At 64.1% G+C, this 444,966-nt stretch carries 443 protein-coding genes, 4 tRNA genes, 3 pseudogenes and 3 riboswitches (2 of these 453 running past the window's edge); of the genes and pseudogenes, 262 read left to right on the forward strand and 188 right to left on the reverse strand.

The window, feature by feature from the left end; translation table 11 throughout:
- The 4 genes from ISM_RS12335 to ISM_RS12350 form a co-directional block, all read right to left on the reverse strand.
- Window positions 1–175: the 5' portion of a DUF805 domain-containing protein gene (locus tag ISM_RS12335; protein WP_009814507.1), read on the reverse strand. The gene continues 275 nt to the left of window position 1, outside the view; the window shows 175 of its 450 coding nt (coding positions 1–175); it begins with the start codon at window positions 173–175; its stop codon lies off the left edge, out of view.
- Between the two features lie 117 nt (window positions 176–292).
- A complete protein-coding gene (locus ISM_RS12340; RefSeq protein ID WP_009814508.1) occupies window positions 293–826 on the reverse strand; it encodes a DUF805 domain-containing protein in 534 nt (177 codons plus the stop codon).
- A gap of 73 nt (window positions 827–899) precedes the next feature.
- Window positions 900–2,000: a mandelate racemase/muconate lactonizing enzyme family protein gene (locus tag ISM_RS12345; protein ID WP_009814509.1), complete on the reverse strand. Its 1,101-nt coding sequence runs from the start codon at window positions 1,998–2,000 to the stop codon at window positions 900–902.
- 142 nt (window positions 2,001–2,142) lie between these two features.
- A complete protein-coding gene (locus tag ISM_RS12350) occupies window positions 2,143–3,210 on the reverse strand; it encodes a LysR family transcriptional regulator (protein WP_009814510.1) in 1,068 nt (355 codons plus the stop codon).
- A gap of 159 nt (window positions 3,211–3,369) precedes the next feature.
- On the opposite strand from ISM_RS12350, the gene ISM_RS12355 reads away from it, so the two are divergent.
- The 6 genes from ISM_RS12355 to ISM_RS12380 all read left to right on the forward strand — a co-directional run bounded on the left by ISM_RS12355 (window position 3,370) and on the right by ISM_RS12380 (window position 11,560).
- Window positions 3,370–4,383: a TAXI family TRAP transporter solute-binding subunit gene (locus ISM_RS12355; RefSeq protein ID WP_009814511.1), complete on the forward strand. Its 1,014-nt coding sequence runs from the start codon at window positions 3,370–3,372 to the stop codon at window positions 4,381–4,383.
- Window positions 4,384–4,488: 105 nt separating this feature from the next.
- Window positions 4,489–6,705: a TRAP transporter permease gene (locus ISM_RS12360; RefSeq protein ID WP_009814512.1), complete on the forward strand. Its 2,217-nt coding sequence runs from the start codon at window positions 4,489–4,491 to the stop codon at window positions 6,703–6,705.
- 3 nt (window positions 6,706–6,708) lie between these two features.
- Window positions 6,709–7,956 (forward strand): NAD(P)/FAD-dependent oxidoreductase, encoded by a 1,248-nt coding sequence (locus tag ISM_RS12365; protein ID WP_009814513.1) that lies wholly within the window; start codon window positions 6,709–6,711, stop codon window positions 7,954–7,956.
- A 92-nt stretch (window positions 7,957–8,048) separates the two neighbouring features.
- Window positions 8,049–9,422, forward strand: a complete 1,374-nt coding sequence (locus ISM_RS12370) for an aspartate aminotransferase family protein (protein ID WP_009814514.1) — start codon at window positions 8,049–8,051, stop codon at window positions 9,420–9,422.
- Between the two features lie 21 nt (window positions 9,423–9,443).
- Window positions 9,444–10,463 carry a histone deacetylase family protein gene (locus ISM_RS12375; protein ID WP_009814515.1) on the forward strand — a complete coding sequence of 340 codons (1,020 nt, stop codon included), beginning with the start codon at window positions 9,444–9,446 and terminating at the stop codon, window positions 10,461–10,463.
- On the forward strand, window positions 10,460–11,560 hold the full coding sequence (locus ISM_RS12380) for an NAD(P)/FAD-dependent oxidoreductase (protein ID WP_009814516.1): 1,101 nt from the start codon (window positions 10,460–10,462) through the stop codon (window positions 11,558–11,560). The genes ISM_RS12375 and ISM_RS12380 overlap by 4 nt, the downstream gene beginning before the upstream one ends.
- Here ISM_RS12380 and ISM_RS12385 read toward each other — a convergent pair.
- Complete coding sequence (locus ISM_RS12385) at window positions 11,557–13,149, reverse strand: GMC family oxidoreductase (RefSeq protein WP_009814517.1); 1,593 nt, start codon at window positions 13,147–13,149, stop codon at window positions 11,557–11,559. The two genes, ISM_RS12380 and ISM_RS12385, sit on opposite strands and share 4 nt — an antisense overlap.
- A gap of 108 nt (window positions 13,150–13,257) precedes the next feature.
- Between ISM_RS12385 and ISM_RS12390 the strand changes: the two genes are divergently transcribed.
- The 18 genes from ISM_RS12390 to cobJ all read left to right on the forward strand — a co-directional run bounded on the left by ISM_RS12390 (window position 13,258) and on the right by cobJ (window position 34,510).
- Window positions 13,258–14,490, forward strand: coding sequence for a TRAP transporter substrate-binding protein (locus ISM_RS12390; RefSeq protein ID WP_040618060.1), 1,233 nt, complete (start codon window positions 13,258–13,260; stop codon window positions 14,488–14,490).
- A gap of 108 nt (window positions 14,491–14,598) precedes the next feature.
- Entirely contained in the window at window positions 14,599–15,264 is a 666-nt protein-coding gene (locus ISM_RS12395; RefSeq protein ID WP_040618061.1) for a TRAP transporter small permease, read from the forward strand.
- 2 nt (window positions 15,265–15,266) lie between these two features.
- On the forward strand, window positions 15,267–16,625 hold the full coding sequence (locus ISM_RS12400; RefSeq protein ID WP_009814520.1) for a TRAP transporter large permease: 1,359 nt from the start codon (window positions 15,267–15,269) through the stop codon (window positions 16,623–16,625).
- 15 nt (window positions 16,626–16,640) lie between these two features.
- Complete coding sequence (locus tag ISM_RS12405) at window positions 16,641–17,420, forward strand: IclR family transcriptional regulator (protein WP_009814521.1); 780 nt, start codon at window positions 16,641–16,643, stop codon at window positions 17,418–17,420.
- A 148-nt stretch (window positions 17,421–17,568) separates the two neighbouring features.
- Window positions 17,569–18,843 (forward strand): flavin-containing monooxygenase, encoded by a 1,275-nt coding sequence (locus tag ISM_RS12410; RefSeq protein ID WP_009814522.1) that lies wholly within the window; start codon window positions 17,569–17,571, stop codon window positions 18,841–18,843.
- Window positions 18,844–18,867: 24 nt separating this feature from the next.
- The gene (locus ISM_RS12415; RefSeq protein ID WP_009814523.1) at window positions 18,868–19,290 is read left to right on the forward strand and encodes a RidA family protein; all 423 of its coding nucleotides are present in this window, start codon (window positions 18,868–18,870) and stop codon (window positions 19,288–19,290) included.
- An 82-nt stretch (window positions 19,291–19,372) separates the two neighbouring features.
- Complete coding sequence (locus tag ISM_RS12420; RefSeq protein ID WP_040618062.1) at window positions 19,373–20,047, forward strand: DUF1028 domain-containing protein; 675 nt, start codon at window positions 19,373–19,375, stop codon at window positions 20,045–20,047.
- Window positions 20,048–20,078: 31 nt separating this feature from the next.
- Window positions 20,079–21,194 (forward strand): aromatic ring-hydroxylating oxygenase subunit alpha, encoded by a 1,116-nt coding sequence (locus tag ISM_RS12425; RefSeq protein ID WP_040618063.1) that lies wholly within the window; start codon window positions 20,079–20,081, stop codon window positions 21,192–21,194.
- Window positions 21,195–21,229: 35 nt separating this feature from the next.
- The gene (locus ISM_RS12430; protein WP_040618064.1) at window positions 21,230–22,723 is read left to right on the forward strand and encodes an aldehyde dehydrogenase; all 1,494 of its coding nucleotides are present in this window, start codon (window positions 21,230–21,232) and stop codon (window positions 22,721–22,723) included.
- A 31-nt stretch (window positions 22,724–22,754) separates the two neighbouring features.
- Window positions 22,755–23,696 (forward strand): LysR family transcriptional regulator, encoded by a 942-nt coding sequence (locus ISM_RS12435; protein ID WP_009814527.1) that lies wholly within the window; start codon window positions 22,755–22,757, stop codon window positions 23,694–23,696.
- A gap of 111 nt (window positions 23,697–23,807) precedes the next feature.
- Window positions 23,808–25,877 carry an oxidoreductase gene (locus tag ISM_RS12440; protein WP_009814528.1) on the forward strand — a complete coding sequence of 690 codons (2,070 nt, stop codon included), beginning with the start codon at window positions 23,808–23,810 and terminating at the stop codon, window positions 25,875–25,877.
- 225 nt (window positions 25,878–26,102) lie between these two features.
- Window positions 26,103–26,301, forward strand: a riboswitch (cobalamin riboswitch).
- Between the two features lie 123 nt (window positions 26,302–26,424).
- Window positions 26,425–26,805, forward strand: coding sequence for a DUF1636 family protein (locus ISM_RS12445; protein ID WP_009814529.1), 381 nt, complete (start codon window positions 26,425–26,427; stop codon window positions 26,803–26,805).
- A complete protein-coding gene (cobW, locus tag ISM_RS12450; protein ID WP_009814530.1) occupies window positions 26,798–27,853 on the forward strand; it encodes a cobalamin biosynthesis protein CobW in 1,056 nt (351 codons plus the stop codon). Before ISM_RS12445 ends, cobW begins: the two co-directional genes overlap by 8 nt.
- Before the next feature lie 34 nt (window positions 27,854–27,887).
- On the forward strand, window positions 27,888–31,199 hold the full coding sequence (gene cobN / locus ISM_RS12455) for a cobaltochelatase subunit CobN (RefSeq protein WP_009814531.1): 3,312 nt from the start codon (window positions 27,888–27,890) through the stop codon (window positions 31,197–31,199).
- Entirely contained in the window at window positions 31,196–32,365 is a 1,170-nt protein-coding gene (locus ISM_RS12460) for a precorrin-3B synthase (RefSeq protein WP_009814532.1), read from the forward strand. The genes cobN and ISM_RS12460 overlap by 4 nt, the downstream gene beginning before the upstream one ends.
- Before the next feature lie 2 nt (window positions 32,366–32,367).
- Window positions 32,368–32,997: a precorrin-8X methylmutase gene (locus ISM_RS12465; RefSeq protein ID WP_009814533.1), complete on the forward strand. Its 630-nt coding sequence runs from the start codon at window positions 32,368–32,370 to the stop codon at window positions 32,995–32,997.
- Window positions 32,994–33,728, forward strand: a complete 735-nt coding sequence (gene cobI / locus ISM_RS12470) for a precorrin-2 C(20)-methyltransferase (RefSeq protein ID WP_009814534.1) — start codon at window positions 32,994–32,996, stop codon at window positions 33,726–33,728. Before ISM_RS12465 ends, cobI begins: the two co-directional genes overlap by 4 nt.
- Window positions 33,725–34,510, forward strand: coding sequence for a precorrin-3B C(17)-methyltransferase (cobJ, locus tag ISM_RS12475; RefSeq protein ID WP_009814535.1), 786 nt, complete (start codon window positions 33,725–33,727; stop codon window positions 34,508–34,510). Before cobI ends, cobJ begins: the two co-directional genes overlap by 4 nt.
- On the opposite strand, the gene ISM_RS12480 is transcribed toward cobJ, so the two are convergent.
- On the reverse strand, window positions 34,468–35,238 hold the full coding sequence (locus ISM_RS12480) for a cobalt-precorrin-6A reductase (protein ID WP_009814536.1): 771 nt from the start codon (window positions 35,236–35,238) through the stop codon (window positions 34,468–34,470). The two genes, cobJ and ISM_RS12480, sit on opposite strands and share 43 nt — an antisense overlap.
- Here ISM_RS12480 and ISM_RS12485 point away from each other — a divergent pair.
- From ISM_RS12485 to ISM_RS12525, 9 genes are all read left to right on the forward strand, one after another.
- Window positions 35,237–36,439: a bifunctional cobalt-precorrin-7 (C(5))-methyltransferase/cobalt-precorrin-6B (C(15))-methyltransferase gene (locus ISM_RS12485; RefSeq protein WP_009814537.1), complete on the forward strand. Its 1,203-nt coding sequence runs from the start codon at window positions 35,237–35,239 to the stop codon at window positions 36,437–36,439. The two genes, ISM_RS12480 and ISM_RS12485, sit on opposite strands and share 2 nt — an antisense overlap.
- Window positions 36,436–36,813, forward strand: a complete 378-nt coding sequence (locus tag ISM_RS12490) for a cobalamin biosynthesis protein (RefSeq protein ID WP_009814538.1) — start codon at window positions 36,436–36,438, stop codon at window positions 36,811–36,813. Before ISM_RS12485 ends, ISM_RS12490 begins: the two co-directional genes overlap by 4 nt.
- 1 nt (window position 36,814) lies before the next feature.
- On the forward strand, window positions 36,815–37,609 hold the full coding sequence (cobM, locus tag ISM_RS12495) for a precorrin-4 C(11)-methyltransferase (protein ID WP_009814539.1): 795 nt from the start codon (window positions 36,815–36,817) through the stop codon (window positions 37,607–37,609).
- A complete protein-coding gene (locus tag ISM_RS12500; protein WP_009814540.1) occupies window positions 37,602–38,921 on the forward strand; it encodes a cobyrinic acid a,c-diamide synthase CobB in 1,320 nt (439 codons plus the stop codon). The genes cobM and ISM_RS12500 overlap by 8 nt, the downstream gene beginning before the upstream one ends.
- The gene (gene cobA / locus ISM_RS12505) at window positions 38,918–39,637 is read left to right on the forward strand and encodes a uroporphyrinogen-III C-methyltransferase (protein WP_009814541.1); all 720 of its coding nucleotides are present in this window, start codon (window positions 38,918–38,920) and stop codon (window positions 39,635–39,637) included. Before ISM_RS12500 ends, cobA begins: the two co-directional genes overlap by 4 nt.
- 65 nt (window positions 39,638–39,702) lie before the next feature.
- Window positions 39,703–39,886, forward strand: a riboswitch (cobalamin riboswitch).
- 52 nt (window positions 39,887–39,938) lie between these two features.
- Window positions 39,939–40,616, forward strand: a complete 678-nt coding sequence (locus ISM_RS12510) for an energy-coupling factor ABC transporter permease (protein WP_009814542.1) — start codon at window positions 39,939–39,941, stop codon at window positions 40,614–40,616.
- 88 nt (window positions 40,617–40,704) lie between these two features.
- On the forward strand, window positions 40,705–41,451 hold the full coding sequence (cobF, locus tag ISM_RS12515) for a precorrin-6A synthase (deacetylating) (RefSeq protein WP_009814543.1): 747 nt from the start codon (window positions 40,705–40,707) through the stop codon (window positions 41,449–41,451).
- 185 nt (window positions 41,452–41,636) lie between these two features.
- Window positions 41,637–42,296, forward strand: coding sequence for a helix-turn-helix domain-containing protein (locus ISM_RS12520; protein ID WP_009814544.1), 660 nt, complete (start codon window positions 41,637–41,639; stop codon window positions 42,294–42,296).
- A gap of 33 nt (window positions 42,297–42,329) precedes the next feature.
- Window positions 42,330–44,294 carry an oxidoreductase gene (locus ISM_RS12525; protein WP_009814545.1) on the forward strand — a complete coding sequence of 655 codons (1,965 nt, stop codon included), beginning with the start codon at window positions 42,330–42,332 and terminating at the stop codon, window positions 44,292–44,294.
- A 212-nt stretch (window positions 44,295–44,506) separates the two neighbouring features.
- Here the strand turns inward: ISM_RS12525 and ISM_RS18005 are convergent, their stop codons facing one another.
- From ISM_RS18005 to ISM_RS12545, 4 genes are read right to left on the reverse strand one after another with little or no spacing between them, the layout of a single operon-like run.
- A complete protein-coding gene (locus ISM_RS18005) occupies window positions 44,507–45,613 on the reverse strand; it encodes a tyrosine-type recombinase/integrase (RefSeq protein ID WP_083780926.1) in 1,107 nt (368 codons plus the stop codon).
- Window positions 45,577–45,801: a MerR family transcriptional regulator gene (locus ISM_RS18425; RefSeq protein WP_040618527.1), complete on the reverse strand. Its 225-nt coding sequence runs from the start codon at window positions 45,799–45,801 to the stop codon at window positions 45,577–45,579. The genes ISM_RS18005 and ISM_RS18425 overlap by 37 nt, the downstream gene beginning before the upstream one ends.
- A gap of 34 nt (window positions 45,802–45,835) precedes the next feature.
- Window positions 45,836–46,495 (reverse strand): hypothetical protein, encoded by a 660-nt coding sequence (locus ISM_RS12540; RefSeq protein WP_040618065.1) that lies wholly within the window; start codon window positions 46,493–46,495, stop codon window positions 45,836–45,838.
- Complete coding sequence (locus tag ISM_RS12545) at window positions 46,495–46,674, reverse strand: hypothetical protein (RefSeq protein ID WP_009814549.1); 180 nt, start codon at window positions 46,672–46,674, stop codon at window positions 46,495–46,497. The genes ISM_RS12540 and ISM_RS12545 overlap by 1 nt, the downstream gene beginning before the upstream one ends.
- Before the next feature lie 531 nt (window positions 46,675–47,205).
- On the opposite strand from ISM_RS12545, the gene ISM_RS18285 reads away from it, so the two are divergent.
- Complete coding sequence (locus tag ISM_RS18285) at window positions 47,206–47,457, forward strand: hypothetical protein (protein WP_156783383.1); 252 nt, start codon at window positions 47,206–47,208, stop codon at window positions 47,455–47,457.
- A gap of 26 nt (window positions 47,458–47,483) precedes the next feature.
- On the opposite strand, the gene ISM_RS12555 is transcribed toward ISM_RS18285, so the two are convergent.
- Together ISM_RS12555 and ISM_RS12560 are read right to left on the reverse strand one after the other, a co-directional pair.
- Window positions 47,484–47,771, reverse strand: a complete 288-nt coding sequence (locus tag ISM_RS12555; protein ID WP_009814551.1) for a hypothetical protein — start codon at window positions 47,769–47,771, stop codon at window positions 47,484–47,486.
- Between the two features lie 578 nt (window positions 47,772–48,349).
- Window positions 48,350–48,688, reverse strand: coding sequence for a helix-turn-helix domain-containing protein (locus ISM_RS12560; RefSeq protein WP_009814552.1), 339 nt, complete (start codon window positions 48,686–48,688; stop codon window positions 48,350–48,352).
- Between the two features lie 87 nt (window positions 48,689–48,775).
- On the opposite strand from ISM_RS12560, the gene ISM_RS18480 reads away from it, so the two are divergent.
- From ISM_RS18480 to ISM_RS18300, 32 genes are all read left to right on the forward strand, one after another.
- A complete protein-coding gene (locus ISM_RS18480) occupies window positions 48,776–49,027 on the forward strand; it encodes a helix-turn-helix domain-containing protein (protein WP_009814553.1) in 252 nt (83 codons plus the stop codon).
- A gap of 134 nt (window positions 49,028–49,161) precedes the next feature.
- Window positions 49,162–49,401: a hypothetical protein gene (locus ISM_RS12570; protein ID WP_156783384.1), complete on the forward strand. Its 240-nt coding sequence runs from the start codon at window positions 49,162–49,164 to the stop codon at window positions 49,399–49,401.
- Between the two features lie 286 nt (window positions 49,402–49,687).
- Window positions 49,688–49,954, forward strand: a complete 267-nt coding sequence (locus ISM_RS12575; RefSeq protein WP_009814555.1) for a hypothetical protein — start codon at window positions 49,688–49,690, stop codon at window positions 49,952–49,954.
- Between the two features lie 55 nt (window positions 49,955–50,009).
- Window positions 50,010–50,624 carry a hypothetical protein gene (locus tag ISM_RS12580; protein ID WP_009814556.1) on the forward strand — a complete coding sequence of 205 codons (615 nt, stop codon included), beginning with the start codon at window positions 50,010–50,012 and terminating at the stop codon, window positions 50,622–50,624.
- Window positions 50,625–50,795: 171 nt separating this feature from the next.
- On the forward strand, window positions 50,796–51,401 hold the full coding sequence (locus ISM_RS12585; protein WP_156783385.1) for a hypothetical protein: 606 nt from the start codon (window positions 50,796–50,798) through the stop codon (window positions 51,399–51,401).
- Complete coding sequence (locus ISM_RS12590; RefSeq protein ID WP_009814558.1) at window positions 51,398–52,138, forward strand: hypothetical protein; 741 nt, start codon at window positions 51,398–51,400, stop codon at window positions 52,136–52,138. The genes ISM_RS12585 and ISM_RS12590 overlap by 4 nt, the downstream gene beginning before the upstream one ends.
- A 143-nt stretch (window positions 52,139–52,281) precedes the next feature.
- A complete protein-coding gene (locus tag ISM_RS18010) occupies window positions 52,282–52,680 on the forward strand; it encodes an HNH endonuclease (protein WP_009814559.1) in 399 nt (132 codons plus the stop codon).
- Between the two features lie 99 nt (window positions 52,681–52,779).
- Window positions 52,780–53,235, forward strand: a complete 456-nt coding sequence (locus ISM_RS12600; protein ID WP_009814560.1) for a phage terminase small subunit P27 family — start codon at window positions 52,780–52,782, stop codon at window positions 53,233–53,235.
- Window positions 53,222–54,889 carry a terminase large subunit gene (locus ISM_RS12605; RefSeq protein WP_009814561.1) on the forward strand — a complete coding sequence of 556 codons (1,668 nt, stop codon included), beginning with the start codon at window positions 53,222–53,224 and terminating at the stop codon, window positions 54,887–54,889. Before ISM_RS12600 ends, ISM_RS12605 begins: the two co-directional genes overlap by 14 nt.
- Entirely contained in the window at window positions 54,886–56,163 is a 1,278-nt protein-coding gene (locus ISM_RS12610; RefSeq protein ID WP_009814562.1) for a phage portal protein, read from the forward strand. Before ISM_RS12605 ends, ISM_RS12610 begins: the two co-directional genes overlap by 4 nt.
- Window positions 56,160–57,119: a S49 family peptidase gene (locus tag ISM_RS12615; protein WP_156783386.1), complete on the forward strand. Its 960-nt coding sequence runs from the start codon at window positions 56,160–56,162 to the stop codon at window positions 57,117–57,119. The genes ISM_RS12610 and ISM_RS12615 overlap by 4 nt, the downstream gene beginning before the upstream one ends.
- A gap of 108 nt (window positions 57,120–57,227) precedes the next feature.
- Window positions 57,228–58,544 carry a phage major capsid protein gene (locus tag ISM_RS12620; protein WP_009814564.1) on the forward strand — a complete coding sequence of 439 codons (1,317 nt, stop codon included), beginning with the start codon at window positions 57,228–57,230 and terminating at the stop codon, window positions 58,542–58,544.
- Between the two features lie 93 nt (window positions 58,545–58,637).
- Complete coding sequence (locus ISM_RS12625) at window positions 58,638–58,856, forward strand: hypothetical protein (protein ID WP_009814565.1); 219 nt, start codon at window positions 58,638–58,640, stop codon at window positions 58,854–58,856.
- A gap of 26 nt (window positions 58,857–58,882) precedes the next feature.
- A complete protein-coding gene (locus ISM_RS12630) occupies window positions 58,883–59,449 on the forward strand; it encodes a head-tail connector protein (RefSeq protein ID WP_009814566.1) in 567 nt (188 codons plus the stop codon).
- On the forward strand, window positions 59,446–59,775 hold the full coding sequence (locus ISM_RS12635; protein WP_040618531.1) for a head-tail adaptor protein: 330 nt from the start codon (window positions 59,446–59,448) through the stop codon (window positions 59,773–59,775). Before ISM_RS12630 ends, ISM_RS12635 begins: the two co-directional genes overlap by 4 nt.
- On the forward strand, window positions 59,772–60,290 hold the full coding sequence (locus ISM_RS12640; RefSeq protein WP_009814568.1) for an HK97-gp10 family putative phage morphogenesis protein: 519 nt from the start codon (window positions 59,772–59,774) through the stop codon (window positions 60,288–60,290). Before ISM_RS12635 ends, ISM_RS12640 begins: the two co-directional genes overlap by 4 nt.
- A gap of 6 nt (window positions 60,291–60,296) precedes the next feature.
- Complete coding sequence (locus tag ISM_RS12645) at window positions 60,297–60,680, forward strand: DUF3168 domain-containing protein (protein WP_009814569.1); 384 nt, start codon at window positions 60,297–60,299, stop codon at window positions 60,678–60,680.
- A 9-nt stretch (window positions 60,681–60,689) separates the two neighbouring features.
- Entirely contained in the window at window positions 60,690–61,133 is a 444-nt protein-coding gene (locus tag ISM_RS12650; RefSeq protein ID WP_009814570.1) for a phage tail protein, read from the forward strand.
- 89 nt (window positions 61,134–61,222) lie between these two features.
- Window positions 61,223–61,492 carry a hypothetical protein gene (locus ISM_RS12655; RefSeq protein ID WP_254655682.1) on the forward strand — a complete coding sequence of 90 codons (270 nt, stop codon included), beginning with the start codon at window positions 61,223–61,225 and terminating at the stop codon, window positions 61,490–61,492.
- 86 nt (window positions 61,493–61,578) lie between these two features.
- On the forward strand, window positions 61,579–61,803 hold the full coding sequence (locus tag ISM_RS12660; protein ID WP_009814572.1) for a hypothetical protein: 225 nt from the start codon (window positions 61,579–61,581) through the stop codon (window positions 61,801–61,803).
- Window positions 61,804–61,854: 51 nt separating this feature from the next.
- The gene (locus ISM_RS18290) at window positions 61,855–65,244 is read left to right on the forward strand and encodes a hypothetical protein (protein WP_009814573.1); all 3,390 of its coding nucleotides are present in this window, start codon (window positions 61,855–61,857) and stop codon (window positions 65,242–65,244) included.
- On the forward strand, window positions 65,241–66,179 hold the full coding sequence (locus tag ISM_RS12670) for a hypothetical protein (RefSeq protein ID WP_009814574.1): 939 nt from the start codon (window positions 65,241–65,243) through the stop codon (window positions 66,177–66,179). Before ISM_RS18290 ends, ISM_RS12670 begins: the two co-directional genes overlap by 4 nt.
- A complete protein-coding gene (locus ISM_RS12675) occupies window positions 66,179–67,162 on the forward strand; it encodes a hypothetical protein (protein ID WP_009814575.1) in 984 nt (327 codons plus the stop codon). The genes ISM_RS12670 and ISM_RS12675 overlap by 1 nt, the downstream gene beginning before the upstream one ends.
- 10 nt (window positions 67,163–67,172) lie before the next feature.
- Window positions 67,173–67,511, forward strand: coding sequence for a hypothetical protein (locus tag ISM_RS12680; protein ID WP_009814576.1), 339 nt, complete (start codon window positions 67,173–67,175; stop codon window positions 67,509–67,511).
- On the forward strand, window positions 67,508–67,792 hold the full coding sequence (locus tag ISM_RS12685; protein ID WP_009814577.1) for a hypothetical protein: 285 nt from the start codon (window positions 67,508–67,510) through the stop codon (window positions 67,790–67,792). Before ISM_RS12680 ends, ISM_RS12685 begins: the two co-directional genes overlap by 4 nt.
- A complete protein-coding gene (locus ISM_RS12690) occupies window positions 67,792–68,016 on the forward strand; it encodes a hypothetical protein (RefSeq protein WP_009814578.1) in 225 nt (74 codons plus the stop codon). The genes ISM_RS12685 and ISM_RS12690 overlap by 1 nt, the downstream gene beginning before the upstream one ends.
- A complete protein-coding gene (locus ISM_RS18295; RefSeq protein ID WP_156783387.1) occupies window positions 68,013–68,186 on the forward strand; it encodes a hypothetical protein in 174 nt (57 codons plus the stop codon). Before ISM_RS12690 ends, ISM_RS18295 begins: the two co-directional genes overlap by 4 nt.
- Window positions 68,170–68,556, forward strand: a complete 387-nt coding sequence (locus tag ISM_RS12695; RefSeq protein WP_009814579.1) for a hypothetical protein — start codon at window positions 68,170–68,172, stop codon at window positions 68,554–68,556. Before ISM_RS18295 ends, ISM_RS12695 begins: the two co-directional genes overlap by 17 nt.
- Window positions 68,553–69,143, forward strand: a complete 591-nt coding sequence (locus ISM_RS12700) for a glycoside hydrolase family 19 protein (RefSeq protein WP_040618533.1) — start codon at window positions 68,553–68,555, stop codon at window positions 69,141–69,143. Before ISM_RS12695 ends, ISM_RS12700 begins: the two co-directional genes overlap by 4 nt.
- Complete coding sequence (locus ISM_RS12705; protein ID WP_009814581.1) at window positions 69,140–69,457, forward strand: hypothetical protein; 318 nt, start codon at window positions 69,140–69,142, stop codon at window positions 69,455–69,457. The genes ISM_RS12700 and ISM_RS12705 overlap by 4 nt, the downstream gene beginning before the upstream one ends.
- Window positions 69,396–69,707, forward strand: coding sequence for a hypothetical protein (locus tag ISM_RS12710; RefSeq protein WP_156783388.1), 312 nt, complete (start codon window positions 69,396–69,398; stop codon window positions 69,705–69,707). The genes ISM_RS12705 and ISM_RS12710 overlap by 62 nt, the downstream gene beginning before the upstream one ends.
- 84 nt (window positions 69,708–69,791) lie before the next feature.
- Window positions 69,792–70,238 carry a hypothetical protein gene (locus ISM_RS18300; RefSeq protein WP_156783389.1) on the forward strand — a complete coding sequence of 149 codons (447 nt, stop codon included), beginning with the start codon at window positions 69,792–69,794 and terminating at the stop codon, window positions 70,236–70,238.
- Window positions 70,239–70,725: 487 nt separating this feature from the next.
- On the opposite strand, the pseudogene ISM_RS18305 reads toward ISM_RS18300, so the two are convergent.
- The 3 genes and pseudogenes from ISM_RS18305 to ISM_RS12720 form a co-directional block, all read right to left on the reverse strand.
- Window positions 70,726–70,887, reverse strand: a pseudogene (locus tag ISM_RS18305) (transposase); the annotation flags it as partial.
- Between the two features lie 156 nt (window positions 70,888–71,043).
- The gene (locus ISM_RS18310) at window positions 71,044–71,259 is read right to left on the reverse strand and encodes a hypothetical protein (protein WP_156783390.1); all 216 of its coding nucleotides are present in this window, start codon (window positions 71,257–71,259) and stop codon (window positions 71,044–71,046) included.
- 102 nt (window positions 71,260–71,361) lie between these two features.
- On the reverse strand, window positions 71,362–73,065 hold the full coding sequence (locus tag ISM_RS12720; protein ID WP_254655683.1) for an ATP-binding protein: 1,704 nt from the start codon (window positions 73,063–73,065) through the stop codon (window positions 71,362–71,364).
- Between the two features lie 361 nt (window positions 73,066–73,426).
- Here ISM_RS12720 and ISM_RS12725 point away from each other — a divergent pair, with 361 nt between their 5' ends.
- Window positions 73,427–73,720, forward strand: a complete 294-nt coding sequence (locus tag ISM_RS12725) for a putative quinol monooxygenase (protein WP_009814587.1) — start codon at window positions 73,427–73,429, stop codon at window positions 73,718–73,720.
- Window positions 73,721–73,871: 151 nt separating this feature from the next.
- On the opposite strand, the gene ISM_RS12730 is transcribed toward ISM_RS12725, so the two are convergent.
- Window positions 73,872–74,162: a hypothetical protein gene (locus tag ISM_RS12730; RefSeq protein ID WP_156783391.1), complete on the reverse strand. Its 291-nt coding sequence runs from the start codon at window positions 74,160–74,162 to the stop codon at window positions 73,872–73,874.
- Between the two features lie 70 nt (window positions 74,163–74,232).
- Between ISM_RS12730 and ISM_RS12735 the strand changes: the two genes are divergently transcribed.
- A complete protein-coding gene (locus ISM_RS12735) occupies window positions 74,233–75,780 on the forward strand; it encodes a S1 family peptidase (protein WP_009814589.1) in 1,548 nt (515 codons plus the stop codon).
- 506 nt (window positions 75,781–76,286) lie between these two features.
- Here the strand turns inward: ISM_RS12735 and ISM_RS12740 are convergent.
- The 6 genes from ISM_RS12740 to ISM_RS12765 all read right to left on the reverse strand — a co-directional run bounded on the left by ISM_RS12740 (window position 76,287) and on the right by ISM_RS12765 (window position 82,842).
- Window positions 76,287–77,810 carry a sensor histidine kinase gene (locus tag ISM_RS12740; RefSeq protein ID WP_083780927.1) on the reverse strand — a complete coding sequence of 508 codons (1,524 nt, stop codon included), beginning with the start codon at window positions 77,808–77,810 and terminating at the stop codon, window positions 76,287–76,289.
- Window positions 77,811–78,184: 374 nt separating this feature from the next.
- Window positions 78,185–78,259, reverse strand: a tRNA-Glu gene (locus tag ISM_RS12745).
- A 103-nt stretch (window positions 78,260–78,362) separates the two neighbouring features.
- Window positions 78,363–80,102 carry a single-stranded-DNA-specific exonuclease RecJ gene (gene recJ, locus ISM_RS12750; RefSeq protein ID WP_009814591.1) on the reverse strand — a complete coding sequence of 580 codons (1,740 nt, stop codon included), beginning with the start codon at window positions 80,100–80,102 and terminating at the stop codon, window positions 78,363–78,365.
- A gap of 19 nt (window positions 80,103–80,121) precedes the next feature.
- Window positions 80,122–81,087 carry a class II fructose-bisphosphatase gene (gene glpX / locus ISM_RS12755; RefSeq protein WP_009814592.1) on the reverse strand — a complete coding sequence of 322 codons (966 nt, stop codon included), beginning with the start codon at window positions 81,085–81,087 and terminating at the stop codon, window positions 80,122–80,124.
- Window positions 81,088–81,183: 96 nt separating this feature from the next.
- Window positions 81,184–82,470, reverse strand: coding sequence for a homoserine dehydrogenase (locus tag ISM_RS12760; RefSeq protein ID WP_009814593.1), 1,287 nt, complete (start codon window positions 82,468–82,470; stop codon window positions 81,184–81,186).
- Between the two features lie 78 nt (window positions 82,471–82,548).
- The gene (locus tag ISM_RS12765; RefSeq protein ID WP_009814594.1) at window positions 82,549–82,842 is read right to left on the reverse strand and encodes a hypothetical protein; all 294 of its coding nucleotides are present in this window, start codon (window positions 82,840–82,842) and stop codon (window positions 82,549–82,551) included.
- Window positions 82,843–82,974: 132 nt separating this feature from the next.
- Here ISM_RS12765 and ISM_RS12770 point away from each other — a divergent pair, with 132 nt between their 5' ends.
- Window positions 82,975–83,562, forward strand: coding sequence for a TetR/AcrR family transcriptional regulator (locus ISM_RS12770; RefSeq protein WP_040618069.1), 588 nt, complete (start codon window positions 82,975–82,977; stop codon window positions 83,560–83,562).
- A 39-nt stretch (window positions 83,563–83,601) separates the two neighbouring features.
- Here ISM_RS12770 and ISM_RS12775 read toward each other — a convergent pair whose 3' ends face one another.
- The gene (locus ISM_RS12775; protein ID WP_009814596.1) at window positions 83,602–84,504 is read right to left on the reverse strand and encodes a pirin family protein; all 903 of its coding nucleotides are present in this window, start codon (window positions 84,502–84,504) and stop codon (window positions 83,602–83,604) included.
- A 218-nt stretch (window positions 84,505–84,722) separates the two neighbouring features.
- Here ISM_RS12775 and ISM_RS12780 point away from each other — a divergent pair, with 218 nt between their 5' ends.
- Both ISM_RS12780 and ISM_RS12785 read left to right on the forward strand, forming a co-directional pair.
- Window positions 84,723–85,667, forward strand: a complete 945-nt coding sequence (locus ISM_RS12780; protein WP_009814597.1) for an NAD(P)-dependent oxidoreductase — start codon at window positions 84,723–84,725, stop codon at window positions 85,665–85,667.
- Window positions 85,668–85,730: 63 nt separating this feature from the next.
- On the forward strand, window positions 85,731–86,213 hold the full coding sequence (locus ISM_RS12785) for a hypothetical protein (RefSeq protein WP_009814598.1): 483 nt from the start codon (window positions 85,731–85,733) through the stop codon (window positions 86,211–86,213).
- Between the two features lie 166 nt (window positions 86,214–86,379).
- Here the strand turns inward: ISM_RS12785 and ISM_RS12790 are convergent, their stop codons facing one another.
- The 3 genes from ISM_RS12790 to ISM_RS12800 are packed head-to-tail and all read right to left on the reverse strand — an operon-like array spanning window position 86,380 to window position 89,233.
- A complete protein-coding gene (locus ISM_RS12790; protein WP_009814599.1) occupies window positions 86,380–86,946 on the reverse strand; it encodes a TadE/TadG family type IV pilus assembly protein in 567 nt (188 codons plus the stop codon).
- Window positions 86,946–87,482, reverse strand: a complete 537-nt coding sequence (locus ISM_RS12795) for a TadE/TadG family type IV pilus assembly protein (RefSeq protein WP_009814600.1) — start codon at window positions 87,480–87,482, stop codon at window positions 86,946–86,948. The genes ISM_RS12790 and ISM_RS12795 overlap by 1 nt, the downstream gene beginning before the upstream one ends.
- Complete coding sequence (locus ISM_RS12800) at window positions 87,479–89,233, reverse strand: pilus assembly protein TadG-related protein (protein WP_420806192.1); 1,755 nt, start codon at window positions 89,231–89,233, stop codon at window positions 87,479–87,481. Before ISM_RS12800 ends, ISM_RS12795 begins: the two co-directional genes overlap by 4 nt.
- Window positions 89,234–89,567: 334 nt before the next feature.
- On the opposite strand from ISM_RS12800, the gene ISM_RS12805 reads away from it, so the two are divergent.
- Complete coding sequence (locus ISM_RS12805) at window positions 89,568–90,998, forward strand: Glu/Leu/Phe/Val family dehydrogenase (protein ID WP_040618070.1); 1,431 nt, start codon at window positions 89,568–89,570, stop codon at window positions 90,996–90,998.
- Between the two features lie 592 nt (window positions 90,999–91,590).
- On the opposite strand, the gene ISM_RS12810 is transcribed toward ISM_RS12805, so the two are convergent.
- Window positions 91,591–92,274, reverse strand: coding sequence for an imm11 family protein (locus ISM_RS12810; protein ID WP_009814604.1), 684 nt, complete (start codon window positions 92,272–92,274; stop codon window positions 91,591–91,593).
- 322 nt (window positions 92,275–92,596) lie between these two features.
- Between ISM_RS12810 and ISM_RS12815 the strand changes: the two genes are divergently transcribed.
- From ISM_RS12815 to ribD, 11 genes are all read left to right on the forward strand, one after another.
- Complete coding sequence (locus tag ISM_RS12815; RefSeq protein WP_009814605.1) at window positions 92,597–93,850, forward strand: sarcosine oxidase subunit beta family protein; 1,254 nt, start codon at window positions 92,597–92,599, stop codon at window positions 93,848–93,850.
- Between the two features lie 60 nt (window positions 93,851–93,910).
- Window positions 93,911–94,183, forward strand: coding sequence for a sarcosine oxidase subunit delta (locus tag ISM_RS12820; protein WP_009814606.1), 273 nt, complete (start codon window positions 93,911–93,913; stop codon window positions 94,181–94,183).
- Window positions 94,180–97,104, forward strand: coding sequence for a sarcosine oxidase subunit alpha family protein (locus ISM_RS12825; RefSeq protein WP_009814607.1), 2,925 nt, complete (start codon window positions 94,180–94,182; stop codon window positions 97,102–97,104). Before ISM_RS12820 ends, ISM_RS12825 begins: the two co-directional genes overlap by 4 nt.
- Window positions 97,097–97,648 (forward strand): sarcosine oxidase subunit gamma, encoded by a 552-nt coding sequence (locus ISM_RS12830; protein WP_040618536.1) that lies wholly within the window; start codon window positions 97,097–97,099, stop codon window positions 97,646–97,648. Before ISM_RS12825 ends, ISM_RS12830 begins: the two co-directional genes overlap by 8 nt.
- A gap of 68 nt (window positions 97,649–97,716) precedes the next feature.
- Entirely contained in the window at window positions 97,717–98,022 is a 306-nt protein-coding gene (locus tag ISM_RS12835; RefSeq protein ID WP_217622873.1) for a hypothetical protein, read from the forward strand.
- A 133-nt stretch (window positions 98,023–98,155) separates the two neighbouring features.
- Entirely contained in the window at window positions 98,156–100,102 is a 1,947-nt protein-coding gene (gene dnaG, locus ISM_RS12840; protein WP_009814610.1) for a DNA primase, read from the forward strand.
- Window positions 100,103–100,232: 130 nt separating this feature from the next.
- Window positions 100,233–102,215: an RNA polymerase sigma factor RpoD gene (rpoD, locus tag ISM_RS12845; RefSeq protein ID WP_009814611.1), complete on the forward strand. Its 1,983-nt coding sequence runs from the start codon at window positions 100,233–100,235 to the stop codon at window positions 102,213–102,215.
- Window positions 102,216–102,403: 188 nt separating this feature from the next.
- Window positions 102,404–102,826 (forward strand): secondary thiamine-phosphate synthase enzyme YjbQ, encoded by a 423-nt coding sequence (locus ISM_RS12850; RefSeq protein ID WP_009814612.1) that lies wholly within the window; start codon window positions 102,404–102,406, stop codon window positions 102,824–102,826.
- A 1-nt stretch (window position 102,827) separates the two neighbouring features.
- The gene (locus ISM_RS12855; protein ID WP_009814613.1) at window positions 102,828–104,381 is read left to right on the forward strand and encodes a zinc-binding metallopeptidase family protein; all 1,554 of its coding nucleotides are present in this window, start codon (window positions 102,828–102,830) and stop codon (window positions 104,379–104,381) included.
- A gap of 147 nt (window positions 104,382–104,528) precedes the next feature.
- Window positions 104,529–105,011, forward strand: coding sequence for a transcriptional regulator NrdR (gene nrdR / locus ISM_RS12860; RefSeq protein ID WP_009814614.1), 483 nt, complete (start codon window positions 104,529–104,531; stop codon window positions 105,009–105,011).
- Window positions 105,008–106,102, forward strand: coding sequence for a bifunctional diaminohydroxyphosphoribosylaminopyrimidine deaminase/5-amino-6-(5-phosphoribosylamino)uracil reductase RibD (gene ribD, locus ISM_RS12865; RefSeq protein ID WP_009814615.1), 1,095 nt, complete (start codon window positions 105,008–105,010; stop codon window positions 106,100–106,102). Before nrdR ends, ribD begins: the two co-directional genes overlap by 4 nt.
- A 14-nt stretch (window positions 106,103–106,116) precedes the next feature.
- On the opposite strand, the gene ISM_RS12870 is transcribed toward ribD, so the two are convergent.
- The 3 genes from ISM_RS12870 to ISM_RS12880 form a co-directional block, all read right to left on the reverse strand.
- Window positions 106,117–108,144 carry a capsular polysaccharide biosynthesis protein gene (locus ISM_RS12870; protein WP_040618072.1) on the reverse strand — a complete coding sequence of 676 codons (2,028 nt, stop codon included), beginning with the start codon at window positions 108,142–108,144 and terminating at the stop codon, window positions 106,117–106,119.
- Window positions 108,141–109,286: a polysaccharide biosynthesis/export family protein gene (locus tag ISM_RS12875; RefSeq protein WP_254655684.1), complete on the reverse strand. Its 1,146-nt coding sequence runs from the start codon at window positions 109,284–109,286 to the stop codon at window positions 108,141–108,143. Before ISM_RS12875 ends, ISM_RS12870 begins: the two co-directional genes overlap by 4 nt.
- Window positions 109,287–109,412: 126 nt before the next feature.
- A complete protein-coding gene (locus ISM_RS12880; RefSeq protein WP_009814618.1) occupies window positions 109,413–110,705 on the reverse strand; it encodes a capsule biosynthesis protein in 1,293 nt (430 codons plus the stop codon).
- A 148-nt stretch (window positions 110,706–110,853) separates the two neighbouring features.
- Here ISM_RS12880 and ISM_RS12885 point away from each other — a divergent pair, with 148 nt between their 5' ends.
- Entirely contained in the window at window positions 110,854–111,441 is a 588-nt protein-coding gene (locus ISM_RS12885) for a riboflavin synthase (RefSeq protein WP_009814619.1), read from the forward strand.
- A 266-nt stretch (window positions 111,442–111,707) separates the two neighbouring features.
- Here ISM_RS12885 and ISM_RS12890 read toward each other — a convergent pair whose 3' ends face one another.
- The 5 genes from ISM_RS12890 to ISM_RS12910 form a co-directional block, all read right to left on the reverse strand.
- Complete coding sequence (locus ISM_RS12890) at window positions 111,708–112,355, reverse strand: DUF3726 domain-containing protein (protein WP_009814620.1); 648 nt, start codon at window positions 112,353–112,355, stop codon at window positions 111,708–111,710.
- Window positions 112,352–114,079: a hypothetical protein gene (locus ISM_RS12895; RefSeq protein ID WP_040618073.1), complete on the reverse strand. Its 1,728-nt coding sequence runs from the start codon at window positions 114,077–114,079 to the stop codon at window positions 112,352–112,354. The genes ISM_RS12890 and ISM_RS12895 overlap by 4 nt, the downstream gene beginning before the upstream one ends.
- 40 nt (window positions 114,080–114,119) lie before the next feature.
- On the reverse strand, window positions 114,120–115,106 hold the full coding sequence (locus ISM_RS12900; RefSeq protein WP_009814622.1) for a membrane dipeptidase: 987 nt from the start codon (window positions 115,104–115,106) through the stop codon (window positions 114,120–114,122).
- Entirely contained in the window at window positions 115,103–116,554 is a 1,452-nt protein-coding gene (locus ISM_RS12905; RefSeq protein ID WP_040618537.1) for an aldehyde dehydrogenase family protein, read from the reverse strand. The genes ISM_RS12900 and ISM_RS12905 overlap by 4 nt, the downstream gene beginning before the upstream one ends.
- 119 nt (window positions 116,555–116,673) lie before the next feature.
- Window positions 116,674–117,618, reverse strand: a complete 945-nt coding sequence (locus ISM_RS12910) for a LysR family transcriptional regulator (protein WP_009814624.1) — start codon at window positions 117,616–117,618, stop codon at window positions 116,674–116,676.
- Between the two features lie 214 nt (window positions 117,619–117,832).
- Here ISM_RS12910 and ISM_RS12915 point away from each other — a divergent pair, with 214 nt between their 5' ends.
- The 10 genes from ISM_RS12915 to ISM_RS12960 all read left to right on the forward strand — a co-directional run bounded on the left by ISM_RS12915 (window position 117,833) and on the right by ISM_RS12960 (window position 127,749).
- Window positions 117,833–118,144 carry an ETC complex I subunit gene (locus ISM_RS12915; protein WP_040618074.1) on the forward strand — a complete coding sequence of 104 codons (312 nt, stop codon included), beginning with the start codon at window positions 117,833–117,835 and terminating at the stop codon, window positions 118,142–118,144.
- A 135-nt stretch (window positions 118,145–118,279) separates the two neighbouring features.
- Window positions 118,280–119,197, forward strand: coding sequence for an MYG1 family protein (locus ISM_RS12920; protein WP_009814626.1), 918 nt, complete (start codon window positions 118,280–118,282; stop codon window positions 119,195–119,197).
- A gap of 210 nt (window positions 119,198–119,407) precedes the next feature.
- A complete protein-coding gene (locus ISM_RS12925; RefSeq protein ID WP_009814627.1) occupies window positions 119,408–120,247 on the forward strand; it encodes a putative hydro-lyase in 840 nt (279 codons plus the stop codon).
- Between the two features lie 67 nt (window positions 120,248–120,314).
- Window positions 120,315–121,352, forward strand: a complete 1,038-nt coding sequence (locus tag ISM_RS12930) for a TRAP transporter substrate-binding protein (RefSeq protein ID WP_009814628.1) — start codon at window positions 120,315–120,317, stop codon at window positions 121,350–121,352.
- 15 nt (window positions 121,353–121,367) lie between these two features.
- Window positions 121,368–121,901, forward strand: a complete 534-nt coding sequence (locus ISM_RS12935) for a TRAP transporter small permease subunit (RefSeq protein ID WP_009814629.1) — start codon at window positions 121,368–121,370, stop codon at window positions 121,899–121,901.
- The gene (locus ISM_RS12940) at window positions 121,898–123,178 is read left to right on the forward strand and encodes a TRAP transporter large permease (protein WP_009814630.1); all 1,281 of its coding nucleotides are present in this window, start codon (window positions 121,898–121,900) and stop codon (window positions 123,176–123,178) included. Before ISM_RS12935 ends, ISM_RS12940 begins: the two co-directional genes overlap by 4 nt.
- A 21-nt stretch (window positions 123,179–123,199) precedes the next feature.
- The gene (locus tag ISM_RS12945; RefSeq protein WP_009814631.1) at window positions 123,200–123,853 is read left to right on the forward strand and encodes a DUF2848 domain-containing protein; all 654 of its coding nucleotides are present in this window, start codon (window positions 123,200–123,202) and stop codon (window positions 123,851–123,853) included.
- A gap of 23 nt (window positions 123,854–123,876) precedes the next feature.
- Window positions 123,877–124,755 (forward strand): LysR family transcriptional regulator, encoded by an 879-nt coding sequence (locus tag ISM_RS12950; protein ID WP_009814632.1) that lies wholly within the window; start codon window positions 123,877–123,879, stop codon window positions 124,753–124,755.
- Window positions 124,752–126,056 carry an amidase family protein gene (locus tag ISM_RS12955; protein ID WP_009814633.1) on the forward strand — a complete coding sequence of 435 codons (1,305 nt, stop codon included), beginning with the start codon at window positions 124,752–124,754 and terminating at the stop codon, window positions 126,054–126,056. The genes ISM_RS12950 and ISM_RS12955 overlap by 4 nt, the downstream gene beginning before the upstream one ends.
- 331 nt (window positions 126,057–126,387) lie before the next feature.
- Window positions 126,388–127,749, forward strand: a complete 1,362-nt coding sequence (locus ISM_RS12960) for an MATE family efflux transporter (RefSeq protein WP_009814634.1) — start codon at window positions 126,388–126,390, stop codon at window positions 127,747–127,749.
- Window positions 127,750–127,778: 29 nt separating this feature from the next.
- Here the strand turns inward: ISM_RS12960 and ISM_RS12965 are convergent, their stop codons facing one another.
- Both ISM_RS12965 and ISM_RS12970 read right to left on the reverse strand, forming a co-directional pair.
- Window positions 127,779–128,210, reverse strand: coding sequence for a hypothetical protein (locus ISM_RS12965; RefSeq protein WP_009814635.1), 432 nt, complete (start codon window positions 128,208–128,210; stop codon window positions 127,779–127,781).
- Between the two features lie 133 nt (window positions 128,211–128,343).
- Entirely contained in the window at window positions 128,344–129,546 is a 1,203-nt protein-coding gene (locus tag ISM_RS12970) for a pyridoxal phosphate-dependent aminotransferase (protein WP_009814636.1), read from the reverse strand.
- A gap of 85 nt (window positions 129,547–129,631) precedes the next feature.
- Here ISM_RS12970 and ISM_RS12975 point away from each other — a divergent pair, with 85 nt between their 5' ends.
- From ISM_RS12975 to ISM_RS12985, 3 genes are all read left to right on the forward strand, one after another.
- Window positions 129,632–130,027 carry a helix-turn-helix domain-containing protein gene (locus ISM_RS12975; RefSeq protein ID WP_040618539.1) on the forward strand — a complete coding sequence of 132 codons (396 nt, stop codon included), beginning with the start codon at window positions 129,632–129,634 and terminating at the stop codon, window positions 130,025–130,027.
- Entirely contained in the window at window positions 130,024–130,290 is a 267-nt protein-coding gene (locus ISM_RS12980) for a succinate dehydrogenase assembly factor 2 (RefSeq protein WP_009814638.1), read from the forward strand. Before ISM_RS12975 ends, ISM_RS12980 begins: the two co-directional genes overlap by 4 nt.
- A gap of 142 nt (window positions 130,291–130,432) precedes the next feature.
- Window positions 130,433–130,945, forward strand: a complete 513-nt coding sequence (locus ISM_RS12985) for a MarR family winged helix-turn-helix transcriptional regulator (RefSeq protein ID WP_009814639.1) — start codon at window positions 130,433–130,435, stop codon at window positions 130,943–130,945.
- Here the strand turns inward: ISM_RS12985 and ISM_RS12990 are convergent.
- Both ISM_RS12990 and ISM_RS12995 read right to left on the reverse strand, forming a co-directional pair.
- Window positions 130,939–131,703, reverse strand: coding sequence for a DUF1194 domain-containing protein (locus tag ISM_RS12990; protein ID WP_009814640.1), 765 nt, complete (start codon window positions 131,701–131,703; stop codon window positions 130,939–130,941). The genes ISM_RS12985 and ISM_RS12990 overlap by 7 nt on opposite strands.
- Window positions 131,704–131,729: 26 nt before the next feature.
- Complete coding sequence (locus tag ISM_RS12995; protein WP_040618075.1) at window positions 131,730–132,158, reverse strand: VOC family protein; 429 nt, start codon at window positions 132,156–132,158, stop codon at window positions 131,730–131,732.
- Between the two features lie 150 nt (window positions 132,159–132,308).
- Between ISM_RS12995 and thyX the strand changes: the two genes are divergently transcribed.
- Window positions 132,309–133,217, forward strand: coding sequence for an FAD-dependent thymidylate synthase (gene thyX, locus ISM_RS13000; protein ID WP_009814642.1), 909 nt, complete (start codon window positions 132,309–132,311; stop codon window positions 133,215–133,217).
- Between the two features lie 43 nt (window positions 133,218–133,260).
- Here the strand turns inward: thyX and ISM_RS13005 are convergent, their stop codons facing one another.
- The 3 genes from ISM_RS13005 to ISM_RS13015 all read right to left on the reverse strand — a co-directional run bounded on the left by ISM_RS13005 (window position 133,261) and on the right by ISM_RS13015 (window position 137,583).
- Window positions 133,261–134,085, reverse strand: a complete 825-nt coding sequence (locus tag ISM_RS13005) for a 4-(cytidine 5'-diphospho)-2-C-methyl-D-erythritol kinase (RefSeq protein WP_009814643.1) — start codon at window positions 134,083–134,085, stop codon at window positions 133,261–133,263.
- Window positions 134,078–135,793 (reverse strand): tetratricopeptide repeat protein, encoded by a 1,716-nt coding sequence (locus tag ISM_RS13010; protein WP_009814644.1) that lies wholly within the window; start codon window positions 135,791–135,793, stop codon window positions 134,078–134,080. Before ISM_RS13010 ends, ISM_RS13005 begins: the two co-directional genes overlap by 8 nt.
- 143 nt (window positions 135,794–135,936) lie before the next feature.
- Window positions 135,937–137,583 carry an electron transfer flavoprotein-ubiquinone oxidoreductase gene (locus ISM_RS13015; RefSeq protein ID WP_040618076.1) on the reverse strand — a complete coding sequence of 549 codons (1,647 nt, stop codon included), beginning with the start codon at window positions 137,581–137,583 and terminating at the stop codon, window positions 135,937–135,939.
- 265 nt (window positions 137,584–137,848) lie between these two features.
- On the opposite strand from ISM_RS13015, the gene greA reads away from it, so the two are divergent.
- Together greA and ISM_RS13025 are read left to right on the forward strand one after the other, a co-directional pair.
- The gene (greA, locus tag ISM_RS13020; RefSeq protein ID WP_040618077.1) at window positions 137,849–138,319 is read left to right on the forward strand and encodes a transcription elongation factor GreA; all 471 of its coding nucleotides are present in this window, start codon (window positions 137,849–137,851) and stop codon (window positions 138,317–138,319) included.
- Between the two features lie 10 nt (window positions 138,320–138,329).
- Window positions 138,330–139,340 (forward strand): hypothetical protein, encoded by a 1,011-nt coding sequence (locus ISM_RS13025; RefSeq protein WP_009814648.1) that lies wholly within the window; start codon window positions 138,330–138,332, stop codon window positions 139,338–139,340.
- Between the two features lie 48 nt (window positions 139,341–139,388).
- On the opposite strand, the gene ISM_RS13030 is transcribed toward ISM_RS13025, so the two are convergent.
- The 4 genes from ISM_RS13030 to fdhD are packed head-to-tail and all read right to left on the reverse strand — an operon-like array spanning window position 139,389 to window position 142,646.
- A complete protein-coding gene (locus tag ISM_RS13030; protein ID WP_009814649.1) occupies window positions 139,389–140,663 on the reverse strand; it encodes a molybdopterin-binding protein in 1,275 nt (424 codons plus the stop codon).
- Window positions 140,660–141,163, reverse strand: coding sequence for a molybdopterin-guanine dinucleotide biosynthesis protein B (gene mobB, locus ISM_RS13035; RefSeq protein ID WP_009814650.1), 504 nt, complete (start codon window positions 141,161–141,163; stop codon window positions 140,660–140,662). The genes ISM_RS13030 and mobB overlap by 4 nt, the downstream gene beginning before the upstream one ends.
- Entirely contained in the window at window positions 141,160–141,762 is a 603-nt protein-coding gene (gene mobA / locus ISM_RS13040; protein WP_009814651.1) for a molybdenum cofactor guanylyltransferase MobA, read from the reverse strand. The genes mobB and mobA overlap by 4 nt, the downstream gene beginning before the upstream one ends.
- Complete coding sequence (gene fdhD / locus ISM_RS13045) at window positions 141,759–142,646, reverse strand: formate dehydrogenase accessory sulfurtransferase FdhD (protein WP_009814652.1); 888 nt, start codon at window positions 142,644–142,646, stop codon at window positions 141,759–141,761. The genes mobA and fdhD overlap by 4 nt, the downstream gene beginning before the upstream one ends.
- Window positions 142,647–142,722: 76 nt before the next feature.
- Between fdhD and ISM_RS13050 the strand changes: the two genes are divergently transcribed.
- Together ISM_RS13050 and ISM_RS13055 are read left to right on the forward strand one after the other, a co-directional pair.
- Window positions 142,723–143,433 (forward strand): AzlC family ABC transporter permease, encoded by a 711-nt coding sequence (locus ISM_RS13050; RefSeq protein ID WP_009814653.1) that lies wholly within the window; start codon window positions 142,723–142,725, stop codon window positions 143,431–143,433.
- A complete protein-coding gene (locus ISM_RS13055; RefSeq protein ID WP_009814654.1) occupies window positions 143,430–143,756 on the forward strand; it encodes an AzlD domain-containing protein in 327 nt (108 codons plus the stop codon). The genes ISM_RS13050 and ISM_RS13055 overlap by 4 nt, the downstream gene beginning before the upstream one ends.
- A gap of 34 nt (window positions 143,757–143,790) precedes the next feature.
- Here the strand turns inward: ISM_RS13055 and ISM_RS13060 are convergent, their stop codons facing one another.
- Window positions 143,791–144,300 carry a c-type cytochrome gene (locus tag ISM_RS13060; RefSeq protein ID WP_040618542.1) on the reverse strand — a complete coding sequence of 170 codons (510 nt, stop codon included), beginning with the start codon at window positions 144,298–144,300 and terminating at the stop codon, window positions 143,791–143,793.
- A gap of 240 nt (window positions 144,301–144,540) precedes the next feature.
- Here ISM_RS13060 and ISM_RS13065 point away from each other — a divergent pair, with 240 nt between their 5' ends.
- A complete protein-coding gene (locus ISM_RS13065) occupies window positions 144,541–146,103 on the forward strand; it encodes a permease family protein (protein WP_009814656.1) in 1,563 nt (520 codons plus the stop codon).
- A 69-nt stretch (window positions 146,104–146,172) separates the two neighbouring features.
- On the opposite strand, the gene ISM_RS18315 is transcribed toward ISM_RS13065, so the two are convergent.
- A complete protein-coding gene (locus ISM_RS18315; protein ID WP_009814657.1) occupies window positions 146,173–146,838 on the reverse strand; it encodes a hypothetical protein in 666 nt (221 codons plus the stop codon).
- Window positions 146,839–147,147: 309 nt separating this feature from the next.
- On the opposite strand from ISM_RS18315, the gene ISM_RS13075 reads away from it, so the two are divergent.
- Complete coding sequence (locus ISM_RS13075) at window positions 147,148–148,308, forward strand: mandelate racemase/muconate lactonizing enzyme family protein (RefSeq protein ID WP_009814658.1); 1,161 nt, start codon at window positions 147,148–147,150, stop codon at window positions 148,306–148,308.
- 21 nt (window positions 148,309–148,329) lie between these two features.
- Here the strand turns inward: ISM_RS13075 and ISM_RS13080 are convergent, their stop codons facing one another.
- The 4 genes from ISM_RS13080 to hisS form a co-directional block, all read right to left on the reverse strand.
- On the reverse strand, window positions 148,330–149,988 hold the full coding sequence (locus ISM_RS13080; RefSeq protein ID WP_040618078.1) for a GMC family oxidoreductase: 1,659 nt from the start codon (window positions 149,986–149,988) through the stop codon (window positions 148,330–148,332).
- Between the two features lie 141 nt (window positions 149,989–150,129).
- The gene (gene hisG / locus ISM_RS13085) at window positions 150,130–150,819 is read right to left on the reverse strand and encodes an ATP phosphoribosyltransferase (protein ID WP_009814660.1); all 690 of its coding nucleotides are present in this window, start codon (window positions 150,817–150,819) and stop codon (window positions 150,130–150,132) included.
- A complete protein-coding gene (locus ISM_RS13090) occupies window positions 150,816–151,901 on the reverse strand; it encodes an ATP phosphoribosyltransferase regulatory subunit (protein WP_009814661.1) in 1,086 nt (361 codons plus the stop codon). Before ISM_RS13090 ends, hisG begins: the two co-directional genes overlap by 4 nt.
- Window positions 151,901–153,388, reverse strand: coding sequence for a histidine--tRNA ligase (hisS, locus tag ISM_RS13095; RefSeq protein WP_009814662.1), 1,488 nt, complete (start codon window positions 153,386–153,388; stop codon window positions 151,901–151,903). Before hisS ends, ISM_RS13090 begins: the two co-directional genes overlap by 1 nt.
- A 154-nt stretch (window positions 153,389–153,542) precedes the next feature.
- Here hisS and ISM_RS13100 point away from each other — a divergent pair, with 154 nt between their 5' ends.
- Window positions 153,543–153,737 (forward strand): SlyX family protein, encoded by a 195-nt coding sequence (locus ISM_RS13100; RefSeq protein ID WP_009814663.1) that lies wholly within the window; start codon window positions 153,543–153,545, stop codon window positions 153,735–153,737.
- A gap of 192 nt (window positions 153,738–153,929) precedes the next feature.
- On the opposite strand, the gene ISM_RS13105 is transcribed toward ISM_RS13100, so the two are convergent.
- The 3 genes from ISM_RS13105 to ISM_RS13115 all read right to left on the reverse strand — a co-directional run bounded on the left by ISM_RS13105 (window position 153,930) and on the right by ISM_RS13115 (window position 156,068).
- Window positions 153,930–154,514 carry an outer membrane protein gene (locus ISM_RS13105; protein WP_040618079.1) on the reverse strand — a complete coding sequence of 195 codons (585 nt, stop codon included), beginning with the start codon at window positions 154,512–154,514 and terminating at the stop codon, window positions 153,930–153,932.
- Window positions 154,515–154,779: 265 nt separating this feature from the next.
- Window positions 154,780–155,214: a DUF1489 family protein gene (locus ISM_RS13110; RefSeq protein WP_009814665.1), complete on the reverse strand. Its 435-nt coding sequence runs from the start codon at window positions 155,212–155,214 to the stop codon at window positions 154,780–154,782.
- Window positions 155,215–155,279: 65 nt separating this feature from the next.
- Window positions 155,280–156,068, reverse strand: coding sequence for an amidohydrolase family protein (locus ISM_RS13115; protein WP_198011668.1), 789 nt, complete (start codon window positions 156,066–156,068; stop codon window positions 155,280–155,282).
- 61 nt (window positions 156,069–156,129) lie between these two features.
- On the opposite strand from ISM_RS13115, the gene ISM_RS13120 reads away from it, so the two are divergent.
- From ISM_RS13120 to ISM_RS13135, 4 genes are read left to right on the forward strand one after another with little or no spacing between them, the layout of a single operon-like run.
- Window positions 156,130–156,867, forward strand: coding sequence for a GntR family transcriptional regulator (locus tag ISM_RS13120; RefSeq protein ID WP_009814667.1), 738 nt, complete (start codon window positions 156,130–156,132; stop codon window positions 156,865–156,867).
- 24 nt (window positions 156,868–156,891) lie between these two features.
- The gene (locus tag ISM_RS13125; protein WP_009814668.1) at window positions 156,892–157,869 is read left to right on the forward strand and encodes a TRAP transporter substrate-binding protein; all 978 of its coding nucleotides are present in this window, start codon (window positions 156,892–156,894) and stop codon (window positions 157,867–157,869) included.
- The gene (locus ISM_RS13130; protein WP_009814669.1) at window positions 157,869–158,402 is read left to right on the forward strand and encodes a TRAP transporter small permease; all 534 of its coding nucleotides are present in this window, start codon (window positions 157,869–157,871) and stop codon (window positions 158,400–158,402) included. Before ISM_RS13125 ends, ISM_RS13130 begins: the two co-directional genes overlap by 1 nt.
- Window positions 158,402–159,661: a TRAP transporter large permease gene (locus ISM_RS13135; protein WP_009814670.1), complete on the forward strand. Its 1,260-nt coding sequence runs from the start codon at window positions 158,402–158,404 to the stop codon at window positions 159,659–159,661. Before ISM_RS13130 ends, ISM_RS13135 begins: the two co-directional genes overlap by 1 nt.
- A 20-nt stretch (window positions 159,662–159,681) precedes the next feature.
- Here the strand turns inward: ISM_RS13135 and ISM_RS13140 are convergent, their stop codons facing one another.
- From ISM_RS13140 to comD, 6 genes are read right to left on the reverse strand one after another with little or no spacing between them, the layout of a single operon-like run.
- A complete protein-coding gene (locus ISM_RS13140; RefSeq protein WP_009814671.1) occupies window positions 159,682–160,818 on the reverse strand; it encodes an alpha-hydroxy acid oxidase in 1,137 nt (378 codons plus the stop codon).
- A 2-nt stretch (window positions 160,819–160,820) separates the two neighbouring features.
- Complete coding sequence (locus ISM_RS13145; protein ID WP_009814672.1) at window positions 160,821–161,273, reverse strand: tripartite tricarboxylate transporter TctB family protein; 453 nt, start codon at window positions 161,271–161,273, stop codon at window positions 160,821–160,823.
- Window positions 161,270–162,772 (reverse strand): tripartite tricarboxylate transporter permease, encoded by a 1,503-nt coding sequence (locus tag ISM_RS13150; RefSeq protein WP_009814673.1) that lies wholly within the window; start codon window positions 162,770–162,772, stop codon window positions 161,270–161,272. The genes ISM_RS13145 and ISM_RS13150 overlap by 4 nt, the downstream gene beginning before the upstream one ends.
- Window positions 162,773–162,802: 30 nt before the next feature.
- On the reverse strand, window positions 162,803–163,756 hold the full coding sequence (locus ISM_RS13155) for a Bug family tripartite tricarboxylate transporter substrate binding protein (RefSeq protein ID WP_040618080.1): 954 nt from the start codon (window positions 163,754–163,756) through the stop codon (window positions 162,803–162,805).
- Between the two features lie 55 nt (window positions 163,757–163,811).
- A complete protein-coding gene (gene comE / locus ISM_RS13160; protein WP_009814675.1) occupies window positions 163,812–164,378 on the reverse strand; it encodes a sulfopyruvate decarboxylase subunit beta in 567 nt (188 codons plus the stop codon).
- A 1-nt stretch (window position 164,379) separates the two neighbouring features.
- On the reverse strand, window positions 164,380–164,877 hold the full coding sequence (comD, locus tag ISM_RS13165) for a sulfopyruvate decarboxylase subunit alpha (RefSeq protein ID WP_009814676.1): 498 nt from the start codon (window positions 164,875–164,877) through the stop codon (window positions 164,380–164,382).
- Window positions 164,878–165,014: 137 nt separating this feature from the next.
- On the opposite strand from comD, the gene ISM_RS13170 reads away from it, so the two are divergent.
- Complete coding sequence (locus tag ISM_RS13170) at window positions 165,015–165,908, forward strand: LysR family transcriptional regulator (RefSeq protein ID WP_009814677.1); 894 nt, start codon at window positions 165,015–165,017, stop codon at window positions 165,906–165,908.
- 121 nt (window positions 165,909–166,029) lie between these two features.
- Complete coding sequence (locus ISM_RS13175; RefSeq protein ID WP_009814678.1) at window positions 166,030–167,454, forward strand: FAD-binding oxidoreductase; 1,425 nt, start codon at window positions 166,030–166,032, stop codon at window positions 167,452–167,454.
- Between the two features lie 75 nt (window positions 167,455–167,529).
- Here the strand turns inward: ISM_RS13175 and tkt are convergent, their stop codons facing one another.
- A complete protein-coding gene (tkt, locus tag ISM_RS13180) occupies window positions 167,530–169,548 on the reverse strand; it encodes a transketolase (protein ID WP_009814679.1) in 2,019 nt (672 codons plus the stop codon).
- Between the two features lie 248 nt (window positions 169,549–169,796).
- Here tkt and ISM_RS13185 point away from each other — a divergent pair, with 248 nt between their 5' ends.
- From ISM_RS13185 to ISM_RS13200, 4 genes are all read left to right on the forward strand, one after another.
- Entirely contained in the window at window positions 169,797–170,351 is a 555-nt protein-coding gene (locus ISM_RS13185) for a hypothetical protein (protein ID WP_009814680.1), read from the forward strand.
- The gene (locus ISM_RS13190; protein WP_009814681.1) at window positions 170,351–170,752 is read left to right on the forward strand and encodes a cell division protein ZapA; all 402 of its coding nucleotides are present in this window, start codon (window positions 170,351–170,353) and stop codon (window positions 170,750–170,752) included. The genes ISM_RS13185 and ISM_RS13190 overlap by 1 nt, the downstream gene beginning before the upstream one ends.
- A 98-nt stretch (window positions 170,753–170,850) precedes the next feature.
- Window positions 170,851–173,199: an ATP-dependent helicase gene (locus ISM_RS13195; RefSeq protein ID WP_009814682.1), complete on the forward strand. Its 2,349-nt coding sequence runs from the start codon at window positions 170,851–170,853 to the stop codon at window positions 173,197–173,199.
- Between the two features lie 69 nt (window positions 173,200–173,268).
- Window positions 173,269–173,471, forward strand: a riboswitch (cobalamin riboswitch).
- A gap of 112 nt (window positions 173,472–173,583) precedes the next feature.
- Window positions 173,584–173,847: a hypothetical protein gene (locus tag ISM_RS13200; protein WP_156783395.1), complete on the forward strand. Its 264-nt coding sequence runs from the start codon at window positions 173,584–173,586 to the stop codon at window positions 173,845–173,847.
- 24 nt (window positions 173,848–173,871) lie between these two features.
- Here the strand turns inward: ISM_RS13200 and ISM_RS13205 are convergent, their stop codons facing one another.
- Both ISM_RS13205 and ISM_RS13210 read right to left on the reverse strand, forming a co-directional pair.
- Window positions 173,872–174,519 carry a TetR/AcrR family transcriptional regulator gene (locus ISM_RS13205; protein WP_009814684.1) on the reverse strand — a complete coding sequence of 216 codons (648 nt, stop codon included), beginning with the start codon at window positions 174,517–174,519 and terminating at the stop codon, window positions 173,872–173,874.
- Between the two features lie 92 nt (window positions 174,520–174,611).
- Entirely contained in the window at window positions 174,612–176,159 is a 1,548-nt protein-coding gene (locus ISM_RS13210) for a trimethylamine methyltransferase family protein (protein ID WP_009814685.1), read from the reverse strand.
- 345 nt (window positions 176,160–176,504) lie between these two features.
- Between ISM_RS13210 and ISM_RS13215 the strand changes: the two genes are divergently transcribed.
- Window positions 176,505–177,653 carry a serine hydrolase gene (locus ISM_RS13215; RefSeq protein ID WP_009814686.1) on the forward strand — a complete coding sequence of 383 codons (1,149 nt, stop codon included), beginning with the start codon at window positions 176,505–176,507 and terminating at the stop codon, window positions 177,651–177,653.
- 53 nt (window positions 177,654–177,706) lie between these two features.
- Here ISM_RS13215 and ISM_RS13220 read toward each other — a convergent pair.
- A tRNA-Ile gene (locus ISM_RS13220) sits at window positions 177,707–177,783 on the reverse strand.
- A gap of 147 nt (window positions 177,784–177,930) precedes the next feature.
- On the opposite strand from ISM_RS13220, the gene purM reads away from it, so the two are divergent.
- From purM to ISM_RS13240, 4 genes are all read left to right on the forward strand, one after another.
- Complete coding sequence (purM, locus tag ISM_RS13225) at window positions 177,931–178,977, forward strand: phosphoribosylformylglycinamidine cyclo-ligase (RefSeq protein ID WP_009814687.1); 1,047 nt, start codon at window positions 177,931–177,933, stop codon at window positions 178,975–178,977.
- Window positions 178,974–179,567, forward strand: a complete 594-nt coding sequence (gene purN, locus ISM_RS13230) for a phosphoribosylglycinamide formyltransferase (RefSeq protein ID WP_009814688.1) — start codon at window positions 178,974–178,976, stop codon at window positions 179,565–179,567. The genes purM and purN overlap by 4 nt, the downstream gene beginning before the upstream one ends.
- Before the next feature lie 105 nt (window positions 179,568–179,672).
- The gene (gene rnd / locus ISM_RS13235) at window positions 179,673–180,830 is read left to right on the forward strand and encodes a ribonuclease D (protein ID WP_009814689.1); all 1,158 of its coding nucleotides are present in this window, start codon (window positions 179,673–179,675) and stop codon (window positions 180,828–180,830) included.
- A 246-nt stretch (window positions 180,831–181,076) separates the two neighbouring features.
- Complete coding sequence (locus ISM_RS13240) at window positions 181,077–181,568, forward strand: hypothetical protein (RefSeq protein ID WP_217622874.1); 492 nt, start codon at window positions 181,077–181,079, stop codon at window positions 181,566–181,568.
- A 143-nt stretch (window positions 181,569–181,711) separates the two neighbouring features.
- On the opposite strand, the gene ISM_RS13245 is transcribed toward ISM_RS13240, so the two are convergent.
- Together ISM_RS13245 and ISM_RS13250 are read right to left on the reverse strand one after the other, a co-directional pair.
- The gene (locus ISM_RS13245; RefSeq protein ID WP_040618083.1) at window positions 181,712–182,965 is read right to left on the reverse strand and encodes a DUF2254 domain-containing protein; all 1,254 of its coding nucleotides are present in this window, start codon (window positions 182,963–182,965) and stop codon (window positions 181,712–181,714) included.
- A gap of 98 nt (window positions 182,966–183,063) precedes the next feature.
- Window positions 183,064–183,591 (reverse strand): lipoprotein, encoded by a 528-nt coding sequence (locus ISM_RS13250; RefSeq protein WP_009814692.1) that lies wholly within the window; start codon window positions 183,589–183,591, stop codon window positions 183,064–183,066.
- Window positions 183,592–183,725: 134 nt separating this feature from the next.
- Between ISM_RS13250 and ISM_RS13255 the strand changes: the two genes are divergently transcribed.
- Window positions 183,726–184,142 carry a SufE family protein gene (locus ISM_RS13255; protein ID WP_009814693.1) on the forward strand — a complete coding sequence of 139 codons (417 nt, stop codon included), beginning with the start codon at window positions 183,726–183,728 and terminating at the stop codon, window positions 184,140–184,142.
- 25 nt (window positions 184,143–184,167) lie between these two features.
- On the opposite strand, the gene queF is transcribed toward ISM_RS13255, so the two are convergent.
- The 6 genes from queF to ISM_RS13285 form a co-directional block, all read right to left on the reverse strand.
- Complete coding sequence (gene queF, locus ISM_RS13260) at window positions 184,168–184,632, reverse strand: preQ(1) synthase (RefSeq protein WP_009814694.1); 465 nt, start codon at window positions 184,630–184,632, stop codon at window positions 184,168–184,170.
- 170 nt (window positions 184,633–184,802) lie between these two features.
- Window positions 184,803–185,513, reverse strand: coding sequence for a 7-carboxy-7-deazaguanine synthase QueE (queE, locus tag ISM_RS13265; protein WP_009814695.1), 711 nt, complete (start codon window positions 185,511–185,513; stop codon window positions 184,803–184,805).
- Window positions 185,510–185,863, reverse strand: coding sequence for a 6-pyruvoyl trahydropterin synthase family protein (locus tag ISM_RS13270; RefSeq protein WP_009814696.1), 354 nt, complete (start codon window positions 185,861–185,863; stop codon window positions 185,510–185,512). Before ISM_RS13270 ends, queE begins: the two co-directional genes overlap by 4 nt.
- Window positions 185,863–186,564 (reverse strand): 7-cyano-7-deazaguanine synthase QueC, encoded by a 702-nt coding sequence (gene queC / locus ISM_RS13275; protein ID WP_009814697.1) that lies wholly within the window; start codon window positions 186,562–186,564, stop codon window positions 185,863–185,865. The genes ISM_RS13270 and queC overlap by 1 nt, the downstream gene beginning before the upstream one ends.
- A 259-nt stretch (window positions 186,565–186,823) precedes the next feature.
- Complete coding sequence (locus ISM_RS13280; protein ID WP_009814698.1) at window positions 186,824–187,459, reverse strand: DUF1638 domain-containing protein; 636 nt, start codon at window positions 187,457–187,459, stop codon at window positions 186,824–186,826.
- An 89-nt stretch (window positions 187,460–187,548) separates the two neighbouring features.
- The gene (locus ISM_RS13285) at window positions 187,549–188,253 is read right to left on the reverse strand and encodes a corrinoid protein (protein WP_009814699.1); all 705 of its coding nucleotides are present in this window, start codon (window positions 188,251–188,253) and stop codon (window positions 187,549–187,551) included.
- Between the two features lie 208 nt (window positions 188,254–188,461).
- Here ISM_RS13285 and ISM_RS13290 point away from each other — a divergent pair, with 208 nt between their 5' ends.
- Window positions 188,462–189,544 carry a PA0069 family radical SAM protein gene (locus ISM_RS13290; protein ID WP_009814700.1) on the forward strand — a complete coding sequence of 361 codons (1,083 nt, stop codon included), beginning with the start codon at window positions 188,462–188,464 and terminating at the stop codon, window positions 189,542–189,544.
- On the opposite strand, the gene ISM_RS13295 is transcribed toward ISM_RS13290, so the two are convergent.
- From ISM_RS13295 to ISM_RS13310, 4 genes are all read right to left on the reverse strand, one after another.
- Window positions 189,541–189,807, reverse strand: coding sequence for a methionine synthase (locus tag ISM_RS13295; RefSeq protein ID WP_156783396.1), 267 nt, complete (start codon window positions 189,805–189,807; stop codon window positions 189,541–189,543). The two genes, ISM_RS13290 and ISM_RS13295, sit on opposite strands and share 4 nt — an antisense overlap.
- Window positions 189,808–189,817: 10 nt before the next feature.
- Window positions 189,818–190,831 (reverse strand): betaine--homocysteine S-methyltransferase, encoded by a 1,014-nt coding sequence (gene bmt, locus ISM_RS13300; protein ID WP_009814702.1) that lies wholly within the window; start codon window positions 190,829–190,831, stop codon window positions 189,818–189,820.
- Window positions 190,832–190,870: 39 nt separating this feature from the next.
- Window positions 190,871–192,796 carry a phosphatidylglycerol lysyltransferase domain-containing protein gene (locus ISM_RS13305; RefSeq protein WP_156783397.1) on the reverse strand — a complete coding sequence of 642 codons (1,926 nt, stop codon included), beginning with the start codon at window positions 192,794–192,796 and terminating at the stop codon, window positions 190,871–190,873.
- A gap of 211 nt (window positions 192,797–193,007) precedes the next feature.
- The gene (locus ISM_RS13310) at window positions 193,008–193,325 is read right to left on the reverse strand and encodes a DUF1476 domain-containing protein (RefSeq protein WP_009814704.1); all 318 of its coding nucleotides are present in this window, start codon (window positions 193,323–193,325) and stop codon (window positions 193,008–193,010) included.
- Window positions 193,326–193,520: 195 nt separating this feature from the next.
- Here ISM_RS13310 and purC point away from each other — a divergent pair, with 195 nt between their 5' ends.
- The 5 genes from purC (at window position 193,521) to ISM_RS13335 (ending at window position 198,446) form a co-directional block, all read left to right on the forward strand.
- The gene (purC, locus tag ISM_RS13315; protein WP_009814705.1) at window positions 193,521–194,282 is read left to right on the forward strand and encodes a phosphoribosylaminoimidazolesuccinocarboxamide synthase; all 762 of its coding nucleotides are present in this window, start codon (window positions 193,521–193,523) and stop codon (window positions 194,280–194,282) included.
- An 85-nt stretch (window positions 194,283–194,367) separates the two neighbouring features.
- On the forward strand, window positions 194,368–194,598 hold the full coding sequence (gene purS, locus ISM_RS13320; protein ID WP_009814706.1) for a phosphoribosylformylglycinamidine synthase subunit PurS: 231 nt from the start codon (window positions 194,368–194,370) through the stop codon (window positions 194,596–194,598).
- Entirely contained in the window at window positions 194,598–195,266 is a 669-nt protein-coding gene (purQ, locus tag ISM_RS13325) for a phosphoribosylformylglycinamidine synthase subunit PurQ (protein ID WP_009814707.1), read from the forward strand. Before purS ends, purQ begins: the two co-directional genes overlap by 1 nt.
- A gap of 155 nt (window positions 195,267–195,421) precedes the next feature.
- Window positions 195,422–197,104: a sensor histidine kinase gene (locus tag ISM_RS13330; protein ID WP_420806186.1), complete on the forward strand. Its 1,683-nt coding sequence runs from the start codon at window positions 195,422–195,424 to the stop codon at window positions 197,102–197,104.
- A gap of 7 nt (window positions 197,105–197,111) precedes the next feature.
- Window positions 197,112–198,446 (forward strand): sigma-54-dependent transcriptional regulator, encoded by a 1,335-nt coding sequence (locus ISM_RS13335; protein WP_040618085.1) that lies wholly within the window; start codon window positions 197,112–197,114, stop codon window positions 198,444–198,446.
- Window positions 198,447–198,493: 47 nt separating this feature from the next.
- On the opposite strand, the gene ISM_RS13340 is transcribed toward ISM_RS13335, so the two are convergent.
- The 5 genes from ISM_RS13340 to moaA form a co-directional block, all read right to left on the reverse strand.
- Window positions 198,494–199,423, reverse strand: a complete 930-nt coding sequence (locus ISM_RS13340) for a PHP domain-containing protein (protein WP_009814710.1) — start codon at window positions 199,421–199,423, stop codon at window positions 198,494–198,496.
- A gap of 15 nt (window positions 199,424–199,438) precedes the next feature.
- Window positions 199,439–201,097: an amidohydrolase gene (locus ISM_RS13345; protein WP_009814711.1), complete on the reverse strand. Its 1,659-nt coding sequence runs from the start codon at window positions 201,095–201,097 to the stop codon at window positions 199,439–199,441.
- A 77-nt stretch (window positions 201,098–201,174) separates the two neighbouring features.
- Window positions 201,175–202,212, reverse strand: a complete 1,038-nt coding sequence (locus ISM_RS13350) for a glycosyltransferase family 4 protein (protein ID WP_009814712.1) — start codon at window positions 202,210–202,212, stop codon at window positions 201,175–201,177.
- Window positions 202,209–203,501: a 3-deoxy-D-manno-octulosonic acid transferase gene (locus ISM_RS13355; RefSeq protein WP_040618086.1), complete on the reverse strand. Its 1,293-nt coding sequence runs from the start codon at window positions 203,499–203,501 to the stop codon at window positions 202,209–202,211. The genes ISM_RS13350 and ISM_RS13355 overlap by 4 nt, the downstream gene beginning before the upstream one ends.
- Window positions 203,501–204,508, reverse strand: coding sequence for a GTP 3',8-cyclase MoaA (gene moaA / locus ISM_RS13360; protein WP_040618087.1), 1,008 nt, complete (start codon window positions 204,506–204,508; stop codon window positions 203,501–203,503). The genes ISM_RS13355 and moaA overlap by 1 nt, the downstream gene beginning before the upstream one ends.
- An 85-nt stretch (window positions 204,509–204,593) precedes the next feature.
- On the opposite strand from moaA, the gene ISM_RS17775 reads away from it, so the two are divergent.
- On the forward strand, window positions 204,594–205,130 hold the full coding sequence (locus ISM_RS17775) for a hypothetical protein (protein WP_254655685.1): 537 nt from the start codon (window positions 204,594–204,596) through the stop codon (window positions 205,128–205,130).
- 293 nt (window positions 205,131–205,423) lie between these two features.
- Here ISM_RS17775 and ISM_RS13370 read toward each other — a convergent pair whose 3' ends face one another.
- A complete protein-coding gene (locus ISM_RS13370; protein ID WP_009814716.1) occupies window positions 205,424–207,022 on the reverse strand; it encodes a phosphoenolpyruvate carboxykinase in 1,599 nt (532 codons plus the stop codon).
- A 358-nt stretch (window positions 207,023–207,380) separates the two neighbouring features.
- Here ISM_RS13370 and ISM_RS13375 point away from each other — a divergent pair, with 358 nt between their 5' ends.
- From ISM_RS13375 to ISM_RS13410, 8 genes are read left to right on the forward strand one after another with little or no spacing between them, the layout of a single operon-like run.
- On the forward strand, window positions 207,381–208,085 hold the full coding sequence (locus tag ISM_RS13375) for a response regulator transcription factor (RefSeq protein WP_009814717.1): 705 nt from the start codon (window positions 207,381–207,383) through the stop codon (window positions 208,083–208,085).
- A 26-nt stretch (window positions 208,086–208,111) separates the two neighbouring features.
- Window positions 208,112–209,800: a sensor histidine kinase gene (locus ISM_RS13380; RefSeq protein ID WP_009814718.1), complete on the forward strand. Its 1,689-nt coding sequence runs from the start codon at window positions 208,112–208,114 to the stop codon at window positions 209,798–209,800.
- Between the two features lie 6 nt (window positions 209,801–209,806).
- A complete protein-coding gene (locus tag ISM_RS13385) occupies window positions 209,807–210,271 on the forward strand; it encodes an HPr kinase/phosphorylase (protein WP_009814719.1) in 465 nt (154 codons plus the stop codon).
- Window positions 210,264–211,229 (forward strand): RNase adapter RapZ, encoded by a 966-nt coding sequence (rapZ, locus tag ISM_RS13390; RefSeq protein WP_050754188.1) that lies wholly within the window; start codon window positions 210,264–210,266, stop codon window positions 211,227–211,229. Before ISM_RS13385 ends, rapZ begins: the two co-directional genes overlap by 8 nt.
- Entirely contained in the window at window positions 211,226–211,627 is a 402-nt protein-coding gene (locus tag ISM_RS13395) for a PTS sugar transporter subunit IIA (RefSeq protein WP_009814721.1), read from the forward strand. The genes rapZ and ISM_RS13395 overlap by 4 nt, the downstream gene beginning before the upstream one ends.
- Window positions 211,627–211,911, forward strand: a complete 285-nt coding sequence (locus ISM_RS13400; protein WP_009814722.1) for an HPr family phosphocarrier protein — start codon at window positions 211,627–211,629, stop codon at window positions 211,909–211,911. The genes ISM_RS13395 and ISM_RS13400 overlap by 1 nt, the downstream gene beginning before the upstream one ends.
- Window positions 211,912–211,947: 36 nt before the next feature.
- Window positions 211,948–212,850 (forward strand): lysophospholipid acyltransferase family protein, encoded by a 903-nt coding sequence (locus ISM_RS13405; protein WP_083780931.1) that lies wholly within the window; start codon window positions 211,948–211,950, stop codon window positions 212,848–212,850.
- 16 nt (window positions 212,851–212,866) lie between these two features.
- Entirely contained in the window at window positions 212,867–213,238 is a 372-nt protein-coding gene (locus tag ISM_RS13410) for a RidA family protein (RefSeq protein WP_009814724.1), read from the forward strand.
- Between the two features lie 20 nt (window positions 213,239–213,258).
- Here ISM_RS13410 and ISM_RS13415 read toward each other — a convergent pair whose 3' ends face one another.
- The 9 genes from ISM_RS13415 to ISM_RS13455 all read right to left on the reverse strand — a co-directional run bounded on the left by ISM_RS13415 (window position 213,259) and on the right by ISM_RS13455 (window position 221,453).
- A complete protein-coding gene (locus ISM_RS13415; protein ID WP_009814725.1) occupies window positions 213,259–213,705 on the reverse strand; it encodes an SH3 domain-containing protein in 447 nt (148 codons plus the stop codon).
- Window positions 213,706–213,716: 11 nt separating this feature from the next.
- A complete protein-coding gene (locus ISM_RS17780) occupies window positions 213,717–214,472 on the reverse strand; it encodes a hypothetical protein (RefSeq protein ID WP_009814726.1) in 756 nt (251 codons plus the stop codon).
- 126 nt (window positions 214,473–214,598) lie between these two features.
- Complete coding sequence (locus ISM_RS13425; protein ID WP_009814727.1) at window positions 214,599–215,591, reverse strand: ABC transporter substrate-binding protein; 993 nt, start codon at window positions 215,589–215,591, stop codon at window positions 214,599–214,601.
- 59 nt (window positions 215,592–215,650) lie between these two features.
- The gene (locus ISM_RS13430) at window positions 215,651–216,493 is read right to left on the reverse strand and encodes an ABC transporter permease (protein ID WP_009814728.1); all 843 of its coding nucleotides are present in this window, start codon (window positions 216,491–216,493) and stop codon (window positions 215,651–215,653) included.
- The gene (locus ISM_RS13435; RefSeq protein ID WP_009814729.1) at window positions 216,490–217,368 is read right to left on the reverse strand and encodes an ABC transporter permease; all 879 of its coding nucleotides are present in this window, start codon (window positions 217,366–217,368) and stop codon (window positions 216,490–216,492) included. The genes ISM_RS13430 and ISM_RS13435 overlap by 4 nt, the downstream gene beginning before the upstream one ends.
- Window positions 217,369–217,416: 48 nt before the next feature.
- Entirely contained in the window at window positions 217,417–218,196 is a 780-nt protein-coding gene (locus ISM_RS13440; RefSeq protein WP_009814730.1) for an ABC transporter ATP-binding protein, read from the reverse strand.
- On the reverse strand, window positions 218,193–218,615 hold the full coding sequence (locus tag ISM_RS13445) for a VOC family protein (protein WP_009814731.1): 423 nt from the start codon (window positions 218,613–218,615) through the stop codon (window positions 218,193–218,195). The genes ISM_RS13440 and ISM_RS13445 overlap by 4 nt, the downstream gene beginning before the upstream one ends.
- Before the next feature lie 4 nt (window positions 218,616–218,619).
- Window positions 218,620–220,083 (reverse strand): dihydropyrimidinase, encoded by a 1,464-nt coding sequence (gene hydA / locus ISM_RS13450; protein WP_009814732.1) that lies wholly within the window; start codon window positions 220,081–220,083, stop codon window positions 218,620–218,622.
- A gap of 119 nt (window positions 220,084–220,202) precedes the next feature.
- The gene (locus ISM_RS13455; RefSeq protein WP_009814733.1) at window positions 220,203–221,453 is read right to left on the reverse strand and encodes a Zn-dependent hydrolase; all 1,251 of its coding nucleotides are present in this window, start codon (window positions 221,451–221,453) and stop codon (window positions 220,203–220,205) included.
- A gap of 183 nt (window positions 221,454–221,636) precedes the next feature.
- Here ISM_RS13455 and ISM_RS13460 point away from each other — a divergent pair, with 183 nt between their 5' ends.
- Complete coding sequence (locus ISM_RS13460; protein ID WP_156783493.1) at window positions 221,637–222,257, forward strand: TetR family transcriptional regulator C-terminal domain-containing protein; 621 nt, start codon at window positions 221,637–221,639, stop codon at window positions 222,255–222,257.
- A gap of 122 nt (window positions 222,258–222,379) precedes the next feature.
- Window positions 222,380–222,922 carry a hypothetical protein gene (locus ISM_RS18320; RefSeq protein ID WP_156783399.1) on the forward strand — a complete coding sequence of 181 codons (543 nt, stop codon included), beginning with the start codon at window positions 222,380–222,382 and terminating at the stop codon, window positions 222,920–222,922.
- A 76-nt stretch (window positions 222,923–222,998) separates the two neighbouring features.
- Here ISM_RS18320 and preA read toward each other — a convergent pair whose 3' ends face one another.
- The 5 genes from preA to ISM_RS13490 all read right to left on the reverse strand — a co-directional run bounded on the left by preA (window position 222,999) and on the right by ISM_RS13490 (window position 227,383).
- The gene (preA, locus tag ISM_RS13470; protein WP_009814736.1) at window positions 222,999–224,303 is read right to left on the reverse strand and encodes an NAD-dependent dihydropyrimidine dehydrogenase subunit PreA; all 1,305 of its coding nucleotides are present in this window, start codon (window positions 224,301–224,303) and stop codon (window positions 222,999–223,001) included.
- Window position 224,304: 1 nt separating this feature from the next.
- Window positions 224,305–225,639: an NAD(P)-dependent oxidoreductase gene (locus tag ISM_RS13475; RefSeq protein ID WP_009814737.1), complete on the reverse strand. Its 1,335-nt coding sequence runs from the start codon at window positions 225,637–225,639 to the stop codon at window positions 224,305–224,307.
- A 189-nt stretch (window positions 225,640–225,828) separates the two neighbouring features.
- Entirely contained in the window at window positions 225,829–226,593 is a 765-nt protein-coding gene (locus ISM_RS13480) for a FadR/GntR family transcriptional regulator (RefSeq protein WP_009814738.1), read from the reverse strand.
- A 65-nt stretch (window positions 226,594–226,658) separates the two neighbouring features.
- Window positions 226,659–227,027, reverse strand: a complete 369-nt coding sequence (locus ISM_RS13485) for a Lin0512 family protein (protein ID WP_009814739.1) — start codon at window positions 227,025–227,027, stop codon at window positions 226,659–226,661.
- Window positions 227,024–227,383 carry a Lin0512 family protein gene (locus tag ISM_RS13490; protein ID WP_040618089.1) on the reverse strand — a complete coding sequence of 120 codons (360 nt, stop codon included), beginning with the start codon at window positions 227,381–227,383 and terminating at the stop codon, window positions 227,024–227,026. Before ISM_RS13490 ends, ISM_RS13485 begins: the two co-directional genes overlap by 4 nt.
- Before the next feature lie 133 nt (window positions 227,384–227,516).
- Here ISM_RS13490 and ISM_RS13495 point away from each other — a divergent pair, with 133 nt between their 5' ends.
- Window positions 227,517–227,888, forward strand: a complete 372-nt coding sequence (locus ISM_RS13495; RefSeq protein WP_156783400.1) for a hypothetical protein — start codon at window positions 227,517–227,519, stop codon at window positions 227,886–227,888.
- On the opposite strand, the gene ISM_RS13500 is transcribed toward ISM_RS13495, so the two are convergent.
- Both ISM_RS13500 and ISM_RS13505 read right to left on the reverse strand, forming a co-directional pair.
- A complete protein-coding gene (locus ISM_RS13500) occupies window positions 227,873–228,310 on the reverse strand; it encodes a GFA family protein (protein WP_009814742.1) in 438 nt (145 codons plus the stop codon). The two genes, ISM_RS13495 and ISM_RS13500, sit on opposite strands and share 16 nt — an antisense overlap.
- A complete protein-coding gene (locus ISM_RS13505) occupies window positions 228,307–228,786 on the reverse strand; it encodes a GNAT family N-acetyltransferase (protein ID WP_009814743.1) in 480 nt (159 codons plus the stop codon). The genes ISM_RS13500 and ISM_RS13505 overlap by 4 nt, the downstream gene beginning before the upstream one ends.
- 246 nt (window positions 228,787–229,032) lie before the next feature.
- Between ISM_RS13505 and smc the strand changes: the two genes are divergently transcribed.
- Window positions 229,033–232,488, forward strand: a complete 3,456-nt coding sequence (smc, locus tag ISM_RS13510; RefSeq protein ID WP_009814744.1) for a chromosome segregation protein SMC — start codon at window positions 229,033–229,035, stop codon at window positions 232,486–232,488.
- A gap of 140 nt (window positions 232,489–232,628) precedes the next feature.
- Here the strand turns inward: smc and ISM_RS13515 are convergent, their stop codons facing one another.
- The 4 genes from ISM_RS13515 to ISM_RS13530 all read right to left on the reverse strand — a co-directional run bounded on the left by ISM_RS13515 (window position 232,629) and on the right by ISM_RS13530 (window position 237,452).
- Complete coding sequence (locus ISM_RS13515; RefSeq protein WP_009814745.1) at window positions 232,629–234,221, reverse strand: THUMP domain-containing class I SAM-dependent RNA methyltransferase; 1,593 nt, start codon at window positions 234,219–234,221, stop codon at window positions 232,629–232,631.
- A 4-nt stretch (window positions 234,222–234,225) separates the two neighbouring features.
- Window positions 234,226–235,398 carry a lytic murein transglycosylase gene (locus ISM_RS13520; RefSeq protein ID WP_009814746.1) on the reverse strand — a complete coding sequence of 391 codons (1,173 nt, stop codon included), beginning with the start codon at window positions 235,396–235,398 and terminating at the stop codon, window positions 234,226–234,228.
- An 81-nt stretch (window positions 235,399–235,479) separates the two neighbouring features.
- Window positions 235,480–236,394, reverse strand: coding sequence for an adenosylcobinamide-phosphate synthase CbiB (cbiB, locus tag ISM_RS13525; RefSeq protein WP_009814747.1), 915 nt, complete (start codon window positions 236,392–236,394; stop codon window positions 235,480–235,482).
- Window positions 236,391–237,452, reverse strand: coding sequence for a threonine-phosphate decarboxylase (locus ISM_RS13530; RefSeq protein WP_009814748.1), 1,062 nt, complete (start codon window positions 237,450–237,452; stop codon window positions 236,391–236,393). Before ISM_RS13530 ends, cbiB begins: the two co-directional genes overlap by 4 nt.
- 138 nt (window positions 237,453–237,590) lie before the next feature.
- On the opposite strand from ISM_RS13530, the gene ISM_RS13535 reads away from it, so the two are divergent.
- On the forward strand, window positions 237,591–237,956 hold the full coding sequence (locus ISM_RS13535; protein WP_009814749.1) for a response regulator: 366 nt from the start codon (window positions 237,591–237,593) through the stop codon (window positions 237,954–237,956).
- Here ISM_RS13535 and ISM_RS13540 read toward each other — a convergent pair.
- A complete protein-coding gene (locus ISM_RS13540) occupies window positions 237,944–238,963 on the reverse strand; it encodes a glutathione S-transferase family protein (protein ID WP_009814750.1) in 1,020 nt (339 codons plus the stop codon). The two genes, ISM_RS13535 and ISM_RS13540, sit on opposite strands and share 13 nt — an antisense overlap.
- Before the next feature lie 227 nt (window positions 238,964–239,190).
- Here ISM_RS13540 and ISM_RS13545 point away from each other — a divergent pair, with 227 nt between their 5' ends.
- Window positions 239,191–239,541 carry a hypothetical protein gene (locus tag ISM_RS13545; RefSeq protein ID WP_009814751.1) on the forward strand — a complete coding sequence of 117 codons (351 nt, stop codon included), beginning with the start codon at window positions 239,191–239,193 and terminating at the stop codon, window positions 239,539–239,541.
- Between the two features lie 175 nt (window positions 239,542–239,716).
- Here ISM_RS13545 and ISM_RS13550 read toward each other — a convergent pair whose 3' ends face one another.
- Both ISM_RS13550 and ISM_RS13555 read right to left on the reverse strand, forming a co-directional pair.
- A complete protein-coding gene (locus ISM_RS13550) occupies window positions 239,717–240,274 on the reverse strand; it encodes a L,D-transpeptidase family protein (RefSeq protein ID WP_009814752.1) in 558 nt (185 codons plus the stop codon).
- 4 nt (window positions 240,275–240,278) lie between these two features.
- Window positions 240,279–241,451, reverse strand: coding sequence for a MalY/PatB family protein (locus ISM_RS13555; RefSeq protein WP_009814753.1), 1,173 nt, complete (start codon window positions 241,449–241,451; stop codon window positions 240,279–240,281).
- 110 nt (window positions 241,452–241,561) lie between these two features.
- Between ISM_RS13555 and def (ISM_RS13560) the strand changes: the two genes are divergently transcribed.
- Genes def (ISM_RS13560) through ISM_RS13575 form a run of 4 tightly spaced genes read left to right on the forward strand, consistent with a single transcriptional unit; the run spans window position 241,562 to window position 243,763 of the window.
- On the forward strand, window positions 241,562–242,080 hold the full coding sequence (def, locus tag ISM_RS13560; protein WP_009814754.1) for a peptide deformylase: 519 nt from the start codon (window positions 241,562–241,564) through the stop codon (window positions 242,078–242,080).
- Between the two features lie 3 nt (window positions 242,081–242,083).
- Window positions 242,084–242,581 (forward strand): peptide deformylase, encoded by a 498-nt coding sequence (def, locus tag ISM_RS13565; protein WP_009814755.1) that lies wholly within the window; start codon window positions 242,084–242,086, stop codon window positions 242,579–242,581.
- Window positions 242,581–243,489, forward strand: coding sequence for a methionyl-tRNA formyltransferase (fmt, locus tag ISM_RS13570; RefSeq protein ID WP_009814756.1), 909 nt, complete (start codon window positions 242,581–242,583; stop codon window positions 243,487–243,489). Before def (ISM_RS13565) ends, fmt begins: the two co-directional genes overlap by 1 nt.
- Window positions 243,490–243,514: 25 nt before the next feature.
- Complete coding sequence (locus ISM_RS13575) at window positions 243,515–243,763, forward strand: hypothetical protein (RefSeq protein WP_040618090.1); 249 nt, start codon at window positions 243,515–243,517, stop codon at window positions 243,761–243,763.
- A gap of 45 nt (window positions 243,764–243,808) precedes the next feature.
- Here ISM_RS13575 and ISM_RS13580 read toward each other — a convergent pair whose 3' ends face one another.
- The 6 genes from ISM_RS13580 to ISM_RS13605 all read right to left on the reverse strand — a co-directional run bounded on the left by ISM_RS13580 (window position 243,809) and on the right by ISM_RS13605 (window position 247,819).
- Window positions 243,809–244,432, reverse strand: a complete 624-nt coding sequence (locus ISM_RS13580; protein ID WP_009814758.1) for a trimeric intracellular cation channel family protein — start codon at window positions 244,430–244,432, stop codon at window positions 243,809–243,811.
- Entirely contained in the window at window positions 244,429–244,893 is a 465-nt protein-coding gene (rnhA, locus tag ISM_RS13585; RefSeq protein ID WP_009814759.1) for a ribonuclease HI, read from the reverse strand. The genes ISM_RS13580 and rnhA overlap by 4 nt, the downstream gene beginning before the upstream one ends.
- Window positions 244,886–245,485, reverse strand: coding sequence for a class I SAM-dependent methyltransferase (locus tag ISM_RS13590; protein ID WP_009814760.1), 600 nt, complete (start codon window positions 245,483–245,485; stop codon window positions 244,886–244,888). Before ISM_RS13590 ends, rnhA begins: the two co-directional genes overlap by 8 nt.
- Window positions 245,478–246,092, reverse strand: a complete 615-nt coding sequence (locus ISM_RS13595; protein WP_009814761.1) for a class I SAM-dependent DNA methyltransferase — start codon at window positions 246,090–246,092, stop codon at window positions 245,478–245,480. Before ISM_RS13595 ends, ISM_RS13590 begins: the two co-directional genes overlap by 8 nt.
- Window positions 246,089–247,039: a 4-hydroxy-3-methylbut-2-enyl diphosphate reductase gene (gene ispH, locus ISM_RS13600; protein ID WP_009814762.1), complete on the reverse strand. Its 951-nt coding sequence runs from the start codon at window positions 247,037–247,039 to the stop codon at window positions 246,089–246,091. The genes ISM_RS13595 and ispH overlap by 4 nt, the downstream gene beginning before the upstream one ends.
- Window positions 247,040–247,243: 204 nt before the next feature.
- Entirely contained in the window at window positions 247,244–247,819 is a 576-nt protein-coding gene (locus tag ISM_RS13605; RefSeq protein WP_009814763.1) for a LabA-like NYN domain-containing protein, read from the reverse strand.
- A gap of 236 nt (window positions 247,820–248,055) precedes the next feature.
- Between ISM_RS13605 and folK the strand changes: the two genes are divergently transcribed.
- The 11 genes from folK to recO all read left to right on the forward strand — a co-directional run bounded on the left by folK (window position 248,056) and on the right by recO (window position 257,043).
- Window positions 248,056–248,601, forward strand: coding sequence for a 2-amino-4-hydroxy-6-hydroxymethyldihydropteridine diphosphokinase (gene folK, locus ISM_RS13610; RefSeq protein ID WP_040618558.1), 546 nt, complete (start codon window positions 248,056–248,058; stop codon window positions 248,599–248,601).
- A 73-nt stretch (window positions 248,602–248,674) separates the two neighbouring features.
- Window positions 248,675–249,028: a DNA-directed RNA polymerase subunit omega gene (gene rpoZ, locus ISM_RS13615; RefSeq protein WP_009814765.1), complete on the forward strand. Its 354-nt coding sequence runs from the start codon at window positions 248,675–248,677 to the stop codon at window positions 249,026–249,028.
- Between the two features lie 33 nt (window positions 249,029–249,061).
- Complete coding sequence (locus tag ISM_RS13620) at window positions 249,062–251,233, forward strand: RelA/SpoT family protein (RefSeq protein WP_009814766.1); 2,172 nt, start codon at window positions 249,062–249,064, stop codon at window positions 251,231–251,233.
- Complete coding sequence (locus tag ISM_RS13625) at window positions 251,211–251,912, forward strand: DUF2062 domain-containing protein (protein ID WP_050754147.1); 702 nt, start codon at window positions 251,211–251,213, stop codon at window positions 251,910–251,912. Before ISM_RS13620 ends, ISM_RS13625 begins: the two co-directional genes overlap by 23 nt.
- Window positions 251,913–252,019: 107 nt before the next feature.
- On the forward strand, window positions 252,020–252,769 hold the full coding sequence (locus ISM_RS13630; protein WP_009814768.1) for a pyridoxine 5'-phosphate synthase: 750 nt from the start codon (window positions 252,020–252,022) through the stop codon (window positions 252,767–252,769).
- A 6-nt stretch (window positions 252,770–252,775) separates the two neighbouring features.
- The gene (gene acpS / locus ISM_RS13635) at window positions 252,776–253,207 is read left to right on the forward strand and encodes a holo-ACP synthase (protein WP_009814769.1); all 432 of its coding nucleotides are present in this window, start codon (window positions 252,776–252,778) and stop codon (window positions 253,205–253,207) included.
- A gap of 55 nt (window positions 253,208–253,262) precedes the next feature.
- A complete protein-coding gene (gene lepB, locus ISM_RS13640) occupies window positions 253,263–254,111 on the forward strand; it encodes a signal peptidase I (protein ID WP_009814770.1) in 849 nt (282 codons plus the stop codon).
- Complete coding sequence (gene rnc, locus ISM_RS13645) at window positions 254,108–254,791, forward strand: ribonuclease III (protein ID WP_009814771.1); 684 nt, start codon at window positions 254,108–254,110, stop codon at window positions 254,789–254,791. The genes lepB and rnc overlap by 4 nt, the downstream gene beginning before the upstream one ends.
- 105 nt (window positions 254,792–254,896) lie before the next feature.
- On the forward strand, window positions 254,897–255,802 hold the full coding sequence (gene era / locus ISM_RS13650) for a GTPase Era (RefSeq protein ID WP_009814772.1): 906 nt from the start codon (window positions 254,897–254,899) through the stop codon (window positions 255,800–255,802).
- The gene (locus ISM_RS13655) at window positions 255,802–256,134 is read left to right on the forward strand and encodes a DUF1491 family protein (RefSeq protein ID WP_009814773.1); all 333 of its coding nucleotides are present in this window, start codon (window positions 255,802–255,804) and stop codon (window positions 256,132–256,134) included. The genes era and ISM_RS13655 overlap by 1 nt, the downstream gene beginning before the upstream one ends.
- A 138-nt stretch (window positions 256,135–256,272) precedes the next feature.
- Window positions 256,273–257,043, forward strand: a complete 771-nt coding sequence (gene recO / locus ISM_RS13660) for a DNA repair protein RecO (protein ID WP_040618560.1) — start codon at window positions 256,273–256,275, stop codon at window positions 257,041–257,043.
- Here the strand turns inward: recO and ISM_RS13665 are convergent.
- A complete protein-coding gene (locus ISM_RS13665; protein WP_009814775.1) occupies window positions 257,006–257,536 on the reverse strand; it encodes a TetR family transcriptional regulator in 531 nt (176 codons plus the stop codon). The two genes, recO and ISM_RS13665, sit on opposite strands and share 38 nt — an antisense overlap.
- Window positions 257,537–257,605: 69 nt before the next feature.
- Window positions 257,606–258,286, reverse strand: a complete 681-nt coding sequence (locus ISM_RS13670) for a DUF1045 domain-containing protein (RefSeq protein ID WP_040618561.1) — start codon at window positions 258,284–258,286, stop codon at window positions 257,606–257,608.
- A 108-nt stretch (window positions 258,287–258,394) separates the two neighbouring features.
- Here ISM_RS13670 and ISM_RS13675 point away from each other — a divergent pair, with 108 nt between their 5' ends.
- Together ISM_RS13675 and rpiB are read left to right on the forward strand one after the other, a co-directional pair.
- The gene (locus ISM_RS13675; protein ID WP_009814777.1) at window positions 258,395–259,090 is read left to right on the forward strand and encodes a fumarylacetoacetate hydrolase family protein; all 696 of its coding nucleotides are present in this window, start codon (window positions 258,395–258,397) and stop codon (window positions 259,088–259,090) included.
- Window positions 259,091–259,294: 204 nt separating this feature from the next.
- Window positions 259,295–259,744, forward strand: coding sequence for a ribose 5-phosphate isomerase B (gene rpiB / locus ISM_RS13680; protein ID WP_009814778.1), 450 nt, complete (start codon window positions 259,295–259,297; stop codon window positions 259,742–259,744).
- A gap of 109 nt (window positions 259,745–259,853) precedes the next feature.
- On the opposite strand, the gene ISM_RS13685 is transcribed toward rpiB, so the two are convergent.
- The gene (locus ISM_RS13685; RefSeq protein ID WP_009814779.1) at window positions 259,854–260,573 is read right to left on the reverse strand and encodes a flavodoxin family protein; all 720 of its coding nucleotides are present in this window, start codon (window positions 260,571–260,573) and stop codon (window positions 259,854–259,856) included.
- Between the two features lie 768 nt (window positions 260,574–261,341).
- Here ISM_RS13685 and ISM_RS13690 point away from each other — a divergent pair.
- The gene (locus ISM_RS13690) at window positions 261,342–262,073 is read left to right on the forward strand and encodes a class I SAM-dependent methyltransferase (protein ID WP_009814780.1); all 732 of its coding nucleotides are present in this window, start codon (window positions 261,342–261,344) and stop codon (window positions 262,071–262,073) included.
- A 311-nt stretch (window positions 262,074–262,384) separates the two neighbouring features.
- Here ISM_RS13690 and ISM_RS13695 read toward each other — a convergent pair whose 3' ends face one another.
- Window positions 262,385–264,073: an acyl-CoA dehydrogenase family protein gene (locus ISM_RS13695; RefSeq protein WP_040618562.1), complete on the reverse strand. Its 1,689-nt coding sequence runs from the start codon at window positions 264,071–264,073 to the stop codon at window positions 262,385–262,387.
- Between the two features lie 156 nt (window positions 264,074–264,229).
- Here ISM_RS13695 and ISM_RS13700 point away from each other — a divergent pair, with 156 nt between their 5' ends.
- From ISM_RS13700 to ISM_RS13720, 5 genes are all read left to right on the forward strand, one after another.
- Complete coding sequence (locus ISM_RS13700; protein ID WP_009814782.1) at window positions 264,230–265,000, forward strand: sulfite exporter TauE/SafE family protein; 771 nt, start codon at window positions 264,230–264,232, stop codon at window positions 264,998–265,000.
- A 222-nt stretch (window positions 265,001–265,222) separates the two neighbouring features.
- A complete protein-coding gene (gene ihfB, locus ISM_RS13705; protein WP_009814784.1) occupies window positions 265,223–265,507 on the forward strand; it encodes an integration host factor subunit beta in 285 nt (94 codons plus the stop codon).
- On the forward strand, window positions 265,508–265,858 hold the full coding sequence (locus ISM_RS13710; RefSeq protein WP_009814785.1) for a lipopolysaccharide assembly protein LapA domain-containing protein: 351 nt from the start codon (window positions 265,508–265,510) through the stop codon (window positions 265,856–265,858). It begins immediately after the preceding gene.
- Window positions 265,859–265,933: 75 nt separating this feature from the next.
- The gene (locus ISM_RS13715; RefSeq protein WP_009814786.1) at window positions 265,934–266,578 is read left to right on the forward strand and encodes a phosphoribosylanthranilate isomerase; all 645 of its coding nucleotides are present in this window, start codon (window positions 265,934–265,936) and stop codon (window positions 266,576–266,578) included.
- Window positions 266,575–267,021, forward strand: coding sequence for a GNAT family N-acetyltransferase (locus ISM_RS13720; protein ID WP_009814787.1), 447 nt, complete (start codon window positions 266,575–266,577; stop codon window positions 267,019–267,021). The genes ISM_RS13715 and ISM_RS13720 overlap by 4 nt, the downstream gene beginning before the upstream one ends.
- Window positions 267,022–267,036: 15 nt before the next feature.
- Here ISM_RS13720 and ISM_RS13725 read toward each other — a convergent pair whose 3' ends face one another.
- Window positions 267,037–267,492: an Lrp/AsnC family transcriptional regulator gene (locus ISM_RS13725; protein ID WP_009814788.1), complete on the reverse strand. Its 456-nt coding sequence runs from the start codon at window positions 267,490–267,492 to the stop codon at window positions 267,037–267,039.
- A gap of 147 nt (window positions 267,493–267,639) precedes the next feature.
- On the opposite strand from ISM_RS13725, the gene ISM_RS13730 reads away from it, so the two are divergent.
- The 3 genes from ISM_RS13730 to trpB all read left to right on the forward strand — a co-directional run bounded on the left by ISM_RS13730 (window position 267,640) and on the right by trpB (window position 271,174).
- A complete protein-coding gene (locus ISM_RS13730; protein ID WP_040618091.1) occupies window positions 267,640–268,074 on the forward strand; it encodes a universal stress protein in 435 nt (144 codons plus the stop codon).
- 19 nt (window positions 268,075–268,093) lie between these two features.
- Window positions 268,094–269,632 (forward strand): alanine/glycine:cation symporter family protein, encoded by a 1,539-nt coding sequence (locus tag ISM_RS13735; RefSeq protein WP_009814790.1) that lies wholly within the window; start codon window positions 268,094–268,096, stop codon window positions 269,630–269,632.
- 312 nt (window positions 269,633–269,944) lie between these two features.
- Window positions 269,945–271,174, forward strand: coding sequence for a tryptophan synthase subunit beta (gene trpB / locus ISM_RS13740; RefSeq protein WP_040618092.1), 1,230 nt, complete (start codon window positions 269,945–269,947; stop codon window positions 271,172–271,174).
- 98 nt (window positions 271,175–271,272) lie between these two features.
- Here trpB and ISM_RS13745 read toward each other — a convergent pair whose 3' ends face one another.
- Complete coding sequence (locus tag ISM_RS13745) at window positions 271,273–271,689, reverse strand: hypothetical protein (protein WP_009814792.1); 417 nt, start codon at window positions 271,687–271,689, stop codon at window positions 271,273–271,275.
- A 190-nt stretch (window positions 271,690–271,879) separates the two neighbouring features.
- On the opposite strand from ISM_RS13745, the gene ISM_RS13750 reads away from it, so the two are divergent.
- Window positions 271,880–272,536, forward strand: a complete 657-nt coding sequence (locus ISM_RS13750; protein ID WP_009814793.1) for a hypothetical protein — start codon at window positions 271,880–271,882, stop codon at window positions 272,534–272,536.
- Window positions 272,537–272,625: 89 nt separating this feature from the next.
- On the opposite strand, the gene ISM_RS13755 is transcribed toward ISM_RS13750, so the two are convergent.
- Both ISM_RS13755 and ISM_RS13760 read right to left on the reverse strand, forming a co-directional pair.
- Window positions 272,626–273,657 (reverse strand): succinylglutamate desuccinylase/aspartoacylase family protein, encoded by a 1,032-nt coding sequence (locus ISM_RS13755; RefSeq protein WP_009814794.1) that lies wholly within the window; start codon window positions 273,655–273,657, stop codon window positions 272,626–272,628.
- 94 nt (window positions 273,658–273,751) lie between these two features.
- The gene (locus tag ISM_RS13760) at window positions 273,752–274,795 is read right to left on the reverse strand and encodes a Glu/Leu/Phe/Val family dehydrogenase (RefSeq protein WP_009814795.1); all 1,044 of its coding nucleotides are present in this window, start codon (window positions 274,793–274,795) and stop codon (window positions 273,752–273,754) included.
- A gap of 129 nt (window positions 274,796–274,924) precedes the next feature.
- Here ISM_RS13760 and ISM_RS13765 point away from each other — a divergent pair, with 129 nt between their 5' ends.
- Both ISM_RS13765 and lepA read left to right on the forward strand, forming a co-directional pair.
- A complete protein-coding gene (locus tag ISM_RS13765) occupies window positions 274,925–275,380 on the forward strand; it encodes an Lrp/AsnC family transcriptional regulator (RefSeq protein ID WP_040618564.1) in 456 nt (151 codons plus the stop codon).
- Window positions 275,381–275,524: 144 nt separating this feature from the next.
- A complete protein-coding gene (gene lepA / locus ISM_RS13770; protein ID WP_009814797.1) occupies window positions 275,525–277,324 on the forward strand; it encodes a translation elongation factor 4 in 1,800 nt (599 codons plus the stop codon).
- Between the two features lie 215 nt (window positions 277,325–277,539).
- On the opposite strand, the gene ISM_RS17790 is transcribed toward lepA, so the two are convergent.
- Window positions 277,540–278,247 carry a lysozyme inhibitor LprI family protein gene (locus tag ISM_RS17790; RefSeq protein WP_009814798.1) on the reverse strand — a complete coding sequence of 236 codons (708 nt, stop codon included), beginning with the start codon at window positions 278,245–278,247 and terminating at the stop codon, window positions 277,540–277,542.
- A 211-nt stretch (window positions 278,248–278,458) separates the two neighbouring features.
- On the opposite strand from ISM_RS17790, the gene ISM_RS13780 reads away from it, so the two are divergent.
- Entirely contained in the window at window positions 278,459–278,740 is a 282-nt protein-coding gene (locus ISM_RS13780) for a hypothetical protein (protein ID WP_040618093.1), read from the forward strand.
- Window positions 278,741–278,879: 139 nt separating this feature from the next.
- Here the strand turns inward: ISM_RS13780 and ISM_RS13785 are convergent, their stop codons facing one another.
- A complete protein-coding gene (locus ISM_RS13785) occupies window positions 278,880–279,086 on the reverse strand; it encodes a cold-shock protein (RefSeq protein ID WP_009814800.1) in 207 nt (68 codons plus the stop codon).
- Between the two features lie 182 nt (window positions 279,087–279,268).
- Between ISM_RS13785 and ISM_RS13790 the strand changes: the two genes are divergently transcribed.
- Window positions 279,269–279,604 (forward strand): arsenate reductase family protein, encoded by a 336-nt coding sequence (locus tag ISM_RS13790; protein WP_040618094.1) that lies wholly within the window; start codon window positions 279,269–279,271, stop codon window positions 279,602–279,604.
- Window positions 279,605–279,642: 38 nt separating this feature from the next.
- Entirely contained in the window at window positions 279,643–280,011 is a 369-nt protein-coding gene (locus tag ISM_RS13795) for a hypothetical protein (RefSeq protein ID WP_040618095.1), read from the forward strand.
- Between the two features lie 20 nt (window positions 280,012–280,031).
- Here the strand turns inward: ISM_RS13795 and ISM_RS13800 are convergent, their stop codons facing one another.
- The 5 genes from ISM_RS13800 to thrS all read right to left on the reverse strand — a co-directional run bounded on the left by ISM_RS13800 (window position 280,032) and on the right by thrS (window position 284,767).
- Window positions 280,032–280,583, reverse strand: coding sequence for a DoxX family membrane protein (locus ISM_RS13800; RefSeq protein WP_009814803.1), 552 nt, complete (start codon window positions 280,581–280,583; stop codon window positions 280,032–280,034).
- Window positions 280,580–281,353 carry an HvfC/BufC N-terminal domain-containing protein gene (locus tag ISM_RS13805; RefSeq protein WP_009814804.1) on the reverse strand — a complete coding sequence of 258 codons (774 nt, stop codon included), beginning with the start codon at window positions 281,351–281,353 and terminating at the stop codon, window positions 280,580–280,582. Before ISM_RS13805 ends, ISM_RS13800 begins: the two co-directional genes overlap by 4 nt.
- Window positions 281,350–282,207: an MNIO family bufferin maturase gene (gene bufB / locus ISM_RS13810; protein WP_009814805.1), complete on the reverse strand. Its 858-nt coding sequence runs from the start codon at window positions 282,205–282,207 to the stop codon at window positions 281,350–281,352. The genes ISM_RS13805 and bufB overlap by 4 nt, the downstream gene beginning before the upstream one ends.
- A 62-nt stretch (window positions 282,208–282,269) precedes the next feature.
- Window positions 282,270–282,575 carry a BufA1 family periplasmic bufferin-type metallophore gene (locus tag ISM_RS13815; RefSeq protein WP_040618096.1) on the reverse strand — a complete coding sequence of 102 codons (306 nt, stop codon included), beginning with the start codon at window positions 282,573–282,575 and terminating at the stop codon, window positions 282,270–282,272.
- Between the two features lie 245 nt (window positions 282,576–282,820).
- Window positions 282,821–284,767, reverse strand: a complete 1,947-nt coding sequence (thrS, locus tag ISM_RS13820) for a threonine--tRNA ligase (RefSeq protein WP_009814807.1) — start codon at window positions 284,765–284,767, stop codon at window positions 282,821–282,823.
- 167 nt (window positions 284,768–284,934) lie between these two features.
- Between thrS and ISM_RS13825 the strand changes: the two genes are divergently transcribed.
- The 6 genes from ISM_RS13825 (at window position 284,935) to ISM_RS13850 (ending at window position 289,794) form a co-directional block, all read left to right on the forward strand.
- Window positions 284,935–286,218 (forward strand): MFS transporter, encoded by a 1,284-nt coding sequence (locus ISM_RS13825; RefSeq protein WP_009814808.1) that lies wholly within the window; start codon window positions 284,935–284,937, stop codon window positions 286,216–286,218.
- A complete protein-coding gene (locus ISM_RS13830) occupies window positions 286,211–286,966 on the forward strand; it encodes an alpha/beta hydrolase (RefSeq protein ID WP_009814809.1) in 756 nt (251 codons plus the stop codon). The genes ISM_RS13825 and ISM_RS13830 overlap by 8 nt, the downstream gene beginning before the upstream one ends.
- Window positions 286,963–287,937, forward strand: a complete 975-nt coding sequence (locus tag ISM_RS13835) for an alpha/beta hydrolase (protein WP_009814810.1) — start codon at window positions 286,963–286,965, stop codon at window positions 287,935–287,937. Before ISM_RS13830 ends, ISM_RS13835 begins: the two co-directional genes overlap by 4 nt.
- Entirely contained in the window at window positions 287,937–288,365 is a 429-nt protein-coding gene (locus ISM_RS13840) for a VOC family protein (RefSeq protein WP_009814811.1), read from the forward strand. Before ISM_RS13835 ends, ISM_RS13840 begins: the two co-directional genes overlap by 1 nt.
- Window positions 288,366–288,379: 14 nt before the next feature.
- Window positions 288,380–288,988 (forward strand): hypothetical protein, encoded by a 609-nt coding sequence (locus tag ISM_RS13845; protein WP_009814812.1) that lies wholly within the window; start codon window positions 288,380–288,382, stop codon window positions 288,986–288,988.
- 74 nt (window positions 288,989–289,062) lie between these two features.
- Window positions 289,063–289,794: an alpha/beta fold hydrolase gene (locus tag ISM_RS13850; RefSeq protein WP_040618097.1), complete on the forward strand. Its 732-nt coding sequence runs from the start codon at window positions 289,063–289,065 to the stop codon at window positions 289,792–289,794.
- A 39-nt stretch (window positions 289,795–289,833) separates the two neighbouring features.
- Here the strand turns inward: ISM_RS13850 and phaZ are convergent, their stop codons facing one another.
- Window positions 289,834–291,129 (reverse strand): polyhydroxyalkanoate depolymerase, encoded by a 1,296-nt coding sequence (gene phaZ, locus ISM_RS13855; RefSeq protein ID WP_040618098.1) that lies wholly within the window; start codon window positions 291,127–291,129, stop codon window positions 289,834–289,836.
- Between the two features lie 103 nt (window positions 291,130–291,232).
- On the opposite strand from phaZ, the gene ISM_RS13860 reads away from it, so the two are divergent.
- The 4 genes from ISM_RS13860 to ISM_RS13875 all read left to right on the forward strand — a co-directional run bounded on the left by ISM_RS13860 (window position 291,233) and on the right by ISM_RS13875 (window position 295,354).
- Window positions 291,233–293,044 (forward strand): PHA/PHB synthase family protein, encoded by a 1,812-nt coding sequence (locus ISM_RS13860; protein ID WP_009814815.1) that lies wholly within the window; start codon window positions 291,233–291,235, stop codon window positions 293,042–293,044.
- Between the two features lie 144 nt (window positions 293,045–293,188).
- Entirely contained in the window at window positions 293,189–293,638 is a 450-nt protein-coding gene (locus ISM_RS13865; protein ID WP_040618099.1) for a phasin family protein, read from the forward strand.
- A 132-nt stretch (window positions 293,639–293,770) separates the two neighbouring features.
- On the forward strand, window positions 293,771–294,382 hold the full coding sequence (phaR, locus tag ISM_RS13870; RefSeq protein ID WP_009814817.1) for a polyhydroxyalkanoate synthesis repressor PhaR: 612 nt from the start codon (window positions 293,771–293,773) through the stop codon (window positions 294,380–294,382).
- A gap of 6 nt (window positions 294,383–294,388) precedes the next feature.
- Entirely contained in the window at window positions 294,389–295,354 is a 966-nt protein-coding gene (locus ISM_RS13875; RefSeq protein ID WP_009814818.1) for a LysR family transcriptional regulator, read from the forward strand.
- On the opposite strand, the gene ISM_RS13880 is transcribed toward ISM_RS13875, so the two are convergent.
- The 11 genes from ISM_RS13880 to ISM_RS13930 form a co-directional block, all read right to left on the reverse strand.
- Window positions 295,355–296,563 (reverse strand): DegT/DnrJ/EryC1/StrS family aminotransferase, encoded by a 1,209-nt coding sequence (locus tag ISM_RS13880; protein WP_009814819.1) that lies wholly within the window; start codon window positions 296,561–296,563, stop codon window positions 295,355–295,357.
- Window positions 296,564–296,732: 169 nt separating this feature from the next.
- Complete coding sequence (locus tag ISM_RS13885) at window positions 296,733–298,001, reverse strand: aspartate aminotransferase family protein (protein ID WP_009814820.1); 1,269 nt, start codon at window positions 297,999–298,001, stop codon at window positions 296,733–296,735.
- An 11-nt stretch (window positions 298,002–298,012) separates the two neighbouring features.
- The gene (locus tag ISM_RS13890; RefSeq protein ID WP_009814821.1) at window positions 298,013–299,116 is read right to left on the reverse strand and encodes a mandelate racemase/muconate lactonizing enzyme family protein; all 1,104 of its coding nucleotides are present in this window, start codon (window positions 299,114–299,116) and stop codon (window positions 298,013–298,015) included.
- An 87-nt stretch (window positions 299,117–299,203) separates the two neighbouring features.
- Window positions 299,204–300,310 carry a mandelate racemase/muconate lactonizing enzyme family protein gene (locus ISM_RS13895; RefSeq protein ID WP_009814822.1) on the reverse strand — a complete coding sequence of 369 codons (1,107 nt, stop codon included), beginning with the start codon at window positions 300,308–300,310 and terminating at the stop codon, window positions 299,204–299,206.
- Window positions 300,311–300,327: 17 nt separating this feature from the next.
- Window positions 300,328–301,437 carry a mandelate racemase/muconate lactonizing enzyme family protein gene (locus ISM_RS13900; RefSeq protein ID WP_009814823.1) on the reverse strand — a complete coding sequence of 370 codons (1,110 nt, stop codon included), beginning with the start codon at window positions 301,435–301,437 and terminating at the stop codon, window positions 300,328–300,330.
- Window positions 301,438–301,479: 42 nt separating this feature from the next.
- Complete coding sequence (locus tag ISM_RS13905; RefSeq protein WP_009814824.1) at window positions 301,480–301,773, reverse strand: cupin domain-containing protein; 294 nt, start codon at window positions 301,771–301,773, stop codon at window positions 301,480–301,482.
- Window positions 301,770–302,900, reverse strand: coding sequence for a mandelate racemase/muconate lactonizing enzyme family protein (locus ISM_RS13910; RefSeq protein WP_009814825.1), 1,131 nt, complete (start codon window positions 302,898–302,900; stop codon window positions 301,770–301,772). The genes ISM_RS13905 and ISM_RS13910 overlap by 4 nt, the downstream gene beginning before the upstream one ends.
- Window positions 302,897–303,487, reverse strand: coding sequence for a dimethylsulfonioproprionate lyase family protein (locus tag ISM_RS13915; protein ID WP_009814826.1), 591 nt, complete (start codon window positions 303,485–303,487; stop codon window positions 302,897–302,899). Before ISM_RS13915 ends, ISM_RS13910 begins: the two co-directional genes overlap by 4 nt.
- Window positions 303,484–304,092, reverse strand: a complete 609-nt coding sequence (locus ISM_RS17795; protein ID WP_009814827.1) for a dimethylsulfonioproprionate lyase family protein — start codon at window positions 304,090–304,092, stop codon at window positions 303,484–303,486. Before ISM_RS17795 ends, ISM_RS13915 begins: the two co-directional genes overlap by 4 nt.
- The gene (locus tag ISM_RS13925; RefSeq protein ID WP_009814828.1) at window positions 304,092–305,177 is read right to left on the reverse strand and encodes an alcohol dehydrogenase family protein; all 1,086 of its coding nucleotides are present in this window, start codon (window positions 305,175–305,177) and stop codon (window positions 304,092–304,094) included. The genes ISM_RS17795 and ISM_RS13925 overlap by 1 nt, the downstream gene beginning before the upstream one ends.
- A 59-nt stretch (window positions 305,178–305,236) precedes the next feature.
- A complete protein-coding gene (locus ISM_RS13930; RefSeq protein WP_040618568.1) occupies window positions 305,237–307,690 on the reverse strand; it encodes an FAD-dependent oxidoreductase in 2,454 nt (817 codons plus the stop codon).
- A gap of 71 nt (window positions 307,691–307,761) precedes the next feature.
- Here ISM_RS13930 and ISM_RS13935 point away from each other — a divergent pair, with 71 nt between their 5' ends.
- On the forward strand, window positions 307,762–308,649 hold the full coding sequence (locus ISM_RS13935) for a MurR/RpiR family transcriptional regulator (RefSeq protein WP_009814830.1): 888 nt from the start codon (window positions 307,762–307,764) through the stop codon (window positions 308,647–308,649).
- Entirely contained in the window at window positions 308,646–309,734 is a 1,089-nt protein-coding gene (locus tag ISM_RS13940; RefSeq protein ID WP_009814831.1) for an aromatic ring-hydroxylating oxygenase subunit alpha, read from the forward strand. The genes ISM_RS13935 and ISM_RS13940 overlap by 4 nt, the downstream gene beginning before the upstream one ends.
- Before the next feature lie 75 nt (window positions 309,735–309,809).
- On the opposite strand, the gene ISM_RS13945 is transcribed toward ISM_RS13940, so the two are convergent.
- Window positions 309,810–312,098 (reverse strand): DEAD/DEAH box helicase, encoded by a 2,289-nt coding sequence (locus tag ISM_RS13945; RefSeq protein ID WP_040618100.1) that lies wholly within the window; start codon window positions 312,096–312,098, stop codon window positions 309,810–309,812.
- 366 nt (window positions 312,099–312,464) lie between these two features.
- Between ISM_RS13945 and gmd the strand changes: the two genes are divergently transcribed.
- The 6 genes from gmd to aptA all read left to right on the forward strand — a co-directional run bounded on the left by gmd (window position 312,465) and on the right by aptA (window position 319,188).
- Entirely contained in the window at window positions 312,465–313,583 is a 1,119-nt protein-coding gene (gmd, locus tag ISM_RS13950; RefSeq protein WP_009814833.1) for a GDP-mannose 4,6-dehydratase, read from the forward strand.
- 4 nt (window positions 313,584–313,587) lie between these two features.
- Entirely contained in the window at window positions 313,588–314,517 is a 930-nt protein-coding gene (locus tag ISM_RS13955) for a GDP-L-fucose synthase family protein (protein ID WP_009814834.1), read from the forward strand.
- Window positions 314,514–315,680 carry a DegT/DnrJ/EryC1/StrS family aminotransferase gene (locus ISM_RS13960; protein WP_009814835.1) on the forward strand — a complete coding sequence of 389 codons (1,167 nt, stop codon included), beginning with the start codon at window positions 314,514–314,516 and terminating at the stop codon, window positions 315,678–315,680. Before ISM_RS13955 ends, ISM_RS13960 begins: the two co-directional genes overlap by 4 nt.
- Before the next feature lie 13 nt (window positions 315,681–315,693).
- Window positions 315,694–317,136, forward strand: coding sequence for a mannose-1-phosphate guanylyltransferase/mannose-6-phosphate isomerase (locus ISM_RS13965; RefSeq protein WP_009814836.1), 1,443 nt, complete (start codon window positions 315,694–315,696; stop codon window positions 317,134–317,136).
- A gap of 9 nt (window positions 317,137–317,145) precedes the next feature.
- Entirely contained in the window at window positions 317,146–317,805 is a 660-nt protein-coding gene (locus ISM_RS13970) for a helix-turn-helix domain-containing protein (protein ID WP_009814837.1), read from the forward strand.
- Window positions 317,806–317,886: 81 nt separating this feature from the next.
- Window positions 317,887–319,188, forward strand: a complete 1,302-nt coding sequence (aptA, locus tag ISM_RS13975) for an omega-aminotransferase AptA (protein WP_009814838.1) — start codon at window positions 317,887–317,889, stop codon at window positions 319,186–319,188.
- 59 nt (window positions 319,189–319,247) lie between these two features.
- Here aptA and ISM_RS13980 read toward each other — a convergent pair whose 3' ends face one another.
- The gene (locus ISM_RS13980; RefSeq protein ID WP_009814839.1) at window positions 319,248–320,138 is read right to left on the reverse strand and encodes a LysR family transcriptional regulator; all 891 of its coding nucleotides are present in this window, start codon (window positions 320,136–320,138) and stop codon (window positions 319,248–319,250) included.
- Window positions 320,139–320,258: 120 nt separating this feature from the next.
- On the opposite strand from ISM_RS13980, the gene ISM_RS13985 reads away from it, so the two are divergent.
- Window positions 320,259–321,023 carry a class II aldolase and adducin N-terminal domain-containing protein gene (locus tag ISM_RS13985; RefSeq protein ID WP_009814840.1) on the forward strand — a complete coding sequence of 255 codons (765 nt, stop codon included), beginning with the start codon at window positions 320,259–320,261 and terminating at the stop codon, window positions 321,021–321,023.
- 38 nt (window positions 321,024–321,061) lie between these two features.
- Window positions 321,062–322,054, forward strand: a complete 993-nt coding sequence (locus ISM_RS13990) for a sterol desaturase family protein (protein WP_040618569.1) — start codon at window positions 321,062–321,064, stop codon at window positions 322,052–322,054.
- A 3-nt stretch (window positions 322,055–322,057) separates the two neighbouring features.
- On the opposite strand, the gene ISM_RS13995 is transcribed toward ISM_RS13990, so the two are convergent.
- From ISM_RS13995 to ISM_RS14005, 3 genes are read right to left on the reverse strand one after another with little or no spacing between them, the layout of a single operon-like run.
- A complete protein-coding gene (locus ISM_RS13995; protein WP_009814842.1) occupies window positions 322,058–322,861 on the reverse strand; it encodes a metal ABC transporter permease in 804 nt (267 codons plus the stop codon).
- Window positions 322,858–323,661, reverse strand: coding sequence for an ATP-binding cassette domain-containing protein (locus tag ISM_RS14000; RefSeq protein WP_009814843.1), 804 nt, complete (start codon window positions 323,659–323,661; stop codon window positions 322,858–322,860). The genes ISM_RS13995 and ISM_RS14000 overlap by 4 nt, the downstream gene beginning before the upstream one ends.
- Window positions 323,658–324,152, reverse strand: coding sequence for a transcriptional repressor (locus tag ISM_RS14005; protein WP_009814844.1), 495 nt, complete (start codon window positions 324,150–324,152; stop codon window positions 323,658–323,660). Before ISM_RS14005 ends, ISM_RS14000 begins: the two co-directional genes overlap by 4 nt.
- Before the next feature lie 113 nt (window positions 324,153–324,265).
- On the opposite strand from ISM_RS14005, the gene ISM_RS14010 reads away from it, so the two are divergent.
- Window positions 324,266–325,345, forward strand: a complete 1,080-nt coding sequence (locus tag ISM_RS14010; protein WP_198011669.1) for a zinc ABC transporter substrate-binding protein — start codon at window positions 324,266–324,268, stop codon at window positions 325,343–325,345.
- A 15-nt stretch (window positions 325,346–325,360) separates the two neighbouring features.
- On the opposite strand, the gene ISM_RS14015 is transcribed toward ISM_RS14010, so the two are convergent.
- A complete protein-coding gene (locus ISM_RS14015; protein WP_009814846.1) occupies window positions 325,361–326,311 on the reverse strand; it encodes a LysR family transcriptional regulator in 951 nt (316 codons plus the stop codon).
- Window positions 326,312–326,440: 129 nt separating this feature from the next.
- Here ISM_RS14015 and ISM_RS14020 point away from each other — a divergent pair, with 129 nt between their 5' ends.
- Window positions 326,441–327,604 carry a mandelate racemase/muconate lactonizing enzyme family protein gene (locus ISM_RS14020; protein ID WP_009814847.1) on the forward strand — a complete coding sequence of 388 codons (1,164 nt, stop codon included), beginning with the start codon at window positions 326,441–326,443 and terminating at the stop codon, window positions 327,602–327,604.
- 51 nt (window positions 327,605–327,655) lie between these two features.
- Here the strand turns inward: ISM_RS14020 and glmS are convergent, their stop codons facing one another.
- Both glmS and glmU read right to left on the reverse strand, forming a co-directional pair.
- On the reverse strand, window positions 327,656–329,476 hold the full coding sequence (gene glmS, locus ISM_RS14025) for a glutamine--fructose-6-phosphate transaminase (isomerizing) (RefSeq protein WP_040618101.1): 1,821 nt from the start codon (window positions 329,474–329,476) through the stop codon (window positions 327,656–327,658).
- On the reverse strand, window positions 329,476–330,831 hold the full coding sequence (gene glmU, locus ISM_RS14030) for a bifunctional UDP-N-acetylglucosamine diphosphorylase/glucosamine-1-phosphate N-acetyltransferase GlmU (protein WP_040618102.1): 1,356 nt from the start codon (window positions 330,829–330,831) through the stop codon (window positions 329,476–329,478). Before glmU ends, glmS begins: the two co-directional genes overlap by 1 nt.
- Before the next feature lie 142 nt (window positions 330,832–330,973).
- Between glmU and ISM_RS14035 the strand changes: the two genes are divergently transcribed.
- Together ISM_RS14035 and ISM_RS14040 are read left to right on the forward strand one after the other, a co-directional pair.
- The gene (locus ISM_RS14035; protein WP_009814850.1) at window positions 330,974–331,642 is read left to right on the forward strand and encodes an HAD-IA family hydrolase; all 669 of its coding nucleotides are present in this window, start codon (window positions 330,974–330,976) and stop codon (window positions 331,640–331,642) included.
- Window positions 331,643–331,721: 79 nt separating this feature from the next.
- Window positions 331,722–332,915, forward strand: coding sequence for a DegT/DnrJ/EryC1/StrS family aminotransferase (locus ISM_RS14040; RefSeq protein WP_009814851.1), 1,194 nt, complete (start codon window positions 331,722–331,724; stop codon window positions 332,913–332,915).
- A gap of 14 nt (window positions 332,916–332,929) precedes the next feature.
- On the opposite strand, the gene ISM_RS14045 is transcribed toward ISM_RS14040, so the two are convergent.
- On the reverse strand, window positions 332,930–333,400 hold the full coding sequence (locus ISM_RS14045; protein ID WP_009814852.1) for a pyridoxamine 5'-phosphate oxidase family protein: 471 nt from the start codon (window positions 333,398–333,400) through the stop codon (window positions 332,930–332,932).
- Between the two features lie 217 nt (window positions 333,401–333,617).
- On the opposite strand from ISM_RS14045, the gene ISM_RS14050 reads away from it, so the two are divergent.
- The 10 genes and pseudogenes from ISM_RS14050 to ISM_RS14095 all read left to right on the forward strand — a co-directional run bounded on the left by ISM_RS14050 (window position 333,618) and on the right by ISM_RS14095 (window position 345,074).
- On the forward strand, window positions 333,618–334,052 hold the full coding sequence (locus ISM_RS14050) for a universal stress protein (RefSeq protein WP_009814853.1): 435 nt from the start codon (window positions 333,618–333,620) through the stop codon (window positions 334,050–334,052).
- 59 nt (window positions 334,053–334,111) lie between these two features.
- Window positions 334,112–335,614: an alanine/glycine:cation symporter family protein gene (locus tag ISM_RS14055; RefSeq protein ID WP_040618103.1), complete on the forward strand. Its 1,503-nt coding sequence runs from the start codon at window positions 334,112–334,114 to the stop codon at window positions 335,612–335,614.
- 145 nt (window positions 335,615–335,759) lie between these two features.
- Window positions 335,760–336,925: pseudogene (locus ISM_RS14060) on the forward strand (isovaleryl-CoA dehydrogenase).
- A gap of 37 nt (window positions 336,926–336,962) precedes the next feature.
- Window positions 336,963–338,522, forward strand: a complete 1,560-nt coding sequence (locus ISM_RS14065; RefSeq protein ID WP_009814857.1) for an AMP-binding protein — start codon at window positions 336,963–336,965, stop codon at window positions 338,520–338,522.
- Window positions 338,519–340,120 (forward strand): carboxyl transferase domain-containing protein, encoded by a 1,602-nt coding sequence (locus ISM_RS14070; RefSeq protein WP_009814858.1) that lies wholly within the window; start codon window positions 338,519–338,521, stop codon window positions 340,118–340,120. Before ISM_RS14065 ends, ISM_RS14070 begins: the two co-directional genes overlap by 4 nt.
- A gap of 123 nt (window positions 340,121–340,243) precedes the next feature.
- The gene (locus ISM_RS14075) at window positions 340,244–340,741 is read left to right on the forward strand and encodes a thermonuclease family protein (protein WP_254655686.1); all 498 of its coding nucleotides are present in this window, start codon (window positions 340,244–340,246) and stop codon (window positions 340,739–340,741) included.
- Between the two features lie 70 nt (window positions 340,742–340,811).
- Window positions 340,812–342,761, forward strand: coding sequence for an acetyl/propionyl/methylcrotonyl-CoA carboxylase subunit alpha (locus tag ISM_RS14080; RefSeq protein ID WP_009814860.1), 1,950 nt, complete (start codon window positions 340,812–340,814; stop codon window positions 342,759–342,761).
- Complete coding sequence (locus ISM_RS14085) at window positions 342,758–343,414, forward strand: glutathione S-transferase family protein (protein WP_009814861.1); 657 nt, start codon at window positions 342,758–342,760, stop codon at window positions 343,412–343,414. The genes ISM_RS14080 and ISM_RS14085 overlap by 4 nt, the downstream gene beginning before the upstream one ends.
- 2 nt (window positions 343,415–343,416) lie before the next feature.
- The gene (locus ISM_RS14090; RefSeq protein WP_009814862.1) at window positions 343,417–344,295 is read left to right on the forward strand and encodes a hydroxymethylglutaryl-CoA lyase; all 879 of its coding nucleotides are present in this window, start codon (window positions 343,417–343,419) and stop codon (window positions 344,293–344,295) included.
- A complete protein-coding gene (locus ISM_RS14095) occupies window positions 344,292–345,074 on the forward strand; it encodes a crotonase/enoyl-CoA hydratase family protein (protein ID WP_009814863.1) in 783 nt (260 codons plus the stop codon). Before ISM_RS14090 ends, ISM_RS14095 begins: the two co-directional genes overlap by 4 nt.
- On the opposite strand, the gene ISM_RS17800 is transcribed toward ISM_RS14095, so the two are convergent.
- The gene (locus ISM_RS17800) at window positions 345,071–346,171 is read right to left on the reverse strand and encodes a CFI-box-CTERM domain-containing protein (protein WP_009814864.1); all 1,101 of its coding nucleotides are present in this window, start codon (window positions 346,169–346,171) and stop codon (window positions 345,071–345,073) included. The genes ISM_RS14095 and ISM_RS17800 overlap by 4 nt on opposite strands.
- A 176-nt stretch (window positions 346,172–346,347) precedes the next feature.
- Entirely contained in the window at window positions 346,348–347,502 is a 1,155-nt protein-coding gene (locus ISM_RS14105; RefSeq protein WP_009814865.1) for a CFI-box-CTERM domain-containing protein, read from the reverse strand.
- Window positions 347,503–347,860: 358 nt separating this feature from the next.
- On the opposite strand from ISM_RS14105, the gene ISM_RS14110 reads away from it, so the two are divergent.
- The 23 genes and pseudogenes from ISM_RS14110 to nuoN all read left to right on the forward strand — a co-directional run bounded on the left by ISM_RS14110 (window position 347,861) and on the right by nuoN (window position 367,333).
- Complete coding sequence (locus tag ISM_RS14110; protein WP_009814866.1) at window positions 347,861–348,226, forward strand: NADH-quinone oxidoreductase subunit A; 366 nt, start codon at window positions 347,861–347,863, stop codon at window positions 348,224–348,226.
- Window positions 348,217–348,746: pseudogene (locus ISM_RS14115) on the forward strand (NuoB/complex I 20 kDa subunit family protein). Before ISM_RS14110 ends, ISM_RS14115 begins: the two are co-directional and overlap by 10 nt.
- Before the next feature lie 60 nt (window positions 348,747–348,806).
- Window positions 348,807–349,415 carry an NADH-quinone oxidoreductase subunit C gene (locus tag ISM_RS14120; RefSeq protein ID WP_009814868.1) on the forward strand — a complete coding sequence of 203 codons (609 nt, stop codon included), beginning with the start codon at window positions 348,807–348,809 and terminating at the stop codon, window positions 349,413–349,415.
- Entirely contained in the window at window positions 349,415–350,635 is a 1,221-nt protein-coding gene (locus ISM_RS14125; protein ID WP_198011691.1) for an NADH-quinone oxidoreductase subunit D, read from the forward strand. The genes ISM_RS14120 and ISM_RS14125 overlap by 1 nt, the downstream gene beginning before the upstream one ends.
- The gene (locus tag ISM_RS14130; RefSeq protein WP_156783402.1) at window positions 350,632–350,919 is read left to right on the forward strand and encodes a hypothetical protein; all 288 of its coding nucleotides are present in this window, start codon (window positions 350,632–350,634) and stop codon (window positions 350,917–350,919) included. Before ISM_RS14125 ends, ISM_RS14130 begins: the two co-directional genes overlap by 4 nt.
- A gap of 61 nt (window positions 350,920–350,980) precedes the next feature.
- Window positions 350,981–352,294, forward strand: coding sequence for an NADH-quinone oxidoreductase subunit E (locus tag ISM_RS14135; RefSeq protein WP_009814871.1), 1,314 nt, complete (start codon window positions 350,981–350,983; stop codon window positions 352,292–352,294).
- 26 nt (window positions 352,295–352,320) lie between these two features.
- The gene (locus ISM_RS18325; protein WP_156783403.1) at window positions 352,321–353,028 is read left to right on the forward strand and encodes a hypothetical protein; all 708 of its coding nucleotides are present in this window, start codon (window positions 352,321–352,323) and stop codon (window positions 353,026–353,028) included.
- A gap of 18 nt (window positions 353,029–353,046) precedes the next feature.
- Window positions 353,047–353,265 carry a DUF5337 domain-containing protein gene (locus ISM_RS14145; RefSeq protein ID WP_040618104.1) on the forward strand — a complete coding sequence of 73 codons (219 nt, stop codon included), beginning with the start codon at window positions 353,047–353,049 and terminating at the stop codon, window positions 353,263–353,265.
- 7 nt (window positions 353,266–353,272) lie between these two features.
- Window positions 353,273–354,568, forward strand: a complete 1,296-nt coding sequence (nuoF, locus tag ISM_RS14150) for an NADH-quinone oxidoreductase subunit NuoF (RefSeq protein ID WP_009814874.1) — start codon at window positions 353,273–353,275, stop codon at window positions 354,566–354,568.
- Between the two features lie 49 nt (window positions 354,569–354,617).
- The gene (locus ISM_RS14155; RefSeq protein WP_009814875.1) at window positions 354,618–355,037 is read left to right on the forward strand and encodes an MAPEG family protein; all 420 of its coding nucleotides are present in this window, start codon (window positions 354,618–354,620) and stop codon (window positions 355,035–355,037) included.
- Window positions 355,038–355,049: 12 nt separating this feature from the next.
- Window positions 355,050–355,409 (forward strand): hypothetical protein, encoded by a 360-nt coding sequence (locus ISM_RS14160; RefSeq protein ID WP_156783404.1) that lies wholly within the window; start codon window positions 355,050–355,052, stop codon window positions 355,407–355,409.
- 140 nt (window positions 355,410–355,549) lie between these two features.
- Complete coding sequence (locus ISM_RS14165; protein WP_040618574.1) at window positions 355,550–355,960, forward strand: DUF5333 domain-containing protein; 411 nt, start codon at window positions 355,550–355,552, stop codon at window positions 355,958–355,960.
- A gap of 6 nt (window positions 355,961–355,966) precedes the next feature.
- The gene (nuoG, locus tag ISM_RS14170) at window positions 355,967–357,994 is read left to right on the forward strand and encodes an NADH-quinone oxidoreductase subunit NuoG (RefSeq protein WP_009814878.1); all 2,028 of its coding nucleotides are present in this window, start codon (window positions 355,967–355,969) and stop codon (window positions 357,992–357,994) included.
- The gene (locus ISM_RS14175) at window positions 357,994–358,401 is read left to right on the forward strand and encodes a hypothetical protein (protein ID WP_009814879.1); all 408 of its coding nucleotides are present in this window, start codon (window positions 357,994–357,996) and stop codon (window positions 358,399–358,401) included. The genes nuoG and ISM_RS14175 overlap by 1 nt, the downstream gene beginning before the upstream one ends.
- Before the next feature lie 7 nt (window positions 358,402–358,408).
- Complete coding sequence (gene nuoH, locus ISM_RS14180) at window positions 358,409–359,446, forward strand: NADH-quinone oxidoreductase subunit NuoH (RefSeq protein WP_009814880.1); 1,038 nt, start codon at window positions 358,409–358,411, stop codon at window positions 359,444–359,446.
- 6 nt (window positions 359,447–359,452) lie between these two features.
- Window positions 359,453–360,223 (forward strand): methyltransferase domain-containing protein, encoded by a 771-nt coding sequence (locus ISM_RS17810; protein WP_009814881.1) that lies wholly within the window; start codon window positions 359,453–359,455, stop codon window positions 360,221–360,223.
- A 4-nt stretch (window positions 360,224–360,227) separates the two neighbouring features.
- Window positions 360,228–360,722: an NADH-quinone oxidoreductase subunit NuoI gene (nuoI, locus tag ISM_RS14190; RefSeq protein ID WP_009814882.1), complete on the forward strand. Its 495-nt coding sequence runs from the start codon at window positions 360,228–360,230 to the stop codon at window positions 360,720–360,722.
- A complete protein-coding gene (locus ISM_RS14195; RefSeq protein ID WP_009814883.1) occupies window positions 360,719–361,135 on the forward strand; it encodes a carboxymuconolactone decarboxylase family protein in 417 nt (138 codons plus the stop codon). Before nuoI ends, ISM_RS14195 begins: the two co-directional genes overlap by 4 nt.
- A complete protein-coding gene (locus ISM_RS14200; RefSeq protein ID WP_009814884.1) occupies window positions 361,132–361,740 on the forward strand; it encodes an NADH-quinone oxidoreductase subunit J in 609 nt (202 codons plus the stop codon). Before ISM_RS14195 ends, ISM_RS14200 begins: the two co-directional genes overlap by 4 nt.
- A gap of 96 nt (window positions 361,741–361,836) precedes the next feature.
- On the forward strand, window positions 361,837–362,142 hold the full coding sequence (gene nuoK, locus ISM_RS14205) for an NADH-quinone oxidoreductase subunit NuoK (protein ID WP_009814885.1): 306 nt from the start codon (window positions 361,837–361,839) through the stop codon (window positions 362,140–362,142).
- Between the two features lie 5 nt (window positions 362,143–362,147).
- Window positions 362,148–364,331, forward strand: a complete 2,184-nt coding sequence (gene nuoL / locus ISM_RS14210; RefSeq protein ID WP_009814886.1) for an NADH-quinone oxidoreductase subunit L — start codon at window positions 362,148–362,150, stop codon at window positions 364,329–364,331.
- Window positions 364,331–365,887, forward strand: a complete 1,557-nt coding sequence (locus ISM_RS14215; protein ID WP_009814887.1) for an NADH-quinone oxidoreductase subunit M — start codon at window positions 364,331–364,333, stop codon at window positions 365,885–365,887. The genes nuoL and ISM_RS14215 overlap by 1 nt, the downstream gene beginning before the upstream one ends.
- Before the next feature lie 12 nt (window positions 365,888–365,899).
- Complete coding sequence (gene nuoN, locus ISM_RS14220; protein WP_009814888.1) at window positions 365,900–367,333, forward strand: NADH-quinone oxidoreductase subunit NuoN; 1,434 nt, start codon at window positions 365,900–365,902, stop codon at window positions 367,331–367,333.
- Window positions 367,334–367,527: 194 nt separating this feature from the next.
- On the opposite strand, the gene ISM_RS14225 is transcribed toward nuoN, so the two are convergent.
- The 3 genes from ISM_RS14225 to ISM_RS14235 form a co-directional block, all read right to left on the reverse strand.
- Window positions 367,528–370,077, reverse strand: coding sequence for a hypothetical protein (locus ISM_RS14225; RefSeq protein ID WP_009814889.1), 2,550 nt, complete (start codon window positions 370,075–370,077; stop codon window positions 367,528–367,530).
- A 133-nt stretch (window positions 370,078–370,210) separates the two neighbouring features.
- Window positions 370,211–371,503 carry an O-acetylhomoserine aminocarboxypropyltransferase/cysteine synthase family protein gene (locus ISM_RS14230; protein WP_009814890.1) on the reverse strand — a complete coding sequence of 431 codons (1,293 nt, stop codon included), beginning with the start codon at window positions 371,501–371,503 and terminating at the stop codon, window positions 370,211–370,213.
- Window positions 371,504–371,677: 174 nt separating this feature from the next.
- Window positions 371,678–372,685, reverse strand: a complete 1,008-nt coding sequence (locus ISM_RS14235; protein WP_009814891.1) for a hypothetical protein — start codon at window positions 372,683–372,685, stop codon at window positions 371,678–371,680.
- Between the two features lie 158 nt (window positions 372,686–372,843).
- Here ISM_RS14235 and ISM_RS14240 point away from each other — a divergent pair, with 158 nt between their 5' ends.
- Window positions 372,844–373,800 (forward strand): aminotransferase class IV, encoded by a 957-nt coding sequence (locus ISM_RS14240; RefSeq protein ID WP_009814892.1) that lies wholly within the window; start codon window positions 372,844–372,846, stop codon window positions 373,798–373,800.
- A 32-nt stretch (window positions 373,801–373,832) separates the two neighbouring features.
- On the opposite strand, the gene ISM_RS14245 is transcribed toward ISM_RS14240, so the two are convergent.
- From ISM_RS14245 to ISM_RS14260, 4 genes are read right to left on the reverse strand one after another with little or no spacing between them, the layout of a single operon-like run.
- Complete coding sequence (locus tag ISM_RS14245) at window positions 373,833–374,576, reverse strand: SDR family NAD(P)-dependent oxidoreductase (protein ID WP_009814893.1); 744 nt, start codon at window positions 374,574–374,576, stop codon at window positions 373,833–373,835.
- A gap of 9 nt (window positions 374,577–374,585) precedes the next feature.
- Window positions 374,586–376,232, reverse strand: a complete 1,647-nt coding sequence (locus ISM_RS14250; RefSeq protein WP_009814894.1) for a hydantoinase B/oxoprolinase family protein — start codon at window positions 376,230–376,232, stop codon at window positions 374,586–374,588.
- Complete coding sequence (locus tag ISM_RS14255; protein ID WP_009814895.1) at window positions 376,229–378,307, reverse strand: hydantoinase/oxoprolinase family protein; 2,079 nt, start codon at window positions 378,305–378,307, stop codon at window positions 376,229–376,231. The genes ISM_RS14250 and ISM_RS14255 overlap by 4 nt, the downstream gene beginning before the upstream one ends.
- Window position 378,308: 1 nt before the next feature.
- Window positions 378,309–379,598, reverse strand: a complete 1,290-nt coding sequence (locus ISM_RS14260; protein WP_009814896.1) for an NAD(P)/FAD-dependent oxidoreductase — start codon at window positions 379,596–379,598, stop codon at window positions 378,309–378,311.
- 117 nt (window positions 379,599–379,715) lie between these two features.
- On the opposite strand from ISM_RS14260, the gene ISM_RS14265 reads away from it, so the two are divergent.
- Window positions 379,716–380,114: a rhodanese-like domain-containing protein gene (locus ISM_RS14265; RefSeq protein ID WP_009814897.1), complete on the forward strand. Its 399-nt coding sequence runs from the start codon at window positions 379,716–379,718 to the stop codon at window positions 380,112–380,114.
- Between the two features lies 1 nt (window position 380,115).
- On the opposite strand, the gene ISM_RS14270 is transcribed toward ISM_RS14265, so the two are convergent.
- From ISM_RS14270 to ISM_RS14280, 3 genes are all read right to left on the reverse strand, one after another.
- A complete protein-coding gene (locus ISM_RS14270; protein ID WP_009814898.1) occupies window positions 380,116–380,901 on the reverse strand; it encodes an IclR family transcriptional regulator in 786 nt (261 codons plus the stop codon).
- A 129-nt stretch (window positions 380,902–381,030) separates the two neighbouring features.
- Window positions 381,031–381,105 (reverse strand) — tRNA-Gln (locus ISM_RS14275).
- A gap of 108 nt (window positions 381,106–381,213) precedes the next feature.
- Window positions 381,214–381,717, reverse strand: coding sequence for an SH3 domain-containing protein (locus ISM_RS14280; protein WP_009814899.1), 504 nt, complete (start codon window positions 381,715–381,717; stop codon window positions 381,214–381,216).
- Window positions 381,718–381,841: 124 nt separating this feature from the next.
- Here ISM_RS14280 and ISM_RS14285 point away from each other — a divergent pair, with 124 nt between their 5' ends.
- The 3 genes from ISM_RS14285 (at window position 381,842) to ISM_RS14295 (ending at window position 387,303) form a co-directional block, all read left to right on the forward strand.
- Window positions 381,842–382,828, forward strand: a complete 987-nt coding sequence (locus ISM_RS14285; RefSeq protein ID WP_009814900.1) for a 2-hydroxyacid dehydrogenase — start codon at window positions 381,842–381,844, stop codon at window positions 382,826–382,828.
- A 13-nt stretch (window positions 382,829–382,841) separates the two neighbouring features.
- Entirely contained in the window at window positions 382,842–384,626 is a 1,785-nt protein-coding gene (gene ggt, locus ISM_RS14290; protein ID WP_009814901.1) for a gamma-glutamyltransferase, read from the forward strand.
- A 169-nt stretch (window positions 384,627–384,795) separates the two neighbouring features.
- Window positions 384,796–387,303 carry a GcvT family protein gene (locus ISM_RS14295; RefSeq protein WP_009814902.1) on the forward strand — a complete coding sequence of 836 codons (2,508 nt, stop codon included), beginning with the start codon at window positions 384,796–384,798 and terminating at the stop codon, window positions 387,301–387,303.
- 78 nt (window positions 387,304–387,381) lie between these two features.
- Here the strand turns inward: ISM_RS14295 and ISM_RS14300 are convergent, their stop codons facing one another.
- From ISM_RS14300 to ISM_RS14320, 5 genes are all read right to left on the reverse strand, one after another.
- On the reverse strand, window positions 387,382–388,008 hold the full coding sequence (locus ISM_RS14300; protein ID WP_009814903.1) for a DUF937 domain-containing protein: 627 nt from the start codon (window positions 388,006–388,008) through the stop codon (window positions 387,382–387,384).
- Window positions 388,009–388,262: 254 nt separating this feature from the next.
- Complete coding sequence (locus ISM_RS14305) at window positions 388,263–388,508, reverse strand: MoaD/ThiS family protein (protein WP_009814904.1); 246 nt, start codon at window positions 388,506–388,508, stop codon at window positions 388,263–388,265.
- A 4-nt stretch (window positions 388,509–388,512) separates the two neighbouring features.
- The gene (locus ISM_RS14310; RefSeq protein WP_009814905.1) at window positions 388,513–390,756 is read right to left on the reverse strand and encodes a xanthine dehydrogenase family protein molybdopterin-binding subunit; all 2,244 of its coding nucleotides are present in this window, start codon (window positions 390,754–390,756) and stop codon (window positions 388,513–388,515) included.
- The gene (locus ISM_RS14315; protein WP_009814906.1) at window positions 390,753–391,235 is read right to left on the reverse strand and encodes a (2Fe-2S)-binding protein; all 483 of its coding nucleotides are present in this window, start codon (window positions 391,233–391,235) and stop codon (window positions 390,753–390,755) included. Before ISM_RS14315 ends, ISM_RS14310 begins: the two co-directional genes overlap by 4 nt.
- Complete coding sequence (locus ISM_RS14320) at window positions 391,232–392,095, reverse strand: FAD binding domain-containing protein (protein ID WP_009814907.1); 864 nt, start codon at window positions 392,093–392,095, stop codon at window positions 391,232–391,234. Before ISM_RS14320 ends, ISM_RS14315 begins: the two co-directional genes overlap by 4 nt.
- Before the next feature lie 373 nt (window positions 392,096–392,468).
- Here ISM_RS14320 and ISM_RS14325 point away from each other — a divergent pair, with 373 nt between their 5' ends.
- From ISM_RS14325 to ISM_RS14335, 3 genes are all read left to right on the forward strand, one after another.
- The gene (locus ISM_RS14325; RefSeq protein WP_009814908.1) at window positions 392,469–393,419 is read left to right on the forward strand and encodes an ABC transporter substrate-binding protein; all 951 of its coding nucleotides are present in this window, start codon (window positions 392,469–392,471) and stop codon (window positions 393,417–393,419) included.
- Between the two features lie 100 nt (window positions 393,420–393,519).
- On the forward strand, window positions 393,520–394,599 hold the full coding sequence (locus ISM_RS14330; RefSeq protein ID WP_156783405.1) for a quaternary amine ABC transporter ATP-binding protein: 1,080 nt from the start codon (window positions 393,520–393,522) through the stop codon (window positions 394,597–394,599).
- Window positions 394,596–396,668, forward strand: a complete 2,073-nt coding sequence (locus ISM_RS14335; protein ID WP_009814910.1) for an ABC transporter permease — start codon at window positions 394,596–394,598, stop codon at window positions 396,666–396,668. Before ISM_RS14330 ends, ISM_RS14335 begins: the two co-directional genes overlap by 4 nt.
- Window positions 396,669–396,720: 52 nt before the next feature.
- Here ISM_RS14335 and ISM_RS14340 read toward each other — a convergent pair whose 3' ends face one another.
- Complete coding sequence (locus ISM_RS14340) at window positions 396,721–397,236, reverse strand: RNA polymerase sigma factor (protein WP_009814911.1); 516 nt, start codon at window positions 397,234–397,236, stop codon at window positions 396,721–396,723.
- Window positions 397,237–397,532: 296 nt separating this feature from the next.
- Between ISM_RS14340 and ISM_RS14345 the strand changes: the two genes are divergently transcribed.
- The gene (locus tag ISM_RS14345; RefSeq protein WP_009814912.1) at window positions 397,533–397,781 is read left to right on the forward strand and encodes an EF-hand domain-containing protein; all 249 of its coding nucleotides are present in this window, start codon (window positions 397,533–397,535) and stop codon (window positions 397,779–397,781) included.
- A gap of 76 nt (window positions 397,782–397,857) precedes the next feature.
- Here ISM_RS14345 and ISM_RS14350 read toward each other — a convergent pair whose 3' ends face one another.
- From ISM_RS14350 to rocF, 4 genes are all read right to left on the reverse strand, one after another.
- Window positions 397,858–398,517: an FkbM family methyltransferase gene (locus tag ISM_RS14350; protein WP_009814913.1), complete on the reverse strand. Its 660-nt coding sequence runs from the start codon at window positions 398,515–398,517 to the stop codon at window positions 397,858–397,860.
- Window positions 398,518–398,595: 78 nt separating this feature from the next.
- The gene (locus tag ISM_RS14355; RefSeq protein ID WP_009814914.1) at window positions 398,596–399,648 is read right to left on the reverse strand and encodes an ornithine cyclodeaminase; all 1,053 of its coding nucleotides are present in this window, start codon (window positions 399,646–399,648) and stop codon (window positions 398,596–398,598) included.
- Window positions 399,645–400,583 (reverse strand): citrulline utilization hydrolase CtlX, encoded by a 939-nt coding sequence (ctlX, locus tag ISM_RS14360; protein ID WP_009814915.1) that lies wholly within the window; start codon window positions 400,581–400,583, stop codon window positions 399,645–399,647. Before ctlX ends, ISM_RS14355 begins: the two co-directional genes overlap by 4 nt.
- Before the next feature lie 8 nt (window positions 400,584–400,591).
- Window positions 400,592–401,515, reverse strand: a complete 924-nt coding sequence (gene rocF, locus ISM_RS14365; RefSeq protein WP_009814916.1) for an arginase — start codon at window positions 401,513–401,515, stop codon at window positions 400,592–400,594.
- A 123-nt stretch (window positions 401,516–401,638) separates the two neighbouring features.
- Here rocF and ISM_RS14370 point away from each other — a divergent pair, with 123 nt between their 5' ends.
- Window positions 401,639–402,067 carry an Lrp/AsnC family transcriptional regulator gene (locus ISM_RS14370; RefSeq protein WP_009814917.1) on the forward strand — a complete coding sequence of 143 codons (429 nt, stop codon included), beginning with the start codon at window positions 401,639–401,641 and terminating at the stop codon, window positions 402,065–402,067.
- Window position 402,068: 1 nt separating this feature from the next.
- On the opposite strand, the gene ISM_RS14375 is transcribed toward ISM_RS14370, so the two are convergent.
- Together ISM_RS14375 and ISM_RS14380 are read right to left on the reverse strand one after the other, a co-directional pair.
- A complete protein-coding gene (locus ISM_RS14375) occupies window positions 402,069–402,536 on the reverse strand; it encodes a disulfide bond formation protein B (protein WP_009814918.1) in 468 nt (155 codons plus the stop codon).
- Complete coding sequence (locus tag ISM_RS14380; RefSeq protein ID WP_009814919.1) at window positions 402,533–403,111, reverse strand: YqaA family protein; 579 nt, start codon at window positions 403,109–403,111, stop codon at window positions 402,533–402,535. Before ISM_RS14380 ends, ISM_RS14375 begins: the two co-directional genes overlap by 4 nt.
- Window positions 403,112–403,246: 135 nt before the next feature.
- Here ISM_RS14380 and ISM_RS14385 point away from each other — a divergent pair.
- Window positions 403,247–403,332 (forward strand) — tRNA-Leu (locus ISM_RS14385).
- Window positions 403,333–403,541: 209 nt separating this feature from the next.
- Here ISM_RS14385 and ISM_RS18330 read toward each other — a convergent pair.
- Entirely contained in the window at window positions 403,542–404,027 is a 486-nt protein-coding gene (locus ISM_RS18330; protein ID WP_156783406.1) for a hypothetical protein, read from the reverse strand.
- 1,056 nt (window positions 404,028–405,083) lie between these two features.
- On the opposite strand from ISM_RS18330, the gene ISM_RS14390 reads away from it, so the two are divergent.
- Window positions 405,084–408,176 (forward strand): Hint domain-containing protein, encoded by a 3,093-nt coding sequence (locus ISM_RS14390; protein WP_156783407.1) that lies wholly within the window; start codon window positions 405,084–405,086, stop codon window positions 408,174–408,176.
- 271 nt (window positions 408,177–408,447) lie between these two features.
- Window positions 408,448–410,961, forward strand: a complete 2,514-nt coding sequence (locus ISM_RS14400) for a Hint domain-containing protein (RefSeq protein ID WP_009814921.1) — start codon at window positions 408,448–408,450, stop codon at window positions 410,959–410,961.
- Here the strand turns inward: ISM_RS14400 and ISM_RS14405 are convergent.
- Both ISM_RS14405 and ISM_RS14410 read right to left on the reverse strand, forming a co-directional pair.
- Window positions 410,952–411,542 carry a nucleotidyltransferase family protein gene (locus ISM_RS14405; protein ID WP_009814922.1) on the reverse strand — a complete coding sequence of 197 codons (591 nt, stop codon included), beginning with the start codon at window positions 411,540–411,542 and terminating at the stop codon, window positions 410,952–410,954. The genes ISM_RS14400 and ISM_RS14405 overlap by 10 nt on opposite strands.
- 38 nt (window positions 411,543–411,580) lie before the next feature.
- Window positions 411,581–413,989, reverse strand: a complete 2,409-nt coding sequence (locus ISM_RS14410; protein WP_009814923.1) for a GcvT family protein — start codon at window positions 413,987–413,989, stop codon at window positions 411,581–411,583.
- A 376-nt stretch (window positions 413,990–414,365) separates the two neighbouring features.
- Here ISM_RS14410 and ISM_RS14415 point away from each other — a divergent pair, with 376 nt between their 5' ends.
- Window positions 414,366–416,795 (forward strand): GcvT family protein, encoded by a 2,430-nt coding sequence (locus ISM_RS14415; protein ID WP_040618106.1) that lies wholly within the window; start codon window positions 414,366–414,368, stop codon window positions 416,793–416,795.
- A 142-nt stretch (window positions 416,796–416,937) separates the two neighbouring features.
- On the opposite strand, the gene ISM_RS14420 is transcribed toward ISM_RS14415, so the two are convergent.
- The 4 genes from ISM_RS14420 to ISM_RS18430 all read right to left on the reverse strand — a co-directional run bounded on the left by ISM_RS14420 (window position 416,938) and on the right by ISM_RS18430 (window position 420,977).
- Window positions 416,938–418,233: an HlyC/CorC family transporter gene (locus ISM_RS14420; RefSeq protein ID WP_009814925.1), complete on the reverse strand. Its 1,296-nt coding sequence runs from the start codon at window positions 418,231–418,233 to the stop codon at window positions 416,938–416,940.
- Between the two features lie 104 nt (window positions 418,234–418,337).
- The gene (locus ISM_RS14425) at window positions 418,338–419,282 is read right to left on the reverse strand and encodes a site-specific tyrosine recombinase XerD (RefSeq protein ID WP_009814926.1); all 945 of its coding nucleotides are present in this window, start codon (window positions 419,280–419,282) and stop codon (window positions 418,338–418,340) included.
- The gene (locus tag ISM_RS14430; protein ID WP_254655688.1) at window positions 419,279–420,805 is read right to left on the reverse strand and encodes a hypothetical protein; all 1,527 of its coding nucleotides are present in this window, start codon (window positions 420,803–420,805) and stop codon (window positions 419,279–419,281) included. Before ISM_RS14430 ends, ISM_RS14425 begins: the two co-directional genes overlap by 4 nt.
- The gene (locus ISM_RS18430) at window positions 420,792–420,977 is read right to left on the reverse strand and encodes a hypothetical protein (RefSeq protein ID WP_009814928.1); all 186 of its coding nucleotides are present in this window, start codon (window positions 420,975–420,977) and stop codon (window positions 420,792–420,794) included. Before ISM_RS18430 ends, ISM_RS14430 begins: the two co-directional genes overlap by 14 nt.
- Before the next feature lie 44 nt (window positions 420,978–421,021).
- Between ISM_RS18430 and ISM_RS14440 the strand changes: the two genes are divergently transcribed.
- From ISM_RS14440 to ISM_RS14450, 3 genes are all read left to right on the forward strand, one after another.
- On the forward strand, window positions 421,022–421,612 hold the full coding sequence (locus ISM_RS14440) for a shikimate kinase (protein ID WP_009814929.1): 591 nt from the start codon (window positions 421,022–421,024) through the stop codon (window positions 421,610–421,612).
- Entirely contained in the window at window positions 421,609–422,730 is a 1,122-nt protein-coding gene (aroB, locus tag ISM_RS14445) for a 3-dehydroquinate synthase (RefSeq protein WP_009814930.1), read from the forward strand. The genes ISM_RS14440 and aroB overlap by 4 nt, the downstream gene beginning before the upstream one ends.
- 316 nt (window positions 422,731–423,046) lie before the next feature.
- On the forward strand, window positions 423,047–423,283 hold the full coding sequence (locus tag ISM_RS14450) for a hypothetical protein (protein ID WP_009814931.1): 237 nt from the start codon (window positions 423,047–423,049) through the stop codon (window positions 423,281–423,283).
- Here ISM_RS14450 and arsH read toward each other — a convergent pair.
- From arsH to tyrS, 6 genes are all read right to left on the reverse strand, one after another.
- Window positions 423,280–424,017 (reverse strand): arsenical resistance protein ArsH, encoded by a 738-nt coding sequence (gene arsH, locus ISM_RS14455; RefSeq protein ID WP_009814932.1) that lies wholly within the window; start codon window positions 424,015–424,017, stop codon window positions 423,280–423,282. The genes ISM_RS14450 and arsH overlap by 4 nt on opposite strands.
- Window positions 424,010–424,432, reverse strand: coding sequence for an arsenate reductase (glutaredoxin) (arsC, locus tag ISM_RS14460; RefSeq protein WP_009814933.1), 423 nt, complete (start codon window positions 424,430–424,432; stop codon window positions 424,010–424,012). The genes arsH and arsC overlap by 8 nt, the downstream gene beginning before the upstream one ends.
- Before the next feature lie 5 nt (window positions 424,433–424,437).
- The gene (gene arsB / locus ISM_RS14465) at window positions 424,438–425,484 is read right to left on the reverse strand and encodes an ACR3 family arsenite efflux transporter (RefSeq protein ID WP_009814934.1); all 1,047 of its coding nucleotides are present in this window, start codon (window positions 425,482–425,484) and stop codon (window positions 424,438–424,440) included.
- A 2-nt stretch (window positions 425,485–425,486) separates the two neighbouring features.
- Window positions 425,487–425,999 (reverse strand): arsenate reductase ArsC, encoded by a 513-nt coding sequence (locus ISM_RS18540; RefSeq protein WP_009814935.1) that lies wholly within the window; start codon window positions 425,997–425,999, stop codon window positions 425,487–425,489.
- 21 nt (window positions 426,000–426,020) lie between these two features.
- Window positions 426,021–426,353, reverse strand: a complete 333-nt coding sequence (locus tag ISM_RS18545) for an ArsR/SmtB family transcription factor (RefSeq protein ID WP_009814936.1) — start codon at window positions 426,351–426,353, stop codon at window positions 426,021–426,023.
- Window positions 426,354–426,469: 116 nt separating this feature from the next.
- Complete coding sequence (gene tyrS, locus ISM_RS14480) at window positions 426,470–427,723, reverse strand: tyrosine--tRNA ligase (RefSeq protein ID WP_009814937.1); 1,254 nt, start codon at window positions 427,721–427,723, stop codon at window positions 426,470–426,472.
- Window positions 427,724–427,786: 63 nt separating this feature from the next.
- On the opposite strand from tyrS, the gene ISM_RS14485 reads away from it, so the two are divergent.
- Entirely contained in the window at window positions 427,787–428,911 is a 1,125-nt protein-coding gene (locus ISM_RS14485) for an anhydro-N-acetylmuramic acid kinase (RefSeq protein WP_009814938.1), read from the forward strand.
- On the forward strand, window positions 428,901–429,629 hold the full coding sequence (locus ISM_RS14490; protein ID WP_009814939.1) for a maleate cis-trans isomerase family protein: 729 nt from the start codon (window positions 428,901–428,903) through the stop codon (window positions 429,627–429,629). Before ISM_RS14485 ends, ISM_RS14490 begins: the two co-directional genes overlap by 11 nt.
- A 49-nt stretch (window positions 429,630–429,678) precedes the next feature.
- Here the strand turns inward: ISM_RS14490 and mazG are convergent, their stop codons facing one another.
- Entirely contained in the window at window positions 429,679–430,497 is an 819-nt protein-coding gene (mazG, locus tag ISM_RS14495) for a nucleoside triphosphate pyrophosphohydrolase (protein ID WP_009814940.1), read from the reverse strand.
- Between the two features lie 61 nt (window positions 430,498–430,558).
- On the opposite strand from mazG, the gene ISM_RS14500 reads away from it, so the two are divergent.
- From ISM_RS14500 to ISM_RS14510, 3 genes are all read left to right on the forward strand, one after another.
- Window positions 430,559–431,734, forward strand: coding sequence for a M20 aminoacylase family protein (locus ISM_RS14500; RefSeq protein WP_009814941.1), 1,176 nt, complete (start codon window positions 430,559–430,561; stop codon window positions 431,732–431,734).
- Window positions 431,735–431,808: 74 nt separating this feature from the next.
- Window positions 431,809–432,780: an agmatinase gene (gene speB, locus ISM_RS14505; RefSeq protein WP_009814942.1), complete on the forward strand. Its 972-nt coding sequence runs from the start codon at window positions 431,809–431,811 to the stop codon at window positions 432,778–432,780.
- 33 nt (window positions 432,781–432,813) lie between these two features.
- Window positions 432,814–433,224 carry a DUF1499 domain-containing protein gene (locus ISM_RS14510; protein WP_009814943.1) on the forward strand — a complete coding sequence of 137 codons (411 nt, stop codon included), beginning with the start codon at window positions 432,814–432,816 and terminating at the stop codon, window positions 433,222–433,224.
- Here the strand turns inward: ISM_RS14510 and ISM_RS18035 are convergent.
- Window positions 433,159–433,452: a hypothetical protein gene (locus tag ISM_RS18035; protein ID WP_083780934.1), complete on the reverse strand. Its 294-nt coding sequence runs from the start codon at window positions 433,450–433,452 to the stop codon at window positions 433,159–433,161. The genes ISM_RS14510 and ISM_RS18035 overlap by 66 nt on opposite strands.
- 62 nt (window positions 433,453–433,514) lie before the next feature.
- On the opposite strand from ISM_RS18035, the gene prfA reads away from it, so the two are divergent.
- From prfA to ISM_RS14525, 3 genes are all read left to right on the forward strand, one after another.
- Entirely contained in the window at window positions 433,515–434,564 is a 1,050-nt protein-coding gene (gene prfA, locus ISM_RS14515) for a peptide chain release factor 1 (RefSeq protein WP_009814945.1), read from the forward strand.
- Window positions 434,561–435,388, forward strand: a complete 828-nt coding sequence (gene prmC / locus ISM_RS14520; RefSeq protein ID WP_009814946.1) for a peptide chain release factor N(5)-glutamine methyltransferase — start codon at window positions 434,561–434,563, stop codon at window positions 435,386–435,388. Before prfA ends, prmC begins: the two co-directional genes overlap by 4 nt.
- A 232-nt stretch (window positions 435,389–435,620) precedes the next feature.
- The gene (locus ISM_RS14525) at window positions 435,621–436,172 is read left to right on the forward strand and encodes a DUF4167 domain-containing protein (protein WP_040618108.1); all 552 of its coding nucleotides are present in this window, start codon (window positions 435,621–435,623) and stop codon (window positions 436,170–436,172) included.
- A 326-nt stretch (window positions 436,173–436,498) separates the two neighbouring features.
- Here ISM_RS14525 and ISM_RS14530 read toward each other — a convergent pair whose 3' ends face one another.
- Window positions 436,499–437,395, reverse strand: a complete 897-nt coding sequence (locus ISM_RS14530) for a LysR family transcriptional regulator (RefSeq protein WP_009814948.1) — start codon at window positions 437,393–437,395, stop codon at window positions 436,499–436,501.
- A gap of 167 nt (window positions 437,396–437,562) precedes the next feature.
- Here ISM_RS14530 and ISM_RS14535 point away from each other — a divergent pair, with 167 nt between their 5' ends.
- The 6 genes from ISM_RS14535 to ISM_RS14560 all read left to right on the forward strand — a co-directional run.
- Window positions 437,563–440,982 carry an indolepyruvate ferredoxin oxidoreductase family protein gene (locus tag ISM_RS14535; RefSeq protein ID WP_009814949.1) on the forward strand — a complete coding sequence of 1,140 codons (3,420 nt, stop codon included), beginning with the start codon at window positions 437,563–437,565 and terminating at the stop codon, window positions 440,980–440,982.
- 76 nt (window positions 440,983–441,058) lie between these two features.
- Window positions 441,059–441,922 carry a lysophospholipid acyltransferase family protein gene (locus ISM_RS14540; protein ID WP_009814950.1) on the forward strand — a complete coding sequence of 288 codons (864 nt, stop codon included), beginning with the start codon at window positions 441,059–441,061 and terminating at the stop codon, window positions 441,920–441,922.
- Between the two features lie 39 nt (window positions 441,923–441,961).
- Window positions 441,962–442,774, forward strand: a complete 813-nt coding sequence (locus ISM_RS14545; RefSeq protein ID WP_009814951.1) for a glutamate racemase — start codon at window positions 441,962–441,964, stop codon at window positions 442,772–442,774.
- A 114-nt stretch (window positions 442,775–442,888) separates the two neighbouring features.
- Complete coding sequence (gene argC, locus ISM_RS14550) at window positions 442,889–443,917, forward strand: N-acetyl-gamma-glutamyl-phosphate reductase (protein ID WP_009814952.1); 1,029 nt, start codon at window positions 442,889–442,891, stop codon at window positions 443,915–443,917.
- Window positions 443,918–443,952: 35 nt separating this feature from the next.
- Entirely contained in the window at window positions 443,953–444,402 is a 450-nt protein-coding gene (ccmE, locus tag ISM_RS14555; protein ID WP_009814953.1) for a cytochrome c maturation protein CcmE, read from the forward strand.
- 59 nt (window positions 444,403–444,461) lie between these two features.
- Window positions 444,462–444,966, forward strand: the 5' portion of a protein-coding gene (locus ISM_RS14560) for a holin-associated N-acetylmuramidase (RefSeq protein ID WP_009814954.1). The gene runs 107 nt beyond the window's last position; 505 of the gene's 612 nt are visible here — the first part of the coding sequence; it begins with the start codon at window positions 444,462–444,464; its stop codon lies off the right edge, out of view.

The following is a 444,966-nucleotide window of genomic DNA, read 5'->3' on the forward strand; positions in this document are numbered from 1 at the left end:
CGTTACGACCTTCCAGAAGGTCCATGCCGCCGGTGGCAAAGCCGAGGCCGACGCAGGCGATCCCCACCAGCGTGGTAAACAGCATGAAATACCAAAACTCCGACCGCGACGCGCGGCCTTTGAATGTGGCGTATTTTTCCTTGAGAACTGTGCGAATTGCTTCTTTAAAACCCATGGTTTCTGTCCCTTTCTAAGGTTTATGGTTGGAATGCTAGGGGGGAGGGGAGCGCCGATCAAGCTGGGCGCGCGTGGCGGGGCGTGCTAATTTCTAGCTGGGTCGGAATTGTCACCTTCATGCAAAGATCTCTTCCCTAGCGCGGGTCGCGAGCGGATCGGGGCCAAAGCGGTTCCGGCCCTCGGTGCCTTTGAGAATGGTGACAATGAAGATGGCAAGCATGGCGAGGCTCACCGCAACGTCGAAAAATTGAGGAAGCATCCTGTCCAATGCGGGGAGGAACAGGGCGACCGTCGGAATGTAATTGAGGATCATATAGAACAGGAAGTACCAGCCCGAGATGTTGCGATCATGCAGCCTGCGGGTGGTTACTGCGCTATATGGCAGAATGGATATGAGCTGATAGGCGAGGTAAAGTCCCGCAATCGCCCAAACCGCCGCCGGGGCGCCATCCGGGGACCCCTGAAGATAACCTATATAGGCGTATTGAAGGGCCACCAACGTGTCGGTGGCGACCGCCAGGCCAAGCCAGCATAGCAAGACCAAGACGTGCAAAAGCATGAAATACCAATATTCAGACCGTGCGGCGCGGCCGCTGAACCGGGCGTAATTAGGCCCATAGCAGGTCTTGACTGCTTCGACGAAACCCATGTCGGTATGCACTCACTCAAACAAAACTGATGCGACCGTAGCCAGCCAATTTCGCAGGTGCAAGCGGTTCTTGTCAGGCGCGGCTCACCTTGTAGGCCGACCGCGCGAGCCACTCGGGGCAGATCTCGACACCCCAGCCGGGGGCCTCGGTGACGCGGGCATGGCCGTCTTCGATCCGGTAAGGGTCTTCGACGAAAAGACCGTCTTGCCACGGGTAGTAATCCTCGCCCTCGATGGAAAACTCGAGATATTTCCCGGCATTGGGAATGGCGCGCAGCAGATGCATGGTGAAAAGCGTCACCAGCGACAGGTTGGCGCAATGCGGGGTCACTGGAAGCGCTGCCGCCTCGGCCATCCGCGCCACCCGCAGCGTCCGGCAGATGCCGCCGAGATAGAGGATGTCAGGCTGCACCACATCGACCGCGCGCATGTCGATCATCCGCCGCCATGTCGTCAGGTCGCAATCCTGCTCGCCCCCCGTCACATCGATGTCGAGCGCCTCGCTGACCTCTTTGGTCTGCTCCAGCTCCCAATAGGGGCAGGGCTCTTCAAAATGGGAAAACCCGTGATCTTGCAGGAGCTTACCAAGCTCAATCGCCTGCGCCGGCGCATAGCAGCTGTTGGCGTCGATGAGCAGCGCGGCGCTGTCGCCCATCTCGCGGCGCATGGTCGGCACGATCTCTTCGGTGCGGCCCGGCCATTCGTCGCGGCCCCGGCCGACCTCGGCCCCGGCGCGCACCTTGAAGGCGTCGAACCCATGGGCGTCGCGCAGCCGCTTCATGCGTTCGGCCTCGTCGTGGGGGGTGATGTCGCGCTTCATCGAGCTGGCATAGGCGCGGATCGTGCCGGCCGAGCCGCCGAGAAGTTCGGCCACCGGTTTGCCCGCCTGTTTGCCGCGCAGATCCCAGATCGCGGTGTCGACCCCGGCCATGGCGCGGCGCAGGTAGGAGCCGGGAAACTTGTGCTCGCGCTCGGTGACAAGATCGAGCAGATCGTCGAGATCGCTGCAGTCCTGACCAAGCATCCAAGGGGCCACCTGCCGGTGCAGGACCTCGCAGGTGATGTCGGAATGATAGGTCGAGACCTGCCCCCAGCCCCGTGCGCCATCCTCAGAGGTGACCCGGACAAAGCCCACAAATTCATTGGTGAAGGTTTCGATGGCGGTGAGTTTCATGGCGGCGGTCCCTGTCAGTCTCGTGGTCGATTTGGCGGTCGATCTTGCGGTCGGTGTTGCGTCGGTCCGGCGTCGGTATCGCGTCGGTGTGACTTTTGGCGGTGTCATCTGCGCGGATGAGGGCCGCAAAGCCGTTGAAATGTCAATCATCCGATCCGGAAACGGGCAGGGATATGGGCGGCGGGCTGCTCTGTTCTTCCCAGCGGGGGGCGGCCTCGATGCTGGCCAGGAGATCATAGAGATGGGTCATCCAGCCGCTGCGCAGTTTCTGCGCCACCTGCGACAGCGGCCGGTAGCGCGGCGACAGGATCGCGTAATCATAGCGGATGGGCTGGGCGAGCGGGCGGAACACGACCCGGCTGTCATGGCCGGTCTGCGGGCGGTCATTGATCACGCTGAGCGGGTCGACCACGGCGAGACATTTGCCGGTGCGGATGAATTGCAACAGCGGCAGGAAGGTCTGGCTCTCGATCACCTGCCGGAACCGCGCGCCCGATTGCGCAAAGGCCGCGAGGGTGCGTTTTTGATGCATGTGCCGGGCCTGCAACGCGCCCATCGGCGCGCCGTCGAGCGCCGCGATCGGCACGATGTCAAACCGGCAGAGCGGGTGATCCTCGGGCAGGGCGAGAAAGCAATCGGCGCTGATCCGGTCGAGCAGATAGGATTGTTCGGCCTCGGCGGCGGGTTTGGCCTCGCCAGCCTCGCCGGTTTGGCCGGTTTGGGGGATGGGGGCAGGGGCCGCGTCGCCCTGAAGGGGCCCGAGCGGCGCATCGCAAAAGCCGAAATCGATGCTTTGGCTGCGCACCAGCTCGGCAATCTGTTCCGAGCTGCGCGAGGTGATCGACAGGCTCACCTGATCGAGCGTGTCGATGGCATTGGCGATGAAATGCGGAAACACATAGGCCGCGGGCCCCGGCATGGCCGAGACGCTGAGCACCCCCGCCGTGCCGCCCGCGAGGCTCTGCATGGTGCGGGTGACCCCGGCCAGCCGGTCGAGGATCGCACCGGACTCGGCATGCAGGTAATGCGCCTCGGGCACCGGGATGAGCTGTCGGCCCTGCCGTTCAAAGAGCTTGAGCCCGAGCGCCTCTTCGAGGGCGCGGATCGACAGGCTGATCGCGGGCTGGGTGCGGCCCAGCTTGCGCGCCGCCGCCGAGAGCGAGGCCGAGTCCATGACAGCCCGAAAGGCGGTGATCTGGGTGAGGTTCATGATGAATTACCAAGCAGCGTCTGCCTGTATCTATAAGCGGAACTTTAAACATTAAAAGTAATTCAAATTTGCATTTATTGCCAGTGCGCCTAATCTCGGCCATCTCTACACGAGGAATCCCCGCGCAACGGGGGTCCGTATGTCCAATGGGAGTCACATATGACCTATTTTTCCAAGCTCGCAGGCGTCGCCCTGGCCGCGACCCTGGCCTCGACCCTCGCGGTTGAAGCCCAAAGCCCGACCTTTTTCCGAATCGGTACAGGCAGCGCGGGTGGCACCTATTTCCCGATCGGCGGCACCATCGCCAACGGCATCTCGTCGCCTCCGGGCTCGCGCCCCTGCGAAGAGGGTGGCCAATGCGGCGTGCCCGGTCTGATCGCCATCGCGCAATCGACCACCGCTTCGGTGTTCAACAACATCGCCGTGCAGAACGGCGAGCTCGAGGCCGGCCTTGCCGCCGCCGACGTGACCCGCTCGATGTATCTCGGCGAGGACAAGTTCGAAGGCAAGCCGCATGACAAGCTGCGCATCGTCGCCAACCTCTATCCCGAAGACGTGCATCTGGTGCTGCCCAAAGGCCAGAAAATCAACGGTCTCGGCGATCTGAAGGGCAAGCGCGTGGGCATCGCCCAGGCCGGGTCCGGCACCCAGGTGGCCGTGCTGCAGATGATGGAAATGTGGGGCGTGAACCGCGACAATATCGACGAGGCCGAGCTCAACAACAGCCAGTCCGCCGAACGTCTCGCCGATGGTCAGCTCGACGGCTATTTCTACGCAGCCGGCTGGCCGGTTTCGGCCATGGTGCAGCTTGCCACCACCAAAGGCATGGAGCTGCACAGCTTCAGCGAAGAAGATCTCAACAAGATCATCGAAGCCATGCCCGCCTATATCGCCTCGACCATCCCCGCCAATGTCTATGAGGGTGTCGATTACGAGGTGAAGACCCCGGCGGTGTCGGCCCTGCTCAACGTGTCGGCCGATCTTGACGAAGAGCTGGTCTATGGCATCACCAAGGCGCTGTGGAACGACAACACGCGGACGCTGCTCGACAATGGCCATGCCAAGGGCAAGCAGATCACCCTCGACACCGCGCTCGACGGCGTTCTCAACCTCGGTGTGCCGCTGCACCCGGGCGCCGAGCGTTTCTATCGCGAGCAAGGCCTGATCCAATAAGATCAGCGCTACGCTGAGTGTGAGTCAGGGCCGGCCCGGAACCGTCTCGGGGGGGGCCCGGTTGAAGAGACCACCAATAAAACAAGCGAAGACGGGGGACAGGTGATGAGTGATGCGCGCACCGACGACGATCGCGAACTGACAGCCGAAGAGCTGGCGGCCATCGAAGAGAAATATGATGAAGGTGCCGCGACGCGGGATGTGACGCCGGGGTTCGCGAAATTCCTGCGCTACGTGTCGCTGACCTTTGCGATGTACCATTACCTCACCGCCGGCTTCGCCCTGCCGCCCGATTTCTGGCATATGGGCTGGCACCTGTCGGGGCTCTTTATCCTGACCTATGCGCTGTTTCCGCTGGTCAAGACGCCCACCGCCTTTGACCTCAAGACCGGGGCGATGCGGCTTGGCGGGGTGCCCTATCTCGATGTGATCTTGATGGTTCTGGGCGTGGCCTCGGCGCTCTATCTCGGGCTGGCCTGGCGCGGCATCCCGATGCTCGGCATCGAGGAACAGACCTTCCGCATGGGCAATCCCAACACCTTTGACATGTTCTTTGGCATCGTGCTCATCGTGCTGGTGCTCGACATCGCGCGGCGCACGCTGGGCTGGATCCTGCCGCTGATCATCTGCATCTTCATGTCCTATGCGCTCTTTGGGCCGATCTTTCCGGGCATCCTTCAGCATCCGGGCGTGAATTTCAAAACCTTCGTCTCGTCGATGTATTTCCCCTCGGAAGGCATCTTTGGCGTGACGCTCTGGGTGGTGTCGACCATCGTTTTCCACTTCGTGCTCTTTGGCGTCATCGCCCAGCGCACCGGGCTGGGACAGCTTTTCATCGACAATGCGACGATCCTCGCGGGCCGCTACACCGGGGGTCCGGCCAAGGTCTCGGTCGTGTCCTCGGCCTTTTTCGGCACCATCTCGGGCAGCTCGGTGGCCAACACCGTGTCGACCGGCGCGCTGACCATCCCCAATATGAAACGTCTGGGTTATCCCGGCCATTTCGCCGGTGGCGTCGAAGCCGCCGCCTCGGCGGGCGGGCAGATCACACCGCCGATCATGGGGGCCGCGGCCTTTATCATGGCCGAGTTTCTAGAACTGCCCTACACGACCATCGTGATTGCGGCGATCTTCCCGGCGCTGCTGCATTATGTCGGCGTCTTTACCGTCGTGCATCTGATGGCGCGCCGTCTCGGCCTCAAGGGCCTGAGCAGCGAGGCGCTGCCGCAGCTTGGCGCGGTCTGGCGTCATGGCTGGGCCAATATCGTGCCTCTGGTCGGTCTGCTGGTGGTGCTTTTTTCAGGCTACACGCCCTATATGTCGGCCTTTTGCGGGATTTCGCTGTCGATCATCGCCGGGATGAGCCGGGCGCGGCAGCCGGTAACCCTGCTCTATGCGGCGGCCTTCATCGCCTTCGTCATCTGGAAATACACCGGCGGCGGCTTTGACCTCATCATGTCGCTGATCCTGATCGGTGGCGCGGTGCTGGCCACGTTCAACCCGCAGGACCGGATCAGCCTCAAGGAAATGGGCGACACCTTCGAGACCGGCGTGAAATACGCGCTGGCGGTGGGCGCGGCCTCGGCGGCGGTGGGCATCGTGATCGGGGTGATCAACACCACCGGCATCGGGTTCCGCATCGGCTTTATGGTGACCCAGGCCGCGTCGAACCTTGGCGGCGATCTGCACGGGCTCTTTGCCTTTGGCAGCTGGGAGCTCTTCTCGGTCGAGGATCTCACGCTCTTCATCAGCCTCGTGTTCATCGCGCTGGCCTGTATCCTGATGGGCGCGGGCGTGCCGACCACGGCGCTCTACATCATGCTCGTCTCGGTGGCGCAGCCGGCGCTGGCTCAGCTCGGCATCCCGCCGATCGCGAGCCATATGTTCGTGCTCTACTACGGGGTGGTGGCCGAAATCACGCCGCCGGTCTGTACCTCCGCCTATGCGGCGGCGGCGATTGCCAATTCGAACCCGTTCCGCACCGGGATCTCGGCCTTCACGCTGGGGCTCGGCAAGGTGGTGGCGCCGATGGCCTTCGTCTATGCGCCGGTGCTTCTCTTCGTGAGCTCGACGGGCTTTGATCTGTGGGAATTCTCCTACACCGCGACAAGCTGTATCGCCGGGGTCGTGGCCCTGTCGGCGGCGGTGGTGGGCTATTGGCTGGCGCCGATGGGGGTGATCTATCGCATCCTCATGGCCTTTGCCGGGCTGGTGTTCATCGCACCGTCGCTGCAGGCCGATCTGGTGGCGCTGATCATCGCGTCGCCCGCCATCATCAGCCAGCTCATCGCGCGGCGGAACCGCAAAGCAGAGGCTGCCTGACAGATGCCGGAGACGACGACCGAAGTGACCGTGCTCGGCGCAGGCGCGGTGGGGATCTGCTGCGCGCTGTCGCTGGCCGAACGCGGGGCCAAGGTGCGGCTCATCGACCGCGGTGATCCGGGGCAAGAGACCTCCTACGGCAATGCCGGGGTGATCTCGCCCTGGTCGGTCATCCCGCAGACCATGCCGGGCCTGTGGAAGAAGCTGCCGTCGCTCATGTTCGGGCAATTCCGCCCGCTGAGCGTACGCGCCGCGACCTGGCCGCGCATGGTGCCTTGGGGGCTGAGCCTGCTACGTCAGGGCACCGAGGCGCGGGTGCGCGAGATCGCCGACGGGATGGAGCTGCTCTGCGCGCCCTCGGTCGATCTCTACCGCCGTCACCTGCAGGGCACCGGCCACGAACATCTGGTGCGCGACAGCGTCTATGTCCACGCCTTCCGCGATGCGAGCCGCGCCTCGCTCAGCTCGCTCGATTGCACCATCCGCCGCGAGAAAGGCGCGCAGCTCGAACTCATCGGGGCGGATGGGTTGCGGGCGCTGGAACCGGCGCTCTCGTCCGATTTCAAGGCCGCCGTGGTGATCCATGGTCAGGCGCGGGCGCTGGCCCCGGGGCGCATCCATACCGTGCTCGCCCAGAAGGCCGAAAAGCTTGGCGTCGAGATCCTGCGTAGCGAGGTGCGGGCGGTGATCCCCGACGGCAGCCGCTGGGCCATCGAGACCGACCAGGGCCGCCGCAGCACCGACAAGGTGGTCGTGGCGCTGGGGGCCTGGTCGAAACCGCTGCTCGACGCGCTGGGGATCAAGCTGCCCTTGATGGCCGAGCGCGGCTATCACGTCGAATTCCCCGAGCCGGGCGTCACGCTCAACAATTCGGTGACGGATACCGATGCGAAATTCGTCATGTCCTCGATGGAGGGCGGGCTGCGCGTCGCCGGTCAGGCCGAGTTCGGCCCGGTCGACGCGCCCCCCGATCCGCGCGTCAAGACCCGGCTCAGCCGGCTCGCCCATGCCGCCTTGCCCGATCTCGCCGAGGTCGAGCCGCGGTTCTGGATGGGCCGCCGTCCGAGCTTTGCCGACAGCCTGCCGGTCATCGACCGGCTCGGCGTGCGCGATGGGCTCTATGGCTGTTTTGGCCATTCCCACTATGGGCTGATGATGGCGCCGAAATCCGGTGACATCCTTGCCGATCTGGTGCTGGGACAGCCCATCAACCATGATCTGAGCGCCTATAGCGCGGCGCGCTTCGGCTAGCGACGGGGCGGCAAAACCGGCAAATCACAAGGGGTGGAAGGGGCGGTTCAAATCAGCTACGGCTTGGTCATTCGATCACGAAAGGACACGCCATGCTGAAGAATGATCAACTGGATCAGTGGGACCGCGACAATTTTTTCCACCCCTCGACCCATCTGGCGCAGCATGCGCGCGGCGAGGCTGCGAACCGCGTGATCAAGACCGCCTCGGGCGTGTTCATCGAGGACCGCGACGGCACCAAGCTGCTCGACGCCTTTGCCGGGCTCTACTGTGTCAACGTGGGCTATGGCCGTCAGGAGATCGCCGAAGCCATCGCCGATCAGGCCCGCGAACTGGCCTATTACCACGCCTATGTGGGCCATGGCACCGAGGCCAGCATCACGCTCTCGAAAATGATCCTCGACCGCGCGCCCAAAGGCATGTCCAAGGTCTATTTCGGGCTTGGCGGCTCGGACGCCAATGAAACCAATGTCAAGCTGATCTGGTATTACAACAACATCCTTGGCCGCCCCGAGAAGAAGAAGATCATCTCGCGCTGGCGCGGCTATCACGGCTCGGGGCTGGTCACCGGCTCGCTCACCGGGCTGGAGCTCTTTCACAAGAAATTCGACCTGCCGGTCGAGCAGGTGATCCACACCGAAGCGCCCTATTACTACCGCCGCAAGGACCTCGGCCAGAGCGAGGCCGAGTTCGTCGCCCATTGCGTGGCCGAGCTCGAGGCGCTCATCGCCCGCGAAGGGGCCGACACGATTGCCGCCTTCATCGGCGAGCCGGTGCTCGGCACCGGGGGGATCGTGCCGCCGCCGTCGGGCTATTGGGAGGCGATTCAGGCGGTGCTCGAAAAACATGACATCCTGCTGGTCGCGGATGAGGTGGTGACGGGCTTTGGCCGTCTCGGCACGATGTTCGGCTCGGACCATTACGGGATGCGCCCCGATCTCATCACCATCGCCAAGGGGCTGACATCGGCCTATGCGCCGCTGTCGGGCTCGATCGTTGGTGACAAGATGTGGAAAGTGCTCGAACAGGGCACCGACGAAAACGGCCCCATCGGCCATGGCTGGACCTATTCCGCCCATCCCATCGGCGCGGCGGCGGGTGTCGCCAATCTCAAGCTCATCGACGATCTGGGCCTCGTGCAGAACGCGGGCGCGGTCGGCACCTATCTGCGCGACCAGATGCAGGCGGCGCTTGGCGATCATGCCCATGTCGGCGAGGTGCGCGGCGAGGGCATGATGTGCGCCGTGGAATTTGTGCGCGACCGCGACGACCGGGTGTTTTTCGACGCCGCCGAGAAGATCGGGCCGCAGGTCTCGGCCAAGCTGCTCGAGCAGGACAAGGTCATCGCCCGCGCCATGCCGCAGGGCGATATCCTGGGCTTTGCGCCGCCCTTCTGCCTGAGCCGCGAGGAGGCCGACCAGGTGGTCGCCGCCACCATGCGCGCGGTCAAGACCGTGCTCGGCTAACCGAGGGGGCAAGGTGCTGCGATGAAAGCGTTTTTCGACGACCGTCAGTGGAAACACGACCCCAAGAACTTTATGGCGGCGGGGGTCAAACGCGCCTGCCCGGAACAGCCCGAACGCATCGCCCGGCTCCATGCCGGGGCCGAGGCGGCGGGCTGTGTTTTCGAGGCGCCGCAAGACGCAGGGATCGGGCCGATTGCGGCTGTGCACAGCTCACAATACCTGACCTTCCTGCAGACGATCCATGCCCGCTGGAGCGCGATCGAAGGTGCCGCGCCCGAGGTCATCCCCAATGTCCACCCGCGCCGCCGCGATGACAGCTATCCCAGCTCGCCGGTGGGGCAGGCGGGCTACCATCAGGGCGACACCGCCTGTCCCATCGCCGCGCATACATGGGAGGCCGCCTATTGGTCGGCGCAATCCGCCATCGCCGGCGCCGATCACCTGGCGCAGAGCGGCACCCCGGCCTATGTGCTGTCGCGGCCGCCGGGGCATCACGCCTATGGCGATATGGCGGCGGGCTTCTGTTTTCTCAACAATTCCGCCATCGCGGCGCAGCGCCTTCTGGCCCAGGGCGCGCGTCCGGCGGTGCTCGACATTGATGTGCATCACGGCAATGGCACGCAGGATATTTTCTACGCCCGCGCCGATGTGCTGACCCTGTCGATCCATGCCGATCCCACCGGGTTTTACCCGTTCTTCTTTGGCCATGCCCATGAACATGGCGCAGGCGCGGGGATCGGGGCCAATCTCAACCTGCCGCTGCCGCAGGGGCAGGGCGATGCCGAATTCCTCGCAGCCCTCGAGGTGGCGCTCGACCGCATCGAGAGCTTCGGCTGCGATGCGCTGGTGGTGGCAACCGGGCTCGACGCCCATGAGGGCGACCCGTTCCGCGCCCTGCGCGTGACGACCCAAGGCTTTGCCCGGATCGGCGCGGCCATCGCGGCGCGGGGGCTGCGGACGCTTTATGTGCAGGAGGGCGGCTATCTCTCCGAAGATCTCGGCCCCAACCTCACCAGTTTCCTCTCCGGGGTGCAGGGATGAGCCGGACCACATTCGACGTGATCGTCATCGGCGGCGGCATCGCCGGGATCAGCGCCGCGGCCGAGATTGCCCGCGACCGCACGGTCTGTGTGCTCGAGGCCGAGGATCAGCTCGCCTATCATTCGACGGGCCGTTCCGCCGCGATCTTCATCCGCAACTATGGCAACGCGGTGCTGCGCCGTCTCAACGCGCTGGCCCATCCGGCGCTGGCGGGCGAGACGCGCGCGGAAAACGTGCTCTCGCAGCGGGGCGAGCTGTTGCTGGCGCTGGATCACCAGATGGATGCGCTCGACGCGTATATGGCCGGGACCGACACGATCGAGCGGCTGACCGCGCAAGAGGCGGTCGACCTGGTGCCGGTGCTGCGCCGGGATCAGATCGCGGCGGCGGTCTATGAGCAGGACGCGCAGGACATCGACGTCGACCGGCTCTTGCAATCCTACGCCCGCGCCCTGCGCGCCGAGGGCGGCGAAATCCGCACTGGGCAGCGGGTGAAGGCGCTTGCCCGCAAGGACGCGCTCTGGCAGGTCACCACCGCCACCGGCACGATTTCCGCGCCCACCGTGGTCAATGCCGCAGGCGCCTGGGCCGATGCGCTGGCGGCGCTTGCCGGGCTGCCCGGCGTCGGGCTGCAACCGATGCGCCGCTCGGCGGTGATCATGGAGGTGCCCGAGGGGCTCGCGGTCGACAGCTGGCCGCTCTTCGGGGCGCTGCTCGAAGGCGACGAGGGCTGGTATGCCAAGCCCGAGGCGGGCCGCTTGATGATCTCGCCCGCCGACGAGGACCCGGTGGCACCGGGCGACGCCTGGCCTGACGACATGGTGCTGGCCGAAGGGCTCTACCGGTTCGAACAGATGGTCGACATCCCCGTCACCCGGCCAAGCCACAGCTGGGCCGGCTTGCGCAGCTTTGTGCCGGACCGGACCCCGGTGCTCGGTCTCGATCCGCTGGCCGAGGGGTTTTGCTGGCTCGCGGGGCAGGGCGGCTATGGGGTGCAGACCGCCCCCGCCATGGCAACGCTGGCCCGTGACGCGCTCAGCGGCGGGATCGCGGATGCGGGGCTCGCCACGGCGCTCAGCCCCGCCCGCTTTCGTTAGAGCCCGCGGATCAGATCGCTCGCCTTTTCGCCGATCATGATCGCCGGGGCGTTGGTGTTGCCGCTGACGATCTCGGGCATGATCGAACAATCCGCCACCCGCAGCCCTTCGATGCCATGCACCCGCAGCTTGGCATCGACAACGGCGTCCGGCCCGTCGCCCATCTTGCAGGTGCCGGTCGGGTGGTAGATCGAGCTTGAGTTGCTGCGCGCCCAGTTGAGCGTCGCCTCGTAATCCTCCATGTCGAGGCTCTGATCGGGGCGGAACTCTTCCGAAATCTTGCCCGCCAGCGGATCATGCCGGGCGATCTTGCGCGCGATATTGACGCCATCGACAATGGTGCGCTGATCGGTCTCGGTCGCCAGATAATTGGGGTGGATCTTCACATAGCTCTTGGGGTCCGGCCCATCGAGCCGCAGCTCGCCGCGGCTTTCGGGGCGCAGCTGACAGACCGACATGGTGAAGGCCGAGAAAGGATGCACGCCTTCGCCGGGGCTGTCCGCCGACCAGGGCTGCACATGGAACTGAATATCCGGCGTGTCGAGATCGTCGCGCGTCTTCATGAACCCGGTGGCAAGGCTCGCCGCCATGGTCATCGGTCCGGCCCGGAAGAGCGCGTATTTGAGCGCGATCCGCGCCTGATTGACCAGGCTGCGCACCTCGTCATTGAGCGTCGGTTCGTTGCATTTGTAAACGAGCCGCGCCTGCAAATGGTCCTGCAACCCCTTGCCGACGCCCTTGAGCTCATGCACCGGCGTCACGCCATTGTCGCGCAGATGCTCGGCCTCGCCGATGCCCGACAGCATGAGGATCTGCGGGCTGTTGATCGCCCCGCCCGAGAGAATCACCTCGCGCGCCGCATGCACCGTCTGCTCCTGCCCCGATTTGTCGCGATAGGCGACGCCAGTGGCCCGCTTGCCCTCGAGCAGCACGCGGCTCACCAGCGCATTGGTGACGATGCGCAGATTGGGGCGTTTCTTGACCGGGTTGAGATAGGCCACCGCCGCGCTGCAGCGCCGCCCGTTGCGCGTGGTGAGCTGAAAATACCCGACGCCTTCTTGCTCTGCGCCGTTGTAATCGGGGTTGAACGGATAGCCCGCCGCCTGTGCCGCCGCGACCCAGGCATCGCAAATGGGCCGCTGAATGCGCATGTTCGACACCGACAAAGGCCCCTGATCGCCGTGAAACGCATCGGCGCCGCGCTCGTTGTTTTCGGCCCGTTTGAACAGCGGCAGCACGTCGTCCCAGCCCCAGCCCTCGTTGCCCATCTGCCGCCAGCGGTCGTAATCCTGCGGCTGTCCGCGCACATAGAGCAAGCCGTTGAGCGACGATGACCCGCCCAGAACCTTGCCGCGCGGCCAGTCGATGACCCGACCATTCACCCCGGCGTCCGGCTCGGTGTGATAGCACCAGTCGACGCTCGGGTTATGCATCGTTTTGAAATAGCCCACCGGGATGTGAATCCACGGGTTCCGGTCCGCCGGACCGGCCTCGAGCAGCACCACGTTGACCTTCGGGTCCTCGCTCAGCCGATTGGCCAGAACACAGCCCGCCGAGCCCGCGCCCACAATCACATAATCCGCTTTCACAGCCCATCTCCTCCGCCTTGATGGAAAAAAACACTAGGCAGATTGCGAATGTTAATCTAGTCTTTTTTGAAACGATACGTCTCAATAATCGCCATTAGGGAGGAAAATATGGCTGTTTATGATAGAATTAAGGGAGTCTCGCGGAGGGATTTTTTCCGTGTTGCAGGCACTTACGGGCTAAGCTCCACCATGCTGGCGGCGGGGGCTTTTGGCGGCGCGATGACGGCCGGCAACCTCGCGTCAGCCGCCGAATCGACCTACACGCGGCGATTCTCCAAAGAGGCCAAGCACACGCTCAAATTCGGCGCTTCCGGCTTTAACCCGCAGAACCTTCTGATCGAACGCGCCGGCGCGCTCGAATTTGCCCGCGATCTCGAAGCCCGCACAGACGGGGAGATTCGCGTCGAATTCATCGGCAACAACCAGCTCTGCGGTCAGCTCTCCTGCGTCGAGAAAACCCAGCAGGGCATCACCGACATCTATGCCGCCTCGACCCAGAACTCGGCCGGGGGCGCGCCCTATCTCAACGTGCTCGACTATGCCTATATGTTCCCGGGCCGCGCGTCGCAGTACCACTTCCTCTACAGCCCCGAGAGCCAGCGCATCCTGCGGGACCCCTATGAGAAACGTCACGGGCTCAAATTCCTGTTCAGCCATTGCGAGCTGCGCGGCATTCAGCTCGGCCTGTCGTGGCAGGACAAACCCACCGTGACCAAGCTCGAACAGCTCTTCGGCACCAAGAACCGCGTGACCGGCACCCAGCTTGGCCGCATCGCCATGGAGGCGCTCAACCTCAACCCGGTCCCCGTGGCTTGGGAAGAAACCCTCGACGGGCTGAAACAAGGCCTGATCGACGGCGCCGAAACCTGGGCCTCGGCCGTGGCCTATGCCAACATGTCGCCGGTGGTCTCACAATCGGTCGACCTCAAGTTCTTCTGCGGCACGGAACACACCGCCATGTCGGCCTCTGTCTTCGACAGCCTCGGCGGCGATCTGCAGGATGCGGTTCTCGAATCCGCCTATTGGGCACAGACCCATGTTCAGGCCGCCAACGAGGCCGCGCTGGTCAAGACAGTGGGTTTCTCGGACCCGCAGCTGCCCAACACGATCTTTGCCGAAAACAACGTGCGCAACGCCTTCCTCGCCGAAGATCAGATCAAGATGGCCGAGGAAATGTGTTCGCCCGAGTTCCAGCCGCAGCTCTGGGAACAGTGGCGCGACCGTCTCAACAAATGGGCCGGTGGCATCGACACCTATCAGGAAATCTACAACATCGCCCGCGAGGTCGACAAAGATATGCTGCCTGAGAACGTCGAACCCCGCCGCTGGTGGAAAGGCTAATCAACCTTTACGAGTAGGGATGGCCGGCCCGAGGGACGACGGGCCGGCCATCTGGTTCTGTGACGTTCGGCAGGGGAGTGCCGAGGCAATTCAAAAGGGAGGGGTGCAATGTCACTCTGGTCGGAGAGCGCCGATATAATAAGCGCTTTGGCATCGAATGATGCCTGGGAAATCCGCGAGGCGTTGAAATCGGACGCCGCATGGTATGTGGGCACGCTCGCCGCCGGTTTGGGCGGTCTGGCGGTCATGGGGCTTTACCGCCTCGTGCCCTTTATCGAGCGCCACCTCGAACGCACGATCATGGTGGTGAGTTATCTCGCCATCGCCTTCATCATCTTCTGGGGGGTGGTCGACCGTTTCGTGTTCTCGAGCCAGGAACCCTGGTCGACGACCATCCCGCCGCTTCTGTTCATGGTGATGGCCTGGTTCGGGGCCTCCTATAACGTCCGGCTGCGCACCCATCTGTCGTTTTCCGAATTCCGCTCGCGGATGCCGCGCGGCGGCCAGTTCTTCTGCCTCTGCCTCGACAACGTGCTGTGGTTCATCTTCGCGGTGATCGTCTTTGTGACGACCTGCCGGGTGGCCGCGCTCTCGGCCTCGAACTTTCAGATCGTTCTGGGCACCGACGACGTGCTGCAATGGTGGTTCCTGGTGACCGCGCCCCTGGCCTTCGTGCTGATGGTGGCGCGGCTCTGGCAGAACTTCTTTGAAGACGTCGACAATTTGAAACAAAACGAGCCGCTGATCCGGCAGGCCGTGATCGGGGGGGACTGAGCATGACCGATGGGACTTGGATTACACTGATCTCTCTCGGGGTCACCTTTCTCTTCATGATCGGCGTGCCGGTGCTGTTGATCATCGCCTATTGGGTGATCGGCTGCTCCTTCGTGCTGGGCCTCACCCTCGACAATATGGGGGCAGAGCTTCTCAACGTGTTCAACAAGGGCTTTGCCCTGCTGGCGATGCCGCTCTTCATCCTGACCGGCGACCTGATCAACCAATCCGGCATCGCGCGACGATTGTCCGATTTCGCCTATGCCTGTCTGGGCTGGCTGCGCGGCGGTCTCGCCATGGCGTCGCTCGGGGCCTGCGGTCTCTTTGCCGCGATCTCGGGGTCGAACTCGGCCACCACGGCGACCATCGGCTCGATGCTGCATCCCGAAATGGTCAAGGGCGGCTATGACGAACGCTTTTCCGCGGCCACCGCGGCGGCAGGCGGCACGGTGGGGATCATCATCCCGCCCTCGATCATCTTCATCGTCTACGGCTTCTTGATGAACCTGCCGATCTCGGACCTCTTCGTCGCGGGCATCCTGCCCGGCACGCTGATGGTGGTGGGGATGCAGCTCGCCTGCTGGATCATCTGCCGCGCCAATGGCTGGGGCTTTCTCATCCCGCTGCAGCTCAACCGCGTGCTGAAAACCGCCTTTGGCGCCTGGCTCGGCTTCTTTGCCATCGGCCTCGTGCTCTGGGGGATCTACACCGGGAAATTCTCGCCCACCGAGGCGGCTGGCGTCACCGTCGGCTTCTGTGTCATCGCGGGCCTTCTGAGCTGGGTGGTGAGCCGCGCGCTCAACCTGCGCGACGACAAAACCTGGAAAGAGAAATCCTACGCCGAGATGCTCGTCGTCGAAGGCTTCACCATCCCGCAACTGCCGGGCATCGTGATGCGCTCGGCCCAGATCACCGGCATTCTCGCGCCGCTCATCGCCATCTCGGTGGTGATGCAGCAGATCCTGTCGCTGCTGGGCGCCCAGCAGGTGATCGGCGATTTCGTGACCTCGATGGGCGGCTATTACGCCGTGCTCTTCACCGCGATGATCATCGTCTTTGTCTCGGGCATGGTGCTCGAGAGCCTGCCGGTGACGATCATCCTCGCGCCGATCCTCGCGCCCATCGCGGCCGATGTCGGCGTCGATCCGGTGCATTTCTCGGTGATCTTCCTCGTCGGCGCCTCGATCGGCTTTATCACGCCGCCTTATGGGCTCAACCTCTATGTCGCCTCCGGCGTCACCGGGGTTCCGTATTTCCGTCTGTTGAAATACACTGTGCCCTATCTTGTGGCATTGATTTCAGTGTGGATTCTGGTGTCTCTGGTGCCAGAGCTTGCCCTGATCCTTCTGCCGGCGAGATAACCTGCGGAGTGCGCGATGCCTGACGATATGGCCAAAGGCAAGGAAAGCCAGATCCCAACCAATCTGCGGCTTCTTCTGATCCTCGAAGAGGTCGCGGCGCGGGGGGTGGCGGTCAAACCGTCCGAGCTGACCGAGGCCATGGGCCTGCCCAAACCCACGGTGCATCGCCTGTTGCAGACCGCCGAGGCCGAAGGTTTCCTGCAACGTGACATAGACGGTCGGGCCTATGGGCCCGGCCCCCGGCTCCGGGCGCTGTCGATGAACACCATGTCGTCGGAGCGCCTGCGCACCGCGCGTCTCGCCATTCTCAAATCCGTCTCGGATGAAATTGGCGAGACCTGCAACCTCACCACCCCCGACCGCGAAGGCATGACCTATCTCGACCGCGTCGAGACGAGCTGGCCGCTGCGCATCCAGCTGCCCATCGGCACCCAGGTGCCGTTTCATGCCACCTCGAGCGGCAAGCTTTACCTCTCGACCCTGCGCTCGCGGGCGCTGCAGGGCTATCTGGCGGGGGCCAAGCTCACCGCGCATACGCCCAACACGATCACCGATCCCGAGGCGCTGGCACGCGAATTGGGACTGATCCGCAAACAGGGCTATGCCACCGACCATCAGGAATTTCTGCCCCAGATGGTCGCCGTCGCGGTCCCGGTGCTCGACGCCCAAGACCGGCTCTTGGCGACGCTTGCGGTCCACGCCCCGCTGCAACGGCGCAGCGTTGACGATCTCTTGGGCTTTCTCGACGTGCTGCGCGATGGCGCGCGGCGTCTGTCCCAGCTCCACGCGGGCTAGGCCAGGCTGCTCCGGGCCCAGCCGAACCGGGCTGGCTTAGGCCGGACCTAACCCCGGCTGAGTGATAGATTTCTTTCTCCTTACCCGATTATCTGGAACTCTCCCCTCAACACGCAGCCTTCGGGCGGCATTGCGAAAGGGGCCGGATATGTCAGTGGAAAAGATCGATACGCTCGTGGTTGGCGGAGGCCAGGCCGGCATCGCGATGAGCGAACATTTGGGCCGTGCGGGCATCCCGCATGTGGTGCTCGAACGCGACCGGATCGCCGAACGCTGGCGCACCGGGCGCTGGGATTCGCTGGTCGCCAATGGCCCGGCCTGGCATGACCGCTTTCCCAACATGACCTATGACAATTGCGAACCGGAGGTCTTTCCCGGTAAGGACCGCGTCGCCGAATATTTCGTCCAATACGCCAAGATGATCAACGCCCCCGTCCGCTGTGGCGTCGAGGTGACCCGCGCCCAGCGCCTCAAGGGCCGCCCCGGCTTTCGCGTCGAGACCAGCGATGGCGTCTTCGAGGCTCGCCGCGTGGTCTGCGCCACCGGCGCGTTTCAGCGCCCGATCATCCCCAATGTGATCCCCGAGAGCGCGCCGGTGGACCAGATCCACAGCTTTGACTACCGCAACCCGGATCAGCTCAAGCCCGGTGCGGTGCTCGTCGTCGGGGCAGGGGCCTCGGGCTCGCAGATCGCCGAGGAACTCATCGCTTCGGGCCGCAAGGTCTATCTCTCGCTCGGGCCCCATGACCGCCCGCCGCGCCGCTACCGCAACCGCGATTTCGTCTGGTGGCTCGGCGTCTTGGGCAAATGGGACCTCGAAGCGATGGCGCCCGGCACCGAACATGTCACCGTGGCCTTCAGCGGCGCCAATGGCGGCAACACCGTCGATTTCCGCCGCTTCGCCGAAGCCGGCTGCACCCTCGTCGGGCGCACCGACAGCTATGCGGAGGGCACGCTGCGCTTTGCCGATGATCTGGTGGAAAACATCGCCGCGGGCGACGCCTTCTATCACCGGATGCTCGACGAATGCGACGCCTATGCCGAGGCCAACGGGCTCGACCTGCCGCTCGACCCCGAGGCGCGCAAGATCGGCCCCGATCCCGACTGCCTGACCCACCCGGTCGAGAGCCTCGACCTCGCCGAGGCGGGCATCACCACCGTGCTCTGGGCCACCGGCTTTGCCCGCGATTACGACTGGCTCGAGATCGACACGTTCGACGCCCAGGGCGCGCCCCTGCATCAGCGTGGCGTGTCGCGCGAACAGGGCGTCTATTTCCTCGGTTTGCCATGGCAATCGCGGCGCGGATCGTCCTTTATCTGGGGCGTCTGGCATGACGCGAAACACGTGGCCGATCACATCGCCACCCAACGCGCCTATCTCGACTTTCACGAAACCGCTCAGGCCCAGACCGAACCCGCCTGATCAAGACCCATTACGGAGCGCCTCATGGCCCATACCCGCATCCGCAAATTCAACACCTCCGACACCTACCCCGAGCAGAATCTCGACAATGATCTCTGTCAGGCGGTGGTGACGCGCGGCGGCCGCACCGTCTATCTGCGCGGCCAATGCCCGCAAAACCTCGACGATGCCAAGAATATCGAAAGCCACGACCCGGTCGAACAGACTCATAAGGTCATGCAGAACATCCGTCAGCTCATCGAGGAATGCGGCGGCCGGATGGAGCATCTGGTCAAGGTCGTGGTCTACATCACCGATGTCCGCCACCGCGAGGCGGTCTACCGGACCATGGGCGAATATATCAAGGGCGTGCACCCGGTCTCGACCGGTCTGGTGGTGCAGGCGCTGGCCCGTCCCGAATGGCTCGTCGAGATCGACGGCACCGCCGTGATCCCCGACGAAGAATGACCCGCAACATAGCCGCCGGGGGCCATCGGTCCCCGGCGCAGCCGCACAAGACCAAGACCCGACAGGACGAAGGAGCCATCGCATGACATTCTCCCTGGTGGCGCGCTGCGCCGAAACCGGCATGTTTGGCCTCGCCATCTCGTCGTCGTCGCCCGCCGTGGCGGCGCGCTGTGCCTTTGCCCGGGCGGGCGTCGGCGCGGTCTGTTCGCAAAATGTCACCGATCCTTCCCTCGGCCCGCTCGCGCTCGATCTGATGCAGGGCGGGATGAGCGCGTCCGAGGCCATCGCCGGCGTCCGCGATCTGGGCCGTTTCATCGAATACCGGCAGGTGCTGGCGGTCGACAAACAAGGCCGCACCGCCATCCATTCCGGCCCCAACAGCCTCGGCATCTGGACCGACGCCCAGGCCGAAAACGTGGCGTCGGGCGGCAATCTCCTTGCCAATGACGGGGTGCCACAGGCCATCGTCGACGGCTTTCTCGGCGCTTCGGGCCATATCGGCGACCGGCTCATCGCCGCGATGCGCGCGGGGCTTGCCGCAGGCGGCGAAGCGGGCCCGATCCATTCCGCCGGCATGATGATCGTCGACGATGTGAGCTGGCCCGTGGCCGAGCTGCGCTGCGACTGGACCGAGGACTGCCCGATCGAGGCCATCGCCACCGCCTGGGACGTCTACAAACCACAGCTGCGCGACTATGTGACCCGCGCGCTCGACCCGCGTTCGGCCCCGTCCTACGGCGTGCCCGGAGACGAATAATGTTCTGAAAACAGGGAAATAGGAGGTGATTATGAGTGATCTGCGTGACAGGCTTCAACATCTGGCGGCATTGCCCGCCGACCGGCCCAGCGGTATGCGCGGCGCCTTCTACACCTCGCCCGAGCAGTTCGCCCATGAGGCGGCGACCGTGCTCCGCCGGGGCTGGCATTGCCTTGGCCGCGAGGATGAAATTCCCGAGCCCGGCGATTTCTTCACCGTCCAGCTTCTCAATGAACCGCTGATCGTGGTGCGCGGCGACGATGGCGAGATCCGCGCGCTGGCCAATGTCTGCCGCCACCGGGGCATGCCGCTCGCCGAAGGGCGCGGCAATGTCAAACGCTTCATCTGCTCCTATCACGCCTGGGCCTATGGTCGCGACGGGGCGCTGCTGCGCGCCGCCCGCATGGAAAACGCCGGGTTTGACGCCAAATCCTGCCGCCTCCATGGCCACAATCTGCAACTCTGGAACGGCTTTATCTATGTCTCGCTCGACGCCAAGGCCGCGCCCTTCGAGCACCCCGAGCTTGACGCGCTGATCGCACCTTATGAGCCCAAGAAATTCCGCCTCGTACATGTCGCCGAAGAGGATTGGCACTGCAATTGGAAATGCCTCGTCGAAAACTTCATGGAAGGCTATCACCTCTCGGTGGTCCATCCCCAGACGTTGCATGGCTATACGCCCACCGGGCTCGCGCGCAAACTCATCGCGGGCGAGGGCTATACCTCCTACGCCGCCAATTACCCCGACGGCATCCCGCCGCGCGGCATGGGCGCTCCGGGGCTGAGCCGCGATGAAATGATGCGCTCGACGCTCTTCGCCAAATTCCCCACCCAGGTCGCAAGCCAGGCCGCGAGCCTACTGGTCTCGCTGTCGATCTTCCCGCTCGACGCGGGCACGATCCGGGTGAAATGGACCATGTCCACCTATGGCGAAGACCTCGACGACGCGGTGATCGCCGCCCGGATCAAGCTCTGGGAAGAGGTCAATGCCGAGGACCGGGCCAAGCTCGAACGGATGCAGGTGGCGCTCGCTTCCGATCACGCGGGCGAAGGTCCGCTGGCGGGCGAGGATTACGAAGGCACGGTGCGCGATTTCCAATCCTGGCTTGCCGCGCAAGACCGGGTGGCGGACGCGATACCTGCCTGACAATACGACTGAAACACAGAAACGGAGGGCGCGACATGCAGCTCACTTATGACGATTGGCGCGCCCGCGCTTCCCAAATGACCTTTCGCGACAAGGCCTTCATCAACGGCCAGTTTGTCGCCGCCCAATCGGGCGAGACCTTCGACAGCATCAACCCCGCCACCGGCGAGGTTCTGGCACAGGTGGCGTCCTGCGATGCCGCCGATGTCGACCGCGCCGTGGCCGCCGCGCGCACGGCCTTTGACGCGGGCCACTGGTCGCGCAGCGATCCCGGCCACCGCAAATCCGTGCTGCTCAAACTCGCCGATCTGATCCGCGACAACCTCGCCGAATTTGCCCTGCTCGACAGTCTCGACATGGGCAAGCTGGTCCAGGACGCGGTGACCGTGGATGCCCCCGGCTCGGCGCATTTCTTCCAATGGTATGCCGAAGCCATCGACAAGATCTATGACGAGGTGGCCCCGACCGGCCCCGGCGATCTGGCTCTGGTGCGCCGCGTGCCGCTCGGCGTGGTGGGGGCGGTGACCCCGTGGAACTTCCCGCTCGACATGGCGACATGGAAGGCCGCCGCAGCCCTCGCCGCCGGCAATTCCGTGGTGCTGAAACCGGCCGAACAATCGCCTCTCTCGGCGCTGCGCCTAGCAGAACTGGCGATGGAGGCGGGCCTTCCCGAAGGCGTCTTCAACGTGGTCCCGGGCATGGGCGCCACGGCGGGCCGCGCGCTCGGGCTGCACAATGATGTCGATTGCCTTGCCTTCACCGGCTCCACCGCCGTCGGCAAAATGTTCATGCAATATTCGGGCCAGTCCAACCTCAAACCCGTCTGGCCCGAAACCGGCGGCAAGAGCCCCAATCTCATCTTCGCCGATTGCGCCGATCTCGACCGCGCGGCGGACATGGCGGCCTTTGGCATCTTCTTCAACCAAGGGCAGGTCTGCTCGGCCAATTCTCGGCTCTATGTCGAACGCGCCATCCATGCCGAATTCGTCGAGCGCATGATCGCCCGCGCCGAGGCCACCCCGCCGGGCGATCCGCTCGACCCGGCGTCGAAACTCGGCGCCATCGTCGATGAAAAACAGACCCGTTCCATCGAGGCCGCCATCGCCGCAGGCCGCAACAGCGCCAATCTCGTCGCAGGCGGCAACCGGGTGACGCTTAACGGCAAGGGCTGTTTCATCGAGCCCACGATCTTTGACGATGTGCGCCACGATGATGCGCTGGCGCGCGACGAAATCTTTGGCCCGGTGCTGTCGATCATCCCCTTCGACACCGAGGCCGAAGCCGTCGCCATGGCCAATGACAGCATCTATGGCCTCGCCGCCTCGGTCTGGACCGACAATCTGAGCCGCGCCCACCGCGTTTCCGAGGCGATCCACGCCGGAACCGTTTCGGTCAACACCGTCGATGCGCTCTCGGCCCAGACCCCCTTTGGCGGGATGAAGCAATCGGGCTTTGGCCGGGATCTGTCGCTGCACAGCTTCGACAAATATACCGCGCTGAAAACCACCTGGATCAAGTATCAGGCTTGAAATGATCCGGGGCAGGGCAGATAACCGGCGCATGCCGTTGCGTTTCACCCTCAGACAGCTCGAATATTTCGTCGCCGTGGGCGAGGCGGGATCGATCGCCCATGCCTCGGACAAGGTCAACGTTTCCTCGCCCTCCATCTCGGCCGCCGTGTCGCAGATGGAGGAAGAGTTCGGCCTGCAACTTTTCGTGCGAAAACATGCACATGGCCTGTCGCTCACCCCGGCGGGCCATCAGTTCATGGCACAGGCCAAATCGGTGCTGAACGAGGCCCACGCCCTGTCGCGCCTCGCCGACAACATCTCTGGCATGGTGCAAGGCCCGCTCTCGGTCGGCTGCCTCCTGACCTTTGCTCAGCGCGTGGTGCCCGGCCTGCGCCGACAGTTCGAGGCCAAATACCCCAATGTCCGCATCTCGCAGGTCGAACAGGATCAGGCGCGGCTCTTTGATCTTCTGCGCCGGGCCGAGATCGACGTGGCGCTGACCTATGATCTCGACATCCCATCCGATCTCAACTTCCTCGCGCTGGCCGAACTGCCCCCTTATGCGATCCTGCCCGAGGGCCACCCGCTCGCCGACCGGCGCAGCGTCTCGGCCGAGGATCTCAAGGATCACCCGATGGTGCTGCTCGACCTGCCGATCAGCGCCGAATATTTCCATTCCTTCTTTGCCCGCATCGGCGCCCGGCCGCTGATCGCCGAACGCACCCGCGACATGGCGGTGATGCACAGCCTCGTCGGCAACGGCTTTGGCTATTCCATCGCCAATATCCGCCCGCTGAGCGATCAGGCCCCCGATGGCCGGCCCCTCGTCTATGTCCCCCTGACGGGCAGCGCGCGGCCCCTGCACCTCGGTCTCGTCACCTCAGGAGGGGCGGATAACGTCTTGACGGTAAAGGCCTTTATCGACCACTGCCGCGCCTCCATCAGCGCCGAGAGCATCCCGGGCCTGCGCATCGGTCTCGAAGAGGGCTGAGAACCCTTGGCTTAAGCTTTGGCTAAGCCATGCTTTCGCAGCCACGACTTTATCCTGCGCCGCAATTCTGTGATCCTGTCCCGACACCTAACCCTGATGGGAGCCTGACCCGTGCGCGACCCCCGCTATGACATCCTCTTCGAGCCGGTAAAAATCGGCCCGCTCACCGCCAAGAACCGCTTTTATCAGGTGCCCCATTGCAATGGCGGCGGCTACCGCGACCCATCGGCGGCGGCGGAAATGCGCGGCATCAAGGCCGAAGGCGGCTGGGGCGTGATCTTCACCGAGCAATGCGAAATGCACCACACCTCGGAAATCACCCCCTTCATCGAACTCCGCCTCTGGGAGGACAAGGACATCCCGCAACTGCGCCGCATGTCCGAGAAGATGAAGACCCACGGCGCGCTCGCCGGCATTCAGCTCGCCTATTCCGGCATCAACGGTCCCAACCTCTACACCAAGGAAGTGCCGCTCGCCCCCTCGGCCCTGCCGATCCGCACCTTCACCAATGACCCGGTGCAGGCCCGCGCCATGTCCAAATCCGAAATCCGCGATCTGCGGCGCTGGTTCGTCAATGCGGCGAAACGTTCAAAAGAGGCAGGTTTTGACCTGATATGCCTCTATGGGGCGCATGGATTTGGCATTTTTCAACATTTCCTCTCAAGAGCCACAAACCAGCGCAGCGACGAATATGGCGGCTCGCTCGAGAACCGTTCGCGCTTTGCCCGCGAGGTGGTGGCCGATATGCGCGACGCCGTCGGCGACACCATGGCCCTCACCATGCGGGTGAGCCTGGATGAAACCATCGGCGAACTGGGCTTTTCCAACGCCGAGCTGCGCGACTTCATCGAGATGAACCGCGATCTGCCCGATCTGTGGGATCTGGCGCAGGGCACATGGGAGGATTGCTCCGGCCCCTCCCGCTTCAAGGACGAGGCGGCCCAGGAAACCCTGGTGCGCGGCATCCACGAGCTGAGCGACAAGCCCATCGTCGGCGTCGGCCGCTTCACCTCGCCCGATGTCATGGCGAAAATGGTCAAATCCGGCACGCTCGACCTGATCGGCTGCGCCCGCCCCTCCATCGCCGATCCCTTCCTGCCGAAAAAGATCGAGGAAGGCCGCATCGAAGACATCCGCGAATGTATCGGCTGCAACATCTGCATCACCGGCGACATGACCATGTCGATCAGCCGCTGCACTCAGAACCCGACCTTCATGGAAGAATGGCGCAAGGGCTGGCATCCCGAAAAGATGAACCCCAAGGGCGCGAGCCAATCGGTCCTCGTTGTGGGCTCCGGTCCCGCCGGGCTCGAGGCCGCCTGGGCGCTCTGCCGGCGCGGCTATGACGTGGCCATCGCCGAGGCCGGCACCGAAATCGGCGGCCGGGTGACCCGCGAACGCAAGCTGCCCGGCCTCTCGGCCTGGGGGCGGGTGGTCGATTACCGCGACTATCAGCTCTCGCAACGCCCCAATGTCGAGATCTACCGCGACAGCGAGCTCGACGCCGAGAGCCTGCTCGAGTTCGGTTTTGAAAACATCGCCATCGCCACCGGGGCCAGCTGGCGCCGCGATGGTGTCTCGCGTCAGCATGTGGTGCCGATGCCCATTGCGGAGGGCGCGCGCGTCTACACGCCGGATGATCTGATGGGCGGCACCATCCCCGAGGGCAAGATCGTGCTCTTCGACGATGATCACTACTACATGGGCGGTGTCCTGGCCGAGCTTCTGGCTTCGCGCGGCGCCGATGTGACCCTGATCACCCCTTCGGCCTATGTCAGCGACTGGACCAACAACACGCTCGAACAGGCGGTGATCCATGCCCGGCTCGTCGAGATGGGGGTCGAGATCGTGCTCAATCGCGGCGTGACCGAGATTGCCGCCGATCATGTCCTGAGCAATTGCGTCTACACCGGCCGCACCACGCGTTATGACGCCGATGCGGTGGTCATGGTCGCCTCGCGTCAGGGCCGCGACGGGCTCTATCACGATCTCCTGGCGCGCGAGTCCGACTGGGCCGATGCCGGGATCAAATCGGTGCGGCTCTTCGGCGATGCCGAGGCCCCCGGTCCGATCGCCTGGGCGACCTACGCGGGCCACCGCTATGCCCGCGAGCTGGACGGCGAAGACATCGGCGACGCGCTGCCCTTCCGCCGCGAAATCACCGAGCTCGCCGCCGAGTAACGCGCGCTCCGGTAACCTCTTTCCGGGGGGCGCGTCCCCCCGGAAATCGCCACTGTCGTTTTACCGTCGCAATACCGACGTATCACCGACAGGGCAAAATCGCCGATCCCCCTTGGTTAACAGGGCTCCGCGCTTTTTCGCAGGCCTCGCCGCATTCCGCCTCTCACATGCCGTTTCCCGCCCCGTGGATGTCGCCCCCGCAATTGACATTGCACCCCCGTCCTGAGCATTGTCGCCCCTGATGGTTGCCCGGGACGAATCCGGGCTGAAAAGGGAACGCGGTGCGGGTCTGACCCAATTCCGCGGCTGCCCTCGCAACTGTAAGCGGCGAATGTCTCGCACCATGCCACTGGCCCTCGGGCTGGGAAGGCGCGACCCATGATGACCCGCAAGCCAGGAGACCTGCCATCCAGGGCGCTGTCCGGCGCTCTTGTCACGCATAGCTCCGGGCGAGGTGCCCCGGCGGAGGAAAGAATATGGGTTCTATTTCAATGTCTTGCCGATCTGGTGGGCGGGGGCTTCTGGCCCGTGCCCCGAGGGCGCGCCAATGACGAAACACGCCACCGAACTCTTGGTCTGTGTCAAATGCCGCCGGGGCAGCGATGCCCCCGAGGACGGCATCCGCCCCGGTCAGGCGCTGCATGATGCGCTCTCGGCCCAGGACCTGCCCGAAGGCGTCACCCTGCGCGCCGTCGAATGCCTGCAAAATTGCGACAACGGCTGTTCCATCGCGCTGCGCGGCGGTCCGAACCGCTGGACCTATGTCTACGGCAATCTTGACGAAACCGAACATCTCGCCACGCTGACCGAGGGCGCCGCGCTCTATCACGACAGCGCCGATGGGCTGATCCCATGGCGCACGCGCCCCGAGCATTTCAAACGCAACTGCATCGCCCGCATCCCGCCCCTGGAGGACGACAATGTCTAATCTCACCAAACTCCCCGTCACCGTGATCACCGGCTTTCTCGGCTCCGGCAAGACGACGCTCATCTCGCATCTGATGAAGAACCCGGGCGGCAAGCGGCTCGCGGTGGTGGTCAATGAATTCGGCGATGTTGGCGTCGATGGCGATATTCTCAAATCCTGCGCGATCCCGGATTGCCCGGCCGAAAATATTCTCGAGCTGGCAAATGGTTGCATCTGCTGCACCGTGGCGGATGATTTCATCCCGACCATCGAGGCGCTCATCGCGCTCGATCCGCAGCCCGAACATATCCTGATCGAAACCTCCGGTCTGGCGCTGCCGAAACCGCTGCTCAAGGCGTTCGACTGGCCCGATATCCGCTCCAAGATCACCGTCGATGGCGTCATCGCTCTGGCCGATGCCGAAGCCGTGGCCGCCGGTCGCTTTGCGCCCAATGTGGCCGCCGTGGATGCCCAGCGTCTGGCCGATGAAAGCATCGATCACGAAACCCCGCTGTCCGAGGTCTTCGAGGATCAGATCTCCTGCGCCGATCTCGTCTTGTTGACAAAACCCGATCTCGCCGGTCCCGAAGGCGTCGCCAAGGCGCGTGAGATCATCGCCGCCGAAGCGCCCCGTCCGCTGCCGGTGATCGAAGTCGCCGAAGGCGTGGTCGACCCGCGCGTGCTGCTCGGTCTCGAGGCCGCCGCCGAGGATGATCTCGACGCGCGCCCCTCGCATCACGACACGCCCCACGACCACGATCATGATGATTTCGAAAGCGTCGTGATCGACCTGCCGGAACTGGACAGCCCCGAGGCGCTCACCGCCCGGATCGAGGATCTGGCCCGCAGCCAGAACATCCTCCGCGTCAAGGGCTACGCCGCCGTCAAAGGCAAGCCGATGCGCCTTCTGGTGCAGGCCGTGGGCGCCCGCGTGCGGCACCAATATGACCGCATGTGGGAGGCCGGTGAGGCCCGTCAGGGCCGCCTCGTGGTCATCGCAGAACATGACGACATCAACAGCGCCGCCATCCGCGCCGTGCTCATCCCTGAAACCGCAGCGGCCGACTAGGCCCGATCAAGGCCCGAGAGGGTAAGCCCCCGAAATGCATGTCATTTTCCGCGAAAGCCAAGGGTTGGAAGAGACCGAAACCCCGACGGATCTGGGCCAAAGCCCAGCCGATCTGGTGGTGCTCAGCCTCTCGGATTCCGATCTCGGCGCTTTCGCGGCGGGCTGGCATCGGGCGCGCGACGCAGGCTCGTCGCTGCCCGATCTGCGGCTGGCCAATATCGCCGCGCTGAAACACCCGCTCTCGGTCGACACCTATGTCGAACAGACGCTCGACGGTGCCAAGGCGATCCTGATCCGGCTCATCGGCGGCGTGCCGTACTGGCCCTACGGGCTGCAACGGATCGAGGCGCTGGCGCGGGAAAAAGGCCTCGCGCTGGCGGTGTTGCCGGGCGACGGCCGCGCCGACCCCCGGCTCGACGAAATCTCGACCCTGCCGGTCTCGACACTTCGTCGGTTGCAGCATCTCTGCGACGCAGGCGGCGCGGTCGCGGCCCAGGCAGCGCTCGCCCAGCTGGCGCTGGCCGCCGGTCTCTACGCAGGCCCCGTCAAAGGGGCGAAACTTGTCCCCGAGGCCGGTCTCTGGACGCCCCGCGACGGCGTGATCGCCGCCGCCCCCGACCTCTGGACCGGCGCGCAAGATGAGGCAGGCGAGGGCGGCACCGCCCCCCGCGTGCTGGTGGTTTTCTACCGCTCCTATCTCGTCGCCGCCGATCTCGCGCCCATCGAGGCGCTGTTCAAATCCCTGCAATCCCAAGGCTTTGCGCCGCTGGGCCTCTTTGCGCCCTCGCTCAAATCCCCCGGCACCCGCGACTGGCTCCGCGATCAGGTGGCCGCCCTCGCGCCTGCGATGATCGTCAACGCCACCGCCTTTTCCGGGCGCGGGGCAGAGGGGGCCTCGCCCCTCGATGCCGCAGGCGTGCCGGTATTTCAGGTGGCGCTCGCCACCTCGACCCAAGACGCCTGGGCCGAGGCCGAACGCGGCCTCTCGCCCGCCGATCTCGCCATGCATGTGGTGCTGCCCGAGGTCGATGGCCGGATTTTCGCAGGCGTCGCCTCCTTCAAGGAACCCGCCGCCCGCGACCCCGATCTCGAATTTTCCCGCGCCCTGCACCGCCCTGTGCCCGACCGGATCGACGCCATCGTCGCCCGCATGGCCCGCTGGCACCGTCTGAGCACGACAGCCCCCGCCGCCCGCCGCATCGGCCTCGTGCTCTCGACCTATCCGGGGCGCGATTGGAACATGGCCCATGCCGTCGGGCTCGACGCGCTGGCCTCGGCCTCGGCCATGCTCAAGGATCTGCAGGGCGCGGGCTATGCGGTCGACACGGGCTTTGCGGCAGAGCATCTCGCCGAGGCCCAGCTGCACTGGCCGATGGAGGCCTATAAAGCCGCGCTCGCCCGTCTGCCGCAGCCCCTGCAAGAGGCGCTCGCCGCCGCGTGGGGGCCACCCGAAGACGATCCCGACGCGGGCCCCGAGGGCATGGCGCTGCGCGTGGTGCGGCGCGGCAATGCCTGGATCGCGCTACAGCCCGAACGCGGCCAATTCGCCCATCGCGACGACGAGTATCACGATCTCGAACGGGTGCCGCGCCATGGCTACGTGGCCTTTTACCTCTGGCTGCAGGATCAGGCCGACGCGCTCATTCACATCGGCGCCCATGGCACGCTCGAATGGCTGCCGGGCAAATCCGTCGCCCTGTCAGAGAGTTGCTGGCCCGAGGCGCTGCTCGCCGGGCTGCCAGTGATCTACCCGTTCATCGTCAATGATCCGGGAGAGGCGGTGCAGGCGAAACGGCGCATCGGCGCGATCACCCTCGGCCATGTGCCGCCGCCTTTGGTGCAGAGCGGCACCACCGGCGGCATGGTCCGGCTCGAGGCGCTGCTCGACGAGTTTTCCAATGCCGACGGGCTTGATCCGCGCCGCCGAGACCGGCTGCAGGATGACATTCGCTCCGAGGCCGAAGCCCTTGGTTTGGCAGAGGATCTGGGGCTCGACAGTGCCGAGAATATTGGCGAGGCGATCACGCGGATCGACCGCTTTGTCTGCGACGTGAAGGACAGCCAGTTTGGCGACGGGCTCCATATCTGGGGCCGCACACCCGCCGCCGCGCCGAGCTTTGACATTGGCGCGTCTGTTGAAAACGAACGCGCCGCGCTGTTGCGCGCGCTCGACGGTCAGCGGATCGAGGCAGGCCCCGCCGGATCGCCCTATCGCGGCCGCATGGATGTGCTGCCCACCGGGCGCAATCTCTTCTCCACCGATCCCCGCGCCGTGCCGAGCCGCGCCGCCTTTGCCCAGGGCGAACGGCTGGCCGACGAACTGGTCCGCCGCCATCTGCAGGATCAGGGCGACTGGCCGCGCGGCGTGGTGGTCGATCTCTGGGGCTCGGCCACGATGCGCACGGCGGGCGAAGAATTTGCCATGGCGCTGGCGCTCATCGGGGTGCGCCCGGTCTGGGACGACGGGTCCGAGCGGGTCTCGGGTGTCGAGGTGCTGCCCATCGCCGAGCTCGACCGCCCGCGCATCGACGTCACCCTGCGCGTCTCGGGCCTCTTCCGCGATGTGTTTCCCACGCTCTCGACGCTCTTTTCGCAAGCCGTCCGGATGCTCGCCGCCCGCGATGAGGCTCCGGATTGGAACCCCTATCTGGGCCAGCAGAGCGCCCGCGTCTACGGCCCCGCACCGGGGCAGTTCGGCGTCGGTGTCGGCGCCCATCTCGACCAATATGACGCGGCGGCGCGTCAGGCGGCGGGCGAGGCCTGGCTGCGCGCCTCGAGCTGGGCGCTCGATGGCGAGAGCCCGCGCCTCGACCCCGAAGGTCTGCGCGACCGGGTCGCCGGGGCCGAGGCCTTTGTCCATCTGCAGGATCTGGCCGAAACCGATCTCCTCCTGTCGCAGGATTACGCCAATCACGAGGCAGGCTTTGCCGCCGCACAATCCGTCGCAGGCGGCGAGGCGGCGCTCTACCATCTCGACAACACCGACCCGGCCCGCCCCCGGGCACGGCCACTGACAGAAGAGCTCGCCCGCGTGCTGCGCGCCCGCGCCAGTCATCCGGGCTGGATCGCCGGGATGCGCCGCCACGGCTATCGCGGCGCGGCGGAGATTGCCGTAACCCTCGACAATCTCGCGGCCTTTGCCCATCTCGCGCGCGCCGTGCCGGCCCATCTCTTTGATCTCTACTATGACGCGACGCTCGGCGATGACGAGGTCACCGGGTTTCTGCAAGAGGCCAATCCAGAGGCGCTCGCCGCGATGCGCGATCAATTCGCGCGGCTCCATCAGGCGGGGCTCTGGCAGACGCGGCGCAACTCGATCCTCGCGGCGCTGGAGGCCGCGGAATGAGCGCCGCCGCCCCCCGCGTGCGCGGCTGGTGCCCCGGCGCGCTGCGGCCGATGCTGTCGGGCGACGGGATGCTGTTGCGGGTGCGGCCAATGCTGGGCGAAGTCAGCGCCGAGGCGATGCGCGGGCTCTGCGATCTGGCCGGGCGTCATGGCAACGGGCTCATTGATCTCACCTCGCGCGCCAATCTGCAGCTGCGCGGCGTCCCCGAGGGCGATGTGACGACGCTCACCGACGGGTTGCGGGCGCTCGGTCTGCTCGATCCCGACCCCGAGATCGAAAGCCGCCGCAACATCGTGATCGAGGCGGGCTGGCGTCCCGGCGATCTCAGCCATCGCATCGCGACCGAGCTGATGGGCCTCCTCGGCGATCTGCCGAAACTGCCCGGCAAGTTCGGCTTTGCCATTGACACCGGGGCCGAACCGGCGGTCAATATGGTGGCCTCTGATGTGGCGTTCGAGCTGGCCGCCGATGGTGGGCTGATCCTGCGCGCCGACGGCGCGCCCCTGGGCCGCCGGCTGCGCATCGGCGAGGCGCTGCAAGGCCTGCGCGAGATGCTCGACTGGTTCATCGCCACCGGCGGCCAGGACACCGGCCGCATGGCACGCCACCTGCGCCATGCCAAGCTGCCGCCCGATTGGCTCGCCGCCGCGCCGCGCAGCTATGCGAGCCTGCCGAAACCGGGGCCGAGCGGCGCGGATCTGACCCTTGGCGCGGCCTTTGGCGCGCTCGAGGCGCGCGCCATGATCACGTTGCTCGACAGCACCGGCGCGCGTGCCCTGCGGCCGATGCCCGGGCGTCTCTTTCGCCTCATGGGCGTGGCCGATGGTGCCGTGGAGGCCGCGCGCGACGCGGGCTTTATCACCACCCCCGACGATCCCGCGCTCGCGGTCCATGCCTGCCCCGGCGCGCCCTATTGCGCCCAGGCCGAGGCCGGCACCCGCGCGCTCGCCCGCCAGCTCTGTGATCAGCTCGGCCCCCGCCTCACCCCGGGGCAGAGCCTGCATGTCTCGGGCTGTGCCAAGGGCTGCGCCTGGCCGCGCGCCGCCGATCTGACGCTGGTCGGCCGCCACGGCGCCTATGATCTCTTGCGCAATGCCGCCCCTTGGGACACACCCGAGGCCCGCGACCTCACCGATACCGACATCCTGAAACTGACCGAGTTCTGACCATGCCCTATGAATACGAAAAAGACGGCGCTGCGATCTATCTGGAATCCTTCGCCACGATCCGCGCCGAGGCCGATCTCGGCCGGTTCGACGCGGATGAGGAACAGGTCGTGGTGCGGATGATCCATGCCGCCGGGTTGGTCGGGCTGGAACGCGACGTGGCCGTCTCGCCCGGCATGGTCGCGGCGGCGCGCGGCGCGCTCGAGGCCGGCGCGCCGATCTTCTGTGACGCCTATATGGTCAGTGAAGGCGTGACCCAGAAACGCCTGCCCGCGCAGAACGACGTGATCTGCACCCTGCGCGATCCGCGGGTGCCCGATCTCGCCGCCGAGCTTGGCACCACCCGCTCTGCCGCCGCGCTCGAGCTGTGGCGCGACCGGCTCGACGGGGCGCTGGTGGCCATCGGCAACGCGCCCACCGCGCTCTTTCACCTGCTGGAAATGCTCGAAGACCCCGAATGCCCGCGCCCTGCGGCGATCATCGGCTGTCCCGTCGGTTTCGTCGGCGCCCGCGAGAGTAAGGACGCGCTCTGGGAGGCGCTGCCGGTGCCCTCGCTCATCGTGCGCGGACGTCTGGGCGGCAGCGCCATCACCGTCGCCGCCATCAACGCCATCGCGAGCCGCGCGGAATGACCGGCACCCGCGGCACCCTCTATGGCGTGGGCCTCGGCCCCGGCGATGCCGAGTTGATGAGCGTCAAGGCCGACCGGCTCATCCGGCAGGCGCGCCATGTCGCCTATTTCCGCAAGGCCGGGAATGCCGGGCGCGCCCGCGCCACGGTGGCCCCGATGCTGGCAGGCGACGTGCAGGAATTCCCGATGGAATACCCGGTCACCACGGAAATCCCGCTCTCCGACCCGCGCTATAACGAACTCCTGTCGGCCTTCTACGAAGACTGCGCCGCCCATATCCGGACGCTGGTCGAGGCGGGCGAGGACGTGATCGTGCCCTGCGAGGGCGATCCGTTTTTCTACGGCTCTTTCATGCATCTCTTCACCCGGCTCAAGGATCTGATCCCGGTCGAGGTGGTCCCGGCGATCACCGGCATGTCTGCGGCTTGGACCGCCTCCGGCGCGCCGATCACCTGGGGCGATGATGTGCTCTCGGTGGTGATGGGCACGCTCGACCGCGAACAGATGGTCGCCGCGATGCAGGCTGCCGATGCGCTGGTGGTGATGAAGGTCGGGCGCAACCTGCCCAAGGTCCGCGCCGCGCTCGAGGCTTCGGGCAAATCCGACCGCGCCGTCGTGGTGCAATACGCCAGCCTGCCGGACCAATCGGTGACGCCGCTGTCGGAGATCGACGGCGACAGCCTGCCGTATTTCTCGATCATTCTCGTACACGGGCAGGGGAGACGGCCATGACAGGTTCTGTCAAGACAGGTTGGGTCAAGATCGTGGGGCTCGGCCCCGGCGACGAGGCGCTCGTCACCCCCGAGGTGCGCGCCGTGATCGATGAGGCCACCGATGTGGTGGGCTACATCCCCTATGTGCGCCGCATCGCGCCGCGCCCCGGTCTCACGCTGCATGAAAGCGACAACAGGGTCGAGGTCGAACGCGCCCGCCATGCGCTCGAAATGGCCTCCGAGGGCCGCCGCGTCGCGGTGGTAAGCTCGGGCGATCCCGGCGTCTTTGCCATGGCCTCGGCGGTGTTTGAGGCGGTGGAAGAGGGCGCGCCCAATTGGCGCAATCTCGACATTCGCGTGCTGCCCGGCATCACCGCCATGCTCGCCGCCGCCGCCCGCGCCGGCGCGCCCATGGGCCATGATTTCTGCGCCATCAACCTGAGCGACAATCTCAAGCCCTGGGCGCTGATCGAAAAGCGTCTGCGCCTCGCCGCCCAGGCCGATTTCGCCATGGGCTTCTACAACCCGCGCTCAAGGTCCCGGCCCGAAGGCTTTGGCCGCGCGCTCGACATCCTGCGCGAGGAATGCGAACCCGAACGGCTTATCCTCTTTGCCCGCGCGGTCAGCACGCCGGAGGAAGAGATCCGCTGCGTCACCCTCGCCGAAGCCACGCCCGAGATGGCCGATATGCGCACCGTGGTGCTGGTCGGCTCGTCGCTCACCCGGCGCATCCTGCGCGAGGGTCAGCCGCCGATCGTCTACACCCCGCGATCGGTTCCGGCCCCATCGGACCCGGAATGAGAGATCCAGTTCAGAACCTCGGCCACATCGCTGGCCTCGCGGCGCGCAGGGATCGCCGGCCGGTCGATCATGATCACCGGCAGGCCGAGGCCCCGCGCGGCGGCGATCTTGGCCTCGGCCCCGCGGCCCCCGGCGTTCTTGGACACGACGATCTCCACCCCATGTTCTTGCATGAGCGCGCGGTCCTCCGCCTCGCTGAACGGGCCACGGGCGACGATCACATGACAGTCCGGCAAGGGCAGGGGGGCCTCTGGCGGATCGACCAGCCGCAGCAGGTAACGATGCTGCGGATTGGGCGCGAACTCGGCCAGATGCATCCGCCCCACGGCGAGCATCACCACCCGGCGCGGACCGGCCAGCGCCGCCACCGCCCCCGCCATATCCGGCACCCGCTGCCATTGATCGCCATCGACGGCGCGCCACGGGGCGCGGCTCAGCGCGATGAGCGGCACGCCGATCCTCGCACAGGCCGCCACCGCATTGCGGCTCATCTGCGCGGCAAAGGGATGGGTCGCGTCGACCACATGGGTGATGGCCTCGCGGCGCAGGAAGTCGCACAGCCCCTCGACCCCGCCAAACCCGCCCGTGCGCATCGGCACCGGCTGATCGAGCGGCCGCGCCACGCGCCCGGCAAGCGAGAAGATAGCCGGGATCTCGGCCTTGGCCACCGCTTGGGCCAGCGCCTTGGCCTCGGTGGTGCCGCCCAGGATCAGAAGGTTGATGCGCATGTCTGAAACCCCTTGGCTCACGGTTATCGGCTTGGGCGAGAACGGCCCCGACGGGCTCTGCCCCGCAGCTCTGGCGGCGCTTGCCTCGGCGGAAGTGGTCATCGGACCGCCGCGTCACCTCGCGCTTTTGCCCGATCTGCAGGCCGAGCCTATCGCATGGCCGGTGCCCTTCGCGCAAGGGATCGAACGGCTGAAATCCCTGCGCGGCCGTCAGGTCGTGGCGCTGGCCTCGGGCGATCCGTTCTGGTTCGGCGCGGGCGCCGTCATCGCGCGGCATTTCACCCCGGGCGAATGGCGCGCCATCCCCGGGCCGTCGGTGTTCTCATTGGTCGCGGCCCATCTCGGCTGGCCGCTGGAACAGACGCTCTGCCTCGGCCTCCATGCCCAGCCGATGACCCGGCTGCGCCCCTATCTCGCCCCGGGAGAGCGCGCCATCGTGCTGCTGCGCGACGGCAGCGCGGTGGCAAGCCTCGCGGATTACCTCGCCGACATGGGCTTTGGCGCATCGCGGCTCTGGGTCTGCGAAGCCATGGGCGGCCCGCGCCAACAGATCACCGAAGGTTTGGCCGAAGACATCGGCGGCAGTTTCTCGCACCCGGTCTGCGTCGCCATCGCCATGGAAGGCCCGGCGCAGGCGGCGCTGCCCAAAACCTCCGGTCTCGCCGACGATCTTTTTGAAAGCGACGGGGTGATGACCAAACGCCCGGCGCGGGCGCTCACCCTCTCGGCGCTGGCCCCGCGCGCGGGCGAGCATCTTCTGGATATCGGCGGCGGCTCGGGCAGCATTTCGGTCGAATGGGCGCTCGCCCATCCCCGCTGCCGCGCCACCACCATCGAGGGCCGCGCCGACCGGATCGGCCTCATCGCCGCCAATGCCCGCGCCTTCGGGGTCGAAAACCGGATCGAGATCATCGAGGGCCAGCTCCCCGAGGCGCTCTGCGATCTCGACCCGCCCGATGTGATCTTTGTCGGCGGCGGGCTGAGCGCCGAACTGCTGCAAACGCTGCTGGCCGAATTTGTCCCCGGCACCCGGCTGGTGATCAACGCGGTCACCCTCGAGGCCGAGATGCTGCTGGCCGCATGGCAGGCCGAACAGGGCGGCGAATTGCTGCGGGTCGAGCTCGCCCAAGCGCTGCCACTCGGCAGCCGTCGCGGCTGGAAATCCGCCTATCCGCTGGTGCAATGGAGCGGCACGCTATGATCACCGCCGGTTTCGGATTTCGCGCAGGCACCTCGGCCCAGAGCCTGCAAGACGCGCTCGACGCGGCGCTGGCCTCGGCAGGCCAGGACCGCATGGCGCTTGGCGCCATCGCCACCGCCGCCGACAAGGCCGAAACCCCGGGCTTTCAGACCTTGGCCCAAACGCTCGGCCTTGCGCCCCTGGGCATTGACCCGGCCGTGCTTGGCGCGCAGACAACCGACACCCATTCCCCGGCCTCGCAGGCCGCGCGCGGCACCGGCTCGGTGGCCGAGGCGGCGGCGCTGGCCTTGGCCGGACCACAGGCGCGGCTCCTTCAGCCCCGCGTCATCAGCACAGACAAAAGGGCCACATGCGCCCTCGCGACAGGAGATTGACATGACCGTTCACTTCATCGGCGCAGGCCCCGGCGCGCCCGATCTGCTCACCCTGCGCGGCCGCGACATCATCGCCGCCTCGCCGGTCTGCCTCTATGCAGGCTCGCTCGTCCCCGAGGCGGTGCTCGACCACTGTCCGGAGGGGGCCAAGATCATCAACACCGCGCCGATGGATCTCGACGCGATCATTGCCGAATGCGAAGCCGCCCATCGCGCCGGTCAGGACGTGGCAAGGCTCCACTCCGGCGATCTCTCGGTCTGGTCCGCCATGGGCGAACAGATCCGCCGCCTCGAGGCCGCAGGCATCCCCTATACCGTGACCCCGGGCGTGCCCTCCTTCGCCGCCGCCGCCGCGACGCTCGGCACGGAACTCACCCTGCCGGGCGTGGCGCAATCCGTGGTGCTGACCCGCACACCGGGCCGGGCGAGCTCGATGCCCGATGGCGAAACGCTGGCCAATTTCGGCCGCACCGGGGCGACGCTGGCGCTGCACCTGTCGATCGGCAATCTCGAACGCTCGGTGGACGAGCTCATCCCGCATTACGGCGCCGATTGCCCGGTCGCGGTGGTCTACCGCGCGAGCTGGCCGGACGAGAAGATCATCCGCGCCACCCTTGGCACCGTGGCGGAAAACATCGACGCCTCGATTTCGCGCACCGCGTTGATCCTCGTCGGCCGCGCGCTGGCCCAAGAAGGCTTTGCCGAGAGCCGGCTCTACGCCGCCGATTACGACCGCCGCTACCGCCCGCAAACCGCCGACAGCCCGTGGAGCGAATGGCAGCATGGCGATGACTGAGATGCCCCCCGGCCTGCTGATCTCGGCCCCGTCCTCCGGCACTGGCAAGACCACGGTCATGCTCGGCCTTCTGCGCGCGCTGCGCGATGCGGGCCAAGTGGTGCAGCCCTATAAATCCGGCCCCGATTACATAGACCCGGCCTTCCACCTCGCCGCCAGCGGTCGGGCGAGCTTCAACCTCGACAGCTGGGCCATGGACGAAAGCCTCTTGGCGGCCATCGCCCAAGAGGCGCAAGGCGCCGATATCTGCGTCGCCGAAGGCTCGATGGGGCTCTATGACGGGGTGGCGACACGTGGTCAGTCGGGCTTTGGCTCGAGCGCGGAAACCGCGCGGCGCATGGGCTGGCCCGTGGTGCTCGTCCTCGATGTGAGCGGTCAGGCGCAATCCGCCGCCGCCACCGCCCTCGGCTTTCGCAATTTCATGCCCGATCTGCCCTTTGCCGGTGTCATCCTCAACCGCGTCGCAAGCCCCCGTCACGAACGGCTCGCCCGTCTCGGGATGGAACGCGCCGGCCTGCCGGTGCTCGGCGTCTTGCCCCGGCGTGGCGATCTGACCCTGCCGGAGCGTCATCTGGGCCTCATTCAGGCGGTGGAACATCCCGATCTCGAGGCGGCCATCGCGGGCTATGCCGACTTCCTGCGCGCCCATGTCGATCTCGATCTCATCCGCGCAGCGGCCCAAGGCTCTGGCCTGCCCACGGGCGCGGCGCATCTGCCGAAACCGCCGGCGCAGCGCATCGCGCTCGCCCGTGACGCGGCCTTTTCCTTCACCTATCCCCATATCCTCGAAGGCTGGCGGCGGGCCGGGGCAGAAATCCTGCCTTTCTCGCCCCTCGCGGACGAGGCCCCCGATGCCAGCGCCGATCTGGTCTGGCTGCCCGGCGGCTATCCCGAGCTGCACGCAGGCCGGATCGCCGCCGCCGGGACCTTTCTGACCGGGCTGCGCCAACACGCCGAAACCCGCCCCGTCCATGGCGAATGCGGGGGCTATATGGCGCTCGGCGCCGGGCTCGTCGACAAGGAAGGCACCCGCCACCAGATGGCCGGGCTTCTCGGGCTCGAGACCTCCTATGAAAAGCGGAAATTCCACCTCGGCTATCGCCGCGCCGTGCTCGACACGCCGATGCCGGGCTTTGACGCGGGACAGGCGCTGCGCGGCCATGAGTTCCACTATTCCATGATCCTCGATCAGCCCGACGCGCCCTTGGCCCAGGTCTTTGACGCAGATGGCAACCCGGTGCCCGAAACCGGTTCGCGGCGTGGCCATGTCACCGGCACCTTCTTCCACCTCATCACCGCGGAGGCCTCATGAGCGGTTTTGTCAGTTTCGTGGGCAGCGGCCCCGGCGACCCCGAGCTTTTGACCCTCAAGGCGGTGGACCGTCTCAAACGCGCCGATGCGGTGCTGTTCGACGATCTTTCCGCCGGGCCGATTCTCGATCATGCCAATCCCGATGCCGATCTCATCGGTGTCGGCAAGCGGGCAGGGCGGCTCTCGCCGCGTCAGGACCATGTGAGCCGCCTGCTGGTGGATTATGCGAGCGAGGGCGGCCGTATCGTGCGGCTCAAATCCGGGGACAGCGGCCTCTTTGGACGGCTCGAGGAAGAGCTCGTCGCGCTGCGCGCCGCCGGGATCGACTATGAGATCATCCCCGGCGTGCCCTCGGCCATCGCGGCGGCGGCGGCGGCGGGCATCCCGCTCACCCGGCGGCTGACGGCGCGGCGGGTGCAGTTCGTCACCGGCCATGACGCGGGCGGCAAACTGCCCGACGATCTCAACATCACCGCGCTGGCCGATCCTTCGGCCTGTACCGTGGTATTCATGGGCAAGCGGACCTTTCCCTTGCTGGCCGAGACGCTCACCGCCGCCGGTCTGCCCGGCACGACGCCCGCCATTCTCGCCGAGGCGGTGGGCACGCCCGAGCAACAGGTCACCCGCAGCACCGTGGCCGATCTCGCCGCACAGCTTGGCGCAGAGATCGGCGACCGTCCGGCGCTCATCCTTTATGGGCCTTTGGCCGAGATGTAGCGAAAACATCCGCAAAGCGACCTCGATCTGCCGCATTTATCCTTGTGCGGTCGCGGGGCGCTGCTAATCTCCTTCCATTCGATGGCGTCACGCAAGTGGCTGAAAAAGGGAACCGGGTGAAACCCCCGGACTGCCCCCGCAACTGTAAGCGGCGAGCGTTTAGGAAAACCACTGGCCCGAGCTGGGCTGGGAAGGCCGACAACGCGACGACCCGTAAGTCAGGAAACCTGCCATTGATCATCTGCCGCGAGAGCGGTTCACAACGCTGCCGGTGGGGCAGCTAGACAGGAAGGAAGATCCTATGCATATCGAACCCGGTGTCGTTGACGGTGCCAAGATGGCCTTTGCCTACACCACTGCGGCCGGTGCCGCGGGCTATACCGCGAAACTGGCGTGGCAGGACCTCAAGCAGAGCGAGCCCGCCTCCTTCGCGATCCGCAGCCTGCTCGCCGCGCTCGGCACCTTCGTCTTCTTCGAAGTGCTGCCGCATTTCCCGGTCGGCGTCTCCGAAGTCCACTTCATCCTCGGCACGACCCTGTTCCTGCTGCTCGGCGCGGCCCCCGCGGCGATCGGTCTGGCGCTCGGCCTGCTCATCCAGGGCATGTTCTTCGCCCCGACCGACATGCCGATGTATTTCGTCAACGTGACCACGCTTCTGGTGCCGCTGCTGGCAATCTCGGCGCTGGCCAAACGGCTCCTGCCGCAAGACCGCGCCTATGTCGATCTCGACTATACCCATGTGCTCAAGCTCTCGGGGATCTATCAGGGCGGTGTCGTCGCCTGGGTCGCCTTCTGGGCCTTCTACGGACAGGGCGTCAGCGCCGAAACCTTCGCCGCTGTCGGCACATTCGGTGCGGCCTATATGCTCGTCGTTCTGGTCGAGCCGCTGGCCGATCTCGCGGTGCTCGCCGTGGCGAAAACCCTGCGCAACGGCGCGACGGCGGGGCTTTTCGCGCGCCGTCTCTATGCAGCCGCATAACCGACGCGATACCGACACGCGATAATTTGGCATCGCGGCCCGGCCTCTGCTAAGAGGGCCGGGCCGTTTCGCATCAGGAGACCTCAATATGATCCGTGACTTGTGGCTGGTCGGTATCGGCACCGGCTCTCCCGCCCATATCTCGCTCGAAGGGCAGGCGGCGCTGCGCGACGCGGCCACCATCCTGATCCCGCGCAAAGGCCCGGCCAAGGACGATCTGGCCGAACTGCGCCACCGTATTCTCGACGCCGCCGGGGCGACCGCCCGCGTCCTGCATTTCGACATGCCCACCCGCGACGACAGCCTGCCCTATCAGGACCGCGTCATCGCCTGGCATGACGAGATCGCCCGCCGCTGGCAATCGGCCCTCGCGGAGGGCGCATCCGACGGCCCTGTGGCGCTTCTGGTCTGGGGCGATCCGGGGCTTTACGACAGCACCCTGCGCATCGCCCAGCGGCTCGACCCGAAACCCGCCATTCGCGTCGTGCCCGGCATCACCGCGCTGCAGGCGCTGACCGCGGCCCATGCCATCCCTTTCAACACCGTGAACGGGGCGGTGACCGTGACCACCGGCCGACGGCTCCGCGATCACGGCCTGCCGAGTGAGAGCGACACCGCCATCGTCATGCTCGACGGCGAATGCAGCTTTCAGCAGATCGAGCCCGACGGGCTCAACATCTGGTGGGGCGCCTATCTCGGCATGCCGGAACAGATCCTGCTGAGCGGCCCGCTGCAAGAGATCGGCCCGCGCATCATCGAGACAAGGGCCGAGGCCCGCGCCCGCCATGGCTGGCTCATGGATGTCTATATGCTGCGCCGGGGTCCGGCGCTCTGACCGGGCAAGCCTCACGGAAAATCCAAGAGAGATGGCGGCTTAGACCGCGTTCTTGACTCACGCGCGGGCCATGGAACCGCGCCAATCCCCGCCCAGGGTCCGGCGCGGGGCGTGACGCTTTTCGTTGACTTCTGCACAATTGTAAAATTATCTATGATGAATTTTACAAACCCGGAAGGCACCGCATGCCCAACCACCACGAAGGTCAGCTGCTCACCGCGCCGTTCAACATGGACACGCTCGAGATGTCGCGCGTCGATCCCGGACTCGGCGAAGAGATCCGCAACCTGCGCAAGGCGCGCCGCCTGACCCTCGGGGCTCTGGCCGAGGCGACGGGCCTTTCCACCGGCTTCATCAGCCAGATCGAGCGCGCCCAAAACCGCCCCTCGGTCACCGCGCTCTTTCGGATCAGCCGGGCGCTCGGCGTCTCGGTGAGCTGGTTCTTTCCCGGTCCTGAGGTCCCAGATTCCGGGGCCCCAGATCCCGATTCCCCCGATCAAAACACCGCTGACCGCAGCATCATCGTGCGCCGGGCTGAGCGCCGCGCCATCGCCTATGATGACGGCATCCGGGACGAGCTTTTGACCCCCGGTCTGGGCGGCAAGCTCGAATTGCTCTCCTGCCGTTTCGCCCCCGGCAGCGGCGTCGACACGGTCTATGCCCATGAGGGCGAAGAGGCGGGACTGGTGCTCTCCGGCGTGCTCGAGCTCTGGGTCGGCGAGGCCCATCACCGGCTCGAGGCGGGCGACAGCTTTGCCTTCGACAGCGCAACGCCGCATCGCTACCGCAACCCGTCCGAGACCGAAACCATCGTCATCTGGGCGCTCACCCCGCCCAGCTTCTGATCGCCCGATCGAGACCAGCCACAGGACCGCCTCATGAGCCAGGACCATTTCCCCCAGCTTTTCGCCCCCATCACCCTCGGCAAGCTCACCCTGCGCAACCGCATCGTGTCCACCGGGCATGAAACCCACCTCAACCAAGAGGGCCAGATCGGCGAGAAACTCATCGCCTATCACGAGGCCCGCGCCCGCGGCGGCGCCGGGCTCATCGTGACCGAAGTGGCGCTTGTCCATCCGAGCGCGGTCTTCGTGGCCGATCCGATCCGCGTCGACAGCGATGCCTGCATTCCGGGCTATCGCCGGTTGGCCGACCGTATTCACGCCCATGGCACCGGGCTGATCGCCCAACTCTTTCACCCGGGGCGCGAAATGATCGCCTCCGAGGATGGCACCGCGCCCGTGTCCTACAGCGCCTCTGCCACGCCCAATGAACGGTTTCACGTCATGCCACGCCCGATGCCGCCCGAGATGATCGCCGAGGTCATCAGCGCCTATGGCGACGCGGCCCGCCGGATGGAAGAGGCCGGGCTTGACGGGGTCGAAGTGGTGGCTTCGCATGGCTATCTGCCCGCGCAATTCCTCAACCCGGAGGTCAATCAGCGCGACGACGACTATGGCGGCTCGCTGGAAAACCGCACGCGATTCTTGCGCGAGATTGCCGCCGATATTCGGGCCAAGACCGGCGCGGGCTTTGTCGTCGGCATGCGCCTTTCGGGCGACGAGCGCAGCCATGAGGGGCTCGAACAATCCGACACGCTCGACGCTTGGGCGCATATCGCAGACCATGCCACGCTCGATTATCTAAGCGTCGTGGCGGGATCTTCCGCCACCTTGGCGGGCTCGGTCCATATCGCGCCGCCGATGTATGAAGAGGCGGGCTATACCGCGCCCTTGGGGCAGGCGATCAAAACCCGCACCGGCCTCACCACCATCGTCACCGGCCGCATCAATCAGCCGCAAGAGGCCGAGCGTATCATCGCCTCGGGGCAGGCCGATATGTGCGGCATGACCCGCGCCATGATCTGCGACCCGGAGATCGGCAACAAGGCCGGGGAGGGGCGGCTCGACGATATCCGCGCCTGTATCGGCTGCAATCAGGCCTGTATCGGGCATTTCCACGCGGGCTATCCGATCTCTTGCATCCAGAACCCGGTGAGCGGCCGGGAGACCACCCTTGGCGCGCCGCAGCCCGCCACCAGCCCGCGCCGCGTGATGGTCATTGGCGGCGGCCCCGGCGGGCTCAAGGCCGCCGCTGCGGCGGCGGAACGCGGCCATGACGTGACGCTCTTTGAACGCGAGAGCCAGCTTGGCGGTCAGGCGCGGCTCGCGCAGCTTTTGCCGCATCGCGCCGAATTTGGCGGCATCATCACCAACCTGACCCGCGAATGCGAACTGGCCGGGGTCGAGTTCCGCAAAGGCGTCACCGTGGACGAGACGGTCATTTCCGAATTCGCCCCCGAGGCGGTGATCGTGGCGACCGGGGCCACCCCGCGCTGGCCGCGATTCGAGGGCGATGATCTCGATCACGTGGTCGATGCCTGGCAGGTGCTGCAGGGCAAGGCTCAGGTCGGGGCCTCGGTCGTCGTGGCCGACTGGCGCGCCGATTGGGTCGGCATGGGGCTCGCCGAACATCTGGCCCAAGCAGGCCACCGGGTCCGCCTTGCGGTCAACGGCTATATGCCCGGGCAGACGATCCAGATGTATGTGCGCGACGCAGGCATTGGCCGTCTTCATAGCCTCGGCGTCGAGGTGCTGCCCTATATGCGGCTCTTCGGGGCGGATGAGGACAGCGTCTATCTCCAGCATATCATGAGCCAGGAGGCGGTGATCTGCGAAGAGGTGGACACGCTGGTGCTCTGTCAGGGGCACCGACCGGATACCGACGTAGAACAGACGCTTCGCCGCATGGGCATTTCGCATGAATTGGCCGGCGATTGCATCGCGCCACGCACCGCCGAAGAGGCCGTGCTCGAGGGGCTCCGCGCTGGCAGGGCTGTCTGACGCGCTTTGAAAACCTTGCGATCCGTGGCGCTTTTGGGCCGCCACGGGTCACCCCGTGAGGGGGCAAATCAACGCGGTAAACACAGCTGCGCGCAACCTGAGCTTTGTCAGGTAAGGCTCTGATTTTCAGGTCTGATTTTCTGTGAAAACACCGCGGTGAAGTGGCAGCCCGTAGGGGAGTGCCATGTTGAAAAATTATTAAATAAAAACAACTAGTTGCGAGTTTTGTTGGCACTTTTGGAGGTTGTGTTGGCACTTTTCTGTTTTTGTTCTGTTCCAATGAGAACGGATTTTCTGTTGGCAGTGGACACATAGTCCTCTGCTTCTTTAAGGCTCTTGTGCCCACCCCATGACATGATTGCAGATGCGGATCCGCCTGCTTCAGCAATTGCTGTAAGCCTAGATTTTCGCAGGCCATGAGCGGAAAGTCCCGTAAGCTTCGCTTCTGCTGCCCCTGCGCTGATGATATTTGAGAGACCCTTACGAGAGCGAGCTCTGCCATTGCTGGTTTCAAGAAAGGTAAAGGTTGTTGAAGTTATGCACGCCTTCAAAAGAGTTCTATCCGTTTCAAAATGCTTCGCCCAACCTGGTAGGGCGCAATTCCAAGGCACGTAGGCCTTGCCTCCTGTCTTTGCCTGAGTGAAGGTCAGAACCCCGTCCGCGCCGATCATGGATGGTGTGAGGGTGACAGCATCAATTGTGCGTGCTGCCGTCCAGAAAAGAAGCTCAAAGCATAGACGCTGTACTGATCCTATTTCCCACTTCGCTCGAAAGGCATTGACGTCTGCAGTAGACCATGGGCGGTGGCCATCAGTCTTAGGGAGCTTGCCCCTCTTGATACCATCTGAGGCAACGTGGTCGGCAAAGTTGTGATCGTAGGCATACTGGCACAACAGTCGCCAGATTTTTAGCCGATCGTTTGCAGCATGAGGTGATAACTGCGATAGATCCGATCTAATATGATGCGGTTTGATCTCAGAGAAGGGGGCCGATCCATAGCACTCTTTGAGCGCATCAGAATGACGACCAAGGGTGCCGCGATAGGCTTCAGAATAAGCTCTATAGTTCGCACTGGCTTTGAATAGTTCAATGATATGGCCAAGGCTATCTTTTGCAGCTCGTGATGGTGTCTTCTTTGTTCCCATCGCTGCAGAGTAACGTGACAGGAATTCGGGGGAGTCTATTGGTCCCTTTCCCAAGGGAACCTTCGACTGCCCCCTTTTTCTAAGGTAGTAGTATGTCGTACCTGCCGAGTTGGTTGTGCTCGTCAAATACTTCAAGGTCACCGTGCTACCCCGAATAACTGATCTACGTTGCATGGGGGCTCCTCCTTGCCTTCATAGGGCAAGGAGTCGGCATACGCGTCAAGATCGGTCCTGTCCCAGACCATGTTCCCACCAAAGGTTTTGCGCGGGATATCTAGGGAGCGCAGCTTGCTTTCGCTGATCCCTAGGAATTTGGCGGCGGCACGAGCGGCCATTAAACGGGGAGTGAAATCATGCGTCATGAGGATCTCCGTTTTACTTTCTTGTGTCACAGTCTCACGCGGCGCGGGCCGCATATTGGTGCGAGGCGTAGTCGCCCCATTGGCGAGCCATGGCGGCGGCGAGGCCGGGGAAGAACTTCGAGCGTAGTTTCCATCGGTTGGCGCCAGGGCTGGCTTTGTGAACGCTGTCACGCGCAGTCGCCCCATCCAGAGTGCCGGTGGGGATCAATGGCGGAAGATCGCGCAGCCAGAAGCAGGTGCGCTTGCGTTCGTTGTCAGGCCCCTCTGGGTCAGTGCCGAACTGCCACGGCTGAACAGTCTGTGCCGGCGCCTGGTAATTGAGGATCCGTTTCTTGGCGTGGTGGTGCATCACGGGGTTCTCGACGGCGATGCAGGGAATATGCGCGACATTCCAGACGGCAGAGAAGAGTGCGGCACCTTCCTCGAGCTCAGTCCACATGTCCGCATGGCTGCGCCCGGCCGGCGGACGTGACAACCAGCGCACGCCGCTGTTGCAAAGTCGGGTGCAGGGGGGATGCATCACGGCCATCAGATCCCAGTCGGCCTTCATCACCTCTCGAATATCGCCTTGAATATGGCGGTTGCTCGGACGGTCAGCTGGCAGCAGATCGCAGGACCAAGCGTCATGCCCGCGGGCAAGGAAGGCATCGCGCACGATGCCGCTTGTTTCGCATCCGATCAGCACCTTGGCCATCACTCGCCCATCCGCGTCATGCGATCGAGCGCGCGCATCATGCTGCGTTCAAATTCGGTGGCGGCGGGGGTGTTGGGCGCCTCCTCGGTGCGGGGGCCCATAAAGAATGCGTAGACGGTGACACCCACTGCCATGAAGAGCGAGATGCAAATGAGAAGGAAGAATAGAAAAGGGGCCATGGGACTATGCACCCAGTCCGAATGGCCGATAAGGGCGTGCAGCGGACTCTGCAATTGCGGGCTGTGCGCTTGGTGCTGGATCTTGGCGGGCCGATGAAAGCCAATGGGCCCAAAATGAGGAGGGCAACTCCAATTGAGTCGCAAGCCAAGAGTTATACGCTCCCCTGCCGAGGAAAGAGGGAAACTCTAGCAGGGGAGCGCAGCCGTGAGCGGTGATGTTCGGGCAGGTAGCGCGAATATCCTTGTTGGCAAGTTTGGCCGCCAATGAAGAACCAGTGATTTCGAAAAAGCTCCCCCGAACTGAATGTGAACAGCTCGGAGGAGAGTAACCTCTGACTGCAAGAGCGCTGGCATCAGAGGTATGGTCGTAGGGAACCGTGTGCATACTGATAGCCATTCTCGAGGGGAGGCAAGCTCTAGGGCTGCAGTTTTGGGGCTTTGGGGTTTTCAACATCAAGAGCATCACTCGCAGCGCCTTGTCTTCTGATCGTAGTGGCATCCGCCAGGGCGGCCGCAGCTAAGGGTGTCGGCGTGCCAGAAGCTGCAGGGTTGGCTAGCGATCTTGCCGGTCCAGCAATCGAACTCTGTTCGCAAGATCTGGAACTTCTGCTTGGCTGCACTGTCACTATCCAACTGCCGGCGGCTTTCGATCTTGCAGTAAGTCCTGACGAACTGCGCCGCCGCGCTTTCATTGAACTGCCGCCCTTGGCAGTCGCAAGCTTCTGCCGCGAACCGCTGGAACCGCGCGTCATTACACAGGATGCCGGCCTGCTGCGAGGTTAAGAGGGAGTGAAAGGGCTGGCGAGAGCTCATGCCGCGTTGCCACCAAGGCCCCGCACACGGGCTGCTGCTGCCCTTATAGCGGGCTGGGCGCGCTCAATGGCGCGGGTCAGTTCACTGCGCTCGGGGTCGGGCTTGGTCTCTACCGGCATCATCTGGGGGATGTTCTCGGCTCGGAATACACCGCCGCGCGCTTTGACCAGAGTTGCGTAAGCGTCGAGGCGAAGTTGAGCGTCCCCGGCATAATCGGATGGGTTGCTAACAATGGTCTTGGCAGCTGTTATGTCAGCGGTGTCGAAAGTGTGCGGTTTGGACATGATTGCCTCCTAATGTAGGGGCAAAGGTAATTCATATTTTCTGGAGTAGCAATTGTAATATTCATAAAATATGGATGATGGGTTGGTGCCGCTTAGTTTCTTGATTGCTGGCGATTGGTCGTTTGGCGTGGGGATTGGGAGAATTTGATGTGGCGAGGGCATTGGAAATAGGGGGTTAACCTACGGTATGTGCTTTTCGGGGTGCTTGGGGGGCAGCGTCAAATGTGAGTTGCCGTGCGAATTATTCCCCCTTAACCCGCGGGGGCCGATGGCGCACGCGACCCAATCGGTGCTCTCAATGTGCCCGGGGGCGTCCTGGGTGGGTGCGGATTTGAGGCTTGGTCCGATTGGGCGGGTTCAAATGTTCCTCAGTCTTCGCGGGTAATGGTGACAGTGTTGGTCGGCGTGTTTGGAGACGCGGTGGAGTGATTTTAGGGCGCGATCAGTTTTACGCTGCAGGATTGAAACATTGACACAATCGCGGGTTGTTCCTTAAATGTTCCGGAACAGGAATGGGTCAATTATGAACAAATTCATTGCTCAATCAGCTGCCCGCCTTTCACGGTTGGGAGTGAATATCAATTGGATTTTTGATCCGTTGCAGGCGTTTCGTTCATGTCTGAAAGGATCGCGAAGATAGCGCTTTGTACGTCTGCGGGAAGTTGTGAGAATTCGCCGGCCAGGAGGAAGTTGAAGTCGACGCGGTGGGCTCTGTAGAGCCACCGCATAACCTTTGTCTGGGGGTAGTTACGTGCGCGTTCGGCGTTGTTGAGTGCGGTGTTGGATGCGCCCGCTTCAGCGGCCGCGTCTGCTTGTGAAAGCCCTGTCATTAGGCGGGCAGCGCGCAGCCGAATGGCGCAGGCTTCAACGCTGTCATCGTGGCGACGGGCCAATTTCTCTTTTGTCAACAAATCCATATGTTTGGTGTACCTTACTTACAGAAAATGTGAATTTCTTAATTCTGAAATCTAGACATTCCAGATTTTCTGGAATAATGGTCGGGAATGACCACTGTTTCGACCATATGTGATACGTTGGGCCGGCGCGCGATTGCCGATCGCGTCGGGGTTGGTCTCACGACTGTCAGCAACGCCGCCACGTCCAACTGCTTCCCTGCGAAATGGTACATCCTCATCAAGGCGATGTGTGATGAAGAAGGCATCGAGTGCCCCATGTATCTCTTCAGCTTTGTCGCATCGTCGCCCGTTAATAGGCAGCAATGTGAGGCCGTCCCTTCCTCGGAGGATGCCGCATGAAGTCCGCATCAGTTTCTTTTCTTACGTTTCCGACACGCTCATCTAGTGCAGAGCTTTACCCATCTTCGCAGGCATGCGCTCAAAGGTCTCATGACAATGTTTTTGACTTGTCAGTGCGTCAGAGGAGAGCTCGTTTGGCCTTTGATCCGTATCGGATGAGGATCGAGTTCGCAGAAATTTGGGCCGACTACCTGCGCAAGCATTACGGCCGGGCCGAAACGGTTGCTTACATGTTTGGCGTAACCTTTCAGACGGCTTGCAACTGGCTTTCGGGCGTGTCTCGCCCGACGGGTGACAAGGTGATGCTTGAATTCGCGAGCCATCCTGATCGGCTCTTGGAGCATGCTCTCAAACACATGGATCGCGCAGCATGAAGCCGCGTCTGCTTTCTTATCCCCGCCGCCATTCAGTCCCATCCCAGCGGCGGGATCTGGCGTCTGCGTTTTGGCCCTCTGCCTGTGGGCCTTCTGCCGCGCGACGCCAGCCTTGTGCCCCGGATGCTTGTGTCTGCTCGCGCCGGGGCACCTTTCTCTCCCTGTTGGCTGGACCCTATCGGGCGGTTGGGTCCTGTCGACTGGTGCGCCGAGGCCCGTCCTCGATGAGGTCGGGGTACTCCTCCCTGTCCTCGGCGCACCTTTTTTATCTGCGAGGGGTGGTCGCATGAGCAAGCAAAGCCCCACCTTCGAGCTGGTCACTGACGATGAGATCGACCCGCGCAGCTGCCGCGCGCTGTGGTGCGCTGTTTTGCAAGAGTTATTTCGCCTCGCGGTAGCGCCAAGAGCTTCCGATCATGCCACTGAAACAGCAGCAGCCCGCCGCTGGTTCGGCAGCAAGGACTTCTTCATGGTCTGCTCTCTGGCCGGCGTTGATGGCACCTGGGTGCTGTGGGGCGTCCGGCGTCACCTCGAAGAGCAGGGGGTGGCGTGATGGGACGGCGGATCTACCGGGAACTTGCTACCCGTGTCGCGGAGGAGGTGAAGCCATGAAGGCCAGCTCTCTCCAGGTCGTGGACGCAGATGACATCGAGATCTATCCGATCTCTTCAACCGAACGTTTGGACTCGCATTACTTTGTGCCTTGGAACCTGAAGCGATGGCGGGGCAGCGAGTTCCGCCGCTTTGGCTATGCAGATCCCGAAGTCGGTTGGTTCGGCATGGAGCTGTTCTTTCTGGCCCAAGATGAAACTCCTATCGGCACGCTGCCTTGTGATGATGAGGCGTTGGCCTTTCTGCTGCGTATCCCGCCCACGCGGTGGCGCGAGCTGAACAGCCGGGACGTCTCGCCGTTGCACGGTTGGCATCGGGTGCATTGCGACAATGGGCAGGTGCGCTTGGCGCATCCGGTGGTCACCGAGGTGGCGCGAGAGGCCTTGGGGTCCAGAAAGCGCAATGGCGCCAGGAATGCCGACGAGCGGATGCGCAAACGCCTGGGCACGATCATCGGACATCTGAAAGCTCTGCCGGGGGCCGCGCGCATCGCGGAGATGGAAGAACGGGTGAACGCGATCAGCGATTGGATCGAGGCCCAATATCCGGGCGGGAGCGCCACGCTGAAGCGTGTCAGGGAGGCTTTGAATGACCTGTCCTCGCGGCAGTGATTTCTTCCCAAAATCTTCCGCCGGAAGAAACCGGAACTTCCTGAAGCGGTTTTTGGAAGTTTTTATTTTTTCCGAAAACCGAGCCGCTGAAAGGACACGAGAAGAAATCAAAAGAAAAAGAAACTACCGGGCGCGCCAATTTCGACCGGATGAGCCTGTGGATAAGTCGGATTGCTGAGAAGAGGGGGAAGAGCTTTGGAAGGTCAGGAACTGAAGGACGGCAAGGCGCGGGTCAGGCTCCATCTGATCGAGCCTTTGGTGAGCGGAGGCATGATGCGCAAGCGCGGTCAGAAGGTCGAGGAGCATGAGCGCTTCCTGTCGAGCCTCGAGGCGCGGCTGGCCTATATGGCGACAGACCGGTTGCAGGCCTTGGCCGAGGTGGTCGAGCGCTATGCCGGTGGGCCGCAGAAGAACATCTGGCCTGCCGAGGTGTCGATCATGAACTGGGCGCGGCGTCTGCAGGAGGCCCCGGCCAGCGAGAGCCGCCTGGTGCGCTCCTATCTGCAGTCCGGTGCGGGCGAGGCTGCGAAGTCCGGCGGCTATCTGGTTGAGCTCTTCAGCTATCTCAAGCGCTTCGGCATGCCGCCGAATGACTTCGCCATGAAGGAGATCCGGGACCGCTCGGAAGCGAACCAGCGCAAGCGGTCGCAGATCCAGCGGGAGCGCGAGGCGGGGCGGGCGAGCCCGAGCGATCTGGACTGGTTGCAGCGCTACATGGAGGCGCGGCGACGCTGCCTCGACATCATCAAGGCCAAAGAGCAGAGGACAGCAGCATGAGCGTGATTGAAGATATCTGGGCGCGGATGGAAGAGCAGGCGGAGCGGCAGGCGGCGGAGGTGGCGCGGCTCGATGCGGTGCGGGCGAAGGGCTATGTCCCGTCCGAGGTGGGGCCCGAGATCCCGGAGGCGCCGGCGCGGGGCCCGGTGCGGATGGTGGAGATGATGGCCTCCTATCCGAAGGGCGACGATGGCTTTGAGGTGAAGCCTTCCGGGTTCATGGGGCGCAAGACGCTGCAGCGGGCGGACAGCTTTGACGTGATGGCGGCGAAGGCGGCGCGTCACAAGAAGCCCGCGCCGTTCAGCCCGTCGCAGGTGGCGATGGGGCGCTTCTATCGCGACCTGGTCGAGAAGCATGCGAGTGCGGGGATGAAGTGCTCGTCTATGGAAAGCCTGTCGCAACGCGGCTCGGGCAGTGATGGCGGCGGGTATATGGATGCGGTGCTGCGGGACAGCGCGCGAATCGCGGCGCTGCACAATCGGATAGGCGATGGCTCGGCGCTGGTTGTGCGGCGCATTCGGCCTTCGGCCCGTGGCTCACGGGTCAGCATCACGGATCGGCGTCTGATCGACATCATCTGTCTGGAAGAGGGCACGATGAGTGATGTTCTGCGCGCCCATGGTTGGTCCGTGAAGTCCGATCATATCAAGGCGCTGACGCAGGCGTTGCGCGAGGCGCTCGATCGCATGATGGGGCCGGTATCGCGCACGAACTTCTCGGCTGTGCATTTTAGATAGGACGAGATTCCGGCAGCATCGAAATAAAAATATTTGACGGAAGGTTCATCAGCGGCCTATCTCTTGCTCAACATCTACAAAGGCGCCCTCGGGAAACCGAAGGGCGTCTTTCTCTTTCCCCTACGCAAAATCACAGGTGTGCGATGGCGATCCGCAAGGTCTGCTGCCGACCGGGCTGCGATGATCTATCCATCGATGGTGGCGCGCATTGTCATCGGCATGAGCAGGAGCGGTTAGACAAACAGGCTGCTCGACGTGCGCGGGCAAAGCTCGGTCGCGAGGCTCAGGCAGGCATCGAGCTGTATGCCACCCGTGCTTGGAAAGATGGCCGGCGTGCCTTCCTCGCTCGGCAAGTCACTTGCTGCGATTGTGGAGAGCTGGGCCTCGTGGTTGAGGCCACCGAGGTTGACCATATCGAGCCGCATCGCGGTGACCGGGCGAAATTCTTCGATCGAACCAATTGGCAGGCGCTCTGCAAGCCCTGCCATTCCAGAAAGACGGCCCGCGAGGTCTGGCACGGGGGGGCTATCCGAAAATCATAGCCTTTTGCCTCGGACCGGCGTGGGGACCAGTCTTTTCGCACCGGTCGAATTGGAGAAAAAAGCCCATAGTTTTAAGGGCATGAAAGGACTTGATGAGCGATGAAAGGCGCGAAACCCACACCGGCGGGCAATGTAATCCCGATGAAAGGCGACGGTGCGCGCCCTACGCTGGAAGCCCCGGGCATGTTGACCGAGCTTGGGCGCGAGGTTTGGGAAGAGCTCGCACCGGCGCTCGCTCGTATGTCGCGGCTTGAACCGCACTATCGCTATCAGTTTGCGAGCTACTGTGAGGCGGTGGCGAATTTCATTCGGGCCACCAATGACATCGAGCTCGAAGGGGCGTGGTACGAGGTGAAGACCCGCAATGGGCTTCAGAAGAAAAAGACTGCCGCCTGGGGAGCGCAGCAGGAAGCGATGAACCAGATGCGGCGCGACTCGGCGCTGTTCGGCCTCACCCCGGTTGATGAATCGCGTGTGGGGTCGGACGGCCAAGGCGATCTCTTTGATAAGTTGATGCGCCAGCTCAAGGGCAAGTCTGCTGATGGATCCGATTGATCACCCTGTCAGCCAGTATGCTGTCGAGGTTGTCGAGGGGAATGTGGTCGCAGGCGAGATGGTGCGGTTGGCTTGCGAGCGCCATCTGCTCGATCTCGAGACGGCCGGCGAACGCGGGTTCTATTTCGACTGTGAGGCAGCATCGACGATCTGCAATTTCGCGGGGATGCTGCACCACACGCAAGGCCCGTTGGCTGGCCAGCCGATGACCTTACAGCCGTGGCAGGTGTTTCGGCATGGTTCGGTTTTCGGCTGGAAACAAAGCGAGTCGGGGCTTCGCCGCTTTCGCGACACCTATCACCAGGTGGGGAAGAAAAACGGCAAGACCACCGACACCGCAGTGCCGATGCTCTTTACTCAGCTCTTCGACGGGGAAGCGGCACCCGAAGGCTATTGCGCCGCCACGACACGGGATCAGGCGGGGCTTCTGTTCAAAGGGCTAAAGCGGATTATCAAACGCTCGCCGTTTTTGCCGCATTTTATGGAGGCTCATCGGCACATCATCGAGACGGGCAAGACGGATGGCTCGATCCTCTGCCTGTCGCGGGATGGCAATTCCTCGGACGGGATCAACCCGAGCTTTTTGGCCCGTGATGAGATGCACCGTTGGACCGATCGGGAGCTGGCCGAGACCATCGTGGAATCGATGATCGCGCGATCGCAGCCCATCGATTGGGTGATCACGACGGCTGGACAAAACCGAAAGAGCCTTTGCGGCGAGCTGCGCGACTATGCTGAAAGCGTGCTGCGCGGCAAGGTCGAGGATGACGCTTTCTTCGCCTATGTGGCTGAGCCACCTGCTGATGCAGATCCTCTCGATCCGGAAGCCTGGGCGATGGGCAATCCGAACCTTGGGGTGAGCAAGCCGCTCGCGCAGGTGCGGAAGGCTGCGGAAAAAGCCTCGATCATTGCGGGGCAGATGCCGAACTTCAAACGGTTCCACATGAACCTTTGGACGGAGGGTGCTGAGGCATGGATCGAACAGGCGGCTTGGGATCGGGGCTTGGCCGTGGCGCCTTTCAAGCCAAGCGATCTATTTGGCCGCAAGGCTTGGGTCGGGCTCGATTTGTCGAACAAGGTCGACACGACTGCTATCGCCATGGCGGTGCCGATCGAAGAGAAGATTTATGTCTGGGTATGGACCTTCCTGCCCTCGGGCGAGGCTGGCTTTATCAAGCGGGCGCAGACCGAGAAGCGCGAATACGTTGCTTGGCGCGATCAGGGGTGGCTCGAGGTCCATCATGGCGGGGTGATTGACGAGGGACAGATCGTCAATCGGCTCGCTTGGATCCGGGAAAAGTTCGATCTTCAGGAGGTGGCCTTCGATCCCTGGGGGATGAAAGACCTCGCGAACACGCTCGACGGGATGCGGTTTCCGATGGTCGAACACCGTCAGGGCTTTGCCAGCATGTCGGGGCCCATGAAACGGGTCGAGGAGCGGGTGGCGCAAAACAGATTGCGACATGCCGGCAACCCGGTGCTGGCCTGGCAGGTGGGCAATGTCCATCGGGATGAGGATGCGGCTGAGAACATCAAGCCGAACAAGAAGAAGAGCCAAGGCCGCATCGATGCGGCGGTGGCAATGATCATGGCTGTCGGACGCGCGACGGCAAACGAAACCAAGAAGAAGCGGTCGGAGGTTGGATCGATATGAGCTTGCTGGATCGCATCATAGGCCGTGGGGGCGCGAAGAGCGCCGCGCGGGTCGAGCCGCCTGTCGTGGCGGCCGCGTCTGGGGAAAGCGGGACCATGTCACCAGATCCATGGCTGGGCCAGTGGATCGGCGGATCGCAAAGCCGGGTCAAAACCTTGCCGCGCGTCACCCCTGAACTCGCGCAGCGTCACGCGACAGTCTTCGCCTGTGCCAATATCATCGCAGGTGACCTGTCGAAGCTGCCGATGCATGTCATGCAGAAAGACAAGACAACGGGCCGTTTGGTGCGCGTGACCGAGCATGCGCTGGACTATCTGCTCAATGTGGAAAGCACATTTGGCGTACCGGCTATCGGGACACGGTTCTGCCTGGTTTACTCCTTTGCGCTGCGCGGCAATGCCCATGCTTATGCGCCGCGGGATGGGGCGGGCCAGCCGCTCTTCTTCGAGTATATCCACAACGATCGGTGCCATATTCTCCGGGATGGCCGGGCGCGGTTCTATGATTTCGAGGACGGGGCAGGGGTATCTCGCCGAGTGCCGGCGAGATCGATGGTGCATCTGCGTTATCTGGCAACCGATGGCTGGACCGGGCGCAGCCCTCTCAGCGTGGCAGCCGAGTCGGTTGGGCTCGCGCTGGCTGGGCAGGAGGCGGCAGCGCGGACAGCCTCGGGCACTCAGTTGCGCGGCTATGTGAAGTTGGAAGACAATTTCGAGAATGAGGAAGCTGCGACACGCGGCATAAAGCGCATTCGGGCCATGATGCGGGATCCGGACGCTGAAGGATGGCCGGTAATCGGTCCTAATGATGATATCGAAACGCTGGATATTTCCGCCGCTGATCAAGAGCTGCTCGCCAGTCGGAAATTTGACCGCGAGCAATTGGCGGCCATGTATCGAATGCCACCGTCCAAGCTTCAGATGCTTGAGTATGGCGTGAAGGCAAATGGCCAGCAGCAGGCCATCGACTACAAGACAGACTGCCTCACCCACTGGGGCAAGCCGGTCGAGGATTACATGGAGATCGGACTGCTGACGCGGGCCGAACGCGAGCGGGGTATTCACCTGGTGCATGATTACGATGCCCTCATGGAGGCGACCATGAAGGAGCGCTATGAGGCCACCGCCAAAGCCGTGGGCGGGCCGTGGCTCACGGTCAATGAAAACCGCATCGCCGAGGGGCGCGAGCCGATCGACGGCGGCGATGTTCTCTATCCACCGTCGAACATGACGCGCGACGATACGGCCAAACCCAAAGAGGGGGACGACGAATGACCCATAATTTGAACGCGGCACCATTCATGGCGTCGAGCATCGGCGCGCATCTGGGCGGCCAGATCATGGCGCTTGATTTTGAGCGCGGCCATCTTCTGTTGTCTGAGGTGTGGCCGGATCGCTCGACTGATCCGGCGGCAGGCCCCGTGATGGCCGGTGGCCCGGTGGAAATCCGGCGTGGCGAGCGCTTTGCTGTCTCGCGCCGTGTTGCTGTGATGCCCATTCGGGGCATTCTCACACCGGATTCGGAGGTGCTCGAGCGGTATTTCGGCTGGGCTACCTATCAAGGCATAGAGGCCGCTTGCGCCGAGATCGCAGCAAATGAGGATGTTTCTGCCGCTGTTCTCGACGTCAACAGTCCCGGCGGCATGGTGATGGGGCTCGAAGGCGCGGCGCAAGCCGTGGCCGCGCTGGCTGCGATCAAGCCGGTGCATGTTCTGGTCAATCCGATGGCGGCTTCGGCGGCCTATTTCATTGCCTCGCAAGCCAGCGACATCACGATGATCCCGGGCAGCGAACTTGGCAGCATTGGTACCATGCGCAGCTCGGTATGGCCGGTGAAGCCCGACAATTGGGGCGATCAATGGGGCGTGCATCTTTCCTCGCATGCTCGCGCCAAGAACCCGAACCCGACCAGTGAAACGGGCCTTGCCGAAATTCAGCGCAGCCTCGATGAGGCAGAGGCGGCCTTTCTCGATGCGGTAGCGACGGGGCGCGGCCTCGATCGTGCGGGGCTCCCCAAGCATCTTTCGGTGACCGATGATGAAGCCGATGGCGGAGCAATGTATCGCACCGACCAGGCGCTGGCGCGCAATCTGGCCGACGGCGCCGAGACGCGTGCGGCCTTCTATGAGCGAGTGCTGTCCGCCTATGCGGGTCAACCCGGCGCGACTGGCGCGCGGGCTCTGAGCGCGTCGGCGCGGGCCCGGCTGGCGCTCGCAATCTCCAACACCTGAATTTCACGCGGGGCAACCCGAGTGCGACCAGCCCGGCCGGCCATGCTGGCGGGGTGTTTACCCGTGGGCCGCGTGAAGCGGCCACCACCCTTCAAAGAGGATACAGCCATGAAGGACATCAACGATCTGCGCCAGGCGCGCAGCGCGGCGGCCACGGCCATGAAGGCGGCAGCCGCAAAGCTCACCGAACTCGATGAGGCCGACACGCCCGACGAGGCAGCGATTGCCACGGCGCAGGGTGAGTTCGACACCGCTGAGGCGGATTTCAAAAAGGCCGATGGGGCCCTGAGGCGCGCCGAAAGCGTCGAGGCCGCGCAGGCAGCCGCTGCGCGTGGGGGTGATGAGGCCACCGGTGGCGGCACGTCCTCGCCGATCACCGCTGCGGCGCGTCCGCAGTCCGAGGCAGATAAGGCCATGGGCGTTGGCTTCATCGTGGGGGCTCTGGCCATTCACAAGGGCGATCGTGCGGGCGCTGCCGGCTATCTGGATCAAGAAGGCCATTCCGGCATTTCCGCCGTGCTCTCGGGCGCGACCGCGAGCGCTGGCGGCGTGACCATTCCGCAACCGCTGGCCCAAGAGGTTATCGACCTGCTGCGGCCCAAGGTGGTGGTGCGCAAGGCGGGCGCGCAACCCTCGCCGATCCCTGCGGGCAAGATGCGTCATGCGCGTTTGGCCAGCGGTGCGACTGCGGGTTATGGCACGGAGGCAGCGGCCATCGTTGAATCGGAGCCGAGCTTCGACAATGTCGATATGGCGTTCAAAAAGCTGACGGCACTGGTGCCGATCTCGAATGATCTGCTGCGCCAATCGGCCGTCGCCATGGCGCGTGTCGTGCGCAATGACGTGGTCATGCAGATGGCGGCGCGCGAAGACATCGCCTTCCTGCGCAATGACGGCACGAGCGGCACGCCGAAAGGCCTCAAGAGCTGGTGCCTTGCCCCCAACTGGAAGGTTGAGACCGCGAAAACCGCTGACGCTGTCGAGGCGCTGATCAATTCGTTGGTTAACCTGGTCGAGGATGCGGATGTTTCGATGATGGCTCCGGGCTGGGCGATGCGTGCCAGCACCAAGAACTTCCTTGCTGGACTGCGTGACGCCAATGGCTATCCGCTCTATCCGTCGATCGACAAGACCGGCGAGCTGAAGGGCTACCAGATCTTCACCAGCTCGCAGATCCCGAACAACCTCGGCGCCGGGTCCGACACCGAGATCACCTTCGCGGATTTCTCGGAGATCATGATCGGTGACGCGTTGAACCTGACCATCGCGACCAGCGACCAGGCGACGTTCGTCAACCAGTCCGGGGATCCGGTGTCGGCGTTCCAAAACGATCTGACCCTGATGCGCGCCATCAGCGAGCACGACCTCGCGCCGATGCATGACGCGGCGATCTCGGGGGCCACGGTCACCGGCTGGTCGATCTAAGCCGCATTTGAGGCCCGTATCGGACGGGCCCAGAACCAACCGCCGCTCCGGTATTCCGCCGGGGCGGCTTCCCTCATGAGAAAGGATAGCCCGATGGCTGATAAAGTGACGCTGAAATGCACCCGGACGCACGGGCGCTGGAACAAAAACGATGTCGCCTCCTTCGACCCGGAGAAAGCGAAAACCCTGACCGGCGGCAAGAAGCCCGCGTGGGTGCAGTGTGAACCCGATGCTGCTGATGAAGTCGACGATGGCAAGGACGGCAAAGGCGGTTCCGGTGGTGCTGCCAAAAAAGCAGCTCCGACCGCCTGATCTAAAAAGCAATTGAGGGGGCGGCAATGAAGGCGCTGGATACTATCACGGCTGCGGTGGTCGTGGCCGATTTCAAGCGGTCACGTCACATCGAGACAGATGAGACAGCAGACGATGCGCTGCTGGAAGGCCTGTTGGCCGCTGCTCAGGCCGTGGTGGAGACCGGCACCAACCGCCCCCTTACAGCCCGTTCGGTCGAAATCACGTTTCGTGCCGTTGGCGGATTGCGCTGGTGGTTTCCCTGCGCCCCGGTGGACGCGGTGACCAAGATCGAATGGCAGGATGGGTCGACATGGGTTGAGCTGCCGCTCGCCGATGTGGCGCTCGAGCAAGGTGATGATGAGCCGCAATTGGTCTTCGCCTCTGGCTTTTGGTCCTCTGTTTCCGACGGGGCTGCCGTGCGCGTGACTGCCGAGGTCGGAGCGGATGAGGTGCCCCAACCCTTGCGCGAGGCGATCATCCTGATCGCGGGCGATTGGTATGAGGCAGGGATCAATCCCGACAAGGACAAGCGCGAGATGGTATCGTTTGGCAGTCGCATCCTGATGCGCCAAAGCCGGTATTCCCGCCCAGTCGAATGGGCGGCGGCATGAGCCGAGTGCGGTTTGATCGCCGGATACAGGTCCGCCGCTTCAACTTGGTCGATGATGGGTTCCAGTCGATCGAGGACTATGCGGACTACGGTGACCCTATTTGGGCGGCACGCGTGGATATGAACGCATCTGAGAAGGCCGATGCAGGCTGGGTCAACGCCACCTTGGCCACACGTTTCGTGGTCAAATCCACGTCATTCACGCGCGATCTGACGGCGAAGGATCAAATTGCTTCTGGCGGCCTCGAATACGAGATTATCGGGATTTCTGAGGTCGGGCGGCGTTATCAACTGCAGATCGACTGTGTCGCGTTGGCTAAGCAATGAGCGTGTCTTTCAAGATTGAGGGGCTGCGGGATCTCGATGCCCAGCTGGAAAAACTGAGCAAAAGTGCAGGCAAGGGTGTTCTTCGCCGGACATTGCGAGATGCTGCCGAGCCTTTGGCTGAAAAGGCGCGTGCGATTGTACGCAAGAAAAAAAGAGCGCTGGAAAAGTCGATCACGATCAGCACCAAGCTGGACGAGCGGCAAGGCCGGATGCATCGGCGCATGTTCCGCGATGACAAGGCTTCGGTCGAAATGTTCGTGGGCCCGTCATATGAGCTCGGCGACGGTGGCCGGCACGGGCACTTGGTCGAGTTCGGGACCGCGCCGCATATTGTGGGCGGGGTATTCAAAGGCGCGCGGCATCCCGGTACCGCGCCGCAGCCCTTCATGCGACCCGCTTGGGATGCTGATCAGCAGCAGATGCTTGAGCGGCTGAAAGCCAAGCTATGGGACGAAATTCAGAAGAGTGTTGCCCGAGCCGAGCGCAAAGCCGCCCGGCGGGCCGCTAAAGGATAAACCACAATGGAAGAACTCATTCGCGCCCTGCTGTTGGCTGACAGCGGGGTCTCGGGGCTTGTCGGCACCACGGTGAACTATGGGGAGCATCCGGCGGGTAAGCCGCTGCCAGGCGTTCTCCTGACCGTGATCAGCGACACGGGCGGCTATTTGGTCAATAAGCCGGGCGGTCTCGATCTGGCCCGGATCCAGGTCGACTGCGATGCGCTGTCCTATCGAGAAGCAAAACAGATTTCCCGTGCCGTGCGTGCTGCTCTCAGCGGCCATGCCGGTGGCGGGATCAAGGGTGTCTTTCATGCGAGTACGCGTGACAGCCACAAGGGTGGGTCGAACGAGGTCAGCCAGCCTTATCGCGTCTCGCTCGATTTTCACATCACTTACTCAATCTAGGAGGCTCCTATGAGCAGCAAACAGATCATCGCCTATGGGGCGAGCGTCGAGCGTTCGACGGATGGCGGCACGACCTGGGACGCGATCCCCGAATGCAAGGGCATTGCCGTGCCAACCACCGCGCAGGATTATCAGGACGTGACCAGCCTCGACAGCGTCGACGGGTTCCGCGAGTACATCCCGGGCCTCAAGGATGCCGGCGAGATCTCGGTGCCCTGTGGCTATACCTCGGCGGGCTATGAACAGCAGCTGGCCGACAAGGCGCTCGGCACACCGATCATGTATCGCACGACGCTGGTGCCTGCGGTTGATCAGAGCACGGGCGACGTGTTCGAATTCTCGGGATACCCGACGCCCGTGCCCGAAGGTGGGGATCTCGGTGCGCCGGTCGAGATGAACATCAACATCCGCACAACGGGTGCGGTGACCTGGACGAAAGGCACCGCAGCATGAGCGCGCGTCGCGGCACCGTATCTTTCGAAGCTGGGGGCGTGTCCTACAGGGCGCGCCTCTCGATCAACGCCATGTGCGATTACCAGGACATGGCAGGCGAAACCGTCATCGATTTCTATGCGGCTCTCGAGCGGGGGGATACAGATGTCAGGAAAATTCGCAATCTGATGTCTATTGCCATTGAGGGCGATCACAGCCTCGAAGAGGTTGGCGACATCATGTCAGAAATGGGCATGGATGAGGTTGGTCGGGTTCTTGGCGAGATGGCCACGGCCGCGTTCCCCGAGGCCCAGGGGAGCGCCTCGGGAAACGGGAAGGCGGGCAGCAAGGCCCGCAAGGCGAAACCCGTCGCGACCTGATCGACGCCCTGCTGACAGCCTGGCTCGAGGCAGGGCGCGATTACGATCTATTCTGGCATCTCACCCCGCGCGAGATCTCCAAGATCTTGCAAGGTGAGGCGCGGCGGATCGAGACAGAGCATCGGCTGGCGCGGATGCGCAATTACGAGATGGCGCAGCTCATTAGCTTCGCCTTCCATGATCCCAAGAAGATGCCGAAATTCGAGGACAGCACCGAAGGCCGTAAGGCCATCTCCAACGAGGTGGCCAATGCGAAGGTGCGCGGGTTCCTCATTTCTCTGTCGCAGAAGAAGACGGCGGGACGGGGGTAGCCCGTCCCGCCCCACAGCCTCACCCCGGGGCCCAGACAATCGGAACATTCCATGAGCCAATCGGTCATCGGCGCGCTACGCGTCAATCTCGGCCTCGACAGCGCGCGGTTTGAGAAAGGCGCAAAGCAGGCGCAAAAGCAGCTGCGCGTCATGCAGAACCAGTTCAAGGCGGCAGCGGCGGGCGCGACTGTCGTGGCGACAGGTCTCACAGCGCTGACGCTTTCGACGGCGCGCTCGGCGCGCGAAATCTCTGGTCTGTCCAAAATGGCCGGTGCCGCGCCGGTGCAGTTTCAGCGTTGGTCTGCGGCGGCCCAGTCTGTTGGCGTCGAGCAGGACAAGCTCGCCGATATTCTCAAGGACACACAAGATCGCGTCGGTGACTTTGTGGCCACCGGCGGCGGCCCCATGGCGGATTTCTTCGAGAACATCGCACCCAAAGTGGGCGTGACCGCTGCCGAGTTTCAAAAGCTATCCGGGCCAGATGCGCTGCAGCTTTATGTCTCGAGCCTGGAAAAGGCCGGGGTGAGCCAGCAGGAGATGACCTTCTATATGGAGGCCATGGCGTCTGATGCCACCGCTCTTGTGCCGCTGCTGCAGAACAATGGTGCTGAGATGGCGCGGCTCGGTGAGCGGGCCGAGGGGCTCGGTGCGATCCTCGATGACAAAACGCGCGCCTCGCTTGCGAATGTCGATCTGGCCTTTAGGGATGTCGGGCTGGCCATGACCGGCCTCAAGAATGAGATTGTGAGCGGCGTGGCGCCGACCCTGACCGCGCTGGCACAGAGCTTCACAGCATCGCTGCAGCAGGGCGGCGCGCTGCGCAATGTGATCAATTTCATCAAGGACAATCTCAATGAGCTGGCGGGGATCGCCTCTGTCGGCGCGGCGGTGTTTGCCACGCGCTATGTCGGGGCTCTTGTGCTGGCCAAGGCCGCCACGTTTTCGTTCCGAGGGGCGTTGATCGCGCTTCGCGGTGCGCTGATCTCGACAGGCATCGGCGCGCTGGTCGTGGGTGCCGGCATCCTTGTGGGGAAATTCTCGGAGCTGGTCGTGGCCACGGGCGGCTTTGGCGCAGCGATGAGCCTTCTCAAGGACGTCGCGGTCGAAGTGAGTGGGCGCATCGTGACCTATTTCGAGGGCATGAAAATGCGGCTCAAGGCGGCTTGGATGAATATCCGGGCGACGGCGGTGTCGAGCTTTGCAGGGATCATCGAAAAGGTTCTGGAAGCGGTGAACAAGGTCGTGGGTGCGTGGGCGGGTGCCGCCAAGGCCGTGGCCGCCGGGTGGAAGACGATGCCCGACGTGTTCAAGCGCCTCGGGGCTCAGGCCGTCAATGGGCTGATCGATATTCTGAGCACAGGGATGCAAGGCGTTCTGGCGCCAATCAATGCGCTGCGTGAGGCGGTGGGCAAAGACCCGATCAAATTTAGCGCCCTCGACCGGTTCAAGCTTGATGTGGGGGATGCCGTCGATGTGCTCGGCGAGGTCAAAGGTGCCTTCACCGATGCGTTCAATGCCGACTACATCAACACCTCTGGCATCCCGGACGCCATGCGTGGCGCGGCGGATGATCTGCGTGCCAATGCCGAGGGCACCGCGAGCTATGGCCGCGCCTTGCAAGGCCTTGCCGGGCGCCCGCTGACCTCTGTGCAAGCGCTGCGCGATGCGATGAGTGCCGCGAAGACGGAAGCAGAAAGCGCCGATGCCGGTGTCGATGGTTTGAATAAAACCATGGGCGATCTTGGCGGCGGTGTCGGGCAGGCGGGCAAGGATGGTGGAAGCGCGGGCCGCGCGGCCAAGGCAACCAAGGAATTGGCCGATGAGATCGAGCGCCTCGAGTTCGAAGCGGATCCCGTCAAGAAGTATAACGCCGAGATTGCACATCTGAACAAGCTTCTCGACGCGGGCTTGTCGCAAGGTGCCTATGACAAGGAAGTCGCCAAGCTCAATGATGAACTGGCCGATCAGCTGCCATTGATGGGCGATATCTCTGACGCCTGGGGTGACTTCATTGGGCGCGGTTTCCGGGATTTCAAAGGCTTCGCCAACGACATCCTCGACAGTTTCAAAAACCTCATCACACAGATGATTGTGACGGCTGCGCGCAATCGGATCGTCATAGGCCTCGGGCTGAGCACAAATGGCGTGGCAGGAGCCGCCCAAGCTGCCATTGGCGGCGGTGGTGGCGGCGGGGGCGGCGGCGCCGGTGGTCTTCTGGGCAGCTTTGGTGGCATCGGAAGCGCGTTCATGAGCGGCTTCGGCAATACCATTGGCGCAGTCTTCGGCGCGGGCGGCGGGATTGGCATGGGGCTTGCCTCGATCGGCGGCCAGATAGGTGCGGCAATTGCCGCCCCGACCCTGACCTCGATCGCTGGCGCGATTGGCGCAGCTGCTCCGGTGATCGGGGCCGTGGCGTTGGCTGCAACTGCGCTCAGCAAAGCATTCAGCCGCAGCTATTATGGCAGCGGTGTGCGCGGCAGTCTTGGCGCCGATGGCGCCGATGTGCAGTCTTTCGACTTCTACAAGGGCGGCGCGTTCAAAAGCTCGAAGACGGTTTACAAGCCGCTCGAGGAAGAGATGCAGCGCATGCTCGACGATACCGCGATTGGCTTAGCTGACACCGTAAGAAGCATGGCAGATACGCTCGGCCTCGCCTCAGATGCGATCGATGGCTTTGCCGGTGAGGCCTTCACGATCTGGGCCAGCGGGCCTCATGCGGAAACGCTGGAAGAGAACCTGCAGGCCGAACTCGACAAGCTGGCAATCGGCATGGCTGATCGGGTGCTGACCAGCGATGAGTTCACCCGTGCCGGTGAAAGCTCTTTCGATACCTTGGAGCGGCTGAGCTCAAGCTTGGCGAATGTGAACGGAGCGTTCGACCTGCTCGGCCTGCAGCTCAAGGACGTGGGGTTGATCGGGGCGGATGCGGCGAGCAGCCTGGTTGACCTCTTCGGCGGTCTGGAAGGGTTCACCAGCAGCACGGCGGCATATTACCAAGGCTTCTACAGCGATGCAGAGCGGACGGCCAAAGCCACGGAATTGCTGTCCGCGAGCCTTGCGGATCTCGGGATCGATGCCCTGCCGCGCACGCGCGCCGCTTTCCGGGCTCTGGTGGATGAGGCCAACAGCCTCGGCGATGATGAGCTGACTGCTGAGCTCATCAAGCTTGCCCCGGCCTTTGCCGAGATCGTGCAAGGCGCGGATGCTCTGACCAACAGTCTCGCTGACAGCCCGCTCTATCGCACCTCGGCAGACGCGGCCTATGCGGCCTCGGCCGATGGGTATCGTGCGACGCTCGAGGAAATCCGTGCGGCAGAGGACACGAATGATCTGCTGCGAGATGTGGTGCGGGCCATTCAAGAGGGCAACATCAACAACGCCCGGCTTTCCGACAAGCTCTATCAGGAGACCCGGCGGGCGAACCTGGGGGTGACGTCATGAAGGTACTGATCCCGTTTCAGGTCACCGAGGCCACGCTGACCGACATCAACATCCCAGAGGATGATTATGCCGAGTGGAGCGGTGCCACGACTTATGCGCGGGGCGCTATGGTGATCAGCACCGCGACACATTCCGTCTATCGCTCACTGACGTCCGACAACACGGGCAACAACCCCGATCTTGAGATGGCAGCTCTCGCCGATCCGCTGATCGAAAATCCCGATCCGCAAAACTGGCAGCTGATCAGCGCGACGAATCCCTGGCGTCTCTTCGACCAAAAGCCATCGCGCATCGCCAGCAACCCCGGATCGATCCAGGTCGAGCTCACGCCGAATGAGTTCATCGGCGGAATTGCCGGGTTCGAGATCCTCGCAAGCGAGGCTCGGGTGGAGGTCTATTCCGGCGCCGAGAAGCTCTATGATGAAACGGTCGAGATGCAGGACAATTCGGCCATCATCGATTGGCTGGCGTATTTCACCGAGCCAATCACGCCGCTCACTGAGTTCGTCCTCACCGATCTGCCGGTGCTCGGCACGCCGCGGATCGTGGTGACGCTGAGCCGGTCGGTGGGCGATGTGCAGGCGGGGCAGATCGTCTTTGGCCAGCTGACCGAGATGGGCCAGACGAAACAGGACGGCACCGGGTTCTCCGGGCTCGATTTCTCATATGTGCAGGTCGATGACTACGGCGATTTGGAGACGGTGCAGCGCCCGGCCACGCGCGTGTTCGATTTCAGTATTTCGGTCGACCGATCCCGCCTCTTCGCTCTTGTTCAGTCGTTCAAGCGGCTGCGCGGCGGTGTGCCGGCCGTCTGGATTGCCAGCGATCGTCGCGAGTTCGCGGCCATCGGTTACGGGTTCTATCGCGGTTACCGCGAGGTCTATGTCGGCGCGGATTACGCCGAAATTGCAATCGAAGTTCAAGGAGTTGTCTGATGTCTAAACCCGTCAAGCCTGTCGTGCCACCCCCGGCGCTGCGTAGTGAGCCGGACACGTTCAAAGATCGGGCCGAGGCCAATATCGAGTTCTTCGAGCCGTTGGTCGAGTACATGGATGACGTGGCCGATTTTGTGGATGAGCAGGCGGATGCGGCAGTGGCAGCGGCGCAGGCCGGTGATTTGCCGCCGATTGCGGGCAAAGCGCTTCAGCTTCTTCGGGTCAATGCAGGCGGGACGGCGCTGGATTTTCAGGCGGTGATGTCCGGACCTACCGACGCCACTGCAGGGCGCATCCCCGTAAATCACCTCAACGGAATATTTGGACTGGGGGCGGCGGGGAACCCCCCTGTCAGCTCAGACCTACTGACGACGACCACGCCGGTCAGTATCGTTAGGGTGGAACCCGGCACGGCCAACAAACCTTCGGGGGTGACCTACGGGGTGGCCTGGTACGGCAAGATTAACGCCAGCGATCCGGCGATCCTTCTACTGGATCAGGTCACTGGAGAGATATGGACCCTAACCAGATACTCCAGTGTGTGGGGAAGTTGGGTAAAGCAACTTTCGAGGCAGGACATAGCCACCCAGCTTGAGGCCGAGGCCGGGGCAGACAACACCAAGGTGATGACCCCGCTGCGGACCAAGCAGGCGGTTATTGCAAAACAGGCCGTTAAGGCGTGGGTGAATTTCAGCGGCACTGGCAGCGTAGCAATTCTTGACAGCCACAATGTCTCAAGCATCACCGATAACGGGACGGGCGATTACACGATCAACTTTGCCACAGCACTGGAAAGCGCGAACTACGCATTTGTTGGTTCTTGCTCGTCTTCGGGCGGGGAGGTTTTGGCCTTGTGTTTGCAGGGGGGGTATTCGTCTGCGCCAACTTTGAAGACGGCCAGCCAAATTCGCCTTCATGCGCTCAATGCTCCGTTCCGATCCGCCGCAGACGCGCAGAATGCATCTGTGATCATTGTCCAATAGGAGTAACCCCATGAGTGATCAGCGCATTATTTTTATGAACGATGATGGGCGGTTGTCCGTCCTCATTCCGGCGAACTGCGGTCTCTCTCTCGAAGAGATTGCGGAAAAGGATGTGCCCCCCCGGCAGGTTTTCGTGAAGACAGGCGAGGGCGTGGTGACACAGGAAGACATTGACGGCGGGCTGGTGGAAGAAGGCGTCACAGTCGGTAGCACTTATGACAAAGGTCATTTCGAGGCCCGACCCCGGCCTTATAGAATAGTTGAGGCGTCCGAAATCCCGGTCGACCGCAGCGCTCGTAATCTTTGGTTTGTCGATGAGGCAGATTTGATCGAGGGAGCGAGCAAATGATCATCAAAATCAGAAACGGTAATGGTGAGGCGCTGGCTGCTGAGCGGGCGGGAATGGTGGTGAGCCGCTTTCAAGCAAAGGCCGCGATGCTGGAGGCGGGAATCCTTGAGAAAGTCGAGGCCATCGTAGAGCAGGGAGACCAAGTGTTTCGTTTGGCCTGGAGCGAGGCAACGGAATTTCGTCGCACTAGTGCCGCTATCAACAGCTTAGGCGAGGCTTCTGGTCTGACGCAGGAAGACCTCGATGAGCTGTTTCGCGCGGCAGCAAAAATCGAAGTGTGATGGACTGGACCGCGATCATCGATCAGCTCGGCGGGGGGTTGTCCTCAGCCGTCATCGCCGGGCTGGCATGGGCGTGGGTGCGCGAACGCAATAGGACCGAGGCGCTGACAGATCGCCTGATCGAGCAGAGCAATGATCACGCCAAGGATGCAGTGCGGCGCGAGCAGGATGTGCTCAGCACCCTCAAGCAATTGGAGCAGGCCATCAGGGGGCGTTCGCTATGATCCGGCTCCCCTGGAAGGCCAGAAAGAAGATCCGGGAATCAGCCGAGAAACTCGCGCTCGAAGAGCGCCGGTTGGCTCTGATCAAACAGCAGCGCCAAAGCCTGCAACGTGCACTCGATGAGCTTCTCACCCTCAAAGCAAAGGAGCCTCGGAATGCTGGCGACCCTTAATCTCTTTCTGGCCGCCATTCTGCTGTGTGCCGGTGTTTTGGCCGCGCGGGGCTTCATGCCGCATCTCGATTTCTGGGGGCGCAGCGCCGCCGGTTATCTGGCACGCGGGCTTGCTATCTGTGCGCTCTCTGCCTTTCCGCGCCTTTTCGTTTGGGATGTCGCTTGGCGGATCAACGCGGATCTCGTCATGCGCGTCGGGCCCGGGCCGATCAATCTGGTGGTCAATCTGATCTTGCTCATCGGCCTCTGGCACATCCTCAAAGCGCGGCACCTGACAATTCCTGAGCCGCACCGAGGGCGATACTCGATTTTCACCGCGCCGTTCTATCCCGGATGCGTGTTCACCAAGCCCAGATGGAGGCGCAAATGAAGGAATTTTTCGACACAATCCGTCCGTTGTTCCGGCGCATGAGCCAGGATCAGGTTGATGGGTGCAACACACTCTTGGCCGCCACTGATGGGCTACACATCACCTTTCGGTCCTACCTTCTGGCGACCACCTTTCATGAAACCGCCAACACCTTGCAGCCGATCACGGAGCGCGGTGGGCGGCGCTACTTCGACAAATACGAGCCATGGGGGCGGATCGGGCCGCGCCTTGGCAACACAGAGCCCGGCGACGGCTGGCGCTACCGGGGGCGTGGATATGTCCAGATCACCGGGCGGCGCAATTACGCTCTCGCTTCGCGTGTTCTGGGTATAGATCTGATCGGCAATCCCGACCTGGCGCTCGAGCCCTCGATCGCGGCGAAGATCCTTGTGCGTGGTTGCTGTGATGGATGGTTCACGGGCAAGGCGCTCCATGACTATCTGCCCGGCGACTATTTGAACGCGCGCCGGGTGGTCAACGGCACCGACCGGGCCCGAAAGATCGCCGGTTATGCCGAGACCTTCGAGGCCGCGATCGAGGCGATGCGCGGCGCGGCCTCTCCGCCCACCACGGCTTTCGGCCGATGATTACCCGCTATGCACTCATCGCCGCGCTGGCCGCCGTTCTGGGGCTCGGCGCGGCCCTCTGGTGGCAGTCTGGCACCGTCGACCGCCTGCGCGACGATAAAGCCCGCCTGACGCGCTCTGTGACGGCTCTCGAGCAATCCCGCGCGCAAGCTCGCGCCGCTGCTGATGTGGCCCGCGCCGAGGCCGCGCGACAGGCCGCCGCCGCCGCCGAATATGAGCAGGTCAAAGACGCTTTCCGAAAAGGAGATTTCGATGCGCCGCTTCCTGACGATTTCCGCGCTCTTCTGGGTCGCATCCTGCACGCCCAGGATTGAATATCGCAATATCGTTCCCGATGTGCCCGAGCCGCTGCGCCAGCCGGTCACGGTGCCCGAGCGGCGTGCCGAGACGCTGGCCGATGTTGGGGTGATCCTGACCGACCATGTGCAGGCGCTCGATCGAGCCAATGGGCAGATCATCGCGACAGATTGCATCCTCGACGCCGTCGAGGAGGGGCAGCCCGCACAGGTGTGTTTGGAGCCAAGCAGAAATACTTCAATGACCCTTGAAAACATGAGTAATTGAACTATCGGGGTTAAAAATGGTGACGTCTAGCTGAACCAATCTAGCTTCTAGGAGTTGAGCTATTGTGCACCCCGGGAGAGATCGATGATCAAGTACGTCGCAGAGTTCGAACGTGAGCCAAGAATTCTCGTGGACGACGGCATCGAGATTATTGACTTGTTGCCGATAGCGCGCCTCGTACACGAGCAGGCAGGGTTTAGTTCAAAGCTCTCCGACAGAGAAGCTGCGGTGATCGCTCGCGAGCGGTTCTTTTTGTATGCAAGATATCAGGATCCTGGCGTTGAACCTCACTACGACCTTCAAGATGAGGATAGGCTCCTAATCGAGCGCATCCGTGATTGGGCCATGTGGTTTCAAGCCTATCGAATTTTAGATCGCACTTGGTTCAAAAAGTATCGCTTCGTGGTTTGTGATGAACCTTGCGAGGCAAGTCGGGCGCTTTGTTGTCGCATACTAAGAGGCAACGCTCTTTCGCCTTTACCACTGCCGCAGTGCCGTAAGAAATGTGGTTGTCGATATGATCCTGCTTAGTTGCGATCACCAGTGTTCTGGTTGCCATCTTCTTCGGATTGCTGCCGAAAATAGTCTCTGGCTTTTTCGGTTAAGCCGTATCTCTCAACGTACTCCATCACTACGTCCTCCAACGACAGCTTAGGCCCGTTGCGTTTTGTTCCTTTGGTCTTGCATGTTTGTGAAATCACTTGTGGCATTTGTTAGTCATCCTCGTTCGCACATACCTTAGTTCAATCTGATGCCCATTCCTCACCTTCCGATTCTTGATGGGGTTGGACCAGCTTGGCCCAGTAGTGGCCTTTTCCCTTAATCGTCGCCTGCGAGGGCCTATCAGCCTCCTAGTCGCCGTCTCAGAGCAAATTCATCTGCCGCGCGCCTGGGCGATTTTCCAAGACGTCTTCGACAAAAACGAGCTGCAGCAAGCTGGACGTCGACAACGTTTGTTCTTCGCGTAAACGGCAGCGAATTGGGTCGTTGGCATTGAGAGCCACAAGTCCTTCCTAGACTTTGTTTGAAAATCAGCGTCTTCCAGTTCATGAAGATTCTTCATGCCCGTTGGCATAATCCTAGTGATCTTCTTCTTCCAGTTAAAGTGCGTCGCCTGGCTGATCCCAGCCTTCCGACAAATCTCAGCAACAGATGCTCTTTCTTCGCCTTGCTTGATGATGAACGCTTTCTACGCGTCCGTGAAGTAGGATGCTTTAATCGCTATCCGCTCCTCTCCCAGCCAAGGGCAACCTAGCGGAAAACTCTGTCCATAGACGGGGAAATTTTCAGGACGCACTGCAGTTAAACAACAGGCTAGCGTTAAATTCCGAACATCTCATGTAAGCAGGTCATATGCAATTGCACCGAAAACCATACAAAAAATGATCGCTAACAGGAACCAAACTATAGGACGTTTAAACCAAAGCTTTTTTTGGGCCTCTTCAATCTTTCTGAGCGCTTCATTGCGTTTCATTTCAATACCCTGTGAAGCCGACCGGTGATGGAAGGGCTCCATCTCTCCACGCTGAGTCGACGGCTTTGTACGTTTCATGTTCCACCTACTCTTTCAGACGGTTCAAGTGAGGCATGCCGACGAAACTATTCCGGCTCGGCAAGTGGCGATTCTGCTCGATCAACAAGTCATCGAGCATCTTCATGCCTTTTCCAATGTAAGTGTGAAAGTACTGCCAACGCCTACCTCACTGCTAACAGTGATATCGCCGCCTTCTAAGTTAGCCAACTCTTTTGCAATTGACAGGCCTAGACCGACCCCTTCGACAGTACGCGAATAGGAAGAATCTGTTTGGTAGAATGCCTTGAAAACACGCTCAAGATCTTTGTTCTCGATGCCAATGCCAGAATCCTGAATAACAATCTCAATTACGTCGACCTTCTCCTTTACTGATAGGGAGACTCCTCCAGTTTCTGTGAACTTTATTGCATTTCCCAGTAAGTTAATAACAATTTGCCGCGTGCGCACAACATCCGCATAAACCATTGCCGACTTTAGCTCGGTAGTTAGTTCAAGCCCCTTTTCTTCAGTAAGAACCCGCATTTGCTCAACCACGGGGGCCACCACATAAGTAATGTCACAAACTTCCGGTTCTATCTCCAGGCGACCTGTTTCGATCCTGGCGTAATCTAGCAATTGGTTTACTAAGAATAGTAAATGTTCACCTGATTTTTCAATTTTCACCATGCCGGAGACAGAAGATTCCATAATTTCGTCGGCAAGTTTTTTCACCTCATCAAGGCAAACGTTATCACTTTCAAGAGCTTGGGCTAATTTTCTCGCGGGCGGCATCTGCTTCAAATGCGCTCCAAGACGCGCATAGCCGAGAATGACCGTTAACGGCGTTCTGAGCTCATGGCTTACAACACTTAGAAAATTAATCTTAGCTAAGTCGGCGACCTTTGCATCATCTTTGGCCTCCTCCAGCATTCTTATCGTTGATAGAGCTGTGGCCTCACTCATTTGCAACTTATCTGAAACCCTTATGAGATGAAACGTGACCCATGTAATCAGTGATATCAGCGCCGAAGCAGACAGCAGCAGAACAGGCAGAAGCTTATACGCTAAGTCTGTCCCGGGCAAATCGGGGGTCCAAGAAAGCCAAGTGATTACGTTGCCTGACCTGTCCGTCAACGGAACATGAGCCGCCATTAGAGACGAATCTAAGTCCTTGAAAGCTGCTTTTTCCAACTCAATTGGACTGCTAATCTCATTCGCAAGCTCGTCATCTACATACCGCACTGCCACATGAAGGTTTTCAGCGACATAATTTTGAAATTCGTTCTCCGTGTCCGGAACAATGGGTACTACGCTGACAATAGCCAGTTTATCTTTTAAATCGAATACATCCCAGGCTTCTACTTCAGAAAGTATCGAGCTAATGTCCTCTTGTTTTGTTTTAGCTTGGAAAATGGCTTCCCGAATTTCTGCCACCAGAGGTCTGATGGTTTGAGCCCGAGCCTCATATATTTCAGTTGACCAAACTTCTCCAAAGGCTGAGGCGAAAATAGGTTTATTATCTTTGTCTAATACATAGTTCTCGTCATGTCCGAAGTACTCTTGCATCCACCCACCAAGGTTCGCATTCATCCAGACCTTGTCACGCTCCATAGTTTTGCGAACCGCATGATCCCAAACGGTCGCACTCCGCTGTTGCTCAGGAATTTTACTGACAGCCTGTTCAAGCTTGCGAGAAGCTATACGCTCCTGCTTGGCCACCGCGGCTTCGTCTACCAAGTTAACTGCGTTTAGTCCGATGAAGCTTAGGCTAAGCAGTCCCAAGCCAAACACCACAGCAAAAGATAGATATATCTGCGCCTTAAGTGTAATTCGATTGCCCCACATGTAGATATACTTTTCTTAGACTGCCTCTTAACGTGTCCTGCTTTCTGAATGCGGCCATTTTAAGGCACATGAAAAATGTCGACGTCAACATGATCAGCAATGCAGGCCTTCCCTCTTCGAGAATGCTCCTCCATGCTTGATCGGCAGCTCTCGAGGATCTGAACCGCAACGATTGGCAAAACGACTAATGTCGGCTCTGGGCCGCGAGCGATGCCTAGCTTAGAGGGCAAAGGGCTGTTGTTGCCGCTACGCCGCAGGACGGCTGCGAGCGCAGATCGGACAGGTTCGTAAAAAAGTGATATCATCGAGAAACGAGAGGCGTTCATACATTCAAGGACCGCACTTTAAGGAGGGCGAATGGATGATCATGCGCATTTTCCAGATCGTTACGCGGCCTGGCAAAGAGGAGGAGTTCAGCAATTTCTTTCATGAGATTGCAATCCCTTTGATGAGAGGCACGAAGGGTATCGTTCTAGTGTTCCCTGGGGCTGCCCGTGAAGACACACCACGAGAGTTCAGTTTTGTGATGTTGTGGGAAAGCCTAGAGGCGCTCAAGGCTTTTGTCGGCGAAGATTTTGAGAGCCCGCACATAGACCCGGCGGAGGCTGAGTTAGTGGAGTCGCGTTCGATAAAGCACTATGAATTTGTAGAATGATTTTAGGGGGTTGGATGCAGCTCTTAAAGATTTATACAAATTCAATGAGCGGGCCACGGACGTCACTAGAACGCTTGAACGCCGCCCTCGCCTGACGGGTCAGCCGCCGATGCGTAACGGCGGCTTCGCCCCGCATAGAAGTCACCCGGGATCAGCTGGACTGGTTGAAATCAGGGACCCGTGGTCCCCAGATGAAAGCGTCGATCAACTGGCCTGGCTCGATGCCGGGTACGTAAACGCGCCATTGATCCTCGCCGGTCCCATTGTTGTAATTAACCTGAACAACCTCCCAGTCATACGAAGCCCATTCCTCACCTTCTGGTTCATGATGAGGGTGGACCAGTTTGGCCCAGTAGTGGCCTTCTGCGCTAGGCGTCGGATGTGCGGGCATTTCGTCCTCCGGGGACAACGGGACTTCCTTTACGCGGATGATAATAGTCAACTTTGAGCCCTGAGGCGACATTCGTCCATGGATCTGTTATGCTATCCAGATCGCGGAAGGATAAATTGCCATGTCCGCTGGCTATACCGTCATACTTGAACAACTTACTGGACCGCAGCGCGGATCAGAGACTCGTCTGTTCGACGACGAGATTTATGCATTTCTTGAAGCGGATCAAAACCTTCGGTTCACCGACCAGCAAGACCTTCAGGACGGTGAATCGCAGTTTGCCGTTCTAAATAGGTCTGAAACGGACTACATTATAACGGCAACTGCGGATAACGAGTTCTGGATCAATAAGCGGTTGGTCAAGTCGGCAAGTCTCCGAGGCGGAGATATGATCGAATTCGGCGAGAACGGCCCGATGGTTCGATATCACCGTTTCGACGGAATTTTGCCGCTTCGTTGGACCGTGTCCGAGATTGCCAGCGACTCTATTGCCTACCTCCGTTTCAGCCGCAAACCGTTCACGTATCGACTAAGGCATGCGGCGGCCCAGTTTGGGGGGCGATTGATCTGGCAAACAACAATCGCCTATCGGGTGACAGTCGTCGTGGCCATCTTGGCGCTCGCTGGTCTGGCATACAGTCAATATCAAGCAAGTCGGCTCTTGCAGGAAAGGATAGAAGCCGGTGCAGGCCAATTGGATTCTGTTGCGGCATCACTGGCAAAAGCGCGCGATGAGGCCCTAAAGCCGAGTGACCTGGTCGAACTTCGCAATGACTTGAGCAGCCAGGTCTCTTTGAATGCCGAGCGGCTTGCTGAACTCGAACGCCACTCCGAGGCGGTAAAACGTGTCATCCGTAAATCAACCGAGGCCGTCGCATTTCTTCAACTGGAATACAGTCTTCGGGACATCGTTACCGGCAACGAATTAAGGCATGTTATAAACCGCGATGGCGTGCCGGTAATGTTGCCGCAAGGGCAGCCGCTTTTGTCGTTGGACGGGAATGGCCCGGTTGCAAAGGTTCAGCTAACCGGAACTGGCTTTTTACTTGGTGGCGGCCGCTATCTGGCAACCAACAGACATGTTGCCTTGCCATGGGAGCGTGGAAGATACTCTGGTCCAATCAGCGCTGACGTCTTAGAACCCGTCGTTTCCAAATTCGTCGCCTACTTTCCAAATCTCCAAATGCCAGTCGACGTTTCTCTGAAAACTGCAAGCGAAACCGCGGACCTTGCCATTCTCGCGATTGAGGCAGGATTACCGGAACTGGACGGGTTGCTTCTGGCCTCGGGGACGCCGAGCGTCGGCGAAGAGGTAATTTTGTTGGGCTATCCGACGGGACTTCGAAGTCTGCTTGCCCAGTCCGGCCACGAGTTCGTCCGGCAGTTGGAGGCGGATAAGGAACTCGATTTCTGGAACGTCTCAAGGCGTTTGTCCGATGCTGGCCTGATATTCCCCCTCGCGAGCCGCGGCATCACGGCCAGGGTTGCGTCTGAAGCGCTGGTCTATGACGCCGAAACGACCGTGGGTGGCAGTGGCGGACCTGTCCTGAACCTGCAAGGCGAGGTAATTGCAATAAACGCAGCCATTCTGCCCGAATTTGGCGGATCGAACCTTGGTGTGCCAGCTTCAAAGCTTGCGGCACTTATTTCCATTAAAACAAAGGAATGAGATCGCGACCGAGATGTGAACTGAAGGCAGGCCATGCCAAGCTAAAATCGGAGATGGTCAACACCTTTTGGTCTATCGTGAACGGCAGATTTGTTCGCTCAGCCCACCCTAATCCTTCGAGATTTCTGCGTCACGCTTGAATGGTCGATTTGGTGGATCTGCGCTGCAGCGCTCGACCAAGAATCGAACAGCAGGTAAGGGCCGTTAGCGGAATATGGTGAGATCGAAGAAGCTTAGCCCGGGCTTTTTACTTGAGATAGCCGTACTAAAGCCATGAAGATGTCGGGTTTAAAAATGATACGGTGACCAACAGAAATGGTCATTTGGGGGTGACTTGGCATGTTGAACGTACTGCTGTGCGGAGCTTTGTTTGTTATAGGTTTCTGTGTCGGTCGTGCTCGAGAGCGCGCTTCGTCAGTCCAAGAGTTGGTCAAGGATGATCTTATCTTGGAACCAGGCCAACTCTGAGAAAATAGGCCGTTTCGAGTTCGTGTGCTGTTAGTGTGCTATACTTTCGAAAGAACTATCTTAAATTCTGTTCCAGGGCCATCAACCGGTTCGATCGATAGCTCGCCTCCCATCTGCCTAATTACATGGCGAGACACACTGAGTCCGAATCCGATACTTTGGTGGGCACGCGCATCCGACGGATCCCTTTGCCAAAATGGCTCAAAGGCATGTTCGTGAAACTCTAAAGGGATGCCGATACCGTAATCTCTAACGCAGATTGCTAGGTTCGCCGCGTCTACGCTTGCAGTAATCACTATCTCACCATTCTTTGGTGAGTATTTGGCTGCATTTGAGATAAGGCTGATTAGCACTTTCTGCAACATGATTGGATCACAGTGCCATTCTATAACCTCATCAGATTGACTGAGGCTGATTTTGGCGCTCCGTTCGTCTAGGATTTTTGCAGAGCGGGCGATCGCGTGGTTGATGACATCAGTGATGTCGCAACGCACGATCGTGAGAGCCATGGTGCTCGCGGACACCCTGTCAAAATCCAAAAGGTCATCGAGAATGGATCGTAGTCGGTCGCTTCCTCGTTTGGCTATTGAAAGGAGTTCCGCCAGCTTTTTGTCCGTGCCTTTCGAATAGAGCATGTGTGCGATATCAAGGGCGCCAGTGATAGTGGTGACCGGTGTGCGGATTTCGTGGCTGGCTAGATTGATAAAGTCACGCTTCATTTCTTCAAGACGGCGCTGAGCAGTGATGTCGATAATCTGGACCACATAGTGCTGCGGGTTTCCATCCACGTCCCGAGCCAACACACAGCACACGTGCCCCCAGACAACATTACCGTCTTTTCGAATGTAGCGGCGCTCCATCTCGAAGGATGCCGCATGCCCATTCAATAACAAGGCCACGTTGTCATTGTGAACTGGAAGGTCTTCCCAATGTATTAGTGTTTTGAAATTAAGCTTTGCAAACTCGTCCGCGGAGTAGCCTAGGTACCTCCGAAGAGCCTTGTTGGATCGTATGCAGACGCCATCGAGGGCGACCAAGGCGCTCCCTATAGGTGTGTTGTCAACAAGTGAGCGTAGATCTTCTTCGCTTTGCTTAAGGGCTAGCTCCATCCGCTTTCGTTTGCTGATCTCCCACTGAGTGCCTACTAGATTGAGCGCCACACCTCCGGCATCCCATTCAGTGCATGAGGCATCGGTGCGGAACCAACGCCATTCCTCGGAGTTGAAGGGGCGAAGGCGATAGTCGATCGACACACGATTGGTGTGACCTGCTAGATGTTCTTCAAGAGCGGTTTCAAGGCGTGATAGGTCTTCCGGGTGAACTCGCTTACGCCATTCTGCCTGAAAATACGATATCTCTGTGTTTTCGACGCCCATCAGGCGGCGCCATGCTCCTGAAATGGTAGACGTGTTGGTCCTAAGGTCCAGGTGGAAAATCCCAACGTCAGCCGCTTCTACAGCAGTCTTAAGAATTTCCAGCTCTTGAATGCGAGATTTTAGAATCTCAACATCAGACTGCTTAACTGGAGGCGGCGTGGTGTGTTTTGATTGCAAATTTTTCATCTGGTCAGTTCACGGCTGCAATCCTTCACAGTTAGCTGGCGCCAAAAGCGAGGAAGCATGAATGCGTGCCGAACTCAATCGAGACATGAAAATACTCATGCCATCTCAACTAGGGCGAGTGTGCGAAATGGCAAAGTTCCAAGTGTCACTAAGTGCGAAAGGGATAAGCGGCCTTTGGTGCGCTAGGAAACCAAACCTCTCATTTCGAGGATACGCAGCGTGTAACTTACTCAGGATAGACGGACGGGGAACGGCGGCAGCGGAGGGGCTCTTTTGGTGGAAGGGTTGTTGGCACTAAGTGCACTAACCCATTGAAACTTATAGAGCCGGCAAATTGCCTGTTGGCACTGCAAGCCATTGATTTCAATGGATTTTGGCAGCCCGTAGGGGAATCGAACCCCTCTTTCCAGGTTGAAAACCTGGCGTCCTAACCGATAGACGAACGGGCCAGCGCCGTGGCGTGTCGCGTAACTAGGCAAAACCGGGGACGGGTGCAAGAGGATTTTTGCAGCAAAATGCACTTCTTTCCGATTTTTTTTCGAGCCACCTATTTTAAGCCCGCGCCGCATCCTCCAAACGCAGCTGAACACTCTGCCGCCCACCCCAATGATTGATCTCAAGCCGCCCCGCGAGATGAAACCGCGCCCCGCCATGTTCGCTTAGCACGGGGCCCAGCGGGCCATCGAACGCCGCAAAGGAGATCGCCTCCAAGGACGCGCCCATGCCATCGCCAAACCGCAGTTTGAGGTGGCTCTCGCCGATCCGCTTGGCAAAGCTGATCTGCATGTCCGAGAACACATAGCGCGGTGCGGAGGCCCCGGCGCCAAAGGGACCGGCGCCGTCGATCTGATCAATCAACTCGGGCGTCGCGGCCCCGGGCATCAAGAGACCGTCGAGCCGCAGATCGGCGGCCCCGGCAGCCCCTGCGCCCTGTTTGTCGAGCAGTTCCGACAGGCGCGCCATCGCGGCATCAAGCTGATCGCGGGCCACGGTCAGCCCGGCGGCCATCTTATGCCCGCCGCCTTTGATCAACAGCCCTTCGGCGGCAAGCTTCTGGATCGAGGCCCCCAGATCGACGCCCGAGATCGAGCGGCCAGAGCCCTTGCCCTCGTCGCCATCGAAGCCAATGACGATGGCGGGGCGGTTGGCGGCCTCCTTGAGGCGGCTGGCGACGATTCCCACCACACCGGGGTGCCAGCCATCGCCCGCGGCCCAAACCAGCGGCGCATCGAGCCCGCGCGCCTCGGCCTGATCGAGGGCGGCGGCCCGCACCTGAGCCTCGACATCGCGGCGCTCGCGGTTGAGCTCTTCGAGACGGTCGGCAAGCGCCCGCGCCTCCGCAGGGTTGTCGGTGCTCAAAAGCCGCGCGCCCAGATCGGCCTGGCCGATCCGCCCGCCTGCATTGACCCGGGGGCCAAGCACGAAGCCGAGGTGATAGGCCGCAGGCGGCCGGTCGAGCCGGGCGGCATCCGCCAGCGCCACAAGCCCCGGCCGTTCGCGCCGCGCCATGACGCGCAACCCTTGCCGCACAAAGGCACGGTTGACGCCGATAAGCGGCGCGACATCGGCCACGGTCGCCAGCGCCACCAGATCGAGCATCGCCATGAGATCAGGGCCTTTTTGCCCGGCCTCGCGCAGCTGTCGCCCGGCCTCGACCAACATCAGAAACACCACCGCCGCCGCGCAGAGATGCGCCAGCGCCCCGTCCTCATCCTGTCGGTTGGGGTTCACCACCGCGACCGCCTCGGGCAGGGTCTCGCCGCCAAGGTGATGGTCGAGAATGACCACATCCGCGTCTTTGGCCGCGGCCACCGGCCCATGGCTCAGCGTGCCGCAATCGACGCAGATGATCAGATCGTGCGTGCTGGCAAGCTCGGCCATGGCGGCATCATTGGGGCCATAGCCCTCGTCAATGCGGTCAGGCACATAGAGCGTGGCGGCCCGGCCCATCTGCCGCAGCCAGTCGATGAGAAGCGCCGCGGAACTGCCGCCATCCACATCGTAATCGGCAAAAATCGCGATTCTCTCGCCGCGTTGTACCGCCAGAAGAAACCGCTGTGCGGCCGCTTCCATATCCTTGAGACCACGGGGATCGGGCAACAGGTCACGGATCTGCGGGGTGAGAAAGCTCTCGGCCTCTTGCGGCTCGACCCCGCGCCGGGCCAGAATCTGGCACAGGGCGCGAGGCAAATCGGTGGTCTGGGCCATCGCCTCGGCGAGCCGGTCTATTTCGGTCGTGGGACCGATCCAGCGCCGTCCGGTCAGCGATTGCGCGATGCCCAGAAAGCTCATGTGAGGGGCTCGCGCTGGCTCACACCGGCTTGCGATAGACCATGCGGCGCAGCGAGCCGGATTTCGAGCGCATCAGCACGGTTTCGGTTTCCACATAGCCGGGGCGCGATTTGATGCCTGAGGCGAGCGAACCGTCGGTGACGCCTGTCGCGGCAAAGATTACATCGCCGGTGACCATTTCATCGCGCGAATAGACACGGTCGAAATCGGTGATCCCGGCCTTGGTCGCGCGGCCTTTTTCGTCGTCGTTGCGGAACAGCAGACGGCCCCAGATCTGACCGCCCATGCATTTGAGCGCCGAGGCTGCGAGCACGCCTTCGGGGGCGCCGCCGGTGCCCATATACATGTCGATGCCGGTCAGGCGGGCTTCGGCGCAGTGGATGACACCGGCCACATCCCCATCGGGGATGAGGAACACGGCCGCGCCGGTTTCGCGCACTTCGGCGATCATGTCTTCGTGGCGGGGGCGTTCGAGAATACAAACGGTGATCTCGGAGGGCTTGACGCCCTTGGCCTTGGCCAGCGCTTCGACACGCTCGCGCGGGCTCATCTCGAGGCTCACCACATCCTTGTCATAGCCCGGCCCGATGGCCAGTTTTTCCATATAGACGTCGGGCGCGTGCAGCAGGCTGCCGCGCGGTGCCATGGCGATCACGGTCAGCGCGTTGGGCATGGCCTTGGCGGTCAGCGTGGTGCCTTCGAGCGGGTCGAGCGCAATATCGACGCCCGGGCCTTCACCGGTGCCGACCTCTTCGCCGATATAGAGCATCGGCGCCTCGTCGCGTTCACCTTCGCCGATGACCACGACACCGGCGATGGCCAGCTTGCCAAGCTCTTCGCGCATGGCGTTGACGGCGGCCTGATCGGCGGCCTTTTCATCGCCGCGCCCGATCAGATGCGCGCAGGCAAGCGCCGCCTGTTCGGAAACGCGGGCAAGACCCAGCGACAGCATACGGTCGTCAAAATCGGTGGTGGCGGCGGACATGGGCAATCTTCCTTGAAACTTTGGGTCGCAGACAGGTTTATCTTTGTGCCGCCCCGCGCACAAGTCGCGGGACATGCGCGCGGGCAGGCCGCGAGGTCAGACCTTTTCGATGCGCAGCGCCACCGGCGTCTCGGCAATGACATCGAGACCGGCCATATGGGCCAGCGCCTCTTCGAGCGCGGCGCGGGTGGTTTTATGGGTGACGATGAGAACCGGCGCGGTGGCCTCGTCATGGCGGACCTGACGCATGCGGTCGATGGAAACGCCCGCCTCGCCCAGCGCCTTGGCGACCTTGGCCAGCGCCCCGGGTTTGTCGTCGAGCGAAATGCGCAGGTAATAGGGGGCGGGGGTCACGGCCTGGGCCGGTTTGGCGGCGCTCAGCTCGGCTGCGGGCATGCCAAAGGTCGAGACCCGGAAGCCACGCGCGATATCCATCACATCGCCCATCACGGCGCTGGCGGTCGGGCCTTCGCCCGCGCCGGGACCACGGAGCACGATCTGTTCGACCATATCGCCTTCGAGCACGCACATGTTCGTGCCGCCCTCGAGCTGGCCCAGTGGGCTCTCGGCCGGGACGAGACAGGGCGACATGCGCTGTTCGAGCCCGCGACCGGTCATCTGGCACACGCCCAGAAGTTTGATCCGGAAGCCGAGATCAGCGGCGTGGTGAATGTCCTGGATGGTGATCCGCTCGATCCCTTCCAGTTCGACCGCGCCGAAATCGACCTGTGTGCCAAAGGCGATGGAGGCCAGCAGCGACAGTTTGTGACCGGCGTCGATGCCGCCCACGTCGAGCGTCGGATCGGCCTCGAGATAGCCGAGCTGATTGGCCTCTTCAAAGACCACATCATAGGGCAGGCCCGCCGATTGCATCCGGGTCAGGATATAGTTGCAGGTGCCGTTCATCACGCCCATGACGCGGGTGATTTCATTCCCGGCGAGACCTTCGGTCAGTGCCTTGATCACCGGGATGCCGCCCGCGACGGCAGCCTCGAACCGGATCACGCGGCCGGCCTCTTCGGCGCTGAGCGCGAGGGCCTGACCGTGATGCGCCAAAAGCGCCTTGTTGGCGGTGACCACATCTTTGCCGGCGGCGATGGCGGCCTCGGTCGCGGCCTTGGCGGGGCCGTCGCTGCCGCCCATGAGCTCGACGAAGACATCGACATCGTCGCGCTGGGCGAGCACCACGGGATCATCTTCCCAGGCGTAATGGTTGATGTTGATGCCCCGGTCCTTGCTGCGCGAGCGGGCGGACACGGCGGTGATCTCGATGGGCCGACCGGCGCGCATCGACAGGAGATTGGCCTTTTGGCGGACAATCTTGACCACTCCGGTGCCGACGGTCCCCAGACCGGCAATCCCAAGGCGCAGAGGCTGGCTCATCTCACTCTCCCGTTTCGCTAGGTTCAAGGCGATGTAACGGGTAAAGGTCAGGGGCGCAACGCGGCTTTTACCCCTTTTCTACCTAACTCCGCGCTCCATCCGGGCGCGGGTCTGGGCATCGACCGCTTCGCGCCGCTTGAGCGCGGCGGCGCGGGATCGGAGGGCGTCGGCGCGGGCGGCGACGGCGTCGGCGTTTTGCGGGGTGAGGCTAGGGCTGTCGATGCGCGCCCGCAACGTGTGGATCGGCACGAGATCGGGATAGGGCTTGTTGGCCATCTCGTCGCTCACAGAGGCGTTCACCTCAGGGAATTGCGTGCAGCCGGAGACACCGAATGCCAGCCCACCCAGGATCAGGGCAGGGGCCAGAGCCATCGAAAGGCGAGAGGCGCGGTGAGGCATGATCAGGTCCGGTTCGCAACGATACGGAGACCCTAATGCCACTCTTTCGCCCGAGGTGGCAAGCAAGGGATTGATCTGAACGCGCGTTCAGATAAACCTCGGCCAATGGCAAGAACCCAAGGCTCACACTCCGATATCACCGGCCCGCGCGTGCGAGAGGCAGCGCGGCGTCTGATTGCGCGGCATGGCTTTGCCGCCGTGTCGATGCGCAAGATCGCCGCCGAAGTCGGTGTGCAGGCCGGCGCGCTCTACAATTACATCCCGGACAAGCAAACGCTTCTGTTCGAGATTATGCAGGCGCATATGGAGGAATTGTTAACGGCGCGCGCCGAACTGGACGCGCCCGCCGATCCGGTGCAGGCGCTCGAGCAATTCACCCGGTTTCACATCCGCTTTCACTCGAACCGGCCCGACGAGGTGTTCATCGCCTATATGGAGCTGCGCAATCTCACGCCCGAGAATTTCGCAGCCATCGAAGCGATGCGCCGCACCTATGAGGATCAGCTCACCGAGATTCTCGTCGCGGGCGTGGCGGCGGGGCATTTTCGGCTGGCCGAGCCTCGGGTGACGACCATGGCGCTCATCGCGATGCTGACCGGGGTCAACACATGGTTCCGCGAAGAGGGCCGGCTCAGCCTCGATGAGGTGGAGGGGATTTATCTCGACATGGTGCGCCGGACGGTCGCCGCCTGAGGTGGGTGGGGCGTGGGGCGGCCCGTGCCGCCCCGGGTCTTACTTGATGAATGTGCCGTTGTTCAGCTCGCGGATGGCTTGCCGCAGCTCGGCCTCGGTGTTCATCACGATCGGGCCGTGCCAGGCGACAGGTTCGTCAATCGGCGCGCCGGAGATCAGCAGAAACCGCACGCCCTGTTCGCCTGCCTGAACGGTGATCTCGTCGCCCGTGCCAAAGCGGATCAAGGTCCGGTCGCCGGACATGTCGCGCAGATGCAACTCGCGGCCTTCGTATTCTTTCTCGAGCAGCACGCCCTGCGGGGCGCTCGCGTCCGAGAAGGCGCCACTGCCCTCGAACACATAGGCAAAGCTCTTGCGGTAAGTGTCGACATGCAGGGTCTTTTTCACCCCGGCGGGCACATGCACATCGAGATATTGCGGATCGGCGGCGATGCCGTCGACCGGGCCACGCTTGCCCCAGAAATCGCCGGTGATCACCCGCACGCTGGTGCCGTCATCATCGATCACCACGGGGATATCGGCCGCGCCGATGTCCTGATAGCGGGGGGCGGTCATCTTTTGATCTGACGGCAGGTTTGCCCAGAGCTGAAACCCGTGCATCTGGCCGCGCGCGTCACCTTTGGGCATTTCCTGATGCAAGATGCCCGACCCGGCCGTCATCCATTGCACATCGCCCGCGCCAAGCGCGCCGTGATTGCCGAGACTGTCGGCGTGATCGACGCTGCCTGCGAGCACATAGGTGATGGTTTCGATGCCGCGATGGGGGTGCCAGGGAAAGCCCTTGGCATAGGCGCGGGGATCGTCATTGCGAAAGTCGTCGAAGAGCAGGAACGGGTCGAGCTCGCTCGGGTCGCCAAAGCCGAAGGCGCGGTGAAGATGGACGCCCGCGCCCTCGATATGAGGCTGGGCCTGACGGGTTTCGATCACGGGTCTGAGGGACATATCCGGTTCTCCTCTGGCGGGCCTCGCTGTGAAGCCCTTCTGTGGCAGAAGATAGGGGGGCGCGTGGGCTGCGCCCATATGCAGGGTCGCACGCATCCTGTGCGCAAAATGAGCGGAGATGAACATTCGCGCAGTTTTTTCACCGCGAGGTCGCGTTTTCAGTAGCGAGGTCGCAAACGGGCTGCCATCAAGGGCGAAACACAAGCAGGGAGAGTGCTTTGAAAATTGGATTTATCGGCCTGGGCAATGTCGGGGGCAAACTGTCCGGCAGCCTGTTGCGCAATGGTGTCGAGCTCAGCGTTCATGATCTGAACCCTGATTTCGTTGCGAAATTCGAAGCCAAGGGCGCGCGTCCCGGGGGCAGCCCGGCGCAGATGATGCGCGATTGCGATGCGGTGATCACCTGTCTGCCGAGCCCGGCGGCAAGTGATGCGGTGATGCAGGAGATGCTGCCCGAGGTGGGGCCCGGCAAGATCTGGATGGAGATGTCGACCACCGATGAGGCCGAGGTCAAACGGCTTGGCGCGTTGGTGATCGAGCGCGGCGGTGCGGCGGTGGATTGTCCGGTTTCGGGCGGCTGTCACCGGGCGGATACGGGCAATATCGCCATTTTCGCGGGCTGCGACCGGCCCACGTTTGAACGCATTCTGCCGCTTCTGACCATCATGGGGCGGCGGGTGCTGCACACGGGCGATCTGGGCTCGGCCAGTGTGCTCAAGGTGATCACCAACTATCTCGCCACCGCCAACCTGGTGAGCTGTGCCGAGGCGCTGACCGTGGCCAAGGGGGCGGGGATGGATCTCAACACCGCGTTCGAGGCAATCCGCATCTCGTCGGGCAACAGTTTCGTGCATGAGACCGAAAGCCAGGTGATCCTCAACGGCAGCCGCGACATCAGCTTTACGATGGATCTGGTGGCCAAGGATATCGGGCTTTTCCAAGAGGTTGCGGACCGGGCGCAGGTGCCGCTCGAGCTCAACCCGCTGCTGATTTCGATCTTTCAGGATGGCATTTCGCGCTTTGGCCCGAGAGAGCTTTCTCCCAATATCATCAAGCGGTTGGAAGAGGCGACCGGGCTTGATGTCACGGCGCCGGGCTTTCCGCCCGAGATGGTCGATGACGAGCCCGAAGAGCCGGGGGCCGAAGTCTTTCCGCCGCGTTGAGCGGCGCTCGCTTTACCCCTTGCGGCGTTCGCGATATGAGCGCGTAGCACAAGGGGTAAAGCCATGACAGAACCGATGCAGATCACCATGCGCGCCTCGGCGCCAAGGCGCTATTTCGGGCTGGCCATGCTGGCCGGTCTGGGCGGCTTGCTGCTCTATCTCGCGCTGAATGGCGAGGGGCAAACCCTTGGTATCAAGGTGTTTTTGATCGCGCTCGGCGCGCTGGCGCTCTATGTCACGCAACGGATGTTCCGGGCGACGGAGCAGGCGATCATCCTCGATGAGACCGGGCTGCAAAGCGGCGATGGCGAGATGATCGCCGAGCTCGATCAGATTGACCGGGTGGACCGGGGGGCCTTTGCCTTCAAGCCCTCCAACGGGTTTATCGTGATCCTGAAAGAGGCCCAGAAACCGCGCTGGGAGCCCGGCATGTGGTGGCGTCTGGGACGGCGTGTGGGCATCGGCGGTGTCACCGGCGCGGCCGAGGCCAAGGCCATGGCCGAGGTGATTTCCGGGCAGATCCTGGCGCGGCAAAACAGCGAATAATGGCGGGTCGGTAAGACATCGGTATTGCGTCGGCAAAGCGACAGTGCGGATTTTGGCCCTCTGTGCCGCGCTCGGGCGGGTGAATTGCCGGCTGCGCACCCCTTGAAAAACCAAAAGGGACACGCCGAGCAGAGCGTGTCCCCAAGGTCTGATCATGTGAACCGGATCAGCTGGCCCAGTCGATTTTCGGCACGAAACGGGGGCTGGTGATGACCCGCGTCTTGATCTCCATATCCTCGGAAAAACCCGCCGCGAACATCCGCTGATAGTCAGAGACGGATTCGATCAGCAGAATATGTTCACCATCCGACATCAACGGCAGGGTGGCGTGGCTCGTCGCGATATCCGAGGTTGTCAGGACCGACATTGGGCCGGTGCCGCGCACCTCAGACCAGTAGACCGCATAGCGGTCGGTGTCGACGTCATAGCTGATGGCGGTGACGCGGAGCTGACTGCCGGCGTTGTCGTCGACGATGCTGTCGAAGAGGCTCTTGGTGTTGTCGATATAGGTCGTGTTCACCGTGCCCATTTCACGCGACAGCATGTCGGCCACTGTATAGCTCGCCTTGTCGCGGGCACTGTTGAAGCGGTGTACCTCGAAAAATTCGTAGATCACCATCGCCGCGAGAAACAGCAAGGGCAGGGCGATTACGGATTCGACCACGAACGACCCGTCGTCGCGCCGCCAGAAGCGGCGCAGACCGCGGCCGAGATATGTCCCAAAGCCAAACATCAGAGCGGCTCCTGTACAAAGGCGGTTTTGGAAACGATTGCCACCTGTCCGGCGCCATCCTTGTCCAGCGCCTGGGCCAGATCCATGCCGGGCAGAAGGGGGCTGTATTTCACGCAAGCGCGGAGCAGCATCAGCTCGTTTTGCTGGCCGTTTTGGAAGGTCCGCACCGGGGCGGCCTCTTCCGACTGATCGACGCAGTTCACATCGTCGGGCAGCGATCCCAGGGTACGGATATTGGTGCGCACCATTTCAAGCCGCAGCGTGCTGTTGCAGCTGGCGATGATCATCGCGTTGTCGCAGATGATCTGCTTGATCTCATCATGCTGCGGCGCGCTGCCGGTGCCGAGCCGCAACTCGCGCACCGCGATGTCGAGGCCACGCTCGAGCATCGTGTGCCGCAGAGTGATGATCGCCAGTTCGAGGGAGAACAGGAACAGGGTCAGGAAGACCGGGAAGACGATGACGAATTCCACGGTCGCATTGCCCGCCTGTCCGCGCCAGAACCGCGCCAGTTTGGAAGGAACGAGGCGCATCATTGGGTCAGCCGCAGGTTCACAACGTTGGACGCGATGGCACTGAAGGCGTCATTGATGTTGATGCCTTCGGCCCGGAAGTAGTGGTTTTCACTCGACGCGCAGTTCTTGAGCACCTGTTCAGCCGTCCCGCCCTGATCGATTTCGAAGCCGATCGAGAAGACCACAACACCTTCATTCTTGGTGGCGGTGCAGGAGGCCTTCATCCTTGTGTCTTTTTCCGACCCGTCAAGGCGGTCATAATAGTAGTAGTCGTAATATGCGTTGGGGTCGCCGGTGACCTGGTAGTAGTAATAAGGCGACATGTAGCCCCAGGCCTCTTCCCAATCGAGGCGCCGCATGCTGACGAATTCATCGCTATCTTGAAGATCATCCCAGTCACTGGAACTCAGGTATTCGCCTTCTTCGGTGTTGTAGTAGCGATTGTCGCCATAATTGTCGTGCAGGTAAAAGGCGCTTTCGATCTCTCCCGAGGATTCGTAAACGCATTCCCAAGAGTTGTTGCTACACTTGCTTTGATCGTAGCTGATCTTGTCCTTCTTGTTCTTGCGATAGGCGTATTTGAACACGCGTTTCTGAGACTTGACCTCGTAGAGGTCCGAGTTCTGGCCGCGCCATTGGCCGCCATTCGAGAAGAAATAAGAGGTGGTGTTCTGCCCATCGCCCATGACCACGGCGACCTTGAGCGTTTCCGCCGTGCCGTAATTGGACGGGATAGCGGCCTGCGACGAGGCAACCTCGCCCGCGGCGATCAGATCGTCGGTGATCTGGCGGAAGCTCGGGTCGAGCAGCGCCGCGCCCCAGATCATGCCCTGGTTGCCCGAGGTATTGCCCGAGGCTTGAAGGCTGTCGATCTTGGCGTGCAACTCGGTTTCGCTAACCGAGAAGGGCAGGATTTCCATGTAATCATTGGCGTAGCAGGACCGATAGTCAGACGAGCTTTCGCTGCCGCTGAATTCGTCGAAATTCCCGTAAAGCGCGGTGTAGATCATCTGGTCGAGCGGTTGACCGCTGGAAAAGCCCGAATTGCCGGTGGCCAGCGAGGCATGGCTGTGATCGTTGGCCTTGAACCGGATACAGGTCGAAAATTCATGCTTGCGGTCAACGGCAAGGGCCTCGAACGTGGCGACCGACGGGCTCACCGACCAGCTAAAGGGCACGATAGAGATCACGGTATTGCCCGGCTCGGAGCCGTTCAGCAGCGAGGTCACAAATTCCTTGGCGGCTTTCTTGAGGTTCACCAGCTTGCTGTTGCTGCCCATCGAGCCCGACACGTCGAGGACCAGAACCACTTCGAGCTTCGGCACTTTGCGCACAGCGGTCGAGCCGCCGGTGGTGCGCAGCTCTTTGATGCCGCTGAGCTTCATGAGATAGGTGTCCATCGTCATATCGGCATTGGCGGTGACCGAGGCCGAGTTGACCGTAACCACGATCTCGCCTTCTTTTTCAGCGGCGAGATAGTCGGTCATATTCGCGACGCGAAAGTAATCCTCGATGATGGCACGGTGATCCGACCCGTAGGGCGCACCGGCCGAGGCCAGCACGGCGGAATCGAGCGTCGACTGGATCTGCGCGCGTTTCATTTCATAGCGCATCATATCGACTGCGATGCCGCCAGCGGCGATCATGATGAGAAAGAAAACCAGGGCCATGATCGTCGCGCCACCGTTTTCGTCACGGCGGAACGCGCGGGTCGCGGCGGGCAGTGCGTGCCGGCCTTTTGCGACCGCGTGGCGGAGAGCCTGGAAAGAAATTCGCGTTGTCATTTCATCACCTCATCGGGCCGGGGTGGCCAAAGCCGAGTCGGATTACGGCAACAGTTGTTTTGGCGGGGCAAAGTGGCGAAAATAGGGCCGAATTCGCTCAAAATTACCTTAAATTCAGGGGTTTAGTGGACGTTTCGGCGGGATTCGGAATATTGTCGCGCCACTGGCGACAATCCGAGGGTTGGCGTCCCTCGACCAAGGCAGAGCGAAATCATGGCTTCGGGCCATATGGCTGGACAAATACCTGTGGTGCTTTAACGATATTGACATGCTTTGCGCGATAGCAAGGCAGCAAGGCCCGCCACTAGTCTGGGAGGATGATATGAGTGCAGCCAAGGAACCGACGTTCCGCGAGAGTGTAGATTTGATGTTCAACCGCGCGGTCGCGCTGATGGATCTTCCCCCCGGTCTCGAAGAGAAAATCCGCGTCTGTAACGCCACCTATACGGTGCGGTTCGGCGTGCGGCTGCGGGGCCAGATCCACACGTTCACCGGCTATCGCAGCGTGCATTCGGAACATATGGAGCCTGTGAAGGGCGGCATCCGCTATGCGATGGGCGTCAACCAGGACGAGGTCGAGGCGCTGGCGGCGCTGATGACCTATAAATGTGCGCTGGTGGAGGCGCCGTTCGGCGGCTCCAAGGGCGGGCTGCGCATCGATCCGCGCGAATGGGACGAGGATGAGCTGGAACGGATCACCCGGCGCTTTGCCTATGAGCTGATCAAGCGCGACCTGATCAACCCGAGCCAGAACGTGCCGGCCCCCGACATGGGCACCGGCGAGCGCGAGATGGCCTGGATCGCGGATCAGTACAAGCGGATGAACACCACCGACATCAACGGCCGCGCCTGTGTCACCGGCAAGCCGATCAATGGCGGCGGTATCCAGGGCCGGACCGAAGCAACCGGGCGCGGCGTGCAATATGCGCTGCAGGAGTTCTTCCGCCATCCCGAGGACATGAAGGCCGCCGGTCTGAGCGGCACGCTCGACGGCAAGAAGGTCATCGTGCAGGGGCTCGGCAACGTGGGCTATCACGCGGCCAAGTTCCTGTCGGAGGAGGACGGCTGTATCATCACCGGCATCATCGAACGTGATGGGGCGCTGGTCTCTGAAGACGGGCTGCATGTGGAAGAGGTGCGCCACTGGATCGCCAAACATGGCGGGGTCAAGGGCTATCCGGATGCCGAATATGTCGAGGATGGCAGCAAGGTTCTGGAAAACGCCTGTGACATCCTCGTGCCTGCAGCGCTCGAAGGGGTGATCCACATGGGCAACGCCGCCAATATTCAGGCGCCGCTCATCATCGAGGCGGCGAACGGGCCGGTGACGGCCGGGGCCGATGAGATCCTGCGCAAGAAGGGCGCGGTGATCATCCCCGACATGTATGCCAACGCGGGCGGTGTGACGGTGAGTTACTTCGAATGGGTCAAGAACCTCAGCCATATCCGCTTTGGCCGGATGGGCCGCCGTCAGGAAGAGGCGCGGCATCAGCTCATCGTGGATGAGCTCGAACAGCTCAGCGCGGATCGCGGGCTGGGCTGGACCCTGACGCCGGGGTTCAAGCAGCAGTATCTGCGCGGCGCGGGCGAGCTCGAGCTGGTGCGCTCGGGGCTCGATGACACGATGCGCGCAGCCTATCAGTCGATGCGCGAAGTCTGGCACGGCCGGCAGGATGTGACCGACCTGCGCACCGCCGCCTATCTCGTGTCGATCGACAAGGTCGCGGCGAGCTACCGCGCGGCGGGTCTCTGACCGCCGAAACTTAGGATGAGGGGCGGGGCCGCGCGCGGCCCTGCCCAGCCTCTGTCAGGCGTGGTGAGGGCTGCGGGCCAAGAGGCCGGGCGCAAGGGCCATGCCCGTCATTTGGTGCGGAGTTGCCATGCGCTGCGGAGCTGCCATGCGGTGCGGAGGTCGAGGCGGCGCAGACCTAAGGTCTATACGCCGGGGCGCAGGGCACCTGGTCGCGGGGCGATCACGCCAGTTTCAAGCGTTGTCCGTCTCGGAGGACGGCAATTTCGGAAGATGCCGGTTCCGGAGGATGGCAATTTCGAACGATGCCAGTTTTGGACGATGGCAGACTCAGACGATCCCTTTGCGGATGATGGCAAGTTCCCAGAGTGACAGTCTCAGAGGCTGCCGGTTCCAGACGATGCGGTGAGGCCGTCAGATATTTTGCCCGTTTCGCGGCGCGTTGATCTGCGCGCGCGGGGTTGAAAATTTCGAGATTGAGCGGGGGCAGGCGGGCGTCTCGCTGGGCTGAGTTATCGCGTCTCGGGGGCGACCAGAAATCTGCGGGGGGTAATCATGGCCCGACCTGGCTGGGCATCTGCCCGAGCTCGGACGTTCAGACATCCTTCATCGGGTAATGCTTGGGCATTTTGAGACCCGCGTCGTGGATACGGGCAGCGAGCCTGTCTGAGAGGAGAAACCAAGGGGAGTGCAGATATTTCTCGCGCCAGAGATGGTGCGACCCGATGGCCGCGCGCGACATGGCGACGCCTTTCAGGTCGGCCCTCGATTTGCCTCTGATGCTATACCGAATATGATCCCCGATGCTTTTGTCCTCGGCGTGGCCCGGGTCGCACTCTTCGAGCCGAAAACAATTGAGGTGGCTGTGAACCACCATGCCGAAATAGGGCACCGGGTAGGGCTTATCCCTTGGCTGGATCAGTTCAATGGGCCAGAATTGATGTACCCCCGGCTCTAACTCTTCGATGATCTCTTTCAGCCGTATATCGACAGCGGCAAGCCGGTTTTCCAAAGAGATTAATGAGCAAAGCTCTTTATAGGTTTTTTGCAACCGAAACCGTTTTGGCCGCTCATGATCGGCGAGCCAGCCCATATCCTTTACAAATTTATCGCTGAACTTGGTCCAAGGGACGCCACCCATCCCGGAATTCAATTCATTCTGTTCGTCCTCGGTCAGGACCGAATAGAAATAATTCTCGATGGCTTCATCATATCCAATTGTGTCCGCATCAGGCGAGGCTGCCCCAAATGTGCTCGAACTCAACACTCCCCAGGTCATACACACCTCACAACTGACACCACACACGCGCCCGGAACCGCCCGGCCGCCGGGGCAGTCTAGCGGATTTTGGGTGTGACGAAAGCCGGTACGGGGTGTCACGCTGCCGGCCGGGCGATGATGGGGCGGTGGTGTTGAGCGGAGGTTTGGGGCGGGGGCGGCGCGTTGGTGACGCCTCCTGCCGGGCAGATCAGTATCTGCCGGCCCCATGGTCGCACCCATGTCGGCGCGGGTCGGAATTTGTGCCGGTGGGGGTGGCCCCCATTGCTATATCCGGCGCATGTTGATTGATTGACGCAACATCGGGAATCGGGGGTAAGAGCATGGGCTTTTCGGGGTGGCGTGTCCTGAAGGAGGGGCTGACCGGCAACAAGGGCTGGCAGCCGCATTGGCGTGATGCGACGCCGAAATCCGAATATGATGTGGTGATCATCGGCGGCGGCGGGCATGGTCTTTCGACCGCCTATTACCTCGCCAAGAATCACGGGATCACCAATGTGGCGGTGCTCGAGAAGGGTTATCTCGGCGGTGGCAATGTGGGCCGCAACACCACCATCGTGCGGGCCAATTACTTCCTGCCGGGCAATTCCGAGTTCTATTCCCATTCGCTCAAGCTTTGGGAAAATCTCGAACAGGATCTGAATTACAACGTGATGCTGTCGCAGCGCGGCCAGATCATGCTCTTTCATTCCGACGGGCAGCGCGACGCCATGGCGCGGCGCGGCAATGCGATCCGCAATCAGGGCGATGATGCCGAGATCCTGTCGGTCGGGGCGCTCAAGCGGATGCTGCCCTATCTCGATTATGAACAGACGCGGTTCCCGATCTATGGCGGGCTGATGCAGCGCCGGGCGGGCACGGCGCGGCATGACGCGGTGGCCTGGGGCTATGCACGGGGCGCGAGCGAGCGCGGCGTCGATCTCATCCAGAATTGCGAAGTGACCGGCATCGACCGCGAGGGCGGCCGGGTCACCGGGGTGCAGACCACCCGTGGCGCGATCCGGGCCAAGAAGGTCGCGATCATCGTGGCCGGTCGGTCGAGCCAGGTGGCGGCGATGGCGGGGATGCGCCTGCCCATCGAGAGCCATGTGCTTCAGGCCTTTGTGACCGAGGGGCTCAAGCCGGTGATCGACCATGTGGTCAGTTTCGGCATGGGGCATTTCTATATCAGCCAGTCGGACAAGGGCGGGCTCGTCTTTGGCGGCGATCTCGACATGTATGCCTCTTATGCGCAGCGCGGCAACCTGCCCATCGTGGAACATGTGATGGAGGCGGGGATGACCCTGATGCCGATGATCGGCAAGGCCAAGCTGTTGCGCAGCTGGGGCGGCATCATGGATATGAGCCCTGATGGCAGCCCGATCATCGACAAGACCGATACCGAGGGGCTCTTTCTCAATTGCGGCTGGTGTTATGGCGGGTTCAAGGCGGTGCCGGGCTCGGGCTATTCCACCGCGCATCTGATCGCGACCGAGACCCATCACGCCCCCGCCGCGCGCTATCGGCTCGACCGGTTCCGCACCGGGCGCGGGCTGATGGATGAAGAGGGCACCGGGTCGCAGCACAACCTGCATTGATCTGCGGGGCAGAGGTTTGGACATGAGCATGAAGAGCATGATGACAGCGAGGGGCGCAGCATGAGGATCACCTGTCCGCTATGTGGCGCGCGCGACCGGCGCGAGTTTTACTATTCCGGGGCGGCGGTGGCGCTCGACCGGCCGGCGCCCGAGGCCGGGGCCGAGGTCTGGGATGACTACCTGCACAACCGCGACAACCCGGCCGGGGTGACGCGGGACATGTGGTATCACGAGTTGGGCTGTGGCTCTTGGGTGGTGGTGACGCGCAACACGGTGAGCCATGAGGTGATCGGCACCGCGCTCGCCCGCGATGAAAAGGGGCGGGGCGCATGAGGATTGACGGCAAGGGATTGATCGACCGCAGGAAGCCGATCAGCTTTCGCTTTGACGGGCAGCGCTATGACGGGTTTGCCGGCGATACGCTGGCCTCGGCGCTTTTGGCCAATGACATCCGGCTCATGGGGCGGTCGTTCAAATATCACCGTCCGCGCGGGGTGCTCACGGCGGGGAGCGAAGAGCCCAATGCGCTGGTGACCACGGGGCTTGGCCCGGCGCAGGAGCCCAATGTGCGGGCCACCACGCTTGAGCTCTACGAAGGGTTGATGGCGCGGAGCCAGAACCGCTGGCCGTCGCTGGGCTTTGACCTGATGGCGGTCAATGATCTCGCCGCGCCCTTTCTCGGGGCGGGGTTCTATTACAAGACCTTCATGTGGCCCAAGGCGTTTTGGGAAAAGATCTATGAGCCGGTCATTCGCAATGCCGCCGGTCTCGGCGCGCTGTCGGGCGAGGCCAATAGCGACAAATACGAGAAGGCCTTTGCCCATTGTGACCTGCTGGTGATCGGGGCGGGGCCTGCGGGGCTCTGGGCCGCCATGGAGGGCGCGCGGGCGGGGCTCGATGTGATCCTGTGCGACGAGGACACGCAGCCCGGCGGGCGGCTCAATGCCGAGACCGAGACTGTCGGCGGCATGGCGGGGGCCGAGTGGGCCGCGTCGGTGGTGGCAGAGCTGCGGGCCATGGGCAATGTGCGGATCATGACGCGCACGGCGGTGATCGGGGCCTATGACGGCGGCACCTATGGTGCGCTCGAGCGTCTGGCGCCGGAGGTGGCACAGCGCCCGGGCGCGGCGCGCGAATGTTTCTGGCGCATCACCGCGGGGCAGGCGGTGCTGGCCGCGGGCGCAATCGAGCGTCCGGTGGCGTTTCGCAACAATGACCGGCCCGGCATCATGACGGCGGGGGCGGTGCGCGCCTATCTCAACCGCTGGAACGTGACGGCGGGGCGCAATATCGCGGTCTATGGCAACACCGATGAGGCGCATCGCTCGGTGCGCGACCTGCAGGCGGCGGGGCTGCATGTGAGTGCGCTCATCGATGCGCGGCCGCATGCGACCTGTGATCTCGACGTGCCGTTCTTCGCCGGTGCCGAGGTCAGCAATGCCGAGGGGCGTCAAGCGCTCGAGGCGGTGGAGATCCGCACCGCCAAGGGGGTCGAGAAGATCCGCGCCGAATGTCTGGCCATGTCTGGCGGCTGGAACCCGAATGTGCATCTCACCTGCCATATGGGCGGGCGGCCGGTCTGGGACCGCGACATCGCGGCCTTTGTGCCGCAGCCGGGCGCGGTGCCGGGGCTGCATGTGGCGGGCGCGGCGCGCGGTGTCTTTGACACGGCTGGCTGCCTCGCCGATGGCCGTCGCGCGGCGCGCGCAGCCCTCGAGGCGCTGGGGCGCAAAGCGGCGGAGGTCGATCTGCCCGAGGCGGAGACCGCGCGTTATGACATCTGGCCGGTCTGGGCGGTGCCGGGCAAGGGCCGTGCCTGGCTCGATTTTCAGAACGATGTGACGGTCAAGGATGTGCGGCAGGCGGCGGTGGAGAACTTCCGCTCGGTCGAGCATATGAAGCGCTACACCACCCAAGGCATGGCGACCGATCAGGGCAAGAACTCGAACGTGGCGGCGCTGGCGGTGCTGGCGGATGCGACGGGGCGGGGCATTCCCGAGACCGGCACCACCACCTTCCGCCCGCCGTTCGTGCCGGTGAGCATCGCGGCGCTGGGGGCGGGCGCGCAGGGCAAGGGCTTTGCGCCGCAGCGTTTCACCACCTCGCATGACGCGAGCGTGGCGCGGGGCGCGCCGATGATCGAGGCGGGGCTCTGGTATCGGCCGAGCTATTTTCCTCAAGCGGGCGAGACCCATTGGCGGCAGAGTTGTGACCGCGAGGTGCAGATGGTGCGCCGCGCGGTGGGTGTCTCGGATGTGAGCACGCTCGGCAAGATCGACATTCAGGGGCCGGATGCCGGTGCCTTTCTCGACATGGTCTATACCGGCATGTTCTCGACCCTCAAAGAGGGCCGGGTGCGCTATGGGCTGATGCTGCGCGAAGATGGCTATGTCATGGATGACGGCACCACGGCGCGGATGGGCGCGGATCACTATGTGATGACCACCACCACCGCCGCGGCGGGGCAGGTGATGCGGCATCTCGATTTCGTGCATCAATGCCTCTGCCCGCAGATGGATGTGCGGTTCATCTCGGTGACCGAGCAATGGGCGCAGTTTGCCGTGGCAGGCCCCAAGGCGCGGGATCTGCTGACCGAGCTTTTGGGCGCGGATCAGGTCGATCTGCCCTTCATGGGCTGTGGCGCGGTGCGGATCGACGAGATTGACGCGCGGCTCTTCCGGATCTCGTTTTCGGGCGAGGCGGGCTATGAGATCGCGGTGCCGGCGCGCTATGGCGCGGCGCTCTTCGAGCGGCTCTGCGAGATGGCCGAGGCGCGCGACGGTGGCCCCTATGGGATGGAAGCGCTCAATGTGCTGCGCATCGAGAAAGGCTTCATCACCCATGCGGAGATCCATGGCCGGGTGACCGCCAAGGATATCGGCATGGGCGGCATGGTCAGCGCCAAGAAGGATTGCGTCGGCAAACCCATGGCGGCGCGTCCGGGCCTATCGGAAGATCTCCGCGAAGAGCTCGTGGGGCTGCGGCCTCTGGGCGAGATCAAGGAGCTTCCCGCCGGGGCGCATCTCTTTGACGAGGGGGCCGAGGCAATGGCCGAGAACGATCAGGGCTATGTCACCAGCAGCTGCTATTCGCCGAGCTGCGAGAGCGTGCTGGCGCTGGGCTTTTTGAAAAATGGCCGGGCGCGCCATGGCGAGCGGGTCAGGCTGGTCGATCATCTGCGCGGGGTCGACACGATCTGCGAGGTGCAGGACCCGGTGCAGTTCGATGCGGATGGAGGGCGGATGCGTGACTGAGTTGACAGCCAAGACGCCGGGGGCGGGGATTTTCCCGTTCGAGATCGGCGGGATCACCGCCCGCGAAGAGACGCCCGAGGCGATGACCGCCATCGCGCCCTACAAGGGCCGCGAGGCCGAGGCCAGCGCGGCGCTTGAGGCGGCGCATGGCATGGCGCTGCCCGCGCCAGGACGCAGCACTGGCAAGGCCGGCGCGCGCGCCCTGTGGTTTGGCCGGGATACGGCGCTCTTGATCGGGCCGCGGGTGGATGCGTCGCTCGGCCGTCATGCCGCGCTCACCGATCAGTCGGATGCCTGGATCGTGGTGCGGCTCGAAGGCGCGGGGGCGCGCGACGTGCTGGCCCGGCTGACGCCGCTCGATCTGCGCGAGGGCGTGTTCAAGCGCGGCCATACGGCGCGCAGCGAGCTGGCCCATATGGCGGGTTCGATCACGCGGGTTGGGCCGGAGGCCTGGCAGATCATGGTCTTTCGCAGCTTTGCGCGGACCCTTGCCCATGATCTCGACAGCGCCATGCGCGGGGTTGCGGCGCGGGCGGGCGCGTGATGAATGGGCTGACCTTTCCAAAGGAGTGTTTGCAGATGATGATCCGATACGCCCGAGTGGCTGTCCCTGTGGTTGCCTTAGTTGCGGCGACGAGCCTGAGCGCCGTGCCGGCCTGGGCCGTGAGCGAGGCCGACAAGGCCGCCAATTGCGCCGCCACCGCCGATATCGTGCGCGAGGCCGTGGCCCAGCGCGTGGCGGGGCAATCCTCGGAACAGGCGCAGGGGTTTCTCACGTCTGACGAGGCAGGGGTCGATGACAAGTTCGACAGCGCCATCCCGATGCTGGTCGACTGGGTCTATACGCTCGACGAGGCGCATCTCACCGAGGATGCGGCCAAGGCGATGGAAACCCAGTGCCTGGAGTTCAAATCCTGAGCGCGACACGCTGACCCTTCGGCCCCGGGCTGGCGTCGGTCCGGGGGTATTTGTCACCAGAAAGAGGCACAGGCCGGGCCCCAGAGTGATGGTGGCTCTTGGCGTTGGGGCCTTGATGCTCATATAGAAGAGTATGAGTCTGCCACCCGGTTTCCTTGACGAATTGCGCAACCGCACCTCGATCGCTCAGGTCGTGGGGCGCAAGGTCATGTGGGACAAGCGAAAATCGAACCCGGGCAAGGGCGATCTCTGGGCGCCATGCCCGTTCCACCACGAAAAGACCGCCAGTTTTCACGTCGATGACCGCAAGGGCTATTACTATTGCTTTGGCTGTCATGCGAAGGGCGATGCCATCGGCTTTGTCCGTGAGACCGAGAATGTCGAATTCATGGAGGCGGTGCGCATTCTCGCGCAGGAGGCGGGGATGACCCTGCCGGAGCGCGACCCGCAGGCGCAGGCCAAGGCGGATCGGATCACGCTTCTGGCCGAGGTGATGGAGCAGGCGGTGCGCTATTTCCGCATGCAGCTTCATGCCGGGGCGGGGGCGGCGGCGCGGGAATATCTGGCGCGGCGCGGGCTCAGCGCCGAGACGCAGGAGCGGTTCGAGATCGGCTTTGTCCCCGAGGGCTGGCAGGGGCTGTGGGATACGCTCAGCGGGCAGGGGGTCGAGGCGCAGATGATCCTCGACTGTGGGCTCGCGCGCGAAAGCAGCAAGGGCAAGCAGCCCTATGACGTGTTCCGCAACCGTATCATGTTCCCGATCCGCGACGCGCGGGGGCGGTGCATCGCCTTTGGCGGCCGGGCGATGGACCCGAATGACAACGCCAAATACCTCAACTCGCCGGAGACGGTGCTGTTTGACAAGTCGCGCAATCTTTTCAACCTCGGGCCGGCGCGGGAGGCGGCGGGCAAGGGCCTGCCTCTGGTGGTGGCTGAGGGCTATATGGATGTGATTGCGCTGGCGCAGGCCGGCCATGAGGCGGCGGTGGCGCCGCTCGGGACGGCGGTGACCGAGACCCAGCTCGCGATGCTCTGGCGGGTGGCGGATGAGCCGGTGATGGCGCTCGATGGCGATCGGGCGGGGGTGCAGGCGGCTTACCGCGTGATCGATCTGGCGCTGCCGCTTCTGGAGGCGGGCAAGAGCCTGCGGTTCGCGCTCATGCCCGAGGGCAAGGACCCGGATGATCTGATCCGCGAGGGCGGCATCGAGGCGCTGCGCGAGAAGGTCGAGGGCGCGCTGCCGATGGTGGAGCTGTTGTGGCGGCGCGAGACCGAGGGGCGCAGTTTCGACAGCCCCGAGCGCAAGGCGGCGCTCGACAAGGTGCTGCGCGAGGTGATCAAGCGCATCGCCGATCCGTCGATCCGGGGCCATTACGGGCAGGCGATCAAGGATCTGCGCTGGCAGCTTTTCTCGCCGCAGCGCAAGCCGCGGCAGGACCGCGGCAAATGGACCCCGCGCGGCCAGATGGAGATGGCGCCGAAGCCGAGCACCAAGGCCTCGGCGCTCTTGGCGGCGGATGTGGCGGCGCAGGAGCGGCTGCGCGAGGCGGCGATCCTTGCGGTGCTTCTGGCGACGCCGGAAGTGGCCATCGAATTCGAGGCGCAGCTCGAGCGGTTGGAGTGTCGTGATTCCGATCTGGGCCTCTTGCGCGATGTGATCTTGCGCCACTGCGACAAGGGCCGCGAGGCGGTGGTCGAGGCGGCGGAAAATGCGCTCGGCGGGGTGGGGCTTGAAAACCTCACGAGCCTGCCCCATGTGGCATTGGTGCCCGCCGTGCGGCGCCCCGGCGACGTGGATCTGGCGCGGGTGACGGTGGCAGAGGAGCTGGCCAAGATCGCCGCGACGCGGGGCATCGCGGTCGAGATTTCCGAAGCGATGGAAGACCTTGCCGGGGTTGCCGATGAGGCGGTGACCTGGCGATTGGGGCAGGCGGCGGAGGCCCGCAACCGGGCGCTGCGCAGCCAGCAGGAAGACAAGACCGAATATGATACGGCGGCCAACGGCGCCCGTGTCAGCCGGGATGAGCGTGACGCATTCGATGCGCTGTTGGACAGAATCGGCTTTTCCAAGAAGCAATGAACGTGGGCCTCTGGTCGCTTTGCTGAGGAAAAGGTAAAGGAATCAGGGTAAACGGGTTGCGAATCACCGCTCATCGCGGATGATTCGTAGGAAGCGAATCACCCGTCGCGCCCCAGCTGAGGAGCATTTCATGGCCGCCAAGGACAACGATGATCAAAAACCCGATGATCAGGATGCCGAGATTTCGCTGGATCTGAGCCAGACGGCGATCAAGAAGATGATCGCCGAGGCGCGCGAGAAGGGCTACATCACCTATGACCAGCTGAACCAGGCGCTGCCGCCCGATCAGGTGTCGTCGGAACAGATCGAAGATGTCATGTCGATGCTCAGCGAGATGGGCATCAACATCATCGAGGCCGAGGATGTCGAGGAAGAAGAGCAGCGGGTGACGGCGCTCGCCGAGGTGGGCAAGCGCGGCGAGGTCACGCTCGGGTCCGGCAAGGAAGAAAAGCTCGACCGGACGGATGACCCGGTGCGCATGTATCTGCGCGAGATGGGCTCGGTCGAGCTGCTCAGCCGCGAGGGCGAGATCGCCATTGCCAAGCGCATCGAGGCGGGCCGCAACACGATGATCCTCGGGCTCTGCGAAAGCCCGCTGACCTTTCAGGCGATCACCATCTGGCGCGACGAACTTCTGACCGAAGACATTCTGCTGCGCGATGTGATCGATCTCGAGGCGACCTTTGGCAATCAGCTCGGTGATGACGAGGATGAGGAGGCCCCCGTGGTCGCCGCCAATGTGGGCGAGGCGCCGGGCAAGAAATCCGAGACCACCCAAGAGCTCGATGCCGATGGCAACCCGATCTCGTCGGATGATGACGAGGACGAGGATGATCAGGCCAATATGAGCCTCGCGGCGATGGAGGCCGCGCTCAAGCCGCGGGTGCTCGAGACGCTGGACCGGATCGCCAATGATTATGAAAAGCTGTCGGAGATGCAGGACAGCCGGATTTCGGCGACGCTCAATGAGGATGGTTCGTTCTCGGCCAAGCAGGAAGCGACCTATCAGAAGCTGCGCTCGGAGATTGTCGAGCTGGTGAATGAGCTGCACCTGCACAACAACCGGATCGAAGCGCTGATCGACCAGCTCTATGGGATCAACCAGCGCATCATGTCCATCGACAGCGCGATGGTGAAGCTCGCCGATCAGGCGCGCATCAACCGCCGCGAATTCATCGATGCCTATCGCGGTCGCGAGCTCGACCCCAATTGGCTCGACGATATGGCGTCGAAATCGGGCCGGGGCTGGCAGATGTTCATGGAACGCTCGCCCGAGAAAGTGGCCGAGCTGCGCGCCGATATGGCCCAGGTCGGGCAATATGTCGGTCTCGACATCAGCGAATTCCGCCGCATCGTGGGACAGGTTCAGAAGGGCGAGCAAGAGGCGCGTCAGGCCAAGAAGGAAATGGTCGAGGCGAACCTGCGTCTGGTGATCTCGATTGCCAAGAAATACACCAACCGCGGTCTGCAATTCCTCGATCTCATTCAGGAAGGCAACATCGGCCTGATGAAGGCGGTGGACAAGTTCGAATACCGTCGCGGCTATAAATTCTCGACCTATGCGACCTGGTGGATCCGGCAAGCGATCACCCGTTCGATTGCCGATCAGGCGCGCACCATCCGTATCCCGGTGCATATGATCGAGACGATCAACAAGCTGGTCCGTACGGGCCGTCAGATGCTGCATGAGATCGGCCGCGAGCCGACGCCGGAAGAGCTCGCCGAGAAGCTGCAGATGCCGCTCGAGAAGGTCCGCAAGGTGATGAAGATCGCCAAGGAGCCGATTTCGCTCGAGACGCCGATTGGCGATGAGGAAGACAGCCAGCTTGGCGATTTCATCGAGGACAAGAACGCGGTACTGCCCCTCGACAGCGCCATTCAGGACAATCTCAAGGAAACCACGACGCGGGTTCTGTCGTCGCTCACCCCGCGTGAAGAGCGGGTTCTGCGGATGCGGTTCGGCATTGGCATGAACACCGATCACACGCTGGAAGAAGTCGGCCAGCAGTTCAGCGTGACCCGCGAACGGATCCGTCAGATCGAAGCCAAAGCGCTGCGCAAGCTCAAACATCCGAGCCGGTCGCGCAAGCTGCGCAGTTTCCTCGACCAGTAAACGGTCGGGCGCAAGCAAAACGAGAGGGCGTGCCAGTTTGGCGCGCCCTTTGGTTTTCGGGGGCTTTGGTGGGTTTTGGTGGGGGCCGACGATAGGCCAGCCTCTGGCGGCGCGGGTGGATTTGGGTATTTCTCACCAGAAAGAGGCCCGTGCTTGCCAAATCACCGGGGCTGCGTCACGGATAGGGCATGCAGCAGGTTTTCACGATCACGACGCGCGGTCCGGGGCTCTATGAGATCACCCGCGAGCTGTCTGCCTGGGTGCGCGGGCAAGGGATCGAGACGGGTCTTTTGACCCTGTTCATTCGCCACACCTCGGCGAGCCTCACCATTCAGGAAAATGCCGATCCCGAGGTGCGGACCGATCTGCGCAATTTCTTTGCCCGGCTGGTGCCGCCGAGCAGCGACCCGTCGATGCGCTATCTCACCCATACCTATGAGGGGCCGGATGATATGCCGGCGCATATCAAGGCGGCGCTTTTGCCAGTGAGTCTCGGCATTCCGGTGATGGATGGCGCGCTGTGTCTTGGCACCTGGCAGGGCGTTTATGTGTTTGAGCATCGGGAGGCTGCGCATCGCCGCGAGGTGGTGGCGCATCTGACGGGAGGGTGACATGGGATCAGCGGTAGAGACGGCAGAGGGCTGGATCGCGGAACATCGGGGCGATTTGTCGACGGGCTGTCGCGAGATTTTCGAGTTTGGCGAACCGGCGTGGCGCGAATACCGCTCGGCCGACTGGTATGTGGCGCGGCTGCGGGCGGAGGGGTTTTCCGTCGAGGCGGGCTCGGCCGGGATGCCCACGGCGTTTTGTGCCAATTGGTCGAACGGGGCGGGGCCGGTCATTGGCATGTATGCCGAATATGACGCGGTGCCCGGCAATTGTCAGGCGGCAGGGGCGCAGGAGGCGCCGCGCGAGGGTTTGGGATTTCTGGCGGCGGGGCATACCGATCCGCATTCCGGGCTGGGTCTGGCGGGGCTTGGCGGGCTCTTGGCGACCAAGGCGGCGATGGAGCGGCACGGCATTCCCGGCGGTTTGCGCTTTACCGGCGAGCCGGCGGAGAAGGTGCGGGGCTCGAAGCCCATTCATGCGGCGGCGGGATATTATGACGGGCTGGCGGCGATGCTGTCCTTTCATCCGTTCTACATGCTGCCGCTGTGCAACACGGTGCGCTGGGACACGCAATGCGGTGCAGCCTATTCCATGGTCTATCGTTTCCGCTGTTTGCGGCCCGAGACATGGGGCGCGCGCGATGGCACGCCGATCCCGCAATCGCATTCGGACATTCGCGCGCCGGGGGCCAATGATGCGCTGGTGACCATGTATCAGATGGCGCGGCAGCAGCGCGAGGCGATGCTGCCCCATCGCGGCGGCTGGTCGATTTCCGAGGCGATCCTTGGGGCGGGGCAGGCGACGGCGGACAATCTGCCGGCGCGGCAGGCCGATCTGCAATATATGATCCGGGTGGCCGATCTGCAGATGGCCGAGCAGGTGAGCGGCCATCTCGACCGGATTGCCGAGGCGGCGGCGACGCTCAATGGCTGTGAGGTCGAGAAGATCTGGGTCAGCAAATCGCGCCCGGGGCTGACCAATCATGCGATGGCGACGTTGGTCTGGAACGAGATGGCGCAGGTTGGCGCGCCCTATTGGGATGCCGCGGCGCGGGAGATCCTGCGCGAGGTGCAGAGGAATTGTGGGGTGACGCCGGAGGATGACCCACTGCTCGAGGCCTGTGAGCAACTCATCGCGCCGCAGGAGGCCGAAGCGATCCTGCGCCAGGCCCTGCCGCCCGAGCAGATGAACGCGACTTCGGATGATTATACCGACATGAGCTGGCACGCGCCGCTGGCGCGGTTCTATGTGGCGCGGCCGGCGCTGCGTGGCGGGCCCTATCCGGCCTGGGCGATGAATGCGCTGGGCGGTATCCCCGAGACCATCGATCCGATGGTGACCACGGCGGCGCGCATTCTTGCGCGGTCGGCGCTGCGGCTCTTGCAGGATGCGGGGGCGCGGGCGGCGGCCTGGGCCGAGTTCGAGGCGCGCACCGGTGGCGGTGTGGGCGGCGAGCGCTGGATCGCGCCGCTTTGCGATTATGCGCCGCCCGTCGATCTGGCCTGGCCCGAATATGTCGAGACGCGGCGCGGGCGGCATTGGCATTTGCCCGGATAGAGTCCCAGAAGCCACGGTTTCGCGCGGCATCATCTAGCGGCGCAAAATCCCCTCTACCCAAAACCTTGCGGCCCACCTATAGTGGCTGTGGATAACTGGGCATCAGACCCATGGCGGTTGAGGCAGAGAAGAAGAGGGGGCAAGCCCATGCGCTGTCCGTTTTGTGGAAATATCGAAACTCAGGTCAAGGACTCGCGTCCGGCGGAAGAGCATGTCTCGATCCGCAGGCGGCGGTTTTGCCCGGCCTGTGGGGGCCGTTTCACCACCTATGAACGCGTGCAGCTGCGCGATCTGGTGGTGGTGAAATCGAACGGCAGGCGCGAGGATTTCGACCGTGACAAGCTCGAACGGTCGATCCGGATTGCCCTTCAGAAACGGCCCGTAGAGCCCGAGCGCGTCGAGCAGATGATCTCTGGCATCGTGCGGCGGCTCGAGAGCATGGGCGAGACGGATATCGCGTCGAAAACCGTGGGCGAGATCGTCATGGAGAGCCTCGCGCGGATCGACACCGTGGCCTATGTGCGCTTTGCCAGCGTTTACAAGAATTTCCAGGCGGCGGATGATTTCGACAAATTCGTGAGCGAACTGCGCCCCGGCGATGCGGTGACGGACGACAAGACCGAGGCGTGAGCGAGCAAGACATCCACCACATGCGCGAGGCGCTGCGCCTCGGGCGCAGCGCGATGGGATCGGCCTGGCCGAACCCGGCGGTGGGCTGTGTCATCGTGGCGGGCGATCAGATCGTCGGGCGCGGCGCCACGGCCCCCGGCGGTCGCCCCCATGCCGAGCCGCAAGCGCTGGCCGAGGCGGGCGCGGCGGCGCGGGGCGCGACCGCCTATGTCACGTTGGAGCCTTGCGCCCATCACGGCAAGACGCCGCCCTGCGCCGAGGTGCTGATCAAGGCGGGTGTGGCGCGGGTTGTGGTGGCCGTGGGCGACAGTGATCCACGGGTTTCGGGGCGCGGCATCGAGATGCTGCGCAAGGCCGGGATCGAGGTCGTGCAAGGCGTTCTCGAGGATGAGGCGCGCACGGATTTGGCCGGGTTTTTCCTCCGGATCGAGGAGGGGCGGCCTTGGGTCACGCTCAAGCTCGCCAGCAGTTTCGATGGCCGGATTGCCACCGCCAGCGGTCATAGCCAATGGATCACCGGGCCCGAGGCGCGGCAGCGCGTGCATGAGTTTCGCGCCCGTCACGATGCGGTCATGGTCGGGGCGGGAACGGCGCGGGCCGACAATCCCATGCTCACCGTGCGGGGCCTCGATGTCCCGCGTCAGCCGGTGCGGGTGGTTGTGTCACGGCGTCTCGATGTGCCGCTGATGTCGGAACTGGCGCGCACCGCGGGCGAGGTGCCGGTCTGGATGTGCCACGGGCCGGATGCTGACAAATCGCTGCGCGAGGCGTGGCAGGGGCTTGGGGCCGAGCTGGTCGAATGTCGGCTGCATGGCCGGCAGCTCGAGATCGGATCGGTGCTGCAGGCGTTGGGCGAACGGGGGCTGACGCGGGTTTTCTGCGAAGGCGGTGGGGCGCTGGCCGCGTCGCTTTTGTCGGCGGGGCTGGTGGATGAGCTGATCGGCTTTACCGCTGGCGTCGTCATCGGGGCCGAAGGGCTTCCCGGCGTGGGCGCGATGGGTCTGGCGCGGCTCGAAGAGGCGCCGCGTTTTCGTCTGATCGAAGCGGCGGCCGTGGGCGGTGACATCATGCACCGCTGGCACCGCGCCTGAGGGCGTAGCCCCGGCTAGCGCCGCCAGAGACCGGCGTAAGAGGCAAACACCCCCTGTAGCTTGCTCAGCACCCGCAAGGCCGGGCGACGGCCGAGACCCTCGCCTGTGGCAAGCCGTTCGACCACCACTTCGACCGGGCAGGGCAGGCCGGTCACCGGATCGCAGTAGCGCGGGTAATCGATGAGCGCCGCATGTACCAACCCGTCGAGCGTCGGGCGGGCGACGCGGCGATCGGGCACCGGCCCCAGATCGGTAGTAAGCCCCCAGCCCGCATAGAAGGGCGCGCCAAGGCAGGTGACGGGCAGCCCGCGCAGCAGCGCCTCGAACCCCATGAGCGAGGTCATCGTCCAGACCGCATCGACCTGACCGAGCAGGGCGGCGGGATCGGCATTGACCAGCACCGCATCGGCCAAGCCGGTGAGCGCCTCGGCCTCGATCTTGCCGGGGCGCAGCCCTGCCTCCACATCGGGATGCGGCTTGTAGAGGATCACCGCCTCGGGATGGGCAGCGCGGGCGGCCTCCAAGAGACCGAGATTGGTATGCACCTCGCCCGCGCCAAGGCGGATAGAGGCATCGTCTTCGACCTGACCGGGGACAAGGATGCGCGGCCCCGGGGGCAGATCCTCGGGCAGCGCCGGGGCCTCGCCTTGATTGTATTTCGACAGGCCCAGATCGATCAGACGGCGGCGCAGATCCTCGGCGCGGCGGGCCTGATCCCGGCGCAGGTCCGAGCGCCGCGCGATCCAGCGTTCGAGCCGCGAGGGGCGCGACGGGTCGTAATAGATGCCGAGATCGTCGAGCGCCAAGGACAGCGGCGGGGTCAGCGCCGCGCCGAGCCCGCGCGAGCGCAGGAACCCGTCTTCGAGCCGCAGCGCGGTGTCGGGGGCGCGGTCGCTCTTGCCCGCCCAGACCATATCGCGGCGATCCGGCGCGCTCCGGTCAAAGATCACCCGGCGTTCGCGGCCAAAGAACCCCTGCAGCGCGGGCCGTTTCCAGAGCCGCATACCATGGGCGCACCAGCCCCGGCGATCCTCGCGCCAGGCGCGGGTCCGTGCCTCGAGCGTGGCGAGCGTCTCCTCGAAACTGCACAGCCGGTCGTGGCAGGGGTCATACCAATGCGGATAGAGCAGCATGGCCCCGGCAAAGAGCTGTGCCCGAGTGAGGTTGCGGCCCCGGCGCGGCAACGACAGCGGATGGCGGTCCTCGGTGAGCCCCCAGCCGGCATAGAAGGGCTGGCCAAAGACGCGGGGGCGGTGACCGGCGAGAATGGCCTCAAAGCCGAGCTGCGAGGTGACCACATAGACGCCGATGGCCCCTTCGAGCAGATGCCAGGGGCTCACCTCCTCGGAAAAGAGCGAAATCCGGTCGCTTTCATCCTCGGGGCCGAAATAGCCGGGCCGGTGGCCGGCGGCGGTCTCGGGATGGGTCTTGATCAGGATGCGCGCGCCGGGGTGGTCCTCTTGGGCATAGTAGAGCGCCTCGCGAAAGCTGTTGGCATCGGACTTGCCATGGGTGACGGAGGCGTCGCCCCGGGTCTGGTCGATGACCAGCACATAGCCCGGATCGGGGCAGGGGGCGTCGGGGTCAAATCCCGAGTATTTGCTCAGATGCGCCTCGGTCATCCGGGCGATCCCGGCGCGGGCCCGGTCGAGCAGCGCCGTGTCGTCGAGCGGATGCTCGCGCAGTAGGGTTTCAAGGTCGGACGCGCTGTCGCTGTCGAAATAGATGCCGTTTTCGTCGATCACCAGACCGAGCGGCGGCTCGCCCGCGCGGCCGGGAAAGAGCGAACGCAGGAACGCATCCTCGACCCGCAACAGCCCTGCGCCGGTTTTGGCCGACACCGCCTCGCCCCGTGCGGCATAGGGCGAGCGACCCCAGACCGCGATGCGATCCTCAGGCCCAGCGCGTCCCAGCGAGAGCGGATAGCCCGCCAGCGCCATGATCCGACGCAGGCGCTTTTGCCGCAAAAAGCCGCCGTTAAAATAGCGAACCCGCCGCCCCCCGGAGGGAACGGCGGGTTCAGCCGTTGGGTCTGTGATCATATACCGCTAAGCGTGTCGCCGGCCGTCGAGACCGACCCGACCGCGCCCAGCGTGCCGGTCATCGCGGCAATCACCTTGGTCCATTGGGCAAACGGCGCCTCGGTCACATAGAGCGTGTCATCGTCGCGGATCGAGAAATCGCGCGCCATGAACATGCCGTTGGGCCGCGTCAGGTCGAGCACATAGACCATGCGCTGTGCCCCCACGAGATCGTCGCGGCCGAGCACCTGATTGGCGATCTCGGCAGGTTCGTTGCGCATCACGAAAACCCCGGTGGGATCGGCGCTGACGGTGCTGAGGCCGCCGACCTGCGCAATCGCCTCGACGGCGCTGAGCGTCTGGGTTTCAAAGGCGACGCGCGCCTGCCCGTTGGTCGCGCCGAGCGCGGTGAAGGAGCGGGTGTCCTGTTCCACGAGGATTCGGTCGCCACCACGCAGGGCGATGTCATATTCGGGATGCTCATAGAGGTCCTGGAACCAGATTTTCGAGCGCTGGTTGCCACGCAGAATGGTGATCTGGGCCACTTCGGGCGAAATGGCGATGCCGCCCGCCGCCGCCAGCATGGCCGAGAGCGTGCGGGTGGGCCGTTCGATCGGATAGACGCCTTGGCCGCCAACAGCCCCCGAGAGCGTCACGGTCGAGCCATCACCCGCCACGCGTGCCACCTGCACCTGCGGGTCAGGGGTCTGCTCTTCGAGCTTGCGGGTGATGATGCGGCGAATGGATTCGGGCGTGTTGCCTGCGGCCTTGATGCGGCCGGCATAGGGCACGAAAATATGGCCAGAACCGTCGACCTGCACCTCTTCGAGCCGCGTCTGGCTGGTGCCTTCGCTGGCGAGAAGCCCGTCATCGACGTTTTCCCAGATCGACAGGCTGAGCGTGTCGCCCGGCTGGATCGTGTCCGACCCGAGCTTGCCCGCGCTGCGGAAGGCTTCGGTAAAGCCGAGGCTGGGCTGCACGGCGGTGGCGCGGGTCACACGGTCGTTGACCGCCACGACAAAGGCATCGCCGGACCGTTGCACCGACCCTGCATAAATCTCACGTTTGTTGGGGCCAACGCGCGGAAGGCCACAGGACGAAACGACCGCCACCATGGCCAAAAGGGCGACGGATCGCGCCCATCGGGTTGTCTTGATTTTCACTGCCCGGTCTCCTCGACCTGATTAATTCTGCCTCAGTAGTTTTATCCAACCCATAGGAATAGGTTTGGTTTTTTGTCCAACCTACCGAAATAGGATCGGAAAATCCAGCGCTAGGTTGGGGGGCGGTCAGGTGATCGCGCGCAACTGTTGCCTCGGGGCCGCGCTTCCACTGTGCAACCCGTCATAGGGATCGTCGGGGCTCAGCATCATGTCGACGGTCTGACGCAGCACCTGACGGCGGCCGCGCGACGAATAGAACCCGCCCGCCACCTGGCTCGTTTCGAGAAGATAGCGGCGATAATCGGCATAGGCCTTGCGGTCGGGGCGTTCGGCCCCGGCAAAGAAATCGACGAGCGGTTTGGTCGAGACGAATTCCGGTTTGGCATAGACCGCCGCGCCGAAGGTCTTGAGCGGGATGCCACGCCAGAGCACCTGTTGCGCGGCGGTGGAATTCACCGTGACGGCGCTGCGGGCCTCGTCCAGAAGGGCTGCAAGTTTGCCGCCGCGAACATAGTGCACACGGTCCTTGATGCCGTATTTACGGGCCAGGGCGCGGAGGTCGCGGCGGACGGGGGTGCGGCCGTCTTCGAGGGGGTGGGCCTTGACCACGAGGTGGTGGTGCAGGGGGGCGCCTTGGGCAAAGCCGGAGACCACCGTGTCGAGAAATTCGGTCATGGTGGAGAAGGGCGAATGCATCTGGAAGCTGCTGTCATGTTCGAGCTGCAGAAGCGCCAGATGATAGGGAAAGCCGCCGTGCCGGATGCGCCATGTGGCGATGCGCCGGTCGATGGCCTGAAAGGGCATCAGGGCCAAGCGTTTGAGATACAACCCGAATTCGGCGCTGACGCTGAGCGTGCGATGAGGCCGGAAGCCGCGATAGCCCCGGTTCCAGAACAGCACGAACCAATGATAAAGGGCGCCGTAGAAGATGTGGTGGCGCATGTCGCCCCAGCTGGCGGGGGGCAGGGCGCTGTCCATATCGGACAATTCGAGGTCGCGGCGCATCTGGGCGACGCTCATCTCCATCAGCCGCGAATTGCCATTGCTGCCGCCGCGCTCATAGGTGACCCAATAGGGGCGCAGATAGCCCTCTTCAAAGACATGGATGGTGATCCCGGCGGCGCGGGCCTGGGCCACGGCTTCGGCATGGATCGGGCGGGTGTCGCCATAGAGCACGATGTCGGTGACGCCCTTCTCGGCGATGATCTCGCGCAGCCGGTCGGACCAGGCTTCGGGCGTGTCGGCATAGGGGATATAGCTCGCCGATTGCGGCCAGAACACCCGGTCGCCCATGTTGAACCCCACGCGCCAGACCTCGGCGCCGGCGCGTGTCAGCATTTTGCCCAGCCGTGCGAAAAACGGGCCATGCGGCCCTTGCAGGAACAGGAAAACGTGTTTTTTGCCAGCGGAATAGGCCATTGTCTGAAGGTGCGTCCGATCAGGTAGGGTCAAATCTCTGGGGGCAAAGCTAGATCGAAATTTAGGCAAAATTAAGGTGAAAACGCCTCGCTTCTTGTCATGGCGCGGCGGGGCGGATAGGTCAGGGAAAAGCCTGAGGGAGCGAGAGATGTTCACTGGTATTATCACGGATCAGGGCGAGATCAGAGATCTGGAGCAGCGCGGCGATCTGCGGGCGCGGATCGGCTGTCACTATGACATGGATGGCGTCGATATGGGCGCGTCGATTGCCTGTGACGGGGTCTGTCTGACGGTGGTCGCCATGGGGGCGGATTGGTTCGATGTGGATGTCTCGGCAGAGACCGTGTCGAAGACCAATCTCGACACCTGGGCCAAGGGCCGGACGGTCAATCTCGAACGGGCGCTCAAGGTCGGGGACGAGCTTGGCGGGCATATCGTGTCGGGCCATGTCGATGGCGTGGCCGAGGTGATTTCCGTGAAAGATGAAGGGGATAGCACCCGTGTGACCCTGCGCGCGCCAAAGGCTCTGGCGCGGTTCATCGCGCCCAAGGGATCGGTTGCGCTCAACGGTACGTCGCTCACGGTGAACGAGGTTGAGGGCTGTGATTTCGGGATCAATTTCATCCCGCACACCAAGGAAGTGACCACCTGGGGCCGGGTCGCCGTGGGGGACCGGGTCAACCTCGAGATCGACACGCTGGCGCGCTATGTGGCGCGGCTGCACGAGGCGGATTAACCTTTTACAAAACTCAACTTAAGCCGGAAAAATGCCCTGTCGGTGAGACGTCGGTATAACGACGGTAAAGCGACGGTAGGGGATCTGACCCCGCGCCGCGCGGGGCGCGGGCGTTAACCTATTTGCGAGATTTCTCCCGGGGCCAAACCCGCCGAAAACGGTGGGTCGGTGACAGGTCGGTATTGCGTCGGTAAAGCGACAGTGCGGGTTTTGACGGAATGCCAGCCGAAATCCCGCCGAAACCCAGCCCAAACTCAGGCGAAAAATCAGTCGTTATCGGTGAGCCCCGCGCCCGCCCCGGCGAGGCGGCTCGCCTCGGTGTCGGGGGCATAGGTGCGATGCGCCATCGCGCCGAGCCGCGCCGCATCGCCCGGCTCGATATGGCCGCGCCAGGCGCGGCGGACGGGCAGACCGCGCGGCGCGCTGTCCGCGCGCGCGACCTCGGCCAGCGCCGCCAAGGGCCGGCGCGGATCGGCGGCGGAGAGGTAGGAGCACCGCTCGAACCGGGTGATGGTCACGCCCTCATAGGAGAGCCGCAGCCCGGTGCCGGTCATCTCGGCGGCGGCGGCCACGAAAGGGTAGAGCAGGAGCGGCTCGATCACGTCCTCAAGCGTGATGACCTCGCCCGCCGCCAGCGTTTCGGCCAGATCGCAGAGCGTCGCCCCGGCGCTGATCGGGCAGAGCCGCCCACCGGGGGCGGCCCAGGGCGCGGCGAGCCGGGCGGGGCGGATCATCGACGGCTCGGCCCGGTCGCAGGCGGCGAGCACCTGCGCCAGCGCCGCCGCCCCGTCGAGCCCCATGGCGCAGAGCCAGCGGGTGGCGCGGCCCGCCTCTTCGGCGAGGCCCCAGCTATAGCCCGCGCCGCGCGTCGCCTTCTTGGCCAGCCCTTCGATTTCGCCCAGCGACCAGCTCATGCCATATCCTCTGCGTCGGTGGCCCCGTCGACGGTGCTGCCGTCGAGCATCGGATAGGTCCAGTCGTCGGCATTGCCCTCGGAGAGCTCTTCGGGGAAGGGGGCGTGTTGGAACATGGTGATGCGCAGCCAGCGGTCGGAGCGCGGATCGAAATGGCAGGCGCCGAAAAAGCTCAGCTTGGCGCGCAGCATGTCGATGGGCATCATCCCGGCGTCGATCGTGTTGTCGCGGATTTCGGCATAGGGGTGATCGCCGGTGATCTGCACCCGGCGGATGATGTGGCGGTGCTGCGGATGGGTGAGCAGGAACTCGGCCACGGTTGCGGCATCGCTGCGCAAGAGATCGGCATGGAGCCGGGCCGCGTCGCGCCCGGGGCAGAGCGGCTGTTCGTAGTCGTCGAGATCCTCGTCGAAACGCTGGCCGAGCCGGGGCTCGAGCTTGGCCTCGGAGACATACCAGACGCGGGCGCGGGGGTCTTGCGCTCGCCAGTCGATGGCGAGTGCCCAATCGTAGATGTCCTCGGTCAGCGCGCGCAATTGGGCGAGCGGCATCGCGCCCTGAATACGCATGCAGTCTTGTTCCTCGCAGGACATGGTGGAGGTCAGTTCGTCCACCAAGAGCCCGTAGGGTTCGAGCAGCAGCGAGGCGATCTGTTCCTGACCTTCGAGTGAACAGCTCTCTTCGGCCCAGCGAAACACCCGGTCCCAGGGGCGGTCGTGGATCAGATCGGCCTCGGGCAGCCAGTCGCAGAGCCGGTCGAGATCGGCGCGCAGCTCGGCCAGTTTCGCCAGTTGCACGGGATGCTCGGATGTCCAGTCCTGCGCATGGCGGCGGGCACGATAGGCATAGTCGCGAAAGGCCGCGGCCTCGGCCGGGGCGGCGGCGGGCAGCGAGCGGATGCGCGCCAGCGCGGTTTCGCGGGCATTGATCCATTGATGGATGAGCACCGGGTGATGGATGAGAAAGGGCGCCATGCCAAGCCCGGTGGAATTGCCGATGCCAAAGCTGCGGCGCAGCGCCGGGGCCAGCGGCACGGCGGTGTCCGGCGACCGGGTCCGCGCCATATGTTCGACCAGATCCATGATGAAGGCGCGGGTCAGATAGACCGAGAGCATCTCGACTTGAAACGGTCCACGGCATTCGTCGCGTGCAGCACTTTGTTCGCGGTCGGCGGCGCCGAATTTGCCCGAGCCATAGACCGCGGTGGTGCGCATCAGATAGCCCACCTCATGGATGCGGGCGGGATCGGGCTGCGTGCCTTGGGCGAGGCAATCGACCACGTAATCCCACAGCCGCACCGAGCGGTTGGCCCGGCTCAGCGACAATTCGCGGTCCGAGATGCGGCCCGCCTCTTGTTTCGGGACATTGCGGGCGAGGCGGATGATGTCGGCCTCGGTGGGGATGCCGTCGAAGAGGGTAAAGGTCGCGTCCCAAGCGGTGGCGATCACCCGGTCCGAGCGCAGATGCGCGGGCAGGTCATGGGCGAAGGCCACAAGGGAATAGGAATGGGTCGGGCCATGGGCGGTATAGATGGCATGGCCGGTGCCGCGCGCGTCGATCTCGAAGGCGCGGGTCTCGAACCGCCAGTTTTCCGCCCGGAGCCGCCGCAGCAGCGTGCGCATGAAGGACAGGCGCGATTGATGGAAGGACCCGAGCCGGGCGAGACGCATGACATCGCGCGGGGCGCGCTTGGGCACCTGGGTGGCCTCGGCTGTCGCTGTCATGGTCTGGCCCGTCATCTGGCGATCCTGTCCCTATGTCCCGTTACGCTGCCTTGGCGGGGGTGAAGTTGGTGTCGAAGAAACGATACCAATTGCCGCCCATCAGCCCGGCCACCTCGTCGGGGGCAAAGCCGATCTGGCGCAGCCCGTCCTCGATCTTGCCAAAGTCGCGGTTGTCGCGGAACCAATGCGGCTGATCCGGGAAGCCGGGGGCGGCGGCGGAGCCTTCGCCATAGTCGATCTCCTTGGACCAGCGGCCGACGCGCATCCATTCGACGACGCTGTCGGGGTGATCTTGGCACAGATCCGAGCCGATGCCGAAATGTTCGACGCCAAAGCGGTCGGCGGCGGTGGCGATCATGGCGCAGAACTCCTCGAGCGTGCAGTCGGTTTTGCCCTTGAGGTGGTGGGGATACATGGAAAAGCCCATCATGCCGCCGTTTTGGGTCACCGCGCGCACCACATCGTCGCGCTTGTTGCGCAGGGCGGGTTGCCAGCTGTGGAGATTGGCGTGGGTGATGGTGATCGGACGTTCCGAGTGATCCGCCGCCTCGATGGTCGAGCGGTCGGCTGAATGGCTCATGTCGACGACGAGGCCCACGCGGTTCATTTCGCGGATGACCTGTTTGCCCATGCGGGTGAGGCCGGGGTCCTCGGCCTCGTAGCAGCCGGTGGCGAGCAGCGACTGGTTGTTGTAGCTCAGCTGCATGAAGCGGCCGCCGAGCTCGTGCAGGATCTCGACGAGGCCGATGTCATCCTCGATGGGCGAGGCGTTCTGGAAGCTCAGGAAAATGGCGGTGCGGCCGGTGTCGCGAGCAAGTTTCACATCGCTGGCCCAGCGGCCCTTGAAGATCAGATCGGGGTAGGTTTCGAACCAGCGGTTCCACTGCGCCATGTTCTGCACGGTTTCGCGGAAATTCTCGTGATAGCAGATCGTTGCGTTGACCGCATCGACGCCGCCTTCGCGCATCTGGCGAAAGATTTTCTCGGACCAATTGGCATATTGCACGCAGTCGATGCGATAGGTCATGCGGGCTCTCCAGCGGCGATATAGGCGGTTTTGACCACGGTGTAGAAGTCGCGGGCGTGCACGCCCTGTTCGCGCGGACCAAAGGAGCTGTCGCCGCGCCCGCCGAAGGGGACGTGGTAATCGGTGCCGGCGGTGGGCAGGTTGACGGTCACCACGCCGGTGCGGACGTTGCGGCGGAAATGGGTGGCGCGGGCGAGGCTTTGGGTCACGATCCCGGCGGTGAGGCCGAAATTGGTGTCGTTGACGGTGGCCAGAGCCTCGTCATAGCTGTCGACGCGGATCACGCTGGTCAGCGGCGCGAACATTTCCTCGCGGTTGATGCGCATGTCGTTACGGGTGTTGAGGAAGACGCCGGGCGACATGAAATAGCCCTCGGTCTCGCGCTCGAGCCGCAGACCGCCGCAGGCCAGCTCGGCCCCTTCAGAGCGGCCAAGCTCGACATAGGCGAGGTTCTCGTCGAGCTGCTGCTGGCTCACCACCGGGCCCATCTGGGTGCCCTCGGCCAGCGCATGGCCGACTTTCATCGCCTCGGCCCCGGCGATGAGTTTCTCGACAAAGGCGTCATGAATGCCCGCGTGCACGACGAGCCGCGAGGAGGCGGTGCATTTCTGGCCGGTGCCGCCGAAGGCGCCTCCGAGCGCCAGGCTCACCGCCAGATCGAGATTGGCGTCATCCATCACGGCAAGCGCGTTTTTCGAGCCCATTTCCATCTGTACGCGGGTGAAATTGCCCACCGCCGCCGAGGCGATGCCCCGGCCCACCGGCACCGAGCCGGTGAAGGAGATGGCGTCGACGCGGGGGCTTTCGACCAGACGCTGGCCGACATCGCGGCCCGCGCCCATCACCAGGTTGAAGAGACCGGCGGGGATGTCCTGACGGGCGATGATTTCGGTGAGCGCCACGGCGGAGGCCGGGGTGATATTGGCGGGTTTCCAGATCACCGCATTGCCATAGGCGAGCGCCGGGGCGATTTTCCAGCTGGCGGTGGCGGTGGGGAAGTTCCACGGGCTGATCACCGCGACGGTGCCGACCGGTTCGCGGCGCACATCGACCTCGACCCCGGGGCGGACGCTGTCGGCGTTCTCGCCGATCTGGCGCAGGATTTCATGGGCGTAATAGGTAAAGAACTGACCGGCGCGATAGACCTCGCCACGGCCCTCGGCGAGCGGCTTGCCCTCTTCGCGGCTCAAGAGCGTGCCGAGCTCTTCGGCGCGTTGCATCATCTCGGTGCCGATGGCCATGAGCACCGCCTGTTTGCGCTCGAGCCCGTAACCGGCCCATTCCGCCTGCGCCTTGGCGGCGGCGTCGAGGGCTGCGTCGAGCTGATCGGCGCTGGCCTGTGCATAGGTGCCGACGAGGTCCGACAGATCGGAAGGGTTGCGATTCTCGACCGCGTCCTGGCCCGCGACCCATTGGCCCGCAATATAGTTTTTCTGAAGCTCGGTCATGACATCACCCGCGATATGAAAGGAAAGACGCCCCAAGGGGGCGGTTGCCCACATCAAGACCGGAAAGACCCGTTAAGGCAAATGCAAAAAACTTGAAAAATATTCAGTTAATTTGAATTTTAGTCTTGGCGTGTGTCAGGGCCGTCGGCGGGGCGCGGTGACATGCTGCGCGGGCGCACGGGTTTGAGCGTCGCACGGTCGAGATCGGCGGCGCGCAGGGCGGCGACCAGCGCCCGTGTGGCCGGGGTCTGCATCATCTGCGGCGGGGTGAGCATCCAGACCTCGCGCCGGGTCTCGCATTGTTGCAGCGGCAGAAATTCGAGGTCGAGAAATTCCGGCAGGATCGACAGTTCCGGCAGGATCGAAATGCCCGCCCCGGCGCGCACCATGCTCAGGATCGAGGCGGTGTTGCGCACAAAGAGGGTCGAGCCGTCGAGGATCGGCTGAAACCCCGGGTCGGGGATATGCTGGCAGAGCCCATTGGCGATAAAGCGGTGATCGGCGAGATCGGCCCAGTCGAGCCGCGACCAGTTCTGTGCCAGCGGGTGATCGACGGGGCAGACCACGCCAAAGGCATCGGTCAGCACCAGTTCGCGGTCAAACCCCTGCATCGGGCCGATGGAGGCGAGCGCGATATCGGCGCGCCCGGCGGCAAGATCGCGCTGGATCGTGGCGCTATCTGTGTCGCTGATCTCGACCCGGACGCCGGGAAAATCCTGCATGAAGGATTTGAGCAGCGGCGGCAGGATCACCTGCGCCACCGAGGGCGTGGCCGAGAGGCGCACATTGCCATGTTCGGCGCGCGACAGGCTCTCGATGCTGCGCACGGTGCGTTCAAAATGATCAAGCTCGCGCTCGGCCTCGGCGCGGATCAACTCGCCCAGGGGGGTGAGCCGCGATTTGCGGGCGGATTCGAACAGCGGCGCGCCGATGTGATCCTCGAACTGGCGCAACATCATCGAGACCGCCGAGGGCGTGCGCCCCAGCATATCGGCCGCGTCCGCAAGGCTGCCGTGATCGGCAACCGCCCGGAAACAGCGCAGCATCTCGATCTTGATCGCCATCGCGTTCTCCTTGGATGGGCGGCATGTGCCAGGGCAGGCTAGGGGCAGGCCTCTGGGCAGGTTTCTGGGCAGGCTAAGGGCATTTCCTTTACTTTGCCATAAGCCGTGTTGGAAAAGAACTGCGCCGGGGGTCTGGGCCGGGTCAGTGCGGGATTTCGCATCTTGCCCGTGGCCGGGGAATTTGAAATAACCGGACTGGATCAAGGAGTATGCCATGTCTGCACGTATTTTCCGCCCGGCCCGCACTGCGATGTCGTCGGGCACGGCCAAGACCAAACATTGGGTTCTGGAATATGTGGCGGATCAGGCGCGGGCGGTGGATCCGCTCATGGGCTGGACCTCTTCGGCGGACACGCAGGCTCAGGTGCGGATCAATTTCCCCACCAAGGAGGCCGCGCTCGACTATGCCCAGGAGCATGGGATCGACGCCGTGGTGCAAGAGCCCAAGACGCGCAAGCCCAACATCCGCCCCGGCGGCTATGGGGAAAATTTCGCCACCAACCGGCGTGGCGTCTGGACCCATTAACCCCCGGTAACCGGCCCACCGCAGTCTTGAAAAGACTGCGAATGGAAATCTTTTCAAGATTTCCCTCTCAGAGCCGCAGGCATTGGCGGGACCGATGCCACACCCTGCGGTCCCCTGTCTCGAAAGGCCTGCGCCATGCAGATCACCCATCTCGTCACCCATTCCGGCGGGTTTCATGCCGATGAGCTCTTGTCCTCGGTGGTGCTCAGCCGGCTCTATCCCGAGGCCACGATCGTTCGGTCGCGCGAGGCCGAGTGGATCACGCCGGGGGCGGGGCGGATCATCTATGACGTGGGGCGGGGCTATGACGCCGCGGCGCGGCTCTTTGATCATCATCAGCGGCCCAACCCGCTGCGCGAGGATGGCCAGCCCTATAGCTCTTTCGGGCTGATCTGGCATCACTACGGGCGCGATTATCTGAGGGCGCTGGCGGTGCCGGAGGCGGATATCGAAGAGGTCCATGCCGCCTTTGATCGCGGCTTTGTGCTACCCGTCGATCTTTTGGACAATGGCGCGATTGATCCTTCGGAGGCCGGGGCGCTGGCGGGGATGACCCTGCCTGAGCTCTTGGAGACGCTGAAGCCGGTGTTTGACGACCGGGGCGAGGCGGCGGATGACCGGGCCTTTGCCGAGGCGCTGCCGGTGGCGCGGGCCTTTGTCGAGGCGGGGGTGCGGGCGCGTGCGGCCAAGCGCCGGGCCGAGGCGATGGTCAGCGAAGCGATCGTCGCGGCGGGGGCGTCGCGGGTGCTCGAGCTGCCGATGGGGATGCCGTTCCGCTCGGCGGTCGAGAAGGCGGGGGCGGATCATCTGCTGTTCGTGGTGCATCCGCGCGGCGAGGATTGGGCGCTCACCACCATCCGCAAATCGGGCGGCAGTTTCGAGAACCGGGCCGATCTGCCCGAGGCTTGGGCCGGGCTCACCGATGTGGCGCTGGAAGAGGCGAGCGGAGTCGCGGGCGCGAAATTCTGTCACAACGGGCGATTCATTGCCGTGGCGGCGACGCGCGAGGCGGTGATGGCGCTGGCCGATCTGGCGGTGGCCGAGGCGGGCTAGGCTCGCGCGCGGCGGATGAGCGTCGCGCTGTAACCTGTTACATAGCGGGATTTTTTGCCTATTGGGCCTGCGCCGCGGGATAGCGGTGCGGGGGCGGTGCATTTTGCTGTTTGGCGGGTGATCGGATATTGCGATCATAATTGATCGAAAAATACAGTTTTATCTTATACCAGAAATTCGGCATGCTTCGGGACCTATCAGGAGGCCCGAATGGAATCGCCGATCACTCTGCCCAAGCTGCGCCATGCCGATCTTGCGCCACTGTCTCTGACCCAGGTGCGCCGCGCGATGCGCGAGAACCGCTATGCGGGGCCAACGGCGGGGCTCTGTGACGGGCGGTTGCAGTGCAATATGGTGATCCTGCCCGCCGCTTATGGCGCGGAGTTTCAGACGTTTTGCGAAGAGAACCCGGTGTTCTGCCCGCTCTTGGGCGTGTCGGAGCCGGGGCAGCCGCATCTGCCCGCCTTGGGCGCCGAGATCGACCTGCGCCATGATCTGCCGCTGTTCTTCGTCTATCGCCCCGGTCAGACGGTCGAGCGGCGCCAAGATATTTCGGCGCTCTGGCGCGACGATTTTCAGGCCTTTGCCATCGGCTGTTCCTTTACCTTTGAACATGCGCTGATGCGCGAGGGGATTGGCATGCGCCATATCGAGGAAGATGTGACCGTGCCGATGTATCGCACCGATATCGCCACCGTGCCGTCGGGGGTGTTTTCCGGCCCGGCGGTGGTCAGCATGCGGCCGGTGCGCGAGGATCAGGTCGACCGGGTGGCCGAGATCTGCCGCCAGTTCCCCCATGCCCATGGCGCGCCCATTCATGCGGGCGATCCGGCCACCATCGGCATCCAGGATGTGATGCGGCCCGATTGGGGCGATGCGGTCAGTCTCAAGCCCGGCGAGGTGCCGGTGTTCTGGGGCTGTGGCGTCACCTCGCAAATGGCAGTGACCCAGGCCGCGCCGGAGATCGCCATCACCCATGCGCCCGGTGCGATGCTGATCACCGATGCCGATGAGATTGCGCCGCCGGGCTGGGGCCGGGCGGCACAGTGACCATGCGTGCGAGTGCGAAGACGGTTCAACACGACGCTTTACCACGGGTTCAACAAGGAGAAACGAGATGAAAAAGACACTGGGCCTCATGGCCGCAACCCTCGCCGTCACCGGCGGCACCGCCATGGCCGAAGAATTTTCGGTGGTCGGCAGCTGGAGCGGCCTGCCGCTGCACAAGCAATATGAACAGCCCTTCTGGACCGAGAAACTGCCCGCGATGAGCGATGGCCGGATGAGCGCCAACCTGACCACCCATGACCAGATGGGCATCAAGGGCGGCGACGTCTACCGGATGCTCGGCGAAGGCGTGTTCGATGTCGGCATGACCGTGGCCGATTACGCGGTGGCCGACACCCCGGCGCTCGAAGGGCTCGATGTGCCGCTGATCGCCGCCGATGCCAAAGCGGCGCAGGCGATGGTCGAAGCGGCGCGTCCGATGATCGACGACATCTATGCCGATGTGTTCAACGCCAAGGTTCTGGGCGTCGCGCCCTATCCGCCGCAGGTGGTGTTCTGCAACGCCGAGATCGGCTCGCTCGAGGACCTCAAGGGCAAGAAAATCCGCGCCTCGGGCCGGATGACCGGCAAGCTTCTGGAGGCGCTGGGCGCCGAGGCGGTGAGCGTGGGCTTTGGCGAGGTGCCGGGCGCGCTGCAAAAAGGCGTGGTCGATTGTGCCGTGACCGGCGCCGGGTCGGGCTATAGCGCCGGCTGGTGGGAAGTGTCGACCCATCTGATGCCGATCCCGCTCGGCGGCTGGGACCCGGTGGTCACCGCGATGAACATGGACCGCTGGAATTCGCTCAGCGATGAGGACAAGGCGCTGGTGCAAAAGGCCGTCACCGAAGAGCTCGAGGCCCCCGCATGGGCCAGCGCGCAAGATGCGCTTGCCACCGATGTGGCCTGCCTCACCGGGCAGGGCGACTGCCCGACCGAGGCGCGTGACATGATCCTCGTCGAGGCCTCCGCGGCCGATGCCGAGACCGCGCGCAACATCCTCGTGACCGAAGTGCTGCCCGACTGGGCCGAGCGCGCCGGTGGCGATTGGGGTCAACGCTGGAACGACACCGTGGGCAAGAGCGCCGGCGTCGAAATCCCGCTCAACTAAGCGGCGGGTCTGGCGATGACACAGCTTCTCATCCTGCTCGGGCGGGTGAATGAACGGCTGGCGCTGGCGGCGGGTCTGCTGCTGTTGCTGAGCGTTTCGGTCACCCTGTTTGATGTCGTCGCCAGGCCTCTCGGCCTGTCGCTTGGCGGGACCGACGAATTGTCGGGCTATGCCATGGCCATCGCGACCAGTTGGGGCATGAGCTATGCCCTGACCAACCTCACGCATGTGCGTATCGACCTCGTTCGCGCCCGCGGCTCGGCCCCGGTGCGGGCCTGGTTCGACGCGGTGTCGATCCTGTCGCTGGCGGCGGTGGCGGTGACCATCGGCTATCGCGGCTGGCCGGTGCTGGCCAAGTCGATCAAGAACGGCTCGACCGCCAACACCACGCTGGAGACGCCGCTGTGGATTCCACAGTCGCTCTGGATGGCGGGCTGGCTCTGGTTTGCGCTCTCGGGCGTGGTGCTGGCCGTGGTGGTCTGTGTGTTTCTGGCAGGCGGCAAACATGCGGAAATTGATGAATTCGCCGGAACGCGAGGTGAGATATGATCCTGTTTACATCCGGGGGACTGTTTGCCCTGCTGGCCATGTCGATCCCGGTCGGCATCGTTCTCTTTCTGCTCGCCTTCGGCATTGATGCATTTTTCAGCCCCTTTCCCCTGATGCGGGGTCTCGGGCAGGTGGTCTGGTCGTCGTCCAACAGCGCGACGCTCATCGCCATTCCCTTCTTTGTGCTTTTGGGCGAGATCCTCGTCCGCAGCGGCGTGGCGCGGCGCACCTATGCGGCGCTCGAGGCCTGGGTGTCCTGGCTTCCCGGCGGGCTGATTCATGCCAATATCGCCACCGCGACGCTGTTTTCGGCGACCTCGGGGTCCTCTGTCGCGACCGCCGCGACGGTGGCCTCGGTGGCGACACCGCAGGCCGACAAGCTCGGCTATGATCCCAAGCTATTCTCGGGCGCGATTGCGGCGGGCGGCACGCTCGGCATCATGATCCCGCCCTCGATCAACCTCATCGTCTATGGCTTTCTGACCGAGACCTCGATCCCCAAGCTGTTTCTGGCGGGGCTGGTGCCGGGGCTGATGCTGGCGCTGCTGTTCATGGTGGTGACGGTGATTTTCTGCGTCATCAAACCGTCGCTCGGCGGGCCGGGCATCTCGGCCACCTGGGGCAAGCGGATGGCGGTGCTCGTCGATCTCGTGCCGCTCCTGGGCCTGTTTGGCACCATCGTCGGGGTGATCTATGCCGGCTGGGCCACGCCCACCGAAGCCGCCGCCATCGGCGTCGCCATGGCCTTTGCCATTGCCGCGACCCAGACGCGGATCACCTGGGAGATGGTGCGCGAGAGCCTGTTGGGCACGGTGCGCACCACCGCGATGATCATGCTGGTGGTGATCGGGGCCTATGTGCTCAACTTCGTGCTGACCGCCGCCGGGGTGAGCCGGGCCTTGCAGGATTTCCTCGGCAATCTCGGGATGGGCGCGCTCGCCACGCTGTTGGTGATCGTGGTGATCTATATCGTGCTCGGCTTCTTCATCGAGACGCTGTCGCTCATGGTGGCGACGATCCCGATCGTGGTGCCGATCGTCGAGCAGCTTGGCTATGACAAGCTCTGGTTCGGCATTCTGATGATCATCCTTGTCGAAATGGCGCTGATCACGCCGCCGGTGGGGCTCAACCTCTATGTGGTGCAAGGTTCGCGCGAAAAGGGCCCGCTCACCGATGTGATGCTGGGCGTCATCCCCTATGCGCTGGCGATGCTGGCGATGGTGGGGCTGTTGATCCTCTTCCCGGCGATTGCGCTGTTTCTTCCCAACACTCTTTGAGACCAGATTAGGACCGAACGAATGAAAGTTACCCATGCAGGCCAGCCCGTCACGCTGACGGTCGATCACCTCTATGTCGCGGGCTGGACCGGGCGCGATGCGGCGGCGGTGCAGCATCACATTGACGAGCTGGCCGCGCTCGGTGTGGCGCCGCCGTCGCAGGTGCCGCTCTATTACCGGGTGTCGAACGGGCTCTTGACGCAATCCGATCTGATCGAAGTGCAGGGCGAGGGCAGTTCCGGCGAGGTCGAGCCGCTGCTCATCCAGCAAGATGGCACGCTCTGGCTTGGGCTGGCGTCGGACCATACCGACCGCGATCTCGAGGTCTATTCTGTGGCTGCCTCGAAACAGGCCTGTGCCAAGCCGATGGCGCGCGAGGTCTGGGCCTTTGACGCGGTGAAAGACCGGCTCGACGAGCTGCAGCTGCTTTGCGAGATCGAAGAGGGTGGCGAATGGGTCACCTATCAGGAAGGCACGCTGGCCGCGATCCGGCCATTGGCAGAGCTCTTGAGCGGCTCGGGGCTTGGCGGCAATGCCGCGATGCTCTGTGGTACGCTCGGGGCGCGCGGCGGGGTGCGTCCGGCGGCGCGCTATCGCATGTCGCTCAGCGATCCGAAGACCGGTGAGGCGATCCGCCTTGACTATGCGGTGCGGGTGCTGCCAATCGTCGCCTGACCCCAAAAGAGGAGCACCGCGCCATGACGCTCGACCAGTTGATCACCTTTCTATGGGTGTCGCGGCTTGGCGGGGTGCGCCGGGCGGCGCAGGAGATGAACATTTCGCAACCGGCGGTGTCAGGGCGGATTGCCGCGCTCGAACAATCGCTGGGGCTGCAGCTCTTTGAGAGGGCGCAGCGCGGCGTGACCCTGACGAAAAAGGGCGTGCTGCTGCGCGATTACGTGGAAAAGATCGTCGACCTCGTCGAAGGGATCAAGGCCGATGTGGTGCCGCCCGAGGCCGAGGACAGCCTGCTGCGCATCGGGGTGGCAGAGACCATCGTGCAGCTCTGGCTGCCCAAGTTCCTGTCGGCGCTCTATGAGGCCTATCCGCGCATCCGGGTCGAGATCGTCGTCGATGTCTCGGTCAACCTGCGCCAGCAGCTGATGGAGCGGTCGCTCGATCTGGCGCTGATGATGGGGCCGATTTCCGATCACACGGTCGACAATGTCGATCTGCCGCCTGTGGCGCTCACATGGTTCCGGCCCGCGAACCGGCCCGAGCCGGATCTGCGCAGCACGCCGGTGGTGAGCTATAACCGCAATTCGCGCCCCTATCGCGACCTGCGCCGTCAGCTGATCGACCGCTATGGCCATTCGACCCAGATGTTCCCCACCAGTTCGATCCATGCCGGGCTTGAAATGGTGGCCTCGGGCATCGGCGTCGGGCTTTTCCCGCATCAGTTTGCCGAACAGCTTGTGCGGCAGGGGCGAATCCTGCCCTTTGATCCGGGCTGGAAGCTCGACGATCTGCATTTTACCGCCTCGTTTCTGGGCGATCCCCGGAGCGAGCTTTGCGCCCGTGCCGCCGATATCGCGGTGGCCAGCGCCTCCAATTATCTCAGCGAGAAGACACTATGAGCCAAGATAACCCCTGGTCGCCCGCCACGGCGCTGTCCCGTCTTGATGCCGCGCTGGCGCGGGTGGAAGAGGGCGGGCCGGACGCCCGCCATGTCTTTACCCAGACCTTTGCCGAAGACGCCCGCGACGCGGCGCGCGCGGCGGCGCAGGCCTCCGGGCCGCTGGCCGGTACGCTGACCGGGCCTCTGGCCGGGGCGCTGGTGTCGATCAAGGATCTCTTTGACGTGGCGGGCCATGTGACCCGCGCCGGCACCCGGTTCATGGCCGAAAACGCCCCCGCCAAAGAGGATGCCGAGGCGGTGGCGCGGCTGCGTCGGGCCGGGGCGGTGATCATGGGCCATACCAACATGACCGAGCTCGCCTATTCCGGGCTTGGCCTCAACCCGCATTACGGCACGCCGGAAAACGCGCGCTATCCCGGAGCGATCCCCGGCGGGTCGAGCTCGGGCGGCGCGGTGAGCGTGGCGCAGGGCCTGTGCGACATTGCCATTGGCACCGATACCGGCGGCTCGCTGCGCATTCCGGCGGCGTTCAACGGCATCGTCGGGTTCAAACCGACGCAAGCGAGCGTGTCGCGGCGCGGCTGTCTCGCCCTGTCGCGCAGTCTCGACAGTGTCGGGCCGATGGCGCGGAGCGTGGCCCATGTGCGGCTGGGCTATGAGGCGCTGAAACAGCCGACGAAATGCACGCCCAATGCGCTCGTCCGTGAATTTGTCATCCCCGAGAATTTCGGCATGGAGGATCTGGAGCCTGCGGTGGCGACAGGCTTTGCTGCCGCCGTGGCACGGATCGAGGCGGCGGGGCATAAGGTCAGCCGTGCCAGCCTCGCATCGCTTGAAGCGATGAAATCGCTGGCGGTCTGGCAGTTTTCGGCGGTGGAATGCCGGGGCGAATATGAGGACGCCTATCAGAGCCAGCGCGATCTGTTCGATCCGCGCGTGGCGAGCCGGATGGCGCGGGCCGAAGAGACGAGCGCGGTGGGCTATCGGCAGACGCTCAACCAGCGGGCGGCGCTGATCGAGGCCTTTGAGGCCGAGCTTGCCGGTCGGGTTCTTTTGATGCCGACGGTGCCGATCCTGCCGCCGAGCTTCGCCGCGATGGAAGATGACGAGAGTTATGGCCGCGTCAATCTGCAGGCGCTGCGCAACCCGACCATCGCCAATGTGATGGACGGCTGTGCGATCTCGCTGCCCTATGCCCATGGCGGCGATTGGATCGGCGTGATGATGATCGCAGGCCATGGCCGCGATACCGCGCTGCTCGATCTGGCCGAAGCTTGCGAGGCGGTGCTGGCGGGCTGAGGCCTGGCCTGTGAGAGGCCTAAAGCCTGTCTGTGACCGCAAGACCCGTGCCGCCCAAAATTTGTGCGGCCGGGTCTTTACTTTGAAATATGTCTGGCCTTAACTGCGCCTCGTATCCGGGCCGCCTGGCAGATCACCTGCGCCGCCCCAAGGAGACCCTTGGGAAAGCGCAGCTCTCATCTGCAGACTATCAGCGCCAGCCAGATCATTTCCCCCCGTCCGATGGCCCGCCATTGGCGGGTCTTTCATTTTGTAACACCCCGCGCCCGAGATTGAGGGCCGGGCACAGACGCGCGGGCGCGCGCCCCATTTGGGCCGGACGGAGCAGGATATGAGCCAGATCGAGACGCTGAGCGACCGCGACCACGCGGCACAGGTGCTGCGGCTGGGGCTGCCTCTGGTGGGCAGTCATCTGGCGCAGATCGCCATTCACCTCACCGATTCCGTGATGCTTGGCCGCTATAGCGTCGAGGCGCTGGCGGGGCAGGCGCTCGGTAGCACGATGTTCTTTGTGATCTTTATCGTGGGCTCGGGCTTTGCGCTGGCGGTGATGCCGATGGTGGCCCGCGCCCATGCCAGTCACGAGCCCCTGCAAGTGCGCCGGGTGACGCGGATGGGCCTATGGATTTCAATGGCTTATGCGGCGGTGTTGATTCCCGTTCTCTACATGTCAGAGAGCATCCTGCGCGCCATCGGCCAGACCGATGCGGTGGCCAGCGTCGCCGGGGCCTATCTGCGCCTCGCGGGCTGGGGGCTGATCCCGGCGCTTTTGGTGATGGTGATCAAGAGCTATCTCTCGGCGCTGGAACGGACGCAGATCGTGCTCTGGGTGACGCTGGCGGCGGTGGCGCTCAATATCGCGATCAACTGGCTGCTGATCTTTGGCAATCTCGGCTTTCCCGAGCTGGGGGTGCGCGGCGCGGCGGTGGCCTCGGTGATGGTGGCGGCGGCCTCGGCGCTGGCGCTCATGCTCTTTGCGGCGGGGATGCAGGCGGGGCATGATCTCTTTGGCCGGTTCTGGCGGCCCGATTGGGCGGCGCTGCGCGATGTGGCGCGGATCGGCGCGCCGATCGGCCTTACCAACCTGATGGAATCGGGGCTGTTTGCCGCCGCGACGGTGATGATGGGCTGGCTCGGCACCGTGCAGCTCGCGGCGCATGGCATCGTGCTGCAGATCTCGGCGGTGACCTTCATGGTGCATGTGGGCCTCAGCAATGCGGCGACGATCCGTGCGGGGCAGGCGCTTGGCCGGCGGGACGGGCCGGGGCTGCGGCGCGGCGGGCTTGTGGCGCTTGTGCTGTCGGGGGTGGCGGCGCTGGGCGCGGTAGCGCTGTTTCTGAGCCTGCCGCAACAGCTCGTCGGGCTCTTCCTCGGCTCGGATGTGCCGGACCGCGGCGCGGTGCTGGCGGCTGGCGTGGTGCTCATGTTCGGGGCGGCGCTGTTTCAGGTGGTGGACGGCGCGCAGATCATGGCGCTCGGCCTCCTGCGCGGGGTGCAGGACACGGTGGTGCCGCTGGTGCTCGCGGTCATCTGCTACTGGGGGGTGGGGATCAGCGCGAGCTATGTGCTGGGCTTTGTCTTTGACTTTGGCGGCTTGGGTGTCTGGCTTGGGCTGGCGCTGGGCCTCTTGCTGGCGGCCTGTTTCCTGCTCTTGCGCTTTTTCCTCTATTCCGGGCGCGGCGTCAGCGCCTGAGCGCCTGAGCGCCGGGGCAGGGGTCGGCGTTAGTCTTCGTCGTCATCCTCTGCGGTGCCGGTTTCCGCCAAGAGCCGATCGGCCTTTTTGCGCACCAGAACCGCGCGCAGATCATGCATCGCCAGCAAAAGCGCGTCAGTCACCGCCTCGAGCTGTTCGTCATTGGCCTTGGACTGCGCCCAATGGGTCGTCAGGTTGAGGTAATCCACCGCGCGGTGAATGTCGTCGATCTCGCGCCAGGCGAGCACCTCTGTGCGCTCTTCTATCCAATCGGAGATCGCCGCCATATCCGCATCCGACAGCTCGCGGTCGCCATGCGGCTTGACCTGGCCGTTGCGGATATTGACCACGGCGATCTGATCCATGTCGATGCGGCGCTGCCGGTTGGCGGTGTCGATGCGATAGACAAAGGCACCGTTTTCGCGCACGCGAAAGTAATACTCGGGGAGATCACCGCTCATGTGATGTTGCCTCTTGACGGGTCATCGTTTGTCCAGCCGCGCCGAGGCCGGTGCGGTAACTGTAGCAGTTTGCATCTGAAAAACAAATTAACCCCGCGTCAAAAACGCGTGACCCTGTCTCGCCGATCGGGGCTCAGCTGAGCCCCTTGCAGAAGGCTTCGATCCGGTCGCAGGCCTCGGCGAGCGCCGCGTCAGAGGTCGCATAGCTCACCCGGAAATTCGGCGATAGACCGAAGGCCGCGCCAAAGACCACCGCGACGCCCTTGTCCTCCAACAGCGCCTTGGCGAAGGTTTCATCATCCGCGATCTTGGTGCCGCCCGGCGTCACCTTGCCGATCAGCCCGGCGATGGACGGGTAGACATAGAACGCGCCCTCGGGCGTCGGGCAGGTAATGCCCTCGATGGCGTTGAGCCGCTCGACCACCATGTTGCGGCGGCGTTTGAACACCTCGTTATTGGCGGCGATGAACTCATGCGAGCCGTTGAGCGCCTCGACCGCCGCCCATTGCGAGATGGTGCAGGGGTTGGAGGTACTCTGCGACTGGATCTTGCGCATGGCGGAGATGAGCGGCTCGGGCCCGGCGGCATAGCCGATGCGCCAGCCGGTCATGCAATAGGCCTTGGACACGCCATTGCAGGTCAGCGTGCGGTCATAGAGCGCCGGTTCCACCTCGGCGGGGGTGCAGAACTCGAACCCGTCATAGGCGAGATGCTCATACATGTCGTCGGTCATCACCCAGACATGCGGATGCCGCAAGAGCACATCGGTCAGCGCCTTGAGCTCGTCACGGCTATAGCCCGCGCCGGTCGGGTTCGACGGCGAGTTGAAGATGAACCATTTGGTCTTGGGGGTGATCGCCGCCTCGAGCTGGTCCGGGGTCAGCTTGAACCGGCTCTCGAGCGAGGCCTCGGCCACCACCGGCGTGCCACCGGCGAGCAGCACCATGTCGGGATAGCTCACCCAATAGGGGGCGGGGATCACCACCTCGTCGCCGGGGTTCAGCGTCGCCATCAGCGCGTTGTAGAGGATCTGTTTGCCGCCGGTGCCGACCGACACCTGTTTCGGCGTATAGTCGAGCCCGTTGTCGCGTTTGAACTTGTCACAGATCGCCTGTTTCAGCTCGGCAATCCCATCGGGGGCGGTGTAGCGCGTCTTGCCCTCGTCGATGGCGCGTTTGCCGGCCGCGCGGATATGCTCGGGCGTGTCGAAATCCGGCTCGCCCGCGCCGAGGCCGATGACATCCTTGCCTGCGGCCTTGAGCTCGTTCGCGAGGGTGGTGACCGCCACGGTGGGCGAGGGTTTTACGCGGGCGAGGGTGTCCGACAGGATGCTCATGATCGACTCCGGTTTGAAAGATCGCTCCCGCTGTCATAGGTTTGCGCCTATGATTGATCAAGCCAGAACGAAAGATGAGGATTTCATGACCGAGACGGATAGCGAACAGACCTGGTATGACCCCGATGCCACCACATTCGGGGATCGCCTGGCAGGGGCGCGCGAGGCCTCGGGGATGACCCAGACGCAATTGGCGCGGCGTCTTGGCGTCAAGGAAAAGACCATCGAGAAATGGGAAAATGACCTCTCCGAGCCGCGCGCCAACCGGCTGTCGATGCTGGCGGGGCTGCTCAATGTCTCGATCCTGTGGCTGATTTCCGGCGATGGCGATGCGCCCGAAGCGCCGGGCGAAAGTGCCGCCTCCGAGGCGACGCTCGATGATCTGTTGCGCGAGCTGCGCCAGGTGCAGGCGGTGCTCACCCGCAGCGCGGCGCGGATCGAGCGGCTCGAGACCCAGATTTCGGCGGTGCTCGGCGCATGAGCGAGCCGCGCGATATCCGGCTCAAGCGGCTGACCATGCGGTCGATGCGGCGCGGGATCAAGGAGATGGACATTCTCCTGACCCGCTTTGCCGAGGCGGAACTGGCGTCGATGCCGCAAGAGGGGCTCGATCTCTATGATCGGCTGCTCGAAGAAAACGATCAGGATCTCTATGCTTGGGTGACGGGCCAGACCCCCGCGCCAGAGCCCTTTGCCGGGCTGATCGCGCAGATCGCCGCCCCGTCAGAGGCGGCGAAATCCTGACAGGATTTCGGAGGGCTTTCTTTGCAAGAAAGCCTTCCGCACCCGCTGCGGTGATAAAATAGCTCGCATTTTACAAGCTATTGGGTGGGTTTAACCGATTATTCGGCAATCTCGCGCAGTCTTGCCCCCCGAGCAGGATCGCATGGAGATTGATATGAGTTTGCACACCCCCCTGAGCCCGCCCGCCTCGGACCAGGGCTTCATGTCCGCCTATCTGGACGCGTTGTCATTGGTCGAACGGCTTCACCGGCTGCTGCTGGATGTCATCAAGGATGAGTTCGAACGCGTCGGCGTGATCGAGATCAACGCCGTTCAGGCGCTGCTCTTGTTCAACATCGGCGACAATGAAGTCACCGCCGGAGAGCTTAAGACGCGCGGCTATTACCAAGGCAGCAACGTGAGCTACAACCTCAAGAAGCTCGTCGATATGGGCTATATGCACCATCAGCGCTGCGAGATTGACCGCCGCTCGGTGCGGGTGCGCCTGACGCCGAAGGGCAAGGAAATCCGCGATGTGGTGGCGGGGCTTTTCGCGCGCCATGCCGAGGGGCTGCGCGGCAAGGGCGTGCTGGGCGCCGATGGCATCGATCAGATCGCCGCCGCGCTGCGCCGGGTCGAACGCTACTGGTCGGATCAGATCCGCTATATCTACTGAAGATGCGGGTTGGCGCGGTGGTCCCGCGCCATGGCCAGCGCCAGTTGGCGCGGTTCGGGTCTGCTGAGCCCGCCCACCATGGTGTCATTGATCTCGCGATAGAGCTTGCGGGTCATGGCCGCCTCGAACCCGGCGAAATCGCTGGTCTGGATCAAGAAGGCGGCCGGCCCAAAGAGAACATTGCGCCGGTAATAGGCCTCCAGCTCGGGATCGGGGCCGATCACTAGCCCGTTCACCGTCACCTCGCGCAGCGGGAAATTGCGATAGGCCGCCCCCGGCCCATAGCCGTGATTATGCACCCCGTCGCCCGACAGATCGAGCACCCGGCGCGCACAATCGGGGCTGCGCGCCAAGAGCGCCCCGCCATAGCCGAGCGCCTGACCGATGGCGGTGGGAAAATCATCATGGCCGCGTTCCATGCCCGCCAGCGCGGCGCGCGCCCGGTCGATATCGGCATGGCTGCGCAACCAGGTCCAGTCGAGATGCAGGGTCTGCTGGAAGAACCCGCTCCATTCGAAAACCGCCAGCGCCACATCGCCCGGCGCGCCCGACAGGATCGCGTGACGCACATCCGGCGCATCGAGCGCGGCGGCGAGGCCGAGACGCTGCAGCTCATATTCATCGGCATCGACCGAGGCCGAGACATCGAGCCCGAGCGCCAGCGCCAGCCGGCAGTCGGCCAGGGCCGCCCGCGGCAGGGCCGCAAGCGCCAGCGCGAGGGCCGCGGGCAGAACCCGCCCGGCCAGCCCGCGCCGCAAGGCGCGCCCTATGACGCGCCACGCCCTCACCAATGTCCGGTGTTCTCCATCGCCGACCACGGCGCCTCGGCGGGCAGCGGATCGCCCGCCTGCAACAGCTCGACCGAGATATTGTCGGGGCTGCGCACAAAGGCCATCCGCCCATCGCGCGGCGGCCGGTTGATCACCACCCCATTGTCGAGCAGATACTGGCAGGTGGCATAGATGTTTTCGACCTCGTAGGCGAGATGGCCAAAATGGCGACTGTCCGAGGGCAGCGCGTCATCGCCATCCCAATTATAGGTGAGCTCGACCGGGCAGTCCTCCTGTCCCGGCGGCGCCATGAAGATGAGCGAGAACCGGCCCTCTTCGCTGTCATAGCGGCGGGTCTCGCGCAGCCCGAGCAATTCGTAAAAGCGCATCGACGCCTCGAGATCCTTCACGCGGACCATCGTGTGCAGATATTTCACCGGCAAAGCCTCTTTTCTATTCCTGATGTTCTCTTAAAGGATAGCGGGCGCATCGCGCCTGTCGAGGGGCGATTTTGCCGTCATATGGCGAAAACTATCCCATCCGACCGCAAGATGTAGTAGATAGCGATTCATGCCCCAGAGAAAGGATGCCCCATGCCCCTGAGCCCCGAACAGCAATCCGAAATCGACGCGCAACGTGCGGAGACACGGCCCACCCGCCGGGTCGTCTCGGAGGGGATGGAGGGGCATCTCTACACCGCCTATCCGGTGCTCGACCACGGGTTCGTGCGGGTGGTGGATTATATGGGCGACGATGCCGCCATCACCCAGGCGGCGCGGGTCAGCTATGGCAAGGGCACCAAGAGCGTCCAGAATGACGAGGGGCTGATCCGCTATCTGATGCGGCACTGGCATTCGACCCCGTTCGAGATGTGCGAAGTGAAGCTGCATGTGAAACTGCCGGTCTTCGTGGCGCGGCAATGGATCCGCCACCGCACCGCCAATGTGAACGAATATTCCGCCCGCTATTCGATCCTTGATCGGGAATTCTACATCCCCGCGCCCGAACATCTCGCGGCGCAATCGGTGGTCAACAATCAGGGCCGGGGCGAGGCGCTCGAGGGCGAAGAAGCCGAACGCGTGCTGCGCTATCTGCGCGATGACGCGATGCGCGCCTATGACCATTACGAGGAAATGATCGGCCAAGACGGCCAGCAGGGGCTCGCCCGCGAATTGGCGCGGATGAACCTGCCCGCCAATATCTATACGCAATGGTATTGGAAGGTCGATCTGCACAATCTGCTGCATTTCCTGCGGCTGCGGGCCGATGCCCATGCGCAATATGAAATCCGCGTCTATGCGGAAGAGCTGTGCAAGATCGTCGCCGACTGGGTGCCCTTTGCCTATAAGGCCTTCGAGGATTACCGCATGGGCGGCGCGACTCTGTCGTCAGGCGCGCTCGACTGTGTGCGCCGGATGATCAAGGGCGAAGAGGTCACGCAGGAAAACTCGGGCATGTCCAAGGGCGAATGGCGCGAGTTCGAGGCGGCGCTTAAGGGCTAAGCGGCCGACGGGCAGACGGCCAGAGAGCAAACGGGCAGGGGGGCTAGCCCCCCAGCACCACCGCTTTCGACCACCAGCCGGGCTGGCTCTGGCGCAGGCGGCCTTGGGCGGCGTGGGCGGTTTCCGCATCCATATAGAGGCCGAAACATGTGCCGCCCGACCCCGACATGCGGGTGAGCTGACAGCCGGGCGTCACCTCAAGCGTCTGAAAAACCTGTGCAATCACCGGCTCGGCGGCGATGGCCGCGGCTTCGAGATCATTGCGCTGACGGGCGAGCCAGGCGACCATCCCGGCCCGGTCGAGCCCTTGCGGGATCTCTTCGGGCATCGGCGGATTGTCGGTCTTGGTGAGCCGTTTGAACACCTCGGCGGTGAGCACCGGCAGGTTCGGATTGACCAAAAGCGCATGCAGCCGCGGCAGGCCGGGCAGGGGGCTGAGTTCTTCGCCGACGCCGCGCATCCGGGCCGACACGCCCGACAGGCACACCGGCACATCGGCGCCGAGCGTCTCGGGCGCCTCCGGCAGGGGCCGCCCGGTGAGCACCGACAGCGCCCGCAGCGTCGCCGCCGCATCCGCCGAGCCACCGCCAAGCCCCGCCGCATGGGGCAGGTGTTTGTCGAGGGTGAAATGCCCGGTCGCGCCCATGGTGGTGGCGGCCTGCAGCACCAGATTGCGTTCGTCCACCGGCACGCCGCGCGCCATCGGCCCGGTCACGGTGAGCTTGCTCTCTTCGGCCTCGCGGACGCGGATACGGTCGCCCATATCGGCAAACATCACCAGACTGTCGAGCAGATGATAGCCATCGGCGCGGCGGCCGGTGACATGCAGGGTCAGGTTCACCTTGGCCGGGGCAAGAACCTCAACCATCTTCCTTGGCCACCTTGAGCGGTGGTGCGCCTTCTTCATCGAGAACCACGTCGAGTCCAACCTCGAGCTTGCGCCGGATGCGGTCGCCGCTGATGTCCTGCTCGGGCGTGTCCTCGGTGATGAAGCTCAGCGCGCGTTTCCATTGAAACCGCGCCTCGGTCTTGCGTCCAACCGCCCAGAGCACATCGCCCAGATGGTCATTGACCACCGGATCGACCGCCATGAGCGAGGCCGCGCGTTCCATATGCTCGACCGCCTCTTCATAGCGGCCAAGCCGGTAGAGCACCCAGCCGAGACTGTCGACGATAAAGCCGCTCTCGGGGCGTGCCGCCACCGCGCGTTCGATCATCTCGAGCGCCTCGTCGAGATTTTGTTGTTTCTCCACAAGGGAATAGCCCAGATAGTTCAACACTTCCGGCTGATCCGGGTTGAGCTCGAGCGCCCGGCGGAAATCGGCCTCGGCCTTGGGCCAGTTGCCGAGCCGCTCATGGGCGATGGCGCGGGTGTAATAGCTGTACCAGCGCGGGCTGTCCTGCTCTTCATAGAGCGCGATGGAGCGGTCGTAAAAGCTCACCGCCTCGTCGAACCGTTCGAGCTGTCGCAGCAGATCGGCGGTCGCAGCAAGCACCACGGGCTGATCGCCATGGCTCTTGCTCAGCTGTTTGAGCACCTCAACCGCGGCATCTTCCTTGCCCGAGCGGCGCAGCGCCTCGGCCCGGCCCATTTCCGCCACGTGAAACGACGGATGATCCGCCGGCACCCGGCGATAGGCCTCGGTCGCGAGCTCATGGCGGTCGAGCTCTTCCAAAAGCTCGGCGCTCATGATCTGGGCGTCGATATGATCGGGGCTGATGAACTCGGCAAAGCGGGTGTAGATCAGCACATATTCCGGGCTCGTTTCCTGCAAGAGCGCCCGGCCCAGCGAATAGAGCACCTCGGCCACGCCATCCTGCGGGCTGCGCACGATGCTGAAGGGCAGGCGTTCCCCGGCCTCGAGCCGCGCCCGAAGATCGGCCAGCTCGGGGTCGAGCCCGGCGCCGAACGTGTCGTCGATCACCTTGACCGCGTCGTCATTGCGCTCCAGCTGGCTCAGCGCCTCGGCCCAGGCAATGGTGCCGCGCCGCGTCGTCTGCACCGGGCCATTGGCCTCGCCGGAATAGATCGCGGCGGCGCTTTCGAAATCGCCGACCGAAGCCAGCGCCAGCGCCTTGTGATAGGCGGCGAAATCCGTGAGCCCCGGTTCCTGCATCACCGCGTCGAACAGTTCGAGCGCGCGGGTCATGTCGCCTTTGCCGAGATTGGCCCAGGCGGCGAGCAGCCCATCGGCCAGCGGGCTGATCGCGCTGCTGTCGGCCACCCGTTGCAGCACGCCGTCGAAATCGCCCTCGCGGACCATTTCGGCCACCAGCGTCATATTGGCGATCTGGCTGCCTGCGGTGATGCTCTCGACCCGGTGGGCCACGGGAATCGCCTTGTCGATCCGGCCCAGCGACACAAAGGCCGCGGCGGTGAAATCGAGAAGCTCCGGGTTCGACGGGTCCTTGATCAGCGCCTGCGTCAGATATTCGGCGGCGGCGGCATAATCGCTTTCGTACCGGGCCTGACGCGCCGCGAGATAGGCGCCGGCGGCCTCGTCCGACAGGGCAGGCAGCCCCAGCGACCCAGAGAGCAGGGCGGCGGCGGCGAGGGTGGAAAGCAATCTCTTCATGCGGTGCTGATGCCTCGGGTCTTTGGTCTTTGGGCAGAACGTAATGCGGCGGGACGCACAACGCAATGCGGGGCGGCCAAATGACCGCCCCGCCCGGCAATTCTTCACCATTCCGTCATGGGCCGCGTGGGGCCGACGGGCGGTTACATATTGGGGTAGTTCGGCCCGTCACCGCCCTGCGGCGTGGTCCAGTTGATGTTCTGCTCGGGATCCTTGATGTCACAGGTCTTGCAGTGCACGCAGTTCTGGAAGTTGATGACAAATTCCGGCTGCCCGTCCTTTTCGACCACCTCATAGACCCCCGCCGGGCAGTAGCGCTGCGCCGGTTCGGCATATTTCGGCAGGTTGACCTGAATCGGAATGCTCGGATCCTTGAGCTTGAGGTGACAGGGCTGGCTTTCCTGGTGGTTGGTCATCGAGAAGCTGACATTGGTCAGCCGGTCAAAGCTCAGCTTGCCATCGGGCTTGGGATAGTCGATCACCTTGTGCTTGCTGGCCTCTTCGGTGGCCTTGGCATCGGTCTTGCCATGCTTGAGCGTGCCAAAGAGCGAAAAGCCGAGCGTGTTGGTCCACATGTCGAGACCGCCCAAGGCAAGGCTCGGCAGGAGACCCCATTTCGACCACATCGGCTTGACGTTGCGCACCTTCTTGAGGTCCTGCCCGATGTCGCCCTGACGCACTTCGGTCTCATAGGCGCTGAGCTCGTCGCTGGCGCGGCCCTCGGCGATGGCGGCATGGGCGGCCTCGGCGGCGGCCATGCCCGACAGCATCGCGTTATGGTTGCCCTTGATGCGCGGCACGTTGACCATGCCCACCGAACAGCCCAGCAGCGCCACGCCGGGCGCGACCATCTTGGGCATCGATTGATAGCCCCCCTCAGAGATCGCCCGCGCGCCATAAGCCACCCGCTTGCCGCCTTCGAGAAGCTCGGCCACCATCGGGTGATGCTTGAAGCGCTGGAACTCCATATAGGGGAAGAGATGCGGGTTCTTGTAGTTCAGGTGAACCACGAAACCCACGTAAACCTGATTGTTCTCAAGGTGATAGATGAACGACCCGCCGCCGGCATTGCTGCCCAGGGGCCAGCCCATCGTATGGGTGACAGAGCCTTCCTTGTGCTTGGCCGGATCGATCTCCCAGATCTCTTTCATGCCGAGACCGAATTTCTGCGGCTCATGGCCCGCGGCGAGATCGTATTTCTCGATCACTTCCTTGGCGAGCGAGCCGCGCACGCCTTCCGACAGGAAGACATATTTGCCATGCAGCTCCATCCCCGGCTCGGTGCCGTCCCCGATCGAGCCATCGGCCTCGAGGCCAAACACCCCGGCGACGACGCCTTTGACTTCGCCATTGTCGCCATAGACCAGCTCGGAACAGGCCATGCCCGGGAAGATCTCAACGCCGAGCGCCTCGGCCTGTTCGGCCATCCAGCGGCAGACATTGCCCATCGACACGATGTAATTGCCGTGGTTGTTCATCAGCGGCGGCATCGGGAAATTGGGGATGCGGACCTTGCCCGCTTCGCCCAGCATGTAGAAATTGTCTTCCTTCACCGGCACGTTGAGCGGCGCGCCCTTGGTTTTCCAGTCGGGGATGAGCTTGTCGAGACCACAGGGATCAAGCACCGCGCCAGAGAGGATATGCGCCCCCACTTCCGACCCTTTTTCGAGCACGACAACATTGAGATCGGCATCGAGTTGCTTGAGACGGATCGCAGCGGAGAGCCCGGCAGGGCCCGCACCAACGATCACGACATCATATTCCATGGCTTCGCGTTCTATCCCGGACATGTAGTCGATCCTTTCCCGAGGCGTGGCATTCTGGTCATAAAGTTTCGCACGTGGTTATCGCGCCCCGCGCGTCAACGTCAATTGAAACACGACGTGAAACCATATCTTTTGCGGCAAATTTCCACCAAAGCCCCCGCCAAAGCCCGGCGCGCCGCAGTTCGGCATTGCAAATGCCCCGGGCTTCGGGGCAATTTGCGCTGAACTCGACGGCGGCCCTCGCGGCTAGGGCCCGCCACGGATCATGCAAACGACGGAATTCGACCCGATGGAAAAAATCCCGATGACCCGCAGGGGCCACGAGGCGCTTGAGGTGGAACTGAAACATCTGAAATCCGAGGAACGTCCGGCGATCATCCGGGCGATTGCCGAGGCGCGCGAACATGGCGATCTGTCGGAAAATGCCGAATATCATTCCGCCCGCGAAAAACAGAGCTTTATCGAGGGCCGCATCAAGGAACTCGAAGGCGTGCTGAGCCTCGCCGAAGTCTTCGACCCGGCCAAGCTCTCGGGCCCGATCAAATTCGGCGCCACGGTGACGCTGGTCGACGAGGACACCGACGAGGAAAAGACCTGGCAGATCGTCGGCGAACATGAGGCCAGCATCGAAAAGGGCCTGCTCAACATCAAATCGCCCATCGCCCGCGCCCTCATCGGCAAGGACGAAGGCGACAGTGTCGAGGTCCGCACGCCGGGCGGCGAACGCTCTTACGAAGTGCTGAAAATCGAATATATCTAACGGGTTGGACATGGCCGACAGCAAACAGATCCGGTCGGTGAACAAGACCCCGGCGCATCACGAGACGCTGAGCACGATCGAGGTCGTGGCCATTGCGCTGTCGGTGCTGTGGCTCTTGGCCTCGGCGCTGTTCTTTCTGGTGATGGGCACCGGTCCCATCGGCGGCGGCGCCTTTGGCTTCGTGATGACGGTGCTGGCGATCTTCCTGCCGGTGGCGATGATCTGGGTCGCCGCCATGTCGGCCCGCACCACCCGCGTCATGCGCGAGGAAAGCCGCCGCCTTCAGGCCGCCATCGACGCCATCCGCAAGACCTATGTGAGCCAGTCCAAGCTGCAGGACGCCTTGGGCGGCGAACAAAGCGTGAGCCGCAAGCTCGACGAGATCGCCGCCGCCCAGCGCAAGACCGAAACCGCGCTCGCCACCTTCTCGACCATCCGTCAGGCAAGCCCGGCGCTGCCGCGCCTCGCGCCGCCGCCCGCCCCCGCCGCGGCGGGGCAGGATGATCAGGTCTCGCTGCCGCTCGGCACCACCGCCGAAGAGATCGCGCCGCCGCTGCCGGTGGCCGATATGATCCGGGCGCTGAACTTTCCCGAAAACGCCCAGGACAAGGCCGGGTTCGACGCGCTGCGTCGGGCGCTCAAGGACCGCTCCACCGCCCAGCTCATTCAGGCGGCGCAGGATGTGCTCACCCTGCTGAGCCAGGACGGCATCTATATGGACGATCTGCGCCCCGACATGGCGCGCCCGGAAATCTGGCGCCGCTTTGCCGAGGGCGAACGCGGCCGCAGCATCGCGGCGCTCGGCGGCATTCGCGACCGCTCGTCGCTGGCGCTGACCGCGGCGCGGATGAAGAATGACACGATCTTCCGCGACGCGGCGCATCATTTCCTGCGGCTTTTCGACCGGATGATGACGCGCTTTGCCGGGATCGCCGAGGATGCCGACATCACCGAATTCGCCGACACCCGCACGGCGCGCGCCTTCATGCTTCTGGGCCGGGTCGCGGGCACCTTCGACTAGGACCCGCCCGCGCCTCTTTCTGGTGTCAAATACCCAAGAACGGCACTCTCAGAGAAAGCTGCCATAGGGGTAGAAACGCACCGGATCGCCCGGGGCGATGTCGATCTCGCCATCCGGCAGTTCGACAAGCCCCTCGGCCCAGCTCAGCCCGCTGATCCGGCCCGAGCCTTCCGAGGCAAAGACCTCGGCCCGGCCATCGCGCATCCGCGCCCGCAGATATTCGCGCCGCCCCGGTTTCTTGCGTTTCGAGAACCCGGCAGGCAGGTCGAACCCCTGCGGCGCCTGCCAGCTCTGCCCGGCCAAGAGCCGCAGCGCCGGCCGCGCAAAGATGAGCGTGCAGACCAGCGCCGCCACCGGGTTGCCCGGCAGGCCAAAGACCGGCACGCCGCCCCAAAGCGCCAGCGCCAGAGGTCGCCCCGGCTTGACCGCGATCCGCCAGCGGGTCATCGCGCCCGCCTCCTGCAACAGCGCCGAGACATGATCCTCATCCCCCGCCGAAGCCCCGCCCGAGGTCAGGATCGCATCCGCTTGCCCCGCCGCCCGGTCGAGCGTGGCGCGCAGCGTCTCGCGATCATCGGGCACCCGGCCGAGATCCACCGGCTCATAGCCGAAACTGCGCAAAAGCCCCAAGAGCATCGGCCGGTTCGCATCATAAATCTGCCCCGGCCCAGCCGGCGTGCCCGGCTCGATGAGCTCATCGCCGGTGGAAATCACCGCCACCCGCAGCCGGTCACGCAGCATAGGCCGCGACACGCCCGCAGAGGCCATCAGCGCCAGATCGGCGGGCGTCACCACCCGGCCTTGGGCCAAGATTTCCTGCCCCGGCTGCACATCCTCGCCCGCGCGCCGCGTGTTGGCGCCGGGCTTGATCCCGGCGCGAAAGGCAATCGCGGTCGCGCCGCGGGTCACATCCTCTTCGAGGATCACGGTATCGACCCCCTCGGGCAGCGCCGCGCCGGTGAGCACCCGGATCGCCTGACCCGGCGGCACATGGCCCGCAAAGGGCACACCCGCCGCCGCACGACCCTCTGTCAGGGGCAGGGTGATGTCCGTTCCCGCCTCGGGCGCGCCAAGGCTCGCATGGGCAAACCCGTAACCATCGACCGCCGAATTGGGGCTCGGCGGGTTGGCCCGCTCGGCCACCACGGGCGCCGCCAGAACCCGGCCCAGCGCCTCAGCGAGTGGCGCAGGAGAGGCCGCACAGACCGGCCCCAAACGGTCCCGCAACAGCCCGAGCGCCTCGTCCACCGGGGTCCAGTCGACCCCGGCAGGCAGGGCAAAACAATCGTCGCGCAGGGGCGGCGGGCGGAGTTTCTCGGTCATGACGCTTCCCGTAGGCCAAGATCGGCGAGGATGAAATCGGCAATCGCCCCGGTGTCGTCGAGCGGCAGCACCGGGCAGGGCGCATCGACCTCGCAATCGGCGGCCACGGCTCGGATGCTCGGGCTTTCCGGCGCGATAAGAGGGTGGCCCGCCGCCGCGCGATAGGCCTCGATCTTGGGGTGGGGGGCCCGTTTATACCCCTCGACCAGCACCAGATCGACCGGCGCCAATCGCGCGATCAACGCCTCGAGCGTCGGCTCTTCCGCGTCGCGCAGCTCATGCATCACCGCAAAGCGCCTGGCCGAGGCCAGCACCACTTCGCGCGCCCCCGCCTCACGATGGCGATAGCTGTCGGTGCCCGGCTGATCCACATCCACCGCGTGATGGGCGTGTTTGATCGTCGACACGCTCATCCCCCGCGCGGTGAACTCGGCCACCAGCCGCTCCATCAGCCCGGTTTTCCCGGCGTTTTTCCAGCCGGTGACACCATAGACCCTCATTCATCGCCCTCCAGCATGGCATGAGCGCGGGCCAGATCCTCGGGCGTGTTGACGTTGAAAAACGGCGTGCCGGGATCGTCGAACAGCGCCTCGCGCCCGCCATGGCCATCGGTCCACATCACCACCTTGCGCAGCCCGCCCTCGAGCGCCGCCCGCAGATCGTGGCGCAGCGCCACCGGCCAGAGGCCAAAGGTCGGCTGCCGCCCATCCGGCGTCCGGGCAAGCACCAGAGGATGCGCCATGCCTTCTGACGCCAGCAACAGCCGCGGCACCAGATCACAGGGAAAGAACGGCGTGTCGCCCGCCACGCTGACGACCGTTTCCGCGCCATGTTCCGCCGCCCAGTCGAGCCCCGCCAGAACCCCCGCCAGCGGCCCGGCATAGCCCTCGATACTGTCGGCCAGCACCGGCAGGCCCATGCCCGCGAACCGCGCCGCATCGCCATTGGCATTGAGCGCCAGCGCCGCCACCTGCGGCGCGATCCGGTCGATGATGCGGCTCAGGATCGGCACGCCGCCAAGCGCCAGCATGGTCTTGTCGCCGCCGCCCATCCGGGTCGCGAGACCACCGGCGAGAATGATGCCAAAGGGCTGTTTCATGCGTCCTCCGCCCCCTTGCGGCGATGTTTGCGGTCCTCATCCGGCAGGCTGTCGGGATCGATGTCGCGGCTGATCCGCTCGTTGCCCGACAGGCAAATGAACCGCTTGCCGCGCATCCGCCCAATGAGGGTGAGCCCCACCTCCTGCGCGATCTCGACCCCCCAGGCGGTAAAGCCCGAGCGCGACGCCAGCACCGGAATGCCCATCAGCGCGGTCTTGATCACCATCTCCGAGGTGAGCCGCCCGGTGGTATAGAGGATCTTGTCCTCGGCGCTCACCCCTTCCGAGAGCATCCAGCCCGCGATCTTGTCCACCGCGTTGTGTCGGCCCACATCCTCCATATAGACCAGCGGCCGCGCCCCTTGGCAGAGCACCGTGCCATGGATCGCCCCCGCCTCGAGATAGAGCGAGGGCGTCGTGTTGATCACCCGCGCGAGATGATAGAGATCCGATGTCTTGACCTGCAGCGCGGGCAGGGTGACCTCTTCGAGCCCTTCCATCATGTCGCCAAAGACCGTGCCCACGGCACAGCCGCTCGTCCGGGTCTTTTTCCTGAGCTTCTCCTCATAGCTCGTCTGCCCATCGGTGCGCACGACGACGGTCTCGAGATCCTCGTCATAATCGACGCCGGTCACCGTCTCGCCATCGCGGAGCATCCCCTGATTGCGCAGAAACCCGAGCGCCAGATATTCGGGGTAATCGCCGATGGTCATGGCGGTGACGATCTCTTGGCCATTGAGGAAAATGGTCAGCGGGCGTTCCTCGACCACCGAAATCTCGGCGCTCTGGCCCATATGATCGACGCCGCGCACCGCGCGGGTCAGCCCCGCACGCCCCGGATCGGGCGCGATGAGGTATTCAGGGCGCTGCGGCGTGTCGGACAATTGCGTTACCTCCGGGATCGGGTTAGGCCTTGGGCCAGCTCGATTTTCAAGTTTCGATTAGTACGGCGGGAACCCCATGCAAACCACCAAATCACCCTACTGGCAAGGTTTTGGCGCAGGCGCGCCCTTCGTGCTGATTCTGGTGCCGTTTTCGACCCTCTTCGGCGTCGTGGCCACCGAGGCCGGGCTGAGCGTGCTCGAGGCGCTGACCATGTCGCTGGTGGTGGTGGCGGGGGCCGCGCAATTCACCGCCGTGCAATTGATGAGCGAACAGGTCCCGGTCTTTATCGTCATCCTCGCCGCCCTCACCGTGAACCTGCGGATGGCGATGTATTCCGCCTCGCTGACGCCGCATCTGGGCGCGGCCCCGGTCGGGCTGCGGGCGCTGGTGGCCTATTTCACCGTGGATCAGACCTATGCCTGTTCGGTCGCGGCCTATGAGGCAAATCCCGACTGGCAGCTGCGCCAGAAACTCGCCTATTTCTTTGGCGTGGCCACCCCGATCCTGCCCGCATGGCTCGGCTTTACGCTCGTCGGCTCGCTGGTCGGCGCGACGATCCCCGAAAGCTGGGCGCTGGATTTCGCCATCCCGATCACCTTTATCGCGCTTGTCGCGCCGATCCTGCGCACCCGCGCCCACCGGGTGGCGGCGCTGGTCGCCATCGCCATGTCGCTGGCGCTGGCCTGGATGCCCTATAGCCTCGGGGTGATTGTCGCGGGTTTCATCGGCATGGCCGCCGGGGCCGAGGTCGAACGCCGCATGGTCGCGAAAGGAACCTGGACATGATCGACCAATCGACCCTCTGGACCGTGATCATTTCGCTGGGGCTGGGCAGTTTCGCCCTGCGCTTTGTCTTTCTCGGCGTGGTCGGCAACCGGCCCTTGCCGGACTGGCTCTTGCGGCATCTGCGCTATACGGCGGTGGCGGTGCTGCCGGCGCTCATCGCGCCCTTGGTGCTCTGGCCCCCGGCGACGGGCGGCGAGACGGACCCGGCGCGGCTCTTGGCGGCCTTTGCAGCCATTGCCGTGGGGCTCTGGACCCGCAATGTCATCGGCGCCATCGTCGCGGGCGCGGCAATGCTCTATCTCGGGCTGTACCTGCTCGGCTGACCCGGGGCTCTGGCCTGATGTCCCGGCCAGTCTCTTAACGGTGGATTAGATCGCGATAGGCCGCGTTCTGCGCCGCATAGAGCGCGTTCACCGCCTCCTGCTTGGCCCGCAGCTCTTCGGGCCAGGTCGATTTGATATAAGAGAGCACATCGACAATCTCGCCATCGCTCAGCGCCGCGCCGAAACGGGGCATCGCGTCGCCATCTGCGTTCCCACCTGCGTTCAATGTCCGGCAGAGCTCGGCCACTTCGCCGGTCTTGGTCAGTTGAAACAGCGCGTAATCGGGATGCTCCCAGGTGTGCCCCCGCGCATCATGGGGCGGGGCGCTGGCCTCCTGAGGGCCGTCCGAGCCATCCAGCGCACCGTGACAGCCCGCGCAATCCCTTTGGTAGAGATCATGCCCGCGCGCCACCACCGCCGCATCAGTATAGGGCAACAGGGCAGGGGCCGCCGTGCCGGGGGGGACCAGGGCGCGCAGCACCAACGCACCGCCAATGGCGGCAAGGCCGACAATCCCAAACGTGACAAGACGTGCCCTCTGCATCATGCCCCCTCTGCAACCGTCCCGAGCTTACCGCCACCTCATTTCTCGCGCAACGGTGCCGCCCGCCGATGGGCCGACCCCCGCGCAACGCCCCCCAGTGACGCCCCCTAAGTGACGTGACGCAACGGCCCTTTCCCCAAGCTCGCTTGATCGTGTAAGGAAAACGCTTCTACTCTGCGATACAGGGTGCGGCCTGATCTCAAGGCCGCGCTCCAAGGACAAAGCTCGAAGGAGAGACGGATGGGGGACCAATCCATGGACCAGCGCATTTTCGCGCGCGGGGATCTGAGCGCATTCTGGGCGCTCTTCACCGACAATTTGATCAACCTGATGGTGCTGGCCGGTGTCTGCCAGTTCGTCTTCCAGATGCCCGCCGAGATCGTTTACGGCCGCATCCTGCCCGGCGCGGCCATCGCCATCGTCTCGGGTGTCGCGGCCTATGTCTGGCTCGCCAAACGCGCCGCCAAGACCCATGGCCGGCCGGTCACCGCCATGCCCTATGGCATCTCGACCCCGGTGATGTTCGTCTATCTCTTTGGCGTGATCGGGCCGATTTTCTGGTCCACCGGCGACGCGCTTCTGGCCTGGCAGGTGGGGATCGCCGCGGGCTTTATCGGCGGCATCGTCGCGGCCTTCGGCGCGATCATCGGCCCCTGGCTCAAGCGGGTGACACCGCGCGCCGGGATGCTCGGCACGCTCTGCGGCATCGCGCTTGTATTCATCGGCACCGTGCCCATGGCCGAAGTGTTCGAGAGCCCCTATGTCGGCTTTGCCTCGCTGATCATCATCCTCTGGGGTCTGGTCGGCCGCTTCCGCCTGCCGGGCAACATGCCCGCCGGTCTTCTGGCGCTCATCGTCGGCACGCTGGTGGCGCTGGCCATCGGCGAGGCCCGGATCAGCACCGAGGGCGTCGGCCTCTACCTGCCGCTGCCGTGGATCGGTGACCTGATGACCGGCATCGCCTATCTGTGGCAAACGCCCGAGCTCTTCCTCGTGCTGGTGCCGGTGCAGATCTACAATTTCATCGAAACCATGAACAATGTGGAAAGCGCCGAAGCCGCGGGCGACAGCTATCCGGTGGCCACCGCCCAGGTGATCGACGGCGCCGGGACCATGCTCGGCGCGCTCTTCGGCTCGCCCTTTCCGACCACGGCCTATATCGGCCACCCGGCCTATAAGGGCATGGGCGCGCGCTCCGGCTATATCATCGGGGTGGGGGCGGTGATCCCGCTGGCGGCGATCCTTGGCCTCTTGGCCTTCCTCAACAACCTGATCCCGTTGGCCGCCGCCGCACCGATCCTGATCTTCGTGGCGCTGAGCCTGGTGACCAGCACCGCAGGCGCGGTCCGCCCGGCTCATATCGCCGCCGTGACCATCGCGATGATCCCGCATGTGTCATCCTTCCTGATGATCAAATGGGGTTCGCTGCTCAACGCGCTGCGCGAAACCGGGGTCGAGGGCCTGCCCAATCTCGGCGACGAGGCGCTGACCGCCGCGCTTCTGCAGCAAGGCGCGCATTACACCGGCCATCTGGCGCTGAGCCAGGGCGCGATCATCACCGGTCTGATCTGGGGTGCCATCGTGGCGAGCCTGATCGACGGCGAGTTCCGCCGCGCCGCGGGCTTTGCGCTCGCCGCCTCGGCCATGTCGCTGGTCGGCATCATCCATGGCGCGAGCCTGCATTGGCCATCGCTCGATCCGGTGGCGATGGGCTATCTGATCATCGCCGCCTTCCTCTATCTCTACCCGCTGGTCGATGCCAAGGCGGGCGAGCGCGGCGCGGGCGAGGACAGCCCCGCCTGACATCCGCTCAGAGGTCAAAACATGCGGCCCCGGGACACCTCCCGGGGCCGCAACCTTTTGATCCCGGGCCTAGCCGAGATCCTTGCGGAACCGGCGCATCGGCACATCGAGGGTCACCATGCCCTTGGTCGGCTCGACCGCCGGCAGGGCCATGGTCACCGTCTCGCTCTTGAAGCCGAAGGAGGGATTCAGCTCGATCGAGACATGCACCGCATTGGCCTTGGCCGTGGCCGAGCGCACGATGCCCAGCGCCTTGTTGTCGCGGGTCATCACCACCACCCCGACGAGGGCCTGCGCCACCGCCGCGGTCGACGACCGGGTGCTCACCGTCGCCGTGTCGCGCACCGGTGTGGTCGGCGCGGCGGTATCGCGCCCCTTGGTCGTGCCATGGTCATGGCTGACCCCGAGGCCCGCACCGATGCCGACACCGATCCCGCTGCCCGTGTGGCCCGCGCCGACGCCAACACCGGCGCCAACAGCGCCATGGCCTTTGCCCACGCCCGCGCCCACGCCCGCGCCGACACCGGAGCGGCCTGCGCCAACCCCCGCGCCAACGCCTGCGCTGACACCGCCGACGCCTACTCCCGCGCCAACACCGCCGCCAACGCCGCCGGACCCGGCAGAGCCACCGCTGCTGCCACCGCTGCCCGCGCTGTCACCCGAGCTGCCGCCGCCGACACCGCCGCCGACACCACCGCCGCCAACGCCCAAGGCGTTCGCTGGCAGGGCCAGCATGGAAAAAACCGCAATCGTACTGGCGAAAATCGTACCCCGTCTTGATGTTGTCCTATAGGTCATAGGTCACCTCCTGGGTTGTGTGTTTCGTCCCTTACTCACCTCTAGGGTAGCGCCCGGCTGTGTCGATTTCACGGCAGGGCCCGGCATCTTTGCGAAAGCCCTAGTTTATTGAAAGTTTAGGGAAATTTTTGATAGCTCTCCGAAATGTGCCGAAATCAGATCGGAAACAGCCGCCAACGAAACGCCGGTTGCAGCGCCCGGGCGATTGCGCAAAACTCCGCCCCGGGGAAGAGGAGAGAGCCAATCATGACCGCCACCACAGAGATCACCATCACCGGGGCCCAGGTCGAGGTGTATCGCCACCCGGTCTCGCACCCGGTTGCCACCTCCTTTGGGGTGATGCGCGACCGGCCTGCGGTGTTTTTGCGGCTCGAGGCGGCGGATGGCGCCTTTGGCTGGGGCGAGATTTTCGCCAATTGGCCCGCCGCCGGAGCCGAACATCGCGCCCGCCTGCTGATCGAGGATATGGGCGATCTGCTCAAGGGCCAGAGCTTTGCCAGCCCCGAGGCGGCGTTCGAAAGCCTCACCCGCGCCACCCATATCCGCGCCTTGCAATCGGGCGAATGGGGCCCGTTCCGACAGGTCATCGCCGGGATCGACACCGCGCTTCATGATCTCGTGGCGCGCCGCGCCGGGCGGCCCCTGCGGCAGATGCTCTCCGACAGCGCCGCCGACGCCGTGCCCGCCTATGCCAGCGGCATCGCCATCCGCGACGCCGAACGGATGATCCCCGAGGCCCGCGCCCTCGGCTTTAATCGGTTCAAGGTCAAGGTGGGCTTTGACGACGAGGCCGACCGCGCCCGCCTCGCCGAGTGCCTCGACATGCTCGAGGGGGACGAGATCCTGATGATGGACGCCAATCAGGCCTGGGACCGCACCCGCGCCCTGCGCTTCATCAACGCGGTGGCCGACCCGCGCATCGGCTGGATCGAGGAACCGATCCCCGCCGACGCGCCCGAGGCCGATTGGCAGGCGCTGCGCGAGGCGTCAGAGATCCCGCTCGCCGGGGGCGAAAACCTCGCCGGGTTCGACGGTTTTGCCGAGGCGCTGGCGCGGCGGCAATTCACCTTCTATCAGCCGGATGTGGCGAAATGGGGCGGGGTGACCGGCTGTCTGCGCGTCGCTCGTGATGTGCTCGGGGCCGGGGCCACCTATTGCCCGCATTTCCTCGGCGGGCTCATTGGGCTGCAAGCCTCGGCAGAACTTCTGGCGGCGGCGGGCGGCCCCGGCTGGCTCGAGATCGACGTCAACCCGAACCCGCTGCGCGGCGAGGACGATTGGCTCGCCGCCCGGATGCAGGCGGGCGATTTCCGCCTGAGCGACGGGACAGGCAGCGGCGCGGGCCTCGGGCTCGACAGCCCCTGCGACGGGTTTGGCCGGATGCGGACGCTCACCCTGACGCTCTGAGGTCAGGCCCGCGCGGTGGGTTTACGCCTCGGTCAGCATCCAGCGCGCCGCCTTCTCGGCGATCATCACCGTCGGCGAATTGGTGTTGCCGCTGGTGATCTCGGGCATGACGCTCGCATCCACCACCCGCAGCCCTGCCACCCCCTTGAGCCGCAGCTTCGGGTCGAGCACCGCGCTCGGATCATCCTCCCGGCCCATCTTGACCGTGCCCACCGGGTGAAAGATCGTCGTGGCAATGTCGCCCGCCAGCCGCGCCAGCTCGTCATCACTTTGATATTGCGGCCCCGGCTTGAACTCTTCGGGGCTGTAGCCCTGCATCGCGGGCTGCGCCATGATATGCCGCGCCTGCCGCAGACTGTCGGCGGCGACCTTGCGATCCTCCTCGGTCGAGAGGTAATTCGGCGTGATCTTGGGCGCGTCGCGGAAATTGCCGGACCCGATGCGCACATGGCCCCGGCTCGTCGGGTTGAGATTGCACACGCTCACCGTCATCGCCGGGAACGCATGCAGATCCTCGCCAAAGGCCTCAAGGCTCAGCGGCTGCACATGATATTCGAGATTGGCATGGGGCCGCGACGGGTCCGAGCGGGTAAAGGCACCGAGCTGGCTCGGCGCCATGCTCATCGGGCCGGAGCGCTTGAACAGATACTCTGCGCCGATCTTCGCCTTGCCGAGCCATGAATTGGCCAGCGTGTTCATCGTCGCCGTGCCCTTGACCTTGAACACCGCGCGGATTTGCAGATGGTCCTGCAGGTTCTCGCCCACTGGCGCGTCGCGCTGCACCTCGATGCCGTGCTGGCGCAAGAGATCGCCGGGCCCGATCCCCGAGAGCTGCAGGATTTGCGGCGAATTGACCGCCCCGGCCGAGAGCACAACTTCCCGCGCCGCCCGGATCTCCTTCATCTCGCCGCCGTGATGCACCCGCACCCCGGCACAGCGCAGCCCGCCCTCAGCGCCCCGCTCAAGCATCAGCTTTTCGACCTGCGCCTCGGTCCAGACCGTCAGGTTGGCCCGATCCTTGACGGGGCGCAGAAACGCTTTGGAGGTGTTCCACCGCCAGCCCGACCGCTGATTGACATCGAAATAGGCGACGCCGGCATTGTCACCGGTGTTGAAATCCTCAACCCTCGGAACCCCGGCCTGTTCGGCGGCCTCGGCAAAACTGTCAAGCACATCCCAGCGCAGCCGCTGCTTTTCGATCCGCCACTCGCCGCCATGGCCATGGTGATCGGAAAACCGGCTGTTGTCGCCGGTCACCGGGTCCGCGCCCTGATCGAGCTTGTAGTGATCCTCATGCGCCATGAAATCCGCGAGCGAGTTTTCCCAATTCCAGCCGTCCTCGCCGCTGAGCCGCGCCCAATTGTCATAATCCCGCGCCTGACCGCGCATATAGATCATGCCGTTGATCGACGAACAGCCGCCGAGCGTCTTGCCCCGCGGATAGCGCAGCACCCGGCCATTGAGCCCTTTGTCGGCCTCGGTGTGATACATCCAATCGGCCCGCGGATTGCCGATGCAATAGAGATAGCCCACCGGGATATGGATCCACGCATAGCTATCCGCCTTGCCCGCCTCCAAAAGCAACACCCGCCGGCCCGGATCGGCGCTGAGCCGGTTCGCCATGAGACAGCCCGCCGAGCCGCCGCCGATCACGATGTAATCGAACCCCTGTTCCGCCATGCTCACCTCCCTGCGCGACACGATCTCCCGCCACGCGGGCAGGTGCCGCCATCATAAAGACGCGCCCCGCCATTTGCCTAATGACAAAAGCCAAAGTCAGATATTACCGCCGGTTATATCGCAGTGAGGTGGACCGCTGCCCTAGCCGAGCCGCGCGCTCAGCTCCGCCAGCGTCTTGCGGTCCGCTTCCGTGAGCTCGGCACCGCGCGCCCGGAACAATGTCGCCTGCGACCGCAGCATCAACCCATCCTCAAGGATCTTGAGGTGATTGGCCCGCAGCGTGTCACCGGTCGAGGTGATATCGGCAATCGCCTCGGCGGTCTCGTTCTTGACCGTGCCCTCGGTCGCGCCCTGACTGTCGACGAGCTGATAATCCGCAACCCCCGCGCCGCGCAGGAACTCGCGGGTCAGCCGATGGTATTTCGTCGCAATCCGAAGCCGGAACCCGTGCTGCGCCCGAAATGCCGCCGCCGCCGCATCGAGATCGTCGAGCGTCGAGACATCGACCCAGGCCGACGGCACCGCCAGCACCAGATCGGCATGGCCAAAGCCCAGCTCGGCGAGCTCGCTCACATGGCTCTCCCATTGGCCGAGCTTCTCGCGGATGAGATCGGTCCCGGTGACGCCGAGTTGAATGCGCCCGGCGGCCAGCTCGCGCGGGATTTCCCCCGCCGAGAGCAGCACCAGCTCGACATTCTCGACACCCTCGACGAAACCCGCATATTCGCGCTCGGACCCCGACCGGCCCAGGGTGATGCCCCGGCCCGCGAACCATTCGAACGTCTTTTCCATAAGCCGCCCTTTCGACGGCACGCCCAGCTTGATGCTCATGTCGCGGCTCCCAGCTCGAGGGTCAGACCGGGCCGGATCACCCCGCCCACCGCCGGAATTTCGCGCCCCGCGCCAAGCTGCCGGGTGAGCGCATCATAGCGCCCGCCGGTGGCCACAGGCGGCAGATCGGGCCGCCCCGGCGCGGTAAAGCCAAAGACGAACCCGTCGTAATATTCCATCTGCGTGCGCCCGTAAGAGGCCTCAAAGGGCAGGGCGGCGGCATCGATCCCCTGCGCGCCAATGGCCTCAAGCCGCGCGGCAAACCGCGTCACCGCCGGGGCAATGGCCGGCAGATCGACCGCAATATCGCGCAGCTGTTCGAGCGCATCCTCGGACGCGCCGCGCACCGCCAACAGCGCCTCGATCAGCGCCACATCGTTTTCCGACAGGGGCGGCATCGCCGCATCCTCGCGCAGCGCCGCAATCCGCGCCGCGACCTCTTCGGGCCCGCGCAGCCCGATCATCGGCCCCGCCGCCGCCATCGGGTCTTTCGCCGCCAGAAGCTCGGCCCGCGAGGCCGGCACCGGCGCGCGGCCCGAAAACCGCTCGATCAGCGCCCGGAACCGGCGCGGCCGCCAGATATGACGGCGCAGCGCCGCCTTGCGCCGCTCGCTCGTCTCAAGCCCATCGACCGCCGCCATCAGAATGCCGATATCGCCCGTCGCGGGCTGTAGCCCCAAGGGCGCCAAGAGCGCGTGAAAGGTCGAAAACACCTCGGCGTCGGACCGCGCCGCATCGTCGCGGGCAAAGATCTCGAACCCCACCTGAATATATTCATTGGCGCGGTCGGCATCGTCTTCCTGCCGCCGGAACACCTCGCCCGCATAGGTATAGCGTGCCGGCTCCGCCCCATGCGCCATATGCATCTGCACCACCGGCACGGTGAAATCGGGGCGCAGCATCTGCTCGCCGCGCAGCGCGTCCGAGGTGATATAGGCCCGCGCCCGGATATCCTCGCCATAGAGGTCGAGAAGCGTGCCGGCCGGTTGCAGCACGGCGGTTTCGACGGGCAGGGCGCCGGCGGCTTCGAACTGGCCGCGCAGACGGGCGGCCTCGGCCAATATGGCGGCGCGATCGGGCATCAGCTGTGGCTTTCGATGATCTCACGGGTGCGCGCGACAAGATCGCCCCGCGCCACTTCGAATTGCGACGGGCGCTCTTTCCACTCTTCGAGCGTGGCGTTCTCGGCAATCTGCGCCCCAAGGATCAGATCCTTGAGCATGATCACGCCTTTATCGAGTTCGTCACCGCCCTGAATGACCGCCACCGGCGATCCGCGCTTGTCCGCGTATTTGAGCTGGTTGCCGAAATTCTTCGGATTGCCGAGATAAACCTCGGCGCGGATACCGGCACTGCGCAGCTCCGACACCATCGCCTGATAATCGGCCATCCGCTCGCGATCCATCACGGTCACGATCACCGGCCCCTGGCCCTCGCGGCTGACCCGGCCCTTGGCCCGCAGCGCCGCCAGCAGCCGGTCAACCCCGATGGAAATCCCCACCGCCGGCACCTTCTGCCCGGTGAACCGCGCCACCAGATCATCATAGCGCCCGCCACCCGCGACCGAGCCGAACTGCCGCTTGCGGCCCTTCTCGTCGAGAATTTCAAAGGTCAGCTCGGCCTCGAACACCGGCCCGGTGTAATAGCCAAGACCGCGCACCACCGAGGGATCGATCACGATCCGGTCCGCGCCATAGCCCTGCGCGGTCAGCAGTTCGCCGATCTGCTCCAACTCGGCAATGCCCTCCTGGCCCACTTTGCTGTCCCCCACGGCGGCCCGCAGGTTGGCAATGGTGCCCGCCGCATCCGCCGCTTTAGAGGTCAGGAACGCCAGCACCGGCGCAGCCTGATCCTCGCTCAGGCCCACCCCGTCGATGAATGCGCCAGAGTTATCGAGACGCCCTTTGGTCAGCAGCTCGCGCACGCCGGCCTCGCCGACCTTGTCGAACTTGTCGATGGTGCGCAGTACATTGTCGTGGGTGATTTGGTCTTCGCGCGGCCCTATCGCCTCGAGCACCCCGTTGAGCACTTTGCGGTTGTTGATCCGCACCAGGTAATCACCGCGCGGAATGCCCACCTCTTCGAGCGTGTCCGACAGCATCGCGCAGATCTCGGCATCCGCCGCCATCGAGGCGGTGCCGACCGTGTCCGCGTCGCATTGATAGAACTGGCGGAAGCGGCCCGGTCCGGGCTTTTCATTGCGCCATACCGGCCCCATCGCATAGCGGCGATAGAGGGTGGGCAGGTCATTGCGGTGCTGGGCATAGACCCGCGCCAGCGGCGCCGTCAGATCATAGCGCAGCGCCAGCCAGTCGCCCTTGTCATTGTCATCGGCTTCCTGCCAGGCAAAGACGCCCTCATTCGGCCGGTCCACATCGGGAAGGAACTTGCCCAGCGCCTCGACCGTCTCCACCGCCGAGCTTTCCAGCGCGTCGAACCCGTAGCGATGATAGACCGCCGCGATCCCGTCGAGCATCTCCTTGCGCTGCGTCACATCGCTGCCGAAATAATCGGTGAAACCCTTGGGCGTTTCTGCCTTGGGGCGCGGGGTTTTCTTGGGTTTGGCCATCGGGCGTCTGTCCTTGCCGAAACGTCGTTGCGCGCGGTCTAGCGGATGGCTGGCGCGGGGGCAAGGCGAGGGTGGCTTGCGGGGCCGTCTCTGCGGCGTCTCCGCAGCTCCGCTGGGACTTGCCAGAGCCTCCGGATCGGCCTAGTGGAGGGGCATGGAGCATCTCGAAGAAACCATCGCGCATCTCACCCGGCAGGTCGATGACCTCTCGGATGTGGTGGCGCATCAGCAAGATCAGATCGACCGGCTGAGCCTCTTCGTCGACAAGCTGATGGAGCGCGAACGCGCCCGCGCCGCCGAAGGCACCGGCGGCATTGTCCTCGGCGACGAGCGACCGCCGCATTACTGACGCGATACCGACGGGTTACCGACGAAGCGCTTTTTCGCACATTCGGTGGGAAAAGCGGGCGATATGTGCGCCTGTCGCCACAGTCGTAATACCGTCGTTTTACCGACAGGGTACCGACCCACCAAAAGCCCATAAAGAAACCGGCCCACCAAGGGTGGACCGGCTCCTGTCTTCCTAATGATCAGAGACTGATCAGAAGCGGAAGTTGACCTTGGCTTGGTAGGTCATCGCTTCGACGTCGGTGGTGGTGCCACCCACGTTTTCGAACTCGTGGTAGAGCGCTTCACCGCCCACCGAGATGTTCTGCGAGACCATGTGCTCATAGCCTGCGCCAACGAAATAACCGTCTTCGCTGCCGGTGGTGTTGGTGTCAGCTTGCGCATAACCGCCGGTGCCGTAGATCAGGCCATTGCCGACCTTGTAACCCGCGCGGAGCTTGGCACGGAACACGTTCTCGAGGTTGGTGCCGCCACCGAGGTTGATGTCGGCAAAGTCATAGTCGAGACCGCCACCGAGAACCCAGCTGCCCAGGTCGTAATCGTAGCCAGCGCTGATACCGCCGATGACGTCATCGCCATTCAGCGCGCCATTCGAGGACACATCGCCATAGCCGAGCTGGGCACCGCCGTAGAAACCGGTCCAGTCAGGCGACGCGGGCGCAACAGGCGCGGGGGCCACGGCCACCGGCTGTTCGACCACGGGGGCCGAGATGTTGCCAGCATAGGCAGGTGCGGTGATGGCGAGGCCTGCTGCGATAGTTGTAAGTGCCTTATACATGGAGTGATCCTCCTGATCTTTCTCTGTGTTCAAGCGCCGGGTGTAGACGGCGCAGATTGTTCGATCGGGCTGATGGTTCATCCCTCATCCGATGTTGGGGAAATCGGTCTCGGCGGGGGAAAGTTCCAGAGGGGATGTTTTGATCGGCGCAACGTTGCTCAAAAGCCACGCACGCTTCGGCGGAAATTGGCCTTCGACTGTGCGAACAAGTAGATGTGATCGCCCGTGCCCTTGTAACGGCAAAATGACAGGGCCGACAAAGGGCTTAAATCACCCCGATATCCGCCAGCGCCGCCGAGAGATCGGCAGGCAGCGCATCATCGCCCTCACGCGCCTCGGTGAGATCGCCCGGCGCATCCCCCGGCGCCAGATAGCGCCAGCCCTGAAACGGCCGTTTGCGGGCGGTATGGGTGCGGATGATCTCGGGCGCGAGGATGATCGCACAGCGGCGAATCCCGTCCTCGCCGATCACCTCATCGAGCCGCAGAATGGTCTGGCGGCATTGGATATGTCCTTGAATCACCCAATAGATCGAGCCGCCGCGCAGCAGCTGATCTTCGCGCTTGGGCCACATGCGGGTGACATGGCGCGCCACATCATCGCCGCGCTCGGCCCGCCGCGCCGCCTGCCATGCGGCGAGGTCCTCGACACTGGTGGTGCCAACGCTCAGCTTGATCAGATTGGTAAAGTCCTGCGCCACAGCCCGCCCCGCGATTTCGGTGATGGGGGCAAGTATGGGCTTTGCGCGGGGAAGTTCAAGCCGCGCTAGCCCGCCAGCCGATGCGCCAGATCATAACTCATCTGCTGTTCGAACTGGGTAAAGGGCCAGTCGCTGCCCCAGATCAGCCGGTCATCGCCGAGATGCTCGGCCAGCAGGTCGCGCAGCGGCGCCATGCGGGCCACATCCTTGGAACGGTCGGCGCGCGGGTGGACCCGGTAGACCGCCGAGGTCTTGACCCAGAGCCGGTCGCGCGGCTGATCGAGGATCGCCCGCAGCCCGTCATTGTTCTTGGTCGAGGTCACCAGCCCGTAATGGTCGAGCACCACTTTCGAATAGCGGCGCATGAACTCGGGCAGCAGCCGGGGCAGGTGCTGTTCCTCTACATGCAGCTCGATATGCCAGCCAAGGCTGTCGACGGCGCTCAGGAGCGGCTGCCAAAGCCCGTGATCGAATCCATCCGCCCGGCGCAGAAGGTTGAGCCGCAGCCCGGTGATTCCCCGCGCGGCCAGCGCCTTCAGCGCGCCGAGATCCGGCGCAAAGCCGGGATCGAGCACCACAACGCCGCGAAAACAGAGATCGTCGCGCCCCTGCAACGCGTCCAGCGTCTCGAGCATGTAACTGTTGTCGGAGCCATAGAAACTTGGCTGAACGAGCAGCGCGCCGCGCAGGTTGAAGGCCTTGAGATGGCTGCACAATTCCTCGGGCGTCGCGTCATAGCCGGGGGTGTAGCGGCGCCCCTCGGCCATGGGCCGCCCCACGTCGAAGACGTGGCAATGACCGTCAAACCGCCCCTCGGGCAGCTCCATCAAGCTATGTAGTCCAGTGGCGATCATAACGTCCTCCTTGACACATATAGTTCTATATAGAAGTATAGCTGTCAAGGAGGAGACTGGCATGACCCAAGCTGTACTCGCGGGCGACGACCGCATTCCGATTTATCAACGCCTGGCCGATGTGCTGCGCCAAAGCGTGATCGACGGGCAGGTAAAGCCGGGCGACCGGGTGCCGTCGGAAAACGTGCTGGCCGAGGATTACGGTCTGGCCGCGGGCACCGTGCGCAAGGCCCTCGATGTTCTGGTCTCCGAAGGCGTGTTCGAACGGTTTCAGGGCCGCGGCACCTTTGTCCGCCGCCCAAGCTTCGACGCCTCGCTGTTCCGGTTCTTCCGCTTCCGCAGCCCCGAGGGCGAATATTCCGTCCCCGAGAGCCGCATCCTGCGCCGTGAGGTCGAGCCGATGCCGGGCCATGTGGCGCAGGCGCTCGAGCGGCCCGAAGGGGTGCCGGGGATTTCCATGTCGCGCCTGCGTTTGCAGGATGATGTGCCGACGGTGGCCGAAGAAATCTGGCTCGCACATGAGCCGTTCCGCGCCTTTGCCGAGATGCCCACGGGCGAGATCGGCGATCTGCTCTATCCGGTCTATGACCGGGTCTGTGGGCAACTCGTGGCGCGGGCCGATGAAACATTGACTGTCGAGGCCGCCAGCCCCGAGACCGCGCGCCTCTTGCGCGTGGCCGAGGGGACGCCGATCATCGTGATCGAACGGGTGGCCAAAGGCTATGACAACCGGCCCATCGAATGGCGCCGCTCGAGGGGACGGGCGGAGCAGTTCAGCTATCACACGGAGATCCGCTAAGGCGGAGTAAGGGAGGAGACCCAAATGACTTTTTACACCCGTATCGCGGGGGCCGCGCTCATGGCGTTTGGCGCCACAGGCACGCTCTGGGCCGAGGCCCGCGAAGTGCGCATCGCCAGCCATGTCTCGCATTTCTCGCCGCTGCACGCGCAGTCCGAACTGTTCGCTGCCGAGGTCGAAAAGCGCCTGCCGGGTCAGTTCGAGTTCAAGCTCTATCCGGGCGGTCAGCTCGGCAAGGAAAAGGACCTGATGACCAATGTGCAGGCCGGGTCGATCGAGATGATCAACGTGGCCTCGGGCGTGATGAAGCTCGACAAGAAGCTGGGCGTGTTCGATCTGCCTTGGCTCTTTGACGACCGCGCCCATGTGCGCCGCGCCATGGCGGCCGGGCTCGAGGATGCGATCCGCGCCCGGGTCGAAGAGGTCGGCAATGTGCAGGTGATCGGCGTCTATGAGAACGGCTTTCGCCATGTGATCAACACGCAGCGCGCCGTGGCCGAGCCCTTTGACCTTGAAGGTCTCAAAATCCGCATCTCGGGCGGCAAGTTCCGCCAGAGCGTGTTCCAGGACATGGGCGCCACCCCGCAAAAAGTGAGCTGGGGCGAGACCTTTACCGCGCTGCAATCGGGCGTCGTCGATGGCGCCGAGGCCGCGACCTATGGCTTCTACGAGCAGAAACATTTCGAGGTGGCGAGCCACCTGTCGCTCACCAGCCATGTCTATACGCCGTCGTTCCTGCTCGCCTCCAATGCGTTCATGGAGAGCCTGACCGACGAGCAGCGCGCCGTCTTCCACGAAGTTGGCCGCGCGATCACCGATCAGGCCTATGAGGCGTCTGCGGCGCTGGAGACCAAGTATTTCGACGAGATGAAAGACAAGCTCGAGATCAACGAGGTCGACCTCAAAGCCTTCAAAGAGGCCACATCGGCAAGCTATGACAGCTATGTCGAGGGGCAGGGCGACGACTATCTCGTCTTTGTGCGCGACACTGCAGAGCAGTGATGCTGCGCCTCGTCGACAAGCTGGCCGAGGGCATCGCGATCCTGTGTTTCGTGGTGTCCTCAGGCTTTATCTTTCTCAACGTGCTGAACCGCTATCTGGTGCTCGGCCTGATGCGCGATTGGGCCAAGGACTATGAAGGCCTGCGCCCCGCCTATTTCGCGGTGCGCGATGTGCTGGGCGGGGTGGTGGTCACCGCCGATGAGGTGCCCGGGCTGCTTTTGGTCTGGGTCGCCTTTCTTGGCGCCTATCTCGCCATGCGGCGCGAGGGCCATATCGCCTTTGATCTCGTGCTCGACAATCTCAGCGATCGCTGGAAACGCGCGGCAGAGGGGCTCAACGCGGCGCTGATCCTCGGCTTTCTCATCATGCTGTTCTGGCAATCGATCCGGATGATCCGGGTCTCTGGCGCGACCGAGATCGAAACCGCAGAGATCGCGCAAGGCTGGTTCATGCTGATCCTGCCGCTAGCGGCACTCTTGCTCGCCCTGGCCGCGATGACCCGGTTTCTCGCGCCGAAAGAGGATGAAACGTAATGGTTTGGCTGGTTCTTCTCATCCTCATGCTGATGATCTTCTTCGGCATGCCCATCGGCTTTGCCCTGATGATCACGGCGGCGATTGCCATGCTTCTATCGGGCATCGATCTGATCATGGCGCCGATCCAGATGTTTTCGGGCGTCAATAAGGTGGTGCTGCTCGCCATCCCGCTCTTTATCTTCATGGGCGAGCTGATGGGCGCGACCTCGATTTCGGACCGGATCATCAATCTGGCGCGCGCCCTTGTGGGCTGGATGCGCGGCGGGTTGGCGCATGTGAATGTCGTGACCTCGATGTTCATGGCCGAGATGTCCGGCTCGGCCGTGGCCGATGCCGCCGTCATGTCCAAGATCTTTGTGCCCTCGATGGAAAAGCAGGGCTATCCGCGCAGCTTTGCCGCCGCCGTCACCGCGACGAGCGCGACGCTCGGCATCATCATCCCGCCGTCGATCCCGATGGTGCTCTATGGGGTGACGACGAACACCTCGATCAAGGATCTCTTTGTCGCGGGGATCATTCCCGGTCTGATCCTGGGCGGGGCGTTCATGATCACCAGCTATATCTTTGCCCGCAAGGAAGGCCATCCGGTCGACGCACAGTTCGAACTGCCGCGACTGGGCCGGGCGTTCAAGGCGGCGCTGGTGCCGCTGCTCATCCCGGTGCTGGTGGTGGGCGGTCTCATCGGCGGCTTTGTCACGCCGACCGAGGCGGCGACGCTCGGCGTGGTGGCCGCACTCATCTATGGCTGGCCCATTCGTCGCGATCTCGATTTCCGGCGGGTCTACGGGCTGGCTTCGGCCACGGTGCGGCAGACTTCGGTGGTGATGATGATCATCGCCGGCTCGGCGGTGCTCGGTCAGTATCTCGCGAATGAGCAGATCCCGCAGAAAATCGCCAGCGGGCTTGGCGGGTTGACCGACAGTTTCTTCCTGCGGATGCTGCTGATCAATATCTTTCTGCTGCTTCTGGGCATGTTCCTGCACGCCTCGGCCGCGATCATCGTGGTGGTGCCGATGCTGCTACCGCTCAGCCGCGAGATGGGGATCGATCCGGTGCATTTCGGGGTGATCGTCTGTCTCAACCTCGGCATCGGTCAGCAGACCCCGCCAGTGGCCTCGGTGCTGCTCACGGTCTGTTCGGCAACCGGGCTCAAGATCGAACAGGTGATGGGCTATTGCAAATGGTTTATCCTCGCGATGTTCGTCACGCTGATGATCGTGAGTTTCACACCGCTGACTGCGCTGGCGCTGCTCTAGGCCAGAGGCACATGCAACGATCAGGAGGGGGCGGGGTCCGCCCCCTTTTCCTTTTGCAGCTCGGCCAGGGAACATTGGCCGATCTGGGCAAGCGTGATGCTCGTCTCGGATTTGAGCGTCGCCCACAGACGGTTGAGCCCCTCTTCGCCCCCCGCCGCGATGGCGAATTGCAGGATGCGGCCGAGAAAGGTGAAATTCGCGCCGGAGGCATAGCATTTCACCACATCTTCGCCAGAGCGTAGCCCGGTGTCGTAAAAGATCGGCATGCTCTCCCCGAGGGCCGCGCGCATCGGCGCGAGCTGTGAGAAGGGGCAGGGGCTGCTCTCCAACTGCCGCGCGCCATGGCTCGACACTTGGATCGCATCGACGCCCGAACGGGCCAGTCTCTGGGCGTCCTCGATGTCGAGCACGCCCTTGACCACGAGCTTGCCGGGCCACATGTCGCGCAACCGGTCGAGCGTGTCCCACGTGGCGCGGGCGCGGCTCTCGGTGCGGTCGAAAGTGTAGCCATCGCGCAGGAAATTCGCCATATCGGGGCGGCCCTTCAAAAGCGTCGTGAGCGACCAGCGCGGGTGCAGGGCAAAATCGATGAATTGTTTCGGCCCGATGCGGAAGGGCATGGTGAACCCATGGCGCAATTCGCGCGGGCGGCGGCCGACCTCGGGCACATCGACGGTGAGCACGATCGTCTCATAGCCCGCATCGCGCGCCCGTTCGACCAGCTTGAACGTGCCGCTGCCATCGCCGGAGAAATAGAGCTGAAACCAGGCGTTGCCTTGCGCCGTCTCGATCATTTCTTCCATCGGGGTGGAGGCCACGGTCGACACGCCCAGCGGCACGTTTTCCCGCGCCGCCAGCCGTGCCAGCATCAGATCCGCGCCGGGCCCGGAGAGGTTGCACATGCCCATCGGTGCGATGCCAAAGGGCGCACCGGCCTCCTTGCCAAAGAGCGGTACGGCGAGGCTGCGGGCGCTGACATCGCGCAGGATGCGCGGGCAGAGCTCCATCCGGTCGAGCGCGTCCCGAGTGCGTCCGGCCCCTGTTTCGCGCCCCGCCGCCCCGTCGATATAGTCAAAGACCAGCCGGGGCAGGTGTCGCCGGGCCAGACGACGGGCGTCGTCGCTGCCATGGATATGCTTATGTGCCGTGCCGAACATGATCAGGGCAGGGGGACCATCAGCACGAATTTGAAGAGCGCATAGAACGCCCCCATCACCACCGCGCCGCTCAACCCAAAGATGAGGGCTGTGCGCGCGTCCCAGCGGTCATGCATCGCCGCGATCAGCCCCCCGGCGAAGGCGATGGCGCCAGAGGCCAGAAACCCGATGCTCGGCATGGTGAGCGCACAGGCAAAGAGCGCCGCCACCAGCAACAGCCTGCGCCACCAGATACCGGCGCCGAAGCCGCCATTGTCCGACGGGTGCAAGAGTCGCCAGACGAGCGAGCCGAGCGCCGTGATGATGAGCAGGATCGCAACGGTCTGCGGAAAGACCTGGCTGTCGCGGTCGGCATAGCCTTGGGTGTCCCAGAGCGTCACGACCCCGGCCAGCACCATCAGCGCCGAGACGGCGAGCGAACCGATCTGTCCTTCGGATGTTTGCGGACGGCTCATGTGTGACGCTCCTCTTTGCGGGCGCGACGGCGCGCCATAAGCGGCGGCAGGATCAGCGTGACGAGGGTAAAGGCGAGGATTGCCTGGCTGATCGGACGGCCAAAGAACATGCCGGTGAGATTGCCGGTGGCGGCGCCGATGGTCCAGCCTTGGACAAAACCCTGTTCGGCAATCGGGCCAAGGATCAGGCCGAGCACGATGGGCGAGGCGGCAAAGCCAAAGCGCCCGATGATCCAGCCAAAGACGCCGAGGCCCAGCATGATGAGCACGTCCGAGACGCTGTTGCGGATGGCAAAGGTGCCGATGATCGTCATGAAGGCCACCGAGGGCACCAGAACCGCCTTGGGGATGGTGACGATGGATTTATAGGCATAGCGCCCGATCAAGAGGCCGGCGGGCAGCATCAACACCGTCGCGATGAGCAGCCCGTAGATGAAGGTAAAGACGATCGAGCCGCTTTGCTGAAACATCGTGGGCCCGGTGCGCACGCCCTGGACCAAAAGCGCGCCAAGCACGATGGCATCGGGCGGCGTGCCGGGAATGCCGAGCACGAGGGTCGGGATGAACCCGCCGCCGACGGTGGCGTTGTTGGCGCTCTCCACGGCCATGATGCCATCAGGCTCGCCCTCGCCGAATTTCTGATGCGGCTTGGCGGTGCGTTTCGCCTCGGAATAGGCGACGAGCCCCGCGACCGAGCCGCCCGCACCGGGCAGAATGCCAACCAGCGTGCCGATGACCGAAGATCGGATGAGGTTGACCTTGGAGCGCATGGCCAGGCGGAACGCCTCGCCGATACGGACCGAGCGCACGTCGTCTTCGACCTTGAGGTGACGGTCGGGGACCGCCACGAGATCGATCAAGACCGGGATACAGTAGAGGCCGATGAGCGCACTCACCACGCCAAAGCCCCCGATGAGCATCTGACTGCCAAAGGTGAGGCGGATGTCGGCGGAAATCTCGGCCACGCCGACGCAGGACAGCAGCATGCCAAAGGCACCGCCCGCGAGACCTTTCATCAGGTTGCCGGTCGACAGCGATGCGATGAGCGACAGCCCAAAGATCGACAGCCAGAAATATTCGATAGGTCCAAAGGCCAGTGCCACTTTGGACAGGGGCGGGGCGAGGAAGAGAAGCGCCAGCGCGCCCACCAGCCCGCCCACCACAGAGGCGAAACAGGCCAGCGCGACCGCCAGATCGCCATCGCCGCGCTTGGCCATGGGATAGCCGTCAAAGGTGGTGGCAATGGCCGAGGGCGTGCCCGGCGTGTTCAGCAGGATCGCCGCATAGGCACCGCCGTAGATGGCGCCGGTATAGATCGCCCCCAGCAGGATCAGCGCCGAGGCGGGCTCCATGCTGAAGGTGATCGGCACCAGCACCGCCAGTGCCATGGTTGCGGTCAGCCCGGGGATCGAGCCTACGACCGTTCCGGCCACCACACCGAACAGCGCAAGCGCGAGGTTCAGCGGGGTGAGCGCCGATAGAAAATGGCCAAATTCCATAGTGTCTTGTCCCGGGCTGAACGCGTCGTCTTACTTGATGAGACCGGCTTCACGAGCATCCTTGAGATACTCTTCGGCGCGCGCCTTCATAAAGTCGTCCATCTCTGCCACGCCCACATCGAGCATCGCGAAACCACCGTCGAGCATCTGCTGACGGAAGGCCGGATCGGCATTGATATCGGCGATCATGTCGGACCAGAGCTTGGTCGTCTCTTCGCTGGCCGTATTGGGCAGGGCAATGCCGCGATAGGCGCCGCCCACCATGTCAAAGCCAAGCTCCTTGAAGGTCGGCACATCGGGGAAGAGCGGGTGACGCTCATCCATGGCCACAGCCAGAAGCCGCACCTGATCGCCCTGTTTGGCGCCCACGGTGGTATAGCCCCATTCGGCCTTGACCTGATTGCCCAAGAGCGCGGTCACCGCCGCCCCGGTGCCTTTGAACGGCACATAGGTGGTCTGAATGCCCGCCATCTTGTCGAACTTGATCTGCGCCAGATGGTTGGCGCTGGCCTTGCCCGAACCGGACATGGTGACCTGGGCCGGGTTGGCCTTGGCGTCGTCGATCAGATCCTGAAGCGTCTGATAGGGGCTGTCGGCCCGCACCACGATCGCATCGGGGGTAAAGTGGAACATATAGGCGAGGTTCAGATCCTCGGTGGTAAAGCCCACGTCCTTTTGCGCCGGTTTGATGATGATATGGGGCAGGTTCACGCCCATGATCGTCTGGCCATCCCCGGTCAGCCCGTTGAGCGAGGCCCAACCCACGGCACCACCGCCGCCCGGCTGATAGGAAATCACCAGGTCTTCGCCGAATTTATCTTTGAAATAAGGCTGTTGAAAGCGGGCCGAAATATCGGATTCACCGCCCGGGCCGAAGGGGATGATATAGTTTACCGGGCCGTTGATTTCGGCCGAAGCCGCACCGCTCAGCCCGGCGGTCACGGCAAGCGCCGCACCCAGTTTCAAAATGGATCGTCTCAGCATGTTAGTCCTCCCTTTATTGTTATGCTGATGCAGGATCAGACCGCTTGCGCGGGGCTCATTGGGCGTTCTTCTCCCGCAACGCCGTCATGAACCTGTCGCGGATGGTCACAGGATCCTTGGTGATGACCGGAACCGGAATGTTTCCGCTTTCACATTTGCAGACGATGATGGTCATCTTGTCGCCCGTCAATGCCTGTTCCATGACATCGGCACAGTCTTCGGCCGCGCATTCGATCACATTCTCACAGCCGCAGGCCTGGGCCACAGCGGTCAGAGAGGTTTTCTTGCCCGCATAGGTCGGCTGATCGCCGGTCGAGCCATAGCTGCCATTGTCGATGATCAGCAGGATGAAATTGTCGGCCACGTTGTTGGCAATGGTGGGCAGGGTGCCGAAATTGGTCAGGACCGAGCCGTCACCGTCGATCGAAATGACTTTCTGTTTCTGCGCCAGCGCGAGGCCGAGACCGATCGAGGAAGACAGGCCCATGGTGCCCAGCATGTAGAAATTCGTCGGCTGATCGTCGAGCATATGCAGTTCCTGGCTCGGCAGGCCGATGTTGCAGACCACGAAATGGTCCGAGATCATCGGAATCAGCGTTTTGAGAACGTCGGAGCGGATCATATCAGTAACCTCCCCAGAAGGACGCATCGGTGAGGATCGCCACCGGCTTGTTGCACATGAACGTGTATTTCAGGATCTTGTCGAATTCCTCGGCATCGGATTGCCGGTGGAAATGGAAGGTCGGAATGTGCATCTGGTCGAGCAGCGCCTTGGTGTGCACCGCCATTTCGACCTGACAGGCCACCGGCTCGCCAAGCTCGCCACGATAGGAAATCAGCATCGGCAGCGGCATCCGATAGTATTGGATGAGCGTCGCCAGCGTGTTGATCGTCACGCCGAGGGCGGTGTTCTGCATGATGATGGCGGGGCGTTTGCCGCCCATGAATGCCCCGGCGCAGAGACCCATGCCCTCGTCTTCCTTGTTCGACGGAATGTGCAGGATGTCCGGATGCGCGTCGATTTTGTCGATCACCCCGGCCAGCTGTTTGCACGGCACGGTGGTGACGAACGATACATCATTGGCGACGAGATCGGCCACCAGCTTGTCGTTAATGTCCAACGAGTAATCCCCCCTAAAGGTGTGTATTGGACGAGCGTGGGTGAAAACCGTAATTTTCACAAACCATATATTTTTGCATTTATGTAAAGGTGGTGTTTACATTGCGGCAGAATCGCCAGCCCGAGGTAAAGCCACGCATGTCCATCTCGCTCTTTCGCACCCTGATCGCCATCTCCGAGACCGGGAGTTTCAGCGCCGCGGCCAACCAGGTGTTCGTCACCCATGCCGCCGTCGGCCAGCAGATGAAGCGGCTCGAGGATCAGCTCGGCGTGGCGCTCTTCGACCGGTCTGAAAAATCGCCACGTCTCAACCAGTTGGGCAAGGCGCTGGTCCCCAAGGCGCGCGAGGTGGTGGCCGCCTATGACACCATCCTCGACGATCTTACCGGCGATCCGGCGTTGATTGGCGAGCTGATCCTCGGCGCGGTGCCCTCGACCATTCGCGGCCTCATCCCGCAGGTGATCAAGCGGCTCATCACCGCCTATCCCGATCTGCGGGTGCGGGTGACGCCGGGGCTGACGCCTGATTTGCAGGACGAGGTGGAACGTGGCTCGGTCGATGCGGCGGTGCTCAGCAAACCGGCGCGAGTCGGCCGGCATCTCAACTGGGTGCCCTTTGTCGAGGAACGGCTCGTCCTGCTCGCCGCCCCGGAGGTCGAGGAAAGCGATCCGGCGCGGATCTTTGCCACCATGCCGTATATCCGGCACACGAATAAATCCTCGGTGGGCATTCTCGCCGATGATTGGCTCGCCGCGCAGAAGATCGAAGTGAATGACATGATGGAAATGGGGTCGCTGGAAAACCTCGCGACCATGGTGGCGCATAATCTCGGCGTCTCCGTGGTGCCCGATATCTGCGTCCCCGATCCGGTCTTTGAGGCGCTGCGCAAGATCCCCCTTGGCCCGACCGCCGCGTCGCGGGAACTCGGCGTGCTAACCCGGGCGGATTGCTCCAAGATGCGGCTGGTCGAACGGCTGCTCGACGAAATCCGAACGGTGGTCGCGGCCCATGCCCCGCCCGAGAATGTTTAGGTGCGTTTTACATTTCTTTAAAAATCTTTGATTTGCGAAAGAGGTCGTTTCAAAGCACCATCGTGGCCTGACGGACCCTGCCGGTCCTTACCTGACATTAGACTGAAGGATCACAGCACCGATGAGCAAGGGCGTGAGCGCAGAGGCCGCAGGCCGGATCGAAGCGATTGTGGGGGCCAAGGGCATTCGCCCCGCCGCAGAGGCGCAACGCTATATGGAGGACCCGCGCGACAGGTTCACCGGCAAGGCGGGGCTCGTCGTGATGCCCGACACCACGGAAGATCTGGCCGAGGTGGTGCGGCTCTGCGGGGCGGAGGGCATCGCGCTCATCCCCTATGGCGGCGGCACCGGCGTGGTGGCCGGGCAGCTGTCGCTGGATCGCGATGACGTGGTGATCCTGTCGCTCGAACGGATGAACCGCATCCGCGACATCCGCGCCGATGATGGGGTGATGGTGGTCGAAGCGGGCTGTGTCCTTGAAAACGTCCATGCCGCCGCCGCCGAACACGGGCTGCAATTCCCGCTCGGCATGGCGAGCAAGGGCAGCTGTACCATCGGCGGCAATCTGGCCACGAACGCCGGCGGCATTCAGGTGCTGCGCCATGGCAATGCCCGCGATCTCTGCCTCGGGATCGAGGCGGTGCTGCCCTCGGGCGAGATCCTGCGCGAGCTGAGCCCTTTGCGTAAAAACAACACCGGGTTCGACCTGCGGCATCTGCTGATCGGCAGCGAAGGCACGCTGGGCATCATCACCGCCGCCACGCTCATCGTGAAACCGATCGAGCCTGAGGTGGTCACGGTCTTTGCCGCCGTGCCGGGCCCGGCCGAGGCGCTGGCGCTCTATCAGGGGATGCGGCGGCAGCTCGGCGAGGCGGTGAGCGGCATCGAGCTCATGAGCGGTTTCGGCGTAGGGCTGGTGACCGGGCATTTTGCCAATCTGCGCAACCCTCTGGCCGAGCCGAGCGAATGGTATGTGCTGACCGAGCTGGCCGGTCATGCGGGGCTTCAGGACAATGTCGAGGGCTTCTTCGGCGAAGAGATCGAGGCAGGCCGGATCGCCGACGCGGTTCTGGCAAGTTCCGAGGCGCAGCGCCAGGCGCTCTGGGATCTGCGCGAACACACGCCCGAGGCCAACCGTCTCACTGGCGCGATTTGCAGCAGCGACACCTCGGTGCCCATCGCCTCGGTTGAACGCTTTGTGGCCGAGACCCATGCGGCGCTGGCGAAACTGCACCCCGGGCTGCGCGTCAACAGCTATGGCCATATCGGCGATGGCAACATCCACCACAATGTCTTTCCGCCCGAAGGCGTGACCAAACCCGAGTTCGTGGCGGCCACGCCGGGTATCATCGAGGCGGTGCGCATGGCGATCAACGAGGTGACCGTGGCCTGTGATGGCGCGATCAGCGCCGAACACGGGATCGGGCGGCTCAAGGTCAATGACCTCGCGCGCTATGCCCAGCCTGCCAAGCTCAACACGATCCGGGCGATCAAGGCGGCGATGGACCCCAAGAATATTCTCAACCCCGGCGCGCTCATCGGTTGAGCCAGCAAAGCGGCGGAAACGAAAAACGCGGCCCCCGAGAGGGCCGCGTTGTCATGTTTAATCGGTATATCGTGCTCAGAGCAGCGATTTGACCTTCTCGGCCACGGCCTCGGCGGTGATGCCGAACTTCTCAAAGAGCGTCTCGGCCGGGGCGGAGGCGCCAAAACCTTCCATGCCGACAAAGCCCGAACGCGCCTCGCGGCCACGCTCACCACAGAGCCAACGATCCCAGCCCTGACGTGCTGCTGCTTCGACCGCGACGCGCACCGCGGCACCGCCGGGCAGAACGCGCTTGCGATAGCTTTCTTCCTGTTGCTCAAAGAGCTCCCAGCAGGGCATCGAGACGACACGCGTGCCGATGCCTTCGGCCTGCAGCAGGTCGCGCGCCTTCATGGCGATCTCGACCTCGGACCCGGTGGCGAGCAAGATCGCCTGACGCTTGCCTTCGGCATCGGCCAGAACATAGGCGCCCTGAGCGGTCAGGTTCTTGTTCTTGTGCTCGGTGCGCAGCGTCGGCAGGCCTTGACGGGTCAGCGAGAGAACCGAGGGCGTTTCCTTGGAGCTCAGCGCCAGTTCCCAGGCTTCGGCGGTCTCGACCGTATCACAGGGGCGGAACACCATCGTGTTGGGCGTCGCGCGGCTGATCGCCAGATGTTCGACCGGTTGGTGGGTCGGGCCATCTTCGCCGAGGCCGATGCTGTCATGGGTCATGACGAAAACGCTCGGCACTTTCATCAGCGCGGCGAGACGCATCGCGGGGCGGGCGTAGTCGGTGAAGCACATGAACGTGCCGCCATAGGGGCGGATACCGCCATGCAGCGCCATGCCGTTCATCGCGGCGGCCATGCCATGTTCACGAATGCCCCAGTAGATGTAGCGGCCCTTGCGGTTCTCGACATCAAAGACGCCGAGATCACCGGTCTTGGTGTTGTTCGACCCGGTGAGGTCGGCCGAGCCGCCCATGGTTTCGGGCATGATCGGGTTGACCACTTCAAGAACCATTTCCGAGCTTTTGCGGGTGGCGACCTTGGGCGCTTCGGCGCTGATCTGTTTCTTCAGCGCCTTGATGCGGGCGGAGAGCTGTTTCGGCGTGTCGAGGGCGAAAATGCGCTCGAACTCGGCCTGACGACGCTCGGACGCCTCGGCAAGACGGGCTTCCCATGCTTCACGCTCGGACGCGCCGCGCGCGCCGATGGCTTCCCAGGCTTGCTTGATGTCGGCAGGCACATCAAAGGGCGCCGAGGTCCAGCCATAGGCCTCTTTGGCGGCGGCCATCTGGGCCTCGTCAGTAAGTGCGCCGTGGCCCTTGGAGGTGTCCTGTGCCGCGTGGCCCAGCGCGATATGCGTCTTGCAGGCAATCATCGAGGGTTTCGAGGTCTTCTTGGCCTCGGTGATCGCCGCATCGATGGCCTTGGGGTCGTGACCGTCGATCTCGATCACATGCCAGCCCGACGCCTTGAACCGTTTGACCTGATCGGTGCGATCCGACAGTTCGACCGTGCCGTCGATGGTGATGTTGTTATTGTCCCAGAACACGATGAGACGGCCCAGCTCGTGACGACCGGCAAGACCGATGGCCTCTTGGCTGATACCTTCCATCAGGCAGCCGTCGCCCGCGATGACATAGGTGTAATGGTTCATCAGCTTGGCGCCATAGCGGGCGCGCAGCGATTCCTCGGCCATGGCGAAGCCGACCGAATTGGCGATGCCCTGACCCAGCGGGCCGGTGGTCGTCTCGATCGCGTCATGCAGGAAGTTTTCCGGATGGCCCGCGGTCAGCGCGCCCCATTGGCGGAAATTGCGGATCTGGTCGATCTCCATGCCCTTGTAGCCGGTCAGATGCAGCAGCGAATAAAGCAGCATCGAGCCGTGGCCCGCCGACAGGATGAACCGGTCGCGGTCGGGCCAGTTGGGGGCGGAGGCGTCAAATTTCAGGTGCTTTTCAAAGAGCACGGTGGCCACATCGGCCATGCCCATCGGCATGCCGGAATGTCCGGAGTTGGCTGCGTGCACCGCGTCGAGCGTGAGCGCGCGGATGGCAGTGGCTTTTTTCCAGTGATCGGGATTGGCAGTGCGCAGGGCGGCGATATCCACGGGGCAGCATCCTTTGGCAGGTCAGGGTCAGATAGGCGGTGCATAGCAGCAAGGGGCAAAAGATCAAGCGGATCAGCCCTCAGAAGAGGCGGTAGGACGCCACGGCTTTGCATCCTACGCGCATTTTTGGCAGGGTTTCTGTAGAGTTGGGGAACAAACAGGCCTTGTCGGCGATTCGCGGTAAGGTGAGGCTAGAACCGGCGTCGACAACAGCCGGGCAGACAACAGAGCGAGGGCACGAGGAGATCATGAGTGATATCGACGCGCTGCAAGGGCGGATCATGGCCGCGCTTGACCGGATCGGTCAGGGGCTGGATGGGCTGGAGCAACAGGGTGGCACGGCCGGGGGCGATGACGAGCTTGCCCAGCTGAAACAGGCTCTGGAAGACGAAAAGCTGGTGACGGCCCAGTTGGAGGAGCGTAACAAGACCCTGAGCCAGCGGCTCAAGGAACTTGAAGCCGCCGACAGCGCGGCCAGTTCCGAGCGCAAGGCGGGCGAGGCGGCCCGCAAGGACGCGCTGCGCAAACTCGATGCCGAGCTGCAGTCGCTGCGCCTCGCCAATCAGCAGCTGCGCGACAACAACGCGGCCCTGCGCGAGGCCAACCAGACCGGCGTGATCGAGCCGCATCTGATCAACAAATCCATGATGGCAGAGCTCAACGGGCTGCGCGCCGCGCGGGCAGCGGATGAGGCCGAGATGAAGACCATCCTGACCGAGCTCGAAGGGGCGCTGGGGGCCGGGGCGGTCGCCGCGGTGACAGACGACGCGTCCAATGGGGACGCCCGGACGGAGGAAGCCTGATGCCCGAAGTGCAGATCGAAATCGGTGGCCGCAACTTCGAAGTCTCCTGTCAGGAGGGCGAAGAGCATTACCTGCAGGCCGCCGCCAAGATGCTCGACGAAGAGGCCTCGGTTCTCGCGGCCCAGATCGGACGTATCCCAGAGGCGCGTATGCTGCTCATGGCGGGGTTGATGCTGGCCGACAAGACCGCCGGCATGCAGGACAAGCTGCGCGAGATGGAAGACAAGCTCGCCGAGGCGCAGTCCGAGGCGGCGCGGCTGCGCGATGCCCCGGCGCCCGAGGCCCAGCGCATCGAGGTGCCGGTCCTGCCCGAAGGCGTCACCGATGCGATGGCCGAGATGGCCGCGCGTGCCGAGGCGATGGCAGACAAGCTCGAGGCAAAGACGCAAAAGGCCGGTTGAGACCCCGCCGTGGGCCCCACCGAGCAGGGCGCTGCGCAGGGTGAACAATCGCGGAACATCTCTTTAACTCGGGGCCGGGCTCGGCTATCTTTGCTGCCATGAGTGATTTCAGCGAATCCGACGCCTTTGACGGCGCATCCCTCTCGGCGCGCGCCATGGCGGCGCGTCCGCGTCCCTATCTCGATGGGTTGAACCCCGAACAGCGCGAAGCGGTGGAGCGGCTCGATGGGCCGGTCCTGATGCTCGCCGGGGCGGGCACTGGCAAGACCAAGGCGCTCACCAGCCGGATCGCCCATCTGCTGAGCACCGGCAGCGCCCGGCCCGATGAAATCCTCGCCGTGACCTTTACCAACAAGGCGGCGCGCGAGATGAAAGATCGCGTGGCCGCCCATCTCGGCGAGGCGGTTGAGGGGATGCGCTGGCTCGGCACGTTCCATTCGATCTGCGTCAAGCTGCTGCGCCGTCATGCCGAACTGGTCGGCCTGAAATCGAATTTCACCATTCTCGACACTGATGATCAGCTGCGCTTGCTCAAACAGTTGGTGCAGGCGGCGGGGATCGACGACAAACGCTGGCCCGCGCGGCAATTGGCCGGGGTCATCGACCAATGGAAAAACCGCGCCTGGACGCCCGATCGGGTGCCGGCCAGCGAGGCCAGCGCCTATGACGGCAAGGGCGTGGCGCTTTATACGCTCTATCAGACCCGTCTGCGCGAGTTGAACGCCGTCGATTTCGGCGATCTGCTGTTGCATATGGTGGTGATCTTCCAGAGCCATCAGGACATTCTCGACCGCTATCAACGCTGGTTCCGCTACATCCTCGTAGACGAGTATCAAGATACCAACGTGGCCCAATACCTGTGGCTACGGCTCTTGGCGTCGGGGCATCGCAACATCTGCTGCGTGGGCGATGACGATCAGTCGATCTATGGCTGGCGCGGGGCAGAGGTGGGCAATATCCTGCGGTTTGAAAAGGATTTTCCCGGCGCGCATGTGGTGCGGCTCGAACAGAATTACCGTTCGACCGCGCATATTCTCGCGGCGGCGAGCGGCGTCATCGCGGGCAACAAGGGGCGGCTTGGCAAGGAACTTTGGACCGAGGCCGAGGGCGGCGAGAAGGTGCGGCTCATCGGCCATTGGGATGGCGAGGAAGAGGCGCGCTGGATCGGCGAAGAGATCGACTCCATGCAACGCGGCACGCGCGGGATGCGGCCCATCGGCCTCGACGATATGGCGATCCTCGTGCGGGCCAGCCACCAGATGCGGGCCTTTGAAGATCGGTTTCTGACCATCGGCATGCCCTATCGGGTGATCGGCGGGCCGCGCTTTTACGAGCGTCTCGAGATCCGCGATGCGATGGCCTATTTCCGGCTGGTGGTGTCGCCGAGCGATGATCTGGCCTTTGAGCGGGTGGTCAATACGCCCAAGCGCGGGCTGGGTGACAAGGCGCAGCAGAAAATCCAGATGACGGCCCGGGAAAACAGCGTGCCGCTTCTTGAGGGCGCGCGCATTCTGCTTGAGCAAAAGGGGCTCGGCGGCAAGGGCGGGGCAGAGCTTGGCCGGTTTGTCGAGAACATCACGCGCTGGGGCCGCATGGTGGGGGATGAGGCGATCAGCCATATCGAGCTGGCCGAGATGATCCTCGACGAGAGCGGCTATACCGAGATGTGGCAAAACGACAAAACGCCCGAAGCGCCGGGGCGGCTCGAGAACCTCAAAGAATTGGTCAAGGCCTTGGAACAGTTCGAAAATCTGCAAGGGTTTCTCGAACATGTCAGCCTGATCATGGACAATGAACAGGAAGAGGCGGGCGAGAAGGTCAGCATCATGACGCTGCACGCGGCCAAGGGGCTCGAGTTTCCGGCGGTGTTCCTGCCGGGCTGGGAGGATGGGCTGTTTCCGTCGCAAAGGTCGATGGATGAAAGCGGCCTCAAGGGCGTCGAGGAAGAGCGGCGGCTGGCCTATGTGGGGATCACCCGGGCCGAGGAAATCTGCACGATCTCCTTTGCCGGGAACCGCCGCGTCTTTGGCCAGTGGCAGAGCCAAATGCCGTCGCGGTTCATCGACGAGCTGCCCGAAGAGCATGTCGAGGTTCTGACGCCTCCGGGCCTTTATGGCGGCGGTTATGGCGCGGCCGGGATGGGGGTCACGGGCGATATCGAGAGCCGCGTGGCGGCGGCCGATGGCTATAATTCACCGGGCTGGAGACGGCTGCAAGCGCGGGCGAGCGAACGCCCGATAAGCCAGCCGCGCGAGAGCAAATCGAGCGTCATCGACATGCAGGCCAACAGCTCGCACACCGTGGGCGAGCGCGTGTTTCACCAGAAATTCGGCTATGGCACGATTGCCGGGATCGAGGGCGACAAGCTCGAGATTGCCTTTGAAAAGGCCGGCGTGAAAAAGGTCGTGGCGCGGTTTGTCACCGGCGCCGAGGATATTCCCTTCTAAGCGTTCAATTTTGCCGCAAATGTCGCAGGCTTGGGTCGCATCGGTGCTTTTCCGATGGGCGGTTCCGCGCTAGGCTAAAGCTCTCAGGGTGCCGTCCTCGCAAGGGGCCGGAGAATTGGGAAGCCGGTGCAAGTCCGGCGCTGCCCCCGCAACGGTAAGGAGGGGTGGTTGGGCGATATGCCACTGGGCCGCGAGGCCTGGGAAGGTAGCCCGATCACAGGCCAGATGGCCGTCCACCAAGCCCGGAAACCAGCCATGAGACAACGTCAGAACCGCGGGGGGCGGCATCGGCGCAAGGCTTTGGCGCTAAGCCCTTGTCTTTGCTCGGTTTCCCTCTGCCCCATCCGGCCCGGGGTGTGGCCGGGGAGTATCGAAGACATGAGCATGACACGCATTTTGAGCGGGTTGGAGATGTGCAACGCACGCGGCGATGAGGCGCAGGCGGTGGCACGGCTTGGATTTCTGGAATGGGCCTTTACCGAACCGGGGCAGGTTACTGCAGAGACGGTTAAGGATGCGTTACGTCACCCGGCGACCAAAGCGCCGGGGAGTGCGGCGGCGCGGGCCTTTGTCGATTATCTGCGGCAGGCGGTGACCCCGCTGAGCTCCGGGCGGGCGCGGCGCGGACGGGCGCGGGCGCTGCACTGAACAGGCGCGACATGCCGGGGGCGTTCAGCCCTCGGCGAGATGTTCGGCAGTGTAGTCGAAGAGCGATTTGACCTCTTCGGGCAGGGCTTTTTTCCCAGTGAACCCATAGAGATATCCGGCGATCCTATGCTGGCGCACGGCGAGCGGTTCGTTGAGGTCGAGCGCGTAATATCCGATCTGTTGATAGTAGAGAATTCGGGCGCGGATGTCGGCCTCTTCGTCCTCGTAACCGTGGCGGAGGAACATGGCGCAGATGGCCTCTTGGCGGGTGCGGTCGTTGCGGGCCACCATGTCATGCACGCGGGCGTCGCGGCGCGACCATTCGCGGATGGCGAAATCGACGCGGTGGTTGAAAAACCGGTCGTCGAGGAAGCAGCGGAAATAGAGCGCCACCGCCTCGGTGATCGTCTGGGCGGGCAGGGTGGTGTGCCGGATGAGATGCGCGGTATTCGTTTCTTCCCAATGGGTTAGAAGCGCCTCGAGCAGGTCGGTCCGATCCTTGAAATACCAGTAGAAGGACGAGCGCGACACGCCGAGCCGGTTGGACAGGGTGAGGATCTTGACCTCGCTGACCCCGTCTTCGATCAGGATGGCGCGGGCCGCTTCGAGCCAGTCGTCGCGGGTGGCTTTGACATGCGTTGGCTGGCTCGTCTCGGCGCTGTCGTCGGGCATGATTGTCCTGTCAAATGGAGGGTCGGTAACCTGTCGGTATTGCGTCGGTAACACGACAGTGGCGATTTCGGAAGCTGATGCGGGGCGCAGGGTCAGCTTTCAGGCGGTGCGCCCCCGGCCTCGGAGAGCCGCGCGACGCGCTCGCGGAAGGCGGCGAGCCGGTCGGCCGGGCCGACATCTTCGGGCGCGTCATGGACGATCTCCTGCCATTTCGCAGTGGCGCGGGTCGAGGCGTCGAGACTGCCGCGTTCGGACCATGTGCCGAAATTCGACCAATCGCCGATCATCGGCTCGTAGAACTCGGTCTGATAGCGTTCCATCGTGTGGCTGGCGCCAAAGAAATGCCCGCCCGGCCCGACCTCTTCGAGCGCCGCGAGGCCGATGTCGTCGGTGCTCGCTTCGGCCCCGGCGCAGAGCTCGGCCACCATCTGAAGCACTTCGATATCGGTGATGAGCTTTTCATAGCTCACCGTCAGCCCGCCTTCGAGCCAGCCGGCGGAATGGATGATGACCGTGGCCCCGGCGAGGAAACAGCCCCAATTGCCGAATTGCGTCTCATTGGCGGCCTGGGCGTCGTTGATATTGGCGGCAGAGCCCGAGGCGCAGCGCCATGGCAGGCCGAGACGGCGGGCGAGCTGTCCGGCGGCAAGCGAGGCCTGAAAATGTTCGGGCGTGCCAAAGGCGGGGGCGCCGGATTTCATATCGACGTTGGAGGTGAAGGTGCCATAGCAGACCGGCGCACCGGGGCGGGTGAGCTGGGTCAGGGTGATGGCGGCGAGCGCCTCGGCATGGCTCAGCGTGATGGCCCCGGCGACGGTGATCGGCGCCATCGCCCCCATCAGCGTGAAGGGCGTCACGATCGAGACCTGACCGGCGCGGGCGAAATCGATGAGCCCCTGCGCCATGGGAATGTCGAGCACACGCGGCGAATTGGTGTTGATGATCGTGTAGCAATGGGGATTGGCGGCAAACTCTTCGTCGCTCAGCCCGCGAAACTCTTGCAAGAGCTCAAAGCTTTGCCGGACCTGCGGCGTGCCGCGCGAGAACACGAAGGGCAGCTTGTCCGAGAGCGAAAACTGCGCGTCGAGCGTGGCGTAATGGCGCAGATGCATCGGCACGTCCTGCGGCTCGATCAGCGGCGGGACCATGTGCAGCACGTCGAAATGCTGGGTCAGTTTCACCAGCTCGCGAAAGTCGCGTTCGGAGCCGGGGCGGCGGCCCCGGTCGCGGTCGGTGGCATGGGGGGCGCCGGCGCCGGGCTGAAACACCATGCGGCCGAGTTCCAGCGTCACGTCGCGGTCGCGCGATCCGGCGCGGCAGGTGATCGAGCGTGGCGCGGTGGCGAGCGCCGCCTCGATGATGTCGCGGCCCAGATAGACCATTTCGGCCCCGTCATCGACTCGGGCCCCGGCGCGGGCATAGATGGCGCGGGCCTCGGGCAGGAGCACCTTCATCCCGAGCCGTTCGAGCGCGTCGAGTGCGGCCAGATGCATGGCCTCGATCCGGTCCTCGCTAAAGACGTTCATGGTGGGGAAGGGATTGCGCAGGTTGCGGTAATCCACCTTGCGGGCCGGGGCGGATTTGGCCGCCTCCTGCTTGGCGCGGCGTCCCTGACGGCGGGGTTTGGTGTCAAGTGTCATGGCGTCTCCTCCCAGATGGCCGGTCCGCACCGCGTCTGTTTCAGGTCTCTGGCGTGTCGTTGCCTGGTTTTCCGCTCGTGTCTGGACATGTGTGTACAGTGACCCGAAACCGCGCGGCAAATCAAGTGATTTGTGCAGGCCCCTTGAGCAGGCCCCTTGTGCAGGCCCCCGCCGATCCGGCAGAGGGGGCTAGGCGGGCGGGCGGTTGCGGGCTAAGGACGGGCCGACGATGGAGAGGCGCGGGCGGTTGCAGGACTTTGGCGCAAGGCGTGTCGGAACGGTACCCTCTTCAGTCTGAATTATAAATTTATAACAAAGAGATATGAGGCAGATATGACTCGATTGATGAAGACTGTGATCGGCGCGGCAGCGGTCCTCGCCCCGCTCGCGGCAGTGGCGGAAGAGCGCGGCACGGCGGGGGATCTGGCGGCGCTGGCCGAGACGCATTTTGCGCCGGTTCTGGCGGCGCGGGCGGTGCCGGGCGCGGTGGTCGGGATCACCTATCGCGGCGAGCATCACCTTTTTGCCCATGGTCTGGCGGATCGCGCGGGCGGCGTGGCGGTGGATGGGGACACGCTCTTTGAGCTGGGCTCGATCAGCAAGCTGTTCACGGTGACACTGGCGGCGCTGGCCGATGAGCGCGGGATTTTGAGCCTCGACGACCGGGTGGCGGCGCATCTGCCTGAGCTTGAGGGTACGGACTTCGGCGCGTTGCGGCTGCGCGATCTCGGCACGCATCACACGGGCGGGATGCCGCTGCAGGTGCCGGATGAGGCGGGCGATGTGGCGGGGCTCATCGCTTGGGCCAAGACATGGGCGCCGGAGCAGCCGGGCGCGCGCAGCTATTCCAACATCAGCGTCGGTCTTCTCGGCCATATCGTGGCGCAGGCCGTGGGGCAGGGCTATGCCGAGGCGCTGGAGAGCGATCTCTTGCCGGCGATGGGGATGGGCGACACCTGGGTCGAGGTGCCGCAAGCGGCGATGCCGCGCTATGCCTTTGGCTATCATAGAGAGACCGATGCGCCGATCCGCGTGAGCCCCGGCGTGTTCGATGCCGAGGCCTATGGTGTCAAATCCTCGGGGGCCGAGATGCTGCATCTGCTCGATCTCTATCTCGGTCAGGCCGAGGTGGGGGACGAGGTTGGGGCGGCGCTGGGCGTGACGCTCGCGAGCTATGGCGAGACCGGGCCCTATGTGCAGCATCTGATCTGGGAGAGCTATCCCTGGCCGGTCGACGAGGCGCAGCTGCAGCTGGGCAACAGCTATGATTTCATCCTCAAGCCGCAGCCGATGGCGCGGGTCGAGGTGCCAGAGCCGGTTACCGGGACGCGGATCTTTAACAAGACCGGCGCGACCAACGGGTTTGGCGGCTATATCGTGATGCTGCCCGAGGCGGAGCTCGGGGTGATCTACCTCGGCAATCGCAATATTCCCAATGGCGACCGGATCAGCGCGACCTATGGGCTGATTGCCGATATTCTGGCGCAGAAATGAGCGCGCGCCGGGCGGGTTGCGGTCCGGCGTGTTCATTGGATTGCGGCGGAAAATGGTAGGCCCGGAGGGACTTGAACCCCCAACCAAAGCGTTATGAGCGCTCTGCTCTAACCAGTTGAGCTACAGGCCCGCCTGGGGCGTTTGGTAGGCTGGCGGGGGCGGGGCGTCAAGATGGCATTGGCGCGTCACAGGGCGTGGGGGCGCAGCGCCTTGTTGATATTGGCCGCGCATTGGTCTATCGCCCTGCCAACACGGATAAACGCAGCGGGGCGCGGCCATGCAATCAGGAAAGAACGGGATCACCTATGCGGATGCAGGGGTGGATATCGACGCGGGCAATGCGCTCGTGGATCGGATCAAACCCGCAGCCAAGCGGACCGCGCGGCCCGGTGTGATGTCGGGGCTCGGCGGCTTTGGCGCGCTGTTTGACCTCAAGGGCGCGGGCTATGTCGATCCGGTGCTGGTGGCGGCGACCGATGGGGTGGGCACCAAGCTGCGCATCGCGATCGACACCGGCCATGTCGATGGCGTCGGCATCGACCTTGTCGCCATGTGCGTCAATGACCTCGTGTGCCAAGGCGCGGAGCCGCTGTTTTTCCTCGATTATTTCGCCACTGGCCGTCTCGAGACGGAGCAGGCGGCGCGGATCATCGAAGGCATTGCCGAGGGCTGTGTCCGGTCGGGCTGTGCGCTGATCGGCGGCGAGACGGCAGAGATGCCGGGCATGTATCCCGATGGCGATTTCGATCTGGCGGGCTTTGCCGTGGGCGCGATGGAGCGTGGCACGGATCTGCCGGCGGGTGTGGTCGAGGGCGATGTGCTGCTGGGGCTGGCCTCGGATGGGGTGCATTCCAACGGCTATAGCCTTGTGCGCAAGCTGGTTGAGATCTCGGGCCTGGGCTGGGAGGCGGATTGCCCCTGGGCCGAGGGCAGCCTTGGCGAGGTGCTGCTGACGCCGACGCGGCTCTATGTGCGTCAGGCGCTCGAGGCGGTGCGGGCCGGTGGCGTGCATGCGCTGGCGCATATCACCGGTGGCGGTCTCACCGAGAACCTGCCGCGCGTCCTGCCCGAGGGGCTGGGGGCGGAGATCGACCTTGGCGCGTGGGAGCTGCCGGGGGTGTTTGCCTGGGCGGCGGAAACCGGTGGCATGGAAGAGGCCGAGCTTCTCAAGACCTTCAACTGCGGCATCGGCATGATCCTGTCGGTCGAGGCGGACCGGGCCGAGGCGCTGAGCGCGCTGCTCAGCGAGGCGGGCGAAACCGTCTACCGCATCGGCCAAGTGGTGCCGGGGCAGGGCGTCGCCTATTCGGGCAGTCTCAAGTGAAGAAACGCGTCGCCATCCTGATCTCGGGGGGCGGGTCGAACATGGTCTCGCTCGTCGACAGTATGGGCGAGGATCACCCGGCCATGCCGGTGCTGGTTCTGGCCAATGGCGCCGAGGCGGGCGGGCTCGAGAAGGCCCGGGCGCGCGGCGTCGAGACGGCGGTGGTCGATCACCGGCCCCACAAGGGCGACCGGGCCAGTTTCGAGGAGGCGCTGCACGCGCGGATCTGTGAAGCGCAGCCCGATATTCTCTGTCTGGCGGGGTTCATGCGGGTGCTGACCGAAGGGTTCGTGCGCCGCTGGGACGGGCGGATGATCAATATTCACCCGTCTCTTTTGCCGAAATACACCGGGCTGAATACCCATGCGCGGGCGCTGGCGGCGGGCGACACCGAGGCCGGATGTAGCGTGCATGAGGTCACTGCCGAGCTCGACGCCGGGCCGCTTTTGGGTCAGGCGCGGGTGCCGGTCGAGCCGGGTGACACGCCCGCAACCCTCGCGGCGCGGGTTCTGGCACAGGAACATATCCTCTATCCGCAGGTGCTGCGCCGCTTTGCCGCCGGCGACAAGACACCGGTATTTTTGCCATGATCGGGACGATCCAGGCGGGGCGGGCCAAGGTTATTTGAATTCCGCTGCATTTCCACTATACGGGGCCACCGCCGCCGCGATGGCGCCCCCAACATTCGAGCCGATATGATCACCATCACCACCACCGACGCCCTTGCCGACTATTGCCAAGAGGCGCGCAAACATCCCTATGTCACCGTCGATACAGAGTTCCTGCGCGAGCGGACCTATTACAGCAAGCTCTGCCTCGTGCAGCTTGCCATGCCGGGCGAGGATGATGCGGGGGCGGTGCTGGTCGATCCGCTGGCCGAGGGGCTGTCGCTCGAGCCGCTATATGAGCTTTTCCGCGATGAGAATGTGGTCAAGGTGTTCCATGCGGCGCGGCAGGATCTCGAGATTTTCTATGTCGATGCTGGTCTGATCCCGCAGCCCCTGTTTGATACGCAGGTGGCGGCGATGGTCTGCGGCTTTGGCGAGCAGGTGGGCTATGAGACGCTGGTGCGGCGGATCGCCAAGGAGCAGCTCGACAAATCCTCGCGCTTTACCGATTGGTCGCGCCGTCCGCTGAGCGAGGCGCAGAAGAAATACGCGCTGGGCGATGTGACCCATCTACGGCGCATTTACGAATATCTCGCCGCCGAGCTGGAAAAATCCGGCCGTGATGCCTGGGTCAAGGAAGAGCTTGGCACGCTGATGGACCCGGCGACCTATATCACCCGGCCCGAGGATGCGTGGCAGCGGATCAAGACACGCAACAATTCCGGGCGTTACCTCGCCATCGTGCGCGAATTGGCGCGGTTCCGCGAGGCCCATGCGCAAGAGCGCAACATCCCGCGCAACCGGGTCTATAAGGATGATGCGCTGCTCGAGCTGGCGGCGACGAAACCGGCGAGCTATGACGATCTGGGCCGGTCGCGGCTCTTGCTGCGCGAGGCGCGCAAGGGGGCGATTGCCGATGGCATTATCGCGGCTGTGAAGCGCGGGCTCGAGATGGATCCGAAGGATCAGCCGCAGAAGGCGGGGCTCGACGACAAGCTGCAGGTGAACCCGGCGGTGGCGGATATGCTGCGGGTGCTGCTCAAGGGCAAATCCGAGGAATATGGCGTCGCGGCCAAGCTCATCGCCACGGCGTCGGATCTCGACGCGATTGCGGGCGGTCGGCGCGATGGCGCGGCGCTCAAGGGCTGGCGGGCGCAGGTGTTCGGGCAGGATGCGCTCAAGCTCTGCGAGGGCAAGATCGCGCTGCGCGTCAAGGGGCAGAATATTGAGGCGGTCGAGCTCTGAGCCGAGGGGCGCTGAACGCTTGTGCACGGATGGTGAAGGTTGTGTTTGAGCCCAATGTCGCGGATGCTGCGCGGGGCTACGAACGTCGGTTTTCGGAACAGAGCCAAAAAAATTCACAAGTTGTTCGGGCTCGAACAGGGTTTACACTAACATTAAATGGGGTTCTTGGGTGATGCTCGGAGAACATGGGGTTTCGGAATCCGAAAGGGCATAGCGGAGGCAAGAAGGTTGAGTGGTCCCAAACACATGAAACCCGCAGCGAGGAATTTGGAGGCAGAAGCCGTTTGGGGCGACGGGGAACCAAACGATCAGCGAATGGAGGACATCGTCTGTCAAGGTTATTTCCCATTCTTGAACTGGGAGTTTTTTCGATGGGCGTACCCAGCCATCGAATTCGGTGCCGCGACCGAAATGTTTCTTTCTGCGGTGCATCGGGCCATCGAAGGAAATCGGCTCTACGTGATGGTGCCTCCCCATGTGACTGACCCTGAGGTTGGAACAAAGCAGATCGGGAACATTATGACCGGCCAGCGGCTCGAGTACTGGAAGGCCAGCGCTGATGAAGTGTTCTTGTACTTTCAGACCTTTTGGCCTCATAGCGATATTCGTGGACAGAACTTGGCAGACCACCAAGACCTTAACTGGCCCTGCTTCTGTTTCCCCATGGCTGCAGAACATGACGACCCTTTGAACGAACATCCCGAGATCGATTGGAGTGATTATTTTATGTTCCCTTAAGGCATTCAAAAAAAGTCATTTTGGTGAATGAGTTGCCAAACCAGACATCAAAATAGATGTGTCGAAGGTCCGAAAAGTCCGCATAGCTGGCATTCGGCCTACGGGGCCACACGGGTAAGCCCGGAGGCGCTATGCGTTGCCCGTCAGAAGGCGCGACGCAGGCTCTGGCGTTCGGCCTCGAGGGGCAGGGCCTTGTCGCAATAGGCGAGCACCAATTCATCCAGATCACGCGCCGCCGCGGCGAGGGAGGCGTCGGGCAGGGAGGCCAGCCGCGACAGGGCCTCGCGCAGGTGGCGGGCGACCTCGATCTGACCCGCGCCATCGCGGGCGGTGGCGGCAAAGGCCGATTGCAGGATATGGGCGGGCGTCGGCGCCTTGACAAAGACCCGAGGGGCGGTGGCGGTGTCCGGGTCGCCCGTGGCATGGCCGTAGTCCCAGAGCAGCATTTCCAGCCGTGTCACCGCCTCGATCGCGGTGCCGGGATCGTTGACCCCGGGTGACAGTGCGCGTGACGACATTTCCGACAGGACGGTGAGACCGAAATCCGGGTCCTGTTCATAGGTGCGGATGTCGCCGATGACGAAATGCCGTGCGAGCTGGGTGAGCTCGGCCTCGCTGGCGCTGCCCGAGAGCTGGGCGAGGGGCTGTCCGCGCAGCACGGTCTGGCCGGGGAAGAGCGAGACATAGAGAAAGCTGCCCTCGGAGATGTCCTCAAGACAGGTGTTGAGCCCTTCGACATCAATCAGCTGCAGATAGCCCGAGGCGGGCGCAGTGAGCGGTGTCATCTGGTCGGGCAGCACCGTGTCCTCGCGCAGCAAAGCCGCGCCGAGCGCGGGCCGCCGGGCAAAACGGGTGAGCCCGTCGCGAGTCAGATCGAAGACGTTGCGCATGTTGTGATCCATGCTGCCGAGGTGGCTCAGATGGTCGATCCAGCGCAGCATGGCGGCGATCACCATCACCACCACGAGCACGGTGACCGCCATGGTGATAAAGGCCGAAGTGTCGGCATAGAGCCCGGCCTGGATCAGGATGATCGTGGTCAACGCATAGACAAAGGCCCCGATGAACACCGCGAGCACGGTTTGCGTGGTGGTGTCGTCGAGCAAGAGCCGGTGAATGCGCGGCGTGGCGCTGGCGGCGGCGGCGCGATGGGCGCTCACCATGACGTTGAGCGAAAAGGTCGAGACCGCGAGCATCGACGACGCGAGGATCGTCAGCACTGTCATCACGCCTTCGGGCGCGACATCGGGCGCGAAATCGAGATCGATCCAGCGTTCGAGCACCGGCTCTATCGCCGCCACCAGAAGCGACAGCAGCGCGTAGCACAACACGCGCAGCCAGAGCTTGCGGTAGTAACGCTTGAGCAGCGCCAGCGGCATTTTCAAAAACGCACCCATTCGGTCACCTCATCACGCAATGCGGCCAGTTTGGCCAGCGGTGGCTTGAGCTGTCAATGGTAGGGTGTCGCGCCGAAAAGTCGCGAAATATCAAGCGATCAGCGGCGCGAGCTGTGGGAGTTGGTCTGCGAGATCACGCGGATTTCCCGCACCCCTTGCAGGTCTTGATCCGAGACAAAGCGCCCGGCGCTGACCTTGCGGCTATGGGGCGTGCCCTGGGCGCGGTTGACCGGCTGATAGGCCTCGAGCCGATAGGTCAGCACGCCATTGATCGGCGCGTCATCCTTGCCATTGGCCGAGGTCAGCCGCACATCATGCGCGCCTTGGCGCAAGGGCAGGCCGGTGACCCGGATGATGGCGCCACCGGAGGCGCGTTCGACGCTGAGCCCGGTGACCTGATGGACCAGCGTGCCCTCATAGACCTCGTTGCCGCGTTTGCGGCGGAAGATGCTGTTGCGCTCTTCGGGGATGAGCGGGTTGGCATTGGGGCTCTGGGCGCTGGTCGGTGTGGCGCGCGCCGTGCTCTTGCCGAACCAGTTGCCGGGGTTGAGCTTGGAGTCGCGCAGGCCGCCGCAGCCCGCCAGCGTCAGGGTGGTAACCATCAGGATGGAAAGCAGAATGCGCATGTGAAACCTTTGCCCCAAATTCCCCGCAGGGTGATTGGGGGCACAGTATGACGCGAGGGCCGCGCGTGCAAGCGGGGGCTGGACCTTTGAGCGCCCCGCCATTACCTCAGGGACGATCAGAATGGGGAAAACCGATGGCGCAACCGGCCTTTGAAAACATCGTGGAAGATTTCGAGTTTCTCGAGGATTGGGAAGACCGCTACCGTTATGTGATCGAGCAGGGCAAGGCGATGGAACCGCTCGACGACGCGCTCAAGGTGCCGGCGACCAAAGTCGATGGCTGTGCCAGTCAGGTCTGGCTGCATCCGCGGATCGAGGGCGGTGTCTTTGCCTTTGACGGCGAGAGCGACGCGATGATCGTGCGCGGGCTCATCGCGGTGCTGCGGGCTCTCTATAATGATCTGCCGGTGGGCGAGGTGCCGCAGGTTGATGCGGCGGGCGAATTGGCGCGGCTTGGCCTCAATGATCACCTGTCGGCGCAGCGCTCGAACGGGTTGCGGGCAATGATCACCCGCATCCGCGAGGTGGCAGCGGCCGCAGCCGCCGCCTGAGCCGAGCCTTAACCTTAAAAGAGTCTCAGCCGCGACCGCGATAGGGCGGTACGCCCTGATCGGGAATCCAGACGCTGTCGGGCATCGGGCCGGTCTGCCAGAAGACATCGATGGGAATGCCGCCGCGCGGATACCAATAGCCGCCGATGCGCAGCCATTGCGGCGCGAGGAACTCGGCCAGCCGCCGCCCGATGGAGACGGTGCAATCCTCGTGGAACGCGCCGTGATTGCGGAAGGCCCCGAGGAAGAGCTTGAGCGATTTGCTCTCCACCAACCACTCGCCCGGCACGTAATCAATGACCAGATGGGCGAAATCGGGCTGGCCGGTCATCGGGCAGAGCGAGGTGAACTCGGGCGCGGTGAAGCGCACGTTATAGGCGGTGTCGGCCTGGGGGTTTTGCACGCGTTCGAGTTCGGCCTCATCGGGATTGGCGGGCAGAACTGTGGCGCCGCCAAGCTGTTTGAGGTCGGAATAGATCGTGTCGCTCATGGTTGCTTTGTCCTGTATTGGTCTGGATCCGCCCCGGAAATTGGGGCGTCAGTGTTGCGTCGGTAGTACGACGGTATTCGGTCGGTGCGTGTTCCGTGAGTGGTGGTGGTCTTCGTGAGTGGTGGTGGTTGGTCGTGAGTGGTGGAGTTACGCCGGGAACGGGCGTTGGGTCAGACGCCGCGTTGATTGCCCCAGATGAAAACATGGAGCTGCGGCAGGATGCGCACCGAGAACCAGCCATCGCGCATGGCGCGTTCGGTGAGCAGGCGGAGCCGGTCGGCCATGGCCGGCAGGTCGACAGGCTGGGCCGGGTCGATCTCGGGATTGCCCGGTTGCAGGAACAATGGCAGCCCCGGAAAACGGGCCTGCACCGTCTTGGCCCAGTTGTAATCCTCGTCGTCGAAAATCACGATCTTGAGGATGGTGCGCCCGGCATTGGCCCCGGCGCGCAGGCAGGCGTCAAACGCCTCCCAATCGGGCCGCTCGCCGCTCGACGGGGGTTTCGGCGACAGCACCAGCGTGTCGAGCACGTTGAACCAGCCGCGCGCGATCGAGCCTTGGGTTTCGCAGGCGAAGCGGTAGCCCTGGGCGCGGCCCAGCGCGATGAGCGGGCCGAAATCCTGAATGGCCGGGTTGCCGCCCGAGAGCGACACGGTGAGCGGCTGGCCGTCCGAGAGGCGCTGAATCTCGTCCCAGATGTCGAAGGTGGTCATCGGGGTCCAGCTGCTGCGGTGCTCGCTGTCGACCGCATGGGGCGTGTCGCACCAGCTGCAGCGGTAATCGCAGCCGCCCGCCCGGACAAAGACCGTGGGTTCGCCGATGAGGATGCCTTCGCCTTGAATGGTGGGGCCGAAGATCTCGGAGATACGCAAGCTGCTCATGGTCGGTACTCCGCCCAGGAGCGGGGGGTCTCGCTCACCCGGACGGCCACGGTTTCGGGCCATTGCCCGGCGCAATAGTCGAAGAAATGCCGCGCCAGCGCCTCGGCGGTGCTGGGCCCGTCGAGCACATCATTGAGATGGCGGTGATCAAACCGCGTGTCGATATAGGATTTGAGCGCGGCGAGATCGTGATAGTCGCGCACGAAACCGTTGGCGTCGAGCTCGGGCGCGGCCAGTTCGACCGCAACCACGTAGTTATGGCCATGCAGCCGCGCGCATTGGTGATGCTCGGGCAGATGCGCGAGCTGATGCGAGGCGGAGAAATGGAATTCCTTGCAGATCCGGTACATCAGCAGGCCGCCTTTCGGGAGATGGCGATCTCCCAGAAATCGGGGTCGGCATAGGCGGTCGGATCGGCGACGCCAGCGAGGTCAAAGGCCTCGCGCCGCTCGACGCAGGTGCCGCAGCGCCCGCAATGCATGTCGCCGCCCTTGTAGCAGGACCAAGTGTCGGCAAAGGGGGTGTGATGGCGCGCGCCCTCGGTGACGATGGCCGATTTCGGCGCGTCGATGAAGGGCGTGTAGAGAAACACATTCGCATAGCCGTCGAGCGCGTGGTTCTGCATCGCCTGAAAGCTCTTGGCAAAGCCGGGGCGGCAATCGGGGTAGATGAAGTGATCGCCGCCATGAACGGCGGTGGCGACGGCTTCGTCCCCCTGTGCCGTGGCGAGGCCAAAGGCGACGCTCAGCATGATGGCGTTGCGATTGGGCACGACCGTGGCGGCCATCGAGGCCTCGGTGTAATGGCCGTCGGGCACCGGCACATCATCGGTGAGCGCCGAGCCGGTCAGCACCGCGCCGATGCCGCGCATGTCGATGAGGTGAAACGGCACGCCGAGCCGGTCTGCCGCACGGGCGGCGAAATCGAGCTCTTTGCGATGGCGCTGGCCATAGTCAAAGGAGACCAACCGCGTGAGTGTTTGCTCTGCCGCGACCTTGTGGGCGAGGGAAACGGAATCCAATCCGCCTGAGCAGATGACAAGTGTCTTCATATCTGGGGCCCTTGTTTTGATGACCGGGTAGGCTGCGACCGGTGGCAGGCTAGGTAGTGCAAGCTGGGGGTTGGATCAAGCTATCCGCGTGTGACGTTACGTTAATGTTATGAAACCGGTTCAAATTCGGTGCGAAATGTCTCGATTTACGGGTGTTTCGCGCGTTTTGGGCCGCGGGTCAGGGGGCGCTGCCCCCAAGGCTTGCGGCCTTTCCCCCGGGATATTTGTGGCCAAAAGAAGCGGATCAGGGGGCGGGGCCTCAGGCGCGGGCGGCGAGGGCGGTGGCGAGATCGCCATAGCCGGTGTGGCGATGTTCAAAGGCGAGGCCGAGCCGATCGGCGCAGGCGCGGGCCTTGTCGACGAGCGCCGGATCGGTGATCTGCGATTGATAGACCAGCTTGGTGTAATTGCCGAAGATCATGTCGCGCAGTTCCGGGTGCCGGTCGAGCCCCATCGGCCGCCAGACGAAGGCGTCGAATTGTTTGACCAGAAAATCGGTGAGGAAAAAGGCCGTCATATCGGCGTCGCCTTGCGCGGCAAAGCGATCATTGCCCTCGAAGAAGGAATAGCAATGCGGGCCTGCGACCATTTCGACGCCGAGCTCGGCGCATTTGGCCTGCAGCTGGCCGCCGGTGCCGCAATCGGCATAGACCACGAAAATCTCGTCATAGCTGTCGCGATGTTCGGCCACGGCCTCGGTCACCGCTTCGGTGATTTTCTCGGGGTAGAGATGCAGCTTGGCGGGCAGGCATTGCAGATCCATGTGATCCCAGCCATTGCCCCGTTTCAGCGCGAGGATCTCATGCGCCAGCGCCCCGCAGGCGATGAGCAGCAGGCGGCCCGTCTGCCGGGGCGGCAGGCCGGTCTCGGTCAGCTGGCGGTCGTCGAGGGTCATGCGCGGTCTCCCATAAGGAATGTAGGATCTCGGGCCGGGACGAAAAAGCCCCGCCGGGGGCGGGGCTTTGATCTTTCAGCGGTCGGCGATCAGGCCGTGGCGCCCTGGTTGTGCTTGCGGCCGACCAGAGTTTTGGCGGTTTCCACTGCGACAGCAGCGTCCCGGCAATAGGCGTCGGCGCCGATGGCCTTGCCAAACTCCTCGTTGAGCGGCGCGCCGCCCACCAGCACGATGTAGTCATCGCGCAGACCCTGTTCGACCAGCGTGTCGATCACGACCTTCATATAAGGCATGGTGGTGGTCAGCAGGGCCGACATGCCGAGGATGTCGGGTTTCTCGTTTTCGAGCGCTTCGAGATAGTTTTCGACCGGGTTGTTGATGCCCAGATCGACCACTTCAAAGCCGGCGCCTTCCATCATCATCGAAACGAGGTTCTTGCCGATGTCGTGGATGTCGCCTTTGACGGTGCCGATGACCATCTTGCCGACGCGCGGCGCACCGGTTTCGGCCAGCAGCGGCTTGAGGATGGCCATGCCGCCCTTCATCGCGTTGGCGGCGAGAAGCACTTCGGGGACGAAGAGGATGCCGTCACGGAAATCCTTGCCCACGATGGTCATGCCGCCGACGAGCGCCTTGGTCAGCACGTCATAGGGGGCCCAGCCACGTCCGAGCAGAATATTGACGCCTTCTTCGATCTCTTCCTTGAGACCGTCGTAGAGGTCGTCGAACATCTGTTGGACAAGCTCTTCATCATCGAGTTCGGAGAGGATGATGTCGTCTTCTTCGTCGGACATGGCTCATGTTCCTGATTCTGAGGCGCTGCAGGCGCGGTGGTGTTCCGGCAAGCTTTCGGCGTTTTACGTCACGTCGACTTGGCGTTTTCCGACATATGCGCGAATGCTTCCGACCTGTCACGCAAGAAGCGGGCCGATTTCGGCGCAAAATTTGCATGAAGAAGATGTGCGCCTTGCATGGGTTCGCGGTTTGTTCCAAAATCGCATAATGGTGGATGACAGTCTTGATCCCGAGCTGCGCCGGCGGGGCCGTGGGGCGTGCAGCAATGTCGTGGGACGGTTCGAGCGGCTCGACCGGCGGTTCGAGGAAGACGGCTGGGACCGCGCGCCGGAGGAGCGGGTGCTGCGCACCGAGCTGAGCCGGGAGGTGCCGCGCCGGATCATCAGCTATAACCGCTCGCCCGATCTGCCCTTTGACCGGTCGATCAACCCCTATCGGGGCTGTGAGCACGGCTGTGTCTATTGTTTCGCGCGGCCGAGCCATGCCTATCTCGGCCTGTCGCCGGGGCTCGATTTCGAGACCAAGCTGGTGGCGCGGCCCGGCGCGGCGGAAGCCTTGGTGCAGGAATTGCGGGCGCGGCGCTATGAGGTGGCCCCGATCGCCATTGGCACCAATACCGATCCCTATCAGCCCATTGAGGCGGGCGAGCGGGTGATGCGCGCCTGTCTCGAGGTGCTGGCGGGCTGTGATCATCCGGTGGCGATTGTCACCAAGGGCACGCTGATCGAGCGCGATATAGACCTGCTGGCGCCGATGGCGGCAAAGGGGCTGTGTCGCGTCGGTATCTCGGTCACCACGCTCGATGCGGATCTGTCGCGGCGGATGGAGCCGCGGGCACCGGGGCCGAAGCGGCGGCTGGAGATCATTCGCCGCCTGTCGGAGGCGGGCATTCCGGTGCGGGTCATGGCCGCGCCCATGGTGCCCGGGCTGAGCGATCACGAGTTGGAGGCGATCCTGCGCGAGGGCCGCGCGGCGGGGGCCACTTCGGCGAGCTGGATCATGCTGCGGCTGCCGCGCGAAGTCTCGCCGCTTTTCCAGGAATGGTTGCAGAGCCATGCGCCGGGCCGGGCGGCGCGGGTGATGGGGCGCGTCCGTGAGATGCATGGCGGCAAGGAATATGACGCGAATTGGGGGCAGCGGATGCGTGGCACCGGGCCCTATGCCGAGATGGTGGCGGCGCGGTTTCGCAATGCGATCCGGCGGCTCGGTCTCGATGCGCGGCAGCCGGCGCTGCGCTGTGATCTGTTTCGCCCGCCGGAGAGGGCGGGCGATCAGCTCGATCTCTTTTAGCGCCGCGCCGCAGAGCCCCGGCGTGAGGCCACGACGCCCAGACAGAAGAGCGTCAGGATCAGCGACCACGAGAGTGCGACGAGAAAGAGGAAATCTTCGCGTCCCAGCGAGCCGATGGAAGGGATGCCACAGGAGGTCACATTGACCGAGCCAAAGGCACAGGCCAGTCTGGCAATCCAGATATAGCCCACGATCCAAAGCACGAAACAGAGCGCCGCAAGCCCATAGAGGATGCGTGCGCCCCAGTTTCGCCGGGGTCGCAAAGGCCCGGTCTCAGCCACGGCGGCGGCCGCGCCGGGGGCGGGCCGGGGGCGTGTCGTCGCCGGTGCCATCGGCCTCGGAGGAGAAGCCGCCCAGCGCCTCGGCGATCTGTTCGAGCGTCGGGATGTCGCCGCGCGGCCGGGTTTCCAGCGCTTCGCGCATTTTCGACAGATGTTCGGGCATGGTGCCGCAGCAGCCGCCGATGATCTTGGCCCCCGCGTCGCGGGCGAGGCAGGCATATTCAGCCATCAGATCGGGCGTGCCATCATAATGGATATGGCCATCGACATATTTCGGGATGCCGGCGTTGCCTTTGGCGATGATCGGCCGTTCCGAGCCTTGGGTCACAAAGCCCAGCACGGTGCGCATGAGATCGGAGGCGCCGACGCCGCAATTCGCCCCATAGGCCAGCGGTGCGGGATCGAGTTTCTCGACCATCTCGGCCATGTCGGCGGAGGTGAAGCCCATCATCGTGCGCCCGGCGGTGTCAAAGCTCATCGTGCCGCACCAGGGCATATCGGCGAGTTTGAAGGCCTCGGCGGCGGCGCGGTATTCTTCGGGCGCAGAGATGGTTTCGAGCCAGAGCACATCGGCGCCGCCCTCTTTGAGACCGTCGGCCTGTTCATGGAACATTTCGACCGCGATCTCATGGGTGAGCGCGCCCATCGGGGCCATGATTTCGCCGGTGGGGCCGACCGAGCCTGCGACGATCACGCGGCGGTCGGTCTTGTCGGCCACCTCGCGGCCCAGTTCGGCGGCGACGCGGCTCAGCTCGCGCACGCGCTTTTCAGCGCCGTGCAGCTTGAGCCGGGCAGCGGTGCCGCCAAAGCTGTTGGTGAGGAAGAGGTCGCTGCCCGCGTCGACCGCCATCTGATAGAGGCGGGTGATCTTTTCGGGATGTTCGACATTCCACATTTCGGGCGCGTCGCCGGATTGCAGCCCCATGTTGAAGAGGTTGGTGCCGGTGGCGCCATCGGCCAGCAGCCAGTCGCGCGAGTTCAGGAAGTCCGAGAATACCGTGGTCATGTGCCTGTCCGTGGGGTGCGGGAAAATCGCGCTTTTGTGTCACGAACCGGGGCCGGGGGCAATTGCAAAAGCCTCATGATCATGGTGAGCCGGAGCGGGGGATGGCGGCGTTAAGGCTTGATCCGGGTGGCGGATGGCGCGGGCGAGATCAGCCAGCGCAAAGAGCAGCGCGGCGCGTGACGGGGCCAGCGCATAGCGCGGGGCGCGGGTCGGGGCAAAGCTCTGCTTAAAGCGGGTGAGGCCGGGATTGGCGGTGAGCCGGGCGGTGATCTGCGAGGCGAGGTCGGGGCCGGGCGTGATCGGCAGGGCGGCGAGCGACAGCTGTGGGTGGGCTGTGGCGCGGGCATCTTTGAGGGCGGCCATGACCAGAAGATGCATCGTGCCTTGCGGCAGATCGGGCAGGTGACGCATCAGATCGAGGCAGAGCCCGGTGTCGCACTGGTGCCAGCTCATGAAGGCCACGGGGCGGCTGTTGGAGAGGGCCACATAGATCCGCTGTGACGCGAGAAGCCGCGGGCAGAACCGGCCCATGGTGACGCCGCGCGCGGGGCCATTGGCAGCCTGCCAGGCGGCGTCGATCTCTGCCAGCGCGGTGACGTCGGGGCGGGGCGCACGGATCACACTGATGCCGGCCTTTTGGGCCTGACGCAGCTTGCGCCGGAGCTGACGGAGGCGGGGCTGATCTATGTCGAATGTCGCGGGGTCGAGCAGGGCTTCGTCGCAGATGTGCAGCGCGGCGTGACCTGTGGCCCGGAGCCGGGCGGCGTGGCGCGGGCCGATCTTGTAGGCGGCGGCGACGCGGCCTTGGGCGCGGGCGAGGTCGGAGAGCGTGGCGAGGGCCGGGGCGGCCGGGCCGGTCAGGGGATCGAGCCAGAGGATGAGGCTCTGTGGCAGGCGCAGCACGGCGGCGCGTGACGGACCGCTATGCAATAGCTGCGCCGCGTTATGGGGGCAAAGCCCGTGTTCGGGCTGGGCCCGGTCGGCGGCGATGTCGCCGGGCCGCAGGGGCGTGACGCGCGGGATCATCTGGGGCATTGGCCTGCGGCAGGGCGCGGGCCACAGAAGGAGGCCGAGCGCCAGAATGGCGGGCAGCGCATAATAGATTAGCCGGAAGCCCAGAAGCGCCGCCAGCAGGTCGGGCGCGGGCAGGGCGGGCAGCAGCGCCACGAGGACCAGCTCAAAGGGGCCGACGCCGCCCGGCGCGCCGCTGGCAATCCCGGCGGCGAGGGCGAGGAGGAAGACGGGAAAGAGATCTGTCAGCGGCAGGGCGGCCGGGTCCGGCAGGAGGAGGGCCAGCGTGACGCAGGCGGCCAGCGTGTCGAGACCGGTCCAGAGCAGGATCGCGCCGAGATGGCGCAGGCTCGGCCAGCGAAGGGACTGGCCGAAGAGGCGCAGGCAGGGGCGAAAGAAGGTCCAGAGGGCAAAGCCTGTGGTGAGCAGGAGGAGCCCTGCGCCCAGGGCGCGGCACGTCGGGATGGCGGGGAGCGGCGAGAGGAGCAGGGCAAGCCCGGTGATCCCGGCCAGCCCGAAGAAGAAGGACAGTGCCACGGCGATGGACAGTTTCCCGGCCATGAGTGGTGAGAGGCCCTTGAGCAGTTTCCACCGCACCAACCCGCCGGTGAGCGTGCCGAGCCCCAGTGTTTGCGACAGGGCAATGGCCGCCGCCCCGGCGCGGCCCGCATTGCGCGGCGCGATGCCGGTGCGCAGATGCTGGTGCAGGACGATGTCATACCGCGCCAGCGCCCAGAAGCTCAGCCCGGTGGTGCCGAGCGCGGCCAGCCATTGCAGCGGCGAAATACTGGCAAAGGCCAAGGGCATGGCCTGGCGCGTCTCGGCATCTATGCGGCCCATCAAAAGCCAGAGGCAGAGCAGCGCACCGCCCCACGGTAGCAGGAGCGAACAGAGCTGTCGCAGCCGTTGGAGTGACGGGCGCAGGGCTTGTGCGGGCCGCGCCCTTTCGCGCACCCTCCACTGTCCAGACTTCCACTGTAATGTCACGCGACCCTCCCGTCTCACCCCGTCATTCCCGGGGAGGAGGGTGCCGCAGGGGCGCTTAGGGAGCCGTTAACAGATAAAATTGCCCCGAAAGAAAGCGAAACCGGCGCGCGGGTGGACCCGCCGCCGGTTTCTGAGATGTCAGCAGATGCCGGTCGCGCCTAAACGCGTCAGGGGAGGCTCAGTTCGTCTCTTTCATGAGCTGGGCCTTGGCCTCGATCATCAGCGCCGCCATTTTCTCGCGGATCGTGTCGGGATCGGCCTTGTCGCCAAGATCGCCTGCGACCTTGCGCACCACGTCCTCGTGACCGGCCTCTTCGAAATCGGCCTTGACCACTTCGCGCGCATAGGCGTCGGCATCGTCGCCGGTCTTGCCCATCAGCTCGGCCGCCCAGAGACCCAGAAGCTTGTTGCGGCGCGCCTCGGCGCGAAACTGCATTTCCTGATCATGCGCGTATTTGGTCTCAAACGCTTTCTCGCGGTCGTCAAATGTGGTCACCGGGTATCCCTTTCCGTGATCGGGTTAACTAGTCTTAAGATATGGCGGGCCGGGGGCGTTCTGACAAGACCTGTTGCCCGCCGAGCAGCGATGGGCCGGGGCCAAACCCCACGCCACCTTGCGGCAGGCGGGGGGTTGGACTATGAGGACGCATATACACAACGGGGATTCCCCCGACTGAGTGATGGAGTGCAAATGGCACGGCGCAAGAAAATCTACGAAGGCAAGGCCAAAACCCTGTATGAAGGGCCCGAGCCGGGCACCATCGTGCAATACTTCAAGGATGACGCCACGGCCTTTAACGCGGAAAAGAAGGATGTGATCGAGGGCAAGGGCGTTCTCAACAACATCCTCAGCGAATACTTCATGACCGGGCTCAACAACATTGGTGTGCCCACCCATTTCATCAAGCGGCTCAACATGCGCGAACAGCTCGTTCGGGCCTGTGAGATTGTGCCGCTGGAAGTGATCGTGCGCAACTATGCCGCGGGCACCATGGCGAAACGGCTCGGCATGGACGAGGGCACGCAGCTGCCGCGTCCGATCGTCGAATATTGCCTCAAGGACGACAAGCTCGGCGATCCGCTGGTCACCGAGGAACATATTGCCGCCTTTGGCTGGGCCAGCCAGCAGGACATGGATGATATCCTCAGCCTCGCGCTGCGGGTCAATGATTTCCTCGCCGGTGTCATGTATGGCGTGGGCATCAAGCTCATCGACTTCAAGATCGAGATCGGCCGGGTCTATGATGGCGATTTCATGCGCCTCATCGTGGCCGATGAAATCAGCCCCGACAGCTGCCGCCTGTGGGACATCGAGACGGGTCAGAAGCTCGACAAGGACGTGTTCCGGCGCGACCTCGGCAGCCTGACCGATGCCTATACGGAAGTGGCGAAACGCCTTGGCGTGCTGCCCAAGGGCGCGACGCCCATGGCCAAGCCGACGCTGATCAATTGAGGCGCGGCCCCGAGAGGGGCGCGCAAGGACGACCATCCGGGTGCCGCCGGGCGCCCATAGCTAACTTTCTTGGGGGTGTGAGCCGATGAAGGCACGCGTGCATGTCATGTTGAAAAACGGGGTTCTCGATCCGCAGGGCGAGGCCGTGCGCCACGCGCTTGGCGCTTTGGGCTTTGACGGTGTCGAAGGCGTCCGCCAGGGCAAGGTGATCGAGCTCGATCTCGCCGATGGCACGAGCGAGGCACAGGTCAAGGACATGTGCGAGAAGCTTCTCGCCAACACGGTGATCGAAAGCTACAGCGTGGAGATGATCTGATGCACGCAGCGGTCGTTGTCTTCCCCGGTTCGAACTGCGACCGCGATCTGGCGGTGGCCTTCGAGCGCGCCGGTGCCAAGGTCAGCATGGTCTGGCACAAGGACACCGATATGCCCAAGGGCGTCGACATCATCGGCGTGCCGGGGGGCTTTTCCTTTGGCGATTATCTGCGCTGCGGGGCGATTGCCGCCAATTCGCCGATCTGCCGCTCGGTCGTGGCCCATGCCGAGCGCGGCGGCTATGTTCTCGGCGTCTGCAACGGCTTTCAGATCCTGACCGAAACCGGCCTTCTGCCGGGGGTTCTGCTGCGCAATGCGGGGCTCAAGTACATCTGCAAACCCGTTGATCTCAAGGTGGAAACCAGCGACAGCGCCTTTACCACGGGCTATGCCGCGGGCAGCACCATGACCGTGCCGATTGCCCATCATGACGGCAATTACTTTGCCGATGACGAGACGCTGGCGCGGCTCAAGGGTGAGGACCGCGTGGCGTTCCGCTATGCCGAAAACCCGAACGGGTCGCGCGACGATATCGCCGGCATCCTTTCGGACAACCGGCGGGTTCTCGGCATGATGCCGCATCCCGAGCGGATGGCGGAAAAGTCCCATGGCGGCACCGATGGCGCGGCCATGTTCACCGGGTTGGTGGACCAGCTTGCCACCGCCTGAGGCGGCGCTCCGCGCATCGCCACGGCAGGGCCGAAAAGGCCCTGCAACCCCCATGATTTTGCGCTAGAATTGTGGGTATGAGCACATCCGATACCCCGGCTATTCGCAGACGTGCGCGGACCACCAGTTGGACCGTGCGCATTCTGCTTATCCTGATGACATCGCTGGCAATTGCCACGGTGATCGTCACCAACAAGCTGCTCACCGACCGGTTTACCGAAACCACCCGCAACCGGGCCGAGCTGCGGCTTGTGCTCTATTCCGGCAACCTGCTGAGCGAATTGCGGCAAAACGCCATTGTGCCACAGCTTCTGGCGCGGGATCCGACGCTCATCGGGGCGCTCAATTCCGGCGATTACACGCAATCGACGCAGCGGTTGATTTCCTTTCTGGGTGAGATCGGCGCCGCCTCATTGACGCTGCTCGACAAGGATGGGCGCAATGTCGCCTCGACCGACCGAAATTCGCTCGGGGCGAGCCACAAGCAGGCGCCGTATTTCATTGATGCGATCCGGTCGAAAGACACTGTTTTCAAGGTGTTGCGCCGCGAAACGGGCAAGTATGACTTTTTCTATTCGCGCCGCATCGAAAGCCAGAGCAACCTCGTCGGGGTGATCGTCGTCGAGGTCGATCTGGCCAAGTTCGAACGGGCCTGGGCGGGGATTTCCGACGCGGTTCTGGTGTCCGACAGTGAGGGCCGCATCATCCTGTCGACCGAGCCGCGCTGGCGTGGTCTGCTGGAAAGCGAGGCGCTCGCGCGGCAGACCCCCATCGGCGCGATCGAACGGGCCATTCAGGCCACCTCGGATTGGACGGCGCTGCCGGCCGATGCCTATCTCAAGGGCGAGGCGGTGATGCGGGTCGAGGGGCGCGTGGCCTTTCGCGGCTGGCGGATCGCCAGTTTCACCAATTACGAGGGCGTGCGCGAAAAGGTAAACGGGGTGCTGGCGCTCGAGATCATGGGATTCGCGATCCTGCTGGCGCTGGCCTTCTATTTCCTCAATCGCAAGACGGCGGTGCGGGCCGCGCTGTTTCAGCGGGAATCGGCAGAGCTTCGCGCATTGAACGCGCGGCTCCAGCGGGAAATCGCCGAGCGGGAGCGGGTGCAAGAGACCCTCGCCGTGGCCGAACAGACGCTGGCGCAGAGCTCGAAACTCGCCGCATTGGGCGAGATGTCGGCGGCGGTGAGCCATGAGCTCAACCAGCCTCTGGCAGCGATGAAGACCTATCTCGCGGGGGCGCGGCTCTTGCTCAACCGGAACCGGCCTGACGAGGCGCTGTCCTCCTTTCAGCGGATCGACGATCTCATCGAGCGGATGGGGGCGATCACCCGCCAGCTCAAATCCTATGCGCGTCACGGTGGCGATCAGTTTGTGCCCGTAAACTTGGGGGATTCTCTCAATTCCGCCCTTGGTTTGATGGAGCCCCAGCTGCGTCAGCACCATGTCCGCATCACCCGCACCTTGCCTGACCGGCCCGTCATGGTGATGGGCGACCGGGTGCGGATCGAGCAGGTGATGATCAACCTGTTGCGCAATGCGCTCGACGCGACGCGGGGCGTGGAAGAGGCGCAGATCGACCTCTTGCTCGCCGCGGGCGAGACCGCCACGCTCACGGTGCGCGACAATGGTCACGGGCTCAGCGATATCGATAACCTCTTTGAGCCCTTCTATACGACCAAGGCACCGGGCGACGGTGTCGGGCTTGGTCTTGCCATTTCTTCGGGTATCGTCAACGACCTCGGGGGACGCCTTACCGCCCGCAATGCGGCGGACGGGGGGGCTGTATTTGAAGTTCAATTACCTATCTTGCCGGAAGAAACCCGAGCAGCGGAGTAGAAAGAATATGTCCAAAGCCATGAAAATCGCCATTGTCGATGATGAGAAGGACATGCGCCAATCGATCAGCCAATGGCTCGCCCTGTCAGGCTATGACACGGAGACCTTTGCCAGCGCCGAAGATGCGCTCAAGAAACTCGGCCCCGATTATCCCGGGATCGTGGTGAGCGATATCAAGATGCCCGGCATGGACGGGATGCAATTCCTCAAGAAGCTGATGGGGGCCGACAGCACGCTGCCGGTGATCATGATCACCGGCCATGGCGATGTGCCCATGGCGGTGGAGGCGATGCGCGTGGGGGCGTTCGATTTCCTCGAGAAGCCCTTCAACCCGGATCGGATGAACGAGCTTGCCAAAAAGGCCACCAATGCGCGGCGGATGACGCTCGATGCGCGGGCGCTGCGCCGTGAGCTGAGCGATGGCGGCCAGCTCATGAAAAAGCTCATCGGGTCGAGCCCGGTGATGGAGCGGCTCAAGGAAGACATCCTCGATCTCGGTCAGGCCGATGGCCATGTGTTGATTGATGGCGAAACCGGCACCGGCAAGACGCTGGTGGCGCATGCGCTGCATGCGGTCGGCGCGCGGGCGGGCAAGAAATTCGTGCTCGTCTCCTGCGCGGCCTTCGAGGAAGAGGCGCTGATGAAGCGGCTCTTTGGCCCGATGAACCCCGAGGACAGCCGTCTTCCGGCGGTGGAAGAGGCGCGCGGCGGCACGCTCGTTCTCGAAGATATCGAGGCGCTGAGCGAAACGGCGCAGGCGCGGCTTTTGACCTTTATCAACGATGAGGGCACGCCGCCCGAAACGCGGATCGTGGCCATTTCGAACCTGCAGGACGAGGGGCGCACCTCTGAGGATGCGCTGCGCTCGGATCTCTTTTACCGGCTGGCGGCGCTGCGCATCACCGTGCCGCCGCTGCGCCAGCGCGGCGAGGATATCCTGACGCTCTTCACCCGGTTCACCGAAGAATTCTCGGACGATTACGGCTGTGACGCGCCGCAGGTGAGCGCCCAGGAGGCGGCGCAGCTCTTGCAGGCGCCCTGGCCGGGCAATGTGCGACAGCTCTTTAACGTGGCCGAACGCGCGGTGCTGCAATCGCGCCGGGGCAGTGGCACGATCGTGTCGCTCCTGATGTCGGATCATCAGGAAATGCAGCCCGTGATGACCACCGAAGGCAAGCCTCTCAAGGAATATGTCGAGGCGTTCGAGCGGATGCTCATCGACAACACGATGCGCCGCCACAAGGGCAGCATCGCGAGCGTCATGGACGAGCTCTGCCTGCCGCGCCGGACCCTGAACGAGAAGATGGCCAAATACGGGCTGCAGCGGTCGGATTACCTGTGATCGGCGCGCGTCAAAGCGCAAAATAGGCTGCGGGCCCGGGCCCGCGCCTAGAGTTCCTCGAACCAGATCGGGTTGGCCCAGGCCCGGCGGCCTGCGGCATCGACCACGGTGACCCGTATCCAGGGGCTGGCCGCGAACCGGTCGAGCGGCATGCGCGCGCGGGTCATCGATGCGCCATGCACGGCCCCCGCGGCCGAACCTTGGCCCGCGACGACGAGCGTGCTCACCGCCGTGCTTTCGACGAGGACATTCTCGTCCTCGATCCGGATGTCGTGGAGTTCCGGCCCTTGGCTCGAATAGAAGGCGCCGGATGTGAGCGCAGATAGAAGCGCCTCGGGGCTGTTCTCGGACGCCTTGACCATGACCCAGCCGCCAAAGAAGTCGGGCCCGGCGAAATGCGCGTCATCGGTGGCGCAGAGCGTCAGGCGGCGGCCTTCGGAGAGCAGCAGATCGAGCGTGTGAAACCCGTCGGGCCGGTCGCATTCCACGGCGCAGCCATGGTTGTAAATCTCGACGGCATGGGCCTCGGTGATGCTGCGCGCATCATTGAGGGTCATGCCCGACCATTGCGGATGGGCGATGGCCACAAAGGCCCCGGCGGCGCGGGCGCGGGCGGCAATCTCTGGCCCGGTTTCCTGATCCTCGACGGTGAAGAAATGCGGCGCATTGGGACGTGCGAAATCTCGGGGCAGACCTACCGCGAGCACATGCCAGATCTCGCCATTTTCCATCGCGCCCGAATGCAGCTCGGCCCCAAGGATGGTGGTGAACTCATCGCGGCGATAGCCGGTGGTGTCGGTGATCGGATAGTCATAAAGCCCGACAAAATGATCGGTCAGGGCCAGAAAATCATAGCCCTCGGCGTGGTAGCGGCGGCAGACCTCTTCGGGCGGCAACACGCCGTCGGAGCGGTCGGAATGGGTGTGCAGATTGCCGCGCCAGAAACGCCCAGGGTTGGTAAAGGCCGCCAGCGTCATGTGATGCTCCTATGATTAGGCTTGATAGGTGATATGGCCGCCGCAGATCGTGGTGATCGGGCTGGCCTGACCCAATGTGTCGGGCGCCATATCATCCAGATTGCGTGACAGGATCACGACATCACCCAGCATACCGGGCGCGAGCCGGCCTTTCTGGGTCTCGTTGAACTCGACCCAAGCCGCGTCGCGCGTGTAACTCGCCAGCGCCTCGTCGAGCGTCTGCGCCTGGTTGTCGCCCCAATCCTCGGAAAGATCGCGCGGGGCAACCGCGCCTTGGATCGTCGGCATGACGGGGACGGGAACCACCGGCCAGTCGGTCGAAAAGATCAGATGCGCGCCGCTGTCGCGCATGTTGCGCCAGCCAAAGGCGCGGGGGCGTTGGTGCGCATGCAGGATTTCGCCCGGTGCATAGGGCGGAAAGAAGCCGCCGCGCGGCGAATGCAGCGGCTGCATCGAGGCCACGACGCCGAGCGCGGCAAAGCGCGGCAGATCGTCGGGGTGGAGCGATTCCACATGTTCGATCCGGTGGCGGCTGTCGCGCGGGCCATTGGCCTTTTGCGCCGCCTCATAGGCGTCGAGCACCTGCCGCACCGCGCCGCACCCGACACAATGCACCGAGACCTGAAGCCCCATCGCATCGGCGCGGGTCACCAGTTCGTTCATATGATCAGGCGCGAATATTTGCTCGCCGATGCTGTCGCTGCCGGGGTAGGGCTCGCACATGAGCGCGGTGCCGCTGTCGAGCACCCCATCGGCAAAGAGCTTGACCCGCCGCGACCAGAGCCAGTCGGAGGCATAGCGCCCCATCTCCTGCGCCTCGGAGAGCCGGTCGAGCGGATCGGTGTTGAGCATATGCATGGGCACTTCGCCACGCACGATGTAATGGCCCTCGTCGAGCAATTCCTGCAGCAATTCAAGCTGATAGAGGTTGCCATCCATGTTGTGAAAACTGGTGATGCCATTTTCGGCCAGATGGTTGAGCCCGCGCAAAAGCGCCGCTTTGTCGGTGGCGCGGGCGGCGGCATCGGGGGCCACCTCCGGGTTGCGCCCGGTGGTCAGGCCGAGATATTCGCGGCCGCCGGTGGGCATATGGGCCAGAAGCGGCATGAAGGCCGGAAACTCGAAAAGCGCGCCGGTGGCGGTGCCATCAGCGGCCATTTCGACGGTGGCGCCTTGCGGCATATCCGCCCCGTGCAAGAGACCGGCGAGGGTCAGCGCGGGGGTGTTGGCCCAGACGGTGTGATGGTCGGCGGCCATGACGGCCATGGGCCGGTCGGGCAGGATCGCATCGAGCGCCTGACGGGTGATCGGCGCGCCGCCCAAGAGGCCATATTCCGCGCCCACGGCCAGCAACACCTTGGCATCGCTATCTGTTTCGGCCCGTTGCCGAAGGAGCCGGGCCGCGTCCTCGGCATGCGAGATGCCCGCGAGATTGAGCAGCTCAAGCTCGACCGCGCCGGAGAAAAGGTGGATATGGCTTTCGATAAAGCCTGGCAGGACGGTGCCGCCCTGGGCGTCGACGATCTCTGTGTCAGGCCCGGCGAGGTCGCGAATATCGCTCTCGCTGCCGACAGCGGTGATCCGACCGTCGGTGATGGCGAGGGCCGAGGCCGTGGGGCGGGCCGGGTCGAATGTCTTGAGATGCCCGTTGAGGATGATCAGATCGGCGGCCATGGCGCGTCTCCCTTCGTGCCTGTGTCATGCGTCGTTGAGGCGCAGTCTGGGGGCAAAAGGGCGCGGGCTGCAAGAGCTCAGATCGCGGCGTGCTCGGCCCGCATCTGGTCGAGCACGCGGGCGATGCCGTCGGCCTCGGTCTCGATCGAGAAATGCGCGGTCGCGGCGTCGCGGGCGGCGCGGGACATGGCGGTGTGGCGGGCCGGATCGGAGAGCAGGGCAGAGATGGCCTGGGCCGCGTCCGCGGGGGCGTCGCTGGTGATCAGCCCGGTGCTGCTCTGACCTGCGAAGCTGCGGTAGTAACCGGCGTCGGTGGCCACGAAAGGCACGCCGCTCGCCATGCCCTCAAGCGGGGCCATGCCATAGCCCTCGTAGCGCGGCAGCTGCACCACGAGCGACAGCGCGCGCATCAAGGCGGGCAGCTCGGCGGCGGCGACCTCGCCGGGAAAAAACAAGCGATCCGAGAGGCCTGCGGCACGAACTTGCGCCTTGAGCCCGTCGAGAAAGGCCTCATGCTTGCCGCCTGCGCGGCCGATGACCAAGGCGGTCAACCCGGGGTGATCCGGCAGCAGGCGCAGCATGGCCTCGACGAAACGGTCGGTGCCTTTTTCGGGGCGGATGCGGCCGATGGTGGCGAGGCCTTGCTGTCCCGGGTAGCCGGTTTCAGCCCAAGCCGCCGCGCGGTCGGGTGCGGGGGTGAAGCGGGCGCAATCGACCCCATGCGGCACCACGGCGCGGACATGGGGGACATAGGTCGCAGCGGCCTCGGTCGTCGCAATCACCGCGTCCATCCGCGAGATCAGCCAGCGGGGAAAGGCCGAATGGCGGCGCTGCGCGGCCGAGGTGAACAGGATCCGGACGGGCAGGCGGAGGAGGTCGCGGGCGAGGAGGGCGGTGCGCATCTCGGTGTTGCGGCGGACGTGCCAGAGGGTGAGGCCGGGGCCGCGGGAGAGGCGGAGGGCCTCGGATTTGGAAATCGGGTCCGGGCAGCCGGGCAGCGGGTGGCCTGCGAGGCGCAGGTCGTAGCGGTCGGAAAGCGCCCGTGTGACGCCGGCTGCGGTGGCCGAGACGCCGGTGAAATTGCGGTTGAAATTGGTGACGATCAGATCGGTCATCGGCGGCGGCCCGTGGCGAGAAGCGACAGTAAAGCCGCGCCGATTTCATCCAGAATCTGCGTCTGGGATTGCGCGAAGGCGCGGGCGTTTTCACGCATGGTGTCAAGGGCTTGGGCGTCACTCATCAAGCCGAGAACCGCCTCGGAGAGCGCGCCTGCATCCGCCACTTCGAGCGCCCCGCCATGGCTGTCGAAAGCGGCATAGGCTTCGGTGAAATTGGCATAGAGCGGGCCGTGCAACACGGCGGCCCCGGCGGCGGCGGGCTCATAGGGGTTGTGACCGCCCACGGGGGTCAGAGAGCCGCCGAGAAAGACGATGGGAGAGAGCGCATACCAAAGCCCCGTCTCGCCCATCGTGTCGGCGAGATAGACCTGTGTTTTGGCCGAAATCGGCATGTCGGTGGAACGTCGGCTCCACGTCGGTATTACGGCGGTGCCCTTTTCGAGGATTTCGCGCGCCCGTTCGGGGTGGCGCGGCACCAGGATCAAGAGCGCATCGGGCCGCGATTTGAGGATCTCGGCATGGGCGGCGAGGACGGTCTCTTCTTCGCCGGGATGGGTCGAGCTCGCGACCCAGAGGGGGCGCGTGCCGATCACCCCGCGCAGCCGCGTGAGCACCGCCGCATCATAGGGCAGCGCCCCGGCGGCGGCCTTGAGATTGCCGCCCGCGCGGGCGCGGCGCAGGCCGAGATCATGGAAATGATCGGCGGTGCGCTGGTCCTGACAATGGATGATCGAGAAATGCGACAGCAGATAGCGCGCGGTGCGCCCGAACCGTTTCCAGCCGCGCGCCGAGCGGTCGGAGATCCGGGCATTGATCAGCGCCAGCGGCACGTCATGGGCATAGGCCATTTCGATCATATGCGGCCAAAGCTCGCTCTCGACAAAGACGCCGAGATCGGGATGCCAATGGGCGAGGAAGCGGCGCAGCGCCTCGCGGGTGTCGAGCGGCGCAAATTGATGCTGGGTCCGTTTCGGCAGGCGGCGGGCCAGCACATCGGCCGAGGTGGCGGTGCCCGAGGTGATCAGGAAGCGCAGGTTGGGTTCGCTCTGCCCGAGATGGTCGATGAGCCGCAGGACCGAAACGCTTTCGCCGACGGAGGCCGCGTGAAACCAGATCAGCCGCCCGGCGGGCCGGGGCAGGGCGGTGCGGCCAAGCCGTTCCGAGATGCGGGCGGGATCGGCACCATTGGCGGCCAGCTTGCGCTGAACGCGACGCCAGGCCAGCGGCGCCAGGGCGCGGGTCAAGGTGGAATAGAGCCCGAGTAGCGCCGGGCGTCGTCTGGGCATCAGCCGCCCGTGTGGCTCATGTGGCGCGACATGCGGCCCGCCACATCCTGCCGGGAGTAATCGAAATCATGGCCCTTGGGCTTGAGCGCGATGGCGCGGCGAATGGCCTCTTCGAGCGGCGCATCATCGCGGGGATGATTGCGCAGGGGGGCGCGCAGATCGGCCATGTCTTCCTGACCGAGGCACATGTAGAGCTCGCCCGTGCAGGTGAGCCGCACGCGGTTGCAGCTTTCGCAGAAATTATGGGTGAGCGGCGTGATGAAGCCGATCTTTTGCCCGGTCTCTTCGAGCCGCACATAGCGGGCGGGGCCGCCGGTGCGCTCGGGCAGATCGGTGAGCGTGTAACGTTCGCGCAGACGGGCGCGCAAATCCGAGAGCTTCCAATATTGGTCGAGCCGGTCCTCGTTGCCGATATCGCCCATCGGCATCACCTCGATAAAGGTGATGTCCATGTCGCGGTCCTGGCACCATTCGGTGAGGGTAAAGAGTTCGTCCTCGTTAAAGCCCTTGAGCGCGACGGTGTTGATCTTGACCCGCAGCCCGGCCTTTTGCGCGGCGTCGATGCCCTTGAGCACCTGCGGCAGGCGGCCCCAGCGGGTGATGTCGGCGAATTTCTTCTCGTCGAGCGTGTCGAGCGAGATATTCACCCGGCGCACCCCCGCCGCATAGAGATCATCGGCAAAGCGGAAGAGCTGCGAGCCATTGGTGGTCAGCGTCAGTTCCTTGAGCGCGCCACTGTCGAGATGGCGGGTCATCGAGCGGAAGAAGGTCATGATGTCGCGGCGCACCAGCGGCTCGCCCCCGGTGATGCGCAGCTTTTCGACGCCGAGACGCACAAAGGTCGAGCACATGCGATCCAGCTCTTCCAGTGTCAGAAGTTCCTTCTTGGGCAGGAAATTCATGTTCTCGGACATGCAGTAGACGCAGCGAAAATCGCAGCGGTCGGTGACCGAGACGCGCAGGTAAGAGATGGCGCGCTGGAAGGGATCTATAAGCGGTGCTGTCATGGGGGGAACCTAAGTGTCGGGGGGCGTCGGGGCAAGGGGCAAGTTGACCGTTGCCGGAACGGGGGGCGCGCCCTAGATTTGGGGTATGAAACAGGTTTTTCCATATCTTATGTGTCTGGGCCTTGGGGCCTGTGGTGTCATTCCGGGGCTGGAGCAGCGCGAGCGGGCGGGCTCTGGTGCCGGGTCGGCGGCAGAGCCAGCGGCCGCCGAGGCCTCTGCGGCCTCTGCTGCGGCAGAGGCGGGGGCCGGGTCGGGGGCCGCGTCGGAGGCGATCAAGCCCTCGGCGCTGACCGGGGGCGCGGCGACGCCTGCGGCGCTCGACACGACGACGGCGGCGGAAAAGGCCGAAGCCGCCGCGCCGGATGCGGGCGGTGCCAAGCTCGGCACGACGATCGCCTCGCTCGGCGATGTGGCGGAGCCGGGGTTCTGGCTCAAGACGCCTTTGGTCAAGACGGCGGGCAAGGGCCGCGTGGAGTATCCCGCGACGGGCAAATCGGCGCAGGTCGATCTCATCCCCATTCCGGGCGAGGCGGGGGCGGGCAGCCGCATTTCGCTCTCGGCGATGCGGCTTTTGGGGGCGGATCTCACCGATCTGCCGGAGCTGGTGGTCTACGGGCCGTAAGTCAAGGCAACGTGCAAGACAGTAGGCGGGGCCCGTCCGCGGGGGGGCGTCGTGAGGTAATGCGGGGCAGTTTATCTGGCCGCCATCTCTGACCTAAGGATAATTCGTGACGGTGCAAAAGCGCCCGCCCGGGGGGCGGACGGGCGCTGGCCGGGCCGCTGCGCGGCTGTTCCGGCCTTAGGGTGCGAAGGGCGCTGGTCGGGCCGCTTTGCGGCTGTTCCGGCCTTAGGGGTGACAGACATGAAAAGGCCCGCCAGTGGGGCGGGCCTTTGTCCTCTGCGCGGCAGTGGGGCTTAGCCCAGTGCGGCGGCTTTCACATCTTCGTCGATATGCGGCAGGTATTGCTCGAAATTCTGGGCGAACATTTCGACCAGTTTCGCGGCCTGCGCATCATAGGCCTCGGGGTTGCCCCAGGTGCGGCGCGGGTCGAGCAGAACCTCGGGCACGCCGGGCGCATCCACGGGCACGTCAAAGCCGAAATTCGGGTCCTTGCGGAACTTGACCTTGGAGAGCGAGCCGTCGAGCGCGGCGGTGAGCAGGGCGCGGGTGGCCTTGATCGGCATCCGCGAGCCGGTGCCATAGGCGCCGCCGGTCCAGCCGGTGTTCACCAGCCAGCAGGTCGCGCCATGTTTGGCGATCTTTTCGCGCAGGAGGTTGCCATAGACCTCGGGACGGCGCGGCATGAAGGGCGCGCCAAAGCAGGTCGAGAAGGTGGGCTCGGGCTCGGTGATGCCGCGCTCGGTCCCGGCGACCTTGGAGGTAAAGCCCGACAGGAAGTGATACATCGCCTGTGCCGGGGTCAGCCGGGCGATCGGAGGCAGCACGCCAAACGCATCACAGGTCAGCATGATGATGTTCTTGGGGTGGCCGCCGATGGCCGTCTCCGACGCGTTCGAGATATAGTCGAGCGGGTAGGCGCAGCGCATGTTGGCCGTCAGGCTGTCATCGTCGAAATCAAGTTCCTTGGTCTCTTCGTCAAAGACCATGTTCTCGATCACCGTGGCGAATTTCGACGTGGTGGCGTAGATCTCGGGCTCGGCCTCGGGGTTGAGGTTGATCGTCTTGGCATAGCAGCCGCCTTCAAAGTTGAAGGTGCCACGATCCGACCAGCCATGTTCGTCGTCGCCGATGAGAATGCGGCCGGGATCAGCCGAGAGCGTCGTCTTGCCGGTGCCCGACAGGCCAAAGAACACGGCGGTGTCGACCGGGTTGCCCTTGGCATGGTTGGCCGAGCAATGCATCGGCATGATGCCTTTTTCGGGCAGCAGGTAGTTGAGCAGCGAGAAGACCGATTTCTTATTCTCGCCAGCATATTCGGTGCCGCCGATGAGGATCATCTTGCGGTCGAAATTCATCGCGATGACGGTGTCCGAGCGGCAATCGTGCTTTTTCGGGTCGGCCTTGAAGCTCGGGCAGTTGATCACGGTGAAATCCGCGACGAAATGATCCAGCGCCTCGCGTTCGGGGCGGCGCAGCAGGTGGCGGATGAAGAGCCCGTGCCAGGCCAGTTCGGTCACCATGCGGACCTTGATCGAATGCGCCGGGTCGGCGCCGCCGGTGAGATCCTGCACGTAGTAGCGGCCGCCTTGCATATGGGCGATCATGTCCTCGTAGAGCGCGTCAAACCCTTCGGGGGTCATTTCGGCATTGTTGTCCCACCAGATCGTGTCGGCGACGCTGTCGGTCTTGACGACATGTTTGTCCTTGGGCGAGCGGCCGGTGAACTTGCCGGTGGTGACGAGAAACGCCCCGCCACGGCCCAGCGTGCCTTCGCCGTTCTTCACCGCGGCCTCGACCAGCGCCGGTTCGATCAGGTTGTAAAAAACTTCTCCCAGCCCGGTGATCCCTTGATCTTCGAGGCTGAATTTCGGGTTCACCCGTCCGAATGTCATCGACTTAATTCTCCAGTCTGTGGGGCCGGCCCGAGGGGCGGCAGAAGACACCGGGCGGGGCGGGGAGTCGTGTCCTGCCGGCCCGATGGCGGCGTCTTAGCATGGGGATTTGTGGAAAGAACAGGGGCGGATTCCTGAGTTAGCGCAACCAATTGGACGTTAGCGCAACCAGCGGCGGAGCCCCGCCATCCAGGGTTTTTTCGCAGGCAGGTGAGTCAATTTAGTCATTCGCAAGGTAATTCTGCGTCAAATGAGTCGCAGTCAGGGCATGATTCGCAAAAACGGATTGATCGCGCAGGAAAAAACAGACCATAATGGAGAAAAAAATCAGGCAAAACGAGCAGTAAGGAAATTACGCATGTCGAAAATCGCCTTGGTGGACGATGACAGGAACATCCTGACATCGGTGTCGATGACACTCGAAGCAGAGGGTTTCGAGGTCGAGACCTATAATGACGGCCAGCAGGCCTTTGATGCGTTCAGCAAGAAACTGCCCGATATGGCAGTTCTGGACATCAAGATGCCGCGGATGGACGGGATGGACCTTTTGCAGCGTCTGCGCCAGAAATCCTCGATGCCGGTGATCTTTCTCACCTCGAAAGATGACGAGATCGACGAGGTTCTCGGCCTGCGCATGGGGGCCGATGATTACGTGAAAAAGCCGTTTTCCCAACGGCTTCTGGTAGAACGCATTCGCGCGCTTCTGCGCCGTCAAGAGGCGGTGGATGGCACGATCAGCCCGGCCGAGGCCGAAGAAGGGAAGGTCATCGAACGTGGCGAGCTGCGGATGGATCCGCTGCGTCACGCCGTGTCCTGGAAGGGCCAGGATGTGTCGCTGACCGTGACCGAATTCCTGCTCTTGCAGGCGCTGGCGCAACGCCCCGGTTTCGTCAAGTCGCGCGATCAGCTGATGGATGTGGCCTATGATGATCAGGTCTATGTGGATGACCGCACCATCGACAGCCATATCAAGCGGCTGCGCAAGAAGCTCCGCAATGTCGACAGCGATTTCTCGGCAATCGAGACGCTTTATGGTATCGGATACCGGTACAATGAAGAGTAATCGCAGCGCTGGTCGGGGGAGCTACAGTGCGTGACACGGTAAACGAGCGCGGCGGCGATATTGTCCTCGGGGATGATTTCGTCGCGCCGGTGGGCGTGGCCGAGGATGAGCTGCAGGCGCGGCGCGCCCGGCGCGGTTTCTTCTCGCTGCGGTCCTCGCCCCTGACCCGCAAGATCATCACCTTCAACCTGATCGCGCTCAACGTGCTGGTTGCGGGGATCCTCTATCTCAACTCGTCGCGCGACGGGCTCGCGGTGCAGCGGGTGAGCGGGCTGGTGACCGAAGGCGAGCTTGTCGCCGATGTATTCGAGGCCCATCTGCCCAAGGGGGCACCGGTGAGCCTTGCCTCGGGCGACGGGATCGATGTGGCCGAGGTGCTCGCCGGGCTTAGCCTGCGCGACAATTCGGATATCTATGTTTTTGACGCCAATGCGGTGCAGCTTGGCCATCTGGCGGGGCGCGATGACCCCGCAGGTGAGGGCGATAGCGGCCAGCGTACGGTGATCACTGACGCGCTGAGCTGGGTCTGGGGCGGTCTGTCGCGCCCGTTCCGCAGCCTGTCAAATGAGGCGCCCGCGCCGGATACGGCGGAGCTGCTGAGCGGCATGGTGCCGGCAGCGCTGACGGGCGGCACCGATGTGAAGGCCGCGAAATCCTCGGAAGGCACGGTCTATTCGGTCGTGACGCCGATCCTGCACCAAGGCCAGGCGGTTGGCGTCGTGGCCATTGCCAGCGCCTCGGGCGAGATCGACAGCCTCGTGCGGTCGGAGCGCGAGCGCGTGCTGCAGATGTTTATTATTGCGACGCTGGTGTCGATCGGGCTCAGCCTGATCCTCGCGTCGACCATCGCCCATCCTCTGGCTGATCTGGCCGCCGCTGCCGAAATCGGCGGGGCGCGCAATCGCGGCAAGAACAATGGATCGCGCATCCGCATTCCTGATCTGACCTCACGCCCCGATGAGATTGGCCGGCTGAGCGGCGCGCTGCGCGGCATGGTCGGTGCGCTCTACAACCGGATCGATGGCAATGAACAATTTGCCGCCGACGTGGCGCATGAGATCAAGAACCCGCTCGCCTCGCTGCGTTCGGCCGTGGGCACGCTGCGCGTCGCCAAGCGCGACGATCAGCGTGAGAAACTGCTCGATGTGATCGACCATGATGTGCGCCGTCTCGACCGGTTGGTGAGCGATATTTCCAACGCCTCGCGGCTCGACAGTGAGCTGGTGAAGGAAGAGGAAGAGGCGTTCGATCTGCTCAACATGCTGGGCAATCTGGGCGAATATCTTGGCCAGGAGGCCAAGGGCAAGGGCATCGATTTCATCACCGATTTCCCCGAACATCCGATTGTGATCAACGGGTTGGAGGCGCGTCTTGCGCAGGTCTTCGTCAATCTGATCACCAATGCGGTGAGCTTTTGCGAGACCGGCGATGCGATCCGCGTCTGGGCGCGGACCCGCGAGAACCGGGTTCTGGTGGTGGTCGAAGATACCGGCCCCGGCATTCCCGAACAATCGCTGACCAAGATTTTCCAGCGCTTCTATTCGCACCGCTCAGAAAAGGATTTCGGCAATAATTCCGGTCTTGGCCTCGCCATTTCCAAGCAGATTGTCGAAGCCCATGGCGGCGTGATCTGGGCCGAGAACATCCGTCCCACAGAGGCCGATATCACCTCTGATCCGCTGGGCGCGCGCTTTGTCGTCGGCCTGCCGGTCTAACCGCCCATGCCCGGCGAGACCCGTGTGCCGGACGCGCGGCGCGCGGCCGTGACGCCGGGGGAGAGCATTCACGCGAGCTGTGTCGCGCTTGGCGGCCGCGCCCTTTTGATCCGGGGCGCGTCCGGCGCGGGCAAGAGCGCGCTGGCGCTCGAGCTGATCAGCCGGGGTGCGGCGCTTGTCTCCGACGATCAGACCATCCTCTGCCGTGACGGCGATCAAGTCATCGCCAGTGCCCCGCCGAGCATCAAGGGCCGGATCGAGGCGCGGGGCGTGGGGCTCTTGCATGCGCCCGAGGCCGGGCCAAGCGAAGTGGCCGCATTGGTCGATCTGTCGCAGGTTGAGTGCGCGCGATTGCCGCCCGCGCGCGAGACCGATATTCTGGGCGTGACGCTGCCGGTGATCCACCGCAGCGACATGACCTGTTTTCCCGCCGCCCTGATCCTATATCTGACGCATGGACGATATGCCTGACACATCCGCGCCCAATGGCCCGCCGCCTGGCGAGTTTTCCGAGCTGACCCCGCTGGTTCTGGTGACGGGGCCAAGCGGCGCCGGTCGCACCACGGCGATCCATGTGCTCGAAGACATGGGCTATGAGGCGATTGACAACCTGCCACTGACGCTCTTGCCCAAGCTCTTGCAGGGCGGCGGGCCGGAGCGTCCGCTGGCGCTCGGTATCGATGTGCGTAACCGCGATTTCACCACCCAGGCGCTGATCGAGACGATTGATGGGATCGCGCGGCTTACCGGCATGCCGATGCAGCTTCTGTATCTCGATGCGCGGCCTGAGGTGCTCATGCGGCGCTATTCCGAGACGAGGCGGCGGCATCCGCTGGCGGCGCGGGAAGGGGCGGAGCTCGGCATCGCGCGCGAGCTTGATCTGCTGGGCCCGATCCGGGCGCGGGCGGATGTGCTGATCGACACGTCCGAGCTCAGCCCGCATGATCTGCGGGCCGAGGTGGAACGCTGGTTCGCAGTGCGCAGCGGGCCGGATCTGTCGATCTCGGTGCAGAGTTTTTCCTATAAGCGCGGGCTGCCGCGCGGCGCCGATCTGGTGCTCGATTGCCGGTTCCTGTCGAACCCGCATTGGGAGCCGTCGCTGCGGGCGCTGGATGGGCGCGACAAGGCGGTGCAGGCCCATGTCGAGGCGGATCCGCGGTTCGAGGGTTTTCGCGAGCGGACCCTGTCGATGATCCGCTTTTTGCTGCCGGCCTATGAGGCGGAGGGCAAATCTTATCTCACGCTTGCCTTTGGCTGCACGGGCGGGCAGCATCGCTCGGTGGCGCTGGCAGAAACTTTGGCGGCGACCCTTGCGGATGAGGGCTGGCCGGTGTCAATAAGGCACAGGGAATTGGAACGGAAAGCGCGCGCATCGTCTGCCGAGACGGGGGCCGCACCGCACCGGGACGGAAGGATCGAGACGCAGTGATCGGGATCGTGATCGTGGCGCATGGTGGACTGGCGTGTGAGTATCTCGCCGCAATAGAACACGTGGTCGGAGACCAGCCGGGCATTCGTGCCATTGCCATCGAGCGCGACCATGACCGCGCCGCCAAACAAGCCGAAATTTGCGAAGCCGCCGATGCGGTGGACACCGGCGAAGGGGTGGTCATCGTGACCGATATGTTTGGCGGATCGCCGTCGAACCTGTCGCTCATGGCCTGCCGCCCGGACAATCGCCGCATTCTTTACGGGGCCAATCTGCCCATGCTGATCAAATTGGCGAAGTCTCGCCACAAGTCGGTGCCCGACGCGGTTGCCCATGCGCTGAATGCCGGGCGCAAGTATATCGACAGCCAAAATATTTCGGCAGAACAGGACCTTTGATGACAGACCAGCAGAGTGTGACGCGATCGCTCGAGATCGTGAATGAAAAGGGATTGCATGCGCGGGCTTCGGCGCGGCTGGTCGAGGTGGTCGAAGGGTTTGACGCCACGGCAGAAGTGTCCAAGGATGGCCAATCCGCCAGCGGCGACAGTATCATGGGTCTTTTGATGTTGGCAGCCTCGCGCGGAACCACTATTGACGTGCAAACCCGTGGCGCGGATGCCGAGGCGCTCGCCGATGCCATTGAAAAGCTTGTCGCTGAGCGCTTTGGCGAAGACATGTAAAGGATACGTCCGGGACCTGCGGGCGTAGAGGTGACGATGGGACAGAAACCGGTGACGGAAGACCCCAGTGACAGGGTGCAGGGCGATGCTGCCGCGCCGGTCAACTTTACCAAATATGACCGCCGTAGCCTCACCTATGCCAACAGTTTCGACAGCCCGCTGACGGCGACGGTGATCCGCACGCTCGAATGGTTCACCGGCAAGCTCAGCATCATCCGCATGATCCGCGCCTTTGAAAAGCGTGGCGCGCCCACCGGTCAGCCGTTCTGGCGGGCGGCCTTGGGCACGATGGGGATCGACCTTCTGACGCCGCAGGAAGAGATCGACAATATCCCGCTCGAAGGGCCTGTCGTGGTGGTGGCGAACCATCCGCATGGGCTTGTCGATGGGATGATCCTGGCCGATCTCATCGGGCGGCGGCGCACGGATTACAAGATCCTGACGCGGGCGCTTTTGACCGGGATCGACGAGGTGGCGGCCTCTTACATGATTTCCGTGCCCTTTCCGCATGAACCCGACGCGCAGCGCAAATCGGTCGAGATGCGCGCCAAGGCGATGGCCCATCTCAAGGAGGGCGGCGTGATCAGCGTCTTTCCCTCAGGTGTGGTGGCCTCGTCCGACAGTCTCTTTGGGCCGGTGATCGAGCGCGAATGGAATGTCTTCACCGCGCAGATGATCCGCCGGTCAGGTGCCACGGTGGTGCCGATCTATTTCCCCGGTGAAAACTCGCGCTGGTATCAGATGGCGAACCGGATTTCCGCCACGCTGCGTCAGAGCCTCTTGCTCCACGAGGTGGTCAAAAGCTGTAACAAGCCGCAAAAGCCGGTGGTCGGTGCGCCGATCAGCGCCGAGAAGATGCAGCTTCTGGAGAAAGATCCGCGCGGGTTCATGACCTGGCTGCGCGCGCATACCCTGGCGCTGGGCGAAGCGTCTGACTAATCCTCTGGAGAGAGACATGGATATCAAACGGATTGAAACCGGCCCGCGCATGAGCCAGGCCGTGGTGCATGGCAACACGATTTATCTCGCAGGTCAGGTGGGCAAAGTGGGCGACAGCGTCGCCGATCAGACCCGCACCTGCCTGGAGCAGGTTGAGACGCTGCTGAAGGGGCTCAATTCCGACCCGACGCGCATCCTGCAGACCACGATCTGGCTCGCCGATATGGCTGATTTCGCCGAGATGAACGAGGTCTGGGACGCTTGGGTGCCGCAGGGCCATACCCCGGCCCGCGCCTGTGGCGAAGCCAAGCTCGCCCATCCCGGGCTGCTGGTGGAATTCATCGTGATTGCCGCCGTGAACTCCGACCGTCCCGGTCAGGACAAGTAAGCGGTTTCGCGACCGTTGGATCAGCAGGCGATCCAGCGGTCGCGATACCATGAGACCCAGCCGACAGAGCCATCGCTGACCCGCACGAGGTGCCAATTGCCCTCTTGTGCGCCGAGCATTTCAAGCCGCGTGCCCGAGGGCAGTTTATAGAGCCTGCGGCCGCGTTTTGTTGTGGGTTCGGTGCGCAGGGCAAGCCAGGCGTCGGGCGGGCGCACATCATAGACCACGCAGACCTGCGCGGCGGGTGCTGGTTGGGGTTGCGTCTGCTCGGAGGCCTGAGGCAACGGGCTGGGCGGTGCCTCTGGCGTGCCGATATTGATCCGCGAGGGCAGGGGCGTCTTGGCGGTCACCGCATCTTCGCAAAGGCCGAGACCCGGGTAGCAATCGTCGGATTGGGCGAGGGCCGGGGCGGCGGTGAGGCCCAAGCTTAGGGTCAGGGCGAGAGCCAGGACCAGAAGATATTTCATAATGTGCTCTTTCAATAGGCCGCGAAAACGCTGGTCACAAAGGCTTCGCCTTCGGCGAGGGCCGCGGTGACGTCGTTCTGCGGGTGTTGGAGATAATAGCGAAACCCGGCGCGGAGCGCGACGTGGCGCTCTTCTGGGGTGCCGTGGTGGCCGATGCTGGTGAAATTATTGTCGCCCAGTTCAAAGATCTTGCGGGCCAATGTTTCGAGGTCCTGCGGCTTGTCGGCGAATTTCGTGCCCATGTAATAGCCGGCCATGAAATCGGCGTGCAGTTCGAGGAATTTGACCGTGCCGTGATGGTCCAAGAGCCGACTATAGCGGGCGGGGTCGGAGAATTGCATGATATGGGCGAACTCATGCGCGATGACGCCCGCCACGATCGAGCCGCCCCAATGCGCCGAGGTCAGATGCTCGGAGAGCAGGTCCATCTGATAGAGGACGGTGCCATCGGTGCCGGGGGTCTTGGGAAAGATCTCGGGCGTGGCCATCGCGTTCTGGATGCCGTCCGAATAGAGATAGAAGGCGGGCCGCACGCCGAAAAACGCCGATTGTGCGTGCAGTTCCTGGATCAAGGCGCGGTCGAGCGCCGGGGTGCCTGTGCTCTGCTCGAGCGTGAGACTGTGCAGATCAAAGCCCGCGTCGCTGCCGCAAAGCACGATGGGGCTCTGCCCGGTGTCCGCCGATGCGGCGCGAGGGGTGAGCGACAGCAGCGCGAGACCAAGGGCCACCCCGAGGTGCCGTGTGATCTGCGCCGGTGACTGTCGCATTCCGGTCCCTCCCGAGCCGATTGGGGACGGGATCAGTCTAGGCGCGGGGGCGCATATGGCAAGGTGGATGTGAAAAGGGCCGCGAACTGCATCGCGGCCCTCGGGGCAGATCCTGTCTGCGTCAGATCAGTTGAGCGCCTTGTCGGTGATCATATGGGTCCAGGCGGCCTCGCCCGGGTGTTGGGTGATCACCGGGTCCGAGCCGCCCGCGAGCAGCGAGTCCACCGTGCGTTCGAAATCGGCCGGGTCGAGCGCGCCGTTCGAGCCTGCGGTGAGTTTCGCCACCTCGGCCATCATGCGTTTCTGGTGCTCTTCGGTCTGGGCGCCGGTGTTGTCATTGTCGAGCACGATCATCGCCGCCTCGTCAGGGTTTTCCTCGGCCCATTTCCAGCCCTTCATCGAGGCGCGGACGAAGCGCACCATCTTGTCGACGAATTCCGGATCTTCGAGCTTGTCCTCGAGCACATAGATGCCGTCCTCGAGCGTGGCGACGCCTTGGTCCTCGTATTTGAAGACGACGAGTTCCTCGGGGGTGAGCCCGGCGTCGATGACCTGCCAATATTCATTATAGGTCATGGTCGAGACGCAGGCGGCCTGGTTCTGCAGGAGGGGGTCGACGTTGAACCCCTGTTTGAGCACCGTCACCCCATCGTCGCCGCCATCGGTCGAGAGGCCGAGGTGGCTCATCCAGCTCAGGAACGGGTATTCATTGCCGAAGAACCACACGCCGAGCGTCTTGCCGGGGAAGTCCTCGGGGCTGGTGATGCCGGCGTCCTTGCGGCAGGTGAGCATCATGCCCGAGCTCTTGAAGGGCTGGGCGATGTTTACCAGGGGCAGGCCTTTTTCGCGGCTGGCCAGCGCCGAGGGCATCCAGTCGAGCACCACATCCGCGCCGCCCCCTGCGAGCACCGAGGTGGGCGCGATGTCCGGCCCGCCGGGCTTGATCGTCACGTTGAGGTCTTCTTCCTCATAGAAGCCCTGATCCTGGGCCACGTAATAGCCGGCAAACTGGGCCTGGGTCACCCATTTGAGTTGCAGCGTCACATCATCGGCGGCCTGGGCCATTCCGGCCCAGAGCCCGGCGAGGCCGAGGCTGACGGTTTTGGCGAGCTTGGTCATCTGTGTCTCCTTGTTGGGGTTGGTATGGTTTTTATTATTATCTTATCAGGTTTCGTGCCTCAGGCGCGGCGTCGTTGTGACGGGTGCCAGAAGGTGAGCATTTTCTCGAGCATGGCGACCCCGCCATAAAAGGCCGAGCCGACCACCGCCGCCACCAGAATTTCGGCCCAGACCATGTCGAGCGCGAGCTGGCCCACCGAGGTGGCGATGCGAAAGCCCATGCCGCGGGTGGGTGAGCCGAAGAACTCGGCCACGATCGCGCCGATGAGCGCCAGGGTGGTGGCGATCTTGAGCCCGTTGAAGATGAAGGGCAGGGCGGCGGGCAGCCGCAGCTTGAGCAGGGTTTGCGGATAGCTGGCGGCATAGGTCCGCATCAGATCGCGCTGCATGCTGTCGGTGTCGCGCAGACCTGCCACCGTGTTCACCAGCACCGGAAAGAACACCATGACGACGACGACCGCCGCCTTGGACTGCCAGTCAAAGCCGAACCACATGACCAGGATGGGGGCCATGCCGACGATAGGCAGGGCGGCCACGAAATTGCCCACCGGCAACAGGCCGCGCTGCAAGAAGGGCGAGCGGTCGACGGCGATGCCGGTGAGGATCGCCGCGCCACAGCCCAGCACATAGCCCGTGAGCGCGCCCTTGACGACGGTCTGCACCAGATCGCCCCAGAGCGTCGGCAGGTTGGCGGCAAAGGTCTGGGCGATGGCGCTCGGCGCCGGGAGCAGCACCGGGTTGATTCCGAGGCCGCGCACCATGCCTTCCCAGAGGATGAGCAGCGTCAGGCCAAAGAGCGCGGGCATCACCAGCCCGGCCCAAGGCGCACCGCTGCGGCCGATCTGGATGTTGATCCACCAGGCCATGAGCCAGAAACCGATTGCGAAGGTCACCCAGATCATGCGGCCATCCCCATACGTTTGAGCGTGATCCGCTGGATCAGTCCGATGATCGCCACGAGACCGGCGGCAAGGATCGCAGCGGCGATGAGCGCGCTCCAGATCTGGATGGTCTGACCGTAATAGCTGCCACCCAGCATCCGCGCGCCGAGACCGCCATCCTGGCTCAGCGACAGCTCTGCCACCACCGCGCCAATGAGGCTCGCCGCGATGCCGACCTTGAGCGAGGCAAAGAGATAGGGGGCCGAGGCGGGCAGGCGCAGCGCCCAGAAGGTCTGGGCCCGGCTGGCGTTCCAGGTTTTCATCTGGTCCATCTGCATGGCCCCGGGGCTGCGCAGGCCTTTGACCATGCCGACCACCACCGGGAAGAAGGAGAGATACATCGAGATCACGCCTTTGGCGACCACGTCATCGACCTGGAGCGAGGCCAGCACCACCACGATCATCGGCGCGATGGCAATGATCGGCACCGTCTGGCTCGCGATGACCCAGGGCATGACGGACATGTCCATGGTGCGGCTGTGGACGATGCCAATGGCCAGCAGAATGCCAAGCCCGGTGCCAAAGACAAAGCCCAGAAGCGTCGAGCTCAGCGTGATCCAGCCATGCCAGATGAGCGAACGTTTCGATAGGGCGCGGCCCTGCTGCACCATGGCGCCAGTGGTGTTCCAGAGCTCTGCCGCCACCTGATGCGGCGCGGGCAGGCGGGGTTTCTTCTGGCTCCAGGTGTCGAGGATGAGCTCGGATGTGCTGAGCTCGACCCCGGCGCGGCGCGCCTTGTCCTCGGCCCAGGGTTTGTTGAGCCCGATGGACGCGACATACCAGATGGCAAAGATCGCGGCGACCACAGAGAGAACCGGCAGGACAGAACGCATCATGCCACCCCGCCGCGTGCAAGGGGCCCTTGCCCCGAGGAGAGCCGCCGATCAGCCATCGCCATGCCCCGCGCGCAGCCCGTCACGGACACGATGGGCGATTTCGATGAATTCCGGCGTGTCGCGGATGTCGAGCGGGCGCTGCCGGGGCAGCGGGCTCTCGATCACATCGGTGATCCGTCCGGGACGCGGGCTCATCACCACGATCTTGGTCGAGAGATAGACCGCCTCGGGGATCGAATGGGTGACGAAACAGATGGTCTTGTTGGTCTTGTCCCAAAGCTGCAGGAGCTGCTCGTTGAGGTGATCGCGCACGATCTCATCCAGCGCGCCAAAGGGTTCGTCCATCAAGAGAATATCGGCGTCAAAGGCGAGCGCCCGGGCGATGGAGGCGCGTTGCTGCATGCCGCCCGAGAGCTGCCATGGGAATTTCTTCTCGAACCCCGCGAGTTCAACCAGATCGAGCACGCGTTGCACCCGCGCGTCCTGATCGCTGCGGCCATAGCCCATGATCTCGAGCGGCAGCCGGATATTGCCGCCGATGGTGCGCCACGGGTAGAGCCCTGCGGCCTGGAACACATAGCCATAGGCGCGGGCGCGGCGGGCCTCTTCGGGGCTCACCCCGTTGACGGTGATCTCGCCACCGGTGGGCTGTTCGAGATCGGCCATGCAGCGCAGAAAGGTCGTCTTGCCACAGCCCGAAGGCCCGATGAAAGAGACGAAATCGCCTTTTTCCACCGCGAGCGTCACATCCTTGAGCGCATGCACCGGGCCATCATTGGTCTCGAAGGTCAGGCTCAGGTTCTGGGCCGATATTACTGGCGCTGTCACGTGTCAAAATCCCATAGTTTGGCTTCGGCGAACTCTACCGAGTTTTGCGCGGGGTCGCGCACATATAGCGAGCGGACGCCATTGGGCCAGTGGAAATCGGCCTCTACCGTCACGTCATGCGCCGCGAGATGACGCGCCCAGGCCTCGGTCTCGCCGGGGCTGATGCGAAAGCAGACATGGCCCGGGCCGCGTGCGCCATGGGGCGGCACCGGGAACTTGCCCTCAGACGGCTCTTCGGTGGCCTCGGCCACGAAAAGCATGAGCATCGCCGTCTCGGCCCGCATGAAGAGATGCCGGCCCGGCGCGCGCTGATGCTCGCGCAGGCCGACAATGTCGCCGTAAAACCGCGCGGCGGCGTCGAGATCATCGACATAGAGCGCGGTTTCCAGCACCGCGCCGGGCGGGGTGGGCGCGGCCATCGGCTCAGATCCCCGACGGAATGTTGAGCGGGTCGCGCTCGATCATCTTGGGCGCGGTGAGCGCCTTCCATTTCGACAGGGCCTGATGCGCCGAGGGGAAGGGCGGGCGCGGCACGAAACGGCCACGTCCCGGCTGCGGCTGGCTGTTCTGCCCCCAGCCCCAGATCACCTCGCCCCGGCTCAGGGTAAAGCGGCTGTTGGCGCTGACGGTGAAGCCCTCAAAGACGTTGTAATCGAGGATCGAGTGGTGATTGCTGGCCGAGATTGTCTTGGTGATCTTGGGATCCCAGACCACGATATCGGCATCGGCCCCTTCGACGATCGCGCCCTTCTTGGGATAGATGTTGAGGATCTTGGCGACATTGGTCGAGGTGGCGGCGACGAATTCATTGGGCGTGAGCCGCCCGGTTTCCACGCCGCGCGTCCAGAGCATCGGCATCCGCTCCTCGACCCCGTTCGAGCCATTGGGAATGATGCGGAAATCCGCCCGCCCGGCGCGCTTTTGCTCGGTGGAAAAGGCGGCGTGATCGGTGGCCACCACCTGCAAGGACCCGGCCTGCAACCCGGCCCAGAGACTGTCCTGATGATCCTTGGAGCGGAAGGGCGGCGACATCACCCGCCGCGCTGCGTGATCCCAATCCTTGTTGAAATACTCGCTCTCATCGAGGGTCAGGAACTGGATCAGCGGCTCGCCATAGACCCGCATGCCCTTTTGCCGGGCGCGCCGGATCGCCTCATGCGCCTGCTCACAGCTCACATGCACGATATAGAGCGGCACGCCTGCGGCATCGGCGATACAGATGGCGCGGTTGGCGGCCTCGCCCTCGAACTCGGGCGGGCGCGAATAGGCGTGGCCCTCGGGGCCGGTGATGCCCTGGCTGAAATATTTCTCCTGCATCTCGGCCACCAGATCGCCGTTCTCGGCATGAACCATGGGCAGCGCGCCCAGCTCGGCACAGCGTTTGAACGAGGCGAACATCTCGTCATCCTCGATCATCAACGCGCCCTTGTAGGCCATGAAATGCTTGAAGGAATTGACGCCCATATCGACGGCATCCTTCATCTCGTTGAAGACGCTCTCGTTCCAGCCGGTGATGGCCATGTGATAGCCGATGTCGGAACAGATCTGCGGCGCCGATTTGCGGTGCCATTCATTGATCGCGTTCTTGATCGACCCATCGGCGCCGGGCAGGCAGAAATCCACCAGCATCGTGGTGCCGCCACAGGCCGCGGCCCAAGTGCCGGTTTCAAAGGTCTCGGCGGCGGTGGTGCCCATGAAGGGCATTTCCAGATGGGTGTGCGGATCGATGCCGCCGGGGATCACATAGGCGCCCTCGGCGTCGATATACTCATCGCCCTTGAGGTCCTCGCCGATCTGCTTGATCACCTCGCCCTCGATGAGCACATCGGCCTTCCACGTGCGATCGGCGGTGCAGACCTGCCCGCCCTTGATGACCTTGGTCGTCATATCTCGTCTCCCTGTTCGTCCTCCGGCGCGCGGGCCGGTTGGGTCTTGGTTCCGGGGTAGGGCTTCTTCTGGCCGCAAATATCCCGGGGGTGCGGGGGCTGGCCCCCGCGCGATTTATCTCACTCCACCACCTCGGCGGTCTCGAGCACCGCGTGCAAGAGCACATCGGCCCCGGCCTTGGCCCAGTCTTTCGAAATCGCCTCGGCCTCGTTATGCGACAGCCCGTCGACACAGGGGCACATGACCATCGCGGTGGGCGCGACCTGGTTGATCCAGCAGGCGTCATGGCCCGCGCCCGAGATGATATCGCGGTGGCTATAGCCGAGCCGTTCGGCGGCGTTGCGCAGCGCGCTCACGCAGGTCGCATCAAAGGTGACCGGATCGAACCCGCCCACTTGCTCCATCTCGAGCCCGAGTTCCATCTCGTCGCAGATCGCTTGGGCTGCCTCCTTCATCTGCGCCACCATCTTGGTGAGCACCTCGAGATTGGGCGAGCGGAAATCGACGGTGAACACGGCCTTGCCGGGGATCACGTTGCGCGAATTGGGATAGATCTCGATATGGCCTGCCGCGCCGACGGCGTCGGGGCCATGGGCGAGGGCGATCTCTTCGACCTTTTCCAGCACCCGCGCCATGCCGAGACCGGCGTTGCGGCGCATCGGCATCGGGGTCGAACCGGTGTGGCTGTCCTTGCCGGTGATGGTGAGCTGGGTCCAGCTCAGCCCCTGACCATGGGTGACGATGCCGATGTCCTTGCCCTCGGCCTCGAGGATCGGCCCCTGTTCGATATGCAGCTCGAAAAACGCGTGCATCTTGCGCTGGCCCACCGGCTCGTCGCCCTCCCAGCCGATGCGCTTGAGCTCGTCGCCAAAGCGTTTGCCTTCGGCATCGACCCGGTCCTTGGCCCAGTCTTCGGTGTGCAGCCCGGCAAAGACGCCCGAGGCCAGCATCGCGGGCGCGTAGCGGGTGCCTTCCTCATTGGTCCAGTTGGTGACCACGATCGGATGTTTCGTCTTGATGTCGAGATCATTCATCGTGCGGACAAGTTCGAGCCCGGCGAGCACGCCCAGAACCCCATCGTATTTGCCGCCGGTGGGTTGGGTGTCGAGATGGCTGCCGACATAGACGGGCAGGGCGTCCGGGTCGCTGCCGGGGCGGGTGGCGAACATATTGCCCATGCTGTCCACGCCCATGCGGCAGCCGGCCTCTTCGCACCAGCGTTGAAACAGCGTGCGGCCCTCGGCATCCTCATCGGTGAGCGTCTGACGGTTGTTGCCGCCCGCCACGCCGGGGCCGATCTTGGCCATGTCTTCGAGGCTGTCCCAGAGCCTGTCGCCATTGATCTTGAGATTTTCTCCGGGCGCTGCCATTCTCACCTTCCCCTTGTCGCTATTTTACCATTTGGTAAAGTTACGATCACGGAGCCGGGCCAAGCTGTCAAGTTTCGTCTATGAAAATCCGGGGGGCGCGTGTTGCACTGCCGCTTGGGTGCTTAATCGCTGTGCGGTAACTGTAACGTCGAGGGAGGCCCTGTCGCAATGGCCGAATTGAACATGACGACGAAGGACGGCAAGCCAAGCCGCATTCAGCGCCGCAATCGCGGGCTGATCCTCGAGGCGGCGCTCGACGTGTTCTCGAGACATGGCTATCGCGGCGCGACGCTCGACCAGATTGCCGAACAGGCGGGGCTGTCGAAACCCAATATTCTCTATTATTTCGATGGCAAGGAGACCATTCACGTCACGCTGCTCAATCAGCTGATGGACAATTGGCTGGCCCCCATGCGCGAGATCGACCCCGACGGCGCGCCGCTCGACGAGATCCTGTGCTATGTGCATCGCAAGCTTGAGATGAGCCGCGAGTTTCCGCGCGAAAGCAGGCTTTTTGCCAATGAGATCATCCAGGGCGCGCCGCGCATTGTCGGCCATCTCGAAGAGGTGCTGAAACCGCTGGTGGATGATACGGCCGAGGTGATCTCCGGCTGGATGCGGGCCGGGCGTCTGGCGCCGACCGATCCGCGTCATCTGATCTTTTCGATCTGGGCCACGACGCAGCATTACGCCGATTTCGAAGTGCAGGTCGAGGTGCTGATGCCCGGCAAAGCCGAACAGGACGAGGCGCGCGCCTTTCTTGATCGGATGTACCGGCGGCTCTTGACCCCTGATCCGGAGTGAGGATCAGGGTTAACTGGGTTTAACCCTTTTCCTGCATTTCCCTCTCATTCAATCGCGGTAAATGATATGTTGCGGCATGGGTGTGGGCCCCATGGACGTTGAGCCGTCAGGCTGGATAGATCATGCCGGAGTTTTCCATATCTGGCCCGCATAAGCTGGCCGCCCTACGCCCCGTTTCAGCGGGGTCGAAGCATTTCGACCATGGCCAGGAAGAGCGTGGGACGCTGCCACCGCGCCGGGGGGCGGCGGAGGCCGGGCAGGCGGGTGTCAGTGACAGCAAGCGAAAGGAGGCGGCGTCTTGGGATAGGGGCGCGCGGGATGCGCGGTTTCAGCAAGGGAGCGATGGGCGGAGCTGGGAACAGCACTTGTTGCGGTTTTTGGCGCAGGAGGCCCCGCGCGGGCGCGGCTTTGCCGAGATGCCGGGAGAGCCCGCACCGCAGAGCCTCTTTGAGGCGCGGCAAGGGCCGCAGGCGGTGATGACGCGGCGCATGGGCCTCGATCAGCAGGCCGAAGCGGCGCTGGGCCGGTTGCGCCTGTCGCGGTTGATGGCGGCCATTCAGGAGATGGCGACCCTGTCGCGCTGGGCCCCGCCGGAGGCGCGGGCCGAGGCGCAGGGGGCGGCAAAATTCGTGCTGCGCCCGCTCGGCCTCGACAAGATCGTCTAGTGCCAAGACCTGCCGTCTGGGACGGCAAACGCCCGCAGGGATCAGCTGCGGGCGCTATTTGGTTCAAACCCTTCGGTTATTCTGCGGCGCAGCTGCCGGGGTTGTTGGGATGGGTCGTCCAGTTGGCATAGTCCTTTTCCACCACCTTGCCGGTACGCGGATCGACGGTGCCGGGGGCCATCTGCTCCATCGTGATGCAGCCCTCGACCGGGCAGACATTGACGCAGAGATTGCAGGCGACGCATTCGTCATCCTTCACCTCAAAGACCCGGTCGGGCGACATCGAGATCGCCTGATGCGAAGTGTCCTCGCAGGCAGCATAGCAGCGGCCGCATTTGATGCAGGCGTCCTGATCGATGCGGGCCTTGGCGATGTAGTTGAGGTTGAGATCCTGCCAGTTGACCACCTGCGGCACGGCGCGGCCGACCAGCTCGTCCACCGAGGCAAAGCCTTTCTCATCCATATATTGGCTGAGGCCGCTGATCATCTCCTGCACCACCTTGAACCCATAGGTCATCGCGGCGGTACAGACCTGCACATTGCCCGCACCGAGCGCCATGAACTCGGCCGCGTCCCGCCATGTGGTCACGCCGCCGATGCCCGAGATGGGCAGGCCTGCGGTGGCCGGATCGCGGGCAATCTCGGCCACCATGTTGAGCGCGATGGGCTTGACTGCCGGGCCGCAATAGCCGCCATGGGCGCCAAGACCGTCGACCGAGGGTTCGGGCGAGAAACTGTCGAGATTGACCGAGGTGATCGAGTTGATCGTGTTGATCAGGCTCACCGCATCGGCGCCGCTCTGTTTCGCCGCCTGTGCCGGTTTGCGAATGTCGGTGATATTGGGCGTGAGTTTCACGATCACCGGCAGATCGGTATAGGTCTTGCACCATTCCGCGACCTGTCCGACATATTCCGGCACCTGGCCCACGGCGCTGCCCATGCCGCGTTCGCTCATCCCATGGGGGCAACCAAAGTTGAGCTCGACCCCGTCACAGCCGGTCCCGGCCACCGCCTCGAGAATGCGCTTCCAGCTTTCTTCGTTCACCGGCACCATCAGCGAGGCGATGAGCGCGCGGTCGGGATAGTCCTTCTTGACGCGGGTCATTTCCTCGAGATTGACCTCGAGCGGGCGGTCGGTGATCAGCTCGATATTGTTGAGGCCGAGCAGGCGGCGGTCGGCGCCCCAGATCGCGCCGTAGCGCGGTCCGTTGACATTGACCACCGGTGGGCCTGCCTCGCCCAGGGTTTTCCACACGACGCCGCCCCAGCCGGCCTCGAAGGCGCGCCGCACGTTGTATTCCTTGTCCGTTGGCGGCGCCGAGGCGAGCCAGAACGGGTTGGGGGATTTGATGCCGATGAAATTGGATGTGAGATCAGCCATTTTATGCCTCCTTCGCGCCGGTGAGCGCGGCATGGATGTCTTCGGCGGCGTCGCGGCCTTCGGCCACCGCCGTCACGGTGAGATCGTCGCCCCCCGAGGCGCAATCGCCGCCGGCCCAGACGCCCTTGACCGAGGTGCGCCCGGGTCCGGTGACGGCGATCTTGCGGCCCTCGAGCACCGGGAGCCCGTCGCCGGTGAGCGTCTGGCCGATGGCTTTGAACACCTGATCGGCGGGCAGGCGGAGCGTGTCACCGGTGGGGGTGAGCGCGTCGTCGGTATAGGCAAACTCGATCTCGCGCACCGCGCCATTGCCATGGATCGCCACGGGCTGGGCGTTGGTCACGATCCGCACGCCCTTGGAGGCGGCGAGATCCTGTTCATAGCGGCTGGCGTTCATCCGGTCGCGGCCCCGGCGATAGACGAGCGTGACGTTGAGCGCGCCCAGAAGCTTGGCCTGCACGGCGGCATCGACCGCCGTCATGCCGCCGCCGATCACCACCACGTCGCGGCCGATAGGGAGCCCGGTGAGGTCGCTGCTCTGGCGCAGCTCGGCGATGAAATCGACCGCATCGCGCAGCCCGTCGCGGTCTTCGCCCTCAAGCCCGAGCGCGTTGACCCCGCCGAGCCCGATGCCGAGAAACACCGCGTCAAAGCCCGCGCGCAAGCTGTCGAGCGAAAGCCCGTCGCCAAGCCTCTGCCCGGTTTCGAGCGTGATGCCACCAATCTGCAAGAGCCAATCGACCTCGCGCGCGGCGAAATTATCGGTGCTCTTATAGGCGGCAATACCATATTCATTGAGCCCGCCGGGCTTGGGCCGCGCATCATAGAGCGTCACCTCATGGCCATGGAGCGCAAGCCTGTGGGCGCAGGCGAGCCCCGCAGGGCCAGCGCCCACGACGGCCACCCGGCGGCCGGTGGCTTCGGCCCGGGTGAAGGGGTGGATGTTGCGCGCCATCACCGTGTCGGTGGCATAGCGTTGCAGCCGTCCGATCTCGACCGGCTTGCCCTCGGCCACTTCGCGCACGCAGACCTCTTCGCAGAGCGTCTCGGTCGGGCAGACCCGGGCGCACATGCCGCCAAGGATGTTCTGATCGAGGATGGTCTCTGCCGCCGCCTCGGGCGTGCCGGTGGCGATCTGGCGAATAAAGAGCGGGATGTCGATGCTGGTGGGGCAGGCGGTCATACAGGGCGCGTCATGGCAGAAATAACACCGGTCGGCGGCCACCACCGCCTCATGCGGATCAAGCGGCGCATGAAGGTCGGTGAAATTCTCGGCATACTCATCCGGGGCCAGACGCGCGGCGGTGACGCCGGGGGTCAGGGGGCTTGGGCTCATGGTCTTCCTCCACTGGCTGGCTATGTTTTTTCTTTTCAGTAAAGCACAGATTGAAATTTTATCAATTGGTAAAATTATTGCGAAATCCGGTGGATGTTCTCGGGGGGCCGCGCAGGCGGCCTGCACGCGCCGCAAAAGCCCTACGCGATGCGAGGGCCATCAGAGCGGTGAACACACAAGGAAAGGTCGTTAGAGGCCGCCGTCGTGATCGAGACGCTGGCGGGCGATATGGGCGTTGCGGTCAGCCAGTTGCTGATCGCGCAGGGCCCGTTCGACAAAGCTCAGATGTGCCTCGACGGCGGCGCGGGCGGCCTCGGGGCGGCGGGCCTGCAGGGCGTCGTTGATGGCCCGGTGCTGATCAAGCAGCGAGGCGCGCGTCGTTTGTTGCTGGAACATCTTCTGACGGTTGTAGAAGACACCTTCGCGCAGCATGTCGAACATCGAGCGCATCATATGTAGCAGCACGACATTATGGCTCGCCTCGAGGATCGACAGGTGAAAGGCGGCGTCGAGTCGCGCCTCTTCAGCGGCATCGCGGCCATCCTGCGCGGCCATTCGGTCAAACGCGCTCTGGATCACCGCGAGATCGGCGTCGGAGGCCAGCCGTGCGGCGCGTTCGGCGGCCATCCCTTCGAGATCGCGGCGAAAGCTCACATAGTCGAACACCGCCTCGTCATGGTCGGAAAAGAGCCGGATGAGCGCGGGCGAAAACGCATTGCCCAGCACATCGGCCACGAAAACGCCGGCGCCGGGGCGGGTCTGCAACAGCCCCTTGCCCTGCAATTCGGCGAGCGCCTCGCGCAGTGACGGGCGCGACACGCCGAGCCGCTCGGCCAGGTCACGCTCCGAGGGCAGGCGTTCGCCGGGGCGCAGGATGCCGCGCAGGATCAAGAGCTCGATCTGGCGGGTCACCGCCGAGGAGAGCTTTTCCGGTGTGATCTTTTCGAATGGCACAGGGCCGCCCCCGATGGACGCTAGAATTGGTCAGATCATATGACCGGTGGAGCGGCGCGACAAGCCTAGCCCGCGCTGGCGCGCCATTGCGCCGATTGATCGGGCAGGAAGGCCTCGACCGCGGCGGTGGCGATCACCAGCGTTTCGCCGGTCTCGGGATTGGTCACATTCTGCCCGCCGCGCACGGCCGTGACCGTGGCGCGGCCGCGCGGCAGCCCGTCGGCCAGTGCGGCGCAGTCGAGCGCCTCGGGCTCTTGCACGCCGATGGTGACAGCGACGCGCATCTCGCTGAAATCGATGCCGGTGCTGTGAAAGATCGGCAGGGTGGAGTGGCGGATTGCATCCTCGATCGCGCGGCGGGCGGCCTTTTGGTAATCCATCCCGTGCAGATCATTGCCCATGCCCATTTCGATGATGAAACGCTGATCGCTCATGCCGAGGCCTCCGTGGCTTTTTCCATGTCGAAGCTCACCGAAATGGCGGCATTGGCGATGACCGTGGGCAGCCCGACAGGGCGCGGCACATCGAGCCCGCCTTGCACCGCGGTGACCGAAATCTGACCATAGGGAAAGACCGATTTGAGCGCCTCGCAATCGACCGCTTCGGGGTCTTGGACGGCAATCTCGACCTCAATGATCATCGCCTCTTTGGGAAAGCCGAAGAGCTCTGCCATGTTGATCGAATTGTGCCACAGCGCGTCTTTGAGCGCGCGGCGGGCGGCCTCGGTGTAATCCTGACGGCGCAGGGAAGATCCCATGCCGAATTCGGTAAGGACGCGATGTCTTGGCATGTGGGGCTCCCTGTGGTCTGGCGTGCGGTTACGGTGTTTTAGCAAGAGGAAACGGGGGGAGCGCAAGGGGGGATCGAACGAATTCTTAAGAGATGCGCGCTTAACTGGCATGATGATGCGATGGCTTGTGATCATGTTGGGATTGGTCGGCTGCGGCGGCACCGGGGACGGGCTGACGCAGGGGCCCGCGCATAGGGTGTTTGTGGCGGGCGACACGTTCGACATACGCCAGCAAGGGGTGCGGGCCGTGGCGATCCGCGTCAACAGCCGCTGGGTGCCCAATCGCGCGGCGATAGAGGGATCGGCGGCGCGGGCGATCCGGGTGGCGACGCGCTGTGACGTGCTGGCCATGACCGGGGATCAGGCGCTCATCCATGCGCTGCTCGATTGCGACGCGGATCAGGTGCGGCCCTTGGTGATCGGCGTGCCAGAGCGGTATTTCGATTGCGAGGCCGACTGGATCGAGGAGGAGATAGCGGATCTGACCTGTTACCCCTCGGGCTGACAGAGGCTGCGGCGGGCAGGCGTGTCGGGATCGCCAAACCCGTCGATCCGGGGCAGATCGTCGCGAATGTCGAACCAGGGCAGCCGTTCCTCGGCATGGACATGGTTTTGCGGCAGCACGGCGTCGGGCCTGTCGAGCGTCGCGATATAGAGATGGACATCACCGGGATACCATTCGGCGGTAAAGGCCATGGGCGTGCCACAGCGACCACAGAAATGGCGGGTGGCGCCCGGGGTCTTTTGATAGGTGGCGGGGGTGGTGCCGGTCCAGCGCATCTGATCCAGCTTGACCTCGAAGAAGGCGGCGACAGGGGCCGCGCAATTGCGCCGGCAACTGTCGCAATGGCAATACCCAGCCCAGCCGACGGGGCCATCTATGGCAAAGCGCACATCGCCGCAGAAGCAGCGTCCGGTCAGGCTCATGTCCGGGTCTCCAAAGTTTCCAGCGGCTCCAGAGATTTCTCCATGAAAACGCTCGTTTCATTCGGGGCATAGTCGCCAAACCGCGCGCAGCGGCGAAAGCCGTGACGTTCATAGAGCCGGATCGCGGCGTCCAAAGCCTCGCCGGTCTCGAGCCGCAGGAGCGGCAGGGCTTCGGCGCGGGCGGTGTCCTCGATCTGACGCAGGAGCGCGGCGGCGACGCCCCGGCCACGGGCCGCGGGGGAGGTGAACATCGATTTGACCTCACCATAGCCGTCGCGCAGCGCCAGCGCCCCGGTGCCGAGCACCTCCGCCCCGTCACGTGCGGCGAAAAAGCGGATGTCGGCGCCTTGGAGATCGGCAATGTCGAGCGCATAGATGTCGTCGGCGGGAAAAGTGTCGATCATCAAGCGATGGCTCGCCTCGAGCAGGGCGCGCGGACCGAGGGCGGCGGGATCGGCGGGCTCTATGATCAGCATGACAGGGCTCCTTGCAGGCAATATGGGCGGCAGATTAGTGCGCGATTTGCCGCCGGTCCATGACGAAAACGCCTGAAAAACGCCCCGGATTTCGCAATATCTTGTGGATAACTCCGCCGATTTCGCCATATGCAGGGGTTTGCCGTTGACAGACGCCAATCGCGGTCGTCAGATTGCAGGTCAGGCGGGACGCATGGGGACAGCGTCAGGCCAAAAGGTGCAACAGGGACAGGGCAGCAGGCGAAATTGCATTTTTCCAAGCTCAGACTCACCGGCTTTAAAAGCTTTGTCGATCCGACGGATCTGATCATCAATGATGGTCTCACCGGCGTCGTGGGGCCGAATGGCTGTGGCAAGTCGAACCTGCTCGAGGCGCTGCGCTGGGTGATGGGCGAGAACCGTCCGACGGCGATGCGCGGCGGCGGCATGGAAGATGTGATCTTTGCCGGGGCCAAGTCGCGCCCGGCGCGTAATTTCGCCGAAGTGGCGCTCAGCATCGACAATTCCGAGCGGCTGGCGCCTGCGGCCTTCAACGATTCCGACACGCTCGACGTGATCCGGCGCATCACCCGTGATGTGGGCAGCGCCTATCAGGTCAATGGCAAGGATGTGCGGGCGCGCGATGTGCAGATGCTCTTTGCCGATGCCTCAACCGGGGCGCATTCCCCGGCGCTTGTGCGGCAGGGGCAGATTTCCGAACTGATCAACGCCAAGCCCAAGGCGCGGCGGCGTATTCTCGAAGAAGCGGCAGGGATTTCAGGGCTTTACCAGCGGCGGCACGAGGCCGAGCTCAAGCTCAAATCGGCCGAGACCAACCTGACGCGGGTCGATGACGTGGTCGAACAGCTCGCCGGGCAATTGGCTCAGCTGGCGCGGCAGGCCCGGCAGGCGGCGCGCTATCGCAGCATCGGCGAAGAGCTGCGCCGGGCCGAAGGGATGTTGCTCTATCGGCGTTGGAAGGATGCCGATGAGGCGGTGGCGCGGGCGGCGGCAGAGCTGCGCGAGCGGGTGACCGCGGCGGCGCGGGCCGAGACCGGCGCGCGCGAGGCCACCAAAGCACGGGAGGCGGCCGAGGCGGCGCTGCCGCCGCTGCGCGAGGAAGAGGCGATTGCGGCGGCGGTTTTGCAGCGGCTGCAGGTGCAGCAGGACACGCTCAGCGATCAGGAAGCGGCGGCGCGGGACCGGATTGCCACGCTGGCGGGGCGGATCGATCAGCTGGCGCGCGATATCGAGCGCGAGGCGGCGCTCAACCGGGATGCGGGCGAGACGATCGAGCGGCTCGAATGGGAGGCGCGTGAGCTCTCCAAGGCGGGCGAGGGCCATGAGGCGCGGCTCGAGGCGGCGTCAGACGGGGCGCATGAGGCGGCCTCGGTGCTGCAAGAGCGCGAAGCGGCGCTGAGCGAGATGACCGAGGATGTGGCGCGGCTCGCGGCGCGGCACCAATCGGCACAGCGGTTCTTGCAAGATAGCCGCAAGACGCTTGAGAAGAGCGAAACAGAGGCTGACCGGGCACGAGATGCGGTTCAGGTTTCGCGGCAAGCCCTTGAAACTGCAAGCGAAGGTTTCGATGCGGCGACCACCGCCGAGGCCAAGGCGCAAGAGGCCGCGCGGGCGGCGGAGGCGGCGCTGGCGGCGGCGGATGAGGCACGGGCCGAGGCGCAGGCGCGGGAGGCGGATGCGCGGGCGGAACGGTCGGAGGCCGAAGGCGAGGTCAATGCGCTCTCGGCGGAGGTTTCGGCGCTGGCGCGGCTGGTGGATCGCGACACCGGCGAGCGCGGCCAGATCATGGACCGGCTGCAGGTCGAACAGGGGTTCGAAAAGGCGCTGGGCGCGGCGCTGGCGGATGATCTGCGGGCGCCCGAGGTCGAGGCCGATGGCGGCTCTGGCTGGTCGCTTCTGCCGGATTATCCCGAGCATCAGAGCCTGCCGGGCGGGGTGCAGCCGATCACCCATCACGTCTCGGTTCCCGATGTTCTGGCGCGGCGGCTGAGCCAGGTGGGCGTGGTCGAGGCGGTGGATGCGCCGCATCTGCAGGCCGAGCTGAAACCGGGTCAGCGGCTGGTCAGCCCGCAGGGCGATCTGTGGCGCTGGGACGGCTATCGCACCTTTGCGGAAGAGCAGCCCTCGGCGGCGGCGCTGCGGCTCGAACAGCTCAACCGGTTGGAAGAATTGAAACAAATGCTGGCCCATGCCAGTGCTAAGGCGGATGGCGCGCGGCAGGCGCATGAGACGCTCAAGACCCGTCTGGCCGATCTGACCCGGCAGGATGCCGAGGCGCGCGAGGCGCGCAAGGCGGCGGATCAGGCGCTCAATGAAGCGAACCGGGCGCTGAGCCGGACCGAGGCGGATCGCAACCTCGCGCAGTCGCGGCTCGAGGCGCTGGGGCTTGCGGTGACGCGCCATGAGGAAGAGGCGATGGCGGCGCGCAAGCAGCTGGCCGAGGCGGAGGGGGCTTTGCGCGAGCTTGGTGATCTCGACGCGGCGCGGGCCGAGGTCGAGGACGTCAAGATGACGGTCGAGGCGGCGCGGATCACGATGATCTCGCGGCGGTCGGAGCATGACGAGGTGCGGCGCGAGGGTGAGGCGCGCAAGAAACGCAGTCAGGAAGTCACCAAGGAGCTGAGCGGCTGGCGGCATCGGTTGGAGACGGCGGAGAAGCGCAGCGCCGAGCTCAACGAGCGCAAATCGGCCACCGAGGAAGAGCTCGAAGAGGCGGCGGCGACGCCGGCGAGCCTTGCGGAAATGCGCGAGGAACTGTCTGAAAAGATTGACCAATCCGAGGCGCGCAAGGCGGCGGCGGCGGATGCGTTGAGCGCCGGTGAGGGGGCGCTGCGCAAGGCGTCGGAGGCTGAGCGCGAGGCCGAGCGGGCGGCGGGTGAGGCGCGCGAGGCGCGGGCGGCGGGGCAGGCCCGTCAGGAGGCCGCCGAAGAGGCGCGGGGGCAGGCGGCGCACCGGATCGAAGAAGAGCTCGAGACCACGCCGGAGCGGCTGTTGGAGACGCTGGACGCGACCCCGGATGACATGCCCAAGGCCGAGACGCTGGAGGCGGATGTGAACCGGCTCAAGCGGCAGCGCGATGCGCTTGGCTCGGTCAATTTGCGGGCCGAAGAGGACGCGCGGGAAGTGCAGGAAGAGCATGACACGCTGGTCCGCGAAAAGACCGATCTGGAGGAGGCGATCAAGGCGCTGCGCAGCGGAATTTCGAGCCTCAACCGCGAAGGGCGCGAGCGTCTGCTCACCGCATTCGAGCAGGTGAATTCGAATTTCGCGCTTCTTTTCAAGCATTTGTTCGGCGGTGGTGAAGCGAACCTCGTGATGGTCGAGAGCGATGACCCGCTCGATGCCGGGCTCGAGATCATGTGCATGCCGCCGGGCAAGAAACTCGCCACGTTGAGCCTCATGTCGGGGGGCGAACAGACGCTGACGGCGCTGGCTCTGATCTTTGCGGTGTTCCTCGCGAACCCGGCGCCGATCTGTGTGCTGGACGAGGTGGATGCGCCGCTCGATGATGCCAATGTGGGGCGGTTCTGCGACCTGCTGGACGAGATGTGCCGCCGCACCGCGACGCGGTTCCTGATCATCACCCATAACGCGGTGACGATGAGCCGGATGGACCGGTTGTTCGGCGTCACCATGGCCGAACAGGGGGTCAGCCAGCTGGTGTCGGTGGATCTCAAGAAGGCCGAGGCGATGGTCGCCTGATTTCGGAGTTAACCCATTGAAATCGCTAAAAATGCCATGTCGGTATCGCGTCGGTATTACGACGGTAACACGACAGTGCGCATTTTCAGGAAGGGTGGCCCTGAAGGGCCGCCGTTAACCTTTACACAGAACGGGTGAAATCAGAGCTGCGCCTGCCAGAGCCGGACTTTTAGACCGCCATGGGCGACGGGCGGGCCGGGGGGCGGGAATTTGATCCCCATCGGCCGGATCAGCGAGACATCGGTGGTGACGATGCCGACGCGCCAGCCCGAGAAATCTTCGGTCAGTTTGCGGCCAAGGGCGGCGTAGAGCGCGTAGAGCATCTTCTTGTTGCCGATGCGGCCGCCATAGGGCGGGTTGATCATCACAAGACCCGGCGGGCCTTCGGGCCGTTGCAGGTCGCTCACCGAATGCTGGGTGAACTGGCACAGGTGAGAGAGGCCGGCGCGCTCGGCATTGGCGCTGGCGCCGCGAATGGCGCCGGCGTCGCGGTCGCTGCCATAGGCGCGAAAACCGGGGTCGGGCTCGGTTGCCTCGGGGGTGATGCGGCGGCGGAAGGCGGCATAGGCCTCGGCGTCGAAGCCCGCGAGATCCTCGAAGGCAAAGCGGCGGGTCGCGCCGGGCAGGAGACCGGCGGCGATGGAGGCCGCTTCGAGCGGGAAGGTGCCCGAGCCGCACATCGGGTCGAGCAGCGGTTCGCGCCCGTCAAAGCCGCAGTCGCGCAAGAAGAGCGCCGCCATGCTTTCGCGCATCGCGGCCTTGCCGACGAATTCCTTGTAGCCGCGTTTGTGCAGCGGCTCGCCCGAGCTGTCGAGCGAGACGGTGCAGAGATCATCCTCGATGCGGATCATCAGGCGCAGCGTCGCCTCGGCGTCGATCGGCACGCCAAGGGTTTCGGTGATGGCGGTTTCGACCCGTTGGACGGCGGCCCCGGCGTGGTAGATCTTGGAGCGTTTGCAGGTGGCCTCGACCTTGATCGGCACGTCGGGGCGCAGGTAGAGATCCCACGGGAAGCGGCGGGCGCGTTTGTCGAGCTGGGCCACATGCATGGCGCGGAAGGAGCCGAGGCGGACCAGCACCCGGCCCGCGCCGCGCAGCATGAGATTGGCGCGCCAGACCTCGGACCAATCGCCATTGGCCGCGACGCCGCCGGGTTCGGCGATGGCATCGGCAAAGCCCAGGGCGCGGGCCTCGGCCTCGAGCGTGGGTTCAAGGCCGGGAGGGGCGGCGAAGAAGAGCCTCTGCGGCGTGCCATCGGCCATGGGGGCGACGGGCGCGGGCTCGGCTGGGGAGGGCTGGGCGGGGGCGGGCTGGGCCGGTTTCGGCTGTTTCGCCGGTTTGGGTTTGGATTTCGCCTGCGACGCCGGGTATTTGCTGCCGCGCGCTTTGGGGGCGGGCTTGGCGTGGTTTTGGTCCGGTTTCTGGTCAGGCTTGCGGTCAGGTTTGCCGGTCGGCTTGGCGTCCGCCTTGGGCTTGGCCGCAGGGCTGTCGGAGCGCTCGGTGCTCTGCGCCGGGCGCGGCGGTTTGCTCACCCGCCGCCCGGGGTTGGCGAGCGGGTTGGCTTTGCGCTTGGGGCTGTCGGGGGTGCCAGTGGAGCCAGAGCCAGTGGGGCCAGAACCGGTGGGGCCAGCGCCCGCCGGGCCGCGCCGTTTCTGGCGCGGTTTGCGGGGCGTGTCGCCAGCGCGGGTTTGGTCGCGGCGGTTCTGGTCGGGGCGGCCGGGCCGGTCGGGCATCGGATCAGAGCCGGTTCAGCAGCGCGCGGGTCGGCCAGGCATCAGCGGGCAGGCCCAGCTTTTGCTGCACGTCCTGCACGGCGGCGCGGGTGCCTGCGCCCAGGATGCCGTCGATCTTGCCCACGTCATAGCCGCGCTGGGCGAGCTTGGCTTGCAGCTCTTTCATCTGGGCGCTCGAGAGGCCGGGATCGGGGTTTCCGGCGTCAAAGACCGGCGCGCCTTGCAGCCGGTTGGCGAAATAGGCGGCGGTGAGCACATAGGTAAAGCTCTGATTCCACTCGAAGAACACGCGGAAGTTCGGGTAGGCGATGAAGGCCGGGCCGCCGCGCCCTTGCGGCAGCAGGATCGAGGCGGGCAGGTTTGTGGCGAGCTGACCATGGCGCGGGCGCACGCCCTGCGCGGCCCAGACGGAGGCGGGTTTCGTGGTGCGCAGCCCGGTCTCGGCCCAGTTCATATTGGCGGGCAGCGTCACCTCTTGCAGCCACGGCTCGCCCTTGCGCCAGCCGAGATGGGCGAGCATCTTGCCGCCCGACATGAGCGCATCGGCGGCGGAGGTCTTGAGCGAGACATGGCCATCGCCATCGCCATCGACGCCATTGTCGATGATGTCTTGCGGCAGCATCTGCACCATGCCGATTTCGCCCGCCCAGGCGCCGGTGGTCTTGGTCGGGCTGAAATCGCCGCGTTCATAGAGTTTCAGCGCGGCAAAGACCTGGGGCCGGAAGAGTTCGGGCCGGCGGCAATCATGCGAGAGCGTCACCAGCGCGTTCAAAGTGTTGATATTGCCTTGGAAGCCGCCGAAATCCGTCTCGAAGGCCCAGAAGGCCAGAAGCACGCCGCGATCGACGCCATAGGTCGCCTCGATCCGGTCGAAGAGCCGGTCATAGGATTGCGCCTTGGCGCGCCCGGTGTTGAGCCGGTTGGCCGAGATCAGGTGGCGGGCAAATTCGGTGAAATCCTTCTGAAACACGCCTTGTTGGCGGTCGGCTTTGAGCACCGCCTGATCCTGACGGGCGGAGGCAAAGAAGCCGTTGACCGTGGCGGGGGCATGGCCGCGGGCGATGGCCTCGGATTTGAGGCCTTGGACGAAACTTGCAAAGCTGCCGCCGCATTGCTGGGCCGAGGCCATCGAGCCGAACGTCAGCCCGGCGGCGGTGAGAAGAGAGAGAAAACGCATGGGATCACCTTGTCTAGCACAGGGGGGTCTGAAACCGGGTCTCGGTCGGGTCGTCTGTTAGCGGGCAACCTAGTGCGCGGGTCACCCCAAGACAACCGCGGCCAGCGCCAGAGCGCCGGTGAGCACCGCCCAGACCCGCCACAGGGCGCGGGCGCAATCGGTGATGCTCTGGGCCTCGGGGGTGCGATTGCCGTCCGGGTGGACGAAGGGATAGTCCTGCATCTTGCCGCCATAGCTGCGCGGGCCGGAGAGGGCGATGCCGATGGCGCGGGCCATGGCGGCCTCGGGCCAGCCGGCGTTGGGCGAGCGGTGACGGCGGGCCTCGTCGCGGATCGCGGCCCATTGGCCGAGCTGGCCATGGGTGAGCGCGATGAGCAGCGCGGTGAGCCGGGCGGGCGCGAGGTTGAGCAGATCGTCAAAGCGGGCGGCGGCCCAGCCGAAGGCCTCGTGGCGCGGGGTGCGGTGGCCGATCATGCTGTCGGCGGTGTTGGTGATCTTGTAGACCAGAAGCCCCGGCAGGCCGGCGATGAGGAACCAGAAGGCGGGGGCGATGAGCCCGTCGGAGAAATTCTCGGCCCCGGATTCCACCGCGGCGCGGATGATGGCCGGGTCGTCCATCGCGGCAGTGTCGCGGCCGACGATCATCGCCACGGCGCGGCGGCCGTCCCCGGTCGAGGTGCGCAGGCCCCGGACCACCGCCATCAGGTGATCGATGAGCGAGCGATGGGCGAGCAGGATCGCGGCGAGGATCAGCTCGACCAGCGGGCCAAGGAGGCTCAGGAGCCAGCCAAGGAGCCACGCGCCCAAGACCATGAGCGCCAAGGCGAGCAGGCCCTTGAGGCGTCTCGCTGTGCCATGGTTGAGCCGGGTGTCGAGTGTGCTCACCACCCGCCCCATGAGCACCGCCGGATGCGGCAGCCGCGACCAGAGCGCGCGCGGCTCGCCCAATAGGGCATCGAGGAGGAGCGCGAGGGGCAGCAGGCAGAGCGTGCTCATGACAGGACCCCGGCGGGGGCGTCAGCGGGCAGATCGGCAGGCAGATCGGCAGGCAGATCGGCAAGGGCTGTGGCGATCCGGTCCCAGCCGTCCTCTGGCGGCAGGCCCAGCCGCAACCAGCGCGGCGCATAGGGAAAGGCACGGCTCCAGATATGGTGGCGGGCCAGATGCTCTTGCCAGTGCTGGGCCTCCGAGACCTCGTAGAGCCGGAAGAGATCGGTGCCGCCAAGCCCCACAGCGCCCGCGCCCTGCATCAGCCCATCGAGCCGCGCCGCATCGCGGGCGAGCCGGGTGCGCGTCGCCTCGGCCCAGGCCTGATCCGAGAGCGCCGCGGTGGCAATCGCCAGCCCCGGACCCGAGACCGGCCAAGGGCCGATGAGCTCGGCCAGACGCGCGGTGAGATGGCGCGGCCCGATGGCAAAGCCGAGCCGCAGCCCGGCCAGCCCCCAGAACTTGCCAAAGCTCTTGAGCACGAGGTGATCGCCCTCGGGCAGATGCGGCAAGAGCGAGCGTTCGGGCGCGATGTCGCAGAAACTCTCATCCACCACCATGCGCGGCGCGTCGAGCATCTCGACCCCGTGCCAGGTGCCGGTGGGATTGTTGGGATGGACGATGACCCGCAGATCGGGTCGGTCCTCGGCCAGGGTGTCTTCGGTCAGGGTCCAGCCATGGGCCTCAAGGCTCGCACCATGTTCATTATAGGTGGGGGCGGGCACATGGGCGCGGCCGCCCGTCTGCGCCGACCCGAGCTCGGGCCAGAGCGCCGGAATGCGGGCGATGAGCGCCGAGGCGCCGGGCGCTGCGACGAGGCCCAGCGCGTCTGGCACCTGCCAGAGCGCGCGCGCCGCCGCCAGCAACCCCTCCATCGCGCCGGCATCGGGCAGCGCAGTCCAGGCGTCATGGGGCAGCGGGCCGACGGGGTAGGGCGTCGGGTTGATCCCGGTCGACAGATCGAGCCAGCCGCGCCGGTCGCCACCATGGCGCGCGATGGCGGCATCGAGCCCGCCGCCGTGATCGCGCGGGGTCTGAACGGGCAGGGGCGTGGTGGCATCGGGCATGGCGGCTCTCCTTGCCGCTATTGAGCCGATTCTCGGCGCATAAACAAGTCGCGGATGCGGCATCGGCCTCTGCGTCAGCAGGGCGGATTAGGGTTTTGCGCAAATTTGATCTATCGTCGCGCGCAAGGGAACGAGTGAATGAATGTTTTGCTAGTGCAATCGGATCCGCAGCTGGCCAGCCTTTGGGCCGGGCATCTGGCGGAAGAAGGGGTCAGCGCCGCGATGGCGCGCGGCCAGCGCGAGGCGGTTCGGCTCTTGCAGACGCAGGGTTTTGCGGCGGTGGTGCTTGACCTTGACCTCGAAGAGGGCTGTGCCCTCGCGGTGGCTGATCTCATCGCCTATCGCTGGCCGAGCCTGCCCATCCTCTTCGTGACGGGCAGGGCGATGTTTGCCGATGGCTCGATCTTTGCGGTGAACGCCAATGCCCGCGCCTATCTGCAGCGCGATGTGGCGCCCTCGGACCTCACAACCTTGGTGATGTATTTCGGCGGCTACTGGGCCTGAGCGCGGGGCTGACCCTCGCTTGCGGCAGTCAGGCGCTCGCGGTCATGCGGGGCGGTGAAATCCGGATCGGGGTTGATCGGGATGATCCGATGCGGGTTCACCGTGTCATGGCTGTAGTGGTAGTGGCGCACGATATGGTCGAAATTCACCGTCTCGGCCACGCCCGGCCATTGGTAGAGCTCGCGCAGATAGGCCCAGAGCGCCGGATAGTCGGTGATCCGCGCCCGGTTGCATTTGAAATGGGTGTGATAGACCAGATCAAAGCGGATGAGCGTGGTGAAGAGCCGCCAGTCGGCCTCGGTGATCCGTGTCCCCATCAGATAGCGCCTGTGACTCAGCCGCTCTTCGAGCCAGTCGAGCGTGTCGAAAAGCGGATGCACGGCGGCATCATAGGCCTCTTGGCTGGTGGCAAACCCAGCCTTGTAGACGCCATTGTTGAGCGTGTCATAGATGCGGTCATTCACCGGCGCGATCTCGGCGCGCAGATCCTCGGGCCAGTAATCGTCGCGATTGCCGGTGAGTGCGTCAAAGGCCCCGTTGAACATGCGGATGATCTCGGCGCTCTCGTTTGACACGATGGTGTCGCGCTCGCGGTCCCAGAGCAGCGGCACGGTGACCCGGCCGGAAATACCGGGATCGGCCCGGGTGTAGAGATCGCGCAGATAGGGCAGGCCATAGAGTGTGTCACCGGTGGCGCCGGGATAATCCGCGCGAAATTCCCAGCCTTCGCCCAGCATGTCGGGATGCACCACCGAGACGCCGATATGATCCTCGAGGCCCTTGAGGGCGCGAAAGATTAGCGCCCGATGCGCCCAGGGGCAGGCAAGCGAGACATAGAGATGATAGCGCCCGGATTGCGCGGCAAAGCCGCCCTCGCCCGAGGGCCCCGGCGCGCCGTCGGGGGTGATCCAGTTGCGAAACCGCGCGCTGTCGCGCTTGAACGCGCCGCCGGTGGCGGAGGTGTCATACCAGCTGTCGCGCCAGATGCCGTCAACGAGTTTGCCCATGGGATCGGTCCTTTGGTTCTGTGGTCAGCCTGTCTTTGTCTGCCCCAAGACCTAACGCACCCGCGGGCACAGACCAGTGCCGCGCCCGCGCAGCGAGGGTGCAAAGATGCACAGGACCCACGGTCACAAGAATTGTCCCATCGGTTAACTTGACTTTCACATCAGGCTGTTATGTCCTTGAGTGTAACACACCGCGATTGGGGAAACGCGCGGGAGGGGAGACTGCCATGACCGATTATCTGACGCCCGAAATCAAGGCTGGGCTGGACCGCGCGCGCGAGCTTGCTGAACGCAAATCCTCGCGGCTGCGGCTGCATTCCGGCGAAGAGATCTACCGCGTGCTGCGCGCCTGGGACGGCGGTTTTGCGCTCGACCGCGAGAGCACACCGCGGCTGCGCGGCCTCGTTGATCTCTATGATGGCAGCCGCCACCTGTCGCATTGCCTGATCGTCGCCTCCTCGGAAGAGGGTGGCGAGCTGCATGTGGAATATAAGCGGATGACCGAGGCGCGTTCTACGCCGCCGCTCGATTTCGCCCGCCCTGACGATGCGCCGGCGGGGCTCTTGCCGCGCCACTGATCGCCGCGCCCTTTGGCAGTCCGGCTCTCTGACAGATCGGCCCGCCTCAGGCGGGGCGGTTGCTCGTCTGCGGGGCGAGTGCCTCTTTCTGGTCCCAAATACCCAAATCCCGCCAGTCGCCCGAGGGACAGGCCCCGAGGCGTGTCGCAATAAGTCGGGCGCTATCCCCGGCAGCTCAGGGCCGGATCACCACGCGGGTGCCAATTGGGGTGACGCGCCACAATTCCTCGATCTCCGCATTGGTCAGCGCGATACAGCCCGCTGTCCAGTCGCCCTTGCGGCGCAGGATGTCGGGCAGCTTGTTGGGCTGGCCGTGAAAGAAGATATCGCCGCCCGGTGATACGCCCTGGGCGGCGGCGCGGGCGCGGTCTTCGGCCCGGGGGTAATTGATGCCGAGCGACAGGTGGAACTGGCTCTGGTCATTGCGCCGATCGATGCGGAACTCGCCCTCGGGCGTCTTGCCATCGCCTTCGATCTGCTTGTCGCCCTCTGGCGCAAAGCCCAGCGCCACCTCGTAGCTGCGCAGCGCTTCGCCCTCGCGGTAGACGGTCATCCGGCGCTCGGATTTGTCGAGCTCGATCAGGTCGATCGTGCCGGTGAGCGGCGGCAGCGGCGCGGGCGGCGGCGGTGGCGCGATGCTCACGCTGCGCCACAGCGCCACGCCGATCAGCACGACCAGCATCAGCGCCGTCAGGCGGATGAGCCGCCGCCGCCAGGGATGCCGCGCCGCCATCCGCCTATTGCAGATCGCCAAAGGCCGTCTGCATCCGGCGCACCGCCTCTTCGACCCGCACCCGCGGCGTGGCGATGTTGAACCGCAGGAAGCTCTCGCCGCCCTTGCCGAAGGTGGCGCCATGGTTGGGGGCGATCTGGGCGTCTTGCTGCACGCGGCGGATCACCTCGGCAGGGGCCATGCCGGTGTCGGCGAAATCGATCCATGTCAGATAGGTGGCCTCGAGCGACATCGGCTTGACCCCGGGGATCTGCGCCAGACCCTCCTCAAAGATCCGCCGGTTGCCATCGAGATAGGGCACCAGCGCATCGACCCATTCGGCCCCCTCGGGCGAATAGGCGGCTTCGGCCATCACCAGCCCGAAGGAATTGGGCGATTTGCCCATCGCCGCCAGATGCGCTGTCAGCCGCGCGCGCAGGGTCTCGTCGGGGACGATGACATTGCCGGTATGGCTGCCCGCGATGTTGAAGGTCTTGGTGGTCGCCGTCATCATGATGAGCCGGTCGAGGATCGTCTCATCGGCGAGCGGCATCGGGATATGGCTGTGACCCGGCATCACCAGATCGTGGTGGATCTCGTCCGAGATCAGCAAGAGATCGTGACGGCGGGCAAATTCCGCCACGCCGCGCAGCTCGTCGCGGGTCCAGACCCGGCCGCCGGGATTGTGCGGCGAGCACAGGATGAGCATCTTTTCGCGGCCCGTCATCTGCGCGTCCCAGGCGTCGAAATCCATCTCATAGCGCCCGTCGCGCCGCGCCAATTCGCATTCCACCACCTCGCGCCCGCCGGCCCGGATGACCCGCGCAAAGGCGTGATAGACCGGCGTCATCAACACCACCCCATCGCCCGGCTCGGTCAGCGCGTCGAGACAGAAGGCCACGCCATTGACCAGCCCATGGGTGGTCAGGATCGCCTTGGGATCGACCGTCCAGCCATGGCGCGTCTGCATCCACCAGCAGATCGCCTCGCGATAGCTCTGATCCTCGCCGTAATAGCCGTAGACCCCGTGATCGAGCATGTTTTGCAGCGCGTCCTGCACCACAGAAGGCGGCCGGAAATCCATATCGGCGACCCACATCGCCAGGCCGGTATCGGGAGACACACCATAGATCTTTTCCATACTGTCCCATTTGCTCGAATGGGTGTTGCGGCGGTCGATCAACTCGTCAAAATTCATGCGCTGGCTCCGTGTGACAGGCGGGGGGATTTGCGGCTGTGAAGCTAACGCTTTGCGGGCGAGGTGCAAGGGCGTTGCGAAGCCATGCATGATCGCTTAAGTGAAGCGCCATGAAACGCCCTATTCTGATCCATCCCGACCCGCGCCTGAAAAAGGTCTGTGCCCCGCTTGACGACATCAGCGACGCGGTGCGCGCGCTGGCCGATGACATGCTCGAAACCATGTATGACGCGCCGGGCATTGGGTTGGCCGGGCCGCAGATCGGCGTCATGGACCGGATCATCGTGATGGATTGCGAGAAAGACGAAGGCGTCGATCCCGCGCCCCTCGTCATGGTGAACCCCGAGGTGATCGCCAGTTCAGACACGCTCAACACCTATGAGGAAGGCTGTCTCTCGATCCCCGATCAATTCGCCGAGGTGACGCGGCCCAAGGAGGTCGAAGTGCGCTGGCTCGGGCTTGATGGCGAAGAGCATAGCCGCGGCTTTGACGGGCTCTGGGCCACCTGCGTGCAGCATGAGATCGACCATCTCGATGGCAAGCTTTTCATCGATTATCTCGGCACGATGAAGCGACAGCTCATCACCCGTAAGATGGTCAAGCTCAAGCGCGAATTGGCGCGGGCCTGAGCCATGCCGCGCCCCTGTATCCCCTGGCCCGACAAACGCCTGCGGACGCCGGCCGAGGATGTGGCCGCGATCACCGATGAGACCTGCGCCCTCTGGGACGAGATGATCGCGGTAATGGAGGCGATGCCCGGGGTCGGTCTGGCGGCCGTGCAACTGGGCGAGATGCATCGCCTCGCGGTGGTCGATGCCAGCTCTGAGCGCGGCCAGGCGGTGCGCATGGCCAATCCCGAGGTCCTCCATGCCAGCGCCCAGCTGCGCGAACATGAAGAGGCGAGCCCCAACCTGCCCGGCGTCTCGGCCAAGATCTCGCGCCCGCGGGCCGTCACCGTGCGGTTCCTGAACCAAGAGGGTGAGATCGAAGAGCGCGATTTCGTCGGGCTCTGGGCCACCTCGGTGCAACACCAGATCGACCATCTGGCGGGGCGGATGTATTTCGACCGGCTGAGCAAGGTCAAACGCGACATGCTCTTGCGCCGGGCCCGCAAGCTGGGGGCCGGCTGATGCGGGTGGTCTTCATGGGCACGCCGGACTTCTCGGTGCCGGTGCTGCAGGCGCTGCAGGACGCGGGCCACGAGATCGCCGCCGTCTATTGCCAGCCGCCGCGCCCGGCGGGCCGGGGCAAGAAACTCCGCCCGAGCCCGGTGCAGGCCCGCGCCGAAGAGCTGGGCCTTTTGGTGCGCCACCCCGAGAGCCTCAAGACCCCCGAGGCGCAGGATGAGTTCGCCGCGCTGGGGGCGGATGTGGCGGTGGTCGTGGCCTATGGGCTTCTCTTGCCGCGGGCCATTCTCGACGCGCCGGCCAAGGGCTGTCTCAACATCCATGCCTCGCTCTTGCCGCGCTGGCGCGGGGCCGCGCCCATCCACCGGGCGATCATGGCGGGCGATGCCGAGACCGGGATTTGCATCATGCAGATGGAAGAGGGGCTCGACACCGGGCCGGTCCTGCTGCGCCGTGCGACGCCGATCGGCCCGCGCGAGACCACCGGGCAATTGCATGACCGGCTGAGTGTCATGGGGGCCGAGCTGATCATCGACGCGCTGGGGCAGCTGGATGAGCTCACCCCCGAGCCACAACCCGAGGCGGGCGTCACCTATGCCGCCAAGATCGACAAGGCCGAGGCGCGGATCGACTGGGGCTGGCGCGCCGCCGAGGTGGACCGCACCATTCGCGGGCTGAGCCCCTTTCCGGGCGCCTGGGTCGAGGTCGCGGGCGAGCGGATCAAGCTTCTGGCCTCGGAACAGGCCGAGGGCTGTGGCGCGCCGGGCGAGGTGCTCGACGACGGGCTGCGTGTGGCCTGCGGTCAGGGGGCGGTACGGCTTTTGCGCTTGCAACGGGCCGGGCGCGGGGCGCAGGATGCGCCGGAATTCCTGCGCGGCCTGACCCTGCCGCGTGGCAGCCGTCTGGGCTGATCCAGACCTAGAAAAGGACGCGCCCATGTTTCCCATGTTGATCGGTACGGTGGTGATTGCGGGCATTGTCGGCTATCTCAGCGAGAAATCCGGCTTTACCCGCAATGGCATCGTGCAGAGCATCATCATCTGCGTGGGCGGGGCATTTTTGTTTTACTTCGTGCGGATCATGTTCGGCATCCGCTTTGGCGCGCCGGGGGTGGATGCGATCCTGTCCTCAGTGGGCGCGCTGATCATCGTGCCGACCCATTGGCGGGGCCGCGGCAAACGCTGATCCGGCGCTCATTCTGGTTCCAAATACCCAAAATCTCTGGCTTGCCTACGCGCGTGGCGGGCGCGAGCGATAGACCGGGATGCGCCAGCCAAAGACCATCGAGCCTGCGCGCAGCGCCAGCGTGGTGAGCGCGGCCGCGCCCAGCGCCAAAAGCCCATCGGCCATATGCTCGGTCATGAGCGCCGCCACCAGCGCCCCGGCAAAGGCCGCGGTCACATAGAGCTCGCCCTGTTTGAGCACCAAGGGCACTTCGCCCACCACCACATCGCGCATCAGACCGCCGAGACAGCCGGTGGCCATGCCCATCAGCACCACCACCACGGTCGACTGCCCCAGTTCGAGCGCGAGACCGGCCCCGGCAGGGACCGCCACGGCGAGCGCGAAGGCGTCGAGCCACAAGAGCCAGCGATAGCGGCTTTCCACCAGATGCGCGGTGAAGAAGATCAGCACCGCCGCCGCGCAGGCGATGAGGATATAGGTCGGGTTGGCGATCCAGAAGATCGGGTTGCGGTCCAGAAGCAGGTCGCGCAGCGTGCCGCCGCCAACCCCGGTGAGCGCCGCGAGAAAGGCAAAGCCCACGATGTCGAGCTGGGCGCGGCTCGCCACCAGCGCGCCGGTCAGGGCAAAGATCGCGACCGAGCCGTAATCCAGAAGCGCCAGCGCGGTCATTTGGCGGCTTTCGGTTTGTAGGGCGCCATGCCCTCGCGGGCGAGCTCGTCCGCGCGTTCGTTCTCTGGGTGGCCGGCATGGCCCTTGACCCATTCCCAGGTGACCTTGTGCCGGGCCTGCGCCGCGTCGAGACGCTGCCAAAGCTCGACGTTTTTCACGGGTTTCTTGGCCGAGGTTTTCCAGCCGTTTTTCTTCCAGCCGAAGATCCAGCCGGTGACCCCGTTTTTGACGTATTGGCTGTCGGTGACGATGGTGATGGTGCTCGGCTTTTCCAGCGTCTCGAGCGCAGTGATGGCGGCCATGAGCTCCATCTGGTTGTTGGTGGTCAGCGCCTCGCCGCCGCTCAGCTCGCGCTGTTTGATCACCTCTGCGCCACGCTTGGCCTGCATCAGCACGCCCCAGCCGCCCGGGCCGGGATTGCCGGAACAGGCCCCATCGGTATAGGCCACGAGATCAACCATGGGCGGTCACGATCACGAAAGTGTCGGCGGCGCCGGGCCGGTCGTGGCGGTTGCCCCGGCGGCTGCGGAGGGCGGTAAAGCCTGCGGCTTGGGTCAGGTCGGTCAAATCGGCCTCGCTGTAGTAAGTGACATAGCGCCCGAGGGCGTCGCGGCCTGCGTCATGGCCCAGTTTCATGCCGAGATGCAACATGCCTTTGGGGCGGAGCGCGCGGTGGATGCGCTGGAGCGCCTCGGGCAGGGCGGCGCGGGGCAGGTGCAGCAGGCTGAAATTGGCCCAGATGCCATCATAGGCGGCCCGCGCCTCGAGTTTTTCTGCGCCCATCTCCATCACGGCGAGCCCGGTGCGGGCGCGGGCCAGCGCGGCCATCTCGGGGCAGGGGTCGCAGGCGCTGACCTCGTGACCCATCTGCCTGAAATGCGCGGCCCAGGTGCCGGGGCCGCAGCCGAGATCCAAGAGCCGGGCGCGGATCGGCAGCGGCGCGAGAAAGGCCGCGATGTCGGGGCTGTAATCGGGCTCTGGGGCCAGGGGCGTGCCCTGCGCATAGTCGCGGGCGGCGCGGGCATAGACAGCCAGTGTCGCTGCGTCAGCCATGGGCCGCGATGGTGACCCAAGGTGCGACAGTGCCGTCGAGCCCGGTGTCCTTGCCCCGGCGCGAGGCGGTGGGGGTAAAGCCCGCTGCGCGCAGGAGCCCGGAAAGCTCGTCCTCGGTGTAATAGGTATAGCGTCGGCCCAGCGCGTCGCGGGCCTCGCCGTGGCCGGTCTTCATACCGATATGAAAGAGCCCGCCGGGGCGCAGCGCGCGGCGCAGCGCCGCCAGATGGCGCGGCATTTCGGCGCGCGGCGCGTGGAGCAGCGAGAAATTGGCCCAGATCGCGTCATAGGCGGCAACCTCGTCGATGTCGTCGAACGTGGCGAGCCGGGCGGTGACGCCGGGATGCGCGCCGGCCAGCTTGACCATTTCGGGCGCGGCGTCGGTGGCGGTGACGCGGTGACCGGCGGCGGCCATATGGGCGGCGGCAGCACCCGGGCCGCAGCCCAGATCGAGCACGTCAGAGCCTGCGGACAGCGTCTTGAGGAACCGCGCGAGATCGGGATCAATTTTGCTGCGGGCGGTCAGGTCGCGGTATTCGGCGGCCTTGCGGTCATAGACCGAGAGGGTTTCGGCATCGGGGCCGGTGCTCTGGTCCGGGTCGCTCATGCCGGTTCGCGCAGCACGCGGGGCACTTTGAAATGCACGCTTTCCTTGGCGGTCTCCACCTGTTCGATGGTCACGTCATAGCGGGCCTGAAGGGCGGCGATCACCTCATCCACCAGCACCTCGGGGGCCGAGGCCCCGGCGGTCACGCCGATCGAGGCGATGCCGTCCAGCGCCCGCCAGTCGATGTCATCGGCGCGTTGCACGAGCTGCGAATAGGCGCAGCCGGATTTCGCGCCGACCTCGACCAGACGCCGCGAGTTCGAGGAATTGGGCGCGCCCACCACGAGCATCGCCTGCGCATGGGCGGCGATGGCCTTGACCGCCTCTTGGCGGTTGGTGGTGGCGTAGCAGATGTCTTCTTTATGGGGTCCCTGGATCGCCGGGAAGCGCGCCTGCAGCGCGGCGACGATGCCGGCGGTGTCATCGACCGAGAGCGTGGTCTGGGTGACATAGGCAAGTTTCTCGGGATCGGTGACCGGCACTTTGGCCACATCATCGACCGTCTCGACCAAAAGCACCGCGCCTTCAGGGAGCTGGCCCATGGTGCCGATGGTTTCGGGGTGGCCGGCATGGCCGATCATGATGATCTGCAGCCCGTTCTCGTGATGGCGCTCGGCCTCGATATGGACCTTGGAGACCAGCGGGCAGGTGGCGTCGACATAGATCATTTCGCGGCGCGCCGCCTCGGCGGGGACGGATTTCGGCACGCCATGGGCCGAGAAGATGACCGGACGGTCGTCGGGGCAATCCTCGAGCTCTTCGACAAAGACCGCGCCTTTGGCGCGCAGATCGTCCACCACATATTTGTTGTGCACGATCTCGTGGCGCACATAGACCGGTGCCCCCCATTTCTCGAGCGCAATCTCGACGATCTTGATGGCGCGGTCGACACCGGCGCAAAAGCCGCGCGGCGCGGCGAGATAGAGGGTAAGGGGCGGTTTGGTCATGGTCTCTCCTGCTTGGGCAGAGAGGTAAGGGCTTGGCGCCAGTCTGTCCAGAGGGGCCGGTCTGTCCAGAGGGGCCGGTCTGTCCAGAGGGGCTGGGCCTGAGGGGGCCAGCCGAGCCATGCCTCGCCAGAGTGGGGTGGACGGGGCAGGAGAGGCGGAGACGGCAGATGTGAAACGGGGCGCTGGATGCGCCCCGTTCAGATCTTATTCGCTGCGGTCGGCGGGGCCGCGGGGCCCGTCGCCATCATTGTCGCGCGGCGGGCGCCCGATCACATCCTTGAGATCGTCGAGCTCGATGAAATTATCGGCCTGACGACGCAGCTCGTCGGAGATCATCGGGGGCTGGCTACGGATCGTGGACACGACCGAGACGCGCACGCCTTGACGTTGCAGGCTCTCGACGAGAGGGCGGAAATCGCCATCGCCAGAGAACAGAACGATATGGTCCACATGCGGGGCCAGCTCCATGGCGTCGACGGCAAGTTCGATATCCATGTTGCCCTTGACCTTACGTCGACCCTGGCTGTCGGTGTATTCCTTGGCCGGTTTGGTGACCATGGAAAACCCGTTGTAATGCAGCCAGTCGACCAGCGGTCGAATTGGCGAATACTCATCATTTTCCAGCAGGGCGGTGTAGTAAAACGCGCGCAACAGCTTGCCACGGCGCATAAACTCGGAACGCAGTAGTTTGTAATCGATGTCGAAACCCAACGCCTTGCCTGCGGCGTATAGGTTGGACCCATCGATGAACAGCGCGAGCCGTTCGTCCTTGTAAAACATCAAAAATTCCTTTCGAATGGTCGAAAACCGGTGTTGATGCCCCTTGGTTTGAGAGTGGATTTCAGGGCTCCGGTTTAGCGCACCAACTTAACTATAGGCCATGGCGCGGTAAAGAGTAGCATTGGGTTTCCTAAAGAAAGTACAGGATATTGGATAAAAAACTACAATCCTCTACAGGAGCCTCTTCGGCAGCCCTTTCTGGGGCCTCTTCGGTCGCCTCTTCTGCGGCCTCTTGCCTGGTGGCTTTGGGGGGTAATCTCTCGTCGAGTGTGGGAGCTCCGCAAGAGACGCTGTCGGCGGCGCTCGAGCGGCTCGAGGCGCTGGGCCTGCGGGTGGCGGCGGTGAGCCGGTTTTACCACACGCCGTGTTTCCCGGCCGGGGCAGGGCCCGATTACGTCAACGCGGCCGCCGCGCTCGAGACCGGTCTGGGGGCCGAGGAGATCTTGGCCAAGCTGCATCAGGTCGAGGCAGAGTTCGGCCGAGAGCGCGAGACGCGGTGGGGGCGGCGGACGCTCGATCTCGATCTCGTGGCGCGCGGCAATGAGGTGCTGCCCAACCGCGAGCGGTATCTGCATTGGCAGGCTTTGTCGCCCGATCTGCAGGCGCAGGCGGCGCCCGATGAGCTCATCCTGCCGCATCCGCGCATTCAGGATCGGGGCTTTGTTCTGGTGCCTCTTTTGGACGTGGCGCCGGGCTGGGTGCATCCGGTCCTTGGGCTCAGCGTGCGGGAGATGGTAGAACGCCTGCCGCAGGCGGCGCGCGACGAGGTGGTGCCGCTATGATTCGGTGCTTGTAAATCCCCCGGCGAGGGCGTAAATAGCACGTTCCGATAGCCCCTTTGACTTTGGAGGTCGTATGGCCCGCGTTACGACAGAAGATTGCGTTGACAAGGTTCCGAACCGGTTTGACCTGGTGATGCTCGCCGCCCATCGGGCGCGCGAAATCTCGGCCGGCTCGCCGCTGACCGTGGACCGTGACAACGACAAGAACCCGGTCGTGGCCCTGCGCGAGATCGCCGATGAGACGCAAAGCGCCGAAGAGCTGCGCGAGCGTCTGATCGAATCGAACCAGACCGAAATCGAGGTTGACGAGCCGGAAGAAGATTCCATGGCTCTGCTGATGGGCGGTGAGGCAGACAAGCCGCAAGAGGATGACATGTCCGAAGAGAAACTGCTTCGGGCTCTGATGGAAGCTCAAGGCCAAGGCTGATCCAGCCTTGGGGCTGTGCAGGGTGACAGGTAGATGATTCCCGTTGAAGACCTGATCACCCTGATTCACGCCTACAACCCAAAATCCGACGAAAAGCTTATCCGCGCGGCCTATGAATACGGCCGCGCGATGCATGAGGGCCAGTTCCGCCATTCCGGCGAGCCCTATTTCAGCCACCCGGTCGCGGTGGCGGCGATCCTGGCGAGCCAGCGGCTCGATGATGCGACGATCATCACCGCGCTGTTGCATGACACGATCGAGGACACCCGCGCCTCTTACAGCTCGATCGAGGAACAGTTCGGCCGCCATATCGCCGATCTGGTGGATGGGGTGACCAAGCTCACCAATCTGCAGCTCGCCAGTTCCGAGACCAAACAGGCCGAGAATTTCCGCAAGCTGTTCATGGCGATGTCCAAGGACATGCGGGTGATCCTCGTCAAGCTCGCCGACCGGCTGCACAATATGCGCACGATCAAGGCGATGCGGGCCGAGAAGCAGCTGCAAAAGGCGCGCGAGACGATGGACATCTTTGCGCCGCTGGCCGGGCGCATGGGGATGCAATGGATGCGCGAAGAGCTGGAGGATCTGGCCTTTCGCGTCATCAACCCCGAGGCGCGGGCGTCGATCATGCGGCGGTTCATCACGCTGCAGAAGGAATCGGGCGATGTGATCGAGCGGATCACCGGCGATATGCGCCATGAGCTCGACGCGGCGGGGATCGAGGCCGAGGTGTTCGGGCGCGCCAAGAAACCCTATTCGATCTGGCGCAAGATGCGCGAGAAGGAGATCGGGTTTTCGCGGCTGAGCGACATCTATGGCTTTCGCGTGATCACGACGAACGAGCCGGATTGCTACGGCGTGCTCGGCGCGATCCATCAGCGTTGGCGGGCGGTGCCGGGGCGGTTCAAGGATTACATCAGCCAGCCCAAGTCGAACGGCTATCGCTCGATCCACACCACCGTGTCGGGGCGCGACGGCAAGCGGGTCGAGGTGCAGATCCGCACCCGTCAGATGCATGACGTGGCCGAGAGCGGCGTGGCGGCGCATTGGTCCTATCGCGACGGGGTGCGCAGCGAGAACCCCTTTGCCGTCGATCCGGCGAAATGGATCAGCTCGCTCACCGAGCAGTTTGACGCCGAGGAAGATCACGAGGATTTTCTCGAGGCGGTCAAGCTCGAGATGTATGCTGACAAGGTGTTCTGCTTTACCCCCAAGGGCGATGTGGTGAAGCTGCCGCGGGGCGCGACGCCCATTGATTTCGCCTATGCGATCCACACAAGGATCGGCAATGCCTGTGTCGGCGCCAAGATCGACGGGATGCGGGTGCCGCTCTGGACCCGGATCAAGAACGGGCAATCGGTCGATGTGATCACCGCCGATGGCCAGATGCCGCAGGCGACATGGCTCGACATTGCGAGCACCGGCAAGGCGAAATCCGCCATTCGCCGGGCGCTGCGGGCGCAGGACCGGGACCGGTTCATAAAGCTCGGGCGCGAGCTTGCCCGGGCGGCGTTCGAACATGTCGGCAAGAAGGCCACCGACAAGGCGCTCGAAACGGCGGCGCGGCGGCTGCGGCTTGGCGATGTGGACACGCTTTTGGCGCGGTTGGGCAGTGCCGAGCTGTCGGCGCGGGCGGTGCTCAACACGGTCTATCCCGAGCTGGTGCAGCGCGATGGCGATGAGATTGGCCGCGATCTGGCGGTGATCGGGCTCAGCGCCGGGCAGCAGTTCGAGCGCGCCCGCTGTTGCCAGCCGCTGCCCGGTGAACGGATCATCGGCATCACCTATCGCGGCAAGGGCGTGGTGGTGCATACGATCGACTGCGAGGCGCTGGTCGCCTTCGAGGAACAGCCCGACCGCTGGCTCGATCTGCATTGGCAGGAGGGCACGCACCCGGCGATCTATGACGTGGCCATTGATGTGACCATCGGCAATGACGCGGGCGTGTTGGGCCATGTTTGCACCTTGATCGGCGAGCTGAAGGCCAATATCTCGAACCTGACGATCTTTGACCGCAAACCGGATTTCTATCGGATGCTCGTCGATGTGGAGATGCGCGACGCCGAGCATTTGCATAGTCTCATCAGTGCGCTAGAAGCCGAAAGTGATGTGGCGGCGGTGGAACGTCATCGGGATGTGACGCAGGCAGGCAGCCTGGGTCTGGAACGCCAGGAGCCTTCGGTTGGTCTTCAAACGGAGAAATAAGCAGAGCCTCTTGCAAAAGCTCGGCGGGCTGGTCTGGCCGCGCGGGGGCTGGGGCCGCGCGATCCGTTACATCAACCACCGCCTGCGCCGTCTGCCCGACCCGCCGCATCGCATCGCGCGGGGCATTTTCGCGGGCGTTCTGGTGACATTCACGCCGTTCTTCGGGCTACATTTCTTTCTCGCGGCGATTGTCGCCTGGCTGATCCGCGGCAATCTCATCGCGGCGCTGCTGGCGACCTTTGTGGGCAACCCGCCGACCTTTATCATCATTGCCGCCGTGTCGCTCGAGACCGGGCATTTCATCTTGGGCCGTCCGCCCCCGGGCGAGGTCGACGAGGGCATGTTTCAGCTTTTCTGGCATGCGACGCGGAGCCTCTTTCACAACATCTACGTGCTCTTTGCCGGGGGCGAGGTCTATTGGGCGCCCTTGCTGCATTTCTATCACGAGGTGTTTCTGCCCTATCTGGTGGGTGGCATCATTCCCGGTACGGTCTGCGCCTTCGCGGCCTATTACTTCTCGCTGCCGGTGATCCAGGCCTATCAGAACCGCCGCAAGGGGCGGATCAAGGCCAAGCTCGCCGAGCTCAAGGAAAAGGCGGCGGCGAAAAAGGCCGAAAAGGCGGCGCGGCCCGAGGCCAGCGCGGCCCGGGTGGACCGCCCCGCCGACAAGCGCGACTGAGCCGGCAAAGCGGTCTGTAACATCCTGCGAGGGGTACAATTTCGCGATTCAGTATGCCGGGGAAACCCGTTAGGCTGCGCCCGACTCGTTGCTGCCGGAGGGATGACATGCAAGCCGACAACCATCTGCGCCTGGGCGTGAATATCGACCATGTGGCCACCATCCGCAACGCGCGCGGCGGGGCCTATCCCGATCCGGTGCGGGCGGCGAAACTGGCCGAAGAGGCCGGGGCCGATGGCATCACGGCGCATCTGCGCGAGGACCGGCGGCATATTCTCGACGCCGATATCGATGGGCTGATGGAGGCGCTCACTGTGCCGCTCAACTTTGAGATGGCGGCGACGGATGAGATGCAGGCGATTGCCCTGCGCCACAAACCCCATGCGGTCTGCATCGTGCCGGAAAAGCGCGAGGAACGGACCACTGAAGGCGGGCTCGAAGTGGCGCGCGAGGAAAACAAGCTCGCCCATTTCATCGCGCCGCTGCGCGAGGCGGGCTGTCGGGTGTCGATTTTCATCGCCGCCGACCGCGCCCAGATCGAGGCCGCGCATCGCATCGGCGCCGAGGTGATCGAGCTGCACACCGGGGCCTATTGCGACTATCACGCCGAGGGCGATTTTGCCGCCCGCGACCGCGAATTGGTGGCGCTGACCGAGATGGCGACCTTTGCCCATTCGCTCGGTCTCGAAGTGCATGCGGGCCATGGGCTCACCTATGACACGGTGGCGCCGATTGCGGCGCTGCCGGAGGTGCGCGAGCTCAACATCGGGCATTTCCTCATCGGCGAGGCGATCTTTCGCGGGCTGACCCCGGCGATTGCCGAGATGCGCGCCGCGATGGATGCGGCGCGGAGCTGAGCGCCGATGATCCTCGGCATCGGCACCGATCTGGCCAATATCGACCGTATCGCGGGCACGCTCGAGCGGTTCGGCGACCGGTTTCGCAATCGTGTCTTTACCGAGACCGAGCAGCGCAAGGCCGAAGCGCGGGCCGATACGGCGGGGACCTATGCCAAACGCTGGGCCGCCAAGGAGGCCTGTTCCAAGGCGCTTGGCACCGGGCTGCGCATGGGGATTGCGTGGAAGGACATGGCGGTCAGCAACCTGCGCACCGGTCAGCCGGTGATGGAGGTGACGGGCTGGGCCGCGGAGCGTCTGCGCGACATGACGCCGCCGGGCCATGAGGCGATCATTCACGTCACCCTGACCGATGATCACCCTTGGGCGCAGGCCTTTGTCGTCATCGAAGCGCGGCCCGTTGCCCCGGACGCCGCAGGGGCGGTTCCCACCGCTTGACTTAGCCCGCCTTGGCCCGCATGTAGCGCACAGGCAAGCAGGATCGGAGAGCAGCATGGCCGAAGATGCCAAGAAGGACGCCAAGAAAAAGGGCGGTATCTGGGAAACTGTCAAAACGGTGTTCTGGGCGCTGTTCATCGCGGGGATTTTCCGCACCGTGTTCTTTCAGCCCTTCTGGATCCCGTCGGGGTCGATGAAGGACACGCTGCTCGTCGGTGATTTTCTCTTCGTCAACAAGATGGCCTATGGCTATTCCTACGCCTCCTGTCCGACCATTCGCATCGGCGCGATCGGGCTCAATGTCGATGCCAAGGATATCTGTGGCTGGCTGGGCGATGACGACAGCCGTCTTCTCGGCTCCGAGCCGGAGCGCGGCGATATCGTGGTGTTCCGCCATCCTGTCACCGGCCTCGATTTCATCAAGCGGGTGATCGGCCTGCCGGGCGACACGGTGCAGGTCAAGGGCGGCGTGCTCTACCTCAATGGCGAGGAAGTGCCGCAGGAGCCGGCCGGGACCTTTGTCGAAGAATATGAGCCGCAAGGGCCGCTCGGCTCGCGTCCGCGCTGTGAAAACGGCGCCGTGGGGCAGGGCGCCGATTGCCTCAAATCGCGTTTCCGCGAGACCCTGCCAGAGGGCCGCAGCTACAACATTCTCAACATCGCGACGCAGCGGTCGGACAACACCAATGTCTTTACCGTGCCCGAGGGGCATTTCTTCTTCCTCGGCGACAACCGCGACAACTCGACCGACTCGCGCTTTCCGCAGGCGGTGGGTGGCGTTGGCTTTGTCCCCTATGGCAATCTGATCGGCCGCGCCGGCTCTGTGACCTTCTCTTCCGGGGGGAGCTCGATGCTGCAGTTCTGGACCTGGCGCAAGGATCGGTTCTTCAAGGGGCTCGAGTGAAGCTATCGGCCGAGATAAAGGCCTTTGCCGCACGGCTGGGGCATGAGTTTCAGACGCCTGCGCTTCTGGTGCAGGCGCTGACCCATTCGTCGATGTCGACGCCCAATCGCGACGACAATCAGCGGCTCGAGTTTCTGGGCGACCGGGTGCTGGGGCTGGTGATGTCCGAGGCGCTGCTTGAGCATGACCGAAAGGCCGCCGAAGGCACGCTCGCGCCGCGGTTCAATGCGCTGGTGCGCAAGGAAACCTGTGCCGATGTGGCGCGGCAGATCGATCTTGGCGCGGTGCTCAAGCTGGGGCGGTCCGAGATGCTCTCGGGCGGGCGGCGCAAGCAGGCGCTTTTGGGCGATGCGATGGAGGCGGTGATCGCCGCCGTCTATCTCGATGCCGGGTTCGAGACGGCGCGCACCGTGGTGCTCGCCCTCTGGGGCGACCGGATCACCCGGGTCGAGGCGGATGCGCGCGACGCCAAGACCGCCTTGCAGGAATGGGCGCAGGCGCGGGGGCTCGCGCCGCCACGCTATGAGGAAGTGGCCCGCAGCGGCCCCGATCATGCGCCCGAGTTCACCATCGTGGCGCGGCTCGAGACCGGCGAAGAGGCGGCATCGAAAGCTGGATCGAAACGGCAGGCCGAACAGGCCGCGGCCAAGGCGCTCTTGTCCGAGGTCGATAAGGGCTGAGCCAGCCCGCCGTCTGTTGCGCGCAAAATCCCCCCGTAGCGTCGCGTCTGGTCATGGCGCGTCAATTGGAGTAGGGGAAGCCATCGCAACAGGAAACACGAGACCATGAGCACACGCGCCGGATTCATTGCCCTCATCGGAGAGCCCAACGCGGGCAAGTCGACCCTGCTCAACCGCATGGTGGGCGCCAAGGTGTCGATCGTGACCCATAAGGTGCAGACGACCCGGGCGCGTATCCGTGGCGTGGCGCTCGAAGGCGAGGCGCAGCTGGTGTTTGTCGACACGCCGGGTCTCTTCAAACCGCGCCGCCGGCTTGATCGCGCCATGGTCGCGGCGGCCTGGGGCGGGGCCTCGGATGCCGATGTCGTGGTGCTTTTGATCGAGGCGCATCGCGGGCTCACCGAAGGGGTGGAGCGCATCCTCGAAGGGCTTGGCGATGTGACGCGCGGCCGTCCCGTGGCGCTCGCGATCAACAAGATCGACCGGGTGAAATCCGAAGAGCTTTTGGCGCTGACCGAAAAGATGAACACCCGCCATGAGTTCGTGGAAACCTTCATGATTTCCGCCGAGCGAGGCCATGGCGTCGACGATCTGCGCAAATGGCTCGCAGAGCAGCTGCCCGAGGGGCCGTGGCTCTATCCCGAGGATCAGATCGCCGATCTGCCGATGCGCATGATTGCCGCCGAGATCACCCGCGAAAAGCTCACCCTGCGGCTGCATCAGGAATTGCCCTATCAGCTCACCGTCGAGACCGAGAGCTGGGAAGAGCGCAAGGATGGTACGGCGCGAATCGACCAGGTCATCTATGTGAGCCGTGATGGCCACAAGGGGATCGTTCTCGGCCATAAGGGCGAGACGATGAAGGCGATCAGCAAGGCGGCGCGCGAGGAGCTCGAAGAGTTTCTGGGCCGCCGCGTGCATCTCTTTACCCAAGTGAAAGTGCGTCCCAACTGGCTCGACGAGGCCGAGCGCTATTCCGAGATGGGGCTGGAGTTCAAGGACGGCAATTGATGGCGCGTCTGACCACAAGGTTCTGGGTCGACGCCTATCTGGCGCGGTTGCGGTTTCAGGATATTCCGGCCTTTGTGACGCGCCATGGCGATGATCTGGCGGGCGCAGTTCTGGTCAAGCTCAACACGCTCGACGGCCAGGCCCGGGCCTGGCACCGGATGTTCGACCCGCTGGCCGACACCCGCCGCTGGGAGGTCCTGGCCGAGGGCGAAGAGGCCACGGTCGACGCGGCGATCGGACGTCAGAGCGGGTTTGACCCCGATATCTGGGTGATCGAGCTCGAAGACCGGGCCGGGCGGCATCTGCTCGATGAGCCGGGGCTCGACAGCTAGGCGCGGCGGGCGCATGGACAGGGCGGCGCGGGCAGCCTATTCAGGTGCGGTGACACGGATATTTCCCCCTTTGCGCGCCACGCGCCAGATGCCCTGTGACACCGGGCGCGCGGCCTGTTGCCGAGGGGCGCGGGCATGATCGAATGGCGCGATCGCGGGCTGTTGCTGGCGGTGCGGCCGCATGGCGAGACGTCGGTGATCATCGACGTGCTGACCCAAGATCATGGGCGTTATGCCGGGGTGGTGCGGGGCGGCACGTCGCGCAAGCTGCGCCCGGTGCTGCAGCCGGGGGCCGAGCTCGACCTCGTGTGGCGGGCGCGGCTCGACAGCCATATGGGGGCCTTTACCGTCGAGCCGATCCGCGCCAGCCTGGCGGTGGGGCTAGGCGTGCGGCAGGCGTTGGCAGGGCTCAATGCGGTGACGGCGATGCTGCGCTTTGCGCTGGCCGAGCGCGAGGCGCATGGGCCGCTCTTTGAGCGCAGTCTCGGGCTTTTGGAGATGATCGGCGAGGCCGAGCTCTGGCCGCTGGCCTATCTGCATTGGGAAATGGCGCTCTTGGACGAGCTGGGATTTGGCCTCGATCTGAGCACTTGTGCGGTGCTGGGGCGCGAGGCCAATGACCTCAGTTTTGTGTCGCCGCGCACCGGGCGGGCAGTGTCGCGCAAGGGGGCGGGGGAGTGGGCTGACCGGCTCTTGCCGCTGCCCAATTGCCTTTTGGAAATTGCGCCCGCGCCGGCCGAGGATCTGGTGCAAGGCTTTGCCGTCACGGGACATTTCCTGAGCCAGCATCTGGCCGGAGAGATGCAGGGCAAGCCCTTGCCCGATGCGCGGCAGCGGCTGATTGATCTGGTGGCGCGGCAGGCGGCAGAGCCTAGCGCAGGGCGAGGATCAGATCCACAAGCGAGCTGATCGCGCTGTCGGCGCGCTCGGGCGTGTCGAGCGCCGCCAGCCCCTGCATCGCGGCGCGCAGCACATGAGCCATGTCGGGATTGGTGACGCCGATGGCATGGAGATGCGCGGTGATCCGGCCGAGCCGGGCCGCGTCGACGCGGCCGGTGGCCTCGGCGGCGGGCGGGTAGCTCAGCGCCCAGGCGCGCATCGCCCCCTCCATCAGCCGACCCGCGTTGATCCCCTGCGCCAGATGCAGCAGGGCTGCGGCGGGCGTCGGACGGGTTTCGGCCTCGAGCAGGGCCTGCAGCGCGGTCTCTTCCCAACCGGCGATAAGCGCCTGTTGGAACTGCGGCAGGTCGCGGAAATGCCAGTAGAACGAGCCCTTGGTGGTGCCGATCTGACGCGCCAGCGCCTCGGCGCGGAGCGCGGCGGGGCCGGTGGTGGCCAAGGCCTCGCGCCCGGCCATGAGCCAGTCATTTCGGGTCAGACGGGTGGCGCGGGCGGTGGTCATGGCACTGGCTTAGCCGGGGCGGGGACCCCGATCAAGAGGGCGAATTGGCGCAGTCTTGGTTGCGGCCTATTAACCGGCCAATCTGCGCCGTTCGATCAGGTGAAACCGGCCCATGTCATCCTCGCCCGCAAGGCTCAGCGCGTCGAGCGTGAGCCTCTCCGGCAGGAGCGGCAGGAGATGGGTGGTGAGGATTTCTTCGGCCTTTTCAATGTCCTGACGCGAGAGTTTTTCGGTCAGGGTGATGTGAAAGCGAAATCCTTCCATCACGTAAGGATAGCCCCAGCGGGTGAGATTGGCCTCTTGGTCAGGGCTGAGCCCTGCGGCGCGGCGGCGGGCGAGCTCGTCATCCGAGGCGGGGGCGCGGAACCGATCAAAGGCGCGGACGATGCCTGCGGCGGCGTCGGTGAGGGCGGCGGGCTGTGGCGCGGGCATGAGGGCGAGGAACCGGCCCAGACGGGTGAGCGATGGCGTGCCGATCTCGACCGGGCGGGTCGTGTCGCAATAGTGCTGAAACGCCTCTGTCAGCTGCGCAAAATCTTCGCCCTGCGCTAGCCGGAACGGTGGCTTGAGCGTCGCGTGCAGCCCGTAGCGGCGCGGCGTGTCGGTCCAGCCATGGGGGTCGATGTCGAGCCCCTCGGGCGGCGCGACGGGGGCGCCTTGGGTCATGTCCCAGCCCAGCCAGCGGGTCGCCCAATGCGACCAGCCAGCCTCGGCGGGGGTGTAGTAGAGAGCGTAACGGCGATAGGTCATGGGGAGGTTTTGGCATGTTTCGCGGCCCGCGCCAATCCATGCTTTGACCCGCGCCGCGACACGGTCCATAAACAGGGAAAGCGAGACCCGTCCCAGAGGAGAAAACCCATGTCCGACAAGTATTTATTCGCCCCCGAGCCGCAGGCCAGCGTGGCTGTCAAAGGCCGGGACGAGCGGTTCCCGGTGCGGCGGATTTTCTGTGTCGGGCGCAACTATGCGGCCCATGCGGCGGAGATGGGCAATGAGGTCGATCGCGAGGCGCCGTTCTATTTCACCAAGAGCCCGCATGGTCTCTGTCCGTCCGGGGCGGAGATCGCCTATCCCTCGGGCACCGAGGATTGCCATCACGAGATGGAATTCGTGGTGGCCCTGGGCGGCGATATAGCCCCCGGAGAGGGCGCGGCGGGCATGGCGCAGATCGTCGGCTATGGCTGTGGCATCGACCTCACGCGGCGTGATTTGCAGGGTCAGGCCAAGGACAAGCGGCGGCCCTGGGATCTTGGCAAAGACTTTGAAAACGCAGCGATAATGGGCGTTCTGACCGAGGCGGCAGAGTTCGGCGAGATCGGCGATCAGGTGATCACGCTCGATCTCGACGGGGTGCGGGTGCAGGAGGCGACGCTGGCCGAGATGGTGCATAGCGTGCCCGAGGTGCTGAGCCATCTGTCGCGGTTTTACCGGCTGGGCGCGGGCGATCTCATCTATACCGGCACGCCGGCGGGGGTCGGTCCGGTCAAGCCCGGATCGCATCTGCTGGGGCGGATCGACGGGCTGGAGCCGGTCGAGCTGCGCATCAAGGCTTGAGCCGTTAATCTCTTGGGGATCAGGGCGTTTCGGGCCGAAATGGCCTGTCGGCAGCACGTCGGTATTGCGTCGGTAAAGCGACGGTGCTGAGGAGCGCCTGTTTTGCCGCGCGCAAACTGTTAACGGGGCGTGCGTCCGCCGCCGGGCTCTGCTATGGCAGCGGCGACAAGAGCACCGATTAGATCAGCACAGAGGATCACCGTCATGAGCACCGAAAAACGTATCGTCCTGTCGAGCGATCACGCGGCCATCGAGCTGCGTCAGGCCGTGGCGGAACATGCCAAGAGCCTCGGCTGGGAGGTCGAGGATATCGGCCCCATCAGCCCCGAGAGCACCCATTACCCGAAGCACGGCAAGGCGGCGGCGCGCAAGGTCGCGTCGGGCGACTGTGCTCTTGGGATCATTCTCTGTGGCACGGGGCAGGGCATCATGATGGCCGCGAACAAGGTCAAGGGCATCCGCTGTGGTGTGGCGAGCGACACGTTCTCGGCCAAGATGATCCGTCAGCACAATGACGCCAACATGCTTTCGATCGGGGCGCGGGTCGTGGGCGAGGGGCTGGCGCTCGAGATCGTCGAGGCGTTCCTCGGCGCCGAGTTCGAAGGCGGCCGCCATGGCACGCGGGTCGACATGATCAAGGCGATCGAAGGGTAAGAGGGCGCCGGGCAGGGGCGGCGCTTACGCCCCTGCGGATCTGGTGGCCTGGGGAGTGTCCGCTGGGAGTGTCCTCTGAGGGCCTAGCCGGTGGCAGACCCGTGATGGATCAGCTGCGATACTCGGGGTTTTTAAACCCGAAACGCGCGCCCGCATCCCATGCCTTGCGATCATTTCCCTGATTGGGATAGCCGCCCGCATCCTTGAGCATGCGCGTCAGGTGGATCAGGTTCCACGTCATGATCGTGGTGTTTCGCTGGGTAAATTCATTGTCAAAGCCAACCCTGCTGCCGTCCTCTTTTTCGTCGCCATAGGAGGGCCCCGGGCCCGCTTCGCCGATCCAGCCGCAATCGGCCTGAGGCGGGATGGTAAAGCCGAGGTGGTTCATGGCGTAGCCAATGGTCATGGCCGCGTGTTTGATGCCGTCTTCATTGCCGGTGATGACGCAGCCTGCTGTTTTTCCGTAGAAAATTGACTGACCCTTGTCATTCAACTGGCCCGACATTCCATAAAGCCTCTCGATCAGGACCCGGCAGACCGATGATTCCTCGCCGAGCCAGAGGGGCGATCCGATGACCAGAATATCCGCAGCCTTGACCTTGTCCCAGACGAGTGGCCAGTCGTCCCTGTCCCAGCCATGTTCAGTCATGTCCGGGTAAATGCCGGGCGGGATGTGATGGCTGAGCATGTGCACGTGGTCCACCGAGATGCCCTGTTGGGTCATGATGGCGGCCGAGGCGTTCAAGAGCAGTTTGGTGTGGCTCTCACTGGGCGCGCGTTTGAGCGTGGTGTTGATGAATAGCGCCCTGAGGTCAGAATGGTTTGTCATCTGATGTCTGCTCCTTCGCTTGGCTAGGCTAGAGGTAGCGCCGAGCCGCGTGAAAGCCACTGCATTGGGCAATCGTAAGATTAGGACGGGGCGGGGCGGTGTCGAGGTGAGCTGCGCAGCGGCGTGCCGGGGTACGGCGTTCCAACGGTGCAGGATGCCACTTTATTGCCGCCTGAGCTGGAGGCCCTCGCCATGTCGCGCTGGGCTGAGCCAAATCGCCGTGCCCTGGGACGGCACGGCGATGCGCGGCGGGCGTGCCGCCCTTGTCCCGCGCGGGGGGCGGCAGCGGTCCTTGGCTAGGCGGGGAGGTGAAGGCCTATTTCCAGAAATGCGACGCTCGAGGTGCCGAGGGTCAGGCCCGGCCAGAGGAGGAGCCTTTAGGCGGTATTCCACCTTTTCGCGCCTTCTTTATTGTTTCAGCTTTCCCAGCCTGTGTGGGGCCAAGGGTGTTCGGTCTCGTCTGACCCCTTGGTGCCGGTCCGGCGCTCGCCCGGCGGCGGCCATGGTCCGGTTTGTTCCGGGCGGGGCGTGACGTTCTTTACGCTGCTGCGGAAATTGACAATTATCGCCTTCTGCCGGATACACACTACACGGTTGAGAAGGACATTCATATTGTCGCCCGGTTGGCCGGTATCCCCTTGGCGGGATGCCGGGGTGCCGATCACGCGACCTGACCACGCTGATTGCCGGCCTCGGCCTCGCCCTATTGGACGAGGCTGTGAGGCGTCGAAAAACGGGCCTCGTCTTCCTTTAACTCTGGAGACACAGATGGTACAGAATATCTACGACAATCCCGAATTCTTTGCTGGCTATAGCCAGCTTCCCCGTCAGGTTGGCGGCTTGGATCATGCGCCGGAATGGCCCGCCATTCGGGCGATGTTGCCCGGGCTGAGCGGCGCGCGCGTGGCGGACCTTGGCTGCGGCTTTGGCTGGGCGTCACGTTGGTTTCGCGCGCAGGGGGCGGCCTCGGTGCTTGGCCTCGATCTGTCGCAGAACATGATCGACCGGGCGCGGGCCGACACCCACGATAGGGCGATCACCTACCGCATTGCCGATCTTGACGCGCTGGACTTGCCGTCAGAGGCGTTCGATCTGGTCTATAGCGCGCTCACGTTTCATTATGTGCCGGATTTCGCGCGGCTGATCCGGGTGATCCATGCGGCTTTGGTGCCGGGGGGGGATATGGTCTTTACCATCGAGCATCCGATCTTCATGGCGGCCAGACATCCGCAGTGGATAGAGGATGAGGACGGCACCAAGACCTGGCCGGTCAATGGCTATTCCCGTGAGGGCGAGCGCCGCACTGATTGGTTTGCCAAGGGCGTGCTCAAGCATCACCGGACCTTGGCGACGACGATCAACACGCTGATCGGCGCCGGGTTTGCGCTGCGCCGGTTGGAGGAATTCGCGCCCACGGCGGCGCAGATCGCGGCGATGCCGGCGCTGGAGGAAGAACTGGAGCGGCCGATGATGGCGTTGATCGCAGCGCAGAAGGTCTGATGGCTGCGTGCGGGCGCGCGCCGGACCGGGGGGCGGCGCGGCTTCGCTCTGTGCAGGGCAGTTTATGTCTGCCGCAAATCGTGAGGTCTGGTTGGTCCGGGACTGTTGCCAGAGCGCCGGCCCGTGGGGCCGGTCCGGCGCGCGCCCGGCGGCGGCCCTGGGACGGCACGGCGATGCGCGGCGGGCGTGCCGCCCTTGACCCGCGCGCGGCGGGCGGCGGGGAGCGCCGTCAAAAATGAAAGCGGGCGGTGCGCCTCCACTCGCACCGCCCGCGTCCTCCCTACCTCGTGGGCCCCAAGAGCCGCGCGCCGCTAGCCGAGCAGGCGGCGGGCGATGACCTGGGCCTGAATTTCGGCGGCACCTTCGAAAATATTGAGGATGCGCGCATCGCAGAGGATGCGGCTGATCTTGTATTCCATGGCAAAGCCATTGCCGCCGTGGATCTGCAAGCCGTTGTCGGCGCAGGCCCAGGCGACGCGGGCGCCGAGGAGTTTCGCCATGCCGGCCTCGAGATCGCAGCGCTTGTCATGGTCTTTCTGCCAGGCGCTGTAATAGGTGAGCTGACGCGCGACCATGATCTCGACCGCCATCATCGCGAGCTTGCCCGAGACGCGGGGAAACTCGATCAGGGATTTGCCGAATTGCTTGCGGTCCTGGGCATATTGCATCGCCACATCGAGCGCGGCCTGAGCGACGCCGACGGCGCGGGCGGCGGTCTGAATGCGGGCGGCCTCAAACGTCTGCATGAGCTGTTTGAAGCCCTTGCCCTCTTCGCCGCCGAGCAGGTTGTCGCCCTTGACGTGGAAATTGTCGAAGCTGAGTTCGTATTCCTTCATGCCGCGATAGCCGAGCACTTCGATCTCTGTGCCGCTCATGCCCGGGGTGGGGAAGGGGGCCTCGTCGGTGCCGGGGGTTTTCTCGGCGAGGAACATCGACAGGCCGCGGTGATCGGTGGTGTCGGGATCGGTGCGCGCCAGCAGGGTCATGACCTGGGTGCGGGCGGCATGGGTGATCCAGGTCTTGTTGCCGGTGATCTTCCAGTCGCCGTTCTCGTCGCGGCTGGCGCGGGTGCGCAGCGAGCCGAGATCGGAGCCGGTGTTCGGTTCGGTAAAGACGGCCGTGGGCAGGATTTCGGCGCTGGCGAGTTTCGGCAGCCAGTGCTCCTTTTGCGCGTCGGTGCCGCCGCAGAGGATGAGCTCGGCGGCGATCTCGGAGCGGGTGCCGAGGCTGCCGACGCCGATATAGCCACGGCTCAGTTCTTCGGAGACCACGACCATCGACGCCTTGGAGAGGCCAAAGCCGCCGTATTCCTCGGGGATGGTGAGGCCAAAGACGCCCATTTCGGCCAGCTCTTCGATGATCTCCATCGGGATGAGCTCGTCCTTGAGGTGCCAGTCATGGGCGTGGGGTTCGACCTTTTCCACGGCAAAGCGGCGGAACTGTTCGCGGATCATCTCGAGCTCGTCATCGAGCCCGGTGCGGCCGACGGTGATCTCGGCGCTGCGCTCCTGCATGAGCTCGACGAGACGGGTCCGGGCGGATTGGCTGTTGCCGCGCGCCATGAGGGTCTGGACGGCGTCGGATTGAAAGCCCGAGAGCACGTCCCAGCCGAGGCCGAGATCGGCGAGCCGGGTCACCTCGGCCTGGTTCATCGGGATGCCGCCGGCGATCTGGTGGAGATATTCGCCAAAGGCGATCTGGTGGATCAGCGCCTCGACCTCGCCGAACGTGCCGGCCTCGGTCAGCCGGTCGGCCCAGGCCTGCATCTGGCGCAGCGCCTCGACATAGGTGGCGAGCCAGGCGAGCCCATGGGCGGCGGTCTGGTTGGCCTCGATGGCGGAGTTGGAGACGCGGCCATCCACGGTCACCAGGCCGCGCAGCGCCTCGGTGGCGGCGTCGAGCACCTGTTCGGCGGCGGGCACGGCCTGCCGGGTGAGATCGCAGAGCTTGTCCAGAAGCGGGGCGTTTCCAGTCATAACGTCTTGTCCATCATGCGCCATTTGATCCATCCTCCAGCCAGCGATCGCAATTGTCGGGGCAGACATAGCTATTTCGCAAGTGCAGCGCAACTATTTTGCAGATGCGAGATGGTTTTTTGATCGAAAATTACGCGACGGATTTTGAGGCGCGGCGAAAAACGGAAGGCGGGCAGGCAGATGGAAGAGATGACGGGGCTTGCGCCGGGGCTGGTCGCCTTGGCGTTGGGCGTGGGGTTTCTGGCGGGGCTGCTCAAGGGCTGTATCGGCTTTGGCCTGCCGACGGTGATGATCGCCGGGCTGAGCCTCATCGTGGCGCCGGATGTGGCTCTGGCGGCGCTGGCGCTGCCGGCGCTCGTTTCCAACGGCTGGCAGGCGCTGCGTGGCGGCACGGCGGCGGCCTGGGCGAGCCTGCGGCGGTTTCGGGTCTTTCTGCTGGCGGGGTTCGTGATGATGGTGATCTCGGCGCAATTCGTGCCCTATCTGCCGCCGCGCCTCATGCTGCTCTTGATCGGGGTGCCGATCTTTCTCTTTGCCGGGTTTGCCCTCATGGGGCGGCATCTGCCGATCCCGGCGGACCCGAGCCAGCGGGTGCAGGGCACGGTGGGCGCGGTGTCGGGTGTCATCGGCGGGGTGACGGGGATGTGGGGGCCGCCGACGGTGGCGCTGCTCACGGCGATGGGGACGGAAAAGGGCGACCAACTCCGCATCCAAGGGGTGATCTATGGGCTGGGGGCGGTGACGCTTGTCGGGTCGCATCTGGTGTCGGGTGTGCTCAACGCGCAGACGGTGCCCTTGTCGCTGGCGATGATCCCGCCGGCGCTGGCGGGGATGTGGGCCGGGTTTCGCATTCACGACCGGCTCGACCAGCGGCAGTTTCAGCGGCTGACCCATGTCGCGCTGTTGATCGCCGGGGGGCTTTTGCTGGGCCGGGGGATTGGCCTCTTTTGAGCCGACGGGCGACCGAATCAAGCGTCGGTCACACGGGGCGTGCCGCAGAGCGGCGGAGCCAAAATTCCGTGCCGCTGCGCAGCAATTCGGCAAAGAGCCGCCATGAGAGCGCGGAATCCGCCATTTCTGCTGCTGGATAAAGATTTTGTTTTACCAAGGAACTAGCTATAGTTTCGGATAAGCCAATGAGAGCTAAACATTTATGTGACCGGGGGGAAACCGATGATCCGATCGGAACTGATTCAAAAAATCGCCGATGAGAACCCACATCTTTTCCAAAGGGACGTCGAGAAAATCGTCAACACGATCTTTAATGAAATCACCGATGCGATGGCCAAGGGCAACCGGGTCGAGCTGCGCGGTTTCGGGGCCTTTTCTGTCAAGAAACGGGATGCCCGCAAGGGACGGAACCCGCGCACCGGCGAGACGGTTGAGGTCGAGGAAAAGCACGTGCCGTTCTTCAAGACCGGCAAGCTGCTGCGTGATCGGCTCAACGGGAACGGGTAAATGCGCTATATTCGCTACGCTTGTATCGCCATCTTTGGGGTGGCGCTGATCGTCATCGCCCTCGCCAACCGGCAGATGGTGACGGTCAAGATGCTGCCGTCGGAGCTCAACAGCGTGGCGGCGCTCAACCCCGGCTATGAAGTGCCGCTCTTCGTGGTGATGTTCGGCGGCATTCTGGCGGGGCTCGTTCTCGGGTTCCTGTGGGAATATATCCGCGAGCACAAGGAACGGGCCGCCGCTGCACGTCAGGCACGCGAGCTCGACCAGCTGCGGGCCGAGCTTCGGCGTCTCAAGACCGAGCCGCGCAAACAGGGCGATGAGGTTCTGGCGCTGCTCGACAAGGCCAGCTAAGGACGGCCAGCTAAAGACGGCCAGTTGAGGATGGCCAACGAAAAAGGCCAGCGAAGGAAGGCCAGCTAGGGCACCATGGCACAGGATATTCGCGTCAAGATTTGCGGGCTGACACGGCCCGGCGATGTCGATGCGGCCGTGGCCGCTGGCGCGGGCTATGTGGGCTTTGTCTTTTTCCAAAAATCACCGCGCAATGTGGATGTCGCCACCGCCCGGGCGCTGGCCCTGCGGGTGCCGCCGGGGGTGGCCAAGGTGGCGCTCGTGGTCGATGCGGAGGATCAGCGCCTGCGCGAGATCGTGGAGGCCGTGCCGCTCGACATGCTGCAGCTCCATGGGGCGGAGAGCTCGGAGCGTGTGCGCGAGGTCAAGGCGCGGTTCGGCCTGCCGGTGATGAAGGCGCTGGGCATCTCGGAGGCGGAGGATCTCGACCGGGCGGCGCGCTATGCCGGGGCGGCGGATCAGCTCTTGCTCGATGCGAAGCCGCCCAAGGGCGCGACCCGGCCCGGCGGCAATGCGGTCAGTTTCGACTGGGATCTGTTGCGCGGGCGTGACCTGCCGCTGCCCTGGATGCTGGCCGGGGGGCTGACGCCCGACAATGTGGCGCGGGCCGTGTCGCGCAGCGGCGCGCGGCAGATTGATCTGTCGTCAGGGGTCGAGAGCAGCCCGGGCAAGAAGGACGCGGCCAAGATCGCGGCGCTCTTCAAGGCGCTGCGGGCATGATCCGCTTTCGCGCCGCCAGCCGCGAGGATGTGCCCGCGGTGGTGGCGATGCTGCGCGACGATATTCTGGGGCAGGGGCGCGAGCGCCGCGATCTCGACCATTACCTCGCCGCGTTCGACCGGATGCAGGCCGAGGGCAACAACCATGTGATCGTCGGCGAAGATGCGGCGGGCGTGATCATTGCGACCTATCAGATCACCTTTATCAGCGGCCTGTCCCTGTCGGCCGCGAGACGCGCCCAGGTTGAATCGGTGCGCGTCGCAAGCCATCTGCGTGGACAGGGCGTGGGGCAGGAGATGTTCCGCGATGTCGAGGCGCGGGCGCGGGCGGAAGCGTGCAGCCTCATTCAGCTGACGATGAATGCGAGCCGCACCGACTCGGCCCGGTTTTACGGGGCGCTCGGGTTCGAGCCCTCGCACACCGGGTTCAAGAAATACCTCTGATCCGGGCCTGTGCCGTCAGCCGAGGTGATAGCCTTCGAACTCTTTCACCGCCGAGAGGCTCAGCAGGGTTTTCATCTGCGACACCGAGGGCAGCTGTGACAGCCGGCCCCGGTAGAGCCGTTCGTAATCCGAAGTGCTGCGCGCCGCGACCCGCATCAGGTAATCCGCCTCGCCCGAGATGAAATGGCATTCGAGCACCTCGGGCATCCGCTTGATCGCGCTCTCGAAGGCGTCGATCTCTTCCTGCCGCTGGCTGGTCAGTTTCACCTCGATGAAGACCTGGATTTCGAGCCCCACCGCCTTGGCGTCGAGCCGCGCGGCGTAGGAGGCAATCTTGCCCTCGCTTTCGAGAATTTTAACCCGCCGGTGACAGGCCGAGAGCGACAGGCCGACCATCTCGGAGAGCTTGGACATCGAGGTCTGACCATTCTTTTGCAGGATGGAAAGAATCGACACATCAATGCGGTCCATCGGAAAAATTCCTGAAATTTTGGAGTAACAGGGGGAGTTTTTCAGAAATTTTCCAGCATGACAACAGAATCCAAGGATTTTTCTCGCGTTTGTCATGCTAATGTCGGGGGGTGCCAAAGCGCACAACCACAAAACGGGGAGGCAAATATGCCTGATAAAATAGTCGTCGGATATGATGGCAGTGAGGGATCGAAGAGGGCCGTGGATTTCGCGGTGGAACGGGCGTCTGCCCTGGGGGCGACATTGGTCGTGGCCCATGTGCTGGAATGGTCGCCCTATTCCTTCCTGACGCCGAATGAGCTCGAAGAGCGGCACAAGCGCCGCAACGAAGAGCTCAAGCGCGCGGAAGAGGCGGTTCTTGCACCGCTGGTCGCGTCGCTGGACACGAGCGGGCTCACCATCGAGACCTCGCTCAAATACGGCAACATCGCCGACACGCTGGCCAAGCTGAGCCGCGACACGGGCGCGGTGCAGATCGTCATCGGGCGTCAGGGCGAGAGCGGGCTGGCCTCGCGGCTGTTTGGCTCGGTCGCAGGATCGCTGGCGCAGAGCTCGACCGTGCCGGTCACGATCGTGCCTTAAGAGCAGGAGGGACAGAAAAATGAAAAACCATTATAAAATTCCCATGATGGCCGGCGCGCTGAGCCTGATGGCCAGCGCCGCCATGGCGCAATCTCTGGATGAAAAGGTCAATGCGATCTTCGCCAGCTCGACCGGCTGGTTCGTCAATCTTATCTTTAGCCCGTTCCCGGGCACGAGCTTTCCCTGGATCGTGGGCTGGCTGGTGGTCGCGGCGACGATTTTCACCGTCTATTTCGGCTTGATCCAGTTCCGCGCCTTTCCGCATTCCATCGCGCTGGTGCGGGGCGATTATTCCGATCCCGATGACGCGGGCGAGGTCAGCCATTTCCAGGCGTTGGCCACGGCGCTGTCGGGCACCGTGGGCCTCGGCAATATCGCCGGTGTGGCGGTGGCCGTGGGCATCGGCGGACCGGGGGCCACGTTCTGGATGATCCTTGCGGGTCTGATGGGCATGGCGTCGAAATTCACCGAATGTACGCTCGGTGTGAAATACCGCAATGAATACCCCGATGGCACGGTGTCGGGTGGTCCGATGTACTATATGGTCAAGGGCTTTGAAGAGCGCGGGCTGCCGATGGGCCGGGTGCTCGCGGTGATGTTCGCGATCTTCTGTATCCTCGGCGCCTTTGGTGGCGGCAACATGTTCCAGGCCAACCAGGCCCATGCGCAGATTGCCAATGTGGTCGGTGACTATCCCGGCTGGATCACCGGTATCATCTTTGCGGGCATCGTCTTTGCGGTGATCGTCGGCGGTCTCAAATCCATCGCCAGCGTCACCGAAAAGGTCGTGCCCTTCATGGGCGTGCTCTATGTGGTGACAGCGGTGATCATCCTGCTGATGAATTTCGACAAGATCGGCTGGGCCTTCGGTCAGATCTTCGAAGGGGCCTTTACCGGGCTTGGCGTCGCAGGCGGCATGGTCGGCGCGCTGATCCAGGGCTTTAAGCGGGCGGCGTTCTCGAACGAAGCGGGCGTCGGCTCTGCGGCCATCGCCCACTCGGCAGTGCGCACCAAGGAGCCGATCACCGAAGGCTTTGTCTCGCTTCTCGAGCCTTTCATCGACACCGTCGTGATCTGTACCATGACGGCGCTGGTGATCATCATCACCGGGCAGCTGATGACCGACCCGACCACCGGCCTCTATATGGTGGGCGAGGGTGGCATGATCCAGACCGTCGATGGCAACAGCGGCGTGGCTCTGACCTCGGCGGCCTTCTCGGCCTCGTTCGGCTGGTTCAAATACATCCTGGCCATCGCGGTGATCCTCTTTGCCTTCTCGACCATGATCAGCTGGTCCTACTACGGGCTCAAGGCCTGGACCTTCCTCTTTGGTGAGGGCAAGGGCAAGGAAGTGACCTTCAAGGTGATCTTCTGCATCTTCGTGGTGATCGGTGCCGCGGCCAATCTCGGCCCTGTCATCGATTTCTCGGACGCGGCGATCTTTGCCATGGCGGTGGTCAACATCATCGCGCTCTACTTCCTGATGCCGATCGTCAAACGCGAGCTGAACTCCTATCTCAGCCGCCTGAAGTCGGGTGAGATCAAGAAATTCAACTGATCCGACGGATCAGATGAAGACGACGCCGGGCGGGAGACTGCCCGGCGTTTTGCTGTCCGCCGCAGCCCTAACGCGGGCCTACCGCGTGGGGCAGGCCGGGCGCTTTGGGTATTTGACACCAGAAAGAGAGACGACGCCGGCGCCTCTTTCTGGTTGCAAATACCCCTGCAAGAGGGGGCGGCAAAAGGAATGTGCTGGAAATCCGCGGCGGCCTCACCTATTCACGCCGAGACAACAGCGTTTGGTGGGTGTTAGCCGCGTCCCCGGCGCGCAGGAGCGCCCAGGCGGCGTTTGAGGAAGGATGCGCAGAGAATGAACGACCTATTCAACTCTTTCATGACCGGGCCCGACGAGAAGGGCCGGTTCGGCGATTTCGGCGGGCGGTTCGTGAGCGAAACCCTGATGCCGCTCATCCTCGAGCTGGAAGAGCAATATGAATATGCCAAGACCGACCAGAGCTTCTGGGACGAGATGCATGATCTGTGGACCCATTACGTCGGTCGTCCGAGCCCGCTCTATTTCGCCGAAGGGCTGACCGAGCATCTGGGCGGCGCGAAGATCTATCTCAAGCGGGACGAGCTCAACCATACCGGGGCGCATAAGATCAACAATGTGCTGGGCCAGATCCTGCTGGCGCGGCGCATGGGCAAGACCCGGATCATCGCCGAGACCGGCGCCGGTCAGCACGGGGTGGCGACCGCCACGGTCTGTGCCAAGTTCGGGCTCAAATGCGTGGTCTATATGGGCGCGCATGATGTCGAGCGGCAAAAGCCCAACGTGTTCCGGATGCGTCTTCTGGGCGCTGAGGTCATTCCGGTGACGTCGGGGCGGGGCACGCTCAAGGATGCGATGAATGATGCGCTGCGCGATTGGGTGACCAATGTGCGCGACACGTTCTACTGCATCGGCACGGTGGCGGGGCCGCATCCCTATCCGGCCATGGTGCGTGATTTCCAGTCGATCATCGGCAAGGAAGCGAAAGAGCAGATGCAGGTGGCCGAGGGCCGTCTGCCCGACACGCTGGTCGCGGCGATTGGCGGCGGCTCGAACGCGATGGGGCTGTTCTACCCGTTCCTCGACGACAAGAGCGTGCGGATCATCGGCGTTGAGGCCGGGGGCAAGGGCGTTAATGCCAAGATGGAGCATTGCGCGAGCCTCACCGGCGGGCGTCCCGGGGTGCTGCATGGCAACCGGACGTATCTCTTGCAGGATGACGACGGGCAGATCCTCGAAGGCTATTCGATCTCGGCCGGTCTCGACTATCCGGGGATCGGGCCGGAGCATAGCTGGCTGCATGATACGGGGCGCGCCGAATATGTGGCGATCACCGATAAGGAGGCGCTCGTGGCCTTCCAGCTCAGCTGTGAGAAAGAGGGGATCATTCCGGCGCTCGAACCCTGTCACGCGCTGGCCCATGTGATGAAGATCGCGCCCGAGCTGCCCAAGGATCACCTGATCTGCATGAATATGTGCGGGCGCGGCGACAAGGACATCTTTACCGTGGCGCGGCATCTGGGCTTTGACATGGCCGAGGCGGATTGATCCGCCTCAGCTTTGTCCGATAAGCCATTGTGAGACACAAAAAACGCCGCCCCGAGGGGCGGCGTTTTGCGTTTGATCCGGTGGCCTGCGGGGGCCGCTTAGCTGCAGGTGCGCTTGGCGGTTTCCGCGTAGCTCGCGTAGGTGTTCCAGAACTGTTCGTCGGTGCTGCGCTTGGAGGTGCGGACCTCTTGGGCGCTGTGCGGGTCACGGTAGAAGCCGACGGCGCGGGCCTGTTGCGACGAGCTCAGCGTGCGGTTGGCGACGGCCTGGATGCAGCCGCAGAGCTCGGAGGAGCGGGCCTTGCGATCCGAGGCGATGCAGGCCTGTTGCAGCGGGCCGGTGGCGAAGGGTTTCGAGGCGGGCGCGCTATAGACCGTGGTGCTGGCGTTGGGGGTGATGGCGATCGGGCCGGACAGGCTGCGCGGGGCGGAGCCGCCGCTGTCGCGCTTGGCCTTGTGATATCCGCCACAGCCCGCGAGGGTCAGGGCCAGCCCAAGGATAAGAAGGTTCTTCATTGCTCTTGCCTCTTTGATGTTGGCGTGTGGCCGGTGGACCCGACCGTTGACGATGCGCCTGTATTTGCGCGGTAATATGCCTGATTTCGGCACCAGTTTCAATTCGCATTCCTGCGAGGCGGTCTGGGGACTTGTGCGGCGGCGGCGATCGGCCTAGGTCACTGCAGGACAACAATGAAAGGGGCATGGGATGCGCAAGAACCTGGACATGGCGGCGATGGCGCTGATTGTGGCGACCTTGGTGATGACGGTGATCGTCTATCTCGTCAGCACGGATTACTTTACCTTGGTCTATGCTCGCGAAGACGGTGTCGTCGAATATGGGACGGCCATTTTCCTGCTCGTCTCGAGCGCGATTTTGCTGTGGAATGCCAAAGGCTTGGCCGGGAAGGGCCGGGGAGGGGCGGCGGCGCTGGTGTGTTTCTATGCGCTGATGTTCTTTCTGGCGGCGGGCGAGGAAGTGTCCTGGGGCCAGCGGATCTTTGGCTGGGAATCCACCGAGTTCTTTATGGAAAACAACAAGCAGTATGAGACCAATTTCCACAATCTCATGGTCGGCGATTTCCATCTTGCCAAGACCCTGTTTGGCAGTGTTCTGACCACGGTGATCTTGCTCTATCTCGTTGTTTTGCCTTTGCTTTACCCCAAGGGCGGCTGGGTCGCCCGGATGGCGGACCGCTTTGCCCTGCCGGTGCCATGGCTCAAACATGCGGCGATTGCGCTGGTGGCGAGCGTGATCATTGCGGTGATCGATGTGAACCGCAAATGGGAGGTCTATGAGCTGATCTTCTCGCTGCTGACCGTGTCGATTTTCCTGCTGCCGCAGAACCGCGACAAGGCGAGCTGAGCCACGAAAACGCGGTATCGGCAGCACGTCGGTATCGCGTCGGTAAAGCGACAGTGGCGGTTTTGGCCTCTATAGGGGGCCGAAACTCCTCAGATGATCTCGTCTTCGTCAAAGAGCGGGTCGGCGTCGAGATGGGCGCTCACCCCCTCGACGGCGGTGTCGGCGCGCGGCGTGCGGGCGATGTGGAACAGCGCGTCGCCCTCATAGACCACCGGCATATGGGTGCGGCCGATGACGATGCCCGCCTCGTCGCTCAGCACTTCGGTTTCGACCTTGCCAAAGGGATCGGTGATCGCACCCAAGAGCGTGCCCGGTTCGACCGCGTCGCCGATGGTGAGATAGCCGCGAAAGAGCCCGCCCGCCGGGGCGCGCCGCCAGCTCGACCCGGTGGAGAGCACCGGGGTCACATCAGGCAGCGGCGCGAAATCGGCGGAGATCATGCCGAGATGGTGCATGACCCGCAGAATGCCCGCGACGCCGGCGCGCACGCCGAGCTCGTCAAAGCGCAGACCTTCGCCCCCCTCATAGAGCAGCACATCGACGCCCGCCTCTTCGGCGGCCATGCGCAGCGAGCCTTCGCGCAGTTTCGAATTCATCATCACCGGCGCGCCGAAGACCTCGCCCAGCTCGCGCAGGCGCGCGTTGCCGGGCGACAGGCGGATTTGCGGCAGGTTGATGCGGTGGATGGCGGCGGAATGCAGGTCAATGCCGAGATCGGCGCGTTTGACCACCTCGGAAAGGAACACATCAGCGAGCCGCGCCGCCATCGAGCCTTCGGCGCTGCCCGGAAAGGCGCGGTTGAGATCGCGGCGGTCGGGCAGGTAGCGCGAATGGTTGAGAAAGCCGTAGGTGTTGACGATGGGCACCGCCAGAAGCGTGCCCGCCAAGGCGTCGATACCTTCGGCGGCGAGCAGGCGGCGGACGATCTCGACGCCGATCACCTCGTCGCCATGGATGGCGGCAGAGACAAAGATCACCGGGCCGGGGCGGGCGCCATGGATCACCTCGACCGAGAGATTGACCGGCGTGTGATCCGAGAGGGTGGAGACGGGAATATCGACGGTGCGGCGGGTGCCCGCCGGGATGCTCTCTGAGCCGATGGTGAATGCGTCCCGCGCCATGTCCTGCCCTCTGGTCAATCGTCTTAACTCAAAGGTTTAGGATGTGGCGCGGGCGCTGTCCATGGGGGAGCGTCGGGGGAATTTTGCCGCCGATTTAACCCGCCCGGGGCAAGAGCCTTTCGCCGATGATCGTGTCGGCGAGATGGGCGGGGCTCGCGTCTTTTGCGGCGGCATGGGCGAGGATGCGGGTCATCGTGGTGCCGAGCGCGTCGAGACGGGCCGCGACCCAGGGCGCGCGGGTCTCGATCCGCAGGATTTCGGCGGCCACGTTGATGATGCCGCCGCCATTGGCCACATAATCGGGCAGGTAGAGAATGCCGCGCGCGGCGAGCCGGTCGGCATCCTCGGGCGTGGCGAGCTGATTGTTGGCGGCCCCGGCGATGAGACCGGCGCGCAGCTCGGGAATGGTGGTGGCGTTGAGCGTGCCGCCGATGGCGCAGGGGGCGAAAACCTCGGCCTCGGTGGCGTGGATGCGGGTCACATCCGCCGCGGTGGCGTCGAAATCGGCGCAGCTCTGGGCGAGCTTGGCGGCGTCGGTGTCGGCGAGGATGAGCCGCGCGCCCGCCTCGTGCAGGAGACGGCAGAGATGCCAGCCGACATGGCCGAGCCCTTGGACGGCGACGGTGGTGCCGCTGAGGTCGTCGCGGCCATAGCGCTGTTTCAGCCCGATCTTGAGCGCGTTGAACACGCCTTGTGCGGTGACGGGCGAGGGATCGCCGCTGGCAAACGGCCCGCTGTCGAGCCCGGCCACATAGCGGGTTTCGCGGGCAATCTCGGCCATGTCGGCGGGCGACATGCCCATGTCTTCGGCGGTCCAGTAGCGGCCTTGCAGCGTCTCGATGGCGCGGCCCATGGCGCGCAGCATCGCCGGGGTCTTGGTGCGGGGATCGCCCATGATCACCGCCTTGCCGCCGCCCAGCGGCAGATCGGCCGCGGCGTTCTTGAAGCTCATCCCGCGCGACAGGTTGAGCACATCGGCAATCGCCGCCTCGTCGCTGTCATAGGCGCGCATGCGCAGCCCGCCCGCCGCCGGGCCAAGCCGGGTCGAATGCAGCGCGATATAGCCCCTCAGCCCGCTGGCGTCATCGGTGACGCGCCAGAGCTCTTCGTGGTGGGGGGCGGACAGGCGGGTGATCATCGCGGGTCTCCTCAAATGCGTGATGGGCGGAATCATACAGCAGTGGGGTTGCGATTTATCTGCTATTTCAGGTAGGCATAGCGGAGAATTTGGAGATTACGCGCGTCAAGAGGGGTGTTCTTGGTGGAAATCGACAAAACCGACCGAAAGATTCTCGCAGAGCTGTTGCGCAATGGGCGTCAGAAGCTCGCCGATCTCTCTGAGACCGTGGGCCTGTCGCCGACGCCTCTGGCGCGGCGGATCACCCGGCTTGAGCGGATGGGGGTGATCGAAGGCTATACGACGCGGGTCAACCAAGACAAGCTTGGCCTGCCGCTCAACGCTTTCATCTTTGTCGAGCTGGAGAAACAGTCGCGCCCGGCGCTGGAGCGGTTCGAGAGCGCGCTGCGCCGGTTCGATGAGGTGATGGAATGCTATCTCATGACCGGGTCGCGGGATATTCTCATCCGGGTGGTGGCGGCGGATCTGCGGGCCTTTGACCGGTTCATCGAAGAGGGGCTGATGCAGACGGAAAACATCCGCTCCATGCGGTCGAGCTTTGCCCTGCGCACGATGATCCGGCGCGATCTCTTGCCGCTCGGCTAGGGGAAGGGAAGGTCCTTAAACCGCGTGGTTTGGCGAAACCGTGCCCAAGCCGGGGGCAGGGGCGGTGAAAATGCGCAAAACAGGGGTCTGGCCACGTTCATGCCACCTTGACCGCGCCTCTATTCCCCGACATATCCCATCGCTATGACACCGCTTTCTCATATCCGAAATTTCTCGATCGTGGCCCATATCGACCACGGTAAATCGACCTTGGCCGATCGCCTGATTCAGCAGACCAACACGGTCGCGGAACGGGACATGAAGGCGCAGCTTCTCGACAGTATGGATATCGAGCGCGAGCGCGGCATCACGATCAAGGCCAACACCGTGCGCATCGATTACCTGGCGCAGGATGGCGAGACCTATGTTCTCAACCTGATCGACACGCCGGGCCATGTCGACTTTGCCTATGAGGTGAGCCGGTCGATGCGGGCGGTCGAAGGCAGCCTGTTGGTGGTGGACAGCACCCAGGGCGTCGAGGCGCAGACCCTGGCCAATGTTTACCATGCCATCGAGGCCGATCACGATCTCATCCCGGTGCTCAACAAGATCGACCTGCCCGCCAGCGATTGCGATCGGGTGGCCGAGCAGATCGAGGATGTCATCGGCATCGACGCGAGCGGCGCCATCGCCGTCAGCGCCAAGACCGGGCAGGGCATCACCGAGACGCTCGAGGCGATTGTCAAACATCTGCCCGCCCCGAAGGGCGACCGCGATGCGCCGCTGAAGGCGATGCTCGTCGACAGCTGGTATGACAGCTATCTCGGGGTGGTGGTTCTGGTGCGGATCATGGATGGCGTCCTCAAGAAGGGCGACCAGATCCGCATGATGCAGACCGGCGCGCGCTATGGTGTGGACCGGATCGGCGTGTTCCGCCCTGCGATGCAGGTGGTGGATGAATTGGGCCCCGGCGAGATCGGGTTCATCAACGCCTCGATCAAGCAGGTGCGCGACACCAAGGTGGGCGACACGATCACCCATGACAAGAAGCCCGCCGACAAGCCGCTGCCGGGGTTCAAACCGTCGCAGCCGGTGGTCTTCTGTGGGCTCTTCCCGGTGGACAGCGCCGAGTTCGAGGACCTGCGCGATGCGATCGAGAAGCTGGCGCTCAACGATGCGAGTTTCAGCTATGAGATGGAAACTTCTGCGGCGCTGGGCTTTGGCTTTCGCTGCGGGTTCTTGGGGCTCTTGCATCTCGAGGTGATCCGCGACCGGATCGAGCGCGAATATGATATCGAGCTCATCACCACGGCTCCCTCGGTGATCTATCACGTCTTCATGAAGGACGGGACGCAGCAGGATCTGCACAACCCCGCCGACATGCCCGACCTCACCTATGTCGATCACATCGAGGAGCCGCGCATCAAGGCGACGATCCTCGTGCCGGATGAGTATCTCGGCGATGTGCTCAAGCTCTGCCAGGACCGGCGCGGCATTCAGCTCGACCTGACCTATGCCGGGGCACGGGCGATGGTGGTCTATGATCTGCCGCTCAACGAGGTGGTGTTCGATTTCTACGACCGTCTGAAATCGGTGACCAAGGGCTATGCGAGCTTTGACTACCAGATGGAAGGCTATCGTCAGGACAATCTCGTCAAGATGTCGATCCTGGTGAATGACGAGCCGGTGGATGCGCTGTCGATGATGGTGCACCGCGACCGCGCCGAGATGCGCGGCCGGGCGATGTGCGAGAAGCTCAAGGATCTGATCCCGCGCCACATGTTCAAGATCCCGATCCAGGCGGCCATCGGCGGCAAGGTGATCGCGCGCGAGACGCTCTCGGCGCTGCGCAAGGACGTGACGGCGAAATGCTATGGCGGTGACGCCACCCGGAAGCGCAAGCTCTTGGAAAAGCAGAAGGCCGGTAAGAAGAAGATGCGCCAATTCGGCAAGGTAGAGATCCCGCAGGAAGCGTTTATCTCGGCCTTGAAGATGGATGAATAGGGCGGTCTGAAGGGTTTAAGTGATTGAAAGACGGGGCTTTGCGGCCCCGTTTTTTGTTGTGCATTTGAGATTGGTCACGCCCGGTCGCAGACCGGGCAGCGCCCGTCCCGCCCCCCACGGGGCGGGCGCTTCGCTTCCACCCCGTCGGGACGGGCGCCGCCCTTTGTGGGATGCGGTGGTCTTTGCTTCCAACCTCGTCGGGACGGGCGCTGGCCTCACCGCGAGAAGACATAGATCCCGCAGGGGCTGGTCTGGCCGCTTGGGACGGTGGCGGCGGTCATGGAGACCGGGTCGGCGGGGTCGGTGGCGCTGCGGTAGTCATGTTGCTGGAGCAGGCCCCGGTCCAGCACGAAGGCGATATGGGTCAGCGGGCCGCCGGGGCAGGAGCCGGGGTCGCGGCCGGCGATGTGGCGGACGCGGTAGACAGGGCTGCCGGGGCGGGTCTGGTGCAGCTCGTAGGTCAGCCCATTGTCATAGCTGAGCCGCGTCGATGACAGGGTCATCGCGCTGTAAAAGGCGGTGGCGGTGCGGCTATAGGGATGCCAGCGCCCGGCGTTGAGACTGGCGGGATGGCTGCTGGCCATTGCGGAGGGGGCGCCCAGTTGCGCCTGCCGGTGCTGCATCTGGGCCGAGATACAGGCAACCACATCACCGCAGAGGTCGCGGGTCTTGAGCCAGCTGCGCTGCTCGGCGAGGAGGGCAGCGCGGGCCTCGTTGCCCAGCGTCGCGCGCTTGGCCTTGTAGGCCTCGGCGATCTCTTGGTCGAGCGCCGAGAGAAGGGGCGAGGCGCAGATCGCGTGTTCGGTGGGCGTGCCGGCCTTGGCGCAGTTGAAGCTTGGCTGTTGCGCCCAGAGCGGCGCGGGCAGGAGCAGGGCGGCGGCGGTCAGAAACCCCTGCACGCGCAGGCGAAACGGGCGGGTCATGGCAATCACCTTTGGTTCAAAATCCGCCTGATCATAGCCGAATTTGGCCGCAAAATCACCCGTGGGGCGGGGCCAAGCGCGCGAGGCCCAGAGGCGGCGCGCGGCGAAAATCCCACATCATGTTGTTTTCGATCAAAGAAATTGACAGGCACGCCCCCGTGGCTACGATATCCGCCAAGTAACGGTGGAACCATATCAAGAGGGATTTTTCATGAAACGTTCAACAATCTTGGGGGCCTGCTTGGGTCTTGGCCTGCTCACAGCCGGGGCGGCGCAGGCCGAACTTTACCCCTATCCGACCAATGAAAACTATTGCCCCGCCGGGTTTCAGCCGGTCGTCATGGGCGGCGTGATCTGCTGTGGCAAGCCCACCAGCAACGTCACCTACAGCCAGATGATGACCCATCCGGCGCCCAAGAAGAAAATCTATGCCAAGCGCAAGACCTACAGCGCCCGCGCCCATTGTGCGGAAGGCGTGAAGGGCTGTTCCTAAGCCTCGGTCACGATGAAAGTCCAACACGCGGGCCGGCCTGTCGGCGGGCCCGTGGTCAGGATTTCAGCCGCCCCTGTGCCACAGCATCTGCCACGGCATCGCGGGCGGTTTTGCACTATCAGATCAGATTAAAATCGGATCACAGCAAGGTCAGGTCGGAGGCCATCTGGCGGCCATCGCGGCCGTCTTGCAATTCATAGCCAACCTTCTGCTCGTCAGCGAGACCGGTGAGGCCGGAGCGCTCGACTGCCGAGATATGTACGAAAACGTCTTTTCCGCCGTCATCGGGCGCAATAAAGCCGTAGCCTTTGGTGGTGTTAAACCATTTCACGGTGCCGGTGGGCATTCCGCTTCTCCTTCTACTTCAGTCCCCGGACGGACATGCCGGGCCATGGCGACTGCCAAGCGCGGCGCGAAGCCTAACTAGGAGGTCACGATCTCTAAGATTACACGGGACCGTAAAAAAGCAAGCATTACCGGGTGACGATTTGATGACAGGCGGGTAATCAGGATGAAAACGGAGGCAAAATGGACGTATTTGGGCTGAAAACTTGCGATAGTTGTCGCAAGGCGATGAAGGAATTGCAGGCCATGGGGCATGCGCCGGTGCTGCGCGATGTGCGGGCCGAGCCGGTGCCTGAGGCGATTCTGAGCGCGGCGGAGGCGCGGTTTGGCAGCGATCTTCTCAACACGCGGTCGACCACCTGGCGGGGGCTTTCCGAGGCCGAACGCGCGGGCGAGGCGGGGGCGCTTTTGCGGGCGCATCCGGCGCTGATGAAGCGGCCCTTGGTGGTGCAGGGCGAGGTGATGAGCCTCGGCTGGAAGGCGGATGCGAAGGAGATTTGGCTTGGATCGGCGGGCTGAATGCCTATCTCTTCGGGGTAGCAAGTGCAGGAGAGAGCATGCGTAACGCAGCAGCGGTATTGGGGATCATCGGTGGCGTTCTGGCCCTGATCGTCGGATTTTTCGGCTTTGGCTATACCGAGTTCATCGACCGCCATGGCGAGATCGAAGGGCTGGCGCGGCAGGTGGATAATGTCGGGCTGATCCGGGCGGCGAGCTTTGCCGCGCCGATCCTCGCGATTGCCGGGGGCGCGATGGCGCGCTACCGGGCACTCTGGGCGGGGGGGCTGTTGCTGGGCTCGGGGGCGCTGTTCTATGCGGCCTTTGGCTTTGGCGTCTTTACCATGTTCCCGCTGGGCATGATGGCGCTGGGCGGGATCATGGCGTTGGCCGCCGGGCGTCCCGACGAGCCGAAGGCGCATTTCTGAGGCGCGTATCTCGGCCGGGATCAGGCGCGGCGGCGGGAGAGGAGCGCGTCGAGTGACAGCGCACCCGCGCCTTTGATCACCAGCACCAAGAGCAGAAAGACCCAGAGCGCGCGCTGATCGAGGATCACCGCATCGGGGGCCTTGTCGAACCAGGCACCGAGCGTGGCGGGTTCCGAGATCGCGCCATGGCCGTAGAGATCGGTGAGGCTCTGCATCACCACAAAGCCGATCATGCCCAGCGCCGCGAGCCGGGTGAAAAGCCCCAGCACGATTAGGAGCGGCAGCAGGAATTCGGCCCATGTGCCGGCGAGCACCACGGCCCAGTGGAAGAGGCCGAGTTGGCTCACGTCATAGCCGGCGGCCTCCATGGCGCGGGGGAAAATCTGGGCATAGGCGCCGACGGAGGGCTGAAAAATCCCCATGATCCCGTCGCCGAGCTTGGTCAGGCCAGAGACCCAATAATAGCCGAGAAAGAGCGCCGCAAAGAGAAACCGTGCAAGCAGCGGCAGCAGGGGCTCGGCCCGGGACAGCGGGCTGGTGAGACGGTCGTAGAGGGAGAAAATCAGGGTCATGGGGTCGTTCCGGAGTGGATGTCTGTGATCGCCTTGGCAGAGAGCAGCAGGGAGAGGCATTGGGTGAGGTCAAACTCGGCCTGCGCCTCTGCTGCGGCCTCGGATGCGGCGTCATGGGCGGGGCCGAGGGGCTGGCCCTCCCTCAGGGCCGCGATGAAAGGGGCGGCGCCGGGGGGCAGCAGCACCGGTTCGGGATCGAAATCGGGGCGGATGATGAGCACATCCTGCGCGCCGGGGCTGGGCTTGGGCGCGGCCTCTTCGCTGTTGAAGCGCCAGATCGCGTGAATGGGCCAGGGCGAGCGCAGAAGCTCGAGCGCCGGGGCGAGGGTGAAGCGGGTCTGCAGGAGCGCGTCAGGGGAGAGGCTTTGCAGGATGCTCGCGTCGGCGGGGCGGCTGTCGGCGGCGTGATAGGCGCGGATCAGCGCCAGTTCGAGCCGAGCGACATCGGCCAGGTAGGGCAGGTGGGCCAGCGGCGGGAAGGCTTCGAGAAAGCCGGGCAGATCCGCGCCATAGCGGGCCAGAACCGGGGATTTGGGCGGGTGGGCGCGCAGAAAGACGCCCATGATCGCGCGAAAGTTTTCCTCGCCGAGAAGTTTCAGGATCACCGGGAAACTGTCTTCGAGCGCCTCGGTGAGGCTAACCGCGACATTGTTGCGATAGACCGAGAACCGGCCACCGGCGGGGCGGCCTGCGCCATCGCTCAGCCCGGACGGGACGGCGGCGGCGCTGTCGAGAAGCGCCGTGCGAAAATGGGTTTGATCGACGCTCATGCCGGGGCCTGGGCCAGATGATGACGGGCGCGCGTGGCCTCGGCGGCGAGGGCGGGCCATTCGGGCACATCGGCGTCCCATTCGATGAGCAAGGGCCGCGCGCCGGAGCGGGCGAGCGTATAGTCGAGCAGCGCCCAGACCGGATCGGCCACCTCGCGCCCGTGGCTGTCGATGAGCAGCGGCGCGCCGTGGTCGTCTTCGTCCTCGTCATGGCCGCCGAGATGGATTTCGCCCACCGCCATCAGCGGGAAATCGTCGATATAGCTCTGTGGCGAATAGCCGAGATTGGTGGCCGAGATGAAGACATTGTTGACGTCGAGCAGCAGCCCACAGCCGGTGCGGCGGCTGATCTCGGCGAGAAAGCCGGTCTCGGACCAGGTGCTTTCGTCAAAGGCGAGATAGGAGGAAGGGTTTTCCAGCAGCATCCGGCGGCCCAGCACCTCTTGCAGCTGATCGACATGATCGGCGACGCGGGTCAGCGTGGCATCGGTATAGGGCAGCGGCAGCAGATCGTTGAGATAGGCGCTGTCATGGGTGGACCAGGCGAGATGTTCGGAAAAGCTCGCCGGGTTGAGCCAGTCGCAGAGATGTTTCAGCCGGGCAAGATGGTCGGGGTCGAGCGCGGCTTCGCCGCCGATCGAGAGGCCGACGCCATGCACGGAAATCGGGAAATGGTTGGAAAGGTGACGGAGCTGGGCCAGCGGGCGGCCACCGTCGCCCATATAGTTTTCGGCATGAATTTCGAGCCAGCCAACAGGCCCCGCATCGGCGAGGATCGCGCTGAAATGCTGGGGTTTATAGCCAACGCCCGGCAGGGGCGGCAGGCGGTTGTGGGGCTGGTCGGCGTCGAACATGGAGCGGCTCCTGGCGGATGTCCCGCGCGGCGCAGCGGCCGCGCGGGACGTTTCGATCCGGATTAGCCTTGCGGCAGGTCGCGGTCGAGTTCTTCCATCGAACCCATGCGCGCGGAGCCATCCGCCTGGGCCGGCAGTTCGATTTCGGTGCAGGTGCCTTTGTCGACGAGGGTCCAGGCGTTGCCCTGGTAATCCACGGTCGATGTGCCTGCGCAGGTGGTGCCAGCGCCGGCCTTGCAGTCGTTCTGACCGGCGAGCGACACGCCGAAGCATTTCTCTTTTTCCATCGCCGCGGCGGGGATGGTTTGAGCGGTGATGGCAGCGGTCACGGCACCGGCGAGGGCCACGGATTTAGCGATAGTCGACATGATTGGTCTCCCTAAGGACTTGGTTACATCTCGCCGCCGGGAACCTCCCGATACGTCGGCGATGAGTAAAGCTTAGGCGGGAAGTATATCACAAGGCTATTCACGAGCCTGTCAGACACGCGCCCGTCAGATGATGTCATCGAACGGGCGCGGGGTAAGTCATTGATTTTACAAGAATGGTGCAAGTTATGGGCGGGTTTTTCCGGCGCTGTTCAACCGGGAAAATCCGCCCATGGGCCGAAATGTTACAGCCGATCGGGGGGTGTGGCCTCGGTGGCGAGCGCCTTTGTTACATCGGCAAGCGCCTGAACGGACGTCTGTTTTTCCCCCAGACGGCGCACCGAGACGGTCTTTTCCTCGACCTCGCGCAAGCCGCAGGCGAGAATCACCGGCACTTTGCCCACCGAATGTTCGCGGACCTTGTAGTTGATCTTTTCGTTGCGGATGTCGGCCTCGGCCCGGACGCCCTGGGCGCGGAGCCCGGCGACCACCTCATGCACATAGTCATCGGCCTCCGACACGATGGAGGCCACGACCACCTGACGCGGCGCGAGCCAGAACGGCAGCTTGCCCGCGTGCTCCTCGATCAAGATGCCGATGAAGCGCTCGAAGGAGCCGAGCGTCGCACGGTGCAGCATGACGGGGCGGTGTTTCGCGCCGTCCTCGCCGATATAGGTCGCGTCGAGCCGCTCGGGCAGGACGAAATCCACCTGCAGCGTGCCGCATTGCCAGTCGCGCCCGATGGCGTCGGTCAGCACGAACTCGAGCTTGGGACCGTAGAAGGCGCCTTCGCCGGGGTTGAGCGTGAAGCTGCAATTGGCGGCCTCGGTCGCGGATTTGAGCGCGGTTTCCGCCTTGTCCCAGACCTCGTCCGAGCCAGAGCGTTTTTCCGGCCGGTCGGAGAATTTGACCGAGAAGTTTTCAAAGCCGAGATCGCGGTAGACGCGCGACAGGAAGTCGATGAAGCGTTTGGTTTCGCTCTCGATCTGATCCTCGCGGCAGAAGATATGACCGTCATCTTGGGTAAAGCCACGCACCCGCATGACCCCGTGCAGCGCGCCCGAGGGCTCGTACCGGTTGCAGGATCCGAATTCAGCCATGCGCAGGGGCAGGTCGCGGTAGGATTTGAGGCCCTGGTTGAAAATCTGCACATGGCAGGGGCAGTTCATCGGCTTGAGCGCGTTCACCGCCTTTTCGCGGGCGTGCTCTTCGTCGACTTCGACGATGAACATATGTTCCTGGTATTTCTCCCAATGCCCGGATTTTTCCCAGAGCTTGCGGTCCACCACCTGCGGCGTGTTGACCTCGACATAGCCGCCGGCGCGTTGGGCGCGGCGCATGTAATCCTGCAGCTCGGTGTAGATGGTCCAGCCGTTCGGATGCCAGAAGACCTGACCGGGGGCCTCTTCTTGCATGTGGAAGAGGTCCATTTCGCGGCCGAGCTTGCGGTGGTCGCGCTTGGCCGCCTCTTCGAGCATGTGAAGATGCGCCTTGAGCTTTTCCTTGCCGGTGAAGGCCACGCCATAGATCCGTTGCAGCATCTGGCGGCTGCTGTCCCCGCGCCAATAGGCACCGGCCACGCTCATCAGTTTGAAGGCGTCGGCGGGGACCTGACCTGTGTGCTGGAGATGCGGGCCACGGCAGAGGTCCTGCCAGTCGCCATGCCAATACATGCGCAGCGGCTCGTCGCCGGGGATGGCCTCGATCAGCTCGACCTTGAAGGGTTCGCCATTGTCCTCATAATGCTTGACCGCGCGGGCGCGATCCCAGATCTCGGTGCGCACTTCGTCACGCTTGTTGATGATCTCGCGCATTTTCTTTTCGATCTCGCCGAGATCTTCGGGGGTGAAGGGCTCGGCCCGGTCGAAATCATAATACCAGCCGTTTTCGATCACCGGGCCGATGGTCACTTTGACATCGGGCCAGAGCTCTTGCACGGCGCGGGCCATGATATGGGCGAGGTCGTGGCGGATCAGCTCGTTGGCCTGAGGTTCGTCCGCCATGGTGTGAATGGCGATGCGCGCGTCCTCTTGGATCGGCCATTGCAGGTCCCAATGGGCGTCGTTGATTGTCGCCGAGATGGCCTTTTTGCCAAGCGATTTCGAGATATCGGCGGCCACTTCGCCGGGGGTGACCCCAGCCTCGTAGCTGCGTGCATTGCCATCGGGGAAAGTCAGGGAAATCTGGGCCATAGGCCGAAGCTCCTCGTCAGTTTGGCGCCCACGGAACGCCCGGTTGCGGGTTGATATGTGTGGGGCTGGGTTTCGCGCGATGCGCCTCTCATGTCAAGCGGCGGGGGCGGTGGATTTCGCGCTTTGTGGCGCTAGTTGCTGGCGGGTGGCGCGAGAGGAGTGTGAGGATGCGGGCCGGGGTGAGCGACGAGCTCTTTGAGACATTGGTGGAGGACCCCGACGAGGATGGTGGTCTCGAGGCCGAGGCGCGCGAGGTCGAGCCCGAGAATTTCCTGCGCCATATCATGGCGTTGAGCGCCAGCAAGGTGGCCGATGGGCTGCTCAACCCGAAGCTGGTGCTGAGCTGGCTTCTGGCGCATCTCGGGGCCGGGCCGCTCTGGGCGGGGCTCTTGGTGCCGGTCCGCGAGGCGGGGGCGCTTTTGCCGCAGCTCTTCACCGCCGGGCGCATTCACGGCATGGCGCGGCGCAAATGGGCCTGGGCCGCGGGGGCGGCGGGGCAGGGGATTGCGGCGCTCGGCATCGTGGCGGCGGGGCTCATGCTGCAGGGGCCGGTGGCGGGGGCGGTGATCGTGGGGCTGTTGGGCCTGCTGGCGGTGAGCCGGTCGGTCTGTTCGGTGTCCTACAAGGATGTGCTCGGCAAGACGGTGGGCAAATCGCGGCGCGGCACGGCGACCGGGGCGGCGGCGAGCATGGCCTCGGGCGCGGTCATTCTCTTTGCGCTCTTGCTCATGTTCGGGGCGGCGGAGCGGTTTCTCTTGGTCATTGGCGCGCTGGTTCTGGCGGGGGTGGCCTGGCTCGGCGCGGCGCTGGTGATGAGCGCGATGGAGGAGGCGGCGCAGGAGGGCGAGGCGATGGGGGCGCGGGCCTCGATCCGGCAGCTGCGGCTCTTGCGCGAGCGGCCCCAGCTGCGGCGGTTCGTGATGGCGCGGGGGGCGCTGGTCGGCACGGCGCTGGCGCCGCCCTATCTCGTCTTGCTGGCCTCCGAGGGCAATGCGGCGCGGCAATTGGGGGCCTTGGTCCTCGCCTCGGCGCTGGCGTCGCTCTTGTCCTCCTATGTCTGGGGCCGGCTCAGCGACCGGTCGTCGCGGCGGGTGCTGATCTATGCCGGGATCGCGGGGGCGGTGGCGATGGGGCTGGCACTGGGCGTGGCGGCGCTGGGCCTCAGCGGCACGGTTTGGGCCATTCCCGGCGTGCTCTTCGTGCTGATGGTGGCCTATCACGGGGTGCGCAGCGCGCGCTCGACCTATCTGGTGGATATGGCGCCCAAGGAGGAGCGGGCGAGCTATACGGCGGTGTCGAACACCGGCGTCGGGGTGATCCTTTTGGCGATGGGCGCGGTGGGCGCGGGCGTCGCCTCCCTGTCACTTCCCCTTGCGCTTGGGCTCTATCTCGTGATGTCTCTTGCAGGCGCGTTCTGGGCGCGCGGACTGCAAGAGGTAGAGGATGGCTGAGTTTCTGAAGACGGCATCGGGGCGGCGGATCGCCTATGAGAAGACCCAAGGCACGGGGCCGGGGGTGGTGTTTCTCGGCGGGTTCAAATCGGACATGCAGGGCACCAAGGCGGTGCATCTGGAGGCTTGGGCCAAGGCGACGGGGCGGGCGTTTTTGCGCTTTGACTATTCCGGCCATGGCGACAGTTCCGAGGCCTTCACCGATGGCGCGATCAGCGATTGGGCCGAGGATGCGCGCGCGGCGATCAGCCAGTTGACCGAGGGGCCGCAGATCTTGGTGGGCTCGTCGATGGGCGGCTGGATCTCTCTCCTGATGGCGCGGGCGATGCCCGAGCGGCTGGCGGGGCTGGTGACGATTGCCGCCGCGCCGGATTTCACCGAGGACAGCATGTGGGAAGGGTTTGACGCGGGTCTGCGTCAGAAACTGCTCGACGAGGGGCAGGTGGCGCTGCCCAGCGACTATGGCGAGCCCTATGTCATCACCCGCCGTTTGATCGAGGACGGGCGGCAGAATCTCGTGTTGCGCGACCCGTTGACAATCGACGTGCCTGTTCGATTTTTGCAAGGAACAGCCGATGAAGACGTGGATATGTCGGTGGCTTTGCGGCTTTTGGAACATTGTCAGTCGCCCGATATGCGGCTTACCCTCGTCGATGGGGCGGATCACCGCTTCTCTGATCCCGACTGTCTCGCGCTGATCGTGACGGCGGTGGAAGAGGTGAGCGCCCGGGCGGGACGGGCGGCATGAGACGGGCCTTGCGCTGGGCCGGGATCGCCCTTGGGCTCGGTGTTTTGGCGCTGGTGACGCTGGCCCCGCGCGAGCCGGTGGAGATGAGCGCGACCTTCGAGCCGCGCAAATTCGGCGAGGGGGTGGGCGTCTATCTCGAGGCGATGGAGAGCCGGTTCGACGACATTCGCGACGGCGCGCAAAAGCGCATCGTCTGGGCCGGGCCGCGCGAGACGCGCACGCCGCTCAGCATCGTCTATGTGCACGGGTTTTCCGCCAGTTCCGAGGAAATCCGTCCGGTGCCGGACCGCGTCGCCGAGGCACTGGGCGCCAACCTCTTTTTCACCCGGCTGAGCGGTCATGGCCGGGGCGCGGAGGCGATGGGCGAACCGCGCGTTGGCGACTGGATGCAGGATATGGCCGAGGCGCTGGCGGTGGGGCGGGCGATTGGCGATGAGGTGATCGTGATCGGCACCTCGACCGGTGCAACCCTGGCCCATGCGGCGCTGTTTGATGCGGCGATGACGGAGAACATCCGCGGTGTCGTGCTGATCTCGCCCAATTACGGCATCAACAACCCGATGGCGCCGTTGCTCACCTGGCCGGGGGCGCGGCAGTGGCTGCCGCTGGTGGCGGGGGCGCGGCGCAGTTTCGAGCCGCAGAACGCGGGGCACGCCAAGTACTGGACGACGGAGTATCCCAGCACGGCGGTGTTCCCGATGGCGGCGCTCGTCGCGCATGTGCGCGGCATGGATCATGCAAACCTCAGCGTGCCGGCGCTCTTCTACTATGATGATGGGGATCAGGTGGTGCGGCCCGATCTCACCGATGGGGTGGTGGCGCACTGGGGCGGGGCGGCGACGCGCGGGCGGCCCGTGCTGACAGAAACTGACGACCGGTTCGCGCATGTTGTGGCGGGCGATATTCTATCGCCGGGCAACACGGGCCGTGCCGTGGAGGAGATCGTTGCATGGGTAAACAAGCTGGAGTGATGGAGCCGCGCGTCTCGCTGATCACGCTCGGCGTTGAGGATGTGGCGCGGGCGGCGGCGTTTTACGCGGCGATGGGCTGGCGTCGCGTCGATAGCCCGGAGGGGATCGTGGTGTTCGATCTTTTGGGGCAGGCGCTTGGCCTTTATCCGCGGGCCGATCTGGCGCGGGATATGGGGGTGGCGCCCGAGACGCTGGGCACCGGGGCGATGACGCTGGCCTACAATTTGCGCGACAAGGCGGAGGTGGCGGAGGTTCTCGATGCCGCCCGCGCCGCCGGGGCGCGTGTCCTGCGCGAGGCGCATGATGTGTTCTGGGGCGGTCATATCGGCTATTTCGCCGATCCCGAGGGCCATGTCTGGGAGGTGGCGCATAACCCGTTTTCGCCGCTGAGTGCGGAGGGCGCTTTTCGCTGGGAGGGCTATGGGTGAGACGCCCGCGCAGCATGTGGAGCCTCGAGACGCTGGGGCGGGTGCGGCTCAGCCGGCATTTCTACATGCGCGATTTCCTCTATTCGGAGATCGGCAATTTTCACCAGATCCAGAACATTCCCGACGATCCCGAACGGGCCATCGAGATGGGGCAAAGGCTCTGTCAGGAGCTGCTCGATCCGCTGGAAGAGACCTTTGGGCGGATTGCGATCCGTTCGGGCTATCGCGCGGCGGCGCTCAACCGGTTTGGCAATGAGCAGGGCCTCAACTGTGCGCGCAACGCGGCCAATGCGGGGCAGCATATCTGGGATTATCCGGGCGGGGCGGGGGCCTGTACCTCGCTGGTGATCCCGTGGTTTGCCGACCGCTATGAGGCGGGGCGGGACTGGCGCGATCTGGCGTGGTGGCTGCATGATCATCTGCCTTATTCCGACATCTATTTCTTTCCCAAGCTCTGCGCCTTCAACCTGAGTTGGGCCGAGCGGCCGGAGCGGGCGATCCGCAGCTATATCGCGCCGCGCGGCACGTTGCTCGCCTCCGGGGCCGAGCCGGGGGAGAGCCGGGCCGAGAGGCAGGCGCGCTATGACGATTTTCCGCCTTTCCGGGCAATTGCCTATCCCTGACCCTTGATTGTCCTGTGGAGATTGGCACAGTAGGGGAAAGGCGCGAGAGCACGCCTGAGAGCAGGAGAATTTTCATGCAAGAGCCCTTGGTGCTGTTGCCGGGTTTATTATGTGATGCCCGGGTGTTCGGGCCGCAACTGACCGCGCTGAGCCGCGATATGGCGGTGACCGTCGCCCCGATCACGCGCGGCGAGCGGGTCGAGGAAATCGCCTCGGAATTGCTCGATTTGCTGCCGCGCAAATCCGCCATCGCGGGGCTTGGCCTTGGCGGGGTGGTGGCGATGGAAATCCTGCGCCGCGCGCCCGAGCGGGTGACGCGGATTGCCCTGATGGACACCAGCGCGCTGTCGGAGACGCCGCAGAGCTCGGCCGATCTCGAGCCGCTCTTGACCAAGGCGCGGGCCGGGCGGCTGCGCGAGGTGGTGGCGGGGCTGGTGCATCCCAACACGCTCGCCCCCGGGCCGGACCGGGCCGAGGTGATGGCGCTGATCGAGGATATGGCGGATCATCTGGGGCCGGAGATCCTGTTCCGGCAGATGCGGGCGCGGCAACGGCGGCGGGATTATCAACCGACGCTGCGGCGCTGCAAGGTGCCGGCGCTGGTGCTCTGCGGCGCGCATGACGGGACCGCGCCGATCAAGCATCACACGTTTCTGGCGGGGCTCATCCCCTATGGCAAGCTTGAGGTGATCGAGGGCGCGGGGCAGTTCCCGGTGTTGGAGCAGCCCGAGGCGACCAATGCCGCGCTCAAGGCCTGGATGAAACAGCCGCTGGTGCTGCAGACGCAGGTCGCGCCCGAAGTCTGAATGGATCGGAAAATCGCCGAAGGGCAGGGACGCCGCGGATCAGGCCGCGGCGTTTTTATTGGCGTGTTTGGCGCGCGGCTTGGTGCGCTTGCGCTCGGCCGGGGCCTCGGAATTGGCGTCGATGAAATCGAGCACCAAGGGTCGGATGTTTTCGCGCCAGGAGCGGCCTGCGAAAATGCCGTAATGCCCGGCGTTGGGTTCGACATAGCTCGCCTTTTTGTCGGCGGGCAGGCCGGTCAGAAGATCGAGCGCCGCGACGCATTGGCCGGGGGCCGAGATGTCATCCTTGCCGCCTTCGACGGTTTTGACGGCGATCTTGGTGATCTTGCCGATGTCGATCTTGCGGCCTTCGACGCTAAAGTCGTTCCGGGCAATCTCGCAATCCTTGAAGATGCGTTTCACGGTCGAGAGATAGAATTCGGCGGGCATGTCCATCACGGCGAGATATTCGTCGTAGAACTTGTTGTGCGGGTCGCGGTCGCTGGCTTCGCCACGGGCGACGCGGCCGATCTGATCGCTGAAGGCGGTGGCGTGGCGTTCGGCATTCATCGACATGAAGGAGGTGAGCTGCAGCAGGCCGGGATAGACCTTGCGCCCGACGCCGGGATATTTGAAGCCGACCTGCTGGATCATCGTCTCTTCGAGCTGCCCCATGGTGACGCGGCGGCCAAAGTCAGTGACATCGGTGGCGTTGGCCTCGGGGTCGATCGGGCCGCCGATGAGTGTCAGAGAACGGGGCTGGGCGTCAGGGTCCTGTTCGGCGAGATAGGCGGCGGCGGCGAGGGTCAGCGGCGCGGGCTGACAGACGGCGATGACATGGGTGTCGGGGCCGAGCGCGCGCATGAAATCGGCGAGATAGAGCGTGTAATCCTCGACGTCGAACTTGCCCTCGCTCACCGGAATATCGCGGGCATTGTGCCAGTCCGTCACATAGACGTCGCAATCGGGCAATAGCGATTTGACGGTAGACCGCAGCAAGGTGGCGTAATGGCCCGACATCGGCGCAACGAGAAGCACCCGGCGATCCATCGGATCCCGCCCGGCCACGTCGAAATGAATGAGATCGCCGAAGGGGCGCGAGACGATGGGTTCGACAGTGATCAAGTGATCGCGCCCGTCTTCGCCGGTGATCGATTCGATACCCCAGTCAGGTTTGACAACCATCCGCTGAAAGCTGCGTTCGGTGACTTCGCCCCAAGCGGCCATCCAGCTCAAAGCAGGGTTTGGTACCATGCTGAAAATGGGATAGGATGCCAGAGAAAGGGCCGTTGCACCAAGCCATTGGTTGGTATTCCGCATGGTCTCCATGAGGTCATATGTCGCCATGTACCGCATGCATTCGTCCTTTCCCGGCATCTGCCGGAGTAATGGTCACAAGGTGCAGCTTTGGTTGCAAGCAAATGCTGCATAGCAGCGAGAGTACGAGGAAATTATTAAGATGGCAACGCAAGAGGATGTGGCAGCTGCGAATTTGGACAGGCTTAATGTTAATCTGCAACGGGTTGAGGCGCTCACCGAGCGGCTGATCGCGGCCTTTGCGCGGCGCAACCCGGCCAATCCGACGCTCAACGGTCCGTCCCAGGACCTGTTTGCACGCGCAGCGCTTTCAGCCTGGGCCGAGGCGGTGGAGAACCCCGGCAAGATCTATGAGCAGCAGCTCGAATATTGGGGGAAATCCGTGCGCCATTTCATGGAGGCGCAGCAGGCCCTATTGCAGGGCAAAGCTGCGGAGCCCATGGAAGAGGACGAAGATCCGCTCGCGGGCGACAAGCGCTTTGCCAATCCGCTTTGGAAGAGCAATCCCTATTTCCGCTATATCAAGCAGCAATATGCGCTCAACCGCGAGGCGCTGGCGCGGACCGTGTCGGAGATGGATGATCTCTGCCCGACCGAGCAGCGCCGGCTGAACTATTTCGCGCGCCAGATCGCCGATCTCATGTCACCGACCAATTTCCTTGGCACCAATCCCGATGCTCTTGAACGGGCGGTCGAGACCGAGGGCGAGAGCCTGGTGCGGGGGCTGGAGAACCTCGTGGCCGATATCGAGGCCAACAATGGCGAGCTGGTGGTGCGGCTGGCCGATGAGGCGGCGTTCGAGCTTGGCGGCAATATCGCCACCGCGCCGGGCGAGGTGATCTATCGCAACGAGATGATGGAGCTCATCCAATATGCGCCGAGCACCGAAGAGGTGCATGCGACGCCGATCGTGCTCTTTCCGCCGTGGATCAACAAATTCTATATTCTCGACCTGAAAGAGCAAAACAGCCTGATCCGCTGGATCGTCGATCAGGGCTATACACTCTTTGTCATTTCCTGGATGAACCCGGATGCCAGCCATTCCGAGCTCGGCATGGAGGATTATGTCGAGAAGGGCTATCTCAAGGCCATCGAGATCGCCAAGGCGGTCACCGGGCAGAAGAAGGTCAATGCGGTGGGCTATTGCATCGCCGGGACGACGCTGGCGCTGACCTTGTCGCTGTTGAAAAAGCGCGGCGACAAGTCGATCAAATCCGCCACCTTCTTTACCGCGCTCACGGATTTTTCGGAGCAGGGCGAGTTTACCCCCTTCCTGCAGAATGATTTCATCGACGGGATCGAGGCCGAGGTCGCGGCGCAGGGGATCATGCGGGCCTTTATCCTTGGGCGCACGATGAGTTTCCTGCGCTCGAACGATCTGATCTACACGCCTGCCATCCGGTCCTACATGATGGGCGAGGCGCCGCCCGCCTTTGATCTGCTCTATTGGAATGGCGATGGGGCCAACCTGCCGGGGCGCATGGCGATGCAATATCTGCGCGGCCTTTGCCAGCGCAATGAATTCGCCGAGGGTGGGTTCGATCTCATGGGTGAAACGCTCAGCGTGGCGGATGTGGATGTGCCCCTGATGGCGATCACCTGTGAGACCGATCACATTGCCGCCTGGCGCGATTGCTATCGCGGGGTGCAGAAGATGGGGTCCAAGGAGAAAACCTTTGTCGTCTCGGAATCCGGTCATATTGCGGGGATTGTCAATCCGCCCTCCAAGAAGAAATACGGCCATTACACCAATGAGGATCTGAGCGGATCCTCGGAGGAATGGTTCCAGGGGGCGACGCGCAATGACGGGTCGTGGTGGCCTCTGTGGGAGGCATGGATTCGCAAGCGCTCGGGTAAGAAAACAACGGCGAGAACGCCCGGATCCGAGGAATATCCGCCGATTTGCCCGGCCCCGGGAGAGTATGTGCGCCGCAAAGCCACGGAAGTTTCCTAAGCAAATCATCCCCTTGATCGCTGCATGCGAAAAAACTTTTGCTGCACTGCAGAAAAACCTTGATTTGCTGCAGTGCAGCATTCATATTGTTTGCAATCGCAGAAACGCGGGCAGACCCCGCAGAACGATCTAAGGAGAAGACCAATGGCTAAAGCACAAGACTTCAGCACCATGATGCAGGACTTCCTGGGTGCGTTCCCGGTGGACACCAAAGCCCTGGAAGACGCGTTCAAGAATCAAGCCGCTCTGAACGAGAAATTCTCGCAAGTGGCCCTCAAAGCCGCAGAGCAATCGGCCGAGATTTCCAGCAAATGGACCAAAGAAACCCTGGCCCGCGCCACTGACGTGACCAAAGCCAAGGAAGAGCCCGCCGATTACGCCAAGGCGATGACCGATTTCGCATCGGCCAATGCCGAAGTGGCCGCCGAGAACATGGCAGCCTTCGCAGAAGTCGCGAAAAAAGTTCAGATGGAAACCGTCGAGCTGATGATGGCGACCGGCAAATCCATGCAGGAAGACGCCACCAAGGCCGTCAAGAAAGCCACCGACGAGGTGACTGCTGCTGCCAAGAAAGCCGGCGCTGCTGCCAAGTAAGCGATACGGATTTTCGCACCGTCCTCCTCCTCCCAATCAAGGCGGTGCATCCTGTAAAGGGCGAGCTTCATGCTCGCCCTTTCTTTTTCCCGCGCATCGGTTAAGCTGTGCTGTGGCGCCGCATATTGCGGCATGAACCGGGAGGCCAGCCGCGTGGGTGAAACCGACAAACCACTCTTGATCAAACGATATGCCAGCCGCAGGCTCTACAACACCGAGACCTCGGATTATGTCACGCTGGAAGACATCGCGCAGTTCATCCGCGATGGCCGCGAAGTGCAGATCGTCGATCTCAAATCGGGTGACAACCTGACCCGGCAATATCTGCTTCAGATCATTGCCGAGCATGAGAGCCGCGGCGAGAATGTTCTGCCGATCAACGTGCTGACTGACCTCGTGCGCAGCTATACCACGCAAGCCAGTTCCATGGTGCCGGAGTTCCTGGCGCAGAGCTTTGAGATGCTGCGCGAGGGGCAAACGACCATGATGGAGAACATGCAGCGTGCCAACCCGCTGGCAGGGATGCCGGGGATGGAGGCGCTGCGCGCCCAGCAGGAGGCGTTTCTCAAGGCGATGGGCGGGTTCAAGACCTTTGGCAGCACCATGCCCGGTGGCGCGGCGGAGGAGGCGGGCGACGAGACCGCCACCAAGCCCAAGCCAGCCGAGAGCGAGGACAAGAACCTCGACGAGATCAAGCAGCAACTGGCGGAACTGCAGCAGAAGCTGTCCAAGCTGAGCAAGTAAGGTCACATGGTCGACAGTCCGGGGCGGATCACCCTTTGGGGGATTGAAGTGTTCATGGCCGCCGCCGATGAGCGGTCGATCTCGGCTGCGGCGCGGCGTCTGGGGGCGAGCCCCTCGACCGTGAGCCAGCAGCTCACCAATCTCGAGAGCGCGGTGGGGGCGACCTTGCTCGACCGCAATGCGCGGCCCGTGCGCCTGACCACGGCGGGCGAGATCATGCAGCGCCGGGCGCAGGCGATCCTCAACGAGGCGGCGCAGGCGCGGGCCGAATTGGCGATGTCGGACCTGTCGATGCTGACCCGGTTCCGGCTTGGCATGATCGAGGATTTCGAAGCCGATGTGACGCCCCGGTTGCTCACCCATATGGCGGGCGAGCTGAAGGGCTGTCAGTTCCTGTTGGAGACCGGGGCGAGCCATCATCTTCATGATCTGCTCGATGCGCGCACGCTCGACGTGATCGTGGCGGCAGAGATCGGCGGCGAGGCGGATTGGGTCGAGCTGCACCCGCTTTTGCGCGAACCTTTCGTGGTGGCGGCGCCCAAGGGCGCGGTGCGCGATCCTGACAATGTGCTGCGACAGCTCAAGCGGCTGCCGCTCATCCAATACACGCCGCGCCATTACATGGGGCGGCTGATCAATTCGCATCTGGCGCGGCAGAATATCGCGCTGCCGCATCGCTTCGAGCTCGACAGCTATCACGCCATTCTGGCGATGGTCGGGCAGGGGCAGGGCTGGACCATCCTGACGCCGCTGGCGCTGCAGCGGGCGCAGCGGTTCGCGTCGCAGATCGACGTGTTCGACCTGCCGTTCGAGCCGCTGAGCCGGACCATCAGCCTGACCGCGCGCAAGGGGATCTTGCAGGATATGCCGACGAATGTGGCGGCGACGCTCAAGCCGATCCTGCAGGAGGTGATTGTCGGGCCAGCGCTGGCCCAACATGGCTTTCTCAAGGGTAAGCTGACGCTGCTCTGATCAGGTGCCGTAGACGCGCAGCGGGCCTTGCACCTCTGCCGCCGCAGCCAGCAGCGCATTGGCGATCAGATCGAGCTCATCCCGTGTGAGGCGCACCGGCAGGCGCACGTCACAGGCCCGCATCAGCATGTCGCGGGTGCGCGGCAGCTCGGGCGCGCCGCCGGGCAGGAATTGCCAGTTCCAGAAGGCGCGGGCATTGTCGGCGCTCTTGCCGAATATCTGCACCTTGATGCCGCGCGCGGCGGCGGCTTCGGCAAAGCGGGTGACCTCGTCATCGCTGAGACCGACGAGGTTGAACTGGATCGAATCCGGGGCGCGGGTTTCGGCCACCAGCGGCGCGGGCACCGACAGGACCGGCGAGCTGTTGAGCTTGTCCGCGACGTAATCGTGGTTCTCGAGACCGCGGCGCACCCGCTCGGCCAGCAGCGGCAGCTGCGGGCGGATGACGGCGGCGGAGAGGTTGCTGAGCCGCAGGTTGTAGAGCGGCAGCTTGTTTTGCCAGCGCGCGAAGGCCTCCGAGAGCGCCGGATCGTCGCCATCGACATGTTTGGCCCAGTTATGTTCATAAGCGCCCGACATGATCACGGCGCGGGCCACCAGATCGGCATCGTCGGTGACCAGAATGCCGCCTTCGCCCGCGTTCACCATCTTGTAGGATTGGAAGGAAAAACAGCCGACCCGGCCCAGCGTGCCGATTTTCTCGCCATGCCAGAGCGTGCCGAGCGAATGCGCCGCGTCCTCGACCACCGGGATGTCACGGGCCGCGCAGAGCGACAGGATCGCATCCATATCCGAGGTGTGGCCGCGCATATGGCTGACAATCACCGCCTGCACATCGTCGAGCCGGGCTTTGAAATCGGCCATGTCGATGCGGTAGTTTTCCCCCACTTCGCAGAGCACCGGTACGCAATCGGCATGGACCACCGACGAGGGCACGGCGGCAAAGGTAAAGCCGGGGATGAGCACGCGGGCGTCGCGGGGCAGGTCGAGCGCCTTGAGCGACAGGAAGAGCGCGGCAGAGCAGCTCGACACCGCGAGCGCGTATTTCGTGCCCAGCAGCGCGGCGAATTCGCGTTCCAAGAGCGCGACCGGTGCGTCTTGCGGCGCGGTATAGCGGAAGAGATCACCCGACAGCAGCAAACGGTCGATTTCGGCGCGGGCGGCTTCGGGGATCGGCTCGGCATCATGGACGTTGGGCATTTGGGTCATTTCAGTATATCCGAATGTTAGTTTCGGATTTTTTAAACACACTGAGACCGCGCTGCCAAGGGCGCAAAAGGGTAACGCCTTGCCGTTCGGTGAATTTTCGCCACCTGTCGTCGGGAGGCAACGGCCCGCGCCTTGCGCGCGCGGACCGTCGAAGGTCGGGAGAGGTGGTTCAGCGCTCGCTGAGCGCCTGAGCCGCGCGGGTGATGGCGGCCTCGGTGCGGGCGAAATCCTCTTCGGTGAGCGCCAGGCTCGGGTAGGTCTTGCCGCCCGATTTGAAAATGCCTTCGGCGCGCAGCACCGCGTTGAACCGGGCCGAGGCGGCGGCATCTGCCGATTGCACATCGCGGTAATCGCGGGGATCTGTGGCGGTAAAGACCGGCTCGAACAGGGTCTCGTCGCCGACGATGCGGTGGGCGATGCCCTCGGCGTCGAGCGCGCGGGTCATCATCTCCATCACCCTGCGGCCATTGGCGCGCAGCTGCTCATATTGGCCGTCGCGGCGCAGGATTTCGAGCGTCTTGAGCCCGGCCACCGCCGCCACCGGATTGCCCGAAAGCGTGCCAAGCTGCATGAGCCAGCGCTCCGCCCCGACAGCCGATTTGTCGAAATGCGCCATGATGTCGGCGCGCCCGGCGAGGGCGGCGAGAGGAAAGCCGCCGCCGATCACCTTGCCCAGCGTGCACAGATCGGGCGTCACGCCATAGAGGTCCTGTGCGCCGCCATAGGCAAAGCGGAACCCGGTCACCACCTCGTCGAAGATCAGCACGATGCCATAGCGGTCGCATTCCTCGCGCAGGAGTTGCAAAAAGCCCGGGGCGGGCGGGATGATCCGCTGCAGCGGCTCGACGATGAGCCCGGCCACCTTGTCCCCATGTTCGGCGAGCAGCGAGCGGATGAACTCGGCATCGTTGAAAGGCGCGATGAGCATCTCGTCGGCGACGCTTTGCGGGATGCCGGCGCTGTCGGGCTGGGCCTGCGGAAAGTTGAGCCGGTTGGTGGGGGCAAGAGACATTTGTGCCTCAGCGGACATGCCGTGATAGCCGCCCTCGAATTTCACGATCTTGTCGCGCCCGGTAAAGGCGCGGGCGGCGCGGATCGCATACATATCGGCCTCGCCGCCCGAGGAGACATAGCGCAGCTGTTCGGCGCAGGGCACGGCGGCGCAGATCACTTCGGCGAGCTCGATCCCGGCGGCGTTGTTGGCAAAGAAGGTCTGACCCTTGGGGAGCTGTTCGATCACCGCCTCGAGCACTTCGGGATGGCCATGGCCGAGCAGCATCGGGCCGGAGCCGATGAGGTAATCCACATAGTCGCGGCCCTCTTCGTCCCAGACGCGCGATCCGCGCCCCTCGCGGATGGTGATGGAAGGGTCGAAATTGCCAAAGCCGCCGCCGGGCAGGACGGCGCGGGCGCGGGCGGGCCAATCGGTCTGGGTCATGTTTCTGGTCCTTAGTCGAGAATGAGCTGGGGCGTGCCGAGCACGTCCATATCCGGGGTGATGCCGAGGCCGGGGCCTTCGGGCGGGGCGATGCGGCCCATGTGGCGGGTCGGCCCATCGGGGGCGAGGCGCGGGCCCACGTAATGCGAGAGATCGCAGGTGTTCATCAGCCCGCGCGCCGGGGTGGCGGCGGCCAGGTGCAACAGCGCGGCGGTGGTCACGTCGCTGCCCCAGGTGTCCTCGATACACATGCGGGTGCCGAGAGCGAGGCAGAGATCGCGGGCCCGGCGGGTCGCCGAGAGCCCGCCGAATTTCGACAGTTTCAGCGCCACCGCATCCATGCAGCCGCGCCGGTGCCCGTCGAGCAGGCTTGGGATGTCATGGGCGGTCTCGTCGAGCTTCATCGGCAGGCCGGTGGCATCGCGCACGGCGGCGCATTCCTGGATGGTGCGGCAGGGCTGTTCGAGCATCACGTCGAGATGGGCCACGGCGCGGCCGACGCGGCTGGCGGTGAGACTGTCAGAGCCGCAATTCCAGTCGCCATAGACCAGCGGGCCGGGGCCGACCGCCTCGCGCACGTGGCTGAGCCGGGCGACATCGGCCTGCCAATCGCCATCGGCGCCGAGCTTGACCTGGAATTGCGTCATGCCCTGGGCCTGGGCGTCGCGGGCGATGCGGGCCATCTCGTCGGGGGCGACACAGGTGATCGAATGGTAGAGCGGCATATCCGCCATCGCCCGCCCACCGAGTAGCGCATGGAGCGGCAGTCCTGCGGCGCGGGCGGTGATGTCCCACAGCGCGATGTCGAGGGCGGATTTGGCGTAATCATGCCCCAGGAGATAGGCGTTGCAACGCTCCATCAGCGCCTCGGCCCCGAGGGGGTCAGCGCCAAGGATGATCGGCGCGAGCTCGGTCAGCGCCGGGGCCACGCCATCCGCATAGGCGGGCAGGTAATGCGGGATCGGGCAGACCTCGCCCCAGCCCGACAGGCCGCTATCGGTGTCGAGCCGGATCAGCGTCGTCATGGTGGTGTCGCAGGTCTTGCCGCCCGCCATGTAATAGGTCTCGTGGCTGGTGAGCGGGATGTGCCAGAGGCTGAGCCGGGTGAGTTTCATGAATGTGGGTCCTTGGGCAATGGGGGGCGAGGGGGCGTTGCCCCCGGCCTGCGGCCTCCCCCAGGATATTTCGAGCCAGAAGAAGTCTTAGTCATAAGAGGCCACCGGTCGGCCCAGCGCCTCGGGGTCGGGGATCACGCCGAGCCCGGGGGCGGAGGGCGGCGTGGCGAGCCCGTCGCGGTTGCGCGCACCTTGGCCCGGGATCGGATCATCGGCGAGATGGGCATGGCCCAGCCAGGAGGCGAGGCGGTTGGCCTCGGGCGTGCTTGCGGCGAGATGCAGCGCGGCGGTGTCGGCCAGCGCCGTGCCGCCCACATCCTCGATATGCATCTGCCAGCCGACGGAGACGCCGAAATCGCGGATCTGTCGGGCGCGGGTCAGCCCGCCGACGCGGTTGGGCTTGATCTTGACGCCTTCGCAGGCGCCGCGCGACCAGGCGGCGAGGTGATCGGAGAACTCGTGCAGGCATTCGTCGAGCATGATCGGGTTGGCCACGCGCCGCGCCACATGGGCGCATTGGTCGAGCGTTTGGCAGGGCTGTTCGATCCAGTCGCGGGCGCGGACGGAATTGAGCACCTCGACCGCGATGGCAGGGGTCCAGGCGCGGTTGACGTCAAAGGTCACCCGGTGGCCGTCGGGCAGGCCCGCGGAAATCGCCTCGATCCGCGCGATGTCCTGTGCCGGGTCGCTGCCGCCGATCTTGGCGGAATGGGTGCGATAGCCCTGCGCCGCGGCCTCGGCGATCAGGCCGAGCATCTGATCCGGGGTGCCGGTGGATATGGACGAGTTGATCGGCACCGGCGTCGCGGCCTCGCCGCCCAGGAGCTGCCAGAGCGGCAGGCCCGCGACCTGCCCCAGAATGTCCCAGCAGGCCATGTCGATGGGGGATTTGACATAGGAATGGCCCGGCAATTGCAGGTCCATCACCCGGTTGACATGATCGAGGCTGCGCGGGTCTAGCCCCAGAAGATGCGGCGCCAGCGTGGCGATCCCGGCGCGCAGCCCGGGGCCATGGGCGGGCAGGTAGCTATGACCCCAGGGGCAGCCCTCGCCCCAACCGGTGACGCCCTCGTCGGTGTCGATGCGCAGATAGGTGCTGTCGAGCCGGTCGAATTTGAGCCGCCCACCGGAGAGCCAATAGGGCTTGGCCAGAGGCAGATCGAGATGAAAGACGGTGAGCCGTGTGATGCGCATGCTGCAGGTCCTTGGGATCAGGGCAGGGCCCAGTCGGCGACGGGGGCGCCGAGGCTGTTGAAATCGGGGGTGACGCCGAGTCCGGGGGTGTCGCTGGCATAGAGGCGACCTTGGTGGACCGTGGGGCCGCCTAGCCCGGTCGAGCGTGTGTTGTAATTCATCAGATCCGTGGAGTTGATCAGAAACTCCTCGGGTGTGGAGGCGGCGAAATGGGCGACGGCGGCGCTGGCGATCTCGCCGCCCCAGCTGTCTTCGGCCACCACGGGCATGCGATTGTCGATGAGGAAATCGCGGGTGCGGCGTGCCTTGCTGAGCCCGCCGAGATTGGAGATCTTGAGACAGCAGATTTCGGCGCCACGGTCGGCCACGATGCGCTGGGCCATGTGAAGCCCGGTCACGCATTCGTCGAGCTTCATCGGCTGGTCGGCCACGCGGCGCACCTGTTGGCATTCCTCATAGCTGCGGCAGGGTTGTTCGAGGATATAGTCGAGATCGCGTGTGGCACGGGCGAGGCGGATGGCATTGTCGACGCGCCAGCCCTGATTGGCGTCGGCCATGGCCTTTTCGCCCGGTTCGAGCAGCGGCAGGCAGGCGCGGATGCGGTCGATATCGCTCTGCCAGTCGGCGCCGACCTTGATCTGGAACTGGCGGTAGCCGGCGGCCCGGTGGCGGGCGAGCTCGGCCCGGGTTTCGGCCTCGCTGCGCTGTGGGGCGACGCGGTACATCGGCGCGCCATCGCAGAGCTTGCCGCCCAGAAGCATCCAGACCGGTTGACCGGTGGCCTGGCCGAGAATGTCCCAGAAGGCCGCGTCAAACGGGGCCTTGGCATAGCCATGCCCCTGCACGAGGTGATCCATCAGCCGTTCCATCCGCGCCACCTGTCGCGGGTCCTGGCCGAGAAGCTGCGGCGCGGCGAGCCGGGCGAAGGCATCGACCCCTTCGGAATGGGCGATCATGTAGTTCTCGCCACAGGGGGTGAATTCGCCACAGCCCTGCAGCCCGGCGTCGGTGTCGATCACCACGACAGAGGCACGGGCGACCGTGATCGCATTGCCTGCGCCCCAGCCATAGCTGCCGTCCACATAGGGAAGATCGGTCTTGTAGAGGCGGATGCGGGTGATGCGCATGGGCGTGGGTCCTTGGGCGGTGGGTCGCTGGGGCGTCTGTGGTCAGTCGGCGCGGGGTTTGAGCTCGATCTCGACAAAGCTCATGGCGGTGTCGCCCGCGTTGATCACGTCATGTTCGACGCCCGCGTCCCGGGCATAGGCGGTGCCGGCGGGCACGGTGACTTCGGTCACGCTATCGTCGGGATGAACGAGCCGCATGTGGCAGTCGGTGATCGCGGTGATGACGTAATCCATCTCGTGCCGGTGCCAGCCGGTGTTTTGGCCCGGCTCAAAGTCAAACCGTGTGACGCGGGTGCGGGCATCGTCGATGAGGGTGGTGGCGGTGCAATGGCTCATATCGGGTCTCCAAAGGTCTTGACCGGGGTGCCGAGCGCGTCGCGGTTGACCCGCAGCCCGAGGCCGGGATCGGAGGGCGCAGAGGCGCCGCCGTCGCGCAAGGGCGCGTCGATCTCGGCCAGCTCGGCGGTGGTCATGGCACGGGTGTCGAGGGCGCAGCGCAGCAGATGCCGGGGTGTCGATTGCGCCAGATGCAGGATCGCGGCAAAGCTGATCTGGCTGCCCACGGTGTCCTGCACCGACATCACCATGCCTGCCGCCGCCGCGATGGCGCGCTGCCGCAGCATGGGCGTGATGCCGCCCTGTTTGCTCACCTTGAGCCCGACGCCGTCGCAGAGATCGTCGCGGATGGCGGCGATGAGATCGGTCTCGGTCTGGATGAGCTCGTCGAGCAGCAGGGGTAGGGCGCAGCGGGCGCGGAGCGATTTGGTCTCGGCCCAGCTCGCGCAGGGGGCCTCGAGCACGATGTCGAGACCGGGCGGCAGGAGCGACAGCATGCGAAGCGCATGTTCCACCGTGAGGCCATTATTGGCATCGGCGAGATACCATTCGCCGGGCTGGCGGTCGGCGAGGCAGGCGGTGATGCGCTCGGCATCGAGCGCGGGGCCGCCCTCGGCCTCGGAGGCGCCGATCTTGATGGAATGGCCCTTGAAGCCCTGCGCCCGGTGCCGCGCGACCTTGGCGCGCATCGCCTCGGGCGTGTCGCCGCCGATGGAGGAGATCACCGGCACCGGCCCGGCCACACGGCCGCCGGTCATGTCGCAGAGCGGCAGGCCTGCGGCCTGGGCCGCGATGTCCCAGCAGGCGATGTCGAGCGCGGCCCGCGCGTCGCGATGGCCCTTGAGCGTGTCGCGCATCCGGTCCCAGATCCGGTCATGCTGCCGCGGGTCCATGCCGAGGATCGCGGGCGCCAGAAGCTCCAGCGCGGCGCGGGTGCCGCCGGCATGGGCGGCGATATAGGTGCTGCCGAAGGGTGTGCTCTCGCCCCAGCCCGTGAGGCCGGTGTCGGTCTCAATCGAGACGATCGTGGCGTCATAGCTGTGGTATTCGCGGCCCCCGGAGAGGCGGTAGACACCGCCGCGCACGGGCAGGTCGGTTCGATGGATGTCGATGCGGGTGATCTTCATTGGCTCATTCTCGGATCATCGCCGAGCCCCGCGCCGCGCCAGAGCACGAGCGTCAGGATCGGATCGGTCAGGGTGGTCATGGCATGGGGCGCGTTGGCGGGGTGAAAGCGCGTCTGTCCGGGTTCGAGCATCAGGTCAGGGGCGTTGCGCAGGTGAAAGAGCGCCCGGCCCGAGACCACGGAGTAGAGCTCCTCTGGCAGGTGTTCATGCCAGCCATAATCGAGCCCCGGCCCCCAATAACCGACGGTGACCCGCAGGCTCTGGGTCAGGAAATGCCCCGAGGGCCCGGCCAGTTCGAACCAGCCGAAACGGTTGAGGAAATCGCGGCCCACCTCGGCCTCGGTATAGCTGTGCCGCCATTCCACATGCGGGGCGGCGGCGACGAGCGCATCGCGCAAGGGCTGGCTCTGATCGCTGGCATGGCCCGGGTCGCGGGTGAGGTGGTCGATCACCGGCAGCGCATGGGCAGGCCTGTCGGCCCAGCGCAGATCCTCCGGCCAAGTCGCGAAGGCGCGGAACTCGGGCAGGGCCTCGTGCCAGTCGCGCGCGGCCTCGAGCAGATGGGTCAGGGCAGCGCGGCCACTCATCGCTGTGCCTCGCCTTGCAGGGCGGGATCGGAAAAGACCGGTCTTGTGTCCATCTCGCCGCGCCAGAGCACCCAGGCAAGCACGGGGCTGTCATGGGTGGTGAGCGCATGGGCCACGCCTGAGGGGTGAAAGACCGTGCCGCCGGGGCCAAGTCTGCGCGGGGCATGACCGTCGAGATGAAACTCGGCCTCGCCCGCCACCACGAGATAGATCTCTTCCGCCGGGTGGTGATGCGGGGGGTAGTGATAGCCGGGGCGTTGATAGACGAGAAAGCCGCGCATCTGCTCTGTGCCATAAGGGGCGTCCTGACCGAGCAGCTCGTAACAGCCGAAATGCCGGTGCAGATCGGCGCCAATGGCGGTGTGCCGATAGGTGTCACGCCAGCGGGCGATGGGGCCCACGGCACAGGCGGCGTCGCGAAACCCTTGCCAGCGCGCGGAGGTGTCGCCCGGTGCGTCCTGTAGCGTGACGGCCAGCGGGTCGGGGCGTGGATCGCCCGGCTGATCGCGCAGGGCGTCGGGGAAGGCGCAGAAATCGCGCAGTTCAGGGGTCGCCCCATGCGCCGCGCGGGCCTCTTGCAGGAGGGTGGTCCAGCGTGGGTCCATCACGGCACCACGACGATATTGCCGGCATGGGCCTTGTCGATAAAGGCCGCCTGCGCCTTGGGCAGATCGCGCAAGGGATAAGTGGCGGCCAGCATCGGCCGCAGCTCGCCGCGTTCGATATAGGTGACCACGTCGGGGAAGATATGCGGCGGTATCACGGTCGAGCCGGTAAAGGTCAGATCTCGCAGGTAAAATGTGCGCAGGTCGAGCTCGACCATGGGACCGGCGATGGCGCCGGAGCAGGTGTAGCGGCCGCCGCGTTCGAGCACGTCGATGAGCTGGGGCCAAAGCGGCCCGCCGACCACATCGGCGACCACGGTGATCTTTTCATCGCCAAGGGCCGCGCGGAGATTGTCGGGGCTGCGGGGCAGGATGAGATCGGGGCCGAGGGCGGCGACCTCGGCATGTTTGGCCTCGGAGGCGAGCGCGATGGTGCGAGCCCCGCGGCGCTTGGCGAGCTGAATGAGCGCGCCGCCGACACCGCCCGAGGCACCGGGGATCAGCACCGTGTCGCCCGCCACGACATTGGCGCGCGACAGCATGCCCTCGGCGGTGGTGTAGGAGCATTGGAATGTCGCCAGCTCGGCATCCGAGAGGTCGCTGTTGACCACCATGATGCCGCGCGTGTCGGCCTTGGTGTATTCGGCATAACCGCCATCGCATTCCGAGCCGTAATAGCCTGTTTTATCTTTGTTATCGGGATCGGACCAATCGCGGAGCCAGCCGTCCACCATGACCCGTTTGCCAATGAAACTCGGGTCGGTGTCGGGGCCAACGGCGACCACGCGGCCGACCACATCGGCACCTTGGATGCGCGGGAAGGTGATGGGCCGACCGCCCCAGGTGGGGTCTTCGTCATCGACCGTTTCATAGGCGCCGCCGGTGGTCGCCTGATCCACCGCCTTGGAGTACCAGCCGGTGCGTGTGTTGACGTCGGTGTTGTTGAGACCGCAGGCGCCGACCTTGATCAGGACCTCATGTTGCGAGAGCTCTGGCACCGGCCAGTCTTCGTGCCATTCATAGGCGTCGAGGTCGCCATGGCCCTTGAGAACCATGGCTTTCATCGTCTTGGGGAGGTCGGTCATCACATCAAATTCCTTGGGTCGGTTTTGCGTCGGTATTACGTCGGTAAGACGACTGTGCGTCATGCGGGGATCTGGGCCGCATCAGTGCGGGGCAAAAGCCCCTCGGGATCATAGGCCGGTGCGCCGAGAATGCGGGCCGGGCGGGGGGTGCCTGCGATCACCACCTCGACCTCGGTCCCGGCAACGTTGGCCTCGGGCCTGACATAAGCAAAGGCCAGAATTTTCCCGCAGCTATGCCCGTAGGCGACAGAGGCTGTAGAGCCCACGACCTTGCCCTGCAAAAGCACCGCCTCGCCGCCATGACCGTCATGCGCGCCATCGGGGGCGATCTCGAGATAGGCGCAGACAAAGCGGCGGGCGGGGGCGAGCGTCGCCTCGCGGCCGATATACGCCTTGTCGGTGCGGGCAAAGCGCAGCACATCGGCCTCGGCCAGCGTCACCTCATTGGTGAGCTCGCCCGCGCCCTTGAAGCCCTTTTCCATCCGCATCGCGTTCATGGCGAAACTGCCATAGTCGGCGAGACCCAAAGGTGCGCCTGCAGCCCAGAGCGCGTCATAGACGGCAAGCGCCGCGTCGCGGGGCATGTGGAACTCCCAGCCCAGCTCTCCGGCATAGGACATGCGGAAGGCCCAGAGCCTGTGACCCGCCACGGTGATCTCCTGCGCGGTGAGCCAGGGGAAGGCGGCATTATCGAGCGGCGCATCGGTACAGGTGGCAAGGATGTCGCGGGACCGGGGGCCGTTCAGGGTGAGCGCGGCCCAATCATTGGAGCGCAGGGTCACGGTCACATCGGCCGTGCCGCGATGGCGGTCGAGATGATCCAAGAGCCGCTGTTCAAAGAAGGCGGCACAGACCAGATAGAAGCGATCCGAGGCGAGGCGCACCACGGTGGTCTCCAGCTCGATCCGCCCGGCCGCGTTCAGCATATGGGTGAGGGCGATGCCGCCCGTCTTGCGTGGCAGGCGGTTGGCAACGAGCCGGTCGAGCAGGGTCTCGGCCTCGGGGCCCGACAGTTCGACCTTGGTGAAGGCCGAGATATCCATGATCCCCGCCGCCTCGCGCACGGCCCGGCATTCATCGCCCACCACGTCATGCACCGGGGTGCGGCCAAAGCCATAGTGGTCATGCTGCGCGATACCCGCCTTGGCGAACCAGCGGGGGCGCTCATGGCCATAGACCTCTTCGAACACTGCGCCCTTGGACTTGAGCCGGTCATAGAGCGGCGAAGGTTTCACCGGACGGCCCGCCAGACGGTTGAAATGCGGGAAGGGGATTTCATGGCGCAGGCAATAATCCTCCTTGGCCTTGATCACCTGCCACTCCTTGGTGGCATAGCTGCCAAAGCGGCGCGGGTCGTAATCGCGCATTGAGATATCCGCCGCGCCATGCACCATCCAGCGCGCCAATTCGCGGGTGAGGCCGGGACCCCAGCCGATGCCGATCTGGGTGCCACAGCAGCACCAGTAGTTGCGCACGCCCGGCGCGGGACCGATGAGAGGGTTGCCATCGGGCGGGTGGCTGATCGCGCCATGAACCTCGCGGGTGATGCCGCGCTCGGCCAGGACGGGCATGCGGTTGAGGCTTTCTTCGAGCCAGGGCATGACCCGGTCGTAATCCGCGTCAAAGAGCCAGTTCTCGTAATCCCACGGGCATTCGTCGAGCCAGACCGCATTGGGATTGGCCTTTTCATAGATGCCGATGAGCCCGCGCTTTTGCTCCATCCGGATATAGCCCGAGACCTTCTTGTCATCGCGGATCACCGGCAATTCGCGGTCGAGAGCCTCGAATTCCGGAACGTTTTCGGTGACGAAATAATGGTGGGTCATCGAAGTCATCGGCAGCTGCAGCCCCGACCATTCGCCCATCTGCCGGGCATAGGTGCCGCCCGCGTTGACCACATGTTCGCAGGTGATGGTGCCTTGGTCGGTCTCGACCTGCCATTCGCCCGAGGCGAGCTGGGTGATGTTGCTGGCGCGGCAGCGGCGGATGATGCGCACGCCCTTGGCCCGCGCCCCGGCGGCGAGCGCCATGGTGACGTTGGTTGGATCGACATGGCCGTCATCGGGGGTGTGGAGCGCGCCCAGCACACCGTCGAGATTGTAGAAGGGGTGCAGCTCGGCCACGCGCTGGGGCGAGACGAGGTCGATGTTGAAGCCAAGGCTGCGCCCGACGCTGAGCGTGTGGCGGAGCCAGTCCATCTCATCCTCGGTATAGGCGAGGCGGAACGAGCCGCAGCCATGCCATGTCACCGCCTGTCCGGTCTCGGCCTCGAGCCCGCCGGAATAGAGCCCGATGTTGTAATCGACGCATTTGCCCAGGCCATAGGAGGAGGTGGAATGGGTGATCTGTCCCGCCGCGTGCCAGGTCGAGCCCGACGTGAGCTCGGCCTTTTCCAGGAGCACGGTGTCATGCCCCCAGCCTTCATGGGCGAGGTGATAGGCAAGGCCCACCCCCATGACGCCACCGCCAACGATCACCACGCGGGCATGGGAGGGAAAGGTTTTCTCGGACATGATCATTTCCTGGCTGACAGAGTCGCAATTTTCCTCGACAGGCTAGGCGAACATATGTACCATCGTCAATCATGAATGACACAAATGTATCAAATCAAGTTCTGGAACGGCTCTCCGAGGAATGGGAGGCCCTGACCCCCGAGGCCCAGAAGGCAGCGCGTTATGTGCTCGAAAACCCGCAGGATGTGGGGATTTCGACTGTGCGCGAGATTGCCGAGGCGGCCAAAGTGAAACCCAACACCTTTGTGCGCATGGCGCGGCAGGTGGGCTTTGACGGCTATGATGATTTCCGCGAACCGTTCCGCGAGGCCATCCGGCGCGGCGCGGTGAGCTTTCCGGACCGGGCGCGGTGGCTGCAGGGGATCCGGAAATCGGGCGCGCTGGGGGGGCTCTATGCCGATCTGGTGGATGCGGCGATGCGCAATGTCGAAGAGACATTTGCGGGGATTTCCTGCGAGAGCCTGACGGCGGCGGCCGAGGCGATCTGGGCGTCGCGGGATGTCTATACGCTTGGCGTCGGCGTCAACAATTCCAACGCGCGCAATTTCACCTATCTCGCCTCGACCGGCATGAAGCAGTTTCACGCCATTCCGCAGCCCGGATCGGTGGCGGTGGATGATCTGGCCTGGGCGGGGGAGCGCGATGTTCTCATCGCGATCACCTGCCGGCCCTATCGGCGCGAGGTGGTGGAGGCGGTGAAACAGGCGCGCCAGCAGGGCGTGACGGTGGTGGGCATTTCCGACAGCCCGGCCAGCCCGATCATTCGCGGCTCGGACCATGGGTTCGTGGTGGCCGCCGACACGCCGCAGTTTTTCCCATCATCGGTGTCGACCATCGCGCTGCTGGAGACGCTGTTGAGCTTTGTCATCGCGGTGGCCAGCGACGAGGTCGTGGGCCGCGTCGAGACATTCCACAAACGCAGGCATCATCTTGGCATGTATGAGGAGGACCCTGAATGACGGCAGAGCTGCTGCACTCTCTGGAGGCGCATTACTATACCGACCCCGCGATTTTCGAGAGCGAACGCAAGGGGTTGCTGGCGCGGAGCTGGCAATATGCCGGCCATGCGAGCCAGGTGCCGAATGTCGGCGATTACTTTGCCTTCGAGCTGGCGGGGGAGAATCTGTTCTGCATCCGGGGCCGCGATGAGGTGGTGCGGGCCTTCTATAACGTCTGCCAGCACCGGGCGCATGAGCTGCTCCGCGAGACCGGCAATGCGCGGGTGGTGGTCTGTCCCTATCACGCCTGGACCTATGAGCTGACGGGCGAATTGCGGGCGGGGCCGAATATCAAATCGGTGCCGGGGTTTGACCGGAGCAAGGTCTGTCTCACCGAGGTAAAATGCGAGGATTTCAACGGGTTCCTCTTTGTGAACCTCGATCCGGACGCGGCGCCGATGGACGAGTGGTATCCCGGGGTGCGCGAGGAAATCCGGGCCTATGTGCCGCATGTCGCGGCGCTCGAGCCGCTGGAATGGGTGGAGATTCCGGAGGCGTGCAATTGGAAGGTTTCGGTCGAGAATTACTCGGAATGCTACCATTGTCCGATCAACCACAAGACCTTTGCCGAAGGGGTGGTGAAGCCCGAGACCTATGACATCCAGCCGCTCGAGACGGGCTATGTGCTGCGCCATACGACGGAATGTCAGAACCTTGAGAAGATGACCTATCCCATTGATATGTCAGTGGAACATGCGGGGGAATATCGGAGCTGGTTCCTCTGGCCGATGTTCTCGTTTCAATGCTATCCGGGCAATATCCTCAACACCTATCACTGGCGGGCGGGGGCGGTGGATCGCTGTACCGTCTGGCGCGGCTGGTATACGCCGGGCGGGGCCGAGAGCGATGTGATCCGGGGGCTGGCGAAACAGGATCGCGAGACCACGGTGGAGGAGGATATTCACCTCGTCGAGAGCGTCTTTCGCGGGCTGAAATCGCGGGGCTATACGCCGGGGCCCTTGGTAATCGATCCCAAATGCGGGGTCAATTCCGAGCATTCGGTGGCGACGCTTCAGGGCTGGATGCGCGAGGCGGTGGCGGGCTGAAATGCCCTGTCGGTAACACGTCGGTAAAGCGACGGTAACGCGGCGGTTGCGAAAACCGCCGCGTTTTTGCGTGGATTAGCCCTTGCGGCGGGGCGGTTCGCCGCCGCCGGGACGGGAGCCGGGTTTGCGCGGCTGACGCGCGCCGGGCTTGAGACCGCCGGGCGGGGTGAAGCGTTTCGACGTGTCGCGCCCATCGCGGGCGGGCTTGGCCGCCGGTTTCGCGCCGGGTTTGCCAGCGGGCTTACCGGCGGGTTTCCCGGCGGGCTTGCCAGCCGGTTTGCCCTCGGCTTTGCCGAAGCTCTTGCCAGCCGGTTTGCCGCCCGGTTTGCCAGAAGGCTTGCCGCCGGGTTTGTCGCCGAACTTGCCAGAGGGTTTGCCGCCGGGCTTGCCCGAAGGTTTACCAGCGGGCTTGCCGCCCGGCTTGTCACCGAATTTGCCAGCGGGTTTGTCGCCAAACTTGCCCGAAGGTTTGCCGGCGGGTTTCGAGGCGGGTTTTGGGGCGGGTTTCGGGCTCTTGTGTTCGACGGCATGGGTTTCGGTCAGCGGCCGGGGCTTGCTGCGCGGTTTGTCGGCGCGGGGCTTGTCGCTGCGGGGTTTGTCGCCCCAGGGCTTGTCGCCACGGGGTTTGTCACCCCAGGACTTCTCCCCGCGCGGCTTGTCACCACGCGGCTTGTCACCGCGCGGCTTGTCGCCCCAGGATTTCTCGCCACGGGGCGGGCCGTCATGGCGCGGCTTGCCGCCTGCGGGGCGCGCACCGCGATGCGGTTTCGGCGCGGGGCGGCCAAGATCGGGCATCTCGTCGAGCTGGCGCACAGTGATGCCATCCTCGAGCGTGTTGTTGTCGAGCGCGTCGAAAAAGCCCGAGACCGCCGGGGTAGACAGCTCGACATAGGTCTCGCCATCCTGCACGCGGATTGCGCCGATATTGGCCTTGTCGAGATTGCCGGAGCGCAAGAGAAGCGGCAGCAGCCAGCGCGCCTCGGCCCGGTCCTTGCGGCCGACCGAGAGCGAAATCCACGTGGCGGGGCCGAACTCGGCATGATCGCGGCGCGGTGCGGCTTTGCCCGCCTCCGGCGCGCTCAGCTCTTCGGGGGCGGCGTGACGGGTGCGGAAGAGGCGCAGATAGGCGCCGACCACGGCCTCGGGGCTCTGCTCGGCCAGCAGGCGGGCGGCAAAGGCGGTTTCGGCCTCGGTCAGCGGCGTCTCCCAGGCGGGATCGGCGAGCAGGCGGTTTTCATCCTGTTCGAGGATCGCATCGGCGGAGGGCGGCAGCGTCCATTCGGCGGTGATCTTGGCGAATTTCAGGATGCGTTCGGCCTTTTTCAGATCGCGCGGCGCGACGATCAGCGCCGAGACGCCCTTGCGCCCGGCGCGGCCGGTGCGGCCCGAGCGGTGCATCAGGCTCTCGGTGTTTTTCGGCAGATCGGCATGGATCACCAGATTGAGATTGGGCAGGTCGATGCCGCGCGCCGCCACATCGGTGGCGACACAGATCCGGGCGCGCCCGTCGCGCATCGCCTGCAGCGCGTGGCTGCGTTCCGATTGGCTCAGCTCGCCCGAGAGGCTCACCACGGCAAAGCCGCGATTGGCGAGCCGGGTGGTCAGGTGGTTGACCGCCGCGCGGGTGTTGGCAAAGACGATCGCCGCCTCGGCATCATGAAAGCGCAGCAGGTTGAAGATCGCCGCTTCGCCTTCGCCATGGGCGACGCGCAGCGCCTGATAGGCGATGTCGGCATGTTGTTCGGTGCTGCTGACGGTGTTGATGCGGCGGGCGTCGCGCTGAAACTGGCCGGCGAGCCGGGCGATGGCGGGCGGCACGGTGGCCGAGAAGAGCAGGGTGCGGCGGTTCTCAGGCGCGGCTTCGAGCATGAACTCGAGATCTTCGCGAAAGCCGAGATCGAGCATCTCATCCGCCTCGTCGAGCACCACGACACGCAGGTCGTCCATGTCGAGCGAGCCGCGCGAGATATGGTCGCGCAGCCGCCCCGGCGTGCCGACGACGATATGCGCGCCACGTTCCAGCGTGCGCCGTTCGTCGCGCATATCCATGCCGCCGACGCAGGAGGCGATGCGCGCGCCGGTCTCGGCATAGAGCCAGCGCAGCTCGTTCATCACCTGAAAGGCCAGCTCGCGCGTCGGGGCCACCACCAGCGCCAGCGGCGCGGCGGCGGGGCCGAAGACCTCGGCCTCGTCGAGCAGGGTGGGCGCCATGGCGAGGCCGAAGGCCACCGTCTTGCCCGAGCCGGTCTGGGCCGAGACCAGCAGATCGGAGCCGATGAGATCGGGATCGGCCATGGCCTCTTGCACGGGGGTGAGGCTGTCATAGCCACGGGCGGCGAGCGCGTTGGAAAGGGGGGGTATCATGGGAAGGGTATCCTGGGGGTTGCGGCGGGGAGGGCCGGAGGCAGGCGGCCGGGCCGCGAAACCCCGGCTCATACGCCGCTTTGCAAGGATTGTATATGGGCAATCCGCATCGCGCAAATCGGGGCGGGTTTCGGCGCATGGGGGTGTGGGCGGGTGTTTGGGTGTTGGGGGGAGTGGGGGGAGTTGGGGGGCGCTGCCCCCAAGGCCTGCGGCCTTTCCCCCGGGATATTGGGGGCCAGAAGAAGCGGGGGGGCGGGGAGATAAGGTGAGCGGCGGCGGCTGGCCGTTGGGGGCAGTTGCCAGTTGCCCCGCGCAGGCAGAGGCTTTAGGTGTCGGGAAAAGGCATGAATTCGAGGCGAAGACCATATGAAGCGCGCATTGATCACCGGGATCACCGGGCAGGACGGATCCTATCTGGCCGAATTTCTTCTGGAGAAAGGCTATGAGGTGCATGGGATCAAGCGCCGCGCCTCGCTGTTCAACACCGACCGGATCGATCATATCTTTGAGGACCCGCATGCGCCGGACCCGAAGCTCAAGCTGCATTATGGCGATCTGTCGGACACGTCGAACCTGACCCGGCTCATTGCCGAGATCAAGCCGGATGAGGTCTATAACCTCGGGGCACAGAGCCATGTGGCGGTGAGTTTCGAGAGCCCGGAATATACCGCCGATGTGGATGGGATGGGCACGCTACGGCTGTTGGAGGCGATCCGCTTTCTCGGGATGGAGAAGACCTGTCGGTTCTATCAGGCCTCGACCTCGGAGCTCTATGGGCTGGTGCAGGAGACGCCGCAGCGCGAGACGACGCCGTTTTACCCGCGGTCGCCCTATGCGGTGGCGAAGCTCTATTCCTATTGGATCACGGTCAATTACCGCGAAAGCTATGGCATGTATGCCTGCAACGGCATTCTCTTCAACCATGAGAGCCCGCGCCGGGGCGAGACCTTTGTGACCCGCAAGATCACCCGTGGCCTCGCCAATATCGCGCAGGGGCTCGAGCCCTGTCTCTACATGGGCAATATCGATGCGCTGCGCGATTGGGGCCATGCCAAGGATTATGTGCGGATGCAGTGGATGATGCTGCAGCAAGATGCGCCCGAGGATTTCGTCATCGCCACCGGTAAGCAATATAGCGTGCGCGATTTCATCCGCTGGTCGGCGGCGGAGCTGGGGATCGAGCTCGCGTTTTCCGGGACGGGCGTCGAAGAGGTCGCGACCGTGGCGGCGGTCACTTCGGACAAGGCGCCGGCGGTCAAGGTGGGCGATGTGATCCTGCGCATCGATCCGCGCTATTTCCGGCCTGCCGAGGTCGAGACGCTGCTTGGCGATCCGGCGAAGGCCAAGGAGAAGCTTGGCTGGGTGCCGCAGATCACCGCGCAGGAGATGTGCGCCGAGATGGTCGAGGCCGATCTTGTGGCGGCGCGGCGGGCGCGGCTGTTGCGGGATCATGGCTATGAGACCTCTGTGACGCGCGAGGGCTGAGGCGATGCAGGGCAAGCTGTTGCTGACCGGGGGCTCGGGCATGGTGGGGCGCAATATCCGCGCCCATGACCGTGCTGCCAACTGGGAGATCCTCGCGCCGTCGAGCCGCACGCTCGATCTGACGGATGCGGGCGCGGTGCGCGACTATATCGCCGAGACCAAGCCCGATCTGGTGATCCATGCGGCGGGGCGTGTCGGCGGTATTCAGGCGAACATGGCCAACCCGGTCAGTTTCCTTGAGGAAAACACCGCCATGGGGCGCAATATTGTTATGGCGGCCTGGCGGGGCGGGGTGCGGCGGCTCATCAACCTGGCCTCGACCTGCATGTATCCGCGCGAGGCCCAGAACCCGCTGCGCGAGGAGATGATCCTCAGCGGGCCTTTGGAGCCGACCAATGAGGGCTATGCGCTGGCCAAGATCATGACCATGCGGCTCTGCGAATATATCCGGCGCGAAGATCCGCTGGCGCAGTACAAGACGCTCATCCCCTGCAATCTCTATGGTCTGCATGACACGTTCGATCCCAAGGCTTCGCATCTCTTGCCGGCGGTGATCCACAAGCTGCATGTGGCGCGCGAGACCGGGCAGGCGGAGGTCGAGATCTGGGGCGATGGCACGGCGCGGCGCGAGTTCATGTTCGCGGGCGATCTGGCCGATGCGGTGCTGCGCGCCGCCGAGGATCTCGAGGCGCTGCCCGATGCGATGAACGTGGGGCTCGGCCATGACCATTCGATCAACGACTATTACCGCGTGGCGGCCGAGGTGATCGGCTGGCAGGGGCGGTTCACCCATGATCTCAGCAAGCCGGTGGGGATGAAGCAGAAGCTCTGCGCCACCGACCGGCAGGAGGCCTGGGGCTGGCAGGCCCAAACCTCTCTCGAAGAGGGGCTTGCCCAGACCTATCAGCATTATCTCGAAAGGACCTCTTCATGAGCGTCAAATTCCCTCTCGCCACCTCGTCCTGGGATCAGGCGGAGCAGGATGCGCTGCAACGGGTGATTGCCTCGGACATGTTTTCCATGGGGCCGGAAGTGCGCGCCTTTGAAGAGCAGTTCGCCCGCCAGTTCGGCAGCACCCACGCCATCATGTGCAATTCGGGATCCTCCGCCAACCTGCTGATGACGGCGGCGCTGTTCTACCATTCCGACCCCAAGCTGCGGCTCGAGCGCGGCGATGAGATCATCGTGCCGGCGGTGAGCTGGTCGACCACCTATTACCCGCTTGGGCAATATGGGCTGCGGCTCAAATTCGTGGATATCGACCTCGAGACGCTGAACTATGATCTCGACGCGCTGGCCGAGGCGGTGAGCGACAAGACCCGCGCCATCATGGTGGTGAACCTGCTTGGCAACCCCAATGATTTTGCCCGCATCCGCGAGATCACCGATGGCCGTGACATCGTGATGATCGAGGACAATTGTGAAAGCATGGGCGCGACATTCGACGGCAAAGAGGCCGGGACCTTTGGCGTCATGGGCAGCTATTCGGCGTTCTTCTCGCATCATATCTCGACCATGGAAGGCGGGATCGTGGTGACGGATGACGAAGAGCTCTATCACATCATGCTCAGCCTGCGGGCCCATGGCTGGACCCGCAACCTGCCGAAGTTCAACCATGTCACCGGCGAGAAGAGCGACGATCCCTTTGAAGAGAGCTTTCGCTTTGTGCTGCCGGGCTACAACCTGCGGCCGCTCGAGATGTCGGGCGCTCTGGGGCAGGAGCAGCTCAAGAAGCTGCCCGGTCTGGTCGAGGGGCGGCGGGCCAATGGGGCGCTGGTGCAGGCGCGGCTTGGCAATCACCCGAAATTCATGATCCAGCGCGAGATCGGCAAGAGCAGCTGGTTCGGCTTTTCGCTGGTGCTGCGGCCCGATGCCGGGATGGCGCGGGCCGATCTGGTGCAGCGGCTGAGTGCGGCCGGGTTCGAATGCCGGCCCATCGTGGCGGGGAATTTCGCCAAGAACGAAGTCATGAAATATTTCGATTACGAGATCCACGGCAGCCTGACCAACGCGGATTACATTGACGCGCAGGGGCTTTTTGTGGGCAATCACCATTACCCGATCCCCGAGGCGGTGGACGCCTTGGCGGATATCTGAGGAGGCACGGGCGATGACAGAGACGGCGCATCCCACCATTCACCCGGTGATCCTTTGTGGCGGGTCGGGCACGCGGCTCTGGCCTTTGTCGCGCAAGAGCTATCCCAAGCAGTTCACCGCGCTGGTCGGCGACGAGAGCCTGTTTCAGGCCTCGGCGCGGCGGCTCAGCGGCGAAGGGTTTGGCGCGCCTGTGGTTCTCACCGGCGAGCCGTTTCGGTTCATCGTGATGGAGCAGCTGGCGGCGATCGAAAGCGCGCCGCGCGGCGTGCTGATCGAGCCGGAGGGGCGCAACACGGCGCCGGCGGTTTTGGCGGCGGCGCTGTGGCTGGCAGAGGTGGACCCCGAGGGGCTCATGCTGGTGGCGCCTTCGGATCATGTGATCCCCGACGGCGCGGCGTTCCGTGCGGCGGTGCGGGCGGCGGCGCCCCGGGCGGCGGCGGGCGATCTGGTGACTTTTGGCATTCGGCCGACGCGGGCCGAGACTGGCTATGGCTGGCTCGAGCTGCAGGAGCCGGGCCATGCGGAGGCCGACGCGCCGCAGCCCTTGGTGCGCTTTGTCGAGAAACCCGATGCCGAGACCGCCGAGGCGCTCTTGGCGGCGGGGCATTACCTGTGGAATGGCGGGCTGTTCCTGTTCTCGGTGCAGGGCATCATCGCGGCCTTTGAGGCCCATGCGCCCGAGATGATCGCGCCGGTGCGGGCGGCTGTGGCACAGGGCGAGGCCGATCTGGGGTTCACCCGGCTCGCGGCCGAGCCTTGGGGGCAGGTGGCCGAGGACAGCATCGACTATGCCATCATGGAAAAGGCCGGCAATCTTGCGGTGATGCCCTTTGCCGCGGGCTGGTCCGATCTCGGCGATTGGCAGGCGGTCTGGCAGGAGAGCGGCCCGGATGGGGCGGGCAATGTGGTGACGGATCATGCCACCGCGCTCGATTGCGAGGGCAGCCTCTTGCGGTCGGAGAACGCGGCGCAGGAGCTGGTGGGCATCGGGCTGCGCGACATGATCGCGGTGGCCATGCCGGATGCGGTGGTCGTGGCGCCGCGCGGCGAGAGCCAGCGCGTCAAGGAGGCGGTGGCGGCGCTCAAATCCCGCAAGGCGCGGCAGGCGACGGAGTTTCCGGTCGATCACCGGCCCTGGGGCTGGTTCGAGAGCCTCGTCATCGGCGAGCGATTTCAGGTCAAGCGGATCGTGGTCAAGCCCGGCGCGGCGCTCAGCCTGCAGAGCCATCACCACCGGTCGGAACATTGGATCGTGGTGCAGGGCACGGCGCGGGTGACGGTGGATGACGATGTCCGCCTCGTCGGCGAAAACGAGAGCGTTTATATCCCGCTTGGCGCGGTGCACCGGATGGAAAATCCCGGCAAGGTCGAGATGGTTCTCATCGAGGTGCAGACCGGTAGCTATCTGGGCGAAGACGATATTATCCGCTATGAAGATGTGTATGCCCGTAAATGAAAGTTGCCCATGACGACGGATAAGACGCCTTCGCCTGCCAGCCTGCCGAAGCAAGACCCGCACAAGATCACGCCCAACAAGGAGCGGGTTCTCGAGGTGGCCATTGGCCGCGAGGTGCGCAGCCTGCGTCAGTCGCAGCGCATGACGGTGACCGATCTGAGCGAGGCGACCGGGCTCAGCCCCGGGATGCTGTCGAAGATCGAGAACGGCGGCACCTCGGCCTCGCTCACCACGCTGGTGACGCTGGCGCGGGCGCTGAGCGTGCCGATCACCGATTTCTTCAAGACCTATGAGGTCGAGCGCGGCGCGGTCCATGTCAAGGCGGGCGAGGGGGTCGAGACGGTGCGCGAGGGCACCCGGGCCGGGCATCAGTATCAGCTTCTCGGCGCGCTTGGGGCCAATGCCAGCGGGCTGCAGGTCGAACCCTATCTGATCACGCTCAGCGAGACCTCGGACCGGTTCCCGACCTTTCAGCATGACGGGATCGAGTTTCTCTATATCCTCGAGGGCGAGGTGGGCTATCGCCACGGCACCAAGATGTACCATCTCAAGCCCGGTGATTCCCTGTTTTTCGACGCCGATGCGCCGCATGGGCCGGAGGAGCTTTTCAAGCTGCCGGTGCGGTTCCTGTCGGTGATTTCCTATCGGAATCCGGGGGCTGGAACCTAGCCGATTTGCGGGCTTGCAACTGGGCGCGGCTTTGCCCAGTGTGGCGGAATATGATCAAATTTTCCGGGAGGCCCGTGGACCATGAATGACGCAAGTCCCATACCAAATGATCTCGACAGTTTCTGGATGCCGTTCACGTCGTCGCGGGCCTTCAAGGCGGCGCCGCGGTTGGTGAGCGGGGCCAAGGGGCTCTATTATACCACGGTGGATGGCCGCGAGGTGTTCGATGGCACCGGCGGGCTGTGGTGTTCCAATGCGGGCCATGGGCATCCGCGCATCATCGAGGCCATTCAGAAACAGGCGGCGGAGATGGATTTCGCCCATTGCTTCGGGCAGGGCCATCCCATCGCCTTTCAGGCGGCGAGCCGTATGGTGGCGCTGGCGCCCGGGTTCGACCATGTGTTCTTCACCAACTCCGGGTCGGAATCGGTGGACACCGCTCTCAAGATCGCGCTGGGCTATCATTCGGCGCGGGGCGAGGGGCAGCGGCGCATTCTCGTGGGGCGGCAGAAGGCCTATCACGGGATCAATTTCGGCGGTCTGTCGGTGGGCGGTATCGGCCTCAACAAGGGCCAGTTCGGCACGCTCTATCCCAGTGCCCAGCATCTGCGCCACACCAATCTGCCGGAAAACCGTATGTCGAAGGGGCAGCCCGAGACCGGTGCGCATCTCGCCGAAGATCTGGCGATGATCTGCGAGACCCATGGCGGGCATAATGTCGCCGCGGTGATCGTCGAGCCGGTGGCCGGTGCGGGCGGGGTGTTCCCGCCGCCCAAGGGCTATCTCGAGCGGCTGCGGGAGATCTGTGACCAGCACGGTATCTTGCTCATCTTTGACGAGGTGATCACCGGGTTTGGCCGCATGGGCACGCCCTTTGCCAGCCAGCATTTCGGGGTGAAGCCGGATATTTTCACCGCCGCCAAGGGCATGACCAATGCCACCGTGCCGATGGGGGGCGTGTTCACCACCGCCAAGGTGCGCGAGGCGTTTCTGAGCGGGCCCGAGGCGCTGCCGGATCTCTTCCACGGCTATACCTATTCGGGGCATCCGCTGGCCTCGGCGGCGGCGATTGCGACGCTCGACGTTTACCGCGACGAGGGGATTTTCGAGAATGCCGCCAAGATGGCGCCGATCTGGGAAGAGATGCTGCACAGCTTTGCCGATGTGCCGGATGTGATCGACATTCGCAACATGGGCCTTATCGGTGCGATGGAGATTGACCCGAATTCCAGCCGCACCGCGCCGGAGCTGGCCAAGAAGGCCTGGGACATCGGGCTGAGCTTCCGACCGATTGGCAATAATTTCGCCATGTCGCCGCCGCTCACCATCGATGAGGAGCATATCGGCAAAGTGAAAGATATGTTGACCAAAGTCCTGCGCTAAGTTTCTGCGCTAAACCCTTGGCGTAACGCGACAAAGCGGCCTGATCCCGTGCCCCGGGGTCAGGCCGTTTGCGTCTCGGCCGCGACCTCGGCGCGCAGCCAGTCGGCGAAGGCGCGGCTGGCGGGGGTTTCGGCATGACGCGGCGGCGGGATCATGAAATAGACCTCGGAGAGCGGCAGGCGCTGATCTGGCCAAGGCTCCATCAGCGCTGAGGTCGCTTGCAGCGCACGGGTCATGAAGCCCTGACCCATGGCGAGGCCTTGGCCGTTGAGCGCGGCGGAGAGTGAGATCACATAGGTGGACATGAGTTCGACCCGTTGGCCGGGGGCGAGCGGGCGGCCCGCCGCCTCGGCCCAGCTGTGCCAGCCCGAGAGCACGCCCGCGCAATCCATCAACGGATCGCGGAGCCAGTCAGGCGCGTCACCCGCAAAGCCCGGGGCGCAGACCGGGGAGAGGCTCTCGGTGAAGAGCAGCTCGGCATCGGCGGACATTTCTTCGGGGCGCAGGAACCAGATTTCAAAGTCGGTGTTGCCCGGCTCCATCTGCGGGCCCCAGGTGGCGGTCATGACGTGGAGCTGCAGCCACGGCAGGGCGTCGCGCAGCCGTCCCATGCGCGGGGCGAGCCAATAGGCGGCGAAGGACATGTTGCAATTGAGCCGGAGCCGGTGCCCCCGGTCGCCGCCGACCAGCGCCCGCGTGCCGCCGGCCAGCAGCTGAAACGCCTCGCGCACCACGGGCAGGTAATTCGCCCCGGCCTCGGTCAGCGACAGGGCGCGGGTGCGGCGCAGAAAGAGATCATGGCCGAGCCATGTCTCGAGGCTGCGCACATGCTGGCTGATGGCCGATTGGGTGAGGTTGAGCTCTTTGGCGGCGAGGGTGAACGACAGGTGCCGCGCGGCGGCCTCATAGGCGCGAAGCCAGGTCAGCGGGGGCAGGTCGGGGCGGCTCATGCTCTATGCGCAATCCATGGATAAGCTTAGCTAATGCCATAGCCGCAAATCCATCGCTCGTCAAAACCGCATCCGCGCCGCAGGATGAGGTGAAACGCAACTGTCAAAAGGAATGCCCCCATGTCCACCGCCGCGCATCTGAGCGAGATCAGCAACCTGAGCCATTGGCAGGAGCGCATTGAAATGGCCGCCGCCTTTCGCTGGACCGAGCGGCTCGACATGCATGAGGGGGTGGCCAATCATTTCAGCCTCGCGGTGAACGAGGATGGCACGGAATTCCTGATGAACCCCAATCAGAAGCATTTCTCGCGCATCAAGGCGTCGGATCTCTTGCTTCTCGATGCCAAGGACCCGTCGACCATGGACAAGCCCGGCGCGCCGGACCCGACGGCCTGGGGGCTGCATGGGGCGATCCATCGCCATGTGCCGCATGCGCGCTGCATCATGCATGTGCATTCGATCCATGCCACCGTGCTCGCCTGTCTCAAGGACAGCCGCCTGCCGCCGATCGACCAGAATTGTGCGACGTTTTTCAACCGCTATGTGATCGACGAGGGCTATGGCGGGCTCGCCTTCGAGAGCGAGGGAGAACGCTGTGCCGGGTTGCTTGGTGATCCGCGGGTCAAGGTGATGATCATGGGCCATCACGGGGTGTTGGTGATCGGCGAGGATGTCGCCGACACGTTCAACCGGCTCTATTATTTCGAGCGCGCCGCCGAGACCTATATCCGGGCGTTGCAGACCGGGCAGGAGCTTCGGGTGCTGTCGGATGAGGTGGCGGAGAAGACCGCGCAGGAGCTGGAGGACTATCCCAGTCAGGCCGCGTCGCATCTGGCCGAGCTGATGGGCATTCTCGACGATGAAGGATCGAATTACGCGAGTTGATCGCGGCAGAGAACACGCGCAGGGAGGAGAGCGCCAAGATGCATGATTTTGCCCATGATCCGGAGGCCGAGCGTTGGAATTATCGGCCAGAGGCGCCGGTGGCGCTCAACCCGCTGTTTCACTGGCCGCCGCGCCCGATGGCGGTGCTGCGCTGGTATCGCGGGGCGTGGCTGACGCTCGGCTCGCTCAGCCTGTGTTTCGCGATGGCGGTGGCTGTCTATCTCTGGGTGATGCCGCCGCTGAGCGAAATGCGGGAATTCGCGCCGGGCTGGATGATCACCGTCTGGCTGATGAATGTGGTGCCGCAATGTCTGGTGGCGGGGTCGCTGCATTGGTGGCTCTATATCCGGCGCGGGCAGGGGATGCGCAAGAAGTTCGACAAGCGCGATCTCACCCGCAAGAACGGCAGTTTCACCTTCCGCAACCAGGTGCTCGACAATATCTGGTGGACGCTCGGCAGTGCGATGAGCGTGGCGACGCTGTATCAATGGGGGATATTCTGGGCCATGGCCAATGGCTATGCGCCGGGGATCAGTTTCGACAGCGCGCCCATCTGGTTCGTGCTCTGGATGCTGCTCATTCCGATGTGGTCGAGCCTGCATTTCTATTGGGTGCATCGGCTCGAGCATCACCCGCGGCTCTATCGGCATGTGCATGCGGTGCATCACCGCAATGTCAATGTGGGGCCGTGGTCGGGCATCTCGAACCATTGGTATGAGAACCTCTTTTATTTCACGACCTATTTCATCCATCTGGTCGTGGCCTCGCACCCGCTGCATCTGCTCTATCACGTGTATTTTCAGCAGCTGAGCCCGGTGCTGTCGCATTCGGGGTTCGAGAAGCTCATCGCGCGGGACCGCGAGGCGATGCGGGCCGGGGATTTCTTTCACCAGCTGCATCACCGCTATTTCGAGTGCAATTACGGCACCTCGGAGATCCCCTTCGATCGCTGGTTCGGCACCTTCCATGATGGCAGTGCCGAGGCCACGGCGCGGACCCGGGCGCATAAGACGCAGATGTACACGCGGTGAGGTCTAGCCGCGTGTCATCAGCCGTCCGCGCAGCAGCGTCGAGAGCAGGAAGAGCCCGGCGGCGACGCAGACGATGGTCGGGCCGGCGGGCGTGTCATAGTGGTAGCTGAGCCCGAGGCCCGCGAGCCCTGAGAGCGCGCCGATGGCGGCGGCGGCGACGGCCATGCGTTCGGGTGTTGTGGCGAGGGGCCGGGCGGTGGCGGCGGGGATGATCAGAAGCGCGGCGATAAGCAGCACGCCCACCACCTTGATCGCGACGGCGACGACGAGGGCCAGCGCCAGGGTCAGCACAGCCTGTTCGCGCGCCGGGTTGACGCCAGCGGCATGGGCGAGATCGGTGTTGAGCGTCGCGGTGAGAAGCGCCGACCAGCGCCACGACAGAAGCGCCAGCACCAGCGCCGCACCGGTCCAGATCACCAGCAGGTCGAGCCGCGACACCGCGAGAATCTCGCCAAAGAGATAGGCCATGAGGTCGATCCGCACCCCGTCGAGGAACGACACCGCAACGAGCCCCACGGCCAGCGCCGAATGGGCCATGACGCCGAGGAGCGTGTCCATGGCGTGGCCGCGTTGGCTTAGCATCGTGATGGCCACGGCCATGATCAGCGCCACGGCGAGCGCGCCTGCGAAGATCGGCAGCGACAGCGCCAGCGACAGGGCGACGCCGAGGATCGCGGCATGCGAGGTGGCGTCGCCAAAATAGGCCATGCGGCGCCAGACCACGAAACAGCCCAGCGGGGCGGCGGCCAGCGCCACGCCGACGGCGGCCAGCGCGGCGCGGATCAGGAAATCGTCAAGCAGGCTCATTCGGCGGCCTCGTGATCATGCGGGTGATCGTGGTCATGGTCGTGGGCGCAGCCGGGGCCGTGCACATGGTCGTGATCGTGGCGGTGATTGTGGTCGTGGCGATAGAGCGCCAGCGCGCCCTGGGTGCCGGTGCCAAAGAGCGCGCGGTATTCCTCGGCCTGGGCCACCTGTTCGGGCGCGCCTTCGCAGCAGATATGGCCGTTGAGGCAGATCACCCGGTCGGAGGCGGCCATCACGACGTGGAGATCATGGCTCACCATCAAGACGGCGCAGCCAAGCTCGGCCCGGACCTGTTCGATCCGCTGGTAAAAGGCCGCGGCGCCGGGCTGATCGAGACCTTGGGTGGCCTCGTCGAGAATGAGCAGATGCGGGCGGCTCAGCAGCGCGCGGGCGAGAAGCACGCGTTGGAATTGGCCGCCGGAGAGCCGCGCCATCTGACGTCCGTAAAGATCGCCAGCCCCGGCCCGGTCGAGCGCCTCGCGGGCGGCGGCGGCGCTGACCCGGCTCGGCAGCGACAGGAACCGCGCCACTGTGAGCGGCAGGGTCGGGTCGATATGGAGTTTCTGCGGCACATAGCCGATGCGCAGGCCCGGCGCGTGGCTGATCTCGCCCCGGTCGGGGCGCTGGGCGCCGATGAGACAGCGCAGCAGGGTCGATTTGCCAGAGCCATTGGGGCCGACCACGGTGGTGATTTCGCCCGCGCGCAGGGTCAGCGAGATGTTGCGCAGCACCGGCGCATCGCCAAACTGGACGCCAAGATCGGTGATCCGCGTCAGGGTCGTGTCTTTGCTCTGGGTCATGCGGGGGCCTGAACCTCGGTGCCATCTTGGCAATTGGGGCAGGTGCCTTCGGCCTCGATCACCGCGCGGTCGACGGTAAAACCGGCTTTGCTGGCGCTGTCGGTCAAAAGGCCACGGGCGTCACGGGCGCGGATTTCGGCCACCGCGTCGCAATGGCGGCAGATCAGGAAGGCGGGGCTGTGATCGGTGTCGGGGTGGGAGCAGGCGACAAAGGCGTTGAGCCGCTCGATCTTGTGCGCGAATCCGTGTTTCACGAGGAAATCGAGGGCGCGATAGGCCACCGGGGGCTGTGAGCCAAGGCCTTCGGCGCGCAGATGGTCGAGCAGGTCATAGGCGCCCATGGCGCGGTGTTCGGTGGCCAGAATTTCGAGCGCCCGGCGGCGCACCGGGGTGAACTGCAGCCCGCTCTTGGCACAGCGCGCCTCGGCCGCGTCGAGCGTGTCGGCGATGCAGCTGTGGTGGTCATGGGCGTCAAAGGCGAGGCGGCTCATGGTCTGGTCCGTTCTGTCATGTTCAGGGCTTGATATGTTATATTATCTCATCTATCAACCCCGACGCCGGGATTGCCCGGAGTTTTTTAGCACGGATTAGCATGGAGCGCAGCATGACGGGAACAGGCAAACATTGGGTTGGAGCGATGACGCTTGTGGCTGGGCTGGGGCTTCCGGTGGCGGCGGCGGCAGAGCCTGCGGTGGTCACTGATATCGCGCCGGTCGAATCGCTCGTGGCGCGCGTGATGCAGGGCGTGGGGACGCCCGGACGGCTGGTGCCGCGCGGCGCCTCGCCGCATGATGCGCGGCTCAAACCCTCGGATGCGGCGGCGCTGGCCAAGGCCGATCTGGTGGTGATGGTGGGCGGCGGGCTGACCCCGTGGCTCAGCGAGGCGCAGCAGTCGCTCGCGCCCGAGGCACATGTGATCCGGCTCATGGAGGCGGAGACCAGCATCGTGCTGCCGACGCGGGACGAGGTCGAGTTTGCCCATGAGGAGCACGGGCATGAGGCGCATGGTCACGATGAGCATGGGCATGACGACCACGGGCATGACGACCACGGGCACGATGAGCATGCGCACGATGAGAAAGGTCACGACGATCACGCGCATGACGAGAAGGGTCATGACGGGCATGGCCACGATGAGAAGGGTCATGACGGGCATGATCACGGGCCGAACGATCCGCATGGCTGGCTCGACCCGGAGAACGCGCGGGCCTGGGCGCGGCTGATTGCCGATGAGCTGATCGAGAAAGACCCAGAGAACGCAGCGGTTTACCGTGAGAACCTCGCGCAGGCGGATGCCGAGATCGTGGCGGCGCGGGACAAGGCGCGCGCGGTGTTGGCGCCGGTCAAAGACGTGCCTTTCGTGGTCTCGCATGATGCGTTCCAGTATTTCGAGAAGGCCTTTGACGTGACCGCCGCCGGGGCGATTGCGCTCAGCGATGCGCGGGCGCCGGGGCCGAAACGGGTGGCCGAAATCCGCGAGGTTCTGGAGAAACGCGGCGTGGCCTGTGTGCTCACCGAGCCGGGGCTCAACCCGGCGCTGGCGCAATCGGTGGCCGAGGTGACGGGGGCGCGTCTGGTGGCGCTCGACCCGATGGGGCTCGAACTGCCAGAGGGCCCGGGGCTCTATCCGGCGATGATCGTCGAGATGGCGACGCGGCTGGCGGGCTGTCTGAGCGACAGCTGAGCCAGGGGTGAGCGATCAGGCCGCGGCGATGCTGCGGCTTTGATCGAGCACATAATCGACGAAGGGGCGCAGATCGGGCCGGTCGCGGGCATGGTCATTGACCTGCAGGAAATTGGCCCGCTCGACCCGGAGCACATGGGGATGCGCGGGCACCAGCGTGCCGCGCGCCAAGTCCTCGGCCACGATATGGCGCCAGCCAAGGATGACCCCTTCGCCGCGCCGGGCGGCGTCGATCAGGATCGGATTGCAATTGGTGCTCAGCGGGGCGGGCCGGGGCACATGGGTGATGCCGAGGCTGTTGAACCACGACACCCAAGTGAGCGGCTGCCAGTTGATCGCCCGCGATTGCCAATGGCTGTCGTGGAGGTCGAGCAGCGGCTGATGGGTGAGGGTTTCGGCATCGTCAAATGGCCCGTGCTGGGCGAGGAATTCGGGGCTGCAGACCGGTTGGACCATCTCGGGGAAGAGGTAATAGAGCTCGTCGCCGGCGCGGCTGCGGTCATTGCCGCAGATCAGCGCGATATCGACCCCGGCGGCGCGCGACAGGCGGTCATCCTCATCCGAGGCGAGAATGGTGAAACAAGTGTCGGGATGGCTCTCGCGATAGGCGCGGGTGAGGGCGGTGATCCAATGGCTCGCGACGCCGATGGTGGCGGCGATGGTGATCGGCTGATCCACCTGCGGCGGGGCCGAGAGCGTCGCGATGGCCTCGGTCAGCCGGTCGAGCCCGTCGCCCACCGCGCCAAGCAGCGTGGCGCCTGCAGGGCTCAGCTCGAGCCCGCCGGGGCTGCGCCGGAAGAGCGAGGTGTCGAGCGCGGTTTCGAGTGCGCGGATCTGCTGGCTCACCGCCGCCTGGGTCACGTTCAATTCGCGGGCGGCGGCGGTAAAGCTCAGATGTTTGGCGGCCACCTCGAATGTGGCGAAAGCGCCAAGCGAGGGCAGGTGACGGCGCGACAGGCGGGGCATGGGCGGTCCTTTGGTGGTTCCCTCTCACTGTGCCGATGTGACCGGGCAAGGCAAGGGGGCGGGGCGGCGCGCCATTGACATGGCAGGGCTTTTTCGGGCTGGCTTGGCGCGCAGCCAGAGGGAGAGAGCATGCGTATCGTCGACATCCGGGAGGTGACCAAGCCCATCGCGTCACCCATTCGCAACGCCTATATCGATTTCAGCAAGATGACCGCGAGCCTCGTGGCGGTGGTCACCGATGTGATCCGCGACGGGCGGCCGGTGGTGGGCTATGGGTTCAATTCCAACGGGCGCTATGGGCAGGGCGGGCTCATCCGCGAGCGGTTTCGCGACCGGGTGCTCGAGGCGGAGCCGACGAGCCTGTTGAGTGAGGCGGGCGACAATCTCTGCCCGCACAAGATCTGGGCCGCGATGATGCAGAACGAAAAGCCCGGCGGCCATGGCGAGCGGTCGGTGGCGGTGGGCACCATTGATATGGCGGTCTGGGATGCGGTGGCGAAGATCGCGGAGAAGCCTCTGTTTCGGCTGCTGGCCGAGCGCGAGGGCGGCATGGCCGATCCGCGTGTCTTTGTCTATGCGGCGGGGGGCTATTACTATCCGGGCAAGGATGACAGCGCGTTGCGCCGCGAGATGCGATCCTATGTCGAGCGCGGCTATACTGTGGTCAAGATGAAGATCGGCGGCGCGTCCCTCGACGAGGATCAGCGCCGGATCGAGGCGGTTCTGGCGGAGGTCGGCGACGAGGCGCAGCTGGCGGTGGATGCCAATGGGCGGTTCGATCTCGAGACGGCGATTGCCTATGGGCGGATGCTCAGCCGCTATCCGATCTTCTGGTATGAAGAGATCGGCGATCCTCTCGACTATCAGCTACAGGCGGCGATGGCGGGCTATTACGCGCCGCCGATGGCCACGGGGGAGAACCTCTTTTCCCATCAGGATGCGCGCAATCTCTTGCGCTATGGCGGGATGCGGCCGGATCGGGATTGGCTTCAGTTCGACTGTGCGCTGTCCTACGGGCTGGTGGAATATCTGCGGACGCTGGAGGTGCTGGCCGAGGCGGGCTGGTCGCGGCGGCGGTGCATTCCGCATGGCGGCCATCAGATGTCTCTCAATATCGCGGCGGGGCTGGGGCTGGGCGGCAATGAGAGCTATCCGGACCTGTTTCAGCCCTATGGCGGCTTTCCCGATGGGGTCGAGGTCAAGGACGGCCACATCACCATGCCCGAGCTGCCCGGCATCGGGTTCGAGGGCAAGGGCGATCTGATCTCGGTGATGCGCGAACTAGCGCAGTAGAGTGGGCGCCTGCGCGGGCGGTGAGGCCCGCGCAGGCCCGATTGGCCAAGCTTATTCGACGGTGACGGATTTCGCGAGGTTGCGCGGCTGATCCACATCCGTGCCCTTGGCGACGGCGGTGTGATAGGCCAGCAGCTGTGCCGGGATCGCATAGAGGATCGGGGTCAGCGCGTCGCGCACCGTCGGCATGACGATCTCTTGCCAGATGCCGTCGCGGGCGGTGTCGGCCCCGGCCTGATCGGTGATCAGCATCACCTTGCCGCCGCGCGCCATGACCTCTTGCATGTTCGACACGGTCTTGTCGAAGAGCGCATCCTTGGGGGCCATCACCACCACCGGCATATGTTCGTCGATGAGCGCGATGGGCCCATGTTTGAGCTCGCCGCTGGCATAAGCTTCGGCATGGATGTAGCTGATTTCCTTGAGTTTCAATGCGCCTTCATGGGCGAGCGGATACATCATGCCACGGCCCAGGAAGAGCACATCCTTGGCCTGCGACAGACGCTGGGCGGCGGATTTGATCGTGCCTTCGACCTCGAGCGCGGTGTTGAGAACCGATGGCAGGTTGCGCAGGCTCGAGATCATATCCGCGAGCTCGTCATCACTCATCCGGCCGCGTTGATGGGCGGCCTCGAGCGCCATGAGGAAGAGCACGGTGAGCTGGCAGGTGAAGGCCTTGGTCGAGGCCACGCCGATTTCGACCCCGGCGAGGATGGGCAGGGCCACATCGCTTTCGCGGGCGATCGAGCTTTCGGGGACGTTGACCACGGAAAAGATGCGGTCGGCCTTGCCTTCGCAATAGCGCAGCGCCGCGAGCGTGTCGGCGGTCTCGCCCGATTGGCTCACGAAAAGCGCGGCGGTGCCGGGGGTCACGGGGGGCTGACGATAGCGGTATTCCGAGGCGATATCGACCTCGACCGGCATCCCGGCGAGCTGTTCGAACCAGTATTTCGCCGTCAGGCAAGCGAGATAGGCGGTGCCGCAGGCGACCATGGTGAAGCGTCCGATCTTGGTGAAATCGATGTCCGCGCCCAGGGTGATGCGGCCGGCCTCGGCGTCGATGTAATGGCTCAGCGCTTCGGAAATGACGAGCGGCTGCTCGGCGATTTCCTTGGCCATGAAATGTTTGTGCCCGGCCTTGTCGACCGCGCCGCTGTCGATATGGACCTGACGGATCTCGCGGTTGACCGGCGTGCCATTGGCATCGGTGATGCGCAGATCATGGCGCGAGACGACGGCGATGTCGCCCTCTTCGAGATAGGTGATCCGGTCGGTCATCGGGGCGAGCGCAATCGCGTCGGAGCCGACATACATCTCATCGTCGCCATAGCCCACGGCGAGCGGGCTGCCCTTGCGGGCGGCGATCAGCAGATCCTCTTCGCCGTCGAAGAGGAAGCAGAGCGCATAGGCGCCTTCGAGCTTGGCGATGGTGGCGCGGGCGGCCTCTTCGGGGCTCGCGCCCTGGGCCATCAGGTGATGGGTCATCAGCGCGACGGTTTCGGTGTCGGTATCGGTTTCATGGCCGATGCCGTTCTCGGCCAGTTCGGCGCGCAGCTCGCGGTAGTTTTCGATGATGCCGTTATGGACGACGGCCACCGGCCCGGCCTGATGCGGGTGGGTGTTCGACAGGTTGGGCGCGCCATGGGTGGCCCAGCGGGTGTGGCCGATCCCGGCCTTTCCGGCGAGCGGCTCATGGACGAGAAGATCGGAGAGGTTGACCAGCTTGCCCACGGCGCGGCGGCGGTCGAGATTGCCCTCGTTCAGCGTGGCGATCCCGGCGCTGTCATAGCCGCGATATTCGAGCCGCTTGAGCGCCTCGACCAGTGTCGGCGCAACCTCGTGTTGACCCAAGATACCTACAATACCGCACATTATGCTGCTCCCTCATCGCGTTTTTTCTTTTTGGATTTTAGAATTTCGAACATTTTCTTGGCGAGGCCGGGTTTCACGACCTGATCGGCGCGGGCCAGGGCCAGCGCGTCATCCTCGACGTCGCGGGTGATCACCGAGCCCGAGGCGGTCATCGCCCCGTCGCCGACGCGCACCGGCGCCACGAGCATCGTGTCAGAGCCGATGAAGGCGCGTTTGCCGATCTCGGTGCGGTGCTTCATGACGCCATCGTAATTGCAGGTGACGGTGCCCGCGCCGATATTGGCATGCTCGCCCACCGAGGCATCGCCGATATAGCTCAGGTGGTTGACCTTGGCGCCCTCGTCGAGCGTGGCATTCTTGATCTCGACGAAATTGCCGATGCGCACATCTTCGGCAAGCTCGGTGCCGGGGCGCAGCCGCGCATAGGGGCCGATGATGCCGCCGCGCGAGACGTGGCAGCCTTCGAGATGGGAAAAGGCGCGGATGCGTGCGCCGCTCTCAACCGTGACGCCGGGGCCAAAGACCACGTTGGGTTCGACCACCGTGTCGCGGCCGATGACCGTGTCATAGGCGAAATAGACGGTTTCGGGGGCGGCAAGGGTCACGCCGTCCTCCATCGCGATCTGGCGCATCCGGGCCTGAAACACGGCCTCGGCGGCGGCGAGATCGGCGCGCGAGTTGACGCCGAGCGTTTCGGCTTCGTCGCAGGCGATGGCGGTGGCCGAGAGACCGCGGGCGCGGGCCACTTCGACGATGTCGGTGAGGTAATATTCGCCAGAGGCATTGTCATTGCCGACCGCCTCGATCAGCGAAAAGAGCGTCTCGGTCTTGGCCATGACCACGCCCGAGTTGCAGAAGGTGATGGCGCGTTCCGTGTCGCTTGCGTCCTTGAATTCAACGATCCGGTCGAGCCTCTCGCCCGACATCACCAGCCGACCGTAGCGGCCGGGGTCAGCCGCCTCAAAGCCCAGGATCACCACATCATGCGCGGCGCGGGCCTCAGCCATGCGCGAGAGCGTTTCGGGCAGGATAAAGGGCGTGTCGCCATAGAGCACGACGGCATCGCCCGGGTGATCGCCCAAGAGCGGCGCGGCCTGCGCCACCGCATGCGCGGTGCCGAGCTGTTCGGTTTGCAGCGCGACCTGAGCCTCGTCATCATAGTCTTGGGTGGCGGCGGTCACCGCCTCGGCGCCGTGGCCCGCGACCACGACGGTGCGGTCCGGTTCCAACAGCTGACCCGCGCGCAGCGCGTGGTGCAGCATCGGCGCACCCGCGATCTGATGGAGGACTTTTGGTAAATCAGAATTCATGCGCGTGCCTTTACCGGCCGCAAGAACTATCAAAGCTACAGACATACAGGATTCTCTTCGCGTTTTAATTGCTGCCGTTTTATCCGCTGGCAGGTCTGGCGCAAGCTTTGTATGGATCAAAGAAGATTGCGGAATGTAACAGGTTTCGGCGGTTTCGCGCCAGATCCTGTAGAGAAGGGAGCACAGCATGGTCCAGACGGTGATTTTCGACCTCGATGGGACGCTGGCCGATACGAGCGGCGATCTGATCGCGGCGGCGAATGCCTGTTTCCGGTCGATGGGCGAGGTCGATCAGCTCCATCCGGAGCGCGATGCGCGGGCCGCGCTCCGGGGCGGGCGGGCGATGCTGACCCTTGGATTCGAGCGGCTGGGCCGGGGCGGCGATACGGCGCTGGTCGACAGCTATTACAAGCCCTTGCTCGATCATTACGAGACCGCCATCGACACCCATACGCGGTTCTATCCCGGGGCGCTCGAGACGGCGGCGCTGTTGCGGGCCGAGGGCTGGAAGCTCGCGGTCTGTACCAACAAGCCCGAGTATCTCGCGCATCTGCTGCTGACCCGGATGGGGGTGCTCGATGCGTTCGACGCGCTGGTCGGCGCCGACACGCTGCCGGTGCGCAAGCCGGACCCCGAGCCTCTGCGCGAGGCGGCGCGGCGGGCCGGCGGCGATCCGGCGCGGGCGGTGATGGTGGGCGATACGCTCACCGATCATGCCACGGCGCGGGCGGCGGGCGTGCCGTCGATCCTGGTGAATTTCGGCCCCGGCGGCGAGGATGTGGCGGCGCTCGAACCCGATGCGATCCTCGGCAGTTACGAGGAATTGCCCGCGATCCTGCGGCGCGTCGTCGGATAGTCCGAAACCATCCGTCGGCTAATCGAAAAGATCATCAGCCCTGATTGACCGGCGCAGCAAGTGACCTCAGGGTGGCGATATGACAGAGCGATTCACAGGCAATTTCACCCAGCAGGAACCGATCCCCGACGAGGGTATCGCGGCGGCGCTCGAGGTGATGAAATCGGGGCGGTTGCACCGCTATAATCTGGTGGGCGACGAGGTCGGCGAGACCGGGATGCTCGAGCGCGAATTCGCGGCCTATACGGGGGCGAAATATGCGCTGGCGGTGGCCTCGGGGGGCTATGCCATGGCCACGGCGCTGCGCGCGATTGGCGTGAAGCCGGGGGAGAAGGTGCTCACCAATGCCTTTACGCTGGCACCTGTCCCGGGTGCGATTGCCAGCATGGGCGCGGTGCCGGTCTTTGTCGGCGTGACCGAGGGGCTGACCATCGATCTCGAGGATCTCGAGGCCAAGCTCGGTCAGGCGCAGGTCTTGATGCTCAGCCATATGCGGGGCCATCTGTGCGACATGGATCGGCTGATGGCGCTGTGCAATGACGCGGGCGTCACGGTGATCGAGGATTGCGCCCATACGATGGGGGCCGCGTGGCGCGGTGTGCCGTCGGGGCGGCATGGGCTCATCGGCTGTTATTCGACCCAGACTTACAAACATATGAATTCGGGCGAGGGCGGGCTCTTCGTCACCGATGATGACGAGGTCATGGCGCGGGCGACGATCCTGTCGGGGTCCTACATGCTCTATGGGCGCAATGGCACGGTGCCGCCGGCCGAGGTGTTCGAAGAGGTGAAATATCACACGCCGAACGTCTCGGGGCGGATGGATCATCTGCGCGCGGCGATCCTGCGGCCACAGCTGGCCCGGCTCGATGCGCAATGCGCGGCGTGGAATGCCCGCTATCAGGCGGTCGAGGCGGGGCTGCGCGACACAGGCGGTCTCACCATCGTGGAGCGGCCTGAGGAGGAGACCTATGTCGGCTCGTCCATCCAGTTCCTGCTGCTCGATTGGAGCGAGGCCAAGATCGACGAGGTGGTGAGCCGCTGCAAGGCGCGGGGGGTCGAGCTCAAATGGTTTGGCGGGGCCGAGCCCGCGGGCTTTACCAGCCGCTATGACAGCTGGCGCTATGCGCCGAGCGAGCGGATGCCAAAGAGCGACCGTATTCTGAAGGGCATTCTCGACATGCGCCTGCCGCTGACCTTCTCGGTTGAGGATTGCGCGCTGATCGCGCGGATCATCCGCGCCGAGGTGAGCGCGGTCTATCAGGCGGGATAGGCGGGATCAGACGCTTAGAACTCGAGAATCTCATGTTCGCCGAGATCGGGAGACCCGGCGGTGAGATTTGCCATGGCGAATTGATAGAGCGACTGGGTCGTGCCCTTGGTGGCCCAGATCTCGGCCCGGGTCGGGCGAAAGGCCACGAGACAGACCCGATCATCGTCGCGCCCGCCCTCGAACCAGGCGGTGGCCATCGGCGTCCAGATGTCATCGAGCTTGTCCCGGCTGGTCTCGACCGAGAGCTGGCCGTCGATCGTGGCATAGAGCTTGGCATCCGGGCTGCTCACCACATGGCGGGCTTTGGCGCGACGATTGGCGGCCTCAGCCACGTCGCTTGCCTTGTCGGTGAGAAACCAGAGCGCGTTGTCTTCGCTGCGCACGGCATGGGCCATGGGGCGCGGATCGGCCCCGTCAGGGATCAACATACCGGCCCGGATCTCGGACAGGCGTTTCCAGAATATGGCCTTGTTCCCTGAGTTCATGATCTCTCCGGTTTTCGGGTGTTGGGAGCCAACGCGAGCGCCGGGGAATTTGTTCCGAATTTTTTCGAAATTATTCTACCTAAAGTTATCTGGACCTAATTCCGAATGCATTTTGGCCCTATTGCCCGGAGATTTCCCTTGCGTAAGGTGGTGGGCAGCCTCGTTGAGCTCTGTCGCGATATGGCGCTCGGGGGCCCCCAAGTGGAGTAAAGGTACGATGGATAATGTTGTATTGCTCGCTGTCGATGGCAGCGCCGGATCGGATCGGGCGCTCGACCATGCCCTGAAACGGGCCAAGACCGCGGGATCAAAGCTGGTGATCGCTTTTGTCATCGAATGGTCGCCCTACACCTTCAACACACCGGAAGAAAACGCCCAGCGCCACGAGCGCCGGGAGGCCGAGATCGACCGCGCAAATGAGATGGTGGTGGCGCCGGCGCTGGCCCGTGTCACCGGCGAAGGGATCGAGGCCGAGGGCGTGGTGCGCCATGGCCAACCCGCCGAAACCCTGATCCGGCTCGCCCGCGATCACAACGCCGCGCAGATCGTCATCGGTCGGCGCGGGCAGGGTGGGCTCAAATCGCTGATCTTTGGCTCGGTGGCGGGCAACCTGATCCAGACCGCGCCGGTTCCGGTCGTCGTTGTGCCGTAACGGATCAAGCAAGGACCGAAGGCAAATACCCAAAAAATAAAACGACAAGGAGGTGCGTGATGACACGTGTACTGATGCTGCTGCTGGCGGCGGTTCTATTTAGCGGTCCGGCCCATGCCGGGATCGACGATGCGATCAACAATTTCACCGCGCCGATTGCGACGGTGATCGGGCAGATCGTCTTTTTCAAGATCACCATTGCCGGGGCCGAGCTGCCGCTCGTGGTGCTGTGGCTGGTGGCGGGGGCGGTGTTCTTTACCTTCTACATGGGGTTCGTGAACATCCGTGGTTTCGGCCATGCGATCCGGCTGGTGCGGGGCGATTATGCCGATCCCGACAGCGCCGGGGAGGTGAGCCACTTTCAGGCGCTGGCGACGGCCGTGTCGGGCACGGTGGGCATCGGCAATATCGGCGGGGTCGCGGTGGCGGTGACCGTCGGCGGCGCGGGCGCGACCTTTTGGCTGATCGTGGCCGGGTTCCTCGGCATGTCGACCAAATTCGTCGAATGTACGCTGGGCGTGAAATACCGCAATGAGAACCCCGACGCCTCGGTGTCCGGTGGTCCGATGTATTATCTCCGCCAAGGTCTGAGCGAGCGGGGCATGCCGGGATTTGGCAAGTTCATGGGCACGCTCTATGCCATCGGGATTTTTGTCGGAGCGCTTGGCATCGGCAATATGTTCCAGTCGAACCAGGCCTATGTGCAGCTCAACAATGTGGCGGGCGGGGCGCTTGACGGCTATGGCTGGCTGGTGGGGCTCATCCTCGCCTGTATCGTATTTTCGGTGATCATCGGCGGTATCAAATCCATCGCCAGCGTGACCGAAAAGATCGTGCCCTTCATGGCGGTGTTCTACTGTGTCTTTGCGCTCATCGTGATCATGATGAACGGCTCGGCCATTCCGCAGGCCATTGCCAATATCTTTACCGGCGCCTTTACCGGCGAAGGTGTGGCAGGCGGGGCGCTTGGCGCGCTGATCATCGGGTTTCAGCGGGCGGTGTTCTCGAATGAGGCGGGCATTGGCTCGGCCTCGATCGCCCATGCCGCGGTGCGGACGGATGAGCCGGTGACCGAAGGCTATGTCTCGCTGCTCGAGCCGTTTATCGACACGATCGTGATCTGTACCATCACCGCGCTGGTGATCGGGACGAGCCAGGTGGCCGACCCGAATTTCGCAGGTGACGCCACCGGCATTGCCATGACCTCGGCCGCGTTCGAGCGTCAGCTGAGCTGGTTCCCCATCCCGCTGGCCTTTGCCGGTCTGCTCTTTGCCTTCTCGACCATGATCTCGTGGTCCTACTATGGGCTCAAGGGCTGGACCTATCTCTTTGGCGAGGGGGAAATGGGGCAGAACGGCTATAAGGTGCTCTACTGCCTGTTCGTTGTGCTCGGCTGTGTCGTGCAGCTCGGTCCGATCCTCGATATCTCGGATGCGCTGGTCTTCCTGATCTGTGTGCCGAACATCCTCGGGCTCTATTTCCTGGCGCCGATCGTCAAGCGGGAGATGCAATCCTACATGGCGCGGCTGGAAAGCGGCGAGATCAAGAGCTTTCGGCACTGATCGCTGAGACATGGAGATCAAGCCCCGGCCACTGCGCCGGGGCTTTTTTGTTTGCAAGGCGCCGGGGCAGAGGGAATCGTTGACGCGATGGGGTGGCTGTCGTTGTAAATGAACAAGCGTTCAATAAACTTTGGGAGGTTTGGGGATGTTCAACGCGGTGATGCAGTATGACCTTGGCGAGGATGTGAACGCGCTGCGCGAGATGGTGCACCGTTGGGCGCAGGATCGGGTTAAGCCCCTGGCGGCCGAGATCGACAGCAAGAATGTCTTTCCCAATGAACTCTGGCCCGAGATGGGGGAGCTTGGCCTTTTGGGCATCACCGTGCCCGAGGAATATGGCGGCGCGGGCATGGGCTATCTCGCGCATGTGGTGGCGGTCGAGGAGCTGGCGCGCGCCAGTGCCTCTGTGTCGCTGAGCTATGGGGCGCATTCGAACCTCTGTGTGAACCAGATCAAGCTCAACGGCAGCGACGAGCAAAAACAGAAATACCTGCCCGGTCTGGTCTCGGGGCAGCATGTCGGCGCGCTGGCCATGTCCGAGGCGGGCGCCGGGTCGGACGTGGTGTCGATGAAGCTGCGCGCCGAGCGCCGCAACGACCATTACCGCCTCAATGGCAACAAATACTGGATCACCAACGGGCCCGATGCCGACACGCTCGTCGTCTATGCCAAGACCGACCCGGAGGCGGGCAGCAAGGGCATCACCGCCTTTCTGATCGAAAAGAGCATGACCGGGTTTTCCACCAGCCCGCATTTCGACAAGCTCGGCATGCGCGGCAGCAACACGGCCGAGCTCATCTTTGACAATGTCGAAGTGCCGTTCGAGAACGTGCTCGGCGAAGAGGGGCGCGGGGTGCGCGTGCTCATGTCCGGGCTCGATTATGAACGGGTGGTTCTGGCGGGGATCGGGCTTGGCATCATGGCGGCCTGTTTGGACGAGATCATGCCCTACCTGTCGGAGCGCAAGCAATTCGGCCAGCCGATCGGGAATTTTCAGCTCATGCAGGGCAAGATCGCCGATATGTACACGGCGATGAACTCGGCCCGGGCCTATGTCTATGAGGTGGCCAAATCCTGTGACCGGGGTGCTGTCACCCGTCAGGACGCGGCGGCCTGCTGTCTCTCTATGCCAGCGAACAGGCGATGGTGCAGGCGCATCAGGCGGTGCAGGCGATGGGCGGCGCGGGCTTTCTCAATGATGCGCCGGTGGGCCGGATCTTCCGCGATGCCAAGCTCATGGAAATCGGCGCGGGCACCAGCGAGATCCGCCGTATGCTCATCGGGCGCGAGCTGATGGGAGCGATGGGGTGAGGGCGCCTGCCGCGCTGGCCCTGACGTGGTGACAAAGATGCTGACAGCCAAACCCGATTACGACAGCCTCTATGCCGGGTTCCATTGGGCCCTGCCGGCGCAGATCAACATGGCGGCGCAGGTCTGTGACGACTGGGCCGCGCGGGCGCCCGAGCGGGTGGCGATCATCGACCTCACGCAGGGCCGTCGCGATGTGAGCTATGGCGAGCTGCAATCCATGGCCGATGCGCTGGCCCATGATCTCGTGGCGCGGGGCGTGCGGCGGGGTGACCGGGTCGGCGTGCTGCGCAGCCAGGAGGCCTGGACCGCTGCAGCGCATATCGCGATCTGGAAAATCGGCGCGATTTCAATCCCTTTGTTCAAGCTCTTCATGCGTGATGCGCTGCAGAGCCGGTTGCAGGATGCGGGCGCGCAATTCGTGGTGACCGATGCCGAGGGGGCCGGGATGCTCGATGGGCAGGTGCCGGTGTTTCCCGAAGAGATCACGCTCGGTGCCGCGCCCTTTACGGCGGTGGAAACCGGGCCCGAAGATCCGGCGGTGCTGATCTATACGTCGGGCACCACGGGCAGCCCCAAGGGGGCGCTGCATGGGCATCGGGTGCTCGCCGGTCATCTGCCGGGGGTGCAGATGTTTTGCGAGTTTCCGGGCGAGAGCGGCGAGGATGTGCTCTGGACCCCGGCGGATTGGGCCTGGATCGGCGGGCTCTTCGATGTGCTGATGCCGGGGCTGGCGCTCGGCGTGCCGGTGGTCGCCGCGCGCCTGCCCAAGTTCAGCCCCGAGGATTGCACGAATGTCGTGCGCCAAGCCGCTGTGACACATGCGTTTTTCCCGCCCACCGCGCTGCGCGTTCTCAAGGCCGCCGATACGCAGATCGACGGGTTCAAGGCCATCGGCAGCGGCGGCGAGCCGCTGGGTGCCGAGATGCTCGATTGGGGGCGGCGGGCCTTTGGCCTGACGATCAACGAATTCTATGGCCAGACCGAATGCAATCTGGTGGCCTCGTCCTGTGGCGCGCTCTTTGCGCCGCGCCCCGGCGCCATTGGCAAGCCGGTGCCGGGCCATGAGATCGCCGTGCTGGGCGAGGATGGCCGCCCCATCGAGGGTGAGGGCGATGTCGCGGTGCGGCGTGGTTCGGCGAGCATGATGCTCGGCTATTGGAACCGGCCCGAAGAGACGGCGGCGAAATTCACGGGCGACTGGATGCTGACCGGGGACCGGGGCGTCTGGGAGGGCGATTACCTGCGCTTTGTCGGGCGCGAGGATGATGTGATCACCTCGTCGGGCTATCGTATCGGGCCGGCAGAAATCGAGGATTGCCTGCTCATGCATCCGGCGGTGGCGACCGTGGGCGTGGTGGGCAAGCCGGACGCGCTGCGCACCGAGATCGTCAAGGCCTATGTGGTGCCGCGCGCGGGCGTGAGCCCCTCTGATGACTTGGCGTCCGAGCTTCAATCATGGGTCAAGGAACGGCTCGCAAGATATTCATATCCAAGGGAAATCGGGTTTCTGGAAGCGCTGCCCATGACGGTGACGGGCAAGGTGATCCGCAAGGAACTCAAGGCGCGTGCTGCGCGCGAAACGGAGGGGGCCGCATGAAACTGCAAAGCCAGATACTGACCGGATCAGAGGATTTTGCCGCCAATCGCGCGGCCCATGAGGCGGCCTTGGCCGAGATCCGCGAGGCGGCGGACTGGGCCGCGGCGGGTGGCGGCGCGGGGGCGCGGGAACGTCACGTAGGGCGCGGCAAGATGCTGCCCCGGCGGCGGGTGGCCAATCTGCTCGACCCCGACAGCCCGTTTCTCGAGCTGGGCGCCACGGCGGCGCATGGCATGTATGACGGGGCCGCGCCCTGTGCCGGGGTGATCACCGGCATTGGCCGCGTGCAGGGGCGCGATTGCATGATCGTGTGCAATGACGCGACGGTGAAGGGCGGGACCTATTACCCGATGACCGTCAAGAAACACCTGCGCGCGCAGGAGATCGCCGAGGAATGCCATCTGCCCTGTATCTACCTTGTGGACAGCGGCGGGGCGAACCTGCCCAATCAGGATGAGGTCTTCCCGGATCGCGACCATTTCGGCCGGATTTTCTACAATCAGGCGCGGATGTCGGCCAAAGGGATTGCCCAGATCGCGGTGGTCATGGGGTCCTGTACGGCGGGCGGGGCTTATGTGCCGGCGATGTCGGATGTGACCATCATTGTAAGGGATCAGGGGACGATTTTCCTCGCCGGGCCGCCGCTGGTCAAGGCGGCGACGGGCGAGGTGGTAAGCGCCGAGGATCTCGGCGGCGGCGATGTGCATACGCGGCTCTCGGGTGTGGCGGATTACCTGGCCGAGGACGATGCCCATGCGCTGGCGCTGGCGCGGCGGGCGGTGGGATCGCTCGGCGGGGCGACGCTGGCCCCGGTGACCGGCGGCGGCGAAGAGCCGGCCTATGATCCGGAGGAAATCCTCGGCGTGGTGCCGGGCGATCTGCGCACGCCCTATGACATTCGCGAGGTCATCGCGCGGGTGGTCGATGGCTCGCGGCTCGACGAGTTCAAATCGCGCTTTGGCGAGACGCTCGTCACCGGGTTTGCCGAAGTTCAGGGCATGCCGGTCGGGATCATCGCCAACAATGGCGTGCTGTTTTCCGAGGCGGCACAGAAGGGCGCGCATTTCGTCGAGCTCTGCAGCCAGCGCAAGATCCCCTTGGTTTTCCTGCAAAATATCACCGGCTTCATGGTCGGTCGAAAGTACGAGAACGAGGGCATCGCGCGTCATGGCGCCAAGATGGTGACCGCCGTGGCGACCACCAGCGTGCCCAAGATCACCATGCTGGTCGGCGGCTCTTTCGGGGCGGGCAACTATGGCATGTCGGGCCGGGCCTATCAGCCGCGGTTCCTGTGGACCTGGCCCAACAGCCGGATTTCGGTGATGGGTGGCGAGCAGGCGGCGGGGGTTCTGGCGACGGTGAAACGGGACGCGATCGAGCGCAAGGGCGGCAGCTGGTCGGCCGAGGAAGAGGCCGAATTCAAGCAGCCCACCATCGATATGTTCGAGCGTCAGAGCCATCCGCTCTATGCCAGTGCGCGGCTTTGGGATGATGGGATTGTCGACCCGCGCAAGACGCGGACGGTGCTCGGGCTGAGCCTGCGGGCGGCGCTCAACGCGCCGATCGAGGACACGAAATTCGGCGTCTTCCGGATGTGATCGGAGGCGGGGAGCGCGGCGCAATGGGGTCGAAATGCCGGGTCGGTAACACGTCGGTATTGCGTCGGCAAAGCGACAGTGGGGGTTTGGCCGGGTCCGGGGTCGGTTTAGACTGGGTGAATGGTGGATGTGTTTGTACGGGCGATAGGGATCACGGGGCTGACCGTGGGCGGCTGGCTGCTGCTGGTGCGGCTGGGGCCGGAGAGTGTGGCCGATCCGATGGCGGGCTGTGCGGTGAGCTATGTCTATGACGGCGACACCGTGGCGCTCGACTGTGGGGCGGAGGCGGAGATGACCGCGCGGCTCGTGGGGTTTGACACGCCGGAGACCAAGAGCCCGGGCTGTGCCGAGGAGCTGGCGCATGGGGCGCTGGCGACGGACCGGCTCAGGGCGCTGATCGGGCAGGGCGCGGTGCGCTATGAGCTGCGGGGCCGCGATAAATACGACCGGCTGCTGATCGCGCTGCAGGTGGCGGGCGAGGATGTGGGGGCGCGGCTGATCCGCGAGGGGCTGGCGGTGGCCTATGACGGGGGCGGGCGCATCGACTGGTGTGCGCGGCTCGGCGCAGAGGCCAGTGCAGAGGACGGGGCAGAGGACAGCCCAGAGGACGGGGCGGAATGAGCCGCCTGAGAGAGATGAGACTGAACGGCAAGTTGAAAGGGCGCGGCGCGCCCGGCAGAGAGGAAATGCCATGTTTGACACGATCCTGATTGCCAACCGGGGCGAGATTGCCTGCCGGGTGATCGAAAGCGCACGGGCCATGGGGGTGCGGTCGGTCGCGGTCTATTCCGACGCGGACCGGGGCGCGAAACATGTGGCGCTGGCGGATGCGGCGGTTCATATCGGCGGCTCGGCCCCGGCAGAGAGCTATCTGCGCGGCGCGCGTATCATCGAGGCGGCCAAGGCGAGCGGCGCGCAGGCGATCCATCCCGGCTATGGGTTTCTCAGCGAGAACCCCGATTTCGTCGAGGCGGTCGAGGCGGCGGGGCTGGTGTTCATCGGGCCTTCGGCCAAGGCGATCCGGGCGATGGGGCTCAAGGATGCGGCCAAGGCGCTCATGGAAGAGGCGGGGGTGCCAGTGGTGCCCGGCTATCACGGCGAAGAGCAAGACCCCGACTTTCTGGCCCAACAGGCGGCAGAGATCGGCTATCCGGTTCTGATCAAGGCCGTGGCCGGTGGTGGCGGCAAGGGGATGCGTCTGGTGGAGGAGCCGGGCGCGTTCGGGGAGGCGCTCAAGAGTGCGCAAGGTGAAGCCGCCACCGCCTTTGGCAATGAGGCGGTGCTCATCGAGAAATACATCCAGCAGCCGCGCCATATCGAGGTGCAGGTCTTTGGCGATGGCGAGCGGGCCGTGCATCTCTTTGAGCGCGACTGTTCGCTGCAGCGGCGGCACCAGAAGGTGATCGAAGAGGCCCCGGCGCCCGACATGCCGGAAGCGGTGCGCGCGGCGATGGGCGCGGCGGCGGTGCGTGCGGCCGAGGCCATCGGTTACAAGGGCGCGGGCACGGTCGAGTTCATCGTCGACGGCTCGGACGGGCTGCGGGCCGATGGGTTCTGGTTCATGGAGATGAACACGCGGCTGCAGGTCGAACATCCGGTGACCGAGGCCATCACCGGCGTCGATCTGGTGGAATGGCAGCTGCGGGTGGCGGCAGGCGAGCGCCTGCCCAAGGCGCAAGACGAGCTCAGCATCACCGGTCACGCCTTTGAGGCGCGGCTCTATGCCGAGGATGTGCCGAAAGGGTTTCTGCCCGCGACCGGCGTGCTGCGGCATCTGAAATTCCCCGAGGGCGCGCGGGCCGACAGTGGCGTGCGCTCGGGCGACGAGATCAGCCCGTGGTATGATCCGATGATTGCCAAGATCATCGTCCATGGCCCGACGCGGGACGTGGCGTTGCAGCGGCTGGCCGATGCGCTGGCGCGTTGTGAAGTGGCGGGGACGGTCACCAACCTGAGCTTTCTCGGGGCCTTGGCGCGGCACGAAGGCTTTGGCCGGGGCGAGGTCGATACCGGGCTGATCGCGCGGGATATAGACGCGCTCACCGCCATGCCAGCACCACGCCCGGCGCATTTTGCGCTGGCCGCCTTGGCGGCGCAGGATCTGCTTGGCGATGTGGCCGGGGACACCGGGTTCAGCCTCTGGGCGCCGCTCAACCGTCAGGTGGTGCTGCGCCGGGGCGAGGAGGAAGAGGAGCTTACCCTGCGGGCGCTTGGGCCGGATGCGCATGACGTGGTGATGGGCGAGGCGGTGATCGCGGCGCGGCGCATCGGCGGGCGCTGGATGCTCGATGGCGAGGTGGCGCCGCCGGTGGTGGTCACGGGCGATCTGGTCACGGTCTTTGCCGATTATGGCATCGGCTTTCATGTCATCGACCCGCTGGCGCGGGCCTCGGCGGCGGGAGGCGATGCGAGCGTCATCGAGGCGCCGATGCCGGGGCTGGTGAAGGCGATGTTCGCCACGCCCGGCGCAGAGGTCAAGGCGGGCGACAGGCTCGCCGTGCTCGAGGCGATGAAGATGGAACATTCTCTTCTGGCCGCGCGCGATGGCGTGGTGGCCGAGGTTCTGGCCAAGGAGGGCGCGCAGGTCGAGGCGGGCGCGCCTCTGGTCCGGCTTGCGGATGAGGAGGAGGCCGCGGCATGATCCGGCTGCACCATGTGCCGCTTGGCCGGTCGTTTCGGGTGATGTGGCTGCTCGAAGAGCTCGGGCAGGAGTATGAGGTGGCCTATTATTCGATCCGCGACGGGTCGATGCGCAGTCCGGAGTTTCTGGCGCTGTCGCCTGCGGGGCGGGTGCCGGCGCTCGAATGGGACGGCGAGGTTCTCTTTGAGAGCGCGGCCATCGTGCAGAGCCTCTGCGAGCGCCATCCCGAGGCGGCGCTGGCCCCTCTGCCGGGGGCGGCGTCGCGGGGGCGGTATCTCGAGATGCTGTCCTATGCCGAGACGGTGGGCTGTCTGCTCGAGAACCTCAATCTCAACCGGGTGTTCCTGCGCGACCCGGCGCAGGCCTCGCCGGTGGTGATCAAACTGCTGACCGCGCGGCTTCGGGCGGCGCTTGGCGCGATGGAGGCGCGGTTGACGGGCGCGTATCTGCTGCCCGAGGGGTTTTCGGCGGCGGATATCATGTTCGCTTACAGCTTCGAGCTTGGCCGCTACTACGTGCATCTGGAGGAGTTCCCCGGGCTCATGGCCTATTGGGCGCGGCTGCAGGCGCGACCGGCCTATCAGCGGGCCAAGGCGCGTGATGGCGAGCAGGATCTCTATGATCGGGACTTTTACCCGCTGCCGGAGGGGTGAGCATGGGCGAATATGTGGAAATCTTTGAGGTGGGGCCGCGCGACGGGCTGCAGAACGAGGCGCGGGATATTCCCGTGGCGGAGAAGATCGCGCTTGTCGATTGTCTGAGCGGGGCCGGGTTTCGGCGCATCGAGGTGGCGAGTTTCGTGAGCCCGAAATGGGTGCCGCAGATGGCCGGGTCGGCGGCGGTTCTGGCGGGCATCAGCCGTGTGCCGGGCGTGTCCTATGCGGCGCTCACCCCGAATATGCGGGGCTTTGAGGATGCGCTGGCGGCGCGGGCCGATGAGGTGGCGATTTTCGGCTCGGCCTCGGAAGGGTTCAGCCGCGCCAATATCAACGCGAGCATCGAGGAAAGCCTGGCGCGGTTTGCGCCGGTGGCCGAGGCGGCGCGGGCGGCGGGCATCCCCATGCGCGGCTATGTGAGCTGTGTCAGCGATTGCCCCTATGACGGGCCGGTGGCGCCCGAGGCGGTGGCCCGGGTGGCGGCGGCGCTGGCCGAGATGGGCTGTTACGAGGTGAGCCTTGGCGACACCATCGGGCAGGCCACGCCGGAACGGATCGACGCGATGCTGGCGGCGGTCTGCGAGGCGGTGCCGGCCCAGAAGCTCGCCGGGCATTACCATGACACGGGGCGGCGGGCGCTCGACAATATCGAGGTGTCGCTGGCGCGCGGGCTGCGGGTGTTTGACGCGGCGGTGGGCGGTCTCGGCGGCTGTCCCTATGCGCCGGGGGCTGCGGGCAATGTGGCGACCGAGGCGGTGGCCGAGCGGCTCGCGGCGCTGGGCTATGACACCGGGCTCGACCTTGGCATCGTGGCGCGTGCGGCGGATATGGCCCGCGCCATGCGACTTGAGACAGGAACGCGGGAGAGCGGCAAATGAGTGACACGATCAGCATCGAGCATGACGCGCGGGGGGTGGCGACGCTCTGGCTCGACCGGGCGGAGAAGCATAACGCGATGTCGGCGCAGATGATCGCCGAGCTGCACCGCGCGGCGGAAAAGCTCGGGGCGGATGCCAGCGTGCGGGCGGTCATTCTGGCGGCGAAGGGCAAGACCTTTTGCGCGGGCGGCGATCTGGGCTGGATGCGCGAGCAGTTCGAGGCGGACCAAGCGACCCGGTCGCGCGAGGCGGCCAAGCTGGCGCATATGTTGCAGGCGCTCAACACTCTGCCCAAGCCTTTGATCGGGCGGGTGCAGGGCAATGCGCTGGGCGGTGGCGTCGGCATGGTGTCGGTCTGCGATGTGGTGATCGGCAGCGATCAGGTGGTGATGGCGCTGACCGAGACGCGTTTGGGCCTGATCCCTGCGACCATCGGCCCCTATGTGGCGGCGCGGATGGGTGAGGCCAAGGCGCGGCGCGTCTTCATGTCGGGGCGGCGCTTTGGCGCGGAGGAGGCGGTGGCGCTTAACCTTCTGTCGCGGGCGGTGCCGGAGGCCGAGCTTGACGCGGCGGTGGAGGAAGAGGTGCTGCCCTATCTCTCCTGCGCGCCCGGGGCGGTGGCCCGCGCCAAGGCGCAGCTGCGCGGGCTCGGGCCGAAGATCGACGAGGAAACCATCGCCGCGTCCATCGCGCAGCTCGCCGAATGCTGGGCGGGCGATGAGGCCCCGGAAGGCATCGGCGCGTTTTTCGACAAGCGCAAGCCGCGCTGGGCGGATTAACGCGCCTCGGGATAGGTGCGCATGAGGCGGCGCATCATGCGGCAATAGAGCCGGAAGGCGAGGCGGTTCGCGCCCAATCGGATCGCGGCGACGCAGGGCAGGATCGTGGCCCAATAGAGGGTGCGGAGCCTCGTCTTGCCGCACGGGTCGCGGGCGAGGGCGGCGCAGATGGCGGGGGCAGCGTCATAATACTGCGCGATGAGGGCCGCGCCATCGGGCTGGGCGCGCAGCCAGCCGTCGCGGAAGCGGCGCAGCGTGGTGAGTTCCGTGCAATCATCGGGTCGGCCCATCTCGGCACAGCAGGCGGTGGTGAGAAAGCAGCCCGAGGCTTTGCATTTGCCCGGCTCGAGAAACCCGTCGCGATGCGACAGCGCGTCTGACGCGTCGGCCAGCGCCTGCGACAGGCCGCGGCCCGCGAGCCGGTGGTCCGAGAGCTTGACCCAATCCGTCATGTCGCCGCCTTTGGCAAAGAGCGCCATCATCAGCAGAGGCTTGTCGAAAATCAGGGCCAGCGCTTCGTCGCGGCTCGCTTTGGTGCTGACCGGCTGGGCGCTCCAAAGCTCGCGATCCTTGATCTCGGTCACCCCATCCTTGGTCTTGTGGGTGTAGCGGTTGTAGCGGTGGGTGAAGGTGAAGTTGAGCTGAAGCCGGTGGTCCTGACCCACGGGCTGGATCAGCAGGGCGAGCGTGCGCTCGGCCGAGATGCCGCCCTGGGTGGATTTCTCGGCAATCGGCACCGAGGGTTTTTTGGGGGCAAGCTCGGCCCGGGTCGAGGCGATCACCTTCTCGAGCTGGTCATCGCCCAGAATGATCGAGACGCGCCTGGTGTCGGGCGCGGGCGGGGCCTCTGCGCTGCGCGGGGTGACCGGGCAGGTGAAGGTGAGTTTGGGGTTTGCGGCCGCGAGGCGCAGGTGCTGGGGCCGGGGGGTGTCGGGTGTCGTGGCGTCGCTCATCGAGAGGCCGATCTGCCAATCCCCGACGGTCTGTGAGGCGCCGCAATCAGAGACGGCGGCAGGGGCCACGCTGGGCAGGGATGCGAGGGCGGGACCGAGGGTCAGCCCCCGGGTGATGGCGCGACGGGAATAGGAACGGGTCAAGGGAAGGCTCCTCTACCAAATGATTTTGCGGGGCGCGCGCGCGCGGCGGCGGCCCGGATCAATAATGGAAGGAAGCCTAGCATAAAAATGCGCATGAATCGACTGATCCCGCAGTGGATGTGCGGATGTGTCGAGGGGGTGGGCGTCAGCCCCGTGACCTCTTTGCCCGAGCCTGTTTAGGTCGTCGCCTCGGGATAGGTGCGCATGAGGCGGCGCATCATGCGGCAATAGAGCCGGAAGGCGAGGCGGTTCGCGCCCAATCGGATCGCGGCGACGCAGGGCAGGATCGTGGCCCAATAGAGGGAGCGGAGCCGGGCCGCGCCGCGCGGGTCGCGGGCGAGGGCGGCGCAGATGGCGGGGGCGCGCCGGTAATACTCGGCGATGAGCGCCGCGCCTTGCGGCTGGGCGCGCAGCCAGCCGTCGCGGAAGCGGCGCAGCGTGGTGAGTTCGGTGCACGCATCGGGCCGACCCATCTCGGCACAGCAGGCGGTGGTGAGAAAACAGTCGCTGTCTTTGCGGCAGGTGGCCGGATCGCCATTGCCGCTGGCCTCGACCTGATCATAGACCATGTCATAGGCCCGGTTGACCGCGCCATAGAGATCGTTTGTGTCGATTTCGATCTCGCGCAGCCGGGTCCATTTGCCCGCCGCCTCGTCGCGATAGCCAAAGCGCAGTTGTACGCGATTTTCGGCGCTCATCAAGATGTGCTGGGTGCGCAGCACATCGGGCATTTCGGTCTCGCGTTCGGGGTGCCAGCCCTGGGTGCTCGGGTTGGTGGGGTGCAGCCGGGGCAGCCTCTCGGGATGGGTCTTGAGCACGCAGGCACCTTCGGTGAGCCGCGCCAATTGCCAGGCGTAGGCGTCGTCTTGATAGTCGTTCTTGCACAGCGCCATCGGGGTGAAGCGCATCACGATGCTGGCCGATTGATCGCTGTCGGGATCGACGATGGTCATATAGGTGCGCACCCGGCGCGGTGTGTCGCCCTGATGATCCGGGGTGAAGAGCTCGAGATAATGATGGTCGGGCAGGTGGAGCCCGCCGGATTTGCCCGCGTCGCGGAGTTTCTTCATCTCGGCGTCGTCATCATGCTGGTGCAGGCCGAAGCGGAGACCGGTGGGACGGTGCTCGCCGGTGGTCTGGCTCTCGTAGCCGATGAATGAGTCGTTTGCATAGCGGGCGACGAATTGCGTCTTGATCAACCAATCACCATGGCTGAGCTGCGCCTTGCAGCTTGGCGCGTCATAGCTCTGGGCGAAGAGCGGCAGGGCCGGGGTGGTGAGGCCGGTGGCGGAAAGCGTGCCGAGCAGGCGGCGGCGGGTCAGATGCGGCATGTCTGTCTCTTTGGTGTCTTCTCAAGGGCTTGGCGGCAGGGTGCGAAATCCGCCGCCAGGGGTCAAGTCGTCCTAAAAAATAGGTGTATTTCGCGGAATTGCGGCGAACGCTGCGGTGCCGGGCCATCCGGATTGGCGCGGGCCGAGCTGCTGAATGTCTGTGCGGAAAAGAGCGGCAGGGGGCAGATTTGCGGCATGGGGCGAGCAAAGACACAAAATTTCGATCTATCCGGCGCAACATGGGGTAAAAAATGAGACCGGCTTGATTGACCCTGCCGAGGGGCAGGGGTAAACCGACATCTGACACGCAGCCATCTGACGGCGCGCCCATGCGGGGCCGCATGAAAGGAGCCACACCTTGGAAGAGATGCTGAGAGAATACCTTCCCATTCTCGTTTTCCTGGCCGTTGCCATTGGCCTTGGCCTTGTTCTGATCTTTGCTGCCATCATCGTTGCCGTCCGCAATCCCGACCCGGAGAAGGTCAGCGCCTATGAATGCGGGTTCAACGCCTTTGATGATGCGCGGATGAAATTCGACGTGCGCTTCTATCTCGTGTCGATCCTGTTCATCATTTTCGACCTTGAGATCGCCATGCTCTTCCCTTGGGCCGTGGCCTTTAAGGATGTGTCGATGGTGGGCTTCTGGTCGATGATGGTGTTCCTGGCCGTGCTGACCGCCGGCTTTGCCTATGAGTGGAAGAAGGGGGCGATGGAATGGGAGTGAGCACGGGAGCCAACAGCGCCGGGGCCGACCGCGAGGTCGCCACGCACGCGCTCAATGCCGAGCTGCAGACAAGGGGTTTCTGCTGACCTCGACCGATGATCTCATCAACTGGGCCCGGACCGGTTCGCTGCACTGGATGACCTTTGTCTGCTGCTGCGCGGTCGAGATGATGCATGTGGCGATGCCGCGCTATGACGCCGAGCGCTTTGGCTTTGCGCCGCGTGCCAGCCCGCGCCAGTCGGATGTGATGATCGTGGCCGGGACGCTGACCAACAAGATGGCCCCGGCGCTGCGCAAGGTCTATGACCAGATGCCCGAGCCGCGTTACGTGATCTCGATGGGCAGCTGTGCCAATGGCGGCGGCTATTACCATTACAGCTATTCGGTGGTGCGCGGCTGTGACCGGATCGTGCCGGTCGACATCTATGTGCCGGGCTGCCCGCCGACCGCGGAGGCGTTGCTCTATGGCATTTTGCAATTGCAGCGCAAGATCCGCCGCACCGGGACGATCGTGCGCTAAGGCGCGCAGCAAGGACGACAGCGCGGCCTTGGGTGGCTGTGCGGGAAGAGGACTGAGACTATGAGCGAAGCCCTGAAGGAACTGGGCGCCTATATCGAGGCCAAACGCAGCGATTGCGTGCTGTCCTGGGAGGTGGTGCATGGTGAGCTGACCGTTGATGTGGCCCTGGCCAATATCACCGGGCTGGTGGAATTCCTGCGCAACGATCAGACCTGCCGGTTCTCGACCCTGGTCGATATCACGGCGGTGGATTACCCGGCGCGGCCCAAGCGGTTCGACGTGGTCTATCACTTCCTGAGCATGTACCAGAACCACCGCATCCGCCTGCGCGCCGCCGTGCGCGAAGAGGATATGGTGCCCTCGATCACCGATGTGCACCCCTCGGCCAACTGGTTCGAGCGCGAAGTTTTCGACATGTTCGGCATCCTGTTTTCGGGCCATCCCGATCTGCGCCGCATCCTGACCGACTATGGGTTCCGGGGCTATCCGCTGCGCAAGGATTTCCCGACCACGGGCTATACCGAAGTGCGCTATGACGAGGCGCTCAAGCGCGTGGTCTATGAGCCGGTGAGCCTTGTGCAGGAATACCGGCAGTTCGATTTCATGTCGCCCTGGGAGGGTGCGGAATACATCCTGCCCGGCGACGAAAAGCAGGAGGAGGCGAAATGATGGACGGCTCCAAGGGATTTCAGGACGCGCTGACCGGCGAGCAGAAAATCCGCAATTTCAACATCAACTTCGGCCCGCAACACCCCGCGGCGCACGGGGTTCTGCGTCTGGTGCTCGAGCTGGACGGCGAGATTGTCGAACGCTGCGACCCGCATATCGGCCTGCTGCATCGTGGCACCGAGAAGCTGATGGAAAGCCGCACCTATCTGCAGAACCTGCCGTATTTCGACCGCCTCGACTATGTGGCGCCGATGAACCAGGAACATGCGTGGTGTCTCGCCATCGAAAAGCTCACCGGGGTGGAAGTGCCGCGCCGGGCGAGCCTGATCCGGGTGCTCTATTCCGAGATTGGCCGTATCCTCAACCATCTGCTCAACGTCACGACGCAGGCGATGGATGTGGGCGCGCTCACCCCGCCGCTCTGGGGCTTTGAAGAGCGTGAAAAGCTCATGGTGTTCTACGAGCGGGCCTGTGGCGCGCGGCTGCACGCGGCCTATTTCCGGCCCGGCGGTGTGCATCAGGACCTGCCCGAGGATCTGATCGACGATATCGAGACCTGGGCCAAGGCGTTTCCCAATGTGCTCGCCGATATTGACGGGCTCTTGACGGAAAACCGGATCTTCAAGCAGCGCAACGCCGATATTGGCGTGGTGACCGAGAAGGATATTCTCGACTGGGGCTTCTCGGGCGTGATGGTGCGTGGCTCGGGTCTCGCATGGGATTTGCGCCGCGCGCAGCCCTATGAATGCTATGACGAGTTCGAATTCCAGGTGCCGGTGGGCAAGAATGGCGATTGCTATGACCGCTACCTGTGCCGGATGGAAGAGATGCGCCAGTCGCTGCATATCATCCATCAGGCCATCGAGAAGCTGCGCGCGCCGGACGGCAAGGGCGACATTCTGGCCCGGGGCAAGATCACCCCGCCGAAGCGTGGCGAGATGAAGACCTCGATGGAGGCGCTCATCCATCACTTCAAACTCTATACCGAAGGGTTCCACGTGCCCGAGGGCGAGGTCTATGCCGCCGTCGAGGCCCCCAAGGGCGAATTTGGCGTCTATCTCGTGTCGGACGGGTCCAACAAACCCTATCGCTCGAAGATCCGCGCGCCGGGCTTCCTGCATCTGCAGGCGATGGATCACGTCGCGGGCGGGCATCAGCTCGCCGATGTGGCGGCGATCATCGGCACGATGGACGTGGTGTTCGGGGAGATCGACCGGTGATGCGGATTGTGTCGAGCGTGGCGCTGGCCCTGTGCGGCACGGCGGCCCTGGCGCAGGCTGCGCCAGAGGCGGCGCGGGTCGCGCTCTTTGCCGAGGTCGTGGCCAAGGAGCCCGCCTGCAAGGTCGACAACCGCAACCCGAGCGAGAGCTTTCTCGCGGCGATGGAACAACATGGGTTCGACAAGACCGAGACCAAGGCCATCGCGCAGGTTCTGATCGAGGCGGGCGACGCCACCTATGCCGACCCGACTTTTACACTGACAACAGGGGAGTGCGCATCGTGATCGATCACCTGATGCAAGATGCCGCCACGCCCATGACTACGATGCACGGAAAGGCTGTCTGATGCTGCGCCGTCTGTACAAAGACCAACCCGAAAGTTTCGCCTTCAGCGCGGCCAACCAGGCCTGGGCCGAGGGGCAGATTGCCAAATATCCCGAAGGCCGTCAGGCCAGCGCCATCATCCCGTTGCTGTGGCGGGCGCAGGAGCAGGAAGGCTGGCTCACCCGGCCCGCGATCGAGCATGTGGCCGATATGCTTGGCATGGCCTATATCCGGGCGCTCGAGGTTGCGTCCTTCTATTTCATGTTCCAGATGCAGCCGGTGGGCAGCGTCGCGCATTTCCAGATCTGCGGCACCACCTCCTGCATGATCTGTGGCGCCGAAGACCTCGTGGCCGTGTGCCGCGAAAAGGTCGCGCCTAACCCGCATGAGCTCTCGCCTGATGGCAAGTTCTCGTGGGAAGAGGTCGAATGTCTCGGCGCCTGCACCAATGCGCCGATGGCGCAGATCGGCAAGGATTACTACGAAGATCTCACCGCCGAGCGGTTCGCCGAGATCATCGACGAGATGGCGGCCGGCAAGACGCCGCTGCCGGGGCCGCAGAATGGCCGCTATGCCGCCGAGCCGAAATCGGGGCTGACCAGCCTGACCGAGTTCGACAGCGGCCGCACCAAATACAATGGCTCGGTCCAGCGCGCCGCCGATATTGGCGACACGATCAAGCGGATCGATGGCACCGAAGTGCCGCTGCTGACGCCTTGGGTGACCAAGGGCGCGATGCACAAACCGGCGAAACCCGGCAAGAACATCGCGGCAGAAGAGGGCGACACGCCTGCCAAGACCGCCAAGAAGACCGAGGCCAAGGTGACCAAAGCGCCCGCCGCCAAGGAAGCGCCGAAGGATGAGGTGTCGGACAAGGCCGCGGAGGCGCTCAGCCAAAAGCCCAAGGGCCGCCCGGCGTCGAAACCTGAGACCGCAGGCGAGGCCGCGCGCGCCGATGCGCCCGCCAAGGCCCCCAAGGCCAAAACCGCCAAGGGCGATGTGCCGATGGCCGGGACCAAGGATGGCAGGGCAGAGGGCCCCGCACAGGGCAAGAAGCCGCGCACGATGAAAGCACCGCGCAAGGCCGGGGCCGATGATCTCAAGATGATCAAGGGCGTTGGTCCGAAGCTCGAACAGATGCTGCATGGCATGGGGTTCTATCATTTCGACCAGGTGGCGAAATGGAGCGCGGATGAGGTGTCTTGGGTCGACCAGAACCTCGAAGGTTTCAAGGGCCGGGTGAGCCGCGACAATTGGGTCGAGCAAGCCAAGCTTTTGTCGGAAGGCAAGGAGACCGAGTTCTCCAAACGCGCCAAGAAGGGGGGCGTTTACTAGGGTAGTTTGAGTAAAGGGGAAGAGCGATGACCAATGGACCGGATACGAGCAATTGCACGTTTATGTGCTGGCTGGGCGCGGGGCTTTTCGGCCTTGTGGTGAGCTATTTTGCGTGGCCGGGGGTCGGGCTGTTCCTCATGCTGCTGATCGCCTTGGGGATCGCGGTGCTAACGGGCTTTGTGCTGACCCAGCTGTTCTGCCGGGCGGCGCCGGAGGCCCCGAGGGCTGCCAGCTCTGAGCCTGCGAAATCCGAGCCGGTGAGCCGGGCGGCCGAAAGCGAAGCGGCCGCCGGGGCGGCGCTGGCCGCGGCCCCTGCGGCGGCGGCGACGGTGCCAGAGACGGACACGGTGACGGAGACTGTAACGGAAACGGTGACGCCGGAGCCTGCAGCTGCGCCGAAGCCGGAGCCGAAACCGGAGCCGGAGGCGGCGTCCGAGGACGACGTGGTGGTGGTTGAGAAAGTGGCGGCGGGCGATACGGGGCAGAAGCCTGCGACGCTCGAAGCGCCGCGGGCTGGCGGGGCCGATGATCTCAAGCGGATCAAGGGCGTCGGTCCGAAGCTGGAAGATTTGCTGCACGGCATGGGCTATTACCATTTCGACCAGATCGCCCAATGGGGCGCGGCCGAGGTGGCCTGGGTCGATCAGAACCTCAAGGGGTTCAAGGGTCGGGTCAGCCGTGACAACTGGGTGGCGCAGGCGAAAACGCTGGCCGCCGAGACGGGCAATGGGTAACGACGGGCAAGGGTAAGGATGAAGTCGAACAACAGGCAATCCCAGATGGGGCGTCAGGTGGCGCTGATCATCGCCGGCGTGGCGGTGTTCTGGGTTGTTGCGCTGTGGATCGGCGGACAGATGGGCGTGAGCCAGCGGGTGCTGGCGCTGTTCGATCTGATCGCGCTGGCGGGCTTTGTCTTTGCGTTTTGGAAGATTTATCAAATCTGGCGCATGCGCCGGGACAATGAAGGATAGGGGCGTCATGTTGAAGGACGAGGACCGCATCTTTACCAATCTCTACGGGATGCATGATCGCAGCCTGAAGGGGGCGCAGGCGCGCGGCCATTGGGATGGCACGGCGGGCATCCTGGCGAAGGGGCGCGACTGGATCATCGACAACATGAAGGCCAGCGGGCTTCGCGGGCGGGGCGGGGCGGGCTTTCCCACCGGTCTCAAATGGTCCTTCATGCCGAAGGAAAGCGACGGGCGTCCGGCCTATCTCGTGGTGAATGCCGACGAATCCGAGCCCGGCACCTGCAAGGACCGCGAGATCATGCGCCATGATCCGCACACCCTCATCGAAGGCTGTCTCATCGCCAGTTTCGCGATGAACGCGCATGCCTGCTATATCTACATTCGCGGCGAATATATCCGCGAGCGCGAGGCGCTGCAGGCGGCGATCGACGAGGCCTATGAGGCCGGTCTGGTGGGCAAGAACGCCTGCAAGTCGGGCTGGGATTTCGACATCTATCTGCACCATGGCGCGGGCGCCTATATCTGTGGCGAGGAAACCGCTCTTCTGGAGAGCCTCGAGGGCAAGAAGGGGATGCCGCGGATGAAGCCGCCATTCCCGGCGGGCGCGGGTCTCTATGGCTGTCCGACCACGGTGAACAACGTCGAATCCATCGCCGTTGTGCCGACCATCCTGCGCCGGGGCGCGGATTGGTTCGCGGGCTTTGGCCGTCCCAACAATGCGGGCACCAAGCTTTTTGCCATCTCTGGCCATGTGAACAACCCCTGCGTCGTCGAAGAAGCGATGTCGATCTCCTTTGAGGAGCTGATCGAGAAACATTGCGGCGGCATTCGCGGCGGCTGGGACAATCTGCTGGCGGTGATCCCCGGTGGCTCGTCCGTGCCTTGTGTGCGCGGCGAGAACATGAAGGACGCGATCATGGATTTCGACGCGCTGCGCGAGGTGGGATCGAGCCTCGGCACCGCGGCGGTGATCGTCATGGACAAGCAGACCGACATCATCAAGGCGATCTGGCGTCTGTCGAAATTCTACAAGCATGAGAGCTGTGGCCAGTGTACGCCCTGCCGCGAAGGCACCGGCTGGATGATGCGGGTCATGGACCGGCTCGTCAAAGGCGAGGCCGAGGTCGAAGAGATCGATATGCTCTTTGACGTGACCAAGCAGGTCGAGGGCCACACGATCTGTGCGCTTGGCGATGCGGCGGCCTGGCCCATTCAGGGTCTGATCCGCAATTTCCGCGATGTGATCGAGGATCGCATCAAGGCCCAGAAGACGGGCCGGGTGAGCGCGGTGGCCGCGGAATGAACGATCTCCGGACCATAGCAGGCGATGCCGGGCAGGGAGGACGCGCGCGATGAGCGAGCTGTTCGCCCCCTATGCCCATGCGATTGCCGCCATGGCCGGAATGGCCCTCTTGGTGCTTGTCCTGTCGCCGGTGACGGGCTGGATGAAGTCCAAGCTCGGCCTGGCGCCGGGGGCCGCGCCGGAGGCGGATTACAGCAATCCCGCCTATCGCTGGAACCGGGCCCATGGCAATGCGGCCGAAAACGCGGCGAGTTTTGCGCTGGTGACGCTGGCGGCGATCCTGGCCGGGGCGAACCCGGTCTGGGTCAATTGGCTGGCGTCGCTCTACCTTCTGTCGCGGCTGGTGCTCTTGGTGGTGCATGTCGGCGGCATCGGCCGGGCCGATATGGGGCCGCGCAGTTTCCTGTATGTCTTCGGTTGGCTGCTTTGCATAATTCTCGGCCTGATGGCCATAATCGCGGTGGTATAGACGATGAAGTTGATGAAGCGTCCAGTTCTGTCCCACGGGGTTCGGGCCCACGGTTTTAAGGCCCTCGGTATTCTGGCCCTTGTCGGGCTGGCGGCCTGTGGCGGCGGCGACCGTGTGTTGTTCGACGGCAAGTATTACCCGGCCAAAGCCAAGAAGGACGGTGCGCTCGAGCGGTTCGTCGTGACCGTGCGTCGCGCCGATCAGGGGCTTGAGGGCGCGCGCGAGGCGGGGCGCTACGAGGGCACCGATTACTGCATCAAGAAATTCGGCAGCTCGACCATCGCCTGGGCCCCCGGCCCGGATGCGGACCGTGCCGCGATCCTCACCGACGGCGGCAATGTCGTGCTGCGGGGCACCTGCAACAAATGGTAGGTTTTACCCGACATATCAGGGCTTTGACAGGCAAGAACACGCCGGTGTTATTGCATAACAGGGCTGCGGGTCTCCATCTCGGACGCGACCTGCCTTGCATGAAATGCAAGGCCGGCGTGTTTGGATCAAAGGAGACCAATATGCGACTGATCAAGACTGCCCTGCTGGGCCTCACCCTTGCCGGTGCCACCATGGCGAGCGCCTCGGCGCAGCCGGGACTGGCCAAGGAAAAGGACATCAACGCCGGGCTGCTCGTGGTGGCCGTGGCCGACAAGATCCGCCGCGAGTGCGACAGCATTTCGGCGCGGTTCTTTACCGCCCGGAGCTATGCGCAATCGCTCAAGGATATGGCGTCGGCGCGCGGCTATTCCGAGGCCGAGATCGACAGCTACATCAACAATGACGCCAACCAGGCCGCGATGCGCGAACGTCGCAACGCCTATTTCAAATCGAAAGGCGCGAGCAATCTGGATGCACAGAGCCTCTGTGTGCTGGGCCGCGCCGAAATCTCCAAGAAGAGCCAGATCGGCTCTCTTCTGAAAGCAAAGTGATCGCCAATGTCTGACCTTCGCAAGATCATCATCGACGGGACCGAAATCGAAGTGGATGGGGCGATGACCCTGATCCAGGCCTGTGAACAGGCGGGGATCGAGATCCCCCGTTTCTGCTATCACGAGCGGCTGTCGATTGCCGGGAACTGCCGGATGTGTCTTGTGGAGGTCGTTGGCGGCCCGCCGAAACCGGCGGCCTCCTGCGCCATGCAGGTGCGTGATCTGCGGCCTGGCCCCGAGGGCCAGCCGCCCGTCGTCAAGACCAACAGCCCGATGGTCAAGAAGGCCCGCGAAGGGGTGATGGAGTTCCTGCTCATCAACCACCCGCTCGACTGTCCGATCTGCGATCAGGGCGGCGAATGCGACCTGCAGGATCAGGCGATGGCCTATGGCGTCGATTTCTCGCGCTACCGCGAGCCGAAGCGGGCGGTCGAGGATCTCGATCTGGGGCCGCTGGTCGAGACCCATATGACCCGCTGCATTTCCTGCACCCGTTGCGTGCGTTTCACCACCGAGGTGGCGGGCATTCACCAGATGGGCCAGACCGGCCGCGGTGAGGATGCGGAAATCACCGCCTATCTCGGCGAGACGCTCGACAGCAATTTGCAGGGCAATATCATCGACCTGTGCCCGGTGGGCGCGCTGGTGTCGAAGCCCTATGCGTTCACCGCCCGTCCCTGGGAGCTCACCAAGACCGAGACCATCGACGTGATGGATGCGCTCGGCAGCAATATCCGGGTCGACACCAAGGGGCGCGAAGTCATGCGCATCCTGCCGCGCAACCATGATGGCGTGAACGAGGAATGGATTTCCGACAAGACGCGTTTTGTCTGGGACGGTCTGCGCCGTCAGCGGCTCGACAAGCCCTATGTGCGCGACAATGGCAAGCTGCGCCCCGCCAGCTGGGGCGAGGCGCTCGGCCGGGTGGCCGAGGCGATGAAGGGCAAGAAGATTGCCGGTCTCGTGGGCGACCTCGTGCCGGTCGAGGCGGCCTTTGCGCTGCGTCAGCTGATCGAAGGGCAGGGCGGGTCCGTCGAATGCCGGACCGATGGGGCCAAGCTGCCCGCCGGCAACCGGGGCGCCTATGTCGGCAACGCGACGATCGAGGATATCGACGACGCGCGGTTCATTCAGATCATCGGCTCGAACCCGCGCCTGGAAGCGCCGGTTCTCAACGCGCGGATCCGCAAGGCCTGGACCAAGGGCGCGCAGGTCGGGCTCATCGGTGAGGCGGTCGATCTGAGCTATGATTACGCCCATGTGGGCCATGACCGCGCGGCGCTGCAGGGCCTGCTGGACGCCAACCATAAAGACGAGGTTCTCGAGGCGCCGAGCCTGATCATCCTCGGCCAAGGTGCCATTTCGGAAGCCGATGGCGAGGCGGTTCTGGCCGCCGCGCAGACGCTGGCCGACGCGACCAAGTCGAAGCTCTTGATCCTGCACTCTGCCGCGGCACGGGTTGGCGCGATGGATGCGGGCTGTGTCACCGAGGGCGGGCTGAGCGCGGCGCTCGACGGGGCTGAGGTGGTCTATAATCTTGGTGCGGATGAGGTCGAAATCGCCGCCGGGCCTTTCGTGATCTATCAGGGCAGCCATGGTGACCGGGGCGCGCATCGCGCCGATGTGATCCTGCCGGGCGCGGCCTATACCGAAGAGCAGGGGCTTTTCGTCAACACCGAGGGCCGTCCGCAATTGGCGCTGCGTGCGAGTTTCGCGCCGGGCGAGGCCAAGGAAAACTGGGCCATCCTGCGGGCGCTGTCCGGTGAGATGGGCGCGCAGCTTGGCTATGACAGCCTCGCGCAGCTGCGTCAGGCGCTGGTCGCCGAAGTGCCGCATCTGGCGCAGATCGACGAGGTGCCGGAGAATGAGAGCGTGGCGCTGCCCGCGAAACCGCTCGGCAAATCCGGCGCGGCCTTCCGCAATGCGGTCAAGGATTTCTACCTGACCAACCCGGTGGCCCGGGCCAGCCAGCTCATGGCGGAGCTGAGCGCCAATGCGAAGGCGCGTCTCGAGACGCCGGTGGCCGCAGAGTAATGCAGCACGGCGCCATCATATCCCTGATCAGCCTGGCGGCGCTCGCCGGGCTGGCGGGCTGTGACACCTCCGCCTCGGGCGATGAGGTGAGCCGCTTTGCGCCGCAATATGACAGTGTGGAAACCCGTCTTCTCGATGGGGATCTGGTGAATTTCCACGTCACGATGCGCGGCGCACGCGGCATCGAGGATGTGGACCGCTATGCCGCCTGCGCCGCGGCGCAGTACACGCTCATCCGGGGCTATGGATTTGCCCGGCATGTGCGCACGAATGTGGCGGAAGAGGGTGGCGTCTGGCGCGGGGATGCGGTTTATACGATCTCGGCTGCGCTGCCCCGCGGCCTCAAGACAATCGACGCAGAAGTCGTCGCCGCAGATTGTGCGGAACAAGGAATACCGATGGTATGAGGGACTGATGGCAGATTTCTTTTCAACCCCGCTGGGCACCCTGGTGATCATTCTCGCGCAATGCCTTGCTGTGCTGGGCTTCGTGATGGTCAGCCTGTTGTTCCTCGTCTATGGCGACCGCAAGATCTGGGCCGCTGTGCAGATGCGGCGCGGCCCGAACGTGGTCGGCGTTTTCGGTCTGCTGCAGTCTGTGGCCGACGCGCTCAAATACGTGGTCAAGGAGGTGGTGATTCCCGCCGGGGCCGACCGCACCGTGTTCATGCTCGCGCCGATGATCAGCTTTGTGCTGGCGGTGATCGCCTGGGCGGTGATCCCGTTCAACGACGGCTGGGTTCTGGCCGATATCAACGTGGCCATCCTCTATGTCTTCGCCATGTCCTCGCTCGAGGTTTACGGCGTGATCATGGGTGGCTGGGCGTCGAACTCGAAATACCCGTTCCTCGGCAGCCTGCGCTCTGCGGCGCAGATGATTTCCTATGAGGTGTCGATCGGCCTGATCATCATCGGGGTGATCATCTCGACCGGCAGCATGAACTTCGGCGATATCGTCCGGGCGCAGGATGGCGACTGGGGCATGTTCAACTGGTACTGGCTGCCGCATTTCCCGATGGTCTTCCTGTTCTTCATCTCCTGTCTGGCCGAAACCAACCGCCCGCCTTTCGACCTTCCGGAAGCGGAATCGGAACTGGTGGCGGGCTATCAGGTGGAATACAGCTCGACCCCGTTCCTGCTGTTCATGGCCGGTGAATATATCGCCATCTTCCTGATGTGCGCGCTGACCTCGCTGCTGTTCTTTGGCGGCTGGCTCTCGCCCATTCCGGGCCTGCCCGATGGGGTGCTCTGGATGGTGGCGAAGATGGCCTTCTTCTTCTTCATCTTCGCGATGGTGAAGGCGATCACGCCGCGCTACCGCTATGATCAGCTCATGCGGATCGGCTGGAAGGTTTTCCTGCCGCTGAGCATCGGCTGGGTTGTGATCGTGGCGTTTCTGGCGAAATTCGAAGTGCTCGGCGGCTTTTGGGCGCGCTGGGCGATGGGGGGCTAAGCGAAAATGGGGGTGGATGTCGCTCTTTTCGACCGGCTTGTTGAGCTCTCCACGCGGTTTCAGCCGCGTGGGCGCACGCTCATGCTTGGTCGTCAGAGCTTCACGATCCAGACCCGGCATCGCAATGCCTATGACGAGTCGCTGGCCCGGCATGGCATCGACGCCCGCCGCTTTGATTTCCTGCAAGAGGATGGGTTTGCCGAAACCTTGATGGAGAAGCTTGGGTTCGGGCAGATCGAGACCATGGATTTCTCGGATTATGAAGGCGCCGCGATCCTCCATGATCTCAACAAGAAGCCCGAGCGCAAGCTGTGGAACCAGTTCGACTTTATCTTCGACGGTGGCACGGTCGAGCATGTGTTCAATGTGCCGATGGCGCTCGAAGGGCTGTACCGGATGCTCAAGCCCGGTGGCCGGCTGATTTCGGCGAACGGGCTCAATGGCTGGTACGGGCATGGCATGTATCAGTTCAACCCCGAGCTGGTCTGGACCTTCTGGCGTCGTGCCTGCAATTGCAACGTGATCGATTGCCGAGCGGTGCCTGTTGACCCGGACGACGAGTTCGGCCAAGTCGAGTTTCGGGACCCGGCCGAGACCGGTGTGCGGCTCAAGCTCAAGAACCAGATCGGCCCGGGGCGCACCTATCTCTATTACGAGGTCGAAAAGACCAAGGAGAGCCACCTGCCGGATTTCGCGCTGCAAAGCGATTATGAGACCCGCTGGAACGGACATGAAAACGCAGGTGCGACGCACCTCGAGACGGAAACGAGGACCTGAGGATATGGCAAATATCGATTATGGGCGCGCGGCGGGTTACTTTCTGCTCAGCGACTTTGTCAAAGGGTTCAAGCTGGGGCTGAAGTATTTCTTCGCGCCGAAGACCACGCTGAACTACCCGCATGAAAAAGGCCCGCTGAGCCCGCGGTTCCGGGGCGAACATGCGCTGCGCCGCTATCCCAATGGCGAAGAGCGCTGCATCGCCTGCAAGCTCTGCGAAGCGATCTGCCCGGCGCAGGCGATCACCATCGACGCCGAACCGCGCGATGATGGCAGCCGCCGCACCACCCGCTATGACATCGACATGACGAAATGCATCTACTGCGGCTTCTGCCAAGAGGCCTGCCCGGTGGATGCGATCGTCGAGGGGCCGAATTTCGAATTTGCCACCGAGACCCGCGAAGAGCTGTTCTATGACAAGGAACGTCTGCTCGACAATGGCGACCGCTGGGAAGCCGAGATCGCCCGCAACCTCGAAATGGATGCGCCCTACCGATGAGCGACACGCCCAAGAACCCCTTTGCCGAGATGATGGCCCAGGCGCAGGAGATGGCGAAAGCCTTCAATCCGGCGCTTGAATCCTTCTCGCCCAAAGGGTTCGAGGCCCTCTGGCCCACCATGCCCAAGGAACTCATGGAAATGTCCTTTGGCAAGGGGTTGAACGAGAAGGGGCTCGATGCCAAGACGCGGCTTCTGCTGGCGCTGGCCGGGTTCACGATGCTGGGGGCGCAGAACGAGACACAGATCCGCATGACGGTGCGCCACGCGCTGACGGCGGGTGCCACCGAGGATGAAATTGCCGAAACCATCGCCCAGATGACGATGTTTGCCGGTATCCCGTCGATGACCCGCGCCATGGAATTCGCGCGCGAGGTCTTCGCGGAAAACGAGACGAAGGGACAAGACACATGACCGTCTTTGCACTGGCCTTTTACCTGTTTGCGACCTGTGTGATCGTGGGCGGGCTGTTCACCGTGATCAGCCGCAACCCGGTGCATTCGGTCCTGTGGCTGATCCTGAGCTTTCTCAGCGCGGCGGGGCTTTTCGTGCTGCTTGGTGCCGAGTTCGTGGCGATGCTGTTGATCATCGTCTATGTCGGCGCGGTGGCGGTTCTCTTCCTCTTCGTGGTGATGATGCTCGACGTGGATTTTGCCGAGCTCAAGGCCGAGATGGCGCGCTATATGCCGCTGGCCCTGCTGATCGGGGTGGTGCTTTTGATGCAATTTGCGCTCGCCTATGGCGCGTGGGACTTTGCCGAAGGCGCCGAGGCGGCGCGCGGCGCGGTCACGCCCGATGGGGTCGAGAACACCGCGGCCCTCGGCCTGCTGATCTATGACAAGTATTTCCTGCTGTTCCAACTGTCCGGTCTCATCCTGCTGGTGGCGATGGTGGGGGCGATTGCGCTGACCTTGCGCCACCGTCAGGACGTCAAGCGCCAGAACGTTCTGGCCCAGATGTACCGCGATCCGGCCAAGGCGATGGAACTGCGCGATGTGAAACCGGGGCAGGGGCTCTGAGCCCCGGACCAACCGGATGACGAAACGAAGCAATCGGTCCGCGCCAGTCGCGGGCCAGCGACGCACAAAGAAACGGGCACGACCCGGAGGGACGACATGATTGGACTGGAACATTACCTGACGGTGGCGGCGGCGCTGTTCGTCATTGGCATTTTCGGGCTCTTTCTGAACCGCAAGAACGTGATCATCCTGCTCATGTCCATCGAGCTGATGCTCTTGTCGGTCAATATCAACCTGGTGGCCTTCTCGAGCTATCTGGGCGATCTGGTGGGCCAGATTTTCACGCTCTTCGTGCTGACCGTGGCGGCCGCCGAAGCGGCCATCGGCCTCGCAATCCTTGTGTGTTTCTTCCGTAACCGCGGCACCATCGCCGTGGAAGACGTGAACGTGATGAAAGGCTGAGCCAGATGATTTTCAAGACAATCCTCTTTGCGCCGCTCATCGGGGCGCTCATCGCGGGCTTTGGCTGGCGGATCATCGGCGACAAGGGCGCGCAATGGGTCGCGACCGGCCTGCTGTTCCTCGCCTGTCTGCTGAGCTGGGTCGTGTTCCTCGACGGGGCGCATCATGCCGATCCCGTTCACATCCTCACCTGGGTGCAATCCGGCACGCTCGACAGTGCCTGGGCGGTGCGGGTCGACCGTCTGACCACGATCATGCTGATCGTGATCACCAGTGTCTCGGCGCTCGTGCATCTCTATTCCATGGGCTACATGGCGCATGACGAGAATTTCGCCGAAACCGAGAGCTATCGCCCCCGGTTCTTTGCCTATCTGTCGCTGTTTACCTTTGCCATGCTGATGCTGGTGACGGCGGACAACCTCGTGCAGATGTTCTTTGGCTGGGAAGGCGTGGGCCTCGCGTCCTATCTGCTCATCGGGTTCTACTATCGCAAGCCCTCGGCCAATGCGGCGGCGATCAAGGCCTTCGTCGTCAACCGGGTCGGCGATTTCGGCTTTATCCTCGGTATCGCGGGTCTGTATTTCATGACTGACTCGATCCTCTTTGACGATATTTTCGCGGCCGCCCCGGAGCTGGCGGAAACCAGCGTGAGCTTCCTGTGGACCGAATGGAACGCGGCGAACCTGCTGGCCTTTCTGCTCTTTGTCGGCGCGATGGGGAAATCGGCCCAGCTCTTCCTGCACACTTGGCTGCCGGACGCGATGGAAGGTCCGACCCCGGTGTCGGCGCTGATCCATGCCGCGACCATGGTGACGGCGGGCGTCTTCCTCGTCTGCCGCATGTCGCCGCTGATGGAATACGCGCCTGAGGCGACGGCCTTCATCACCTTCCTCGGGGCGACCACGGCCTTTGTCGCGGCGACCATCGGTCTCGTGCAGAATGACATCAAACGCGTCATCGCCTATTCGACCATGTCGCAGCTCGGCTATATGTTCGTGGCCGCCGGTGTCGGTGTCTATTCGGTGGCGATGTTCCACCTCTTCACCCACGCGTTTTTCAAGGCGATGCTGTTCCTTGGCGCCGGTTCGATCATCCACGGGATGCATCACGAGCAGGACATGCGGAACTATGGCGGGCTGCGTAAAAAGCTGCCCTATACCTTCTGGGCGATGATGATCGGCACGCTAGCAATCACCGGCGTCGGCATCCCGCTCACAACCATCGGTTTTGCCGGCTTCCTCAGCAAGGATGCGGTGATCGAGAGCGCCTATGCCGGCACGCAGGGGGGCTATGCCTTCTGGATGCTGGTGGTGGCCGCGCTCTTCACCAGCTTCTACAGCTGGCGTCTGATGTTCCTCACCTTCTGGGGCGAGCCGCGGGGCGACAAGCACACCCATGATCACGCGCATGAAAGCCCGATGGTCATGCTGGTGCCGCTGGGCGTGCTGGCGCTTGGTGCGGTGTTCGCCGGGATGATCTGGTACAACAGCTTCTTTGGGAAAACCGACAAGGTTGCCAATTTCTTCAACGTGCCCTTCGTGGCCGAGGCAGCCCATGGCGACGATCATGGCGCGGCCAAGGATGACCATGGCGCAGAGGCCAAGGCGGACGATCACGGCACAGAGGCGAAAGCCGACGATCATGCAGCGGCTGACGCGGGTCATGGCGAGGACAAGGCCCATGGCAAGGCAGACGGCAAAGCCGCCAAGCCGCATTACGTCCTGAGCGGCAATCCCGGGGCAGGGGCGATTTACGCCGGGCCCGAGAATGACGTGATCAACGAGGCGCATTACGTGCCGAAATGGGTCAAGCTCAGCCCGTTCATCGCGATGCTCATCGGTCTGGCCACCGCGATCTGGTTCTATCTCGTGAACCCGAGCCTGCCCGGCCGTCTCGCGCAGAACCAGCGTCCGCTCTACCTGTTCCTGCTCAACAAATGGTACTTTGACGAGATCTATGATTTCGCCTTTGTCCGCCCGGCCCGTGCGCTTGGCGCGCTGCTGTGGAAACGCGGTGACGGCAATGTCATCGACGGCACGATCAACGGGGTTGCGATGGGGATCATCCCCTTCTTTACCCGCCTCGCTGGCCGCGCGCAGTCCGGCTATATTTTTACCTATGCCTTTGCCATGGTGATCGGGATCGCGGTCCTTGTCACATGGATGACGATCAGCGGGGGAGCTGAGTGATGTCGAACGTCCTGACTATGACAACCTTCATCCCGCTGATTGCCGCAGCGATCCTTGCGATCTTTCTGCGCGGTGAGGATGAGTTTGCCCAGCGGGCGGCGAAATGGGTGGCTCTTGTGGCCACGGTGCTGACCTTCCTCGTCTCCATCGCCATTCTCGCCCAGTTCGACCCGGCCAACCCCGGCATGCAGATGGTCGAAGAAGCGCCCTGGCTCATGGACATCAAGTATAAGATGGGCGTCGACGGGATCAGCATTCTTTTCGTCATGCTGACCACCTTCATGATGCCGATCACCATTGCGGCCTCGTGGAACGTGACGACGCGGGTCAAGGAATACATGATCGCCTTCCTCGTGCTCGAGACGCTGATGCTCGGCGTGTTCATGGCGCTCGATCTCGTGCTCTTCTACCTCTTCTTCGAGGCGGGTCTGATCCCGATGTTCCTGATCATCGGGATCTGGGGCGGCAAGGAGCGTATCTACGCGAGCTTCAAGTTCTTCCTCTATACCTTCCTCGGCTCGGTTCTGATGCTGGTGGCGATGGTGGCGATGTTCGCGGATGCGGGCACCACCGATATCGTCGCACTGATGAAGCATGAGTTTGCCTCGGAGAGCTTCTCTGTCCTCGGCATTCATGTGCTGGGCGGGATGCAGACGCTTCTCTTCCTCGCCTTCTTTGCGAGCTTTGCAGTCAAGATGCCGATGTGGCCGGTGCACACCTGGCTGCCCGATGCGCACGTGCAAGCGCCGACCGCCGGGTCGGTGGTGCTGGCGGCGATCCTGCTCAAGATGGGCGGCTATGGCTTCCTGCGCTTTTCGCTGCCGATGTTCCCGGTGGGGGCGGATGTGCTGACCCCGCTGATCCTGTGGATGAGCGCGATCGCCATCGTTTACACCTCGCTCGTGGCGCTGGCCCAGCAGGACATGAAAAAGCTCATCGCCTACAGTTCCGTGGCGCATATGGGCTATGTCACCATGGGGATTTTCGCGGCCAACCAGCAAGGCATCGACGGCGCGATCTTTCAGATGATCAGCCACGGCTTTATCTCCGGCGCGCTCTTTCTCTGTGTCGGCGTGATCTATGACCGGATGCACACCCGCGAGATCGATGCCTATGGCGGGCTCGTGAACCGGATGCCGGCCTATGCGCTCATCTTCCTGCTGTTCACCATGGCCAATGTCGGCCTGCCGGGCACCAGCGGGTTCATCGGCGAGTTTCTCACCATTCTCGGGGTCTTCCAGGTCAACACCTGGGTGGCGCTGGTCGCGGCGACGGGGGTTATCCTCAGTGCGGGCTATGCGCTCTGGCTCTATCGTCGGGTGGTGATGGGCGAGCTGATCAAGGAGAGTCTCAAGTCGATCTCGGACATGACCACACGCGAACGCGCGATCTTTGCGCCGCTGGTGGTGATGACCCTGCTGCTGGGTGTCTATCCCAGCCTCGTGACCGATATCATCGGCCCCTCGGTCGAGGCGCTGATCACCAATTACGATACCGCGGTGTCGGAGGCGCAGGCTGTGACACAGCATGCCGCGACCTCGGCAACCTCGCATTGACGGAGACCTAAGATGATCCAGGCTGATCTGAATATTCTGCTGCCCGAGATTGTGCTCGCGGTCTATGCGATGCTGGGCCTGCTGGGCGCGGTCTATACCGGCAAGGACCGGATGGCGGGGATGCTGGTCTGGCTGACCGCCGGGCTGTTCGTGGCGCTGGCCTTCTATATCGCCTCGGCCACCGGCACGCGCACGGCCTTTGGCGGCATGTTCATCGACGATGGCTTTGCTCGCTTTGCCAAGGTGACGATCCTGCTCAGCGCAGCGGCGGTTCTGGTGATGAGCCAGGATTACATGGCGCGGCGCAACCTGCTCAAGTTTGAGTACCCGATGCTTGTGACGCTGGCCGCGGTCGGCATGATGGTGATGGTGAGCGCGGGCGATCTCATGGCGCTTTACATGGGGCTCGAGCTGCAATCGCTGGCGCTCTATGTGATTGCTGCATTGCGTCGTGACAGCGTCAAATCCACCGAGGCCGGGCTCAAGTATTTCGTGCTGGGCGCGCTCAGCTCTGGTCTGCTGCTCTATGGGGCGTCGCTGGTCTATGGCTTTGCCGGGACGACCTCCTTTGCCGGGATCATCACCGCGGCCGAGGGTCACGCGCCGCTGGGGCTGCTTCTGGGCCTCGTCTTTGTGATCTCGGGCATGGCGTTCAAGATCTCGGCGGTGCCGTTCCACATGTGGACGCCCGACGTCTATGAAGGCGCACCGACCCCGGTCACCGCTTTCTTTGCCACCGCGCCCAAGATGGCGGCGATGGGGCTTTTCGCGCGGGTGGTCTATGACGCCTTTGGCGGCATCATGTCCGACTGGCAGCAGATCGTGGCGTTGCTGTCGGTGCTGTCGATGTTCCTCGGCGCCGTGGCGGCGATCGGTCAGCGCGATATCAAGCGGCTCATGGCCTATTCCTCGATCGCGCATATGGGTTATGCGCTGATGGGGCTGGCGGCCGGGACCGAGCTTGGCGTGCAGTCGATGCTCATCTACATGGCGATCTATGTGACGATGAATGTCGGCACCTTTGCCTTTATCCTGTCGATGAGCCGGGACGGCCAGCCGGTGACGGATATCCAGGGTCTCAACATGTATGCCCGCGCCAACCCGGTGCGTGCGCTGTCGATGCTGGTTCTTCTGTTCAGCCTCGCGGGCGTGCCGCCCTTCCTTGGCTTCTTTGGCAAGTTCTACGTGCTGCGCGCGGCCTATGAAGGTGGGCTCGCGTGGCTCGCTATTGCCGGTGTGGTGGCCTCGGTGATCGGTGCCTATTACTATCTGCGGATCGTCTTCTTCATGTATTTCGGCGAAGAGCGTGAGCCGCTGGACCGGCCGCAATCGCCGGTGCTCTGGGGCTTTCTCGTGGCCTCGGCAGGCGTGATGACCGTGGGGATCGTGTTCCTCTTCGGCATCGAGAACGTGGCGCAGGCCGCGGCCCTGTCGCTCATCAAGTGATCTGAAGTCTGGCCCTTAGGGGCCGGGACGCTCGAGACACTAGAACGGCGCGCCTTGAGGGGCGCGCCGTTTGTGTTTGTGGCTGGTGGTCGGTGGTTTTGGCCATGGGCCGCGCGTGGGGCAGGCCCATGGTTTTGGGGTATTTGAAACCAGAAAGAGGGGCTGCTGTGCCCGAGTGATGCGGTGCTGCGGGCTTAGCCGCGGGGCATGGTCAGCACGACATTCTTGCCGCGTTTGACGTAGCGCAATTCGCTGCTGCCGATGGCCGAGACCGAGCCGCCGTCGAGCCTGTCGCCGACCTTGACCTTCTTGTAGCGGCCATTGGAGAGCCGGACGAGGGCGCGGCGGCTGTTGGCCGAGCCATAGACGCCGATGAGATTGACCTTGCGCAGGTTGATCACATTCTGTTCGGTCGCCTGCTTCGAGACAGAAGCCGCCGAAGGGCGCGAGGGCGCGAGGCTCTGTGCGGCGGGGACCGGCGTGCTGGCGGCCACTTTACGGGCGCGCTCGACCTTGTCGGCAAAGCCGCGCGGGCGCGGTTTGGGTTGCGGCGAGATCTGCACCGCTTGACGGGTGGGCGAGACGAAGGCGCCGCGCGCCGGGTCGGTGGCGGCAACATTCGCGGTCGAGGCGGCGGCCACGGCTGCGGTGATCGCGGCCGTATCGACGGCGGGGGTCGCAGGCTCGGCCGCGGGCTCGGGTTCCGGCTCTTGCGCGGCGGCGGCTTGCACCACGCTTTGCGGGCGCAGGCGCGGGCGATTTTGGGCCAGTTCGGAATTTGCGGCGGGTGTTTCCACCTCCGTAGTAAGATCTTCGGGGCGGAGTTTTGGGGCGACCTCGGCCAGGCTGCCAAGGGCGGCCGTGTCACTGGTGGCCTCTATCGTCTCGGCCGTGGTGGCCTCGGCGCTTGCCGCGTCCGCCGGGCGGGCCATGTCGCGCGGCGGGGTGCGCTCGGGTCGGCCGGCGATGACGCGTACGCCTGTCTCCGAGCCTGTGTCGGTTGCCGCCACGGCGGGCCCTGTGCTGGGTTCTGTGCCGGGCCCAGTGCTGGGCACTGCGTCGAGCGAAATGGCGGGGGTCGCTACCGCGCCTGCCTCGGACGGGGCCACATCGCCCAATGCGGCGAGGCGGAGCAGGGCGCTCGGCTCTGGGCGCGACAGCGGGAGATCGGCGCTTGTCAGGCCGAGGCTGCCGAGCGGGGTCGCGGCGGGCTCTTCCGGGGCGGCGGGGGCCATCTGCCAGATACCTGTCGCGGCATAACGGGCGCGCGCCTCATCGGCGGTGAGCGCCACGGGGACCAAAGGCGTGACCGGGCGGCTGGTGTCTTGCGAGCTATCGCTTTGCGGGTCCGGGCGCACCACTCGGGCGGGGGTGGCCTGCGTGCCGGTGGCGAGCGCTATGGGGTCCTCGGGGTCGGGCTGGCTGCTCAGCGCGACGGTCTCTGTGGGCTCAGCTTGCTTGTCTTTGAAAAGGCCCGCGAGCCCTTCGTCGAGGGTCGAGGCCCAGAGCGCCACGGCGACCAAGAAGACGATCAGCGCGGCGGTCAGAATTAGGCCGAGAAAGCGCGGCTTACCACCCACCTGCTGTTCGCGCGCGCCAAAGACGGTCAGGCGGTTCTTTTCCTCGTCGCGCGGCCTGGTCCCGGGTCTGGCGGGCTTGCGTGCCTGTGCGGTACTGTCTGCAGCGCTGTCCTTGGCGGATTTCGCCGGAGAGGCTTTGCGGCGGCGGGAAAAGAAGCTGCCGGATGATGTGGCCTCGGGCGTCGCCTCGGCGCGCGGAGAGGCGGCAGGGCGCGACGCGGCTGTGGCGGCGAGAGGGGCGGCGTTCGCAGCTTTGGGGGCGGCAGTGGCCAGCGGGCTGAGCCGCGACACACCTTCGAGGCGCGGCGCGTCGTCAGCGGCATCGTCACCGCGCTTGGCGCGAATGCTGGTGAACCCGGCCTTGGCGGGGGGGGCGCTGTCATCGCTGCTTAGGCTCTGGGCCAGCGCATCGCGCATCTCGGTCGAGGGCGGGGTGTCTGGCTTTGGCGCAGGGGCTTTGGCAGGCGCGGGCGCGGTGAGATCGACCTCGGGCAGGGTGAGGGTGATATTGGGCGTGTCTGTATCCGGCGCCTGATCCGGCAGTGTTGGCTCTGCCGTGGTCTCGGGATCTGCAGGCGCGGGCGAGGCCTCGGCCGGAGCTTCGAGCGGCGCGCTCTGCACCGGGATAACTTGGATGCGCGACATGTCGCGATCAACGGTTTCCCCCTCCGCCAGGTAGCGACCTGCCACCGAGGTGGTGCCAAAGAAAGGCTCGCCGGTGAAACATTCCTCGGCCGGGAGCGCCACGAAACTGACCGGGGCGAAGTCATGCTCGACGGCAAAGGCCTCGGCCTCGGCCAGGGTTTCACGCGCCACGGCGGCAATCTGCACCCGGTCGCCGGACACCGACCAATCATAGGCCAGATCGGAGAGCGCATAGGGCGTGGCCCCGTCAAGCGCCGCCGCCACGAACCCGGCGCGATCCTCGGCCCAGCTCTCATCCGTCGGCAGATCGAGATATTTGATCTGACCATCTGGGATCACGAGCTTGGTGGTAAAGCCGGAGGGCGCGAATTTTTCCGCCTGGAGCCGCAGGTCGGCCAGCGCCTTGCTCAGGTCCGGCTGATCGAGATCGACCTCGCCCACCTGATGCCAACCCATATAGGCGCGGCGCAGAAGGCCGATCCCGTCGAACGAAAGAGAGAGGGCAAAATTCGGTTTCATCGGCTCAAATTTATCACTGGCTCATACTCGGCGCGAGTCATCATGACAGGCGGGCGCAGGAGGAGGCGGTTTCCTGCTGGAACAGGGGGGATGGCCGATCCGCGAACCGGCCATCCAGAGGTGTCAGCTGCGCTCAGCCATGCGCCGCATTCAGCGCCTGATCGAGATCGGCCATGAGATCCTTGGCGTCTTCGATGCCGATCGAGATCCGCACCACATTGGGCGCGGCACCGGCGGCTTTTTGCTGCTCTTCCGAGAGCTGGCGGTGGGTGGTCGAGGCGGAATGGATCACCAGGCTGCGCGTGTCGCCGAGATTGGCCACATGGCTAAAGAGCTCGAGACTGTCGACGAATTTGACGCACGCGTCATAGCCGCCCTTGAGCGCCACGGTGAAGAGCCCGCCAGCGCCTTTGGGGCAGATCCGCGCCACCCGGTCATGATAGGGCGACGAGGCGAGACCGGCATAGGTCACAGCCTCGACATGGGGGTGGTTTTCGAGCCATTCGGCGATCTTCTGGGCGTTGTCCACATGACGCTCCATGCGCAGCGACAGTGTCTCGATCCCCATCAGCGTGTAATGCGCCGCCTGCGGGTTGAGCGTCATGCCGAGATCACGCAGCCCGATGGCGATGCCATGGAAGGTAAAGGCCAGCGGGCCAAAGGTCTCGTGGAACTTGAGCCCGTGATAGGCCTCTTCCGGGGCGCTGAGCGACGGGAACTTGTCCGAGGCGGACCAGTCGAACTTGCCCGAATCCACCACAACGCCGCCGGTCACGGTGCCATTGCCGGTGAGGTATTTGGTCATCGAATGCACCACCAGCGTCGCGCCATGTTCGATGGGACGGCAGAGATAGGGCGTGGCCGATGTGTTGTCGACGATGAGCGGCAGGCCCGCCGCATCGGCGATCTTGGCCAGCGCGTCGATATCACTGACATAGCCGCCGGGGTTGGCGATGGATTCGCAGAACACGGCGCGGGTGTCGTCATCGATGGCCGCCTCCACCGCCGCGAGATCATCGGTGTCGACGAATTTCGCGGACCAGCCGAACCGCTTGATCGTCTGGCTGAATTGGGTGATCGAGCCGCCATAGAGCCGGGTCGAGACTACCACATTGCGCCCCGGCGCCATGAGCGGAAAGAGCGCCATGATCTGCGCCGCATGGCCCGAAGAACAGCACACCGCGCCGACCCCGCCCTCGAGCGTGGCAATACGTTCCTGCAGCACGGCCACCGTCGGGTTGGTCAGCCGCGAGTAGATGTAGCCCACCTCTTGCAGATTAAAGAGCGCGGCGGCGTGTTCGGCGTCGCGAAACACATAGGCCGTGGTCTGATAGATCGGGGTCTGACGGGCACCGGTCGCCGGATCGGGGCGGGCGCCTGCGTGGATCTGCAGCGTGTCGAAGCCATAGCTGGGGGCGTCGGTCATAGGGATATCCTCCTCGGTTGGTTGCGAGAATTGTTAGGGGATCGGCGGGCGGGTCACAATCTTTATCGGCCCCTCAATCGGCACTCTCGCGGTGTCAAATCTGACGAAGACCTTGCCTCTTTCTGGGTCCAAATACCCAAAACCCACGGCCCGGTCCCGGCGGATCATTGGCGTTCAGCGCATCCAGAAGCCTTCGCGCTTGATCTTGTTGCGGATCGCCTGTTCGCGGCGGGGCAGGTCGTTTTGATCAAAGAGCGCGCGCACCTTCTGACCGCGGCCCTGATAGACCATGCGCTTGATCGGGTCATAGCTCTTGGCGACCTTCTTGACCCGGTTGGGGGCAAGGGCCGCCTCGATCTCGGCCACAACGGCATCGGATTCGCGCGCATAGAGCAGCGGCAGGATGCGGTAGTGACAAGAGACCTCGCCATCGAGAAGCCCGCCGGGCAGGGCCTCGCGGCCGCCGCCGAGACTGTGGATCACGAGCGGCAGCGCCACCTGATCGAGCCAGGGGTCGAGCTCCTGACAGATCAGCTCTTCGGGGGCGTCGTCGCGGATATGCACGGCGTAGTCGAGAAAACGCTGCCCAAAGACACGCGGGCATTTGTAGAAAAAATAACCCGCGTTGAAATAGAGATAGCGCTTCCAGTATTCATCGGGCTGGCTCAGATCGAGGGAGCTGGCGAAATCGAGGCCGAACTTGTCATAGAGCGATTTCCACGTGGCGGCATAGCCCGGACCGTAGAGCTCGATCTGCGGCCAGGTGCCTTCGCGGCGCAGCGAGGCGGTGGGGCGGTCGAAATCAAACGGCACCCTCGACAGATCGCCGGTGATGAGCGTGTCCGTGTCGAAGAAGACAAACGGCTCGCCCTCGGGCAGGGCAAAGAGCGCCTCGATCTTGTTGCCATAGGGATAGCTCTGCCCGAAATGCAGGCTCTCGAAGGGCAGGATCTCGGCACCCAGATCCTGCAAGAGCTCGCGGGTCTCGTCGTGTTTGATGCGCGGATCGGAAGTGCCCCAGGCGGGTCCGGGCTGCGGTTCGGCCACGAAAAGCCGGCCTTGGAAATCGGGATTGTTGCGGCGGAATGAGCTGCAGAAAATCACCGCCTCATATTGAAGACGGCCGCCCTGACCAATGATCATCACGTTATAGGGTGAAGAAGGGGTCACCTTGCGCGCCATGCCTGTTCCGTTCACTCGATACTGCTCGGGCGTCACTATAGGCAGAAAAATTCCATGGCAGAAGGGGGAGATGTGCCGATCTCGGGCCAAATCCTTGCGGGGCTTGCAGAATCGCGGCCCGCGCCGGACCATGCCCGCCTATCATCTGCGGAGCCATCATGACCCAAGAGCCATCCCACGCCGATCACAGCACCCATGCCGCAGAAGAAGACGCGCGCAACGAGGCGATCAAGATCTACGTCAATGGCGAGATCGTCCCCAAAGCCGAGGCCAAGGTCTCGGTCTATGACAGCGGCTTCATGCTCGGCGATGGCATGTGGGAGGGGCTGCGGCTCTATGATGGCGAATGGGCGTTTTTCGACGAACATATGGACCGGCTGTTCAATTCGCTCAAATCGGTGTCGCTCGACAGCGGTCTGACCCCTGAGGGCGTGCGCGATATTCTCGACCGGACGGCAGCGGCCAATGGCATCACCAGCGACGCGCATTGCCGTCTCATGATCACCCGGGGCCGCAAGGCCAAGCCCTTCCAGCATCCGCAGCTGTCGCGCTTTGGCCCGACCGTGGTGGCGATCATCGAACATTCGCGCCCCTCCGAGGCGGTGCAGGCCAAGGGCATCCGTCTCGCCACCGTGCCGCAGGTGCGCGGGTTGCCGATGAGCCAAGACGCGAAATACAACAGCCATTCCAAGCTCAACTGTGTGATCGCCTGCCTTCAGGCCGAACAGGCGGGGGCGGACGAGGGGCTGATGCTCGACCCGAACGGCTTCGTGAACACCACCAATGCCTGCAATTTCTTCATCGTGCGGCGCGGCGAGGTTTGGACCTCGACCGGCGATTACTGCATGAACGGGGTGACCCGGCAAAAGGTGATCGATCTTTGCATGGAAAATGGCATTCCGGTGCGCGAAAAGAACTATTCGCTCTACGAGGCCTATGGCGCGGATGAGGCGTTTCTCACCGGCACATTTGGGGCGCAGACCCCGGTGGCGGAGATCGACGGCAAGCGGATCGGTATTCATGAGGGGGCGGGGCCGATGACCCGGCGTATTCGCGCGCTCTACAAGGAGCTGGTGGCCGAGGACGTGGCCAAGCAAAAGGCCGCGCGGGGGTGATGCGCGGCCTATCTAGGTTTTAAAACAGCCGATTAGACCGTGTAGTTGAGGCCCAGACGCCCGCCGTCGACATAGATCGACTCGCCCGTGATATAGGCGGATTTCTTGGAACAGAGGAACGCCACCACATCGCCGATTTCGCGTGCCGTGCCGGGACGGCCGAGCGGGGTGCGCGACATCGCGACCTTATAGGCCTCGGGGTTGGCGTTGACGCCGGCCATCATCTCGGTGTCGATCGAGCCGGGGCCGATGGCGTTGACGCGGATGTTGTGCTTGGCCAGCGCGATCGCCGCCACTTTGGTGAGCTGCATGACGCCGCCCTTGGAGGCGCAATAGGCCGGGATCGCGGGGATCGCGAGCTGGGCGTTGATCGAGGACATGTTGACGATGGCGCCTTCGATGCCTTTGTCGACCATGGTGCGGCCGGCACGCTGCGTGGCGACGAAGACACCGCGCAGGTTGATGCCGAGCACCTTGTCGAAATCCTCGAGACTGTAGCTCAGGAAATCGCCGGGATTGGCGATGCCCGCGTTGTTGACCAGCGCCGCGACCGGGCCGATCTCGGCCTCGATCTTGTCGAACATGGCGTGGATGGCCTCCACGTCGCCCATGTCGCAGATGTGACCTGTCCCGCCGAGCGTCTTGGCCGCGTCATGGACGCTCTCCTTGATGTCGGCCAGCACGATGTAATAGCCGTCTTCGGCGAGGGCTTGGGCGCTGGCATAGCCGATGCCTTGGGCGCCGCCGGTGATCAGGGCAATGGGTTTGTCGCTCATGGTATATCCTCAGTCTTTCAGGTCATAAATCTCGCGGGCCTCGGTGGCGGTGATCTTGCCCGCCTCCAGATCCCGGCGTACCGCATCGCGGTCGCGCTGCACAGGGGGGCCATAGCCGCCGCCGCCCGGCAGGCTCAGCCGCAGGCGTTCGCCGTTGCGCACCTTCTGGCGGCCTTTGGAGCGCAGTTTCGTGCCATCGGCAAGCTCGACCCGGCCCGGCGCACCGGGCGCGCCGCCTTCGCGGCCTCGGGCCGGATGCTCGACCCGGTCGAACATGGCGTTGAACCAGAAATCATAGCCTTCGCGCGCTTCGATCTCGATCACCTGGCCGAGACCGCCGCGCTGCGCCCCGGCGCCGCCCGAGCCTTCGCGCAGATCCTTGCGCCAGACGATGATCGGCCCGACATGTTCGGTGGCCTCGACGCTCATCGTTGAGACGCCCGAAGGAAAGGCCGTGGCGGAAAGCCCGTCGACCTTGGGCCGCGCGCCGGTGCCGCCCGAATTGAACATCAGGATTTCGCGCGCGGGCAGGCCGCTTGCGGGATCGCTGGCGCGGGCGGCAATCTGAATGTTCCAAAGCGCCGAGGCGCCTTCGGCGGGTACCACGCCGGGCAGCGCATGATGCAGCGCGCCGAGCACCACATCGGGCACCAGATGGCCGAGCACATGGCGCACGGACACAGGCGCCGGGCGTTTCGCAGCAAGGATACAGCCCTCGGGCGCGGAAATCTCGAACGGTGCGAGAGAGCCCGCGTTATTGGGCACTTCGGGCGCGATGGCGCATTTCAGCGCATAGCAGGCATAGGCGCGGGTATAGACCTCGGGCACGTTGACGCCAAAGGCGCTCATGCCGCTGGTGCCGGTGAAATCGGCGCTGATCCGGTCGCCCGAGACCGCCAGCGCCACCGCCATATGCACCGGCGCGTCATAGCCATCGACATCCATCGTATTGGCATACTGCCCATCCGGCACCTTGGCGATGGCGGCATGGGTGGCGCGGCGGCTGGCCTCGATGATGTAATCGGCAAGCCCCGCCAGATCGGCGATGGAAAACTCATCCATCATCGCCTGCAGCCTCCGGTCGCCCGCCTCGTTGCAGGCGGCGAGGGAATAGAGATCGCCCACCGTCTGATCCGGGGTGCGCACATTGGCGCGGATCATCTGGATCAGCAGCGGCGAGACCTGACCGCGTTCGGCGAATTTGGTGATCGGGATCAGCAGGCCTTCTTCATAGACCTCGCCCGCATCGGGGCCAAAACCGCGGCCGCCGATGTCCACCACATGGGCGGTGCAGGCGAAATAGCCGATATGCGTGCCTTGCCGGAACACCGGGGTGACCACGGTGATGTCATGCAAATGGCCGGTGCCGAGCCACGGGTCATTGGTGAGGTACACATCCCCCTCAAAGGTGTTTTGCGGTCCGATCTCGGCGGCGAAATGCCCGACACTTTCGGCCATGGCGTTGACATGGCCCGGGGTGCCGGTGACCGCCTGCGCCATCATCCGACCCTGCCGGTCAAAGAGCCCGGCCGAAAGATCGCCCGCCTCGCGCACCGAGGTGGAAAAGGCCGTGCGGATAAGCGTCGTCGCCTGTTCCTCGACCACGGCGATCAGCCGGTTCCACATGATCTGATAGTCGATGTCGGTGGGGCTCATGCTGGGGCTCCTTTCCGGATCAAGAGCAGGCTGCCGTCGCATTGCGCGATGGCGCGATAGGCCGAGGTGACGATGGTGGTGGTTTCGCGTTCGGTGATGACGGCGGGACCGACGGCGCACATGCCGGGGCGGAGCGCGTCGCGGGCGATCTCGGCCGCCTCGACGAAATCGCGCTGGGCGGCGTCATAGATGCGGCGCTGTCGAGTGACCGGCGCGGCGCTTTCGCCCTCGGGCTTGGGCACCGGGCGCGGCGCGGGCAGGCGGGTCTGCACCACGAGCGACCAATTGGTGATCTCGGCCTCGAGCCCCTCGATGATCCGGCCAAAGAGCCCGCGATAGGCCGCCTCGAACCGGTCGCGAAAGAGCGCCGCGTCGGCGGGGCTAAAGCTGCCATGGGGCAAGGGGACCGGGATTTCCCAGCCCTGACCCGCGTAGCGCATGAAGGCGGTGAGGCGGATTTCGGTCTCTTGCCCCTCGCTGCCTTGGGCGACAAAGCTGCGCGCCTCGTCTTCGAGCTCGGCCAGCGTAGTGTTGATCGCCTCGGGGTCGAACTGCGACAGGCGCTGAAAGAAACCGCGCGTCGCCTCATAGCTGAACGGCGCCTTGAGAAAGCCGATGGCCGAGCCGACGCCCGCGCCGGGCGGAATCAGAAGCGCGGTGATGCCCAGTTTCTCGCAGAGGCGGCAAGCATGGAGCGGCGCGCCGCCGCCAAAGCCCACCATGGTGAAATGTTCGATGTCGCGGCCATTTTCGACCGTATGCACCCGCGCCGCGTTGGCCATGTTCTCATCCACCATCTCGGTGATGCCAAAGGCCGCGTCAGTGGCCTCGAACGCGGCGAGCTTGTCGGCCACGGCGGACTCGGACAGGGCGGGATCGAGCGGGATCGCGCCACCTGCGAAATTCTCGGGGTCGAGACGGCCGAGCATCAGATTGGCATCGGTCACGGTCGGGTTCTCGCCGCCGCGCCGATAACAGGCGGGGCCGGGTTCAGATCCGGCCGAGCGTGGGCCAACCTGAATGCGGCCCATGGCGTCGATCGAGGCGATCGAGCCGCCACCCGCCCCGATTTCGACCATTTCGACCACCGGGGTCGAGACGGTCATGCCCGAGCCTTTCTTGAACCGGTAAGTGCGGGCCACTTCGAAGGAATTGGCCGTCTTGGGCTGGCCGTCCTCGATCAAACAGATCTTGGCCGTGGTGCCGCCCATGTCAAAGCTCAGCACCTTGTCGAGCCCATGACCGCGCGCCAGTTCGGCGGCAAAGATCGCACCACCGGCGGGACCGGATTCCAAAAGGCGCACCGGCTGTTCCGCGGCGGTTTCGACGGACATGAGCCCTCCGCCCGAATGCAGCATGAAGACCGGCGCGGTGATGCCGGTGTCGCGCAGCCTTGTGACCAAGCGGCCGAGGTAATCGGCCACCTGCGGCTGCACATAGGCATTGGCGATCACCGTGTTGAACCGGGGCAATTCGCGCATCTGCGGCGACACGACCGACGAGATCGACACCGACAGATCCGGCGCCGCCGCGCGCAGGGCCCGGGCGAGCCGCACCTCATGCGCGTCATTGGCATAGGCATGCATGAACCCGATGGCGACCGCCTCATAGCCGCCCGCGATCACCAGATCGACGAGCCGCGCCACGTCTGCCTCTTCCAACGGCAGCAGGACATCGCCCTGAGGGCTCATCCGTTCATGGGCGGTGAGCCGGTGCTGACGCGGGACAAGCGGCGCCGGCAGTTCAAGGTTGAGATCATATTGCTCGAACCGGTTTTCCGAGCGCATCTCGATCACATCACGAAAGCCTTCGGTGGTGATAAAGGCGGTCTTGGCCCCGCGCCGTTCGATCAGCGCATTGGTGACCAGCGTGGTGCCATGGATCACCTGTCCGATCCGCTCGGGCGAGACCTGGGCCGCCGCGCAGGCCTGAGCAATGCCGTCGAGAATGGCCTGTTCGGGATTGGCGTAATTGGTCAGCACCTTGGTCGTGGCGAGCCCGCCAGGATGGTCGAGGGCCACATCGGTGAAGGTGCCGCCGATATCGACGCCGACGCGAATGTCTTGCTTGGTCATGTCACAGGCTCTTGATGATCTGATTTGCGGTGAATGCGCCCTGATAGAGGCGCGACAGGATTGGGGCGCCGGTCACCGGCGCGGGATCCGAGAGGGGCAGGGGCAGGATCTCGGCGGGCGATCCGGCGATGAGATCGACCATCGCCCGGCCAAAGAGCGTGCCGGTGGTGATGCCGCGCCCATTATAGCCGATGGCGGTATAGAGCCCCTCGTCGAGGGCGCAGATGCGCGGGAAATGATCGGGCGTCATGGCGATCTGGCCATGCCAGGCCTCGTCAAAGTCAAACGGCCCGAGATCGGGAAAGAGCTGCGCCAGTTTCTTGCGCGCCCAGCGTCGCGACAGGCCGCGCTTGGCATCGCCAAAGACCGTGCCCATCGAGCCGATCACCAGCCGGTCCTGCGCATCGCGGCGCAGCGACATCATCACCCGACCGGTGTCCCAGAGCCCCTGACGTTCGGGCAGGATATGCGCCGCTTCGGGGCCGAGCGGCGGGGTGGCGAGCTGAAAGAAATGGATCGGGGTAAAGCTGCGCTGCAACCCGGGCCAGAGCGTGTCGGTATAGGCATTGGTGGCAAGGATCACATGACGCGCCAAGAGCGCGCCCTGATCGGTGGTGACCCGCCACTGCCCCGCCTTTCGGGCGAGGCCGGTCACCGTGACGCCGGTGCTGATCTCGGCCCCGTGGGCCAGCGCGGCACGCGCCAGACCCCGGCAATAGCCCATCGGATTGATCGTGCCCGCTCGGTGATCGAGCAGCCCGCCGTGAAAGGCGTCAGTGCCGGTGAGCCGGGTCATCGCCGCGCGGTCGAGCAGGTCCACCGGTTCACCCATACGTTGCCATTCGGCGTGACGGCCCTGTAGATCGCGCAGCCCCGAAGGGCCATGCGCCGCATGCAATGTCCCGGTCCGCGTCACCTCGCAGCGGATCTGGTGTTTCTCGATGAGGTCAAAGACCCGCGACGGCGCTTCGCCAAAGGCCTTGAGGAACTTGGCGCCCTGCGTCTCGCCCATCTTGTCGCGGACCTCGGCAGGGGGCAGCCAGATGCCCGCGTTGACCAGCCCGACATTGCGGCCCGAGCCGCCAAACCCCGGCTTTTCCGCCTCGAGCACATGGGCGGAGAGGCCGAGCTCTGCGGCATGCAGCGCCGCCGACAGCCCGGTGAACCCGGCGCCCACGATGGCGATGTCGACGCTTGCGCCATCCTCGGCAAAGCGGCGACTGACATCGGCCTCTTCAGAAGAGGCATCCCAGAGCGAAAGTGGCTCCTGTGGCGGCAAAGGGGTCGACATGGCAAAGCTCGTTTTCAAGAAGGGCTGGCCGCGAAACCGCGCCCGCCCTAACCTGTTGTCAGACGCCAAATGCTGTGTCAATTAATGAAATAAATGTGCTGATATACGGAACAACTCATGCCCAAGCTCAAGAAAACTGCCGCCGAAATGGTCGCCGAGGCGCGCGCCCGGATCACCGAGATCGAGACGCCCGACCTGATCAAGATGCTCGACGATCCCGATGTGGTCGTGGTCGATATCCGCGATGTGCGTGAACGCCAGCGCGGCGGTTACATCCCCGGCAGCGTGCATGCGCCGCGCGGCATGGTCGAGTTCTGGGTCGATCCCGACAGTCCGTATTTCAAGGAGGTGTTCGGGCAGGAGGGCAAACGCTATGTCTTTCACTGCGCTTCGGGCTGGCGCTCGGCGCTGACGGTGGCGACGCTTCAGGACATGGGGTTTGACGCGGCGCATCTGCGCGAAGGGTTTTCCACCTGGGAAGCGCAGGGCGGGCCGGTCGAGAAGGCCGAGGGCTGATTTAACGGCTGGCGAGCCGGGCACAGACCGTGTCGGCCGCCTGCCGCACGATCTTGCCGAGCCGGGCGAGATCTCCGTCGCGCAGATTGACCTCGGGCATGGAAATGCCCAAGGCCGCCACCGCCTGTCCCTGCGGCAGGCAGATCGGCGCGCCAAAGCCGATGACCCCTTCGCGAAACTCGCCGCGATCAAAGGCAAAGCCGTTCTTTTGTGCCAGCTGTAGATCGGCGTCGAGCTTCGCGATGCTGGTGATCGAGCGGTCGGTATAGGCGGTCAGACGGCTCGCGAGCGCATTGCGGTACTGGCTGTAATTCACCGACAGAATCGCCTTGCCGGTGCCGACGCACTGGATCGGGGCCGCGCCGCCCACCGGGTTCCAGGAGCGGATCGGCTGCTGGCTGTCGATCTTGTCGATATAGATGACGCTAAACCCTTCGGGCACACCGAGATAAACCGTCTCGAGGCTCTCGCGGGACAGCATCTGCATGGCATCGGCGGCGAGGTCGCGCAGGTTGAGATTGTCGACCACCCGGCGGCCCACCTGCCATGTCTTGAGCGTCGCCTCATAGCGGCGGTCCTGGGTCGAGCGGGCAAACCCCATGGCGCAAAGCGTCTGCAGGAGACGAAACACCGTGGATTTGGTGAGCGACAGATCGCGCGAGAGTTCCGTGACGCCCAGCCCGCCGGGGGCGGCGGCCAACGCCTCGAGGATCACCAGCCCCTTGGACAGGGTGCTGTCGAGCTTGAGCCCGGCGGGCGGCTGCTGGTCGGGGGGCGTGTCGGGCATGGATGGGTCCTGATGCGGTCAATCGGGCGCAGCATAGGCCAAGATAATCTAGGCCGCCACCGGGGACGCCACCAGAGCCGGCGACAGCCGCGAGGCCCGAAGGCGCAGGATTGATATGTCAGGAGAAAATGGCTGGGGTGGTAGGATTCGAACCTACGATACACGGTACCAAAAACCGATGCCTTACCGCTTGGCTACACCCCATTTGTGGCGCGGTAATTACTCCGGGGTGGCGAGGTGTGCAAGGGTGGATTTGGAAAAATTTCAGCAGTTTTTTACAAAAGCGGCCATGACCCTTGCAGCATTGGCCTCTCAGTCGAGGATTTCCCCGGGTTTCACCCCCCAGAGCGCGGATTTCGGCGCCCAGCCCTTGTAGCCTGCCACCGCGAGCCGGCACCATTGGGCGGAACATTCGCGAATGCGGGCGACGACGCCGAGCTCGAGCTGGGCCACGATCGGGGCTTTGGGGTCGGGCTGTTTGCGCAGTTGCAGCATGTCCTGTTCCACCAGCACCGTGCGCGCCCCGGACAGAAGCGAATAATGCATCCAGCCACCGGCCCCGTCGCGGTCGCGCACACGGCGCCAATGGCCATGTTCGGCGGTGATTTCCAGCGGGATATTGGGCTGTTTGAAGATCCAGTCGATGCGATGGGTGCGCGAGGGGCCGCGTCGGACATAGCCCTCGGAGGTCTTCATCGACACGAATCGTGGCAGCGGGAGATTCGTCACCGGGCCGCGATCCTGCGAGGCCGCCACGCTGGCGGACAGGATGGGAAGAATTGCCACAAGGGCGGCGGTCAGCATCACATGTCGCATCAATAAGCTCGAATACTTGCCTGATTTTTTTGCCTGTCTTGGGCGTCCGGGTTCTTGTGTCCCGTGGCGTCCTTTGTCACTCTGGCAGCGCGCAGCGGAAATGAAAAGGTCGGGGAGGACCAGCATGCGATCTCAGCCTCTGAGTGTTGTCGTAACGCGACGCCTGCCCGAGCGGGTCGAGGCGCGGCTGAGCGAGCTGTTCGGGGCCGAGCTGCGCGAGGGCGATGCGCCGCTGACGCGCGAGGCGCTCATCCGGGCGGGGCGCGAGGCGGATGTTCTGGTGCCGACGATCACCGACCGGATCGATGCCGAGATGCTCGATGCGATGGGTGACCGGCTCAAGCTCATTGCCAATTACGGGGCAGGGGTCGACCATATCGACGTGCAGGCGGCCCGTCAGCGCGGCATCATGGTCACCAACACGCCGGGTGTGTCGGCCGATGACACCGCCGATATGACGCTGGCGCTGATCCTTGGGGTGGCGCGGCGGCTGCCCGAAGGCATGACCACCATGCAAGAAGGCAATTGGGGCGGTTGGTCGCCCTCGGCCCTGCTGGGGGCACGGATCACCGGCAAGAAGCTTGGCATTCTGGGGCTTGGCCGGATCGGCCAGAAGGTGGCGCGGCGGGCGCGGGCCTTTGGCATGGAAGTGCATTACCACAATCGCAACCGGCTGCGGCAGGAGACCGAAGAGGAGCTCGGCGCGACCTATTGGGAAAGCCTCGATCAGATGGTGGCGCGGATGGATGTGATCAGCCTGCATTGCCCGCACACGCCCTCGACCTTTCACCTGATGAATGCCCGGCGGCTCAAGCTGATGCGGCCGGAGGCCATTCTCGTCAACACGTCGCGGGGCGAGGTGGTGGATGAGAACGCGCTCACCCGGATGCTGCGGGCGGGCGAGATCGCCGGCGCGGGGCTCGATGTCTATGAACAGGGGTCGGGCGTTAATCCGCGTCTGCGGGCGCTGCCCAATGTGATGCTCTTGCCGCATATGGCCTCGGCCACCCGTGAGGGGCGGATCGAGATGGGCGAGCGCGTGGTGATCAATATCAAGGTCTATGAAGACGGGCACCGGCCACCGGATCAGGTGCTACCCTCCCATATCTAAAGGATAAATCCCGATGCGCTTCTGGCTCTACTCGTCGCTTTTCGTGATCTTGGCAGGGGCGGCGTCGGGCCAGCAGGCCAGCGATTCCGTGGCGCCAGAGATTGGCGGCACGGGACAGGTCGCCACGTCGGAGGCGGTGGCCGAGGCGCAGGCGCGCAAGGCCGAAGGACGGCCCGTGGAGGCGCAGGACTGGATGGTTGTCGCGGCGCATCCGCTGGCGGTCGAGGCCGGGGCAGAGGTTCTGGCGGCGGGGGGCACGGCGGCGGATGCCATGGTGGCGGTGCAGGCGGTGCTGGGTCTGGTGGAGCCGCAAAGCTCGGGTCTGGGGGGCGGTGCCTTCCTTGTCTGGTGGGATGCCAAGAGCGGCGCGATGACCACGCTCGATGGGCGCGAGACCGCGCCTTTGGAGGCGACGCCGCGGCTCTTTCAGGACGATCAGGGCCAGCCTCTGCAGTTCTACGATGCGGTGGTGGGCGGGCGCAGCGTGGGGGTGCCGGGGACGCCCGCGCTCTTGCAGGAGGCGCATGAGAGATGGGGGGCGCGGCCCTGGGCGGGGCTGTTTGATCGGGCAATCACGCTGGCGGAAGAGGGATTCGCGGTGAGCCCAAGGCTCTCGGCCTCTGTTGCGGGCGATGCCGAGCGGCTCGGCCGGTTTGACGCGACGGCGCGCTATTTCCTGCCGGAGGGTGCGCCATTGCAACCCGGCGCGCAGTTGCGCAACCCGGACTATGCCGAGACGCTGCGGGCGCTGGCCACCGAGGGCGCGCGGGTCTTTTACGGCGGCGAGATCGCCGAGGACATCGCCGCCACGGTGCAGAGCGCGCCGGGCAATCCCGGTGTGCTCAGCGAGGTAGATCTGGCGCTCTACCGCGTCAAGGAACGCGCGGCGGTCTGTGCGCCCTATCGCGCCTATGAGATCTGCGGCATGGGGCCGCCAAGCTCGGGCGCGGTGGCGGTGGGGCAGACGCTGGGCCTGCTTGCGCCGTTTGATTTGGCCGGGTCTGGCCCGGAGAGCCCCGAAGCCTGGCGGCTCTTGGGGGATGCGTCGCGTCTGGCCTTTGCCGATCGGGGAAAATTTTTGGCCGATACGGATTTTGTTCCGGTGCCGGTCAAAGGCCTGTTGGAGAAAATGTATCTCGAAAACCGTTCCCAATTGCTTAACGGCGGGGTCGCGCTGCCTGAGGCGGCCCCGGGCGCGCCGGAATTTGATCATGCGCTGAACTGGGCGATGGACAACTCCATCGAGCTTCCCTCGACCTCGCATATCTCGATTGTCGATTCTCAGGGCAATGCGCTGTCGATGACCACCACGGTGGAAAACGCCTTTGGCTCGCGGCTCATGGTGCGGGGGTTTTTGCTCAACAATGAGCTCACGGATTTTTCCTTTCGCAGCCATCGCGACGGGGTGCCGATTGCCAATCGGGTCGAGCCGGGCAAGCGGCCCCGGTCGAGCATGGCACCGACCATCGTGATGGCGGAGGGCCGGCCGGTGCTGGTGCTCGGCAGTCCGGGGGGCAGCCGGATCATTCCTTATGTGTCCAAAACGCTGGTGGCGGTGCTCGATTGGGGGCTCGATGCGCAGGCGGCGGTGGATCTGCCGCATCTGGTCAACCGGTTTGGCACCTATGATCTCGAGGCGGGGACGGCGGCAGAGGCGCAGGCCGAGGCGCTGCAAGCCATGGGATATGCCACAGAGGCGCGCGATCTGACATCGGGGCTGCATGTGATCGACCTGCGCGGCGGGCGGCTGCAGGGCGGGGCCGATCCGCGCCGCGAGGGCGTCGCCTTGGGCCAGTGACGCGGTCAGTGACGCGGCCAGTGACGCGACAAGAGATTCGCGCAGGACAGGGGGCGCAAATCGCCCGTATGTCGCAATTTCGATGTTTCTGGTCGGATGGACCCTTCGCCGATTTGCGCCTCTGCTATTGAGTGCGGCAAGAACAACATGCTCGTGGGAGAGCCGTATTATGAAAACCCAGGTCAAAGCTCTGGTCGTGGGCGGCGGTGCCGTCGGAACATCGATTGCCTATCATCTGGCGAAAGCCGGTTGGGAGGACGTCATGCTTTTGGAGCGCGACGAGCTCACCTCGGGCAGCACGTGGCATGCGGCGGGTCTGCTGCCCTTGTTCAACATGTCCTATGCCACGACCCATATTCACAAATATTCGGTCGATTTCTACAAGACGCTCGAAGAGGAAACCGGGCTCAACGCGGGATTTGCCGTGGTCGGCAACCTGCGCATGGCGCAGACCGACGAGCGGATGGACGAATACCGGCTCTATGCCTCGACCGCCGAGACCTGTGGCGTCAAATATGAGTGGCTGAGCCCCGATCAGATCAAGGAACGCTGGCCGCTGATCGAGACCGGCGATCTCAAGGGCGCGATCTATCACACCGAGGACGGCTATATTAACCCCGCCGACGTGACCCAGGCGATGGCCAAGGGTGCCCGTCAGCGCGGCGTGATGATCGAGCGGAAATGGCAGGCGGATGCCTTCCATTGGACTGGTGAGGCCTGGGAAGTCACCTGCACCAAGATGGTCGAGAAGGGCGGCAACCTCGTGCCCTCGGACGAGCAGGTCGTGATCACCGCCGAGCATGTCGTCACCGCCTCCGGCAACCATGCGCAGCGCACCGCCAAGATGCTCGGCATCAAGATGCCCGCGATCCCGGTGGAACATACGTTCATCGTGATGGATCAGGACCCCGAGCTCGTCAAATGGCGGGCGGCGGGCAATGCGGAACATCCCGTGGTGCGCGACGCCGACAATGAATCCTATGCCCGCGAAGAGCGTGGCGGCTGGATCCTTGGCATCTATGAGCATGGCGCCCCGGCGCGGTTCGAATATGGCGTGCCCGACAGTTTCCGTGCCGATCTCTTCCCGCTCGATCTCGACCGGATTGCCGATCAATATATGGCGATGGCCGAGCGCGTGCCGTCCTGTGCCGAGAGCGGTCTCAAGGATGATTTCAACGGTCCGATCTGCTATACGCCCGATGGCAACCCTCTTGTCGGTCCGGCGCCGGGGCTGCGCAACATGTGGCTGGCGGAAGGGTTCTCCTTTGGCATCACCGCGGCGGGGGGCACCGGCTATTACCTCGCGCAGATGATGGTCGAGGGCGAGGCCGAGATCGACATGGCGAGCCTTGATCCCAAGCGCTATTCGCAGAACTGGATGACCACCGAGTTCGCGGCGCGCAAGAACGAGGAATGCTACGAGCACGTCTATATCCTGCACCACCCGGATGAAGAGCGCGAAGCCTGCCGTCCGCTGCGCACCGCGCCGGCCTATGACCGCCAGAAAGCGCGCGGCGCCCAGTTCGGCTGGGTCAATGGCTGGGAGCGGCCCAACTATTTCGGCCCGCTCGATGCGCCGGAGAACTTCGACAAGGAGGCGCGCAGCTTCCGTCGTGGGGGCTGGTGGAAACATGCGGTGGAAGAGGCGCGGGCGATCCGCGAGGGCGTTGGCCTCGTCGATGCGACGGCCTTTACCAAACATGTGGTCAAAGGCCCGGGCGCGACCGCGTTCCTCGACTGGTTCACCTGCAACAAGCTGCCCAAGGTCGGGCGGATCAACCTGACCTATGCGCTCACCAGCCATGGCACGACGCGCACGGAATACACGATCGTGCGGATGAAGGAGCATGAATATTACCTCGTCTCCGCCGGGGCCTGGACCGAATATGACGCCGATTTCCTGCGCAAGGCGGCCGAGGATAAGGCGGAAGAGTTCGGCTATATCGAGATCCAGGATGTGACGACGCAATGGGGTGTCTTTGCCATCGCCGGGCCGAAATCGCGCGATGTTCTCAAAGAGATCATCAAGGATGCCGAGCCCGAGACCGCGCTGTCGAACAAGCGGTTCCCGTGGCTGTCGGCGCGCAAGATCGAGCTCGGCATGTGCCCGGTCAACGCGATCCGCGTGGCCTATACCGGCGAGCTCGGCTGGGAGCTGCATCACCCGATCGAGATGCAGAACTATCTCTTCGATCTGCTTGAAAAGGCAGGGGAAAAGCATGGCATGAAGCTGGTCGGTGCGCGGGCGCAGAACTGGCTCCGTCAGGAGAAATCCTATCGCGCCTTCGGCAATGAGCTGGGCCGTGATGCGACGCCACTCGAAGCCGATCTGCCGCGCTTTGTCGATCTCGACAAGGAGTTCCACGGCAAGGCGAAGATGGTCGAGACCGGGGTGCGGGTGAAATGCTGTACGCTGCTCATCGACGGGCCGGAGGATGCCGATCCCTGGGGTCGCGAAGTGCTCTATACGCCCGAGGGCGAGCGGGTCGGTCGTCTCACCTCGGGGGGCTATTCGGTGGCCTTTGAGAAGAGCATCGGCATGGGCTATGTGAAGCCGGATTTCGCGGTCGAGGGCACCAAGCTCAAGGTCAAGATCATGGATAAGCTCTGGGACGCGACGGTGACCTGCGACAGCCCCTATGATCCGAGCAACGCGACCATTCGGGTCGACGGCTAACACGCTCTAGAAAAACAGAAAACGGGCCGCGCGAGCGGCCCGTTCCCGTGAGTGGCTTGCCGCCATTCCGCGCAATGTTCAGCGCATGAATTTGCCGAGAATATCGTCCATCGCCGAGCCGTCGCCATCGGCGTCGAGCAGGTTGTTCAGCGCCGAGAGATCAAAGCCGCCGCCCTGGGCATCAGCGCCGGATTTCTTGCCGCCCAGCAGCCCGCCGATCATCCCCATGAGACCGCCGCCGGAGGATTGCGCGCCGCCGCCAAGCTGGCCCATCATGCCGTCGATCTGATCATCGGGCATCTGCTTTTGCAGGCCGCCCTGAACCATCGCGGCGAGCGCGGGCAGGAATTGTTCGACGATGTTGGGCTCGGCGCCGACGCGGGTCGCGGCCTCTTGGGCGAGGCCTTGGGCCTGTTCGCGGCTGCCGAGGATTTTCTCAAGAAAAGCAGTGCCTTGCTGTTGGCCTTGCGTGCTGACAGCGGCGCTTGCATCGTCGAACATGCTGGCCTGATTTTCGCCTTTGAGCGCGCCCAGAACATCACCCAGACCGCCGCGTTCGGCGCGTTGTTTGGTGGCCGAGCCGATGGCCGGGGCGAGCATCCCGGCGAGCTGATTGGCCTTGTCCTCGTCGAGGCCGAATTGCGCGGCGAGCTGGTTGAGGCCCTGACCGTTCTGGGCCTGTTGAAGCAGTTTCAAAATAGACATGTGAGTACCCCCGAAAACATTGGCATTTGCCCGCGTAGGGTGACAGCCGGGGGCGGTGAGGGGCAGGGGAATAGTGGGGGGAATATCCCCCAAGTTGGGGGACAGGCGCGAATCAAGGGGTTAATGCCTTGAAATCATGGAAAAACGACCTGCGGCAACACGTCGGTATTACGACGGTATAGCGACAGTATGGATGTCGCGATTTCGGGGGTGCGGCCTGTGTGACCCGAGCGCACGCCGGGGCAGGGAAATCTTTAGCCGCCCTTCATATAAGGCATGAGCACGACCTCGCTCTCGGGGCCGATTTCGGTAAACCACGCCTCGCGGTAGATGCGCCCGTCGAGCGCGAGGGAAACCCCGCGCTCGATCTGTGGTGTGAGCCCCGGATAGCGCGCCGAGAGCGCGTCGAGCAACTCTTTGAAGTTGCGCGCCTCGACCGTAACCTCGGTCTCGCCCTCGGCGGCGTCGCGCAGGCTTCCCCAGAGGGTGACCGTGACCATGGGATCAGCCCCGGTCGGTGATCGCCTTGAGGATCTTCGGCGGCGACATCGGCAGTTCGTGCAGACGGACGCCCGCCGCGCGGCTCACCGCGTTCGACAGCGCCGCGAGCGGCGGCACGATGGAGGTCTCGCCCACGCCGCGCACCCCGTAAGGGTGGCCCGGGTTGGGGATTTCGAGGATCACCGTGTCGATCTCGGGCAGGTCGGAGGCCACCGGCACGCGGTAGTCGAGGAAGCCCGCGTTTTGCAGCACTCCATCCTCGCCATAGATATATTCCTCGTTCAGCGCCCAGCCGATGCCCTGCACGGCACCGCCCTGCATCTGGCCTTCGACATAATCGGGATGCACCGCCTTGCCCGCGTCCTGGAACACGGTGTAGCGGATCACCTGCGTATAGCCGGTTTCGGGGTCAACCTCGACATCGGCGAGATGCACGCCAAAGCTCACCCCGGCGCCATCGGCATTGACCTCGTAATGGCCGGCAATCGGCCCGCCGGTGTTCGACGAGATCGCGGCAATCTCCTTGATGCTCATCGGTTCGAAATCGCCGGCATTGGGGCCCGAGGGCTTGGCATAGCCGTCTTCCCAGATCACCGCGTCCTCGTCGATGCCCCAGATTTTCGCCACGCGCCCGCACATCTTGCGGATCGCGTCGCGGGCGGCCTCGATCGTGGCGAGGCCTACGGCAAAGGTCACGCGGCTGCCATCGGTCACGTCGTTATGGCCGAGCGAGCTCGTATCCGCGATGATGGTGCGCACGTCGGAATAGGGGATGCCCAGTTCCTCGGCGGCCATCATCGAGATCGAGGCGCGCGAGCCGCCGATGTCGGGGTTGCCCTCGGTGATGCCGACGGTGCCGTCGTCATTGAGGTTCATCGTCACGCAGGTGTTGCCGCCGAAGTTGAACCAGAAGCCGCAGGAAACGCCGCGGCCTTGGTTTTCGCCCAGCGGGGCGGAGTAATGCGGGTGTTTCTGCGCCGCTTCCAGGGTGGCGACGAGGCCGATCTGATCGAAGGTCGGGCCATAGGCGGCCTTGGTGTTTTCGCGGGCGGCGTTCTTGAGCCGCACCTCGAGCGGGTCGAGACCGAAATGCTGGGTCAGCTCGTCGACCACGCTTTCCACCGCATAGATCGCCATCGGCGCGCCGGGGGCGCGATAGGCGGCCTCTTTGGGGCGGTTGGTGAGCGCGTTCCAGCCCTCGGATTTCACCGCCTCGAGATCATAGGCGGCAAAGGCCGCCTGCGCCCCAAAACTATAGGTGGCGCAGGGGAACGCGCCGCCCTGATAGCGGAACTTGGCATGGGCGGCGGTGATGCGGCCGTCCTTGGTCATGCCGATCTTGACGGTGGAGGAAGACGAGACGGTCGGCCCGGTGGCGCGGAACACCTCGTCGCGGGTCATCACGATCTTGACCGGGCGGCCGGATTTGCGCGAGAGCGCCAGCGCCACGGGTTCGATAAACACGGTGGTCTTGCCGCCGAAACCGCCGCCGATTTCAGACGCAGTGACGCGCAGCTGGCTCGCCTCCATGTCGAGGATCGCCGAGCAGAGCGAGCGCACGTTGAACTGACCTTGGGTGCAGCACCACAGATCGGCCTTGCCGTCATTGGTCATCGAGGCGAGGCAGGCATGGGGTTCGATATAGCCCTGATGCGCGGCGGCGGTCTTGAAGTCGCGTTCGATGATATGGTCGGCCTTGGCAAAGCCCGCCTCCACATCGCCATGACCGAATTCGCAATAGCCGGTGACATTCTCGGAATGCTCGGGTTGGACGTTTTCCTCTTGCCGGCCCGATTGCACCACGGGCGCGCCCGGTTTCATCGCCGCATCCACATCGGTGACATGGGGCAGGGGCGTGTAGTCGACCTTGATCAGCTTGAGCGCCTTGCGGGCGGTCTGGGCGTCCTTGGCGGCGACACCGGCCACGGCGTGACCGTGGTAGAGCACCTTGTCGCGGGCGAGGCAATTGTCGGCGATGTCGATCATCTCGTCATCGTCGAGCGCGGCAAAATCGGCGCGGGTGACCACCGCCTTGACGCCGGGCAGGGCAAGGGCCTCGGAGGTGTCGATGCTGTTGATCGTGGCATGGGCATGCGGGCTGCGCAGGATCGCGCCGGTGAGCATGCCGGGCACGACGAGATCGGCGCCATATTGGGCGCGGCCCGTCACCTTGTCGATGCCATCGGGGCGTTTGACACGGGTGCCGACGACTTTGAACTGGCCTTTTTCTCGGGTGATCTTGTTCATGCTGTTTCCCCCCGCATTTCGGCGGCGGCGATTTTCACCGCCTTGATGATCTTGTCATAGCCCGTGCAGCGGCAGAGATTGCCCGCCAGCCAATAGCGGATCTCACTGTCACTCGGATCGGGATTGCGTTCGAGCAGCGCCTTGGCGGCGACGAGAATGCCGGGCGTGCAGATACCGCATTGGAGCGCGGCGTTGTCGATGAAGCTCTGTTGCAGCGGGTGCAGCTCGCCGCCATGGGCGAGGCCCTCGACGGTGCTGATCTCGGCGCCCTCGGCCTCGGCCCCGAGCACCAGGCAGGAACATACGAGACGGCCGTTGAGCGTCACGGAGCAGGCGCCGCAATCGCCGGTGCCGCAGCCTTCCTTGGCGCCGGAAAAGCCGAGCCGGTCGCGCAGCGCGTCGAGCAGCGTTTCCTCGGGCGGGCAGAGGAATTCGACCTCGTCGCCGTTGACCTTGGTGGTGACGTGAATTTTCTTCATTGCTTCTCTCCTGCGCGGTCCTTGGCGATCAGCGCGGCGCGCTTGGCCAGCACGCCCGCCACCTGGGTGCGGAATTCAACCGTGCCGCGTTTGTCGTTGATCGGGCTGCAGGCGGCGCGGCAGGCCGCCATCAGCGCGTCGAGCGCCGCATCGTCGAGCGTGGTGCCTTCGATGGCGCGGGCGGCGTCCTCGACCAGCGCCACCTTGGGGCCAACCGCGCCAAGCGCCACCCGGGCGTGGGCGATGCTGCCATCCTCGGCGAGTTCAAGGCTCACCGCGGCGGAAGCCACGGCGATGTCCATCTCGGTGCGCGGGATAAAGCGCAGATAGGCATCGGAGGCGCGTTTCGGGCGGGCGGGCAGGAAGATCGAGGTGATCAGCTCGCCCGGCTTCAGATTGAGCTTGCCCGGCCCTGCGGGAATGTCGGCCACGGGCACATCACGGCTGCCGTCGGGGCCTTCGATCCGGGCCACGGCATTGGCCGCGACCATCGGCGGCACGCTGTCGGCGGCGGGCGAGGCGTTGCAGAGATTGCCGACCATGGTGCAGCGGCCCTGAACCTGGGTCGAGCCGATCAGCTCGCAGCCTTCGACGACGCCGGGCCAGAGCGCCACGACGCCCGCGTGTTCGCCGAGCATCTGCCCCGGCACGCCGGCGCCGATGCGGTAGCCGCCGTCTTCCTCGGTGATCTCCATCATGCCGGGGATTTTCTTGATGTCGATGATCGTGGCCGGTTCGACCATGCCCGATTTCATCTGCACCAAGAGATCGGTGCCGCCCGCGAGCACGCGGGCCGCGCCGCCGCTCTCGGCCAGAAGCCGGGCCGCTTCGGCGGTGGATTGGGCTGTGACAAACTGCATGGCTGTCCTCCTGATTCTGTCGGCCCGGCCGGGGTAGGGCCGGATATTATCTGTGTTTCACTGCGGACCCTGACCCTGTTGCGGGCGAAATGCAAGCCGCGTCGCGGGCGGGATTTGCCCATGACCCTGTCGCCCGGAGGCTCGGCCGCCTGTCGCCCTCTGCGCCGCTCTGGCAACGCTGAGAGAGGCTTGCGCTGCAGGGGCGACGCGGGGCCGCGCGCTGAGTGTCGCAAGCTGCGCGGCGGGGCTGCGGGGAATTCGGTTTGCCCCGGGGTAAATCCCTCATAGACTTGGCTCTGTGTCCTGTTGCGTTGAAATCTAGAACGGGATATTGATTGACGAGTCAATTAAAAATACTCGCAGGGAGAAGATCATGAACAAATTTGTACTGGGCGCCGTTGCGGCGATGCTGGCCAGCGCAGGCCATGCCGCCGAAATGGGCGCGGTGGACGAGCCGATCAAACTGGCCGTCAACGAATGGACCGGCCAGCATGTCACCACCCATGTGGCGGGCGAGATGCTCAAGGCCGCGGGCTATAAGGTGGACTATGTCACCGCCGGGATGATGAACCAGTTCCAGGCGCTGGCCGATGGCGATCTGCATGCGACGCTGGAAATCTGGTCGTCCAACGTGTCCGATGAATATGCCAAGAAAATCGGCGAGGGCACCGTGGTCGAGATCGGCGATCTCGGGCTCGACGCGAAAGAAGGCATTGCCTATCCCGCCCATGTCGAAGAGCTCTGCCCCGGTCTGCCGAACTGGGAAGCGCTGCGCGATTGCGCGGGCGTCTTTGCCGCGGCTGAGACGCTGCCCGCCGGGCGTCTGGTGGATTACCCGGCCGATTGGGGCACGCCGGGGGCCGACCGCATGAAGGGCTTTGATCTGCCGTTCAAGGCGGTGCCTGCCGGGTCGGAAGGCGCGCTCATCGCCGAGCTGCGGGCCTCGACCGAGAAGAAATCGCCGCTGCTCATCACCTTCTGGCAGCCGCATTGGGCGATGTCGGCCTATGACGTCAAATTCGTCGACCTGCCCGAGGGCAACGAGGAATGTTTCAACGATCCGGCCTGGGGCACCAACCCCAACGCGACCCATGATTGCGATTTCGCCCCGAGCCGCATTTTCAAGGCGAGCTGGTCCGGCTTTGCCGAGAAATGGCCTGCCGCGGCCGAAATCCTCACCAATTATCAGCTCGCGGTCGAAGATCAGCAGCCGATGATGGGCAAGGTCGATGTCGATGGCATGGCCGTGGAAGAGGTGGTCGCCGCCTGGATGGCCGAGAATGAAGGCAAGTGGAAACCTGTCGTCGACGCCGCGACCGAGTGATCGCGCCCTCATAATTTTGGCCGCGTCCCCAAGGGGGCGTGGCCTGACAGCTCGTGGCGGGGACCACGAGACCCAATAAAAATGGACAATGGGGATGGCGATGAGTGACAGAGACGGGACCAGTGTAGAGACTGGCGCGCCTGCGATCCGCTGCGAGAATGTCTGGCAGGTCTTTGGCAGCAATGCCGCGCAAAAGCTGCGCGCGGCGCAGGAGGCCACCGGCGGCGACCGCGATGCGACGGCGGAACGGTTGCAGGCCGAGGGGCTTGTCCCGGCGGTGCGGGATGCCAGTTTCGAGGTCCGGGAGGGCGAGCTCTTCGTCATCATGGGCCTGTCGGGATCGGGCAAATCCACCATCATCCGCTGTATTTCCCGGCTTCTCGAGGCTTCGGGCGGCAAGATCGAGATCGCCGGCGAAAACATCCTCACCGCCAATAAGGCGCGGATGATCGAGCTGCGGCGTGACAAGCTCGGCATGGTGTTTCAGCATTTCGGCCTGTTCCCGCATATGACCGTGGCCGAGAACGTGGCCTTTCCGCTCAAGATGCAAGGCCAGGGGCGCAAGGCGCGGCTGGAGCGGGCGCATGAGGTGATCGACCTCGTCGGCCTGTCGGGGCGCGAGGCCTCCTATCCGCGCGAATTGTCGGGCGGCCAGCGGCAGCGGGTGGGCATTGCCCGGTCGCTCGCGGTGAACCCCGATATCTGGTTTCTCGACGAGCCGTTCAGCGCGCTCGATCCGCTCATCCGGCGGCAATTGCAGGATGAGTTCATCAAGATCCAGGCGACGCTTCGCAAATCCATCGTCTTTATCACCCATGACATTGCCGAGGCGCTCAAGATCGCCGACCGGATCGCCATCATGCGCGACGGCAAGATCGTGCAGATCGGCACGCCCACCGAAATCGTTCTCAACCCGGTGGATGATTACGTGCGCGAGTTTTCCAAGGATGTGGTCAAAGGCCGTCATGCGCGGATCAAATCCGTGCTGCGCCCGCTGTCGGAGGCGCCGGAGACCATGCCGGACGATCCGGGCATCCGGGCCGATATGACGCTCGAGGCGGCGTTGGCGGCATGCATGAGCTGTTACGAGCCGGTGCCGGTGCATGATGCGAGCGGCGCGGTGGTGGGGATCGTGCATCCCTCTGATCTCGCCGCTGCCTTGCAGGTGGATGAGGCATGAGCGCGGCAGGCGAAGGCGCGGGGGCCGTGCCGGGGGTGACCGCGCGGCTCAGCCGGGGGACCTGGGCGGCGCTTGTGGTGCTCTTGACCGGGGCGCTGTGCATGGCGCTGGCGGGCAAGCTGCCGTGGCTGGTGAAATTTCCCGAGGCCTGGGCGCTGCCGATGACGCAATGGGTCGGGCAGGGGATGGAATGGCTCTTGGGGCTCATGAAGCCCGCGATGCGGCTGGTGTCGGCGGGGCTCGGCGTGGTGATGGAGGCGGTGAACTGGCTCTTTAACGCGCTGCCCTGGCCGGTGTTGATCGGGCTTGTCACCGGCTTTGGCTGGTGGGCCGGGGGGCTGCGGCTCGCCGCGCTTGGCGGCATCGGCATGTCGCTGGTGCTCGCCTCGGGCTATTGGACCGAGAGTATGAACACGCTCAGCCTGGTGGCGGTGTCGGTGCCTCTGGCGCTCATCGCGGGCGGCGCGGTGGGCATCCTCGCCTATGAGTTTCCGCGCATCAAAGGCCTTGTGCAGGGCATCATGGATGTGATGCAGACAGTGCCGACATTTGCCTATCTCACGCCGCTGCTGCTGCTCTTTGGCTTTGGGCCGGTGGTGGGTCTCATTGCCAGCGCGATCTATGCCGCGCCGCCGATGGCGCGCAATGTGCTTCTGGGGCTGGAACGGGTCGAGAGCGACATCAAGGAAGCCGCGATCATGTCCGGTGGCACGCGGTTGCAGCAGCTCTTTCTGATCGAGATCCCGGCGGCCAAGACGCAGATCATGGTTGGCGTGAACCAATGTCTGATGGCGGCGCTGAGCATGGTGATCATCGCGGCGGTGATCGGGGGGTTCGAGGATATCGGCTGGGAAGTGCTGTTGACCATGCGCAAGGCGCAGCTCGGCCCGAGCCTCTTGGCCGGGATGGTGATCGTGGTTTTCGCGGTGATCATCGACCGGATGAGCCTGCATCTGGCGATGACGCGCGAACGCCATGACCTGCGGATTGCGGGGGCGATTGCGGGCGTCGGCGTGGTGGTGGCGATCTTGCTCTGGGGCCGGGCCGCGCCGGGCGAGGTGGCGGTGATGGAGCCTGCGAAGCAATGGCTCGACACGACGCTGTCGCGGGTGCTCACCCGCAATGCCGGGACGCTCGATGCGATCAAAAACGGCGCGATGTTCTATGGTCTTCTGCCGGTGCGGATCGGGCTCGATGGGGCGGTTCTGCCCTTCACCTGGGGGTTCCAGTGGACGGCGGCGATGAGCGCCTGGTTCCTCGGCGCTGCGGCGCTGGCGGGGCTGGCGCTTGGCCTTGCGGGGCGGATCACGGCGGGGCTGGTGCTGCTCATCCTGGCGGGGGTGTTGGAGACCGGTGTCTCCGAGCTGCCCTGGCCCTTCCTTCTGGTGGCGGTGGCGGCAATCGGCTGGACCGCGGGGGGATGGCGTCTGGCGGCGCTGACCACCGGGCTCATGGTGCTGGTGCTGTTCAGCGGGCTTTGGCAAAAGGCGCTTTTGTCGCTCTATCTGGCGGGGGTTTCGGTCTTTGCCTGTGCGGTGATGGGCGGGCTGATTGGCCTTGCCAGCGCGGCGAGCCCGATGGTCTGGCGGGTGGTGCGGCCGATCTGTGACATGCTGCAGACGATCCCGCTCTTCGTCTTTCTCATCCCGGTGCTGATGTTCTTTCAGATTGGCGAGTTTTCGGCCTTTCTGGCGATCTGCATGTACGCCATCGTGCCGATGATCCGCTATACGCGGCAGGGGCTGGTGAGCACGCCCGACGAGCTTATCGAGGCGGCGATCAGTTCGGGTGCGACGAGCTGGCAGGTGATGCGCGAGGTGCGCGCGCCCTATGCCGCGCCGACGATCCTTCTGGGGCTCAACCAGACGATCCTCTATGCCTTTGCGATGCTGGTCATTGCGGCGCTGGTGGGGACCACGGGGCTGGGTCAGTCGATCTTCTTGGCGCTTGGTCAGGCGGATGTGGGCCTTGGCATCGTGTCCGGGGCGGCGATGGCCATTCTGGCGCTGGTGGCGGATCGGCTGGTGCAGGGGTTTGCGACCAAGCGCCGGGCGGCGCTTGGCCTGTGATGCGGGGTCGGTCACGCGACTGTAGAACGTCTGTATTGCGACGGTGCGGATTTCAGTAGAGATCGGCCACCCGGCCACGGGGGCCGAGCCCCATTTCGCGGCGCAGATGGGCGCGGGCGCGGGCCAGCCGTGACATGACCGTGCCCTCGGGCAGGCCGGTGCGGCGGGCGATGTCGCGCGGGCTTGTCTCGCCCTCCATCACGAGGCGCAAGAGCGCCGATTGCTCAGAGGGCATGGCGTTCAGCACCTCGAAGAGCTCTTGCAGCGCCAGCACCGGAAAGACCTCGGGCGCGCAGGGCTCTTCGGGCAGCGTCTCGAGCGTGTCCTCGCGGCCCAGCCCGCTGCGCCGCCGGTGCAGGTTGCGCAGGATGGTGCGGGCATAGCCGCGCAGATCGTCGATCTCGGCCAGAAGCTGTGGGCGGTGCAACAGCCGCAACATCGTGTCCTGCACGAGATCCTGGGCGCGGTCGCTATCCCCGGCGAGAAAGCGGGCGAGCCGCGTCAGATCGGGCACCAGGGCGGCGCATTGAAGGGGCAGGGCGGCAGCGGAGGAGGCTGCTGCGGGCATCGGAGAAGCATTTGGTCTCATAAACTCGAACCTTGCGAAATGACATGTGTCGCGCTCACTAATGGTCGGGTTCTGCGCACAATCAATGGGGGATTTCCGCCGGTCCACCTCTGGAAGGGGTTGTCGGCGAGGCTTGGCGCACGCGCCGGTAGAATTTGGGCAAACTGTTGCCAATGGGGAATAATTTCGCACCGGGTCGGGACGCAAATCGCCTCTCGATGCCTCCTGTTGTGTGAGGGCCGCAAGAGGCGGCTTTCGAGTGTTAATTACGGACCTGAAACGGGAGACCGACTGTTATGACGAAATATATCGCGCTTGTTCTTGGCATGGGCCTGATGGCCAACGCAGCCTTTGCAAACGAAGGCATCGCCGAGCTCGACACCAATGGCGACGGGCTCATCACCGCCGATGAGCTGAGCGCTGTTTTCCCCGACGTGACCGCAGAAACCTTTGCCGAGATCGACGCCGACGGCAATGGTGCCATGGATGACGAAGAAATGGCCGCAGCGGTCGAAGCCGGGCTGATCCCCGAGAAGGCGCAATAAGCCACTCACGGCGGCCAGTCAGACTGGCAGCGCCCCCGGACCTTGGCGGGTCCGGGGGTTTTTTGTTGTGTTTGGCCTAGCTGGTCTGGCGCTGCCATTCTTCCCAGACGAAGGGATACTCCCAGACGCAGTCATGCGTCTTGTCGAGATCGTGCCGGATGCTGTCGCGCAGCGCGGCAAAGCCGGGTTCAAAAAGGTGGAACTGCACCTGCAGCCGGGCGATGGCGGCGATCTGCCCGCCCGCGATCAGCGCTGGCAAGAGATCATATTCGCCGCCCTCGATATTGAGCTTGGCAAGGTCGATCCGGGGCAGCGGCGTGTCGGCAAAGAACTGGTGCACCGGGACGATCTGCGCCTCGAAGGCGCGCTCATGGGCGGCCACGCCCGAGGAGGCGTCGCCCGCATCCGAGAGCCGCAAGGTGCCCGGCTCGGAGCCCAGCGCGAAATCATGCACGATCACCCGCGCGTCGCCTGCGAACTTCTCGCGCAGGCCCTTGGCAAAGCCGGGGTGCGGCTCGAAGGCGTGGATGGTGCAGTCGGGCTGGGCCGCGAGGACGAGATCGCTCCATTCGCCGCGAAAGGCGCCGATGTCGAGCACCACCGCCCCGGCAGGCAGACCCGCGTAATCATAGAGCCGCGCCGGGCCGTTTTCACGTCTCCAGCGTTTGAACGCATCGTAGAAGACGCCTTTCCACGGGTTGCGGCGGCGGTCGAGCCATTTCTTGAGCGATGCCATGCGGGCCTCTTAGCTGACGGGCAATTGCCCTTGCTTAGCCGGTTTTCGGCCTTGGCAGAAGCCCGCAATGACGCGGCGTCAGCCTTTGGCGCGTTGCACCATGCCGAAGAGGTCGCGCGGGTCGTCCGGATCGGCGAGCAGATCGAGATCGTGATACATCTCGGTGCCCTTGATTTGGTCGCGGACGTAGCGCAGGGCGCTGAAATCCTCGATGGCAAAGCCGACGCTGTCGAACAGCGTGATCTGATCGGCGCGTGTGCGGCCCTTGGCGGTGCCGTTGATCACCTGCCACATCTCGGTGACGGGATGATCCTCGGCCAATTGCTGAATCTCGCCCTCGATCCGGGTCTGGGGCGGGAATTCGACGAAAATATCCGAGCGGTGCAGGATCGCCGGGGCCAGTTCCGTTTTGCCGGGGCAGTCGCCGCCGATGGCGTTGATATGCACGCCCGAGCCGACCATGTTGTCGGTGAGGATCGTGGCATATTGTTTGTCGGCGGTGCAGGTGGTGATGATCTGGGCGCCTTGCATCGCGTCTTCGCGGGTGTCGGCCACGGTGACCGAGAGCCCCATGCCCGAGAGGTTGCGCGCCGCCTTGGCGCTGGCGGCGGGGTCGATGTCATAGAGACGGATGTTTTTGACGCCGCAGATGGCCTTCATCGCGAGGCTCTGGAACTCCGACTGCGCGCCCGCGCCGATCATCGCCATCGTGTCGGCGCCCTTGGGGGCGAGGTGACGGGCGACCATGGCCGAGGTGGCGGCGGTGCGCAGCGCGGTCAGAACCGTCATTTCCGACAGAAGCACCGGGTAGCCGGTGCCGACATCGGCCAGCAGGCCAAAGGCGGTCACGGTCTGCAGCCCGTCGCGGGTGTTCTTGGGGTGGCCGTTCACATATTTGAACCCGTAGACCTCGCCATCGGAGGTGGGCATCAGCTCGATCACGCCTTCGGCGGAATGGGACGCGATGCGCGGGGTCTTGTCAAAGAGCTCCCAGCGTTTGAAATCGGCCTCGATATAATCGGCGAGCCCGGTCAGCATCTCTTCGATGCCGATATGGTGGACGAGCTTCATCATATTGTCGACCGAGACGAAGGGCACCAGCGCCTTGTCGGAGGGGGAGAGATTGGTCATGCGACTTGTCCTTTTGAACGGGTGCGGGGCGCGAGGTGGACCCCGGCGAGCATGCAGCGCACCGAGCCGCCCGCGCGTTCCAGCGTGGGGATGGAGAGGGGAAGAAGGCCGGTGGCGACCTCGATCCGGGAGAGCTGATCCGGGGTGAGCGCGGCGCGCGCCGTCTCGGACAGGGCGAGCACCGGGCCCGTGGGGGTCGACAGCTCGATCGCATTGCCGGCAAAGGCGCGGATCTGGGCCTCGGAGAGGGAGATCACATCGCGACCGGGTTCGGCCAGCCGGTCGAGGATTTCGGCGCGGCGGGCGGCATCGGGGATCATGCCATCGCCGATGAGCGCGATCCCGGTGCCCACCGCCATCAGCACATTGGTGTGATAGACCGGCGTGCCGCTCGCGTCGCGCGCGTCAAAGACGATGGGTTCATAACCGAGCCGCGTGCAGACCCGTTCCAGAAGGATCGGATCGGCGCGGTGCGAGCGCGCGACATAGGCCACGCGGCTGATATGGTCGATGACCATCGCGCCGGTGCCCTCGAGAAAGAGCCCATCGGGTTCGAGCCCGGAGAAATCCGCCACTTCCTGCACCCGGTAGCGGGCCTTGAGCAGTTCGATCACGTCCCAGCGGCGCTCGGCCCGGCGGTTTTCGGCATACATCGGGTAGAGCGCCACATAGCCGCCCGAATGGGTCGAGAACCAATTGTTCGGAAAGACCGCATCCGGGGTGTCGGCGCCGCTGTCCTGGAACTCATGCACGGTGATGCCCGCCGCGCGCAGCCGGGTGACGGCGGCGTCGAATTCCGACTGGGCGCGGGCGGCGGTATCCTCGTCCGAGAGGTCCGAGGCGGTCTGAAACACGTTGTCGCCCGCGGTTTGCGGGTTGGGACGGAAACGGTCGGGGCGGATCATCACCACCGCCGAGGGGGCTTGGACGCTCATGATCCGGCTCAGGTAAAGGCGCGGGTCGGGCGGTCGAAGACCCGGCGGCCCAGCGCGGAGGCGGCGAGATCGACCATCACCTGGGCGGTGCGGCCGCGTTCGTCGAGAAACGGGTTCAGCTCGACCAGATCGAGCGAGGTCATGAGGCCGCTGTCGCAGATCATCTCCATCGCCAGATGCGCCTCGCGCATGGTGGCGCCGCCCGGCACGGTGGTGCCGACGGCAGGCGCGAAGGAGGGATCGAGGAAATCCACGTCGAGCGAGACATGCAGCGCGCCGCCTTGCGCCTCGACATGGGCAAGGAAATCCTTGAGCGGGCGGGCGATGCCGCGCTCGTCAATGGCGCGCATGTCGATATAGCGGATGTCGGAGCCTTGCAGCGCGTCGCGTTCGGCCGCGTCGACGGAGCGCAGGCCGAGGATGCAGATATTGTCCTGCGGCACCGGGTTGCGGACCTCTGGGAAACCGGCAAAGCCTTCGCGCCCGGTGACATAGCCCAGGGGCGTGCCGTGGAGATTGCCTGAGCCCGAGCTCTGCGGCGTGTGGAAATCGCTATGGGCGTCGAGCCAGAGGACGAATTGCGGACGGCCCTCGGCGGCGGCGTGGTTGGCGACGCCTGCGACAGAGCCGAGCGACAGGGCGTGATCGCCGCCGAGGAAAATCGGCAGCCCATCGGCCATCGCGGTTTCAGCCGCCTCGATGAGCGTCGCGGTCCAGCCGGCGACCTCTTCGGCGAGATGGGTCTGGGGCGGCAGCCCGTCGATGGGCGCGGTGGCGCGCGGGGTGAGATTGCCACGGTCGGTGACGCTATGGCCGAGATCGGTGAGCGCGCGGGTGATATTGGCGACGCGGTAGGCGTCGGGCCCCATGAGACAGCCCCGGCGGCGTTTGCCGCAATCCACCGGTGCGCCGATCAAGATGCAATTGGTCACAGCGAGAAATCCCCTCAGATGTCGTGATTGATCTGAGATTTACGCACAATTGGGTTGAAGTGAACTGGCTATTTTGCACGAATGGGAAGGCATTTGAACGAATCGTCAGTTGGAGCGTGCGAAATGGATGAAGTTGATCGCAGGTTGATCTCTGCCTTGCGGCACAATGCAAGGGCGTCGCTGTCGGATCTGGCGATCGAGCTTGGCGTCTCGCGCACCACGGTGCGGTCGCGGATCGAGCGGCTCGAGCGGTCGGGCGAGATCGTCGGCTTTAGCGTGGTGGTCAAGGGCGACGCGGCGCAAGACCCGGTGCGCGGGCTAATGATGCTCGCCATCGAGGGGCGCGGCATGGACCGGATCTTGCGGCAGCTCAGCGGGCTCAGCGCGGTGCGCAACCTGCACACGACCAACGGCCGCTGGGACGTGATTGCCGAGCTGGGGACGCGGACGCTCGAAGAGCTCGATGCGATCCTGGCGCAGATCCGGCGGTTCGAGGGGGTGGCCCATTCGGAGACGAGCCTGCTTTTGTCGACGCGGAAATCGGGATCGTGACTTAGCTGCGGCGGTAGGCGAGGAGCCAGAGCGCCGCGAGGCCGAGCGAGAGAATGCCGTTCCAGCTCGCCATCGAGAGGCCGAGCAGTTCCCATGCGACATCGTCACAGCGCACGACAGGCGCGGTCATGATCTTGTCGAAGAGATCGTCGGCGCTCAGGCCAGAGGTGCCAGACGAGGTGCAGGTGGTCGGGCCTTCCCACCAGCCGCGTTCGACCCCGGTGTGATAGAGCCCGACGCCAGCGGTGGTGAGCGCGGCCGCCAGGCCCAGAAGCGGCAGCAGCCGGCCCCGGATCGCCACGGCGGCGACACCGATCAGCACGGCGAGCGCATGCGGGTAGCGCTGCCAGATGCAGAGCTTGCACGGCGGCAGCCCGCCGAGATGCTGAAACCCGAAGGCGCCGACCAGAAGCGCCAGCGAGCCGAGAGAGGCGAGACCGATCAGAACATTGCGTTGCATCAGTTTCATAGCATTTTCACCGCGTAGACGCCGCCCAGGAGCAGCAGGACAAAGAGGATGAACATGAGGCCGAGACGGCGCTCGATAAAGTCACGCACCGGCGCGCCGAATTTCCACAACAGCCCGGCCACGATAAAGAAGCGCAGGCCACGGGCGAGGATCGAGGTGGCGATGAACGTGCCGAGCGGCATCGAGGTCCAGCCCGACATGATGGTGATGACCTTGTAGGGAAAGGGCGTGATTCCTGCGGTGAGAACGGCCCAGAAGCCGAAATCGTTGAACCGCGTGGCGAACTCTTCCATCCGGTCCGCCTTGCCCAGCGCCTCGAGAATGGGCTGGCCGAGCTGATCATAGGCGAAATAGCCGATGGCATAGCCGAGAAGCCCGCCGAGCACCGAGGCGACCAGCGCCACCAAGGCGATGAGCCAGGCCCGCGACGGGCGCGCGAGGATCATCGGGATCATCAGCACATCGGGGGGAATCGGGAAGACCGAGCTTTCGATAAAGCTGACCAGTGCCAGCACCCAGAGCGCACGCGGGTGATCGGCGAGCGACATCGTCCAGTCATAGAGACGTTTGAGCATGAAACGGTCCTTTTCCCTGCTGCACGCGGTTGATCATGCAGGGCAGGGCGGGTCAAGAGCCCTGCGCGCAAACCGGCGTGATCGCGTGCAACGGGTCTGGACGAGCCGCGCGGCTTTGGGTAGAGACATCGCGTGGCCCAAGTGGCGGAATGGTAGACGCAGGGGATTCAAAATCCCCCGGCTTAACGGCCTTGTCGGTTCGAGTCCGACCTTGGGTACCACTAAATTATTGCAATCACGCACAATATTCGATTTGAGTGATTGCAGGGCTCATTCCGATTGTTACATAGCTACCTTCTCGTCGATACAGTAGCAGCGGTCCTTCGACGTTGATGCTACTGTCAAAGGAGTTCAGACGTTGGCGGGTACATCAAGAACCCCAGAGATACATAATTTTCAGATTGTCGTTGTTGGGAAGGAGTAGCGCTCTTTATGTCCCTGCCATTGGTTTTCTATTGGGCACATTTTCAAAGGTTTCGGGCGTAATACCGTCGGTGGTTAAGGACGCGTCCCGCATCAAGGCTATGACTAAGTCATAGAATTTCCTAGCTTCGAAGTTGTTGCCTAATTCATTGTAAAGCTCAAGGCACTCGCTGTTGTGTGAAAAGAGAACAGGAATTCGAGACAGCGCAGAGTTGAATTTCGCTGTTGGCAATACATGATTACCTTTGTCGACAAGTACGAATCGATAGGCTACCAAATCTCCGATGACAGCTTTCTTCTCGGATCTAATCTGTTCGAGCCTTAGGGCCTCGTTTTGGATCTTAATGTGTCGATTCTGGTTGAATACGACGACCAATGCACCAAGTATTGCAGCTGCAATGGCGAATAGTCCTGCAATGATAACTTGAGCCGCAGAGCTGGTATTCACTTCACCTAGAAGGCTTCCGGTTTTTTGAAGAACTTCACCGAGCAATTTTCCTTACCTCCACCTATGAGTGTAATGTTGAAATAGATAAGTATCTGCGTTTCACGTTGAGTTGTATTGTGATCTGCGAGTAGTTACCAGATTTTAGGCTGGCCAGCGTGTTGCCCGGGTTCCTTGCAGGGGCTGATTTTATCGGGTTTCTAAAGAGCGTTCTCCCCCGGCTTAACGGCCTTGTCGGTTCGAGTCCGACCTTGGGTACCACTAACCTTCCGAAGACTGTGATGCGGTTTGAAACCTGGCCGGGAAGAGGCCGCGGGGATTGCGCCGTTTTGGCGGTGACTTGTGCGCCCATGTGGGGGTGCGACGGGGGTGTGATCCGGCCTGTTCGGCGGGGATGACGTTGCGACAGTTAACCGACTCGCGCTTGGCCGCGACCGGCCGTTGAATCGAATCACTGGCACGTTTCCAAAAAGTAATCAAAACCGGAGATGCCTCGGGATTGATCCCGATCCGCAAACCGAAGCCCTGCCTTTATTTGTCCACAATTGAAAATCGGGGCAGGCGACAGTTGTTTCCAAATCGTTAACAATGCCTCTGACCTGCGCGGGGGGTTTTGGGCCGGACAAACGGCGACAATCTTCATGTTTTGTTGGAGCTTCACGCGGTAAGTGATTGCCTCTCAATCGGAAACAGTGGGCGAAAATCGGCCCGGTGTTCGCCGGATAATGTCGGGATTTCGGTTCGAAATGGACTTTGTTCAGACACTTTTCGGACAATTTTCGCTTTGTTCGCACCCCCCGCTCTCCTAAAACAGGATTGCCCAACTGGGGGGCGATGTTTGCTGGTCACGGGGGCGACCGCACGGTGTTGCGTCATGTTTGATGCGGAGGTCGTGTGCTCGCTGGATCCATTGTTTCGGGTCGGTAGGACACGATTTGGTTAACGCGTTTTGCGCGCCGGTTTGGCGCGTGGTTTTATAGGTATTTCTCCCCTCACTCAGGTCGCAAGGCGTGTGCAGGTCGCTCTTTGGCGGATGTCACCGGTGGCGCGAATTTTGAACGCGGGAACGCGATTGGGTCGCCTGGCCCGAATGAGGAGAATGCAATGGCTATTGATAGAACCGATTTGGGCGCGGGTGTTGTCGAAGGCGACGCGCTGGACAATGAAATCAACGCAACCACCCCGGCGGATGCCGAAGGCGACCGGATCGACGGCGGCGACGCGAGCCTCGCCGGTGAAAGCGGCGACGACGATATCGTGAACGCGGGCGACGGCAATGACACGGTCTCGGCCGGTGCGGGCGATGACGAGGTCTTTGGCGGGGCGGGCGACGACGAGATCGACGGCGGCGCGGGCAATGATCTGCTGCTCGGTGATCGGGATATCAATGACAATATCGAGGCGCGCGGCGCCTTCCGCTGGGATCAGGCGCCGGACCCGGATGGCGATGACGGCACCGCGGGGATCGACACGCAAGACGATCTCAACGGTCACACCCAGAGCGTGGGCAATGTCGATGTGACCTTCACCGCCCATAACAGCGGCAGCAATGACACGGTGTTCCGTGGCGATTACGTCGATTTCGACGGGGTCGATGCGGGCGCGGGCGACGTGAACCCGAACAGCTCGCTCGACAACGTGCTGGGCGGCGCGGGCAACAGTTCGACCTACAAGTTCGACTTCTCCGACTCGGTCGAGAATGTTTCCTTCCGGATCAATGACATCGACGGCGATGGTATTGTGAAAATCACGGCTTTCGACGCCGATGGCAATCCGATCGTGGTGAACCTCAGCGGCGGGTCGAACCTGACCATGCTGGACACGGATTCGGTGGCCGGTGTGGACACGGCCGACAGCAATGGCGGCTATGGCGACGACAGCGCGGCGGAATATTCGGTGCTCGTCGATATCCCCGGCCCGGTGTCGAAGATCGTGGTGGAGCACAGCCAGGATGGCAACGCCACCTCGGGCATCCGCATGTCGGACATCTATTTCGACCAGGAGCCGGTGATTGCCGAGGGTGATGACACGCTCAGCGGTGGCGAGGGCGATGACACGCTGCTCGGCGAGGGCGGCAATGACGTGCTCACCGGGGGCGAAGGCGCCGATGTGATCGACGGCGGCGATGGCGCCGACACGATCATGGGCGGCAGTGACGGCGACGTGGTCGATGGCGGCTCGGGCGGTGATGACAATGACACGCTCGACCTGCGCGGTCTCGGCCCGGTGGAAATCGTCAACGAGACCACGGATGCCGATGGCAATTCGACCAGCGGCACGGTCAATTTCCTCGACGGCGATGGCAATGTGACCGGCAGCATGGAGTTTGCCGAGATCGAAACCATTCTCACCGATCCGGCGGCCCCGGATGGGATCGTGTCGGGCACGGCGGGCGACGATGTCATCGACACCGGCTATACCGGCGATCCCGATGGCGACATGATCGACAATGAAGACGCGATCATCGCGGGCGAAGCCCCGAATGACGACATCGTGCGCGCCGGCGACGGCAACGACCATGTGCTCGCCGGTCTGGGCGATGACGATGTCGAAGGCGGCGCGGGCAATGACACGCTCGACGGTGGTGTCGGCGACGATTCCCTCGACGGTGGCACGGGCAATGACTCGCTTCTGGGCGGGGCAGGCAATGACACGCTGATCGGTGGCGATGGTCGTGACACGGCCCTTGGCGGTGACGGCGATGACGTGATCGACACCGGGTCGGATTTCACCACCCGTCCCTTCCCGCTGCCCGATGACGGCTATAACGATCCCTTTGATGTGCCGGCGGATACCGACACCGAAGACGACCGCGATTATGTCGATGGCGGCGCGGGCAATGACACGATCAGCACCGGCGACGACCGCGACACGATCCTTGGCGGTGCCGGCAATGACGTGATCGACGGCGGTCTCGACGATGACGATATCAATGGCGGCGACGGCGATGATTACATCATCGCGGGCGAAGGCAGCGATACCGTCCTTGGCGGTGCTGGCAATGACACGATCTATGGCGGCGTGAACAACGAGGCGGCCAATGTGCCGGACGATCGCGATCCCGAACTCGACAATGGCGACGATTATATCGACGGCGGCGCGGGCGATGACCTGATCTTTGGCGAGGATGACAATGACACCATCCTCGGCGGTGAGGGCAATGACACGATCGACGGCGGCATCGACGATGATTTCATCCGCGGTCAGGATGGCGATGACAGCATCCTTGGCGGTCATGGCAATGACTCGCTGCGTGGCGGCAATGGCGATGACACGATCCTTGGCGGTGACGGCAATGACGTGATCGAAGGCCGGGCCGACAATGACCTGATCATCGGCGGGGCCGGGGCCGACACCATGTCGGGCGACACCGGGCGCGACACCTTCATCATCGGGTCGGCCGAAGATGGCTATGGCGACATTGCCGATGGTGGCGCGGGCGGCGACGATTACGACACGCTCGACCTGTCGGCCATTGGCCGGGACAATTTCGAAGTGGTGAACGAGACCGTCGATGCCGATGGCAACTCGACCAGCGGCACGGTCAACTTCCTCGACACCGATGGCAATGTCACCGGCTCGATGGAATTTGCAGAGATCGAGAAGATCATTCCCTGCTTTACCCCGGGCACGATGATTGCGACGCCGAAAGGCGAGCGCAAGGTCGAAGACCTCGAGGTTGGCGACAAGGTGATCACCCGCGACAATGGTCTGCAGGAGATCCGCTGGATCGGCCGTCGCGATCTGGAAGGGCGTGAGCTCTTGCAAGCGCCGCAGCTCAAGCCGGTTCTGATCCGGGCCGGGGCGCTCGGCCGGGGTCTGCCGGAGACCGATCTTCTGGTCAGCCCGAACCACCGGGTTCTCATCAACAATGAGAAATCGGCGCTCTATTTCGACGAGCGTGAAGTTCTGGTCGCGGCCAAGCACCTGACCTCGCTGGATGGTGTGGATCATGTGGACACGGATGAGGTGAGCTACATTCACTTCATGTTCGATCAGCACGAAGTGGTGCTGTCGAACGGGTCCTGGACCGAGAGCTTCCAGCCGGGTGAGCAGACGCTGGGCGATATGGACACGGCACAGCGCGAAGAGATCTACACGCTCTTCCCGGAACTGCGTCAGGCCGAGGGCATCAACGCCTATCAATCGGCGCGCCGGTCGCTCAAGAAGCACGAAGCCCGTCTTTTGACACAATAAGCTATGCAGCCGGACCGGTCCGCACCCCGCGGACCGGTTCACGGAATCGGTTGCGGGGGCTCAAAATCGGTTTCGAGGAAACAATCCCGGCAAATTGCCGGGATTGTTTTGTTTATTTGCGTCAATTTGGTCAAAAAACAAAGAAAATGCGGTGAGACTGTGGCGTTTCCCTTAGGCGGAACGCGAAGGGGGCTGTATATTGATCCGGTGATGAGTTTTATCCGGTGATTGTCAGTGTTTCCCTCACCGGATGTTTTTTGGAGTATGAGTGATGGCGGATATTCCCGGCACCAGTGGGCAAGACACCCTTATCGGAACGAATGACGCGGATCAGATCACTGGCGGTGCCGGTGACGACGCGATTTCGGGCGAAGGGGGCAACGACAGTATTCTCGGGCAAGGCGGCAATGACACGCTCTTTGGCGATCAGGGGCAGGGTGCGGCCTTTGGCACAGATGCCGCGCCGCTGACGCTGTTCCGGTCCAACCTCGTTTCCGACAGTTCCTCGGGCAACAACAACGCCAAGGTCGGCGATGTTGCGATTTATAAGAACGTCACGACGCTGGCGGATGGCACGTCGGTCTCGGCGCGTATCACCTTGGTCGGTGTCAGCAACACCAACCTCGCGGTGGATTTGAGCGGCGGCACAGGGTTCGAGCTGTTGCTCAACGGGACCCACAACGCGAGCATGGTGGGTGAAACGGCCAGTTTCCGGATGGAGTTTTTCAATCCGGCCACGGGCGAGCCGGTGTCGATCAACACCACGGCCACGGTGAACGACCTCGACCGAAACGGCACCAATGACCAAGAATCGGTCACCTACGACGTCTCGCAAGTGTCGGCCTTTGCGACCTCGCCGGATACCTCGCTCAGCGTGTCTTCGATCGATGGCAAATTGCGCGCCGCAGGGACGGAGACCAACGATCCGAACGATCAGGATGCGTGGTTCTCGGTTCTTCTCGAAAACCAGAGCTCGCTTGATTTCACGCTCGAGACGCGGAGCGGCCAGTCCGGCTTTACCTTCAGCGGCGACCTGATCGACGACGCGATCATCACGGAGACCAGCACGGGCGATGACACCATTGACGGTGGCGATGGTCACGACCTGATCTTTGGTCAGGCTGGCGATGACTGTCTGATCGGCGGCGCGGGCGACGACACGATCTTTGGCGACGAAGCCGAAAGCGGCGGCGCCGGGCAGGATGCCTCGGCGCTGTTCCTGTCGCGGAACAATGTCGTCTCGGACACCTCCAGCAACAACCTGGCCAAGCTTGGCGATCAGGCGGTCTATAAGGACATCGCGACCCTCGCAGATGGCACGTCGGTGTCAGGCCGTCTCATCCTTGTGGCGGTAAGCAACAGCGATCTCGATGTCGATATAACCGGTTCGACCGCCGGGGCCGAAATCCGCCTCAACGGGTCGGAGGATGCGGCGATGCGCGGCGAGACCGCGTCGTTCCGGCTCGAGTTCTTCAACCCGACCACGGGCGAGCCGGTGATTTTGAACTCGACCGCCACGTTCAATGACATCGACAATTTCAACAACAGCAGCACCAACCAGGAATCGGTCAGGATCGATTCCAATAGTTTCAAATCCTATGCGGTGGCGTCGAACAGCTCGCTCAGCCTCACAACCAACGGGAGTTCGGTGACCGCTGGCGGCACCCAGACCAATTCGCCGGATGATCAGGACGCCTGGTTCTCGGCCGAGTTCGAAAACCGCGCCTTCATCGAGTTCACCCTCGGCACGCGGTCCGTCAACTCGGGCTTTACCCTGAGCGGCGATTTGATCGACGACGCCACTGAGACGGCGTTTGAAGGCGGTGACGACAAGATCGACGGCGGCGATGGCAATGACTTTCTCGCCGGGCAGGGCGGCAATGACAGCATCACCGGCGGCGCGGGCAATGACACGATCCAGGGCGGCACCGGCAGCGACACGATCACCGGCGGCGCGGGCGACGACCTTATGGAAGGCGGCGACGGGTCGGACCTGTTCCATCTGTCGGTCGCCGGCAATGACACGGTCGTCGGCGGCGAGGATGCCGATGGCAGCGATATTGACGTGCTGCGCATCGACAGATGGAACAAGGCCATCTTCCACACCGGTCCGGAATCCGGGCGGGTCGAATTTTACGACGACCTTGGCGGTCTCACCCATACGCTCCACTTCTCGGAAATCGAGCGGGTCATCTGTTTCACCCCCGGCACGCTGATCGCGACGCCTGAGGGCTGTCGGCCGGTCGAGGATCTGCGCCCCGGCGATCGGGTGATGACGCGCGACAATGGCATCCGCGAGCTGTGCTGGACCGGGCGCAAGGATCTGACGCCCGCCATGCTCGACGCCAACACGCAGCTTCGCCCGGTGCGCATCCGCAAGGATTCGCTTGGGCCGGGCCTGCCGGAGCAGGATATGCTGGTGAGCCCCAATCACCGGATGCTTCTGGTCAGTGGCATGGCCGAGATCATGTTCGGCGAGCGCGAGGTTCTGGTGCCGGCCAAGCATATGACCCGGATCCCTGGGGTGGATCGCGTCGGGCGGGCCGAAGGTGTGAGCTATGTCCATGTGATGTGCGAGCAGCATGAGGTGATCCTCGCCAATGGCACCTGGAGCGAGAGCTTTCAGCCCGGCGACGAGGCGATGCGCGCGGTGGAAGAGGCGCAGCGCGACGAGCTCTATGCGCTTTTCCCCGAGCTGGAGCAGGCCGAGGGTCGGGCCCGCTATCTGTCGGCGCGGATGACGCTGCGCTCGCATGAGGCGCAGGCCCTGACCAGTCACGCCTGATCGGGGTTCTCGGCGCGCCAGTTGTTCCAGTCGGCGGGCGTGTCGAGATCGATCAGGGCACGGCGACCGGGGAGGGCGACGAGACGGGCAGGGTCCTGTTCGAGCAGAGGTCTCGCGCCCCTATCCCCGGTCAGCCGAGTGACTTTCTCGCGTAGCCGCGCGGGCAGCACCACCGGATGTCCCGGCGTGCCATCGGCATCGCTGGCGCGGATCACCTGATCCGGGGTTTCGTCATGGGCGGCGATGAGCCGGGCGATGTCCTCGGTCTCGATCTCTGGCATGTCGGGCAGCAGCACCAGTAGCGCGTGGGATGCAGGCGCCGCCTTTGCCCCATGACGCAGCGAGGCGGACATGCCGTCGGCGGCATCGGGGAGGATATGCTGTTTGCAATCGAGCCCGAGCAGCGCCACGGCGCGATCCGGCCGGTCCGGGGGCAGGGTGACCAGCACCTCGTATCCGGTGGCCAGCGCCCGCAGCACCTGACGGCGCAAGAGGGCCACGCCGCCGATTGTCTCCAGCAGCTTGTCGCGCGGCGCCATGCGGGACGAGGCCCCGGCGGCGGGGATGAGAATGGTCACCATCCCCGCAGCTTTGCCACAGTGGCGCGTCAGGGCAAGCCCTAGCCGCGCATCCGGGCGCCATCGGCATCAAAGAGCGGCGTGGTGATGAGCCGGGCCGGGCACATCTTGCCCAGGATCTCGATCTCGACCGCGAGCCCCTCTTCGGCGCGATTGGCGGGGATCAGCGCCAGCGCGATGGATTTGCCCGCATGGTGCGAATAGCCGCCCGAGGTGCAGAACCCCTGCACGCTGCCGTCGATCCAGACCGGCTCGTAGCCGTTGGCGTCGGCATCCTCGGCCTCGACCTCGAAAGCCACGAGCGCACGCTCGGCCCCGGCATCGCGTTCAGCCAGCGCCGCGTCGCGGCCGATGAAGGCCTCGGGCTTTTGCCATTGGATAAAGCGGTCCATGCCGGTTTCGCCGGGGGTGTAATCGGGCGAAAACTCACTGAGCCAGGAGCCGAAGAATTTGTCCAGCCGCAGCGACATCATCGCCCGCATCCCGAAGGGGCGCATGCCATGCGGCTGGCCAGCCTGCCAGAGCGTGTCCCAAAGCGCCCGCTGCGCCATCGGATCGCAGTAGATTTCATAGCCGAGATCGCCGGTATAGCTCACCCGTTGCACGAGGCAATCGACCATGCCGATCGTCGCGTGACGCAGATCCATGAAGCGCATGTCGCCGAGGCTGTCGCGGCTCACCGCCATCAGCACATCGCGGGCCTTGGGGCCGGCGATCTGGAACCCGTTGAGCCGGTCAGAGATGTTTTCGACGGTGACGCCCTCGGCCTCATGCCGCTGGAACCAGCGCATATGGACGGCCTGCGCCCCATAGGAGGCGGTGAGCTGAAACGCCTCGTCGGAGAGGCAGGAGACGGTGAAATCGCCAATCAGCCGCCCGGCGGGCGACAGCATCGGCGTGAGCGAGAGCCGCCCCGGTTTCGGGATGCGCCCCGCCATGATCCGGTTGAGCCAGTCACGCGCCCCGGCGCCGGTCACCAGATATTTGCCGAAGTTATGCACCTCGTTGATGCCCACCGCCTCGCGCACGGCGCGGACCTCGCGCGCGGTGGCGTCAAAGGCGTTGGAGCGGCGGAAGGAGGGGGTTTCATAGCGCGGCTCGTCGCCTTGGGCGAAGTAATTGACCACTTCGAGGCCGAATTGCTGCCCCCAGACCGCGCCCATGCCGTCGAACACGTCATACATCGGCGTCTGGCGGAAGGGCCGCGCGGCGGGCAGTTCTTCGTTTGGATAGGAGACGGAGAAGCGTTTTTGGTAGTTCTCGATCACCTTGGGACGGGTGTAGCCCGGGGTGATCCAATCGCCAAAGCGCGCCACGTCCATCGCCGTCACATCGCGTTCGCATTCGCCCTCGATCATCCATTGCGCCAGCATGAGGCCGACGCCGCCGCCTTGGCTGAACCCGGCCATGACGCCGCAGGCCGACCAGTAGTTGCGCATCCCCGGCACCGGACCGACCAGCGGGTTGCCATCGGGGGCAAAGGTGAAGGGGCCGTGGATCACCGTCTTGACCCCGGCGGTTTCCAGCACGGGAAAACGCTTGTAGGCAAAGGCGATGCTGTCCTCGATCTTGTCGAGATCGTCGGGCAAAAGCTCATGCCCGAAATCCCATGGCGTGCCGTCGACGGCCCAGGGTTTGCAGGGCTGTTCATAGAAACCGATGCAGAGACCGCGGCCCTCCTGGCGCAGATAGCTTTCGCCGGCCGGGTCCATCACATGCGGGTGTTCGCTCTCGCGCTCATAGATATCGGCGATCTCGTCGGTGACGATATATTGGTGCTCCATCGGGTGCAGCGGCAGGTAGACCCCGGCCATCGCCCCCACTTCGCGCGCCCAGAGACCGCCCGCGTTGACGATATGTTCGGCGTGGATCGTGCCCTTTTCGGTGACCACGTCCCAGGTGCCATCGGGGCGCTGATTGGTCTCAATCACCTTGCAATGGGTTTCGATCGTGGCGCCGCCCATCCGCGCCGCCTTGGCATAGGCATGGGTGGTGCCGGAGGGGTCGAGATGCCCGTCAAGCGGATCATAGAGCGCGCCGATGATGCCGTCGGTATTGGTGATGGGGGCGATCTTGCGGATCTCTTCAGGGCCGACGATTTCAGTCTCGAGCCCCATGTAGCGATGCTTGGCCCGTTCCGCGAGGAGCATGTCGAACCGGTCGCGATTGTCGGCGAGCGTCACGCCGCCCACATGGTGCAGGCCACAGGACATGCCGGTGATCTCTTCGAGCTCTTTATAGAGCCGGATCGTATAGCCCTGCAGGGCGGCCATGTTGGTGTCGCCATTGAGCGTGTGAAACCCGCCCGCGGCGTGCCATGTGCTGCCCGAGGTGAGCTCGGACCGCTCGATCAGCATCACATCCGACCAGCCGAGTTTCGTCAGGTGATAGAGAACGGAACATCCGACGACACCGCCGCCAATGACGGCAACCCGCGTGGTGGTTTTCATGGCAAGACTCCTGTGATGCTTTGCCGCCAACCTGCCGAGAACCACGGGCGATGACCGCTTGAATGCGACAGGGTTGGTCGCAAATGGCCGCTGACTGAAAAAGTGAGTGAAAAGCGGTGAGGGCGGTGGAAAGGGCGCGAAAAGGGATTCGGGCGTTGTGCCGCTTTGGTTCAGGGATTGGTTTAGATTGGGGCGCAATCCGACGGCTGGACTGATCCAAAACCAGACCGAATTGCGAAAAATGGCCCGAGCCGGCGCGGCGATGTTTCTTTGCGCTTTGGAATTGTCGGCCTGCGACGCAGCATGGCGAAAAACGGCAATAGCGCCGGGGTGAAATACGCAATCTGCGCCCAGAATGGACCAGTGAGGACACACCATGAAGACCCATGCAAAAGCAGTAGTGATCGGCGGCGGCGTCATCGGCTGCTCGATCCTGTATCACCTGACCAAGCTTGGCTGGACGGATGTGATGCTGCTCGAGCGCGATGAGCTCACATCCGGGTCGACCTGGCATGCGGCGGCCAATATCCACGGGCTGCATGACAGTGCCAACATCAGCCGCCTGCAGCATTACACGATGACCCTCTACAATGAGCTCGAGGCCGAAACCGGCCAGAGCTGTGGCGTGTTTCAGCCCGGCTCGCTCTATCTCGCGCAGACCGAGGCCCGCGAACATCAGCTGCGCCTGCAGGCCGCCAAGGCCAAGCTCTATGGCATGAATTTCCACGAGGTGAGCCGCGACGAGGCCGAACGGCTGCACCCGCTGGTCAATTTCGACGGCATCCGCTGCATCATGTGGGAACCCGATGGCGGCAATGTCGATCCCTCGGGCGTGACCAATGCCTATGCGGTGGGCGCACGGCAACGCGGCGCGGAAATCCATCGCTTTACCCCGGTGACCGGCACCGACCAACAGCCCGACGGCAGCTGGATCGTGCGCACGCCCAAGGGCGACATCCACACCGAATGGGTGATCAACGCCGCAGGTCTCTGGGGCCGCGAAGTGGCCGCGCTGGCCGGGATCGAAGTGCCGCTGCAACCGACCGAGCATCAGTATTTCGTCACCGAAACCATCGCCGAGATCGACGCGATGGACCGCCGTCTGCCTTCTGTGGCGGACCGCGATGGCGAATATTACCTGCGTCAGGAGGGCAAGGGCCTGCTGATCGGCGCCTATGAGAAAGACATGCGTTTCTGGGCCGAAAACGGCACGCCGCTCGATTTCGCCCATGATCTCTTTGCCGATGATCTCGACCGGATCATGGAAAACGTGATGCGCGCCATGGATCGGGTGCCGGTGGCGGCCGAAGCGGGCGTCAAACGGGTGATCAACGGCCCGATGATCTGGTCGCCTGACAGCAACGTGATCCTCGGCCCGGTGCCGGAGCTCAAGAATTACTTCATGTGCGGCGGCATCATCCCCGGCTTTAGCCAATCGGCGGGCATGGGGCTCATGTGTGCGCAATGGATGATCGAAGGCGAGATGAAATACGACATGTTCCCCTGGGACGTGGCGCGGTTCGGTCTCTGGGCCAATGACCGCAAATTCGTCAAGGCCAAGGTCGAGGATGTCTATTCGCACCGGTTCGCCATCCATTACCCGAACGAAGAACGGGCCGCGGGCCGTCCGCTGCGCACCCGTCCGGCCTATGAGATGCAAAAAGACATGGGCGCGGTCTTTGGCCTCAACTATGGCTGGGAGCATCCGCAATGGTTCGCGGGCGAAAAAGGCGCGAAAGACACCAATGGCTTCACCCGTCAGAACTGGTGGGAGCCGGTGGGCGAGGAATGCCGGATGCTGCGTGAACGCGCCGGCATCATCGATATTTCCAACTTTGCCAAATACCGCTGCAAAGGGCCGGGGGCCGAGGATTGGCTCAACAGCGTCTTTGCCAACAAGATGCCGAAATCCGTGGGCCGCTCCTGCCTGACACCGCTCATCTCGGTGCGCGGCGGCATCGCCGGCGACGCCACGGTGACGCGCACCGCCGAGGACGAGTTCTGGATCGTGTCGTCGGGCATGGCGGAACGCTATCACAAGCGGTTCTTCGACATGGTGCCACTGCCCGAGGGCACGACCTTCGAGAGCCACACCGAGGCGATGTGCGGCTTTAACGTGGCCGGGCCGAAATCGCGCGACATGCTGCAGCGGCTCACGAATGCCTCGCTCGCGACCGAGGATTTCCCCTTCATGCGCTCGAAAGTGATCGAGCTGGGCGGCGTCGAATGCCTTGCCCTCCGGGTGAGCTTTACCGGCGATCTGGGTTGGGAGCTGCACTGCAAGACCGAGGATCAGGCGAAACTCTATGCCGCGCTTCTCGAGGCGGGCAAAGAGTTCGGAGCCGGGCCGGTGGGCGCGCGGGCGCTGATGTCGATGCGGGTGGAAAAGGGCTATGGCTCCTGGAGCCGCGAATACAGCCCCGAATATTACCCGCACGAAGTGGGCCTCGCGGCGCTGTGCAAGATGGACAAGGACTTCCTGCACAAGGCCGCCGCTGAGAAAGCTCTGGCCGAGCCCGAGCGCGAACAGCTGGTCTTGATCCATGTCGACGAGGCAGCAGTGACCGCATCGAATGCCGACGCCACCGGCGGCGAGCCGATCTTCCGCGATGGCAAGGGGATCGGGCGCGTGACCTCGGGCACCTATGGCTATTCCGTGGGGATGAGCCTCGCGCTTGGCTATGTCAAAGCGGGCACAGCCGCCCCGGGCGATGCCGTCGATGTGATGATCCTCGGACAGCCGCACAAGGCCGTGATCCTGCACGAGCCGCCCTTTGATCCCGAGGGCAAGCGGCTCAGGGCCTGACGACCGGCCCGCATCAAGGCGCGCGCTCCTCTCCCGGCGCGCGCCTCTTTTTACGAGGCTCTACAGGCTCTCTGTAGGGCCTCTTCTTTGGCCTCTTTCTGGTTCAAAATACCCAAATCCACCGGCGCCACAGGGCGCGGCCCTAGCCGAGCTTGCGGATCTTCAGCCGGGTCAGGCGATTGTCCTGCCGTTCTAGCACTTCGAAGCGGAAACCGTGGAAGATGAACACCTGCTTTTCCTTGGGGATCATCTGCGCCTCGTGGATGACGAGACCGGCCACGGTATTGGCGGCATCATCGGGCAGCGACCAGTCGGTCGCGCGGTTGAGGTCGCGGATGGTCATGGCGCCTTCGACGATGAGCGAATTGTCCTCGCTGCGCAGGATCATCTCATCCTCTTCCTTGTCGAACTCGTCGGTGATCTCGCCGACGATCTCTTCGAGAATGTCCTCGAGCGTGATCAGCCCCTGCAGCGTGCCATATTCATCCACCACCAGCGCGAAATGGCTGCGCATCCGCAGGAATTGCCGCATCTGATCGTCGAGCGTGGTGGTTTCGGGGACGAAATAGGGCTCTTTGGCCACATCGGTGATCTCGAACCCGGCGAGCGCCTCATCCATGGCACCGCCGTTCTGCGCCTGTTTGTACATGGCGCGCAGCAGGTCCTTGGCGTGGACGACGCCGACGATATTGTCGGGATCTTCGCGGTAGATCGGCAGGCGGGTGTGGCTGCTCTTGAGACATTGTTCAAGAATGGCCTGCGGGTTGGCATCGGCGTTGATCATCTCGATCTGGCTGCGGTGGAGCATGATTTCCTCGACCGCGCGGTCGCCAAGATCGAGCGCGCCGAGGATGCGGTCGCGGTCTTCTTTCTCGACCACGCCTTCGGAATGGCCGAGATAGAGCGCGCCGGCGATCTCTTCGCGCACCGCGAGGATATGGCTGTCGGGGTCGGTCTGCACGCCAAAGAGCCGCAGCACCGCGCGCACGAAGAACCGCACCGCCGTCACCACCGGCGAAAACACCCGGATCACGATGGTGATGGCGGGGGCGGCGCGGCTGGCGGCGGCTTCGGCATTGGTGATCGCATAGGTCTTGGGCAGCACCTCGGCAAAGACCAGCACCAAGAGCGTCATCACCAGCGTCGCCAGCGCCACGCCGCTTTCGCCGAAGAGCCGGGTAAAGAGCGCGGTGGCGAGCGAGGTGGCGAGAATGTTCACCAGGTTGTTGCCGAGCAGCACCGAGCCGATCAGCCGCTCATTGTCTTCCGTGATCTCGAGCGCGCGTTGGGATCCGCTGTCGCCTTTCTCGGCGCGGGTTTTAAGCTTGCCGCGCGAGGCGGCGGTGAGCGCGGTTTCACTTCCCGAGAAGAACCCGGAAAGCACCAAAAGCGCGAGGATGGCGGCGGCGGTCAGCCAGAAGGCGGTGTCGAGCGTCACGGGGCATATGTCCCTGAGTTAAAGATCAAGTGGTTGGCAGGTTTATGGGTTCTGCGGCCCCTGCGATCAAGGGGGAGGTTACGGGCAATGCCGTCAGTGATGCGCTAACCTTTGCCGCGATCGGCGGCATCGGCCAGCGGATGATGGGTCATGACCAGCGATTTGAGCCGCTCTTCAAGCACATGGGTGTAGATTTCCGTCGTTGCCACATCGGCATGGCCGAGCAGCGTCTGGATCGCCCTGAGGTCCGCGCCATTGGCCAAAAGATGCGTGGCAAAGGCATGGCGCAGCGTGTGCGGCGTCACTTTGGAGGGGCTGACGCCCGCGGCCACCGCGAGATCCTTGATCAGCAGGTAAAAGCGATGCCGGGTCAGATGCCCGTCCTTGCTGCGCGAGGGAAAGAGAAAGGGCGAGGCGGGCAGGCCCTTTTGCCGCGCGGTCTCTTCCATGGCGTCGCGGTGGGCGAGCCAGTCGCGCAACGCCACTTGCGCGGGCGGCGACAGCGGCACCATCCGTTCCTTGCCGCCCTTGCCGCGCACCATCAGCAGTTCGGGATTGCCGCGCGTGGCGGCCACGGGCAGCGAGACAAGCTCTGTCACGCGCAGCCCGGTGGCGTAGAGCAGCTCCATCAAACAGGTGTTGCGGAGCCGGTCGGCGGGGCCTCGGCCATGGCTGCGCGCGGCCTGCAAGAGCCCGTCGACCTCTGCCTCGCTCAGCGTCTTGGGCAGGCGTCCGCTGCGGCCCGGTCCCTTGATCCGCAGCGCCGGGTTGTCGCCGCGCAGCCGTTCGTCAAAGGCAAAGCGATAGAGCTGTTTCACCGCCGACAGACGCCGCGCGCGGGTCGATTGCGCAAGCCCTTGCGCGTCACAATGGACGAGATAGGCCTCGACATCGGATTGCTGCAGGGTGGCGAGAGAAAGGGATTTATTTTCAACCCATTGCGAGAAGTCGCTCAGGTCGCGCGCATAGGCCATGAGCGTGTTCTTGGCGGCCCCCATTTCGGCCGCCTGCGCGTCGAGAAAGAGCGCGATCCAGCGCTGGTCGCTCATCGCGATTGTCCCAAGATGAGCCGCTGCAGCGCCGCGCGCCGTGCCGTGTCCTCGAGCCCGACGGCGCGCAGCGTGGCGAGCGCGTCGCGGATTTCGTCGTAATCCTCAGGCCCCGACCGGTCGAGCAGGATGGCGGCGCGCAAGATGGCCTCGCCGAGCTTGCCCTCGCGCAGATGGGCCTCGTGGCGATGGGCGGCGCCGGTGCTGGCAAAGGCCTCGGCAATGCTCTGTTCGAGCTGGCTCGTGGCGAGATCACTCGTGGGCGTGCCGAGCGCGAGCGCCGCGAGGAAGCGGTCGGCCCCCTCGGGCGGCGTCTTGGCGGCGCTTTCATAGGCCGAGGAGAGAAGACGGATGCGCCAGGCGAGCTCGGCCGTCTGGCCCGTCAGATCGCGGCGAGCGAGGGACTGGCCGTAGAGCTGGGCAAAGGGCACCTGCAGCCCGACACGTCCCATATGCGCCCAGACGCTGGGCAGGGTGGCACTGATCTCTTCGGCGCTGCCATTGGTCAGGGCCGCGTCGAATTTTTGCACGGCCGAGACCCGGTCCCAGATGCCGCCCGAGGCCGCCGGGCGGCGGTCGGTATATAGACCGAGCAGGCGGTTTTCGGTGAGCGCCCCGGTGCGGGTCAGCCGTTCGGCTGCCTCGATCTCGGCCTTCCAGCCGGCGGTGTTGCGCAGATCGGCGGTGGCAAAGAGGCGCGGCAGCGACCGCGTCGGCAGCGGCGCACCTGCCGCCTCGTAAAGGCTAAAGATCAGCGGATCGGGCGAGGAGGGCGGCGCCAGCGTGGTGCTGTCATCGACCATCTCGGGATCGAGATATTGCGCCAGAAGATGCGCCTCGATCTTGCTCAGCAGGCCGAGGGGCGCGGCGCTGTCATAGAGCAGCGCGGCGGTGGACCAATCGCCCGCGCGCGCGTGGCAGAAGATCTGCGCCGCGTAGGATTTCATCAGCGCGGGGTTCTTGTTCAATGCCTCGCAGGGCTTGGCTTCGTCCCCGGTCAGGAGCGACAGGTCGAACCAGAGCGGAAAGAGCTCTGAAGTATCCGGCCCGGCGCGTTCGAGCATGGCATGGGCGGGCTCAATCGCGCCGAAACGCATCAAGGCGCGCACCCGGGTCGCCAGAAACGCGCCGTCATCGCCGCTCGGCGGTTCGGCCTCGGCCAGCAAGAGCGTGTAGTAAAGCGCCTGAACGGCGGGCATGGGTTCGGCCGTGGTGCGCTCCCAGAGCGTTTCGAGATCGGCCTCGCGGCTCGCGATCCAGAGCGACACCGGCAGTCCGGTGACATCGGGCGGCAAGAGCCCCACCGCATCGCGGCGTGTACCGCCAAGTGGCATCACGGTCACTTCGGGGAGGGTCACGCCCTGGGCCACCGGGGCCTCGGGGCTTGGCGGGACCACGGGGCGGGCGACCGGCACGCGGCTCGTTTCATTGAGCCAGCCGATGGCGGAAAGCGGTTGATCCTGAGCGGAAACCTGCCCGGTCAGGGCCATGAGCGCCACGCAGAGAGGTCTAATTGCCTTCAAGAATGATTTCCTGCCGAATCTCTTGTCGCGGCGGCGAAAAATCCGCCCCGAAGAAGGGGCCGAGATATGCATATGCAACCAGGGCGATAAACGCCAAAATCACCAGATAAAAAAGCCATTTGATAAGTCGTCCCACGATTTGCCTGCCTGCCTGTGTATGGGTTTTGACCACTTTATATATGGCCTTTTGGCTAAGATCACGTCATTGAAGGCAAAATGCAAACGATTGGCGGGGGAGTGCCGAGCGTGCCGGGCGCGGGCGAGTGGAACCTTAAAAAGACGGTGGTCATGGTGGGCATGATGGGGGCCGGGAAAACGGCCGTGGGCCGGGCCTTGGCGACGCGTCTCGGGGTGCCTTTTCTCGATTCTGATGCCGAGATCGAAGCCGCCGCCACGATGAGCATCGCCGAGATTTTCGAGCGCGATGGCGAGGCGTTTTTCCGCGACCGCGAGACCGAGGTGATCGACCGTTTGCTGGAAAATCAACGCGGGATTCTGAGCACCGGCGGCGGGGCGTTTCTGTCGGAGCGTAACCGGCAGATCATTTCTCAAAAGGGGGTTTCTGTGTGGCTTGATGCCGATCTCGATCTCTTGTGGAGTCGGGTAAAGCATAAGAATACCAGACCCTTGCTGCGCACTGCTAATCCGCGAGAAACATTGAAGACGCTTTATGAGGCACGGGTGCCGAGCTATCGCAAGGCCGATCTGGCGGTGCGCTCGCTGGCCGAATACAGCATCGATACGATGGCCGGTCATGTGGTCGAGGCGCTTTTGGCGCGGGCGGATGTTCTGGAGAAAAACACATGAGCGAAACGGTGCATGTCCCGCTCGGGGACCGGGCCTATGATGTGGTTGTGGGCGACGGTCTGCTGGCCGAGGCGGGGGCGCGGATTGCGCCGCTGATTTCGGGGCGCAAACATGTCGCGGTGGTCAGTGACGAGACGGTGGCCGCGCTGCATCTGGACACGCTGCGCGCGGGGCTGGCGGAAGCGGGGATCAGCCTGTCGGTGCTGACCCTGCCGCCGGGCGAGGCAACCAAATGCTGGGCCGAGCTGGAGCGCGTGGTGGAATGGCTGCTTGCGGAAAAAATCGAGCGACGTGATGTGGTTATCGCGCTGGGCGGTGGGGTGATCGGCGATCTGGTGGGCTTTGCCGCGGCGATCCTGCGGCGGGGCGTGCGGTTTGTGCAGCTGCCGACGAGCCTTTTGGCGCAGGTTGACAGCTCGGTGGGGGGCAAAACGGGGATCAATTCGCCGCGGGGCAAGAACCTTGTGGGGGCCTTTCATCAGCCGAGCCTGGTGCTCGCCGATACCGGTGTTCTGGGCACGCTGAAACCGCGTGACTATCTGGCGGGCTACGGCGAGGTGGTGAAATACGGCCTGTTGGGAGATGCCGATTTTTTCCAATGGTTGGAGACACATGGCGCGCGTTCTGCAGGTGGCGACATGGCGGCGCGCATCCGGTTGGTGACCCATTCGGTGCAGATGAAAGCGGATATTGTGGTGCGCGATGAGACGGAGCAAGGGGATCGGGCGTTGCTCAATCTCGGGCATACGTTTTGTCATGCGCTGGAGGCGGCGACGGGCTATTCGCAGCGGCTGTTGCATGGTGAGGGCGTGGCGGTGGGCTGTGCCTTGGCGTTTGAGCTGTCAGCACGGCTGGGGCTGTGTTCGCAAGAAGACCCGAGCCGGGTGCGGGCCCATTTGCGCGAGATGAACATGAAGGTCGATCTCTCTGATATTGAAGGGGATTTGCCGGATGCGGATGCGCTGCTCGAGCTGATGGCGCAGGATAAGAAAGTCCTCGACGGGCAGTTGCGCTTTATTCTGGCGCGGGGCATTGGCGAGGCGTTTGTGACCTCGGATGTGCCGCGCGAGGCGGTGCGCGAGCTGCTCAATGATGCGCTGGCGGCGCGGCGGGGCTAGGGTCTGAAAGCGAAATAAGGCAGGGTCGGTAACACGTCGGTAAAGCGACGGTATCGCGACTGTCCGCAAAATCAGGGGATTTTCGGGACCGCGCGGCGCAGCGGGGCGCAGTCTTGGAAAGACTGCGGGGGGAAATCTTTGCAAGATTTCCTTTTAGGGCTGCGTGAAATTCGGCGGATGAAAGGCATGGCTGCCCAAAAATTGGGCATGCCGCCACGTCACACGGAAAATCATCCCTTGGCGCTTGGCCAATGCTGCAGGGCAGCATAGATCAGAGAGCAGAGGGAGGAGTTCACATAACGAGAGGTGATCTCCAATGGCATATACGACACAACAACACCCGACGGCGCCTGATTTCTTTGCCGGGCTGCTGACGACCCTGCGCAAGACGCGGGAGTCGCTGGTGCATATCTTCTTTTCCTTCGGCGAGCACAGCTATCGCCTGCAGGAGCTTCAGGAGCTGGTGCAAATGAGCGATGAGCAACTGGCCGCGCGCAATCTGCGGCGCGAGGACATCGTGCATCACATCTTTTCGCACCAGCATGTCGGCTAGTCTTTGACGGCCTTCGACAGGTTCACCCGCTTCGACAGCTCTTCGCGGCTCTCGACGCGCTCGGAATAGCGGTCGGTCAGATAGGCTGACTGACCGCGGGTGAGCAGGGTGAATTTCATCAGCTCCTCCATCACATCGACGATGCGATTGTAATAGGGGCCGGGCTTCATCCGTCCGTCCTCGTCGAACTCGTCCCAGGCCTTGGCCACGGAGGATTGGTTCGGGATGGTCAGAAGACGCATCCAGCGCCCCAGGATGCGGAGCTGATTGACCGCGTTAAAGCTCTGCGAGCCGCCGCAGACCTGCATCACCGCCAAGGTCTTGCCCTGGGTCGGGCGCACGCCGCCGATGGGGGCGAGGGGGATCCAGTCGATCTGGGTCTTCATGATCCCGGTCATCGCGCCATGGCGTTCGGGCGTCGACCAGACCATCGCTTCCGACCACATGACCAGATCGCGCAGCTCGGCCACCTTGGGGTGGCTGGCCTCGGCATCGTCGGGAAGCGGCAGGCCGGAGGGGTTGAAGATCCGCGTCTCGGCGCCGAGCCGGGTCAGGATGCGCGCGGCCTCTTCGGCGGCAAAGCGCGAAAAGGACCGGTCGCGCAGCGAGCCATAGAGCAGCAGGATGCGCGGCTTGTGCGCCGGGCGCTCAGCGGGAAAGAGACGCGCCATATCGGGGATATGGAACGCCTCTTCGGTGATGTTCGGGGTCTTGGGGTCTTGGGCGTCAGACAAGGCGATTGCCCTCGGCGTCGATGATCAGCTCGCCATCTTCCTTGGCATAGGGGCCGGCGGGCCAGAGCTCGAGCAGGTCGAGCACCGTCTCGGAGGGGCGACAGAGGCGCACGCCCTTGGGCGAGGCGACCAGCGGCCGGTTGACCAGCACCGGATGTTCGAGCATCGCGTCGAGGATGGCCTCGTCGCTCACCGAAGGGTCGGTGAGACCGAGCTCTTCGGCCGGGGATTTCGAGACGCGCAGCGCCTCGCGCGGGGTGAGATGGGCGGCGGCAAAGAGCGCCTGCAGCTGCGGCCGGGTCCAGCCGGTGTCGAGATATTCGATCACCGTCGGCTCATAGCCCGCGTCGCGGATGATTTGCAGCACATTGCGCGAGGTGCCGCAGGCGGGGTTGTGATGGATAACGATATTCATGGTGTTCAGCCTTGGGCAAATTTGTTGCGGGTGCGGTTGGCGAAGGCCACCAGCGACAGCATGACGGGCACTTCGACCAGCACGCCGACCACGGTCGCGAGCGCCGCGCCGGAATGCAGGCCAAAGAGGCTGATGGCGACGGCGACGGCCAGTTCGAAGAAGTTCGAGGTGCCGATCATCGCGCAGGGGGCGGCGATCCGGTGCGGCACTTTCATCGCATAGGCGGCGCCATAGGCGAGGGCAAAGATGCCATAGCTCTGGATCAGGATCGGCACCGCGATGAGCAGGATGATCAGCGGCCGGTCGAGGATGATCTGACCCTGCAGGCCAAAGAGGATCACCACGGTGGCGATGAGGCCGATGATCGACCAGGGTTTGACCTTTGCGCTAAAGGCGTCGATCGCCTCGGGCGAGCCGAGCAGGCGACGGGTCACCAGACCGGCGAGCAGCGGCAGCACCACATAGAGCACGGTGGCCAGCACCAGCGTTTCCCATGGCACGGCGATGTCGGTGACGCCCAGCAGCAGCGCCACGATGGGGGCGAAGGCCACCACCATGATGAGATCGTTCACCGAGACCTGCACCAGCGTATAGGTGGCGTCGCCCCGGGTGAGCTGCGACCAGACAAAGACCATGGCGGTACAGGGCGCCGCCCCGAGCAGGATGAGGCCCGCGATATATTGCGCCGCATCCTCGGGCGCGATCCAGGGCGCGAAGATATATTCAAAGAACAGCACCGCCAGAAAGGCCATGGTGAAGGGTTTGATGAGCCAGTTCACCCCGAGGGTGATCAACAGGCCGCGCGGCTGTTTCGCCACGCCTGCCACCGCGCCGAAATCGACGCCGACCATCATCGGAAAGACCATGGCCCAGATCAGCACCGCCACCACGAGATTGATCGAGGCCACTTCGGCGGCGGCCACCGCGCCGACGAGGCCGGGGGCGAGCACGCCGAGGGCGATGCCGCCCACCATGGCGAGCGCCACCCAGACGGAGAGGTAGCGTTCAAAGCTGCCCATGGCGGCAGGTTGTGTGTCAGTCATGTCGGTCATTGTCAGGCGTCTTTCTTGTCAGTGTTTTGGCCGATGTCGTCGAGTTTTTCCTGCAGCGCGAGGCCAGAGAGCTGGCTCAGCGGCAGGTTGACGAAGATCGAGATCCGGTTGCGCAGCATGCGGTAGGTGTCGAGGAAGGCGAGGCCGATTTCCGCCTCGGAGCCGGTGACGGCGGCCGGGTCGGGCAGGCCCCAATGGGCGCTGATCGGCTGGCCCGGCCAGAAGGGGCAGGGCTCGTTCGCGGCGTTGTCACAGACGGTGAAGACGAAATCCATATGCGGCGCATCGGGGCCCGCGAATTCATCCCAGCTCTTGGAGCGCAGGGTCGACGTGTCGTGGTTGAGCTTTTGCAGCAGTTCGATCGTGTGGGGATGCGGCGCGTCCTTGGGCTCGGACCCGGCGGAAAAGGCCCGGAACCGGCCAAGCCCTTCGCGGTTCATCACCGCCTCGGCGATGAGCGAGCGGGCGGAATTGCCGGTGCAGAGAAACAGAACGTTCTTGATGTCTTGGGCCATGGGGGCACTCCTGAAATGCGATCAACAAGGGCAGGCGATGGTGTCCAGAATGGGTTGGCAGGCCTCGGGTGCGCCGCCGCAGCAATCCTCCATGAGGAAGGCGAGCAGCCCGCGAATGCCGTCGAGATGGGCCGCGTAGCGGATCGAGCGCCCCTCGCGGGTGGCGGTGATCAGCCCGGCCTGGGTCAGCACCGAGAGATTGGCCGACATGGTGTTTTGCCGGACCTCGAGCGCCTGGGCGATCTGGCCTGCGGCCATGCCGTCGGGGCCGGCCTTGATCAGCAGGCGGAAGACGTCGAGCCGGGTCGGCTGTGACAGGGCGGCGAAGGCGAGGAGGGCGTTTGATTTATCCATATATCAACGAATATGGATATATTGCCCGCGCTGCAAGTGACGTTTTGATGAAGGTTGTGTGACAGGCGGGGTGGGGTGGACTCCCCCGGAAAACATGGGCTTTCCGGGGGGGTATCTTAGCTGTCGAGCTTGACCAGCGCGTGGCGTTTCTTGCCGGCGCTGAGCTTGATCGGGGCGGCGAAGGCCCCCGAATCGAGCATGAGGCCTGCGTCGGTCAGCGGCGCATCGTCGAGCCGCGCGCCGTTTTCGGAGATCAGACGCTTGGCCTCTTTGCCGGATTTGGCGAGACCGGTCTTGACCAGAAGCTGCACCACGGAGATGCCGCCCTCGATCTCGGCAGGGCTGAGCGTCACGGTGGGCAGATCGTCGCCGACGCCGCCCTTCTCGAAGACCTCGCGCGCGGTGTCTTGGGCCGCCTGCGCCGCCTCGGCCCCGTGCAGAAGCGCCGTCACCTCATTGGCGAGGATGATCTTGGCCTCGTTGATCTCCGAGCCCGCAAGCGCGCCGAGACGGTCGCATTCCTCAACCGGCAGCTCGGTGTAGAGCTTGAGAAAGCGGCCGGTGTCGGCATCGGTGGTGTTGCGCCAGAACTGCCAGAACTCATAGGGCGAGAGCATATCGCCATTGAGCCAGATCGCGCCGCCTTGGGATTTGCCCATCTTGCGGCCATCCGAGGTGGTCAGCAGCGGCGAGGTGAGCCCATAGACCTCATGGTCGATCACCCGGCGGGTGAGGTCGATGCCGTTGACGATATTGCCCCATTGATCCGAGCCGCCCATCTGCAAGAGACAGCCATAGCGGCGGTTCAGCTCGAGGAAGTCATAGGCCTGCAGGATCATGTAGTTGAATTCGAGGAACGACAGCGATTGCTCGCGGTCGAGCCGCGATTTCACGCTCTCGAACGACAGCATCCGGTTGACCGAGAAATGCCGCCCGATGTCGCGCAGGAACTCGAGGTAGTTGAGATCGTCGAGCCATTCCGCATTGTTGAGCATGATGGCATCGGTCTCGCCCTCGCCATAGGAGAGGTAGCGCGAAAACACCTGGCCCATGCCACGGATATTGGCGTCGATCTGCTCCGGCCCCAAAAGCGGCCGCTCATCCGAGCGAAACGACGGATCGCCCACCTTGGTGGTGCCGCCGCCCATCAGGGTGATCGGCTTGTGCCCCGACTTTTGCAGCCAGCGCAGCATCATGATGTTGAGAAGATGCCCCACATGCAGCGACTGCGCGGTGGCATCATAGCCGATATAGCTCGGCACCACCCCGGCCTGCATCGCCTCGTCGAGGCCTTGATAATCCGTGCAATCGGCCAGAAAGCCGCGGCTTATCATGATCGATATGAATTCGGATTTGGGGTGGTAGGTCATGGTGCTTGTCCCAGCTTGGTTTGCGCGGCATGTATAGGGATGTAACAGGCGAAGGAAAAGGCCATGTTGGGGCCGGGGATCATCAGGGCGCTGGGCGCCATGTCGGGGACGTCGCTGGACGGGGTGGACGTGGCCGCGCTCGACACCGATGGCGAGCGGATCGCAGGCTTTGGCCCGAGCGGCTATCGCCCTTACGAGCCAGCCGAAGAGGCAGCTCTGCGCGCCGCTCTGGGCCGCTGGCCGGGCGACGATCTGGCGGCCGCCGAAGAGGTGGTGATGCGCGCCCATATCGAGGCGCTCTCGGAGATCGAGGCCGATCTCGTGGGGTTTCACGGCCAGACCCTTGCCCATGAGCCGCAGGGGCGCGGCACCCATCAGCTCGGCGATGGCGCGGCGCTGGCCGAGGGTTTGGGCCGTCCGGTGGTCTGGGATTTCCGCAGCGCCGATGTGCGGCTCGGCGGCGAGGGCGCGCCGCTGGCGCCCTTCTACCATTTCGCCTGCGCCAAATATATCGCGGCCAAAGCGCCGCTCGGCTTCCTCAATCTCGGCGGGGTTGGCAATCTGACCTGGGTCGACCCGCGCCATGACCGGCCCGAGGCCGAAGGCGCGCTTCTGGCCTTTGACACCGGGCCCGCCAATGCGCCGGTCAATGACCTGATGATGGCGCGGCGCGGCGAGCCTTTTGATCGCGACGGGGCGCTGGCGCGGCAGGGCCGGGTGGTCGATGGCGCGCTCGAGCTGTTCCTCGAAGAGCCTTTTTTCTACCGGATGCCGCCCAAGTCGCTCGACCGCGATGCCTTTGCCGACATGATCGCGCTGGTGGGCGAGCTGAGCGATGCCGATGCCGCCGCGACCCTCACCGCGATGGCCGCGACCGGGGTGCTCAAGGCGATGGAGCATTGCCCGAGCCCGCCGGAGCGGATGCTGGTGACGGGCGGCGGGCGGCGCAACCCGGTGATGATGGAGATGCTGCGCGCGGCGCTCGATTGCCCGGTCGAGCCGGTCGAGGCGGTGGGGCTCGATGGCGACATGCTCGAGGCGCAGGCCTTTGCCTTTCTCGCGGTGCGGGTGGCGCGCGGCCTGCCGACCTCCTGTCCCGGCACCACCGGGGTGCGGGCGGCGGTCTCGGGCGGCACGCTGAGCCGGCCAAGCGCCGAGGGGCCGGAGGCCGTGGCCCATGCGATGTGATCTCGACGCAGGCGCCGGTGGTGGCGCACGGCTGGGGCTCATCGTGCTGAGCACCGATGAATCGCTCGAACATGAGATGGGGCAGATCGCGCAGGGCCGGGTGAATATGCTGCACAGCCGCATCCCGTCGATCCCCGAGGTCACGCCCGAGACGCTGCGCGTCATGGCCGGTCATATGACCGGGGTGGCCGAGCTGTTGCCACAGGGGCTGGCGGCGCTGGGCTATGGCTGCACCTCGGGCTCGGTGATGATCGGCGGCGACGAGGTGGCGCGGCTCATTCAGCTGGCGCATCCCGGTGTGCCGGTGACCAACCCGATGCAGGCGGTGATCAAGGGCCTCAAGGCGCTCGGCGCGCAAAGGATCGCGCTGGTGAGCCCCTATCTGCCCTCGGTCACCGCGCCGATGCGGGCGCATATGGCCGACCATGGCATCGAGGTGATCCACGAGATCAGCTTTGGCGAGGGCGACGATCGGCGCGTGGCGCGGATCAGCGAGGCGAGCACCCGCGCCGCGATGCTCAAAGCGGGGCGTGCCAAGGGCGTCGAGGCGGTGTTTTCAAGCTGCACCAACCTGCGCAGCTTTGGCGTGATCGAGGCGGTGGAGGCGGCGCTCGACCTGCCGGTGATCAGCTCGAACCTGGCGCTCGGCTGGGATCTGATGCGGCTCGGCGGGCAGGCGGCGCGGGGCTGGGGGCCGGGGCGGCTCTTCCAGCTCTGAGCCTCTTTCTGGTTTCAAATACCCAAACCCGGGCGGCGGGCCTCAGGCGTTACAGCCCTTCGGTTTTCGCCCGGTTCCACAGCGCGTCCATCTCTTCGAGACCGCTGTCTTGCGGGCACCGGCCGTCTTCGGCCAAGAGCGCCTCGATCCGTTCGAACCGGCGGGTGAATTTCGCATTGGCGCGGCGCAGCGCCGCCTCGGGATCGACATCGAGATGGCGGGCGAGATTGGCCATCACGAAAAGCAGATCGCCCAGTTCCTCTTCGATCTTGTCTTGCGGCAGGCTCTCGGCGGCTTCGTGCAGCTCCTGTGCCTCTTCGACGATTTTGTCGAGCACTTGCGCGCGTTCGGGCCAGTCAAACCCCACCCGCGCCGCGCGTTTTTGCAGCTTGAGCGCCCGCAACAGCGCCGGAAGCCCCACCGCGACCCCATCGAGCGTGCCGGTCTGCGCCTTGGCGGCGCGTTCGGCGGCCTTGATCGCCTCCCAGTCGCGGGTCTGTTGTTCGGCGGATTTGTCGCGGCTCTCGTCGCCGAACACATGCGGGTGGCGGTCATACATCTTCTGCGCCACGTCGCCCGCCACATCGCGATAGGCAAAGAGCCCACGGTCGGCGGCGATCTGGGAATGGAACACCACTTGCAACAAGAGATCGCCGAGCTCGCCGCGCAGCTCGTCCCAGGCCTCGCGCTCGATGGCGTCCGCCACCTCATAGGCCTCTTCGATCGTATAGGGGGCGATCGTGTCGAAATCCTGCTCGATATCCCAAGGGCAGCCGGCCTCGGGGTCGCGCAGGGCGCGCATGATCGCCAGCAGCCGCTCCGTGGGGTCGCTATCGGGGTCCGAGACGAGATCGGAGGGAGTTGCCATTGCCGTCACCGCGTGGTTGATGTTGGGCGCACCCTACCAATGGGGCGAGAGGAGTCCAGCCATGGCCGTGATCAATCGTATCGCAGGGTTTGCCGAGGAGATGGCAGGCTGGCGCCAACATATCCATGCCAATCCCGAAATCGGCTTTGACTGTCATCAGACGGCGGGGTTCGTGGTCGAGCGGCTGCGCGAGTTCGGCATCACCGAGATCGAGACGGGCGTCGCCGAGAGCGGCGTCGTGGCGGTGATCGAGGGGCAGGGCGCAGATGCGCCGGATGCCCCCGTCATCGGGCTGCGGGCCGATATGGATGCGCTGCCGATGGAGGACCGGACCGGGGCGCCCTATGCGGCAGTGGGCCGTGGGGCGAGCCATGCCTGTGGCCATGACGGGCATACGGCCATGTTGCTCGGCGCGGCGAAATACCTCGCCGAGACGCGGGCCTTTCAAGGCCGTGTCGTGCTGATCTTTCAGCCCGCCGAAGAGGGGCCGGGCGGGGCCGATGTGATGGTGCGTGAAGGGGTGCTCGACCGTTATGGGATCGAGCAGGTCTTTGCGCTGCACACGTTGCCGGGGGTCGAGGCGGGCGGGTTCTACACCGCGCCGGGGCCGATCATGGCGGCGGTGGACACGTTCTATATCGACATCAAGGGGGTGGGCGGTCATGGCGCCTATCCGCAGGAGACCCGCGATCCGGTGGTCGCCGCCTGCGGCATGGTGCAGGCCATTCAGACCATCGTCAGCCGCAACCACGATACCCGCCAGAGCCTCGTGGTGACCGTGGCGCAGATCAAGACCGGCAGCGCCGACAATGTGATCCCCGAGACCGCCTATATCGACGGCACCATCCGCACCTTCGACAAGGGCGTGCAGGAGATGGTGCATCGCCGCCTGTCAGAGATCGTCGCGGGGCAGGCCGCCGCCTATGGCGTCGAGGCCGAGCTGCGCATCGATCTGGGCTATCCGGCGACGGTGAATGATCCCGAGGCGGTCGAGCTGGCCGCCGGGGTGGCGCGGGGCGTGGCAGGGGCGGCGCCGGTGATCACCGACCGCCCACGCGAGATGGGGGCCGAGGATTTTTCCTATATGTTGGAACAGCGCCCCGGGGCCTATCTCTTTATCGGGCAGGGCGAGGCACCGGGGCTGCACAATCCGGCGTTCAATTTCAACGATGAGATCGCGCCGGTTGGGGCGAGTTTCTTTGCGCGGCTCGTGGAGACCGCGCAGCCGCCGCGCTGAGGCAGGGCAGCACGACAGACACCAAACACAACACAGACACCCAGAACACAGATACCCAGAGGGAGGAACGGGACATGGCGTTGGAAGATGCGAAAACGCAAGTGGATCAGGCCTTTACGCGCGACAGTTTGCGCGGGCTTTCGGCGGAGAACGCCTTTGGCGGGGCCACCTCCTTTTTGCGCCGACGCTATCGCAAGGACCTCGCGGGCGTGCAGCTCGCCATCACCGGTGTGCCCTTTGATCAGGCGGTGACCAACCGGCCCGGCACGCGGCTCGGTCCCCGCGCTGTGCGCGAGGCGAGCACGCTTCAGCCCTTTGACGCGCCCTATGGCTGGGACGGGTTCAGCCCGCTCGAAGAGCTCGATATTGTGGATTATGGCGATCTGGCCTTTGACTATGCCAATGTGCCGGCCTTTCCCGCAGCGCTCACCGCGCATATCAAGGGCATTCTCGATCAGGGCGCGGCGAGCATCGCCATTGGCGGCGATCACTATATCTCTTTCCCGATCCTGCGCGCCTATGCGGAGAAATTCGGCAAGCTGTCGCTGCTGCATTTTGATGCCCATAGCGACACCTGGCCCGATGACGACATGGACCGGGTCGACCATGGCACGATGTTCTACAAGGCGGTGAAATCGGGGCTGATCGATCCCGCGACCTCGGTGCAGGTGGGCATTCGGACGGTCAATGAGGACACGCTCGGCGTCAATACGATCGACGCGCGGGAGGTGCATGAGAGCGGCCCCGCGGCGGTGGCGCAGAAGATCAAGAAAATCCTCGGCGACCGTCCCACCTATGTCACCTTTGACATCGACGCGCTCGACCCGGCCTATGCGCCGGGCACCGGCACGCCGGTCTGGGGCGGGTTGACCAGCGCGCAGGCGGCGATCATGCTGCGCGACATTGCGGGGATCAACATGGTGGGCGGCGATGTGGTCGAAGTCTCGCCCCCCTATGACACCACGGGCGCCACGGCGGTGGCGGGGGCGCATGTGGCGATGGAGCTCATCTGTCTGTGGGGCTGGACCCGCCGCAAGGGGGCGTGAGGCCTTGGGCCGCAGACCCTTGGGGCGCGAGCGATGATGAAGCTCTCGCTGCTGATCGGGCTGGCGTTGCTGGCGGCGTTTCTCTGGGTGCGGCTGGCGCCCAGCGATCCGGCGCGTTGGCATCAACTGCCCGATCCAGAGCCCGCGCCGCGCGGGCCGGGCCATGTCTTGGCCCGGCTGGAGGCCCAAGCGGGCCATATGGCGGCGCTTGACGCGATCATTCGTGACACGGCGCGCACCCGGGTCCTTGCCGGATCGCTGGAGGAGGGGATGATCACCTATGTGACCCGGTCGAAATGGTGGGGATTTCCCGATTACACCACGCTGGCGCGGCGCGGGGATGACCTCGTCCTTTATGCGCGGCTCAGGTTCGGCGCATCAGATTTTGGCGTCAACGCCGCCCGTGTCGGGAAATGGCGCGGGCGTCTCGGGCAGGGCGGATGACAGGCAGCCGTCGGAAATCTTGCGCCACATGGGCACGTTGAGCGACATCTGGCATTGCGCCATGAACATCTTGCCATCCACCTGCAGGCAGATCATGTCGCCCAGTTCCTGCCGGTCGCCGCGGCTGTCGGTGCAATAGCAATCGACCGTCTTGCCGTTGTAGGTCGCATCGGCAAGGGCGGGGGGCGCGAGAAGAAGCGCCCAAAGAGTGAGTAAGCGCAGTGTCATGGGAGAAGTCTAGCACAGGCTGGCCCCTTGACCAAACCGCGTCGATAGGAGAATGCAGGCGCATGTTGCCACAAGACCGTCTTGACCAGATCCTGCAGCGTTTCGAGTTCATCGAGGCGCAAATGAGCGCGGGCAGCGGGGATATTGCCCAGCTTGGCCGCGAATATGCCGAGCTGCGCCCGGTGGTGGAGGAAATCCGCGCCTATCGGGCGGCGCTCGATGCGGCGGAACAGGCCGAAGCGATGCTCGGCGATCCCGAGATGCGCGAGCTGGCGGAAGATGAGCTGCGCACGCTCAAGGCGGAATTGCCGGGGCGCGAGAAGGCCTTGCAGCTGGCGCTCTTGCCGAAGGACGAGGCCGATGCGCGGCCCGCGATCATCGAGATCCGGCCCGGCACGGGCGGCGAGGAGGCGGCGCTCTTTGCCGGGGATTTGCTGCGCATGTATGCGCGCTATGCCGAGGCGCGGGGCTGGCAGTTCGAGGTGATCGAAGAGGCGCAGACCGAGCTTGGCGGGATCAAGGAAGCGGTGGTGCATGTGAAGGGCGCGCATGTGTTTGCGCGGCTGAAATATGAAAGCGGCGTGCATCGGGTGCAGCGCGTGCCCGAGACGGAATCGGGCGGCCGCATCCATACCAGCGCGGCGACGGTGGCGGTGCTGCCGGAGGCGGAGGATGTGGATATCCATATCGATCCGTCCGACATTCGCATCGACACGATGCGCGCCTCGGGCGCCGGCGGGCAGCATGTGAACACGACGGATTCGGCGGTGCGGATCACCCATATTCCGAGCGGTATCGTCGTCACCAGTTCCGAGAAATCGCAGCACCGCAACCGCGAGATCGCGATGCAGGTTCTCAAGACGCGGCTCTATGATCTGGAGCGGCAAAAGGTGCATGACGCGCGCAGTGCCGACCGCGCGGCGCAGGTCGGGTCGGGCGACCGGAGCGAACGCATCCGCACCTATAATTTCCCGCAAGGCCGGATGACCGATCACCGGATCAACCTGACGCTCTATAAGCTCGATCAGGTGATGGCGGGTGATCTCGATGATATCATCGACGCGCTGACCACGGATGCGCAGGCGGCGCTCTTGGCCGAGATGCAGGGATGAGCGTGCAGGCGGGTCTGCGGGCGGGGGCGGCGCGGCTTGGGGCTGCGGGCATCGGTGAGGGGGCGCGCGAGGCGCGGCTCTTGATGGCGGCGGCGCTTGGGCTCGATCCGTCGCGGATGACCTTGCATCTGCATGATGATCTGGGCCCCGAGGGCGCGGCACGGTTCGAGGCGCTCTTGGCCCGGCGCGCGGCGCGCGAGCCGATGTCGCATATCCTCGGCCAGCGGCAGTTTTATGGGCGCGCCTTCAAGGTGACGGGCGATGTTCTCGACCCGCGGCCAGAGACGGAATGCCTGGTGGCGGCGGCGCTGGAGGAGGGGTTTGAACGGGTGCTCGACCTTGGGACCGGGTCGGGCTGTATCCTGCTGAGCCTTCTGGCCGAGAGGGAGGGCGCGCAAGGGCTTGGCGCGGATGTCTCGGCGGCGGCGCTTGATGTGGCGCGGGAGAATGCCGCGCGGCTTGGGCTGGCCTCTCGGGCGGCGTTCCAAGAGGCGGATTGGTTCAAGGGCGTCGCCGGGCAGTATGATCTCATCGTGTCGAACCCGCCCTATATCGGGATCGCGGAAATGCCGGAGCTGGCGCCGGAATTGGCGCATGAGCCGCGTGCTGCGCTGACCGATGAGGGCGACGGGCTCAGCGCCTATCGGGCGATTGCGGCGGGGGTTCTGGCGCATCTCGTGCCGGGGGGGCGGATCTTGGTTGAGATCGGCCGGACGCAAGGCGCAGACGTGGCGCGGATCTTTGCGGAGGCCGGTTTGCAGGCGGTCGAACTGCGCCAGGATCTCGATGGGCGTGACCGGGTCGTGATGGCGAGATCGGCGTAAATTTACCGAATGCTACGGAATCTATGCTAAAATACGCCAATTGGGGCGGTTTTCGCTTGTGCCGCCCGGCATGACATGGTTACACAAGTGGTGTCGGCGCGGTGGAAGCCTGTCTGAGGAAGTCCCGCCCGATACTAAGCCAGATAATAACGGTGATCAGGGTCCCTCGGGACAGGGGCAAATTTCAAGCCCGATCACATCGGCCAAACAGCACAAGGCTCAGCTGCAAGACATGAGATCATCCAAATCCCGCTCGCGCAATAAGTCGAACCGTAACAATAACAATCGGTCGATGGGCAATGTCACGAACCGCGTGTTCGACAGTTCCGGCCCGGAAGGCAAAGTGCGCGGCACGCCACAGCAGATCATCGACAAATACAATCAGTTGGCGCGTGATGCGCAGCTTGCCGGTGATCGGGTTGCAACGGAAAACTTTCAGCAGCATGCCGAGCATTACCTGCGTCTTCTGGGGGCCGCCCAGAAGGAACAGGACGCGCGCCGCGAAGAGCAGGAGCGCCAGAACCGCGAACGTCAGGCCGAGCGCGACCGCGATCGCGGCGACCAGAACCAGCAGGGCGGCGATACGCAGCCGCAGGCCGGTGGCGACGATCATGCCGCGGGCGAGAGCACGCTTGTCGAGACGCCAGAGAGCCAACCCGAGGCTCAGCCCGAAGCGCCCAAGCGTCCGCGCAAGCCGCGCCGCAAGCCCAAGGCAGAGGCCGGTGAGGGTGGGGGTAAATCCTCGGATCAGGACAATGGCGCGGCCCCGGAAGCGGCCGAGTAAGTCAGTCGCCAGACGCATAACAATTCAGCAGCGCGCGATCGGGAGCCCCCCGGTCGCGCGTTTTGCGTTTTTGCTGTGTCGGGCGAAACGGCTGAGCCAGAGGGGGAGGCCGGGCGATCCGGCAGAGGTCGGATAGCGCATAAAAAAAGGCCGAGCACTAAGCTCGGCCGAAGTCCAACAGGGAGGTATGATGATGACGGTGTAACCAACGTCATCGTCATGAGGAGCATCTAGTGATTGTTTTTTGACCATTCAAGAAAAATAATGTCGCAGGTGCAGCAAGGCTGTTATGCGTTGCGTGCATGTCTCACTGCAGTTGCAGCAAGTTATTGGTTTTTAATGTTTTTCCTGTAGGCAATAATTTCTTCCTGCACGAAATCCCGGAAGGCGGCAATCCTTTGGGAGTGCCGTAGCTCTTCCGGATAGGCGAGGAAAACAGGCACTTCGCTCGACTCAACCTCGGGAATGACGCGCACCAGCTCGGGAAAATCATTGGCGAGGTAGTCGGGCAGCACGCCGAGACCCACATTGTGCAGCACGCCTTGCAGCACGCCGAAGTAATTGTTCACCGAAAGCTTGGACGGCACGCCTTCGGCCATGAGCTGAGCCACCAGCGTCGCCCCGGCGCCGACCTGGGCCGCCGAAGGGTTCTGACAGATGAGCCGGTGATCTTCGAGATCCGACATTTCCTTGGGCTCGCCGAATTTCTCGATATAGGCCTTGGTGGCATAGAGGCGCATATGCACGCTCATCAGCCGTTTGCGGATGAGGTCGGCCTGGCTCGGCTCTTTCATGCGGATCGCGACATCGGCCTCGCGCATCGGCAGGTCGAGCACGGATTCCTCGAGCATCAGGTCAATGTTGAGATCTGGATAGCGTTCAAAGAGCTTGGGCAGGCGCGGCGCGAGCCAGAGCGTGCCAAAGCCCACGGTGGTCGTCACCCGCAGCTCGCCGAACACCTCTTCTTCGCTGTCGCGAATGCGGGCGGTGGCGGCGTCGAGACGTTTCATCATGGCGCGCGTCGCATCGAAGAGCAATTCGCCCTGTTCGGTGAGAATCAGCCCCCGTGCGTGACGGTGAAATAGGGTGGCATTGAGCGATTCCTCGAGCCCACGGATCTGGCGGGAGACCGCCGATTGCGACAAATGCAACAGATCGCCAGCATGGGTCAGGCTGCCCGCATCGGCCACCGCGTGAAATATCCTGAGCTTGTCCCAATCCATATTGGTAACTTTCGATCCGAGAAACGTGACTTAACGCAATAGCAAATAATTGCCGCGCTTGCACAGTCATACGTCGCGTATGTGACGATTATTTGCTTTGTAGGTCAAAAATTATGACCTATTATATCTCTATAATGACGCATTGCCGCGGCAGAGGGAGGCCAGCCATGAGCACGCATGATATTTCTCTTTCCGACAAGTTCGATCTTGGGAAGGACCGGGTTCTGTTGAACGGGACCCAGGCGCTGGTGCGGCTGATGCTGACCCAGTCGGCGCGGGACCGGCAGGCGGGGCTCAACACCGCCGGGTTTGTCACCGGCTATCGCGGCTCGCCGCTGGGTGCCGTGGATCTGCAGATGCGGCGCGCGGGCAAGGTGCTCGGCGAGGCCAATGTTCGGTTCGAGGAGGGGCTGAACGAGGATCTCGCGGCGACGATGCTCTGGGGCAGCCAGCAGGCCGAGCTGCGCGGTGAGGGGAAATATGACGGGGTCTTTGGTCTCTGGTACGGCAAGGGGCCGGGGGTCGACCGGTCGGGCGACGTGATGCGCCACGCCAATATGGCGGGCACCTCAAAGCATGGTGGTGTCCTTATGGCGATGGGCGACGACCACACCGGCGAGAGCAGCACCGTGCTGCACCAGAGCGAATGGGCGCTGGTCGATGCCTATATGCCGGTGGTGAGCCCGGCGGGGGTGCAGGAGCTTATTGATTACGGCATTTACGGCTATGCGCTCAGCCGGTTTTCCGGGCTTTGGGTCGGTCTCAAGACGATGAAGGACACGGTCGAGGCGACCTCGGTCATTGATGGGCGTGTCGACCGGGTGCAGCTCAGCCTGCCCAAGTTCGACATGCCCGAGGGCGGGCTCAACATCCGGCTTGGCGACACACCGCATGCGCAAGAGGCGCGGATCATCGATTATAAACGCTTTGCCGCAGAGGCGTTCAGCCGGGCCAACGGCATGGACCGCCGGATGATGGGCAAGCCGGGGGCGAAGATCGGTTTTGTCGCGGCGGGCAAGAACTGGCTCGATCTGGTGCATGCGTTCGACGTGCTCGGCATCGACGAGGCCGAGGCAGAGCGGCTCGGGCTGACCACCTATAAGGTGGGGCAGCCGTTCCCGCTCGACATGAAAGGGTTCCACGATTGGGCCGAGGGGCTCGAGCTCATCGTTGTGGTGGAAGAAAAGCGCAAGCTGATCGAGGTGCAGATCAAGGAGGCCATTTTCGACGACCGGCGCGGGCGGCGGGTCTATGGCTGGTACAAGGGCGGCGCGGGCGGCATGCATCGTGACGAGCTTTTCCCGACGCGCGGCGCGCTCGATCCGGTGATGATTGCCGAGAAGATCGGCGGCATCCTGATCGAAGAGGGGCGCGGCACCGATGGCATCAAGGCCGGGCTGGCGCAGATCGCCGAGGCGCGCAAGGCCGACAATGCGCAGGAGATCGCGGCGCGTCTGCCCTATTTCTGCTCGGGCTGTCCGCATAATTCCTCGACCAAGCTGCCCGATGGCAGCCGCGCCTATGCCGGGATCGGCTGTCACTATATGGTGCAGTGGATGGACCGCGAGACCACCGGGTTCACCCATATGGGCGGCGAGGGCGCGAACTGGATCGGCGAGGCGCCGTTTTCCACCCGCAAACATGTGTTCCAGAACCTCGGCGACGGCACCTATAACCATTCGGGCGTGCAGGCCATTCGTGCAGCGCTCGCGGCCAAGACCAACATCACCTACAAGATCCTCTACAATGACGCGGTGGCGATGACCGGCGGTCAGCCCAATGAGGGCGGGCTTACCGCGCCGCGCATTGCCCATGAGCTCAAGGCGATGGGGGTGAATGAGGTCGTCGTCGTCTATGACGAAAAGGAAGATGTGGACGCGGCGGCCTTTCCCAAGGGGATGGAGATGCATGAGCGCGCCGCTCTCATGTCGGTGCAAGAGCGCCTGCAAGAGGTCGAGGGCGTTAGCGCCATCATCTATATCCAGACCTGTGCCGCCGAAAAGCGCCGTCGCCGCAAGCGGGGCAGTTTCCCCGATCCGGATAAGCGGGTGCTGATCAACACCGATATTTGCGAAGGCTGTGGCGATTGCGGGGTGCAGTCGAACTGTGTGAGCCTCGTGCCGGTCGAGACCGAGCTTGGCCGCAAGCGGGCGGTGGATCAGTCGAGCTGCAACAAGGATTACAGCTGTCTCAAGGGGTTCTGCCCGTCGTTCATGACCATTGAAGGCGCCAAAATCCGCAAGGATGCGGCGGCGGAGTTCACCCTGCCGGATCTGCCGATGCCCGAACTGCCGCAGATCAATGGCACGCATAACGTGGTGATCACCGGGGTTGGAGGCACCGGCGTGGTGACCATCGGCGCGGTGCTGGCCCAGGCGGCGCAGATCGATGGCAAAGGCGCGGGCATGATGGAAATGGCCGGTCTCGCCCAGAAGGGCGGCGCGGTGCATATCCATTGCCGTCTGGCCGAAGCGCCGGAAGATATCAGCGCCATTCGGGTGGCCACCGGCGAGGCGCATGCGCTTATCGGCGGTGATCTGGTGGTGAGTGCGGGGGCCAAGACGCTTGGCCTCACCAGCCGGGGGCGCACCGGGGCGGTGGTCAACAGCCACGAGATCATCACCGGTGATTTCACCCGCAACCCCGAGTTCGCGCTGCCCTTTGACCGGCTGAGCCTCGCGCTCGAGGCGCGGCTGGGCGAGGCTGTGCAGATGTTTGACGCGACCGAGCTGGCCAAGCATCTCATGGGCGACTCGATCTTTTCCAACATGATGATCTTTGGTGCCAGCTGGCAGCGCGGGCTGATCCCGCTGAGCCATGGCGCGATCGAGGCGGCGATCAAGCTCAACGGGGCGGCGGTCGAGCGCAATCTGCGGGCCTTTGAAATCGGGCGCTGGGCGGCGCTCCATCCGCAGGAGGCGGCGACGATGCTCAGCCCGACGGTGGTCGAGCTGCCGAAGAGCCTCGAAGAAAAGATCGCCTATCGCGCCGCGCATTTGACCGCCTATCAGGGCAAGCGGCTGGCGAAACGCTATCGCGCGCTGGTCGATGGGATCGAGGATGAGGCGCTCCGCGAGGCGGTGGCGCAGGGCTATCACAAGCTTTTGTCCTATAAGGATGAATATGAGGTGGCGCGGTTCATGCTCGATAGTGAGGCGCGGGCGCGAGAGGCCTTTGACGGCGATCTCAAGCTGAGCTTTCATCTGGCACCGCCGATCCTGTCGAAAGAGGGCAGCGACGGGCGGCCGCAAAAGCGCCGCTTTGGTCAGTGGATCCTCACCCCGATGAAGCTGCTGGCGCGGCTCAAGGCGCTGCGGGGCACGCCGCTCGATCCCTTTGGCTATACGGCCGAGCGGAAGATGGAGCGCGCGCTCATCACGCAATATGAGGCGGATATGGCCGAGGCGCTGCCGCGTCTCACTGCCGAGACCCGCGATCTCATTCTCGCGTTGGCCGAGCTGCCGCTGCAGATCCGCGGCTTTGGCCCGGTGAAGGCCGCAAATGAGGCAAAAGCCGCCAAACGGCGCGAAACCCTCTTGGCGGCGATCCGGCAAGGCGGTAACCCGTTAAAGGAGGCGGCCGAATAGGCAGGTGTCATATGGCCGTCATCGCAATGTTGCATTCTGTCGCCCGCTGAGAGCGGGGTGAGAAGGACAAGGACACATGCACCAGGACCGTCATATTGCGCGTGACATCAGCTATGCGCATTCGGCCCAGAGCCGCAGCGGACGCGCCGTGATCCGCACCATGGAAACGCTGTCGGGCCGGATCGGCCTCATCAAGCGCGCCCATGGCTATGAGCATGAGGTGGCGGCGGGCCGCGATTTCTGGGCGGTGATGGTGGAACGCTATGGGCTGAGCCTCGACGTGATCGCGGGCAGCCTCGCCAATATCCCGCGCGAGGGGCCGGTGATCCTTGTGGCGAACCACCCTTACGGCATTCTCGATGGGCTCATGCTCGGTCATGTGCTCAGCGAGACGCGGGGCGATTTCCGCATTCTGGCCAATTCGGTCTTTCGCAAGGCGCAGGATCTCGACCGGGTGGTCCTGCCGGTGAGTTTCGACGAGACCCGCGAAGGCGTGCAGATCAACCTCGAGACGCGGCGTAAATCGCTGGCCTATCTCGGTGAAGGCGGCGCGATCGGCATTTTCCCGGGCGGGGCGGTGGCCACCTCGGCCAAGCTTTTCTCGCAGCCGATGGACCCGGGCTGGCGCCTGTTCACCGCGCGGATGGTGGCGAAATCGCGCGCCACCGTGGTGCCGCTCTATTTCGATGGCCATTGCAGCCGGATGTTCCAGATTGCCACCCATCTGCATCAGACCCTGCGCATGGGCCTCTTGATCAAGGAATTCGGCAAGCGCGTCGACACGCCGGTGCGCATCGGTATTGGCGAGCCGCTCACCCGAGATGTGCTCGACCCGCTGTCGCGGGACGCGAAATCCCTGATGGAATTCCTCCGTCGTAAGACGTATGAGTTGAGCCCGAACCCGATCGACCCCAACAGCGTCGGGTACGAATGGACGTGATCTGAGGGAGGCGCGCCAGAAGGCGCGGCGGGCAGTGACATGGCGGTAGGTATCTTTGACAGCGGTCTTGGCGGGCTGACGGTTCTGAGCGCAATCGAGAAACGGTTGCCCGATCTGCCGCTGGTCTATTTCGGCGACAACGCCCATGCGCCCTATGGGGTGCGCGATGCCGATGACATTCACAATCTGACCCGGCAGCATGTGGAATATCTCTGGGCCAATGGCTGTGATCTGGTGATCCTCGCCTGCAACACCGCCAGCGCCGCCGCGCTGCGCCGGATGCAGGAGGCGGGCGTGCCGCAGGGCAAGCGGGTGCTTGGCGTTTTCGTGCCGCTCATCGAGGCGCTGACCGAGCGCAACTGGGGCGACAACTCGCCGCCGCGCGAAGTGGCGGTGAAACATGTGGCGCTCTTTGCGACACCGGCCACCGTGTCGAGCCGGGCGTTTCAGCGCGAGCTGGCGTTTCGGGCGATCGGCGTCGATGTCGAGGCGCAGAGCTGTGGCGGGGTGGTCGATGCTATCGAGGATGGCGATATGATCCTCGCCGAAGCGCTGGTGCGCAGCCATGTGGACGCGCTCAAACGCAAGATGCCCAATCCGCAGGCGGCGATCCTCGGCTGCACGCATTACCCGCTCATGGAGGCGCAGTTTCAGGCGGCTCTGGGCGAGGATGTGGCGGTCTATTCGCAGCCCTCGCTGGTGGCCGATAGCCTCGCGGATTACCTCGGACGGCGTCCCGATATGCGCGGCGCGGGCAAGGCCACGCGCTTTGTCACCACCGGGGATCCGGGCCGCGTGTCCGACCGGGCCACGCAGTTTTTGCGACGAGACATTCGGTTCGAGCCCGCCTGAGCGGGGGCCGGGGCCCACAGGCCCTGCAATCAAGCCCTGCAACCAAGCGCCGCATTGAAGCGGCGCGCGCAATCCAATACATCCATGTCACATTGAGACGAGGGAGGCCGTCAGATGGCCCATAAAATCGCAATTCTCGGCGCATCCGGCTATACCGGGGCCGAGCTCATCCGCCTGATCGCCACCCATCCCAATATGGAGATCGTGGCGCTTGGCGCGAATTCCAAGGCGGGGCAGAGCATGGCCTCGGTCTTTCCGCATCTGCGCCATCTGGCGCTGCCTGATCTGGTGACCATCGAAGAGATCGATTTCGCGGGCGTCGACCTGTGTTTCTGTGCGCTGCCGCATGCCACCTCGCAGGAGGTGATCCGCGATCTGCCGAAGCATCTCAAGGTCGTCGATCTGAGCGCCGATTTCCGGCTGCGCGATCCGGCGGAATACAAGAAATGGTATGGCAATGATCATGCCGCGCTCGACTGTCAGAAAGAGGCGGTCTATGGGCTCACCGAGTTCTACCGCGACGAGATCGCCAGCGCGCGGCTGGTGGCCGGGACCGGCTGTAACGCGGCGACGGGGCAATATATCCTGCGGCCTCTGATCAGCGCCGGGGTGATTGATCTCGACGATATCATTCTCGACCTGAAATGCGCGGTGTCGGGGGCGGGGCGGTCGCTTAAGGAAAATCTTCTCCATGCCGAGCTCAGCGAGGGGTATAATGCCTATGCGGTGGGCGGCACCCATCGTCACCTTGGTGAGTTCGATCAGGAGTTTTCGGCGCTGGCCGGGCGGCCGGTGCGGGTGCAGTTCACGCCGCATCTGATCCCCGCCAACCGCGGCATCCTTGCCACCAGCTATGTCAAAGGCGCGGCGCAGGCGGTGCATGAGACCCTGCAAAAGACCTATGCGGGCGAGCCGTTCATTCAGGTTTTGCCCTTTGGTGAGACGCCGTCGACGCATCATGTGCGCGGCTCGAACTTTTGCCATATCGGGGTGACCGGGGACCGGATCGAAGGGCGGGCCATCGTGGTGGCGGCGCTCGACAACCTGACCAAGGGATCGAGCGGCCAGGCCTTGCAGAACGCCAACCTGATGCTGGGCGAGGCGGAGACCGAAGGGCTTATGTCCGTGCCGGTGTTTCCGTAAGCTCATGTGATGAATGAAGAGCGCGGTATAGCGATATGAAAACCCTCAAGAAGAAGCGTCGCGTACAGATCGTGATCGTGGCCGTGGTGGCGCTTGCTGTGGCCTCGTCGCTCATCGGCTATGCGCTCAAGGATGGGATCAATTTCTTTCGCTCGCCGAGCGAGGTGATGGCCGAACCGCCCGCGCCGCATGAGGTGTTTCGCATCGGTGGGCTGGTCGAAGAAGACAGTCTCGAACGCGGACAGGGGGCTGTGATCCGGTTTCGCGTGACCGATGGCGGGGCCTCGGTGCCGGTCGTCTACGAAGGCGTTCTGCCCGATCTCTTCGAGGAGGGTCAGGGCATGGTCGGCACCGGCAGTTTCGACGGGCAGGTGTTCCGCGCCAGTGAAATCCTCGCCAAGCATGACGAGAGTTATATGCCCAAGGAAGTGGTGGACGCGCTCAAGGAGCAGGGCGTCTATCAGGACCCTGCGAACGGTGGCTGAGCGCGATCTTAACCTCTGAGACATGAGGATGGGGCGTCACCTGAACAGGAGTGCGCCCCATGCAAGATGTCGCCAGTCTGGCCCGCGAAATCATCGCCCGGGAGGGCGGCTTTGTGAACGACCCGGATGATCCCGGGGGCGCCACGAACCATGGGGTGACCGTCGGCACGCTGCGAAGGCTCGGGATTGACCTGACGGGCGATGGCGCGGTGGATGTGGCGGATGTGCGGGCGTTGAGCCAGGCCGACGCCGAAGCGATTTTCCTGCGTGACTATTTTGAGCGACCGGGGATTGACCGGCTGCCCGAACCGCTGCGTCCGAGTGTGTTCGACATGTATGTGAACGCGGGCGCGAATGCGGTGAAGATCCTGCAGCGGCTCTTGCGGCAGATGGGGCATGATGTGGTGGTGGACGGGGTCATCGGCCCGCAGACCGAAGCGGCGGCGCAGGCCGCTGCGGGTGCTGCGCCGCGCCATCTGGTCGATGCCTATGGGATCGCGCGGCGGAACTATTACTTTCGCCTGGGCGATCTGCGCCCGGCGAGCCGCAAATACGCAAGAACGC

Source organism: Roseovarius nubinhibens ISM (genome assembly GCF_000152625.1).
GTDB classification, from domain to species: domain Bacteria; phylum Pseudomonadota; class Alphaproteobacteria; order Rhodobacterales; family Rhodobacteraceae; genus Roseovarius; species Roseovarius nubinhibens.

What these genes read in the sequence shown, in the direction of transcription:
- ISM_RS12885 (WP_009814619.1), top strand. Translation starts at nt 110,854, where the DNA reads ATGTTCACTGGTATTATCACGGATCAGGGCGAGATCAGAGATCTGGAG.
- ISM_RS14065 (WP_009814857.1), top strand. Translation starts at nt 336,963, where the DNA reads ATGCTGACAGCCAAACCCGATTACGACAGCCTCTATGCCGGGTTCCAT.
- bmt (WP_009814702.1), bottom strand. Translation starts at nt 190,831, where the DNA reads ATGACCACGGTATTCTCGGACTTCCTGAACTCGCGCGACTGGCTGCTG.
- ISM_RS13120 (WP_009814667.1), top strand. Translation starts at nt 156,130, where the DNA reads ATGACCCAAGCTGTACTCGCGGGCGACGACCGCATTCCGATTTATCAA.
- ISM_RS13795 (WP_040618095.1), top strand. Translation starts at nt 279,643, where the DNA reads ATGCGTAACGCAGCAGCGGTATTGGGGATCATCGGTGGCGTTCTGGCC.
- purQ (WP_009814707.1), top strand. Translation starts at nt 194,598, where the DNA reads ATGCACGCAGCGGTCGTTGTCTTCCCCGGTTCGAACTGCGACCGCGAT.
- ISM_RS13005 (WP_009814643.1), bottom strand. Translation starts at nt 134,085, where the DNA reads ATGGTTGAGGTTCTTGCCCCGGCCAAGGTGAACCTGACCCTGCATGTC.
- ISM_RS13155 (WP_040618080.1), bottom strand. Translation starts at nt 163,756, where the DNA reads ATGCTGAGACGATCCATTTTGAAACTGGGTGCGGCGCTTGCCGTGACC.
- ISM_RS13685 (WP_009814779.1), bottom strand. Translation starts at nt 260,573, where the DNA reads ATGACAAACCATTCTGACCTCAGGGCGCTATTCATCAACACCACGCTC.
- ISM_RS14255 (WP_009814895.1), bottom strand. Translation starts at nt 378,307, where the DNA reads ATGACCAAGCAAGACATTCGCGTCGGCGTCGATATCGGCGGCACCTTC.
- glmU (WP_040618102.1), bottom strand. Translation starts at nt 330,831, where the DNA reads ATGTCTGTAGCTTTGATAGTTCTTGCGGCCGGTAAAGGCACGCGCATG.
- ISM_RS12365 (WP_009814513.1), top strand. Translation starts at nt 6,709, where the DNA reads ATGCCGGAGACGACGACCGAAGTGACCGTGCTCGGCGCAGGCGCGGTG.
- arsB (WP_009814934.1), bottom strand. Translation starts at nt 425,484, where the DNA reads ATGACCGACATGACTGACACACAACCTGCCGCCATGGGCAGCTTTGAA.
- ISM_RS18545 (WP_009814936.1), bottom strand. Translation starts at nt 426,353, where the DNA reads ATGGATAAATCAAACGCCCTCCTCGCCTTCGCCGCCCTGTCACAGCCG.
- ISM_RS13270 (WP_009814696.1), bottom strand. Translation starts at nt 185,863, where the DNA reads ATGTACCGGATCTGCAAGGAATTCCATTTCTCCGCCTCGCATCAGCTC.
- ISM_RS18540 (WP_009814935.1), bottom strand. Translation starts at nt 425,999, where the DNA reads ATGGCCCAAGACATCAAGAACGTTCTGTTTCTCTGCACCGGCAATTCC.
- ISM_RS14340 (WP_009814911.1), bottom strand. Translation starts at nt 397,236, where the DNA reads ATGCCCGCAGCAGCCTCCTCCGCTGCCGCCCTGCCCCTTCAATGCGCC.
- ISM_RS13030 (WP_009814649.1), bottom strand. Translation starts at nt 140,663, where the DNA reads ATGACCGAGAAACTCCGCCCGCCGCCCCTGCGCGACGATTGTTTTGCC.
- ISM_RS12465 (WP_009814533.1), top strand. Translation starts at nt 32,368, where the DNA reads ATGCCCTATGAATACGAAAAAGACGGCGCTGCGATCTATCTGGAATCC.
- ISM_RS13445 (WP_009814731.1), bottom strand. Translation starts at nt 218,615, where the DNA reads ATGGCCGCGCCCACCCCGCCCGGCGCGGTGCTGGAAACCGCGCTCTAT.
- rpoZ (WP_009814765.1), top strand. Translation starts at nt 248,675, where the DNA reads ATGGCCCGCGTTACGACAGAAGATTGCGTTGACAAGGTTCCGAACCGG.
- ISM_RS13530 (WP_009814748.1), bottom strand. Translation starts at nt 237,452, where the DNA reads ATGCCCGATGCCACCACGCCCCTGCCCGTTCAGACCCCGCGCGATCAC.
- ISM_RS13515 (WP_009814745.1), bottom strand. Translation starts at nt 234,221, where the DNA reads ATGCCCGACCGGCCCGGCCGCCCCGACCAGAACCGCCGCGACCAAACC.
- ISM_RS13875 (WP_009814818.1), top strand. Translation starts at nt 294,389, where the DNA reads ATGGTCGACAGTCCGGGGCGGATCACCCTTTGGGGGATTGAAGTGTTC.
- ISM_RS18010 (WP_009814559.1), top strand. Translation starts at nt 52,282, where the DNA reads ATGGCGATCCGCAAGGTCTGCTGCCGACCGGGCTGCGATGATCTATCC.
- ISM_RS13690 (WP_009814780.1), top strand. Translation starts at nt 261,342, where the DNA reads ATGGTACAGAATATCTACGACAATCCCGAATTCTTTGCTGGCTATAGC.
- ISM_RS13495 (WP_156783400.1), top strand. Translation starts at nt 227,517, where the DNA reads ATGTTGGGATTGGTCGGCTGCGGCGGCACCGGGGACGGGCTGACGCAG.
- nuoH (WP_009814880.1), top strand. Translation starts at nt 358,409, where the DNA reads ATGGCAGATTTCTTTTCAACCCCGCTGGGCACCCTGGTGATCATTCTC.
- ISM_RS12920 (WP_009814626.1), top strand. Translation starts at nt 118,280, where the DNA reads ATGCAGATCACCCATCTCGTCACCCATTCCGGCGGGTTTCATGCCGAT.
- ISM_RS13185 (WP_009814680.1), top strand. Translation starts at nt 169,797, where the DNA reads ATGAGTGATATCGACGCGCTGCAAGGGCGGATCATGGCCGCGCTTGAC.
- ISM_RS13895 (WP_009814822.1), bottom strand. Translation starts at nt 300,310, where the DNA reads ATGCGCATCACACGGCTCACCGTCTTTCATCTCGATCTGCCTCTGGCC.
- ISM_RS13410 (WP_009814724.1), top strand. Translation starts at nt 212,867, where the DNA reads ATGGATATCAAACGGATTGAAACCGGCCCGCGCATGAGCCAGGCCGTG.
- ISM_RS13845 (WP_009814812.1), top strand. Translation starts at nt 288,380, where the DNA reads ATGTGGAGCCTCGAGACGCTGGGGCGGGTGCGGCTCAGCCGGCATTTC.
- cobF (WP_009814543.1), top strand. Translation starts at nt 40,705, where the DNA reads ATGATCCGTGACTTGTGGCTGGTCGGTATCGGCACCGGCTCTCCCGCC.
- ISM_RS12340 (WP_009814508.1), bottom strand. Translation starts at nt 826, where the DNA reads ATGGGTTTCGTCGAAGCAGTCAAGACCTGCTATGGGCCTAATTACGCC.
- ISM_RS14485 (WP_009814938.1), top strand. Translation starts at nt 427,787, where the DNA reads ATGTTGGGGCCGGGGATCATCAGGGCGCTGGGCGCCATGTCGGGGACG.
- ISM_RS13170 (WP_009814677.1), top strand. Translation starts at nt 165,015, where the DNA reads ATGTCCATCTCGCTCTTTCGCACCCTGATCGCCATCTCCGAGACCGGG.
- ISM_RS12645 (WP_009814569.1), top strand. Translation starts at nt 60,297, where the DNA reads ATGGAAGAACTCATTCGCGCCCTGCTGTTGGCTGACAGCGGGGTCTCG.
- ISM_RS12525 (WP_009814545.1), top strand. Translation starts at nt 42,330, where the DNA reads ATGAGCCAGGACCATTTCCCCCAGCTTTTCGCCCCCATCACCCTCGGC.
- ISM_RS12545 (WP_009814549.1), bottom strand. Translation starts at nt 46,674, where the DNA reads ATGGCCCCTTTTCTATTCTTCCTTCTCATTTGCATCTCGCTCTTCATG.
- ISM_RS12405 (WP_009814521.1), top strand. Translation starts at nt 16,641, where the DNA reads ATGCCTGACGATATGGCCAAAGGCAAGGAAAGCCAGATCCCAACCAAT.
- cobM (WP_009814539.1), top strand. Translation starts at nt 36,815, where the DNA reads ATGACCGTTCACTTCATCGGCGCAGGCCCCGGCGCGCCCGATCTGCTC.
- ISM_RS14295 (WP_009814902.1), top strand. Translation starts at nt 384,796, where the DNA reads ATGAAAACCCAGGTCAAAGCTCTGGTCGTGGGCGGCGGTGCCGTCGGA.
- cobJ (WP_009814535.1), top strand. Translation starts at nt 33,725, where the DNA reads ATGACAGGTTCTGTCAAGACAGGTTGGGTCAAGATCGTGGGGCTCGGC.
- ISM_RS13595 (WP_009814761.1), bottom strand. Translation starts at nt 246,092, where the DNA reads ATGAGCGACCCGGACCAGAGCACCGGCCCCGATGCCGAAACCCTCTCG.
- ISM_RS13400 (WP_009814722.1), top strand. Translation starts at nt 211,627, where the DNA reads ATGACAGACCAGCAGAGTGTGACGCGATCGCTCGAGATCGTGAATGAA.
- ISM_RS13840 (WP_009814811.1), top strand. Translation starts at nt 287,937, where the DNA reads ATGGAGCCGCGCGTCTCGCTGATCACGCTCGGCGTTGAGGATGTGGCG.
- ISM_RS13460 (WP_156783493.1), top strand. Translation starts at nt 221,637, where the DNA reads ATGACGACGAAGGACGGCAAGCCAAGCCGCATTCAGCGCCGCAATCGC.
- ISM_RS13750 (WP_009814793.1), top strand. Translation starts at nt 271,880, where the DNA reads ATGCGCAAGAACCTGGACATGGCGGCGATGGCGCTGATTGTGGCGACC.
- ISM_RS13545 (WP_009814751.1), top strand. Translation starts at nt 239,191, where the DNA reads ATGACCGATTATCTGACGCCCGAAATCAAGGCTGGGCTGGACCGCGCG.
- ISM_RS13605 (WP_009814763.1), bottom strand. Translation starts at nt 247,819, where the DNA reads ATGTTTTACAAGGACGAACGGCTCGCGCTGTTCATCGATGGGTCCAAC.
- ISM_RS14010 (WP_198011669.1), top strand. Translation starts at nt 324,266, where the DNA reads ATGACGGGAACAGGCAAACATTGGGTTGGAGCGATGACGCTTGTGGCT.
- purC (WP_009814705.1), top strand. Translation starts at nt 193,521, where the DNA reads ATGGCACGGCGCAAGAAAATCTACGAAGGCAAGGCCAAAACCCTGTAT.
- nrdR (WP_009814614.1), top strand. Translation starts at nt 104,529, where the DNA reads ATGCGCTGTCCGTTTTGTGGAAATATCGAAACTCAGGTCAAGGACTCG.
- ISM_RS12605 (WP_009814561.1), top strand. Translation starts at nt 53,222, where the DNA reads ATGGATCCGATTGATCACCCTGTCAGCCAGTATGCTGTCGAGGTTGTC.
- ISM_RS14165 (WP_040618574.1), top strand. Translation starts at nt 355,550, where the DNA reads ATGCGACTGATCAAGACTGCCCTGCTGGGCCTCACCCTTGCCGGTGCC.
- ISM_RS12765 (WP_009814594.1), bottom strand. Translation starts at nt 82,842, where the DNA reads ATGGCTCTGGCCCCTGCCCTGATCCTGGGTGGGCTGGCATTCGGTGTC.
- ISM_RS14335 (WP_009814910.1), top strand. Translation starts at nt 394,596, where the DNA reads ATGAGCGCGGCAGGCGAAGGCGCGGGGGCCGTGCCGGGGGTGACCGCG.
- queF (WP_009814694.1), bottom strand. Translation starts at nt 184,632, where the DNA reads ATGAGCGACACGATCTATTCCGACCTCAAACAGCTTGGCGGCGCCACA.
- ISM_RS13215 (WP_009814686.1), top strand. Translation starts at nt 176,505, where the DNA reads ATGAAGACTGTGATCGGCGCGGCAGCGGTCCTCGCCCCGCTCGCGGCA.
- ISM_RS13655 (WP_009814773.1), top strand. Translation starts at nt 255,802, where the DNA reads ATGGCGCGTCTGACCACAAGGTTCTGGGTCGACGCCTATCTGGCGCGG.
- nuoK (WP_009814885.1), top strand. Translation starts at nt 361,837, where the DNA reads ATGATTGGACTGGAACATTACCTGACGGTGGCGGCGGCGCTGTTCGTC.
- ISM_RS14500 (WP_009814941.1), top strand. Translation starts at nt 430,559, where the DNA reads ATGGCCGTGATCAATCGTATCGCAGGGTTTGCCGAGGAGATGGCAGGC.
- hisG (WP_009814660.1), bottom strand. Translation starts at nt 150,819, where the DNA reads ATGAGCATCAAGCTGGGCGTGCCGTCGAAAGGGCGGCTTATGGAAAAG.
- ISM_RS14540 (WP_009814950.1), top strand. Translation starts at nt 441,059, where the DNA reads ATGCACCAGGACCGTCATATTGCGCGTGACATCAGCTATGCGCATTCG.
- ISM_RS18035 (WP_083780934.1), bottom strand. Translation starts at nt 433,452, where the DNA reads ATGACACTGCGCTTACTCACTCTTTGGGCGCTTCTTCTCGCGCCCCCC.
- ISM_RS13340 (WP_009814710.1), bottom strand. Translation starts at nt 199,423, where the DNA reads ATGACGCTGGCGGCCTTTACCAACCCTGGGCGTTTCTGGCGCGGCAAT.
- cobA (WP_009814541.1), top strand. Translation starts at nt 38,918, where the DNA reads ATGAGCGGTTTTGTCAGTTTCGTGGGCAGCGGCCCCGGCGACCCCGAG.
- ISM_RS12490 (WP_009814538.1), top strand. Translation starts at nt 36,436, where the DNA reads ATGATCACCGCCGGTTTCGGATTTCGCGCAGGCACCTCGGCCCAGAGC.
- ISM_RS12610 (WP_009814562.1), top strand. Translation starts at nt 54,886, where the DNA reads ATGAGCTTGCTGGATCGCATCATAGGCCGTGGGGGCGCGAAGAGCGCC.
- bufB (WP_009814805.1), bottom strand. Translation starts at nt 282,207, where the DNA reads ATGTTCGACGCCGACCAGCCCCACAACCGCCTGCCGCCCCTGCCGGGC.
- ISM_RS12960 (WP_009814634.1), top strand. Translation starts at nt 126,388, where the DNA reads ATGAGCCAGATCGAGACGCTGAGCGACCGCGACCACGCGGCACAGGTG.
- ISM_RS13115 (WP_198011668.1), bottom strand. Translation starts at nt 156,068, where the DNA reads ATGATCGCCACTGGACTACATAGCTTGATGGAGCTGCCCGAGGGGCGG.
- ISM_RS14215 (WP_009814887.1), top strand. Translation starts at nt 364,331, where the DNA reads ATGTCGAACGTCCTGACTATGACAACCTTCATCCCGCTGATTGCCGCA.
- ISM_RS13785 (WP_009814800.1), bottom strand. Translation starts at nt 279,086, where the DNA reads ATGCCCACCGGCACCGTGAAATGGTTTAACACCACCAAAGGCTACGGC.
- mobB (WP_009814650.1), bottom strand. Translation starts at nt 141,163, where the DNA reads ATGAGGGTCTATGGTGTCACCGGCTGGAAAAACGCCGGGAAAACCGGG.
- ISM_RS13175 (WP_009814678.1), top strand. Translation starts at nt 166,030, where the DNA reads ATGAGCAAGGGCGTGAGCGCAGAGGCCGCAGGCCGGATCGAAGCGATT.
- ISM_RS14305 (WP_009814904.1), bottom strand. Translation starts at nt 388,508, where the DNA reads ATGGTCACGGTCACCCTCTGGGGAAGCCTGCGCGACGCCGCCGAGGGC.
- ISM_RS13970 (WP_009814837.1), top strand. Translation starts at nt 317,146, where the DNA reads ATGACGACGGATAAGACGCCTTCGCCTGCCAGCCTGCCGAAGCAAGAC.
- ISM_RS18480 (WP_009814553.1), top strand. Translation starts at nt 48,776, where the DNA reads ATGACCACTGTTTCGACCATATGTGATACGTTGGGCCGGCGCGCGATT.
- ihfB (WP_009814784.1), top strand. Translation starts at nt 265,223, where the DNA reads ATGATCCGATCGGAACTGATTCAAAAAATCGCCGATGAGAACCCACAT.
- moaA (WP_040618087.1), bottom strand. Translation starts at nt 204,508, where the DNA reads ATGACAGCACCGCTTATAGATCCCTTCCAGCGCGCCATCTCTTACCTG.
- prmC (WP_009814946.1), top strand. Translation starts at nt 434,561, where the DNA reads ATGAGCGTGCAGGCGGGTCTGCGGGCGGGGGCGGCGCGGCTTGGGGCT.
- ISM_RS13580 (WP_009814758.1), bottom strand. Translation starts at nt 244,432, where the DNA reads ATGACCGCGCTGGCGCTTCTGGATTACGGCTCGGTCGCGATCTTTGCC.
- ISM_RS12580 (WP_009814556.1), top strand. Translation starts at nt 50,010, where the DNA reads ATGAAGGCCAGCTCTCTCCAGGTCGTGGACGCAGATGACATCGAGATC.
- def (WP_009814754.1), top strand. Translation starts at nt 241,562, where the DNA reads ATGAAACGCCCTATTCTGATCCATCCCGACCCGCGCCTGAAAAAGGTC.
- ISM_RS13935 (WP_009814830.1), top strand. Translation starts at nt 307,762, where the DNA reads ATGAATGACACAAATGTATCAAATCAAGTTCTGGAACGGCTCTCCGAG.
- ISM_RS12985 (WP_009814639.1), top strand. Translation starts at nt 130,433, where the DNA reads ATGGAGATTGATATGAGTTTGCACACCCCCCTGAGCCCGCCCGCCTCG.
- ISM_RS13015 (WP_040618076.1), bottom strand. Translation starts at nt 137,583, where the DNA reads ATGTCCGGGATAGAACGCGAAGCCATGGAATATGATGTCGTGATCGTT.
- ISM_RS13455 (WP_009814733.1), bottom strand. Translation starts at nt 221,453, where the DNA reads ATGGCAGCGCCCGGAGAAAATCTCAAGATCAATGGCGACAGGCTCTGG.
- ISM_RS13805 (WP_009814804.1), bottom strand. Translation starts at nt 281,353, where the DNA reads ATGAGCGTCGATCAAACCCATTTTCGCACGGCGCTTCTCGACAGCGCC.
- ISM_RS13835 (WP_009814810.1), top strand. Translation starts at nt 286,963, where the DNA reads ATGAGACGGGCCTTGCGCTGGGCCGGGATCGCCCTTGGGCTCGGTGTT.
- ISM_RS13280 (WP_009814698.1), bottom strand. Translation starts at nt 187,459, where the DNA reads ATGACCCTCGACGACCGCCAGCTGACCGAGACCGGCCTGCCGCCCCGG.
- ISM_RS13940 (WP_009814831.1), top strand. Translation starts at nt 308,646, where the DNA reads ATGACGGCAGAGCTGCTGCACTCTCTGGAGGCGCATTACTATACCGAC.
- ISM_RS14245 (WP_009814893.1), bottom strand. Translation starts at nt 374,576, where the DNA reads ATGAGCGACAAACCCATTGCCCTGATCACCGGCGGCGCCCAAGGCATC.
- ISM_RS14070 (WP_009814858.1), top strand. Translation starts at nt 338,519, where the DNA reads ATGAAACTGCAAAGCCAGATACTGACCGGATCAGAGGATTTTGCCGCC.
- ISM_RS12575 (WP_009814555.1), top strand. Translation starts at nt 49,688, where the DNA reads ATGAGCAAGCAAAGCCCCACCTTCGAGCTGGTCACTGACGATGAGATC.
- ISM_RS12905 (WP_040618537.1), bottom strand. Translation starts at nt 116,554, where the DNA reads ATGACCGAGCTTCAGAAAAACTATATTGCGGGCCAATGGGTCGCGGGC.
- aptA (WP_009814838.1), top strand. Translation starts at nt 317,887, where the DNA reads ATGAATGACGCAAGTCCCATACCAAATGATCTCGACAGTTTCTGGATG.
- ISM_RS13960 (WP_009814835.1), top strand. Translation starts at nt 314,514, where the DNA reads ATGAGCGTCAAATTCCCTCTCGCCACCTCGTCCTGGGATCAGGCGGAG.
- phaZ (WP_040618098.1), bottom strand. Translation starts at nt 291,129, where the DNA reads ATGCGGTACATGGCGACATATGACCTCATGGAGACCATGCGGAATACC.
- ISM_RS12485 (WP_009814537.1), top strand. Translation starts at nt 35,237, where the DNA reads ATGTCTGAAACCCCTTGGCTCACGGTTATCGGCTTGGGCGAGAACGGC.
- ISM_RS14195 (WP_009814883.1), top strand. Translation starts at nt 360,719, where the DNA reads ATGAGCGACACGCCCAAGAACCCCTTTGCCGAGATGATGGCCCAGGCG.
- ISM_RS12460 (WP_009814532.1), top strand. Translation starts at nt 31,196, where the DNA reads ATGAGCGCCGCCGCCCCCCGCGTGCGCGGCTGGTGCCCCGGCGCGCTG.
- ISM_RS13355 (WP_040618086.1), bottom strand. Translation starts at nt 203,501, where the DNA reads ATGCCCAGACGACGCCCGGCGCTACTCGGGCTCTATTCCACCTTGACC.
- ISM_RS12430 (WP_040618064.1), top strand. Translation starts at nt 21,230, where the DNA reads ATGCAGCTCACTTATGACGATTGGCGCGCCCGCGCTTCCCAAATGACC.
- lepB (WP_009814770.1), top strand. Translation starts at nt 253,263, where the DNA reads ATGGCCGAAGATGCCAAGAAGGACGCCAAGAAAAAGGGCGGTATCTGG.
- era (WP_009814772.1), top strand. Translation starts at nt 254,897, where the DNA reads ATGAGCACACGCGCCGGATTCATTGCCCTCATCGGAGAGCCCAACGCG.
- ISM_RS12790 (WP_009814599.1), bottom strand. Translation starts at nt 86,946, where the DNA reads ATGTTTGGCTTTGGGACATATCTCGGCCGCGGTCTGCGCCGCTTCTGG.
- ISM_RS14425 (WP_009814926.1), bottom strand. Translation starts at nt 419,282, where the DNA reads ATGAGCGACCAGCGCTGGATCGCGCTCTTTCTCGACGCGCAGGCGGCC.
- lepA (WP_009814797.1), top strand. Translation starts at nt 275,525, where the DNA reads ATGACACCGCTTTCTCATATCCGAAATTTCTCGATCGTGGCCCATATC.
- ISM_RS17790 (WP_009814798.1), bottom strand. Translation starts at nt 278,247, where the DNA reads ATGACCCGCCCGTTTCGCCTGCGCGTGCAGGGGTTTCTGACCGCCGCC.
- ISM_RS13205 (WP_009814684.1), bottom strand. Translation starts at nt 174,519, where the DNA reads ATGCCCGACGACAGCGCCGAGACGAGCCAGCCAACGCATGTCAAAGCC.
- ISM_RS14045 (WP_009814852.1), bottom strand. Translation starts at nt 333,400, where the DNA reads ATGAACTCAGGGAACAAGGCCATATTCTGGAAACGCCTGTCCGAGATC.
- ISM_RS14080 (WP_009814860.1), top strand. Translation starts at nt 340,812, where the DNA reads ATGTTTGACACGATCCTGATTGCCAACCGGGGCGAGATTGCCTGCCGG.
- ISM_RS14000 (WP_009814843.1), bottom strand. Translation starts at nt 323,661, where the DNA reads ATGACCCAGAGCAAAGACACGACCCTGACGCGGATCACCGATCTTGGC.
- ISM_RS12500 (WP_009814540.1), top strand. Translation starts at nt 37,602, where the DNA reads ATGACTGAGATGCCCCCCGGCCTGCTGATCTCGGCCCCGTCCTCCGGC.
- ISM_RS17795 (WP_009814827.1), bottom strand. Translation starts at nt 304,092, where the DNA reads ATGGACCCACGCTGGACCACCCTCCTGCAAGAGGCCCGCGCGGCGCAT.
- ISM_RS13575 (WP_040618090.1), top strand. Translation starts at nt 243,515, where the DNA reads ATGTTTCCCATGTTGATCGGTACGGTGGTGATTGCGGGCATTGTCGGC.
- ISM_RS12425 (WP_040618063.1), top strand. Translation starts at nt 20,079, where the DNA reads ATGAGTGATCTGCGTGACAGGCTTCAACATCTGGCGGCATTGCCCGCC.
- ISM_RS13715 (WP_009814786.1), top strand. Translation starts at nt 265,934, where the DNA reads ATGGCACAGGATATTCGCGTCAAGATTTGCGGGCTGACACGGCCCGGC.
- ISM_RS13760 (WP_009814795.1), bottom strand. Translation starts at nt 274,795, where the DNA reads ATGATCACCCGCCTGTCCGCCCCCCACCACGAAGAGCTCTGGCGCGTC.
- ISM_RS12955 (WP_009814633.1), top strand. Translation starts at nt 124,752, where the DNA reads ATGAGCCAAGATAACCCCTGGTCGCCCGCCACGGCGCTGTCCCGTCTT.
- ISM_RS12540 (WP_040618065.1), bottom strand. Translation starts at nt 46,495, where the DNA reads ATGGCCAAGGTGCTGATCGGATGCGAAACAAGCGGCATCGTGCGCGAT.
- ISM_RS12395 (WP_040618061.1), top strand. Translation starts at nt 14,599, where the DNA reads ATGTCACTCTGGTCGGAGAGCGCCGATATAATAAGCGCTTTGGCATCG.
- aroB (WP_009814930.1), top strand. Translation starts at nt 421,609, where the DNA reads ATGAGCGAAACGGTGCATGTCCCGCTCGGGGACCGGGCCTATGATGTG.
- ISM_RS13100 (WP_009814663.1), top strand. Translation starts at nt 153,543, where the DNA reads ATGGAGCATCTCGAAGAAACCATCGCGCATCTCACCCGGCAGGTCGAT.
- def (WP_009814755.1), top strand. Translation starts at nt 242,084, where the DNA reads ATGCCGCGCCCCTGTATCCCCTGGCCCGACAAACGCCTGCGGACGCCG.
- ISM_RS13140 (WP_009814671.1), bottom strand. Translation starts at nt 160,818, where the DNA reads ATGTTCGGCACGGCACATAAGCATATCCATGGCAGCGACGACGCCCGT.
- ISM_RS14375 (WP_009814918.1), bottom strand. Translation starts at nt 402,536, where the DNA reads ATGAAACTGATGCAACGCAATGTTCTGATCGGTCTCGCCTCTCTCGGC.
- ISM_RS13025 (WP_009814648.1), top strand. Translation starts at nt 138,330, where the DNA reads ATGGCCGACAGCAAACAGATCCGGTCGGTGAACAAGACCCCGGCGCAT.
- cobN (WP_009814531.1), top strand. Translation starts at nt 27,888, where the DNA reads ATGCATGTCATTTTCCGCGAAAGCCAAGGGTTGGAAGAGACCGAAACC.
- ISM_RS12700 (WP_040618533.1), top strand. Translation starts at nt 68,553, where the DNA reads ATGAAGGAATTTTTCGACACAATCCGTCCGTTGTTCCGGCGCATGAGC.
- ISM_RS12480 (WP_009814536.1), bottom strand. Translation starts at nt 35,238, where the DNA reads ATGCGCATCAACCTTCTGATCCTGGGCGGCACCACCGAGGCCAAGGCG.
- ISM_RS13010 (WP_009814644.1), bottom strand. Translation starts at nt 135,793, where the DNA reads ATGAAGAGATTGCTTTCCACCCTCGCCGCCGCCGCCCTGCTCTCTGGG.
- ISM_RS13550 (WP_009814752.1), bottom strand. Translation starts at nt 240,274, where the DNA reads ATGGCGGCGCGGCATCCCTGGCGGCGGCGGCTCATCCGCCTGACGGCG.
- ISM_RS14050 (WP_009814853.1), top strand. Translation starts at nt 333,618, where the DNA reads ATGGATAATGTTGTATTGCTCGCTGTCGATGGCAGCGCCGGATCGGAT.
- ISM_RS12675 (WP_009814575.1), top strand. Translation starts at nt 66,179, where the DNA reads ATGTCTAAACCCGTCAAGCCTGTCGTGCCACCCCCGGCGCTGCGTAGT.
- ISM_RS13535 (WP_009814749.1), top strand. Translation starts at nt 237,591, where the DNA reads ATGAATGTTTTGCTAGTGCAATCGGATCCGCAGCTGGCCAGCCTTTGG.
- queE (WP_009814695.1), bottom strand. Translation starts at nt 185,513, where the DNA reads ATGAGCAGCTTGCGTATCTCCGAGATCTTCGGCCCCACCATTCAAGGC.
- ISM_RS13135 (WP_009814670.1), top strand. Translation starts at nt 158,402, where the DNA reads ATGGTTTGGCTGGTTCTTCTCATCCTCATGCTGATGATCTTCTTCGGC.
- purS (WP_009814706.1), top strand. Translation starts at nt 194,368, where the DNA reads ATGAAGGCACGCGTGCATGTCATGTTGAAAAACGGGGTTCTCGATCCG.
- ISM_RS13915 (WP_009814826.1), bottom strand. Translation starts at nt 303,487, where the DNA reads ATGAGTGGCCGCGCTGCCCTGACCCATCTGCTCGAGGCCGCGCGCGAC.
- ISM_RS14450 (WP_009814931.1), top strand. Translation starts at nt 423,047, where the DNA reads ATGGCATATACGACACAACAACACCCGACGGCGCCTGATTTCTTTGCC.
- ISM_RS12825 (WP_009814607.1), top strand. Translation starts at nt 94,180, where the DNA reads ATGAGGATTGACGGCAAGGGATTGATCGACCGCAGGAAGCCGATCAGC.
- ISM_RS13555 (WP_009814753.1), bottom strand. Translation starts at nt 241,451, where the DNA reads ATGAATTTTGACGAGTTGATCGACCGCCGCAACACCCATTCGAGCAAA.
- ISM_RS14040 (WP_009814851.1), top strand. Translation starts at nt 331,722, where the DNA reads ATGACAGAGCGATTCACAGGCAATTTCACCCAGCAGGAACCGATCCCC.
- hydA (WP_009814732.1), bottom strand. Translation starts at nt 220,083, where the DNA reads ATGACGACCAAGGTCATCAAGGGCGGGCAGGTCTGCACCGCCGATCGC.
- fmt (WP_009814756.1), top strand. Translation starts at nt 242,581, where the DNA reads ATGCGGGTGGTCTTCATGGGCACGCCGGACTTCTCGGTGCCGGTGCTG.
- ISM_RS14270 (WP_009814898.1), bottom strand. Translation starts at nt 380,901, where the DNA reads ATGCCCGACACGCCCCCCGACCAGCAGCCGCCCGCCGGGCTCAAGCTC.
- ISM_RS14055 (WP_040618103.1), top strand. Translation starts at nt 334,112, where the DNA reads ATGACACGTGTACTGATGCTGCTGCTGGCGGCGGTTCTATTTAGCGGT.
- mobA (WP_009814651.1), bottom strand. Translation starts at nt 141,762, where the DNA reads ATGAAACAGCCCTTTGGCATCATTCTCGCCGGTGGTCTCGCGACCCGG.
- ISM_RS14545 (WP_009814951.1), top strand. Translation starts at nt 441,962, where the DNA reads ATGGCGGTAGGTATCTTTGACAGCGGTCTTGGCGGGCTGACGGTTCTG.
- ISM_RS13405 (WP_083780931.1), top strand. Translation starts at nt 211,948, where the DNA reads ATGGGACAGAAACCGGTGACGGAAGACCCCAGTGACAGGGTGCAGGGC.
- ISM_RS12910 (WP_009814624.1), bottom strand. Translation starts at nt 117,618, where the DNA reads ATGGCGATCAAGATCGAGATGCTGCGCTGTTTCCGGGCGGTTGCCGAT.
- tyrS (WP_009814937.1), bottom strand. Translation starts at nt 427,723, where the DNA reads ATGACCTACCACCCCAAATCCGAATTCATATCGATCATGATAAGCCGC.
- ISM_RS14015 (WP_009814846.1), bottom strand. Translation starts at nt 326,311, where the DNA reads ATGCCCCGCCTGTCGCGCCGTCACCTGCCCTCGCTTGGCGCTTTCGCC.
- ISM_RS13290 (WP_009814700.1), top strand. Translation starts at nt 188,462, where the DNA reads ATGGTGGATGACAGTCTTGATCCCGAGCTGCGCCGGCGGGGCCGTGGG.
- ISM_RS13890 (WP_009814821.1), bottom strand. Translation starts at nt 299,116, where the DNA reads ATGAAACTCACCCGGCTCAGCCTCTGGCACATCCCGCTCACCAGCCAC.
- ISM_RS13590 (WP_009814760.1), bottom strand. Translation starts at nt 245,485, where the DNA reads ATGGCTGACGCAGCGACACTGGCTGTCTATGCCCGCGCCGCCCGCGAC.
- ISM_RS12690 (WP_009814578.1), top strand. Translation starts at nt 67,792, where the DNA reads ATGGACTGGACCGCGATCATCGATCAGCTCGGCGGGGGGTTGTCCTCA.
- mazG (WP_009814940.1), bottom strand. Translation starts at nt 430,497, where the DNA reads ATGGCAACTCCCTCCGATCTCGTCTCGGACCCCGATAGCGACCCCACG.
- ISM_RS13435 (WP_009814729.1), bottom strand. Translation starts at nt 217,368, where the DNA reads ATGATGCGTTCTGTCCTGCCGGTTCTCTCTGTGGTCGCCGCGATCTTT.
- ISM_RS13720 (WP_009814787.1), top strand. Translation starts at nt 266,575, where the DNA reads ATGATCCGCTTTCGCGCCGCCAGCCGCGAGGATGTGCCCGCGGTGGTG.
- ISM_RS13145 (WP_009814672.1), bottom strand. Translation starts at nt 161,273, where the DNA reads ATGAGCCGTCCGCAAACATCCGAAGGACAGATCGGTTCGCTCGCCGTC.
- ISM_RS14530 (WP_009814948.1), bottom strand. Translation starts at nt 437,395, where the DNA reads ATGGATTGGGACAAGCTCAGGATATTTCACGCGGTGGCCGATGCGGGC.
- ISM_RS12375 (WP_009814515.1), top strand. Translation starts at nt 9,444, where the DNA reads ATGAAAGCGTTTTTCGACGACCGTCAGTGGAAACACGACCCCAAGAAC.
- dnaG (WP_009814610.1), top strand. Translation starts at nt 98,156, where the DNA reads ATGAGTCTGCCACCCGGTTTCCTTGACGAATTGCGCAACCGCACCTCG.
- ISM_RS14405 (WP_009814922.1), bottom strand. Translation starts at nt 411,542, where the DNA reads ATGGTGACCATTCTCATCCCCGCCGCCGGGGCCTCGTCCCGCATGGCG.
- ISM_RS13195 (WP_009814682.1), top strand. Translation starts at nt 170,851, where the DNA reads ATGAGTGATTTCAGCGAATCCGACGCCTTTGACGGCGCATCCCTCTCG.
- ISM_RS12805 (WP_040618070.1), top strand. Translation starts at nt 89,568, where the DNA reads ATGAGTGCAGCCAAGGAACCGACGTTCCGCGAGAGTGTAGATTTGATG.
- ISM_RS14315 (WP_009814906.1), bottom strand. Translation starts at nt 391,235, where the DNA reads ATGAAGAAAATTCACGTCACCACCAAGGTCAACGGCGACGAGGTCGAA.
- ISM_RS14345 (WP_009814912.1), top strand. Translation starts at nt 397,533, where the DNA reads ATGACGAAATATATCGCGCTTGTTCTTGGCATGGGCCTGATGGCCAAC.
- ISM_RS12590 (WP_009814558.1), top strand. Translation starts at nt 51,398, where the DNA reads ATGAGCGTGATTGAAGATATCTGGGCGCGGATGGAAGAGCAGGCGGAG.
- ISM_RS13130 (WP_009814669.1), top strand. Translation starts at nt 157,869, where the DNA reads ATGCTGCGCCTCGTCGACAAGCTGGCCGAGGGCATCGCGATCCTGTGT.
- ISM_RS13430 (WP_009814728.1), bottom strand. Translation starts at nt 216,493, where the DNA reads ATGATCTGGGTGACCTTCGCAATCGGTTTCTGGCTCATGGCCTGGTGG.
- nuoG (WP_009814878.1), top strand. Translation starts at nt 355,967, where the DNA reads ATGTCTGACCTTCGCAAGATCATCATCGACGGGACCGAAATCGAAGTG.
- hisS (WP_009814662.1), bottom strand. Translation starts at nt 153,388, where the DNA reads ATGGCCAAACCCAAGAAAACCCCGCGCCCCAAGGCAGAAACGCCCAAG.
- ISM_RS14310 (WP_009814905.1), bottom strand. Translation starts at nt 390,756, where the DNA reads ATGAACAAGATCACCCGAGAAAAAGGCCAGTTCAAAGTCGTCGGCACC.
- ISM_RS13630 (WP_009814768.1), top strand. Translation starts at nt 252,020, where the DNA reads ATGCAAGCCGACAACCATCTGCGCCTGGGCGTGAATATCGACCATGTG.
- ISM_RS13930 (WP_040618568.1), bottom strand. Translation starts at nt 307,690, where the DNA reads ATGTCCGAGAAAACCTTTCCCTCCCATGCCCGCGTGGTGATCGTTGGC.
- glpX (WP_009814592.1), bottom strand. Translation starts at nt 81,087, where the DNA reads ATGTCCGCCGCCACCACCGATTTTGACGACCGTATGCTGTCGCTGGGT.
- ISM_RS13965 (WP_009814836.1), top strand. Translation starts at nt 315,694, where the DNA reads ATGACAGAGACGGCGCATCCCACCATTCACCCGGTGATCCTTTGTGGC.
- ISM_RS13090 (WP_009814661.1), bottom strand. Translation starts at nt 151,901, where the DNA reads ATGCCCGATCGCGCCGCCATATTGGCCGAGGCCGCCCGTCTGCGCGGC.
- ISM_RS12695 (WP_009814579.1), top strand. Translation starts at nt 68,170, where the DNA reads ATGCTGGCGACCCTTAATCTCTTTCTGGCCGCCATTCTGCTGTGTGCC.
- ISM_RS12345 (WP_009814509.1), bottom strand. Translation starts at nt 2,000, where the DNA reads ATGAAACTCACCGCCATCGAAACCTTCACCAATGAATTTGTGGGCTTT.
- thyX (WP_009814642.1), top strand. Translation starts at nt 132,309, where the DNA reads ATGCCCCTGAGCCCCGAACAGCAATCCGAAATCGACGCGCAACGTGCG.
- ISM_RS13730 (WP_040618091.1), top strand. Translation starts at nt 267,640, where the DNA reads ATGCCTGATAAAATAGTCGTCGGATATGATGGCAGTGAGGGATCGAAG.
- nuoN (WP_009814888.1), top strand. Translation starts at nt 365,900, where the DNA reads ATGATCCAGGCTGATCTGAATATTCTGCTGCCCGAGATTGTGCTCGCG.
- ISM_RS13240 (WP_217622874.1), top strand. Translation starts at nt 181,077, where the DNA reads ATGAAACCCGCAGCGAGGAATTTGGAGGCAGAAGCCGTTTGGGGCGAC.
- ISM_RS13995 (WP_009814842.1), bottom strand. Translation starts at nt 322,861, where the DNA reads ATGAGCCTGCTTGACGATTTCCTGATCCGCGCCGCGCTGGCCGCCGTC.
- ISM_RS18310 (WP_156783390.1), bottom strand. Translation starts at nt 71,259, where the DNA reads ATGAAACGTACAAAGCCGTCGACTCAGCGTGGAGAGATGGAGCCCTTC.
- ISM_RS14230 (WP_009814890.1), bottom strand. Translation starts at nt 371,503, where the DNA reads ATGACCGACGCCCCCAGCTATGGCTTCGACACGCTGCAGATCCACGCA.
- ISM_RS12815 (WP_009814605.1), top strand. Translation starts at nt 92,597, where the DNA reads ATGGGCTTTTCGGGGTGGCGTGTCCTGAAGGAGGGGCTGACCGGCAAC.
- ISM_RS17775 (WP_254655685.1), top strand. Translation starts at nt 204,594, where the DNA reads ATGAAACAGGTTTTTCCATATCTTATGTGTCTGGGCCTTGGGGCCTGT.
- ISM_RS12950 (WP_009814632.1), top strand. Translation starts at nt 123,877, where the DNA reads ATGACGCTCGACCAGTTGATCACCTTTCTATGGGTGTCGCGGCTTGGC.
- ISM_RS18295 (WP_156783387.1), top strand. Translation starts at nt 68,013, where the DNA reads ATGATCCGGCTCCCCTGGAAGGCCAGAAAGAAGATCCGGGAATCAGCC.
- ISM_RS12880 (WP_009814618.1), bottom strand. Translation starts at nt 110,705, where the DNA reads ATGGCCTATTCCGCTGGCAAAAAACACGTTTTCCTGTTCCTGCAAGGG.
- ISM_RS18315 (WP_009814657.1), bottom strand. Translation starts at nt 146,838, where the DNA reads ATGCTGGCCCTGCCAGCGAACGCCTTGGGCGTTGGCGGCGGTGGTGTC.
- ispH (WP_009814762.1), bottom strand. Translation starts at nt 247,039, where the DNA reads ATGACCAAACCGCCCCTTACCCTCTATCTCGCCGCGCCGCGCGGCTTT.
- gmd (WP_009814833.1), top strand. Translation starts at nt 312,465, where the DNA reads ATGAAGCGCGCATTGATCACCGGGATCACCGGGCAGGACGGATCCTAT.
- ISM_RS14390 (WP_156783407.1), top strand. Translation starts at nt 405,084, where the DNA reads ATGGCTATTGATAGAACCGATTTGGGCGCGGGTGTTGTCGAAGGCGAC.
- ISM_RS12980 (WP_009814638.1), top strand. Translation starts at nt 130,024, where the DNA reads ATGAGCGAGCCGCGCGATATCCGGCTCAAGCGGCTGACCATGCGGTCG.
- ISM_RS12355 (WP_009814511.1), top strand. Translation starts at nt 3,370, where the DNA reads ATGACCTATTTTTCCAAGCTCGCAGGCGTCGCCCTGGCCGCGACCCTG.
- ISM_RS13335 (WP_040618085.1), top strand. Translation starts at nt 197,112, where the DNA reads ATGTCCAAAGCCATGAAAATCGCCATTGTCGATGATGAGAAGGACATG.
- ISM_RS14105 (WP_009814865.1), bottom strand. Translation starts at nt 347,502, where the DNA reads ATGCCGCATCTGACCCGCCGCCGCCTGCTCGGCACGCTTTCCGCCACC.
- ISM_RS13415 (WP_009814725.1), bottom strand. Translation starts at nt 213,705, where the DNA reads ATGAAATATCTTCTGGTCCTGGCTCTCGCCCTGACCCTAAGCTTGGGC.
- ISM_RS12685 (WP_009814577.1), top strand. Translation starts at nt 67,508, where the DNA reads ATGATCATCAAAATCAGAAACGGTAATGGTGAGGCGCTGGCTGCTGAG.
- ISM_RS14225 (WP_009814889.1), bottom strand. Translation starts at nt 370,077, where the DNA reads ATGAAACCGAATTTTGCCCTCTCTCTTTCGTTCGACGGGATCGGCCTT.
- ISM_RS13500 (WP_009814742.1), bottom strand. Translation starts at nt 228,310, where the DNA reads ATGAGCCTGACCGGACGCTGCTTCTGCGGCGATGTGCGCTTTGCCATA.
- ISM_RS12655 (WP_254655682.1), top strand. Translation starts at nt 61,223, where the DNA reads ATGGCAGGCGAAACCGTCATCGATTTCTATGCGGCTCTCGAGCGGGGG.
- ISM_RS12555 (WP_009814551.1), bottom strand. Translation starts at nt 47,771, where the DNA reads ATGTCCAAACCGCACACTTTCGACACCGCTGACATAACAGCTGCCAAG.
- ISM_RS12870 (WP_040618072.1), bottom strand. Translation starts at nt 108,144, where the DNA reads ATGATCACAGACCCAACGGCTGAACCCGCCGTTCCCTCCGGGGGGCGG.
- ISM_RS12615 (WP_156783386.1), top strand. Translation starts at nt 56,160, where the DNA reads ATGACCCATAATTTGAACGCGGCACCATTCATGGCGTCGAGCATCGGC.
- ISM_RS14160 (WP_156783404.1), top strand. Translation starts at nt 355,050, where the DNA reads ATGAAGCGTCCAGTTCTGTCCCACGGGGTTCGGGCCCACGGTTTTAAG.
- ISM_RS18290 (WP_009814573.1), top strand. Translation starts at nt 61,855, where the DNA reads ATGAGCCAATCGGTCATCGGCGCGCTACGCGTCAATCTCGGCCTCGAC.
- ISM_RS12650 (WP_009814570.1), top strand. Translation starts at nt 60,690, where the DNA reads ATGAGCAGCAAACAGATCATCGCCTATGGGGCGAGCGTCGAGCGTTCG.
- ISM_RS12935 (WP_009814629.1), top strand. Translation starts at nt 121,368, where the DNA reads ATGACACAGCTTCTCATCCTGCTCGGGCGGGTGAATGAACGGCTGGCG.
- ISM_RS14490 (WP_009814939.1), top strand. Translation starts at nt 428,901, where the DNA reads ATGCGATGTGATCTCGACGCAGGCGCCGGTGGTGGCGCACGGCTGGGG.
- thrS (WP_009814807.1), bottom strand. Translation starts at nt 284,767, where the DNA reads ATGGCCCAGATTTCCCTGACTTTCCCCGATGGCAATGCACGCAGCTAC.
- ISM_RS14330 (WP_156783405.1), top strand. Translation starts at nt 393,520, where the DNA reads ATGAGTGACAGAGACGGGACCAGTGTAGAGACTGGCGCGCCTGCGATC.
- ISM_RS14265 (WP_009814897.1), top strand. Translation starts at nt 379,716, where the DNA reads ATGCCCAAGCTCAAGAAAACTGCCGCCGAAATGGTCGCCGAGGCGCGC.
- ISM_RS13735 (WP_009814790.1), top strand. Translation starts at nt 268,094, where the DNA reads ATGAAAAACCATTATAAAATTCCCATGATGGCCGGCGCGCTGAGCCTG.
- ISM_RS12725 (WP_009814587.1), top strand. Translation starts at nt 73,427, where the DNA reads ATGATCATGCGCATTTTCCAGATCGTTACGCGGCCTGGCAAAGAGGAG.
- ISM_RS14085 (WP_009814861.1), top strand. Translation starts at nt 342,758, where the DNA reads ATGATCCGGCTGCACCATGTGCCGCTTGGCCGGTCGTTTCGGGTGATG.
- ISM_RS13490 (WP_040618089.1), bottom strand. Translation starts at nt 227,383, where the DNA reads ATGCCAAGACATCGCGTCCTTACCGAATTCGGCATGGGATCTTCCCTG.
- ISM_RS14035 (WP_009814850.1), top strand. Translation starts at nt 330,974, where the DNA reads ATGGTCCAGACGGTGATTTTCGACCTCGATGGGACGCTGGCCGATACG.
- rpiB (WP_009814778.1), top strand. Translation starts at nt 259,295, where the DNA reads ATGAGCACCGAAAAACGTATCGTCCTGTCGAGCGATCACGCGGCCATC.
- ISM_RS12370 (WP_009814514.1), top strand. Translation starts at nt 8,049, where the DNA reads ATGCTGAAGAATGATCAACTGGATCAGTGGGACCGCGACAATTTTTTC.
- ctlX (WP_009814915.1), bottom strand. Translation starts at nt 400,583, where the DNA reads ATGAGCGTCCAAGCCCCCTCGGCGGTGGTGATGATCCGCCCCGACCGT.
- ISM_RS13060 (WP_040618542.1), bottom strand. Translation starts at nt 144,300, where the DNA reads ATGCAGAGGGCACGTCTTGTCACGTTTGGGATTGTCGGCCTTGCCGCC.
- ISM_RS18325 (WP_156783403.1), top strand. Translation starts at nt 352,321, where the DNA reads ATGACCAATGGACCGGATACGAGCAATTGCACGTTTATGTGCTGGCTG.
- cobW (WP_009814530.1), top strand. Translation starts at nt 26,798, where the DNA reads ATGTCTAATCTCACCAAACTCCCCGTCACCGTGATCACCGGCTTTCTC.
- ISM_RS13150 (WP_009814673.1), bottom strand. Translation starts at nt 162,772, where the DNA reads ATGGAATTTGGCCATTTTCTATCGGCGCTCACCCCGCTGAACCTCGCG.
- ISM_RS14525 (WP_040618108.1), top strand. Translation starts at nt 435,621, where the DNA reads ATGAGATCATCCAAATCCCGCTCGCGCAATAAGTCGAACCGTAACAAT.
- ISM_RS12810 (WP_009814604.1), bottom strand. Translation starts at nt 92,274, where the DNA reads ATGACCTGGGGAGTGTTGAGTTCGAGCACATTTGGGGCAGCCTCGCCT.
- phaR (WP_009814817.1), top strand. Translation starts at nt 293,771, where the DNA reads ATGAACCGGGAGGCCAGCCGCGTGGGTGAAACCGACAAACCACTCTTG.
- ISM_RS13285 (WP_009814699.1), bottom strand. Translation starts at nt 188,253, where the DNA reads ATGTCCGACGAAGAAGACGACATCATCCTCTCCGAACTCGATGATGAA.
- acpS (WP_009814769.1), top strand. Translation starts at nt 252,776, where the DNA reads ATGATCCTCGGCATCGGCACCGATCTGGCCAATATCGACCGTATCGCG.
- ISM_RS13245 (WP_040618083.1), bottom strand. Translation starts at nt 182,965, where the DNA reads ATGGGTGCGTTTTTGAAAATGCCGCTGGCGCTGCTCAAGCGTTACTAC.
- ISM_RS13210 (WP_009814685.1), bottom strand. Translation starts at nt 176,159, where the DNA reads ATGACACTTGACACCAAACCCCGCCGTCAGGGACGCCGCGCCAAGCAG.
- ISM_RS13885 (WP_009814820.1), bottom strand. Translation starts at nt 298,001, where the DNA reads ATGACCCAGACCGATTGGCCCGCCCGCGCCCGCGCCGTCCTGCCCGGC.
- ISM_RS13945 (WP_040618100.1), bottom strand. Translation starts at nt 312,098, where the DNA reads ATGATACCCCCCCTTTCCAACGCGCTCGCCGCCCGTGGCTATGACAGC.
- ISM_RS13375 (WP_009814717.1), top strand. Translation starts at nt 207,381, where the DNA reads ATGTCGAAAATCGCCTTGGTGGACGATGACAGGAACATCCTGACATCG.
- nuoL (WP_009814886.1), top strand. Translation starts at nt 362,148, where the DNA reads ATGATTTTCAAGACAATCCTCTTTGCGCCGCTCATCGGGGCGCTCATC.
- ISM_RS12510 (WP_009814542.1), top strand. Translation starts at nt 39,939, where the DNA reads ATGCATATCGAACCCGGTGTCGTTGACGGTGCCAAGATGGCCTTTGCC.
- ISM_RS14285 (WP_009814900.1), top strand. Translation starts at nt 381,842, where the DNA reads ATGCGATCTCAGCCTCTGAGTGTTGTCGTAACGCGACGCCTGCCCGAG.
- ISM_RS12855 (WP_009814613.1), top strand. Translation starts at nt 102,828, where the DNA reads ATGGGATCAGCGGTAGAGACGGCAGAGGGCTGGATCGCGGAACATCGG.
- ISM_RS13385 (WP_009814719.1), top strand. Translation starts at nt 209,807, where the DNA reads ATGCCCGGCGAGACCCGTGTGCCGGACGCGCGGCGCGCGGCCGTGACG.
- ISM_RS13370 (WP_009814716.1), bottom strand. Translation starts at nt 207,022, where the DNA reads ATGACATTCGGACGGGTGAACCCGAAATTCAGCCTCGAAGATCAAGGG.
- ISM_RS14300 (WP_009814903.1), bottom strand. Translation starts at nt 388,008, where the DNA reads ATGTCTATTTTGAAACTGCTTCAACAGGCCCAGAACGGTCAGGGCCTC.
- greA (WP_040618077.1), top strand. Translation starts at nt 137,849, where the DNA reads ATGGAAAAAATCCCGATGACCCGCAGGGGCCACGAGGCGCTTGAGGTG.
- ISM_RS14400 (WP_009814921.1), top strand. Translation starts at nt 408,448, where the DNA reads ATGGCGGATATTCCCGGCACCAGTGGGCAAGACACCCTTATCGGAACG.
- ISM_RS14370 (WP_009814917.1), top strand. Translation starts at nt 401,639, where the DNA reads ATGGATGAAGTTGATCGCAGGTTGATCTCTGCCTTGCGGCACAATGCA.
- ISM_RS12600 (WP_009814560.1), top strand. Translation starts at nt 52,780, where the DNA reads ATGAAAGGCGCGAAACCCACACCGGCGGGCAATGTAATCCCGATGAAA.
- prfA (WP_009814945.1), top strand. Translation starts at nt 433,515, where the DNA reads ATGTTGCCACAAGACCGTCTTGACCAGATCCTGCAGCGTTTCGAGTTC.
- ISM_RS14280 (WP_009814899.1), bottom strand. Translation starts at nt 381,717, where the DNA reads ATGCGACATGTGATGCTGACCGCCGCCCTTGTGGCAATTCTTCCCATC.
- ISM_RS13900 (WP_009814823.1), bottom strand. Translation starts at nt 301,437, where the DNA reads ATGCGCATCACCCGCATCCGCCTCTACAAGACCGATCTTCCCTATGTG.
- ISM_RS12850 (WP_009814612.1), top strand. Translation starts at nt 102,404, where the DNA reads ATGCAGCAGGTTTTCACGATCACGACGCGCGGTCCGGGGCTCTATGAG.
- ISM_RS12975 (WP_040618539.1), top strand. Translation starts at nt 129,632, where the DNA reads ATGACCGAGACGGATAGCGAACAGACCTGGTATGACCCCGATGCCACC.
- ISM_RS12940 (WP_009814630.1), top strand. Translation starts at nt 121,898, where the DNA reads ATGATCCTGTTTACATCCGGGGGACTGTTTGCCCTGCTGGCCATGTCG.
- ISM_RS12760 (WP_009814593.1), bottom strand. Translation starts at nt 82,470, where the DNA reads ATGAGCCAGCCTCTGCGCCTTGGGATTGCCGGTCTGGGGACCGTCGGC.
- ISM_RS12915 (WP_040618074.1), top strand. Translation starts at nt 117,833, where the DNA reads ATGTCTGCACGTATTTTCCGCCCGGCCCGCACTGCGATGTCGTCGGGC.
- ISM_RS17780 (WP_009814726.1), bottom strand. Translation starts at nt 214,472, where the DNA reads ATGCGACAGTCACCGGCGCAGATCACACGGCACCTCGGGGTGGCCCTT.
- ISM_RS12720 (WP_254655683.1), bottom strand. Translation starts at nt 73,065, where the DNA reads ATGTGGGGCAATCGAATTACACTTAAGGCGCAGATATATCTATCTTTT.
- ISM_RS13485 (WP_009814739.1), bottom strand. Translation starts at nt 227,027, where the DNA reads ATGAGCGATCAGCGTTTCATCATCGAAATGGGCATGGGCAATGATCTG.
- ISM_RS13725 (WP_009814788.1), bottom strand. Translation starts at nt 267,492, where the DNA reads ATGGACCGCATTGATGTGTCGATTCTTTCCATCCTGCAAAAGAATGGT.
- rnhA (WP_009814759.1), bottom strand. Translation starts at nt 244,893, where the DNA reads ATGGTTGATCTCGTGGCCTATACCGATGGGGCCTGTTCCGGCAATCCC.
- preA (WP_009814736.1), bottom strand. Translation starts at nt 224,303, where the DNA reads ATGGCTGATCTCACATCCAATTTCATCGGCATCAAATCCCCCAACCCG.
- arsC (WP_009814933.1), bottom strand. Translation starts at nt 424,432, where the DNA reads ATGAATATCGTTATCCATCACAACCCCGCCTGCGGCACCTCGCGCAAT.
- ISM_RS12925 (WP_009814627.1), top strand. Translation starts at nt 119,408, where the DNA reads ATGGAATCGCCGATCACTCTGCCCAAGCTGCGCCATGCCGATCTTGCG.
- ISM_RS18320 (WP_156783399.1), top strand. Translation starts at nt 222,380, where the DNA reads ATGCCGGAGTTTTCCATATCTGGCCCGCATAAGCTGGCCGCCCTACGC.
- ISM_RS13540 (WP_009814750.1), bottom strand. Translation starts at nt 238,963, where the DNA reads ATGGGCAAACTCGTTGACGGCATCTGGCGCGACAGCTGGTATGACACC.
- rapZ (WP_050754188.1), top strand. Translation starts at nt 210,264, where the DNA reads ATGCCTGACACATCCGCGCCCAATGGCCCGCCGCCTGGCGAGTTTTCC.
- ISM_RS13255 (WP_009814693.1), top strand. Translation starts at nt 183,726, where the DNA reads ATGGCGCAACCGGCCTTTGAAAACATCGTGGAAGATTTCGAGTTTCTC.
- ISM_RS12380 (WP_009814516.1), top strand. Translation starts at nt 10,460, where the DNA reads ATGAGCCGGACCACATTCGACGTGATCGTCATCGGCGGCGGCATCGCC.
- ISM_RS13755 (WP_009814794.1), bottom strand. Translation starts at nt 273,657, where the DNA reads ATGGCGCGGGACGCATTCACCATCGGCTCAGAGAGCATCCCGGCGGGC.
- ISM_RS14125 (WP_198011691.1), top strand. Translation starts at nt 349,415, where the DNA reads ATGGACGGCTCCAAGGGATTTCAGGACGCGCTGACCGGCGAGCAGAAA.
- ISM_RS13985 (WP_009814840.1), top strand. Translation starts at nt 320,259, where the DNA reads ATGTCCACCGCCGCGCATCTGAGCGAGATCAGCAACCTGAGCCATTGG.
- ISM_RS14120 (WP_009814868.1), top strand. Translation starts at nt 348,807, where the DNA reads ATGAGCGAAGCCCTGAAGGAACTGGGCGCCTATATCGAGGCCAAACGC.
- ISM_RS12420 (WP_040618062.1), top strand. Translation starts at nt 19,373, where the DNA reads ATGACATTCTCCCTGGTGGCGCGCTGCGCCGAAACCGGCATGTTTGGC.
- ISM_RS14005 (WP_009814844.1), bottom strand. Translation starts at nt 324,152, where the DNA reads ATGAGCCGCCTCGCCTTTGACGCCCATGACCACCACAGCTGCATCGCC.
- ISM_RS13330 (WP_420806186.1), top strand. Translation starts at nt 195,422, where the DNA reads ATGACATCGCTGGCAATTGCCACGGTGATCGTCACCAACAAGCTGCTC.
- ISM_RS12625 (WP_009814565.1), top strand. Translation starts at nt 58,638, where the DNA reads ATGGCTGATAAAGTGACGCTGAAATGCACCCGGACGCACGGGCGCTGG.
- ISM_RS12710 (WP_156783388.1), top strand. Translation starts at nt 69,396, where the DNA reads ATGCGCCGCTTCCTGACGATTTCCGCGCTCTTCTGGGTCGCATCCTGC.
- ISM_RS13620 (WP_009814766.1), top strand. Translation starts at nt 249,062, where the DNA reads ATGATTCCCGTTGAAGACCTGATCACCCTGATTCACGCCTACAACCCA.
- ISM_RS13190 (WP_009814681.1), top strand. Translation starts at nt 170,351, where the DNA reads ATGCCCGAAGTGCAGATCGAAATCGGTGGCCGCAACTTCGAAGTCTCC.
- ISM_RS13505 (WP_009814743.1), bottom strand. Translation starts at nt 228,786, where the DNA reads ATGCTGATCATAGAGCCCGCCGATCCCGCCGCCCTCGGTCCGCGCGCC.
- ISM_RS13250 (WP_009814692.1), bottom strand. Translation starts at nt 183,591, where the DNA reads ATGCGCATTCTGCTTTCCATCCTGATGGTTACCACCCTGACGCTGGCG.
- ISM_RS13695 (WP_040618562.1), bottom strand. Translation starts at nt 264,073, where the DNA reads ATGGCGCATGATGGACAAGACGTTATGACTGGAAACGCCCCGCTTCTG.
- ISM_RS13780 (WP_040618093.1), top strand. Translation starts at nt 278,459, where the DNA reads ATGAAACGTTCAACAATCTTGGGGGCCTGCTTGGGTCTTGGCCTGCTC.
- ISM_RS14020 (WP_009814847.1), top strand. Translation starts at nt 326,441, where the DNA reads ATGCGTATCGTCGACATCCGGGAGGTGACCAAGCCCATCGCGTCACCC.
- ISM_RS12795 (WP_009814600.1), bottom strand. Translation starts at nt 87,482, where the DNA reads ATGATGCGCCTCGTTCCTTCCAAACTGGCGCGGTTCTGGCGCGGACAG.
- ISM_RS13105 (WP_040618079.1), bottom strand. Translation starts at nt 154,514, where the DNA reads ATGTATAAGGCACTTACAACTATCGCAGCAGGCCTCGCCATCACCGCA.
- ISM_RS13745 (WP_009814792.1), bottom strand. Translation starts at nt 271,689, where the DNA reads ATGAAGAACCTTCTTATCCTTGGGCTGGCCCTGACCCTCGCGGGCTGT.
- ISM_RS12785 (WP_009814598.1), top strand. Translation starts at nt 85,731, where the DNA reads ATGACAGAACCGATGCAGATCACCATGCGCGCCTCGGCGCCAAGGCGC.
- ISM_RS14320 (WP_009814907.1), bottom strand. Translation starts at nt 392,095, where the DNA reads ATGCAGTTTGTCACAGCCCAATCCACCGCCGAAGCGGCCCGGCTTCTG.
- ISM_RS14135 (WP_009814871.1), top strand. Translation starts at nt 350,981, where the DNA reads ATGCTGCGCCGTCTGTACAAAGACCAACCCGAAAGTTTCGCCTTCAGC.
- ISM_RS13125 (WP_009814668.1), top strand. Translation starts at nt 156,892, where the DNA reads ATGACTTTTTACACCCGTATCGCGGGGGCCGCGCTCATGGCGTTTGGC.
- ISM_RS14250 (WP_009814894.1), bottom strand. Translation starts at nt 376,232, where the DNA reads ATGAGCCCCACCGACATCGACTATCAGATCATGTGGAACCGGCTGATC.
- ISM_RS12410 (WP_009814522.1), top strand. Translation starts at nt 17,569, where the DNA reads ATGTCAGTGGAAAAGATCGATACGCTCGTGGTTGGCGGAGGCCAGGCC.
- ISM_RS13200 (WP_156783395.1), top strand. Translation starts at nt 173,584, where the DNA reads ATGACACGCATTTTGAGCGGGTTGGAGATGTGCAACGCACGCGGCGAT.
- ISM_RS12900 (WP_009814622.1), bottom strand. Translation starts at nt 115,106, where the DNA reads ATGACCTATCGCATCGACTGCGTGCAATATGCCAATTGGTCCGAGAAA.
- ISM_RS13710 (WP_009814785.1), top strand. Translation starts at nt 265,508, where the DNA reads ATGCGCTATATTCGCTACGCTTGTATCGCCATCTTTGGGGTGGCGCTG.
- ISM_RS12360 (WP_009814512.1), top strand. Translation starts at nt 4,489, where the DNA reads ATGAGTGATGCGCGCACCGACGACGATCGCGAACTGACAGCCGAAGAG.
- ISM_RS13475 (WP_009814737.1), bottom strand. Translation starts at nt 225,639, where the DNA reads ATGAGCCCAAGCCCCCTGACCCCCGGCGTCACCGCCGCGCGTCTGGCC.
- ISM_RS14325 (WP_009814908.1), top strand. Translation starts at nt 392,469, where the DNA reads ATGAACAAATTTGTACTGGGCGCCGTTGCGGCGATGCTGGCCAGCGCA.
- ISM_RS12435 (WP_009814527.1), top strand. Translation starts at nt 22,755, where the DNA reads ATGCCGTTGCGTTTCACCCTCAGACAGCTCGAATATTTCGTCGCCGTG.
- ISM_RS13080 (WP_040618078.1), bottom strand. Translation starts at nt 149,988, where the DNA reads ATGGCGGAACAGGGGTTCGATTACATCGTGATCGGCGGCGGCTCGGCG.
- ccmE (WP_009814953.1), top strand. Translation starts at nt 443,953, where the DNA reads ATGAAAACCCTCAAGAAGAAGCGTCGCGTACAGATCGTGATCGTGGCC.
- argC (WP_009814952.1), top strand. Translation starts at nt 442,889, where the DNA reads ATGGCCCATAAAATCGCAATTCTCGGCGCATCCGGCTATACCGGGGCC.
- ISM_RS12705 (WP_009814581.1), top strand. Translation starts at nt 69,140, where the DNA reads ATGATTACCCGCTATGCACTCATCGCCGCGCTGGCCGCCGTTCTGGGG.
- queC (WP_009814697.1), bottom strand. Translation starts at nt 186,564, where the DNA reads ATGAAGACACTTGTCATCTGCTCAGGCGGATTGGATTCCGTTTCCCTC.
- ISM_RS12670 (WP_009814574.1), top strand. Translation starts at nt 65,241, where the DNA reads ATGAAGGTACTGATCCCGTTTCAGGTCACCGAGGCCACGCTGACCGAC.
- ISM_RS12740 (WP_083780927.1), bottom strand. Translation starts at nt 77,810, where the DNA reads ATGAAAAATTTGCAATCAAAACACACCACGCCGCCTCCAGTTAAGCAG.
- ISM_RS12445 (WP_009814529.1), top strand. Translation starts at nt 26,425, where the DNA reads ATGACGAAACACGCCACCGAACTCTTGGTCTGTGTCAAATGCCGCCGG.
- ISM_RS12620 (WP_009814564.1), top strand. Translation starts at nt 57,228, where the DNA reads ATGAAGGACATCAACGATCTGCGCCAGGCGCGCAGCGCGGCGGCCACG.
- ISM_RS14200 (WP_009814884.1), top strand. Translation starts at nt 361,132, where the DNA reads ATGACCGTCTTTGCACTGGCCTTTTACCTGTTTGCGACCTGTGTGATC.
- ISM_RS14235 (WP_009814891.1), bottom strand. Translation starts at nt 372,685, where the DNA reads ATGGCGCGCAAGGTGACCCCTTCTTCACCCTATAACGTGATGATCATT.
- ISM_RS14380 (WP_009814919.1), bottom strand. Translation starts at nt 403,111, where the DNA reads ATGCTCAAACGTCTCTATGACTGGACGATGTCGCTCGCCGATCACCCG.
- ISM_RS13075 (WP_009814658.1), top strand. Translation starts at nt 147,148, where the DNA reads ATGACCGCCACCACAGAGATCACCATCACCGGGGCCCAGGTCGAGGTG.
- comE (WP_009814675.1), bottom strand. Translation starts at nt 164,378, where the DNA reads ATGATCCGCTCCGACGTTCTCAAAACGCTGATTCCGATGATCTCGGAC.
- ISM_RS12735 (WP_009814589.1), top strand. Translation starts at nt 74,233, where the DNA reads ATGTCCGCTGGCTATACCGTCATACTTGAACAACTTACTGGACCGCAG.
- rpoD (WP_009814611.1), top strand. Translation starts at nt 100,233, where the DNA reads ATGGCCGCCAAGGACAACGATGATCAAAAACCCGATGATCAGGATGCC.
- ISM_RS12770 (WP_040618069.1), top strand. Translation starts at nt 82,975, where the DNA reads ATGGCAAGAACCCAAGGCTCACACTCCGATATCACCGGCCCGCGCGTG.
- ISM_RS13345 (WP_009814711.1), bottom strand. Translation starts at nt 201,097, where the DNA reads ATGGCCGCCGATCTGATCATCCTCAACGGGCATCTCAAGACATTCGAC.
- trpB (WP_040618092.1), top strand. Translation starts at nt 269,945, where the DNA reads ATGAACGACCTATTCAACTCTTTCATGACCGGGCCCGACGAGAAGGGC.
- ISM_RS13700 (WP_009814782.1), top strand. Translation starts at nt 264,230, where the DNA reads ATGGAAGAGATGACGGGGCTTGCGCCGGGGCTGGTCGCCTTGGCGTTG.
- ISM_RS14440 (WP_009814929.1), top strand. Translation starts at nt 421,022, where the DNA reads ATGCAAACGATTGGCGGGGGAGTGCCGAGCGTGCCGGGCGCGGGCGAG.
- ggt (WP_009814901.1), top strand. Translation starts at nt 382,842, where the DNA reads ATGCGCTTCTGGCTCTACTCGTCGCTTTTCGTGATCTTGGCAGGGGCG.
- ISM_RS14145 (WP_040618104.1), top strand. Translation starts at nt 353,047, where the DNA reads ATGAAGTCGAACAACAGGCAATCCCAGATGGGGCGTCAGGTGGCGCTG.
- ISM_RS13065 (WP_009814656.1), top strand. Translation starts at nt 144,541, where the DNA reads ATGGGGGACCAATCCATGGACCAGCGCATTTTCGCGCGCGGGGATCTG.
- ISM_RS13905 (WP_009814824.1), bottom strand. Translation starts at nt 301,773, where the DNA reads ATGAGCCATTGCACCGCCACCACCCTCATCGACGATGCCCGCACCCGC.
- nuoI (WP_009814882.1), top strand. Translation starts at nt 360,228, where the DNA reads ATGGCAAATATCGATTATGGGCGCGCGGCGGGTTACTTTCTGCTCAGC.
- ISM_RS18425 (WP_040618527.1), bottom strand. Translation starts at nt 45,801, where the DNA reads ATGACGCATGATTTCACTCCCCGTTTAATGGCCGCTCGTGCCGCCGCC.
- ISM_RS12350 (WP_009814510.1), bottom strand. Translation starts at nt 3,210, where the DNA reads ATGAACCTCACCCAGATCACCGCCTTTCGGGCTGTCATGGACTCGGCC.
- rnd (WP_009814689.1), top strand. Translation starts at nt 179,673, where the DNA reads ATGATCACCATCACCACCACCGACGCCCTTGCCGACTATTGCCAAGAG.
- ISM_RS13980 (WP_009814839.1), bottom strand. Translation starts at nt 320,138, where the DNA reads ATGAGCCGCCCCGACCTGCCCCCGCTGACCTGGCTTCGCGCCTATGAG.
- ISM_RS14510 (WP_009814943.1), top strand. Translation starts at nt 432,814, where the DNA reads ATGATGAAGCTCTCGCTGCTGATCGGGCTGGCGTTGCTGGCGGCGTTT.
- recJ (WP_009814591.1), bottom strand. Translation starts at nt 80,102, where the DNA reads ATGAGCTTTCTGGGCATCGCGCAATCGCTGACCGGACGGCGCTGGATC.
- speB (WP_009814942.1), top strand. Translation starts at nt 431,809, where the DNA reads ATGGCGTTGGAAGATGCGAAAACGCAAGTGGATCAGGCCTTTACGCGC.
- ISM_RS13955 (WP_009814834.1), top strand. Translation starts at nt 313,588, where the DNA reads ATGCAGGGCAAGCTGTTGCTGACCGGGGGCTCGGGCATGGTGGGGCGC.
- ISM_RS13050 (WP_009814653.1), top strand. Translation starts at nt 142,723, where the DNA reads ATGCAAACCACCAAATCACCCTACTGGCAAGGTTTTGGCGCAGGCGCG.
- ISM_RS14535 (WP_009814949.1), top strand. Translation starts at nt 437,563, where the DNA reads ATGAGCACGCATGATATTTCTCTTTCCGACAAGTTCGATCTTGGGAAG.
- purM (WP_009814687.1), top strand. Translation starts at nt 177,931, where the DNA reads ATGCAATCAGGAAAGAACGGGATCACCTATGCGGATGCAGGGGTGGAT.
- ISM_RS18300 (WP_156783389.1), top strand. Translation starts at nt 69,792, where the DNA reads ATGATCAAGTACGTCGCAGAGTTCGAACGTGAGCCAAGAATTCTCGTG.
- ISM_RS13880 (WP_009814819.1), bottom strand. Translation starts at nt 296,563, where the DNA reads ATGACCCAAATGCCCAACGTCCATGATGCCGAGCCGATCCCCGAAGCC.
- ISM_RS13055 (WP_009814654.1), top strand. Translation starts at nt 143,430, where the DNA reads ATGATCGACCAATCGACCCTCTGGACCGTGATCATTTCGCTGGGGCTG.
- ISM_RS12680 (WP_009814576.1), top strand. Translation starts at nt 67,173, where the DNA reads ATGAGTGATCAGCGCATTATTTTTATGAACGATGATGGGCGGTTGTCC.
- ISM_RS12930 (WP_009814628.1), top strand. Translation starts at nt 120,315, where the DNA reads ATGAAAAAGACACTGGGCCTCATGGCCGCAACCCTCGCCGTCACCGGC.
- ISM_RS12390 (WP_040618060.1), top strand. Translation starts at nt 13,258, where the DNA reads ATGGCTGTTTATGATAGAATTAAGGGAGTCTCGCGGAGGGATTTTTTC.
- nuoF (WP_009814874.1), top strand. Translation starts at nt 353,273, where the DNA reads ATGTTGAAGGACGAGGACCGCATCTTTACCAATCTCTACGGGATGCAT.
- ISM_RS12640 (WP_009814568.1), top strand. Translation starts at nt 59,772, where the DNA reads ATGAGCGTGTCTTTCAAGATTGAGGGGCTGCGGGATCTCGATGCCCAG.
- ISM_RS18005 (WP_083780926.1), bottom strand. Translation starts at nt 45,613, where the DNA reads ATGCAACGTAGATCAGTTATTCGGGGTAGCACGGTGACCTTGAAGTAT.
- ISM_RS13815 (WP_040618096.1), bottom strand. Translation starts at nt 282,575, where the DNA reads ATGTCGACTATCGCTAAATCCGTGGCCCTCGCCGGTGCCGTGACCGCT.
- ISM_RS14415 (WP_040618106.1), top strand. Translation starts at nt 414,366, where the DNA reads ATGAAGACCCATGCAAAAGCAGTAGTGATCGGCGGCGGCGTCATCGGC.
- ISM_RS13665 (WP_009814775.1), bottom strand. Translation starts at nt 257,536, where the DNA reads ATGACCACCGCCCGCGCCACCCGTCTGACCCGAAATGACTGGCTCATG.
- ISM_RS12895 (WP_040618073.1), bottom strand. Translation starts at nt 114,079, where the DNA reads ATGACAGCGACAGCCGAGGCCACCCAGGTGCCCAAGCGCGCCCCGCGC.
- ISM_RS12970 (WP_009814636.1), bottom strand. Translation starts at nt 129,546, where the DNA reads ATGAGCATCCTGTCGGACACCCTCGCCCGCGTAAAACCCTCGCCCACC.
- ISM_RS13675 (WP_009814777.1), top strand. Translation starts at nt 258,395, where the DNA reads ATGTCCGACAAGTATTTATTCGCCCCCGAGCCGCAGGCCAGCGTGGCT.
- ISM_RS13910 (WP_009814825.1), bottom strand. Translation starts at nt 302,900, where the DNA reads ATGAAGATCACCCGCATCGACATCCATCGAACCGACCTGCCCGTGCGC.
- ISM_RS13425 (WP_009814727.1), bottom strand. Translation starts at nt 215,591, where the DNA reads ATGACCAAGCTCGCCAAAACCGTCAGCCTCGGCCTCGCCGGGCTCTGG.
- ISM_RS14410 (WP_009814923.1), bottom strand. Translation starts at nt 413,989, where the DNA reads ATGAAAACCACCACGCGGGTTGCCGTCATTGGCGGCGGTGTCGTCGGA.
- ISM_RS12400 (WP_009814520.1), top strand. Translation starts at nt 15,267, where the DNA reads ATGACCGATGGGACTTGGATTACACTGATCTCTCTCGGGGTCACCTTT.
- ISM_RS12820 (WP_009814606.1), top strand. Translation starts at nt 93,911, where the DNA reads ATGAGGATCACCTGTCCGCTATGTGGCGCGCGCGACCGGCGCGAGTTT.
- cbiB (WP_009814747.1), bottom strand. Translation starts at nt 236,394, where the DNA reads ATGAGCACGCTCTGCCTGCTGCCCCTCGCGCTCCTCCTCGATGCCCTA.
- ISM_RS13670 (WP_040618561.1), bottom strand. Translation starts at nt 258,286, where the DNA reads ATGACCTATCGCCGTTACGCTCTCTACTACACCCCCGCCGAGGCTGGC.
- ISM_RS13830 (WP_009814809.1), top strand. Translation starts at nt 286,211, where the DNA reads ATGGCTGAGTTTCTGAAGACGGCATCGGGGCGGCGGATCGCCTATGAG.
- ISM_RS12775 (WP_009814596.1), bottom strand. Translation starts at nt 84,504, where the DNA reads ATGTCCCTCAGACCCGTGATCGAAACCCGTCAGGCCCAGCCTCATATC.
- ISM_RS14350 (WP_009814913.1), bottom strand. Translation starts at nt 398,517, where the DNA reads ATGGCATCGCTCAAGAAATGGCTCGACCGCCGCCGCAACCCGTGGAAA.
- ISM_RS13990 (WP_040618569.1), top strand. Translation starts at nt 321,062, where the DNA reads ATGCATGATTTTGCCCATGATCCGGAGGCCGAGCGTTGGAATTATCGG.
- ISM_RS14260 (WP_009814896.1), bottom strand. Translation starts at nt 379,598, where the DNA reads ATGTCGACCCCTTTGCCGCCACAGGAGCCACTTTCGCTCTGGGATGCC.
- ISM_RS14090 (WP_009814862.1), top strand. Translation starts at nt 343,417, where the DNA reads ATGGGCGAATATGTGGAAATCTTTGAGGTGGGGCCGCGCGACGGGCTG.
- ISM_RS13865 (WP_040618099.1), top strand. Translation starts at nt 293,189, where the DNA reads ATGGCTAAAGCACAAGACTTCAGCACCATGATGCAGGACTTCCTGGGT.
- ISM_RS13800 (WP_009814803.1), bottom strand. Translation starts at nt 280,583, where the DNA reads ATGACCCTGATTTTCTCCCTCTACGACCGTCTCACCAGCCCGCTGTCC.
- ISM_RS14240 (WP_009814892.1), top strand. Translation starts at nt 372,844, where the DNA reads ATGACCCAAGAGCCATCCCACGCCGATCACAGCACCCATGCCGCAGAA.
- ISM_RS13860 (WP_009814815.1), top strand. Translation starts at nt 291,233, where the DNA reads ATGGCAACGCAAGAGGATGTGGCAGCTGCGAATTTGGACAGGCTTAAT.
- ISM_RS13925 (WP_009814828.1), bottom strand. Translation starts at nt 305,177, where the DNA reads ATGACCGACCTCCCCAAGACGATGAAAGCCATGGTTCTCAAGGGCCAT.
- ISM_RS12965 (WP_009814635.1), bottom strand. Translation starts at nt 128,210, where the DNA reads ATGAGCGGTGATCTCCCCGAGTATTACTTTCGCGTGCGCGAAAACGGT.
- ISM_RS13350 (WP_009814712.1), bottom strand. Translation starts at nt 202,212, where the DNA reads ATGACCGATCTGATCGTCACCAATTTCAACCGCAATTTCACCGGCGTC.
- ISM_RS12890 (WP_009814620.1), bottom strand. Translation starts at nt 112,355, where the DNA reads ATGAGCTGGTCGCTGGGCGAAATCGAAGGGCTGGCCAAGAAGGCGACG.
- ISM_RS13790 (WP_040618094.1), top strand. Translation starts at nt 279,269, where the DNA reads ATGGACGTATTTGGGCTGAAAACTTGCGATAGTTGTCGCAAGGCGATG.
- ISM_RS14095 (WP_009814863.1), top strand. Translation starts at nt 344,292, where the DNA reads ATGAGTGACACGATCAGCATCGAGCATGACGCGCGGGGGGTGGCGACG.
- cobI (WP_009814534.1), top strand. Translation starts at nt 32,994, where the DNA reads ATGACCGGCACCCGCGGCACCCTCTATGGCGTGGGCCTCGGCCCCGGC.
- ISM_RS17810 (WP_009814881.1), top strand. Translation starts at nt 359,453, where the DNA reads ATGGGGGTGGATGTCGCTCTTTTCGACCGGCTTGTTGAGCTCTCCACG.
- ISM_RS12560 (WP_009814552.1), bottom strand. Translation starts at nt 48,688, where the DNA reads ATGGATTTGTTGACAAAAGAGAAATTGGCCCGTCGCCACGATGACAGC.
- ISM_RS12945 (WP_009814631.1), top strand. Translation starts at nt 123,200, where the DNA reads ATGAAAGTTACCCATGCAGGCCAGCCCGTCACGCTGACGGTCGATCAC.
- ISM_RS14355 (WP_009814914.1), bottom strand. Translation starts at nt 399,648, where the DNA reads ATGACCAATCTCTCCCCCTCCGACAAGGCGCTGGTGCCCTTCGTCTCG.
- ISM_RS12520 (WP_009814544.1), top strand. Translation starts at nt 41,637, where the DNA reads ATGCCCAACCACCACGAAGGTCAGCTGCTCACCGCGCCGTTCAACATG.
- ISM_RS12415 (WP_009814523.1), top strand. Translation starts at nt 18,868, where the DNA reads ATGGCCCATACCCGCATCCGCAAATTCAACACCTCCGACACCTACCCC.
- ISM_RS13825 (WP_009814808.1), top strand. Translation starts at nt 284,935, where the DNA reads ATGCGGGCCGGGGTGAGCGACGAGCTCTTTGAGACATTGGTGGAGGAC.
- ISM_RS13520 (WP_009814746.1), bottom strand. Translation starts at nt 235,398, where the DNA reads ATGCGTTTTCTCTCTCTTCTCACCGCCGCCGGGCTGACGTTCGGCTCG.
- ISM_RS14155 (WP_009814875.1), top strand. Translation starts at nt 354,618, where the DNA reads ATGAGCGAGCTGTTCGCCCCCTATGCCCATGCGATTGCCGCCATGGCC.
- ISM_RS14175 (WP_009814879.1), top strand. Translation starts at nt 357,994, where the DNA reads ATGCAGCACGGCGCCATCATATCCCTGATCAGCCTGGCGGCGCTCGCC.
- ISM_RS12635 (WP_040618531.1), top strand. Translation starts at nt 59,446, where the DNA reads ATGAGCCGAGTGCGGTTTGATCGCCGGATACAGGTCCGCCGCTTCAAC.
- ISM_RS13850 (WP_040618097.1), top strand. Translation starts at nt 289,063, where the DNA reads ATGCAAGAGCCCTTGGTGCTGTTGCCGGGTTTATTATGTGATGCCCGG.
- ISM_RS12630 (WP_009814566.1), top strand. Translation starts at nt 58,883, where the DNA reads ATGAAGGCGCTGGATACTATCACGGCTGCGGTGGTCGTGGCCGATTTC.
- glmS (WP_040618101.1), bottom strand. Translation starts at nt 329,476, where the DNA reads ATGTGCGGTATTGTAGGTATCTTGGGTCAACACGAGGTTGCGCCGACA.